Origin of the sequence: Saccharomonospora piscinae (assembly GCF_005862235.1) — a bacterium.
GTDB lineage: Bacteria > Actinomycetota > Actinomycetes > Mycobacteriales > Pseudonocardiaceae > Saccharomonospora > Saccharomonospora piscinae.
In genome coordinates, this window is the sequence record NZ_VCEK01000002.1 from 227,535 (window position 1) to 582,435 (window position 354,901).

Genomic DNA, 354,901 nt, shown 5'->3' on the forward strand with positions numbered 1-354,901 from the left:
TCGGCAGGCCGGTTCGCGGGTCGAGCGAGAGCCGGAAGGGGCTGCGGAACCCGCTCGCGAAGATCTTGCTGCGCACGGAGTCCGGAGCGGCGGAATCGTAGAACGGGTTGCCGGGCACGCCGCGCCCCTCGGCCGTGAGGTGCAGCACCTTGCCCTGGAGGGCGTGCGGCTTCTGGGCTCGCAACGCGAGCGGATCGACCTCGGTGTAGCTCGCGACGTCGCCGACCGACACCCAGAGCGTGCCGTCGTCGGCGGCGACGATGCCGGTGATGCCGTGGACGTTGGCGTCGCCGGGCAGCCGCAGCAGCTCCGTCTCGCCCGCGAGCCCCGTCGGTTCTGGCGAGCCGGTCACCTCCCAGCGCGCGAGTGTCAGGTCGTAGTCGCCACCGCCCGTAGGAACCGAGCGGGCGAGGTAGATGTGGCGCGAGGTCTCGAAGTCCGGCGCGACGGCGAGCCCCACGAGTCCCATGTCCTGCTGCGCCTCGACCGCCAGGCTGCGGAGGGTACGGCGCTCGCCCCCGGTGGACACCCAGGCCACCGTTCCCGCCTTGCCGGTGCTCAGCACACTGCCGTCGGGCAGGTAGGCGAAGTCGGTCAGCGTGCCCGGTGACTGGCCGCTCGGCAGCTCGCGCAGCGCGAAGCCCTTGGGCAGCGTTGGCGCGGGCGAGGCCGATGCGGCGCCGACACCGCCGCCGACCGGGCCCGCGACGGTGAGAAGGCCGGCCGCGAGCACCGTAGCGGTGACGGTGGCGATGCCGGCGGCCAGACGTGCGAACAGACGGTTCCCCTGGGACCACATACCGTCACTTTCGGCGTCGGCGGCGGCGACGTTTCAGGTGACACGCCGATCGTGTTACTTCCGGCCCTGTTCGAGTGAAGGCGGCCACTCGACCGAGTGGAAGTCCGTGACAGACCGACGCCGGAACGGCAAAACGCCGGGCGACCCTGTGGGCCACCCGGCGTTGCCGTTGCGGTAGCGGTGGGATTTGAACCCACGGACGGTTGCCCGTCACACGATTTCGAGTCGTGCTCCTTCGGCCGCTCGGACACGCTACCGACGGATACGATACTGCATTGGCGAACCGGCTCGACGGCGGGTCACCCTGTGGCACGGTCAACCGCGCTGACCGGCGAAGAAGTCGTCGAGCAGCGCCGCGCACTCGGCGGCGAGCACACCGCCGACGACCTCCGGCCGATGGTTCAACCTCCGGTCGCGCACGACGTCCCACAGCGAACCGACCGCACCGGTACGCGGCTCCCACGCACCGAACACCACCCGCGACACCCGCGCCAGCACGAGCGCACCCGCGCACATCGTGCAGGGCTCGACCGTCACCGCGAGGGTGCATCCCGCCAGCCGCCAGCCGTCGCCGTGGACCCGCGCGGCCTGCCGCAGCGCGAGAACCTCGGCGTGCGCGGTGGGGTCGCCCAGCGCCTCCCTGGCGTTGTGGGCCCCGGCCAGCCGCGTGCCGTCCGGAGCCAGCACCACTGCGCCAATGGGGACGTCGGCGGTGCCGATCGCCCGCCGCGCGTAGCCGAGGGCGGCGCGAACGGCACCCTCGTCACCGACCCTGGCCTTCACAACTCGTCGAGTACCGCCGCGTACTCGTCGGCGAAGCCGCACCGCTGGGCGATCATCTGCAACTGCTCGTCGGGGTAGAGCTCGATCTCGTTGACGATGACCTCCAGCTCGGGCTCCGGCATACCGACGTCGGCCAGGATCTCCAGGTCGCCGACCGGCCAGACGACGTCGTCGTCGTCATCCGGAGCCTCGGCCCTGAGCAGATCGAGCACGTCGGCGGCGATGTCGTAGTCCAGGGCCGCCGCCGCGTCGGAGAGGAACAGCGCCGCGCCGCCCGGCGACGGCCGGATGATGACGAAGAACTCGTCGTCCACCGCCAGCAGCCCGAAGACGGCCCCCGTGGAGCGCAGCTTGCGCAGCTCGGTGATGGCGGTGTCCAGTTCCGTCAACGTCGTGTCGTCGAGGCGCCCGCAACGCCACCGGCCGTCCTCACGCACGACGGCCACCGCGAACCCCGTGACCGTCTCCTGCACCGCCATGCGTCCACCGTATACCGAGCGGGCCCCCTGGACCGACCAAATGCGGTGCCCGCTCGTGCCACCATCGAGCCATGACCGGACCGACCGACCTGCCCTCCCTGCCCGACGCCCGGTTCGCCGGACTTCTCGACGAGGCGAAGGGGCTGCAACCGACCACCGTGGCACTGCGGCGCGCCCTCCACCGCCACCCCGAGGTGGGGCTCCAGCTTCCGGCCACCCAGCGGGCCGTGCTCGACGCCCTCGACGGCCTTCCCGTCGAGACCACACTCGGCACCGGCACCACCTCGGTGACGGCGGTGCTGCGGGGTGCGGAGCCCGGCCCCGCCGTCCTGCTGCGGGCCGACATGGACGCGCTGCCGATGCCCGAGGACTCCGGGCTGGAGTTCGCCTCCGAGACCGACGGCGTCATGCACGCCTGCGGCCACGACACCCACGTGGCGATGCTCGCGGGTGCGGCCCGCCTGCTGGCCCAGCACGCCGACGAACTCGCCGGGTCGGTCGTGCTGATGTTCCAGCCCGGCGAGGAGGGCTACCACGGCGCGCGCCACATGATCCACGAAGGCGTGCTGGACGCGGCGGGCACGCGGGTGCGCAACGCGTTCGCCCTTCACACGTTCGCCAACCTGCCCACCGGCACGATCGCGACGAAGCCCGGTCCGGTGCTCGCCTCGGCGGACAGCTTCACGGTGCGGGTGATCGGCAAGGGCGGGCACGGCTCCATGCCGCACACGGCGATCGACCCGATCCCGGCGGCGGCCGAGATGGTGACCGCGTTGCAGAGCAGGCTCACCCGCATTGTGGACGTGTTCGACCCCGCCGTCGTGACGGTGACCCGCATCGCGGGCGGAACCACCGACAACGTCATTCCGGAGTCCGCCGAGCTGGAGGGGACCATCCGGACGCTGTCGGAATCGACCCGTGCCCTGCTGCGCACGGAGGTGGCGGCCGTCTGCGAGAAGATCGGCGAGGCCCACGGCTGCCGGGTCGTGGCCGACGTGACTCCGGGCTTTCCCGTCACCGCCACCGACGAGACCGAGTCCATCCGGGTGCTCGACCTCGCCGCCGAGGTGCTGGGCGGGCAGTACGTGCAGCCGATGGCCCACCCGCTGATGGGTGCTGAGGACTTCTCGTACGTGCTGCAGCGGGTGCCGGGCGCGTTCGCGTTCCTCGGTGCCTGCCCGCCGGGTGAGGACCCCGCCGACGCGGCGCCCAACCACTCCAACCGGGTCCGCTACGACGAGGACGCGCTCGCGTACGGCGTGGCCCTGTACGCGGCCTACGCGCTCGACACGCTGCGTCAGCACTCCTGACACGGTGGTGGAGTACGGCAGGATGAACGCCGTGCGCGACGTGTGTGTGATCGGACTCGGGCTGATCGGCGGTTCGGTGTTGCGGGCCGCCGACGCGGCGGGCAGGACGGTGTGGGGCGCTACGAAGTCCACGTCGGACGCGGCGTCGGCGGTCGGCGACGGCTACGACGTGACGACGGATGTCGCCGCGGCCCTGCGCAGGGCCGCGGCCGCCGACGCGATGGTGGTGCTGGCCGTGCCGCTGCCCGCGGTGCGGACCGTGCTGCACGACGTTGCGGAGCACGCACCGCATTGCCTGCTCACCGACGTCACCAGTGTCAAGGTGCCCGTGCGGGACGCGGTGCGTGACGTGACGCCGGACGCCACCTACGTCGGGGGACACCCGATGGCGGGACGCAGTGTCTCCGGCTGGCCCGCCGCCGAGGCGGGCCTTTTCGAGGACGCGGCCTGGGTGGTGGCGGTCGAGCCCGGCACCGACCTCGGCGCCTGGCGGGAGGTCGCGATGCTGGCGCTCGACGTGGGCGCGCGGGTCGTCCCGCTCGGACCGGGGGAGCACGACGAGTCGGTGGCCCGGATCTCGCACCTTCCGCATCTGCTGGCGGCCGTGCTGGCGTCGGTGGGCGACACGGGCGGTCCCGTGGCCTCGGCATTGATGGCCGGATCGTTCGCCGACGGCACGCGGGTGGCGGGCTCGCCGCCCGGGCTGGTGCGCGCGATGACCGAGGGCAACCGGGCCGCGCTGCTGCCCGTGCTGGACGAGGCGCTGGGCGCGCTCGGGGCGGCCCGGGGCTCGCTCGCGTCGACCGGTGGGCTGGCGGCCACGATCGAGGCCGGCCACGACGCGACCCGGCGCATCGCGCGGCGGCGGGCCACGGAGGGAACGACCGTGTCCGTGACCCTGTCCGCCCCGCAGGCACGCGAGGCGCTACTCGGGGTGGGCGCGCGGGGTGGCCGGATCACGGCGTTCGACGGCGACGTCGCTGTCGCCGTCGTGCCCTGAGGCGGCGCGGTGTCAGGGGCCGGGCGGTGGCTGCGGGGGTCGCTGCCCCGGCTGGCCGCCCGAGTCGCCGCCTCCCGAGTTCTTGTGCAGGAACTTCCTGGCCTTCTCCGTCGCTGTGTCGATCTTGCCCGACTGCTTGCCGAACCGCGATTTGGCCATGCCGCTCGCCTTGTCGAGGCCCTGCTCGATCTTGCCGCTGTTCTTGCTCAGTGCGTCCTGCGCCTTGTGCCTGAGCTCGTTGAAGTTGATACCCATGTGTCCAATGCACCAGCATCGGCGCGATCCCGCAACGTGAACACCGCACCGGGCCCGCGGCGCTCTCACCGAACGTGCCGAAACGTCCGCAGATCGGGCCCGTCGACGGCCTCCAGTGCGCTCGCGAGCTGCGCGCGCACGCTCGACAGCAGCTCTTCGCCGGGCAGGTCGACGGTGTGCGGCTCGGACCCGGTCCGCACGCACAACGAGAACTCGGCCAGCCCCGCCCTGACGCGCCGGACCCCGGCGTCCTCGGGTGCCTCGGCCGCGTGCTGGTCGAGCGCGACGGCCACGGCCGTGATCGCGTCGGTCAGCTGTTCGAGCGCCACGATGGCGGGCCACCACGCCACGGCCTGCCGTCCCGCCGCCGACGGTTCGACCACCAGTTGCTGGAACGCCGTCCTGACGTCCGACAAGCCCCGGTAGGCCCTGCGCCGGGCCCGGGAACGCTCGGTGCGGGCCGCAGGGTCCTCGGCGGGACGCAGTGCGTACTCGGCGTAGCGGGAGATCGACTCGGCGACGTCGGCCAGCCTGCCGCCCAGCACCGGCGTGCGGCTGCCGGGCCACAGGAGGTAGCCGAAGACGAGCACCAGTGCGCAGCCGATCACGGTGTCCTCCAGCCGCACCAGCGCGACCTCGTCGTCACCGGCCGAGAGCACCATCTGCACGAGGATCAGCGGCGTGACGAACGCGCTCATTACCCCGAAGTGCCTGCCCTTGCCGTACGCGACTCCCGCCCCGAACACGGCCACGAGCAGGGCCAGCGGCAGGCCGTGGGGCACCACCGCCAGTGCGAGCACCCCGATACCGACGCCGGCCACCGTGCCGAGCCCGCGCAGGATCGCCCGGCCGAAGACCGATCCGAAGTCGGGTTTCAGCACGAGCCCGACCGTCAGCGTGATCCAGTACGAGCGGTCGGTGGGGATGAGCACGCGCGTCAGCTCGGCCAGCGCGACACACACCGTGAGGCGAGCGGCGGCCAGCCAGGTCAGCGGACCCGAGGCGAGCGTTCCGGCCCAGTCGCGCACGCGCCGCCGGACCGGGACGCGGTCGCGTGGCAACCGCTCGCGTTCGGGGCTGATGCCGCCCAGTGCGGTGACCAGCGCCGTGACGGCGGGCGAGGTCTCCACGCCGGCACGGCCGGGCTCGGGCAGTGCCGGCACCTCCGGCAGCGGCGTGTCCGACAGCACCGCCGCCGCGAGGTCGGTGAAGTACGCGATCACCGCGTCCGGTGGCCGCACCCCCTGGTCGACGGCAGCCACGCTGGCCTCAACGGCCGGAGTGCCCGCCGCGAGCAGGTTGAGCAGCCTGCGATAGGTGCTGTCGCGGCCCGAGAGCCACGAGCGCGCCACCAGCAGGCGGTCGTAGGCGACGTTCAGGGCACGGGTGAGCTGCTGCCGCGCGGCGAGCGTGGTCTCCTCGTCCCCCGCCGACACGGCCGACAACATCGCCGCCAGCTCCAGATACACCTGGGCGACGGCACGCCGCTCGGGAGTGGTCGGTCGCACGGGCCAGCCCACGAGCGCGACGAACCAGCCCCACACCGAACCGACGGCGAAGCAGGCGAGCCCAAGACCGATCGGGGTGCCCTCCGCCGCGAGGCCGGTGCCGAGGACCGTGAACACGAACAGCTGGAGCGCCGCGATCGAGGCGTTGCTGCCCGCGTCGCTGATCAACGCCGACGCCGCGGCCACGAGGATGACGAGCCCGACCGACAGCGGAGCCTGCCCTCCGGTGGCCAGCCCCAGCCCGAACCCGAGCACCGCCGCGCCCAGTGCTCCGGCCAGCCGCTGCGCCCGCGAACGGTAGGCGCCCACCACGTCGCCCGTGACCGACGGCAACGCACCCGTGGAGGCCAGCGCGCCCCACTCGATCTCGCCCAGCAGGGCTCCGACGGCCACGGGGATCGAGAGGGCGACGGCCGCGCGGGCGAGCTGTGACCAGCCGATCGGGGCGGGCGTGCTGCGCAACAGGCGCACCAGCCAGCGCGGAGCCGCGCCGCGCGCGCGTTGCGCGCCGCCGGGCCCTTCGCTGTCCACACCCACGTGGCCCATCCTGACGCACACATCGGGCCCGCGGCGTCGTCACGGGTCGCTCAGCCCGCCCCGAGGCAGAGGAACGGCCGGCGGAACGGGTCCACCGCCGTCGCCTCGGCCAGAGACACCGCGGGCGACATCCCGGCGGCGAGGCGCTTGTGCAGATCGGCCATGGCCTCCGCCGAGGCGTGATCGCCCACTCTGGCCACCGCACCCACGACCGTGTGGCAGCCGCTGGCCAGCAGCGCACCCGCGAAGCCGAGCGCCTCCTCGCCCGGCCGGATGTGGCTCAGTGCCAGCTCGCACGCGGCCAGAACCACCCGCTCGGGCGGGTTTGCCAGCCGGGCGGCCTCGTGCGCGAACAGGGGGCCGTCCACGAGTTCGAGCCGCGAGAACAGCGCGTTCGCGGGCTCGTGCGCCCCGTGTGCCACCAGGTGCGCGAGCCCGGAGCCGTCCAGGGCCGACAACACCGCGTCGCTGGTCGCCGTGTCGCCGTCCACGAGGGTCGCCGCCGGGTACACCGACGTCAGGCTGCGCACCTCGCCCACCGACCCCGGCACGCCGGGGCCGCCGACGAGCACCACCGGGTCCGGGCTGGCGGCGCTGGCGGCGCCGAGCCACGCCGTCGCCGACGGGGCCACCGACAGCGGCCTGCCCCGCAGGCTCGGCAGTGCGCCCCACGGCAGGGCGTGCAGCGACCCGGTCGGGATGATCACCAGCTCGCGGTCACCGAGGTGACGGCGCAACGGCCGCAGCAGCACCTCGTCGAGTCGCTCAGCGCGCCGCCACGCCGACGACAGCACGGCCGAGGCCAGCGGCGCCGGAAGGTGGTCGGGCGCGAGCGCGTCGAGATCCGCGCGCAGCTGGCGGGTGGTCTCCACCGTGTCGTCCAGCGGTCCCAGCCGCACGAGGTGGAACCGGCCGTCGCGCACCACCACCGCGGCGAGGGCGTCACCGTGGCCCACGAACGTCACCATCACGCGCTCGCCCAGCTCCGCCGCCACCTGGTCGGGAGTGGCCACGGGCCGGGGCCTGCCCCACTGGCTCGTGTACCAGCCCAACCGGCTCGCCTCCCGCTGCAGCCAGGCGTAGCGGTTCTCCAGCGCGCTGACCGGCTTGCCGGCCAGCCGGTTCTGCTGGACCGTGCGCTGGATGTGCCGCATCTCGGCCAGGTACTTGGCCAGCACCGGGTCGTCGATCGCGGGCAGTGGCTCGTACCGGTAGACCTGCGCGCGGGTGCGTTCCTGCCACGCGAACAGCCTGCGCGCACCGTCCTGGCCGCGCACGCCGCACAGCACCAGCCCCACGGCGAGCCTGCCGAGTTCCTGGCCGTGTACCGCCGTGCCGCACAGCAGATCGAGGCCGCCCATGCGATCCCGCGCCCAGCCGAGTTCCTCCAGTCCGGCACGGGCCTGCGCGAGCGCCGACCTCCGGTTCCCGGTCGCCACGGCCAGCTCGGCGCGGCACAGGCGCAGCAGCATCCGGTGGTCGACCGGGCTGGTCCGGCGCGGGGTGGGCACGGTGCCGAGCAGGTCCGCCGCCACCTGCCGCTCGCCACGCCGCAACCGCAACCGCACGGCGAGCAGGCGCGCGGCGGCGGTCTCGTCGCGCAGGCCGAGTTCGGCCAGCCGGTCCGAGACGGCACCGAGCGCCAGCGGGAGCCGTGCCGGCGGCCGGTTCCCGCGTTCCAGCACCTCCGTGGCGTCCGCCCGCAGCCGGGCCAGCGCGGCGACCTCCGCCCAGGGCAGGTTGCCTCGGCGCAGGAACCGCCGCCGGGCCGCCACCGCGAGGCGGCGGGCCGCCACGTACTCGCCGTCGAGCAGCGCCGCCGCCGCGCGCGCGACCTCGGCCTCGGCCAGGTCCTGGATCACGCGGTTGCGCCGCAGGTCGGGTAGCGCCTCGTCGAGATGGCGAGCGGCCTCCGTGGCCAGCCCCGCCACCAGCAGGGCTCGCGCCTGGTCGAGCCGGACCCTGGCGACCCACCCCGGCGCGGCGTCCTCCAGGATGCGCGCCGCCTCGTCGTAGTGCCGCAGGGCGCCCGGGATGTCGCCGGTGAGCTGCGCGAGGTCGCCGAGTCCGTGCCGGGCCTTGCCCTCGATACGGGTCAGCCGGTATTCGGACGCGAGGCGGATCGCCGAGTCGAAGTCGGCGGCGGCCGCGTCGAGCCGCCCCGTCTCGGCGTGGATCTGCGCCCGGTTGGTCAGGGTGCGCGCGAGCAACAACCCACCACCGGTGTTCAGCTCCGCCAGTTCCGGGATGATCGAGTCGAACAGGGCGACCGACTCCGACGCCCGACCGACCCGGAACAGCAGCAGAGCCCGCTGCCCGGTGATGACCGCGTTCAGCTCACGCCGCAGCACCCCGTCCGGCAGCTCGTCGAGCTCGGCCCCCGCGCGCTTGAGACCGCGGAAGCCGTCCGCCGTGGACCCGACCTCGGAGGTCGCGAGCGCGAGACTGATGCGGACCCGGATGCGGGCGGCCACCCAATCGGCGGTGTGGTCACCCGAGTTCTCGATCAGGCGCAGCGCGCGCCGCAACAACCTGATCGCCTCGACATTGTGTGCGCTCGCCGCCGCCTCGTTGGCTCTGCGATGCAGGGCCAGCACAGCGGGCAGGCGAGCGCTGCGCGACGCCGCCACCAGCCGTCAGAGGACGACCGCCGGGGTCACCACGGTTCGCCGCCCCGGCTCGCCACCGACGTAGACCACGATCTGCGTGGTGCCACTCGGCACGTCGTGCAGCACGAACCGGCCGCCGTCGTCAGCCACGGTGCAACACGTGTCGTGCCCTGCCACCCGCACCTCCACGGCGTGCTCGCCCTCGGGCACCAGCCAGCCGTCGATGCGGTGGCGCTGGCCCGTCTTCGTCAGGTTGATCATGACGGTGAGGTCGCTGACCGTGAAGGTGATCGTGCCCTGCGCCACGCTGCGCACCCCGGCCGTGGCGTCGGCGCGTTCCCACTGCGCCACCTCGACGTCGAGATCCTCCAGCGCCAGCGCGAACTGGACGCGCTCGACCAGGTCGGAGGGCGGCGGGTCGAACTCGTCGATCAGCCGGTCGAGATCCAGCAGCAGCGTGTCGTCGTCCGGATAAGCCCCGTCATTCATCCGCTGCCCCCTCCTGAGCATCCAACGTCTCCCGCAGGCGAGCGAGGCAACGTCCCCTCGTCGGCCCGATACTGCCGCGCGGAATGCGCAGGACATCGGCGACCAGACCGTACTCGGCCCTGCCGGCCAGCACCGTCAGCCGCAGTAGCTCCCGGCAGCGCTCCGGCAACCGGTTGAACGCCTCCCAGATGCGCCGGTCCCGATCGGCACGCAGCGCCACCGCGTCCGGCGGGGGTTGCGTGCTCGGCATCGTCTCGGCGAGTTCCTCGGTCAACGGCACGGGGCGGCGGGCCCGTTCGGCGACGTCGCGGGACTCCCGCCGCGTCGTGGTGATCAGCCACTTCGCCAGCGCCTTCGGGTCCTCGATGCGGTCGAGGTTGCGGAACAGGGCCAGCCAGACCGTCTGCACCACGTCCTCGGCCGTGTGCCGGTCGAGGCCGTTGCCGCGCGCGACCTGCCACACCAGCGGTGTCAGCTCCCGGACCAGCCGGTTCAGGGCACCGCGGTCGCCGAGCTTCGCGGCGTGCATGCAGGCCGCGTACAGCTCGTGACCGCGCAGACCGTCCCACGACGGATCGGCCTCGGCCGTTCTGGCGTCGGTCACCGCGTCCGCCTTCCCGAATCTCGAAGTTGATATTCGCGGAAGAAGTATCTCTAGCTCGTCGCTGTCACACAGCGTTCTGGTCGAAACCAATCCCATACTCACTCGGTCGGACTAGCGGACAGGACGAAACGAACCGAGCGGCGCGGCGTCGCCTCCCACGGCCGCGCCAGCTCGGTGTCGATGAGGTGCCGGCCGGTGCCGACGACGTCGAACACCAGCCTGCGCACCCACCTCCCCCCGGGACCCCGCCCCCAACGGGACCCGCTTCCGGTTGGCCGCCACCCCCACCGACGTACTCGTCGGCGACCAGCCGGACCCCCTCGGGGACATGCGGTGACCACCGGTAACCCGACGTCCGGCGTTCCCGGAGCCGGAGCTCCACGGAGTCGCCGACACGCAACCGCACCACGCGGCCCGCGTCGTCCTCCGTGAGGCCGACCGGTGTCACCACACCTCCCCTCGCTGTACCGCCGAACGCCCCCATCGCCCGGCGGCCACCCCCGCCCCTGCGGTTGAGCGGTGGCCGGCGGCCCCCTCGACTGCCGGCCACCTGCCTGCCACGCGGGTCACGCGATCAGACCAGCAGCTGATCGATGTGCCCACGTGCGTCCTCGTGATAGGCCACGGCAAGCCGGTAGTTCCGCGCCAGCACAGCCAGCAGAGTCAGCTGGCTCGACCCGGAGTCCGACGCCGCCAGCGGCTTCCAGCCGAGACCGGCCACCGCGACCCACACGCCGGGCGCGTCGGCCGCCGACCACAGGTGCGTGATCGCGGCCCCTCGCACCCAGCCCCCGGCCGGTGCGGCCTGGTCGCCTGCCGGGCCGGGCACCGGCGCTGGCGGTACCGGCATGCCCTGGGCGGTGGCCGTGTGCGGCGGCGCGGGCGGCGCGGAACGCACCGGCGGCGTGTACGGGTCCCAGCCCGCCGGTGCCACCGGGGCCGACCGCACCGGCGGCGCGTACGGATCCCACCCCGCGGGCGCGACCGGTGACGGCGGCGCTGTCGGCGCTGACGGTGTTGATGGTGTTGACGGAGCCGGCGGTGCGTACGGGTCCCACCCGGTCGGCGGCAGCGGCGGCTGCTTCTCCGTCTCGGGCGCCGCCGTGCGCTCGGCGGGCTCCTCACCGTTCTGGTGTTCGGTAACCGTGTCCTGTGACATGTGACTTCTCTTCTCTCTCACCCGGCAAGTTCGACAGCGCCGAGTTCGTCGCCCACGACGAACGGCGCGCACGCCAGCCCTCTCGCTCTGGCCGCCCCCAGTACGGCGAGCGAGACGGTGGCCAGGTTCCGCTCGCGCGTCACCCTGGTCCAGCCCAGTTGCTCCAGATAGGCCCAGGCGTTGCCCTCGTGGGTCGAGGTGAACAGCCCGAGCGCGCGCTGGGCGGGTAGCCACGCGCGCAACTCCACACCGGTGCAGCCGAAGGTGGTCGGCCGCGGGTCCGGATAGTCCTCGATGTAGGCCTCGCCGTACGCGATGCGCAGGTAGCCGTCCTCTCCCCAGTCCCGGCCCCAGGAGTTCTTCGCGATCCAGCAGCCCGCGTCGTCGTCCCACCCGACCAGCGCGACACAGTGACCGCCGCTGGTCTCCTCCGTGGTGTGCCGGTAGACACCCCCGGTGTAGTGGTACAGGTCGTCGTACACCACGAGGCACGCCGTGACGGGCCCGTGGGCGTAGAGGTGTCGCTTGATGGCGGCCGGGTCGCGGCTGAGGTCGACCACGTCGTGTGCCCTGGCGAGCCGGTCGCGCCAGCCGGGGTTGAGCGCACCCGTGCCGTCGTCGCGGTACGGGTAGTAGTCCTCGAACGTGACACCCAGGTCGCGGCAGTCGACGAGCAGCTCGTCCGGCCACGTCCCGTCGGGCAGGATGGCCTCTCTCGCGGCCGCGTGCCCGAAGAACAGGTGCGCCTCGGACAGATCGAGCGCCAGGCCGGGCGCGCTCCGCGAGTAGGCGGCGGTGGACTCCAGCGTCGCGAGCACCCCGAACGCGCTGCACGACCCGCAGTCGCCCTGGTCCTTCACCGGCGTGACGTAGGACCTTCCCCCGACGTCCCGCAGATCGAACGCGCGGGGCAGGTGAGGGGTCGGCGCGTGCGGCGCCGACACCGGCGCGCCATCGAGTTCGAGCGCCGAGGCCGCCATCCGGGCCGGAAGATCGGCCCTGCTCTCGACCTCCTCCGCCCGGGGAGCGGGAACGCCGAGGCGGCGGCGCCGACGTGGCCGGTCGAGAGCACTCACCCGCGTGCGGCCGCATCGCCACGGATCGCCCAGCGCGGCCAGGGAGTCGCGGAGTGCCGCGATCTCCGAGGCGCAGCCGTCGTCGGGGCTCATCCGTCCTCCAGCAGTGATCGGACCTTCTTTCACTCCACAGGAGGGCAGGGGCCGCGCTCAGATACATCGGAGGACGGGAATTTTTCGATCGTCACGTTTGCGCACGTCGGGCGCGTTGCTCGTGCCACCGATCGAAGAGGACGGGGATCTCCTCGGTGAGGAAGGCGAGGAAGTCGGCCATGTCGGCGAGGCGCCTGCCCGCCGGTGTGTCGGCCCCGACCGCGTCGATGCCGGCCACCGTCGTCTCGTGCCACATCCGGAGCAGGCGGTCGCGTTTGAGGAACGACGCGAACCAGAGGTCGTCGTAGAGGCGGTAGTGGTCGCGGCGCTCACCCGGCCTGCGTTCCTTGGCCACCATGCCGACCTGCTCCAGATACCGGACGGCCCCGGAGACGGCGGCGGGACTGATCGACAGCGTGTGAGCGAGCTCGGCCGCGGTCAGTGCGCCGCTGTCGGCCACCGTCAGCGCGGCGAAGACCCGCGCCGCCGTGCGCTGGAGCCCGATCTCGGTCAACGTCAGCGCGAGTTGCTCGACGAACGCTTTCCTGGGGTCGACCTCGGCGTCGCCGTTCGGGTCGCGCTGGGACTGCGGCCTGCGGGACATCGCTTCTCACCTTTCGCCCGGCGTGACGGTACCCACGCCCTACGTTCACCAGTTCATGAGTATTCACAACATTATGAAACAAGTGTACGTTGTGCTGCATGGGCAACTGCATCTCCGTCTCCGGGCTTCGCAAGACGTTCGGCCCCACCGTCGCCCTCGACGGCCTCGATCTCACCGTGGCCACCGGCGAGGTCCACGGTTTCCTCGGCCCGAACGGCTCGGGCAAGTCCACGACGATCCGGGTGCTGCTGGGCCTGCTGCGCGCCGACGGTGGCACCGCCTCGCTGCTCGGGGGACATCCCTGGCGCGACGCCACCCGGCTGCACCGCCGCCTCGCCTACGTGCCCGGCGACGTGAACCTGTGGCCCACGCTCAGCGGCGGTGAGGTGATCGACCTGCTCGGACGTCTCAGGGGCGGGCTCGAAGGGCGGCGCAGGGCCGAGCTGGTCGACCGGTTCGACCTCGACACCACCAAGAAGGGCCGCGCCTACTCGAAGGGCAACCGGCAGAAGGTCGCGCTCATCGCGGCGCTGGCCTCCGACGTGGAACTACTGATCCTCGACGAACCCACCTCGGGGCTCGACCCGCTCATGGAGGCCGAGTTCCGCGCCGTGATCAGGGAGGAACGGGAGCGGGGTCGCACGGTGCTGCTGTCGAGTCACATCCTCGCCGAGGTCGAGGACCTCTGCGACCGCGTCAGCATCATCAGGGCTGGCAGGACGGTGGAGTCGGGCACGCTGGCCCAGCTACGCCATCTGACCCGCACCACCATCTCGGCCGAGCTGGCAGGGCCGCCCGACGGTCTCACGCGCCTCGGCACCGTCCACGACCTGCGGGTCGAAGGCGACCGCGTGCGCTTCGCCGTGGAGGCCGAGGGGCTGGACCAGGCGTTGCGCACGCTGACCGGCATCGGGGTACGCAGCCTCACCAGCCAGCCTCCGACGCTGGAGGAACTGTTCCTGCGGCACTACACCGACGACACCGACGGCACCGACGGCACCGCTGAGGCGAGGTCGGCATGACCGCCGCCACCGCCACGCCGACGCGCACCGGGACGTCCGGCGTCCTGACGGGAACCGGGCACCTCGTGCGGCTCGGGGTGCGCCGCGACCGCCTGGCGCTGCCACTGTGGGGTCTCGTGCTGGCCGTACTTCCCGCCACCAGCGCGGGTGCCTACGAACAGCTCTACCCGTCGGCGGCACAGCGGGCCGCGCTCACCACGAGCATGGGCGACAACCCGTCCATCACGCTGCTCTACGGCCCCGCCTTCGACCTGTCCACGGCAGGCGGTTTCACGGCGTGGCGGTTCGGCACCCTGCTGTCGCTGCTGCTGGCGCTGGTGTGCGTGTTCACGATGACCCGGCACACCCGGCAGGAGGAGGACACCGGCCGCCAGGAGCTCCTGGCGGCCGCCGTGCTCGGCAGGCACGCCTCGCTGACGGCCTCACTGTTGGTGTGTACCGGGTTCTCGCTGGTCACCGGCGCCCTCTCGGCACTCGCGATGATCAGCACCGGGATGGCGGCCACGGGCGCGATCGCGTTCGGCCTGGGACTCGCGTCGGTGGCCTGGGTGTTCACCGGCGTCGCGGCCGTCACGGCGCAACTGGCCGAGTACGCCAGAACGGCCAACGGACTCGCGGGAGCGGTGCTGGGGACGGCGTTCGCCCTGCGGGCGGTGGGGGACTCGTCGTCGGAGCTGAGCTGGCTGTCGTGGACCTCGCCGATCGGCTGGGCCACCCGGGTGCGGCCCTTCGCGGGCGACCACCTCGAACTGCTGGCCCTGCCCCTGGTCGCCACCGCCGTGTTGATCGCTCTCGCCTACGGGCTCGAACGCCGCCGGGACGTGGGGCTGGGCCTGCTGCCGACCTCGCTCGGGCCCGCGGAGGCGAGCCCGCTGCTGCGCAGCCCGCTAGCACTCGCCGCACGCCTGCACCGGGGCTCGCTCACGGGCTGGCTCGTCGGTCTGGCGATGCTGAGTGTGTTGTTCGGAGCCCTGGCCTCGGACTTCGGCGACATCGTCGGTGACAACCAGCAGATGCGCGAGATCCTGGCGCGGATGGGCGGCAGCCAGGGCGTCATCGACGCCTACCTGGCGTCGGTCGCGAACATGCTCGGCATGGTGGTGGCCCTGTTCGCTGTTCAGGCGGCCCTGCGGATGCGCGCGGAGGAGATCGCGGTGCGAGCGGAGCCGCTGCTGACGGTCGGGGTGTCGCGGCTGCGCTGGCTGGCGGGGCATCTGGTGTTCGTGTTCGGCGGCGCCGCGGCGATGTCACTCGCCACCGGGCTCGGCATGGGACTGGCGCACGGCATCCGCTCGGGCGACGTGGCGGGCCAGACCGGTGAGGTGCTGCTGGCCTGCCTGGTGCAGCTTCCCGCCGTGTTCGTCGTGGCGGGTGTGGCGGTCGCCCTGGTCGGCTTCCTGCCTGCCCAGGCGACTTTCGCGTGGGCGGTGGCCGCCGCGTCTCTGTTGCTGAGCATGTTCGGTGCCGTGCTCGACCTGCCGCAGGCGGTGCTCGACGTGTCGCCGTTCCAGCACGTGCCCAAGCTGCCGAGCGTGGAGTTCACGGCCACGCCGATGCTGTGGCTGAGCCTGGTGGCGGCCGCGCTGACCACGGCGGGGATCGCCGGGTTCCGCCGCCGCGACATCGGGTGAGTGCGGGTGAGGGCGGTGGGACTCACCGGGGCACGGTCACGGACCCGTCGGCGGCGACGTGGAGCTTCAACTGCGGGCCCGCCGCGCCGCACTCGGGACCGTTGGGAAACACCGGGTGCGGCGTGGCCTCGACGGTGTCCTGCGCGAGCCGGGCACCGTCGGGGCCGGTGACGGTCAGCGTCGCGCTCAGGTTCCGCTCCGGCAGGTCGGCGACCTGCGCGAAGCCGTAGGCGCCTCCGGTGGGACGCACCTGCGCCGAGCACACCTGGTCGGGCGCACCGGTGGGGCACTCCTCCGGCACGGCCGTGGTGGCCGGGCGCAGCGTGACGTCGTGGGAGCGGCACGAACCGCCCCAGCACAGCTCCAGCTCCGCCGCGTCGGCGGCGAGCCCGGGCGCGACGTCCACGTTCACCCCCGCGGGGGCTCCGATGGCGGTGCACTGCACGCCCTCCCCGGCGGGGAGGGCACCACACCCCGCGACCAGCAACACGGCCAGAACCGGCACAAAACGCATACCGGTAGGACGGAGACGAGCCCGCCGTCGGTTGCGTCCCGTCCCGGGTTGGTGCCGCGAACCGCACCCGGGCTCAGCGGGACAGGCGGGACAGGTCGCGCTCCGCCTCGTCGAGGGCGGCTCTGGCGGCCTCGGTACGGCGCCGTGCCTCGGCCTCCTCGCGCTCGGCGCGGCGCACCGCGTCGCGGGCCTCGTCCCGCGCGGCACGAGCCCGGCGTTCGGCCTCCCTGCGCGCCGCCTGCCCGCTCTTGCGCCGGGCGGGCGCCGATCGCGAGGGCAGCCACGCGGCGTCGAACAGGTCCGGCGGTCGCAGGGCGGTGGTGAGATTGCCCTCGATCACCGCGCGGGCCGCTTCCTCGTCCCCGACGGCGGCCTCCAGTGTGGCCGCGATCTCCCTGCGCACCGGCTCACCCACGCGCCCGTCCGCGAGCCGCAGGGCGTGCTCGACCAGGGCGCCGACCCGCTCGTTGCGCTCGTGGGTCAGGTCCCGCAGCCGCCCGCCCGCGAGGTCACGGTGCGCCCCGCGCAACCGCTCACCCAGCTCGACCAGCGCGGCCACCTCGGCCTCCTGGTGGCGGGACAGCGCGTTCACCAGCGCCGCCGCCGTGGTCGGCTTGCGCAGGCGGTGGATCCGGTCGGCCAGCTCGGGCTCGCCCCGCCGTCTCGCCTCGCCGACGTGCCACTCCCGGAGGGCGACGAACTCGCCGGGGGCCGCACCGTAAAGTTCGCGGGACACGGCGTCGAACCGCGTGGTCGCACCCATGAGACCAGCGTCCCGCAGGGCGGGCGGCCAGGCCAGGCTTCGCCACGGTTACGGTGTCGGGGGAGGGAGGACACACAGTGGGTATTGACGAGATCGAGTTCTACTGGCGCCCGGGGTGCCCGTTCTGCGCGATCCTGCGGGGTCGGCTCCGCGAGAGCGGCCTGCCGGTGCGAGAGGTCAACATTTGGGAGGACTCCGACGCCGCCGCACGGGTGCGGGCGGCCACCGGTGGCGACGAGATCGTCCCGACCGTCTTCCTCGGCGAACGCGCGCTGGTGAACCCGAGCATGGCCGAGCTGACCGACGTGGTGCGGGAGGAGGCGCCCGGGTTGTTCGACCTGGCACAGCCCGCCACTCAGGGGCACGGTTCGCGGCACTGAGGCTGGTTCCGGGTCACTGCCCGGTCGCGGGCGCGATCCGGAACACCGGGTGTCGTGGCGCCGCCTCGCGGAGCGTGTCGTCGGGGGCGTCCGCCTTGACGCCCTCGAAGAACGCGCCGACCTCCCAGCCCCACCGCCGCAGGTAGGCCCTGAGCACGGGCAGCTTGGCGTCGCCGTGCAGTTCGACTGCCTCGAACCGTTCGACCCTGCCACCCACGGCGAGGGTGCCCTCACCGGCCGCGCGCAGGTTGCGGGCCCACTGGGTGTTCCCCCGTGCGGACACGAGGTAGCGCTCACCGTCGAGGGTCAGCACGTTCACCGGTGTCGAGCGCCATTCACCGGACGTGCGCCCGCGAACCGACAGCACTCGGCTGCCCCACACGCTCAGTCCCCGCCTGGTGAGTGCGCTGACGACGCGGTTGAGAACCTTCGTGGGTCTCCCTGGCTCGCGGTAGTGCGGTGCTGTGGGCATCGGGCCGTTCCCTTCGTTGGCGTCAGAGCGGTGCGCTCGTCGTAAACCAGTGAACTCTCTCCGGACTCACTTCGCAAGAGCACCGCTCTCTTTTCGAATCGCCGTTCTCGCGTGTGTCACACTGTGCGCATGTCCACAACACGTGCCCACCGCACCGCCAGGGAACGCGCCCGCGCCGAGATCACCTCGTCGATCACGGACGAGGCTCGCCGCCAGCTGGGAAAGGTGGGCCCGCAGGGGCTCTCACTGCGCGCCGTCGCCCGCGAGCTCGGCATGGTCTCCTCGGCGTTGTACCGCTACTTCCCGAGTCGCGACGACCTGCTCACAGCGCTGATCATCGACGCGTACGACGGTCTCGGCGAGGCCGCCGAAGCCGCGGACAGCACCGGGACGAGCCCCCGACGCCGCTGGATCGCGGTCTGCCACGCCGTACGCGACTGGGCACGGCGCAATCCGCACGAGTACACCCTCGTCTACGGCACGCCGGTCCCCGGTTACCACGCCCCCCGCGACACCGTCTCCCCCGCCGCGCGCGTGCCCCAGGTGCTCGTCACCGTGCTGGCCGACGCCGTGCGGCGGGGAACCGTCGTGCCCGCCGACGAACCGGAGCCGACAGGGACGTTACGGGCCCAGCTCGCCCTCGTGGCCGAGATTGTCGACGAGGAGGTACCCGCCCCCCTGCTGGCACGGGGTCTCGCCGCGTGGACCCAGCTGTTCGGCATGGTCGGGTTCGAACTGACCGGGCAGTTCGCGAACACACTCGAACCCGCCGACCCGTTCTTCGCCCACACGATCGAGCGGATGGCGGACTTCGTGGGCCTCCGGGCGGACGACACCGGTGGCGGCTGAGGTGGCACGGCGGGACGATCGCCTCGGACACAGCGAACACAGCCGGACACAGCGGTCGGAGGGAACGACATGGCCACACGCGAGGCGACCACGCACTGGACGGGCGGGCTCAACACCGGGACGGGCGCGCTGACGCTCGACACGTCGAACTCGGCGCGCTTCTCGGTGACCTTCCCGCGCCGCGTCGGTGAGCCGGAGGGCACCACGAGCCCGGAGGAGCTGATCGCGGCGGCCCAGGCGTCCTGCCTGGCGATGAACCTCGCGGGCACGCTGGAGAAGGCCGGGCTGACACCGGACACCATCGATGTGAGCGCCGCCGTCACGGTGAACCCGGGCGACGGGGGGCTCAGTATCGACACGGTGGCCGTCACACTGCGGGCGGAGGTGGGCGGCGTCGACGAGGACCGGTTCGCCGAGCTCGCCCAGCAGGCGAAGGACACGTGCCCCGTCAGCAGGGCACTGGCCGGGACCACGATCACCCTGGACGCGGCGCTCGCCTAGACCGAGGGTGTCACGCGGGCGGCGCGAGGACGACGGCCGAGTTGTGCCCGCCCATTCCGAGGGACGACTTGAGCGTCAGCCGGTCGCCGATGTCCACCACGCCGGTGCGCAGGCGGGGATGCGCCTGCGCCACCCTGGGCGGGGCCGGCACGAATCCTCGGTCGTAGCCCAGCGCCGCCACCGCGACCTCCACGGCCGCCGCGGCGGCCTGGCAGTGCCCCACCAGCGGCTTGACCGAGTAGAGGCCGGTGTCCTCGGTGAAGAACTCCTCGGTCAGCGCCGACTCGGTGGCATCGCACTGCCGCGTGCCCGGCCCGTGCGCGTTGACGTAGCCCACGGCGTCCGCCCCCGCGCCCGCGTCGTCGAGAGCCTCGGAGACACAGCGCCGTACCTGCGAGTACTCCGGGTCGATCGAGGTGGCGTGGTAGGCGTCGTGGCTCATCGCGCCCCCCAGCACCGTGGCGTAAGGGACGCGCGCCTTCCGTGAGAGCACGAACGACACCGCGGCCTCCCCCATCACGAACCCACGGCTGCCCTCCTGGAACGGCCGGCACGCGTCCAGCGGATCGGCGTCCACGACCGTCACCCCGAGGCGCACGAAGTGGCGCACGTTCTCGGGCGTGAGCGACAGGTCGGTTGCCACGAACACGACGTCGTCGACCAGCCCCGCGTCCAGCCACAGTTTCGCGGTGAGCAGCCCCGCGTTGCCGGATGCGCACATCGCCGAGACGTTCATGGCCGGGCCGTGGAAACCGTATTCCTGCATGAGCGTGGACATCGGGGTCGACGGCATCAGCGCCAGATAGTCCCTCGCCCGGATGTCGCCGCGCTCGACGAGGTAGAAGTCCTTCCACAGGTCGACCTCACCGAGCACGACAGCGTGCAGCAGGCCGACCCGGCGGCCACGCTGCCAGCCGCGGCGCAGCGCGTCGTCGACGGCTTCGCGGGCCGCGGCCCGCATGGCCCTGGAGAACCTGCCCCGGCCGTCCACCGGGTCACCCCCGTCGGGGACCCTGGCCACCCATCCGCAGTGTTCCGCCGCGTCGGCGGTGTCGCCGGAAGTGCTGCCGCCGTACCCTTGCGTCAGCGCCGCCGCGGGCTTCATGGACCGCAGGCCGTCCCACAGGGACGGCAGGCCCCAGCCGTAACCGGTGACGGCGCCGACCCCGCAGATATCGATTCCACCTCGCACACTCACGATGATCTCCTCACAGTTGTTCGCACTCCTGACAATGACTCCAGGGCACCGACCGGCACCGACCGAAATGACCGCCTAGTCTGGTGACGGCGGGTTGAAACACTCGCGTTGCGGACTGAAGCGGATGGGGGTTCATTTCCTCCTATTCGCCCAACGGTGATTTCATGCTGTAATCGACTCCGGCAAACGATCGGCGGATGGACGGAGCATGGAGGCTTCTACCCACGACGGGCTGTCCACCTGGTTCTCCCGGGACCACGAGGACGTCGTCGACCTCGCGCTCGCCGCGAGCGCCGCGGGTACCTTTTCGGTCGACCTTTCCGGTCACGACGTTACGTGGAGTCCCGAGCTGCCCGAGGTGCTCGGCGTCGAAGGTCACCACCCGGAGCTGGTCAGGACGCGCCTGCTCGAATTGATCGAGCCGCTGACCGTCGCGGCGCGGAATTGCCCGATATGGCACAATTTCGATCTTGAACAGTGTCATACGACGCCCGGCGGTGAAACCAGATGGACCCGATTTCTCGCCCGCACCCAGGGCAATGGCTCCGTTGGCTCCGTTGGCTCCGACCCGACCAACGGAGCCGCGAGCACCGTCGAGCGACTGGTGGGGATCGCGTCGGACGTGACTGAACGGCACGGCAACGCGCAGACACTCGCCGACCTCGCGGACCGCTACCGCCTGTTGGTCGAGTTCAGCCCGGACGGGATCTGCGTGCACCAGGACGGCAGGCTGGTGTACGTCAACCCGGCCGTGGCGCGTTTCGTGGCCGCCGAGGAGCCCGCCGAGCTGCTCGGCCGCCCGATCATCGACTTCGTGCGCCCCGCCGCCGTCCCGGAGATGCTGCGGCGCATCTCCGAGCTGGAAGCCCCGGGAGCGGCCACCGAGCCCACCGAGGTTCGTCTGCGCACACTCGACGGCAACTCGATGCTCATCGAGTCGGTGTCGGTGCGGACCACGTGGAAGGGCGAGCCCGCCTATCAGGTGATCATGCGCGACATCACCGCGCAGAAGGCCGCGGAGGCCGCGCTGCGTTACCAGGCCGCGCTGGTGGCCCACGTCAGCGACGCGATCATCGCCACCACCTCGGACGGCATGGTGAGCAGCTGGAACCCCGCCGCCGAGACCGTCTACGGCTACGGCGAGGACGCGGCACTGGGCAGGCCCGTGGGTGAGCTGGTCGGGGCCACGCTCGACCCGGCGGAGGTCCTCGCCCAAGGCGGCGTCGTCGAGGCCGAGCACCGCAAGGCCGACGGCACCCCGCTCACGGTCCGGGTCTCCGCGTCGCCCATGGACGGGGGTTTCGTGCTCGTCTGCGCGGACGAGACCGCCCGGCGGGCGGCGGAACGCCGTTATCGCACGGTCGTGGCCGCGCTGGACGAGGGTGTCGTGGTGATCGACGGTCACGGTCTCGTCGGATCGGCGAACCCGGCGGCGGGACGCATCCTGGGGCTGCCCGTCGACGCCATCATCGGGTGCGCGACGACGTTGTTCCCGCTGTACGACGAGTCGGGCGCGCGCATCCCGCCCAGCGAGTACCCCTCCGCGCTGACGCGCACCACCGGCCGCGCCACCAACGGTCGCGTGGTGCGGGTGCGGCGTCCCGACGGGCGCTGGGTGTGGCTGTCGATGAGCTGCAGGCCGCTCGACACCAACGCGACGCCGCCACACCAGGTGGTGACGTCGTTCACCGACATCACCGAACGTCGAGCCATCGGCGAGCAGCTCGAACACGACGCCACCCACGATCCGCTCACCAACCTCGCCAACCGCACACTCATCCTGCAACGACTGGAGGAGGCGCTGTGCAGGCCGCGCCGCAAGGGCACGGCCTGCGTGCTGTTCATCGACCTCGACAAGTTCAAGGTCATCAACGACTCGCTGGGCCACGGCATCGGCGACAAGGTGTTGCGCATCGCGGGCCAGCGGCTCAAGAACTGCGTGCGCCGCCACGACCTCGTGGGCAGGCTCGGCGGCGACGAGTTCGCGGTGGTCACCTTCGCGCTCGAACACGGCCAGCAGGTCAGGGCCCTCGTCGACCACATCAGGCAGTCGCTCACCGAACCGATCATCGTGGAGGGCCGCAGGCTCCGGGTCGACGCGAGCATCGGGGTCGTGACGGCCCACGAACACGACGAACGCTCGGCCGAGGACCTGCTGCGCGACGCCGACGTGGCGATGTACCAGGCGAAGACGCGAGGGCGCGGTAGGCACGAGCTGTTCGACGTCGAGCTGCGCGAACGGGTGCAGCGGCAGCTGCGACTGGAGCAGGACCTGCGCGACTCGGTGCGCGGGGGCCAGCTCTGGGTGGCCTACCAGCCGGTGGTGGACCTGCGCACCTACCAGCGGGTGGCGGTGGAGGCCCTGCTGCGCTGGCAGCACCCCGTCCACGGCAGCATCTCGCCCGGCGAGTTCATCCCGCTGGCCGAGGAGAGCGACCTCATCAACCTCATCGGCGGATACATGCTGCGCACCAGCACCCGCGAACTGTCGCTGCGACGGCTCCGCGGCGGTACCCGTACCCGGCTCACCGCCAACCTGTCGGCACGCCAACTGGACGACGAGTCACTCGTCGACGCCGTGGACGACGCGCTGCGCACCACCGGGCTACCCCCGAGCGAGTTGTGTCTGGAGATCACCGAGAGCGCGCTCATGCGCGAGCCGGAGAAGGCGGCCGAGATACTGACGGCGCTGCGCAACCTCGGTGTCCGGCTGGCGATCGACGACTTCGGTACCGGCTACTCGTCACTGGCGCAGCTGTGGAAGCTGCCGCTGGACACGCTGAAGATCGACCGCTCGTTCGTCGCGGGGCTCGACGGCCCCGGTAACCCCGACGCCGAGGCGATCATCAAGGGAATCGTCACGATGGCGCACTCCATGGGACTCACCGTCATCGCCGAGGGCACCGAGAACGAGCGCCAGGTGGCCATCCTGCGCGGGCTCGGTTGCGACCAGGCACAGGGCTTCCACTTCGGCAGGCCCGCCCCGGCCGAGCAGGTGTTCGGGGAGTAGCAGAAGATTTGCTCGCAGCGGATAATCCTGCGCAGGATGATCCTGCGCGAGCAAATCCGCTGCGTACTATTGACGCATGGTGTTCCTCAATCGGGTCGACGAGCTGGCCTACCTGCGCCGTCGGGTCGCGGGAGACTCCGCTGAGCTGCTGGTGGTCTACGGGCGCCGCAGGGTGGGCAAGACGGAGTTGCTCACGCACCTCGCGGCCGAGACCCGCTCACTCGTGTTCGAGGCCACCGAAACGGTCAACCACGAACAGCTACTGGACTTCACCACCGAGCTGGCCCGGGTATCCGACGACCCGCTCCTGGCGGCGCAACCACTCACCAGCTGGGACGCCGCGCTCGCCGCGGTGGCCCGTTTCGTCGGTGACCAGCGCACCGTCGTGGTGCTCGACGAGTTCCAGCTGCTCGCGCAGCAGGCACCCGAACTGGAGAGCGTGCTCAGCCGCTGGTGGCGAACGACGGGGCGCACGTTGCCACTGGTCCTCGTGCTGGCGGGCAGCGAGGTGTCCTTCTTCGAGGACGACGTACTGGCCGGACGTCTCTACGGCCGCAGGACCGGCCAGCTCCGCGTCGAACCGTTTCTCGCGAGGGACACCGGCCTTTTCCATCCCGGCTACTCCGCCGAGGACGCGATCCGGACGTACTCGGTGTGCGGCGGCGTTCCGTACTATCTCGAACGGTTCACCGACGACCGCCCGCTGGCCGCACACCTGCTCGACGAGGTGTTCGACCGAGGAGGTCTGCTTCACGACGAGGCCGAGCTGCTGCTACGGCAGTCGATTCGCGATCCGGCTGGTCACGTGGCAGTGCTGCGAGCCATCGCGCACGGGCACAACCGCAACAGCACGATCGCCGCACGCACCGGACTGGAACCCGCACAGGTGACCAAGGTGCTCCGCGTGCTCGAACGCCTTGGCCTTGTCCAGCAGGAGCGGCCGGTGACCACCTCGCAGCGGGCCAAGAAGACGAGTTACCGCATCGCCGACCAGTTCCTCCGGTTCCACTACCGCTTCGTCGAGCCCGCGCGCTCACAGTTGCGCACCCGAGCGCTGGCGGAGGCGTATCTGGAGCAGACCGTGCTGCCGCGCTTCGACGAGCACACCTCCCTCGCCTGGGAGGACGTCTGCCGCGAGCATGTGCTGCTGTCGTTCCCGGACGTCGCGCGGATCGGCCGCTGGTGGGGCCCCGTCCCCACCGGCCAGGACAGGCGGACCGAGGAACGGGAACTCGACATCGTCGGGCTCGATCCCCAGCACCAGGTCTCCGTCGTCGGAATGTGCAAGTGGACGCGGTCGGCCGTCGACTTCGACGAGCTGAACCTGCTCGACCGCCTGACCCCGTACGCCGCGAAGACAGCGCGACCCCACCGCGTGCTGTGCTCGCGTTCCGGGTTCACCGAGCGGCTTCGGTCCGTTGCGGCGGCCGACGACACGCTGACCCTGCTCACCCCTGAGGACGTGCTGAGCAGTCCGGCGGCCTAGAACGTCACAGCAGCCCCTGCCGCACGGCCCACACCACGGCCTCGATGCGCGTGGACACGCCGATGCGGTCACAGGCACCGCGAACGCGCCTGCGCACGGTGCGCTCGGACAGGCCGACGCGCCGCGCCACCGCGTCGAGCGGCAGGCCCGTCGCGAGCAACCGCAACAGCTCGACGTCGCGTTCGGCCAGCCGGTCCCCTTCTCGTAGCGTCATGGCTCCACCAGCAGCACTTCGAGTGTGCGCGGGCCGTGTACGCCCTCCACGCGGTCGAGTTCGATGTCGCTGGTGGCCGACGGGCCACTCACGAAGGTCAGCGGCCGGACGGGATCGAGCCGCCGGAGCGCCTGTGGCACGCTCACCTCGATCTGGTCGGCGCGCACGACACACAGGTGGTAGTCCGGAACCAGCGTGAGCAGACGCCTGCCCTGCGCCGCGCCGGCGTCGAGCACGATCGTGCCGGTCTCGGCGATCGCGACGGCGCATCCGGTGAGCACGCCGTCCACGGAGTCCACCTCGGACAGCGGCAGCGGCGGATCGTCCCGCAGCCACCGCACTCCGGGCACCCGCAGGCGTTCCGGCAGGTCGGCCGGTACCACCATCGTCGTCGCGTCCCGCGCGTTGAGACACGCTGTGATCGCACCCGGGAGGTCGTCGTCGGCGACCCGATGCACGACGGCCCGGTAGTCCTCGACACGCTCCCTCAGCAACCCCACCGGGTCGGCGGCCGTGCGGTCGGTGTCGTAGTCGCGGGGCACCGGCACGGACCGCCGCCGCACCGCGCGCCCGATGCGGGCCAGGATCTCGTCTCGCGCGTCAGCCACGACGGCGCCTCCACCACGTCCGGAAGGACTCCTTCGGCAAGGCCGGAAAGTCGCGTGTGGCCGTCCACTTCGAACCCGGCCACGGCAGGCGCCGGATCGTCCCGTCGTCTCCGGCGAGAAACCGGGACAGCGACCCGGCCCGCTGCGCGGCCTCGTAGCGCCGGGGATCGCGGAACACCCACGCGGCGCCGGACATGGCCAGCGCCTCCGGATTCCGCTTCGGTTTCGCCGCCACGGCCTCGGCTCGCAGGTGGGTCAGCACCTCGGGAATGTTGATCCGCACGGGGCACACCTCGTAACACGCGCCGCACAGGGACGACGCGAACGGCAGCGACGCGGCCTGCTTGTCGCTCATGTCCCCCGCGAGCTGCGGCGCGAGGATCGCCCCGATCGGCCCCGGATACACCGACCCGTACGCCTGCCCCCCGGTACGCTCGTAGACGGGGCACACGTTCAGGCACGCCGAGCAGCGGATGCACCGCAAAGCCTGGCTGCCCACCTCGTCGGCCAGCGTGGCGGTGCGGCCGTTGTCCAGCAGCACGAGATGGAACTCGCTCGGCCCGTCGCCCGGTGTCACGCCGGACCAGACCGACGTGTACGGATTCATGCGCTCCGCCGTGGACGACCGTGGCAGCAGCTGGAGAAAAACCTCCAGGTCCCGCCAGGTCGGCACGAGCTTCTCGATGCCCATCACCGTGATCAGGGTCTCGGGCAGCGTCAGGCACATGCGCCCGTTGCCCTCCGACTCCACGACGGCGATCGAACCGGTGTCGGCCACGGCGAAGTTCGCGCCCGACACCGCGACCTTGGCCGAGAGGAACTTGCGGCGCAGGTGCCTCCGGGCCGCCTCGGCCAGCTCCCCCGGATCGTCGGAGTCCGGCGCCTCCGGCATCCGGCGCGCGAAGATTTCTTTGATCTCGGCGCGGTTGCGATGGATGGCCGGAACCAGGATGTGCGAGGGCAGGTCGTCGCCGAGCTGCACGATCAGTTCAGCGAGGTCGGTCTCGACCGCGCGTACCCCACCGGCCTCCAGCGCGGAGTTCAACCCGATCTCGGCGGTGGCCATCGACTTGACCTTCACGACCTCCTCGGCGCCCTTGGCACGCGCGAGGTCGAGCACGATGCGGTTGGCCTCGTCGGCGTCGCGGGCCCAGTGCACGACGCCGCCCCGGGCCGTCACAGCCTCCTCCAGACGCAACAGGTAGGTGTCGAGGCGGGCGAGCACGTCGTCCTTGACGGCCTCGCCCGCCCTGCGCAGCTCCTCCCAGTCGGGGAGCTCGGCGACGGCCTGCTCACGCTTGCCCCGGATCGTGGTCGTCGCCTTGCGCAGGTTCGTCCGGAGCTGCGTGTTCCCGAGCGCCTCGCGCGCGGCGCGGGGAAACGTCGGGCTACCGAGCCACGTCACGGGGTTGCGACCCACGGCTGCTCCTCCGTACTCGCGAGAATCTCCGCCAGGTGTACCGCCCGCACCCCGGTACGCAGCCGGGACAGGCCGCCGCCGAGATGCATGAGGCACGAGTTGTCGCCCGCCGTGACCACCTGCGCGCCGGTGTCCTGCACGCAGCGCATCTTGTCGGCGAGCATGGCCGTGGACGTCTCGGCGTTCTTCAACGCGAACGTGCCGCCGAAACCGCAACACTGCTCCGCCTGCGGCAGCTCGACCAGCGTCAGTCCCCGCACCGCGCGCAGCAGGCGCAGCGGTTTCTCACCGACGCCCAGCATCCGCAGCGAGTGGCAGGTGGGGTGGTAGGTCACCCGGTGCGGGAAGTACGCCCCGACGTCGGTGACGCCGAGGACGTCCACCAGGAACTCGCTGAGTTCGTAGGTCCGTTCCACGGCGGGGCTGGTGCCGCACACGCCAGGGTGGATCTCGCGCACCATCCCCGCGCACGACCCCGAGGGCGCGACCACGTGGTCGTAGCCGTCGAACACTTCGGCGTAGCGCTGGGCCAGCGGCGCGGTCTCGGCCTGGTAGCCGGTGTTGTAGTGCATCTGCCCGCAGCAGGTCTGGTCGAGCGGGAAGTCGACCTCGCAGCCGAGCCGTTCGAGCAGTCCCACGACGGCCTTCGCGGTGTCGGGGTACAGCGTGTCGGTGAGGCAGGTGGCGAACAGCGCCACCCGGGGCGCGCTCATACCGGCAGCCCCTCCACAGCGCCAAAGATCGGATCACTGAGCGCGAGGATTGACATGGAAGGTGTCCCGGTCCACTCGTGATACAGCACGCGGCCTAGGTTAGTTGTCCGACTCCGGACGCGCCAGACTCAATCTGAACCCCGCCCCGCCGAAGAGTCATCCGACCAATCAAGTCTCCGCCGTGTCCGCAGCCTGTGTAGCCGTGTCCGCAGGTTGTGTAGCCGTGTCCGCAGGTTGTGTAGCCGTGTCCGCACTTCTCGCACGAGCCCCGACGAGGCGCAACCACGCGGTCAGGTCGGCGACCGCCGTGCCCCGGAAACCCACGTGGCCGTCCGGCCGGACGGCCACCATCCGCCGTCCCGGTCGGCTCGTGAGCCGGTGGACCGACACGGGACAGTCCTCGACCACGGAAGCGCCGACCTCCTCGGCGTCGCGGGCGAGCAGCACGTGAACCCCCGGCCGTGCGGTCAGCCGGTGCAGCCGGGTTCGCATCCCGTCGCAGGTCACGGTCTCGTCGGGCAAACGATCACCCGCCCGTGGTCCCGGCCCGCCGGCCCACCGTTCACTCGACAACGCACTGCCGCGATAGCGCACCCACCCCTGCGACAGCAGCCGGACCACGGGAGCCAGCAGCGTCGGGCGAGTGAGCGACGGAACGACCGGCGCGAGCAACGGCGCCACGGTGCCGCGCAGGAACGCCGGCGCCGGGTGCCCCGCGGCCTCGGCGAAGAACACCAGGTGGGTCAGCGCCAGCACCTGCCGGGCGACCGGGCGCCGCTCCCGCTCGTAGGAGTCGAGCATCGTGTCAGGCTCGTCGGCGTGTGCGGCGAACGGCAGTTTCCAGCCGAGGTTCACCGCGTCGAGAATGCCGGTGTTCATGCCCTGGGCGGCGGCCGGCGAGTGCGTGTGCGCCGCGTCGCCCACGAGGAACACGCGACCGTGCCGGAACGCCGCAGCCAGGCGGTGTTGCAGCCGGACCCGTGCCGACCACGCCACCCGGCCGACGGCGACATCGAATCCGGCGACGTCGAGGAGCTCACGCAACTCCGGCCGCGGCACCGGCTGCCCCGGCTGTCCGAACGGCGCGTCGCCGCCCCGGCTCGGGCGCGTGGCGAGCAGCCGCCAAGGCGCGCCTTCCCCCAGGGCGAACAGGAACACCAACCCGTCCCGGCCCGCCGCGACATGCAGGACGCCGGCATCGAGATCGCTGTCCAGATCGAGGTCCGCGAGCACCACTTCCTCGCGGTAGGCACGACCGCGCCAGTCGATGCCCGTGGCCCGGCGCACGGTGCTGTCCTGACCGTCGCAACCGGCGACGGCACCACACGAGACCGGCTCGGCACCGCCGTCGTCCCGGCGCAGGGTGACGGTGGCCTCGGCGCGGTCCTGCGCGAGTCCGACGGCCGCCACGCCGCGCTCCACCGGCACGCCGCGTTCCTCCAATGCCTCGGCGAGCACCTGTTCGACATCGGCCTGCCGCAGGAGGGTCAGGTGGGGAAACGCGGTGTCGCGCAGGGCCACGTCGGCCAGCGTGGTCGACACGACGCGGCGGCCGAGATGCAGTCGCGCCGATGGGGAGGGATCGCCCCGCCGGAGCAGCCGCTCCACCACGCCGAGCGGGCGCAGGCTCTCCAGCGTGCGCGGATGCACGATCATCGCGCGCGACGGGCGGAACGGTTCGCGCCGACGCTCCACGATCCGGACGCTGGCGCCGTGCGCGCACGCCTGCAACGCAGTGGTCAACCCAGCCGGCCCGGCGCCGACCACGAGCACGTCCGGACGGTCGGTCATGGCGCTTCGACCACCCGCCACCAGGGATGTGTTCCTGCCGCAGTGTCGCGGTCCGGGTCGGCGAGCAGCGTGTCCCGCCGCACGTCGGGCACCACGTGGTAGTCGATCGACCCAGGCTCGCTCACCAGTTCCAGGACCCGCCACAGCGACCGCGCGTAGTACTCCGCCTGCTCCGCGCCGTCCCACTCGTACAGGCCCCGGTAGCGGCCCCGGTCGTCGTGGGCTAGCCACAGTTTGGACACGAACCCGTCGTAGCCGACGAACAGGGGCGTGTTGAGCACGCTCTCCCGTTCGAACACGGCATGTCCCCGCCCCCGGACCCAGCGCAGCCGGAACGTCACCACAAGCACGCAGGGTTCCTTCGGTTCCAACGCCACGGCCGTCTCGCGGTACACGCGCCCGACGGTGCCGTCGGCGAACGTCAGGTACCACCCGACAGTTCCGCGCGGCCACACCACTTGGCGGCGGGCGAGCAACACCAGGCTGCGTGCCATGCATCGTGCGGTGGCCCGCCAAGCGACACTCCTCGGCAGTGGCCCGCTCATGACCACCACGGTCCCCGGCCGAGCCTCGCCGCCGCCAGTGGCGAACGTCCCGCCCCGACCCGCCGTGTCCGCAGCCTGCGTAACCGCTAGATCGGCTCCCCATCGAACACCGTCGCCCACCAGTGCGACTGGAGTTCACCCAGGGTGACCATCCGCCACAACGCCGGGTCGTTCGCCTCGGGAACGGCGACCTCCACGCCGGGACCGTAGAAGCGAAGGCGTTCCTGACACACTCCACACGGGCTCAGCACCCAGAAACCGCGCCCCTGGTCAGCGCGCACCACGCACACCGAAGCCACGACCGGCCTGCCGATCCGATATGCCTCGCACAGCGCACCGACCTCGTGGCAGAGCTCGACCGCCGGATTGACGACCTCCGGGGCGGTGCTCGTGAGGAGAGTGCCATCGTCGAGCGCCATGGCCGCGGCGCCGGCCCAGTCTCGTCCGGGGAAACGGGAGTCGACGAGGTCCGCGGCCGCGGCAACGAGTCTCGTGCCCAGATCCATGACGTGAACCTACGCGAGCGCGTTGAGCGCCACGTCCGTTTTCCGCCGGAAGCCGCGCAGCGCTTCGTGTTCCGATCGCACCCGCCCGAGTGCGCGCACTGCCACGGTCTCCGAGGAGCCTCCCCCATGTCCGAAACAGCCGGTTCCCGACTGTTGCCGCTCCAGTTCGCCGCGCTGTCACTGGCGTGGGGATCGAGTTTCCTGTTCATGAAGGTCGGCCTCGACGGCCTCTCCCCACTTCAGATCGTGACGGCGCGGATGGTTCTGGGCGCGTTCACGCTGGTCACGATTACCGCCGTGCTGCGGGTGTCGTTGCCCCGATCGGCACGCGCGTGGGGGCACATCGGCGTTGTCTCGCTGCTGCTGTGTGTGCTGCCGTTCTCGCTTTTCGCCTGGGCGGGGCAGCACATCAGCTCCGGGCTGTCGAGCATCTACAACGCGACCACGCCGTTGATGACGCTGCTCGTCACGGCCGCGGCGCTGCGCACGGAGCGCCCGCATCGGGGCCAGCTCGCGGGGCTGGCACTCGGCCTGCTCGGGGTGCTGATCGTGCTCGCCCCGTGGCAGCTCACGGAGAAGCCGACAGTGGGCAGTGTCGCGGGCCAGCTCGCGTGCCTGGCCGCCACCGCGAGTTACGGGGCCGCGTTCGTCTACCTCCGCCGCCACGTGTCGCCACTCGGCCTCCCCGCTGCGGCGGTCGCCACGGTTCAGGTCGGTCTCGGCGCGGCGGCACTGCTGGTGACGGTGCCGTTCCTCGACGCTCAACCGGTGTCCCTGACCCCGACGGTCATCGCGAGCATGGTCGGGCTCGGCGCCTTCGGAACGGGGGCCGCCTACATCTGGAACACCAATCTCGTCGCGGGCTGGGGCGCCACGGCGGCATCGGGCGTCACCTACCTGACCCCGGTGGTCGGAGTCGCCCTCGGCGCCGTGGTGCTGGGCGAGATCGTGACCTGGAACCAGCCGGTCGGCGCCGCGCTCGTGATCGCGGGAATCGTGCTCAGTCGTCGGTAGCCCGGCACGCGGTCGAGCCGCCTCAGGCGTGCTGCGCGAGCTGGATCAGGTTGCCGCAGGTGTCGTCGAGCACCGCGGTGACGACGGGGCCCATCTCCAGCGGCTCCTGGGTGAAGGTCACGCCGAGGTCGCGCAGCCTGCGGTACTCGGCGTGCAGGTCGTCCACGGCGAACGACGTGGCCGGGATGCCGTCGGCGACCAGCGCCTCCTTGTACGGCCGCACGGCGGGGTGGCCGTCGGGCTCCAACAGCAGTTCGGTGCCGTCCGGGTCGTCGGGCGAGACCACGGTGAGCCAGCGGTCCGTGCCCATCGGGATGTCGTTCTTCGTCACGAAGCCGAGTACCTCGGTGTAGAAGCGCTGGGCCTTGTCCTGGTCGTCGACGAAGACACTGGACAGATGGATTCTCATGGCGATTCCTCGGGGTGGTCCGGCCTGAGCCAGCGTGTGAGGGCGCGCTCAAGCGGTTCGGTGTTCAGGTCGTGGAACTTGTAGCGGCCCTGCCGCCTTGGCCGGACGAGATCCGCCGCCTCCAACACGGCGAGGTGCTGGCTGATCGCCTGCCGGGTCAGGTTCAGTTCGTGCTTGGTGACCAGCCGGGTGCAGAGCTCGAACAGGGACTGGCCGTCGCGGTCCACCAGTTCGTCGAGGATGCGACGACGGGTGGAGTCGGCCAGGGCTTTGAAGACGTCGTCCGCCACGTTCCCAGCATAGGCAAGCAGGCACTTGCCCATCAACCGAGACCCGAACTGGACGCCCACACACAGCAAAACAGCCCGCCTCGCGAACGAGACGGGCTGTTTGTGCAGCTCACGAGCGTGGCCAGGGCCGGGATCGAACCGGCGACCTTCCGCTTTTCAGGCGGACGCTCGTACCAACTGAGCTACCTGGCCAGAACGCCGGTGTAGCACCGGAACGCCGTGGCGACCCTGACGGGACTCGAACCCGCGACCTTCGCCGTGACAGGGCGACGCGCTAACCAACTGCGCCACAGGGCCTTGATTTCTTCAGTTGTAGTACTCCCAACGGGATTCGAACCCGCGTTGCCGCCTTGAAAGGGCGGAGTCCTAGGCCGCTGGACGATGGGAGCCCAGTCGGTTTCGGAGTAGTCCGATCGACCGTGCTCTCAGGTCCCCCTGGGAGCGAGACCTAGTCTACGACACCCCGGAACCCCCCTTCCACGGGGGGTCACTTAGCCCCGCGGACCGTCACCGACCAGGCACGATCTCACCGGGCCCCACGAAACCGGCGGGGTGGGCACAGCGGCACCGTTCGCACACCCGCGGCGGACCGCGACCACAACCGCGACGGCGTTATGAAAGTCCTCCTGCGTTGTTCACGAAAGCGAAAGACCTTCCGGTGATGCGGTGCCGTAGACGGCAATCGATTGCTCGACACCCGGAGCGAGCAGTATTTTGACGGCGGGTTGCCCAGGTGCACGACCAGGGGGTGTGCATCTGGGCACCTCGTCTCTCGGATCACTGCTGCACCGGGCTGTGCCCACTGTCGTCGGGCGTCAACCCGAGCATGTCCAGCAGTTGAGCGCAGTCCTCCGCCCCGGTCGCGCCGTGGGCGACGGCGAGGCGCGCCCGGCGCACCTGGTCGTCGGACACGCGCGGAGCGTCATGACCGGCTCGCTGCGCGGGCACACCCGCGTACCCGGCTCCGTGGCCCTCTCCCTCGTAACGAAGGAGAAACTGCCGCACCTCGACCGATCCGCTCATGACTCCTCCAAGGGCTCGACTTGTGTGGCCGCGAGGCTAGCGACCACGCCGAAACACCCGCAGCCCCCCGGAGAGTGAACTCGACATCACGGAGCGTGCGCGCTCCACCCGGCCGAGCGGCTGCGACGATGAACGTTGCACGACAACCGGGTAACGACACGGGGGGCCTTTTTCGTTCCAGCACTCGCGATCGTGCTGCCTGTCGTGTAAGAATCGACGTGCTGACACACCCCCGGTCAGCGCCTGTGGAGATCCCCTCCGGCCCCCGCGTTCCTCCCCCTGGCGCGGGGGCCTCTCCATGTCCGCACTCCGCCACGGGCTATGGCGCGGAGCACAGGTGACTGACCGCCGAGACAGAACCGTTATCGTGTGGGCGTGCCTCTTCCCTCATTCGGACGCAGCCGAAACACCGGCGGAAAGACCGAGAGCCCGCCACGCCGTGGTGGGCGCTCCGCTCCGCCCTCCGCCGAGACGGGCGGCGACGATCCGGAGCTGTCCAGCTACCTCGCGGCACTCGCTCCCGAGCGCGACGTCGAGAGCACCGGCTCGGGGCGGCGGTTCGGCGAGGCGCAGGTCTACCAGTTGCGGCTGAGCCTCGCGGCCGGGCAGCAGCTCAAGGAGCTGGCTTCCGAACTCGGGACGTCGCCGCAGGCGCTCGCGCAGGAGTGGATTCTCGACCGGCTCGCGGGCGAGTACGGCACCCCAATGGGCGCGCGTGCCCCCTCCGGCGACCGGAGCGCCGACGAGCCCGCCACCGACGAGCTGTATCTCGACCAGCACCAGTGGCCGGGGGAGCCCGAACCCGGCCGCTACCGCTGACGACCCAGACCCCAGACACAACGAGCCCCGGTGCGGATCGACCGCACCGGGGCTCGTTCGTGTCAGAGAGGCGTTGTCAGAGAGCGCGCACCCTCTGTGCCTGAGGACCCTTCTGGCCCTGTCCGACCTCGAACTCCACCCGCTGGTTCTCCTCCAGCGTGCGGAAACCGCGGCCTTCGATCTCCGAGTAGTGGACGAACACGTCGCCCTCGCCACCGTCCTGGGCGATGAACCCGAAGCCCTTCTCGGCGTTGAACCACTTCACAGTGCCTTGCGCCACCGTTGTACTCCTCGTTGCTGTTCCGCATGGACGCCGCCGGAGCGACGCCCCGGCCGTCCCGGGCGGTTCCAACACAACGAGCACGTCAGCACGTGGCCCACGGGCTCGCGTCAGAAGTTCCGCGAGTGTGAAGCCACGAACACGCAAAACGACGGCCACCCCGAAGCCTACCGGCATTCGGCGGTTTGCGAACCCCCTGAGCGCCGGTTTGGCCCATCCGGGCGGATCATGCTCGAAAGGGTTGCGCACGGCGCGGTCATCACGATCACACCCTCGGTGACTCCTGGACTGTCAGCTCACATCCGTCTCCAGGAGGGAACACGGAGCGGATTCACCAACGTCACTACAACGGGTGAACTGACTCGAAGGTGTGAGTGTGATCACCTTTTATGGGGGGCAACGAACACTCATCCCACGACGTCAGTCAGATACGCGGGGAGAAGGGGCATGATCTTGAGGGTTTCGACACCGGCCGCCGGCAGAAGACCGGCCGTCCTTGTGGCCGCCGTCCTGGCGGCTCTGCTGGGCCTGACCGCCTGTACCGGCTCGGGAGGCGGCGGGCAGACCGCCCAGGGCGAGACAGCCCCGCCCGGACAGTCCGCGAAGGTCGCCCTCGAACCGGCCGAGGGTGCCGGAGACATCGCTCCACGCGACCCGGTGTCGGTGACGGTCTCGGACGGCACCATCGCCGAGATCGCACTGACCAACCCGGAAGGTGAGCAGGTCGAGGGCGAACTGTCCGAGGACCGTAGCTCGTGGACGATCGGCGAACCGCTGGGATACGGCAAGACCTACACGTGGTCCGGCAGCGCCGAAGGCACGGACGGCACGACGGTGCCCATCGAGGGCACGTTCACCACGGTGACGCCCTCGGCCACCAGCGGGGTGAAGTCGAACGTCGGTGACGACAACACCTACGGCGTCGCGATGCCCATCGCGCTGACCTTCGACGCGCCCGTGGAGGACCGGGCCGCCGTCGAGAAGGCGCTGCACGTCGAGACCGACCCGGAGATCGAGGGCTCGTGGGCCTGGCTGGACCAGGGCCGGGCCGTGCATTGGCGGCCCAAGGAGTACTGGCGGCCCCACACCGAGGTCAGCGTGCGGGCCGAGCTCTACGGCGTTCACCTCGGCGGCGGCGTCTACGGCGACAACGACCTCACTGTGGCCTTCTCCATCGGCCGGGAGCAGATCGTGCGGGCCGACACGCAGGAGCACCGGATGGCGGTGTACCGCGACGGCGAGCAGGTCGGCGACTACCCCGCCAGCTTCGGGCTGGAGTCCGACCCGGGCCGCGTCACCCGCAGCGGCATTCACGTGGTGATGAGCAAGCACCCGACCTACTTCATGAACAATCCCGGCTACGGCTACGAGGACTTCGAGGTGCAGTGGGCGGTCCGCATCTCGAACAACGGCGAGTTCACGCACTCCGCGCCGTGGTCGGTGGCCGATCAGGGCAACCGCAACGTCTCGCACGGGTGCATCAACCTAGCCCCCGCGGATGCCAAGGCGTACTTCGACAGCGCGTTGCAGGGCGATCCCGTGGAGATCACCGGCAGCTCCGAGCCGTTGCAGCCCCGGGACGGCCTCTACCACGACTGGATCTACTCCTGGGAGGAGTGGCGGTCCATGTCGGCACTCGACGGCTGAACAGCTCACGCGACGGTGTGGCGGGCACCGCTTTCGCCGCCGCCACACCGTCGTGGCACCGAAGCGGCGGCTAGCGTGGCCCTCGTGAGCGACACCGCACAGAACTGGCCTCCGGTCGAGGTGCAGGACCCGAAACCGCATCCCGACGCCCCGGCCAAGGGAACCACGCTGGGCGTGCACTACAGCCACTGTTTCGGCTGCGGTGACGAGGTGGACGCCGGCCTGCGCATCCGGTCGACGGTCGACGACGACACGGTCGTGGTCTCGACGTTCACCGTGTCCCCGGAACACCAGGGTGCCCCCGGGCTCGCGCACGGCGGACTGCTGTCGGCCGCGTTCGACGAGGCACTGGGCTCGACCGTGGGCAACCTGCTCCGGGTCCCGGCGGTGACGGGCAGACTCGAGACCGACTTCCGCAGCCCGGTGCCGGTGGGCTCCACCCTCTACATCGTCGCGAAGCTCGACGGCGTCGCGGGGCGCAAGATCTACGTCAGCGCCGACGGCAGGCTCGACGCCGAGGACGGGCCGGTCGCCGTGCAGGCCCGCGCGCTGTTCGTCACCGTCGGGGTCGAACACTTCCTGGAGCACGGAGACGCCCAGCAGCTGCGTGAGCTCGGTGAGCGCCACGCGGACTGGGACATCAATCCCTGATGTTCTTCACCGTCCTCAGCGTCCTCATCGCGATCGTTCACCTCTACCTCTGGAAGCGGCTGATCGCGGACACGACGCGACCGGGGACCACCGCCCGCAGGCTGGGCACCGTCGCGCTCGTGCTGTGCGTGGCGCTGATGATGGCGGCGCTGTCGTTGGGCACCAGCGTGCATCCCGACCTCGCGCGCTGGTTCGCGTGGCCCGGATACGTGTGGCTGGCCGTCTTCTTCTACCTGCTGCTGATCCTGCTGGTGCTGGAGCTGCCCCGACTGGCGCTGCGGCGCTGGGTGCGGGGTGGCCCCGCCAACGCCAACGGCGAGGACGCCCAGCGTTCACCCACCGAGGTGTCCCGCCGGTTCGCGCTGGCGCGCGGTTCGGCACTGTTCGCCGGGGTCGTCTCGGCGGGGCTGGTGGGGTACGGGGTCAGCGTGGCGCTGGGCCCGCCCACGGTGACGCGGGTGCCGCTGGCGCTGCGTCGCCTGGACCCGCGCGTCGAGGGCTGCCGGATCGCCCTGCTGAGCGACCTCCACCTCGGCCCGATCGTCGGCCGGTCGTTCACCCAGCGCATCGTCGATCTCGTCAACGCGGAGGACGTCGACGTCGTCGCCATCGCGGGTGACCTCGTGGACGGTGACGTGGCCGACCTCGCCGACGCGGCGGCGCCGCTCGCACAGCTGCGCAGCACGCACGGCACCTTCTTCGTGACGGGGAACCACGAGTACTACGTGGGCTACGAGCAGTGGATCGAGTACGTGCCGACGCTGGGGATCCGGCCGCTGCGCAACGAGCGCGTGGAGATCACCCACAACGGTGGTGTGTTCGACCTCGCCGGCATCAACGACGCCACGGGTTACCAGTGGCAGGACCCTGGCGACGTCGGCAGGGCGCTCGCGGGCCGCGACCCCGCGCGGGCCGTGGTCCTGCTCGCCCACCAGCCCGTGGACTTCGACGACGCGGTGGACCACGACGTCGACCTGCTGCTGGCCGGGCACACGCACGGTGGGCAACTCTCGCCGTTCGAGCTGGCTGTCACGCTCCAGCAGGGTGCGGTGGCGGGACGGTACGAGCGCGGCGACACCACGATGTACGTGACGCGCGGTGCCGGGTTCTGGGGCCCGCCCGTTCGGGTGGGCGCGCCCCCGGACATCACGATCGTCGAGCTGCGCCGTGGTTGAGGGCGCCGGTCACGTCAGGGTGCGGGGCCGGACCGCGTTGGCCCGGTCCACCAGCGCGATCCGGGCCGTCGCGTCGCCGGCCAACCGCGCGAGGGTGCGGTAGCAGCGTTCCAGCCCGAAGCGCAGGTCCCGTTCGGTGAGCGCACAGCCGAGGATCGTCGCGCCGGGGCCTGCCTGCCCGCCCTCGCGAATCCAGTCGAAGCCCGCTTCGAGCACCTCCGCCGTCAGGCGCGTCCTGCGCTCGACGTCGAGTGACAGGCGGTCGAGCTGCTGCGCCGCCCGCACGAGATCCGCCTCGCTGAGCTGCCCCTCGACGAACCTCGTCTTGATCTTGATGGCGGCGACCTGCGCGGCGACATGGTGGGTGGACGCCTGCGGCACCGACTCCAGCACCTCGATCGCGCTCTGCCTGCCACCCTGAGCGAGATAGACGCGGGCGAGTCCGAACGCGGCACTGACGTACGAGCGATCGGTACGCCACACCAGCTCGTACAGGCGAGCGGCCTTGAAGTAGTCGCCGACCGCCTCCGCGCTCACCGCGAGCGCGAGCTTGGGAGCGATCTCCCCCGGCAGCTCGTCGTACACGGCGTCGAACGCCACGTGCGCGACCCTGGCGCGCCCACCCGCGAGCTCGATGAGCCCCTTGTACCAGTCCACTCGCCAGTCGTGCGGGAAACCCGACTTGATGGCCAGGTACTGCGCGGCCTGGAGCTGCCGGTGGGCCTCGGCCAGCTCGCCCAGCTCGATTCTGGCCCTGACGATGCGCAGGCGGACCTCGATCGACTCGCGCGGCGCGTTGACCAGCGCGGTGATCGCGGTCTGCGGTCCCGCCGACAGCAACGTGGCGAGCACGCCCGCACCGGGGTCGTCGGTGTCGACCTGCGGGATCGGCAACCCGGCCACGACGTCGTGGGGCTCGGGCAGCGGCACCCGCCCACCGCGTTCGGGCACCACGAGGTCGACGCCGAACGTGTTGGTCTCCGGCCCGAACACCGTGGACGCGCCCGGCCTCGCCTTGCCCGTACCGAGCGCCATGATCTCGCGCAGTACCCCGGTGAGCTGGTCGGCCATGTCCTCGGCGGACACGAACCTGCGGTCGGGGTCGGCGTGGGTGGAGCGGCGCAGGAACCGGTAGTAGCTGTCGAACAGCTGGAACAGCGGAACCTCGTCCCTGCCGGGCAGGGTCGTCTTGTACTTGCTGGTGTAACCGCTGAACTCGAAGCTCAGCACCGCAAGGGTGCGTCCGACGGTGAACAGGTCCGACGCCACCGAGGCACCCTGGGTGGGCAGTTCGGGGGCGCTGTACCCGCTGGTGAAGAACAGCGGGCTCTCGTAGTCGTCGAGCCGCCGCACCGCGCCGAGGTCGATGAGCTTGAGCTGCTCGTGCGTCTGGATGACGTTGTCGGGCTTGAGATCGCAGTACAGCAGGTTCTGGTTGTGCAGGTAACCCAGCGCGGGCAGGATTTCGAGGCCGTAGGCGATGACCTGCCCGATCGGCAGTGGTTCGGCCCGCCCGCTGGCCCGGTGGTGTTCCAGCGCGAGCTGGCGCAGCGACTGCCCGCCCACGTACTCCATGACGATGTAGCCGACGGCGTTGCCGGTGTCGGGGTCGGGGTGCTGCACGAAGTTGTAGATCTTGACGATGTTCGGGTGCTCGACCTCGGCGAGGAACTTCGTCTCGTTCACCGCCGCCGCGACGGCGGTGGCGTCACCGGTGTTGATCAGTCCCTTGAGGACGACCCAGCGTCCGCTGACGTTGTGGTCCTTGGCGAGGTAGATCCAGCCGAGCCCGCCGTAGGCCAGCGCGCCCAGGACCTCGTACTGCCCGCCAACAACCTCGTGTGCCCGCAGCTTCGGCACGAACGAGTAGGGCGTTCCGCACTCGCCGCACCGGCCCTCCGGCGTGCCCGGCGTGCCGTCGCGACCCCGTCCGACCTTCGCCTTGCAGTTCGAGCAGTACCGCTTGTCCTCGGAGACGACGGGATCGGTGAGCACGGCCTCGGCCGGATCGCGGTAGGGCACCTGCGGCACGTCGACCAGACCCGCGCCGAGCCGTCCCCGCCGGGAGCGGCGCGAGGACGTGCGCCGGGGCCTGCCGGGATAGCTGCCGGTGCCGGTGCCGGTGCCCGTGCCCGTGCCACTGCCGGTTCCCGTCCCGGTCCCGCTTCCCCTGCCGGTGCCGGAGATGGGGCCGCTGGTGCTCTGTGGCAGCACGCTCTCGGTGCCCGGGTCCGGCAGCGTTCCGGGCGCGCTCGACTCGGGCGGTGGAGCGGGTGGGGCGATGAACGTCGTGGCCGGGGCCTTGCCTGCCAGCACGCTGGTGGGCTGTGGTTCCGCCGGCCCCGGCGGCCCGGCCGCTCCCGCCTGCCATGCCGGGCGCACCACCTGGGTACTGGGAGCCACCGGGTGCTGTGAGTGCTGTGGCTGCTGCGCGGGTGGCTGCTGCGGCGGCGCGGGAGCACCCTCGTCGGGACGGCGAGGCTCATCCGACACTGCTACCTCCGAAGGGTCTCACCGGTACTCGGGCTCGGGTGGGGAGGCGGGACCGAGGTCCTCGCGCAACCAGCGGTCGTAACTGTCCTGCCACGCCCCGCCCCGGACGTCGGCGAGCACGGAGTTCACGAACCGCACCATGTCCTCGTTGTCCTTCGGGATACCGATCCCGTAGTACTCGTCGGTGAACCGGTCACCGACGATCTTCGTTCCGGTGCGGTCCTGCGCCCGCAGCCCCGCCAGGATCGTGTCGTCGGTGGACACCGCGGCGACCTGGCCCTGCTGGAGCAGGACGAGGCAGTCCGACCAGTCGTTCACGGCCACCGGCACGGGCCGGGGCTCGGCGGCGGCGATGTTGCGAAGCGAGGTCGAGTCCTTCGCGGCGCACACGCGCTTGCCGCCGAGGTCGGACAGTTCGCGGACCGTGGAGTCGGCTCCCACCAGGACGCGCTGCCCCGCCACGTAGTAGACCGACGAGAAGTTGATGTCCCCCAGCCGCTCACAGGTGACCGAGAACGTCCGCGCGACCACGTCGACCTCGCCGTTGCGCAGCGCCTCGATCCGTTGCGCCGAGGAGATGGCCCGGAACCGGACGGCCTCCGGATCACCGAACAACGCCCTGGCGATCTCCCGGACCATGTCGATGTCGAAGCCGTTCAGCCTGCCGGTCTCCGGGTCGGAGAATCCGAACAGGAACGTGTTCTGGTCGACCCCGGCCACGAGGTGACCGCGCTCCTGGATCTCGGCCATCGTCGAGCCCGACGGGATCGAGGAGTCCGGCGCGAGGCTGGCGGTGGGATCACAGCTGTCGTCCGTGCTGCCACCGGCGTCCAGCCGAGGGTCGATCTCGGTTCCCGCGGGCAGCGGCCGCTGGGCCGAGTCCACGGGCGCCGGGTCGACGGGACGTGTCCCCGCCGCACACCCCGCGACGCTCAGTGTCAGCACGCAGACCAGTGCCAGCCCGCGCGTTCCGGTCCTCGTTCGGGTCTTCATCAGCGATACTCCCGCAGACGCTCGCGAATACCCAGTGTGGCGCCGAGTGCGGCGATCACCGACAGCAGCGCGAAACCGGGCGCCAGCAGGGTCAGCGCGCCGGACGCGGCGGTGGTGTCGTCCACGAAGTGCTGCCGCGACGCGCCGATCACCGCGGCCAGCTCGCCGTCGAGCCGCGCGAACGCGGTGGCCGGGCTCTGCTCGTCCTTGTCGTCGATCGCGAGCAACACGGCCTGCCGGTGGTTGCCCCCGGTGTCCAGTTGCCTGACCCGGTCGTGGGCCTGCCCCCAGGCCACGGCGTGCTCGGTGGCGGACCGCAGCGCGGAAGCCGTGGTCCCTTCCGCCGAAGCCACCGCATCGCCGAGGAGCCCGCCTCGACCGTCCTGGCCGGCGAAGCGGCTGTGCTGCTCGGTGAAGCCCTGGTCGTAGTCCCGGCCGCCGCCTCCCCTCGCCACGAGGGTGAGTGTCTCGTCGGCCCTGGCCTGCAACGCGGCGATGCGGGCCTCGACCAGCCGGTCCGCCTGCTCCGTCCCGTGCTCACGACCGCTGCCGACGAGCACGCCCTGAACGACGAGCGCGACCGCGGTCCACAGCACGAGCAAGCCCACCGCCGCCGACGACACCAGCAGGCCGACGTTGAAGACGCGGTTCGTCATGCGTCGCAGGTGGAGCTGGGTCCAGACCAGGGCGGCGATGAGCCCGGCCAACAGGATCGCGACGAACCACGGGAAGCCGGTGACGTCGTCCTGGTCGTCGGCCAGTGCGCCCGCGTTGACCTCGTAGAGCTGTTCGGCAGCGGGAAGGATGCTGCTGCGCAGCAGCTCCGACGCCTCCCGCAGGTAGGCCGCTCCCACGGGGAAACCCTGCCGGTCGTTGGCCTGTGCCGTGGCGATCAGCCCGGTGTAGACGGGCAACTGGCGGCTGATGACGTCGATCTGCTCGGCTGCCTCCGGGCTGCCCGACGAGTCCGAGGCCGCCTTCCCCAGCGCCGCACCCGCCTTGGCGATGTCGCTCGCGTAGCGGTCGCGCAACGCGGCGGGCTCGGTACCCGGGATGAGAAACACCGTGGCGGCCGTCGCGTCGGCGTCCGACAGCGAACGGTAGACCTCCTGCGCGGCGGCGGCGAGCGGTTCGCGATGCTCGACGAGCGTGTCGGTGCCGTCGCCGCGGTCCTGCGTCGACAACGTTCCCACGAGGCCCGTGAGCAGGGACAGCACCACCAGGCCCGCGCCGATGAACGACAGGCGGCCCGGGGTGGTGGCCGCCGAGCGCGCCAGGCTGCGCACCAGCTCGGTCGGCAGGTCGAGCAACCCGGCCAGGCCCGACCGCGACCCCTTGGGCTGCTCTGGCGGTTCCGAGCCGGCGGGCGCCGCGGGCGCCGGGGGCCCGGGGCGCGGCACAGTGCTCGTCATCGCGATCCTCCACCCAGTCTCGGCACGCGCATGACCGTATCCGAGACGACCGGGCCACGAGTGCGGAGTCCGCGAAGAGCACGCGGATCGTGCCGGGGCTGTGATTTGACGATTTGACGATTCGACGATTCGGCGCGGCACGGCGGCGAAGGAGTCCGCGCGGTCTCGCCCGGACATGGCCAATCATGAGAGTGTTCGGCGGTGAGCTACGCGCATTGGGAGATCGTGCCGACCCGGTGGAAGGACAACGACGTCTACGGACACGTCAACAACGTCGTCCACTACGCGTTCATGGACACGGTGATCAACAACTGGTTGATCACCAAGGGCGGCCTGGACATCGCCGACGGCCAGGTCATCGGCCTGTGTGTCGAGTCGCACTGCAACTACCACGCGGCGGTCTCGTATCCGGAAGCACTGGCGGTGGGGCTGCGGGTCGGCCACCTGGGCCGCACCAGCGTCCGCTACGAACTCGGCCTGCACCGGCAGGACCGCTCGGAGCTCGTGGCGCAGGGACACTTCGTTCACGTGTTCGTCGACCGTGCCACCCGCAGGCCCGTGGAGATCACCGGGCAGTTGCGGGAGGCCCTGACGGCGTTGCTGGTCAGCTGAGGCGCCGTCGAGCCCGCCCGATATCCTACGACTGGTCGTAGAGATAGGGAGGGCCAGTGATCAGTGGGTTCGCCGTCGTGGTCGTGGGCTGCGCGCTCGCGGTCGCTGTGTGGAGCTTCGTGCAGGTGGCGCTCAACCGGCCGCCCGCGCGGCCGCTGCTGCTCGGACTGGCCGGAGTCGAGGCGCTCCTGCTCGTCCAACTCGTGATCGCCGTCGTGCTGCTGCTCTCGGGCGAGCGCCCCGGCAACCTGCTGACCTTCCTGCTCTATCTGGTGGGCACGCTGCTCGTCCTGCCGATCGGGACGGTGTGGGCCCTGGCCGAGCGGACCCGGTCGAGCACGGCCGTGCTGGGCGTGGCCTGCGTGACCGTGCCCGTACTGATGCTGCGGATGTACCAGGTGTGGGAGGGCGCGAGTGCGTGACCGCGACGCGAGCCCGGAGGGGTCGGCGACCGAGCCACCCGCCACGGCCAGCGGGCCGGGACGGGTGCTGGTCGCCGTCTACGCGATCTTCGCGGTCGGTGCCACCTCCCGGGCGGCGGCACAGATCGCGACGCGGTTCGGCGAGGCACCCGTGCCCTACGCGCTGTCGGCGCTGGCCGCCCTCGTGTACGTCCTGGCCACACTGGCGCTGGCCCGGCGGGGGGTGCGCTGGTGGCGGGTGGCCGTACTGGCATGCGCCTTCGAGATGACCGGCGTGCTCGTCGTGGGAACGGTCAGCGTGGTGCTGCCCGGGGCGTTCCCCGACGCGACGGTCTGGTCGAACTACGGGATGGGCTACCTGTTCATCCCGCTCGTGCTGCCGGTGTTCGGGCTGTGGTGGCTGCGCCGGACGGCGCCGCGCCGGTAGCTCACCAGAAGACCGCGATGCCGACGTTGACCAGTGTCAGCGCGGCGATCGTGTAGAGCAGACCCTTCCCGGCCTGAGGCTTGCGCCAGAGGATGTGCGCGAGCACCAGCACCGCCACGGCGACGACGAGTTTCACGGCGATCTTGGTGTTGTCGACGTCGGTGTCGACAAGTCCCGCCGAGGCGATGCCGGTCAGTGCCACGCCGGTGATCACCTGGGTTCCGGCGCCGGTCATCAGCACCATCGCGCTGGGGGAGTTCGGAGCGGTCAGCCGCAGCACGACGCCGCTGACGAGCAAGGCCATACCGAGCAGGTGGAGAACGACAAGGAGGTCGTAGACGATGTCCATCGCGGCAAGATACTACAAGTCGTAGTAATCAGTGCAGTGGTACGGCGAAAATGCTCGCCGAGGTCGCCAGCGCAGTCAGCAACAGCCCGCACGCCAGCGGCCACACCAGGGGAAACGCCAGCCGCTCCGGGTGCCGCAGCCGCCGGATCCGCGCCTGCACCGGCGTGTCGGCCGCCGCCACGGCCAGCGCACCGGCAGGCGCCCCCGCCGGCCCGCTCGCGTGGAAGCGCTCCAGCGCACGCGCCAGCGGTTCCCTGCCGTGCTGGCGCGCGGCCCGGTCGTCGGCACACATCTCCACCAGCAGCTCGATGGTCGAGCTCACCCGCGTCAGCACCTGACTGCGCGGCAGCAACCGCCGCAACGCCTGGAACGGCGCGATCACCAGATCGTGCCGCTCGCGCGCGTGAGCCCGCTCGTGTGCCAGCACGGCGGCCAGCTCCACCTCGCTGAGCAGGCGGCGCGCCCCGGCGCTCACCACGATGTGCGGATGACGGCCCGGCACGCAGTACGCCACCGCCATCGGATGATCCACCACGAAGGCGTCCGAGTTCGGCTGCGCCACGAGCTGCAACAACAGCCGGTGCCGGGCCCGCGCCCGCGCCGTGCTCCGAAACGACAGGAACTGGTTCACCACCAGCCACCCCGCCAGCAGCAGCCCCGCCGCCACCGCGGCGAGGTGCCACACGTCGAGCTCCGACCAGCGGCTCGGCAGGTCCAGCAACGCGGGCAGGAATCCCCGGTGAAACGGCGCGAGGCCGAAGCCGAGCAGAACCCCGACCGCGGCCACCACGAACGTCAGTCCACTGATCTGCCACAGCACCAGCGCGGGCCGGGGATGCGCGTACGTCCACCGGCTCCGCAGCAGCCACACCATGACCACCACGGCGACGACCGCCGCCACCACCTGGTGCCCGAGCAGGATCACGTCTGCTCGCCCTGCTCATCGTGTCGCAGCGCCTGCCGCAACGCGTCGGCCTCGTCGCTCGTCACCGACTGCGCGAAGTGCACCAGCGCCGACCCGCGGTCGCCACTCAGCTCCAGCGCCTCCAGCATCAGCTCCGCGACGTACGCCTCGCGGCCCGCCTCGGGCTCGTACAGCCAGGCGCGGCCGTCCCGCCTGCGGCGGACGACCCCCTTGGCGGCCAACCGGGTGAGCACCGTCATCACGGTGGTGTAGGCGAGCCCGCGATCCCCCAGAGCGGCATGCACGGCGCGCACACTGACGGGTTCGTCGCGTGCCCAGAGCACCTCCATCACCGCGCGCTCCAGTTCTCCGAGCCTAGCCACAGCCACCCCTTCACTTCCCGGTTCGCCAGTGATTGAACCACGAACCGGTGTACGGCGGTCGCGACCAGCGCCGCGAAGGCGAGCCATCGACGCACCCGTTCGAGGGAACGTGGGCCAAGAGCGAACGGCGTCGGCAGCGTCCTGCGACGATCACCGTGCGTGTCGAATCCTGGGGGACGGATGTCGGTCGAACGCCTGGCCGTTGCGGTCGATCGGGTGCTGGCATTACGGCCACTGCCCGCGCTGCGTGAAGCGGACGGCTACCTTGCCGAGGCCACGGAGATGCTCGGCGCCATCGCCGCAGGCAGCGCGGCTCGCGAACTCGCGGAGGCGGTGGCCGGGCTGCTGGCCGCCCGCGAGGCGGTGGCCGAGATCCACCTGCTGTGTGACGCGACCGATGAGGCACTCGGCCGGTATCTGGCCGCGCTCGGAGCGGCGTCGCCGGGCCCGCCCACGGCAGCGGGGCCACAACCGTCGCCGTCACCGACCCCGCAGCCGACGGCTTCGCCTGATGCCACCCTGGTCGCCGAGGTCCGGCGGCGGGGCCACAAGATCACCCCGGAGCGGATCGTGCGGATCGCCCGACTTCCCGACGACCGGATCGTGTGGCTGGAGGAGGGCAACGAAGGCAGTGGACTGGCGCACATCGAATCCGAACACTCGCTCCACTTCGAACGTCACGGCGTGGCGAAACACGACATCGTCGACCTTGTGTTCGCTGCGCTGCTTCGGGGGCGTTACTGCGGCTTGAGCGGCACCGACCGACCTGTTTACGAGGTCTCATACAGAGGTCGAACCACGCGGATCGCCGTGACTGTAGGCCGCAACGGTTACATTGTGGGCGCGAACCCGGTCAAACTGAACCGGAAGCTGAAGGGATGACCAGTGGACGAACCTGAAGGGGCGACCGAAATATCGGTCATGTTCGACTGGGGCACCGGCCCGTTCTGGATTTCAACGCAAGATGACCCACTGCCCGATGCCTACGGGGTCGACGAACTGAGCGACCTGTTCCCGGTCAGCGAGGAACTGGTCACACATTTCTTGCGATGGAATGAGAAAATGCAGGGCACGTACAACGACGACGATCCGGCTTCATCGGGGTTAACCGACCCACGCGAAAGACAAGACTGGATCGACGAAGGCATCGAGTTGACCCGTCGGCTCAAGACAGAAGTCGGCTCGACCGTTCGCGTCGAGTACCGCCCGTTCGGAAAGCCAGTGAACTTCGACGCGCCGCCGTGAGGCTCTCAACCTGCGGACACGGCTACACAGGCTGCGGACACGGCGTCAGCTCGACGCCGTCACCGCGTCCCTCGCCTTCGCGCCCTGTTCGCTCATCTGGCGGGCGCAGTGGGCGCAGCAGAAGAAGCGGCCCTCCACCTCGATGCCGTGGCCGACGACTCGGCATCCGCAGTGCTCGCAGATGGGCGCGAGCCGGTGGATGGCGCACTCGAACGAGTCGAACGTGTGTACCCCGCCACCCACCGTGCGGATCTCGAACGTCATCGCGTAGTCGTTGCCGCACACCTCACACTGGGCCATCGCTTCCCACCTCCGTCGTCTGGGTCATGCGGAGATAGGCATTCCCGAATGTGGGGGCCGAAAACGTCACCTCCCCAGTCGGGAGGGCCACCAGCTTCGCTTGCCGATGTCGATGGTCAGCGCCGGCACGAGCAGCGAGCGCACCACCAGGGTGTCGAGCAGCACGCCGAAGGCCACGATGAACGCGAGCTGCGCGAGGAACAGGATCGGCAGCACCGCGAGCGCGGAGAACGTCGCCGCGAGCACCACACCTGCCGAGGTGATCACACCGCCGGTCACGGTCAGCCCGCGCAGGGTGCCCTGGCGGGTGCCGTGGGTCAGCGCCTCCTCCCTGACCCGGGTCATGAGGAAGATGTTGTAGTCGATGCCCAGCGCCACCAGGAACACGAACGCGAACAGCGGCACGGCGGGGTCGGCGCCCGGGAAGCCGAAGACGTGGTTGAACACCAGCGCTGCGACACCCATCGTGGCGGCGAAGGACAGCACCACGGTGCCGATCAGGACCAGTGGCGCCACGATCGCCCGTAGCAGCAGCGCCAGCACCAGGAACACCACCACCAGCACGATCGGGATGATCACCGCGCGGTCGCGCTGCGAGGTCGTGCGGGTGTCGAGTTGCTCGGCGGTCGCGCCGCCGACCCTGGCGTCCGCGCCCGGCACGTCGTGGACGGCGCCACGCAGACGTTCCACGGTCGCGATCGCCGCGTCCGAATCGGGCGGGTCGGTCAGCACCGCCTCGACGCGCGCCAGCCCGTCGGCCCGGCCGGTGATCTCCGCACCGGACACGCCGTCCACCTCGCTCGCGGCACGAACGGCGTCGGCCCGGCCCGCGTCGGCGATCACCACGGCTGGCGAGCCCGCACCGCCGGGGAAGTGGCGCGACAGCACCTCCTGCCCTGCGACGGACTCCACGGGGTTGAGGAAGACGTCGGACTCCGATGTTCCGCTGGCCTTGAGCTGCGGCACGAAGGCCACCCCGGCCAGCAGCACCAGCGAGGTCACCACCCAGACGGCGCGCGGTGCGCGGTCCACCCGCGTCGCGACCCGGCCCCAGATGCCGCCCGACTCCGGTGGGGTCGAACCCTCACGCGGCCGGAACGGCCAGTACGCGGTCCTGCCGAAGACGGCGAGCACGGCGGGCAGGAAGGTCACGGACGCCAGCAGTGAGGCCGCGATCCCGATGGCGGCGACCGGGCCGAGCCCCTTGTTCGATTCGAGATCGCTGAACAGCAGGCACAGCACACCGAGGATCACCGTGCCCGCCGACGCGGCGATCGGTTCGATGGTGGCGCGCCAGGCGGCACGCACGGCGGTGACCCGGTCGGGCGTCGTCCGCAGTTCCTCGCGATAGCGCGACACCAGCAGCAGCGCGTAGTCGGTGGCGGCTCCGAAGACCAGGATGAACAGGATGCCCTGGCTCTGCCCGTTGAGGCTGATGGCACCGGCGTCGGCGAGGAAGTAGACGAGCAGGCTCGCCAGCGACAGCGCGAACACCGACGACAGCAGCACGAGCAGCGGCAGCAGCGGGCTGCGGTAGACGACCACGAGGATGAGGGCCACCACGGCGCCCGCCACGAGCAGCAGGAGGCCGTCGATCCCGCTGAACGCCTCCGAGAGGTCCGAGATCTGCCCCGCGGGCCCGGTGACGTAGACGTCGAGGCCGTCAGGGCGGTCCTGCGCCAGTGCCGCACGCATCCGTTCGACGACGTCGCCCGGGTCACCGGCGACCGGCACGATCAGCCGCAGCGCGCGGCCGTCCTCGGAGGGCAACGGCGGCGATCCCTGGCTCGTCGCCTCCCATTCCGCGATCTGGTCGCCCTTTCCGGCCAGGTAGGCGGAGTCGGCCTCGGTCACGCCTCCCGCCCGCTCGGCGACGACGATCGCGGGGACCTCGTCCGAGGTGGCGAAGCGGCGTTCGAGTTCGGCCACCTCGGTGGACTCGGCCGACGCGGGCAGGAAGGAGGAGTTGTCGTTCTCGGCGACGCTGCTCAGCTGGCCCGCGTACGGTCCACCGAGGGAACCGACGGCGAGCCAGGCGACGATGAGCAGGGCGGGGACCAGCCAGCGAACCGTGCGCAACGGTGTCCAATCGTTCGACTATCGAAGTATTTCTCCCGATACTAGGGTCGGGGTGACACGGCAGCAATTCGGCGCGGAAGGAGCCGCCGGTGGACGACCGGGAGCTGATCCGGCAGGTGCGCAGGCTCACCGTGGAGGCGGACCGGTTCACCCACCTCTTCGGCGATCTGCACGACCTGCACCGCACCGACCTCACCGCACTCGTGGTGATCATGGACGCGGCGGTGCGGGGCCACCCGGTGAGCCAGGGCGAACTCGCCGAGTCGCTCAACCTCAGCCCGTCGGCCACGACGTCCGTGCTCGACCGGCTGCAGCACGCGGGCCACCTCGAACGGCGCAGGGACACCGGTGACCGCAGGCGGGTGGTCCTGCACGTGCGGGACTCGGCGCTGGAACTCGGCCGCGACCTGTTCACCCCGCTCGGCGAGGCCTACGCCGCCGCGTGGCGGGAGTTCGACAGCGCCCAGCGCGACACGATCCTGCGCTTCCTCTCGGCCACCATCGAGGCCACCGTGCGCACACGCACCGAGCTGCTCGAACGGGACGGCTCGTAGAGTCGGTGGGGTGACACCGTTCGACGCGAGCACTCCGTTGGTGTGCGACGGCGGCCTCGCCACCGAACTCGAGGCGCGCGGGCACGACCTCACCGACGCGCTGTGGTCGGCGCGGCTGCTGTTGGACGCGCCCGGCGAGATCGTGGCGGCGCACCGCGCGTTCTTCGAGGCGGGCGCGGCCGTCGCGACGACGGCGAGCTACCAGGCCTCGCTCGACGGCTTCGCCCGGCGCGGGCTCGGCCGAGCCCAGTTCGCCGCCCTGCTGCACCGGAGTGTCACTCTCGCACGCCAGGCCGCGGCCGAGGCGCCCGGCGAAGGACGGCACCGGTTCGTGGCCGCCTCGGTCGGGCCGTACGGCGCCGCGCTGGCCGACGGCGCGGAGTACCGGGGACGGTACGGCCTGACCACGCGGCAACTGCGGGACTGGCACCGGCCACGCCTCGACATCCTCGCCGAGGCCGCGCCGGACGTGCTCGCGCTGGAGACGGTGCCCGACGTCGACGAGGCCGAGGCGCTGGTCGAAGCGGTGGCCGGGCTCGGGGTTCCGGCGTGGCTGACCTACTCGATCGCGGGCGAGCACACGCGCGCGGGGCAGCCACTGACCGAGGCGTTCGCCGTGGCGGCCGACTCACCCGACGTGGTGGCGATCGGGGTCAACTGCTGCGCACCCGACGACGTGAGCGGCGCACTGGCACACGCGGGGGCCGTGACGGACAAGCCGCTGATCGTCTACCCGAACAGCGGCGAGAACTGGGACGCCGCCCGGCGCCGGTGGTGGGGCCCGTCCCTGTTCACCCCGGAACGCGCGCGGCGCTGGTTCGCCGAGGGTGCCACCGTGGTGGGCGGCTGCTGCCGGGTGAGCCCGGCCGACATCGCCGGCACAGCCGACATATCCGACGTCAACGACCCAGCCGATATCGCCCCGGGGGCGGGGTAGGCCGGGTGTCACCGCACGGGCACGACGGCGGCGTACTGCGGCACCAACTCCGCTCCGAGCGAGGTCTTGAGCTTGGCCATCTTCTTGCCCAGCACCACGCCCCGGCGCCCGCGCTCGATCGACCACCGCACCAGCTCGCCGTACATGTGGAAGTAGGCGTCGGCCCGTCCGCCGTCCTCCACCGGCAGCGACGACCACGCGCGCGCGAGCGGCCACTGTGGATGGTCGTAGACGGTGGCGGCGGCCACCAGCCGCCGCGAGTTCCCGTCCCGGTAGCACAGCACGAACACGTCGGGCTGGAGCAGCAGCCGTCGCAGGTATCCGACGAACTGCGGCAGCGGCACGATCGGCACATCGCGATGCTTGACCTCGTTGAGGCGCAACAACTCCGCAAGCTCGACGGCGTCCACCGCCGAGCCCGGGAGCACCTCCACGGTGAGGTCCACATCGGCCTCGATCGCGTCGAACACCTTGCGAAGCTGGGCTTTTCGTCGCCGGGGCAGCGACGCGAGCCAGTCGTCCCCGCTGGTGAAGCCAGCGGTGGGGACCCGCGCGATCGGCTCCGTCTCGCGGACAAGGTGAAACCGCCCGGCCAGCGTGGCGACCCCCTCGCCGGGCACCTGCCGGATCAGCGTGGCCTTCATACCGGCTCCGAGCAGCCGCCGCATCGAGGGCAGGTACTCCGTCAGCAACCGGCCGCACCCGCCGTCGCCGTCGGTGTCGGCGAACCACCAGGCGGGAAACGCACCGCTGCCGGGCGCGCGGACGTCGAGGCCGCCGAGCAGCCCACCGCGGCGGGAAGTGGCGAACCGGTGGCGCCTGCTGCGGGTGCCGATCCACGCGGCGGCGACGAACCACCGTGGCCGGGAGCCCTCCAGCGTCACCGCCACGGACCACGGCGTTCGCGCGCACCACGCCTGCTGCCGCAGCACGTCCCACGCCCAGTCGCCGCGCAGCCCGGCCAGCGCGCGCAGCTCACGCCAGTACGGCGGTTCGGGGTCCACGCGCGGATCCAGTACCTCGCTCGTCATCGCGCCACCGGCCTCGGCACCGCCGCCGCCCACAACGGCCGGGTCTCCAGCCCGAGCGAGCGCTTGAGGTCCAGGCGGCCCCGGCCTGCCGAGAGGCCCTTGCGCTGGGCGGCGACGACGTGCTCCATGAGCCGGGCGTAGGAGTCGAAGTAGAGGTGCTGCCTGCCTCCCTCCTGTCTGCTCCGCGCGGCCCAGTGCTGGTAGAGCGGCAGCTCGGCGTGGTCGAGCAGGTCGGCGAAGGCCAGCAGCCTGCCCTGGTCGTCGTGGTAGGTCAGCGTGTACACGTCGTCGCGCCGCACGAGCTCGTGCAGGTACCGCGCCGACACCGGCCCCCTGCTGTCGAACTTCGGCCTGCCCAGCCGCGCCCGATGCCGGTTGACCAGCTCGGCCAGCACCACGCCGTCGAGGTCGTCGCGGGCCGCCGCCAGCCGGACGACCACACCGGGGTCGCGGTCGATCTTGCGAACCTGCCCCCGCACGCTGTGCCTTCGACTTCGGGCCAGCGAGGTGATCCAGTCGTCCACGCTCGCGAACCGGTTCTCCAGCACTGACGTGCCGGTGGCCTCCCGCACCACGCGCCCGAGGCCCGACACCAGCGTCACGGCGTCGGCGGGCAGGTAGCGGTAGAGCAGGCCCGCACAGCGCGGCCCGGCGAAGCGGCACAGTCGCCGTTCCAGCCGCCGCACCAGTCGCGCCCGCGTCTGGTGCTCGACGTGGTCGAGGAATGCCCAACCGGGGAAGCCGGACAGCCACGGATTGTGGATCTCCAGCAGCCGCACTCCGAGCGGCCCCCGTACCACGGTGGCGAGCATCGCGCCCACGATCCGGCCGTCCACCCGCGCCACGGCGAGCGCGGCGGAGTGCTGCGCGTGCCGCGACTCCACGCCGAGCAGGGCGTACTCCCACGGCGCGTGCAGCCGGGCCGCCCGCCGGAACTCCGCCCAGCCCGCGGGCTCGGCGTCGTGCCGGGGGTCGTGGACCGAGACGGCCGTGCTCACCGCGCTCACCGGCCCAGCACCGGCCTCGGCACCGCGACCGACACCAGCGTTCGCGTGTCGAACCCGAGTGCGGCCTTGAGGTCCAGCAGGGTGCGACCGGCCGTCAGTTCCGGGCGGCCCCGCTCGACGAGATTCCCCACGCACCGGGCGTACGCGTCCACGGACAGGCGCGCGACACCGCCGCGCCCCGCCGGCAGGGCGGCCCAGTGGGGCATCGCCATGCCGCCCTCGCCGTCGATCAGCGTGTGGAAGCCGAGCAGTGTCCCGGTGCCGTTCCGGTACGTCCGGGTGGTCACCTCCGGCCGGCGCACGAGGGCGTCCAGGTAGGCGGTGGGCACGGGGCTTCGGGTGTCGAGGTGCAGGCCCGCGACCCTCGCCCGCTGACCCGAGCGCCAGGCACGCGCGTCCTGGCGTGCCCTGTGCTCGTTGAGCAACGCGGCGAGCTCCGCCGCGTCGAGGTCGGTGCGGCCTGCCCCCGCCGTAACGTCGAGCTCCGCGGCGACGGCCCGGCTCTCGCGCACCGCCTGCCGCACCGGAGGCCGCAGTGCCGCGATCCAGTCCTCGACCGAGTCGAACCGGTTGGCCAGCACGGTGGTCGGGTCGATCTCGCGGCGCGGCCGTCGCGGGCCCGACGCGGCTCCGGCGAGCCCGGTCGGCAGGGCGCGGTACACGACTCCCAGCAGGCCCACCCCGACGTGCTCGGCGAGCCGCCGTTCGAACAGCCGCAACAGCGCGCGCTGCTGCGCCTCGGGCACGTGGCCGCGGAACACCACGGCCGGATGGCCGGAGAACCACGGCAGGTACACCTCGGCCCAGCACGGAGCGGGCGGTCGCCACCGCCGTGGCGGGCGTGGCGCGAACGCCTGACCGCGCGCGGGCCCGCACAGCATCGCCAGGCACGCGCCGAGCACCCGGCCGCCCTCCCGCACGACGGCCAGCACCGGTGGGTTGCGCGACAGCCACGCCTCCACCCGCAGCAGGGAGTAGTCCCACATCGGGGCCGTGGCCGCACGCTTGCGGAACTTCGCCCAGCCGGACGGTTCGGGATCGACACGGGGATCGACGATCTCCACCGCCACGTCCTGTTCCGCCGGACCGGACCGCCGCGGCCCGACCGGCGTCGGCACCCGCGTCATCGGCCCATCACCGGCCTCGGCACGGCGACGCCGTAGACGGGCCTCGGCGCGAACCCGAGCGAACGCTTGACGTCGTGGGGACGGCGGCCCGCCGACAGCTCGGCCACGCCGGCGGAGACCATGTGGCGCACGGCCCGCGCGTAGCTGTCGAACAGCAGGTGCCGCACTCCGCCGTCGGCGGGCGGCAGCGCCGCCCAGTGCTGTTTCACCAGACATCGGGAGTTCTCGAGCATGGTGTTGAGCGCCAGCAGTCTGCCCTCGTCGTCGTGGTAGGTCAGCGTATGCACATCGGGCCTTTTCACGAAGCGGTGGAAGTACGAGCCCAGCAGCGGGCTCCGGGTCTCCAGTCTCGGCACGCCGCGCTCGGCCCGGTGCCGGTTCACGAGTGCGGCGATCTCACGACCGTGCAGGTCGTCCCGCGCGGGCCCGCCCCGGATGACGAGCCGCGCGCTCGCCACCCGCCGCTCGACCTCCCGCAGCGACCGCCGGACACTGCTACGCCGCGACTTCGACAGCGAGCCCAGCCAGTCGTCCTCGCCGCCGAAGGTGTTGGCCAGCACCGACACGGTGTCGACCTGCCGCACCAGCCTGCCGCGCCCGGCGAGCGCCGCCGCGAGGGTGGTGTCGACCGCCCGGTAGAGCACCCCGAGCAACCGGGGTCCCAGCCGCGCCGCCAGCGCGCGCTCCACGCGGCGGAGCAGCTCCGCGGTACCCGGCTCGTCGACGTCCTCGGCGAAGGCCACGCCCGCGAACCCGGACAGCCACGGCTGGTACACCTCGGCCCACAGCGGCACCGGCGCCCCGCGACGCCGTGGCGGGGCGGCGTACGCCGGGCGCAGCCGGGGACGGCACACGAGCACCGTCGCTCCGGCCACGATCCGCGCGCCCTCGCGCACCACCAGCAACAGGGGCGGATTGCGCGCCGCCCACGACTCCAGCGCGAGCAGGTCGTAGTCCCACACCGCGGGCAGGCCACCCGCCGCCCGGAACCCGCTCCACCCGTGGGGCTCCGGTTCGGTGCGCGGATCGGCGATCTCGACCGACACCGTCACAGCGACACGACCGGGGTGCCGTGCCGGGGGCAGGATTCGACCGCTCCGCGCACCCCGCCCTCCACGAGCACGTCGACGAGCATGGGCGAGCGCTGGGTGAGCAGTGTCAGCGCCAGACCGCGCCGGGTGCGCCGGGCGTAGACACGCCGCCAGTCCAGATGCCAGCGCCCGCACTCGCGGAACGCGCCGACGTAGCCCAGCAGCGGATCGTGCAGAACCCCGTACGGGCCGGCGTCCACTTCGGACAAGGCACGGCGGGGTAGTCGGGCGATCCCGTGGACCGGCGAACCGGGCAACGCGGCGCAGAGCCGCGCGAGGTCCTTGTCACCGCCCACGGCCAGCACGGGACGGCCGCCGTGCAGCGCGGCCGCCAGCTCGGCACCCACACCCGTGTCGGGATCGGCCCCGAGCCGCTCGGGGTCCACCGTGCATCCCCGCAGGCCCCGTGGCAGGTCGGAGGGCGGCGGGGACGGCGGGGACACCGCCGCGTCCACCACGACCACCAGGGTGCCCGGCAGCGGGCGCCTGGCCGAGCCCAGCACGTGTCCCAGCCCGCGCGCCGCGTCGACGCGGGTGTCACCGCCCGCCAGCGGAACCAGGTCGACCACCGCGCGCCGCAGGTCGCGCGGTTCGGTGGCACCGTCGTCGGAGCCGGTCCGGCCCGGCACCACGGTGGGGTCCGTGCGCCCGTCGAGGGCCCATCGTTCGCGGTAGAAGGGCACGGTGTCGAACGCCGTACGCACCACCCTGCGGTACGCGCGACGCCACAGCGCGGCCACACTGCCAGCCAACATGGCGACGGAGTCTGCCATCCGAGGACGCCGGAATCGTGCTTACCGACCGGAATCGTCCGAACAGTCCACGCCCGACGAAACGGTGTCTCGGCCGAACGGCGCAACTTCACCGGGAACCTCTAGTCACCGTGCGGGGGGTGGGGCTTATAAACAGCCAACCTCGTTGGCCAGGGGCCGCGTGATCCGCGGTTGTCGAACAAGAACAGGGGAAAATCGATGCGCGCCACGGCAGCACGAGCGCACCCGTCACCCGTCCCCGACGGCACGCGCTCTCGTTCATGAGCGCGGCAGCCGTCCCGTATCCCGACCAGACCGGACTGACCGTCGTCATTCCCTGCTACAACGAGGTCGACAACCTCGCGCACTCCTACGCGGAGATCGTGGCCGAACTCGGCGAGTTCGACCTTGAACTGATCTACGTGGACGACGGCAGCACCGACGGCAGTCTCGACGTCATCCGCGAGCTGGCCACCTCCGATCACCGGGTGCGGTATCTCTCCTTCACCCGCAATTTCGGGTTCGAGGCCGCCTTCTCGGCCGGGTACCGCTACGCGAGCAAGGCGTGGGTGCTGCACATCGACGCCGACCAGCAGTTTCCCGCCGCCGAGGCCCACAAGTTGATCGCCGCCGCGAAGGCGGGCTACGACGCCGTGTTCGGTGTTCGCACCAACCGCCAGGACCCGATGCTGCGGCGCTGGGGCACGGCGGCGTTCCACTTCCTCGGCCGCCGGGTGCTGCGCATCGAGATCCCGCGCGGTGCGACCGCGTTCCGGCTGGTGCGCAGCGAACTCGCGCGCCGCATCGTGGACCTTCGGCTCGGCACGCCGTACTTCCTCGCGACGGTGCCCCGGTTGACCAACCGGTACACCACCGTGCCCGTGGCGCATCGTGCACGCGAGCGTGGTGAGTCCAAAGTGGGCATGAGTTTCCTCTCGTCGCACGCGATCGAGTTGTTCGTGGGATTCAGCCGCCGCCTGTCGACGGCCGCGTCGGTGGCGTGCCTGCTGGCGAGCGGCATCGCCGTGCTGCTCGGGGTGGCGGGTGCCACCGGGCTGCTCGGCGGCACCGCGTTGACCGCCACGCTGCTCGTCCTGCTGGCGGTGGCCCTCACGGCGCTCTCGCTCACGGTGCGCTCGCTGGTCGTCGTGGGCGCGGGGCAGCCCCGCCCCCGGCAGTACTACGTCCGCGAAGCCAGCGTGGCCGTCGACGAGGCCGACCTTCTGCTGTGCACGTCACCGAACCGGGAAGCCGTATGAGACGACGAACACTGGTCGTGCTCGGCGGCGCCGACGGCTCCGTCGGCGTCTACCGCCGTGCCCGCGAACTGGGGTACCGCACCCTCTGCGTCGACGTCAGAGCCAACGCGCCCGGAGTGGCCATGGCCGACGAGTACCTCCAGCTCAGCGTCCGCGCCCCCGAGCGCATCGATGCGGCGTTGCGGTCCCGCACCGACATCGCCGGGGTGATCTGCCCGGCCAGCGACGTGGGCCTGCCCACGCAGGCGTGGCTGGCTCAGGCGTGGAAGCTGCCGTCGCCGCTGCCCACCGCTGCCGTGGAGGCGTCGGTGGACAAACCGGTCTTCCGGGCAGTGTGCGAGCGCGTTGGCGTTCCCACCTACCGCAGCGTCGCGGGTGTGTCCGGCGCCGAACTGGTGAAGGCCGCACGGCACATGCGCTTTCCCACCCTGGTCAAGCCCGTCGACTCGTCCGGAAGCCGGGGTGTCGTGTCGTGCGCCGATCCCGGCAAGCTGCGCACCGCGGTCGCGGAGTCGCTGACGTTCTCGCAGCGCGGCAGGGTCGTCGTCGAGGAGCACCTCGACGGCAGGCACCTGACGATCGAGGCGCTCATCGTGGACGGCGAGATCGCCTTCCACGCCGTCACCGAACGCACCATCACCCCGCCGCCGCTGTTCGTGACCACGGCCCACGTCACGCCCGCCGAGTTGCCGGAGCACACCGCCGAGGCGCTGCCCGGCATGCTCACGGCCGTCTGCGCGGAGCTGGGCTACCGCACCGGGCCGCTGACGTTCGACGCGGTACTCGGGCGGGACGGCGAGCTGTACCTCATCGAGATGGGCGCCCGCATGGGCGGCAACGGCATCGCGGAGGTGGTGGAGCACTGCTACGGCATCGACCTCATGGCCGCGACGATGTCGCTGGCCGTCGGTGACCGGCCCGCGCTGGCGGCCAAACCGCCCATGCCGACGCTGGTCCACATCCTCGCCTCCGACCGGACGGGCGTGCTCGCGGGCATCGACGGTATCGACGAGGTGCGCGCGATGCCCGAGGTGGCCGAGCTGCACCTGTTCGTCGAGGAGGGATCGCCGGTGCGCCCGTACGAGCAGGCTGGCTACAAACTCGGCTACGTCGTCCTCACGGCCGAGTCGGCCGGTCGACTGTGGACCGTGGAGAACGCGGTGCGGACCACGTTGAGGTTCCGGCTCGAACCCCAGGGAACCGGCGAACGGGACCTGGCGGTACCCCTGCCTTGAGTACCTCGATGGGGGTGCCGCTGCGCCCGGTGATGCTCGTGCGGCTGCTTGCGGGCCGAGGGGCCTTCCGGATCACCGTGCAGCTCATGGCCGTGGCGCTGCTCGCGGCGTGGGGCACCGCGACCTACGGCGACTTCGCCAACGCCTGGGGCGCCTGCACGTGGCTCGTGTTCGTGCCCACCGCCGCCGAGAAGGCGGCGCTGAAGATCCTGCCCCGCACCCGGCTCACCACGGCGGAACTGGCGGCACTCGCGTTGCGGATCGCTGCCGCGCCGGTCGTGGTCCTCGCCGCCCTGCTGGTGGTCACCGTCCTGCTCGCTCCCGCGTCCACGGCGGCGCTGTACCTGGCCTCGGCGACCTGGGCGGGGTGTACGGGGCTGCTGATGACCGTCTCGGGCCTGCACCGGCTCCGTGGCAGGCCCGCCCTCGACGCGACGGCGTTCCTCGTCGCCGCCACCGTCGTCGCCGTGGTGACCGCCACGACGTGGCTCGCGGACTGGTCCCCGCACACCCACCTGCTCGTGCTCGTCGCCGCCGTCACCGTGGTGCTGATCAGCACGCTGGTCGCCCTGCCGGGCCGCTGGGTGCGGTCCCGGCCGTCCCGGCGGCGGCTGCGGCACGCCTTCGTGCGCAGCACGGTGCTGCTGGGCCTCACGGAACTGCTCGACGCCGTCACGATGTCGGCGATCTTCCTGGTGCTGGCGCTCACGGGCCGGATGGTGGACAGCGGCCCGTTCCACCTCGCGCTGCTCGCGTCGAGTCTGCTGTGCTCCTTCGCGCTCTACCACCTCAAACTCACGCAACCGGCCACCTCGCTGAGCCTGCGCGGCACCGGGGGCGCGGCCGGACGCGCCAGGGCGGCGCGGCTGCTGCGCGGCGCCGAACGCGCCGGAATCGCGTTCGGCCTCGCGCTGGCGCTCGCCCTGCTCGTTCCCGCGACCCGCGCCGCACTGGCGAGCGGCGGCGACGTGCCGCCAGAGCTGTCGGGTTACGTGGTGCTGACCGTGCTGGTCGTGGTGGAGATCGCGATGGCGATCGCGCTCATCTACGCGGGCTACCTGGTGGAGAACACCGACAGCCGGGTGCTGTCGCTCACCGCAGGCGCGGCGGCGGTGCGGCTGGCCGCCACGGTGGTCTGCGCGTTCGCCCTGACCCCCTCCCTCGGTGCGGCGGGCGGCTTCTGCGCGATCGTGCTCGGCCTCGGCGCGGAGGCCGCCGTCCTGCGCCGCCTCCTGCGCCGTGCCCACCCCGGCGACCGGCCACACCGCAACGTCCCGTCCCCAGTCCAGGCCCCGAAGGACCCCACCACCGGTAAGTAGCGAGACAAGTTGGAGCAGCCCATGTACGTCCTCGGCATCAGCAGAGTGCACGACTCGGCGGCGGCCCTCGTTCGGGACGGCGAGATCATCGCCTTCGCCGAGGAGGAACGCTTCACCCGCGTCAAGCACGACGGCCGCCTGCCCGCCAAGGCCATCGAGTTCTGCCTGCGGCAGGGCGGCATCACGCTCGGCGACGTCGACCACGTCGCCTACTACTGGACCCGGTGGTCGGAACCACTGCACGCCGCCAAGGTGTTCGCCCGCTACTTCCCGTCCACGCTGGAGGTCTTCCGCAACGAGAACGGCGACGACGGCGGCAGGGCGGCCGGGCTGCTCAACACCGCCCGCACCGGCGGCGGCAAGGGCGTGGACGACTACCACGTCGGCGGCGCGCTGCTGGCCCACGTGCGGCGCTCGTTCACGCTGGAACGCGACATCAAGGAGGCGCTCGGCCACACCGGACCGACGAAGTTCCGGGTTCACCTCATCGACCACCACCGTGCCCACGCGGGCAGCGCCTACTACATCTGCCCCTGGGACGAGGCCGCCGTGCTCACCCTGGACGGCATCGGCAGCGACGGCACCAGCACCCTGCTCGCCCACGGCAGGGGCAACCGCATCCACGACCTGCGCCGGATCAAGTTCCCGCACTCGCTCGGCGCGATGTACGCGGCGGTCACCGGCTACCTCGGCTTCTACCCGACGCGCGACGAAGGCAAGGTCATGGGGCTCGCGCCGTTCGGCAACGACACCTATGTGGAGGCGTTCCGCGACCTCGTCCACCTCGACCCGGACGGCGGGTTCGAACTGAACCTCAGCTGGTTCCGCCACCACACCACCGGCAAGCACCAGCTCTCGAAGAAGTTCCTCGACACCTTCGGCCCCGCGCGGCCCCGCACCCGCGTCACCGCGGAGAACCCGGTGCCGCAGCACTACCAGGACATCGCCTACGCGCTGCAGGTCACGCTGGAGGAGGCGGGTCTGCACCTCGCGCGCTGGTTGCAGCGCCGCACCGGTTCCACGCGGCTGGCCGTCGCGGGCGGCGTGGCGCTCAACAGCGTGATGAACGGCCGAATCCTGCTGGAAACGCCGTTCGAGGAGTTCTTCGCCCAGCCCGCCGCCGCCGACGACGGTTGCGCGCTCGGCTCGGCGTTGGAAGTCACGGTCGGCAAGCACAACCTGCCCCGCCCGCGCACCGGCTTCACCTACACCGGTCCCGAGTTCACCGAAGCCGAGTTGGAACAGGCGTTGCGGGACGCGGGGGTGGCCTACGAGCGGGTCGACGACATCGCCGCGCACACGGCGGCCAAACTCGCCGACGGTCTCATCGTCGGCTGGGTGCAGGGCAAGATGGAATGCGGTCCCCGCGCGCTGGGAAACCGTTCGCTGCTGGCCGACCCGCGCGATCCCCAGTCGAAGACCCGCATGAACGAGAAGGTGAAGCACCGCGAGGCGTTCCGGCCCTTCGCGCCGTCGTGCCTGGCCGAGCGGGCGGGCGAGTTCTTCGCGAGCGGCTACCCGTCCCCGGTGATGCTGCTGGTCTTCGACGTCCTCGAACACCAGCGTGGCGTCGTCCCCGCCATCACGCACGTGGACGGAACGGCGCGCGTGCAGACCGTCAGCGAGGACGACAACGCGCTGTACCACCGGCTGATCACCCACTTCGACCGGCTCACCGGCGTGCCGATGGTGGTGAACACGTCGTTCAACGACAACGACGAACCCATCGTGGCCACCCCCGAGGACGCCGTCCGGTGTTACCTCAAGACCGATGTCGACGCGCTGGCCCTCGGCCCGTTCTGGACCGAGAAGCCGCGCATGGAGGACGAGCAGGCATGACCGCCACGGCACCCCCCGCGCGGCGGACCAGCGCGCGGGACAACTGGATTCGCACGCTGTACGCGCACCGGCGCTGGCTCTGGCTGGTGTTCGCCGTGCCCGCTGCCGTACTGGCGCTGCTCATCATGGTGGTGCTTCCGCCGGAGCAGACGCTGCGGAACGTGGGCGACTGGGTGTTCAAGCTGAGCCCGTTCCTGCTGGCCGTGCCCGCGGTCGCGTTGTTCCCGCGTATCCGCATGGCGCCCGCGGTACTGGCGCTGGCGGTGATCGCCTACATGAGCTGGATCGACACCGAGATGGTATTGCGCATCCAGGAGTACGGCAGGACCGTCGAAACCGATCCCGGCGCGTTCGAGCCGGTGTACCAGTTCGAGTTGTTCATCGTGACGTTCATCGTGCTGTTCGCGCTGCTGGCCTACCGGCTCGGCGGGGCACGCACGACGTCGGTGCTCAAGACAGGCGTGGCGAGTGTCCTGCTGGTGATCGCCGGGCTGAACGATCTCACGTTCTGGGCGCTGAACGAGGTGTGGTCGGCCGGGAGCAGGCCCGACGAACTGGCGTGGGCCTCGCACATCGTGGTGTTCGTGGGAGGCCCGCCGAGCGTGGCCACCGCGGTCGTCTTCCTGCTGGTACACCTCGCACTCGCGGCGACGGTACTCGCCCTGCCGCTGGGCCGGTGGGTCGATCGCGCGCTCGATGCGCCACGCTGACCTTGCGGCGTTCCGGTTGGTGGCATAGTGGTGCCACCAACCGAAACATCACCGGAGGCATACTTCCGGTACTCGCAGGGAACACGCGAATGGCCGAATCCCGGTTGCTTGCTCCGGCATCACCGAGCATGATCAACTCGTGACCGGCCGTACCCACGGCCGGAGCAAGCGATCGTCCCGTGACGACGATGAAGGGTGGGAGGACCGCGATGACCTCAACGCTCGACCCCGACGTGGAGTACGTCGTGCTGTGCGGAGAGCGCCACGAGCGCGTCGGTTACGTACCGAAGGCCGAGGTCCACCACAGCCGCACCCCGCTGCACCTCGCCTTCTCCTGCTACCTCTTCGACGAGCGGGGACACCTGCTGATCACGTGGCGGGCGCGGAGCAAACGCACCTGGCCCGGCGTGCGTACCAACTCCTGCTGCGGCCATCCCGGCCCCGGCGAACGGCTTCCCGACGCGATCGCCCGGCGGCTGACCGACGAACTGGGCGTGACCGCCGAGCGCGTCGATCTGGTACTGCCCGAATTCTCCTATGAGGCCACGATGTCCGACGGTGTCCGGGAGAACGAGGTCTGCCCGGTCTACCGCGCCACCGTGACGAGCAGACCCCAGGCCAACCCGAATCCCGACGAGGTCGACGACACGGCCTGGGTCGACTGGGCTTCGTTCGTGGCCGAAGTGGACGCCGACCGCACCAGCGTGTCGCCGTGGTGCGCCCTCCAGGTGGACCAATTGCGCACGCTCGGGCCCGATCCGCTCGCGTGGCCGGTCGCCGACGACACCCGGCTGCCCTCCGCCGCACGGGAGCCGCTGGAGGACCCACGCTGAACAGCGCTATCTCCGCGAAGCGGGGGGCAGAGTAGCGGCGACGGACCGGATGCGCCAAGATCACCCCTCGACAAGACACTAACGGGTGACTGGTGACTGAGGCTCAAGTGTGGCACTGTGCCCGGTCTCGGTGAATTTCCGCCTGCGCGGGTGTCCAGCAGCGGTTCGACAAGTCGTCGTGGAGCGTCGTGAACAACGAAGACAAGCCAGCACTAGACAAGTCAGGCCAAGGACAGCACAAGTCGATCCGGCAACGGCTGACCGGCACGGTCCTGATCCCCAGTATCGCTTTGCTGGTGTTGTGGGTCGCGATGTCGGCCTACTTCGTTATCGACGCGTTCTACGTCCGTGCCGTGGCGTCGAGTGTGCAGCAGGTGTCGATTCCCGCCGTCACGTCACTGACCTCGCTGCAACAGGAACGGCAGCTCTCGCTCGTCTACCTCGACCGGCCCGCGGCCGGGCTGGCCGACCTCCAGTCCCAGCAGCAGCGGATCGACACCTCGCTCGGCAGCCTCCGCACCGCGATCGACGACATCCGCGCCGACGTCCCCGAGGAGATCGGGGGCCGCATGAGCGACCTGGAGTCCCGGCTCGACGAGCTGCCCGAGATGCGGACGCAGATCAACCTGCGGGACGTCTCCGCCGACGAGGTCAACGAGTACTACAACGCGCTGATCGATTCCGCGACCGGCCTGTTCGACGCGCAGGCGCGCCTGGTGCCGGACGTCGAGGCCACCCAGAACGGCATCGTCGCCACCGACCTGTTCCGCGCGGCCGACGAGATGTCGCGGGCCGCCTCGCTCGCGTCGAGCGCGTTCGCGAACAGCAGCTTCTCCCCCGAGGACCACCGCGTGTTCTCCGAGCTCGTCGGTTCCTACCGCTCCTCGCTCGACGACGCCTCACCGAACCTGCTGGCCGACGTGCGCTCCGACTACGACGGGCTGGTGTCGGGCGAGAACTGGCAACGGCTGAGGGCGATCGAGAACGAGCTGATCAGCCAGGGACCCGGACCGCTCGACCCGAACAGCTTCTCCATGACCGGCAGCGAGCTGCGCAACCTCTCCGGTGAGGTCTCGGCGTCGCTGTCCGGGCTCACCACCAAGCAGGCGGACCAGACCTCGACGAAGGCCCTGGACGACAGCGGGCAGAACCTCACCAACGTGCTGCTCGGCAGCGCCGCCACCCTCATCGCCGCCGTCGCATCGATCATCGTCGCGGTGCGAGTGTCGCGGACGCTGGTCGACCGCACCCTGATGACCCGCCTCGAACGACTGCGCAACGACTCCCTCGAGATGGCCAGCACCCGGCTGCCCAGCATGGTGCAGCGACTCAAGGAGGGCGAGTCGGTCGACGTGACCGCCGAGATGCCCAAGCTCGACCACGGCCGCGACGAACTCGGGCAGGTGGCGGAGGCGTTCAACCTCGCCCAGCTCACCGCCGTCAACGCCGCGGCCAGCGAGGCCAAGGCCCGCAGTGGTGTGAACAACGTGTTCCTCGGCATCGCCCACCGCAACCAGGGCCTGGTGCACCGCCAGCTCCAGATTCTCGACCGCATGGAGAGCCGGGAGGAGAACCCGTCCCAGCTCAAGAGCCTGTTCCAGCTCGACAACCTCGCCACCCGCGCCCGGCGCACCACCGAAAACCTGATCATTCTCGGCGGCAAGCAGCCCGGCCGCCGCTGGCGCAAGCCCGTCATGCTGATGGACGTGCTGCGGGCCGCGATCTCGGAGACCGAGCACTTCTCGCGGGTCGAGGTCGAGCCCATCCCGACGCTGGCGCTGTCCGGCTCCGCCGTCGCGGACACCATTCACCTCGTCGCCGAGCTGGTCGACAACGCCACGTCGTTCTCGCCCCCCGGCTCGCCGGTGTACATGACCGGCACCAAGGTCGCGCGCGGAGTCGTGGTCGACATCGCCGACCAGGGGCTCGGCATGAAGGACGACGTCCGCGAGTGGGCCAACACCATGATGGCCAACCCGCCCGAGTTCGACGCCATGGCGATGAAGGCCGACGCCAGTCTCGGCCTCTTCGTGGTCGCCCGGCTGGCCCACCGCCTCGGCGCGCAGGTCACGTTCGACGCCTCCCGCTACGGCGGCACGCGCGCCACGGTGCTGCTGCCCACGGCGGTGCTGGCCACCGACGAGCAGGCCGCCGACGTGGACTCCGGGTTCCACGCGAGCCTGGCGGAGGAGCCGGAGATCGAGGCCCACAGCCCGGGCGGCGTGAAGCAGCAGGCCGCTGCCACGACACCCTCGATGCCCGTGGTCCCCGCGCCCTCGAAGCCGACCACGGAACGCACCACCGGCACACTGACCCCGGGGCCCTCGGAGCACCAGCTCCGTGACGAGAAGAAGTCCCACGACTCCAACGGATACGCCCCGGCCCGGCGACCGAACGCGGAGCCGAACGGCTCGGACACGGTGATGACGCGCGACACGGACACCACGGCAACCCCGGCGACCGGCGGCGCCATCCATCCCGCCCCGACTGATACGCCGGAGCACACCGGCGAAGGGCAGGCGGACCCAGCAGGGGGACTGCCCCAGCGCAAGCGGCGCCGCGCGCCGCTGCCACAGCGGCGACCACAGGAGAACCTGGTCGACCAACTCCGGGACGACCCGGATTCGGAGCAGCGCGACATCGAACGGTTCGAAGGCAGGACGCGTAGCACCCTGTCGGCGTTCCACAAGGGCACGCGCAGGGGACGCAACGCCGACGGTCCCGACACACCGACAGAAGCCAACTGATAGGGGAAGCGGATCTCATCGATGAACGACAACGGCTCATCCACGTTGGATCTGAACTGGCTGCTGGACGACATGGTGGACCGCGTGGTCGGGGCCCAGCACGCGGTCGTGCTGTCGGCTGACGGCCTGCTGATGGGGAAGTCCGAATCGCTGGCCAAGGACGACTCCGACCAGCTCGCCGCCATGAGCTCCAGCCTCCAGAGCCTCGCGAAGGGCGTCAGCAGGCACTTCAGCCGAGGCCCCGTACTCCAGACACTCATCGAGATGACGGAGGGTTACCTGTTCGTCTCCGCCGCGGGAACCGGCGCCTGCCTCGCCGTGCTCGCCGAGGAGGCCGTGGACGTCGAAATGATCGCCTACGAGATGAACCGCCTGGTCAAGCGCGTCGGCGACTACATGACGGCCGCGCCGCGAAACCCGGCAGCATCGGGGATGTGACATGAACGACCAGTGGTACGACGAGGCGGCCGGCCCTCTGGTCCGCCCCTACGCCATCACGCGGGGACGAATACCGGCCTCGGACGTGACCCTCGACGTCGCCACGCAGGTGATGGCGCTGTCCGGGACGAAGCGGGACGCCGTCGGGCTGACTCCGGAGCACGTCGCCATTCTCGATCTGTGCGAGCGGCCTCTCTCCGTCGCCGAGATCGCGGCCCACGTGAAGGTGCCGATCGCGGTGGTGAAGGTGTTGTGCAGCGACCTCATCGAACGGGGCGAGGTCATTGTCCGGTCCCCCTCACAGTCGCTGAAAGCCCCGGATCGTCAACTACTTCAGGCGGTGCTCGATGGTCTCTCCAAGCTCTGACGACAAGACGGCGGCAGCCGTGGTGCCCACGCCGGTCAAGATCATCGTGGCCGGCGGCTTCGGCGCGGGCAAGACGACGATGGTGGCGTCGGTCAGCGAGATCCCCCCGCTGTCCACCGAGGAGCTGATGACGGCCGCGAGTGACGGTATCGACGACATCACCGGTGTGGAACAGAAGAAGACGACCACGGTCGCACTCGACTTCGGGCGGATCACCATCTCGCCCCACACGGTGCTGTACCTGTTCGGGACCCCCGGGCAGGAGCGCTTCTGGTACATGTGGGACGAGCTGGCGCGCGGTGCCATCGGCACGGTGGTCATCGTGGACACGCGCAGGCTCGACAGCAGCTTCTCGGCGATTGACTTCTTCGAACGCCGCAACATCCCGTTCATCGTGGCGGTGAACTGTTTCTCGGGCTCCGACGACTACACCGAGGAGGAGATCCGCGGCGCGCTGGCGATCCCGCAGGGCGTGCCGATGGTGTTCGCCGACGCCCGGCAGAAGGAGTCGAGCAAGCTGGCGCTCATCCGGCTGGTGCGCTACGCCCTCAGCAGGCTGCCCGAACCGGAGATGGCGTCCTCGAACGCCTGAGCCCTGTGTGTCGGGTGCCGCGAGAACGGCACCCGACACACAGCTCACGGACGGGGCGGGATGCGCTCCAGGGTCAGGTTGAAGTGCCGCAGCACCGGTGGGGCGTCGACGACGCGGTACGACGCCACCCGAGTGGGATTCTTCGCGACGTCGGCGAGCACGTCGGCCACGTACTCCAGGTGCGCCTGCGTGTAGGTGCGGCGCGGGATCGCGACCCGGACCAGCTCGAAGGGCGCCGGTGTCACCAGGTTGTGGTCCTCGTCGAAGGTCCCCAGATACAGCGAACCCAGCTCCACACAGCGCACACCACCCGCGAGGTACAGCTCGCTGGCCAGGGCGTGCCCGGGGAACCCGTGCGGTGGGATGTGCTGCAGCAGCCTGCCCGCGTTGAGGTACAGCGCGTGCATGCCCGCGGGCCGCACGATGTCCACACCGGCGCGGTTGACCAGCTCGGCGAAATACGCGGCGTCGGCCTCCCTGGATCGCAGGTAGTTCGGGTCCAGGACCTCCTCGACGCCGCGAGCCACGCGCTCGAGGTCGTGGGCCGCCAGCCCGCCGTAGGTGCGGAAACCCTCGGTGGCGATGAGATTGACCTCGCAGCGCTTGGCCACCTCCGGGTCGCGCAGGCCGATGACGGCGCCCATCGGGGCGATCCCGTCCTTCTTCAGGCTCGCCACACACCCGTCGGCGAGCGCGAACGCCTGGCGCGCGACCTCCCTCGGCGTGAGGTGCCCGTAGCCGGCCTCGCGCTGCACCACCATCCACGCGTTCTCGGCGAACCGTGCCGCGTCGAGGAAGAACGGCACGCCGTAGCGGTCGCAGAGCGCGCGGACGGCCCGCAGGTTCGCCATCGACACCGGCTGCCCGCCACCGCCGTTGTTGGTGATGGTGATCAGCACCTGGCCGACCCGCTCACCCTCCGAACGCAGCGTGTCCTCCAGCGCCGCGAGGTCGACGTTGCCCTTGAACGGCTCGGTGCTGTCCAGGTTCCAGAACTCCGCGCACGGCAGGTCCCTGGCCTCGGCGCCGAGCAGTTCGACGTTCGCCCTCGTGGTGTCGAAGTGCGTGTTCGACAGCGAAAGCTGGCCCGCCTTGAGCACCGACGAGAACAACACCCGCTCGGCCGCCCTGCCCTGGTGTACGGGGAACACGTGCGGGTACGACGTCACCTCGTCCAGCACGGCCCGGAACCGGTAGTAGGAGTCCGAACCCGCGTACGAGCGGTCGGCCTGCGCCGCCGCCGCCTCCTGCGCGGCCGAGACCGCACCGGTGCCCGAGTCGGTCAGCAGGTCGATCGTGACCATGTTGGACGGCAGGTCGAACATGTTGTACGACGCCCTGGCGAGAGCGTCCTCACGCTGCTGCCGGGTCGTGATCGGGATTTCCTTCACGACCTGGATCCGGTACGGGGGGAACGATTTCAACGGTTCCTTCTTTCACACCTGTCGGTTGCTCCGTCGGATGATCAGCTTCCCACGGAGGCGCAGCCCGCGACGGCATCGACGCGCGGCGGGAGCACGTCGTAGCCCTCGGACGACAGGTAGATCGTCGTTCCGGTACCGAACTGTCCGAGCCGCAGCGACACGTGCGCCAGCAGGCCACGGCCCGCGTCGAGCGGCCGATCGCTGATCGCGCGAATCGCGCGGTCGAGTCCCGAGGCGTCGATCCCCCGCCGGTGCAGGAACTCGGCGACCCGCGCCCGTGCCCGCGCGTCGTCCGAGACGTAGTCCCGGATGGGCAGGTAGATGCTGTAGTTGCCGGGCCGCTTCGGGTCACCCTCGACGAACGAGTAGCTGGAGACCAGCGGACGCCCGGCGAAGACCGTGGTGTCGCCGCCCAGCAGGCCGCAGAACTCGCGGATGCCGTCGCGGTCGAGCCCGTCGACCGCCTCCGACGCCCGGACCACCGTGTCGGCCGTGGCGTCGTGATGCGAGATGTAGAGCTTGACGCGAGACAACGGACTGTCGTCGAGGTCCACCGCGAAGAAGGTGAAGCGGTCGGCGTCGCCACGCAGCACCGAGTGCTCGGTGGCCGCGGCGTAGGCGTCCTCCATACCGAGCCTGCGGAACCCTTCCGCGACGAGTTCGGCGGCACGACCCTCGCCCCGCACGGCGGGATTGAAGTAAATCTTGAGCTTCGGTGTCGCGCCGGGCCGGAAGATCATCGAATACCAGAAGGCGAAGTGCCCGCGCGGCTGCTCGGGCAGGAACAGATCACTCACGGCGTCGAACCGGTCCGTGGGAATCCCGAACCGTTCGGACATCCTGCGGAGGAAACGTTGGGCCTGCTCCACATTGGAGCTGAGTCCGGGCCGTTCGGCCAGCGTCTCACCCAGTACACGCACGGCGCGATCACCGGTGTCGTCGAGCGCCACCGAGAACTCGACCGGGGTGGCGTCGTCCGCGACGTCGGACGGCCATGCGGGGCCGTCGCCGAGACGCCGGTGCCCGGCAGCGTCCAGCAACTCCGAAAGCATGTCGACCGGGGTGTCGTCGTTCGGCGGGAAGCCCGCCTCGGCGCACAGTGCGCGGAGTTGCCTGCTGGTGTGATCGAACAGCGTCGTGGTCTCGTTCTTCACGCTCGCTCCGAGAGGGCTCGCGGACAACAGCTTCACTCCCACTGGCTTCTGAGGCCAAAACACGATCAACCTACGGACGTTCCAGACGGCGAGATACCCCTTTCTGAGTGATTTTCCGCACTCGACCAGTCACCCTCCGAAGTGCTGACTTGACATGAATCACACAGTGGACCCGACATGGGTCCGCGGGGCTCGCCGCTGCGTCGAAGTGGACACCCCGAGCCATTTCGAGCAGGAAGTGAACAACCATGCAGACGCGACGTATCGCACTGGCGGCCTCGATCGCCGCCCTCGGCTTCGGACTGACGGCCTGTGGCGGCGACGACGGCTCCCAGGCGTCCACCACCGAGTCCTCCGGCGCCGCCGCGCCGAGCGACAGCGCGCCCCCGCCCTCCTCCGAGGACTCCGCCGGAGACGCCGCCGACGGTGGATCGTCCGATGAGGTCACGGCGCCCGGCACCGAACTGCAGGTCGGCGACACGGCCACTGTGCCGTACACCTACGGCACCGACCAGGAAGGCACGGTCGCGATCACCGTCACCGCCATCGAGCAGGGCGAATCCGCCGATCTCGCCGAGTTCGGCGACCGCGCCAACGGACTCGTGCCTTACTTCGTGAAGTTCACGGTCGAGAACGTCGAGGGCACCGACCTCTCGTACAGCTCGGTGAGCCTGGGCGCCGTCACCGCCGACGGCCGCGGCACCGGTGTCGTCATCTCCGGCGACGTCGAGGGCAAGTGCGAGAGCGAGAGCGCGGACGGCGACTTCACCAGCGCGGGCGCGACCTACGAGTCCTGCACGCTGCAGGCCGCGCAGGAGGGCGTCGAGATCGCGGGCGCCGAGTTCGACGAGGGCGACGACTACATGGACGAGCCAGTCGTCTGGACCAACTGAGGTCCGGCACGGGCCCGTCAGTCTCCAGGGCCCGTGCCGTCCACGGTGGACTGCCGATAACGGCGGCGCGCGGAGCTGACCGCGCCGTGGTGCTCCACCGCCCAGTCCGCCAGCGCCGAGAGCGGGTCGAGCAGTCCTCGCCCCAGGGGAGTCAGCCCGTACTCCACCCCGGGCGGCACCGTGGGAAACACCTCCCGAACAACCAAGCCGTCCTCCTCCAGCACACGCAGTGTCCTGGTGAGCATCCGCTGGCTGATGCCGTCGATCGAGCGATGCAGGTCGTTGAACCGGTACCGGCGGCGTCCCAGCAGCACAAGCACGAGCACCGACCACTTGTCACCGATGCGCCGCAGCGTGTCCGTCACGGGGCACGTCTCGTGCTCGTCCGCCACCACCGGTGTCGGCAAGTCGGCCGCGAGCACCGAAGGCACATTCGTGTGCGCACCTGACATGAAAGTGCCTTCTTCCGCGCCGTTCGAGGGTCACCGAGGATGAGTTCGTGGGCACGAGCATAGCGAAGCAGTCCCGGCAACAGCAGGCCCGAACCGTGGTGGTCAGTGGAGCCACCGACGGCATGGGAAAGGCAATCACCCTGGAGCGGCTGGCGGCAGGCGACCGGGTCATCGCACTCGGCAGCAGTGCGGACAAGGCGGCGCGACTGCGTGCCGAGGCCGACGCGGCGGGATCGGAGCCACGACTGCGAATCATCGAGGCGGACCTCAGCTCCCTCGCGGAGAACGCACGGGTGATCGCGGAGATCAGGCGCACCAATACGGCGGTCGACGCCCTTTTGCTCTTCGCGAACCGGCAGAGCCCCGGCCGACGGGAGACCGTCGACGGACTGGAGTACACGTTCGCGCTCTACTATCTGAGTCGGTACCTGCTGTGCCGGGGGCTGAGCACACCACTCGCGGCAAGTCCCGACCCGGTCGTCGTGAGTGTCGCCGGGGTCGGCAAGACCGCGGGCGAGATCCACTGGGACGATCTTCAACTCACCCGCCGCTACAGCATGGTGCGTGCGCAACTCCAGGCCGGGCGAGCCAACGACCTACTCGGCGTGGCCTTCGCCGAGCAGGCCCGCGCACCGTTCGTGCTCTACCACCCGGGTTTCACCCGCAGTGGCGACCTCTCACCGCTCAACCCGCTGGCGAGGGTACTGATCAGGGCGCTCGGCCGGATCGCGGCACAACCCGTGACGACCGCCGTCCGCCCGATCCACGACTTCGTCGACTCCCCACCGCGACAGCCGCTGACCGCCCTCGACCGCGCCACACCGGTCGATCTCGCGCTGCCGACACTCGACACCGCGAAGGCGCGGCGCCTGACCACAACTACAGAGGAACTCCTGGGTGCAGCCGACTACGCCAAGATGGAACACGAGGCGGAGGCGGACTGAGCCCTGGTCCACACGCCGTGTCCGCAGCCTGCGTAGCCGTGTCCGCAGCCCGCGTAGGCGTGTCCGCAGCCCGCGTAGCCGTGTCCGCAGCGTACGATGCTGGCTACGTGCCCAGACCTTCTCGCACCTCCAGCAGGAGCTAGTGGCGATCTATGCCAGTAGGTGACTGCGAGCGAGCGTTTGTGGCTGCTGCTGCGGCCGACGGAATCGAGTTGACTCGCGCCCGCGAACCCTGGTTGAACCAGCGAGGCCACCTTGGCTTGCCGCCGGAAGCCGACGCTGCGAGACCTGCCCTCAGGACGATTTTCGAGGCACTCGACGGGCGGCTGGGCGAGCAAGAAGCCAAACGGCTCACGCCGCTCCCCGGCGACTTCGTGCACCCAGCGAGCGGCACGTTCATCGAAATCGACGAGTCTCAGCACTTCACCAGTTTCCGCCTCCTCACGCTCGACCACTATCCCGGAGCCGTTCCACTCGGGTTCTATATCGACCACTATCGCGATCTGTGCCGCAGGTGGGCGCCCATCTCGGACAAGTACCGCGCGTCCAAGCCGGCCGTCGGGTTCGGCGACGGTGGACGACAACGGCAACGCGCCTATCACGACGCACTGCGCGATATCGCCACACCAACCATGGGCAAACCCCCGGTGATTCGCGTCGACGCGCCCGATCGCAACGGCGAAGCCGCATACGAACGCAATCGGGACCGCATACTGCGAGCGCTGTTCACGGTGTGAACGTCGTGTCTCCGCCCGGTGTCAAGCAGCTCAGCGAACCATCGAGCGGCGTTCGAGGCCGTGACGTTCCGCTCTGGGTGTCGTGGCCGGAGATCCCACGAGGAACGTAACACCCAAGACGGTCGCGGACACGAGCGGCGTAGAGGTCGTAGCGCGTGGCCATCCGGGCCGTGGGCAGCCGCCGTGGCGTCTCCGTCGACGGGTGTCCCAGTTTCTCGCCGTCGCGAAACTGGTCACGGGTGATGTCGATTTCGAGGCCGTTGTCGAGGCGGTTCCAGTAGTGCATCCCGTTGGGCGTCCCATCTCGCAAGGTGACACCAGCACACAGGAGAACGCCGCCCAGGAGCTCCGTTAGCGCCATGGAGGTGACTCCGCAGTGGCCGGCAGCGGGATTGTCCGGGTTCCAGGTGACGGCGGGGTCGCAGGTCTGCTCGTCCCAACAATCGCGCAGCGCCGTCTCCAGGGCAACCAACGACCAGACCATAGCGATGCCGTCTTTCCCCATGCACTCGCGGGCGTGTTCTTCGCACAACCTAGCTCATGAACAGCCACCCGCGTGCCACCTCGGGCGATCACTCTCGTGGTCGCGATCAGCTGCTCGGCCGTGCGGTGGCAGCGGCGCGTGAGGGCGTCGGTAATGAATCCGGCTGGGGTTCTGGTCACCTTCGGTGGGCCGCCTGGGACTCGAACCCAGAACCTATGGATTAGGTGTCCGGGTTGATCGCCATCTGTCGGCAGCTTCCGGCACCCCACGCCACCTCGTCGAACAGGCCCCCGACTCCTCGTCGTCGGCGGGTCATTGCCACCGTCTGCCGTCGTTAGGTGGGGCAAGAGCGGGGAGATGATCTTGGTCGTCAAGATCGCCGCTGAATGATCTCTGCTTCGTTGATCTGATACAGCGGAATCAATCCGTGGTCGGATGATCGAACGAACGCCCGCGCAGGGGCACCAGGCAACAGGTCGAAGTCATCACGATGCTGCCGCGACGTGCGCATGTACCTCGGCGCCGCACCGGATTGGTACACCGGAAGTCCTTCATGGGTCGGCCGCAGCGGGCTGCTGGTATCAGTCACGACGCTCACCGTAAGTCGACGCACCGACAAGCCGACCACTCTGTCTCCGTCCCGTTCGCCCGTGCCGCTCCTTCGCGCCGTGCTGTCCGGGTCAAGGGTGAGCGCAGCTCATCGCGTGAGCGACGCCGCAGGCGCCTTGATGCGGTCGGCACGGTGTAAGACGATCTAACAGGCTCGAACGGGAGGGTATGCCGTCAGTGGCGGTGCGCCCGGTGACCCCTTGCCCAAGCCGCGCCACGCGGCCCGCCGGGCGTGAGCGGAGCGGCAGACCAAGAGGCCAACAGCGCGCCGCCACTGGCGGCGCCCTTGATCCCATAGAGGGAATTTCGGCAAACAATGCCGGAGATCGACATGTCAGGAGGACAAATCTGCCAGAATCTCCTTCAGGTCCTTTTCAAGCCCCTTTAGTAGGTTGACTTGCACCAGGGGAAGCGCGCCAGGGGCAATCGCATCAAAACTAGGAACACCAGCATACTTAATTAAGCTACCCGCTAGCTTCTTTCGCCTAGAGCTTGCACTCTTTCCATGATCGAGATCGTGATGCAACAACGTCCTTAGATTGTTAACGTCACTGAACGAGCTTGGAATCTCCCCATCTAGCCTTTGCCCCACACTCTCTCGGAATATGAAGTAGAGGTCGTCAATCCACGATTGATAACTTTCGGGCGAATTCAAGATTTTTCCTATCGACCCCAATGCGGACACCGTCTTGTTGGTAGGCTTAAACAAGTCTCCACCGCTAGACGCTGCATGTAGTTCATTGATGGCCGTAATCAACTTTCGAACACTAAAAGCTGTAGATTCTACCGCGCGATGAATCGAGTTTCCGATTTCTTTGGTAACAAGATCGTTGGAGTAAAACTCGGGATAGTCAATGAATAGTTTTTTCAATAGGATTTCATGTCGCCGTGAAGCTCCACTTTTGACATTTGCGTTAACTGTTTTCTGGAAAGCGATGTAGTCCGGGTCGTCTGCAGAGTTCCCCAACTCAACTTGCCTGAGACGCTCCGAAGAGAATCTTTCAATGAATGGGCCTAACTTTTTCAACTCTGCATCACTGAATCCTGCCCGCTTCAAATGGCAGGCCAACGTCATCACCGATTGCACCATCGAGCGCTGACGGAGCGCTTTAGACTCAGCCGGAAAAGACTCCCGAAGCAAATTCAGGACGGATCTCACGCGGCGCGCTACGCCCGAAGACGATGAAAAGGACGCATTGTCGTTGAACATCTTAGCGATGTCATCGAAGCGGGTTCCTGAATCGATCCCTTCTATCTCTAGGGTTAGCACTTTCGCGCAGATATCAAAGTGCTCGAAACGCCGATTGGCAACCGTCGTACACTCTGTAAAGAATGGATGCTTGGACTGGCGCGAACAAAAGTCACGCAGCTTACTATGGATTGAGTTCAGCTTCTCACTCGTCGTCAGCGGCAAGCCTGCCTGTAACCGCTGGAAGAATTCTTTGACTTCGTCATCTGACGCCGTGATGATTACATCGTATTCGATCTCGTAGTCGTCGAACGCGTCCGACTGTGCATCGGATAGATCTTTGTAAGTCCTTGCGCCAAACTCCGCCGCCGCTTCACTCGAAAGTTCGATCTCATTCGACATGAAGCCCCATATGGCGTTCAGGCGTTGCTGCCCATCCACCACATCAAACGTATCAGGATTCGTACTCGTTCGCTGAAAATAGAACTTCGGAAGTTTCCATCCGCGGAGAATTGAGTCGATCAGCCTTCTCTGCTGATCTTTATTCCATACCTTTTCTCGTTGCCAATCCGGAATATCATATCGATCTCGCCTCTTATAGACTTTGTTGAGATCGATGCGATCTGATCGCATTTCCATTTAATCCCCCTGTCTAGTTACACCGGGAAGCGGCAATGAACCAAGATGCTTGGCAACTGCGATTGTTTCCACTGAACGAAGGTCATAATGGGAACCGTTAAGATCAACCAGGAGTGCCCCAGCTTCGAGCGCGGTCACTACTCCCGCTGCCATATCCCACGGCTTGTTACTGAGAATCACGCACGCATCCGTGCGGCCTTCCGCTACCCACGCAAGGTCAAGGGAGGCTGCGCCGAACATACGGACTCGTTCGACGTTCTCGGCAAGGGCACGGGTGACGGCGAATCGGCGTTCGTTCTTCTCTGCTGCGCCTTCGCCGGTGGCGTAGTCGCCGATGGACACGATCGCGCGCCGCAGGTCGGTAGTGCTGCTGCATTGGATCGGCTTGTCGTTGCAGTAGGCGCCGCCGCCGTGGACGACGTGGTAGCGCAGGTCGAGGAACGGTGCGGTGATGACGCCGATGAGGGGTTGCCCGCGGTGGACCAGGGCGAGTGAGGTGGCGCAGAGGGGGATGCCGTGGGCGAAATTCGAGGTGCCGTCGATGGGGTCGAGCACCCACACGTAGTCGGTGGTGTCGTCAAGTGTTCCGCCGCCGTCTTCTTCGCCGAGAAAGTCGATGCCTGGCGCGGCATGGTGCAGGTAGTCCTGGATGGCGCGTTGAATACGGACGTCGAGTTCGGTGACGTAGTCGCGGTCTCCTTTGGCGCTGACCGTGCCGGGCGCTTCGCTGGTCATCATTCGCGCGCCGATCTCGGCTGCGTCTCGGGCGATACTCAGCAGCTCGTCAAGGCTGGTCATGCGGTGATCTCCTCGCCGCGCGCCCATTGGGCCTCGAACACCTGCGTGAATGTCTCGAACAGGCCCGGAGTGCCCGTCTGCTTCTCGGCCACGATCGTCGGCGACTCCACCCCGCGTGCATCGGGCAAGTATGGCTGGACGACGCAAGTGGCGTCGTCGATCACGGTGATGTTGAACCGTACGACCTCGTCGTAGGTGCGGATGCGCAGGTTGAGCTGCGCATCCGGCGAGAGCTTGCCGTGGAGACGGTGCAAGGTCTGGATGTTTAGCGCGGTCAACGTGGACAAGACACCTTCCGGATGGCCCTCTTCGCGTTCGCGCTCCCTGATGTGGTGGCCGTTGGGGTCGAGGAACAGGCACTCGACGACGGTGCCGGTTTCGAGCAGGTTGAGTAGCGACTTGTCCGGGTAGCTCTGGCACAGCAGGTTGAGTGACAGCCCGACCATGCTGATCCGCTCGGCGTTGTCGAACAGCTTGTGCGGGGGCAACTCGTGGGTGAAGGCGGGTCGGCTGGGGAACACGGCCGTCACATCGGCTATGCCGCGCTCGATCGTAGCCGAGGAGTTCGGCGCTCGTGCGGCGGTGGCCGTGGGTGGCTCGGGAACGAACTCGATGCCGCCCGTGTGTTCCTGGAACAACTGCTCGGCGGTCCAGCCGGGGAACATCGCTTCGAGCACGCGGCAGTGGTCGGCGTAGGGCAAGCCACGCAGATCGCGCGACAACCACCGGTAGAACTGCGCCTTGCTGGGCCAGCTCCCGACCAGCTCGGCGTCCAACTGCTTGGCGAGCTTGTCGTACTCCTTGCAGAACGCGCGGTGCCCTTGCAGGTGTCGCTGCCGCAGCAGCACCTTGAGCACGATCGGCCGGTCAGCCATGCCGTCTCTTCCCGCCCGTCGTCGGTCGCGAAACGACGCTACCACCGAGACGAGACACAGACGAGACTCAATGAGTACAGAAAGTTCTGGATGCGACACGCACGGTGTCGCGACGTGACCCTCACTTGACCGACAGTGCTGGAGCAAAGCCGCGAAGGCGGCCCATAGCGAGTGAAGCACGGAAAGGGTCACGAACACAGATGGCGGTTGTGCAGCCGGTTCTGTGCGGCCTCCCGATCGTGTGTCGGGGCGTCGGTGGCGCGGTCCTGACTAACGGGAGAGGAGTGAACGTGTCGTTCGATGTGACGCTGTATCCGAGTTCGGCGCCGGGGCACCGGACGTTCTGCTTCGTGGACGAGGAGGCCACGTTGGTCGTGTATTCGGGCCCGGATTGCCTGTCGATCGTGGCGCCCTCGGACCCAGCGGAATGGCCGGGGTTCGGGCGCTTCCTGGGAGACCTCGGTAGAGCCGCTGCGGAGCTGGCCGAATGGTTCGGTCGCCCGAATTCATCGCAGGGCGCTGCATCGAGGGTGACAGTGGCGGACAGGGAGGTCTGATGACGGCCGAAGCGGTAGAGGAAGTGCGGACGCTGTACCAGGCGCACCTTGCACTGGGAGCGATCCGCCCGGCCTCGGAGGCTTCAGCAACGGAGTGGCGGCGGTACTACCTACGGAGCACGCGCGTGTACGCCGAGGTCGCGGAGATCGATCGTGGACACCACCACGAGGCCATGTACTGGGCCGACCGGGAACGCCGCATGGCCGAGTTGATCGAGCGCACGGGTGTCCATGACGGCCCGGGACGGACGGTCAAGATCAAGTAGGCCGAAAATCGAGAAGAACTCACGAACGTGCGGGCGGGGCGCGTGCGGCGATGCCGCGCGTCCTCGTTCGCCTGTCCTTACCAAGGCGCAGAAGCGGATTTCCTGGATATCAAACTGTTTACGATCATGCGCTGTCCATACCAGACGGAGTAGACAGGTTCAGGGTAGACGCCCCCGACAGCGGTGGTTGTCAATCGAAGGTTCGGCGCCTTCACACGACTTGGTCGTTGCTGGGGTGTGGGAACCCGGCCACCGCTGGTGCCCTGGAAGGGCTGTTCGCTGACCCGTCCACCGGCAACGGTGGGGATGAAGTGAGGACTTGACCTTGGGGGGGGGCGACACAGAACGAATTCACCTGCCACTTCGGTGGGCCGCCTGGGACTCGAACCCAGAACCTATGGATTAAAAGTCCACAGCTCTGCCAATTGAGCTAACGGCCCTCGCCCGACAGTCTAGCGGGAGGCCGCCTCGCTCTCGCGCGGCTGGGTCGCGGCAGCGCCTCGTCGCACGTCGCTGTGCCTCGCCTCACAGTCCTGGCCGAAACCGGCCCCCACCCCCGCGCATCCAAGCGGACGACCATCGACAGCAGTGGTCATCGCTCCCCACGAGGGAAGGGTCGTGACATGGCAGGCTTCGGCGCGGATCTGGACAGACTTCGCAGCGCCGCGGGATACGTGGCGGACGCGGCGGAACTCGCGGGCTCGGCGGGCACGGGGGTGAGCGACAACCAGGTCGACGCCCCACGGCCCTTGCCGATCCCGGAATTTCCGTTCGGCTTCGGCGGCGGCGGTGGCAGCGCCGCGCACGTGTTCGGTGACTCGCTCGGGTTCGACGCTATCGCGTTCGCGTACTCGCGCCACGTCGATGCGGTGCGCGGGCACCTGTCCGAGTTACGGGAGAGCGCCGAGGCCGGCAGCAAGGCGCTGGATGCGGTGGCGGGGCTCTACGAGCGCGCCGACGAGTCCGGGAAGCTGTGAGGGGGCGGCGGTGAGCGACGAGATCGACCGCGCCACGCTGCTCGACGGCGTCGACGACGAGCTGCGCGACGCGGCGAACAAGGCCCTCGACGCGGTGGACCTGTTGAAGATGTGCGGTTTTCCCGCCGAATGGGTCACGCGGCCACTGGAGGAGTCCAAGCCCCGCGTGGTCCGGCCGTTCCGCGTCATGTCGGGCCACGACATCGACGGCATGACCGACCTCATCGAGGGCTACGAGTCGACCCTGCGGCAGTTCACGCCCAACATGCGGGCCGACGATCCGGAGGAACTGCCGGAGCTGCGCCGGGCCTACGACCTGCTGAGCGAGAACTGGTACGGCGACGGCGCCGAGGCCGCCACGCTGTACGTCGCGAATCTGTCCCAGGCCTACCAGGGCAGCGCTCTGCTGATCAGCGAGGTGGCCGGTGGCGCGATCGCCGCGCGCGAGATCATCGCCACCGCGCGGGAGGATCTGACGGAGCTCGCCGACACCTTCTACGCGGCGGCCGAGCAGTACGCCGAGAGCAAGAAGAGCAACAGCCCCGCATGGGGGCGCATGGCCGCGTGGGCGACGGTCGGCGTCGCCGTGGGTCTGCTCACCGGTGGTGTGGCGGGCGTGGTGGGGGCCGTCGGCGGTATCGCGGGTTCACTGATCGCGGGCGAGGTCGCGAAGGCCGACGCCGGTTCGGTCGCCGGTGACAGTGCGGACGAGGTGGTCACGTCGTACCTCGAACAGGCCGACGCACTGCTGGACAAGACGACGGAGACCGCCGAGGAGCTCGCACGGAAAATCGACGACCGCATCGGCAAGATCTCGGAGCACCCGATTCCGCCACCACCGGACGTGAGCCCCGGGCCCGCCTTCGATCCCGACGACTTCCGCACCGACACCCTGCCGGGCGACATCGAACGGAACGTCCGGGACGCCAACGTGGACATCGCCGCGGGCGGCGGCCAGGCGGGCAGCGCCGGTGGCGGCCGGATCAGCAACCGGCTCGCGGGCGGCGACGACAGCGAGGACAGCGGCGCACCGGAGCAGACCGCGTCAACGTGACGACGCGTGCCCCGGCCGCACCTCGTCGTGCGGTGCGGGGCACGCGGCGAACATCGGAGAATTCAGCACTTGCTGCAGCAGCCGCAACTCGGCCCGCTGCAAGCACCACAACAGCTACACCCACTCATGGCCATCACCACCCTCTTCGGGACGTGTTCCTGCCACTGGACCACGCTATGGACCGCGCCCCGCTCGCGACACCACTGCCAGGGTGAACCCGCCGGTGCCCCTGCGTAACCCGGCCCCCGCGGCGAGGCAGCCCCCTCAGCACGGCCAGTCGGTTGACAGATGCCCACCCCCGGTCGCGGCCCATAGCGTCGCTGCCATGACAACGACAACCAGCACGACAGCCAGCACGCAGCAGACCACCGCTTCCACCACGCGGCTGCGGCTCGCCGTCATCATCGGCAGTGTCCGCACCGATCGGTTCGGCACCGTGCCGGCCGGATGGTTCGCCGGGCGGGCCTCCGCCCACGGCGACTACGACGTCGACGTCATCGATCTCGCCGACTACGACCTGCCGGTGTCCATGGACGAGAACGACGACGTCGCCGCGCTCGGCGCACGACTGGCGGAGGCCGACGCGTTCGTGGTCGCCACACCGGAGTACAACCACAGCTTCCCGGCGGGATTGAAGAACGCCATCGACCACTTCCACGCGGAGTGGCAGGCCAAGCCCGTCGCGCTGCTGTCCTACGGCGGCACGTCGGGTGGGCTGCGCGCCGTGGAACACCTCCGCCTGGTCTTCGCCGAGCTGCACGCCGTGACGATGCGCAACTCGCTCAGCTTCCACAACGTCTGGGGCCTGTTCGACGACACCGGTGCGCCGAAGGACGAGTCGACCGCGACGGCCGCGAAGCAGCTGCTCGACCAGCTGCGCTGGTGGGCTGTGGCACTGCGCGACGCTCGACACGCTCATCCGTACGGGGCATGAGCTGCGGCGACGCCGAGTTGACCTCGACCATACTCGAGGTTGCAGGCTGTGGCACATGCAGTCGGAACAACTGTGGGGACGGGCCGGAGACCTGGCGACCGTGGCGGAGCTGCTGGCCTCGGCTCGGCGGGGCGAGGGCGGAGCTCTCGTCCTGCGCGGCGAGGCCGGGATCGGCAAGACCGCGCTCTTGCGTCACGTCACAGCGTGGGAGAGCGACCTGACGGTCCTGTCGGGCACCGGAGTCGAGCCGGAGTCGGCGCTGCCGTTCTCCGGTCTGCACCTGCTGTTGCGGCGGGTGGAGCACCGGCTCGACGAGCTGGCGGGCGAGCACGCCGCCACGCTGCGGCAGGCACTCGGGCTGGGGCGGCCGGACGATCCGCCGGCCGACCGCCACCGGGTCACCCTGGCGACGCTCGCGCTGGTCACCGCGCTCGCCGCCGAGCGGCCCCTGCTCGTGGCCGTGGACGACGCGCACTGGCTGGACCGCGCGTCGCTGGACGTGCTCGGGTTCGTCGCACGTCGCCTCGGCACCGTGCGAGCGGCGTTGCTGCTGACGGCCCGCGACGGCCACGCGCCCGCCCTGTCCCTGCCGGGTGTCGCCGACCACCGCCTGCCCACGCTGGGTGACGACGACGCCCACGCCGTGCTGGCCGCGCATGCCGGTGATCTCCCGGGGCACGTGCGGCGCCAGGTCGTCGCGGAGGCACAGGGCAATCCGCTGGCGCTGCACGAGCTGCCGGCGGCGCGCAGGCAGGGTCACCCGGCCGCCACCGGACCGGTGCAGAGCACGTTGCGGCTCTCGTTCGCGGATCGCGTCGCAGCGCTCCCCCACGCCACGCGCCTGCTCGTGACCGTCGCCGCGGCCGACGGCACCGGCGATGCCGCGACCGTGCTCGCGGCCGCCACCACCCTGGGTGCGGGACCCGCCGACCTGACCGCGGCCGAGCGGGCCGAGCTGCTGGAGTTCCGGGAGACCCGCCTCGAGTTCCGCCATCCCCTCGTGCGCGCCGCCGCGTGCGGGGCGGCGTCGGTGACCGAACGGCTCACCGTGCACCGGGCGCTGGCCGCCGCACTCACGGCACCGGAGGACGCCGACCGCAGGGCGTGGCACCTCGCGTCCGCCACCACAGGGCGGGACGCCGACGTCGCCGCCGCGCTGGAAAGCACCGCCGAACACGCACGGGCCAGGGGCGGCTCCGTCGCGGTCGCCTCCGCCTACGAGCGGGCCGCCGCGCTGAGCACCACCGCGTGCGAGAGGACGCGCAGACTGGTGGCGGCAGCCCGGGCGGCGGCGGACGCGGGCCAGCCCGACCGCGCGCTCGATCTCGTGCGGCAGGCCGAGCGGTACTGTCCCACCCCGGCCGCGGGAGCGTGGACCGCGATGATCCACGCCGTGATCGCCGACGACCAGGACCGATCCGGCGAGTCCTACCGGGTGTTGACGGACGCAGCCCATGCCGTCGCGGCCGACGATCCCGAACTGGCCGGCGGCCTGGTGTTCTGGGCCGCGCACTCGGCGTGGACGGCGAACGAGCCGGCGTTGATGGAGCAGGCCGCGCAGCTCGCGCGACGGTGGGAGCTGCCCACGGCCTCGTCGGCGTGGCGCCTGGTGCGGGCGGGCAGGGGCACGGCGACGGCGCGCAGGTCCGCGTTACGGGAGCTACTCACCGACGCCGGCACGCTGTTCGGCGGGTGCTGCGACCGGCCGCTGGCCCTGCGGGGCCGGACGACGGTCGCCGAGTGGCACCTCCTCGCAGGCGACCACCTTCAGGCTCGAACGGTCGCCGACGACGTCGTGCGTGCCGCCAGGGCCGAGTGCGCGGCGGGCGTGCTCGCCCCGGCACTGGCGGTGCTCGCGGACGCGGAACTGAGGCTGGGCCTGCACGCGCAGGCCCGCGCCACGGCCACCGAGGGGCTGCGCCTCGCCGAGGAGAGCAGCCAGGCCCGCGCGGTGTCGGCGTTGTCGGGAGTGCTGGCGCGCCTGGCGGCGCTGGCCGGAGACACCGAGGCGCTCTCGGCGCACGCGCCGCGCGCCGACGTCGGCGACGCCACCCACGCACTCGCCTCACTCGATCTGGGCCACGGCAGGCACGACGCCGCGGTGCAGCGACTGGTCACCGTGTCCGCCGACACGCCACGCGACGCGGCGGATCTGGCCGAAGCGGTGGCGCGCGCACACCACACCGGGGCCGACGCGAGCTGGTGGCACGACGTCCGCGAGCGGGCGGAGCGCGCGGTCGCCGGACTCGACCCGGCCGGGGCCGTGGCGCTGCGCGGCCTGGCCCTGCTGGCCGAAGCGCGCTCGGCGGAGGAAGCCGACGCCCTGTTCACCCGCGCTCTCGACGCCCATGACGCCGAGCCACGGCAGGTCTTCGAGCGCGCCCGCACCGACCTGGCGTACGGCGAGTGGTTGCGGCGCAGGCGGAGGGCGACGGAGGCACGGACTCACCTGCGCGCCGCCGTAACGGGGTTCGAGAGCCTGGGCGCGCGGCCGTGGTCCGCACGAGCGCGCACGGAACTGCGCGCGAGTGGGGAGAGCCTCGTCAGCGCTCCCACACGCGCTGCCGACGTCGAGGCCCGGCTCACCCCGCAGGAGCGGCGCATCGTCGGCCTCGCGGCCACCGGCCTGAGCAACCGGGACATCGGCACCCGGCTGTTCCTCAGTCCGCGCACCGTCGGTTACCACCTGTACAAGGCGTATCCGAAGCTGGGGGTGTCGTCGCGGGGAGAGCTGGCCGGGCTCGGCCTGGCGGGCTGAGCAGCGGCGGGTCGTGTCACACTGCGCACCGTGGAGTACCAACTCACCGCCGAACTCGCGTCCCCGCTCGCGACACCGGACCTCGACCCGCTCCAGCGGGTCGGCGTCGTCGCGCTGCTGGACGAGCGGTTGAGCGCGCTGGCGGGAATCGAGGGGCCGGACGGCGTCGAGATCGTCCCGGTGGAGCACTCCGTCGAGGCACACGCCGGTGGCGCGGTGGTGAGCTGGCTGCTCGACGCGCCCGCGCTGGTGTTCGCCGAGGACGCCACGCGCGCCGTGCTGGAGCAGCTCGTCGAGGAGATCGACCTCCTGCACGGCTGGGAGGTCAAGCACTGCGCCGTGACGGCGACCGACGACCAGTTGGAGACGGCGCTGGCCGCCTCGGCCGCCCCGGACGGTGCCCACGCGACCGCCGGTGACGGCACCGGGTGGGCCGCCGATGTCAACATCGCCGTGTCGGAGGCCGAGCTGGCCGAGCGCAGGCAGCGGTTGCTGCGGTCGGGGCCCCACCTGCGAGCCTTTGACCCGGACGTGTTCGGCGAGCTCGACGACGAGCAGGCCCGGTACGCGGCGGGAGCGCTGCTGCACGGCGTCGAGTTGCTCGTCGACGAGGTGTTCGGCGATGTCCAGCTGCTGGATGACGAGGACGCCACCGTCGACGAGGTCGACGCGCTGTGGGCGCTGGACGAACTGCCGCCGGAGTACGCCGACCGCTACACCGCCCTGTTCGCCAAGCAGTTCCTGGTCACGACGACGATTCTCGGGCACCGGCTGACGCGGGACGGCTGGGACGGTCCGCTGTGCGTGGCTGAGGCACTGGCGTTGCGCATTGCGGCGGCGCGCGCGGAAGTGGAACTCGACCTCGCCGACGTACTCGATCCCGACGACGTCGAGGTGGTCTTCGCCCGGTTCGCCGAGGTCGCGCTGGCCGGGCTCGACGACGAGCCGCTGTTCGACGTCGCCGAGGCGGATCTGCCCGATGACCTGGCGTTCGACCGCTGGTTCCAGCCCAGGGCACGGCCCGACGGCACCCCGCCGCCCCATCCGTACCTCGCCGACCAGGACTGAGTCGCACCGCTATGACGTGAATTGTCCTTTTCACTTCGGACAATTCACCTTCTTTCGGCTTGGGCTCCCCGGGTGAATGACTCCGGTGATCGACGCCCGCAATAACCGAAACAGCTTTCGATTACAAGACTGCACAGCATGATCTCTCCCCTTTAGCGTTCGGCGCTATCACCGTCAACCCTGCTCGGTGATATTCACACCATCGGGAGAGATCAGCTATGAAACGACCTCTCATTCGATCCCTCGTCGCCGGGATCGCCCTCGCGGGCGGCTCGGCGGCGCTCGCCGCACCCGCGGGAGCGGCCACCGACCCGGTCGCGTCGGCACTCGACGACGTCACCGGGCAGGCGGCGGCCGTCGTGGCAGGCGAGCAGGACAGGATCGAACAGTACTGGAGCGCGGAACGCATGGAGGCGGCGAAGCCCGCCGAAGAGCGATTCCTCGGCTCCGGCAAGGCCGGTGCGGTGACCGCGCGGGCCGAGGCGGCGGCGGCGGGCGGCGTGAGGGCGGCGGCCGAGCCGGAGACCCCGCAGCCTCGGCTCGGCAAGGTGTTCTTCACCCTGGGCGGCACCGATTACGTGTGCTCCGGCACGGCCACGGAGAGCGGAAACGGCGACGTCGTCACCACCGCGGGCCACTGCCTCAACGAGGGCCCGGGTGACTTCGCGACCAACTTCGCGTTCGTGCCGGCCTACGACAACGGCGACACTCCCTACGGGACGTGGACGGCCGAGCACCTCTACGCGCCGACCCAGTGGGCCCAGTCCGGTGACTTCAACTACGACGTGGGCTTCGCCGTGATGAACGAGAACGGTTCGGGCGACAGCCTCACGGACGTCGTCGGGTCGTATCCCATCGCGTTCGACCTGCCGCGCGGACTGTCCTACACCGCCTACGGCTACCCCGCGGCGTCCCCGTTCGACGGCGAGGAACTGTACTCCTGCACCGGAACCGCGCGGGACGACTGGCTCGGTTCCAACGACCAGGGCCTGACCTGCGACATGACGGGCGGCTCCTCGGGCGGCGGCTGGATCACCGACGGTCAGCTCAACTCGGTGAACAGCTTCAAGTACACCTTCGACCCGAACACCATGTACGGGCCGTACTTCGGTTCGGTGGCCCAGTCGGCCTACACCACGGCCGCCTCGGCCTGACCGGCACGACTCCGGGAGGGGCGCGGTGACATCCCGCGCCCCTCCCGGTCATTGCCAATCCTCGCGGTCCTCGCGGTCCTCACGGTCGTCGCGCAGCCACCTCGGCACCACGAACCACAGGACGGTGAACAGGCCACCGAGCACGGCCGCCAGTGCCACCATGGCGGCGATCCCGAAGACGACCTTGCCGATCAGCGCCACGGTCAGCGTGATCGCCACCGCCAGGCAGGCGAGACCAGCCACCACCAGCCGGTTGCCGACCCGCAGGATCGCCGTGCGGCGACCCTCGCGAAACAGCACCCGATGCCACGCCGCCGGCGCCGTGAGCAGTGCGGTCGCCGCCGCCGTGAACAACACGGTCACCAGGTACAGCGACTTCTCGAACCCACTCGCCTCGCGGAACGGCGACGTGAACGCCACGGCGAGCAGGAACCCGAAGAGGATCTGCCTTCGGCCTGGGCGACCCGCAGCTCACCGAGCAGCTCGTTGACGTTGCGCGTGAGCTGCTGGTGCCGGGCTTCGCCCTCGTCGGTCACCGGCCCGCACCCACCGGTTCGGGATCCAGCACCACCTTCGTGGGGCGGGAGCGCTCGTGCCAGCCCAGCGCCGTGATCGAGCAGACCACCACGACCAGCCCCAGCCACTGCGTCACCGTGAGATCGGCGTCGAGCACCGTGACACTGATGATCGCCGCCGTGACGGGGAACGCGAGCTCGGCCAGCGTGGCCCGTGCGGCGGGCGTGGCCTGCATCCCCACGTAGTACAGGCTCAGGGCCAATAGTCCGGGAACCAGCGCCAGGAGCACCAGGCCCGTGGCGTTGTCCCAGCCCACGGCGAACGGGCTGCCCTGCGCGGCCACGATCACCGCCGCCACCGGAAGCCCGATCGTGAACCGCAACGCGGTGACGTCCCGGGGCCGCAGCGACGCCGACACGAACCGGCCGAGCACGGTGCCACCTGCCCACAGCGCCGCCGCGCCCAGCGCGAGCAGTGCGGTGCGCAGCGCCGACACCTCGACGTCGAGCGGGTCCGAGAACGAAAGCAGCCAGGCGCCCACCAGCGCGGGCATGGCGAACACCAGGTATCCCGCACGGAGTCGTTCGCCGAGGAGCGCGAACGCGGCGACCATCGCGAACAACGGCTGGAACTTCTGCAGCACCAGCGGCGTCACCGGATCGCCCGTCTGGAAGGCGGCGGTGAACAGGGCGGTCGCCAGCGCGGAGGCGCCGCCACCGATCAGCAGCACGGCGCCCCACTCCCTCGGCCCGCAGCGAGCCAGCGCTCGTAGCGCCGAGGGCAGGAACGGCAGGAGGACCACCGCGACGATCAGGTGCTCCCAGAACACCACCGTCGCCGCGGGCAGTTCCTCGGCCAGCGGCAGGCGGAGCAACCCGTCGGTGCCCCACAACCCCGCCGCGATCGCCACGAGCCACGTCCGGTCGGTACCCGTGGTCCGACCCATTCCCGCCGTCGTCATCACGCTCCCAGGCTACGAGCCATCGCCCGGTTGACCACGGAGTGGACGCCACGGACGGGCGACACCGCGTTGCGGCCCGGTGTGGCGTCTGGTTAGCACGACATATGCGCACCCGAATCAGCACCGTTCTCACGACACTCGCGACGGCAGCCACGATCACGGCCGTGACGGCCCCTGGCGCCGCCGCCGCACCCGAACCCGTGACGTTCACGGCCGTCCTCGGAACGTTCGAGTCCGACCTCCAGGGCGGCACGGCCGTCACCTACGACACCGCGCTCGTCCCGCGCGGCGGCGTCGCGGGTGTCTCGTCGCTGACCTCTCCGGCACGAGGCACCGTCACCGAGTTGACGGTGCGCGGGCTGCTGCCCGACCGGCAGTACGGCGCCCACGTACACGTCAACCCGTGCGGTGCCACCGGCGAGGCGGCGGGACCGCACTACCAGCACGTGCCCGACCCGGAGCAGCCCTCCACCGACCCGGCCTACGCCAACCCGGAGAACGAGATCTGGCTCGACCTCACCACCGACTCGGAGGGCGCGGGCAAGTCCCGGTCCGAGGTCGCCTGGACCTTCGGTGAGCGCAAGCCCGCGTCCGTGGTGATCCACGAACGTCACACCGCCACGGGCGAGGGCGAGGCAGGAGCCGCGGGCGCCAGGCTGGCGTGCGTCGACGTCGACTTCTGACCACGATCGACCCGCGGTGCCAGGGAACTCCAGCACCGCGGGCTCGATACTCGGGTGAGTTAACTGAGCAGTCAGTTAATTGATAGGCTGGGCCGGTGCCCCGCCCTCCTGATCCCGCCAGGGCCGCAGCACGCAGGGAAGCCGTCACCGCGGCAGCGGCACGGCTGTTCGCCGAGCGCGGCTACGAGAACACCTCGGTGACCGACCTCGCCCGCGCGGCGGGACTGTCCTCGGGCAGCGTCTTCTACCACTTCCCGGACAAACGCGCGGTCTTCCGTTCGCTGTTCGAGCGCGACCTTCCCCAGTGCCGGGAACTCGTCGAGCGGAGCCTGGACACCGACGACCCGCTGGAATCGATCCTGGGCATGGTCGACGCGCTGGGAGCCGAAGCACTCGACCCCACGGCGCCGGGCATCATGGTGGAGCTGCTGCGCCAGGTGGACAGGGACCCCGAACTGGCGCGCATCGTGAGCGAGAACGCCTCCGTGCTCCACCACGGTTTCGCCACGCTGCTCCGGCGCGCCATCGAGTCCGGGACCGTCGATGGCGGGCTCGACCCCGACGAAGCCGCGGCCTGGATCCAGGCCGTGATCGACGCCGCGTTCCTCAACGCGGAGAACGATACCGACCCGCGCCCCATGCTGCGCCTGATCGTCGGCCGGTTCCTCGCCGCGCCGACCACCGGAAAGGCCACTTGATGACCGACACTCCGGCCGCCGTGACCGTGCGCCAGCACACGGCGGTCTCGTTCCTGCTCGTGCTCGTCCCGCTCGTGCTGGGCGCCGCGCTCGGTCTCGTGGTAGACCCCCTCGTCAACTGGTTGATCGACAGGGTGGACAGCGCACCGGCACCGCTACGACTGGCCGCCGAGCTGCCGCCTGCCTGGGCTGCGGCGGCCCTCGCGGCGGTCGGCACCGGCGCGGGCGTGTGGCTCGCGCACCGCGCCCGGGCGGAGGCGCTGACCCTGACCGTCGGACCCGACGAGGTGCGGCTCACCCAGAACGGCGCGCAGCGGTGCGTGTCCAGGGCCGCCGTAGCCGAGGTGTTCCTCGACCGGCGCGACCTCGTCCTGCTCGACGCGCGCGCCCGGCAACTCGCCCGCCACGACGCGAGGGAACTGAACCCCGAGGCCGTGGGCGCCGCGTTCGCGCGCTTCGCCTACCCGTGGTGCGGGACCGAGGACCCGCACGAGAGCGAGTTCCGGCGCTGGGCCGACGGTGACCCGGCACTGACGGACGAGCTCCACGGCCTGCTGCGGTCGCGGGCGGACGCGGTGCTGAGCAAGGACACCACGCGCGCCACCGAACTGGCCGACAGTGCCCGCGAGCGGGGCATCGTCGTCCGGGATCGGGACGGTGCCCAGCAGTACCGTTGGCTGGTCGCTGCACGACTCCAGGGACGGGGTGGTGGAAAAGATGAGGACTTACCACGCGGAAGTCAGCCGTGACGGTAGGTTCTGGCTCATCACGGTTCGCGAGATCGAACGATCGACCCAGGCTCTCCGCTACAAGGATGTACGGGCGATGGCGAGCGAACTCAACGAGATCATGGAAGATCTCGGCAGTGACGAGTACGAGCTTGAGATCGACGTGCAACTGCCGAGATCCGTGAAAGATCACCAGGATCGCGCCGACGTTCTGCGCCGGGCCGCTCAGCGCAAGCAGGCGGAAGCGGCCGCCGAAAGTCGTGCGGCCGTGCAGGAATTGCTGTCCATGGGGTTGTCGCAGCGCCAAGCGGGGGACGTGCTCGGCGTGTCGTTCCAGCGCGTGAGCCAGTTGGCGAAATCGAGCTAGCTGCCGGTTGCGGTAACCGCATCCGGCGGTGGTGGCGCCACCCGTCGTTACCTTAGGCTCGGGGCTCGGTCACGAGTATGGGGGATTCGATGAGCCAGGCCGAGGACGCACCGCAGAAGACCGGCTGGGGCGAACTGGGACACAAGTGGATCACCGCGATCGCCGGGCTGATCACCGCGCTCGCGGGAGCAGGATTCTTCCTCGGCCGCTCCACCGCACCGGAGACACCCTCGTCGCCCGACGCGAACGCGGCCGCGCCGGTCACGGTGACCGTCACGGTGCCGGCGGGAAACGACCCCGGCACCGAGGCTTCCACCGCTCCGGTGGACACCGACTCCGACCTCCGCTGGGAGGGAAAGCTCAACTGGAACGGCTACGGGACCGGCTACAACCTCGACCTGGTTCCCCCGACGTACACCGACGGCCGGTACCTCAGCGGGACGCTGACCGGGCTGGAGTCCTACGGTGACGCGGCGCAGATCGCGGTGTGGAAGTCCGGCTCGTTTCCCGGCAGGGCGGACTGTGCCGAGGCCGTCGACACGGAAGGCACCGACCACATCTCGACACTGGAGGAGGGCAACCAAGTCTGCGGCCGGACCTACGAGGGCCGCGTCTTCCGGCTCGAAGTCATCGCCGCCGGCAGTGACTTCAAGGCGGAGGGCGTCGTGTGGGAGAAGTGACCTACAAACCGGCGATACAGCACCGTGGGCTGACGGGTCATGCCCACCGACCCGCACGTCGCGCGCCCACGCCTGCGGTGACAATGGAGGGCGTGACCGCGACCCTGACCACGCCCGCGCTGCGGATCGGCCCCTACGCCGTCGACCCGCCCGTTGTGCTCGCCCCGATGGCGGGCATCACCAACGTCGCGTTCCGGCAGCTCTGCCAGGAGTACGGCGCCGGGCTCTACGTCTGCGAGATGATCACAGCGCGTGCCGTGGTGGAGCGCCACCCGGGCACGATGCACATGATGACCTTCGCCGAGGGTGAGCGTCCGCGATCCATGCAGCTCTACGGCGTCGACCCGAAGACGATGCGCGAGGCAGTAAAGATCGTCGTCGGCGAGGGGCTGGCGGATCACGTCGACGCGAACTTCGGCTGCCCCGTGGCGAAGGTGACCCGCAAGGGCGGCGGGGCCGCTCTGCCGTTCAAGCGCAGGCTGTTCGCCGACATCGTCCGTGCCTCGGTGGAGGCCGCTGAGCCCGCAGGGGTGCCGTTCACGGTCAAGTTCCGCGTGGGCATCGACGACGAGCACCACACGTACCTCGACGCGGGCCGGATCGCCGAGGCGGAGGGGGCCTCGGCCGTGGCCCTGCACGCCCGCACGGCGGCGCAGCGCTACTCGGGCCAGGCGGACTGGTCGCGGATCGCGCGATTGAAGGAGGCGGTCACCGGCATTCCGGTGCTCGGCAACGGCGACATCTTCACCGCGTCGGACGCGCTGCGCATGATGGCGCAGACGGGCTGCGACGGCGTCGTGGTGGGGCGCGGCTGCCTGGGCAGGCCGTGGCTGTTCGGGGAGCTGGAGGCGGCCTTCGCGGGCAGGCCGGTGCCCGAGGGGCCGAACCTGGGCGAGGTGGCACGGGTGCTGCGCCGCCACGCCGACCTGCTGGTGCGGCACGACGGTGTGGACAAGGCGATGCGCGACCTCCGCAAGCACATGGCCTGGTACTTCATGGGCTTTCCCGTGGGCTCCTCGCTGCGCCGCCGGTTCGCGATGGTGTCGGCACCGGACGAACTGGACGAGTTGATCGGGCAGCTCGACCACGACGCCCCGTTCCCCGCCGACGCGCTGGGACCGAGGGGCCGGCAGGGTTCCCCCGGGAAGGTCACCCTGCCGCACGGCTGGCTGGACGACCCCGACGACCCGTGCGTTCCCGAGGGCGCCGACCTCATGCACTCCGGCGGCTGACCGGCTCGACCCGAGCGGTGACGGCGGCCACTGCGACTCACTGACAACGAGCGTTGTCAGTCGGCACCAAAAGTGAACCCCCGGTGGGCCGATCACGTGACGGGGGCCACGAACCAGCACCCTCCGTCGATAGTGACCGCCCAGTACAGCAACGCTGCGTAAAAAGTTCACACCGTGGTGTCGTCACGAACGGCGGATATCCGTACGATAACGAAAACCGTCCTCGCGGCGATCAACAAGCAGACAGAGCCCGGTAAGGGAACCTGAGCGAAGGGAGCGTGCGTGTCCGACGACCGCGGCACTCCCGGACTTACCTCGCAGGCGGAGGAATGGCGAGCGCAGGCCCGGCGCAACCGTGAGGAAGCCGAGCGCAAGCGCCGCCGCGCGCTCGACACGCAGGGCGGGATCAGCGTCGCCGAGATGCTCGCCCGCCACGCCGCCGAGCAGCAGCCGTCCGGCACCAACGGTCATGCCGGTTCCGCCCGGCAGCAGCGGCGTGCCACACAGCAGGTCGAGTCCGCCGTCCCCGGCAGTTCGAGCGCCGCGAGTGCCGCCGCGCCGCCGTCCCGCCGATCGCGGCGCGCCGCCGACGAGCACGTCGGCACCCCCGCCCCGCCGGAGAAGAACGGCCGCCGTAACGGCGGTCCGGGTCCTGCCGGGCTCCCGCAACGCACCGCACCGGAGCCACCGCAGTCCCTCGCGCGGCCGCACGGCACCCCGAGCGCCCCGCACGCGGGCCGACCCGTTGCGCCGCCTCCCGCACCGGCGCCCCCGGCAACGACCCCGCCCCCGGCGACCACCCCGCCGACCCCGCCGAACCCACCGGCTCAGCCGCCGCCCCCGCTCGCGCGCCGGGAGGTTCCGAGACCCGAGCCGAGCCGGCCCGAACCGCCTTCGCGACGTCGCCAGGGGCCGCCGGAACCTCCGCGCCCCGACAACGGGCACCCGCGTCCGAACGGATCGCCGCCGCGCGGCTTCGAGCCCGGGCGCTCCGGTCACTTCGCCCTGCCCGATCCCCCCTCCGAGGAACCGCCCCGGCATGTGCCCGCCAGGGGGCGCGGCGCCGTGGCCGAGCCACCACCACCCGGTCGCCCCCCGAGCCGGGGCCCACAGCCGCCGCCGCGCAACCCACGCCCCGCCCGCGGCGCGCCGCCGCCACTACCGCCGCCGCCACCGCCGCTGGGTGGCCCCGATGTCGCCGCGCTCGACGCGCCGGAACGGCCTGGCGCTACCCCGCCCCCGCCCTCGCGCACACCCGCGCCACCCCGCGAGCCCCGGCCGCAGGGTGACAACCGCACCCGGCGGCGTCCTCCGATAGCGCCACCAGCGCCACCCGCGCCACCCTCGGTGTCCGCCCCGCCGACGCCTCAGGCGCCCGCCGCGCAGCCCGCGCCGGAGGACTCCGAGGTCGCGCCGGAACAACCGCCGACGCAGCAGGCACCCGTACCGCCCCGCCCGCGCCGCCGTCCCGGCCAGGAGCGTGCCGAGCGCTCGCTCGAGGACCGGCTCACCATGACCGACCAGCTGGAGCCGGTCGACGACGCCACGCGGGGCCGCCGCAAGATCGACGAGTCGCTGGCCCGGTTCTCCGCCGCGCACGACGAGCTCGAGGCACAGGAACGCAAGAAGCGGCAGAAGCGCCAGAAGCTGTTCGACCAGACCATGACCGCGTTGCAGCGGGTGGTTCCGGCCAAGTCCCACAAGCGCAACACCTCCCGGCGCAACCACACCGACCCCGACGACGATGGGGAACCCGCACCGGCCGCTTCCCCACCCGAGAACGACGACACCCCGGACACGGCGAACACAGCGAACACAGCGGACACCGCGAACAACTCGAACACGGCACGGCGGAGCGAACGCAAGGTACTCGCGTCCCGTGCGGGCGCGGTGGTGATCGCCGCGTTGGTACTGCTCACCAGCGGGGTCGGCTGGGGCGCGAAGACCTGGTTCGAGGGCCAGTTCAACGAGATCGTCGCGCTCGACGAGAACTCCGACGACATTCGCAAGGCCACCGCACAGCTCGGCGACGAGAACTTCCTGATCGTCGGGTCGGACACCCGGGCCGGTGCCCGGCCACAGGACAACGTGGGGACCACCGAGAACGTCAAGGGAGCGCGGTCCGACACCCTGATGCTGGCGCACATCCCGGAGGACCGCACCAGGGCCGTCGTCGTCTCCTTCCCCCGTGACCTGGAGATCACGCGGCCGGAGTGCCAGCGGTGGGACTCCACCACGGGTTCGTACGGCGAGCCGCTGCCCCCCGAGGAGGCCGTGAAGCTCAACTCCGCGTTCAACGCGGGTGGTCCCCGGTGCGTGACCAAGGTGATCCAGCAACTGTCCGGCATGAAGATCAACCACTTCGTGGGCATCGACTTCCAGGGATTCAAGGGCATGGTCGACGCCGTCGGCGGCGTCACCGTGCATCTCGACGAGCCCATGGAGGACGCCGAGCTGGGCCTCATCGTGGCCGAGACGGGCGATGTGCTGCTCAAGGGCGACCAGGCGCTGAACTTCGTGCGCGCCCGCAAGGTCTACAGCGACCCGACGTTCTCCGACTACGGGCGCATGCAACGGCAGCAGCAGTTCCTCTCCGCCCTGCTCGGCAAGGTGCTGTCCGGCGACGTGCTGCTCGACATGGGCAGGCTGACCGGCTTCGTGCGGGCGTTCGCGAACTCGACGTTCGGCCAGAACATCGGCGTCGACCAGATGCTGACGCTCGCGCAGTCGATGCGCGGGATGGACGCGGGCAAGGTCACCTTCCTCACCGTCCCGACGGTGGGGGAGCCGAACGAACGCGGTAACGAGGTACTGCTGGAGGCCGACACCGACCAGCTGTTCGAGACCCTCATCGAGAACACCCCGCTGCCGGGCGAGGAGCCGGAACCGGGGCAGGGGACGGGTGCGGGCGTCGGGACGTCGCAGCAGGCCGCCGCCCCGGCGTAGCGAAAAGGCCAGGTCCGGTTCACCCCGGGTTCATCTCGCGGTGCGGCGCGGGCGTCAACCCCGGACGTAGAGTGAGCCCCATGCGCGAGGCTTACCACGTCGAACTCGAGAACCTGGCCACGAAGCTGGCCGACATGTCCGTCCAGGTGGCGGACGCCATGGAGCGGGCCACGACGGCCATGCTCGACTCCGACCTGGAGCTGGCGGAACAGGTCATCAGCGACGACACCCTGGTCGACGACGCGCGCGCCGACTGCGAGGAGCAGGCGTACGCGCTGCTCGCGCTGCAGGCGCCGGTCGCGACAGACCTGCGGGTCGTGCTCGCCGCCATCCACGCCGCCGAGAGCCTGGAACGGATGGGCGATCTCGCCCTGCACGTCGCCAAGGCGGCACGTCGCAGGCACCCCGACCCCGTTCTGCCGCAGGACGTGCGGAAGTACTTCTCCGACATGGGCGCCATCGCGGTGCGCCTGGCGCGCAGGACCGAGCAGGTGATCCGGACCCGCGACGTCGAGGCGGCCCGCAGCATGGAGGAAGACGACGACCAGGTCGACGACATCCACCGCCACCTGTTCAGCGTGATCATGGCGAAGGACTGGGAGCACGGGGTGCCCACCGCGGTGGACATCACGCTGCTCGGCAGGTTCTACGAGCGCTACGCCGATCACGCCGTGTCGGTGGCTCGCCGGATGGTGTTCGTGGTCACGGGCCGTATGCCGGGCTACTCCAGCGCCGAGTCCGACGCTGTCTGAGTTGGCCCGAAAGGATGCTTGCCGCACACCGGACGTCCATGTTGTGTCCCGCTTCCGGCCGAATGGGCGCTAACGGAGCGTCACGTCCGTGTGATGTCGCCGTGATGTTCGCCGGATGTCCGGTGTCGTTCAGCTTCCGTTCACCAACACTGTTCTGCGGTGTCACGTCCCGCCCATAGCGTCCAGCATCGTGAGCATTCCCCGTGGTCGGCCGCAGCCGACCGCCCCCTTTCGGAAGAGGTCAACTGTGAAGCGTTACCCCCTGGGCCGTGTGATCGCTCTCCCGGCGGCCGCCGCGCTCACCTTCGGCATCGCGGCCTGCGGGTCGGCCAACGAGGAGAGCAGCGGGCAAGGCGGCGACGGTTCGGGCCTGTCGGGCACCATCTCCGGCGCAGGCGCCAGCTCGCAGGAAGCCGCGCAGAAGGCGTGGCAGGCCAGCTTCCTCGACGCCAACCCCGACGTCACGGTGAACTATGACCCGATCGGCTCCGGCGGTGGCCGGGAGCAGTTCGTCAGCGGTGGCTCCGACTTCGGTGGCACCGACGCGTTCCTCGACGACGAGGAGCTGGCCGGTGCCCAGGAGCGGTGCGGCGAGGTCGTGGAGATCCCCACCTACGTCTCGCCCGTCGCGGTGGTCTTCAACCTGGAGGGTGTCGAGGAGCTGAACCTCAAGCCCGCCACGATCGCCAAGATCTTCAACCAGGAGATCACCAACTGGAACGACCCGGAGATCGCCGCCGACAACCCGGACGCCGACCTGCCGGACCAGGCGATCACGCCGGTCAACCGCTCCGACGAGTCCGGCACCACCGAGAACTTCGTCGAGTACCTGACGGCCGCGGCGCCGGAGGACTGGCCGCACGAGGTCAGCGGTGACTGGCCGGTGCAGGGCGGCGAGGCCGCACAGGGCACCTCGGGTGTCGTGCAGGCCGTCGCCAACGGCAACGGCGCGATCGGCTACGCCGACGCCAGCATGGCCGGCGACCTCGGCACCGTGAAGGTGGGCGTCGGCGAGGAGTTCGTCTCGTACTCGCCCGAGGCCGCCGCGAAGGTGCTGGAGGTGTCCGAGCGCATCGAGGGTCGCGGCGACTACAGCTTCGCCTACGAGCTGGCTCGGGACACCACCGAGGAGGGCACCTACCCCATCGTGCTCGTCTCGTATGCTCTGGCCTGCGCGAACTACGATGACGCCGACACGGCCGAGGTCGTGAAGGCGTACTTCGACTACATGATCAGCTCCGAGGGCCAGCAGGCGTCGGCGGAGAACGCCGGCTCCGCGCCGATCTCCGACGCCCTGCGTCAGGAGCTCCAGCCCGCGGTCGACGCGATCGGCTCCGGCAGCTGACGCTGACAACCGCAGCCTGTCCGGGTGGTCACCCAGTGAGGTGACCACCCGGACGCCGTGTTCAGGCCAGCACCAGAAGGGATGGCAATTGCCCACCACAGCGGATAGGTCGCGCGCGCGGAGGGTGCCGCAGCGGCCAGGGGACCGCCTCTTCGCTGGCGCCTCCACCGGCGCGGGCGTACTGATCCTCGTCGTCCTCGCGGGAGTCGCGGCGTTCCTCGTGGTGGAGGCGTGGCCCGCACTCGTCGCCCCCGCCGAGGACATCCCGGACGGCGAGGGACTGGCCCTCTACATCTGGCCACTGCTGTTCGGCACCGTGCTGTCGGCGGTGTTCGCACTGCTCATCGCCGCCCCGCTCGCGGTGGCGATCGCGCTGTTCGTCACCTACTACGCGCCGCGCCGCATCGCTCAGATCCTCGGCTACGTCATCGACCTCCTCGCGGCCGTGCCGAGCATCGTGTACGGCCTGTGGGGGTTCAACCAGCTCGCACCTCTCACCGTGGAGCCGACGGGCTGGCTGGCCGACAACCTCGGCTTCCTGCCGTTCTTCGAGGGCCCGCCCTCGGCGACGGGCCGCACGATGCTGGTCGCGATCATGGTGCTGGCCGTCATGATCCTGCCGATCATCACGGCGGTCGTGCGGGAGGCGTTCCGCCAGACGCCGAGGCTGCACGAGGAGGCGTCGCTCGCGCTCGGCGCCACCCGCTGGGAAATGATCAGAATGGCGGTGCTGCCGTTCGGCCGGTCGAGCATCATCGGCGCCTCCATGCTCGGCCTGGGTCGCGCGCTCGGCGAGACCATGGCGGTGGCGATCGTGCTCTCGGTCTCCGGCGGCGTCACCTTCAACCTCATCGGCACCGGTAACCCGGGCACCATCGCGGCCAACATCGCGTTGCAGTTCCCCGAGTCCACCGGTATCGCCGTCAACACGCTCATCGCGTCCGGCCTGGTGCTCTTCGCTCTGACGCTGGTCGTGAACATGATCGCCCGTGCGGTCATCGAGCGGCGCAAGGAATTCTCGGGGGCCAACTGATGTCGACACCGACAAGCTCTCCCGACATGGACAACACCGACCTCCACACGCCGCTCTCGGGCGTGCCACTCACGCACGGGCAGCTACCGAAGTACACGCCGTGGCTTGTGCTCGCCGCGGCGGTGCTCGCCGGACTCGGACTCTGGCTCGCGGGCTGGAACGTCGTGGCCGCCGCGCTCGCGGCCGCCGTCGCCTACACCGTCGTCGTGTACGGGTGGTCGCGCGCGGTCGAGGGCGCGCGCAAGGCCAAGGACCGGCTCGTCACCGCCGTCGTCACCGGCTCGTTCCTCCTCGCGCTGCTGCCGCTGATCTCCGTGGTCGTGACGGTCCTGTCGAAGGGCCTGGCCCGCTTCGACGCGGAGTTCTTCACGTTCTCGATGCGCGGCATCCTCGGCGAGGGCGGCGGCGTCTACCACGCCATCATGGGCACGCTGATCATCACCGGGCTCGCGGCACTGATCTCGGTGCCCGTCGGCATGCTGACAGCGATCTACCTGGTGGAGTACGGGCGCGGCAGGCTCGCCAAGGCGATCACCTTCTTCGTCGACGTCATGACCGGCATCCCGTCGATCGTGGCCGGTTTGTTCGCCTACGCACTGTTCGCGCTGATCTTCGGACCGGGCGTGCGCATGGGCATCATGGGAGCCATCGCGCTGAGCGTGTTGATGATCCCCGTGGTGGTGCGGTCGACGGAGGAGATGCTCAAGCTCGTCCCCAACGAACTGCGCGAGGCCTCGTACGCGCTGGGCGTGCCGAAGTGGCGCACTATCCTCAAGGTCGTGCTGCCCACGGCCCTGGCCGGGATCGCCACCGGTGTCACACTCGCCATCGCGAGGGTGATCGGTGAGACGGCACCGCTGCTGGTCACGGTGGGCATCACGACGAGCGACAACTTCGACCCCTTCGACGGGCGGATGGCCACGCTCCCGGTCTTCGCGTACTACCAGTACGTCGCGCCGGGAACCCCGCCCGAACCCGCGCTCGAACGGGCCTGGGCAGCCGCGCTGCTGCTCATCATCATCGTGATGGCGCTCAACCTCGTGGCCCGGCTCATCTCCCGGCTGTTCGCACCGAAGACCCGCGGCTGACGCGGCAAGGATTGGAAGCACAGTGGCAAAGCGCATCGAGGTCAAGGACCTCGACATCTACTACGACAAGTTCCTCGCCGTGCAGGGCGTGTCGATGACGATCCAGCCACGGTCGGTCACCGCGCTGATCGGGCCCTCCGGCTGCGGCAAGTCGACGTTCCTGCGCACGCTGAACCGCATGCACGAGCTGGTACCCAACGCGCGGGTCGAGGGTCAGATCGTCATGGACGACCAGGACCTCTACGCGCCGAACGTCGACCCCGTGCGGGTCCGCACGCAGATCGGCATGGTCTTCCAGCGGCCCAACCCGTTCCCCACGATGTCGATCTACGACAACGTGGCGGCCGGGCTCAAGCTCAACAGTGCCAAGATGAAGCGCTCGGAGATGGACGACCTCGTCGAGCACTCGCTGCGGTCGGCGAACCTCTGGAACGAGGTCAAGGACCGGCTGAACAAGCCGGGGTCCGGCCTCTCCGGCGGGCAGCAGCAGCGCCTCTGCATCGCGCGGGCGATCGCGGTGCAGCCCGACGTGTTGCTGATGGACGAGCCGTGCTCGGCGCTCGACCCGATCTCCACGCAGGCCATCGAGGACCTGATGCTGGACCTCAAGGCCAACTACACGATCGTGATCGTCACGCACAACATGCAGCAGGCCGCCCGGGTGAGCGACGAGACCGGGTTCTTCAACCTCAAGGGCGTGGGCGAGCCCGGCGAGCTGGTGGAGATCGACGAGACCACGAAGATCTTCTCGACGCCGCAGAACAAGGCCACCGAAGACTACATCTCGGGCCGCTTCGGCTGAGCGCGCGGCGTAGGTGCCGTGAAGGCCACCTTCACTGCGTCTCGTGCAGCGAGGGTGGCCTTCGCGGCACCCCACCTACGCCGCGTACTGCACGTCGGTCTCGACGACCTCGAAGCCCAGCTTGCGGTAGACGGCGACGGCGGGGGCGTTGTCGCCCTCGACGTAGAGCACGACCTGGCGAAGGCCCCGGTCGCGGAGGTAGCGCAGGCCGGCGAGGGTCAGCGCCCTGCCGAGCCCTCCACCCTGCGCGTCGGGGTCCACGCCGACGACGTAGACCTCACCCACCGGCAGCCCGTCGAACCGGTGCGGGTTCGGTGGATGCACCTTGGTCCAGTGAAAGCCGATCACCGTGCCGTCGGCGTTCTCGGCGAGGAAGAACCCCTCGGGGTCGAACCAGCGCTCGCGCTCGGCGGCCTCCAGGGCGCCCACGTCGAACGCACCCTGCTCGGGGTGCCAGTCGAAGGCCCGCGCATTGACGTCGATCATCGCCTGCTCGTCGGCTCCCGGCACGAAGGTGCGCAGCCGGACCCCCTCGGGCAGGCGCGACTCCCCCCAGTCCCGCCCTGCCGTGGACACTCCCATGACCAGCAGTTCCCGCGCCCGCGTGAGGCCGAACCGCTCGGCCAGGCGAGCCGCGCCGGGGTGGTCGCCGTGGGCCCAGACGCGGACGTCCGGTCGCGCCTGCCGCAGCACCTCCCCGAGCACCGCCGCCCCGTGGCCCTGGCGCCGATTCGCCGGATGCACCACCAGCTCCGCGACCTGACGCCCGAAGGCGTCGCCGTGGATGTCGAGATGCGCGTACGCGACGAGCGCGCCCGTCGGACCGTCGGAGCAGAGCAGGTGACGCGGGCCGGAGAACTCGCCCGGCAACGCGGATTCCGCCGAGCCCGCCGTGTCCCCCGCGTCTTCGGCCACCTCGGGACGGCCGTCCGTGTCGCGGGCCGCGAGCAACAGGTTCCTCACCTCGTCGGCGCGGCCACCGTCCAGTTCATCGACCCACACGAAGTCACGCATGAGCCAACCCTAGCCGGGATGGGGGGCCCGGCCGGACCGATCAGCGGCGTGAGATCGCCGCGGACTCGCTGGCCGGTACCCCCGGTGTGACGGCCTTCGCCTTCCCGGGACGCTCGAACTTGTAGCCCACGTTGCGCACGGTGCCGATCATCTGCTCGTGCTCGGGCCCCAGCTTCGCCCGCAGGCGCCGCACGTGGACGTCCACGGTGCGCGTACCGCCGAAGAAGTCGTAACCCCACACCTCCTGGAGCAGCTGCGCCCGGGTGAAGACCCGCCCCGCGTGCTGAGCGAGGTACTTGAGCAGCTCGAACTCCTTGTAGGTCAACTCCAGCGTGCGCTTGCGCAGCCGGGCTGTGTAAGTGGCCTCGTCGATCACCAGGTCGCCGACGCGCAGCTCCGCGTCCGCGGCCGCCGAGGCACCCTCCCGGGTGGTGGCCAGCCTCAATCGGGCGTCAACCTCCGCCGGACCCGCCGAGGGGAGCACAATGTCGTCGGTGCGCCATTCGGAACTGAGCGCCACCAGCCCGCCCTCGCCGACCACCGCGATCACCGGGACGGACGCCTCGGCCTCGCCGGCGCCCTTGAGCAGGCGGCACAGGCTCTTGGCCGACGCCAGGTCGCTGCGCGCGTCGAGGACGATGACGTCCCGATGTCCGGCGTCGAGGAGGGCGGTGACCTCCGGCGCGCGCACCCGTACCGTATGCGGGAGCAGGTCGAGCGCGGGCAGGACGGAGGTGGCGTGCGGTTCCGTTGTCAGTACCAACAACTCCAGGCTCATCGCCACCACCTCGTCCGAGACGTGTCTCTTCGACCACCGAAACGGCGTTCCGGTTCAATCGAGAATAGCCCCGGCTCCCGCTGCCGCAGCAGTTCTGGAACCGGCGTCACACCATTTCGGGCTCGGCGCAACATGGCTTTAACAGAACGGATGTGATTGTGAACACCGCGGTAACCGGAACGGCGCAGGCGGGCGGGACGAAGAGCCGGCGCCGCGGCAAGCGCATCGTGATCGTGCTGGTCGTGCTCGTCGGACTGCTGGTGGGCGCCGACTTCGCGGCGGCGACCTACGCCGAACACACGGTGTCACAGAAGGCGCGGGAGCAACTCGGCCTCAGCCAGGATCCGGCCGTCACCATTCACGGGTTCCCGTTCACCACCCAGGCCCTCGCGGGCGAGTACGGCCATATCGCGCTGTCCGCCGACGGCGTCGCTGTGCAGCAGCTCCGCGACCTCTCCGTACGGGCGGACCTGCACGACGTCGACGCCCCGCTGTCGGATCTGACCTCGGGCAACGTCTCCGACATCGCCATCGGCAGACTCACCGGCGAGATCACACTGAAGGCCAGCGACATCGCCGGGGTCGCACCGCTGACGAACATCGACGACCTCAGCATCGAACCGTCGTCCAAGGCGTACGTGCTGCACGGCGAGGGCGTCGACGACGAGCGGGCCGCCCAGATCGACGACGACGGCGACGACTCCAGCGAGGGCGTGCGCCTGTCGGGCAAGGTCGACGTCGCCGGGGAGCGCATCGAGATCTTCGCTTTCGCCATGATCGAACTCGAGGGCACGACGATCCGCATCACGCCGCACCGCCTGCAGTTCGGCAACGACCAGGAGACGACCGTGGTGCCCGACGAGGTCCAGCAGGCTCTGCTGCCCAACTTCGAGGCCGACATCAACGCGGGCGAGATGCCGTTCACCGTCACCCCCACCGCGATCCGCGTCGAGTCGGGTTCGCTCACGTTGCACGGCGAGGCCCGTGACGTGACCTTCGCCGGTGTCGCGGGTGCCTTCGGCGGCTGAGGCGCGGCGATGGCCGGAGTCTGGGTGCTGGGGGGCACGCTCGTGCTGGGCGTGCTCGCTGGAATCGTGCTCACCACTCGGGACGGGAGGATTCGCCGCGGTATGAACCAGCCCCAGGGCACCGCTCCACCGGAGTCCGTGGCGGACGCGCTGGTGCCCGGAACGGTCACGCTCGTGCAGCTGTCCACCACGTTCTGCGCGCCCTGCCGGCAGGCCAGGGCCGTGCTCGCGAGGGTCGCCGAGACCACCGACGGTCTCGCGCACGTCGAGATCGACGTCGCCGAGCGGCCCGAGGTCGCGGAGGCACTGCGCGTGCTGCGTACCCCCACCACGATCGTGTACGACGCCGGCGGTGCCGAGTTGCTGCGCATCGGCGGTGTGCCGAAGACCGCCGCCCTCCGGGACGCGCTGGCCCCCCACGCCCGTCCCACAGAATGAACTTCGTTCCCGCTGGGAGATCGACTGAGTACGCTGGGCGTGTGGACCGGCTACCGACTCACCTGCTGACACGGCGTCGCGCGATCGACCTGTGCCGGGTGCGGAGCAGCCTGTGTCCGTCGAGCGTCCCGAGGTGATTCCGGAGTTCGACCACTCGGAGGTGACATGCCCGCAGGAGCACCGGTGGACCCCCGTGGCCCGCGGTTCGCGGCCGTGATCACCACCGTCGTCCTCGCGGTCGTGCTGCTCACCGGCTGGTGGCCGCTGCTCGCCGCACAGACCGCCGTGTTCGCGCTCGGAGCCTTCGCGGGCCTGCGGGTGGCGCCCTACGCCGTGCTCTACCGGGTGCTGCTCGCCCCGAGGCTGCCGGCGACGACCGAGCGGGAGGACGCCGCGCCGCTGCGCTTCGCCCAGGCCGTCGGGTTCGCGTTCGGTCTGGTCGGCACCGTGGGCTATGCCCTCGGTGTTCCCGTGCTCGGCCTCGCCGCGACGGCGTTCGCCCTGTTCGCCGCGTTCCTCAACGCGGCGTTCGACTTCTGTCTGGGTTGCGAGGTGTATCCGCTGCTCCGGCGGGTCACACCACGAACCGGACGCGCGTGACGCGCGGCCGGCAACCCGGGCCGTCCCAGTTTCCGACACGAAGAAAGTGAGTGCCGCCATGAGCCGTGACGACGTGCTGGTCACCACCGACTGGGCCGAGGAGAACCTCGACACCCAGGGTGTGGTTTTCGCCGAGGTCGACGAGGACACCACCGCCTACGACGGCGGCCACATCCCCGGCGCCGTCAAGATCGACTGGAAGAACGAGCTGCAGGACCCGGTCCGCCGCGACTTCGTCGACAGGGCGGGGTTCGAGAAACTGATGTCCGAGAAGGGCATCGGCAACGACGACCTGGTGGTCCTCTACGGCGGAAACAACAACTGGTTCGCGGCCTACGCGTACTGGTACTTCAAGCTGTACGGCCACGACAAGGTGAAGCTGCTCGACGGCGGGCGCAAGAAGTGGGAGCTCGACGGCCGCGCCCTTTCCACCGACCAGGTGACGCGGGAGCGCACGGACTACTCGGCGCGCGAGCAGGACCACTCCCTGCGCGCGTTCCGCGACGAGGTCGTCGACGCGATCAACACGAAGAACCTGGTGGACGTGCGCTCGCCCGACGAGTTCTCCGGCAAGCTGCTGGCCCCGGCGCACCTGCCCCAGGAGACGGCCCAGCGCGGCGGTCACATCCCCAGCGCGATCAACGTGCCGTGGTCGAAGGCGGCCAACGAGGACGGCACGTTCAAGTCGGCCGAGGAGCTGGAGCGGCTGTACCAGGAGGCGGGGCTCGACACCTCCAAGTCGACCATCGCCTACTGCCGGATCGGCGAGCGCTCCAGCCACACCTGGTTCGCGCTGCACGAACTGATCGGGCTGTCGGACGTGAAGAACTACGACGGATCGTGGACGGAGTACGGCTCGCTGGTGGGCGTGCCGGTCGAGACGGGAGCGCAGTGATGACGGACGGATGTGGCGCACCGGCGCAGACGGCGACGGCCGCCGACGAGGACACCGGCGGCCAGGTCGTGGTGGCGGGCACGGTCACCGGCGCGGACGGCCCGCTCGGCGGCGCGTTCGTGCGGCTGCTCGACGAGTCGGGCGAGTTCACCGGCGAGGTGCAGGCGTCGCCGCAGGGCGACTTCCGCTTCTACGCGGCACCCGGCGCATGGACGGTGCGGGCGCTGCACCGGTCGGGCAACGGTGAGGCCGGAGTGCGGGCTCAGGGCCCCGGAGTCCACCGGGTCGAGGTCGCGGTCGGCTGACGGCGTTGCCGCGAAGGCCACCCTCGCTGCGTCTGATGCAGTGAAGGTGGCCTTCGCGGCACACCTGTGTGGGCCGGCTCTCACGCACCGGGGGCGGTCGGCGTGGCGGCCGAGCGTTATCCTTCGGCCGTGGAGTTTTTCTTTACAGCGTTGATGATCTTGGTCGTGGTCGCGTCCCTGTGGTTCGGCGTCTACGTCCTCTACCGCCTGTACACCGACAACTAGAGCGGCGAGTCACGACACGAGATGACCAGCGGCGACGACGCGATCCGGGCTGCCGCCGAGCGGGCCGAGAACACAGCGCACCGAAACCTTCCGCAGTTCGACGATCTGCCGATTCCCAGCGACACGGCCAATCTGCGCGAGGGCCCGAGCCTCGACGACGCCTGCCTCGCGCTGCTGCCGCTCGTGGGCGTCTGGCGCGGTGAGGGCGAGGTCAGCTACCCCACGCTCGATCGCACCTACCGGTTCGCGCAGCAACTCACGATCTCCCACGACGGCAGGCCGTTCCTCCACCACGAGGCGCGGGCGTGGCTGCTCGACGACGACGGCGAGGTGTTGCGCCCCGCCGCGCGGGAGACGGGCTGGTGGCGTCCCCGGCCGGACGACACCATCGAACTCCTGCTCACCCACCACACGGGCGTGCTGGAGCTCTACTACGGCAGCCCACGCGGCCAGACCGCCTGGGAGCTGGCCACCGACGCCGTGGTGCGGTCGGTCAGCGCCAAGGAGGTCACCGCGGCCAAGCGCCTCTACGGCCTCGTCAACGGCGATCTCGGCTACGTCGAGGAGCGGGCCATGATGGGGCAGCCGATGACGCCGCACTGCTCGGCGATGCTGCGGCGCGTGGTCGGCTGACGGTCGGGCTTACCCGCCCCGCCCGCGCCCCCTCAGGCGTACTGCGCCTCGTAGGCCTCACACAGTTCGGTGTGGATCGCCGTGGAGTCCGCCAGCGCCACGCCGTCGAGGGTGTGGACGCGCGTGACCTTCCGCACGGACGAGGCCAGGAACACGCCGTCGGCCGTCGCGAGTTCGTCGCCGGGGACGGGCTCCATCTTCACGGTCCAGCCCGCGGCCTCGGCGGCCCGGAAGACGCTGCGCTGGGTGGTGCCCGGCAGGATGCCGACCGTGGGCGGCGGCGTGTAGAGCGTGCGCCCCTTCGCGACGAGCACCGTGGAGGTCGGCCCCTCCAGCACGGACCCGTCGGTGGCCGTGAAGATCACGTCGTCGGCGCCGCGACGGTCCGCCTCGCGCAGCGCGGCCAGGTTCACCGCGTACGACAGGGTCTTGGCGCCTAGCAGCAACCACGGCGCGCGCTCGGCGACGTCGGGCCCGAACCCGCGGTCGAGCGTGACCACGCCGATGCCTTCGGTCCGGGCTCGCTTGACCTTCTCGTCGATCTCCATGCCCAGCGCGTAGCCGAACGGCCCGGCGTCGGGGTCGCCCTCCGAGCCCCGCGTGGCGACGAGTTTCACCGCGATCTCCGACGAACCCTCCCAGTTGTCGATCACCTGCTGGGCCGCCTGCTCCCACAGCTCCAGATCGGGTTCGGGCAGGTCCAGCATCGCGGCGGACTTCGCGAGCCGGTCGAGGTGCGGGCCCAGCTCCCTCGGCTTGCCGTCCACGACGAGGATCGTCTCGAAGATCCCGTCGCCCCGGAGCACACCGGTGTTGTCCACCCGGACGTAGGGCTGGCTGGGGTCACCGAGAGTGCCGTCGAGGAAGGCCAGTACGCGCATGGCTACACCGTACTCACCCGTCCTCGGCGGGTTCAGCCTACGATCGGGTCATGGCGTATGAGTCTCCACTGCTGAGGCGTCCCGGCGCCGTCGCACCCCCCGAGGACCACCCCGAGGCCGGCGTGCCGTGGCACTGGGGCGACCCCTTCGCCGAACAGCGCACGGCCAGCCGTGGCGCCGCGGTCGTCGACCGGTCGCACCGGGAGATCATCACGGTGGCGGGCGAGGAGCGGTTGTCCTGGCTGCACCTGGTCATCTCCCAGCACGTCACGGGCCTGCCGGAGGGCGAGGGCACCGAGGCGCTGGTACTGGACAGCCACGGCCGCATCGACGCACACCTGGTGCTGGCGCACGTCGGCGACACCGTGTACTGCGACACCGACCGCGGAGCCACCGCCACCAGTGCCCTGCCCCGTGGCGCCGACAAGCAGTCGCTGCTCGAGTACTTCGAGGCGATGAAGTTCTGGTCGAAGGTGGACATTCGCGAGGCGACGGACGACTGGGCCCTGTTGAGCCTGCTCGGCCCCGAGGTGCCCGCGTTGCTGACCCGGCTCGGCATCGAACTGGGCCAGGGACCGTACGCGGCGGGGCACTTCTCGGGGGTGATCGCCCGGCGAATGCCGTGGCCCGGCCCTGCCAGCGTGGACCTGCTGGTGCCGAGAACCGAGCTCGGCGAGTGGTGGACCCGGATCACCGACGCGGGCGCGCGACCCGCTGGAAGCTGGACCTACGACGCCCTGCGCGTGGAATCCCTGCGGCCGAGGCTCGGCGTGGACACCGACGAGCGCGCCATCCCGCACGAGGTGAACTGGATCGGCTCGGCCGCGCACGTGGCGAAGGGCTGCTACCGGGGGCAGGAGACCGTCGCGAAGGTACACAACGTGGGCAAGCCACCTCGCTCGATGGTGTTACTGCACCTGGACGGCTCCCAGGAGATCTACCCGGAGACCGGCGATCCCGTGCTGCTGGGCGAGCGCACCGTGGGCCGGGTGGGCAGCGTGGCGCAGCACCACGAACTGGGTCCCATCGCGCTGGCACTCGTCAAGCGGTCCACCGCGCCGGACGCCGACCTCGTCGCGGGTACCGACGACGGGGCCGTCCAGGCCGCCATCGACCCGGACTCGCTGCCGAGGGAACACATCGCGCTCGGCAGGGAGGCGGCCCAGCGTCTTCGAGGCTGAACCACACCCGCCCCACTGGTGGATTCCGTCGTCGTAGAGCAGGATGACCCCGTGATCGAAGTCCGGCCCGGCGGCCGCCGCCGGATCGACCGAGTGCTGGCGCCCGGCTACGTGCGCCACCTCGACCAGTTGCCCATGTCGACGCTGCGCGAACGGCGTAACGAGGCGGCGCAGGAGGAGACGGACCTGTCGTATCTGCGGCGGCTGCTCCACGCCCGGATCGACATCGTGCGGGCCGAACAGCAGCGCCGCTCCTCCGGCAACCACACGAGCGTGGTGGACCAGCTCACGGCGATCCTCGCGGACAACGCCCTGGGCCCGGCCACCGGCTCGGGCCGTTACCAGGGCATGGAGCCGTCCCGGGCCGGCGAGTACCGCCGCAGCGCCGAGGCACTCGTCGGCAACGCCGACCTGTCCGACGTGACGTCGCTGTCCGAGGCCACACTGGCCGAGACGCTGGACAGCTACCGCGAGCAGGAGAGTTCCGTCTCGAAACGGCGACGCGAGGTGCAGGCCGTCGTAGATTCGTTCAACGGGGAGATCGCACGCCGCTACGCGCAGGGCGCGGCGTCGGTCGACGAGTTGTTGAACAGCGAACGCGGCCAGGCCGAGCCCGGCGCGGGACAGGACTGAGACGAAGAGCTGATGAGTGACGCGACGAGCAATCCCGTGCTGGTCGAGGTGGTCCGTTCGGGTTTCGTGGAGAGCGTGCACCGGGGCTCGATCGTGGTGACGGCGCCCGACGGGACCGTGCGCACCGCGATCGGGGACGTCGACACCCCGGTGTTTCCCCGGTCGGCGAACAAGCCGTTCCAGGCCCTCGGCATGCTGAACGCGGGGCTGGAGCTCGGCGATGCCGATCTCGCGCTGGCCGCCGCGTCGCACACCGGTGAGCGGGGTCACGTCGAGCGCACGCGGGCGATGCTCGCGGCGGCCGGGCTCGACGAGGGCCACCTGCACTGCCCGCCCGACCCGACGCGCGCCGCCATGAACTGCTCGGGCAAGCACGCCGGGATGCTGACGACGTGCGTGCAGCGGGGCTGGCCCACCGGGACCTACACCGATCCCGATCACCCGTTGCAGCGCACCATCGCCGACACCGTCGTGGAGCTGACCGGCGAGAAGATCGCCGCGGTCGGTGTGGACGGCTGTGGCGCTCCGCTGTTCACGTTCTCGCTGACGGGCCTGGCCAGGGCGTTCTCGGCGGCGGCTCGCACCAGGGTCGGCACGGTGATGCGCGAACACCCGTGGCTCGTCGCCGGAACGGGCCGCGAGGACACGCTGCTGATGCTGGCGGTGCCGGGCCTGCTCGTGAAGGCGGGCGCGGAGGGGGTCCACGCGATGACGCTGGCCGACGGCACGACGGTGGCCCTCAAGGTCGACGACGGCGCCTCCCGCGCGCGGGGCCCGCTGCTCGCGGCCGCACTGCACGCGGGAGGCGCGGTGCCCGCCAACCCCGCCGCGCGGTCGGTGATCGACGGTCTCGGCAGGGGTGTGGGGCTGGTGCGAGGCGGCGGCCGTGAGGTCGGCGAGCTGCGCGTCAGCGCGGCGGCCGGGCGGGCACTCGCTAGTTGAACCGCTCCCGGGAAGCGAGATCGCCCCAGTAGTCGCGCAGGTTCTCGAACGCCTCCGCAACGTCCTCCACCGCATCGCGACGCAGCCCGTCCAGGATCGCGTGGACCTCGTCGGCGGTGGTGTCGGTGGCGAGCACGGGGTCCTCGATGAGCTGCACGAGCCCTCCGTAGTCCAGTTCCACCGCCGAGTCCGGGTGGAAGCTGTTCAGCCAGCGGTTCGTCTCGGCGAGAACGCGCGTCGGGCCCGCGTCGCCCAGCGCGTCACGCACCAGCTCCTCGGCCTCCGCGATCCGGGGGCGCGCCTCCGCCATCGCGGCCCGCCACGAGACCTCGCGGATCGGGTCGGACGGTCCCGTGCCCAGGACGATGCGCCGTTCGTCGGGCTCGACGATCGTGAACCACGGCAGCGGCACCATCCAGTTGGTGGACAGGACGTGCATGGTGGACCCGTACAGGTCCCGCAGCGCCACGTTGGCGCGAGACTTCACGGCCTCCGGGGTGAACCCGCCCGCGTCGAGGACGGCGGCACGCAGCGCGGGATGAGCGTCGTCGAGGAAGCTGGACAGCGCGGCGGCCGAGCGCACCCGGATTTCCAGCGGGCACACGAGCGGTTCGCTGCCGAGGTCGATCGACTCGTCACTCAACGGCACCTCGCCGGGATCGAGCACGAGCACGTCCGTGCGCAGGCTCGGCCCCGCCCTGCCGTCGGGCATCTCCGCGGGCAGTGAGTGGGCGGCCGACACCTGTGATTTCAGCCATAGCCACTGCTCGCGTTCGATGGCCTCGTTCGGCGTCATCTCCGACCGCTCGACGGCCGCGACCAGCGCGTCGTCGGGCGGATCGCCGAAGGACGACAGCGGTTCGTACACCCTGAGATAGGCCGCGAACGGACGAAGCACCCGAGAATCGTGACACGCCCCGCGCGCCCGCCCGGCACCGGCTGTCCGTCGCGGGCCCTCGCGGGATACTGTCAGCGTTCGCACACCGTGCCACGTCGCATCCGCACCCTTCGGCACGGTACGGTGTGTCTAGGAAAAGTAGTCGAGACGACGCGGGGCCGCCGATTTCCCCCGGCCGCCCCGCCCCTGTGCAAGGGGGTCGAGCCATGGGGCGCGGCCGAGCTAAGGCCAAGCAGACAAAAGTGGCCCGGGAGCTCAAGTACAGCGTTCCCACCACGGACTTCGATGCACTGCAGCGCGAGCTGTCGGGCACGTCGTCCGACAGCCACGAGGACGAGGACCGGTACGAGAACGACCCGTACGACGACGGGTACGACGACTACCGCCGTTGAGCCGACGCGGACGCGAGGGGGAACCCGGGGCCGACTCGAGTTCCCCCTCGCGTTCGCGTGTCCGGCCTGACCGGCTCCCGGAGCGCGCCGTCACGGCACCACCTAAGCTGCCCGCGTGGACGAGCAACTGAGGGTCGGGCTCGTGGGCGCGGGTTCCTGGGCTCGCCGGGTCCACGCACCCGGCATCGCCGATCATCCCGCCACCGTGCTCAGTGCCGTGTGGACGCGCAGACCCGAGGCCGCGCTCGCGCTGGCGGACGAACACGGCGCCACGGCCTGCGACTCGTTCGACGCCCTGCTCGACACCGTGGACGCGGTGGCCTTCGCCGTGCCGCCGTCGGTGCAGGGCGAGCTGGCCGTGCGCGCAGCGCAGGCGGGTAGGCACCTGATCCTGGAGAAGCCGCTCGCGACCGACGTCGAGCAGGCGGAACGGCTCGCGCACGCGGTGTCCGAGGCGGACGTCGTGGCGCTGCTCATGCTGACCCTGCGCTACGCCGTGCGAACCCGCGACTGGCTGGCCGGGCTCGCCGCGGCGGGCGGCTGGACCGGCGGGACCGCACGGTGGCTGTCGGGGGCCTTGCTGGGGGAGAAGTACGGCAACGCCGCGTGGCGACACGAGCTTGGCGCGCTCGGCGACATCGGGCCGCACGTGTTCGACCTGCTCGACGCCGCACTCGGAGAGATCGACTCGGTGGTCGCGGCGCGCCGGGACGCGGCGGGTACCTGGCAGGTGCTGGTGGAGCACGCGGGCGGTGCCACCAGTGCGGTGACCCTGGCGTCCCGGCTGCCGATCCGGCCGACGGCCATCGAGTTCGCCGTGTACGGCGAGTCCGGGTTGCGCACCCTCGGCCGCGAACCCGACGGCGAGTCGGCGTCGTTCACCGCGCTGCTCGACGACTTCGCCGCGATGATCGACAGTGGCGTGCGCGAGCACCCCTGCGACGTACGCCGGGGAGTCCACCTGCAACGGGTGCTGGCCGCCTGCGAGACCGCCGCGGGGGTGCGGTGAAGGCCACCTTCACCGCACTCAGTCGTCGCGCGAACGGCGGTGGCGCTTCACCTGTGCCCGGTGCTTCTTGCTCGCGAGGCGGCGTTCCTGCGAACCCCGGGTGGGGCGGGTCGGCCTGCGCTTCTTCGGCGGCGGCGCGGCGGCCTGCCTGAGCTGGGCGGCCAGCCGTTCCCGGGCGGCGCGCCGGTTGGCCCGCTGCTCGCGGTGCTCACCGGCCACCACGGTGAGCACGCCACCGGTGAGCCGGCCCGCGAGCCGGGCCAGCAGCCGCGCGCGCAGATCCTCGGGCACCGAGGGCGAGCGCCGCACGTCGAAGGAGAGCTCCACCCGCGAGGACGTGGTGTTGACGCCCTGCCCACCGGGGCCGGAGGCCCGCGAGAACCGCTCCGACAACTCCGCCTCGGCGATCACCAGGCGGGACGTCACACGCAGCGGCTCGGACACGGGACTAGAAGCGCGGGTGGTCGCCGGTCAGGGTGACGCGCGGGCCCTCGGGGTCCTCCGACGGCCGGACCTCGCCGAGTACCCACGCGGGCACGTGCCGCGCCGTGAGCACCGCGAGCGCGCGGTCCACGTCCTCGGGCGACACGACGACCACCATGCCGACACCCATGTTGAAGGTGCGCTCCATCTCGGCGCGCTCGACGCGACCGCGCTGGGCGATCATCGCGAACAGCGGATCGGGGGTCCACGTGTGGCGTTCGAGCTGGGCCACCAGCCCGTGCGGCATCACCCGCTCCAGGTTGGCGCGCAGCCCGCCCCCGGTGACGTGCGCGAAGGTGCGCACGTTGGCCTCCGCCACGAGGGCGAGGCAGTCCTTCGCGTAGATGCGGGTCGGTTCGAGCAGTTGCTCACCGAGGGTCCGGCCGAACTCCTCGACATGGCCCTCCAGCGGCATCCGCGCGATGTCCAGCAGCACGTGCCGCGCGAGCGAGTAGCCGTTGGAGTGCAGGCCCGTGGCTGAAAGCCCGATCACCACGTCGCCGGGGCGCACCAGCTCCGGGCCGAGCACCGCCGACGCCTCGACGACACCGACCCCGGTGGCGGAGAGGTCGTAGTCGTGCTCGCCCATCATGCCCGGATGCTCGGCGGTCTCACCGCCGAGCAGGGCGCAGCCCGCCTGCACACAGCCTTCGGCGATACCGGCGACGATCGCCTCGATCCGCTCCGGCACCACCCTGCCCACCACGATGTAGTCCTGGAGGAACAGCGGCTCGGCCCCGGTCACCACCAGGTCGTCCACCACCATCGCGACCAGGTCGATACCCACGGTGTCGTGCTTGTCCATCGCCTGCGCGACCGCGATCTTGGTGCCGACGCCGTCGGTGGAGGACGCGAGCAGTGGCTCGGTCCACCGGCCCGCCTTCAACGCGAACAGCCCGGCGAACCCGCCGACACCGCCCACCACCTCGGGCCGGGCCGCCCTGGCTGCGTGCGGCTTGAGCAGTTCGACCGCTCGGTCGCCTGCGTCGATGTCGACACCGGCTGCGGCGTACGTGGCGCGCGCGGACTCGCTCACGAAAGAGGCTCCATCCTCAAGAACGTTCTCGGCTAGGGACGCCGGACGGCATCCTCGGCACCGTACCCCGGTGACGCGCCGGACAAGCGGGACGGCTCGTGCCGCGACTCGGTCGCGTCACCCGCGCCGAGATTCTCCAGCACGTGCTTGCCGATGAGTTCCTCGTCGGGCAGCGGGATGGGGTAGCTGCCGTCGAAGCACGCCGCGCACAGCCGGGAGGCCGGCTGCTCCGAGGCGGCGACGAGGCCGTCCAGCGACACGTAACCCAGCGAGTCCGCGCCGATGGAACGGCGGATGCCGTCCAGGTCGGCGCCGTTCGCGACCAGTTCCGCGCGGGACGCGAAGTCGATGCCGTAGAAGCAGGGCCAGCGCACGGGCGGCGACGCGATCCTGACGTGGACCTCCAGCGCGCCGGACTCGCGCAGCATCCGCACGAGCGCGCGCTGCGTGTTGCCGCGCACGATGGAGTCGTCGACCACCACCAGCCGCTTGCCGCGGATGACCTCGCGCAGCGGGTTCAGCTTGAGACGGATGCCCAGCTGCCGGATGGTCTGTGACGGCTGGATGAACGTGCGTCCCACGTAGTTGTTCTTCACGAGCCCGGAGCCGTACGCGATACCGGAGCCCTGTGCGTAGCCGATGGCGGCGGGGGTTCCCGACTCGGGCACCGGGATCACCAGGTCCGCGTCGGCCGGGTGCTCCTCCGCGAGCCTGCGGCCGATGTCGACGCGGGTGGCATGCACGCTGCGACCCGCGATGGTGGTGTCGGGGCGCGCGAGATAGACGTACTCGAACACACAGCCCTTGGGCTCGGGGTTCCCGAACCGGGTCGACCGCAGCCCGTCCGAGTCGATGGCGATCAACTCACCCGGCTCGACCTCGCGTACGAAGGACGCCCCGACGATGTCGAGCCCCGCGGTCTCACTCGACACGACCCAGCCGCGCTCCAACCTGCCGAGCACGAGCGGGCGGACCCCGTGCGGATCGCGAGCCGCGTACAGCGTGTCCTCGTCGGCGAAGACCAGGCAGAACGCGCCGCGCACGCTCGGCAGCAGTTCCGCCGCCGCGGCCTCGATGCCCCGATCGGTGGCGGCGTGGGCGAGCAGCCCGCACAGCAGGTCCGAATCGGTGGTGGCACCGCCACCCGCGACGGCACCCACCTCGCGCGCGCGCTCGTGCAGCTCGTGCGTGTTGACGAGGTTGCCGTTGTGCCCCAGTGCCAGCCCGGTGTCGGCCCTGGTGCTGCGGAACACGGGCTGGGCGTTCTCCCAGGAGCCGCCCCCGGTGGTGGAGTAACGGCAGTGGCCGACGGCCACATGCCCCTGCAACGACGACAGCACCTGCTCGTCGAAGACCTGGCTGACCAGACCGAGATCCTTGAACACGACGATCTGCCTGCCGTCGGACACCGAGATGCCCGCGGCCTCCTGTCCCCTGTGTTGCAGGGCGTACAGGCCGTAGTACGTCAGCTTGGCGACGTCCTCACCCGGCGCCCACACGCCGAAGACACCGCATTCCTCCCGAGGCTCCGGCTCGACCTGCTCCGCCTCGACCTGATCCACCGAACGGCTCCCTACATCCGAGAACGGGCCGCCCACAGTCTAGGCCCGTCGGCCCAGGGGCGACCCGTTCCGGTGATGTGATGTTCAGGCCGGCGCGCGCAACCAGCGCGCCTGTCCTCGGTTGCCGCTCACCCAGCAGCCCTTCCCCGACGAGCGGGACGCGGGCCGGTGCGCGCTGTCCGGCAGGTCGAGCAGTGCGTCGACCACCTCGCGCATGGCACCGTCGCGGCGCCACAGCACCGTGCCGGGGGAGAGCACGTCGGCCTCGCCCTCGGGCAGGCGCATGGCGGTAACCTCGTCCTCGGCGTCGAGCCGGACGACGTCGATCACGGTTCCGTGAACCCTGATGCCGACGATCGTGATGATCTCACCCTGCGGGTCGCGGGGGTGGATGAACTTGTAGCCACCGGCGATGAGCCTGCCGAGCACCTCGTCGACCGCCGCCGCGTCCGCGACGGCGGTGTCCGGTTCGCCGCGGTCGCCCCAGTCGTCACAGTCTTCGGTTCGCCGGGCCTCCGCGATGTCCGAGCCGTCAGCCCGCGACGTCATCGAACTCACCGGCCTTCGCTCCAGCCAGGAACGCGGCGATCTCGGCCTTCGTGTAGACCAGCGCGGGTCCGTGCGGATCACGGGAGTTGCGGAAGGCGATCTCGCCCGAGGTCAGCCGTGCGACCTCGACGCAGTTGCCCATCGCGCCACTGTAGGAACTCCTGCGCCAGGTCACGTCCGCCAGCGTGTCGGCGGAAACCCCGTTGCGCATCGTGTTCTCCATGATCCTCACCTTCCCGACTTCCCTGTTGGAGGATGCATCTGCACGTGCATTCAATTGTGCACGGACTGTATCACCGCCTTCTGCAGATGTGGATGCACGTGCATCCACACGCGCAAGCAAGATTAATCACAGAGTGATCCAGGGCACTATGCGCAACCCGAGCCGGGTCCCGTGGTGACGCTCAGCTCTCCGCGAGCAACTTCGCGATCATCTGACGGGACCGCTCCGGCGTCTCAGCGTCCACCGCGAGCCGGTCGAGCGCCCGCCCGACCAACTCGATCTCCTCCGGCTTCTCCAGGGAGAATCCACCGGCGATGTGGTCGACATAGCCGATGCTCGGCAGTTCCGCCTCGACGAACCGCAGCAGTGTGAAGGCACCCTCGGCCGCGTACCCGCTGCGGTCGTACGGCACCACCTGCACCGTCACGTGGGGCATCGCCGTGTGGTCGAGCAGGCTCGCCAACTGAGCCCGGTAGACCGCGCGACCCCCCGATGGGGCGGTGGATCACGGACTCGTCGAGCACCGCCCAGAGCCTCGGTGGCTGTGGCCGGTGCAGCATCCGCTGCCGCCGCATGCGCAGCGCGACCCTGCCCTCGGCATCCGAACTGGCCGCGTCGGGCAACCCGTGCGTGATCACCGCGCGGGCGTAGTCCTCCGTCTGCAGCAGCCCGGGCACGAACTGGAGTTCGTACGTCTGGATCCGGGAGGCCGCTTCCTCCAGCCCCAGGAACGGTTCGAACCACCGGGGCATGAAGTCGTTGTACTTCTGCCACCAGCCGGGCTGGTTGGCCTCCTTGACCATGTGCAGCAGCACCGCGCGCCGCTCGTCGGTCTCGCTGAGGCCGTACATCGTGAGGAGGTCCGCGACGTCGCGCTCCTTGAAGCCGACGCGCCCCAGCTCCAGCCTGCTGATCTTCGAATCCGACGCGCGGATCTGGTATCCGGCGTCGCTACGGCTGATGCCGGCGTCCTCGCGAAGGCGCCGGAGCTGGCCACCGACGATCATTCGACGAGCGGTGGGGGTGCTGTGGTCGGCGGAGCCGCCCCCGGAACCGTCTCGCGCAGCCATGTGAGCCTGTCCGTTCCTTCCTCGTCGTCCGTCGAACGCCGGTCGCGGCTGGTGCATGGTACCCGAGGAAAACACCTGATCATCGAAACTACTCCGTGAGTCCCCCGCGTCAAGAAGAGGGTTCTCTATTGTTCGTGGTTATGGGTAAATACGTGTTAACGTGTGCTAAACTGTACGCATGAAGCTGAAGGAGTGGGCGCGTGAGCAGGGTGTCTCGTATCGAACCGCGCTGAACTGGTTTCACGCGGACACGCTGCCCGTACCCGCTCGTCAGCTTCCGACCGGCACAATCCTGGTCGAACAACCGAAGGAATCGACCGGCCGCACCGTCGCGTACTGCCGCGTGTCCAGCGCCGACCAGAAAGACGACCTGCACCGGCAGGCCGGTCGTGTCGCCGAAGAGTGCAGCAAGCGCGGCATCACCCTGAACGCGACCATCACCGAAGTCGGGTCCGGGATGAACGGAAATCGCGCCAAGCTCGCGAAACTCCTCGCCGACCCCGAGGTCTCCTGCATCGTGGTTGAGCACCGCGACCGGCTGGCCCGATTCGGCGTCGAGCACCTGGAAGCCGCACTGTCCGCGACCGGGCGCACCATCATCGTGCTCAACAACGATGAGGTTGCTGACGACTTGGTTCGCGACATCACGGAGGTGCTGACCAGCATGTGCGCACGCCTCTACGGGCGCCGGTCGGCGAAGAAACGCGCCCAGAACGGCGTTGCCGCGTGCGCTGCGGAGCCGTGATCGTGACCGAGGTGATCCAGGCGTACCGGTTTGCGCTCGAGCCGGATTCGCAGCAGGAAGACCAACTGCGGTCGCACTGCGGCGCCCAGCGATTCGCCTACAACTGGGGACTCGCACGTGTGAAGGCGGTCATGGACCAGCGTAAGGCCGAAGCGTCCTACGACATCCCGGCCGAGGAGCTAACACCGTCGATCTCGTGGTCGGCGTACTCGCTGCGCAAAGACTGGAACGAAGCCAAGGGTCGCGTCGCGCCGTGGTGGGGCGATAACTCCAAGGAGGCGTATGCCTCTGGCCTGGCGAACCTCGCGACCGCGCTGAAGAACTGGAGCGGCTCGACCAAGGGCAAACGCAAGGGACCGAAGGTCGAGTTTCCCCGGTTCAAGGGCAAGCGTCACACCTGGTCGTGCCGGTTCACCACCGGCTCGTTCGGCCTCGCCGAGACGGACCGTCGTCATGTGAAACTGCCGCGCATCGGCACGGTGCGCACCCACGAGTCCACCCGCACACTCGCCCGGCACGTGGAGCGCGGGACCGCGACGATCCGGTCCGCAACGGTGAGTTTCCGTTCCGGCCGGTGGTTCGTGTCGTTCTCGGTGAAGATTCAGCGCAACGACCCGCCACCCGCCGACCCGGACAGCGCCGTGGGTGTTGACCTGGGTATCAAGTCTCTCGCCGTGCTCTCCACGGGCGAGGTTGTGCCGAACCCGCGCCACCTCGAAGTCGCGCAACACGAGCTCCGCCGGTTGCAGCGCCAAGCGTCCCGTCGGGTCGGACCGGACAAGCGAACGAAGCAGAAGCCGTCGAACCGGTGGCGCAAGACTCAAGCCCGAATCAACCGGCTGCACGCGTTCATCGCGAACGCCCGCCGAGACGGTCTGCACAAGCTCTCCAGCCGACTCGTGCGCGAACACGGTTCGATCGTGCTGGAAGACCTCAACGTCGAGGGCATGATGTCCAACCGGCGCTTGGCACGGCACGTTGCCGGGGTCGGCATGGGCGAGTTCCGACGTCAGATCGAGTACAAGGCAGCCTGGTCCGGCGTACACACCCACGTCGCGTCCAGGTGGTACCCCAGCTCGAAAACATGCTCCGACTGCGGCGCGGTGAAAGCCAAACTGCGCCTGTCCGAGCGTGTCTACCAGTGCGAACACTGCGGCACGGTTCTCGATCGAGACCTCAACGCCGCACGTAACCTCGCTGCTCTTGTTGAGCGCGACACCTCTTCGGCGAGTTGCGTCGTGAGGCTAAACGAGCCCGCTGGAAACCCGCGTAAGCCCACCCGTGGTGGCAATGGGTATCGCCACGGGAAGGCCCACGCGGGTCAACGCCAGCGCGGCAACGCGCTGGTTCGGTGAACGTTCTTACACGTCTTCCGAACGGTTTCGCACAGGATGCGACTACTACAACAACCGCACGATCGGCAGTAACGGCCCGAGGTCGGCCCGGGTGCCGGAGGCGCTGACTCTGCCCGACGTGACCGCGTCCGTCCATTCGCGATACCCGAGGGCGAGTGCCAGCCAGGTGGCCGGATCGGTCTCCACGACGTTGGGCGGCGTGCCCCGCGTGTGCCGGGGCCCTGCCACACACTGCACCGCGGCGTGCGGGGGCACCCGCACCTCGACGCTGCGCCCCGGCGCGACCGTCGCGAGCGTGCGCAGGCTCAGCCGCACCGCGCGGGCCAGGTCGGCGCGCGCGGGCTCCGGCGCCTCACCCGCGAGCCAGGGCCGCACCGCCTCGCAGGCGGCACGCAACTCGCCGGGATCCACCGCGCGTGAAGAGGGCATGTTCCCACAGTAGGCTGCACGTCAGCAGGCGCCAGCAGGCACGGGACGCGACGTGGGGGCAGCACATGGCCGAGCGCGACGACTCACACCGCCTCGTGCCGGAACAGCCGGCCGCGGTCCGCAAACCCGAGATCACGCCGGAGATGCGGGCCAACGCCCGCGCCAATCCGAACAGCTGGCTGTACGTCATCGACGAGGCGTTCGATCCACACGGCAACGTGCCGTCGTGGGCGGTCATCGGCGCCTACCCGGTCAACGCCGGGGGCGAGATCATCGACGACTTCCACTTCAACGACCGGTACCTGCCGTCGCCGCAGGCGCTCGGCTTTCCCGCGCCGAGCACTGATCTGGAGTACCTGCTGCAACTCGTCCACGCCCGGCACCGGCCGGAGGAGGACCTCGCGCGGGCGGTGCTCGACGCGGAGCTGTTCGTCTTCGCCTACACGCCGTCGCAGCGCACCCTGGTCGGGACGTTCGACCTCGACGGCGACGTGGTGGTGCCCGCCTACACCGCGCGCTCGCTCGCGCCGCGCGACTGGCCCTGCGCTCGCGCGGTGCGAGGCAGGGACGTCGTGGACCTACTCGGAGGCAGTTCTCTCGCGTTGAACGCCCAGGAGGTCATCTCCGCCGTGGTGACCGCCGAGGAACTCGAGCGCGCGCTCCGCACGTCTCGATAGCCGAACCGCACCCTCCGTTCGTCGGAAAATTGGCTTGAAAATTACCCACTCGGACTAAAAGTTTCACGCCAACTAGTGACAACCTCGGCGTGCTGTGCCCACAATCAACGCCCGAACCGCCACTTTGGGTGAACGGTTCGTAGCGAGGGCACAGCGGATGAAAGGACGACTCCCGATGGGTATCGGACGGAGAAGGTGGCGGGCAGCAGCCGCTGCCGCCGTCGCCGGGTCCCTCAGCGCGCTCCTGCTCGGCGCGCTGGCTCCCGCGGCGGCCGAGGTGGCTCCCGACACGGAGCGCCCGGGGCACGGCACGCACAACCACGCACTGGGTTCACAGATCAGGAAGGTCGAGGGCGACGGTTCGACCGCGCGGACCAAGCAACGGGCACTGCAACCGCAGGGCCTCAACTCGGACGGCGCCGACGCCTACGCGACCGTTCCGGGCATCGACGTCAGCAGCTGGCAAGGGAATGTCGACTGGAATTACTGGTGGGGACAGGGCAAACGGTTCGCGTACGTCAAGGCGACCGAGGGAACGACCTACGAGAATCCCTACTTCGCGCAGCAGTACAACGGTTCCTACAACGTGGGGATGATCCGCGGCGCGTACCATTTCGCGCTGCCAAACAACTCCTCCGGCGCTGCCCAGGCCAACTTCTTCGTCGACAACGGCGGCGGGTGGTCGGCTGACGGCAAGACGCTGCCCGGCGTCATCGACATGGAGTACAACCCGTACGGCTCCACCTGCTACGGCAAGTCGCAGTCCCAGATGGCCGCCTGGGTCCGCGACTTCCACGACACCTACTACTCCCGCACGGGGCGCCACCCCGTGATCTACACGTCGACGAGCTGGTGGAACCAGTGCGTCGGCACCGCGGGTGACTTCTCCAGCACCTCGCCGCTGTGGGTGGCCCGCTACGCCTCGTCCGTCGGTGAACTGCCCTACAACTGGGGCTACCACACCTTCTGGCAGTACACGTCCACTCCGATCGACCAGAACACCTTCAACGGCTCCTACAGCCGCCTGCAGGTGCTCGCCACCGGCTGACTTCCGGTTTCCCTGCCGACGGAGGGCACTCATCCCGCGTGGATGGGTGCCCTCCGTCGTCGTGCGCCGCCGAGCAGGCAGAATGCGCCGGACATCCACCCTTGTGGGGGAACCGCGGCCCCCCGAAGTGACGTCTGAGCACAGACAGGCGCACCACTGGGGCGCGACGCTACGGAAGGCAGCAGTTCTATGACGTACCCACAGCAACCCGGACAGCCTCCGTACGGGCAGCAGCCGGGTGGACCGTACGGCGCCCCACCGTCGGGTGGCTTCCCTCAGCAGGGCGGGCAGTATCCCCAGAGCGGACAGTATGCGCAGTATCCCCAGGGTGGGCCGTACGCGGGCGCACCCGGTTACCCGCAGCAGTACCCGTACAACGCGCAGCAGGGTGGCTACGGGCAACCGCCGCAACCGCCGAAGAAGAACCGGACCGGCCTCTGGATCGGGCTCGGCGCCGGTGCCGTGGCCGTCGTGGCGTTTCTCGTGACCGGCCTGCTCGCACCGGGATTCCTGCTCGGTGACGACGAGGACTCCGACGGCTCCGCCTCGGGTGGCGACGACACGACCGGGCAGCAGACGGGAGGCCAGGGCAACGACCCGAGCGCGCTGGCCCAGCAGATCAGCGCCGCGTTGACCTCCGGCGACACGGCGACATTGCAGGGGCTGACCTGCGCGGGCGCCACCGAGATGGTGGCGGGCGCCGTCCAGCAGGCCGGCACGTTGGGCCAGGTGGCGATGACGGGCCAGCCGCAGGTGTCGGGCCAGCAGGCCACCACCGAGGGCACCGCCACCGTCGACGGCTCGGAGTACGCGGTCACCGCCACGTTCGCGCAGGAGAACGGCAACTGGTGCTGGCAGGACGTCCAGCTCGGAGCCCAGACCCCCGGCGCGGGCGGCACGAGTGACCTGCCGGGTGTCCCGAACGAGTCCGGAGCGCCGACGGGCACCGGAGACGAGGGCACCACCGGCGACGGCGGCGGAGACGCCCAGACGTTCCTCGACGAGTTCGGCGCCGCCCTGGAGGCCGGTGACGAAGGGGCGCTCACCGGAATGCTGTGCGAGGGCGCCAGCGAGGACGCGAAAGAGTCTGTGGAGCAGGCGTTGGCCGCGGACGACTCCTACACCGCCGAGGACGTCACCGCCTCCGACAGCCTCGCCGAAGCCACGTTCGTCGGGTCAAAGGGAGAGCTGATCGTCCTCGCCGACAACTTCGACGGGCACTTCTGCGCATACGGCGCGATCTACTACTGAGCCACCACCGAAACGGGGTGGCGGCGGGTGTCGTTCCTCCCGCGCACCGGCCGCGCGAGAGGAACGACACCCGGCTCAGGCGAACAGTGCGGGCAGCGTGCTCTCCCAGGCCGCCCGCAGCTCCGCCAGCGGGAAGTCGGCGACGTCCTGGATCTGCACGGTGTCCGACTCGGGATCGACGATCCCGGTCCTGCGCCACGGCAGGCCGCGCGCGGAGCACATCTCCGTGAACCGCAGTTCCTCGGTGCGGGGCACGGCGACGAGCACCCGGCCCGCCGACTCGGAGAACAGCTGCACGAACGGGTCGGCGTCGGGGTCGAGGACGATCCGCGCCCCGCTCTGGCCGATCAGAGCCATTTCGACCACGGTCTGGGCCAGCCCGCCGTCGGACAGGTCGTGGGCCGCGGAGATCATGCCGTCGCGGGAGCCCGCCACGAGGATCTCGGCCAGCAACCGCTCGCGTTCCAGGTCCACCTCAGGCGGCAGCCCACCGAGGTGGCCGTGCAGCACGTGCGCCCAGGCCGACCCGCCGAACTCGTCGCGCGTCTCGCCGAGCAGCAGCAGGCTCTCGCCCGCCTCGGCACCGATCCCGGTGGGGATGCGGCGGCGGACGTCGTCGATGACCCCGAGCACGCCCACCACCGGAGTGGGCAGGATGGCCTGCTGTCCGGTCTGGTTGTAGAAACTCACGTTGCCACCGGTGACGGGCACCCCGAGCTGGGCGCACCCGTCGGCGAGACCGTGAACGGCGCGCTCGAACTGCCACATCACACCGGGATCGCGCGGGGAGCCGAAGTTGAGGCAGTTGGTCACGGCCATCGGCATCGCGCCGCCGGTGGCCACGTTGCGGTACGCCTCGGCGAGCGCGAGCTGCGTACCGCGATACGGGTCGAGATGGACGTAGCGGCTGTTGCAGTCGGTGGACACCGCCACCCCGCGGCCGGTGGACTCGTCGACACGCACCATGCCGGAGTCAGAGGGCTGCGACAGCACGGTGTTGCCCCGCACGTAGCGGTCGTACTGCTGCGTGACCCACTCCCGCGAGGCCAGCTCGGGCGAGGAGATCATGCGCAGCAGCGTGTCGCGCAGCTTGTCCGGTGTGGACGGCCGGGGCAGCGAGCCGGGCGTCGCGGCCTGGACGTCGTCCTGCTCCTTCGGCCTCGCGTACGGCCGGTCGTAGACCGGTCCCTGATGGGCCACGGTGCGCGGCGGCACGTCCACCACCGTCCTGCCGTGCCAGTCGATGACCAGCCGCTCGCCGTCGGTGACCTCACCGATCTCGGTGGCGGTGACGTCCCACTTGCGGCACACCTCCATGAAGGCGTCCACATCGGAGGGACGGACCACGGCACACATCCGCTCCTGCGACTCACTCGACAGGATCTCGGCCGGTGTCATGCCCTCGGCCCGCAACGGAACCCGGTCGAGGTCGACGTGCATCCCGCCGTCGCCCGCGGCGGCCAGCTCGGAGGTCGCGCACGCCAGCCCCGCACCGCCGAGGTCCTGGATGCCGACCACGAGCCTGCCCGCGAACAGTTCGAGGCAGCACTCGATGAGCACCTTCTCGGTGAACGGGTCACCGACCTGCACGCTGGGCAGCTTCTTGCGACCTCCGGAGTTCTCGTCGCCCGAGAACTCCTCGCTCGCGAGGACCGAGACGCCGCCGATGCCGTCGAGTCCGGTGCGGGCACCGAACAGAATGATCTTGTTGCCCGCGCCGGAGGCATGGGCGAGATGCAGGTCGTCGACCCGCATCGCGCCGACGCACAGCGCGTTGACCAGCGGGTTGCCCGCGTAGCTCGCGTCGAAGACCACCTCGCCGCCGATGTTCGGCAGCCCGAGGCAGTTGCCGTAGCCGGCGATGCCCGCCACGACCCCGGGCAGCACCCGGCGCGTGTCGGCGGCGTCGGCGGGCCCGAAGCGCAGCGGGTCGGCCACCGCCAGCGGCCGGGCCCCCATCGCCAGGATGTCGCGCACGATGCCGCCGACACCCGTGGCCGCGCCCTGATACGGCTCTACATAGGACGGGTGATTGTGGCTTTCGACCTTGAACGTGACGGCCCAGCCGTCGCCGATGTCCACCACGCCCGCGTTCTCGCCGATCCCGGCGAGCATCTTCTGCCGCATCTGGTCGGTGGTGGTCTCACCGAAGTAACCCAGGTGCTTCTTGGACGACTTGTACGAACAGTGCTCGCTCCACATCACCGAGTACATGGCGAGTTCCGCGTCCGTGGGCCTGCGGCCCAGGATCTCGCGGATGCGCGCGTACTCGTCGTCGGCCAGCCCCAGCTCGGCGTACGGCTGGGCGAGGTCCGGGTTCTGCGCGGCGTCGGCGGTCGTATCGACGGCGGGGGTGTCCACGTGAGGTGCTGCCACGGCACCAGACTAACCGCCGCCTCTCGTCAGGCCGACGTGACCAGCGTCTTCACCGCGTCCAGTGCGGAGAAGAACACACCGAGCCCGTCGTCGGACGGCCCCGTGAGGGCGTCGATCGCGTGCTCCGGATGCGGCATCAGGCCGACGACCCTGCCGTTCTCGCTGCACACGCCCGCGATGTCCCGGCGGGAGCCGTTGGGGTTGCCGTCGACGTAGCGGAACACGACGCGCCCTTCGCCCTCCAGCCGGTCGAGCGTCGGGTCGTCGGCGACGTAACCCCCCTCGCCCGACTTGAGCGGGATCAGCACGTCCGCGCCCTCGTCGTAGCGGGTGGTCCAGCTCGTGGTGTTGTTCTCGACCCGCAGCCACTGGTCGCGGCAGACGAAGTGGAGCCGGTCGTTGCGCACGAGCGCTCCCGGCAGCAACCCGGCCTCGCAGAGGATCTGGAAGCCGTTGCAGATTCCGAGCACCGGCATGCCGCGCCGCGCCGCCGCGACGACCGAGGTCATGACGGGCGCGAACCGCGCGATGGCACCGCAGCGCAGGTAGTCGCCGTACGAGAATCCGCCGGGGACGACGACCGCGTCGACTCCCTTGAGGTCCTGGTCCCCGTGCCACAGCGGCACGGCGTCGGCCTCCGAGCGCGTCACCGCCCTGGCCGCGTCGACGTCGTCGAGCGTGCCGGGGAACGTGATGACTCCGACCCGGGCGCTCACGAGTCGAGCCTCCGGACCGTCCACTGCTCGATCACGGGATTCGCGAGGAAGCCCTCGGCGATCTCGGCGAGGACCTCGTCGTCGACGTCGTCGTCGACCTCCAGCTCGAAGTGCTTGCCCTGCCGCACGGCGGCGACACCGGAGAAGCCGAGCCGACCGAGCGCGCCGGCCACAGCCTGGCCTTGGGGGTCGAGGATCTCGGGCTTGGGCATGACGTCGACGACTACTCGGGCCACGACAGGGTGCTCCTAGACTCTGCGCAGGTCAGTGCGCGTAGAGCGTAACTCAGGGGCCGAGAAGCCCCCGACACCCCTCGGCCCCTGAGTCGTGTCCATCACCCGACCGACAACAGTGAGACGTATGGGTCCCGGACCCCGTTGCCCCCGCGGCGGCAATCACCAGCGATTCGCCGGATCGGCGCAACGACGGACACCTCTGGGCACCCTGCGTAATCACCGGGCCGCGCAGTGCCGCCCCACGCTGCCGCCCCAAGCTCGGCCGACCCTTGCCGCCGCAGCGCACCTCGCTCTACTCTCGTTCGGGACCACGGACCTGATCCGGTATTTCGGACACATTGGGGTGGCGCGGTGGAACGGTCACGTACTTTCCTGCACTCACTGGGGCTGCCGTCCCGGGACCCCGGCGAGCTGCCGAGCAGCACGAAACGGTTCCCGGACGGCGCCCAGTACCGCATCGAGATCCCCAGCGTCGAGGGCGTCGAGGCCACGGAGGCCGTCCTCGACGAGGCCAACGCACGCGGTGTCGTCGTCCACCGGCTCTCCCAGGGCAGTGGCGGCATGCTGCTCACCCGCACGGAACTGACCGCGATGGCCGCGCTGGCCGAAGCTCGCGGCGTGGAGCTGAGCCTGTTCGCGCGCCCGCTCGCGGCGTGGGACATCGGCGCGGCGTCGCGCTCGCCCGGTGGCGGCCCGGTCGCCGCGCAGGCGCGCGGCACCGACCAGCTCGTGTACGTGCTGGAGGACATCCGCCGCACCGCCGAGTCCGGAATCCGCAGCGTGCTCGTGACCGACCTCGGCGTGTTGTCCGTCGCCTCGGCCATGCGTGCGGCGGGTGAGCTGCCCGCCGACCTCCAATTCAAGATCAGCGTGCAGATGGGGCTCGCCAACCCGGCGTCGATCCGCATCGCGCAGCACTACGGCGCCGACACCTACAACGTGCCCACCGACCTCACCCTGGCCCAGCTCGCGGCGATCCGCGCGGCGGTGGACATCCCGCTCGACCTCTACGTGGAGGCGCCCGACGAACTCGGCGGCTTCGTCCGGCACTTCGAAATCGCCGAGATCGTGCGCGTCGCCGCGCCGGTCCATCTCAAGTTCGGGCTGTGCAACGCACCGAACATCTACCCGAGCGGCAGCCACCTCACGAGCACCGCCGTCCGTCTCGGCCGCGAGCGGGTCCGGCGTGCGGAGCTCGGTGCGGAGATCCTCGCGCGCTACGCGCCGGACGCCGTGACGTCCCCGCTCGCCGCGGCGGGCCTGGCCGTGCCCACCGTCCCGACCACCGTGCCCGACGAGCCGAGGAGCGCCACGTGAAGATCACCGGGATCGAGACCGCCGTCATGGGAACGCCCTGGCGCGACCTCACCTTCGTGCGGGTCACCACCGACGACGGGCTCAGCGGCGTCGGCGAGACGAGGATGCTCGGCCACACCGAGGCACTGCGCGGGTATCTCGCGGAAGCCGTTCCCCGGCACGTCGTCGGCGCCGACCCCTTCGACATCGAGTCGCTCGTGCAGCGCATGAAACGCGGCGACTACGGCAGGCCCGGCGAGATCGTGATGTCCGGCATCGCCTGCGTCGAGATGGCCTGCTGGGACATCGTCGGCAAGGCGCTGGGCCAGCCGGTGTGGCGGCTACTCGGCGGGAAAGTGCGGGATCGGGTCAAGGCGTACGCCAACGGCTGGTACACCGTCGAGCGGACCCCGGAGGAGTTCCACGCCGCCGCCCGCCGGGTCGTCGAGCGCGGCTACCGCGCCCTCAAGTTCGACCCGTTCGGGCCGGGGATGTGGGAGCTGGAGCCTGCCGAGCGCACCCGGTCGATCGCGCTGGTGGAGGCCGTGCGCGACGCCGTGGGCCCCGACGTGGAGATCCTGGTGGAAATGCACGGCCGGTTCGCCCCCGGCGAGGCCGTGCGGATCGCCCGCGGACTCGCCGAGTTCGATCCCGGCTGGCTGGAGGAACCGGTGCCGCCGGAGAACCTCAAGGCGCTGGCCAAGGTCGCCGGGCAGGTGAGCGCCCCCGTCGCGACCGGGGAACGTGTCCACGAGCGCGCCGAGTTCCGCGAACTGTTCGAACTCCAGGCGGCCGACGTCGTCCAGCCGGACATCGGCCACCTCGGCGGCATCCTGGAAACCCGCAAGCTGGCCGCCACGGCCGAGACCCACTTCGTGCTGGTCGCGCCGCACAACGTGGGTGGTCCGGTGCTGACGGCGGCGAACCTGCACCTGGCGGCCTGCACCCCGAACTTCACGATCCAGGAGCACTTCAACGACTTCGCCGACGAGCACGTCAAACAGGCCGCACCCGGCCTGCCGCCCGTGGAGGACGGCTACTTCACGCTGCCCACGGCTCCCGGGCTCGGCGTGGAGCTGGACACCGACTTCGTGGCCGAGCATCCGTTCCAGGCCGCGCGGTTCGACCTGTTCGCCGAGAACTGGCAGTTCCGGGGCGCCAGGGCGGGCACCGGTCTCTGAGCGTGGCGCGGGCCCCGGCGGCTCACGCGAGCGGGCTGCCGCCGAGTCGCCGCGTGAGTTCGGCGGCGCCCCGGCGCACCAACTCCTCCCAGACCCGCCACGCGGCGTCGGTGTGGCGCGAGGTGGGAATCGAGATGCTCATGCCTGCGACCCACGCACCGTCCGCGGCCACGACCGGCGCCGCCACACACCCGGCGTCGGGATTGGACTCGCTGCGTTCGTGGGCCACACCGGTGCGGCGGATCGCCGCGAGCTGCTCGCGCAGCACGGCACGCGAGGTGATGCTGTGCTGCGTGAGCGCGACCAGGCGCCTGCCCCCCAGCCGAGCCGACAGCTCGTCGTCGGTCAGTCCCGCGAGCAGGACCTTGCCCACCGCCGTGCAGTGCGCGGGCAGGCGCCTGCCGACCTCCGAGATCAGGCGCACCGAGTGAGTAGAGTCCACTTTGGATACGTAAACGACGTCGAGTCCGTCGAGGACCGCGACGTGGACCGTCTCCCGGCACTCCGCGGCGACCTGCCTGGCGACGGCGTCGGCCTCGGCCGCGAACTCAAGGCGCTGCTGATAGCGAGACCCCAGCTCCAGCAGCTTGGGCCCGAGCGCGTACGTGGTCTCCTCCCCGGTGTGGCGAACCAGGTAGTGGCGCTGCACCAGTGTGGTGAGCAGTTCGTGCGCGGTGGAGCGCGGCATCCCGGCCCGGCGCCCGATCTCGCTCGCCGACAGCGTCACGTCCTCACCGAGGAAGAGTTCGAGCACGTCGGCGGCCCGCGACACAGCGGGCACCAGTCGGACCATCCGTCCACGGTAGCCGACCCCACCGGGCGCCAGGACCGACGGCGGTGCCGGTGGGGTGCCGCTAAGGCCACCCTCGCTGCACCACAGGCAGTGAGGGTGGCCCTCACTACGTCTCACGCAGTCAGGGTGGCCTTCGCGGCATCCCCTCGCCGGGGTCAGGCGGCTCGCCGCAGCGCCCGGCCGACACCGGGCAGAGACACGACCACGCTCGGCAGCAGCCACAGCAGCAGCGCCACCACCGGCAGCACCACGTAGATCATCCCCTGCTCGGCAACGCCCTCGGACAGCAGGACAGCCACCGCGTAGCCCTGGTAGGCCACCACCAGCCACGACAACGCCGTCAACGCCGGGCGCACCAGCGCGATCCGCAGCGGCAGCAGCACCGCCAGAGTCGCCACGACGAGGGCGACCACGATCGTCACCACAGCGCAGACTCCCGCCGCCGCGTTCGGGTCCTCGGGGAAGACCAGCCCGAGCAGCGACAGCACCAGAGCGATCCCGAGTTCGTCACCGGTGGTCCAGCCGGTCCAGACGACGGCGCTGCCGAGACACGAGTAGATGACCGCGGGCACGAACAGCACCGCCGCCAGCGACACCAGGCGGCTGCCCCGCTCGGGAGCGACCACCGCGGTCTCCTCCGCCGGAGCCGGACCGCTGTCCTCCGGCGCGGAGTGCTGCTCCTGAGGCTGGAACCAGTTGGCCACCGACGACTCCCTGCCGGACGAGATCCCTGTGCACCCGAGGCGACACACTACCTCGCGGTAGGTCCGGCCGGCCCCCGGAGTCAGCGGCCGGGTCGCGTCCGCCCGCGCATGGCCCTGCCGACCGGAGGCAGCAGCACCACCACGGTCGGTACCGTCCACAGCAGGAAGGTCACGAGCGGGATCAGCGTCAGCGAACCCGCGTCCTCGGTCAGCAGGTAGACCAGCGCGTACACGTAGTACGCCACCACGACGCAGCCGAGTCCGCCGAGCGCCCGGCGCACCGCGTTGAGCCGCGCGAACAGCGCGAGCACCAGCACGCCTGCGAGGCAGGCGACCGTCGTCGTCGTGGCGACGGCGAAGGAGATGTCGCCGGTGACCCGGTGGGTCACGGCGGCTCCGACCAGGGAGAGCAACAGGCCGTACTCGCCCTCGCTGTCGGCGGTGCCGCCGCCGATCCACCCCACCGCGGCGCCGGCGAAGGCCATCAGCACCGCGGGCACGAACAACGCGGCCGCGACGTACGCCGTCGCCGGGCTCGCGACGCCCTGGCGTGGATGTCCCGGGAAACCGGGATAGGCCGGGTGGCCGGTGGGCGCGACGCCCGGCGACAGGCCCGGCGGGTAGGGCGGCTGCGCACCGTACGGGTATCCCGGCGCGGGATTCGGGGGACCGTGGTGTCCGTGCGGATACCGCGGATACCACTGCTGCGGCTGCCCCATCTCGTCCCCTGCCTGCCGACACGTGCCGTGTGCCGTGGCGTTTCTAGCACGCGGCCCCGGCCGGGGAGGGCACCTCAGCGGGAATGTCGCCCATGCAGTGTCGCGATCAGCCTGCTCACGATCCGGTCGGTCTTCTCCGAGCGCGCGAAGGTGGTCAGCGCCAGCGGCATCGCGAACCGCTGCCGCGCGATCGCCTTCGACCGGGCGAACTCCCGCAGCCCCTCCGGGCCGTGGATGCGTCCGAATCCCGAGTCACCGACACCGCCGAACGGCAGCGTGGCGATGCCCGCGAACGACAGCGGCGCGTTCACGGCCGTCATGCCGGTGCGCAGCCGCCGGGCCAGCTCCATTCCCCTGCGGCGGGAGAACACCGTCGAGCCGAGGCCGTAGGCGGAGTCGTTGGCCTTCGCCACGGCCTCGTCCATGTCGGCCACCCGGGTGATCGTGACCGTGGGGCCGAAGGTCTCCTCGCGCACCGCGGCCGAGTCCTCGGGCACGTCGACCAGGACGGTCGGGCCGGCATACCGGTCACCGACGGAGTCCGCCCCGCCGACCAGTGCCCTGCCGCCCCTGGCGAGGGCGTCGGTGAGGTGCCGTCGCACGACGTCGAGCTGCGAACGCATGGTCATGGGACCGTAGTGCTCGCCGGCTCTGACGCCCCGCGCTCGCTCGGTGACCTTGGCGACGAAGTCGTCGTACACGGCCGCGTGCGCGTAGACCCGCTCCACCCCCACACAGGTCTGGCCCGCGTTCGAGAAGGCGCCCCACACGGCGGCGTCGGCGGCGGCGTCGAGGTCGGCGTCCGCGTCCACGAGCAGCGGGTCCTTGCCCCCGGCCTCGATGACCACCGGGGTGAGCCGCTCGGCGGCGGCAGCCATGATTTTCTTTCCGGTGGCGGCCGAGCCGGTGAAAGCGATCTTGTCGACGTCCGCGCGCGTGAGCGCGGCCCCCGTGTCGCCGAATCCCGTGACCACCTGGAGAACCGGGTGCTCCGGGACCGCCTCGGCGAAGGTGCCTGCCAGCCAGGCGCCCACGCCGGGGGTGTACTCGCTGGGTTTGAAGACCACCGCGTTTCCGGCGGCCAGCGCGTAGCCGATCGAGCCGAGCGGGGTGAACACCGGGTAGTTCCACGGCCCGATGACGCCGACGACGCCGAGCGGCTGGTACTCCACCGTGGCCGCCTGGTTGGCCAGGAGGAGACCGGGAGAGCGGCGGGCGGAGCCGAGCACCTTGCGTGCGTTGCGTGCGGCCCACTCGATGTGCTCGATCGCCAGCACGATCTCCAGCTGCGCGTCACCGGTCGGCTTGCCGGTCTCGGCCTTGACCAGGTCGCACAGTTCGGGCATGCGCCGCGCGAGGATGCCCTTCCACCGGCGCAGGCGCTCGGCGCGCCCGGCAAAGCCCAGGCCACCCCACCACGCGGCGGCCCGCCTCGCGCGCCCGACGGCGGCGGCGACGTCCTCGGCGGAATGGACGGGGTGGGTTCCCACGACCTCGTCGGTGGCCGGATCGAGCGAGGGGAAGGTCTCGACGGCCTGCGCGGTGCTCGTCATGCTGGAAGCGTAGAGACGGGACAGTGGAGCTGACAATTCGCCAACAGTGGGAGCTGACGTGAAGCTCGTTCATTTCGGCCACTCCTGCGTGCTCCTGGAAACGGCGCACGCCCGGCTGCTGTTCGATCCGGGTGCGTTCTCCAGCGGCTTCGACGCCGCGCGCGACCTCGACGCCGTGCTGATCACCCACCAGCACTACGACCACATCGACACCGAGAAACTGCCCGCACTCCTGGCCGCCAACCCGCAGGCCCGGCTCATCGTGGACCCCGGCACCGCCGAGACGGTCGAGAAGCTGGACCTCGACGCCACCACGGCGAGGCCCGGCGACACGCTCGACATCCACGGCACCAGGATCTCCGTCGTCGGCGGGCAACACGCCACGATCCACGCCGACATCCCCGTCATCCCGAACGTGGGCTACGTCGTCGACGACGGCGCCTTCTACCACCCCGGCGACGCGCTGTTCGTTCCCCAGCAGCGCATCGACGTTCTCGCCCTGCCGACGGCAGGACCCTGGCTCAAAGCGGCGGAGGCCGTGGACTACCTGCGCGCCGTCGCACCGCGGCTGGCGATTCCCGTCCACGAGGCGGCGCTGTCCCGCCCCGCCATGCACATCGGGCTCTACACCAATCTGGCCCCCGACGGCACGGAGGTCCGCACCGCACCTCGCGGCGAGCCGATCACCCTCTGATCGGTACCTCAACCACGGGCACGTTCCTCCGTCGCCACGGAATCATCGTCGTCCTCACCAACCAGCGCGTTGATGCGCCGCTCCTCGCGCATCGACCGCACCGCGGCCAGCAGCGCCGCCACGATCAGCGCACTCAGCCCGGCGTAGGCCACGACCACCACGGCGACGGGCGCGCCGAGCGCACTCAGCAGCAGCCAGCCGTTGGTGAGCACGATCAGCCCGCCCGCGGCGGCACCCAGCAGGCGCGGTGGCACCCGGCGTACGAGCACGGCACCGATCGGCGCGGCCAGGACACCCCCGATCAGCAGCCCGGCCACCACGGCGAAGTTCATGCCGTGCAACGACAGCGCGGCCAGAAACGCCAGGCTCGCGGCCAGGGTGACCACGAACTCCGCCGCCTGCACCGAGCCCACGACCTTGCGCGGTTCGAGCCGCCCGCTCGACAGCAGCGTCGTGGTGGCGACCGGGCCCCACCCGCCGCCACCCGCCGCGTCGACGAACCCCGCCACGAACCCCAGCGGCGCGAGGAACCGCGCGCCAGGCCGCTTGTCCGTGATCAGCTTGCCCAGCCGCAGGAACGCGAAGCGCACCAGCACGTACAGCCCCAGCGCGAAGAGGATCACGCTCATCCAGGCGATGGCGAAGTCGCCGGAGAACGACACGAGCAGCAGCGCGCCCAGCACCGCGCCCACCACACCGGGACCGGCGAGGATTCCCACGGTCCGCCAGTCGACGTTGCGGAACTTCCAGTGCGACACCCCCGAGGCCAGCGAGGTCCCGACCTGGGCGAAGTGTGCCGAGGCCGAGGCGATCGCCGGCGCCGTGCCGAACGCGACCAGCGCCGTCGTGGACGTCATGCCGTAGCCCATGCCGAGTGTCCCCGCGACGAACTGCGCGAGGAACCCGGCCAGCCCGACCAGCAGTAGCGTCATCATGACGCGGGCTCCCTAGAGAATCGGGCCGGGCTCGTACGACGCCGCCTCGGGGAAGCGCCGCACGACGTCCTTGACCCTGGCGACCACGTCCGCAACCTGCGCGCCCGCCATCCCGGTGAAGGCCAGCCGGTCGGCGAGCAGCGCCGTCAGCCGATCCGCGTCCAGCGGCAGGCGTTCGTCGGCGGCGAGCCGCTCGACCAGGTCGTTGTCCTGCTGCGCCTGCTCGCGCATGGCGAGCGCCACCGCGACGGCGTGCTCCTTGATGGCCTCGTGTGCGGTCTCCCGCCCCACTCCCTCGCGCACCGCGGCCATGAGCACCTTGGTGGTGGCGAGAAACGGCAGGTAGCGCGCCAGCTCCCGGTCGACCACGGCGGGGAACGCGCCGAACTCGGCGAGCACCGTCGCGAAGGTCTCCAGTAGGCCGTCCAGCGCGAAGAAGGCGTCCGGCAGCGCGACCCGGCGCACCACCGAGTCGGAGACGTCGCCCTCGTTCCACTGGTCGCCGGCCAGCTCTCCGATCATGGCGAGATGGCCGCGCAGCACCACGGCGAGCCCGGTGACGCGCTCACACGAACGGGTGTTCATCTTGTGCGGCATCGCCGAGGAACCGACCTGCCCCGGCTGGAACCCCTCGGTCACGAGTTCGTGGCCCGCCATCAGCCGGATCGTGGTGGCCAGGTTCGCGGGCGCGGCGGCGACCTGCACCAGCGTCGACACGACGTCGAAGTCCAGCGACCTCGGGTACACCTGCCCGACGCTCGTCAGCACGCGCTCGAAGCCGAGGTGACCCGCGACCCGCCGTTCCAGCTCCGACAGCCGCGCCGCGTCGCCGAGCAGGTCGAGCATGTCCTGCGCCGTGCCCACCGGGCCCTTGATCCCGCGTAGCGGGTAGCGCGCGATCAGCTCGTCGAGCCGGTCGAAGGCGACCAGCAACTCGTCGGCCGCCGTCGCGAACCGCTTGCCGAGCGTCGTGGCCTGCGCGGCGACATTGTGGGAACGACCCGCCATGACGACCTCGCCGTGCTGGGTGGCCAGCTCGGCGAGGCGGGCCAGCACGGCGGCCACCCGCACCCTGAGGTGTTCCAGCGACCGGCGCACCTGCAACTGCTCGACGTTCTCGGTCAGATCACGCGAGGTCATGCCCTTGTGTACGTGCTCGTGGCCCGCGAGTGCGTTGAACTCCTCGATCCGAGCCTTGACGTCGTGGCGGGTGACCCGCTCCCGCCGCGCGATCGAGTCGAGGTCCACCGTGTCGAGCACGCGCTCGTAGTCGGAGAGCACGCCGTCGGGCACGTCGACTCCGAGTTCGCGCTGGGCCCGGAGGACCGACAGCCACAGGTCTCGTTCGAGTCTCACCTTGTGCTCCGGTGACCACAACCTCACCAGTTCGGGTGAGGCATAGCGGCCGGCGAGCACGTTCGGGATGCGGGGCTTGTCGGTCACACGGTCAGGCTAGCCACGAGTAGCCGCCTGGACCCAGCTCAGGGTGAGTCCTTGCGGCATTCGTCCCACTCCGTGCGACAGCGGTTAACTTAGCGCATCGCGGAGCATACGCGCAGCGACGGACCGGGGATCCGGCTCGACCGCGACGAGCGCGTTCACCACCGCCCCGTCCACCAGCGCGATGAGCCGTTCGAGCCGCGCCGCGTCCACGTCGAAACCCGACCGCACGAAGATCTCGCTCAGCAGCTCCCGCAGCTCGGCCGACAGCACCCGCATGAGCGGGCGCAGGTGCGGGCGCCGCCCCGTACCCACGAGCCGCTCGTACCGCAGGATCACGGCCTCCTCGTGCGGATCGGGGCCGAGCAGCAGATCGAGCACCAGCTCCACGACGGCGTCCACGCCGCGGTTCTCCGTGGCCAGCTCCGCGAGCCGCTCACGTCCGGCGGCCAGCTCCGCCCGCCCGTAGCGCTCCACCGCCGCACAGACCAGGTCGTCGAGCGAGTCGAAGTAGTAGGTCGTCGACGCCAGCGGCAGCCCGGCGCGTTCGGCGACCGCGCGGTGCCGTACCGCGCCGAACCCGCCCTCCACCAGCAACTCGGCCGCGGCCGCGGCAAGTGCGGAACGGCGGCGCTCGCCCTTCGGCGTACTTGCTGTATTCGCGGCACTGGCGGCACTGCCTCCGGACGTCATACCGGACAAGTCTGCCAGCTACCGGGCGACCGTCTCGGCCACGGACCTGGCGAGCCCGTCCACCGCACCGGCCAGGGACGCCGTCCCGCCCGTCTCGCCCGGTGTGGTGATCACCGTGACCGTCCTGCCGTCGGGCAGTGTCCCCGCATCGGGGGCGCTCACCGCGCTACCGGTCGGCAGGTCGGGACGCGCCACCTGGTCTCGCGGCACCAACAGCACCGACACGGCACCCTCGGACAGCGGAAACGCCGCGGCGGAGCCGCCAGCCACGCAGTAGGGGCTCGGCACGGCCTCGCCGGCCGGGTCGATCGGGAGCTCGCCAGCGAGGGCGGTGGCGAGCCCCCGATCAACCGTCTCGCACCCGGAGGTGCTTCCGGCCCGAGGGCCGTCCTCCCCCGTCGGCTCGCCGCCCTGCTTCGTCGAGCCGTCGGGGAAGTTCTGGGCGCCGGGTCGCCCCGGCGTACTGTGCTCACGCTCGTCCCCGCCGCCGGGTTGCCCCGACTCAGGAGTTTTTCCCAGCACCTGTCCCGAGTCCGTCGTTTCCCCAGGCCCGAGCGCCGTCGTGGGTTCGGAGGGACCGGGACCGCCCACGGCGACCCCCACGAGCGCTCCCGCCAGCACCACGACGGCCGCCACCCCTGCCCCGAGCGAGCGGCGCCGCGCGGTGGCACGGCGCGACGCCGCGGTGACGTCCTCGACGTCGAAGGACGCCTCGGGCGGTTCGCCCACCGCGTCGTGCATCAGCTGTTCGAACCGGCGCTCATCCACGTGTGTCCACCTCCTCGCCCAACACCGCCCGCAGCTTCGCCAGGCCTCGCGAGGTCTGGCTCTTGACGTTGCCTTCGCTGCACCCGAGCGTGCGCGCCACACCGCTCACGTCGAGTCCCTCGAAGTACCGCAGCACCAGGACCGCACGCTGTTTCGACGGCACGTGCGCCAGCGCGGCACGCAGGTCGGCCCGTGTGCTCACGGTCTCGGCCAGCGCGTCGCGACGGCCCGCCTGTGCCGCCACCGGTTCCGGCACCTCGTCCGTGTGCCGCTCCCGGCGCCACGGACGACGCGACTCGTCGATGGCCGCACGCACCAGCGTCTTGCGCACGTACGCGTCCACCGCTCTCCGGTCGCGGATCTTGCGCCACCGGCGGTGCAGCGACACGAACGCCGTCTGCGCGAGGTCGTCGGCGCGGTGCCAGTCCCCGCACAGCAAGTACGCCGTCCGGCGCACGGAGTCCCGCTTCGCGGCGAAGTACTCCGCGAACTCCTGGTCGTCATGGTGAGCCACGCGGATGTCTCCGGTCGGTCGTGTTGTCGACGGTGGAGACGGAACACCCCCGCTCCACGGTTGCACGTGGAAGCAGTCTCACCCATTCGAGGGGTCACGGCGAGTCCGCACCGGAATGTGGTGTCATCGATGCCGTGACCGACTCGACCGACACCCCGCCCCTGGACTTCCGCTCGGACACCGTGACGCGGCCGGACCAGCACATGCGCACGGTGATGGCGGACGCCGAGGTCGGCGACAACGTCATCGACACCGATCCCACGATCCGCGCGCTGGAGGAACGGGCGGCGCAGACGCTGGGGATGCCGTCCGCGCTCTGGACGCCGAGCGGCACGATGGCCAACCTGGTGGCACTGTCCACGCACCTGCGGCGTGGTGACCGGTTCCTCGCACCACGCGGGGCGCACGTGCTGGTGAACGAACTCGGCTCCGCGGCGTGGCTGGCCGGGGGCATGCCGGACCCCCTCGACCACGACGCGGGCCCCGGCCGCCCCAGCCCGGAGGCGGTCCGCGCCGCCGCGGGGGGCACCGGCCCGTACTACACGCTGCGCACGACGTTGTTGTCGCTGGAGAACACCCACAACGCGGCCGGTGGCGCGGTGACCCCTCCCGACGAGCACGCCCGGCTCGTGGCCGCCGCGCGGGAGGCGGGCCTGCGGGTTCACCTCGACGGCGCCCGGCTCTGGCACGCCGCCACGGCACTCGCGGTCCCGCCTGCGGCGCTCACGGTCGGCGTCGACAGCGTGGCGGCGTGCTTCAGCAAGGGACTCGGGGCACCCGTCGGCTCGGTCGTGGCGGGCAGCGAGGAGTTCGTCGAGCAGGCCCGCCGGATGCGGCAGATGCTCGGGGGCGGCGTGCGGCAGGGCGGTGTGCTGGCGGCGGCCTGCCTGCTCGCGCTCGACCGCGTCGACGACCTCGCCGCCGACCACGCCAGGGCCACGGCGCTGGCGGAGGGCCTCGCCGACCGCGGCTGGGACGTCGTGCCACCACAGACCAACATCGTGCTCGCCGGTGTCCCCGACGTGAACGCCGCGCTCGACACGCTGCGCGCGCTGGGCATCCTCGTCCTGCCCATGGCCGGCAAGGTCCGGTTCGTGCTCCACCGCGACCTCACCGACGACGACGTGACCGAGGCCCTGCGGCGCATCGACGCGGGCACCGGCGACGGAACGCCGAGCCCGGCATGACCTGGATCGTCTTCGACTACGGCGAGGTGCTCTGCGCTCGCACCGAGGCGTTGCCGCGGCTCGCGACCCGGCTCGGCGTCCCACTCGCGGACTTCGAACCCGCCTACTGGGGCAACCGCGACATCTACGACCGGGGAGCGGCCGACGAGACGTACTGGAAGGCGGTGGCGGCCGGGGCGGGCGCCGACCTCGACACCGTGGACCTCGGCGCGGTCGAGGACCTGACCCGGCTCGACATCGAGGGCTGGTCACGCCTGGACCCCGCGTCGACCGCGCTGCTCGACGACCTCGCCAGGGACGGGGCGTCGCTCGCGCTGCTGTCGAACGCACCCGCGTCCTTCGCGCGGTTCGCCGAGCGGCAGCCGTGGGCGCGGCACTTCCACACCCGGGTGTTCTCCGCCGACGTCGGGTGCGCCAAGCCCGACCCGGATATCTTCGCGCTGCTCACCGACAGGCTGGGCGCCGCGCCCTCCGACTGTGTCTTCTTCGACGACCGCCGGTCGAACGTGGCGGGCGCGCGAGCGGCCGGGCTCCGCGCCCACCTGTGGCAGGGGGCGCAGGCCGCCCGGCAGCGACTGGCGGGCGGCTGAGCGGCCAGAACCGGTGAGGACCGGTCAGGAGCGCAGCTGCTTCTTGCCCTTGTCGCTCTTCATCGCACCGTAGGCAGCGGCACCGAGGAAGACGCCGCCGCCGATCACCGCGATCCAGAACACGGCTTCCACGAGGAAGCCGACCACGGCTCCGATGACGACGAACGCCAGCCACGCGAGAAGCAGGCCGCCGACGATCTTCCAGAACATGATCCCTCCGCTTTCGTAGGTCTCATCCCAGCGTGTCACGAAACCACGCCCCACCGCCGCAGGCGGAGCGGACAATCAGGGACATCTCCGGGTCGCCCGGATGCCGGGGTGGGTGCAGCGAAGGTGGCCTTCACGGCACCTCACAGCCAGGCACCGATCCGGCGCACCGCCTCGGCCAGATCCGACTCGGCGCCCGCGAACGACAGGCGCACGAAGCTCCCGCCGTGGACCGGGTCGAAATCCACGCCCGGCGTGATGGCCACGCCCGTGTCGTCCAGCAGCCCGCGGCACCACGCGAGGCTGTCGGTCGTGTGGGCGGACACGTCGGCGTAGGCGTAGAAGGCACCGTCCACCGGCGCCACCCTGCCGAAGCCGATGTCCGCCAGCGCGGGAAGCAGCAGGTCCCGGTTGCCCCGGTAACGCCGCACGTGCGCGTCCAGTTCGGCGTAGGACTCCTCGGTGAAGGCCGCGACCGCCGCGCGTTGCGCCAGCGCGGGCGGACAGATCGTGAAGTTGCCCGTCAGCACGTCCACGGCGCGACGCAGCCGCCGCGGCGCGAGCAACCACCCGAGCCGCCAGCCCGTCATCGCGAAGTACTTCGAGAACGAGCCGAGCACCACGGCCTCGTCCGAGGTCTGCCACGCACAGCCGACCTCGGCACCGTAGGAGACACCGTGGTAGATCTCGTCGCTGACGAGCTGCACCCCGCGTTCGGCACACCAGCGCGCGATCGCCGCCAGCTCGGAGGCGGGCAACACCGTGCCGGTGGGGTTGCTGGGACTCGCGACGATCACGCCGTCGAGCGGGCCCAGCCCGTCGAGCAGCTCGGTCGTCGGCTGGAACCGCGTGCGCTCGTCGGTGTCGAACTCCACGACCTCGCAGCCGAGCGAAGCCAGCAGGTTGCGGTACGCGGGGTAGCCGGGCCGCGCCATCGCCACCCGCGCGCCCGCGTCGAACGCGGCCAGGAAGGACAGCAGGAACCCGCCCGAGGAGCCCGTGGTGACGACGACGTCGTCCGGCGAGACCGAAAGCCCGTACTGCCGCGCGTAGTGCCCGGCGATCGCCTCCCGCAACTCGGGGATTCCCAGCTGAACCGTGTACCCGAGGTCGGCGCCGTGCAGTGCCCGCTCGGCAGCGGCCAGTACCGGGCGCGGGGCGGGGGCCGTCGGCTGGCCCGCGCACAACGCGATCACGTCCCCGTGCGTACGACTGCGGTCCTGCGCCGCCGACAGCACCTCCATGACGTGGAACGGCGCCACGGCACTGCGCCGGGACGGGCCAGGGAACACTGCGGGATCGAGCATGCCGCCACTCTAGGCACGCGGGTGCCCACCTCAGTAGCCCTGGTAGCCACCGCCCTGCGCCATCGACTTGAGGCCGGGATGTCCCTCGAACCCGCCGTAGCGGTCGAACGTGTACCGGACCCCGGCGATGATGTTGTCAACCGGGTCCCAGATGTCTCCGTGGCCGGGCAGCTTGTGCGCGTCGAACGTCGGGTCGATGCACTGCATCAACCCCTTCGACGGCGTGCCCTTCGCCGCGTTCGAGTCCCAGTCGTTGAGCGCGTGCGGGTTGCCGCCCGACTCCTTCTCGATGATCGTCCAGATCTCGTCGATGTTGTCCTCGGTGACCGGGATTCCGTTGGCCCGCAGAATCTCGATGGCCTCGCGGATCCACTGCTCGACGTTGCCCGGCGGGGGACCGCTGCTGGGTGGCGGCCCGCTGGCGCCGTATCCGGCCAGACCGCCCCCGGACCCACCACCGCCTCCGGCGTCGCCCCCTCCGGCACCGGCACCGCCACCTGCTCCACCGCCGGTGATGCCTCCGGTCGCGGTCTGCTGCGACTGTGCCGAGGACGGTTCCGGCACACCGGCGAATCCGTCACCGATCTCTGTTTTCATGAGCTCCTGCGCCCGTCTGATCGCGTCGTGGGACTGACGCAGCAGATCGTCGATCCGCTGTGCGGCGTCCGTGGCGGTGCGGCTGTTCTCCCGGCCCGCCGCCGTGATGAGCGCCTCGGCCGTCGGTGACGGCGGTGAGGGCCGGTCGCCGTTCTCGTACTCCCGCATCGCCGCGGCCGCCGCGTCCGCCTGCCGCTGCGCCTCGCTGTTGCGGTCGTCGATCGTCCGCCTCGCTTCCTGCCTGACGTCCTCGATCTCCCGCTTGACCGTGGCGAGTGTGTCCTGCAACGCCGTCAGTTCGACCGCGACCTCGTCGAGCTTGTCGCGGACCCTGGCCCCCGCCTCGGCGATCTTGCTGACGTAGTCGAAGAACGCGTCCGCCGCGGGACCGGACCACACCCCGCCGTCCCGTAGCGGAGCCGCCGCGTTCGACAGCTCGCTCGTCTGGTCGCTCGCGTCGCGTGACGCGGCGTCGAACTGGCGCGCGACCTCCTGGATCTCCGAGGGACGCACCTTCTCGACCCTGGCGGCCTTCCGCTCGAGTTCCGCCCACTCCGCCGGGATACCGGCCCCGGTCATCAGAGGTCCCTCGCCGTCAGGTTGTCCGCCGCCACCGCGTCGGCTTCCGACGTGGCCGCCACGGCGTTGCGCAGCGCCGCACTCGCCGCGCCGACCCGGCGCGCGGCCGTGTCGAACTCGGCACGCATGCCCTCGGTGAACGCCTCCACGGTGCCTGCCATCCGATCGGGCTCGTCGGGGTCCTCGACGTCGCCGAACGGACTCTCCCCCGAAACGCCGTTCAGCCGTTGCCTGGCGGCACGGAAGTCCTCGGCGACACGATCCACGCGCTGCGCCGTGATCGTCATGGACTCGGCGTCGTACACCGGCACGGTTCTCAGTCCTCCCCTGAGCACAACCCCAGCACAACAACCCGCCCTCGGCCGGGCACGCGTTCCTGGGACGCCGGGCCGCGCTGCCCGGTTCCCTCACACCTCGTCGAGCAGTTCCCACACTCGTTGCGCCAGCAGTGCGTTGTCGGCCGGTGTCACCGTCGCCCAGTCGCGACCGTCGCCACCGGGCACGACCTGCACCAGGTAGCGGCCCGCGTCCGTGTCGTGAAACGCCACGACACGACCCGCTCTGCGTGCCCTTCCGTCCCGGTCGAGCCGCTGTGCGCCGAACTGCCCGCGCGCGGTCATGCCGAACAGCATCCCGGCGAGTTCCTGCGCCTGCCACAAGTCGACACCGCGATCCTCCAGCGCCGTCACCAGCGCCTTGGCATCCCCGCGCGCGTCGGCGTCGGCGTCGGTGAGCACGTCGTGCGGCACGCTCACGGAGCAGCCGACCCCCGGCGCCAGCTCCCCGGCCACCGACACGGCCGACTCCACCAGCGCGGAGTCGCGCGCGGGGAGGAGCCACAGCTCGTCGCCGTCGACCACGCCGAGCACCGCCTCCCGCCCCGAACTCGCGGCGAGCCCGGAGATCCGCCGGTCCGTCCACGCCCACACGTCCACGCTCACGCGCGGTCGAACGAGCAGATGCAACAGATCGGCCAGTTCAGGGGGGACGTCTCGACCCCGGACGAGGCCCCTTCCGGACAGCGACTCCCACGCCTGCTCCGCGAATCCCGCGCGCTCCCGGTGGGTGCGTCCCGGGCTGGGGACGTCCAGTGCGACGTGACGCCGGGGCAGTCCGAGGTGCTCCCAGAGCACGTCGAACTCCAGAGTGGACAGCACCACCCCGCCGCCCGCCAGCGTGCTCACAGCCTGCCGTCCGCCCCGTCGTCCCCGATCACGTCGGGAGCCACCATGCGCTGATCGGTGAACAGGTCACTGTCGTCGACACCGAAGCGGCGCACGTGCTCGCCGTCGTCCTCCTCACCGGGGGCTGCCCGCTCCAGGTACGCGTCCCGGCGCGAGGAGCCGGACTGGCCCAGCCGTTCGGAGCTGCGCTGCACGCGCGCCTCCTCCTCCGGGAGGTCGCCGACCGCCAGCGGGTGCGGTGACCGCGCTGCCTGCGGCGCGCTACGCCCGACACCGCGCCCCCCGCGTTCTCCGCCGCTCAGCGCACCCGCGACCCCGCCGGCCCCCAGCGCCGCGATGCCGCCACCGAGGTCGTTGGCCGACAGCCCGCCTCGCACGCCCGGAGTACCCGAGCCGCTGCTCGCACCCGGCGCTGCCGGACCCGGCGTGACCGCGCCCGTGGTCGTGCCCCGGCCCAGTGGCGCGGCATCAGGAGTGTCCGGCGTGCGGGCGCCACCTCCGCCGGGAGGCACAGGTACCACCGGGGACGGGGAACCGCCGACCGCGCCCACCCCCGGCCGGACCGACCGGTTCGCGGGATCCGAGGCGGCATCCGCACCACCCGGCCCCGCCGATGTTCCCGGAGCACCGGGGGAGCCCGGAACACCGGCACCGGTCGCCGGGGGCGGGACCGGAGCGGAGGTGCCCTGCTTCACCGGGCCGCCTCGCTGGGCGCGTTCCGATGCGGCCGCACCGGCGGCGGCTCCCACAGCCCCGGCCGAGGCACCGGCGGCAGCTCCCGACGGGCCCGCCGAGGAACCCGCCGCCGACGGTGCGGTGGCGCTCGGTGCGGGTGCGGGTTGCGGCACGCCGATGGTGCCGCGGCCCGAGCCGGTCGCGGGACCAGCCGGACCGGGAGTGGGCGCGCCCGCGACCGGCGGCACGACCGAGGACGGCACGACACCGCTGCCCGAGGGCGTGTGCTGTGGCACCGGGGTCGCGGACGGCCCGGACACCGGTGGCGCGCTCGCACCCGGCGCACTCGCACCCGGCGCACTCGCGGCCGTGGTGACGTCACCGGGTCCGCCACCCGCGTTGATCGACTCCGGCACCGGCTCGGCCAGCTCGGCCACGAGCCGCGCCGGAGCTCCCAGTTCCGGCGCGGCGGCCAGATTCGCCCCGCTGTCGTGCGCGTAGGCGTTCAGTGCCTGAATCGCCTGCTCACGCGCTTCCATCGCGCGCTCCAACGTCCTGACCTGATCGACCTCGAACCCCAGCAGGCTGGCGGCGAAGTCGAGGATTCCGGGCTCGCCGGTACGCGCCCGCAGCGCCCCGGGATCGGGCAGTGAGTGCAACGCCCGGTTGAACGCCTCTCCCTGCGCGAAGACGCGCTCGGCGGAGTCGGCGACCTTCTCACCCGCGTCCTCCGAGAAGTCCGCCTCGCGACGCACGGCCGAGGACGCCCGCTCGCCCGCGGCGCCGCCCCACTCCACACCCAGCTCCGTGAGTTTCCGGCGCAACGTCGCGTCGGTTTCCGCGAGCGCCCGGGACACGGTCTGCAACGCGGCCACCGCCTCCGAGATCCCCGCGATGCCCCGCCCCGCGCGGAACAGTTCGATCTCGTCGGCGAGCATGCCGTTGGTGTAGCCGGTGAACCGGTGCTCCCGAATCCTCTCGGCGTGGGCCGAGATGTCGACGTCGTTCATCTCGTGTCCTTCTCTGGGCGAACGGCGGTCCTGCTGGGTCGTGCTGCTAGCGGGTGTCAGCCTCCGGCGGCGTCGCCGAGGGCGGCGGCGTTGCCGTCGTCCTCGGAGAGGTAGCGGCGACCCGCGGCGCGCAGCTGGTCGGCCAACCCCTGCAGTCCGTGGACATAGGCCATGACCCGGCTGGCGTAGGAGTTCTCACCGTGGCTGACGACGGCGTTCCACGCCTCGGCGGCCTCCTGGGAGACGATGTCGTCGGCGGGGGCCTTGATGTTCAGCGCTCCCACCTGCTCGGTCACCTTGCGTTCGAGTGCCTTGGCCTGTTCCTCGATAACGTCGGCCACGGCGACGATCCGGTCGGGGGACACGGCGATGTCGCGCACGACCGGCACACCCGGAACGTCCGGAACTGCGGAATCACCGATGTCACCAAGGCTGTCAACGCTGTCACTGCCCTGTTCCGGAAACGCCGCCCACGGCGACGCGGCTTCTCCTGACACTGCACACCCCCTGCTACCGACAGTAGCCAGTCGACTTCTCTGCGCAGGCTATCAAGCCCCACGTGACCGTGGCCTGAAATTCTCGCAGCGAAAGGCGGCATTCGGTGCACATTCCCAGGTCAATTCGCGAAGGAAAACCGCGCGCCCGAACCGAACGGTTCCGTCAGTGCGCCGGAACGGACAGTTCTCCCCGCGCCGCCCTGACCGCGATGTCGGAACGGTGGTGCGCGCCGGGCAGATGCACCTTCGCGACACGCGCGTACGCCTGGTCCCTGGCCTCGGCGAGGTCGGAGCCGACCCCCACCACCGAGAGCACCCGACCGCCGCTGGACACGATCGCACCGTCGTCCCTCCGGCGCGTGCCCGCGTGCAGCACACCCTCGGCCTCACTGCCCGTGATGACGTCTCCGGTGCGGGGGCGGCCCGGGTAGCCGTCCGCCGCGACGACCACCGTCACCGCGGCACCGTCGTCCCATTCCAGCGGCGGCTGCTCGGCCAGCGTCCCCGTGGCGGTCGCGTGCAGCAGCCGCACCACCGGGGTGTGCAGCAGAGCCAGCACGGCCTGGGTCTCCGGGTCGCCGAACCGGCAGTTGAACTCGATCACCTGCGGACCGGACGAGGTCAACGCCAGCCCCGCGTACAGCAGTCCCGAGAACGGCGTGCCCCGGTCGGCCAGCTCGGCCACGACGGGCGCCACGATCGACGACACGACGCTGTCCACCAGCCCGTCGGGAGCCCACGGCAGCGGCGCGTACGCGCCCATTCCCCCCGTGTTCGGTCCCGCGTCGTCGTCGCCGACCCGCTTGAAGTCCTGCGCCGGAAGCAGGGGCACCACGGTGCGCCCGTCGACGAGGCAGAACAGCGAGGCCTCGGGGCCGTCGAGGAACGACTCCAGTACCACGGGATGGCCGCCGTCCAGCAGCATCAGCGCGTGTTTCCGGGCACGCGCGGGGTCCTCGGTCACGACCACACCCTTGCCCGCGGCGAGCCCGTCGTCCTTGACCACCCACGTCGGTCCGAACCGCGCGAGTGCGGCGTCGAGGTGAGCGGGGTTGTCCACCACCTCGCTGCGGGCCGTCGGCACCCCGGCCGCGACCATGATCTCCTTGGCGAACGACTTCGAGCCCTCGATCCGGGCCGCGTCGGCGCCGGGACCGAAACACGCCACCCCCGCGGCCCGCACCGCGTCGGCCGCACCCGCGACCAGCGGCACCTCGGGCCCGATCACCACGAGGTCGGCCTTCCACGACACCGCCAGTTCCGCGATGGCGGCGGGCTCGGTGAGGTCCACTCCGAGTGTCTCCGACACGGCGGCCGTCCCGGCGTTGCCGGGCGCGCAGGCGAGTGCCGTCACCGCCGGATCGTGGGACGCGGCGAGGAGAAGGGCGTGCTCACGGGCTCCGGAGCCGATAACCAGGACGCGCACGTGCCACAGCGTAAGCTCCGCCGGTCGGTCGGCGTTCACCGGCATGTCTCCTCCCGGCCCCCGCCGGGTCGCCGGGGCGTCGCGACGACCGACGAAGGTCGGACGGCACCGGACAACACGAGAAAGGGCGCACCATGCGAAACAGACTGGCACTGCTGGCCCTCTGTGGTCTGGCGGTGCTCGGCGTCACCGCGGCCACCGCGCACGCCGAGCCCGGCGAGAACCCCCGGACGGGTGACACCCGGCACGGGCCGAGCGAGGCGCGGGACGACTTCGTGGTCATCGGCCACCGGGGCGCCTCGGGATACCGGCCCGAACACACCCTCGCCTCCTACGAACTCGCCGCGAGGATGGGCGCCGACTACATCGAGCCCGATCTCGTGACCACGAAGGACGGGGTGCTGGTCGCCCGGCACGAACCCGAGATCGGCGGGACCACCGACGTGGCGCGCCGCCCCGAGTTCGCCGACCGCGAAACCACCAAGATCGTCGACGGTCAGCCGGTGACCGGCTGGTTCGCCGAGGACTTCACACTCGCCGAGCTGAAGACCCTGCGTGCCGTCGAGCGCATTCCCGGCCTCCGCCCGAACAACACGATCTACAACGGCCGGTTCGAGGTTCCCACGCTGCAGGAGGTCGTCGACCTCTCGCGGCGGCTGTCCCGCGAGCTGGGCCGCTCGATCGGCCTCTACATCGAGACCAAGCACCCCACCTACTTCGCCGAGCAGGACCTGGCCCTGGAACCCGCGCTGGTGCAGACCCTGCGGCGCAACGGCCTCAACCGGCCGAACGCCGACGTCTACGTCCAGTCGTTCGAGGTGGGCAACCTCCGGCAGCTCGACCGGTGGCTGCGGGTGCCGCTCGTGCAGCTCATCGGTGGCTCCGGCGCGCCGTACGACTTCGTCCACTCCGGCGACCCGCGCACCTACGACGACCTGCTGACCCGCGAGGGGCTGGCCGAGGTGGCGACCTACGCCGACGGACTCGGCCCTGCCAAGGATCGCGTCATCCCCCGCGAGGCCGACGGCACTCTCGGCGAGCCGAGCTCGCTCGTCACCGACGCGCACCGGGCCGGGCTCGTCGTGCATCCGTGGACGTTCCGTGCGGAGAACGAGTTCCTGCCCACCGACCTGCGCTCGTCCGGCGATCCCGCCGCGTGGGGCGACATCTTCGCGGAGTACGAGGCGTTCCTGGCGACCGGCATCGACGGCGTGTTCGCCGATCATCCCGACATCGCGGTGGAGGCCACGCGCGCCCTGCGCGACTGACCGCGACTGACCGCGACTGACCGCGACTGACCGCAACTGACCGCAACTGACGCCGCCCGCGACGCGGCGGATTCCGTCCCCGGCACTCCCCGGGGACGGAATCCGGCTCACGCGAACCGGTGACGCACGATCGTCTCCTCGCGGCCGGGGCCGACGCCGATCGCGGAGATCCGGGCGCCCATCAGCTCCTCAAGCCGCTCGACGTAGGCCCTGGCGTTGGCCGGGAGTTCCTCGAACGAGCGGCACCCGCTGATGTCCTCGTGCCAGCCGGGCAGCTCCTCGTAGATCGGCACGGCGTGGTGGACGTCGGTCTGGGTCATGGGCATGTCGTCGGTCCGGCGGCCGTCCACCTCGTAGGCGACGCACACCGGCACCGTCTCCAGGCCCGACAGCACGTCGAGCTTGGTGAGGAAGTAGTCCGTGATGCCGTTGACGCGCACCGCGTAACGGCCGATCACCGCGTCGAACCAGCCCGTGCGCCGCGACCGGCCGGTGGTGACACCGAACTCGCCACCCGACTTGCGCAGGGCCTCACCCGCCTCGTCGTGCAGTTCGGTCGGGAACGGCCCCGACCCCACCCTGGTCGTGTACGCCTTGAGGATGCCGAGCACCGTGGTGATGCGGCCCGGCCCGATGCCGGAACCGGCCGTCGCGCCGCCGGACGTCGGGTTCGACGAGGTGACGAACGGGTAGGTGCCGTGATCGACGTCCAGCAGGGTGCCCTGCGAGCCCTCCAGCAGCACCGTCTCGTCGCGCTCCAGCGCCCGGTTCAGCTCAAGCCGCGTGTCGGCGATGCGGTGGGCGAACCGCTCGCCCTGGGCCAGCACGGTGTCGGCGACCTCGTCGGCGTCGAGCGCCTTGCGGTTGTAGACCTTGACCAGCACCTGGTTCTTGAACTCCAGCGCCGCCTCGACCTTCTGCCGCAGGATCTTCTCGTCGAGCAGGTCCTGCACGCGCACGCCCACCCTGGCGATCTTGTCCTGATAGCAGGGCCCGATGCCGCGCCCGGTGGTGCCGATCTTCTTCGCGCCGAGGTAGCGCTCGGTCACCTTGTCGATGGCCACGTGGTACGGCATGATCAGGTGCGCGTCGGCGGAGAGCAGCAGCCTGCCGGTGTCGACGCCACGTTCCTCGAGGCCCGCCAGCTCGTCCAGCAAGACTCCCGGGTCCACCACCACCCCGTTGCCGATCACGTTGGTGACGCCGGGCGTGAGGATGCCGGACGGGATGAGGTGCAGCGCGAAGTCCTGGCCGTCGGGCAGCACGACCGTGTGACCCGCGTTGTTGCCGCCCTGGTAGCGGACGACCCACTGGACTCGGTCGCCGAGCAGGTCGGTGGCCTTGCCCTTGCCTTCGTCGCCCCACTGGGCCCCGACGAGCACGATGGCCGGCATGTAACACTCCTGGTAATCGAAGTTCGCACCGTCGGACAGGACGGTCGACGCGCATCAAGATGCCGGTGCATGAGCCTAACCGAGGAGCGGGCGTGAGTGGACTGGTGCTGGCTTGCGGAGACGCGGCCGAGTTGGTAGCGAGCACGGATTCCCGGGCGCTGGACGGCGTGCCGGTGGAGCCCGTGCCCGCCCGGCCGGGCAGGCGGGAGGTCGACCCGCTGCTCGGGCCGTCGGTCGTGGTGGCAGGCACCGACGCCGACCTCGCCGCCGTACTGCTCCGGCTGCTGCGCAAGGACCGGCTGGCCACCACGACGGTGGGCTACGTGCCCTCGGACCGGGACTCGGCCGTCGCTCGCCTGTGGGCGCTGCCGACCGACCCGGCCGAGGCCCTCGACCTGGCGCTGACGGGCGAGGCGCGGCCCGTCGCGCTGGTGCGCGACGACGCGGGCGGAGTGCTCGCGGGCAGCGGCCTGCTCGCCCCGGTACGGGGCATCGGCTACTGCGACGACACCGTCGCGCTGCGCGGTGACGCCAGTTCGATCGAGGTTCACGCGGGCGTGGCCGGACTCGTCGTCACGGTCACCCGTGGCCGGTGGCGGCGCCGCCGCACCATTCACGAGGGACGCGCCTTCCAGCTCGGGTGCGAGCCGACCACACCGGTGCTGGACGGCGTGGCGTACCCGCGGTCGATGCAGCGCTGGACGTGGTACCGGCACACCGAGGATCTGCGGCTGATCCGCCCCGTCTGAGCGCGGTGGTTTTCTGTCACGGCGGGAGCAAAAACGACCACGCCGTTCGTGACCTGCGCAGGAATACCTCGCCAGCGCATTGACAATGACCGTTGTCGCAACAGAATCCGGCCAGGACAGCGCTGTCACTCATTCACAAGGAGCGCCCATGCCTCCCCCTGGCCGGACTCGCCGTTGCCTCGCCCTACTCGCCGCCGCCACCACCGGACTCGCCGTGCTGACCGCGGGCGCCACCGCGCACGCCGACACCGAGCCCGCCGACACCGCCGCGACCGGCACCGCCGACTTCTACACCCCGCCGTCGCCGTTGCCCGAGGGCAGGCCGGGCGATGTGATCCGGTCGGAACCGAGCGAGTTCTTCCTCGATCCGGTGAAGCTCATCAGGCCGGCCGCCGACGTGTACCGCGTGATGTATCGCAGCACCGACACCCACGGTGAGCCGATGGCCGTGACGGGCACGGTGCTGGTGCCCCACGCCGAGTGGCGCGGCGACGGCGACCGGCCGCTCGTCAGCTACGCGCCGGGCACCCAGGGCGTCGGCGACCACTGCGCCCCGTCGAAGCTGCTGCGCCTCGGCCTGGAGTACGAGGGACCGTTCCTCTCCGGGCTGCTGGCCCTCGGCTACGCGGTGGTGATCACCGACTATGAGGGCCTCGGCACCCCGGGGATGCACACCTACGTGAACCGTGCCTCCGAGGGCCACGCCGTCCTCGACGCGGCCCGCGCCGCGCTGCGCCTGCCCGAGGCCGGGCTGTCACCGGAGACGCCCGTCGGGCTCGCGGGATACTCCCAGGGCGGCGGAGCGTCCGCGGCGGCGGCCGAGCTGCGCGGCGAGTACGCCCCCGAACTCGACGTCAAGGGCGCCTACGCCGGTGCGCCGCCCGCCGACCTCGCCGAGGTGGCGCCGGCCCTCGACGGGCACTACGCGGCGGGCTTTCTCGCCTTCTCCCTGCTGAGCATCGAGGCCGCCTACCCGCAGGTCGACCTCGACGATGTGCTGAACGACGAGGGCCGTCAGGTTCTCGACGAGGCGTCCGACGACTGCACGGCCGACGCGATCCTGCACCACGCCTTCCAGCGCACCGACGAGCTCACCCTGGACGGCAGGCCGCTCGCGGAGTACCTGAACGAGGAGCCCTACGCCTCCGTGGTCGCCGAGCAGCTCATCGGCGAGCGCACCCCCGACGTGCCGGTGTTCATCCTGCACAGCAGGCTCGACGACATCGTGCCCTACGCCCAGGGCAGGCAGCTTGCGGTGGACTGGTGCGAACAGGGCGCCACGCTGACGTTCCGGACCTCGTACGTGCCCTCCCACATCGGCGGCATGCTGCGCGCCTACCCCGAGGCGGTGGCGTGGCTGGCCGCGCGCTTCGACGGCGACCCCGCGGCGAGCAACTGCGGCCGCGTGCTGGGCGCCTGACATCGACACCGTGCGGGGCCGGGTCCGCGTGGGGACGGCCCCGCACGGTGGCGAGCGACCCGAAAGTATTGATCTGTTCACCCGATTCGGACACAGTCGAGGCGTGACACTTTCGCGTACGCTTCGTATCGTCTCCGCTACGGCGGGTGCCGCCCTGCTGGCGGCGTGTTCGCTTCAGATCGACGCGGGCGCCGACGCCGACTCGGATCGGTCGACGACGTCGGCCTCGTCCGCGAGTACTACTTCCTCCTCCACGGACGGCTCCGCGGGCACCGGCGACGAGGGCACCGCCCGCGCGCAACTGGCCGAGCTCACCGTGGCCGACGACGGCAGCATCGACGGCTACGACCGCGACCACTTCCCGCACTGGAGCTCGCAGGGCGAGGGCTGCGACACCCGCGAGGTCGTGCTCCGGCGCGACGGGGAGGACGTCGAGGTCGACTCGGACTGCTACCCCACCTCCGGTACCTGGACCAGCCCGTACGACGGGGAAACGTGGACCGACCCCTCGGACGTCGACATCGACCACATGGTGCCGCTGGCCGAAGCGTGGCGCTCCGGGGCGGACGAGTGGACCGACGAGCGCCGCGAGGAGTTCGCCAACGACCTCGACGGCGTCAACCTGCTCGCGGTCACCGACAACGTCAACCAGTCCAAGAGCGACCAGGCGCCCGAGGACTGGAAGCCGCCGTCGGAGGACTACTGGTGCACGTACGCGATCCAGTGGATCGACGTGAAGCACACCTGGGAACTGACCGTGGAGCGGGACGAGCGCACCGAGCTGGAGAGCATGCTTCAGCGCTGCTGAGGCGTCGCGCCTACCCGGCGAGCCCCGTGGCCTTCGCGGCCTCGGGATCGGAGTCGGCGAGCAACGTGGTGCAGCGCTCGTACTCGTCGACCTCGCCGACTCGCTGCGCCGCGCGGGCCAGCGCGGCCACCGAGCGCAGGAATCCCTGGTTCGGCCGGTGGGACCACGGCACCGGGCCGAACCCCTTCCAGCCCGACCGGCGCAGCTGGTCCAGACCACGGTGATAGCCCGTGCGCGCGTAGGCGTAGGCGGCGACGGCCTCACCGGCGTCGAGCGCGCGCTCGGCCAGCGCGGCCCACGCCTCGCTGAAGTCGGGGTGTTCGGCCGCGACCTCGGCCGGATCGGTGTCCGCGTCGAGGGCCGCCTGCGGCCCGGGACGGTCCGGGAGTCGGGTGGGCTCGGGCTCGAGAAGGTTGCCGTGCGTCATGCCGTCATTGTGCGCCATGCCCGGGTCGCCGGTCGGCGGGTGCAGCGAAGGCCACCCTCACTGCATCCTGTGCCGCGAAGGCCACCCTCACTGCGTCCTGTGCAGCGAGGGTGGCCTTCGCGGCATCACCTCACCCGGCACTCAGAGCTTGCGGCCCGCGGACTTGAGGTTCTCGGCGGCCTCGGCCACCCGGGTCGCCATCGACTCCTCGGCCTTCTTCAGGTAGCTGCGCGGGTCGTAGACCTTCTTGTTGCCGACCTCGCCGTCCACCTTCAGCACGCCGTCGTAGTTCGAGAACATGTGCGCGGCGATGGGGCGGGTGAACGCGTACTGCGTGTCGGTGTCGACGTTCATCTTCACCACGCCGTAGGACAGCGCCTCGTGGATCTCCTCCAGCAGTGATCCCGACCCGCCGTGGAACACGAGCTCGAACGGCTTCGAGCCCTCGGCGAGGCCGAGCTTCTCGGCGGCGACCTGCTGGCCGCGCTTGAGCACGTCCGGACGCAGCTTCACCGCACCCGGCTTGTACGCGCCGTGGACGTTGCCGAACGTCGCGGCGAGCAGGTAGCGACCCTTCTCCCCAGAGCCCAGCGCGTCGACGGTCTTCAGGAAGTCGCCCTCGGCGGTGTAGAGCTTCTCGTTGATCTCGTTGGAGACGCCGTCCTCCTCGCCGCCGACGACACCGATCTCGACCTCCAGGATGATCTTCGCCTCGGCGGCGCGCTCCAGCAGCTCGGAGGCGATCTTCAGGTTCTCGTCGAGGTCGATCGCCGAGCCGTCCCACATGTGGGACTGGAACAGCGGGTTCTCGCCGCGCGCCACGCGCTCCCGCGACACCTCGACGAGCGGGTTGACGAACCCGTCGAGCTTGTCCTTGGGGCAGTGGTCGGTGTGCAGCGCGACGTTCACCGGGTACCTGTCGGCGACCACGTGGGCGAACTCGGCGAGGGCCCGCGCGCCGGTCACCATGTCCTTCACCTTCTGGCCCGAGGCGAACTCGGCGCCGCCGGTGGAGAACTGGATGATCCCGTCGCTCTCCGCCTCGGCGAACCCGCGCAGCGCGGCGTTGAGGGTCTCGGACGAGGTCACGTTGATGGCCGGGTACGCGAACTCGTTCGCCTTGGCCCGGTCCAGCATCTCGGCGTAGACCTCGGGTGTGGCGATGGGCATCGTTGTCCTCCTCGAAACGGGCGCGTGGCGGACGGGCCCCGGTTCCGGCGCGGCCTGCCGAAGCCGGGACACCTCCCTTCAACCGCATCCTACGAGCAGCGGTCCCCGCGCGCGGATGACGAGCACGACCCCTTTCCCTAGACCTCCATTGCCTCGGCGATCGCCTGGTAGGCGGGGCGCGGATCCAGGTCGGAGGGCAGGACCTGCGCACACACGTGGTCGGCGCCCGCGTCGAGGTGAGCTCGCAGGCCCCGTGCCACGGTGGCGGCGTCGCCGTGGATCGCCAACGCGTCGACGAGCGCGTCGCTGCCGCCCTCGGCCATGTCCTCGTCCGTCCAGCCGAGCCTGCGCAGGTTCGCCGCGTAGTTCGTCAGCCCCAGGTAGAGGGAGATCACGGGCCTCGCGGTGCGCCGGGCGGACTCCGGCACCGGGTCCAGGACGACCTTCTGCTCGGGCGCGAGCAGTACGCCGTCGCCCACGGTCTCGCGCGCGAAGCGGGTGTGTTCCGGTGTGGTGAGGTACGGGTGCGCCCCAGCCGTGCGCTCGGCCGACAGCCGGAGCGCCTTCGGCCCGAGCGCGGCGAGCGCGGTGGCGGACCGGGGAACGCCCTCGGCGTCGAGCACATCGAGGTAGGACACCATCGTGTCGAAGGGCTTGGCGTACTCGCGGGTGGCCTCGCGGTGCCCGATGCCGACGCCGAGCAGGAGCCTGCCCGGGTGTTTGGCGTCAATGCGGTGGAACGAGCGGGCCAGCGCCACGGGATCGGCCTGCCACATGTTGACGATGCCGGTGGCCACGGTGATGCGCTCCGTGGCGTCGAGCAGGGTCTCGACGATCCGCAGGTCCTCGGGCGGCGAGCCACCCACCCAGATGGTGCCGTAGCCGAGCCGTTCCACGTCGGCGGCGAGTGCGGCGTCGAGGTCGCCCGCGGCGCGCCAGAGGCCGAGGGTGCCCAGGTTCACTGTCATGTGGGGTGACAACGCGAGCACGGTGGGCTCGCATTCCCCCACCAACCCTACCGAGAAGTAGCCTACTTCGAGTAAGTTGCGGTAGCGTCCCGACACCCCGCCACCGAGGAGGCACTCCGATGTCGCTGCTGCCCGCGTTGCCGACCGGCCGGACCGTGCGCGGCAAGGTCGTGCTCATCACCGGAGCCGCCCGCGGCATCGGCGCCGGTCTCGCCGAGCGTCTCGCCGCCGACGGCGCGAAGGTCGCCCTCGTGGGCCTCGAACGCGACGAGCAACAGCGCGTCGCCGACCGCATCGGCACCGCGGCGCGGGCATGGGAGGCCGACGTCACCGACTGGGCCGCACTGGAACGCGCGGTGGACGGCGTGGTGGACCACTTCGGCGGCATCGACATCGTGATCGCCAACGCGGGCATCGCCACCACCGGCTTCGTACGGTCGGTGGACCCGGAGGCGTTCGAACGCGTCCTCGAGGTCGACCTGCTCGGCGTGTGGCGCACGTTCCGCGTCACGCTCCCGCACGTCGTCGCCCGCAAGGGGTACCTGCTGGCGATCTCGTCGCTGGCCGCGATCACCCACGCGCCCGGCATGGCGAACTACGCCGCGGCGAAGGCCGGGGTCGAGGCGTTCTGCAACAGCCTGCGCGCCGAGGTCGCCCACCTCGGCGTCCGGGTCGGCGTCGCACACCCGACCTGGATCAGAACCGACCTGGTGGAGAGCGCGGACGCGCACCCCGTGTTCGGCAGGCTGCGCGGCTCCATGCCCGGCCCGCTCGGCCGCACCTATCCGCTCGGTGTCGCGCTCGACTGCCTCCAGGCCGGTGTCCGGCGCCGGGCGAGGACCATTCACGTGCCGCGCTGGGTGGGGGCGCTCAAGCTCGTGCGCGCGTTCCTGCCCCCGATCGTGGAACTCGGTTCGCGGTCCCGCGTTCCCGCCGCGGACCGGGCCGCACTGGCCGACATCGAGCGGCGCGGTGCGCGGGAGGCGGCCGTCACCGGGCACGGCGGCCGGGCCGCGACGGGAGGGCGATGAGCGTGGCCCGCCGCGCCGCGATCCGCATGACCGCAGACGAACTCGTGCGCTACGTCGCCGACCGCACGGTGGTCACCGTCGCCACGATGGGCCCGCACGGCAGGCCGCACCTCTCCGCGCTGTGGTACGTGCCGCAGGACACCGACCCAGCCGCCACGCCACCAGTACCACCACTGCGGCTGGCGAGCTGGACCTACGCGCGGTCGCAGAAGGCCGTCAACCTGGGGCGTGACCCGCGCGCGACGCTGCTGATCGAGTCGGGCGACTCGTACGACCAGCTCAGGGGAGTCTCGCTGGAATGCGACATCGAACTGGTCACCGACACCGAGGCCGTCGCTGACATCGGGCTCGCGCTCGCCCACCGCTACACGCCGGGGGCCGAGGTCGAGCTGCTGCGCTCCGTCGTCGCCGAACAGGCACCCAAGCGCGTGGGGCTGATCTGCACTCCCACGAGGATCGCGAGCTGGGACCACACGAAACTCGGCGGTACGTACTAGGGCCACGTACTAGACACAGGCCCACTCGGACCTACTGCGGCCCGGTGCCCAGCCACGCTCCCAGTACGGGCGTGAACTCCTGGACGGTGCGCTCGGCGATGACGCCCTCCACCGAGTAGGGGTCGGCGTCGAGCAACCGCTGCAGGTGCTCACGGTCCTGCGCCCGGTAGACCACCATGCCGCCGGTGTCGCCGTCCACGGGACCGGCCACGGCGACCGTGCCGTCCTCCACCAGCGACGACAGGTACTCCCGGTGCCTCGGCCGCACGGCGGCGAACCCCTCCGGCACATACCGTTGCTGCACCACGAACCACGCCATGCCGACAACGCTACCCCGGCGAACCCCGCGCGGGTGGCCCCCCGCCGGAGGTGGTGGTGCCCATCCGTTGGGTGCGGACCTTCGCAGCGGATACGCTCTTGCTGGAGGATCGGATCAGCAGTCGTCGAGGATGGGCAGGTTTCGGATGCACGGCAGCGCAGAGCCGCTGCGCCACCGCAACGCCGCGCGAGGAGTGGAGCGCGACGTCGAACAGACGCTGACCCACCTCCGCACGCTGGACGCCCCGGTGCAGCGCGTACAGCAGCCCGGGCCGCTGACCCTGGAAGACCTCTACCGGCAGCATCGGATGCGGCTGGTGCGCCTGGCGATCCTGCTGGTGGACGAACCGGCCACGGCCGAGGACGTGGTGCAGGAGGCGTTCACCGGACTGCACCGCAACTGGGGCAGGCTGCGTGACGCCACCGCCGCCGTGGCGTACCTGCGCACGGCGGTGGTCAACGGGTCACGCAGCGTGCTGCGCCGCCGCAAGACGGCTCGCGACTACGTGCCGCCGCACGCCGTCAACGCGCGGTCGGCCGAGAGCCTGGCCATGTTGTCCACCGAGCATCAGGCCGTAGTCAACGCGCTGTCGAAGCTGCCGCCGAGGCAGCGCGAGGTACTGGTGCTGCGCTACTACGGAGGAATGTCCGAGGCGGAGATCTCGGAGGCCGCCGGCATCTCGCGGGGCACGGTGAAGTCGACGGCGAGTCGCGCGCTGGAGGCGCTGCAACGGGCCATGCACGACGGGCACTCGGCGCGGGGCTAGGCGGGACGCAAGCAGCGTCACTGGCGAAGACGTCACAGACGTTACCCACTTCTTGGTCTGGACCAATAAGATGTGATCGTGAACGGCACCGACGAACTCGTCCTCACCGGCGCCCGCGTCCACGGTCCCGAGGGAACCCTCGACAACGGCTGGCTCGCCGTCTCGGGTGAGCGGATCAGCGGCACGGGCAACGGAACACCGCCCCCGGGCAGGCACGTCGACCTGCACGGCGCCCACGTCGTGCCCGGTTTCGTCGACACGCACTGCCACGGCGGTGGTGGCGGCTCCTTCACCAGCGCGAAGGCCGCCGAGGCCTACACCGCCATCGCGACCCACCGCGCCCACGGCACCACCACCCTGGTGGCGAGCCTCGTGTCCGCACCGCCCGGCGAACTGGTGTCCCAGCTGGCCGCGCTTTCCGAGCTGGTCACCGACGGTGACCTCGCTGGTGTCCACCTGGAGGGCCCGTTCCTGTCCCACGCGCGGTGCGGCGCGCACGATCCCGGTGCGCTGCGTGATCCGGACCCGGAGACGATCGACACCCTGCTGGAGGCGGGCGGCGGGCACCTGCGCATGGTGACGCTCGCGCCCGAGCTCCCCGGCGGGATCAAGGCGGTGCGCCAGCTCGCCGACGCCGGAGTGATCGTCGCCGTCGGGCACACCGACGCGATCGCCACACAGGTCACGGCCGCGATCGACGCGGGAGCCACGGTGGCCACACACCTGTTCAACGGCATGCGGCCGCTGCACCACCGCGAACCCGGCCCGGTGGGAGCGCTGCTCGACGACGACCGGGTCACCATCGAGCTGATCTGCGATCTCGTCCACGTACACCCGGACGTGGTGCGGCTCGCCGCCCGGCACGCGGGCCGCGAGCGCACCGTGCTCGTCACCGACGCCATGTCGGCCACCGGCGCCGCCGACGGCTCGTACCGGCTGGGCAGGCTCGACGTCGAGGTCACCGACGGCGTCGCGACGCTGCCGGGCAGTGGTTCGCTCGCCGGGAGCACGCTGACCATGGACAACGCGTTCCGCAATTTGGTCCACGGCGCGGGACTCGACATCGCCGACGCCGTCGCCGCGACCGCCACCACGCCCGCTCGGCTGCTGGGTCTCGGCGGCGAGACGGGCGCGCTGCGAACCGGCCTGCTGGCCGACGCCGTGGTGCTGGATGACGACCTGCGCCCGGTCGGCGTGCTCCGGCGGGGCACGTGGGTCGGCGGCCACGCACCGCCGGCCGATGGGTCCAGGCGCGCCTGACGACACGGCCGCGCGGTCGCGCGATCCGGACGCTGTGGGCGGGCGCCCGGTCGGCTCGGCGCAACCGGGCTACGCTGGGCGTCGATGAGCGACGACCCGGAGCGCCTGCTGTCCGAGGCGTTGCGTGCGCAGGCGCGGTACGCACCCCCGGCGCATCCTCCACATACACCGCATCCCACACCGCCCACACAGGCCGCGCACCCGGCGCCACCGGCCCAGCCGGCGCCGCAGGTACCACCCGCGGCACGCCCGGCGCCGATGGTGGATCTCTCCGGCGGCTACGGCCTGCTGTCCGGTGCGGGGGACGAGGCGGCGAACCTCCGGCGGGCGGCTCTGGAAACCGATCCCCGCCCTCCGGCGCGGGGGCACCATCGCCGGAGGTCCGAGCCGCTGCCGACCCGCTGGGCGCTGATCCTCGCCGCCTCACTGGGTATGGCGGCCGGGTCCGTACTCGGCTTCCTCACCCTGCTGTGACGCGGCCTTCGGCGCGAACATCGAACCGGGATTGAACAGGTCGGCCGGGTCGAGCGCCCGCCTGATCCGCCGGTGGACGTCGAGCCCCACGGGGCCGAGTTCGGCATGCAGCCACTCCTGCTTGAATTTGCCGATGCCGTGCTCGCCGGTCACGGTCCCGCCCAGGGCCAGTCCCAGTTCGAGGACGGCGTCGAAGGCACGTCGGGCCCGGTCGAACTCGCCGTCGTCGGCGGCGTCGAAGATGACGGTGGGATGCATGTTGCCGTCGCCGGCGTGCCCGACGACGGCCACCGTGAGACCGACCTCGGCGGCGATCCGTTCGCACCCGGTGATCAGCTCCGCGATCCGGGTCCTCGGCACGCAGACGTCGTCGGTCAGGCAGGTGCCGAGTTCCTCGAGTGCCCCGTGGACGACGCGGCGGGCCCGCATCAGCAGCTCGCCCTCGGCCGGGTCGTCGGTGTGGTGTACCAGCGTCGCGCCCGCGGCCGCGCAGTGGCGTTCGATCCCCGCCAGCTCCGCGTTCGCCGCCGTGCCCGCGTCGGACCGGCACAGCAGCAGCGTGCCGTCGTCCGACCCGGTACCCAGGTCGGTGCGCAGGTGCCGCTGCACGGCGCCGACAGTCGTGGCGTCCATGATCTCCATGAGGGACGGGACGAGACCGGCCCGCACGATCCGGCTCACGGCGTCGCCCGCGCCGACCGCCGAGGGGAAGGCCGCCACCAGCGTGGCGGGGGCGTGCGGCAGCGGTCGCAGCGCCAGCGTGGCCTCGGTGATGACACCCAGCGTGCCCTCGCTGCCCACGAACAGCCGCGTCAGGTCGTAGCCCGCCACGCCCTTCACCGTGCGGCGGCCCGTGCGCAGCACCGAGCCGTCGGCGAGCACGACCTCCAGCCCCAGCACGAAGTCGGCGGTGACGCCGTACTTCACACAGCAGAGGCCGCCCGCGTTGGTGGCGAGGTTGCCGCCGACGGTGCACCACTCGTAGCTGGACGGATCGGGCGGGTAGAACAGTCCGTGTTCGGCGACCGCGTCCCGCAGGCGCCGGGTGACGACCCCGGGCTGGACGACCGCGAGCCGGTTGGCCGGATCGACGTCGACGATCCGGTCGAGTTTCGTGGTCACCAGCACGACGCAGCCGTCGACGGCGTTGGCTGCCCCAGTGAGCCCGCTGCCCGCTCCACGCGGAACCACGGGGACGCCCGCCGCCGCGCACGCGCGCACCACGGCGCGGACCCCGTCGGTGTCGGAGGGCAGGACCACGGCCAGCGGTGTGCCCGCCGGCGCCAGCGGCATCCGGTCCCGCGCATAGCCCGCCGTCACATCGGTGTCCGTGAGCACGGCCTCCGGGCCGAGCGCGTCGCGGAGCCGGTCCACCAGTCTCGCGTCACCCATCCGGTCACGCTAACCGGGGACGGCCACGGCGTGATCCGCCGAAATGGTGTCGGCCGTCACAACCGAACGAGTTGCCGGATGAAACCTGATCGGAGCAACGTTGACTTCTCCGAGACTGCTTGTACCGCTCAACCATCTGGCGACGACGTGACCACTTCCGATCCGCGACGCGGAGTTCCCGACGGCAGCCCCGACCAGCTCGCCGCCCAGCTCATCAGGCTGGTGCGGCTGGCCCACCGCGCCAAGGCCAAGATCACCAAGGCCGGTCCCGAGGGGCTGGAGAGCGCTGCCTACGCCATCCTGTTCCACCTCGTCGAGGGCGGACCCCAGCGCGCCAGCAGGCTCGCCGAGACGCTGCACGCCGACATCTCCACGATCAGCAGGCAGAGCAGCGCGCTCGTGGACCACGGTCTCGTCGAGCGGCAGGCGGACCCCGAGGACCGCCGCGCGTCACTGCTCGCCGCCACCGCGGAGGGACTGCGGGTCTTCGAGGAGAACCGGCGCCACCGCAACCGCTGGATCGCGGGCGTCCTGGCCGACTGGCCCGAGGAAGACCGCCGCACGCTGAACGTCCTGCTCGCACGGCTGGGCGACGACATCGAGACGCGCGGACCGCTGGGTGAGGACCCGCCGCACCGCGCCGACAGGGGGGAAAGTTCGTGACCACTCCGTCATCCGACACAGCCGACACCGCCGACACCACCGACACCACCGACGCCGCTCCGGCGCTGAGCCACCGGCAGATCGTCGTCATCCTCGTCGGACTGATGACCGGCATGTTCCTGGCCGCGCTGGACCAGACCATCGTCGGCACGGCGATCCGCACGATCGCCGACGACCTGCACGGCCTGAGCATGCAGGCGTGGATCACCACCGCCTACCTGATCACCGCGACGATCGCCACGCCCATCTACGGCAAGCTTTCGGACATCTACGGGCGCAAACCCTTTTACCTCGCCGCCATCACCATCTTCGTGGCGGGCTCCCTCGCGTCGGCGTTCGCGCAGAGCATGTACCAGCTCGCCGCGTTCCGGGCCGTGCAGGGCATCGGGGCCGGCGGACTGATGTCGCTGGCGCTGACGATCCTCGGTGATCTCGTGCCACCGCGGGAGCGGGCGCGCTACCAGGGGTTCTTCCTCGCCGTGTTCGGCACCTCCACCGTGCTCGGACCGGTGCTGGGTGGCTTCTTCGCCGGGCTCGACCCGGTCCTCGGGTTCGAGGGCTGGCGCTGGGTGTTCCTCGTCAACGTCCCGCTGGGCGCGGTGGCGCTGTTCGTCGTGGCCAAGGTGCTCAACGTGCCGCACAACCGGCACGACCACCGCATCGACTGGTGGGGTGGGCTCGCGCTGGTGGTCTGCCTCGTCCCGCTGCTGCTGGTGGCCGAGCAGGGGCGCGAATGGGGCTGGAGTTCCGGCGCCGCGCTGACCTGTTACGCCATCGGTGGCGCGGGGCTCGTGGCCTTCCTGCTGATCGAGCGGCACATGCGCGACGCGGCACTGATCCCGCTGCGGCTGTTCCGCAACTCGACGTTCAGCGTCGCCATCGCCGGGGGTGTGATCGTGGGTGTCGCGATGTTCGGCTCGATCACCCTGATCCCGCAGTACCTGCAGATCGTTCAGGGCTACTCCCCGACAGCGGCGGGAATGCTGATGCTGCCGCTGATGGCGGGCACCATGTCGGGCTCCGTGCTGTCGGGCCAGCTGACCTCCCGGACCGGCCGCTACAAGATCTTCCCGGTGTTCGGGACCGCGCTGATGACCGTGGGCATGCTGCTGTTCGCCCAGGTCGAGTGGGACACGCCGGTGTGGCAGGTGATGGTGGTGATGGCCGTCATCGGGTTCGGACTCGGCAACTGCATGCAAACCCTCATCATCGCCGTGCAGAACGCCGGGCCGCGCCGGGACATGGGCGTGTCCACCGCCTCGGCGACGTTCTTCCGGCAGATCGGCGGCACGCTCGGCGTCGCGGTGTTCCTCTCCATCGTCTTCAGCACGCTGACCGGCAACATCTCGCGGGCCTTCGCCGAGTCCGGACTGCCCTCGGAGGCCATGAACGCGGGCGGCGACATCATGGCCGACTCCTCGTTCCTCCAGCAGCTCCCCGTCGAGCAGGCCCGGCCGTTCCTCGTCGGGTTCACCGAGTCGATCAGCTCGGTGTTCTACCTCGGTGCCGGGGTCGCCGCGCTGGCGTTCGTGGTGCTGCTGTTCATGCGGGAGATCCCCCTGGAGGGCGGCTCCGGCGCGGAACGCGACAAGCCGGGAGAGCCGGGTTCGGACCCCGACAGCGCCGCCGCCGCGCTCGGGTGACACGGCGGCTCGTGTGCCGCGTCACGGCCGCGACCCGCCCGGTCCCCGTACCCTTCCGGACGTGTACGCGGTGAACGCCGAGGCGGCGACGGTCGGCCTCGACCGGCTGGCGACGGCGGGCCCGCTGCTGGTGTGGGTCATCGTCCTCGGCTTCGTCTTCGTCGAGTGCGCGTTGATCATCGGGCTGTTCCTGCCGGGGGACTCGCTGCTGTTCGCGGCGGGCGTGGTGCTGGCCCAGCATGGCGCCGAGGCACAGGCGTGGGCGTTGTCGCTGGTGGCCCTGCTCACCGCCGTCGCGGGCAACCAGGTCGGCTACGCGGTGGGCAGCCGGACCGGGACCCGGTTCCTCGCCCGCAGGGGCGGCCGGGTGCTGAACCGGCAGAATCTCGACCGGGCGCGCGCGTTCCTCGACCGCCGAGGCTTCCTGGCGATCGTGGCGGCGCGCTGGCTCCCGTGGGTGCGCACGCTGGCTCCGCTCGTGGCGGGGGCTGCCGGGATGAACGCGCGCCGGTTCCTGCTGGCCACCACCGCGGGTGCGCTGCTGTGGGTGCCCTCGCTGGTGCTCGTCGGCTTCTACGCCGCGGAACAGCTCGCGACGATCCCGTGGCTCAACCACGCGCTCGTGTGGGGCGGCGTCGCACTGTTCGTCGCCGGGACCGCCTACGGCGTGTGGCGCTACCGGCAGGAGATGGGCAGGCCGGTGGACGACGACGACCCCACCGAGCCGACCCGCGCCTGACGCCGTCCGGTCACACCGCGAAGCGCGGCAGCTCCATGTCGTTGATCACCACGTCGGCGCGGCGGGCCGTGTGCGCGATCAGATCGGCGTTGCGCTGGTCGGAACCCCGCGCCCGCTGCTGCGCCTCCACCAGCGACCGCCCGAACTTGCGGTGCCGGGTGACCAGCCGTTCCAGCCGCTCGTCCTCGTCCGGCTGCAGGAACCACACCTCGTCGAGCAGGGAACGCAGTTCGTTCCACGGCTCGGTGTCGAGCAGCAGGTAGTTGCCCTCGGTGATGACCAGGCGGACACCGGGCGGCACGGGAACGGCTCCGGCGATGGGCTCCTCGATCTCCCGGCGGAACTCGGGCGCGTAGACCAGCTCGTCACCCTCGGCGAGCCGCCGGACCAGGTGGACGTAGCCGTGCGCGTCGAAGGTGTCGGGCGCGCCCTTGCGGTCCGTCCTGCCGAGCCGGTGCAGCTCCACCTGGGCGAGATGGAACCCGTCCATGCCGATCACCGTGGCCTGCGCGCCGAGCGCGTCGGCCAGCCGCCACGCCAAGGAGGTCTTGCCCGCGGCGGGGGCCCCCGCGATGCCGAGCACGGTGCGGCCGTCCCGGTCCGCGAGCCCGTGCGCGCGGTCGAGCAGTTCGTCGAACGACGTCATCTCACTCCCATCATCGCCCCGCCAGCGCACCGACGGGGCCGAGCCAGCTTCGGGGACCCACGTGCCGCACCCGCTCGGCGGCCACGGCGTTGGCGAACTCGATCACCGCTGCGGTGTCGGGTTCGCCCGCACGGGACACGAGTGCCCCGTGCCAGACGTCACCCGCCCCCAGCGTGTCGCGTGCGGCCACGGTCGGCACGGCGACCTCGCCCGCGCCGCCGGGACCGTGCCACCGCACGGGGTCCGGCCCCGCCGTGGTGATCACCGTGGGGACCGCGTCGAGCGCACCGGCCGGAGCCGTGAACTGCGCCGAGCACGCCACGACGTCGGCCAGCGGGAAGAGGTCGGCGAACACCGGTCGCCAGCTGCCGGCATCCACGACCACCGGCCGGTCGTGCGCCCGCGCCCATTCGGCGGCGGCCAGGGCGAGGGCCGGGTGGTGTCCGTCCACGAGCACGGCGTCCGGGGCCGGTTCCGGCAGCCACGCGGCCAGCGTCGCGGCGTCGAAGTCCGGTGCAACCTGTGCGGCGGGCCGTGCCGCCGCGTTGGGGGAGACGACGGTCCGCTCCCCGTCGCCGTCACGGACGGTGACCGCACTGAGCGCCGGTGGATCGTCGGACTCCGGCAGGCAGTCGAGCACGGTGACCCCGCACCCGGCCAGGTCGGTCCTGGCGAGTTCGGCGAGCGGATGGCGGCCGAGCGCGGTCAGCAGGAGAGCCTGCCCGCCGAGCGCGGCGACCGTGACGGCGGCGTTCGTGGCGGGCCCGCCCGCGGCGAGCGCCATCCCCTCCGACTGCACCTTCTGCCCGGGTCGCGGCAGGTGCTCGACCCGCTGCACGAGGTCGACGGTGCACAGGCCAGCGAGCAGCACCCTCACCGTCGTCGCCCTCCCGTCTCGAATCCTGCCTGGCACGGTAGGCAACGGCTATCCTCTGCGGCAAGCGTTTGCGCAAACGCTTGGCCACCCGCCGACGTGAGTAGCGCGAAAGGACAGGGCATGCCGCCGTCCCGAGCGAGAAGGCCGACGCAACGCGACATCGCCGAGCTCGCCGGAGTGTCCATCACCACGGTCTCGCACGTGGTCAACGGAACCCGGCCCGTGGCACCGGACACCCGCGCGGCCGTCCTCGGCGCCGTCGAGCGCACCGGCTACACCGGGGACGTGATCGCGCGCTCGCTCGTGACCGGCGGAACCCGCTCGATCGGCGTCGCGATCTCGCTGCTGGCGAACCCGTACTTCGCCACCCTCATCCAGGCCATCGAACGCGAAGCAGCCGCCGCGGGCTACAGCGTGCTGCTGTCCGACACCCACGACACGGTCGCCACCGAACAGGACATCGTCAGGGCGCTACGGGCCCGGCGGGTGGAGGGGCTGCTGCTCACGCCGGTGCCGGGAGACGGGACCGTGGTGGGCGAACTCCGCTCCGTCGGCGTACCCACGGTGCTCGTCGACCGCCTCAGCCCGAAGGGCGAACTCGACCAGGTGGGCGCGGAGAACATCCAGGCGACCTCGGCGCTCACCGAGCACCTCGCCGCGCACGGCCACCGCAGGATCGGCCTCGTCAGCGGCGCCGAGGGCCTCGCGACCAGCGACGAACGCACCCTCGGTTACCGGCTCGGGCTCGGCCGTGCCGGGCTGCCGTGGGACCCGGCGCTGGTGGCCTGCGGGTACTCCGACCGCGACCGCGCCGCCGAGGCGCTTTCTCGCCTGCTCGACCGGCCCGAACCCGCGACGGCCGTGGTCGTGGCCAACGACGCCATGCTGGTCGGCGTGCTCCACGAGGCACGACGACGCGGGCGGCGCGTCGGCGACGACCTCGCGCTGGCCGGGTACGACGATCCCGAGTGGGCCGACCTCGTCGACCCACCCATCACGGCGATGGCGCAACCGGTGGCCGAGATCGGCCGCCGGGCCGTCCGGCTGTTGCTGGCCCGCCTGCACGACCCCGACCGCGCCCCGGAGACCGTGCGCCTGCGCCCGGCCTTCCGACACCGGCGCTCGTGCGGCTGCCGATAGCGGCGGGCCGTCCCGGGCATACGTGCCGCCATCCGGCCGCGCGGTAGGGGCTCAGGGTTTGCGGGCCACCACGCAGCCGAAGAAGTGTTCCGTCGTGGTCAGGGGCCGCAGCAGCGGACCGTCGGGCCACCACTGCGCGCACAGGGACAGTCCCGGCTCGCGGTCCGGCCCCGGTGGCACGATCTCCCAGCCTTCGACGATCCGCTCGATCTCCACACGGGTACGGAAGGTGCCCGAGCCCATCGCGCTACCCAGCGCGACTCGCTCCAGTTTGCGGGCCGTCGGCGTGAGCTCCGGGTCCTCCGGGTCGAGCAGGTGCGAGAGCACCACGTACGACCCCGACGGCAGCGCGTCAAAGTAGCCGCGCATCATCGCCGCCACATCCGCCGTGTAGTGGTGCAGGGTGCTGACCTGCAACAGCGCGAGCGGGCGGGTGAGGTCGAGGCGTTCGGTCACGGTGCTGTGCCCCAGCACGCCACCGGGGCCGAAGATGTCGGCCTCGACCATCCGCGTAGACCACCGTGCACGCGCGGTGGTAGCGCTGCACGATCTGGTGCGTGTTCTCCGCAGTGGCCAGGCAACCCGCAGTCGAGGAACTGCGTGAGACCAGCGTTGACGGCGAGGAACCGCACCGCACGCACCAGGAAGTGCCGGTTCGCCCACGCGAGTTCCTCGAAGCTACTCGGTGGATTCGCCGAGTGGTCTCACCACGCCATCGAGAGGTCGGCATGCGCGCGTATCCAGCCGTGCATCACGATGCCGGCCGCGACTCCGGCGTTCAGCGAGCGCGTGGTGCCGAACTGCGCGATCGACACGCGCAGTGCCGCCGCCCGCTGCGCGTCCTCCGAGAGGCCCGGCCCCTCCTGCCCGAACAGCAGCACACAGTCCCTGGGCAGTTCCGCCGTCTCGATCGGCAGAGCCCCGGGTGTGTTGTCCACGGCGACGATCGTCAGCCGGTGCGTGGCCGCGTACTCGGCAAGGCCCGCGACCTCGGCGTGGTGGTACAGGTGCTGGTAGCGATCGGTCACCATCGCGCCACGGCGGTTCCATCGCCGCCTGCCCACGATGTGCACGGCGGCCGCCGCGAACGCGTTCGCCGTGCGCACCACGGTGCCGATGTTGTGGTCGTGCTGGAAGTTCTCGATGGCGACGTGGAACGGATGCCTGCGCGTGTCGACGTCCGCCACGATCGCCTCCCGGCGCCAGTAGCGGTAGGCGTCGACGACGTTGCGCCGGTCGCCGTGCTCCAGCAGGTCCGGGTCGTAGTGCTCGCCGGTCGGCCACGGTCCCCGCCACGGACCGACGCCCACCTCGTCGCGGTGCGTCCATTCACTCGGCCCCACCGGTTCCGCCTGCTGGTTCACTCCGCCATTGTGCTCGGCCGGGACACGGCCGTGTCCCGCCGGGCGCGGGCACGGGCGTGACAGCCCGCGTAGGACGTGGCGACGAGCACCAGCGCGGCAACGCCCACCGCGGGCAGCAGCTCACGCGGGACCACGGTGTCGTAGAGGTAGTGCTCGTTGAACCCGCCCGGCAACGGACCCAGTCCGCGCAACTCGCGCAGGAAGTCCTCCACGGCGGTCAGCGGACACGTCAGGGGCAACAGCGTGACCGCGACGCCCCACGCCGCGAACCCGACATGCACGACGATCGAGCGGGGCACCCACCAGGCCAGAAACCCGCCGAGGCCGATGTAGAGCAGAGCCAGGACGTGCAGTCCCGTCGTCAGCGCCGTCAGCCGTTCCAGCGTCTCCGGCCACCCCAGCATCGCCCCACCTGCCCGTGTCGGCTCCCCGGGCTCACGGTACTCGGGCCGAGTCGATCGAGTTCCGGTTTTTCAGGTGAGCCCGAGGTCGTCGAGATCGAGCAGGGAGCGGTAGGGCAGCCCCCTGGCCTCGATGGCCTCGGCGGCACCGGTACCCCGGTCGACAACCGTGGCCACGCCCACCACGGTCGCCCCGGCCTCGTGTAGCGCGTCGACGGCCGTGAGCACGCTGCCTCCGGTGGTCGAGGTGTCCTCCACGGCGAGCACGCGCTGACCCGCCACCGCCATGCCCTCGATACGGCGCTGCATACCGTGCTCCTTGAGCGACTTGCGCACCACGAAGGCATCGAGCACCACGTCGTCGGCCGCCGCGGAGTGCAGCATGGCCGTCGCCACCGGATCGGCTCCGAGGGTGAGGCCGCCGACCGCCACGAAGTCCCAGTCGGCGGTGAGCTGGCGCAGCAGCGTGCCGATCAGCGGGGCTGCCGCGTGGTGCAGGGTCGCCCTGCGCAGGTCCACGTAGTAGTCGGCTTCCACCCCGGACGCCAGGGTGACCTTGCCGTGGACCACGCAGAGTTCGGTGACCAGCCGAGCCAGTTCGATCTTCGCTGCGGGGTCGAGGGAGGGAGAACGTTTCGCCACGGACACCTAGTCTGGCACGACGCGGCCCGCCCCCACGGACAGGCTCAGGTTCGGTCGCGACCCGCGAACCGGCCGCCGAGCCTGCGCACGAGTTCCCTCGGCAGCAGCCGCCCCACCGCGACGACGACCTTGTACCGCTTGCTGGGCACGGACACGACCTTGCCCCGCCGCAGATCGGCCAGCGCCTCGTCCACGACCCTCCGCGGCGACAGCCAGAACATCGACGGACCGGACTTCTCCAGGCCGGCCCTGTCGTGGAACTCGGTGCGTGTGAAACCGGGGCACAGGGCGAGCACGCGCACGCCGGAGCCGTGCAACGCCGAGGCGAGCCCGTCGGAGAACGAGGTGACCCACGCCTTGCTGGCCGTGTACGTGGAGCCGCGTCCGGAGACGAACCCGGCCACGCTGGAGACGTTGATGATCGCTCCCGCACCGCGGGCCCGCATGGCGGGCAGTGCCGCCCTCGTCAGCCGCAGCACGGCCGTCACGTTGACGTCGAGCTGGTGCTGCACCTCGTCCATCGAGGCGGTCCAGAACTCGCCCGCGAGCCCGAGGCCGGCGTTGTTCACCAGCAGGGACACGTCCGGCTCCGCCAGCCGCCGCTCCACGACGGCCATCCCGTCCCGGGACGACAGGTCGGCTGGCAGCGTGTCCACCCGCACCCCGTGGGTCTCGCCGAGGCGGCGGGCCTGCTCGGCCAGCCGGGCCTCGTCCCGCGCGACCAGCACGAGGTCGTAGCGCTGGGCGGCGAGCCGGTCGGCGAACGCGGCGCCGATACCGGCGGTCGCTCCTGTGATCAATGCGACTGGCATGATCCCAAAGTACCGCCCTCGCGATCAGCTCACCCGCAGCAGGCAGTATGTTTCGACCGCGGCCCGCATCGACCGAGGAATGAAGCCACATGCCAACCGGTGCCACCGACTACCTGTCGTTCGTGCGCGGCTTCACGGCAGCCCTGACCGGCGCGGCGGGCCCGCCCGCGAACACCGGCGGTCTCGACGCCGATTCCTACGCCGAGGGTTTCGCGGCGGGCTCGGAACCCGTGGAGCACACGCTGACCTACCGCGAGCTGTCCATCCAGGACAGCGGCCGGTTCACCGGTGCGCTGGATCTGGAGGACGACCCGCCCGCCGACCCGGGGCCGTGGCACGAACCCCTCGGCCAGTCCCGCACCGAGCCACCTCCGCTGGAGCCGCCGGACGAGCCCGCGTACCTGTCGGGCACGCTCGAACTCAACTGAAACGTCCGGTTCAGCTCTCGGCGCCGCTGTCCGCGGCACGATCGCCACCGGTCTCGACACTGGACAGGCTGACCACGGTCCCGCCGGCCTCGGGCTCCTCGTCGAACGGATCGACGATGTCGGCGATCTCGCCGAGGTCGCGCAGCAGGCGCTCCAGCCGCGACGGACCCACGTTGGGCGCCACGCTGGCGAGCACCCACTCGCCCTCCAGCCACGCGACACCCACGTCGCCGCCCAGCGCGTCGGCCGAGTCCACGAGGTCCTGGCTCACCATCGCGCGGGCCTTCGTGACGTCGTCGGCGAAGGCGTAACGCTGCCCGACCGGCCCCAGCAGCTCCGGCATCTCGGCTCGCTGGAACGGCACGCTCGCCAGCCACAGCTCCAGCAGCACCGGGTGCTTGCGGTTGCACCGCACGGCCACGATGACCGCCGGGATGACGTTGTCCGCCTCGATGTCGAACACGAACACCGGCCGTCGCCCGTCGGAGGTGAAGGTCGAACCCGCGACGACGTTGACGGCACCCTGCGCGCCGAAGTAGCCGATCGCGCCCCCCGTCCACTGCCGGGGCAGCCGTTCGTCCTCCTCGACGTACTGCCAGCCGCGAAGCTCGGCCCAGCGTGCGCGCTCACGATGGCGCGAACTCTCCCTGGCCCGGTCCGCGGTGAGCAGGGCGAGCCCCGCGACCGCGGCGACGGCGGCGATGACGAACCAGATCCACGCTGGAATACCCACGGCGATACAGGGTAGCCGCCACGGCCCGCCGACCAAGATCAGCGGGCCGTGTCGGGCCTACTCGTTCGGAGCATTCTCCGCGCGGTCCCCGCGACCGACCCGGAGCACGTCCGCTCCCGTGTCGAACTCGGGCGTGTCGACCCGCACGGTGTCGCCGTCCTTGATCTCACCGGACAGCAGCTCGCGTGCCAGCTCGTCGCCGATCGCGGACTGCACCAGCCGCCGCAGGGGCCGCGCACCGTAGATCGGGTCGTAGCCGGTGAGCGCCAGCCACTCGCGGGCCGCCGGGGTGACGTCCAGGCTGAGCCGCCGCTGCGCGAGTCGCGCTCCCAGCCGGTCGATCTGAATGTCCACGATCTCGCCGAGCTGCTCGGTGCCGAGCGCGTGGAAGACCACGACGTCGTCGAGCCGGTTGAGGAACTCCGGCTTGAAGTGCTGCCGCACCACGCTCAGCACGGCGTCCGTGCGCTGGTCCTCCGACAGCGTCGGGTCCGCGATGGCCTGCGAACCCAGGTTCGACGTCAGCACCAGGATGGTGTTGCGGAAGTCGACGGTGCGGCCCTGGCCGTCGGTGAGCCTGCCGTCGTCGAGCACCTGCAACAGCACGTCGAACACGTCGGGGTGCGCCTTCTCCACCTCGTCGAGCAGGACGACCGAGTACGGCCGCCTGCGCACCGACTCGGTGAGCTGCCCGCCCTGGTCGTAGCCGACGTAGCCGGGAGGCGCCCCGACCAGCCGCGCGACGGAGTGCTTCTCGCTGTACTCGCTCATGTCGATGCGCAGGATGGCCCGCTCGTCGTCGAACAGGAACTCGGCCAGCGCCTTCGCCAGCTCCGTCTTGCCCACACCGGTCGGGCCGAGGAACAGGAACGAGCCGGTCGGGCGGTCGGGGTCGGCCACCCCGGCGCGGGCCCGCCGCACCGCGTCCGACACCACCCGCACGGCGTCGGACTGGCCGACGACCCTGCGGCCGAGTTCGTCCTCCATGCGCAGCAGCTTGCCGGTCTCGCCCTCCAGCAGCCGTCCGGCCGGGATTCCGGTCCACGCGCTCACGACGTCGGCCACGTCGTCGGCGCCGACCTCCTCCTTCAACATCACGTCGGCCGTGTTCTCACTGGCGCGGGTCGCCTCGGCCAGGTCCTTCTCCAGCGCGGGAATGCGGCCGTAGCGCAGCTCCGCCGCTCGCCCCAGGTCGGTGTCACGCTCGGCCCGGTCCGCCTCGCCACGCAACTGCTCGAGCTGTTCCTTCAGCTCACGGACCCGCTCGATCGAGCCCTTCTCGTTCTGCCACCGCGCCGTGAGCGCGTTCAGTTCCTCCCGCTGGGAGGCCAGCTCGGCGCGCAGCGACACCAGCCGGTCACGGGACGCCGGGTCGTCCTCCTTGGACAGCGCCATCTCCTCGATCTCCCTGCGGCGCACGGCGCGTTCCACCTCGTCGATCTCGACGGGGCGGGAGTCGATCTCCATGCGCAGCCGGGACGCGGCCTCGTCCACGAGGTCGATGGCCTTGTCGGGGAGGAACCGGGCCGTGATGTAGCGGTCGGACAGCGTGGCCGCGGCCACCAGCGCGGCATCGGTGATGCGCACCCCGTGGTGTACCTCGTAGCGCTCCTTGAGCCCGCGCAGGATGCCGACGGCGTCCTCCACCGACGGCTCACCGACGAGGACCTGCTGGAACCGCCGTTCCAGCGCGGCGTCCTTCTCGATGTGCTGCCGGTACTCGTCCAGCGTGGTCGCACCGACCATGCGCAGCTCGCCACGGGCCAGCATCGGCTTGATCATGTTGCCTGCGTCGAGCGACGAGTCCCCGCCGCCCGCCGCGCCCGCGCCCGCGCCCACGAGCGTGTGCAGCTCGTCGATGAAGGTCACGACCTGGCCCTCGGAGTCCTTGATCTCCTTGAGTACGGCCTTGAGCCGCTCCTCGAACTCCCCCCGGTACTTCGCGCCGGCGACCATCGAGCCGAGGTCCAGCGCGACCACCCGCTTGCCGCGCAACGACTCCGGCACGTCACCAGCCACGATCCGCTGCGCGAGGCCCTCGACGATGGCGGTCTTGCCGACCCCGGGCTCACCGATCAGCACCGGGTTGTTCTTGGTGCGTCGCGACAGCACCTGGACCACCCGCCGGATCTCGGCGTCCCGGCCGATGACCGGGTCCAGCTCACCCGACCTCGCACGCTCGGTGAGATCGACGCCGTACTTCTCCAGCGCCTGGTACGTGCCCTCCGGGTCCGGCGTGGTGACCCGCGCCGAGCCGCGCACCTTGGTGAAGGCGTCCCGCAGCGCGTCGGGGGTCGCGCCGTGCCGCGTCAGCAGTGCCGCGACCGGACCGCCCTCGGCGGCGAGGCCGACGAGCAGGTGCTCGGTGGACACGTACTCGTCACCCAGTTCGGTCGCGAGCTTCTGGGCGTGGGTCAGCGACTTCACCGCGTGGGTGTCGAACTGCGGCGACGACACCGTGGCGCCGGTGGCGGACGGGAGCCCCGCGACGACGGGCTCCAGTTCGGTGCGGACGACGGCGGCGTCCGCACCGACGGCGGCGAGCAGGGGCGCTGCCAGGCCGTCGCCCTGGGACAGCAGCGCGCCCAGCAGGTGAGCCGCCGAGATCTCCGGGTTGCCCGCCATCGTGGCCGCCTGGGCGGCCGAGGAGATCGCCTGCTGGGTCTTCGTGGTCGGGTTGAAAGCGTCCATCCCTCACCTCTGATGTCCGTGCCGTGCCGACGTCGCTGAGATACGTCTCGACAGACATAACGACAGAAAAGTTGAGCGTGTTCCGCTCAACTAGGCTCAATCGTGCAGTTTCGAAGTAACAACGGGTAACAGATAGCCGCTGCCTCTTGTCATCTCCCACCCTTTGGGGTCAACTACCGGACCATGTCTGTCATCACCAGCGCGGCTGCCTCGTCGGGCCCACCGGCCGACGCAACCGGCGCAGCCTCTCAAGTCCTCGCGGCCGAGGGGGGGACCCTCGGCTCGATCGAGGAAGCGATCAACGACGTTTTCGATCCGTTGACCGAAGGGCTCTCGGCGTTCGTCTTCGCCGAGATCTCGCTGGGTTCCATCAGTTTCCCCTGGATCGTCGGCTGGCTCATCCTCGCGGCGACGATCTTCACGATCTACTTCGGCTTCATCCAGTTCCGAAAGTTCAAGCTCGCGGTGAACATCGTCCGCGGCAAGTACACCGACAAGACTGAGCCTGGCGAGATCAGCCACTTCCAGGCACTCGCCTCCGCGGTCTCCGGCACGGTCGGCCTCGGCAACATCGCCGGTGTCGGTGTGGCGGTCACGATCGGTGGCGCGGGAGCCACCTTCTGGATGGTCGTGGCCGGTCTGCTCGGCATGTGCACCAAGTTCGTCGAATGCACGCTGGGCGTGAAGTACCGCGAGATCCACGAGGACGGCACGGTCTCCGGCGGCCCGATGCACTACCTGCGCAAGGGCCTCGCCGAGCGGTTCCCCAACGCGTTCGGCGTCGGACTCGGCAAGGTGCTGGCCGTGCTGACCGCGATCGCGCTGCTGTTCTTCGCCCTGTCGGGCGGCAACATGTTCCAGGCCAACCAGACCTTCTCGCAGCTGCGCAACGTCACCGGTGGTGAGGACGGGTTCCTCGGCGGCCCCGGTGCGGCACTGATCTTCGGGATCATCCTCGCGATCGTCGTCGGCATCGTGATCATCGGCGGAATCAAGTCGGTGGGTGCCGTGACCGGCAGGCTCGTCCCCACGATGGCGGTCATCTACATCGCCGCCTGCCTCATCGTCATCCTGGTCAACCTCGACCAGGTTCCGGGCGCCGTCGGTGAGATCGTCGGTGGGGCGTTCGCTCCCGAGGGCGTGGTCGGTGGCGCGATCGGCGCCCTGATCGTCGGCTTCCAGCGCTCCGCGTTCTCCAACGAGGCCGGTCTGGGTTCCGCCCCGATCGCGCACTCGGCGGTGAAGACCAAGAACCCGGCCACCGAAGGCTACGTCGCGCTGCTGGAGCCGTTCATCGACACCGTCGTGGTCTGCACGATGACGGCGCTGACCATCGTCATCGCCTCGCCCCAGATGTGGCTCGACACCCAGGCCACCGTCTTCGCGGGCGGTGAGGCCCCGAGCAACGAGCAGGGCGTCACGATCACCTCCGAGGCGTTCGGCACGGTGCTGCCGTGGTTCCCCTACGTGCTGACGGTCGCGGTGGCGCTGTTCGCGCTGTCCACGCTCATCACCTGGGGCTACTACGGACAGAAGGCGTGGCTGTTCCTGTTCGGCAAGTCCCGGATCAGTGAGCGTTCCTACCAGGTGATCTTCTGCCTGTTCGTGATCGCGGGCTCGGTGCTGTCGCTCGGCAGCGTGCTGGCGTTCGCGGACGCGGTGCTGTTCCTGCTGGCGCTGTTCAACATCATCGGCCTCTACCTCCTCGTGCCGGTGGTGAAGCGGGAGGTGAACAGCTTCCGCGACAAGCTGCGCTCCGGCGAGGTGAAACGCAACGACGACAAGGTGCGGAGCTGACCTACCGCACAGGCATCGCGGCCCCCGGTCACCGCCTCGGCGGTCCGGGGGCCGTGCCACACCCGGGCGCTACCGGCGCCCCGGCGGGGGACCTACTGTTGTCGCACGACCCAATCGCGACGAGGGAGCCAGGGTGTGGCGCGGCGGTGAGGCTCTTTGATGACAGACGACCGGATCAGTCCCGTCCCCCGGCTCGCCCCGCCCCGCGACGCGCCCCAGGCCGTCACCGCGATGCTGGAGCACATCGAGACCAGCTGGCAGCTCGCCCGGCCCTACGCTGACGACCTCGCGCAGCACTTCTACCGGCTGCTGTTCACACTGGCGCCCTCGGCGCGCGAGCTGTTCCCGGTGAGCATGCAGGCCGACAACGGCCGCGTGGTCCGCGCGCTGCTGCGCGCACTGCGCCTGGTACACCGGCCCGACGACCTGGTGCCGCTGTTGAAGCAACTGGGCCGGGACCACCGCAAGTTCGGGCTGCGGCCCGCCCACTACGAGGCGGCGGGCACCGCACTGCTGGGCTCGCTCAAGCACTGCCTCGGCCCCGCCTGGACCCCCGAGGTCGAACGGGCGTGGGCCGAGGCGTACACGCTGGTGGCCCGGGTGATGCAGGACGCGACCGCCCAGGCCGAGGCCGAGGGCACCACCCCGGCGTACTGGACGGGCACGGTGGCCGAGCACCACCGTCTCAGCTGGGACCTCGCGCTGGTGCGGGTCGAGCCGGACGAGTGGGCCGTCCCGTACCGGGCGGGCCAGTACCTCAGCGTCGAGGTGCCGCAGCGCCCGCGGCTGTGGCGCTACCTCTCTCCCGCCAACGCTCCCCGGCCCGACGGCTCGCTGGAGTTCCACGTGCGGGCGGTGGAGGGCGGCTGGGTGTCGCCGGCCGTGGTCGGCCACACCCGGCCCGGAGACGTCTGGACGTTCGGCGCGCCGCTGGGCACGCTCGGTGCCGACCGGGAGTCCGGCCGCCCGGTACTGATGGTCGGGGGCGGCACCGGGGTGGCCCCGTTGCAGGCCGTGGTCGACGACCTGGGGCGGTGGGTCGACAACCCCGAGGTCACCTTCTGCTACGGCGGCAGGCACTGGGACGATCTCTACGCGCTCGACCAGCTCAGCGGGCTCGCGGCCGTGAACCCCTGGCTGACCGTGTGGCCGGTGGTCGAGCGGTTCGACGAGACCGGCCCGATTCCCGGGGTCGAGCAGGGCACGCCTGCCGAGGCTCTCGCCCGCTGGGGGCCGTGGCACGACCACGACGTGTTGGTGTCCGGACCGCCCGAAATGATCGAGGAGACGGTGGCGGCGCTGCTGGGCACCGGCGTCCACCCGAGCCGCATCAACTACGATCCGTTCCTCTCGGCCTGAGCTTCAGCGGCGGCCGGGCCGCCAGACGACGAGCGCGTTCTGCCGCCGGGCGGGTACCAGGTCCTTGCGGTACGAGGCGTGTACGGCGGCGGCGGCCTGCTCCGCCGCCGCATATGCCGCGGCGAGTTCCTCGCTCAGCTCCACGACTCGTTGCCGCAGGGCCCCGACGTCGTTCTCCAGCTCGATGATCCGCTTGATGCCCGCGAGGTTGACGCCTTCCTCCTGCGAGAGCCGCTGCACCTCGCGGAGCTGGGCGATGTCACGCATCGAGTAGCGGCGCCCTCCGCCGGAGGTCCGGCCCGGACTCACCAGCCCCAGCCGGTCGTACGACCGCAGGGTCTGGGCGTGCAGCCCCGACAGCTGTGCCGCCACCGAGATGACGAAGACGGGGGTGTCCTCGTCAGCTCCGTGGGGCAGCGCACCGGGTGGTCCGGAACCGAACATCCCGCCTCACTCCCTGTCTCGCAACAGTGCGGTGATCTCCGGTCGCGGATCGTGCGTCGCGACCGCGTCGGCGTAGCTCCGCAGTGCCTCACCGGCCTGCTCGTCCAGTGTAGGAGGCACCACAACCCGGAGCGTGACCAGCAAATCGCCCTGCGTGCCGTCGCGCTTGCCGATGCCCTTGCCCCGCACCCGCAGCACCCGGCCACTGGAGGTACCGGGCGGAATCCGCACCGACACCCGGTCGTCCAGGGTCGGCACCACGACCGTCGTCCCCAGCGCCAGCTCGGAGAAGTCCACCGGCAGCGTCACCGTGATGTCGTCGCCGGATCGTCCGAACACCGGGTGCGGGTTGACGTGGACGCGCACGTACAGATCGCCCGCCGTCGCGCCGCCCCGGCCGGGCTCACCCTGCCCGGCCAGCCGGATGCGCTGGTTGTCGTTCACCCCGGGCGGGATGCGCACGGTCAGCGTCCGGGTACGGGTGCTCACACCCTCGCCGGCGCACTCCGGGCACGGGTCGTCGATCACGGTGCCGCGACCGCGGCAGTCGCGGCACGGCTCCGAGAACGCGAAGGCACCCTGACTGCGGTTGACCAGTCCCGCGCCCTGGCAGGTGGGACACGTACGCGGGCTGGTGCCCGGCCGGGCCCCGTTACCGGCGCACGTCCCGCACGTGGCTGGACTCGACAGCCGCAACGGCAGGGTCGCGCCCCGCACCGCCTCGGCGAAGTCGATCCGGACGTCGGTCTCCACATCGGACCCGCGTTGGCCACGCGTCGCCGAGGTGGTGGCCCCGCCCCGGCGGCCGAACAGGTTGCCCAGCATGTCGCCGAGCCCGCCGAAGCCGCCGCCTGCACCGCCCGCAGGCTGCTGGCCGAAGATGTCGCCAAGGTCGAAGCCGCCGGGGCCACCGGAACCGCCGGGCCCGCCGGTTCCGCCGCCGCCCGGGAAGTGGAACCCACCCGGCCCGCCGGAGCCGAACAGCCTGCGCGCCTCGTCGTACTCGCGGCGCTTGTCCGGGTCCGACAGCACCCCGTACGCCTCGGAGACCGCCTTGAACGTGCGTTCGGCCTCCTCGTTGCCGGGATTCGCGTCCGGATGGTTCTCCCTGGCGAGCTTGCGGTACGCCTTTTTGATCTCGTCGGTCGAGGCGTCGGAGGAGACGCCCAACTCACGGTAGAAGTCCTTACCGAGCCACTCCCTCGCGCTCATCGGGCGTCCCCTCCTCTCCTCGTCTCGTCAGCGAGCGTTCTCATCGGCGTCGATCGGCAGTTCCCCGTTGACGGGCGGGTCGACCGGCTGCCGCTGCCCTTCGGCCGGAGCCTCGGCCGAAGGTTCGTGGTCGGTGACGGCCACCAGAGCCGCCCGCAGCACACGGTCACCGAAGCGGTAGCCCCGGCGCAGCACCGTGGTCACGGTGGGACCGTCCACCTCCGGCGAGGTGTCGTGCTGCACGGCCTCGTGAACGCTCGGGTCGAAGGGCTCGCCCGTGTCCCCGAAGGACTCCAGCCCCGCCTTCTCCAGCACGCCGGTCAGCTTGTCGGCCACGGCCTTGAACGCGCCGGTGAGGTCACCGTGTGCCTGGGCACGTTCGAGGTCGTCGAGCAGGGGAAGCAGATCGGTCACGACCGACGCCTTGCCTCCCGAGGCCATCGCCTCCCGCTCGCGATCCACCCGCCTGCGGTAGTTCGCGTACTCGGCCTGCACGCGCTGCAGGTCGGCGGTGCGCTCCTCCAACTGCTTCTCGACCTCGGCCACCGAGGACGGCGGGATCACCGCCTCGTCGACGATGCCCTCACCGGCCGACGGGCCGGGGGTGTCCGCGAGCGGAGTCTCCGGGACGTCCGGAAACTCCACCGCGGGCAGCTCGGAGGATTCGGCGGACTCCGCGGGCTCGGCGGCCTCACCCTCGGCGACGTCCTCGGACTGCCGCAGCTCGCCGGTCAGCGGATCGATCTTGCGCCGGTCTCGCACGACCACTGGCTCCTGTCGCTGCTCGTCGTCTTGCTCGGGCTGGCGCTCCGTCACTTCTTGTCCTTGTCGTCCTCGTCCACGATCTCGGCGTCGACGACGTCCTCAGCCTTGCCCGAACCGCCGCCGTCCGACGCGGCTCCGGCCGCGCCCGCGGCACCCGTGGCGCCCTCGGCACCGTCGGCCGGGCCGCCGCCCTGGGCGCCGGTGTTGGCGTAGAGCGCGGTGGCCAGCTCCTGCGACGCCGAGTTGAGCTTCTCGACGGCCTCGCGGATCTTGGCGGTGTCGGTGCCCTTCAGGGCCTCGTTCGCCTCGTCGATCGCGGACTTGACCTTGCCCTTCAGCTCGTCGGGCAGCTTCTCGTCGTTGTCCTTGACGAACTTCTCGGTCTGGTAGACGAGCGTCTCGGCCTGGTTGCGGGTCTCGGCCTCCTCGCGGCGGTGCCGGTCCTCGTCGGCGTGCGCCTCGGCGTCCTTGACCATGCGGTCGATGTCCTCCTGCGGCAGCGCCGAGCCGCCGGTGATGGTCATCGACTGTTCCTTGTTGGTGCCGAGGTCCTTCGCGGTGACGTGGACGATGCCGTTGGCGTCGATGTCGAAGGCGACCTCGATCTGCGGCACACCGCGCGGTGCCGGCGGGATACCGGTCAGCTCGAACATGCCGAGCTTCTTGTTGTGGGCCGCGATCTCACGCTCGCCCTGGAACACCTGGATCTGCACCGACGGCTGGTTGTCGTCCGCCGTGGAGAAGATCTCCGACCGCTTGGTGGGGATCGTGGTGTTGCGCTCGATGAGCTTGGTGAACACCCCGCCCTTGGTCTCGATGCCCAGCGACAGCGGCGTGACGTCGAGCAGCAGGACGTCCTTCACCTCGCCCTTGAGCACGCCGGCCTGCAACGCGGCGCCGACAGCGACGACCTCGTCGGGGTTGACGCCCTTGTTGGGCTCCTTGCCACCCGTCAGCTCCTTCACCAGTTCGGTGACGGCGGGCATGCGGGTGGAGCCGCCGACGAGCACCACGTGGTCGATCTCGGAGACGGAGATGCTCGCGTCCCGCACCACGTTGTTGAACGGCGCCTTCGTGCGCTCCAGCAGGTCGGAGGTGATGCGCTGGAACTCGGCACGCGACAGCGTCTCGTCGAGGAACAGCGGGTTCTTGTCCGCGTCGACCGTGATGTACGGGAGGTTGATGTTGGCCGTGCTGGAGCTGGAGAGCTCGATCTTGGCCTTCTCGGCGGCCTCCTTGATGCGCTGCAACGCCATCCGGTCCTTGGTCAGGTCGATGCCGTTGGACGCCTTGAACTTCTCGACCAGCCAGTCGACGATGCGCTGGTCCCAGTCGTCGCCACCGAGGTGGTTGTCACCGCTCGTGGCCCGCACCTCGACGACGCCCTCGCCGATCTCCAGCAGCGAGACGTCGAAGGTGCCGCCACCGAGGTCGAAGACCAGGATGGTCTGTTCCTTCTCGCCCTTGTCGAGCCCGTAGGCCAGCGCGGCGGCCGTGGGCTCGTTGACGATGCGCAGCACGTTGAGTCCCGCGATCTGGCCCGCTTCCTTCGTGGCCTGCCGCTGGGCGTCCTCGAAGTAGGCCGGGACGGTGATCACCGCGTCGGTGACGTCGTCGCCGAGGTAGGACTCGGCGTCGCGCTTGAGCTTCATCAGCACGCGCGCGCTGATCTCCTGCGCCGTGTACTGCTTGTCGTCGATCTCGGTCTTCCAGTCGGTGCCCATGTGCCGCTTCACCGACCGGATCGTCCGGTCCACGTTGGTGACGGCCTGGTTCTTCGCCGGCTGGCCCGTGAGAACCTCGCCGTTCTTGGCGAAGGCGACCACCGACGGGGTGGTCCGTGCGCCCTCCGAGTTGGCGATGACCGTCGGCTCGCCTCCCTCGAGAACCGCGACGACCGAGTTGGTCGTACCAAGGTCGATGCCGACCGTACGCGCCATGGTGCTTGTCCCTCCTGTGCTTCGCCTGTGCCTGTGACTGCGTGGGAACGCTTCCCACCAGCGATGCGGCTGTCGTGGTTGCCGCGCCGAGCGCGACAGTTGAGTGTGTCCCACTCAAGTTTTAGCGGGCCGGGTCACCGGCCGTCAATCCGGACTTGAGCGAACTGCACTCAAGGTTCCTGCCTGGGTCAACGAGCGAGGGGCCGCCGGTGTTCCCGGGCCGGCGAAATAGCTGGTCAACCGCGCTGCACCAGGACGTCACCGCTCGACGTCGTGAGGTCGAGCACCCGGTCCGCGCCCCGCGCCTGCTCGTGAATCTCCCGATCGCCGCTCGACGTGGTTCCGCCGACGCGGTAGGTGCCGGGCGGCACCGCGGCCTCGATGTCCCCGCTGCTCGTCTGCGCGTGAACACTGCCCACCCTGCCGAGGTCGAGCCCGATGTCGCCCGACTTCACGCTGGCGTTCACCGTCTCGACCCCGTCCACGTCGAGCGAGAGATCGCCGGAACTGGCCTCCGCCGACACCACACTGGCGCCGTCCTCCGCCGTGGTGAGCACGCGCACGTCCCCCGACGACGCGCGCACCGACACGTCCCCCGCGTTCTCGACCACCACGTCACCCGAGGACACCTCGCCCTCGACCCGGGTGCCGAGCGGCACCGTGACCTGGTACTCCACCGCGCAGTCGGCTCCGCAACCGTGCAGCTCCAGCGTCGTCCCGGACAGTGTGTAGGCGGCGCCGGGCTCGTCACCGTGGTAGTTCAGCCGCTGCTCGACCACGACACCCTCGGTTCCGGCCACCGCGCGCACCACCACGTCGCCGGACCCGTTGTCGAGGTCGACTCGCTCGACCGCACGCTCCACCGTGTTCGTGCGCTCCACGGTCGTCCCGGCCCAGGGCAGTTCCCAGTCGAAGGCCACCCACAGCCCGACCACGACGAGCGCGGCACCTGTCACCCCCAGCCCCACACGGCTCATGCTGGTTCAGTCCCCTCCGCTCACGACGCCTGCGCCGACAAGGCTATGGGCACGAGGCCGGGCCGCGAATCAGGACAACCCCCGGATTCGACCCTGAGGCGAGCCCTACCGAGGATCACTAGCCTGGTGGGACCAGTGACCCCGGAACCCGACTGGAGGACCCATGACCCGCGCGGGCCAGGCACCCAACCCGTACGACTCGCTCCCGCCCGTCCCGGCGTTCGCGCTGCGCAGCGACGACGTGGCGGACGGCGCGACGCTGCCCCGGCCGCACCGCAGCGGCCTCATGGGCGCGGGCGGCGAGGATCGATCCCCGCACCTGGCGTGGGAGGGCTTTCCGGCTGAGACGAAGAGCTTCGCCGTGACGTGCTTCGACCCGGACGCCCCCACCGGCAGTGGATTCTGGCACTGGGCGGTGTTCAACATCCCGGCTTCGGTCACGGAGCTGCCCTCCGGCGCGGGCGACGCCGAGGGCTCCGGGCTTCCCGAAGGGGCGCGCACGCTCACGACCGACGGCGGCGTGCGGCAGTACCTCGGCGCCGCGCCGCCCCCGGCACACGGCCCCCACCGCTACCTCTTCGCGGTCCACGCACTCGACCTGGAGTCGCTCGACGTGGGCAAGGACGCCTCGCCCGCGTTGCTCGGCTTCTCCATGTTCGGCCACACCCTCGCCCGCGCCACCCTCACCGCGGTGTACGAGAACGAAGGCTGAACGGCCGACCGGCGGTCGGAGCCGGCGATCGGCGTAACACCCCCGGCTCCGTCCGCGAAGTCCGTATGCTGGACCGCCCAGGCGAGCGGCCTCGGCAGCGGGAGGTTAGGTCGGTGAGCAGCACGCAGCCCCGAGGGCTGATCGGCTCGGTGCGACGCGCCCTGCGGGTGCTGGAGATCGTCGCCCAGGAAGGCGACGGGGTCAGCGCCAAGGCGGTGGCGCGCCGGGCCGCGCTGACGCTGTCGACCACGTATCACCTGCTGAACACGCTGGTCCACGAGGGCTACCTCGTGCGGCTCGGCCACGGCCGGGGTTTCGGACTCGGCTACAAGATCGGCACACTGCACCGGGCGCTGAGCGACGAACTCGACGTCGACGAGCGGGTGCGGCAGGAGCTGGGGTCGCTGCACCGCCGGGCCAGGGCCGCCGCCTACTACACGGTGCTGCGCGACACCGACGTGGTCGTGGCCGCGATCGCCGACTCGGACCGCTACCCACGCGCCCGGCCGCTGGAGTTCGGCTTCCACGAGGCCGCGCACGCCACCGCGTACGGCAAGGTGCTGCTGTCGGCGCTGAGCGCGAAACAGCGCAGGGACTACCTGTCCGGCGCGGGCATGCCGAAGCTGACCGAGCACACGCGGGTGCGCCTGACCGACCTGAGCCGCGAGCTGGAGCAGGTCCGGCGGGTGGGCCTCGCCAGGGACGTCGAGGAGTTCCAGCCCGAGCTGGCGTGCGTGTCGGCCCCCGTGCGTGACTCCGACGACCGCGTCACCGGCGCGGTGGCGTTCTCGGTGCCCGCGGCCGAGTTCGCCGCACGGAGGACGGAGCTGGAGCGCCACATCTGCGAGGGCGCGGCGCGGCTGGGGCGGGTTCTTACCGGTGGCACCGCGGCGGGGCCGTCCCGGATCAGCGCGGTTTGAGCAGGTAGTCGACCACCGGACGCAGTTCCTCCGCCGTGGGCGGCTCGTCGTCGATCAGGCCCTGGACGAGCAGGCCGTCGATCCCCGCGAGGAACACCCGGAACGCCACCTCGTCGTCGTGCCGCACCATCGACGTGAGCACGTCGAGCCAGCGCCGCGCGGCAGGCCGCAGCTCGGGCCGTCGCGCGGCCAGCAGGTACAGCTCGTACTCGGCCATCGTGCGCCCGCGCCGGGGACCGAGCGCCTCGGCGAGCAGTCCGGCGACCTCCTCGGCGCCCCCGCTGCCGCGCGAGCGCGCCCGGTCGATCATCCAGTACACCTCGGTGGCCATGTCGCGCGCGCAACTGATGAGCGTGGCGATGAGCAGGTCGTCGAGCGAGGCGAAGTGGTAGGTGGTCGACGTCGTCGGGATTCCGGCCTCCCTGGCCACGGTCCGGTGCGTGACCCCGGCGACGCCGTCGCGCTCGATGACGCGCAGCGTGGCCTCGACGATCTCCGCGCGGCGCTTGTCCCCTCGGGCCTTGCGCCCGTCCACGCGTTGTCTCACCGGTCACCGCCCAGTTCGAGCAGCAGCACCCCGCCGATGACCAGCGCCAGTCCGGCCACCATCGTCAGGTTCATCCGCTCGCCGAGGAACAGGGCCCCGATGACGGCCACCAGCGCGACGCCGGCCGCCGACCAGATGGCGTAGACCACGCCGACCGGCATGCCCAGCGTGAGCACGCGGGCGAGCAGGTAGAACGCCGCCCCGTAGGCCACGGCGACGACGGCGGTGGGAAGGGGTTTGGTGAAGCCCTCGGTGTACTTCAACGACACCGTGCCCGTCACCTCGGCGGCGATGGCCGCTGCCAACAGGACATACACGTTCATGACTGTTAAAATACCTGAACGATTGTCCCAATACCCAGCGAGTCGTGTGCCACATCAGCGGGACGAGCGGGAGGGCAGTAGGTTACTCATCAGTATTGAGCTAGAGCCTTTCCCGACCCCACCGCGAAGTTCCCGAACCGAAAGGCCCCGAACATGGGTGCACTGCAGATCACGATGGGTGTGATCGGCGTCGCCGTCAGCGTCGTCGCCTGGTACGTGTTCGCCGCCGGAGTGGCCCGCCAGGTCCGCATCATCCGGCTCGGCCAGCCCGACGCCACCCGCAACGGCCCGGTCGGCCCCCGCCTGCGCACCCTGGTCAAGGAGTTCGCGGCCCACACCCGGATGAACAAGTTCCGCTCCGTGGGCCCCTGGCACTGGCTGGTGATGTGGGGCTTCCTGCTCGGCTCGCTGTCCGTGTTCGAGGCCTACGGTGAGGTCTTCGTCCCGCACTTCACCTGGCCGATCATCGGCCACTGGAGCCTGTGGCAGCTCCTGCTCGAACTCCTCGGCCTCGGCACCGTCATCGGCGGCGTCGCGCTGGCGGTCATCCGTCAGCTCAACCACCCGCGCCGCGCCGACCGGCAGTCCCGCTTCGCCGGGTCGAACTTCGGGCAGGCGTACTTCGTCGAAGCCGTGGTGGTCATCGAGGGCCTCGGCATCCTCGGCGTCAAGGCGTTCAAGATCTCCAGCGGCATCGAGGACCCGCCCCTGTGGTCCAGCTTCGTGACCCAGCCGCTCGCCGCGCTGCTGCCCACCAGCACCGCCGCCGTCTCGGTCATGGCGCTGATCAAGCTCCTGTCGGCGATGATCTGGCTGCTGGTCGTCGGCCGCACGCTGACGATGGGCGTGGCCTGGCACCGGTTCAGCGCGTTCTTCAACATCTACTTCAAGCGCGAGGACGACGGCGACGTCGCGCTGGGCAAGCTCAAGCCCATGATGAGCGGCGGCAAGCCGCTCGACTTCGAGGAGGCCGACCCCGAAAAGGACGTGTTCGGCGCGGGCCAGGTCGAGGACTTCTCGTGGAAGGGCTGGCTCGACTTCTCCACCTGCACCGAGTGCGGTCGCTGCCAGTCGCAGTGCCCGGCGTGGAACACGGGCAAGCCGCTCTCGCCGAAGCTCCTCATCACCCAGCTGCGCGACCACGCCTACGCCAAGGCGCCGTACCTGCTCGCGGGCGGAAAGAAGGACGTCACCGGCGAGGAGGTCGGGCTCACCGAGGGCGACAACCCGTACGCCGGGATCGACGTGCTCGCGCTGGCCGAGGCCGAGCGCCCCCTCGTCGGCACGGGCGACGACGGCGCCGCCGCGGGCGTGATCGACCCCGAGGTGCTGTGGTCCTGCACCTCCTGCGGTGCCTGCGTCGAGCAGTGCCCGGTGGACATCGAGCACGTCGACCACATCGTCGACATGCGCCGCTACCAGGTCATGATCGAGTCGAACTTCCCGAGCGAGCTGAACGGGATGTTCAAGAACCTGGAGAACAAGGGCAATCCGTGGGGCCAGAACGCGCGGGACCGCCTCGCCTGGGCCGACGACCTCGACTTCGAGGTGCCCGTCTTCGACGGCGAGCTCGGCGACGCCGAGTACCTGTTCTGGGTGGGCTGCGCCGGAGCGTTCGAGGACCGCGCCAAGAAGACCACGCGCGCGGTGGCCGAGCTGCTGCACCTCGCGGACGTCAAGTACACGGTGCTCGGCCCCGAGGAGACCTGCACCGGCGACCCGGCACGGCGCGCGGGCAACGAGTTCGTCTTCCAGATGCTCGCCCAGCAGAACGTCGAGGTGCTGAACTCGGTGTTCGAGGGCGTCGAGACCGGCAAGCGCAAGATCGTGGTCACGTGCGCGCACTGCTTCAACACGCTGGCGAACGAGTACCCCGACCTGGGCGGCACCTACGAGGTGGTACACCACACCCAGCTGCTCAACCGGCTCGTCCGCGAGAAGCGGCTCACCCCGATGGCGCCGATCGCCGAGGACGTCACGTACCACGACCCGTGCTACCTGGGCAGGCACAACAAGGTGTACGAGCCGCCGCGTGAGCTGGTGGGTGCCTCCGGTGGATCGCTGCGCGAGATGCCGAGGCACGCCGAGCGGTCGATGTGCTGCGGCGCCGGTGGCGCCCGCATGTGGATGGAGGAGCGCATCGGCAAGCGGATCAACGTCGAGCGGGTGGACGAGGCGCTCGGCACCGCGCCCTCGAAGATCGCCACCGGATGCCCGTTCTGCCGCGTGATGCTCACCGACGGGGTCACCGCCCGCCAGAACGACGGTCAGGCGAGCGAGGACGTCGAGGTCGTCGACGTCGCCCAGCTGTTGCTCTCCGCGGTCAAGCGGGGACAGCCCGTGGCAGCCGGCGCCGCCTCCGGTGGCGAGGCCGAGGCGGACGGCCGCGCCGACGTTCCCACCGACGAGGTCGGAACTGGCACTGTGCAATCGGACGAGGACAAGCGGTGACGACCAGGCGGGATCGCGGGAAAAAAGGGCCCGATTCGGGGTTTTTTCGCCCTCGCGATCTCGCCTGAGACCCACCCTTCCGCGCTAGCATGACAACCTCGCGGACGACGGACAGGGCGAGGTCAAGGCGCAACATGCAGGGCGGAGATCGCGGTGGTACCCCGGACGACGGCGACGGCGACCAGGTACGCGACGAGGCCGACGGCTTCCCGTTCGCACGGTCGTCGCGGCGGCCCCGGCCCGAGCGGGTCGTGATGTCACCGCGTGACGCGTTCGCGGAAGGCGACGCGGACGGTCCCGCCGTCGACCGCCTCCGGGCGCGCCCGTACGTGCTGACCAAGGGCCGTACCCGTGCCCGCTCCGATCTGGCCGTCGAGACGCTCGTCTCCGCGGACCCGCAGGCCCAGTGGCAGCTGCACAAGTCCGGTTCGGAGTACCGCAAGCTGGGCACGCTGTGTTCCCATCCGGTCTCGGTGGCCGAGATCGCCGCCAACCTGGCGGTCCCGCTGGGTGTCGCCCGCGTGCTGATCAGCGACCTGGCCGACACCGGTTTCGTCCACGTCCACTCGGCGCCCGTCACCGTGGGCGGACGGCCGGACGAGGGGCTGATGCACCGCGTCCTCGAGGGCCTGCGCAGGCTCTGAGGAGCCCGTTCCCGCACGTGAGGAGCTTCGATGCCCCCGACCCACGAAGTCACCAACCAGGTCCCGCCGCTCGTCGGTCACGATGTCGCCGACGACCCCGCCCTGCTCGAAGGGCTGCGCCGGGAGGGTGCCGACTGGGCCGAGACCGAGCTGCGCGAACTCGGCGTCCTCGCCGGAGGTGAGCGGGCCCAGGAGTGGGGCAGGCTCGCCAACGAACACCCGCCCGTGTTGCGAACGCACGACCGCGTGGGACAGCGGATCGACGAGGTGGAGTTCCACCCGCACTGGCACGACCTCATGGCCGTGGCCGTCTCGCACGGCCTGCACGCGGCGCCGTGGCGGCAGGACCGGCCCGGCGCGCACGTGGCCCGTGCCGCCAAGTTCTACGTCTGGAGCCAGGTCGAGGCGGGCCACACCTGTCCGATCTCGATGACCTACTCGGCCGTTCCCGCCCTGCGCCACAGCCCCGGCCTTGCCGCGGAGTACGAGCCCCTGCTCGCCGCGCGGGACTACGACTTCGGTCTGCGGGTGCCCACGGCCAAGCGCGGCCTGATCGCGGGCATGTCGATGACCGAGAAGCAGGGCGGCTCCGACGTCCGCGCCAACACCACGCGCGCGGTCCCCGGCGGCGCTAACGGCACCGACGGCACCTACGTCCTCACCGGGCACAAGTGGTTCACCTCCGCTCCCATGTCCGACGTGTTCCTCACGCTCGCGCAGGCACCCGGCGGGCTGTCGTGTTTCCTGCTGCCGCGCGTGCTGCCCGACGGCACCCGCAACGCGCTGCACCTCCAGCGGTTGAAGGACAAGCTCGGCAACCGCTCCAACGCCTCGGCCGAGATCGAGTACGACGGTGCGATCGGCTGGCTCGTCGGCGAGGAGGGCCGGGGCGTGCGCACCATCATCGAGATGGTCAACAACACGCGGCTGGACTGCGTCATCGGTGGCGCGGCCGGGATGCGCCACGGCGCCGTGCGCGCCACGCACCACGCCACACACCGCCTCGCTTTCGGCGCCCCGCTGGTGCGCCAGCCGCTCATGACCAACGTGCTCGCCGACCTGACGGTGGAGGCCGAGGCCGCCACCACCGTCGCCCTGCGCCTCGCCGCCGCGGGCGACCGCGCCGAGCGGGGCGACGAGCAGGAGGCGGCGTTTCGCAGGCTGGCGCTCGCGGTGTCGAAGTACTGGGTGTGCAAGCGCGCTCCCGCCCACGCCGCCGAAGCCCTCGAATGCCTCGGCGGCAACGGCTACGTCGAGGAGTCGGGGATGCCCCGCCTGTTCCGCGAGTCCCCGCTGTCGTCCATCTGGGAGGGCTCGGGCAACGTGGCCGCCCTCGACACGCTGCGGGCGATGGCCAAATCGCCGGAATCGGTCGAGGCGTTCGCGGCTGAACTGCGCCTCGCCTCCGGAGCGGACCGGCGGCTCGACGACGCCGTGGCCGACGTGCTCCGCGACCTGGCCGACCCCGCCGACGCGGAGTTCCGAGCCCGCAGGCTCGTGGAGCGGCTGGCGCTGGTGTTGCAGGGCTCGCTGCTGGTGCGCCACGGCGACAAGGACGTGGCGGACGCCTTCTGCGCGTCACGGCTCGGCGGCGACTGGGGCGTCGCGTTCGGCACGCTGCCGCCCTCGGTGGCGGCCGAGGCCGTGGTGGACCGCGCCCGGCCTGCTCAGTAACCGAAGTTCTGTGTCCAGTACCAGCCGTCGGAGTTGACCCCGACCCCGATGGTCGAGATGTCGCAGTTGAGGATGTTGCGGCGGTGGCCGTCGGAGTTCATCCACGCCTCCATCACGGCGTCGGCACTGGCCATGCCCATCGCGATGTTCTCGGCGGCCGGGCTCGGGTACCCGGCGTCGGAGATCCGTTCGTCGAACGTCGTGCCGTCCTGCGAGGTGTGCGAGAGGTAACCGTGTTCGGCCATGTCGTCGCTGTGGGCCTGGGCCGAATCGCGCAGCCGGTGATCCGCGCGCACCGGGCCGCAACCAGCGTCGGCGCGCTCGGCGTTGACCAGCTCCACCACCGCGGCACCGGGTTCGGCGCCCACGGGCCCGGCTGGTTCCTCCGGCTCGGGTTCGGCGGGCTCGACGTGCTCGGCGGGCTCGGACTCGCCCGGCGTGGTGTCGTCGGGCTCGGAGGGCGGGGAGGTCGAGGAGTCCGTCGGCGGCTCCGGCGAGGAGGCCGTGTCGGGGGTGGCGCTCGTCGTGGTGCTCGGAGTGGCCGGTGGCGTTTCCTCGCTGCTGCCGGGGGTGGTCGAGGTGGTGTGCTCCGCACCCGCCACGCCCTCACTACCCAGCGGAGGGCGTACGTCGAGGTCGGACGAGTGTGCCAGCGTCGTGTCGTCCCGTGACGAATCGAGCCACAGCAGGTGACCTCCGGCAGCCGCGACCACACCGACGAGCAGACTGACCATCACCAGCAGTGATCGGACTCGCGAAGTCGGGGTGGACACAAGCCGGGAAGTTACCACCAAAGCGTGAGTTATTGAACCGTGACTTTTCTGTCAGTGCTTGCGAGGCTCGCGAGTGAGTGGTGGCGCTCGTCAGCGACGGGTGTCGACGCGGTCGAAGTTCTGGTAGGCGCGGCTCGGCGTCGGCCCGCGTTGTCCCTGGTACCGCGATCCGGCCTCCGGCGACCCGTACGGGAACTCGGCCGCGCTGGTGAGCTGGAACAGGCACAGCTGGCCGATCTTCATCCCGGGCCACAGGGTGATCGGCAGGTTCGCGACGTTCGACAGCTCCAGCGTGATGTGTCCCGAGAAGCCCGGGTCGATGAACCCCGCCGTCGAGTGCGTCAGCAACCCGAGCCGCCCCAGCGACGACTTGCCCTCCAGCCGCCCCGCGAGGTCGTCGGGCAACGTGAACACCTCGAACGTCGCGGCGAGCACGAACTCCCCCGGATGCAGCACGAACGGGTCGCCGTCGCCCTCCTTCTCCACGAGCGACGTCAGCTCGTCCTGGCGGAGCTGCGGGTCGATGTGCGTGTACTTGCTGTTGTCGAACACGCGGAAGAAGCGGTCGAGCCGCACGTCGATACTCGACGGCTGCACCATCGCAGGGTCGAACGGGTCCACCCCGAGCTGGCCCGATTCGAGCGCTTTGCGAAGGTCACGGTCACTCAACAGCACCGCTTCACCCTAACCGGCCAGCACCCGCCTCCTGACGCGGCGGGCTCGGCGCCGCCCGGTGGCGGGCGTAGGTCGGGTCGGGCGGCACGAGCCTGCCCAACTGCTCGGCGTAGCGCCTGCGCGCCACGGCACCGAGCCGCTCCTGCGCCCAGGTGGCCCCCGGCAACCTCCTGCGCACGGTCTCGGCGGCGAAGTTGCCCGCCGCGGCCGTGAGCACGGCAGCCTGCGCCACCGGGTCGTTCGGGATGCCGAGGAAGTCGGAGTTCGTCCGGCCGAGCACCAGCCTGCTGATGGAGCCGTGGACCCGCGCCGAGAGTTCGCCGAGCAGGCCACCCAGCGGGCCGTCGCCGCCGACCTCGGCGTGGGAGCGCAGCAGTGCCGCCGCGAGTCGTTGCGAGTCGGCGTCCGGCACGAACTCGGTGACGGCCAGCAACCACAGCAGCCGCCACGCATCGTCCTCGGTGGCGGGCAGCAGCTCGTCGTCCACGCCGACCAGCCAGCCCACATAACGCCACAGGTGCATGATGTCGGCGCGCTCGGTCTCCGAGTAGCGCACGCCGAGCACCCGCATGCCCATGACGTAGACCAGCGAGAACAACAGCAGCGTGCCCGCCGTCTGCACCTGGTTGATCGGGCGGTCCCACGACTCGTAATCCCAGTCGTCGCGGCTGTTCATCGCGGCCCGGACGTGCGCGTGAACGAGCCGCACCCGCAGCGCTGAGGCGTACCCGGTGGCGCCGACCCGCAGCGACCCGGGCGTGGTGACGTCGAGCCACCACTGCGTCGTCTCCACCAGCCTGCGCGCCGCCGCGTGCTCGATCGCCCCGGTTCCGACCAGCGGTTTCGTGGCACGCGACGCCAGGTAGCCGCCCATCAGGGCCATGTCGCCGAGCGGGAACAGGCTGAGCACGCCCGTCCGCACGATGGCGCGCGCACCGCGGTCGAGCCGCTGCGGATCGACCCAGTACGGCGTCGCCTCGACAGAGCGGAAGAAGTCGACCAGCTCGACGGGCGGATCGTCGAGGCTGTCGATGCCGTGCTCGGTGGCGCGGTCGAACAACGCGCGCCCCTCGCCGCGCGGCAACCGGCGCTCCATCGCGACCACCGCGTCGGCGAGCGGGTCCTCCGCCTGCGCGAACTCGCGCAGGCGTCGCCGCTGCCGCTCGGTACCCCGGATGTCGCCGGGTGCGAAAAGGCGCGTGGCGACCCGGAATCCGCCCTCCCGCAGCAGCTCGGGATCCGGCAACCGCTCGTCGGCCGTCATGACAATGAGTGTTGTCACTTTGCGGTGCGACCGTCAAGGGGCGCGCGGCGCGGGCGAGGAGTCGGGCACCCGCTTGCGGAGGCGAGATCGCCCCGGTGTAGGCTGTGTGCCGCTGCGGATGTAGTTCAATGGTAGAACATCAGCTTCCCAAGCTGAGAACGCGGGTTCGATTCCCGTCATCCGCTCCAAGAAGAAACCCCCAGGTCAGACGGCTCGATCTCGTCGAACTGGGGGTTTCGCTGTAGCAAGGGCCGCACTGACGACTCGCGCCCGTAAGCCATTTCGCGGCGCTGCTACGGTCGGCTCATGGCTCCGATGCTGTTCGCCGGAATCGCCGTCCGTGACCACGCTGCTGCGGTGCCCTGGTACGAGAAGTTCTTCGGCCGTCCGGCGTCGTTCGAGGCCACCGAAACAGAATCGGTATGGGGCCTCGCGGAGCACGGCTGGGTGTACGTCGTCGAACGCCCGGCGGACGCGGGACACGCTCTGCTCACGATCATGGTCGACGACCTCGACGCCACGGTGGCGGATGTCGGTGACCGTGGCATCAAGCCGGAACGCCGCGAAAGCTACGACAACGGTGCTCGCAAGGTGCTTTACCAGGACCCGGACGGTAACGAGATCTCGTACGCCTGGGCCCCGAGGGACTGATCCCGGAAACCGCCGTGTCCGCATTTCCCGTAGCCGTGTCCGCAGGTTGAGTAGTCGTGTCCGCAGCCCACGTAGTCGTGTTTGCAGTTCTCGTAGGCAGCTTGTGTACGACGTGCCGGACGGTACGGTGCTAGATCGGGTCGAGCTGCACGACTCCCCGCTGAGTGAGGGCGTGTCCGTCACGCTTCGTTGACGCTCCACGTCGTGTCCGCAGTTCCCGTAGCCGTGTTTGCCTCGCACGGTGCGGACACGGGGGTTCACTGGATAATCGGCAGCGTGTCCGACGTCCGGTTGGCTGGAGCGACGCGGCTTCCCGACGGTGTGTGGGTGCGGGGGCGCGGCCTACGCCACCCGCTGGCTGACGGCGCCGCCCCCGACTACGGCCTGTACCTCGGAGGACACGGACTGCGGGCCCGGCACGAGTCGTCGCTGACCTGGCCACACGACTGGGTGTTCTGGCGCGACGGGCTACTGCCGGCGGACTGGCCGGCGACGGCGGACCGGCTGCTGGAGGCACACGCCCGCGCTCGCGCGGGCCAGGCCGTGGAGTTCGCCTGCCACGGCGGGCTCGGCCGCACCGGCACGGCCATCGCGTGCCTGGCCACGCTGAGCGGTCTGTCCCCGCGCGCGGCGGTGCGGTGGACCCGCGAGAACTACCACCGCAGCGCGGTGGAGGTTCCGTGGCAACGTCGTTACGTCTCGTGGTTCGCCCGCCATACCGCGAGCACCTGAGGCGACGGCCGTCACTCGCCCGTCTCACGCAGGAACGACGATGCTCGCAAGGTGATCTACAAGAACCGGACGGTAACGAGATCTCCTACACCTGGGCCCCGAGGGACTGATCACCGAAGCTCGCCCTCCAGCAGGCTCATGAGAATCATGTCGTGCCAGCGACCCTGACCTCGGAACGCGTCGCGATGCCTGCCGTCGTGACGGAACCCCACCTTCTCGTACACGCGCACCGCCGCGTCGTTGTCCGCCACCACCCACAAGGCGATGGAGTGCAGGCGCATGGCGTCGAAGCCGTAACGACACAAGGTGCGCATTGCATCAGTGCCATAGCCGCGGCCCCACTGGTCCTTTTCCCCGAGATAGAAATCGACCTCCGCTCGCGCGGTTTCCGGCGTCGCATCTCGTAGGGTCGCGGCACCGATAAGCTGCCGCGTTACGCGCGTCTCCACCCCGAGGACGACCTTCGAGTACGTGTTCACCTGACGCTCGGCGAATCGCGCACGAATCTGTGCTAATGATTCGTCATAGTCGAAAGCCAGCCAACGCACCACGTCACGGTCGTTGTGCCACCGATGAAATGTATCAGCGTCTCCCGGCTCCAGCGGACGCAACACCACGTGTTCCCCAGTGAGCATCCCCCCATCCTGCTCGGCCGAGCGACACGGGTCGAGCCGGAAGGGCATTTTCCGAAGCATCGTGTCCTCAGTTCCCGTAGTCGTGTCTGCCTCGCACGGTGCGAACACGGCTACGCAGGCTGCGGACACGGCTGGACGCGACGGCCGTCACTCGCCTGCCTCGCGCAGGACCCGCGCGGGCGCCCTGCGCCGCCACGCCGCGTCGACGAGTTCGGCCAACTCGTCCGGCTCGACCACGTCGAGATCGACGAGGATCGCGCCGTACCCGTCGTAGTGGGGCGTGGTGTGAAAGGCGGGACCGCCTGAGGCGAGTAGCGCCTCCTTCTCGTCCAGCCCACACATCAGCACCAACCAGCCCTCGGCCTCGGTGCGCAACCGGGCGAACGTCTTGTCCGCGACTTTCAGCGCGGGGGTCCGGTAGGAGGTCGACACGCGGACGCCGGGGCGTCGTGTCGCGAGCCGCACCACGTCATCCCAACTCGGCATGCTCCGATCGTCGCAAGCTCGCGCCGGTGGTGCGCGCCGGCCATCGGCCGGACGGCCGACTCGGCCTCCACACGGTGTCCGCTCGACCGAGGTGGCGAAACCCCGCCGGGTTCTAGCGTCAGGATCATGACGACGGCCCAGGTAACTGCCTTGACGTCCGGGATGCTCGTGTTCGCCGTGGTGTGGGCGGTGGTGCTGGTCCCGCAGGTGCTCGACCACCTCGCCCGCTTCGGCCGGGTGGAGGCCCGGCGGGTGGCGACGACCGCCGCTGTCACGCTGTACGCCTGCCTCGCGGTGGCGGTGGTGTTGCTGCCGCTGCCCACGCCGGGCGAGGCCCGGCTGACACAGCTCGTGCAGCCGGTGCCGTTCCAGTGGGTCGCCGACGTGGGCACGGAACTGGACCGGTACGCCTCACCGACACTGTTCGCGCCGTTGACGCAGACGTTCCAGCAGTTCTCGATGAACGTGCTGCTGTTCGTGCCGCTCGGCGTGATCGTGCTGGCGCTGTGGCGGCGGGGCGCTCGGTTCGCGACGCTGTCCGGCCTGGGCCTGTCGCTGCTGGTGGAGATCACGCAGCTCACCGCCAACTTCGGCACCGCGCCCTACGCCTACCGCATCTTCGACGTCGACGACCTCATGGCCAACACAGCCGGGGCCGCGTTGGGCTGGCTGGCCGCCCGCCTGTTCGTCGTTCTGCGGCGGCTCAGGGCGACGAACGCCGCAGCACCGGAGCGGCGGACACGGCCTCTGCCTCACCCAACCGCACCAGGCGTTCCCGGCGCTGCCGTTCCCGCCTGCGCCCGGCACGCTGGTCCTCGTACACCACCGTCGCCGCCGCGGCGATGAGCAGGATCACCACTCCGCCGAAGACCAGAGCCAGTTGCACGCCATCCCCCTTGATGCCGTTGTGTGTGGCCCGTCACAGCCTAGGGGTTCGTGGCGTGGAACACGAGTCCGCCACGGGTCTCACGGCGCGGGAAGCACGCAGAACTCGTTGCCCTCTGGGTCGGCCAAGACGACCCAGGGATGACGCTCGTCGTTCGCAAGTATCCGTGCGCCCAGGCCGACGAGCCGCTCGACCTCGACATCCCGGCCACCCTCGGCGGGGGCGATGTCCAGGTGCAGCCGGTTCTTACCCGACTTGGGTTCGGGCACGGGCTGGAACACCAGCGTCGGATCGCCGGGCAGCTCGACGTAGGTGAGATCGTCGGCCTCCGGCCACCGCCGGGGCGGCGCCGTGCCCAGCACGCGCCGCCAGAAGTCGGCGAGCGACTCGGCGTCGGCGCAATCGACAGTGACGGCGAGAACACGGGCAGGCATACCCGCGAAAATACCCGGAGGAGACCGCGCCCACTCCTGAGCACCACTTAGCTCTACTCGGTGTAACTCGTGTGGTTCGGTGTAACCAGTTCAGCTCAGCGGGAATACCCCGTCCAGGGGAGTGACGGGCTGGCATCAGCCGGGCCGCGCGGAGGGAGGACGGGATGGCACAGAGCACACCAGGCATCGACAGGTCGACCCACACGGTGACCGTGGCCGCGCTGGACTCGGTGCCGGTCTTCCGCGAGGGGCTCAGCATGGTGGTCAACCGCACTCCGGGGCTGCGCTGGGGCGGACACGCCTCCAGCCACCACGCCGGCATTCAGATGTGCGAGCAGCTGCGGCCCGATGTCGTGATCCTCGATTCGGCACTCGATCCGCACGGCCACCTGACCCGCGTGCTCGCGGAGAACCACCCGATGCTGGTGATCGTGGTGCTGGTCGGCGAGGGGCAGCGCACCCCGAACTACCTGGCCACGGTGCTGGCGGCGGGGGCGCACGGCGCGCTTCCCCGCTCGGCGGAGGCTCGCCAGCTCACCGACGGTCTGCGTCGCGCGTTCGTGGAACGCCGCTTCACCGATCCCGCACTCGCCGCACTGGTGCCCGCGCCGCGAGCCGGTGACGCGGCGGCGGGCGAGTACCGGCCGCAGATGCCGTTGTCCCGGCGCGAGTACCAGGTGTTGCAGCTGATCGCCGAGGGCCTGGAGAACTCCGCGGTGGCCGACACCCTGTTCCTGTCGGTGGAGACGGTGCGCACGCACGTCAAGAGCATCCTGCGCAAGCTCTCCGCCCGGGACCGCACCCACGCGGTGACGAAGGCCTTCCGCTCGGGACTGCTCGTCGTCACGCCGGTGAACCACGCCCAGGCCACGCCGAGTCCCACGCCGCGCCCCACGCCGCGGCCCTGACTGGGCCGGCCCAGCGAATCTCGCGTCACAGTCCCGCCACGACACTCGCCTGCGGTTACCCATTGGTAGTATCCTGATGTTACCGGTCAGTAGGGCAGGGTGTGGCGATGCCGACCGCGCGTCCTGTCGGCGACAGGAGTGCCCAGCCGGAGTGCCGAACAACGCGTGTACGGAGTGACGACATGGGCCACTACAAGAGCAACGTCCGAGACCTGGAGTTCAACCTCTTCGAGGTACTCGGCGTGCAGGAACGCCTCGGCAGCGGGGTGCTCGCGGAATCCGACGAGCAGACCGCGCGGGGAGTGCTGACCGAGCTGAACAACCTCGCCGTCGGCCCGCTCGCCGAGTCGTTCGTCGACGCCGACCGCAACCCGCCCGTCTACGACCCGAAGACGTTCTCCGCGACCCTGCCGGAGTCGTTCAAGAAGAGCTACCAGGCGCTGTGGGACGGCGAGTGGTGGAGGGTCGGCCTCACCAACAACCTCGGCGGCTTCGGCCTGCCCCCCACGGTGCAGTGGGCGGCCGCCGAGCTGATGCTCGGCGCCAACCCCGCGCTGTACATGTACCTGGCGGGACCGAGCTTCGCCATGATCCTCGACCGCAACGGCACCGAGGAGCAGCAGCGCTGGGCTCAGCTCATGATCGACCGCGCGTGGGGCGCCACCATGGTCCTCACCGAGCCCGACGCGGGCTCCGACGTCGGCGCGGGCCGCGCCAAGGCCGTTCAGCAGGACGACGGCTCGTGGCACATCGAGGGCGTCAAGCGGTTCATCACCTCGGGTGACCAGGACATGACCGAGAACATCATGCACCTGGTGCTCGCCCGTCCCGAGGGAGCCGGCATCGAGGCCAAGCCCGGCACCAAGGGCCTGTCCCTGTTCCTGGTGCCGAAGTTCCACTTCGACACCAACACCGGTGAGCCGGGCGAGCGCAACGGCGCCTTCGTGACGAACGTCGAGCACAAGATGGGCCTGAAGGCGTCCACCACCTGCGAGCTCACGTTCGGCCAGCACGGCACCCCGGCCAAGGGCTGGCTGCTCGGCGAGGTGCACGACGGCATCGCGCAGATGTTCCAGGTCATCGAGTACGCCCGCATGATGGTGGGCACGAAGGCCATCGCGACGCTGTCCACCGGCTACCTCAACGCGCTGGAGTACGCCAAGGAGCGCGTGCAGGGCCCGGACCTCACCAAGCAGACCGACAAGACCGCGCCGCGCGTGACCATCACCCACCACCCGGACGTGCGCCGGTCGCTGATGCTCCAGAAGGCGTACGCCGAGGGCCTGCGCGCCGTCTACCTCTACACGGCGTCGTTCCAGGACCAGGTGTGGACGCAGGAGGGCGACGCCGAGTCGATCAAACTTGCCGAGCGCGTCAACGACCTGCTCCTGCCGATCGTCAAGGGTGTCGGGTCCGAGCGGGCCACCGAGCAGCTCGTGCAGTCGTTGCAGACGCTCGGCGGGTCCGGGTTCCTCCAGGACTACCCGATCGAGCAGTACATCCGTGACGCGAAGATCGACTCGCTGTACGAGGGCACCACCGCCATCCAGTCGATGGACTTCTTCTTCCGCAAGATCGTCCGCGACAAGGGCACGGCGCTGGCGCACGTGGCAGGCGAGATCGTGTCCTTCATCGAGTCCGAGGCGGGCAACGGCAGGCTCAAGAACGAGCGTGCGCTGCTCAAGCAGGCGCTCGACGACGTGCAGGGCATGGTCGGCGCACTCATCGGCCAGCTCACCTCGGCGCAGGAGGACGTCACCAACGTCTACAAGGTCGGCCAGCACACGGTGCGGCTGCTCATGTCGACCGGCGACCTCCTCGTCGGCTGGCAGCTGCTCAAGCAGGCCGAGATCGCGCTGGCCAAGCTCGACGGCGGCGCCTCCGCCAAGGACGTGCCGTTCTACCAGGGCAAACTCGCTGTCGCGTCCTTCTTCGCCAAGACCGTGCTGCCGGAGCTCTCCGCGCGGCGCGCCATCGTCGAGGCGGCCGACAACGACCTGATGGAGGTCGACGAGGCGGCGTTCTGATCGCGTCGCCACTCATCGGGGGCCACCGTCCGCGCGCGTCGCGCGGGAGGTGGCCCCCGGTGTTCATACGGTTGACGATCGGCGAACTGGGTACCCCGATCGGGTCAACGACCCCGGCGCTGAAGGAGCGCACAGCATGGCGATTTCGGGCATTATCTCCGCGATCCTCGTGGGCTTGGTACTCGGCGCGCTGGCACGGCTGGTCTTGCCGGGCAAGCAGGGAATCCCGATCTGGCTCACCATCCTCGTCGGCATCGCGGCAGCGTTCGTCGGCACGGCGATCGCCAGGGGGCTCGGCTACGCCGACACCGACGGCTGGGACTGGCTGGAGTTCATCACCCAGCTCGTCGTGGCCGCGATCGGGGTCTCGCTCGCCGCGGGGATCTACCCGCGCAAGCGCCTCAAGGCGTAGCGAGTTCGCGGCAGACTCGCCCACGGTGCCGTCGTGACGGTGGTGCCGTGGGCGATGTCGTGCGTGGGCCTACGTGAGGTGCGGACACAGCTACGTGGGCTGCGGACACGACTACGCAGCCTGCGGACACGGCTACGTGGGCTGCGGACACGGCGTCAGCACGGGGTGGCTTCGGCCAGGGCGTAGGTCGTCGTGGTGGTGTCCGTGCGCGGGGCACCGCCACCGTGCCGGGGGTGCCGCACCCGCGTGGTGGTGACGGCGGCGGAATCGCCGTCCCGTTCACAACGGGTGTCGATGTCCACGTCGTAGGAGCGGGTGCCCCACAGCGTGACGGTCACCTCCGAGGCCGTCACCGCCGCCCGCACGGCCAGCGCCGTCGCGGTGTCGTTGGTGAACGCGAACTCGGCGGGTGAGCCGTTGACGCCCGCCGAGACCGCGTCGAGTCCCGGCGGGTAACGCCCGAGGTAGCGCTGATGCGGGGTGCGTTCCACGACAGGCAGACCGGCGCTGTACACCGCGGCGTACAGCGTTGAGGTGAGCTGAGAGACCCCACCGCCGAGCACGCGGGGACCCGTCCCGTCCTCGTACAGCGGGGCGCGGCCGTAGCCGCGTGAGGCGGTGCGGGGGCCGGTGTGCCGGTCCAGCCGGAACGTCTCGCCCGGACGCACCACGGTGCCGTGTACCGCGGCGGCCATGCCACGCAGGTTCGACAGGACGTCCGGCGAGTGCCCGAGGGTGGTGGCGGTCGCGACCACCTCGCGGACACCCAGCGCCCGCACCTCGTCGGTGGTCACGGACGGCTCCACGGGGTCGTAGCGCACCGGCACCTCTCGCCTGCCCTCCGGGGCGGTGACCACGGCCTCGGTGAACCCGGCGAACGTGCGCTCCCACGCGATGGTCGTACCGCGCACCGAGGGCACGACCACCGGGACACCGCCCCGGAACACCAGGTCGGCGTCCCGGGCGGGACGTCTCGTGCGCAGCAGTTCGGTGCTCGCCGCCGTGCGCAGCACCGCGTGGTTCAGAGTCACGTCGAGCCGGGCGCCCTCGGGCCGCTCGGCGTCCCCGACGATGTGGAACTCCATGGCCCTGCCGAGGTCGTCCGGCAGCAGCACGGCGTCCCGGCCGTCACCGCGCAGCAGCACCGGGCCCGCGAGCAGGGGCCGGACGGTGGAGTCCAGCGTCGAATGCACGGCTTGCGCCGTCAGCCGAGGCCGCAGCACCTCGACCGGAATCTCGACCCGCCCCGGCTGCGGCCAGCGCGCCACGATCGCCGACACGGCGGCCTCCACGTCACTCACCCGCGCGCCCGCCCTCGGCTCGATCAGGTGTGCTTCCACCGCCCCCGCGTCACCGCTTTCCCCGGACTCCACGGGGCGCAGCCCGATACCGCCCTCGACAGCGGGCCGGTTCACGTGCCGCTGGGCCACCTCCCGCACCGCCGTGCGCAGGGCATATCCGTCGATGACCGGCACCGGTTCGACCTCGCGCCGACCGAACAGCGCGCCGAGGCGGGCCCACGGCTTCCAGGGCTGGCCCCCGGCATGTTCGACGGTGGCCGCCCAGTCGATGTGCAGCCCCGCGGTCGTGGGATCGAGCGGTGTCACCACCTCGCCCGCCCGCAGCTCCAGTGGCCGGGACACGCGCGGCCCCAGCTCCCGCCGCAACACCCGCTCGGCCTCGGCCGCGTCGAGGCCGCCGATGTCGACCCCGGACACCGTGACGCCACGCGGGACGTCACCGATGCTGGTGAACAGATCCACCACATATGCCACCGTCAGCAGCGCGGTCAGCGCTCCGAGCACGAGCAGCAGGTTGCCCACCCGCCGTTTCGTGCGCTGGGTGCGCCGGTCCTGGGGGACTGCGGGCAGAGTGTCCTGTGTGCTCCGCGGCGCCCCCGGCCGGAGGAGTTCCTCGGCGAAGCGGCGCTCGGCGGTGTCGTCCACGTTGTCGGAACCACCCACCGGCGCCCTCCCGCGTGCCTACAGGTACAGGCCCGTGCCGTGCTCCGTCCGCTCGCTGGCCACCGCGTGCACGTCGCGTTCCCGCATCACGAGGTACGCATCGCCCTGGATCTCGACCTCGAGTGGTTCCTCCGCGTTGAACAACACGCGGTCGCCGACCTTGACGTTGCGCACGTTGTTGCCCACTCCGAGCACGTTGCCCCAGGACAGGCGCCGGGCGACCTGGGCGGTCGCCGGGATCACGATGCCCCCGGTGCTACGCCGCTCGCCGTCGGACGACGGCATGCGCACGAGCACCCGATCGTGCAGCATCTGGATCTCGAGCTTCGCGTCCGACGTGAGTGGACTGTTGGGTTCTGACACGGGATTCATGCTACGTCGCGGGAACGGACCGGATCTCGGCCGCGTGCCTACTCGGCCGGAGTTCCCGCCATGACGAGCGGCAATCCTCGGTCACCCTCGGATTCGAGCGATACGGGCACACCCCAGTCCTGGCGGGTGACGCGGCAGACCGGGTGCTCGGCGTCGGAGGCACAGCTCGCGGCCTGCGCGACGACCTGCACCACGCCACCCTCGACACCCTCGGCGAGGGTCAGGGTGCGCTCCAGGTCGGTGCCCACCCCGCCGCCGTCCACCAGCAGTTCGGGCGGCGAGGCACTGACCTCGAGCCGCGTGGAGGGGCCGTACCGGTCGTCGAGCTTCTCGCCCGGCGGCGGCACGAACGTCACCGTCAGCCGCACCTGCCCCGGCGCGAGCACGGTGGCGGGCCTGCTGACCGCGAGCTCGTCGCCGTCGACGACGGCACCGACGTCACCACCGGCCGCCTCCGCGCGGTCGGCTTCGGCCACGCCGCCGTCGTGCAGCGCACGCAACCGGTGGGCCGCCGACTCCACGACCAGCACTCCACCGTCGGTCACGACGAGACCGGTGGGCTCGGCCAGTCCCTGCCGCAGCGTCGTCACCGTGCCCTCGGCCGGGTCGAAGCGGCGGACGGCGCCGTTGTAGGTGTCGGCCACGGCCACGGCACCGTCCGGCAGGACCGTGACGTCCACCGGATGCTGGAACAGCGCCCGGTCGGCTGGCCCGTCGCGGTGGCCGAAGGTGAACAGGTCGTGGCCCACCGCCGTGCGGACCTGGAACCCGCCCGAATCGCCGTCGGGTTCGAGGTAACGCAGGGCCGAGGTCTCCGCGTCGACGAGCCACAACCGCTCGCCCGCCACGGCGAGGCCGGAGGTCTGGGCGAAGAACGCCTCACCGGCCTGCCCGTCGCGCAGTCCCTCCACGGTGGTGCCCGCGAACCGCGAGATCGTGCCGGCCACGGGGTCGAACACGCTCAACGTGTGGTTGCCCGCCATCGCGACGATCACGCCACCCGCCGCATCCCACCACCGCGCGTCCCACGGACTGGTGAGGTCCACGTCCAGCGCGGGGCCCGAATGCTCGCCGTCCCGCCACTGCCGCCCGGTCCCGGCCACGGTGCGCACGGCGCCGGTGCGGAGGTCGATGCCCCTGAGCAGGTGGTTGGCGGTGTCGGCGACGAGCAGGTGGTAACCCACCCGCTCGGCGACGTGGGTGGGCAGCAGCGTCAGCCCGGAAGGCTCGGCGAAGCTCGCCACGTCGAAGGCACCGTCGGCGGCGCCGCGCGTGCCGTCGCCGAAGCGGCGCAGCAGCGTCTCGGCGTCGGAGGCGAACTCCGCGACGGAGTGCCGGGCGGTGTCGGCCACCAGCACCCGCCCCTCGGCCGTGACCACGGCCTTGGAGGGAAAGTGCAACGGCGCGTCCTCGGCGGTCTCGGCGGTCTCGGCGGTCTCGGCGGTCTCGGCGGTCTTGTCGCCGTCGGCGGGGTCCGCCGCGGTGCGGTCCAGCGCACCCCGCCGCAGCGTTCCCGCGCTCTCGTGCGTCGCCACCAGCTCCGCGATGACCCGGCGCAGAGCCTCGCCGTGGCCCTCACCGGCGGCGACGTGGACGACGTAGCCCTCGGGGTCCACGAGCACCAGCGTCGGCCACGCCTTCACGGCGTACTGCTGCCACAGGGCCATCTCCGGGTCACTCACCACGGGATGCCGTACGTCGTAGCGGGCCACGGCGGCGGTCACCGAGTCGCGGCCGCCCTCGTGGGCGAACTTCGGCGAATGCACCCCCACGGTCACGAGCACGTCGTGGAACTCGTCCTCCAGCGGACGCAGCTCGTCGAGGACGTGCAGGCAGTTGACGCAGCCGGACGTCCAGAAGTCCAGCAGCACGATCTTGCCGCGCAGACCGGCCAGCGTCAGCGGCGCGCCCCCGGTGTTCCACCAGGCGTCGCCGGTCAGCTCGGGTGCGCGCACGCGGGCGCGGGGTTTCGACTGCTCAACACTCACGATCGAAGTGAACAACACGGGGTGGCCGGGTCTTCCGCGGGGTGGCCCGCCGGAGTCGATCGTCACGATGACGTCGCAGGGGTTTGGATTGTCGCCGACGCTCTCGCCGCTGATCGGGGCGGGGAACGCTGGTAGCAGGCCGTCCCACCTCAGCGGGCTCGCGTCGGGCCTCCCGCGGGTTCGGTGAGGGTCACCGTCGGACTCGTCGACGGTGACTGGGGTGAGCTGGACGGCACCGCCTGCCGCCCGGAGCATCCGGACAGGGTGACGGCGAGCAGGACCGCGGCGGCGCTGAGGGCCGCGGGAGTGGCGAGACGCATGGGGACAGGCACTTCCCTCGGCAGGGTGGCGGACACCCGGGGTCATCGCGGCCACGGCCCGCGACGTTACGAGCCGTTGTTCCGGCGCAGGGTCCGCGTGACACCGGCCGCGACCGTGGTCGCCAGAATCCAGCCCATCGCGGTGAACCCGGTCGAGACCCACTTGTCCGCACCGGACATGTGCCAGCGGTTCTTGTTGCCGAAGTCGGCGATGGGCACCAGCAGATCCACCGTGTACAGCACGGGGTTCCATTCCAGCCCGGTGTCGTCCATGTTCACCGCACAGCGTTCGCCGATGACGACGAAGCGCCCCGCGTCGGCGACGCAGTCGTCGCTGCCCAGGCCGAACCAGAGGCTGCCGAGGACGAGCATCCCCAGCAGCCACGCCAGCGCGCGCACCGGGCGGTAGCCGTAGCCCATCATCCAGCGCTGCAACCAGCTCCACACGCGCACACCCACGCCGAACACCCAGCGATAACCGCTGGCCAGCGCCTCGTAGCGGTACTGCTGCTTGCGCATGAGCACCGAGTCGGCGTGTTCCTCGTTCCCGGAGGCTCGCAGCATGGTGGCGAGCTGATCGTAGGGCCCCGGCCGGTAGCCGCGGGCCGCGTGCCGTAACCAGGTCAGCCGCTGCTCGACCGCCACGTCGTTCTTCAGGGCGATGGGCGTGTCCAGCGCGCCATAGCGGAAGTCCTCCAGCTCGACACCCTCGCTGGCGTACCACAGCTGCTCGTTGTCGTGGAGCGTCCCGCACTGGGCGCCGCGGAGCGAGATCCGGCCCTGGGGCGCCGAGAACGGAGTGAACTCGAACTCTTCGGCCACGCAGTCTCCGGCGTCGAGCGCGAAGTGTCCCCCCGGTGCGGTGAGCACCGCACCGTCGAGGGCGATCCGGCGCTTGACCACGGCGCCGTCGAGGGTCACGCCGCCGTCGGCGCGGAACCCCCCGCCGTCGCCCCTGCTGTGCATGAGTACGTCCCGCGCCGCCTGGACCGAGCGCAGGTCCACCGCCCAGTCGCCCGCGTCCTCGTCCCGCTCCGGCTCGGACACATCAAGGTTGGAAAGGTTGATACTGCCGCCGACGGTCACACCCTGGAGACGCACGGTTCCCTTGGAGACGCACCCGGCCAGCATCAGACTGCCCGACACGCGGGTGCGCCGGGCCGAGAAGGCGTCGCTGCCCGCGTGGGTGAGTGTGCCGCCATGGAAGCGCACGCTGCCGCGAACGATGACATCGGCCAACCGGAACTGGCCCTCGGTGCGCAACCTGCCGCCTTCGAGGTCGCCGTGGATCTGGCTGCCGTCCAGGTGGATCGCCCTGTCTCGGTACGGCGGCTCCGAGTTGCCCACCGTGACGGTGGCACCCGCGAGCCGCAGCGATCCCCCGATGTAGGTGTTCACCATGCGCAACGTCCCCGTGGCGGTCAGCCCGTCGCTCAGTTCGACGTTGCCGTCCACGTGCATGCGATCGGCGATGAACGCGGGGTGCGGGTCGACGTACCAGTCGCCGGTCTTCCAGGCGTCCACCACGATCTCGCCTGCCGGGTCGACCCGCAGGCGCGCCGACCGGAACACCAGATCGCCCGCCACCCGCATGCTGGGCATGAACACCAGGCCGTCGGCCGTGAACGGCCGCTGCGAGCCCGAGTGCCCGAAGTTGTCCACCTCGCACAGCAGGCTGCCCGACACGGAAACGCCGTTGCCGTTGAGCGCGAAACCTCTGGGGTTGCGAAGCGACGCGCCCGAGAAGTTCACGTTGCCGCCCGCCCGCAGCCCCGGGATGCGAACCTCGCCCTCGGTCACCAGCCGGTACGCGAGAAACGCCCCGGTGACGACGAGCCGGTCCGCCTGCAGCGCCTTGCCCGTGGAGTGCCGGATGGTGGTCCCGGTGAGGATCATCGACCCCTCGATCACGGCGTCGGTGAAGTTCACCGCCGCGTCCGGAACCCCGCGCTCGGCGCCCAGGTCGGACCCCGGCGCGATACCGTTCACCTCCACCTCGCAGCGGATGAGCCGGACGTCGTTGCGGCTGCGCACGTTCCTGGCCTTGAGCCCCGGCAACCGACAGCGCCGAAACGCCAGCCCGAGTAGATTCGCCTCCCGCACGTCGGGCGGGTATTGGAACCGGCAGTTATCGAACCGGAACAGCACCCGCAGATCCGCGGCACGCAGGTCGAGCCTGCCGGTGATGTAGCGGTTCTCGATCTGCAGGATCGGCGCGTTGCTGGCCTGTCGCCGCCACCGCAGCAGCCCGCCCCCGTCCGGTTCGAACAGCGGCCGCAGCAGCTCCTCGGCGTCGATCACGGCCTCGGGCGGCGGCGGGGCGGCGGCGAACGGGTCGAAGGTCTCCGGGCCCGGGATTTCCCCGTCCGGCCCGTCGTCCGGGCTCCCCGCGGACGGTCGCCAGCGGATCGTCGGCACCGTGCCCCCTCGCTCGCCCCAGCCGACGGCGGCGGTCACCGCCGTCAGTACTGGGACGGTCGCCGTGCGCGATCAGTTCCCGCGCGAGGGCGCGACGCTACTCGTTGACGTGGACGGGGTTGAGCACCCGGGCGAGGAACGTCTGCGTCCGCTCCTCCCGGGGATCGCCGATCACCTGGTTCGGCGGGCCCTGCTCGACCACCACACCGCCGTCCATGAAGAGCACCGTGTCGGCGACCTCCCTGGCGAACTGCATCTCGTGGGTGACGACCAGCATCGTCATGCCCTCGTCGGCAAGGGTGCGCATCACCGCGAGCACGTCCCCGACCAGTTCCGGGTCGAGCGCCGAGGTCGGCTCGTCGAACAACATCACGGCGGGGTCCATCGACAGTGCCCGCGCGATGGCGACGCGCTGCTGCTGCCCGCCGGAGAGCTGGGCCGGCATCGACCCGGCCTTCTCGGCCAGCCCGACCCTGGTGAGGTTGTCGAGCGCGATCCGCTCGGCCTCGGCCTTGTCCCGCTTGAGCACCTTGCGCTGCGCCACGGTGAGGTTGTCCAGCACGGACAGGTGCCCGAACAGGTTGAACCCCTGGAACACCATGCCGATCGCGCGCCGCGCCTTGTCGATGTCGACGTCGGGGTCAGTCAGCTCGAAGCCGTTGACGACCACGGTGCCCGAGTTCGGCGCCTCCAGGACGTTGACGCACCGCAGCAGCGTCGACTTGCCCGAGCCGGACGGCCCGATGACGCACACCACCTCGCCGCGCCGGACCTCCATGTCGATGCCCTTGAGCACCTCGAGGTGGCCGAAGGACTTGTGCAGGTCCGAGACCTGGACGATCACGTCACTCATCAGGCCGTCACCTTCAACCCTTGCTCCTCCTTGCGGCCACTGCGGCGCTCCAGGTACCGCGAGAGATAGCCCAGCGGCACGGTGATGATGAGGTAGCACAGCCCGGCCAGCAGGATCGGTGTCAGCGAGCCGGTCGCGTTCAACCCCTCCCTGCCGAACTTGGCGAGTTCGTACTCGTCCCGGGCCAGCCCCAGCAGGTAGATCAACGACGAGTCCTTGGTGAGCAGGATCAGCTCGTTGGTCAACGGCGGCAGGATGATCCGGAACGCCTGCGGGATCACCACCGTCACCGTGGTCCTCGCCTGCGACATCCCCAGCGACCGGGCCGCCTCGATCTGCCCGTGCGGCACCGCCTGGATGCCCGCGCGCAGGGTCTCGGCGATGTAGGCCGAGCCCACGAGACCGAGCGCGATCGCCGCGGTGGAGTAGATGTCGAACCGGATGTCGAACGCCAGCGGCACGCCGTAGCCGAGTGCGATGAACACGAGCAGCGCGGGGATACCGCGGAAGAACTCGATGTAGAGCGTCGCCAGCCACCGGTAGGGGCCGACCGACGACAGCTTCATCAACGCCAGGACCATGCCGATGCCCAGTCCCAGCGCGAAGCCGAGGCCGGTGTAGATGACCGTGTTGACCAGCGCGGTGGACAGGATCGCGGGGAACTGGGTCGCCGCCGCGTCGACGTTGAAGAACGCGTCCTTGATCGTCCCCCAGTCGGCGAACACGCCGAGCAGGACGAAGAACAACACCAGCACGGCGTACTGCACGCCGCGGATCAGCTGCGCGCGCTTACGTCGCGACATCGCCATGACGAGAACTCCTCAGGACCGGCCGGTGGCGGCCCCGGCGCGTGCGCGCCGCCCGTGGGCCGCCACCGGCTCCACCGACTCTCGCGAGTGGTGTCGACGTGGTCGGGTGACTACTTGCTCTCCGGCTTCTGCCCGAACCACTTCTCGTAGATCTCGTCGTAGCGGCCGTCCTCCTTGGCTGCGGCCAGGACCTCGTTCACCTTCGACAGCAGCGCGCCGTTGCCCTTGCGGACCGCGATGCCGTACTCCTCGCCGGTCTCGAACTCCGTGGTGACCTCGACGTCGTCGTTGCTCTTGGCGAAGTCGTAGAGCACGGAGTTGTCGTTGATGCCCGCGGCGACCTGGTCCGTCTTCACCGCCGTCTGCAGCAGCGCGAGGTCCTCGAACTGGCGCATCTCGTAGCCGAACTCCTCCTGGTTCTGTTCGGCGTACTCCTCACCGGTGGTGCCGAGCTGCACGCCGAGCACCTTGCCCTCGAGGTCACCCAGCTCGGCGATGTCCGAGTTCTGCTTCACGAGCAGGGCCTGGTTCGCGTCGTAGTAGCCGTCGGAGAAGTCCATCACCTTCGAGCGCACGTCGGTGATGGTCATCGCGGCGGCCGCGACGTCGCACTGCCCGGTGTCCAGTGCGGCACCGGACTCGATGCTCTCGAACGAGGTGTCGAAGATTTCCTGCTCGACCTCCAGCTCCTCGGCCACGAGATCCACGAGCTCGACGTCGAAGCCCACCGTCTCGCCACCCTCGGTGAACTGGAAGGGCTTGTAGGGCAGGTGGGTGCAGGTGGTCAACGAGCCGTCGTTGACCAACGAGACCTCGTCACCGGCCTCGCTCTCGCCACCGGTGTTCACTTCCTCCGCGCAGCTTGCCGCGGTGACGGCGAGGGCGAAGGCGGGCAGCAGGGTAAGCGCCCTGGTGAGACGACGCGCCACGGTGTCACTCCTAGTAATCCATACCGGCCAGTTAATGCATCCTGCCACCTGGATGCGCTAATGCGCAGCATCGGCTCCGTTACAGCAACGTTGCGTTGCCCGTTACTCAACTCCGGGAGTGAGCGTCGAGCACGGTGGCGACCGCCTCCGTCACCCGCTGGGCCTGGTCGAGGTGCAGCCACTCGTCGGGCACGTGCGCGTTCGAGTCCGGGCCGAGCGCGCCCGTGACGAGGAACTGGGCCTCGGGGTACTTCTCGCCGAGCAGGCCCATGAAGGGGATCGACCCACCGAGGCCGACGCTGCGCCACGGCGCGCCGAACACGTCGTCGCTGACCCGTTCCAGCGCCGTCGCCAACCACGGCGACAGCGCGGGGGCGTTCCAGCCGTCGGCGGCCTCCAGCCCCGACAGCTCCACGGTCGCGCCGTACGGCACGTCCGTGGTCAGGGCCCGCGAGATCGCGGCGAGCGCGGCCTCCGAGTCGGCGGTGGGCGGCAGCCGGAAGCTCAGAGCCAGCGTGGTGCCCGCGCGCAGCACGTTGCCCGCGTCAGCGGGTTCGGGCAGCCCCGACGCGCCGATCACGGACAACGTCGGCCGCCAGCTGTTGTTCAGCAGCAGCTCCACCTCGTCGGCCACGACGGGGCCGGTGGTGCCGTGCCACGGCCATGCGCCGACGACCGAACCCGGCGCGGACTCGGCCGTGGCCCTGGTCTCGGCGATCCGGTTCGCCGGGATCTCCACATGGCACGCGCCGAGCTTGAGCTGGCCGGTGGCGGAGTCCTCCACCCGGTCGAGCAGGGCCCGCAGCACCCGGAACGAGCTGGGCACCACGCCGCTGGCCAGGCCGGAGTGCTGCGCCGTCTCCAGCACCCGCACGGTGACGTCGACCTGGGCCATCCCGCGCAGGCTGGTCGTGAGCCACAGCCGCTCGTAGTCGTTGCCGCCGGAGTCGAGGCACACGACCAGCGACACCCGGCCCAGACGGTCGGTCAGGTGGTCGAGGTAGGCGGGCAGGTCGGGGCTGCCGGACTCCTCGCCGGTCTCCAGCAGCACGACGGTGCGCGCGTGCGAACCGCCCGCCTCCCGCACCGCCGCCAGCGCGACGGTGGCGGCGTAGCCCGCGTAACCGTCGTCGGCGGAGCCGCGCCCGTACAGCCTGCCGTCGCGGATCACCGGCGTCCACGGGCCGAGTCCGTCGGCCCAGCCGCCGACGGGCGGCTGCTTGTCCAGGTGGCCGTACATGAGGACCGTGCCCCGGTCCTCGGCGCCCTGGGATTCCTCCGTGGCCGGCACGTCCAGCAGCAACACGGGGCTGCGGCCGGGCAGTCGCACCACGTCGGTCGTCGCCCCGGGCAGGTCGGCGGCGTCGAGCCAGGACCGCACGTGCCGCACGGCCTCGTCGAGGTGGCCGTGTTCCGCCCACTCCGGGTCGAAGACGGGCGACAGCGCCGGGATCGCGACGAGGTCCGACAGGCTCGGCAGCACGTCATCGGCCCACCGCCGCCGGACTGAGTTCTTCACACTCTCCAGTTCCACGGACACCATCGTGCCACCCGCACACCACTGTGTCGGTCGTCACACCACGTGGAAGGGGGCCACCCGCGGCCCGGCCACGGCGCGTCGAAGGGGGGCCCGCGCGAGCCGTGACAACACAGGTCCGGCCGTTGCTCGCCGTTGCGACCATCGGCGGTGACACGGTTGGTAGTCCAAGCGTTTACGCAGCTCATCGACAGTGTGGCCGCAACGAATCGGGATCGGGGCCTCTCCACAGGGCGGGTTTCCATGCCAGGATGAGCGCGTGAACCGTCACCGCCGACGGGCATCAGCGCTGTGGACCCCAACCGCGCACACGGTGACCGGCGGCGCGCCGCACCGGTCGCCACAAGCGGCCGTGCGGCACGACACCAAGGAGATGCGATGTCGTCCCCCGAACAGTGGACGCGCCCGCAATCTGGCGCCGGCTCGGCCGCGACAGCGGCGCAACCGTCCCCAGAGCAGGTGATTGCGGGCTTGCGAGCAACAACCGAAGGCGGAGCCGAGCTGACCCAGCTCCTCACCCCCGAGGGTGAGCGGCTGCCCTCACCCCAGTTCGACCCCTACCTCACCGACGTCGACGCCGAGACACTGCGCGGGCTGTACCGCGACATGGTCCTGGTCCGGCGGGCCGACCGCGAGTGCAACGCCATGCAGCGGCAGGGCCAGCTCGGCATCTGGGTACCGCTGCTCGGCCAGGAGGCCGCGCAGGTCGGCTCGGGCCGCGCACTGCAACCGCAGGACATGGCGTTTCCCAGCTACCGCGAGCACGGCGTCGCCTACACGCGCGGTGTCGACTTCACCGAGCTGCTCGGCATCTTCCGGTGTACCGACCACAGCCAGTGGGACTTCGCGGGCCACCGCTTCCACCCGTACACCATCGTGATCGGCAACCAGGTGCTCAACGCCGCCGGTTACGCGATGGGCCAGAAGTTCGAGGGCAAGGTCGGCGAGGAACCCGACGCCGAGGCCACCATCTGCTACTTCGGTGACGGCGCCACCAGCCAGGGCGACGTCCACGAGGGCTTCGTCTGGGCCGCAGTCTACGACGCGCCGCTGGTGTTCTTCTGCCAGAACAACCAGTGGGCCATCTCCGAGCCCACCGAGCGCCAGTCCCGGCTTCCGCTGTACCAGCGCGCCCGCGGCTACGGATTCCCCGGGATCCGTGTCGACGGCAACGACGTGCTGGCCTGCCTCGCGGTCACGCGCTGGGCGCTCGAGGAGTGCCGCCGGGGCAACGGCCCGGTGCTCATCGAGGCGTACACGTACCGCATGGACGCGCACACCACCACCGACGACCCCACCCGCTACCGCCTCTCGGACGAGCTGGAGGCGTGGAAGCTCAAGGACCCGATCGAGCGCGTGCGCGTCCACCTGTCCCGCTCCGGTGGCGCCGACCAGGACTACTTCGACGAGGTGCAGGCCGAGGCCGACCGGTTCGCGGCGGAACTGCGCGACTTCTGCTTCGCCATGCCCGACCCGCCGCCCGAGCGCCTCTTCTCCTCCGTCTACTCGGAGCCCTCGCCGCAGCTCGACGCTCAGCGCGAGGAGTACCTGGCCTACCACGCCGGGTTCGCGGACGGGGGGCACCGGTGATGGCGGCCCCCGTGACCTCAGCGAAGCCCGTGACCGAGACCCACACCGAGACGCAGGCGACCGTGCAGAAGCTCACCATCGGCAAGGCGCTCAACGCGGGCCTGCGGGCCGCGATGGAGGCCGACGACAAGGTCATCATGATGGGGGAGGACGTCGGCAAGCTCGGCGGCGTCTTCCGGATCACCGACGGACTGCAGAAGGACTTCGGCGAGCACCGGGTGCTCGACACCCCGCTGGCCGAGTCCGGCATCATCGGCACCGCCGTCGGCCTGGCCGTGCGGGGCTTCCGGCCCGTGTGCGAGATCCAGTTCGAGGGGTTCATCTTCCCCGGCTTCGACCAGATCTCCAGCCAGCTCGCCAAACTGCACTACCGCACGCAGGGCGAGGTGAAGGTGCCCGTGGTGATCCGCGTGCCGTTCGGCGGCGGCATCGGCGCGGTCGAGCACCACTCCGAGTCGCCCGAGTCGCTGTTCTCGCACATCGCGGGCCTGCGGGTCGTGTCGTGCTCGAACCCGGTCGACGCCTACTGGATGATTCAGCAGGCCATCCGGTGCGACGACCCCGTGCTGTTCTTCGAACCCAAGCGGCTCTACCACTCCGGTGCGCTCAAGGCTCCGGTGGACACCACGGCCACACCCGACCCGCTGTTCGCCTCCCGCACCGTGCGGCAGGGCACGGCGGCGACGGTCGTGGCCTACGGCCCCTCGGTACCGGTGTGCCTCGACGCGGCCAGTGCCGCGGCGGAGGAGGGCCGGTCGCTGGAGGTCATCGACCTGCGGACACTGTCGCCCCTCGACCTGGAGCCCGTGTTCGAGTCGGTGCGCCGCACCGGCAGGCTCATCGCGGTGAGCGAGGCGCAGTCGGAGTCGTCGATCACCTCCGAGATCGCCGCGCGCGTGCAGCAGGAGTGCTTCTACTCGCTGGAGGCTCCGGTGTTGCGCGTGACGGGGTTCGACACGCCCTACCCGCCGGCCAAGCTGGAGGAGCACTACCTGCCGGATCTGGACCGGGTGCTGCACGCCGTCGACCGCGCGCTGGAATGGTGAGGGGAAGCGATGCCTGACTACAAGCACTTTCCCCTCGCCGACACCGCCGAGGGGCTCACCGAGGCCGAGATCATCGACTGGAAGGTCAAGCCCGGCGACGAGGTGACGGTCAACCAGATCGTCGTGGAGGTCGAGACCGCCAAGGCCGCCGTCGAGTTGCCCATCCCCTGGGCAGGCGTGGTGACCGAACTGCTGGTGGAGCCGGGGCAGACGGTGGAGGTGGGGACGCCGATCCTCACCGTGGACGTCGATCCGCAGGGCGCGGCGGCCGTGAACGGCTCCGGCTCCGCTGCTTCCGCTGTTTCGGCCGAGACCACCGAGACCACCGAGACCACCGAGACCACCGAGGCCGCCGAGGCCGATGCCGACGAGATGAAGCCGCTGGTGGGCTACGGGTCCAAGACCACGGTGGCCAAGCGCAGGGCGCGGAAGTCGCAGGCCACGCCAGCGGCACCCGCCCCGGAGCCGGTGCAAGCGGTGACGGTCGTGGCACCCCGCCCGGCATCCGAGCAGGCCGCCCCGGCGGGATACGTGCCGCTGGCCAAGCCGCCCGTGCGCAAGCTGGCGAAGGAGCTGGGCATCGACCTGCGCACGGTGGCGGGATCGGCCGAGGGCGGAGTGATCACCCGGGAAGACGTGCGGCGGGCGGCGGACGGCACCGCCGAGACCGCCTCAGCCGCACCGCAGCCGGTCACGGCCGAGTACGACCCCGCGACGCGGGAGCGCCGCGTGCCCATCCGAGGTGTCCGCAAGGCCACCGCCAACGCGATGGTGGGCAGCGCCTTCACGGCTCCGCACGTCACGGAGTTCCTGACGATCGACGTGACGCCCATGATGGAACTTCGGCAGAAGTTGAAGGGCGCCCCGCAGTTCTCCGGAGTCAAGCTGACCCCGCTGGTCATCGCGGCGAAGGCGGTGTGCCTGGCGGCGCGCCGCACTCCCGACGTGAACGCGGTGTGGGACGAGAGTTCCGGCGAGATCGTCTACAAGGACTACGTACACCTCGGTATCGCGGCGGCCACCCCGCGCGGTCTCGTGGTGCCCAAGGTCCGCGACGCCGACCGCAAGTCGCTGGCCGAACTGGCGGGCGACATCGGGGAACTCACCGCCGTCGCCCGCGACGGCAAGACACCACCTGAGGCGATGCTGAACGGCACGTTCACCATCACCAACGTCGGCGTGTTCGGTGTCGACACCGGGACGCCGATCATCAACCCCGGTGAGTCGGCGATCCTCGCGCTCGGCGCGATCCGCGACATGCCGTGGGTCGTGGACGGCGAACTCGCCGTGCGCAAGGTGATGCAGCTGTCGCTGAGCTTCGACCACCGGGTGATCGACGGACAGCAGGGCTCGCAGTTCCTCGCCGACGTGGGCGCGCTGCTGGCCGATCCGGCTGTGGCGATCACCTACTGACGGCACGCTCGCGGCCCGCCGAGAGATCGGACTCGGCGGGCCGCGAGAGCCGTCCCCTCAGCGAAGCAGTCCGCGTTCCCGCAGCTCGTCCAGGACCAGCCCGCCCGCCGTCGAAACCAGGTGGCGATCGGCGTGGGTGAGCCAGCGCAGCTCAGCCACCTCACTGCTGGCGGTGAGTTCGCCCTCGTAGTCGGCGGTGTAGCAGCTCATGCGCACCACGCCGTCGGCGCGGCCGTGCGCGGGAGCCTCGACGGTTCCGCTGTGCCGCGCGGTGCCGGTCACGATGTCGACGGCCAGTTCCTCGGCGACCTCCCGCACGAGCGTGTCGAGATCGGACTCGCCGGGTTCCCGCTTTCCGCCGGGCAGAAAGTAGACGTCCTCCCCGCGCGAGCGGGCACCCAGGACGCACCCGTCCCGCAGCAGCAACCAGGCCACCTTGTCGATGAACACCACGCGGGCAGGCTACGCATCCGCACCGGGCAGCGGGAGCAAATCGCCGGGCCCGCGCGTTGAACATCATATGGCCGCCATCTTCCTGCTCTGGGTGATCGCCGAGATCGCCGCGATCTGGGCCGTCGCGTCGCTCGTCGGCTTCCTCGCCACGCTCGGCCTGCTGCTCGCCGGTGCCCTGGTCGGCTCGTGGCTGGCCCGGCGCGAGGGCGGCAAGGCCGCACGCGCGGTGATGGACACGGCGCGCGCGGGACGCTCACCTCACAACGAGGTCACCGACGGCATGCTCATCGGGCTCGGCGGAGTACTGATCTTCGTGCCCGGATTCGTCAGCGACGTCGCGGGCCTGCTGCTGCTCCTGCCGCCCACCCGGGCCCTGGTGCGGCGTTCGTGGCTGCGGCGGCTGGAACGGCGTGGGCCCGCGCAGGCGCGGGGATTCGCGAGCCGCAACCGCGTCATCGTGGTGGACAGCGAGGTCGTGTCCGATCAGGGTCGGGAGACTCGCGGTGACGACCGGCGCGGACCACCAGACCCACCCCAGCGCCCGATCATCGAGTCCGAGTGACCGGTCGGCCACCCCGCGTCGGCATCAGGAACCTCCAGGTCAGGTAGCGTTTGGCCGGACAACAGGAGGTACTGGTGGCGCAGGACGTACAGCGCTCCCCCGAACGGGCGAAGCGACTGCCCCGAGCGGTCCGCGAGAAGCAGATCCTCGACGCGGCCGTGGCGGTGTTCTCCCAGCACGGCTACCACCTCGCGGCGATGGACGAGATCTCCGACGTCGCGGGTGTGTCGAAGCCGATGATCTACAGCTACCTCGGCGCGAAGGAACAACTCTTCGCTCACTGCGTACGCCGCGAGTCCACCCGGCTGCTCACCGCCGTGCGCGACGGCATCCGGCTCGACGTGCCGCCGGACATGCAGCTGTGGCACGGCCTGCGCTCGTTCTACGGTTTCGTCGCCGGATACCGCGAGTCCTGGATCGTGCTGCACCGGCACGCGCTGACCGCGGGTTCTCCCTTCTCGGACGAGGTCACCGCGCTGCGCGGACGTGCGATCGAGCTGGTGAAGGGCCTGGTCGTCTCGGCGGGCACCGAGCGCGGGCTCGCGCCGCAGGCGGAGTTCTCCGGCGAAGGCATGGCCGCCGCGCTGGTGGGCGCCGCCGAGTCGCTCGCGGACTGGTGGCTCGACCATCCCGACGTCTCCGACGGCGTGCTCGCGTCGTGGCTGATGAACCTGACGTGGCTGGGCTTCAACGACCTCGTGGAGGGCGACGTCTGGCGGCCCACGGAGTGACGCTCACTCCGGGGTGATCGTGCCCGTGAGGTGCGGCGTCGGCTTGCGGGCGTGCCACAGCTCGAAGGCCCAGCCCGCCGCGCCGGAGTGCCAGGACGTGAACCCGACCGTGGCGGGCAGCAGCACCGGCCGCTTGAAACCGACGTCGAGGGTGTAGGCGCCGGGCAGCCTGCCCTCGAACGCGGCGAGGCAGCGTGCCTTCGTCCACATGCCGTGCGCGATGGCGGAGCGGAACCCGAACAGCCGAGCGGTCAGCCGGTGCAGGTGGATGGGGTTGCGGTCGCCGGAGACCTCCGCATAGCGGCGGCCGATGTCCGCCGGGACCCGCCACCGCGCGGTCGGCGCGGGCGGTGCCAGCTCGGTCGGCCGCGCGCGCGGCGCGCCCGCGCTCCCGGAAGTCCCGCCGCGGTGCAGGTAGGTGCTCACATCGGTCCACACCGGCTCGTCCTCGTCGCCGGGCAGCACCTCGCTGATCACGTCGAACTGGGTCCCCTTGTCGTGGGGCCGCGCCTCGTCCGTGCGCACGCGCAGCGTCATCGGCTCGCCGAGCCGCAGCGGGCGGCGCTGGGTGATGCGGTTGGCGACGTGAACCATGCCGAGCAGCGGGAACGGAAAGTCCGGCTCGGTCATGAGCGCGATCTGCATGCCGAACGCCAGCACGTGCGGGTAGGTGGCCGGCAGTTCGTCGGAGAGCCGGAACCCGCAGACCCTGCCGTAGTCGGCGAGGTGCCGTGGGTCGACGGTGACGCCCCTGCGGACGTACTCGGTGTCCGGGAGTGAGTCGCCGCCGCTCCGGCGCAGGCCACCCGCCACGGCCTTCGGGTACAGCGTCGTGAGGTTCGGCGCTGCGGACAGTTCCTTGACGGTCATCTCACGCTCCCAGAAAGCCCTGGCCGCACACGCGCACCACGTTGCCGTTGACGGCGGAGGACGCGGGGTTGGCGTACCAGGCGATGGTCTCGGCGACGTCGACGGGCAGCCCGCCCTGCGAGAGGCTGGACAGGCGGCGGCCGAACTCGCGGATGAACAGCGGCACCGCGGCCGTCATCTGCGTCTCGATGAACCCCGGTGCCACGGCGTTGACGGTGCCGCCGCGCTCGGCCAGCCGGGGCGCGGCCTCGTTCACCATCCCGATGACGCCGGCCTTGCTGGTGGCGTAGTTGGACTGTCCCACGTTGCCCGCGATGCCCGCGATGGAGGACACGCCGATGATCCGGCCGTTGTCGCGCAGCACGTCCTCGGCCAGCAGGGTGTCGTTCACGGCCAGCTGGGCGGCGAGGTTGACGGAGAGCACGGAGTCCCAGGCCGCCTCGGACAGCTTCGCCAGCGTGCGGTCGCGGGTGATGCCCGCGTTGTGGACGACGACGTCGACACCGCCGTGGCGCTGGGTGAGATGCTCGGCGAGCGCGCGCGGGGCGTCGGAGCCGGTGATGTCGAGCTGGAGCGCCGAGCCGCCGACGCGGTTGGCCACCGCCGACAGCTCGCCCCCCTGGGCGGGGATGTCGAGCGCGACGACGTGCGCGCCGTCGCGGGCCAGCACCTCCGCGATGGCGGCCCCTATGCCCCGGGAGGCGCCGGTGACCAGCGCGACCTTGCCGTCGAGCGGCTTGTCCCAGCTGCTCGGTGGCTGCGCGGTGGTGGTGCCGGCCGCACCGACGCGGATCACCTGTCCGTCGACGAACGCGGACTTCGCCGACAGCAGGAACCGCAGCGTGGACTCCGCGGCCTCCTCGGCGCCGTCGGCGACGTACACGAGCTGGGCCGTGGCGCCACGCTTGAGTTCCTTGCCGACCGTGCGGGTGAAACCCTCGAGTGCCCGCTGCGCGACGCGCTCGCGGCCCTGGCGGGACTCGGGTGGCGACCCGAGCACCACCACCCGCCCGGAGGGCGCGATGTCACGGACGACAGGGTGGAAGAAGGCGTGCAACTCGCGCAGCTGCGCGGGCTCGGTGATGCCGGTGGCGTCGAACACCAGCGCGCCGTGGCGGGTTCCCTCGGCGGGGGTGCGGACGACGTCGAGACCCGCCGAAGCGAGCTGGCTGGTCAGCGTCTTGTCCAGCCTGCCGCCGGGCGCGCCGCCCAGGAGTGCGGGACCATCGAGCGGAGGCTGGCCCGGTCGGTAGCGCCGCAGCACGGGCGGCTTGGGCAGACCGAGCTTCGACGTCACGAACGCGCCGACGGACGTGGTGGTGAACTGCTGGTACTTGTCAGCCATCGGTTGCCTCCCGTGCCCTGTGTGCAACGCCAGCCTAACCTACCCGCGAGTAGGTTATCCGGCTACACTGCGGGCGGGTCGGAGAACGCTGATCGGAGGGTCCCATGAGCCAAGCACAGAAGTCCGGTGGCGGCAGGGCTCGGTCGAGCCGCACCAAGACGGCGGGAGTGCGCAGGGTCGCCGTCGTCGGCGCCAACCGCATCCCGTTCGCGCGTTCCAACGGGCCCTACGCCGACGCGGCCAACCAGGACATGCTCACCGCAGCGGTCGACGGCCTGGTCAGCCGCTTCGCTTTGCAGGGGGAGCGGATCGGCGAACTCGCGGCGGGAGCGGTGCTCAAACACTCCCGCGACTTCAACCTGGCCCGCGAGGTGGTGCTGGGCAGCGCGCTCGCCCCCACCACACCGGCCTCCGACGTGCAGATGGCGTGCGGCACCGGCCTCCAGGCGATCGTCAACGTCGCCAACAAGATCGCGCTCGGCCAGGTCGAGTCCGCCATCGCGGGCGGCGTGGACACCACCAGTGACGCGCCGCTGGCCGTCGACGACCGGCTGCGAAAGCTGCTCGTGCGCCTCAACGCGGCGAAGTCGGTGGGCGAGCGGCTGAAACTGCTCGCCAAGATCCGTCCCGGCCACCTCCTGCCCGAGATCCCGCGCAACGCGGAACCGAGGACGGGACTGTCGATGGGCGAGCACGCCGCACTGACGGCGAAGGCGTGGGACATCGGTCGCCCCGAGCAGGACGCGCTGACCACCGCGAGCCACCACCGGCTCGCGGCGGCCTACGAGCGAGGCTTCTTCGACGACCTGCTGACGCCCTACCTCGGACTGACCCGCGACCAGAACCTCCGCCCCGACTCCAGCACGGAGAAGCTCGCCAAGCTCAAGCCGGTGTTCGGCGGTACCGAGGGCACCATGACGGCGGGCAACTCGACGCCGCTGTCCGACGGCGCGTCCGTCGTGCTGCTGGCGACCGAGGAATGGGCGCGCGAACGCAACCTGCCGGTGCTGGCCTACCTCACGTTCTCGCAGACGGCCGCCGTCGACTACGTACACGGCGACGAGGGCCTGCTCATGGCACCCGCCTACGCGGTGCCGCGCCTGCTCGACCGCGCCGGCCTCGGGCTGGGCGACTTCGACTACTACGAGATCCACGAGGCGTTCGCCTCGCAGGTGCTCGCCACCCTCAAGGCATGGCAGGACCCGGCGTTCGCCAAGGAACGGCTCGGGCGCGACGAGCCGGTGGGCACCATCGACCGCGACCGGCTCAACGTCAACGGCTCGTCGCTGGCGGCGGGCCACCCGTTCGCCGCGACCGGCGGGCGGATCGTGGGCACGCTGGCGAAGCTGCTGGCGGAGAAGGGCTCCGGCCGCGGCCTCATCTCGATCTGCGCGGCGGGCGGCCAGGGCATCACGGCGATCCTGGAGCGGTAACCGCGCAGCCGCACACCCCACCCCCGTGCCTCGGTTGACCCAGCGACTGTCGGGGGGCGCTCCTACATTGGGTTTATGCCCCTCACCGAGGACAGGGTCGCGGTGCGTGCTCGCGGCCTCGTCAAGACCTACGGTTCCACGCGCGCGCTTGCCGGGGTCGATCTCGACATCCCCACCGGCCAGGTGCTCGGCCTGCTCGGGCCCAACGGCGCGGGCAAGACCACCGTGGTGCGCATCCTGACGACGCTGCTGAAGCCGGACGCCGGTCAGGCGATGGTCGCGGGCCACGACGTGGTCGCCGAGCCGGACGCGGTCCGGCAGTCCATCGGGCTGTCCGGCCAGTACGCCGCCGTCGACGAGAACCTGACGGGGTTCGAGAACCTCTACATGATCGGCAGGCTGTACGGCATCGGGAAGCGCCAGGCCCGGCTGCGCGCGCGAGAACTGCTCGACCGGTTCCAGCTCTCCGACGCCGCCGACCGGCCGGCCAAGGGCTACTCGGGTGGGATGCGCAGGCGGCTCGACCTCGCTGGTGCGCTGGTGGCCGAGCCGAAGGTCGTGGTCCTCGACGAGCCCACCACCGGCCTCGATCCGCGGGGCAGGCTCGGCATGTGGGAGGTCATCGAGCACCTCGTCGCCACCGGTGCCACCGTGCTGCTCACGACCCAGTATCTGGAGGAGGCCGATCGGCTCGCGGACTCCATCGTGGTCATCGACAAGGGCGTGGTCATCGCTCGCGGCACCGCCGACGAACTGAAGGACCACATCGGCGGCGAGCGGCTCGAACTGGTCGTCGGCGAGGAGGTCGAGGTCACGCCTGCGGTGCGGGTGCTGAAGGAGGTCGGCGTCAGCGAACCCGTCGTCGACGAGAGCACGCGCAGCGTGTCGGTCTACGTCGAAACCGGGGCGGCGGCGCTGGTGGACGCGCTGCGGCGGCTCGACACCCAGGACGTCACCATTCAGGACGTCGCTCTGCACCGGCCCACGCTCGACGACGTGTTCCTCTCCATGACCGGCCACTCCGCCGAGACCACCGAGGAGGACGGGGCCAGATGAACGCCACCAAGGTGGTCTCCGACAGCGCCACCATCACCTGGCGCAACGTGATGAACGTGCGGCGCAATCCCGACTGGTTACTCGGCGCCACCGCGTTTCCCATCATGTTCGTGCTGCTGTTCGCCTACGTCTTCGGCGACGCCATCGGCGGGCCCGGCGGTGGCGGCGCGGAGTACCGCGAGTTCCTCATCGCGGGCATCTTCGCGCAGACGGTGGCGTTCAACTCGTCCTACACGGTGATCGGGTTCGCCAACGACCTGCAGAAGGGCATCATCGACCGGTTCCGCTCCCTGCCGATGTCCCGGCTGGCCGTGCTGGTGGGGCGCACGACGGCCGACCAGGTGCTCAGCATCGTGGTGCTGGTCGTGATGACGGTGTGCGGACTGCTCATCGGGTGGCGCATCCGGGGCAGCGTGCTCGACGCCGTGCTCGGCTACCTGATGATCCTGCTGTTCGCCTTCGCGATGTCGTGGATCGGCGCCTACATCGGGCTCGTGGCCCGCAGCGTCGAGGTCGCCAACAGCGCGGGACTGATCTGGATGTTCCCGCTGACATTCATCTCGTCGGCGTTCGTGCCGCAGGAGAGCCTGCCGGGCGTGCTCGGCTCGATCGCCGACTGGAACCCGTTCACTGCGGCCGTGAACGCCACCCGCGACCTGTTCGGCAACAGCAGTCCGGCGGGCTGGCCGGAACCGTCCGGCTGGCCCGCCGAGAACGCGGCGCTCTACGCGATCCTCAGCTGCATCGCCATCGTCGCGATCTTCGCGCCGCTCGCCACCGCCCGGTACCGCCGGGTGGCCACCTGAGCGCACCGCCCGGCCGGTACTCAGTGGTGCTGTGCCATCGCCCGGTGGTGGTGGCGGTGCTTGTGGGCATGCTTGTGGGCATGCTTGTGGCCGTGCTTGTGGGCGTGCTTGCGGCCACCGCCCTTCACCGCCTTGGCGGCGCCACCCATCGTCGACGTGACCGCCTTGGCGGCCTTGCGCTTGCCCTTCGCCGTGCCCAGCGTCATGCCGGTCGACTTGCCCGCCTTGGCGCCGGCCTTGGCTGCCTTGAGCGCGGCCCGATCGGCGGCGACGCCCGTCTTGGCCGCGGCCACGCCGGCCCTGCGCTGCACCGTGCCCGCCGCGCCCTGCACGTGGTGACCGGCCTCCTCGGCGGCATGCCGCGCGCGCCAGCCCAGTGACGGCTTGCCGCCGGTGTCGGCCACCGCCAGCAGCAGACCACCCGCGAGGCCCGCGTTCTTCAGGAACTCGATGAGCTGTTGCTGGCGCTGTTCCGGGTCCTTCTCCTCCCAGAAGGCGTGTGCCGCGAGCGTGGTGGGCACGAGACTGCTCAGCAGCGCCGCCGACGCGACCCGGGGCAGCACCCCCAGCGACAGCATGGTGCCCGCCGCGATCTTCACCGCCGCGTCCACCTGGACGAAGGTCACCGGGTCGCCGGGTAGCGTCTCCGGCGACTCGCCGGTCTTGCGGGCCACGGTCTTGTCGGCGGCCTTGTGGAGGAACGGCTTGGCGACCTCGGCGTGGCCCTCCTTCTGCCGTAGCGCGTTGACACCGCCCATGATGAAGATCGAGGCGAGAAGCGGGCGTGCCACCCGACGGAGAATCATGCGACCTCCCTAGTCGATGGACTCGTGCGAGCACGAGCAACGTTCACCGCCAGGGAGCTACCCACTCCGCGCCGTCTTCACCCGTCGCGCCCCCGGAGCGGGGACGGCTTCGGCGGCCGGAACCCACGCTCGGCGGCGACCTCCCGCAAGCGGTCGGGATAGTCGGTGATCAGGCCGTCCACCCCGTCGTCGATGAGCTTGTGCATCGTGGCCCTGTCGTTGACCGTCCACGGCACGACCCGCAGCCCGGCCGCGTGCGCGTCGTCGACGAGTTCCCGGGTGGTGAAGGGCACGTAGTCGTCGTCGCCCACAGTGCCGCCCTGCGGGTTGCCGTGGACCGGGGACAGCGCCGACGCCCCGAACGACGACACCGCCGCCACCGGATCGCCACCGAAGTCGTCGATGTCGAGCCCGCCCAGCCAGGGCGAACGGCCCGGCGCGCCGACCTGGAGGAACTCGGGCTGGGTCAGCGCCACCACCGGAAGCCACGGCGCCTTGCGGCGCACCTGCATCAGGGCACCCCAGTCGAAGCTCTGGACGGTGACGTTGCGCGCGAACCCGGACCGGCTCACCTCGCGGATCACCCGGTCGACGAACTGTTCGCGGGGCGCGGTCTCCTCGGGCGCCGCCGCCTCCACCTTGGTCTCGATGTTGAACCGGACGCGGTGGGCCCGGTGCTCCCGCACGAGGTCGAACAGCTCGGCCAGCGTCGGCATCGTGGCACCCGGCGCGAGTTCCTGGTCCGGATGGCCGGGTTGGCGCAGCGATCCGCAGTCAAGAGTGCGCACCTGGGCGAACGTCAGATCCTTGACGTAGGAGCCGACGTAGGGAAACTGCGGGTCACCGGGCGAGGCCGGTTTCGTGTCCCGGCACTTCGCCGCGCTGATCTGCCGGTCGTGGGTGATGACGTCGCGTCCGTCGCGGGTGATCTGGATGTCGAGTTCCAGTGTGGTGACTCCGAGTTCCAGCGCGCGGGAGAACGCGGCGAGCGTGCCCTCCACGGTGAGCCCGAGCCCCCCGCGATGTGCCTGGATGTCGAAGTGCTTCGGCCCCCGAGGGGGCCCGGCCGCGGCGGGGGCCGCGAGCCCGGCCGTCAGCAGCGCCACCAGCGTGGTGACCAGCGCGAGCCTGCCGTGTCTGCGTGTCATGGCATCAACCTCCCGGCGCACCATGACAGGTCACGGTGTCGGGAAAGCGACATCCACGCGAACGTGCGGCTCCGCCTCAGGTTCTGCCGTTGGCGGCGAGCACGGCGGCGTTGCGCAGGGCCAGCACGCCCCGCCACTCCAGCTCGGCGGCGGGACCCGGCGGCTCCCAGGTCAGCGGCCACCCGCCGTCGGGCTGCTGGGCGGCCACCAGCGCATCGAGGTGCGCTTCGACGGCCGCCGCGGGAAACAGCGCCCGGGCCGGGTCGTCGGGGCGCGGCGCGATCTCCAACGGCGTGACGCCGTACTCCCGGGACGGGTACAGCGCGAAGTACGGCATGCGCTCCCACTGCCGCGCCACCGCCTCGGTGTGCCGCCGCGCCCAGGCGCGGTCCGGCGCACCGGCGAGGTAGGTGAGGACGTTGAGTGCCGAATGACCGTCGAGCGCGGGCAGCGATTCGATCCGGTCGCGGCAGAACGCGTCCGCGGCGGTCAGCCATCCGGCCGACACCCCCGCACGGCGCAGGCGGGTGACGAGGTTGGCCGTGGGGTTGAGCCCCGGCGCGAAGCGACCGTCACCCCAGTGCGCCGCACGCGGGTGTTCGGCCACCGAGGGCAGCACGATGGGCACGCCGCCCTCCTCACCGGTGACGCTCGTCAGGTAGTGGACGAGGCTGTCCGCGAACGACCGGCAGGCCGCGCGTACCTCGTCGAGGCGCCCGGTGGGCGAGTCCAGCACCTGAACCACCACGTCGAGGGCGAAGTCGACGGCCAGCGGCTGACTCGTGGGGGTACGGGCGTCGGGTTCGAGTGCGTGACCGAGCCCGCCGTCGGCGTTGCGGTGTCCGCGCAGGATGTCCAGCACCGCGAGGGCCGCGTCGGCACGGGCTTCGTCGGTGAGCACGACCTCGGCGAGCCGCCGCTCCAGCGGGCGCGCGTGGGTCAGCAGAAACGTCTGGGCGCGGGCGACCGGGGAGTCCGGCGATTCGGAGACCATGCGGCCACTGTGCCAGCGGCGCCTCACACCGGCCGCAGGGAGAGCTGGTCCGAACCGGCCCAGAGGTGTGATCCACGCTACATACACGTTTAGGTGTAACGCGAACGGCGTGGCACCCGATAAGCCGAATGACCCCGTGATGCTGGCGGACCCCCGACCTGGCAGCATCACGGGGTTTCCACTTTCTCCGCCGCCACCGGCGAGGTGTCCTGCCTCGCTCGATAAGGTCTGCACCGATGTCGAGACACGGGTTAGCGCTCACCGGGGCCGTACTGCTGGCCGCAGTCTCCGTGACGTCCTGCGTCACCCAGGTCGACGGGACGGCAGCGCCACCGGCGACGACACAGCCCGCCGCGGAGCCGGGCGGTTCGGACGAGCGTCAGCCATCGCGGCCGGACTCGTCCGACGACGCCGAGCACAACGAGGACAGCGAGGGCAGCGGCTCGATCGCCGATCCGGGCGAGTGCGTCCGCGGCGGCGATCCCGAACCGGTGGACTGCGAGCAGCCGCACACGGTCGAGGTCACGGCGGCGGGCACCTTCGGTGGTGCCATGGCCGACGAGCCGCTCGACCGGGACGAGGTCTTCGAGGCGGTGTTCCCGTCCTGTCGCGACGAGGCCGCCGACTACCTCGGCAGCGACCAGTTCGATCTCACCACGCTCTCCGCCTGGCTGTTGTGGGCGGGAGAGGACGCCTGGGAACGCGGGGAGCGCTGGTACCGCTGCGGCGTCGCCGAACTCGACGACGAGAACCAGGCCACGGAGCGCAGCGGCTCGATCCGCAACACCCTGCGCGGCGACGGGGTCCACACCTATCGGCTCTGCTCGCTGACGCGCCCGTCGCAGGAACCTCCCGCTCCCACGCCCTGCGACCGGCCGCACCGCGGCGAGGCGGTGTCGCTCGTGCCGATGGGCGAGCACTCCGACCCGCTGCCCACCGAGGACGAGTTCGCCGCCGCGGCCCGCGAGACCTGCGACAAAGCCGTGATCGAGTACCTGGGAGCGCAGCGCGACGACGTGTCCGTGGCGTGGCGGTGGCCCGACGAGGTCGCGTGGCAACGCGGCTTCAACAACTTCACCTGCTACCTGGAGACCGAGTCACCGGTCAGCGATTCGCTGCGCGGGGTCCGGACCAGCCCCCTGCCCAACTGAGCCAACGCGAGATCATCTCCACCCCCTTTTCACCGGGCCACGCCCGGTCTAGCGTGCTCGCATGCCGAAGGACACGCGCCACGAGGACGTGGCCGAGAACGTTCCCTCCGACTGGCGGGCACGGCTGCGCCAGATCGGCCCCGGCATCATGGCCGCGGCGACCGGAGTCGGGGCGGGCGACCTTGTCGCCACGATGGTGGCGGGCTCCCGTTACGGCTACGCGCTGCTGTGGGCGGTGCTGCTCGGTACCGTCTTCAAGCTCGCGCTCGGCGAGGCCGTCGGCCGCTGGCACCTGACGTCGGGGCAGACGCTGCTGTCCGGCTGGCGAACCCTCGGGCGATGGGTGCTGGTGTACTTCGGCGCGTATGCCCTCATCTGGGGTTTCGTCTACGGCGCCACGGCGATGTCGGCGTCGGGGTTACCGCTGAACGCGCTGATGCCCTGGCTTTCCGTGCGGTACTGGGCCATCCTGTGCGGCCTGCTCGGATTCGCGCTGGTGTGGTTCGGACGCTACGCCGTCATCGAGAAGATCATGACGGTGCTCGTGGGCGTCATGTTCGTCACCGTGGTGGGCACGGCGGTGCTGGTCGCGCCGAACCTGCTGGACGCGGGCAGCGGCCTTGTCCCGAGCCTGCCCGACGGCTCACTGGTCTACGCCCTCGGCCTCATCGGCGGCGTCGGCGGCACGATCACCATGGCCGCCTACGGCTACTGGACCCTCGCCAAGGGCTGGAACTCGCCACGGTGGTTGCCGATGATGCGGCTCGACAACGCCGTCGGCTACGTTACGACCGGCATCTTCGTGATCGCCATGCTGGTCGTCGGGTCGGAGCTGCTGCTGCACCAGGAGATCGTGTCGGGCGACGAGGGTCTGCTGCTGCTCGGCGACCGCCTCGCGCAGGACTACGGCCACTGGGCGCGCATTCCGTTCCTGGTCGGGTTCTTCGCCGTCTCGTTCACCTCGCTGATCGGCGTGTGGAACGGCGTGAGCCTGCTGTTCGCCGACTGGTGGCGCACGTGGCGGCTGCCCGCGTACCGCGCGAGCGGTGTGGGCGCCCACGGCGCGGACGTCGCCGAGCCGACGCTGGACCGGGCCGACTACGAACGCAACGCGGGTGTGGGTAGCCCCGTCTTCCGTGGCTACCTGGTGTGGCTGACGTTCCCGCCGATGGCGCTGCTCTTCTTGGACCGGCCCTTCCAGCTCACCGTGACCTACGGCGTGCTGGGCGCGTTGTTCATGCCGTTCCTCGCGGGCACGTTGCTGGTGTTGCTCAACTCCCGCCGGGTGTCGGCTCAGGGCCGCTCCCGTTGGGTGTCGAACACCCTGCTGACGGTGTGCCTCGCGCTGTTCGCCTACCTGGCTGTGGACCAGATCGTGGGCCTGTTCACCTGAGGATGAACAGACCCACGACCGGCTCAGGCCAGGTTGCGCTTGAGGGTCGCCAGTTCGTCGAGCAGGGCGGGGGGCACCGCGTCCCGGCCGATCTTGTCGAACCACTCCTCGATGAGCGGGATCTCCTGCCGCCACTCGTCGCGGTCGACGCGCAGTGCGGCCTGGATGTCGGACAGCGGCTCCGACAACCCGTCGAGGTCGAGGTCGTCGGCGTCGGGCACGAAACCGACGGGCGTCTCGGTGGCCGTCGCGTTGCCCTCGATCCGCTCGATGATCCACTTCAGCACCCGCGAGTTCTCGCTGAAGCCGGGCCACAGGAACCGCTTGTCGTCACCGCGCCGGAACCAGTTCACGTAGAAGATCCGGGGAAGCTTCGAGTCGTCGGCCTGTGTGCCGACGTCCAGCCAGTGCTGGAAGTAGTCGCCCGCGTGATAGCCGAGGAACGGCAGCATCGCCATCGGGTCGCGGCGCACCTCACCGACCTTGCCCGCGGCGGCGGCCGTCTTCTCCGACGACATCGTCGCGCCCATGAACACGCCGTGCTGCCAGTCGCGCGCCTCGTTCACCAGCGGCACCGTGGTGGCACGGCGACCACCGAACAGGATCGCCGAGATCGGCACGCCCCGCGGGTCGTCCCACTCCGGCGCGAGGATGGGGCACTGCGACATCGGCGTGCAGTACCGCGAGTTGGGGTGCGCCGCGGGCTCGCCGGCCGCACCGTCCGCGGGCGTCCAGTCCTGCCGCTTCCACGACGTCAGGTGGGCGGGCTTGTCCGCCATGCCCTCCCACCACACGTCACCGTCGTCGGTCAGCGCGGTGTTGGTGAACACCGTGTTCCCCTGATCGATGGTGCGCATCGCGTTCGGGTTGGTGTGGTTGTCGGTGCCCGGCGCCACGCCGAAGAACCCGAACTCGGGATTGGTGGCGTAGAGCCTGCCGTCCTCGCCGAAGCGCATCCACGCGATGTCGTCGCCGAGCGTCTCGGCACGCCAGCCCGGGATGGTGGGTTGCAGCATCGCCAGGTTGGTCTTGCCGCAGGCGCTGGGGAACGCCGCCGCGACGTAGTACGCCTTGTTCTCCGGGGAGATCAGCTTGAGGATCAGCATGTGCTCGGCCAGCCAGCCCTCGTCGCGGGCCATCACCGAGGCGATGCGCAGGGAGTAGCACTTCTTGCCGAGCAGCGAGTTGCCGCCGTATCCGGAGCCGTAGCTCCAGATCGTGCGGCTCTCGGGGAAGTGGCTGATGTACTTGGTGTCGTTGCACGGCCAGGCGACGTCGCGCTCACCCGGTTCGAGCGGCCTGCCGACCGAGTGCAGGGCGGGCACGAACTCGCGCTCGGCGCCGTCCTCGGTCACGAACCGGTCCAGTGCCGCCTGTCCCATGCGCGTCATCACCCGCATCGAGGCGACGACGTAGGCGAAGTCGGTGATCTCGATGCCCAGCTTCGGCTCGTCGGCGCCGAGCGGCCCCATGCAGAACGGGATCACGTACATGGTGCGGCCCCGCATGCAACCGCGGTACAGCTCGGTCATCGTGGCCCGCATGCTGTCCGGGTCCATCCAGTTGTTGGTGGGGCCCGCGTCGCGCTCGCGCTCCGAGCAGATGAACGTCCGCTCCTCGACCCGGGCGACATCGCTCGGGTCGGAGGCCGCCCAGTACGAATTGGGCCTCGCCCGCAGCGGCACGAACGTGCCCGCCTCGACCAGTTCGGCGTTGATGCGCTCGGCCTCTTCGTCGGAGCCGTCCACCCACACGACCCGCTCGGGCGTGGTCAGCTCGGCGACTTCCCGCACCCAGGAGAGCACGCCGCTGTGCGTCGTTGGTGCCTTCTCAAGACCGGGGATGGCTACTGCAGTCATCTCTTACTCCTGTCTTCGACGACAGAAGCCCACATCGGACGCGAGTCCTGATGCGGGCTCCGTTGCCGGCGACCGAATGGCTCAAAGCGCACCGTCGAAGCGGTGTGCTGGCGTTTGGGATTCCCCGAGAGTAACGGCCTGACACAGCAGCGCAGGGATTTCGCGGAGTCGGCTCTCTCACAAGAACGATAAGGGAATCGATTCAGAACTCGCTGAATCGGACAAGTGTGAAAGAACTTTCAGCACAGACGACAATGGCCCGGCGCTTCCCCCGCCGGGCCATTTCCGATGTGCGTCGTGCTCGCCTCGCGTCAGTTCTGACTGATCCACTGGCCGGTGGCCGAGTCGATCCGCGCGACACCCTCCAGTGGCGCCGGGGCGCCCCATGCGCTGTCCTCGCCCGAGGCACCGTCCGCGCCCGAGGGCGTGACGCTGTCCACCTCGGTCCACTCACCGTCCCCGGTGTGCTCGTAGGTCGTGGCGGCTCCGGTTTCGTCGATCTCGACAGCCACGTCGGCCTCGCCGTCGCCGTCGGCGTCGGTGAAGGCGAGCGTGGTGCCGTCGTCCGTGGTGACCACGGCCGTGTCGTTGACCCCGTCGTGGTCGGTGTCCACGGTGGCGGGCCCCACCTCGGTCTCCCCGCCCGGCAGGTCCGCCGTGATCGTGCCCGCGCTGGTCTGCGTCTCGGTGTCGTCGGGGCCGGTGCCGCCGGACTCCTCACCGACCCAGTCGCCGCTCGCGTCGTCGTACTCGGCGTAGGCCACGGTCTCGCCCTGCGCGTTCATCGCGAGATAGCCGTCGGCGTCCCCGTCACCGTCCGTGTCGACGAACGCCTGAACGCTGCCGTCCTCGCGCTCGATCAACGCGGTGTCGGCGACGCCGTCCTCGTCCATGTCGAAGTTGATCTCAGCCGAGTAGTCCTCACCCTCGACGGTGATCAGCAGATCCTCCGACGTCCCCTCGGGACCGGTGGCCTCGGTCCCGCCACTCTCCTCGACCCACACTGGCGAATCCCCCTCCGGTCAGGGCATGGCTGTTCCGGTGTTAGGACTCACCGTAGGCATATTCGGTTCCCGAACCAAGGCGCCCATGCCGACGACCTTCGACTCAGCCCTGCCGGGGGCGGTCCCGCAGCGCTCTGATGCGGTCGAGGAAGCGCTCGGCCTGGCCCTGGCCCTCCTCCACCTCCTTCACCCGCCGCGACACCTGGGCGAGCTTGGTGGTGCGCTCCTTCTCACCCATCCTGATCGTGGTGTCGAGTTCCTTGAGCTCCGCCTCGATCGCCTCGATCCGCCTGCTGAGCGCGTCGTCGAGCGCCAGTGACAACTGCTGCTCCGCCTCGATCAGCTGCTCGGCGACCAACTGGTCGAGTGTCGACCGCGCGTCGGCGATCGACTCGATGAGCCACTGTTTCGCGTGTTGCTTGTCGGCGGCGTGGCGGCGGGTCCGTGCCATCCACCACCCCGCGCCGAGGCCGATCACGATGGTGGCCGGAAGCACCACCGGAGTGAACAGCGCCGCGCTCACGAAGGGCGCGGCCACCAGCTTCGCGGCCCCGGCGCCGCCGGAGACACCCATGAACACGAGCAGCTTGTCCTCGGCGGTGGGCGGCCTCCGGTCCGGCGGGCGCAGCACCACGGGCGGTCCGCCCGCCCTCGCGAACTGCGAGCGGATCACCGCGAGTTCCTCGTCGGAGAACAGGTCGGCGAGTACCGAGTCCGTCACCTGGTTGACCCGCTGCGCGAGCAGGCCCGACACCCGCTGCGAGACGGCCTGCAACGCGGCGTCGACCTGGCCCGGAAGGCCCGCCAGCTCGTCCTTGGCCGCCGCGTCGATGCGCTGCCGGAAGTGGGCCTGCCCCTCCCGCATCTGCCTGCTGACCTCGTGCCCGAGTTCGACCCGCGCACGCTGCACCTCACCACGCAGGCGCAGCTGCCAGCCCTTCGTGGACGAGCGCCGATCGGTGACCAGCTGGTCCCGCCGTTCCCTGAGCCGTTGCGCCTCCGACTCACCCGAGCTCAGCGCGCGCTCCCGCGCCGCCAGCGCGGCCCGCTGCTCGCCCAGCGCGCTCGACAACGCGCGGAGCGTGTTGGCCTCGCCCAGCATCGCCGAGCGCCCCACCAGCAACTCCTGCAGCGCGGCCTGCAACTCGGCCACCCCGGACTTCTCCCGCAGCATCGCGGCGGCCTGCTCGTTCGGCGCCGTGGCAGCCAGCTCGAACATGCGCGCCGAGACCGGGTGGATGGGGGAGTCCGCGAACCGCGGAGCGTGCTCGGCGAGCAGCGCCCGGTTCGCGTCGAGGATCTGCCGCCAGCCCCGGTACTGGTCGGTCTTGGACAGCGCGAACACCACCGTCTCGACCCGGTCGGCCATGGTCGTCAGAAACCGCAGTTCGGGCGCGGTGAACGGGGCCGAGGCGTCGACCACGAAGAGCAACGCGGTGGCCGTCGCGGCGGCCTCCATCGCCAGCTCACCGTGCGCCGAGTCGAGCCCGCCCACACCGGGCGTGTCCACGACGCTCAGCCGCTCCAGCAGCGGCACCGGGCCGGCGACCTGCACGTAACGCGGGGGCAGCTGTCCCTCGGGCAGGTCGTGGCGGGCGCTGGCCCAGCGCTCCAGCTCGGCAGGCTCGAACCCCACCGGAGCGAGCTGCCCCGGATAGCACGCCTGGGCCTGCCACTCTTCCGCGTGCTCGAACACGACGTAGGTCGAGGTCGCGACCTCGGCCTCGACCGGGGACAGGCCCGGCGTCGCCAGCAGCGCGTTCACCAGCGAGCTCTTACCCCGGTTCGTCTCGCCCACCACGACGACGGAGGGGGTGCCCGTCGTCGCCCCACGTTGCCGCTCGACCCAGGCCGCCGCCGAGGAGTCCAGATCGCGCAGCAGGGCGGACAGCGACTCGCGTGCCTTGCGCACCTGCGCGGGCAGGCCGGGTTTGCCGATCGAGGGTGCCGTGCTCACGGGGCGGAACCCTATCGTGGCGCCGTCCCGCCCCGGGGGCTCGCGGTGTGCGCGGTCAGCGCCGGGTGTAGACGGTGACGATCGGCGCGCGCAGCAACCGCTCGTGATCGACGAAACCGACCACCTCGGTCTCGGCCACCGTGCCCTCCAGCGTCCCGTCCTCGGTCGGCACGGCACCGCCCGCCTCGTGCAGCGAGGGGTCGAACCGCTGACCGTCCGGCCGCAGGGCGTGCACGCCGATCCCGGCGAGGCCCTGCTCGATCCGCTCGGCGACGCCTCCGCTGCGGGCGCGGTCCATCGCGTAGAGGCACAGCTGGACGAGCGTGTGTCGGTCTGCGAGCGCCCGCTCGTGGTCGATCGGCGCTGCGGCTACTCCCACGGGTTCCACGCCGGACTTCGACGCAGCCGCGGGCACGCCGGTTCCCGGTGTCACCGCCTCGTCGCCGCCGCCGCGAGAGGGCAGGATGCGGCCCGTCGGGGTGTCCTCGTCGAGCACGCTCACCGGCTGCCTCCCTGTGCCTTCAACTGCTGCCAGATCAGGAAATACGCCCGGTGTACCACGTGGGCGACCCGGCTCTGTGCGGGAGTGGCACCGAACGACGCGAACGAGCGCCACCAGCCTGCCCGCTCCAGTGCGTAGGTCGCCAGCTCCGGCGGTGACCCACCCGGCCTGCCCAGTTGGGTCCCGATGTCGGCGTTGCTGCCCACCCGCAGCACCTCCTCGGTGAGGTCGTCGGGCATCTCCACCGCGCCGGAGGCCACCAGCGTCAGCGCCTCGAGCACGCGGAGCTGGTGCGCCTCGGGCTTGGCGAGCAGCACCTCGATGGCGTCGTGGACGCGCTGCCGTTCCGCCGCGTTGCCCGAGGCCTGCGCGAGGGCGGTCACCGAGGCGAGCGCGGCCGCCGCCTTGATCCCGTCCGCCCGCGCCGCGAACACGGTGTTCAGCCTCGCGCGCACGGCCGCGAGGCCCGAGGCGTCGAGCAACAACCGCCGCAGCGCACCCGCGGTGAGGTCCGGGTCGGCCCGCACCGCGTCGACGGCCTGCCGGATGCCGTAGAGATCCAGCTTCTCCAGCAACCGCACCCGAACCCCGGCGGGCACGTCGCACTCCCAGCTCGTGAACATGTCGGCGGACAGCAGCATCACGTCGAGCACGTCGTCGCCCAGGCCGGCCACCTGCCGCAGGGCCTCCGCGTCGCCCGACGTGAACTGTCCCGACTCCGCGGACTCCGCGATCAGGCCGATGACCGGCAGTACGTCGGCCACTCTCGGCTTCAGCACCTCGGCCTGCTTGCGCGCCAGCAGGGTCGCGGCCGTCCACAGATCACCCTCGGCGCCCTCCACGGACTCCGGCACGATCGTGTCGGCCTTGTTCAGGACCGCGATCGCGTTGACCGGCCCCGCCTCCCGGCTCGCGGTGGCCGCGGTGAACGCCGCGAGAGCTTGCTCGTCGTCCGCGCGCAGCCCCTGGGTGACGACGTAGAGCACGGCCTCGGCCCCGGCCACCGCGTTGCGCGACGTCTCGTCGAGCTCGTCGGCCCGCGCCTCGGCGTCCCCGCGCTCGTCTCCGGTCTCGTCGGTCCCGTCACCGCTCTCGCCGCTGTCCCAGGGCTCCGGCTCGGCATGGCCCGCCGCCGCGCTGAGCAGGTGTTCCGTCCTGGCCACCGACGCGGCGTCGAGCGATCCCAGCCCCGGTGTGTCGATCACGGTCATGTGCTGGAGCGCCGCGTGGGTCAGGTAGGCCTCGATGTGCGAGACGGTGTCGATGTCCACCCCGAGCTCGGCGGGAATCACGCCGTCGGCCGCGAACGGCAGCACCTGCTTGCGGCCGTCGTGGAACACGACCTCGATGCGGTCCACCGTGCCGTACTGGAAGCGGGTGACCAGCCGGGTGCATTCGCCGATGTCGGTCGGCGCCACCCGCCTGCCGATCAGCGCGTTGACCAGCGTCGACTTGCCCGACTTGATCCGCCCGGCCACGGCCACCTGCAACGGAGCGCCGAGGCGGCGCAGCACCTGCGCGAACCCGGCCGCCGTGCGTGGCGACACCTGCGGCTGCAATCGGCGGCACAGGTTGGCCACCGACGCCGACAGCGGCCCGGCCAGCCTGCCGGCGTGCTCCGTCGTCATGCCCACTGCCCCCTGCGTCACGGGGGCATACTGCCACGCGGCCCGCGTCCTCAACGGTAGGGCGCGGCGTCCAGCGTGCGGGGATCGCGCCCGGCCAGGAACACCTCGGTGAAGTAGCGGCCCCAGTCCGGCCTGCTGCCGTCCACGTCGGTGACTCCGTAGGTGTGCATGAGCGTCCACGACGCCAGCGTCCGCCCCGCGAACCGGCCGACCTCCGGATCCGCCGCCAGCGCGGCCACACCGCGGCCCAGGTAGGTCGGCGTCTCGGACACCGCGAACTCGGGTCGCTCGTCGGTGACGGCCTCGCTCCAGGTGGCCTCGGTGACGCCGAAGCTCGCCAGCATCGCCTCCGAGCGCAGGAACCCCGGCGTCACGGCCAGCGCCGTACCACCGTGCGGCGCCAGTGCGTCGGCCATCGACCGGGCGATGGCGCGCACACCGCACTTGACGAGGTAGTACGGCAGGGCGGCGCCCACGTTGGTGTCGTCGTCGTTGTCGGTCACCTCGACCAGCAGCCCGCCGGGGCGGCGCAGCAGCAGCGGCAGCAGGCGGTGCAGCGCGATCAGGTGGGTGTCGAGGCCGTTGCGGACCAGCGTCAGCGCGTCGTCGAGGTCGGCTTCCCAGAACGGTGAGCTGTGGTCGGCGTAGCGGTCGCCGCCCCACACGTCGTCGACCAGGATGTCGATCCCGCCCTCGCTCGCCACCCGCTCCGCGAGCGCGTCGACGTCGGCCACGGACGTGAAGTCGCAGCGCACGGGTACGCCCCGCCCACCGGCCTGCGACACCAGCTCGGCCGTGCCCTCGATCGTCTCCGGCCGGTCCAGCTCCGAGCGCCTGCCCCGGGTACTGCGACCGGTCGCGAAGACCGTCGCGCCCGCCCTGCCGAGCTCGACCGCGATCGCCCTGCCGCATCCGCGCGTCGCACCCGTCACCACCGCGATCCTGCCGCGCAGGTAGCGCGGCTGGGGCTCCGTCACGTCCACCAGCTCCTCGTCGTCGTCTCGATGTCCTCGGCCAGCCGCCGCGCGAGCGGCCCGCGCGGCCGGATCGACCAGTCGAGCGCCGCGCCGTTCGCGACCGCGAGCAGCACCCGTGCCGCTCGCCGTGGTTCCGGGCCCGCGTCACTCTCACCGGCCGCCGCGCGCACCAGATCGCCTAGCTCGCGTTCCACGACGGCGTAGTGCTGCCCGAGCAACTCGCGCAGCGCCGGGTCCGCGAGGTCGACGCCGAGCTGGGCCAGGTGGTGGGCCGCCGAGTCGGCGTCACCCAACGCCGCGAACAACGCCACCACCGCGTCCCGGACCGCGTCGCGGGGATTCCCGGCCCGCGCGGCGGCCTCGCGCACGACGGTGACGGCGCGGTCGCTGCCGTGCCGCGACAGCGCCACCAGCAGGCCGTGCTTGGACCCGAAGGCACCGGCCACGCTGCCCACGGACACCCCAGCGGCCTCGGCCACCTGCGCCAGCGTGAACCGCGGCCCCACTCGCGCGATCACCTCGGCGGTCGCCTCGATCAGCTGTCGCCGATCCACTGTGCGAGGTCGCGCCATGCCGTTAGTGAACCGCCATTCAGAAACTGTGTCAAGCGGTCGCGGCCAGGGTTCGGAAACCACAGTTCAGGGTCGTTCTCAGGGGCATCACGGACGGCAACGGGCGCGGGATGCGGCATGCTGCTGGGGAGACGGGCGCGACCAGGGAGGACTGATGATCGAGGCAGCGAGCCTCACGAAACGCTACGGGAAGACCCTCGCGGTCGAGGATCTCTCGTTCAGCGTCACACCGGGCACGGTGACGGGCTTCCTCGGACCCAACGGCGCCGGGAAGTCCACGACGATGCGCATGATCCTGGGGCTCGACAACCCCACCTCGGGCGACGTGCGGATCGGAGGCAAACGCTACGGGGAGTTACGCCATCCACTGCGGACGGTGGGAGCGCTGCTCGACGCCAAGTGGGTCCATCCCAACCGCTCGGCCCGCGCTCACCTGACCTGGATGGCGCGGTCGAACCAGATCCCGGCACGCAGGGTGGACGAGGTACTGGAGGCGGTGGGGCTCTCCGGCGTGGCCAACCGGCGCGCGGGTGGCTTCTCGCTGGGCATGTCCCAGCGGCTCGGGCTCGCCGCGGCACTGCTCGGCGATCCGGAGGTGCTGCTGTTCGACGAACCGGTCAACGGGCTCGACCCGGAAGGCATCCTCTGGATCCGCCGCTTCATGCACCGGCTGGCCGACGAGGGCCGCACGGTGTTCGTGTCGAGCCACCTGCTCTCCGAGATGGCGCTGACCGCCACGGAGCTGGTGGTCATCGGCAGGGGCAAGCTCATCGCGCAGAGCAGCACCGACGAGTTCGTCGCCCGCGCCTCCGGCGAGACGGTCCGGGTGCGCAGCGCGGCGCCCGACGTGCTCGCCAAGGCGCTGCGCGCCGAGGGCGCCGAGCTGACTGAGAGCGAGGACGCCCTGCTGGTGTCCGGTATGGACAGCGCCAGGATCGGCGAGGTCGCGCTCGCGAACAGCGTGGCGCTGTCCGAGCTCAGCCCGGAGCGCGGGTCGCTGGAACAGGCGTTCATGCACATCACCGGCGATTCCGTGGAGTACCACGCCGGCTCGGGCCCGGTGATGGCCGAGTCCGCATCCGACATTCCCGACCCGCTCACCACAGCGGCCAAGTGACGAGGCAAGAAAGATGACTCTGCTCGCGGTCGAACGCATCAAGCTGCTCTCCACCCGGTCGCCGTGGTGGTGCGCCGTGGCCAGCATCCTGCTGGCGGGCGGGTTCACGGCGCTGGTGGTCGGCAACGCCACCGACCAGTTCCCCGCCACCGTCGCGACCACGCAGTACGGCTACAACTTCGGCCTCGCCGTCATCATGGTGCTCGGCGCGCTGGCGGTGACGACCGAATACCGCTTCGGCACAATCCGGACCACCTTCCAGGCCGTGCCCAACCGCACGGCGGCGCTCGTGGCCAAGGCGACGGTCGTGGCGCTGCTCGCACTGGTCATCGGGGAGCTGACGGCCTTCGGGTCCTGGGGCCTGTCGCTGGTGCTGGCACCCGACTACGACCTGGCCCTGAACAGCACGGCCGACATCGTCAACGTCGCCGGGGTGGGGGTCGTGTACGCGCTGGCCGCCGTGATGGCGGTCGCGGTGGGCCTGCTGGTCCGCCACAGCGCGGGTGCGGTCTCGCTGCTGTTGATCTACTCGCTGGCGGTGGAGAGCCTGGTGCAGCTCATCCCGCAGTTCGGCGCCGACATCTACGAGTGGATGCCGTTCAACGTGGCCTACAAGTTCCTCACCGGTGACGGCGCCTCCAGCGGGGACCGGGCCGAGTTCGCGGGCCCGCCGCTGTCCACGTCGCCGCTGAGCCCGGGTTGGGCGCTGGCCTACTTCGCCGGGATCGCGGTCGTGCTGCTGGTGGTGGCGATCACCACGACGAACAAGCGCGACGCCTGAAACCACAATGTCACACCGGGGGCTTTCCCGATCGATTCGGAAAGCCCCCGGCGTATTTTGTGCGCCCAACCGGGTTAACTGCTGGTAAATTGGTTGTGAGCGCGCCCACTCGATGCGGTTTCAACCGGTGGAGATACGCGATAGTGGGTACCTCGGCGTCAGGACAAGCCCGGAGGTGCCCCTTGACGGCGACCCGATTCCCGCAACTCGAACCGATGGCCCAGCTGGACTGGGCCGAGGCGGTCGAACAGGGCCTGCACCTGGCGACCGCGGCGTCCCCAGCGGATGCCCGTCATGCCTGGATACACCGTGCGCCGGAGCACGAGGTACTCGCCCGCTACCGCGCCACGTGTGCCTGTTCCGGGTTCGTCCCGTCGCCGTGGTGGTTGCGGGCCGTGGCCACGGGACGGCTGCGCTGCCGCGATGACGGTTTCCGTGTCGAGGACCGTATTCACGCGCTGTTGTCGAAACGGCCGGGTTGGGAATACGTTCCGTGGGCGGTCGACGGCGAATCCGGCTTCTGGGAATTCCTGCCGTCCGAACGCGGCGAGACCGGCCACCGCATTCCCACGAGCATCCTGCTCACCGACCGCCACACCGGGTGGATCGACGTGCTGGCCGCGCACAGCGCGGCACCACCGGAACCCGTGGCGGTCGCCGGGCTCGCGGGCCTGCGTGCGAGGGCAGGGCAGTTCGAGGCGCTGCGCTGACGCCGGCCGCGCCCGGTTATCGTGCGGCTCGTGGGTAGCGAGCAGCAGCCGAGGCTGCGCAGCGTCGTCAGTTACGTCAAGCGCGGCGGGCGGATGACGCCGGGACAGCAACGGGCGTGGGAACGCCGGTGGCCGTCGTGGGGTCGCGCGGTGGGCGAACTGCCGGAGGGCCCGATCGACTTCGCCGCGTGGTTCGGCAGGACGGCACCCGTGGTGCTGGAGATCGGCTCCGGCATGGGGGAGGCCACCTCCCAGCTGGCCGCCGCCGCGCCCGAGGTGAACTACGTCGCCGTCGAGGTCTACGAGGCGGGCCTCGGCCAGCTCATGCTGCGGGCCGAACAGCTGGGAGCGCAGAACCTCCGGCTGTTGCACGGCGACGCCGTGGTGTTGCTGACCCAGCACATCGCACCCGAGTCGTTGTCGGCGGTGCGGGTGTTCTTCCCCGACCCGTGGCCGAAGAAGCGCCACCACAAGCGGAGGCTGATCCAGCCCGAGTTCGTGTCCCTGCTGGCCTCGCGCCTGGCGCCCGGCGCGACGCTGCACCTGGCGACCGACTGGGAGGACTACGCCGAGCAGATGCTGGACGTGTGCTCGGCGGAGCCCTCCCTGCGCAACCGGTTCGACGGCTGGGCGCCGCGCCCGGACTTCCGCCCGGTGACGAAGTTCGAGCAGCGGGCCCGCACGGAGGGCCGCCGCAGCCGCGACCTGATCTTCGAGAAGCGCGGGTGAGGTGCCGCGAAGGCCACCTTCACCGCGTCTGACGCGGCGAGGGTGGCCTTCGCGGCGCCCTACTCGTCCGAAAGCGGCTCCGCAGCGACTCGGCGTAGGGCGGGGGTGCACACCGACGCGGCGATGACGGCCGTGCCGATGCCCAGCACCACCGGGGCCAGCGCCCACGGCGAGATGATGATCGTTTCCGCACCGGTGACCGCCTGGAACAGCGCGGTCCCGATGAACACGCCCACCGCTCCGGCGCCCACGGTCGCCACCAGTGCGGGCATGGCCGCTTCGGTCCGCAATGCCCGGCCCAGCACCCGGACGGGGGTGCCCGCCGCCATGAGCGAACCGAACGTGCGGCGCCGGTCCATCACCGAGCCCGCGGCCGTGATGGCCGCACTGCACCCGCTGAGCAGGGTTGCGACGACCAGCCCGATCACCGTCACGCGCCGGAGGTCGTCCAACTGGCTCTGCTGGTCGGCGAGCCGGGTGGCGACGCTCTCGATCGACAGTCCGTTGGCGCTGGCGGCCAGCGCCGTGCGCACCTGCTCGGCGTTCTGCGGCGTCGTCGGCACCGCCACGGTCCCGTACTCGGGCACCACCGCCTCGGGCAGCACGTCGGGATGCAGGACCGTGGGCACCCGCAGGCCGGAGTCCTCGGTCGTGAGCTGGTGGACCGGCAGGTCCGAGGGCAGTGGCTCCTTGGGTCCACCGTCCTCGCCCGACATCGGCGCCACGGTGGCACCATCGAGGTCGACCCTGTCCTCGCTGGACAGCCCCGGCGCATCGGCGCAGGAACCGGCCATCGTGACCGACAGCAGGCGACCCGCCGTCTCGCAGTCCGCGACGAGCGCGGACCCCTGCCAGCCCGACGTCTCGATGCTGACCTCGGGCAGCACTTCCGCCTCCACGTCGAGCCCGTAGCGTTCCAGTGCCGCGTTGGTGCGCTCGGCCACCTCGGGCGCGTCCTGCCCCGCCTGTACGTACAGCACCGGATCCCGGAACGGCGACGCCGATCCCGCGGTGGAGGCCAGCGACGGCAGCAGCGTCAGCGCCATCGAGCCGGTGAACACGGCCAGCACCACACCCGCCGACGACCGGTACGCCCCCTTCGGGTCGTGCCGCAGCCTGCGGCCGGCGAGCAGCACGGCCGGGCCGCGCCAGATCCGGGAGAACAGCGAGCCGACGGCGGCGGTGACCCACGGTCCGAGCAGGACCGACGAGCCGATGACCAGTGCCAGCGCGAGCACCAGGCCCAGCCCGCCCAGCAGACCCGGCTCCTCCAGTGCGACGACGAACAGCCCGAGCGCCGCGGGCAGCGACAGCAGGCGCGCCCAGTGCGGTCGCCGGGGGCGGTGCGCGTTCGCCGCTCCGAGCGGCGTCCGCACCACGCGCCAGACCCCGAACACGGCGGCCAGCAGCACGAGCAGCGGAATCGCGACCACCACCGTCAGCGCGAGCGGCAGCGGGGTCGCGAAGTCACCGACGTGCCAGGTTCCGCCCTGCCACGACACGGTCGACGCGGCCAGGTGCAGCGCCGGGCTGGCGGCCCAGCCGAGCAACGCACCGGCCACGGCGGCGACGGTGTTCTCCCCGGCGACCATCGCGACCACCTGGCCGGGGGTCGCCCCCGCGAGCCGGAGCGCGGCGAGCCGCCGCTCGCGACGCGCGGCGGTGAGCCGGGCCGCCGACGAGACCAGCACCAGGCTCGGCACCAGCAGCACCACCACACCGACCCCGGCGAGCAGGTCCAGCATCGGGTCCTCGACCGAGCCGGGGGGAGCGAACCCGGCCACAGGCGAGGCACCTGGTAACTCCTCGGCCGGGTGGCCGACGAGCGCCACGAGCTGGCCGGGATGCGTCAGCGCGTCCTCGCCCAGCGTTCCGACGACGGTGCCCGGGTACCGCTCTCCGAGTGACGAGCCGGGCCGTTCGGCCACGAGGTCCCGCAGCGCGGGCGAGAGCAACACCTCACCGGGCGCCGGGAACCGCTCCACACCGGGCGGCAGCGCGATCGCGGACCCGTCACCGAGTGCGGCGACGTCCACCCGGTTGACCAGCTCGCCGTCCACGAAGCCCTCGCTGGCGGCGATCAGCATCGACTGGTCGTCGGGGTTATCGGGAATCTCGAACGCCACCTGCCAGCCGCCACGGTCCATTCGTGACTGTGCGGCACCGGGTAACGACACGAGCAGCAACATCAGCCCCGTCGCGACGGCGACCCCCACCCCCATGAGGATCGCCGACGTGCGGGTCCGCCGGTCGGTGCGCAGCACGCGCCACGCGAGGCGAAGCGCGATCACCGCTGCACCTTCCCGTCGCGCATCACCACGGTCCTGGGCAGCGAGTCGGCGAGTTCGCGGTCGTGGGTGACCACGACGACGGCGGCACCCGACTCACGAGCCGCGTCGAGCAGGGCGGCCATGGTCTCCCGGCCGGTACGGGTGTCGAGTGCCCCGGTGGGTTCGTCGGCGAAGATCACGCTGGGCCGGTGGCCGAGCGCCCTGGCGATGGCCACGCGCTGTGCCTCACCGCCGGACAGCTCGCCCGGCAGCCGCTTCTCCTTGCCCGACAAGCCGAGCCTGCCCAGCCACTCCAGCGCGGTCGCCATCGCCGACGGCCGCGACACCCCACTCAGCAGCATGGGCAGCGCCGCGTTCTCCTGGGCCGTCAGCTCAGCGACCAGCATGCCGGACTGGAAGACGAACCCGAACTCGTCGCGCCGCAGCTCGCTGCGACCCGCCTCGCCGAGCTGATCGATGCGCCTGCCGGCGAGCGACACCTCGCCCGCGTCGGCGGGCAGGATTCCGGCGAGGACGTGCAGCAGCGTGCTCTTGCCGGACCCCGAGGGCCCCACGATCGCGACGGCCTCGCCCTGTCCGATCTCGATGGTGACGCCGTCGAGCGCACGCTGGGTGTCGTAGGTCTTGCTCAGGTCCCGCCCCGCGAGTACCGGCGGAGCGAGTCCCCCGGCCGGGACGCCGGGGGCGGGAAATTCTGTCTGCGCCATGCACCACAGCGTCCCGGTCGCCGCCCCTGCTCCACCTCGGACGGACGGCTGCGAACCGCCGCCGCGCCTCGGCCGATCGACCGAGGCGGCACCGGCCGGACGGCCGCCCCCGGGCCGCCTGCCACTGCTCTACCGTCGAAGCGTGCCCCGCCTGCCTGTTCGTGATGTTCCCGCTGCCGTCCTGCGACGATTCGGCCTGCCCGGCGTCGTGCTGTTCGCGGCGGTGCTGTGCGATGTGGCCATCATCGCGCCCGCCGCCCTCGACGACACCGGTCCGATCCTGCAGGAGCTGTGGTTGCTGCCGGGCATCGCGGCGCTCACCGCGTGCGCGCTGTGGGCCGCCACGCGGCCCGCCGCCGCGGCGTTGACCGGGGCCGCGGTGCTGCTGCTGAGCAGTCTGGGGTACTGGTACGGCGGGATCGTGTCGTACACGGCACTACTGGACGAGATCACCTTCGCCGAAACGGTCGCCGGGTTGCTGCTGGTCTACCACGTCGTGCTGGCGTTGCCGCCACTGCTGGCGGCATGCGTGACCAGCGTGCTGGTCGTTTCCACCGTCATCGCCGTGGTGGTACGGACCGATCTCTTCCGCTACCCCCAGCTCATGGGCGCGACGCTGTTCGCGGGCACGGTGCTGTTACTGCTCGCCGTGCTCGTCGCCGTGCTCCATCGCCAGCCACGACAGCGCGGCGCCGAGCGCAGCGCGACGGCCACCCTGCTGCGCAAGCAGTGGCCGCTGGTGGTCGTGCTCGCGGCGTTGCTGTTCCTCGAACTGTTCTACGCCGGCTCCTCGGGGATCTTCAGTCTCGTCGTTCTGCTGTGCTCGTTCGGGGCGGCGGGCACGGCGTTGCTCGCGCCGCACTCGCCGTTGTGGTCGAGCGGCTTCTACAGCGCGCTCGTCGTGACCTCGGGCGGCATCCTGCGGGTCACCGACGCGGGCTCGCGCTACGCCGAGTTCGAGGGACTGCCGATCAGCCAGATCGTGAGCGGCATGGCCGTGGTGGTGTTCGTGGTCCGCTACGGGCCACCCCGCCGCACACCGTGGCTGATCGCTCTCCAGTCGGCCGCCGTCGCCGTGGTCGTGGTGGCCCATCTGGGCCCCTACGGCAGGGCCGAGTCGTTCCGGATCCTGTTCGTGGCCGCAGCACTGGTGCTGGGCATCTGCGTCGCCCTCGGCATGTTCCTGAGGGCGAGGGACTCCGAACGCGCGCGCGCCGTGGCGACCGCGGTCGGGGATGCCCAGACCGCCGAGCGGATGGCGCTGGCCAGGGAACTGCACGATGTCGTGGCGCACCACGTCACGGGCATCGTGGTGCAGGCACAGGCGGCACGGATGCTCGCCGCCCAGAATCCCGCCGTGGTCGTCGACGCACTCGGGCAGATCGAGCAGGCCGGTACCGACGCGATGACCGCCATGCGCAGGCTCGTCCGGAGCATGCGCGGCGAGGCACCCGCCGGTGCCAGCGAGTTCAGCGAGCAGGCCACCACCGATCTCGCCGCCGATCTACGCAGGCTGGTGACGAACGGGAACCACGGCGTGCCCACCGAACTGGAGCTGGACCTCGACGGGGTCGGTGCCCTGCCGCCCGAGGTGGCGCGTTCGGCGCTGCGGCTGGTGCAGGAGTCGCTGACCAACGTGGGCAAGCACGCCGAAGGCGTCACCGGCGCTGCCGTCGCTCTGCGCAGCACCGGCGAGTGGCTGCACCTGCGGGTGAGCGACGACGGACGGAACTCCGGCGCCGCACCGCGCGGCGACGGCGACGACACGTCCGGATACGGTCTGGTCGGCATGCGCGAACGGGTCGACCTCCTGCGGGGCCGGTTGGTCGCGGGGCCCCTGGACAAAGGTGGCTGGCAGGTGGAGGCGTGGCTCCCGCTGGCGGGGGACACGGGCAGGAGGGACAGCGAGTGATCCGGGTGTTGATCGCCGACGACCAGAGCATGGTGCGGGCGGGGTTTCGCATGATCCTCGGCGCGCAGGAGGACATGGAGGTCGTGGCCGACGTTCCCGACGGCATCGAGGCCGTGCGCCGGGCCCGGGAGCTGCGGCCGGACGTGTGCCTGCTCGACATCCGCATGCCGGGCCTCGACGGGCTGGAGGTGACGCGGCAGCTCGCGGGAAGTGACGTGGCCGACCCGTTGAAGGTCGTGGTCGTCACCACGTTCGACCTCGACGAGTACGTTCACGCGGCCCTGCAGGGGGGAGCGTCGGGATTCCTGCTCAAGGACGCGGGCCCCGCGCTGCTGATCGAGGCGGTGCGCGCGGCGGCCCGGGGTGACGCGCTGGTGTCCCCGCAGGTCACCGTGCGGCTGCTCCAGCACTTCGGCGGCCGGCGCCCCGCGACGCGCAGCGCGCCGGACACCGGTCTGACGGAGCGCGAACTCGACGTCGTGCGCGCCGCCGCGGACGGGCTGACCAACAGCGAGATCGGCGCCGAGCTGTTCCTCTCGCTGTCCACCGTGAAGACCCACCTGGCCTCGGTGCAGGCCAAGCTGGGCGTGCGCAACCGCGTGGGCATCGCGGCCTGGGCCTGGCGCAACGGGATCATGGACCCCGAGTCGTCGGCCTAGGATGGGACTATGACGCTGCGCCTGCGCTCCGCCGTGGTCCTGCCCGCCGACATCGCCTGCTCGGTGGTGCGTGACGGGGTCGTCGACATCGACGCGCACGGCCGGATCGCCTACTGCGGCCCCGCCGAGGGCGCGCCCACCGGAGCCGACGCGCCGGCCGAGACCCGCACGCTGGGCGGCATCCTGCTGCCGGGTCTGATCAACGCCCACGCACACAGCCCGATGGTGCTGCTGCGGGGCCTGGGCGGTGATCTGCCCCTGCTGCGGTGGCTGCGCGAGGTGGTGTGGCCCGCGGAGGCCAAGCTGCGCGGCGACGACGTCGGCGCCGGGATGACGCTCGGCTCGGTGGAGATGCTGCGCCGGGGTGTCACCACCAGCGCCGAGATGTACTTCCACGCCGATCGCATCGCCGAGAGCGTGCTCGCCACCGGTGCCCGGACGGTGCTCGGCAGCCCGATCATCGACCTCCCGGGACACGACTGGCGGGCGATGCTCACCGAGACCGACCGCTGGATCGACGCCGACGGGCTGCGCTTCGGCGCGGGCGACCGGATCGAGGTGTCCTACGCCCCGCACTCGGCCTACATGCTGCCCGCCGAGGCACTGTCGGCCATCGCCGAGTCCGCCGCCGCGCGGGACGCGCTGGTGCAGATCCACGTCGCCGAGGCCGCCGACGAGGACGCCGCCCAGCGCGCCGAGCACGGGTCGGTTCCCGCGCTGCTGCGCAAGTCCGGGCTGCTCGACGGCAGGCTGCTGGCCGCCCACGCGGTCCACCTGTCCGACGAGGACATCGCCGTACTGGCGGCAGGCGGTGCGGCCGTGGCGCACTGCCCCGGCTCCAACGCCAAGCTCGCCTCCGGGATCGCCCGGCTGGTCGACCTGCGCGCCGCCTCCGTCGCCGTGGGCCTCGGCACCGACGGGCCCGCCAGCAACGACGACCTCGATCTCTGGGAAGAGGTGCAGCTCTCGGCGATGCTCGCGCGGCTCGCCACCGGCGACGCGACCGCGATGACGGCCGCCGACGCCCTGCTGCTGGCCACCAGGGGCGGGGCCGACGCGCTGGGCAGAAGCGACATCGGCGCGCTCGAACCCGGCCGCTGGGCCGACCTCGTCCACGTCGACGTCGACGATCCCGCGTTCGCCACCGGGCTCGACGTGCCCGACGGGCAACTGCTCGCGAACCTCGTCTGGGCCGCGGGCTCCCGCAGGGTCACCGACGTGTGGGTGGCGGGCCAGACCGTGGTCGCCGACGGCGAACCGACCCGCGTGGACCGGGGCAAGGCGCAGGCGGACGTGGCCGAGGCCGCCGCCCGCCTGCGCTGATCCCACCCCCGGGTCAGGGCACCGCGCGTCGCGTCGTGAGGTACCCGGCGCCCGCGAACAGCAACGCGAGCAGTGCCGGGTAGCCCGCCAGCAGCGCGAGCGCGGAGTGTTCGGTGAAGAACCGGCCGACCGCGCCCCACCAGTTCTGCGAATGGATGAGGAAGAGCAGCCCCACCAGGATCGCGCTGAGTCCGATGCCCAACGCCCAGACGCCGTACTGGCCCCAGCGCTTGAACACGATGCCGAGCCACACGCCGAAGAACGACAGCAGCATCAGCGGCGCCGCGTAGACGAGCGTCTGGAGCACCGCGTTGTCCTGCGACAGGAACGGCAACGCGAAGAACGTGAGATCGAAGCCCCAGCCGTTCGTGGCCGACTCGACGTACTTCAACAGCGTGAGCAGGATGCCGTAGGCCAGCGCCTGACCCACGACCACGAGCGCGGTCGCCCCGAAGAACGCCCGGCGGGTCACGGAGAGCCCGACCGCGAACGGGAACATCTGCGTCATCGTCTGGATGTGGGAGATGAGCATCGTGATGTACAGCGCGGCCAGTGCGCCGGTGGACATTTGGTCGTCGCCGCCGAGGTCGGTGACCAGGTAGGCGATGCCGATGTTGAACAGCAGCACCATGAGCAGAATCAGCACCGGCAGGGCCAGCACCGCGAACGCGTTGACGAGCTGGATCCTGGCGACGCGCACGAGTTGTCCCATCAGCGGGCCTCCTGACCGTTGCGAGCACCGGCGAGCGCGGGCTCACCCTGGGCGGACTGGGTTGCACGGATGACGAGCTGCTGCAGCGAGACCGGCTCGACACGCAGGTCGGGGCGCTCCTCGCCGTCGGGGAACCGGCCCCGCAGCGTCAGGCGTAGCACGCCTCCCAGCTGCTCCCGGTGCAGCTCAACGTGTCCCTCGGCGAACCGCTCGACGGCGCGCGCGGGGCCGGTGACGGTGACGGCCTGCGAGCGCAGCGACTCGGAGCTGTCGTCCATGAGGATGCGTCCCGAGTCGATCACGACGACGTGTTCGATCATGTCGGCCACCTCGTCGATGAGGTGGGTCGACAACACGATCGTGCGCGGGTGCTCCGCGTAGTCGGCCAGCAGGCGGTCGTAGAACATCTGGCGGGCCACCGCGTCCAGGCCGAGGTAGGGCTCGTCGAACAGCGTCAGCGGCGCGCGCGCAGCCAGGCCGATGATGACACCGACGGCCGAGAGCTGACCCCGGGACAGCTTCTTGATCTGCTGGCCGGTGCGCAGGCGGAACTCGTCGGCGAGCTCGGCGGCGAAGTCGGTGTCCCAGTTCGGGAAGATCAGGCTCGCCGCGTCGAAGGCGTGGCGCACCCGGAACATGTCCGGGTACTTCTGCGACTCCTTGATGAAGCAGACCTGCCGCAGCACCCCGGCGTTCTCGTAGGGTGACTCACCGAAGACCTCGATCGTGCCGTCGGTCTGGAAGTCCTGTCCCGTGAGCATGCGCATCACGGTGCTCTTGCCGGCGCCGTTGCGGCCCAGCAGGCCGTGAATGCGGCCCTCGTGCAGGTCGAAGGACACGTCCTTCACCGCCTCGGTGGAGCCGTAGCGCTTCGTCACCCCTCGCAGGCGTGCCACGGTCATGCGTCGTCCCTCCAGGTGTCGATCATCTTTTTGAGGTCCTCGGCGTCCATCCCGAGCCTGCGGGCCTCCACCAGCAACGGCGCGATGTAGGCCTCGGCGAACGTGGTACGCCGCCGTTCGAGCAGCGCGTCGCGCGCTCCGGCCGCCACGAACATGCCAACCCCCCTCTTCTTGTAGAGCAGCCCGTCCGCCACGAGCTTGTTGATGCCGTTCGCCGCGGTGGCCGGGTTGATCCGGTGAAACGCGGCCAGCTCGTTGGTCGACGGCGCCCTGGTCTCCTCGCCCAGCGAGCCGTCGATGATCGAGTCCTCGATCAGCTCCGCGATCTGCTGGAACAGCGGGCGGCCGTCGTCCATCAGGGCCTCCGCCGGGCGAACCAGTGCGTTGGTTCATTAGTCATGTGGGTAACCATGACACCAGAGCACTGAGCGTGTCAAGCGCGCACGAGAAAGGCACCGCCCCACGGGACGGTGCCTTGTCTGCCTTTTCTGCCTGGTCGAGCCGGTGGACCTACCGCACCGGCCGGGGGCGGATCGTCAGTTCGGTCAGGTGCGCGTCCGGGCCCGCGTTGACGGCGGTGGCCACGGCCGCGGCCACCGACTCGGGACGCAGGTACTTCTCGGGCGCGTACTCCCCGCCCTCGTGGCTCACCACGGCCTGCTGCATCTCCGTGTCGGTACGGCCCGGGTACACGCTGGTGACGCGAAGTCCGCCGCTTTCCTCCTCGGCCCGCAGCGCGTCGGCGTAGGCGCGGACCGCGAACTTGCTCGCCGCGTACGGGCCCCACCCCGCACGGGCGGCCAGTCCCTGACCGGAGTTGAGAAACACCACGTGCCCCCGCGCGGCCCGCAACAGCGGCAGTGTCAACCGCGTCAGCTCCGCCACGGCCACGAGGTTGACCTCCAGATTCGCGCGCCACACCGCCGCCTGCGACTCGGCGACCGAGCCGAGCCGGGCAAGGCCCGCCGAGTGGACGAGCACATCGAGGGAGCCGAGCGCGGAACACGCCTCCCGCAGCGCGTCCGGGTCGGTGAGGTCCACCGCCCACGGCCGCGCGTGCGGCAGGGCCCGCGCCCGCTCGTGCAGCGCGTCGACGTCCCGGCCGCCGAGCAGCAGCCGATGGGTGGGGGCGAGCGCCTCGGCCACGGCCGCGCCGATGCCGCGCGTGGCCCCGGTGACGAGAGCGAGGGGTCGGTCAGCCATAAGTCCACGGTAGACGCGGGACCGGCCGACCCCTCGCGCGGTCGGGACCGTCAGCGCCCGATGTGGCCCGGACGTCCGAAGCGGCCCCGCTTCCAGACGGCCACGATCGACGGCCGCGCCGGCGAGTTGCCGCCGTCCGGCCAGTGCGACTGCGGGTTCTCGGGCGTCCCGCCCTCACCCGGGTGCTGCACGGCGACGAGCACGACGTCGTCGGTGACGACCGGACCGCACGTCTCAGCCCCGATCGGCACGGTCAGGAACTGCTTCACGTGGCCGCGCTCGCGTCCCTGGACCGGCACCGCGAACAGCCCGTCGTTCGAGCCCAGCGCGTTGCCGTCCGTGGACACCCAGAGGTTGCCGTGGCTGTCGAATGCCAGGTTGTCGGGACACGAGATGGGACTGACCTGGCTCTTGTCGAACCCGCCGAAGTACGTGTCGGCGGCGGCGGGATCGCCGCACACCAGCAGCAGCCGCCACGCGAAGGTGGTCGACACGGCGTCGCCCCGGTCCTCCTCCCACTCCAGGACGTGCCCGTTGCGATTGCCGTCGCGCGGGTTGATCTCGTCGGCGGCGGCCTTGCCCGCGGCGCCGCGATCGGTGTTGTTGGTCAGCGCGGCGTACACCCTGCCGGTGACCGGGTTGGGCTCGACGTCCTCGGGACGGTCCATCTTGGTGGCGCCCACCCGGTCGGCGGCCAGCCGGGTGAAGACGTAGACCTCCTCGGCCGTCATCCCCGGCACGTGCGAGGTCGTGCCGCTGGCCAGCGGGATCCACTCGCCCCGGCCGTCGAACTCGCCGTCCGAGGGCAGCCTGCCACTGCCGTCGATCTCACTGGCGGGACTGTCGCCGGTGAACTTCGCGACGTACAGGGTGCCGTCGTCGAGCAGCCGCGAGTTGTGCCTGCGCGCGTGCGCGCTGCGACCGGGCTTGTAGCGACCGTTCGACACGAACTTGTAGAGGTAGTCGAACCGCTCGTCGTCACCGGAGTAGGCGACGACCCTGCGGTCCTTGGAGATCGTGACGGCGGCGCCCTCGTGCTTGAACCGTCCCAGCGCGGTGTGCTTGATCGGCTTCGCGTGCGGGTCGTGCGGATCGATCTCGACGACCCAGCCGAACCGGTGCGGCTCGTGCGGCTCCTGGGCGATGTCCCACCGCGGGTCGAAGCGCTCCCACTTGCGCGAGGTCTCACCGCCGGTGAGGCCGTAGCGCCGCAGCCGCTCCGCCTCTTCGGGGTCGGTGACCGACTCGGCGTTCGCGAAGTACTGGTTGAAGTTCTCCTCACCCGACAGCACCGTGCCCCAGGGCGTCACGCTGCCCGCGCAGTTGTTCAGCGTCCCCAGCACGCTGCGCCCCGACGGATCGGCCGAGGTCTTCAGCAGGTCCGAGCCCGCGACCGGGCCCCGCACCTCGAACTCCGTGTCGGCGGTGATGCGGCGGTTGTAGCGGCTCGGCAGCACGCGCAGCCCGCCACGGGGATCGCGCAGTGTCTGGACCACCGACAGCCCGTGCGCCGCCCACGCGATGCGCACCTGCTCCTCGGTCGGGTTGTCGGCGTCGTAGCTGCCCGCGGGGAACATGTGCGGCTCGGTGGTGTACTCGTGGTTGACCACCATGAGATGCCGCCATCCCGAACCGTCCTGCGGGATCAGGCCGACGAAGTCGTTGTTGTAGCCGAACTGCCGGGACTGCGCCTGCGCGGTCTGGTTGTGGAAGTCGAAGTCCGGGGCGCCCGGCAGGACGGCGTCACCCCAGCGGATGACGATTTCCTGGTCGTAGCCGTCCGGGATGTGCACCGCGTCGGCCGTGTTCGGCTCCACCGGCTCGAAGTCGGTGCCCTCGGCCGGGCGCGACGGCTTGCCGTTCCCGCGCCGACCGGCGAGTGCCGCCGGCACGGCGCCCTCGGCGGCGGCGGTGCCGGACAGCGCGGCGAACCCGGCGGCGGTCGCGGACATCACCGCCGTCGCCTTGAGCGCGCCCCGGCGCGAGAGCACGTTCTTCGCGATGTCACCGAAGTAACTGTTGTCCGATGTGTTCGGCGCGGGGTGTGCGCACGCGTTGCCGCAGCGGTACTCACACGTGGTGGCCGAACGGCCAGTGCGGTGGGAAGTCAGCAGGGGCAGCAGACGTCTCGGCTCAGTGGACACACGGCCTCCATCACTCGATCAGGGCAAGCTCCGGGGACGTTAGGTGCGCAAAGCAAGCCACGGTATGCCTGACAGTGAACTTCAGACGAACGGCGTAAACCGCGGGTCGCACGATCGTGGCCCCCATGCCGGGTCGCGTAGTGTTGGCCCATGGCCTCGGTACCGACGGTGACGGCGGTGGTGTTCGACCTCGACGGCGTTCTCGTCGACTCCGAACGGCTGTGGGACGAGGTGCGGCGCTCCGTCGTCGCCGAGCACGGCGGACGGTGGCGGGAGGAAGCCACCCGGGCACTCCAGGGGATGAGCACACCGGAGTGGGCCCGCTACCTCGTCGAGGAACTCGGCACCCGGCTCACCGCCGCCGAGGCCGCCGACGTCGTGGTCGGCGAGATGGCCCGCCGCTACGAGGCCGGGCCGCCCATCCTGCCCGGCGCCCGCGAGACCGCCCGCGCCGTCGCCACGGCCTACCCCACGGCGATCGCCAGCTCGTCGCCGCCCGCGCTCATCGACGCCTTCCTGACCGCGGCCGACCTCCACGATCTCGTCCGGACCGCCGTGTCGAGCGAGCAGGTGGGCGCGGGCAAACCCGCCCCCGACGTCTACCTGGAGGCGGCCACCCTGCTCGGCGTGGCGCCGCAGACCTGCGTGGCCGTCGAGGACTCCACCAACGGACTCGCCTCCGCCCTGGCCGCGGGCATGACCGTGGTCGCGACGCCGAATCCCCACTACCCGCCCGACGACCGGGTCCTCGCCCGCGCCCACGCCGTCGTCACCGACATCACCAGGCTGCCGGAGACGCTGCGGCGCATGCAGTGAAGGCCACCCTCGCTGCGTCTCGTGCAGTGAAGGTGGCCTTCGCGACGGGTGGGCGGGTGGGTACGGGCCGGGTCAGCGCTCCACTTCGCCGTCGATGAACTTGCCCACCGCGTCGCGGGCGGTGGAGTCGTCGTACTGTTCCGGCGGCGACTTCATGAAGTACGAGGACGCCGACAGCAGCGGGCCACCGACGCCACGGTCCTTGGCGATCTTGGCGGCGCGCACCGCGTCGATGATGATGCCCGCCGAGTTCGGGGAGTCCCAGACCTCCAGCTTGTACTCCATGTTCAGCGGCACGTCACCGAACGCGCGCCCCTCCAGCCGCACGTAGGCCCACTTGCGGTCGTCGAGCCACTGCACGTAGTCGGACGGGCCGACATGCACGTTGGCCTTGCCCATGTCCCGCTCGATCTGCGACGTGACGGCCTGCGTCTTGGAGATCTTCTTCGACTCCAGGCGCTCCAGCTCCTTCATGTTCTTGAAGTCCATGTTGCCGCCCACGTTGAGCTGCATGGTGCGGTCGAGCTGCACGCCACGGTCCTCGAACAGCTTCGCCATCACCCGGTGGGTGATCGTGGCGCCGACCTGCGACTTGATGTCGTCGCCGACGATCGGCACACCGGCCCGCTCGAACTTCGCGGCCCACTCCGGGTCGGAGGCGATGAACACCGGGATCGCGTTGACGAAGGCCACACCGGCGTCGATCGCGGCCTGCGCGTAGAACTTCGACGCCTCCGTGGACCCGACGGGCAGGTAGGACACGAGCACGTCCACCTCGGCCGCGCGCAGTGCCTCGACGACGTCCACCGGCTGCTCGTCCGACTCGTGGATCGTCTCCTGGTAGAACCGACCCAGCCCGTCGAGCGTGTGCCCACGCTGCACGGCGACGCCGAGCGGCGGGACGTCGCAGATCTTGATGGTGTTGTTCTCGCTGGCGAGGATTGCCTCGGACAGGTCCTGCCCGACCTTCTTCGCGTCCACGTCGAAGGCCGCGACAAAATCCACGTCCCGCACGTGGTAGCCGCCGAACTGCACGTGCATCAGCCCGGGCACGCGCGAGGCCGGATCGGTGTCGCGGTAGTAGTGGACCCCCTGAACAAGCGACGCCGCGCAGTTGCCGACGCCCACGATGGCCACCCTCACGCGGCGGTTCTCGCCCATGCCGGTTTCTCCTTACTCGTGTGTGCTGCTGGTAGGTGATGTCAAGCGGCGGTGTGGCTCAGCTCTGCTGGTGCCCCCGCTGCTCGGCCTGTTCGTGCGCGATCAGCTCGTTGAGCCAGCGCACTTCCCGCTCGCTCGCCTCCAGCCCCAGCTGGTGCAGCTCACGGGTGTAGCGGTCGATCTTTTCCTCGGCTCTGGCCAGCGCCGCCCGCAGACCTTCGCGACGTTCCTCGACCCGGCGGCGCCGACCCTCCAGGATTCGCATCCGCACGTCGGCCGGAGTCCGGGAGAAGAAGGTCAGGTGCACCCCGAACCCCTCGTCGTCCCAGGTCTGCGGACCGGCGTCCGCCAGCAGTTCGGAGAAGCGCTCCTTGCCGTCGGCCGTCAGCTTGTAGACCCGCTTGGCGCGGCGGTTCCAGCCGCCGGCCACCTCGGCCGGCTCCTCGACGATCAATCCCGCCCTCAGCAGCCTCCGCAGCGTCGGGTAGAGCGAACCGTACGAGAAGGTGCGCACCATGCCGAGCGTTTCGTGCAAACGCTTGCGCAGGACGTAACCGTGCATGGGCGCCTCGTGCAGCAGCCCGAGTACCGCGAGCTCCAACACAGCGCACCTCCTCACGGGAACGTTCTCCACACCATCCGGCGTTGGTCCTCTCGGACCACCGGTGGAACGACGCTGTTCGACTACCCAACCTACAGCTCGATTATATCGACTCGATACATCGAAGTGGCGGAGCTAACCTCGCGCCCACCTGCACACCGGGCCTTGTTCATCAAATCGTTACCCGCCGATCCGGCGTGTCTGAGCGATCACGGAGCGTCCCGGCCGGGGCACAACGGTGGCTCCGAGTCCTCGAACGGCCGAAAACCCGTACCCTGTGAGCGTGCGAAACCAGCGGCAGGTCGTCGACTACGCGCTTCAGCGGCGTGCGGTGCTGGCCGAGTTCTACTCAGGCCGCGTCAGCACGCTCGACGTCTGCGATGCCACGCCCTACCTGCTCAAGGCCGCGCAGTTCCACGGAACACCCAGTCCGGCCGCGTGCCCCGTCTGCCGCAAGGACGTACTCACGGACGTCTGCTGGGTGTACGGGGACGAACTCAAACACGCCGCGGGCTCGGCGAGGGCGCCGGAGGAACTGGATCGCATGGCGAACCTCTTCCGTGAGTTCACCGTCTACGTGGTGGAAGTGTGCCGCCAATGCGGATGGAACCACCTCGTCCGCTCGTACGTCCTGGGTACCGGAGCCCCGCACCCGCCGTCCCGGAGGACCGCCGGGCAGTGACACACGACACCGGCTGCACACTTGTTGCCACACTCGTCGCCGTATCGCACGTAGGTTCGGTTCGCAGAACGGCGTGCCAGCGAGCGCCGATCTGGGAGGGTCTTGAGTGAACGACCAGGGAAGCCACCAGTGGCCCGAAGAGGAGCCAGGCGACCGGCGCTGGCCCGAGCAGGGTCAGGGCGGCCAGTCCGCCAATCCCCCGTGGCCTTCGGGTGACGACCGGCCGCGCCCGCCGCGCTCTCAGGAACGCCGCCCGCCGCGCCCGCCCCAGCAGGGCCAGCCGGGCCAGCCACCCCGGCCGGGTCCGCCTCCGGCGCAGCCGCCCGGTGGGCGCGCGCCCGAGCGTGGCAGGCCGCTCCCACCTCCGCCCGCATCCCGTGGCGGCCAGCGACCTCCACAGCACCCACAACCCCCGCAGCCCCCACAGCCCCCACCGGGCCGGGGTCAGCAACCCGGCCAGCCCGGCCAGCCACAGCCACAGCGCCCCGGCGGCGGACACGGCACTCCGGGCGGCGATCGGCCCGCGCGGCAGCGGCCCGCCGGAGCGCCAGGTGAGCGACCGCTGCCACCCGGTGCCCGCCGGAGCCAGCAGCCTCCCGGCACTCCCCAGGGCCCGGCGCGCTCGGCGAGCGGCGCACCACCCCAGGGCGGGCGCAGGCCCGGTGGCTCTCCCGACGGAGCGCGCCCGTCCGGGCCTCCCCGCAGGCCGGGGGAGCGGCCAGGAGGCGCCGCGGCGGCTGGTGCGGCAGCGGGTGGTGCCGCGGCAGCGGGCCGCCCCGGCGACCCGGGGGACGGCGCCGACCGCGAACCGGAACTGATCACCCATCGTGCCTACAACGGCACGGCCGACGGCCGTGACCAGGACGGCTACGACGACTACGACGACGGCGAGAACCGGCACCATGAGCCCGGCCTCGACAACGGCCACGGCGGCGACGGCGGTGACGGCTTCGACGACGGCGAACCCCGGCCCAAGAAGGGCAAGGCCGCACTCACCCCGGCACAGCGCAAGAAGCGGCGCTGGAAGATCGTCCGGCGCAGCGCCTACGCCATCGTCGGGCTCTTCTTCGTCCTCCCGGCCATCGCCTTCGCCATCACCTACTTCCTCGTGGACGTGCCCGACCCCGAGGACGTGGCCCAGGACCAGGCCAAGGTCGTGACCTACCTCTACGCCGACGGCGAGACGGAGATGGGCCGTGACATCCCGCCCGACGGCGGGAACCGGATTCTGCTCAAGCCCCACGAGATACCCGACGACGTCAAGCACGCCGTGTACGCGGCCGAGGACGCCACCTTCGAGACCAACCCCGGCTTCGACGTCACCGGCATCCTGCGCGCGGTGTACAACCAGGCCACCGGCGGGGTCGGCGGTGGTTCCACCATCACCCAGCAGTACGTGAAGGTCGCCACCGAGAACGACGAGTACTCGATCACGCGGAAGTGGACCGAGATCGTCAAGGCCTTCAAGATGAGCAACGAGCAGTCCAAGGACGAGATCATCACCGCCTACCTGAACACGATCTACTTCGGTCGTGGGGCGTACGGCATCCAGACCGCCGCGCAGGCCTACTACGGCAAGGACGCCACGGATCTCACCGCGTCCGAGTCGGCGCTGATCGCCGGGATGATCCAGCAGCCGAGCCGGGTCAACAAACCCGAGGTGCGCGAGGAACGCTGGAACTACGTGATGGACCAGATGGTGGCCAACAACTGGCTGCCCAAGGCCGAACGCGACCAGGCGACGGTGCCGGAGCTGATTCCCGACGATGAGGCCACACCCGACACCATCACCGGGACCGAGCGGTTCATCCAGGCGAAGGTCAACGCGGAACTGGCCGAGAAGGGCTATCCCGAGGAGAAGCTGCGTGCCGGCGGCTACCGGGTGTACCTCACGATCGATCAGGAAGCGCAGTCGGCCGCCGAGCAGGCGGTCAACAACGTGATGGAGGGCGAGCCGGAGCTGCTGAAGGAGGCGCTCACGGCGGTCGATCCCGAAACGGGAGGCGTGCTCGCCTACTACGGCGGGCCCTACGAGGCCGACGGCAACCAGTACGACTGGGCGTCGGCGCAGCGCAACCCCGGATCGTCGTACAAACCGTTCGACCTCGTGGCCCTGCTGGAGCAGGGCAAGGGACTCGGCGAGATCTACGACGGCAGCTCCCCCCGGACGTTCGGCGACCGCGAGGTGCGCAACTCCGAGGACACGCAGTGTCCGCAGTGCACGGTCGCGGAGGCCATGAAGCTGTCGATCAACACCGTGTTCTTCGACATCGTGGTGAACGAGGTGGGCCCGCAGGCGGTGGCCGAGGCCGCACGCGCCGCCGGAATCCCGGAGAAGGGCAGCGGTGTCGACGCCAAGGAGACGATGCCGACCATGGACGGCAACATCTCCATCGGCGGTGGGCACACGATGGTGTCCACACTGCACATGGCCAACGCCTACGCCACCTTCGCCTCCGGCGGTATCCGGCACGACGTGCACTTCGTCGCCAAGCTCACGACCTCGGACGGCGAGGTCGTCTTCGACGAGACCTCCGAGGTCGCCACCGAGGGCGAGCCCGCGTTCGCCGAGGACCCGGAGCGCAACAAGCAGATCGCGGGCAACGTCACGGAGTCGCTGGAACCCGTGCTGGAGCAGTCGCAACTGCTGTGCGCGGGGGGACGCGAGTGCGCGGGCAAGACCGGCACCCACCAGTTCGACGACGGTAGCGGCATGCGGGTCAACGAGAACTCCGAGGCCTGGATGGTGGGGTACACACCGCAGGTCTCGGCCGCGGTGTGGGTGGGCAGTGGTGAGAACCGGCCCATCAACAACGCGGCAGGCGGAGCGATCTACGGCAGCGGCCTGCCCGGCGAGATCTGGAAGCTCTTCATGGACACCTACCTGGAGGGCAAGCCGATGCTGGAGTTCGACGAGGTCGAGCTGATCGGCAAGCCGCCCGCGCCCCCGCCCACGGTGCCGCAGGACGACGCGTCCAGTTCCGAAAGCTCGGAGTCCACGACGACGACACCGGAGACCACCACCCCAGAGACCAGCACACCGGAGCTGCCCACGGAGCCGTCCTTCCCGCCGGGCGAGTCGGACGACCCGGGCAACCCGGGCGGGCCGCCGGATCCGTCGGACGGTGAGGACGAGGACGACGACGGCTGGCCGCCGTGGAACAGCGGGCGGGGCGACGGCGACACCGAAAGTACCGAGGAGTTCTGACCGCAGGCTCAGACGGCGCGCGCTGACCGGCGACCCGTAACATTCGCGAGGTGTCCAGCGATAGTCCTTCCTCGCGGCCGGAACCGACGCCCGACACGGCGTCGCTGGACGCGTCGCAGCGGGTGATCCCGAGCTGGTCCGAGCCACTGGCCGAGGCGGCCTCCCGCCCCGTCGGAGGACCGCTCGGCCGGCACGCGGCCGTGGGCAGGCACTGGTTCTGGACTCCGTTGCGCGTGTGCCTGCTGCTGGCTGTGCTGGCTCTCACCGCGGGCTGGTTCGGCAAGGCCGCCTGCATCCAGCAGTACGTCACCGACCAGGGCGACGCGGAACTGGACTGGCGTTCGGGCAGGCAGTACGTCGCGATGTGCTATTCGGACATCGTGCCGCTGTACGGGGCCGAGCGCCTCGACGAGGACGACACCTTCCCCTACGCCACGAGCTGGGTGGAGAACGAGGGCACCGAACACGAGCAGGTCCGCTACATGGAATACCCCGTGCTGAGCGGGCTGTTCCAGTGGGTCAACGCGGAACTCACCCACGGCTGGATCGCCGGGGCCGAGGCGGGGTGGCTGCCCACGGCGTTGCCCGTGGCGGTGTACTTCAACATCACGGCGTTCTTCCTCGCGGCGGCCTGGTTGGTCACGGTGTGGGCGGTGGCGAGAACCGCGCGACGCCGCGTGTGGGACGCGGCGATAGTGGCCGTGTCACCGCTGGTGGTGGTCCACGCCTTCACCAACTTCGACACGCTGGCCACGGCTGCCGCCGCCGTGGGTCTGCTCGCGTGGGCACGCCGGAGACCCGTGCTCGCCGGGGTGCTGCTCGGTGTGGGGGCGGCGGCGAAGCTGTACCCGCTTTTCTTCCTCGGCCCGCTGCTGGTGCTGTGCCTGCGCGCGGGCAAGGTCGGCGCGTGGGTGCGAGCGGCGGGCGCCGCCGCGCTCACCTGGGGTGTCGTGAACCTGCCCTTCATGGTCTTCCTGCGCGACGGCTGGTCGGAGTTCTTCCGGCTCAACACCGAGCGGGACATGGATCCCGACTCGCTCTACAACGTCGTCTCCTACTTCACCGGGTGGGAGGGCTTCGACGGCCCGCTCGCCCCCGGCGAGGCCCCAGAACTGCTCAACACGATCAGCGGCGCCGCGTTCCTCGCGCTGTGCGCGGGCGTGGCGTGGGTGGCGTTGTCGGCACCCCGGCGACCGCGCGTGGCCCAGCTGTGTTTCCTGGTGGTCGCGGCGTTCCTGCTCACCAACAAGGTGTGGAGCCCGCAGTACTCGCTGTGGCTGGTCCCCCTGGCCGTGCTGGCGCTGCCACGGTGGCGGCTGCTGCTCGGCTGGATGATCGTGGACGCGCTCGTGTGGGCACCGCGGATGTTCTACTACCTTGGCGTCGACGACAAGGGACTGCCCGAGGGCTGGTTCCTCGGCACGGTCGTGGTGCGCGACCTCGTGGTCGTCCTGCTCTGCGTGCTGATCCTGCGGGAGATCTACCGCCCGTCACGTGACGCGGTGCGCGCGGGCGGAGTGGACGACCCGGCAGGCGGCGTGCTCGACGGCGCCGACGACCGCGTCGTGCTCCGCCTGCCACGCCGAGGGGCACGCGGTGGCAGGCGCGACTCTCAGCGGGACTCTCACAGCCGTTCCCGCAGGAAGGCGATGTCGGCGGCCTGACCCTCCCGCGGGGTCTCGACGATCACCGGGGCACCGGCCTCCCGTGCCACCGACACGAGCAACTCGGGATCGATCGTGCCGTCGCCGCCGGTCACGTTGGCGTGCCGATCGCGCTGGGAACCGCGCTCGTCGCGCGAGTTGTTGAGGTGCACCAGATCGATGCGGCCGGTGACGGCCCTGACCTTCTCGACCGCGTCCGCCAGATCCCACCCCGCTGCGTGCGCGTGGCACGTGTCGAGACAGAACCCGGCGCCGAAGTCCGCGACCCGGTCCCACAACCGCGCCAGCATGTCGATCTCGCGCGCCATCGCCCCCTCGCCGCCCGCCGTGTTCTCGATCAGCAACGGCACGCCGAACCCGCCCTGCTCGGCCTGCCGCTCGAAGAGCTTGCGCCAGTTCGACAGACCCTCGTCGACATCCTCGCCCTGACGGACGTGCCCACCGTGCACGATGAGCCCTCGCGCGCCCGTCTCCGCCGCCGCCGTGGCGTGCAGCGCCACGGTCTTGCGGGACGGGATGCGGATGCGGTTGTTCAACGACGCCACATTGAGCACATAGGGCGCGTGGATGTAGACCCCGATGCCCGCGTCGGCCAGTTCGGCCGCCTGCGGGTGCGGTTGGGGCTTCTTCCAGCCCTGGGGGTCGGCGAGGAAGAACTGGACGATGTCCGCCGCGCGCTCGCGGGCGGCCGAGGCGGGGTCGTCGTCACGAACGTGCGCACCGATCAGCATGGGACGAGGGTAGCGATTCCGGGACGGCCAAATCGAGTACCGTGGGCCGGTCCCACACGGTTGAGAACGATCACATGACAACGGGAGAAAGCGGGACGGGGACCGCACCGGAGAGCGAGGGCACACGGCTCATGGAAACCGGGTATCGGCACAACGGGAGATTCCGTTCGACACCTCCGGCGGCAGGCGCGTCGGCGGTGGCTGCGACGACGTCGGTGGCGCTGCTCGCGCTGCTGGCCCTGCCCGGCAGCGCGGCCGCGCAGGAAACCGACCCTGTCATCTCGGGCGACTGCCCTGGTCACAGCACGCAGGGCGAGCCGCTGGCCCTGGACTCGTCGGCGCTGGGGCTGCGGGTCGAACTGGGGGAGAGCGACACGGGACTGCTCCGGGAGAACGGCCCCGTGACCGGGCTGGTGGGCGATGTCTGCGAGGTCGGCAAGGGCACCGTGAATGGCCTGGCGGAACCGGTGCAGAAGGTGCTGCCCGGAAAAGAACCCGCAACACCCGAATCGAGTGACACACCAGAGAGTGAAATCGACGACGATTCCGCGGGCGGCGATTCCGCTCCGATTCCGGCGCCGCCCCCCGCACCGGACACCGGCGAGCACGACAGCCCCACCACACCGACAGCACCGCCGACTCCCACGGCTCACGATTCGGCGGCCACACCCGGCCCCGCGTCGGCCGGTGACGGCGGCGGGCCCGGCAGGGTGAGCCTCGACGGTGCCGCCCTCCGGCGCACGAGCACGCCCTCGGCGCCCCCCGCCGCAGACGACGACCGGCGCGGCAGCGCGTTCACCGCCGAGCGCCACGACGCCGGCCCGGCACACGACCGCGAGGCACTCGAACGCCTTCCCCTGCTGCTGGCCGTCATCGCACTGGTACTCGTGGCGGCGGCGCTGGCCCACACGTGGGCCCGGCGCACCCTGCTGCGTTGACGAACCGCGCCCCGCGAAACGGATCGACGGCGACCGTCACCCACGACGGTCGCCGTCGTTATGCCTGTCGACACGTCGCCGACGAGGGAGGCAACCCCGTGCGCATCAGCACCGCCGCACTCAACCGGGTGGTTCGCCGGGCGTTGGGCACAACGGTGGCGACGGCGGTGATCGGCGGCACGGCCGTGCTGACGGCGGGCGCGGCAGGCGCCGCCGCCGTCGTGACGGCGGACACCTGTGCGGGCGTCGTGGCGGGCAGGACCGCCGACACCGTGTCGATCGACGGCGAGGCGCTGGCGGGTCTGGTCAAGCAGGGCGCGAAGGAAGCCCAGACCATCGTCGTCATCCACCACCTCACCATCTGGCCGAACCACCTCGCGCGAAAGATCTCCGACGAGCCGGTCGAGATCGGCACCGTGCCCGAGAAACGCACCAGCACCATCGACGGTGACACGATCGCCACCGCCGTCACCGACGCGCTCGACGGCTCGGCCGGGCTGGGTGCGCTGCCCTCCACCCAGCGCACCACCCTCGACCAGATCGCCGCGACCGTGTCGGCCGCGTGCGAGATCACGGTCGAGAACGCGCGATCCACCGAGCCCGGCACGAACTCGCCCGCCCCCGGCTCGGCCGAGGGCACCGGAACGAGCGAGGACCGAGACGGCCGGGGTGATCGGGACTCCAACTCCGCGGACTCCGGCTCCGACTCCGACTCGGACTCCGGCGCGGCCGGGGACGGCGGGGACGGCGAGGTCGCCGCGGGCGGGCTCCAGGGCAGCGGCGACGCCAGGGTGGCGCGGGACGACTACAGCGGCATCCCCGCGGCCGACGCTCCCGGAGCGGGCATCGCCGTGCCGGAGGACCTGCGTTACGCACCGGCCAACGGCGTTCCGGGCGACATCCTCACCCCGCGTTACGGAACCCTCGACGGGGAGACCGGGGAGACCGGGGAGCACGGCAACAGCACGGGCTCCGGCGACGTGCGCGACGCGGGCGACGCCGAGACCCTCGCGGCGCACGAGCAGAGCCAGACCGTGCGGCTGCCCATGCTGCTGGCCGTGGTGGCACTGGCCGCCGTGACGGCGGGCCTGGTGCGAACGTGGGCCCTGCGCCGCGCGTCCTGACCAGGTCAGACCCGCGAGCGGCCGAAGTAGCCTCCCTGGTTACACTGACTGACTGACAACCCTCCTGTCACGGAACGTCCGTGACCGCACGAGCCCACAGGAGGTGAGTGGTTGTGTCACGCCATTACGAGGTAATGGTGATCCTCGACCCGTCGCTCGACGAGCGCACCGTGGCCCCGACCCTGGAGAACTACCTCCAGGTCATCCGGAATTCCGGGGGCAACGTGGAGAAGGTCGACGTGTGGGGCCGCCGCAGGCTGTCCTACGAGATCGCCAAGCACGCCGAAGGCATCTACGCCGTGCTGGACCTCTTCTCCGACTCCGACGCCGTGAAGGAACTCGACCGGCAGCTCTCGCTCCAGGAGACGATCCTGCGCACCAAGGTCGTGCGCAAGCGACCGCCGCGTGGCGCGAAGAAGGCCGCGAAGTCCGGCGCGAAGGCCTGAGGCTGATAACCGATGGCCGGAGACACCATCATCACCGTGGTCGGCAACCTGACGGCCGACCCCGAACTGCGATTCACGCCGTCCGGTGCGGCGGTCGCGAACTTCACGGTCGCGTCCACGCCCCGCATGTTCGACCGCCAGACCGGCGAGTGGAAGGACGGCGAGGCGCTGTTCCTGCGCTGCAACATCTGGCGGCAGGCGGCCGAGAACGTCGCCGAGACCCTCACCAGGGGTGCCAGGGTCATCGTGCAGGGCAGGCTCAAGCAGCGGTCTTTCGAGACCAAGGAAGGCGAGAAGCGCACGGTCGTCGAACTCGAGGTCGATGAGATCGGCCCGTCCCTGCGCTACGCCACGGCGAAGGTCAACAAGGTCAGTCGAGGCAGCGGCGGCGGCAGCGGGGGTGGATTCGGCGGCGGCGGCGGTGCGCCTGCCGACGACCCGTGGGGTTCGGCGCCTCCCGCGGGCGGCGGGGGCGGCGGATTCTCCGACGAGCCGCCGTTCTAGTCGCCTCGCCTTCGTAGCAACCACACCGACGTTCCCCAGGAGTACATCGTGGCGAAGCCACCCATTCGCAAGCCGAAGAAGAAGGTCTGCGTGTTCTGCAAGGCCGAGAAGCAGGGACACCCCGAGCTGATCGACTACAAGGACACCACCATGCTGCGGAAGTACATCTCCGACCGCGGCAAGATCCGTGCCCGCCGGGTCACCGGCAACTGCAGCCAGCACCAGCGTGACATCGCCATCGCGGTCAAGAACTCGCGTGAGATGGCGCTGCTGCCCTACACGTCGACGGCGCGCTGAGGGGGAGATCGGACATGGCGAAGATCATCCTCACCACCGACGTGGCGCACCTCGGCGGCCCCGGCGACGTCGTCGAGGTCAAGGACGGCTACGCCCGCAACTACCTGCTGCCGCGGGGGTTCGCGATGGCGGCCACGAAGGGCGCGGAGAAGAACATCCGCACCATCCGGCGTGCCCAGGAGTCGCGGCGCATCCGTGACCTCGACCACGCCAAGGAGATCCGCTCGACGCTGGAGGGCCTCGGCGCCATCCAGGTCAAGGGCAAGGCGGCCGAGGGCTCGAAGAAGCTGTTCGGTTCCATCACGGCCACCGACATCGTGGCGGCGATCAAGGCCGCGGGCGGTCCGCAGCTCGACAAGCGGGTGCTCGACACCGGCCAGCACATCAAGACGCTGGGCAAGCACCAGGTCCGTGCCCGCCTGCACCCTGACGTGACGGCGGACGTGCGGCTGGAGGTCGTGCCCCAGTAAGGCACACCGGCACCACCGCGAAACGGCAACGGCGGGATCCCTTCTCGGGGGTTCCGCCGTTGCCGTTTCGATATGCACGAAGGGAACCCCGCGCACCCCTGTGACGTCGGACGTATCGGGCTCATCCGGCGCTTGACGCGCTTCAACGGCCCTGAGCACACTGCTTCTCACCACGAGGCGTTGAAGGGGACAGGGGATGGCGAACGTGGCAGTGGACGACGGTGGATTCATCGGCAAGGCCATGGGGGGCATGGTGTCGCTGGCGGCGCCCGCGGTGGCGGGGGCGCCGCGACCCAGCGGCGGGGGATACACGTTCTCCCGGGAGGAGATCGACCAGGTCATCGCGGAGTGGGAGGACCTGCGGCAGTCCCTCACCGACGACTACGGCCGGGCCCAGGTGATGGCCCACGTGCAGGCACCGGGAGCCGAGTTCGCGAGCGACGACTTCGCCCGGTACGCCAACCCCTCGGGCAAGGCGTTCATGCAGGCGACCGCCAAGATGCTCGACTATGTCGAGCAGTACATCGAGGCGCTGCGGAACGCCCGCGACGGCATCTCGACCCGCGAGGAACAGTCCCAGGAGGACGTCAGCAAGCTGGGCTCGGGAGTGATCGACGTATGACGCGGCGCACCGGCACCGCCCGCACCGGGGTGGCACTGACGGCCGCTGTCGTGGCGGCGCTGCTCACGGCGTGCGACGACGGGGGCCGCACGTCGCCACCGTTGCCGCCGCCTTCGCCGTCCCCGTCGTCCGGCTCGCCCGACGCCGGTGGCGAGGCGCCGTCGGTGCCGAACCCGCTGGACTCCGCGTCGCTGACCGGCGATCCCTGCGCGGCACTCACGGAGGAGCAGCGGAGCGAACTCGGACTGGCGGCCGGAAGCGTCAGGGAGAGCGCCGAGACGGCGGGCGACGCCTGCCGCTGGGAACGCACCGAGGACAGCCTGGATCTGGCGGACCTCGCGCTCGTGACGGAGAACGCCAACGGGTTGAGCGACATTTACGGGTTCGAGGACCGAAACGACTACTTCGAACCGACCGAGGTCGCCGGTTACCCGGCCGTCTACACCGGACTGATCGACAACAGGGACTCCGGCATGTGCGACCTGTGGGTCGGCGTGAACGACAGCGAGGTCCTGTACATCCTGACCAACCTCGCCTCGGCGGACACTGCCGAGGCGTCGTGCGGCCTGGCCGCGGACGTGGCCGACGCCGCCATCAGCACCCTGGGGGGTTGAGCGACATGCCGTTGTTCCTCGTTCCGATCATCGCGGGCGGCGCGGCCGTCGCCGGTGGCGCCGCCGCGTACGGCGCGGCGACGCAGGAGGAGTCCGGCGACTACGCGGCCGGTTCCGGTGGGCGCGAACTCGACGCGCACCAGATCTACGAGCGACTCCACGCCGGGCCAGGGACTGGCTCGCTGGTCGAGGGGCAGAGCTCGGCGAACACGCTGAAGGACCACTTCGGCGAGCGCGTCGCGCAGATGGACTCGCTGGCCCAGCGGATGGACGCCGCCTGGCAGGGGGACGCCTCGCAGGCCGCCAAGGCGGGAGCCAATCCGCTCAAGCAGTGGTTGCAGGACTCGGAGGGCAAGCTCCACGAGAGCAGTCACAGCATGGGCTCCCAGCTGGACGCGTTCAACACGACCATCAACCGCGTGCAGCCGGTGCCGGCCAAGCCGCCGGAGAGCGACTTCCTCAACGACATCACGCCGTGGCAGACCGACACCGACCGGGAGATCAGCGAGTACAACGCCAAGGCGCAGGCCAACGTCGAGGCGTACAACGCCTACTACCAGCTCAGCAGCGCCAACGGGCAGTCCATGCCCAAGTACACCACCGTCGACGGCGAGTTCGGTGACGTCGAGATGGACGGCAGCGGCGGAGTCGACACCGACAACATCGTCGGCGGGCCGTATCCCGGTTCCTTCCCCGGCGGTGGCGGGTCCGGCGGTGGTGCGGGTGGCGGCGCCGGTGGAGGCGGCGCCTACGACTCCGGCGGCATCGGCGGCGGCCCCTACCCGGGTGGCGGTGTCCCCGGCGGTGGGGGATCCGGCGGCGGTGCGGGTGGCGGAGCCGGTGGAGCGGGCGGAGGGTCCTACGACCCGGGCGGCATCGGCGGCGGTCCCTACCCCGGCGGCGGCTACCCGGGCGGGAGCGGCTCCGGCGGTGGGATCGGCGGTTCCTACCCGGGTGGTCCCGGTTACGAGTACGACCCGGCCGAGTGGGATGACAGCACGAGCGCGTCGAGGTTCACCCCGCCGACGTCCGTGGGCTCCGACTTCGGCACAGGCGGCGGCAACACGCCGGTCGGTACCGCACCCGGCCTGGGCAGTGGCGGTGGTCCCGGTGGTGGTCCCGGTGGTGGCAGCGTCGGCACGGGAGGCAGCGGCGGTGCCGTGGGCGGGTTCGGCCCCGGCGCGCCGGGCGGAGCAGGCTCGGCGGGTGCCGCCACGGGAGCGGCGGCGCCCGGCTCGGCCTCCGGCGCAGGCGCGGGCCGCGCGATGGGCGGTCCGGCCGCCGCGGGCATGGGAGCCCGGGGCACCGGCGGGATGCCGATGGGGGCCATGGGCGGCGGCGGAGGCCGGGGCCAGGGCGCCGAGGACGAGGAGCACCAGACCAAGTTCCTCGTCGATGAGGACGGCGACTCGCTGTTCGGCAGCGACGAGTTGACCACGCCTCCGGTCATCGGCGAGTGAGCACCGTGAGCCACGACAGAAGGAACTGAGACCGTGCTGGAACAGCAGGTGAGCGTATCGACGGCCACGCTGCTCACCCTCATCCGACGCCACGGCGCCGAACCCCACACCGTGCTGTCGAGCACGGCGGTGTGGGAGGACGAGCGTGCGAGGAGGGCGGCCGAGGAGCGGGCCGACGGTGAGCTGGCCCGGCTCGGGCTGTACGGCCACGGCGCCGTGCATCCGGGCCTGCTCGCCACAGTGGCCGTCATCGCCCGTCCCGCCGTGGAGTACTACGCGTGGATCAACGGGGGTATCGAGAACCAGCCCGTGAACTACACGGTGCTGGCCGGTGCGGGGGCCGGGGAGGCGTTCGTACTCGTGCGCAACTCCGACTCGCAAGTGGTCGCGCTCGGTTCGGTACACCCGGCCGAGCTGCTGGACAACTTCGTGGCTCAGCTGCCCCGGCTCGGCCCCGGCCGAGGGCGTGCCCTGCGCGTGCCGAAGAGCGCGCTCGCGGGCGGCGCGAAACGGCGCGAGTTCGACGGGGAGAACTTCGCGGTGATGAGCAACGGCCGCCGTGACCCGGCGGGCACCGAGGTCGCGGAGATGCGCCGCATTCTCGGCCTTCCCCGGCTCGGCGGCGGCAGTCTCTACGTGGCGTCCCGAGGTCGGGGTGGCAGGCGGGAGCGCGCCGAGCACCCGGTGAACTACATCGACACCGCGGAGGGCCGCTGGCTCACCGAGGAGGTGCCGGGCAGCGGCGAACCGGTCATCGCGTTCCACCCCGCGTCCCCGAACCTGCTCGTGGATCGGCTACGGACCGCACAGGGCAGGCTGCCGGTCACCTGACCTGTCACCACCCGTTCAGCCCATCGCGTCGTTACGGAACGCTGAGTCACGTTGTCCACAGGCGCGGTGCGGGGCGAGCTCCCGCCCGGCACCGCGACACGCCGACGAACGTGTTTTCCACGACACGCCGACAACGCGCCCACAAAGTTTTCCACAGGTTATCCACAGGGTTTGACCTGGCTTTTTCCTGAAACGGACACAAGTTCTCCCCAGTTTGTCCACAGGTTCGAGCGCACCTGTGGGCAGTTGGGGCCAGTCATCAACAAGTTATCCACAGCGGCATCCACAGGCTGGATTGCGGTGGTCCTTCCGAGCGATCTAGCGTGCGCGGACGGACGTGTGACACGCGGGCGCGCCGACCGAGGCGTCCGGCCCGCACCCGCGTAGACTGTCGAACAGGTGTTCGACTTCCGTCGATCCTGGAGGAGGTGCCTGCACCGGTGGCGATCACCGACGACCGCAGCCCCGCGTACACCGGCGAGCACGGCGGGTTCGAGCGACAGCCGCCCCAGGACACGACGGCGGAACAGTCCGTGCTCGGCGGCATGTTGCTGTCCAAGGACGCGATCGCCGACGTGGTCGAGGTGCTGCGGCCCGGTGACTTCTACCGGCCGGCGCACCAGGCCGTCTACGACTGCATTCTCGATCTGTACGGACGCGGCGAACCCGCCGACCCGATCACGGTCTCGGCCGAGCTCGAACGCCGGGGCGAACTCGCCAGGGTCGGTGGCGCGCCCTATCTGCACACACTCATCGCCACGGTGCCCACCGCGGCCAACGCGGGCTACTACGCCAGGATCGTGGCCGAGAAGGCGATCCTGCGCAGGCTCGTCGAGGCCGGCACCCGCATCGTGCAGTACGGCTACGGCGCCGACAACAGCGACAGTGGCGACGTCAACGAGGTCGTCGACCGGGCACAGGCCGCCATCTACGAGGTCACCGAGCGGCGCACCAGTGAGGACTACGTCGCGCTGGAGGAACTGCTCCAGCCGACGATGGACGAGATCGACGCCATCGCCTCGCGCGGCGGCACGGCGCAGGGAGTCCCGTCGGGATTCTCCGACCTGGACGAGGTCACCAACGGCCTCCACCCCGGACAGATGATCATCGTGGCGGCGCGTCCCGGGGTGGGGAAGTCCACGCTGGGTTTGGATTTTTCCCGGTCCTGCTCCATTCGCCACGGGATGAGCAGCGTGATCTTCTCCCTGGAGATGAGCCGCACCGAGATCGTGATGCGCATGCTCTCGGCCGAGGCGAAGATCCGCCTCGCGGACATGCGCGGCGGGCGGATGTCCGACGACGACTGGACGCGGCTGGCCCGGCGGATGAGCGAGATCAGCGAGGCGCCGCTGTTCATCGACGACTCCCCGAACCTCACGATGATGGAGATCCGCGCGAAGGCAAGGCGGCTCAAGCAGCGCAACGATCTGCAGCTGGTCGTGGTCGACTACATGCAGCTGATGACCTCGGGCAAGCGGGTCGAGTCGCGGCAGCAGGAGGTCTCGGAGTTCTCCCGGCAGTTGAAGCTGCTGGCCAAGGAGATCGAGGTTCCGGTGGTGGCGATCAGCCAGCTGAACCGTGGTCCCGAGCAGCGCACCGACAAGCGCCCGATGCTTTCGGACCTGCGGGAGTCGGGGTCGCTGGAGCAGGACGCCGACATGGTGCTGCTGATCCACCGCCCCGACGCGTGGGAGCGCGACGACCCGCGCGCGGGCGAGGCCGACCTGATCCTGGCCAAGCACCGCGCGGGGCCGACGAGCACGATCACGCTCGCGCACCAGTTGCACTACAGCCGCTTCAGCGACCTGGCCCACGAGTAGCGGTACCGCGGGACTCGACGGACGAGAACTCGTCGAGGCCGGTCAGCTCAGCGGACAGTTCCCAGAGCCGGGCGGCCGACACCACGTCCCTCGCCCACGGTTTCACTCCGCCGACCAGCATGTCGTCGGTGGTCGCCCACTCGGCCACGTCGCAGTCCTGGCAGTAGGCACCGCCGCGATCGGCGAGCAGGGGTGAGGTGGCCGCCCAGACGGCTGTGGCCGCACCCTGCGCGGGCGACTTGAACCCCTCGGAGGGGCTGCCGTCCGGTCGCACCCATCCCAGGTCGGCCCACTCCTCGCGCGGGACGTGGCGCTGGAGCGGGGTGAGGATGCTTCCCGGATGCACTGCGTAGGCCCGTGGCCCCGTCTCTGCTCCCAGCGCGTCGAGGTGCAGGGCGAACAGGGCGTTGGCGGTCTTGGACTGTGCGTACGCGAGCCAGCCGTCGTAGTCACCGCGGAAGTGCGGGTCGTCCCAGCGCAGGTCGGAGAGGAAGTGCCCCGACGAGGACACCGACACGACCCGGCTGCGGCTGGTCAGCCCCGACGCGAGGTGGTTGACCAGCGCGAAGTGGCCGAGGTGATTGATCGCGAAGTGGGCTTCCCACCCGGGGCCCACCCTGGTCTCGGGGCAGGCCATGACGCCTGCTCCCGCGATCACGATGTCGAGTACGGGCACCGAACGCAGAACCTCGTCGGCGAACGTGGGCACGGTACCGAGGTCGGCGAGGTCGAGCGGAAGCACCCGTGCCGCCGGGACGTCGCGCAACGCGCGCGCGGCGACGGCGGGTCGGCGCGCGGGCACGAACACCCGCGCGCCCGCCCGGACGAGAGCGAGGGTGGTTTCCAGCCCCAGTCCCGAGTAGCCGCCGGTGACGAGGGCGTTGGCTCCGGTGAGGTCCACGTCCCGCAGAACGTCGTCGGCGGTGTTGCTCGCGGTGAAGCCGCTGCCGAGGGGCCGGGGCGTCGGATCGTGTCGTGTCATGCCGGCGACGCTACGAACTAGAGTGCGCTCTAGCTCAAGTCAGCTCACGTCTTCGTGGGGGTGTGGTGTGGCGGACCTGTCCATCGGTGAGGTGGCGGCCGAGACCGGGCTGAGCGTGCATGCGTTGCGGTTCTTCGAACGGGAGGGGCTGCTCCTGCGTGGCATCCGGCGCTCGGCGGGCGGGCGGCGTCGCTACGAGCGGGAAGACGTGGAGTGGCTGTTGCTGTGCAACCGGCTGCGGGAGTCGGGCATGGCGCTGGCGACCGTCCGGAGGTTCGCCGAGCTGGTGCGGGCCGGCGAGGGCAACGAGCGGGAGCGGTTGGAACTGCTGCGCGAGCATGAGGTGGCCGTGCGCTCGCGCATCGCCGAGCTGGCCGGGTGTCTCGACATCATCCACGGGAAGGTTCTCGCCTACGAGCGCCACGTGCGCGACGGGACAGCGGCCGGCGTCTGGTCGCCATTGACGCCGGATTGAGGGTTTTCGCGCACGAACGGGCATTGTCGAGGTGAAGTCTCACCGGGTTGTTCAATGACAGCGTTGAGGTAGCTGATCGCAACTGAGAGGACCTCCATGAACCTCAACACCGTCGTGCGCCACCTCGTCGACACGTTCGACGCGACGACGACCGTCGAGCACGAGGGCGACACGTTCTTCTATTACGCACCGGACGGGCGGCCGGACATCGCGCGCACGATGCCGTTCGCCACGATCATCACCGGCGACGACACCGACACGGTGTCCCGGCTGGACTCGCCGGGCGCGTTCCGGCTCAACATCGGCCTGACCAAGGCCACGTACGTCTCGCTGCTCGGACCCGCCCCCACCCGTCGCGACGACCGGGGCGTGCTCGACACGGGCGTCGACTACGCGGCACGGGACGTGCTGCTGCCGCACCCGTTCTACGCCTCGCAGTACTGGGTGTGCGTGGTGGAGCCGAGCGAGGCGACGCTGCGACGGGTCCACGACCTGCTGGTGGAGGCACACGGGTTCGCCGTGCGCAGGCACGAGAACCGGGCCGCGAGGGCGTCCGGGTAGCGGCCGCTCAGAGCAGCAGCCCCTCGTCGCGCAGGGCCTGCTCGGCACGCAGCCGCTCGACGTCGCGTTCGAAGCCCTCGCCGTACTCGTCGAGGTGCTGCACCACGCCAACGGAGTCACAGGTCTGCACGAGCAGGGCGTCGTAGGCGGCGGTGGCGGCCCTGCGCCGGACCACGGGTGTGCCCTCCCCGAAGCCGGTGAGCGCCTTGCGGACCCGGCGTAGGTCCGCCACCAGCCGTTCGACCGGGGGATGCGAGGGCGTGGGTGCGGGCGCGCGCAGCCGCCGCAGCGACGCGGTCCAGCGCGGCAGGGCGAGCAGGGCGGCGAACACCAGCGTGGGGGCCGCCACGACGCCGAGATAGATCAGGACGTTCCCGACCATGCCTCATCGTAGGCGCGAGCGGGTGGGTGACGTCCAGGCCGGTCGGCGGTATCTTCGTTGTTGAACATTCAACATTAGGGAGCGACGATGGCCGCCGACCGGATGCCGGTTCTCTATCTCAGCCACGGGGCGCCGCCCCTGGCGGACGACGCGACCTGGACCCGGCAACTCGCCGACTGGGCAACGGACCTACCACGCCCCAGGGCGATCCTCGTCGTGTCCGCGCACTGGGAGGAGGCACCCGTCACGCTCGGCGCGACCACGACCGTGCCACTGGTGTACGACTTCTGGGGCTTTCCCGAGCGCTACTACCGCGTCACCTATCCGGCCCCCGGGGCGCCCGATCTGGCGGACCGGGTCTCGGCACTGCTGCGCTCCGGCACGACCCCGGTTCGCCGCGATCCGGCCCGGGGGCTTGACCACGGCGCCTACGTGCCGCTGGTGGAGCTGTTCCCCGCCGCCGACATCCCGGTGCTCCAGGTGTCGATGCCGTCACTCGACCCCACCGTCCTGTTCGAACTCGGTCGCGTGCTCGCCCCCCTTCGCGACGAGGGCGTCCTGATCATCGGAAGTGGCTTTTTCACCCACAACCTGAGCGCGATGCGCACCGGGGTCGACGGCCCGCCGCCGTCGTGGTCGGCGGAGTTCGACCGCTGGGGCGCGGAGACTCTCGCCGCGGGGGAGTTCGACGCCGTCCTGGACTTCCAGCGCAAGGCACCGGCCGCCGCACTGGCGCACCCGCGCACCGAGCACTTCGCGCCGCTGTTCGTGGCGCTCGGTGCCCACGACACCTCGGCGGCACCGCGCACGGTGATCGACGGCTACTGGTTCGGCCTCGCCAAACGATCGCTGCAACTCGACTGAGGTCAACGCCCCGAACCCGATACTGTGGCGCCGTGAGCGAGTCGGGTAACGGTTCTGGGGGCCACGAAGGCCGGAGCCGGCGCAGGGTGGGGTTACTGTCCGAGGAACCGGACGTCATCGGCTGGGTACCGAAGGGGCTGCGCGTCACCGCCGCGCTCTCGTGGCGGTTTCTGGTCGTGGTGGCCGCGGTGTACGTCGTGGCCTGGTGTGTCGGGTACCTGTCGTTCGTCGTGGTGCCGGTGGCGATCGCGTTGCTGCTCGCCGCGTTGCTGGCTCCGGCGGTGCGGCGGCTCGTGGCCTGGCGTGTTCCACGCTCGCTGGCGGCCGCGGTGGTGATGATCGCGGGACTCGGCGCGCTCGGCGGCCTGCTCACTTTCGTGATCACCGAGTTCACGACCGGTCTTCCCGAGCTCCAGGACAAGCTCAACAGCAGTCTCGACCAGGTCGAGGACTGGCTCATCAACGGGCCGCTCCACCTGCGCGAGACGCAGATCGTGGACTTCGTCAACAACTCCATCGAGTTCCTGCAGGAGAACCAGGCGTCGATCACGGCGGGTGCCATTACCACGGCGGGCGCGGTGGGCGAGGTGCTCACCGGCTTCCTGCTGATGCTGTTCGTCCTGATCTTCTTCCTGATCAACGGCGACGAGATCTGGCGCTTCACGACTCGCGCCGTTCCCGGCCCGGTGCGCGACCGCGTCGACACGGCGGGGCGCCGGGGGTTCGCGTCGCTGGTCAGTTACGTGCGTGCCACGGCGGCGGTCGCGGTGGTGGACGGTCTGGGCATCGGGATCGGCCTGTGGATCGTCGGCGTGCCACTGGTCATTCCGCTGGCCACGCTGGTGTTCCTCGGCGCGTTCGTGCCCATCGTGGGCGCGGTGGTCACCGGCGCGGTCGCCGTCCTCGTGGCGCTGGTGACCAACGGGTTCATCACGGCGCTCGTCGTCCTCGCCATCGTGGTCGGCGTGATGCAGCTCGAAAGTCACGTGCTGCAGCCGTTGCTGCTCGGCCGCGCCGTGCGGTTGCATCCGCTGGCCGTCATCCTCGCCATCACGGCGGGACTCACGATCGCGGGCATCCCGGGTGCGTTGCTGTCGGTGCCGCTGCTGGCCGTGCTGAACGCCGGTATCAAGTCGCTGCTGCACGAACCCGACCCCGACCCGGACGCGGTGGACGTGCTGGACAAGGCGGCACCCGACACGCCGGAGCCGGACCGCGACGGCCGGAGCGACGACGACGAGCGGCCAAGGAACGGGCCGGAGCCGCGCAAGGAACCCGACCCGGCATGACCGCCGCAATCGCGGCACCGTCGCTGCGTGATCCCGCGACACCGCTGTGGTGGGGAACGATCGTGTTGCGGTGGGTCACGCTCGCCTTCGCCCTCACGGCCGTGGTTGTGCATCACGGCGAGTACGTGCGCCCGTGGCTGGCGTGGTCCGCGTTCGGCGCGATGGCGGTCTGGACCTGTGCGACCACCGTCGCCTACCTGAGGCCCCTCGGCCGAACGACGTGGTTCGTGGTGCTGGACGTGGCCCTCACCTGCGCGATCATGCTGACCTCGCCCGCGACGCTGTCGCAGGCCCAGTACGACCAGATCGCACCCCTGGTGACGACGGTGTGGGCGGCGGTGCCACCGCTGGTCGCCGGGGTGCGGTGCGGTGCGGTGGGCGGGGTGAGCGCCGGACTCGTCATGGCGTTGTGTACGGGCATCGCCCGCCTGGACGTGAACCTCGACGTGGCACGCGACGGCGTGCTGCTGACCGCCAGCGGCCTGCTGCTGGGCATCACCGCCACCACCGCCCGCCGGTCGCAGGCCGCGCTGGCCAGGGCGATGCGCACGGAAGCCGCGACCGCCGAGCGCGAACGGCTCGCGCGGTCCATTCACGACAGCGTGCTCCAGGTACTGGCCCGAGTGCGCAGGCGCGGTTCGGACCTGGGTGGCGAGGCCGCCGAGCTGGCGCGGCTCGCGGGGGAGCAGGAGATCGCCCTGCGCGCGCTCGTCAGCACGGAACCGAGCTGCCACGCCGACGACACCGCCGACCTGCGTTCGGCGCTGCGGCTGCTCGCCACCTCGCGCGTGCAGGTCGCCGCGCCCGCGAGCGAGGTGCCGATGCCTGCGCACGCGGTCTCCGAACTGGTGGCGGTGGTGAAGGAGACGCTGTCCAACGTCGACAAGCACGCGGGCCCCTCGGCGAGGGCGTGGGTGCTGTTGGAGGATCTCGGGGAGGAGGTCGTGCTGACCGTGCGCGACGACGGGCCGGGTATCCCGGCGGGAAGGCTCGACCAGGCTGCGGCCGAAGGCCACCTCGGGGTGGCCACGTCCATCCGGGGCAGGGTCGCCGAGCTGGGGGGAACGTCCCTGCTCGACACCACCCCCGGAGAGGGCACCGAGTGGGAGTTCCGCGTGTCCAGACCGAAGGCGGGAAGGAAGGCGCGTTGATGCTGTCGGTGATGATCGTCGACGACCATCCGATCTGGCGTGACGGGGTGGCCCGTGATCTGGCCGAGCACGGGTTCGACGTGCGGGCGACCGCGTCCGACGGCGACTCGGCGGCGCGCATCGCGCGGGCGGTCCGTCCCGACGTCGTGTTGATGGACCTCAACCTGGGCAGCACCTCCGGCGTCGACGCCACCCGGGTCATCACCGGGGATCTGCCGGACACGCGGGTGCTGGTGCTCTCGGCCAGCGGGGAGCACGACGACGTCCTGCAGGCGGTCAAGGCCGGGGCCTCCGGGTATCTCGTGAAGTCGGCGTCGGTGGCCGAGCTGGTCGACGCGGTGCGCCGCACCGCCGAGGGCGAGGTCGTGTTCACGGCCGGGCTCGCCGGCATGGTGCTCGGCGAGTACCGCCGCATGGCCGACGCACCCTCGGCCGGCCATGTCCCGCCCCGGCTGACCGAACGGGAGACCGACGTGCTGCGCCTGGTGGCCAAGGGACTCACGGCGAAACAGATCGCCGACCGGCTCGTCATCTCCCACCGCACCGTCGAGAACCACGTGCAGTCGACACTGCGCAAACTCCAGCTCCACAACCGGGTCGAGCTGGCCCGCTACGCGATCGAACACGGCCTCGACCAGGACGGGTGAGACGGTTCGGGGACGGTCTCAGGGATGTCCCGGATCACGGGACGCACCTCCGATCCCTAGCATGGTCGAGGTGAACGAGAGGGTGGCACCGATGGGCGACGACGGCGACGACGAACAGCTCACCGCCGAGCAGCGCAGGTTGCGCGACCTGCGGGTCTCGGACGCGGAGCGCGAACACGTGGTGGAGTTGCTGAAGAACGCCACGGGGAAGGGACTGCTCGATCTCAACGAGTTCACCGAGCGCGCCGACATCGCCTACGCGTCGCGGACCCGGGGCGAGTTGAACCGGGTCCTGGTCGATCTTCCCGGCCTGTCCCACCCGACGGCCGCCCCCACAGCAGGGGCCACCGACTCGGCGGTGACCGAAGCCGCTGCGCCCCACGATCCCGACGACCACCTGGCCCTGCGCGCGCAGGGCTCGAACCTGGTGCGCAAGGGCCAGTGGGTGGTACCCGGCTCGCTGTCGGTGCGTAACCGCTACGCGGAGACCCGGCTCGAATTCAACGAAGCCGAATTCCGCAGTCCGGTCGTGAACGTCAGACTCGACGTGAAGTGGGGCGCTGTCACCATCATCGTGCCCGAGGACGCCTCCGTCGATCTCAACGGCCTGGACGACATCAAGTGGACGAAGGTGGAGGACCGGACTCATGGTGGCGCCGGCCGTCCGCGCTTCGTGCTCACCGGCAAGCTGGTCGGCAGCACGCTGACGCTGCGCCACCCGCGCAAGAGCTGGTTCTCGTTCTGATCCGCGCCGGGTCAGGGCGACTGTGCTGACGACCGATCCGTCACGTCGTGGCGGGGGGCTTCTCCCAGTGTCGTCTCGTAGTGGTGCAGCAGCGTACGCAGCAGCCGGTTGAGGTCGTCCGTGCGTGCTGGGGAGAGCACCGCGAAGAGTTCCCGCTCGGCCCGCGTCCGCGCGGCGGTCGCGGCCTGCCAGCGGCGGTGTCCCTCCTCGGTGACCGTCACCGGCCTGGACCGTCCGTCGGCATCCTCGACGACTTCGACGAGTCCCGCGGCGACCAGCCGGTTGAGCCGCGTGCTGACGGTGCCCGAAGTGAGCTGTAGCGCGCTGGCCAGCTCGGTCGGCGTGCAGCGACCGCGGGCCCGGACCACCACCGACAACGCCTCCCAGTCCGAAACGCTCAGCCGCTCGGCCGCCGCCACTTGTTCGAGTGTCCGGTGGAAAAGCCGGGCCAACCTGCCGATGCGCTGACGTGCCGCTTCCACCTCGGGGTGGACGTCGGCCATCTGCTCCAGCCAAGTCGAAAGATCGCGGTCCACGGAGTCAGCGGTCCTCGGATGGTCCACAACCCATCTCCCTTGACGCTCAAGATATATTGCCATTTACCTTGACCAACAAGATAACCACAGGGGGTGACGGACTGTGCCGAAGGTATGGCTGGTGACCGGAGCAGGGTCGGGGCTGGGCCGCGCGGTGGCCGAAGCAGCGCGGGCGCAGGGCGACCGGGTGGTGGCCACCGCGCGCGACACCAGCGTGCTGGCCGACTTCGACGACGCGCTGACGCTCGATGTCCACAACCCGAGATCGGTGGACGCCGCCGTGGCCGAGACGATTCACCGACACGAACGGATCGACGTACTCGTGAACAACGCCGGACACGGACTCGTCGGCGCGGTCGAAGAGCTCAGCGACGATGATCTCCGTACCGTGCTCGAGACCAACGTGTTCGGAGTTCTGCGCACAACGCGAGCGGTCCTGCCGCACCTCCGTGCGGCTCGGTCGGGTCACATCGTGCAGATGTCGTCGGTCGGCGGGGTGGTGGCCAACCCCGGACACGCCGCCTATGCCACCTCGAAGTTCGCGCTGGAGGGGATGTCGGAAGCCCTGGCGGCAGAGGTCGCACCCTGGGGTATCCGCGTGACGCTGGTCGAGCCCGGCCCGTTCCGGACCCAGTTCGCGGGAAGGTCGATGCGCTACTCCACGCCGCTCGACGTGTACGCCGACACACCCGCCGGTCAGCTCCGGCAGCGCTTCGCCGAGCAGGACGGTCGTCAACCGAACGACCCGGCACAAGCGGCCCGGCACATTCTCTCCGCCGTTGACGACCCGGCACCACCACTGCGCCTACCTCTCGGTCCCGAGGCAGCGGACCGCATCCGTGAGAAACTGCTGGCACAGACGGCGGAGCTGGACGCCCTGAACACCCGATCCCCGAGCATCCGCGACACCCGGTTCTCGTTCTGATCCGGGGATTCGGGCTCAGGCGAGTTCGGCCGCGGCCCTGGCCGCCGCGCGCGCGTCGGCCGGGCTCGCCGCGGCCAGCGCCGCACTCGCGGCGCGCTCGCAGTCGGCCACCGTCGCCGAGGCGAGCCCGGCTCCCACGGCGCGCACCGATCCCGCGTTCATCGACAGGCTCGTGATTCCCAGGCCGACCAGCACCCTGGCCAGCAACGGGTCGGCGGCGGCCTCGCCGCACACCCCGGCGGGCTTGCCCTTCTCGCGCGCGGCCTCCCCGACGAGCGCGATCAGCCGCAGCAGCGCGGGCTGCCACGGGTCGTTCAGCGCCGCGACGGCCCCGAGCTGGCGGTCGGCCGCGAACGTGTACTGCGCGAGATCGTTGGTGCCGAGCGAGACGAAGTCGACCGCGTCGAACACCTCCCGCGCGGTCAGCGCCGCCGACGGAACCTCGATCATCACGCCCGCGCGGGAGAGTCCGGCGGCCCGGACCCGGTCGGTGAACCAGGCCGCCTCCTCCGCCGTGGCGACCATCGGGGCCATCACCGACACGTCGGCGCCGGTCTGCTCCGTGGCCCCCGCGATGGCGTCGAGCTGGCGGTCCAGCACTCCCGTGCGATCGAACGCCACCCGCACGCCGCGCACTCCCAGCGCCGGGTTCGGCTCCGGCTCCTGCGCGAGAAATTCCAGCGGCTTGTCCGCTCCCGCGTCGAGGGTGCGCACGATGACCGGTTTTCCCGCGAACGGTCCGAGCACGGCCGCATAGGCGGCACGCTGGTCGGCCACCGCAGGCTCGGTGTCGACGTCGAGGTAACAGAACTCGGTGCGGAACAGTCCCACGCCCTCGGCGCCGGCCTCCGCGGCGGCCTGCGCGTCGGCGGGGGCACCGACGTTGGCCAGCACCCCGACGCGACGCCCGTCCTCGGTGGCGCCCGTGCCGTCCCACTCGGCTCCCGTGGCCTCCGAGGCGGTCACCACCGGAGCGTCGGGATCGGCGCCGACGACCACACCGGTGTCACCGTCCACGGCCACGGCTTCGGCCTCGAACGTCAGCGCGCCCTTGACGGCGACCACGGCCGGGATACGCAGCGACCGCGCGAGAATCGCGGTGTGGCTGGTCGGGCCGCCCTCCTCGGTCACGAGGGCGAGCACCGTGGCCGGATCGAGTGCCGCGGTGTCGGCGGGCGCGAGGTCACGGGCGACGAGCACGCTCGGGCGCGTCAGGCTCGGCACACCGGGGGGCTCGACGCCGAGCAGCTCGGCGATGATGCGGTCGCGCACGTCCTGGACGTCCCTGACCCGCTCGGCCATGTATCCGCCTGCCGACGACAGCGCGTGCGCGAAGTTGTTCGCCGCCTCGTAGACCGCCCGCGCGGCCGGAATGCGCTGGGCGGTGACCAGCTGCTCGGCCTGGCTCACCAGCGCGGGGTCGGCGGCCATCGCGGCCGTGGTCGTCAGGATCGTCGCGGCGTCCCCGCCGGCCGAGGCGGCCGTCGCTTCCAACCGCGCGGCCACCGTCTGTGCGGCGGGCGCGACGAGCGCCGCCTCCGCGTGGGGATCATCCGGAGCGGGGGTGCTCGCGGGCTCCTCGATCGACTCGGTGACCTTGACGACGGGACCGCTCGCGCGGCCGGGGCTCACTCCGACCCCGGAGAGCTGCGGTGGGCGCATGCTGGCTCACTCTAGTTCGACGGCGGTGGGATAGGACGGCTGGGCACCCCGGCGAGTGACCGAGAGTGCCGCGACGCGGACGGCCGACGCGGCGGCGTCGGCGAGCCCGGCATCGCGGGTGAGCGCGGTCGCGAGCGCGCCCGCGAAGGCGTCGCCCGCTCCGGTGGTGTCGACCACCTCGACGGCCGGGGTCGGCACCTCGGTGAGGCCCTCCTGCTCGACGACGACCGCCCCGCGCGCGCCGGACGTGACGACGGCGGCGCGCGGTCCCAGATCCAGCAGTCCGGCGAGCTCGCGTGTCCCCACCATGCCGTCGGCCGCGCCCGAGCCCAGCAGCCAGGCCGCCTCGTGCTCGTTGACGAGCAGGACGTCCACCCCGGCGAGGGTCGGTGCGGGCACGGCGGCCACGGGGGAGAGGTTGAGGACCGTGCGGGTTCCCGAGGCGGCCGCGGCGTTGATGGCGCGCTCCACCGTGTCGAGGGGAATCTCCATCGACACGACGGCGACCTTCGCTTCGGACACGACGGAAGCGACGTCGTCGGGGCGCAGGGCGTGGTTCGCCCCCGGCGAGACGAGAATCGAGTTCTCGCCGTCCGGGGTCACGGTGATGAAGGCGAGGCCGGTGGGTCGCGGCACCACCCGGACCAGGCCGGTGTGGACACCGGAGCCGTGCAGGGAGTCGAGCAGCAACCTGCCGTGGGCATCGTCGCCGACCGCGCCCAGCAGCGCGACGTCGGCGCCCAGCCTTGCTGCGGCGACCGCCGTGTTGGCGCCCTTGCCACCGGGCCAGGTCTCCGTGTCCCCGCCGAGCACGGTCTCGCCCCCCGAGGGACGGCGTTCGGCGGGGACGACGAGATCCGCGTTGGCCGAACCGACGACGAGCAGCTGCGCAGTCACATCAGCCAGGGTGCCACGAACCCGATCGGCCGGCGGGGAGGCGACTCGGGTTGTGACGACATGAACTGCTTTGTAACTTTCACACCCGCCCGAACGACAGGGTGACGAGAGCTCTCGAAGCTAACCCGATAGGGTGAAGTTCGTGCCGGTGCGTCACACAGCCGCCACGGGGAGTTCTTCACTGGCACCACCGCCACTGTGCGGGGTGTGCCCGCCGTCCCACCCGGGACGGTCGGGCATCGGGTCGCCGGCATCGGTCACGTAGCCCCCCGAGTGATCGGTGCCGGCGGCGCCCGGACCTCCTAACGCACCACGTTCACCAGGCGCGACGGCACGACGATGACCTTGCGCGGCTCCGCGCCGTCCAGCAGCGCGGCGATCTTCTCGTCCGCCAGCGCCGCCTTCCGCACCGCCTCCTGGTCGGCGTCCGCCGCCACCGTGATCCGCGAGCGCACCTTGCCGTTGACCTGGATCGGGTACTCGACCGTCTCGTCCACCAGGTAGCGCTCGTCGGCGGTGGGGAACGGCCCGTGGACCAGCGACTCCTCGTGCCCCAGCCGCCGCCACAGCTCCTCCGCGAGGTGGGGGCACATCGGCGCCAGCATCAGCACCAGCGGCTCGGCGAGCCCCCTCGGCGTCGCCGCGGCCGATCCATAGGTCTTGGTGACGTAGTTGTTCAGCTCGATCAGCTTCGCGCCAGCCGTGTTGAACCGCAGTCCCGCGTAGTCCTCGCGCACCCCGGCGATGGCGCGGTGCAGCTGCCGCAGGTCCGCGTCGGACAGCTCGGCGTCGTCGACCCTCGGCGCCCCGGTGGCCTCGTCCACCACCAGTCGCCACAGCCGCTGCAGGAACCGCTGGGCACCCACGACGTCCTTCGTCGCCCACGGGCGCGACACGTCCAGCGGGCCCATCGCCATCTCGTAGAACCGGAAGGTGTCCGCGCCGTAGTTGTCGGCGATCTCGTCGGGAGTGACGACGTTGCGCAGGCTCTTGCCCATCTTGCCGTACTCCTGCGTGACCTCCTCCCCGTTGTGGAAGAAGCGGCCGTCGGACTCGGTCACCTCGTCGGCCGGCACGTACACGCCTCGCGAGTCCGTGTAGGCGTACGCCTGGATGTAGCCCTGGTTGTAGAGCCTGCGGTACGGCTCCTCCGACGACACGTGGCCCAGGTCGTACAGCACCTTGTGCCAGAACCGCGCGTACAGCAGGTGCAGCACGGCGTGCTCGACCCCGCCCACGTACAGGTCGAGACCACCCGGGTCGGTGGGGCCGTGCTCCTCGGGGCGGGGGCCCAGCCAGTAACGCTCGTTCTCCGGATCCACGAACCGCTGGTCGTTGTCCGGGTCGATGTAGCGCAGCTGGTACCAGCACGACCCCGCCCACTGGGGCATCACGTTGGTGTCCCTGCGGTAGGTCTTCGGGCCGTCGCCCAGGTCGAGCGTCACCTCGACCCAGTCGGTAGCCCTGGCCAGCGGCGGCTCCGGTTCGGCTTCGGCGTCCTCGGGGTCGAACGTGCGCGGCGAGTAGTCCTCGACCTCGGGCAGCACGACGGGCAGCTGGTCGTCCGGCAGCGGAATCGGGTGACCGTCCTCGTCGTACACGATCGGGAAGGGCTCGCCCCAGTAACGCTGGCGCGCGAACAGCCAGTCGCGCAGCTTGTACTGCACGGTGCCCTCGCCATGGCCGTGTTCCTCCAGCCACGCGGTGATCGTCTTCTTGGCGTCGGCCACGCCCATGCCGTTGAGGCTGACGTCGTCGTTGGCCGAGTTGATCGCCGGGCCGTCGCCGGTGAACGCCTCGCCGTCGAATCCGTCGTCCGGCCGCACCGTCCGCACGATGTCGAGGCCGAACGCGGTGGCGAAGTCCCAGTCCCGCTGGTCCTGCGCGGGGACGGCCATGATCGCGCCGGTGCCGTAGCCCATCAGCACGTAGTCGGCCACGAACACCGGGATCTGCCTGCCGTTGACGGGGTTGGTCGCATACGCACCGGTGAAGACCCCGGTCTTGTCGCGGCTCTCCTGCCGGTCCAGCTCGGACTTGCGCGACGCCTGCGCCCGGTAGGCGGCCACGGCCGAGCGCGGGTCATCCGCGCCGCCGGTCCACCGCGCGTCCACGTCCTCGGGCCATGCACCGGGCACCAGCGCGTCCACCAGCGGGTGTTCCGGCGCCAGCACCATGTACGTCGCGCCGAACAGCGTGTCCGGCCGCGTGGTGAACACCTCGATGGTGTGCTCGCCCGAACGGAACCGGACGTTCGCCCCGCGCGAGCGGCCGATCCAGTTGCGCTGCATCGACTTGATCTTTTCCGGCCAGTCCAGCCGGTCCAGGTCGTCGACGAGGCGGTCGGCGTAGGCGGTGATGCGCATCATCCACTGGCTCAGATCGCGGCGGAACACGGGGAAGTTGCCGCGCTCGGTGCGCCCGTCGGCGGTGACCTCCTCGTTCGCCACCACCGTGCCCAGGCCGGGCGCCCAGTTGACCGGCGCCTCGGACAGGTAGACCAGCCGGTGCGAGTCGATGATCCGCCGCCGCTCGGTTTCGCTCAGCTCGCTCCACGGCCGCCCGTCCGGGGTCTCACGACGGCCCGTCGCGAACGCGTCCTCCAGCTCGGAGATCGGCCGCGCCCGGTCCTGCTCGGTGTCGTAGTACGAGTTGAAGATCTGCAGGAAGATCCACTGCGTCCACCGGTAGTACTCCACGTCGGTGGTCGCGATGCGGCGCCGCTCGTCGTGGCCGAGGCCGAGCCTGCGGATCTGGCCCAGGTAGCGCTCGATGTTCGCCTCGGTGGTGGTGCGCGGGTGCGTGCCGGTCTGGACCGCGTACTGCTCGGCGGGCAGCCCGAACGCGTCGAAGCCCATCGTGTGCAGCACGTTGTGACCCACCATGCGGTGGTAGCGCGCGAAGACGTCGGTGCCGATGAACCCGAGCGGGTGGCCGACGTGCAGCCCCGAGCCCGACGGGTACGGGAACATGTCCTGCACGAACAGCTTGTCGGACGGCACGGTCGTCTGGTCGAGCGAGCCGACCGGGTTGGGCGCGTGGTACGTGCCGTGCTCGGCCCAGTACTGCTGCCAGCGCTGCTCGATCTGCCCCGCCACCTCCGCCGTATAGCGGTGCGCGGGTGCCGCCTCGGTACCGTCCGTCATCGCCGATCCTCCCGTGAACCTGCTCCAGAGACAACGCAACCCCCCAGCCAGAGGCATGAGGGGTTCGCCGCGCCGACCGGAGATCTCGGTCAGCGCGGCTCGCTAAGCAGCAGGCGCGCCGTCGTCATCGCCCTCATCGTAACCGCCGGACACAACGCCGTTCGCCACGGCCCGTCCGGAGAACCCCAGCACACGGCCATGAGCGGCACGCCACAGCGCGGGGGCGCGCCCCGTTGTCGGGAGCCGAGGGGCAGTATCCTCGGGTCCGTGATCGTGCTCGCGCTGCTTCCCGCGCTCGTCGGCGTCCTGGTCGCCTGGGGCGGCTTCCTCGGCTGGCGGGAGAAACTCCCCCGGTCCCGGGGCGCGGGGGTCCGCACCCCGGCGACGTTGCGCAGCGACGAGGCGTTCCGGGTGGCGAACCGCGTGGCCGGACTTCCCACCATGGTCGCGGGCGGGGTCGGCGTGCTCGCCGCGGCGGCGGCGCTGGCCATGCCCGGCACCCTCGCCACGGTGACGACCGTGCTGTTCGGCGTGCTCGCCGTGCTGGCCCTCGTGGCCGGTGGTGGCGTACTCGGCCACCGCGCGGCCTCCGCCGTACCACCACCCCCGGAGCCCGCGGGCTGCGGCGGCTGCGCCTGCGCCGGTGGCGGCGGTTGCGGCGTGCTCGGGGCGCGAAGCTAGACCTGTCCGGCCGGGACCCGCGTGGGTTCGGGTTCGGGTGTCCGGTAGCGGCGAAGCGACCGGTTGCCGATCGCGAGTCCGGCCACGCCCACGACGCACAGCAACCCGCCCGAGACGGCCGCGACAGCGGGTGACGTGAGCCCGGCGACCGCGCCCGCGCGGGCGTTGCCGAGGTCGGGTCCCGCCGCGCCCACCACGAACTCCAGGCCACTGACCCTGCCCCGGTGCGAGTCCGGTGTCGCGAGCTGCACCAGCGCGCTGCGCGTCACCGCGCCGACCGTGTCGGCGGCACCGGCCACCGCCAGCAGGGCGAACGCCAGCCACAGCGGTTGCGCCAGGCCGAAGCCCGCCAGGGCCAGTCCCCACACCGCCGCGGCCACGAGCTGCACGACGCCGAGCCTGCGCCTGCGCGTGAACAGGCCCGACAGGCTGCCCATCACGACACCGCCGACGGCGATCGCCGACAGGAACAGGCCCAGCACGCGGGGATCGTCGCCGAAGCGTTGCGCGTTCAGCGCGGGAAACAGTGCGATCGGCATGGCGAGCAGGGTGGCGAACACATCGGTGAGCAGGGTTCCCGCCACCACGGGCTTCCGGCCGACGAAAGCCAGCCCCTCGGCCAGCGCTCTCGGCCCCGGCCGCTCACCGGTGCCCTTCGGCCGCAGCGACGGCAGCCGGGAGACGCCGTAGGCCGCCACGAGCAGGCTCACCGCGTCGATCGCGTAGCAGGCGCCCGGCCCCCACGCGGCGGTCACGATTCCGCCGACGGCGGGTCCGGCGAGCATGGCCGCCTGGAAGCTGAGCCCCGACAGCGCCAGGCCCGCGCTCACCTGCTCGGTGGGCAGCAGGCCGACCACGAAGGTCTTGCGCGCGGCGGCGCCCAGCCCCGCGAAGGCGAACTGCACCGCCACGAGCCCGAACACGAGCGCCACCGAGCCCGCGCCCAGCAGCGCCTGCGCCGCCAGGCCGGCCGCGGCCACCAGCTGTCCCGCCGTGGTCACGAGGACCAGCCTGCGGCGGTCGACGGCGTCGGCGAGTGTCCCACCGACCAGGCCGAACAGCACCAACGGGAGCGCCTGTGCCAGGCCGAGCGCGCCCGCGGCCACCGGGCTCTCCGTCAGGTCCCACACCTGCGCAAGTACGGCCACCAGGGCGAACTGCTGGCCCAGCGTGGAGCACGACGTGGCAAGCCACAGCCTGCGGAACGCGGGGCTGGTGCGCAGCGGCCGGACGTCGAGCACGCTCATCGTTCGCGCTCGGCGATGTGGTCGGCGATGCGGTCACGGAAGGATCGTGCGCGCAGTGCCCGCTCCATGTCCCGTACGACGTCGTGCAGCGAGTAGGGGAGTTCGGCGTCGAGCTCCGCGATCGCCTCCTCGGTGGCGCGCCACTCGGCTTCCAGGAACGGCAACAGTTCGCGGGCGGCGTCGGTGAGTTCCACCAGCCGGGTGCGGGCGTCGGCGCCCTGCCGGGTCGTGACCAGGCCGTCGCGTTTCAGCGCACTCACGGTCTGGCTCATGGCCGAGTGGGTGACCTCCACCGAGCGGGCGAGGTCGCGGATCGTCATCGGGCCCCGCCGCCCGAGCCGGATCAGCGGCATCGTGTGGCGGGGGCGTACGGAGATCCCGCGTTCGGCGTAGAGCCGCGCGATCTCGGCGTCCATCGCTTCCTGCAGCCGCCGGAGCGGGCGCCAGTACCCCACGTCGGTGGGGTCGGGCCCGGGGGGAGTGTCCCAATTCATGACAGCACTGTAACAGCGCTTGTGTTTCTGCGCGCACCTGTGCGGTGAAGGCACGCCCCGCACCGGCGGCGGGGCAGCTCAGTTGCGCTGGAGGTCGCCCGGATGCGTGGCCAGAAGCGCCGTGGGCAGCCCCTGCCTGCGCAGCACGTGACCCCACAGGTCGCGGGCGGGCGCAGCGAGGACGTCGCCCGGCAGCGCGGGCACGATCAACCAGTCACCGCGCTCGATCTCGCCCGCGAGCTGGCCCTCGTCCCAGCCCGCGTACCCGGCGAAGACCCGCAGGCCGCGCACCTTCGCCCCGAGATCGTCCGGATCGGAGTCCAGGTCCACCAGTGCCACCGGCCCCCGCACCGCGATCACACCGGGGACCGTCGCGGCCGACTCCCCGGCACGGAGGGCCGCCAGGCACAGTGCCGTCTTCTTCTCCACCGGCCCACCCACGAACACCGACCGCGGCTCGGCCACGTGGTCGCCCCAGTGCGGCAGCACCTCGTCCACCGCCACCTCACTCGGCCGGTTCAGGACGACACCGAGCGTGCCCTCCGCCCGGTGGTCGATGACGAACACGACCGTGCGCCGGAAGTTGGGGTCGAACATCGTGGGGGCAGCGACCAGCAGCGTTCCCGGTTCCACCTCGGCGTCCGCGCTCACGCACACCATGATCCCACCTCCGCCCGGCAGGCCGGGCGGGCCCGATAGTTTGGAACGGGGGTTGCTCACATCCGAGGCACCCTGCTGCAGCACAACCCCCAGGCACGGTAAAACACGGGTGAAGTCACGGGGGACACACTGACCGAGGGGGAAGCCGTGCGCTACAGAGTCGAGGTGGCCGACCGGCCCGACGCGCTGTACGCCCTGTGGGACGGCCGGATCTTCCGGGCGCGACGTTCGACCACCGACTCCACGGTGCAGCTCGTGGTGCTCGAGGGCGACGAGGCACCCGAGGGGTTCGACGGCACCGCCGAGGGCAGGCCCGCGAAGGTGGTGGCCGCCAGGGACGCCTCCGACACGTTCGCGGTCCACACCTACTGCCTGTACGACGACGAGCCCTACCGCGTCGAACCCCGCTCGATCGACGGCGAGCTGACACTGCGCTGGTCGGGCACCGACGAGCGGCTCGCGAGGGAACTCGGGCTCACCGACCTCAGCACCACCACCGACGACGCCGACTCGCTCACCGCGCTCTGGCAGGAACGGCACGACTTCGCCGACGAGGGCGCCTCCCGCAGCGAACCCGGTACGGGCGACGCGGGCCTGCTGCTGCGGGCCGTCGGCCGCACGCTGCGCGGGTTCCTCCCGCCGGGGTGGCAGCGCGTCGCCGCCCAGTTCCGCCAGGTCGGTGACTACTCCGAGCTGGAGGTGCGGGCCGTCGCCGACGACGTCATCGTGGCGCTGTCGGCGCCACCGCAGCTGGGCCAGTTGTTCGCCCAGCTGCGCAGCGCCATGTACGTCCGAGGGGAGGGCACCTGGTTCCAGGGCACCTACACCCTCGACGCGGACGCCGAGTACGACTTCGACTACGACGCCGAGAGCGAGCCCGCGTGGCGGTTGGGGCCCGACGGCCGCAGGACCGCGGCGAGCTACGAGGTCGAGCTGACGTACTTCCCCCGGGAGCGGGTGCCGCGTTGGCTCGCGGCGAAGGCGGGCCTGCCGCTGGACGTGCGCTTCCGCCACGCGCAGGTGGTCGACGGCCACGTACCGGGCGAGAAACCCGTGGTCAACCGCCAGCCCGTGCCGCAGGAACAGGTTCGTGACCTGCTCCACTACCTCTACCGGGCACCGGTGGTCCACACCAAGCCGGGCGCGCTGCCCGACCTGTTCGTTCCCGGCCCGCCCACCGTGCCCGACGCCTTCCACACCGACGGCACCTGGATCTGGCCCGCGGCCGTACCGCACTACCTGCGCAAATACGGGGTTCCCCCGGAGCGCGACCTGCTCGACCACGTCCAGGCACAGGAGTTCCGCCTGCCGTACGTCGAGCCCGGTGTGCGCGCGACGGCGGAGGCGGAGATCCTCGGCGCGCCACGACCGCCGCAGCACCCGGAGGACCTCGGCGCGCCCGACCCGGTGACGCGAGTGGAGCGGGGGCAGGTTCCGGACCGCCCGCTGCGTGCGTCGGAAGTGCTGCGCACGCTGCGCACCCGGCTGGCCGAGCTGGGAGTGCCCGACGCCGCGTACCGAATCGGGGAGGCCACCGACGGCGTGTGGTGCCTGCGCCGCACGTCCCACGGCTGGGAGGTCGCCGAACACGCCGGCGGCACGCCGGTCGAACCGCGCTACTTCCGCCGGGTCCACGCGGCGGCCGAGGCGCTGCTCGGGGCGCTGCTCCTCGTTCCCGGCCGCGCGCTACCCGCCACGGCCGACAGCGTCGAGCACGAGCCCGCCGACCACGCGAGCGACTGGCCGGTGTTGCCGCTGCGCGGCGAGCCACCCCTGTCGTTCTACCGGCACAAGCGGCTGCTCACCCTGGCGGAGGGCACCGTCGTCGAACGCTACGGCGGCGAGGGCGGCAACCTCGTGCATCCCGAGGGCACCCCGTTCCCCGAGACGTCCCTGACATTCGAACGCGAGTTCGATCGGCACGGCTACCGGGTGCAGCGCGCGCTGCACGTCCTCGGCGGCGTCACGCGCCCCTGGGGTTCGCTGCCGGGCGGCGGGGTGGCCTATCTCCTGCCGCGCTCACTCGCCCACCACGTCGAGACGGGCGCGCTGGAGCGGCTGTCCTGAGGTTCGCCCACGCTCACGACCGGTCGATCGGCCGCAGGACGCTGTCGACGGCGAGGTACAGCGTGTCGGTCTCGTGCCGCAGGATCGCGTCGTCGGCGGGCAGCGCCCGCTCCAGACCGAGCCCGTCGACGACGGTCATCAGGAACCGTGCCCGTCGGGCGTTGTCGCCCTCGTGCAGCGCGCCCTCCTTCGCGAGGGTCGTCAGCCAGTATTCGATCCGGCGCAGCACCTCATGCTCCATGCTCAGGTACGCGGCGCGGAGGTCCTCGGTCGGCTCGGGAAGGATGAACCGCTCGTAGGCCGTGCGCATGCTCTGCCGGGCCTGCTCGCCCACGCCGGCCATGGAGAGCACCTGCCGTAGGCAGTCGACGAGCCGGTCCCGGGCAGGCACCGAGGTGTCGTGGATTCGGTCGGTCGGGATCACGCGGTCGTAGATCAGGCCGAGCACCGCGTCCAGCAGTGCGCGCTGGGTGGGGAAGTGGTGGCGCAGCGAGCCCGTGCTCACCCCGGCCCGAGCCGCGACCGCCCGCACGCTCAGCCTGCGGCCGGGGTTCTCGGCGAACATCGTGGTGGCGGCCACGAGCACCTTGTCCCGGCTGCCGAGCTCGCCGCTCTCGTCCCGCGCTGTCGCCATGCTCCGCCTCCTCTCACAGCAGACTAGTACACCGTGCTAGCGTCGCGACAGAGCGACCAGCACAGTGTGTTGGTCGAGCCGTCGAAGTCGGGGGAGACACCATGTTGAACGACTGGAAGCGACATCGGGCCGCCCGCCGGGTGAAGCCCGGTGACGGGCGCCCGCTCAAGCGTTACCGCTGGTGGCAGATGCTCCTCGGGCGGTCCCTGCTGCACCTGCGGCTGACCGGCGCCGACGCACGTCCGGTGGACTACGCCGTGGACGTGCGGACCATGGGGGACAAGCAGGACGGGGAGGTACGCGCCCGGCTGTACCGCGACGGCGCCCTGCACGCGCAGGCGAAGGTCCCCGCCGCCTTCTCGGTCGAGGGCGGCACCATCGAGGTCGCGACGAGCAGTTTCGGCGTCAAGCGCTGCCACTACGTCGACCACGACGGCACGGAGCGCCTGCTGACCCCCGACCCCGCCTCGGGCGAGGGACGGCGCGCCAGGTTCGCGGCCGAGCACCCGTCTCAGAGCCGGGTCGTCGGCATCGTCGCGGTCGTACTGCTGGTTGTGGGCCTGGGACTGAACCTCGTGCAACTCCTGGAGCCGCTCTCGCGGATCCCGCCGGTGGCGGAACACATCGGCGTCTTCGAGTCGCCGATCCACCTGCCGCTCTGGCTCAACATCACACTCGGAGCCGGGGCCGCACTGGCCAGCACCGAACGCGCCCTGCGGCTGCGCTACCACTGGCTGCTCGACGGGGGCGCGAGCTGAGGCGCCCCTACTCGGCCGGTCCGATCCCCTGCTCGGCCGCCCAGCGGCGCAGCTCGGCGACCGCCTCGTCGTGGTCGAGCGGGCCCCGGTCCAGGCGGATCTCCTTCAGGTGCTTCCACGCCCGCCCGACGATCGGACCCGGTTCGACGCCGAGCAGCCGCATGATCTCGTTGCCGTCGAGGTCGGGCCGGACCTTGGCCAGATCCTCCTCCTCGGCGATGCGGGCGATCCGCGCTTCGAGGTCGTCGTAGGAGCGTTGCAGGGCCGCCGCCTTGCGCCGGTTGCGCGTGGTGCAGTCGGCACGGACGAGCTTGTGGAGCCTCGGCAGCAGCGGGCCGGCGTCGGTGACATAGCGCCGCACCGCCGAGTCGGTCCACTCACCCTTGCCGTAGCCGTGGAAGCGCAGGTGGAGGAACACGAGCTGGGACACGTCGTTGACGACGTCCTTGGAGTAGCGCAGAGCGCGCAAACGTTTGCGCACCAACTTGGCCCCCACGACCTCGTGGTGGTGGAAGCTGACCCCGCCACCCGGCTCGAACCGCCGGGTAGCCGGTTTGCCGATGTCGTGCAGCAGCGCGGCCAGGCGCAGCACCAGGTCGGGCTCCAGCGTGGGGTCGTGCCGCGTCTCCAGCTCGACCGCCTGGTCGAGCACGGTCAGGGAATGCTGGTAGACGTCCTTGTGCTGGTGATGCTCGTCGATCGCCAGCCGCATTCCCGGCACTTCGGGGACCACGTGCTCGGCGAGGCCCGTGTCCACCATCAGTTCCACGCCCCGGCGTGGCTGCGCGCCGACGACGAGTTTGGACAGCTCGGCCTGCACGCGCTCGGCCGTGATCCGGGTGATCTCGCCTGCCATGTCGGTCATGGCCCGCACCACCCTCGGCGCGGGGTCGAACCCGAGCTGGGCCGAGAAGCGCGCGGCCCGCAGCATCCGCAACGGATCGTCGGCGAAGGACTCCTCCGGCGTCGCGGGTGTGTCGAGCGAGCGCCGGGCCAGCGCGTCGAGTCCGCCGTGCGGATCGACGAACGTCTTGGTCACCACGTCGACGGCCATGGCGTTCACCGTGAAGTCGCGGCGCACGAGATCGCCGTCGATCGAGTCACCGAACGCGACGTCCGGATGACGCCCCACCCGGTCGTAGCTGTCGGCCCGGAACGTGGTGATCTCCAGCGTCGTCCCGCCCTTCGCGGCCCCAACGGTGCCGAACTCGATCCCCGTCTCCCACACGGCCTCGGCCCAGCCCGAGACCAGGCGCAGGATCTGCTCTGGACGTGCGTCGGTGGTGAAGTCGAGATCCTGCGACAACCTGCCGAGCAGCGCGTCCCGCACGCTGCCGCCCACGAGGTAGAGCCGGTGGCCCGCAGCGGAGAACCGCCGCGCGAGTTCGTCCGCGAGCGGCGACACACGCAGCAGTTCGGCGACGGCGTTGCGCTTCGCCTCCGTCGCCCTGCGCTCGGCGGATGCCTCGCTGCCTCGCTCGTTCACCGGGGTCTGACTGCCCAAGGGTTCCCCTTACTACACGGCCGGATCGGCTCGGACACGACAAGCCAGGGTAGGCGACGCGCCGTTTGCTCTAGCATCGCAGCATGCCTGGATCGGCCGGTCGCTCCGGCGGCCCGAAACCGGGGCGCCGGTCCCGGCGTCGTCGCCGCACGCGGCTGACCACGGTGAACGAGACGTCCGCCGGTGGCCTGGTCGTGGACCCGCAGCGCCGCCACGCGGTGCTGATCGGCAGGCTCGACCGGCACGGCAGACTGTTGTGGTCCCTGCCGAAGGGACACATCGAGGACGGCGAGACCACGGAGCAGACCGCGGTGCGTGAGGTGAAGGAGGAGACCGGCATTTCCGCGCACGTGCTGCGAGAGCTCGGCACGATCGACTACTGGTTCGTGGCCGAACGACGTCGCGTCCACAAGACGGTCCACCATTTCCTCCTCGAGGCCGACGGCGGCGAGCTGTCGGACGAGGACGTCGAGGTGACCGAGGTGGCCTGGGTCCCGCTGCGCGAACTCGACGGCAGACTCGCCTACGCGGACGAGCGCAAGCTGGTGCGCAAGGCGAGGGAGATGTTCGGGAAGAACCTCACGGGCGACGGGGAGAGCACGCCGTGACGAAGCGAAGCGCGTTCGTGCTGGCGCTGCTGTTCCTCGCCGTGCAGTCGTTGTTCGCCGCGCCCGGTGCGCCCCGGGCGCAGGCCCAGACCGCGGGGACGGACCCCGTGCTCCGCGTGCGGGTCGAGAGCATGTCGCCGCGCCTGGCCGGTCCCGACGACACCGAGCTGACCGTCGACGCGGTGGTGACCAATGTCGGCGACCGACCGGTGTCCGACATCGTGGCGCGGGCGCAGGTGGGACAGCCGCAGAGCACGCCGGCCCAGCTGGCGCAGACGCTGGCCGAACCACCACCGTCGGAATCGGGTGCCTCGCCCTGGGTGGGCGTGCCGGAACGACTCGGCCAGGGCGAATCGGCCCGCCTCACGATCACGGCACCGCTGGCGCAACTGGGGCTCACCGAGCCAGGCGTCTATCCGCTACTGATCAATGTCAACGGCACCCCCGCCAGCGGCAGCGCCGCGCGGCTCGGTGCCGTGAACCTCCTGCTGCCCGTGCTCGGCGACGCGCAGGGCCAGAGCAACGGCGGCCCCGCCGGGGTGTCGGTGCTCTGGCCGATCGCCCCTCGCGAACCCAAGGTGGTCGGCACACCGCACGGCGGCAGGACCGTGCTCTCCGACGACGCACTCGCGACGTCGCTGGCACCCGGCGGTCGGCTGCACGCACTGGTGGCCGCGGCCGAGAGCAGGCGCGGCGACACGGAGTTGTTCGGTTCGCTGTGCTTCGCGGTGGACCCGGACCTGCTCGACACCGTGGACGCGATGAGCAGGGGATACGCCGTTCGCACCGACTCCGGCACGGTCACGGGGCGCGGGACGGAGAGCGCGCGGCGCTGGCTCGACGACCTGCGTGCGCTGGTGGCGAACCACTGCGTCGTGGCGCTGCCGTACGCCGACGCCGACCTCGGGGCCCTCGCTGAGGTCGACTCGGACATCGATCTGGTGCGGGAGGCGGTGGCGAGCAGCGCCACCATCCTCAACGTGCTGAACCTCGAACCGCGGCGCGGCACGCTGTGGGCGCGGGGGGAGCTGAGCGACGCGGCGCTGGAGGCCGCGGCCGGGGCAGGCGCCACCACCGTGATCACCAGCCCGGACAACGCGGGTACCGGCGACCAGTCCGACACCCCGGCGCAGGACCAGCGACTGGTGCCGTACGACCCCCTCGTGGCCGACGGGTTCGCCCTCGCCTCGGCCCGGTACCCGGGTGGCGGGTCCGCACAGCCCGCCGTGGGGGCACAGAACGCCGTGGGCGCCGTGGCGTTGCGGGGCGGGCTCGGCGCCGGGGCCGCGGCGGAGCCGGGGCAGAGCGTCCTGCTGGCCCCTCCGCACGACTGGACCCTCACGCAGGACGAGCTGAGCGCCATGCTCGACTCGCTGGGCCGGCTGCACGGTGCGGGCCTCACCCGGCCCGTGACGCTGGAGGACGCACTGAACACCGGGGCGGGGGCCCAGGGAGGCGCCGAGGCGCCCGCTCCCGGCGGGAACCGGGCGACGAGTGCGCTGCCAGACGACGTGATCGACACGCTGTCGGAGGTCGAGTCCACCGCGGCCGACCTGCGCAACGCGATGTCGGTCGACCCCACCCGCCAGGTGGAGCCCGTCAGCCTCATCCAGCCGTTGCACAACGCCGTGATCCGCGCCACCTCGACCGCGTGGCGCGGCGCGGGTGACTACCGCGACGCCGCCGCCGCGGCGGCCGGGCAGGTCCGCCAGCTCAGCGGCAAGGTCTCCGTCAGCACCCCGTCCCAGCCCGTGTCGCTGGCGTCGGAGTCCAGCCCACTTCCCGTGACGCTCAGCAACGACCTTCCGGTCTCGGTGACCGTACGGATCACGCTCGACAACAGTCCCGGCCTGCGCCCCGCCCAGATCGACGACACCCCGCTCGCCGCCCACAGCCGGGTCAGCAGGCTGCTGCCTGCCGAGACCCTGCGGTCCGGACGCTTCATGGTGAACGTGTCGCTGGCCACTCCGGGTGGAACCACGCTCGGTCACACCTCGCGCATGGAACTCACGTCCAGCGAGTTCGGCGAGGTCATGGTGGTGTTGACCGCCACGGCCGGTGTCGCCCTGGTGCTCCTCGCGGGACGGCGGATATACCGTCGCGTGAGGACCCGGGGGGAGGAACGCGGCTGAGCCTGTGCCGCGATTCCGATTACCCTGAATCGACCAAGCGCAGCTTCGACGGATAGGGCACGTGGTGGACGAGCAGGCGGGCAACCCGCCCGAACGCGGGGGCGGTCCCGGGCGTTCGGAGCGGGTACCTCCCCGACGACCCGGGCCCGGACCCCCGCCACCGCCGTACCAGGGACCTCCCGACCAGGCGCCCCGGCAGCAGCCACCGCAAGGGCAGCGCCCCGCGCCTCCACCGCAGGCACCACCACCCCAGCCGGCACCTCCGAGACAGGACGGTCAGCCCGGCAGGCCGCAGGGTCCACCGCCGGGACCGCCACCGGGGCCGCGGCCCCGGCCGCCGCAGTCCGGTCCGGGCGGCCCGGCCCCCGCGCCGCCGGGGCCGCCACCCGCATCCCCACCCCAGGGCGTTCCGGCGGGCCGCCCCCCTCACGGTGCCCCGCCGAAGCGACCTCCGGCACCACCGCCGGGGCCGGGCCACGCCGGACACGGCCCGCAGGGCCCCGCACCGGCCCCACCGGGACATCCGGGCCCGCCGCCCGGTGGCCCCGGGCCGAACACGCCACGCAGGGGACGTCCCCCGCAGCCCCGCCGCCAGCCGGTGAGGCCGTGGCGGCAGGAGGCCCAACGGCGCGGCGGGCCACCGCCGACGGAAAGCGAACGCACCGTCTTCATCCAGAGGGAGCACAGGAGCCCTCCGGGCGTGCGCTGGCCCGCGGCCGACCCCGACGTGCTGCGGCCGTACGACGAGCTGGCCACCCGGATGATGCCGCGCATCACCTCGGAGCCGATCGGCGAGCGGCTGCCGGAGGTCCAGCTCGACTCGCCCCAGGAGGAGCAGAAGGCTCCCTCGGTGGCCCGGGCCAGTGGCCGCATGGCGATCGCCACGCTGACCAGCCGCATCACCGGCTTCGCGTGGAAGGTCATGCTGGCGTGGGTCGCGACCCTCGGGGTGCTCTATGACTCCTTCACCGTCGCGAACACCCTGCCGCTGATCATCAACGAACTGTTGCTGGGCGGTGTGCTCACCAGTGTGGTCGTGCCACTGCTCGTGCGGTCGCAGGACGACGAAGACGGGGGCGAGTCGTACACGCAACGGTTGCTGACGCTCGCGATCACGGTCCTCGGTGTGGGCACCGTGGTCTCCACCGCGTGCGCTCCGTGGCTGACCGGCCTGCTGATGGACGACAGCGGCGAGGCGAACCCGCAGCTCGCAACCTGGTTCGCCTACCTGCTGCTACCCGGCCTGCTGTTCTACGGGTTGTTCGCGGTGCTGTCGGCCGTGCTCAACGCCAAGCAGATCTTCGGACCAGCCCAGTGGGCGCCCGTGATCAACAACCTGGTCATCTTCGCCACGATCGGCACCTTCGCCCTCGTCCCGGGCGACCCGACCATCGTGCCGACCCAGATGAGCGACCCGCAGGTGCTCGTGCTGGGTATCGGCGTGCTGACCGCGATGGTGGCGCAGGCCCTGTTCCTGGTCCCCGCGCTGCGCCGCTCCGGCTTCCGGTTCCGCTGGCGGTTCGGTCTGGACGACCGGCTCAAGGAGTTCGGCGGGCTGGCCGCGTGGATTCTCGGTTACGTCGCCGTCAGCCAGATCGGGATGATCGTGAACACCCGGGTGCTGACCAGCGGCGCGGCGGGCGGCCCCTCGATCTACTCGAACGCGTGGTTGTTGTTCCAGCTGCCCTACGGCGTGATCGGCGTCTCGCTGCTCACGGCACTGATGCCGAAGATGAGCCGGGCCGCCGCCGACAACGACCACCGCAAGCTCGTCGGCGACCTGTCGTATGGCTCCCGCGTCACCACGCTCATGCTGCTGCCCGTCTCCGCCGTCATGGCTGTCGCGGGTCCGGCGATCGGGGTCGCGCTGTTCGCGCTGGGCAAGGGCTCGGTGGAGGACGCGCAACGGCTGGGCCAGGCACTCGCGGTGTCGGCGTTCGGCCTGGTGCCGTACGCGCTGGTGATGCTCCAGATGCGCGTGTTCTACGCCATGAAGGACTCCCGCACCCCCACGCTCATCATGTGCGTGATGACGGCGGTGAAGATCCCGCTGCTGTACCTCGCGTCCGCCCAGCTCAGCCCCGAGAACGTGGTGCTCGGCGTGATGATGGTGAACTCGCTGGTGTTCGTCGTCGGGGCCGTCATGGGCCAGGTGTGGCTGTGGGTGAAGCTCGGCAACCTGCGCAGCAGGCGGGTGCTCGGCGTGATCCTGTTCACGGTGGTGGCGAGCGGCCTCGGCGCGCTGGCAGCCACGCTCGTGGCGATGCTCGTCCCCGACGCGCTCGGCCCGATCGGCAAGGCGTGGGTGTCCCTGTTCTGCCAGGGCATCGTCGGCATCGGTGTGTCGTTCGGCGTGCTGATCGCACTGAAGGTGGACGAACTCGCGCCCGTCACGCGCCGGATATCCGGTTTGCTCCGTCGCGGGTAACCCGGTCGACGCGGATGCCACACGGCGAACCACGCCGTTCACGTACCCTCGTCTCCAGCACACTGGTGAGGGCCGATCGGCAGGGGAGGGCGACCGAGTGGGCATCCGTACACACGGTGGATCGCTGGCACCCGGCGGGGTCGTCGGCGACGGCCGTTACCGGCTGCTCGCGCAGTTCGGCATCGACGAACGCGGCGGCGCGCACCTGTGGCGGGCCCGGGACGGCCAGCTCCGCCGCGACGTCGCCCTGACCATACTGGTCGGCGACCCGGCCGACGTGGATGCCGCGCGGCAGGGCAGACGCACACTCGAACGGGCGGCACACGCGGCCAAGTTCACCCACACGAGCGTCGCTCGCGTCCTGGACGTCCTCACTCTCGGCAACGGCATCAGCTCCAGCGAGGGCCTGCTCGGCATCGTGGTGTCGGAGTGGACCAAGGGCACCGACCTGATCGACCTGGTCAACGAGAAGCGGATCGCACCCAGCACCGCCGCACGGATGGTGCAGGCGCTGGCCGAGCCCGTCGAGCGGGCACACCAGTCCGGCCTCGTACTCGGCATCGACCATCCCCAACGGCTTCGCGTGACACCCGACGGTCACCTGCGCCTCGCGTTCCCCGGCCCGCTGCCGGACACCACGCTGCGGGACGACGTGAAGGCACTGGGTGCGGTGCTCTACCTGCTGCTCACCGGCCGCTGGGCCCTGCCGGGCGGCCCACCGGCGATCCCGGCGGCGCCCCGGAACCAGACCGGGCAGCTCGTTCCGCCGCACGTGATCGAACCCCGCGTCCCGCAGGAGATGTCGGCGCTCGCCGTGCGCACCGTCTCCGACGGCGGGCAGGGCGGCATCCGCACCAGCGCCGCCATCCTGCGCGTGCTCGACCGAGTGGCCGCCGAGGAGGAGCGGACCCGCAAGCAGCCCGAGGAGGTCGACCCCGACGGCACGGTGTGGACCACGAAGAAGCCGGTCAAGGACGCGGAACGACGGCGCAAGCTCGCGCTCGGGGTGAGCGCGCTGGTGATCGCGGCCGTCGCGGCGCTGGCGTGGGCCGGCATGATGGCCATCAGCTTCTTCCAGGACGACGCGCCCTCCGGTCCCCCCGTGAACCTCGCCGACGAGACCAGCGAGCAGCAGCCCCAGGACAACGGCGAAGGTGGTGGCGACGGGGACGGGGACGGGTCCGGCGACGGGGGCCGCACCACGCCGGGTGAGGCGATCACCCCGGCGGACGTCACCGTCTACAACCCGGAGGGCGAGGGCGACAGCGTCTCGGAGGCGCCGCTGGCCGTCGACGGTGACGAGTCGACCTCCTGGGCGACCGACCAGTACCAGCAGCAGTTCCCCGCGTTCAAGTCCGGGGTCGGTCTGATCGCCGCGTTCGACGACCCGATCGACCTGGCGCGTGTGCGCATCCTCGCCGACAGTCCCGGCACGGAGGTCGAGGTGCGCGTCGCCGACTCCGCCGATCCCGCGCTCTCAGAGACCCGCACGGTGGCGGCGGGAGCCCTGGACGGGCCCCGCACCGAACTGACGCTCGACGAGCCCGCGTCCGCCGAGTACGTCATCGTGTGGCTCACCAGCCTTTCGGGTGAGGAAGGCGAGTTCCAGTCCGAGCTGACCGACGTGATGTTCCTACCCTCGGCATGAGCGCGGGCGCGGCCAACAGCCCGTCATCGACTTAGTACCCTCTGCCGGGTGACCGCAGCAGCGCCCACGGACGCCGATCTCATAGCCGCGCACGCGGCGGGGGACCCACACGCCTTCAACGAACTCGTACGGCGGCATCGGGACCGGATGTGGGCCGTGGCCCTGCGCACGGTCCGCGACCCCGAGGAAGCGGCCGACGCGCTGCAGGACGCGTTCATCTCCGCCTTTCGTGCCGCCGCCAACTTCCGCGCCGAATCGCAGGTGACCACGTGGTTGCACCGGATCGTGGTCAACGCCTGCCTCGATCGGGTGCGCCGCAAGCAGGCCCGGCCGACCGTTCCGCTGCCGGAGACACCGCACCAGGAACCGGCGGTACCCCGCGACTCGATGTCCGAGCGGGAGACCCGCCTGGTCATCAAAGAGGCTCTCGACCAGTTGCCGGAGGAGCAGCGGGTGCCGATCGTATTGGTGGATGTGGAGGGGTACTCCGTCGCCGAGACGGCACGACTGCTGGACATCGCGGAGGGAACGGTGAAGAGCCGGTGCGCCCGAGGGCGGGGCAAACTCGCCAAACTTCTCGGTCATCTGCGGAACCCGGGCAACGAGGGTGACGTCCCAACTCACGAAAGCAAATACGGGGAGGGACGATGACGGACGAGAGCAGGGGGCACGGCGGGGTCCTCGGCCCCCCGTGGTCTGTCGACGTGCTCGCCGACCTGCACGCGGGCGTACTGGGCGAGCAGGAGTCCGCCGAGCTGTGGCCCCGGGTGAACGCCGACCCGGAGGCCCGCGCCATCCTCGACGCGTTGGAGTCGACGACCACCGACCTCTCCGGATACTCCGACCTCGACCTCGGGCCCATGCCCGCCGACGTGGCAGCCCGCATCGACGCGGCGCTGGAGCTCCAGCGGCAGGGCGCACGTGCCGCCGACTCCACCGTCGTGAGCTTGGACACGGCGCGCAGGAAGCGCGCCAAGCGACTCGGCTGGGGCGCGGGGCTGCTGACGGCGGCGGCCGCTGCCGTGGCGGCCGTGGTCGTGCTCCCCACCCTGGGCGACGGCGGTGGGTCGGGTTCCGATCTCGCGGACGAGCCGGGCACCACGCCCCCGTCGGCGGGAGCACCCCCACTCGCTCTGAGCAGTAGCGATCCCGCCGCCGCGGTCGGCGACATCAGCACGGTCCGCGACTTCGGTCCGCTCGGCGGCGAGCAGCGACTCGACGCCTGCCTGGCCGCCAACGGGGTCGATCCGGCCGTGCGACCGGTGGGCTTCCGGCCGGTCACGGTCGACGGCCGCGAAGCGCTGGTGGTGCTGCTCACCACGGGCGAGCTGGGGCAGCTGCGGATGCTGGCGCTCGCGCCGGACTGCGGCCCGGACAACCCCGGTGTGCTGCTCGACGAGACCGTGGGCCGCCAGGGCTGAAAGTCACCTTTCCGCTCGCCGGGAACAGTCCCGCCTACGATGCTGTTGACCTGGGTGAGCAGCGTTGTCGAAGCGGAGGGTGCAGGTGAGCGAAGACATCCGGAACCTCATCATCGTGGGCTCGGGGCCCGCGGGATACACGGCGGCGGTGTACGCCGCGCGGGCGCAGCTCGAACCACTGGTGTTCGAGGGCACCCAGTTCGGCGGCGCGCTGATGACCACGACCGAGGTCGAGAACTACCCCGGCTTCCGGAGCGGCATCCAGGGGCCGGACCTCATGGAGGAGATGCGGGAGCAGGCCAAGACCTTCGGCGCCGACCTGCGGCAGGAGGACGTCGAGGAACTGGACCTCACCGGTCCGGTCAAGTACGTCACCGCCCACGGCACGCGCTACGCGGCCCGCGCGGTCGTGCTCGCGATGGGCGCCGCCGCGCGGTACCTGCACGTGCCCGGTGAGCAGGAACTCCTCGGGCGGGGAGTGTCCTCGTGCGCGACCTGCGACGGGTTCTTCTTCCGCGACCAGGACATCGCGGTGGTCGGCGGGGGCGACTCGGCGATGGAGGAGGCGACCTTCCTGACGAAGTTCGCCCGCAGCGTGACCATCATCCACCGCAGGGAGGAGTTCCGCGCCTCCAGGATCATGCTCGAACGCGCTCGCGCGAACGAGAAGATCCGGTGGCAGCTCAACAGCGAGGTCACGGAGGTGCAGGGCAGCGACGGCAAGGTCAGCGGAGTCCGCCTCCGCGACACCGTGACGGGCGAGGAGTCCACACTCGACGTCAGCGGCTTCTTCCTCGCCATCGGGCACGACCCCCGCAGCGAACTCGTGCGCGGCCAGGTGGACCTGGACGACGAGGGTTACGTCCTGGCCGAGGGCCGCGGCTCGTACACCGGCGTCGACGGCGTGTTCGCCGCCGGTGACCTGGTGGACCGCACCTACCGGCAGGCCATCACGGCGGCGGGCTCGGGTTGCTCGGCCGCCATCGACGCGGAACGCTGGCTCGCCGAGCACGACGTGGCCGAGGCACACGAGAGCCCTGAACTCGTGGGCGGCGGATACGCCGCCGCTCGCGGCAACTGACCCACCGGTCGAACACGACAGGAGCAAAGATGACGAACACCGTGAAGGTGACCGACTCCACGTTCACCGACGAGGTGCTCACGCACGACAAGCCCGTGCTGGTGGACTTCTGGGCCACCTGGTGCGGCCCGTGCAAGATGGTCGCGCCCGTGCTGGAGGAGATCGCCGCCGAGCACGGCGACAAGCTGCGGATCGCCAAGCTCGACACCGACGCCAACCCCAACACGGCCAGGGACTACCAGGTCATGTCCATCCCGACCCTCATCCTGTTCCAGGGCGGCAAGCCCGTGAAGCAGATCGTGGGTGCCAAGCCGAAGGCGGCACTGCTGTCCGACCTCTCGGACGTGCTGCAGTAACGAGTTCGGTGGTCCGAGCCTCGCGAAGGAACCCGGAAAGCGCCTGTTTGGGTGCGCTTCCGGGTTTCTTCGCGTTGGGCCATCCGTGTGGGTGACAGCGGGGCAGAGCCCTCCGTCCTCACGCTCCGTCGGCACGGCACAATGGAGGCCGCAACAGGCCCCCGGCCCACCAAGAGTTCTGCACACCACGAGCGCACCCAGTGCCCAAGGAATAGCGAGGAGTGCATGCGGGTACTCCGCCGCGGCGACACCGGACCGGAAGTCGCCGAGATCAGGTCCATGCTCTCGGCTCTGGACCTCCTCCCAGCCGAGGCCAACGGACACGGATCGTTCTTCGACCTGGCGGTCGAGCACGCCGTCCGCGCCTTCCAACAACAACGCGGGCTGATCACCGACGGTGTGGTCGGCCCTGCCACCTATCGGGCACTGCGCGGTTCGACCTACCACCTCGGCAGCAGGCCGCTGGGGTACTCGGTGTCGACACCCGTGCACGGTGACGACGTCTTCGCGCTGCAGGAGCGACTCACCGAGCTCGGTTACGACGCGGGCAGACCGGACGGCGGGTTCGGCCCGCAGACCGAACGCGCGCTGAAGAACTTCCAGCGCGACTACGGGCTGGTCGTCGACGGCATCTGCGGGCCGGGGACCGTGCGGGCGTTGCGGCAGCTGTCGCCGCGCGCGCGTGGTGGCCGGCCGGTGTTCCTTCGGGAGCAGGAGCATCTGCGCAGGGCCGGCCCCAGGCTGCGAGGCAAGCGCATCGTGATCGACCCCGGCCACGGTGGTCCCGACCTCGGGGTGTCCGTGAACGGCGTCAACGAGTCCGACATCGCGTGGGACCTCGCACGCAGGCTGGAAGGCCGGATGAAGGCCACCGGCATGGAGGCGCTGGTCTCGCGCGGACCGGACCACAGCCCGTCGGAGTTGCAGCGGGCGCAGTTCGCCAACGACGCGGGTGCGGACCTGTTCCTCTCCCTGCATTCGGACGGCAACCGCTCACCGCAGGCGCAGGGCGTGGCGAGCTTCCACTTCGGCACCGGCAACGGCACCACCTCCACGGTGGGGGAGCTGCTGGCCGGCTACATCCAGCGGGAACTCGCCGCGAGGACCAGCCTGCTGGACTGCCGCACCCATCCGAAGACCTGGGACATCTTCACGCGTACGCGGTGCCCCGCTGTGCGGGTGGAGATCGGTTACCTCACCAACGGTCAGGACCGCGCCCGGCTGTCCGACCCCGCGTTCCGCGACGTGGTGGCCGAGGGTGTACTCATCGCCGTCAAGCGGCTGTACCTGCTCGGGGAGAACGACCAGCCGACGGGCACCTTCACCTTCGCCGACGTGCTGGCCCACGAACTGCTGCGAGCCGAGTAACTCCACAGTTGTCCACCCCCACCGGGGGACAACTGTGGATGGTTCGACTACTTGTCCACAGCCCTGTGGATAACTTCACTACTTATCCACAGGGCTGTGGGTCATCAGGCCCGCACCACGGTAGGTTCGGCCGTACTCACGCTCACCTGCCCGAGCAGCTTCTCCAGCGCCGCCTCGACATCGGCCTTCCACGACAGCCCGGAGCGCAACTCCAGGCGCAACCGCGGCCAGCGGGGATGCGGTCGCACCGTCTTGAACCCCACGCTGCGCAGGAAGGCGGCGGGCACCACGCAGACGTGCTCCTCATCCCCGGACTCGGGAGCCGCGTCACCGAACGCCTCCACCGCGCGGACCCCGCGCCGGGTGAGGTCGGCGACGACGGCCTGAATCAGCGCCCGCCCCATCCCGCCGCCACGGAACTCCGGGAGCACGTGAAACGCCGTCAGCAGCACCGCGTCGGCACTCGGCGGTGACGTGGGGAAGGCCCCCGACCTCGGCACCGCGTTCGGCGGCGCGTACAGCACGAAACCCACCGGAAGCTCGTCGCTATACACGACCCGCCCGCACGAGCCCCACTCCAGCAGCACGGACGACACCCAGGCTTCCTTCTCCACCTCGGTCTCGCCGTACTCCTCGGCCTGCTCCTTCAGGTGCGGAGCGACCTCCCAGAACACGCAGCGACGACAGCTCAACGGGAGCTGTTCGAGGTTGTCCAGCGTGACGCCGACGACCCGTCGCGACACCGAACCTCCCAAGTCGTTCCACACGTGGTCGCCGGCTCGCCCCGCAAGCATCGACCGCCGAAATCCCGCCCGAGCATATGGGTCTGTGAGAAGCCCCGCCAAGCCCGAGGCACGCCCCGGGATCGAAGTTACACTCGAGTCACGCCCGACCAGCAGGGGACAGCCCGCGACGACCAGACAAGCTTCCTTCGTGAAGCGGAAGCGAAGTGTGCGATGACTTCCTCCCAGCCGCCTCACCTGCCGCAGCACCGGCAGGGCTCCGAGCCGGGTCGACAGAACCTCGACCCCCATCTCGACCGTTACGCCGCGCGTACCGCGGGCATGACGGCGTCGGAGATCCGAGCGCTGTTCGCGGTCGCGAGCCGCCCCGAGGTCGTCTCCCTGGCGGGAGGCATGCCGAACCTGACCGCCCTTCCGCTCGACTCGCTGTCGACACAGATGGCCGAGGTCGTGGCCGACGAGGGACTGGTGGCGCTGCAGTACGGCTCGGCGCAGGGCGTGCCCACGCTGCGGGAGCAGATCTGCGACGTGATGGCGATGGAGGGAATCACCGCCCATCCCGACGACGTGGTGGTGACGGTCGGCTCGCAGATGGGTCTGGACATGGTGACCAGGCTGTTCTGCGATCCCGGCGACGTCATCATCGCGGAGGGCCCGTCGTACGTGGGCGCGCTCGGTTCCTTCGCCGCCTACCAGGCGAACGTCGTCCACGTCACGATGGACGACGACGGGTTGGTGCCCGACGCGCTGCGCGCAGCGCTCGCCCAGGCGAAGAACGCGGGTCAGCGGGTCAAGTGCCTGTACACGATCCCGAACTTCCACAACCCCGCCGGTGTGACGCTGTCCGGCCCGCGAAGAGCCGAGATCGTGGCGATCTGCGCCGAGCACGACGTGCTGGTGATCGAGGACAACCCGTACGGGCTTCTCGGCTTCGACGGGCAGACCTACCCGTCACTGCGCTCGCTCGACCCCGAGAACGTCGTCTATCTCGGTTCGTTCTCCAAGACGTTCGCGTCCGGACTGCGGGTGGGCTGGGTCCTGGCGCCGCACGCGGTGCGCGAGAAGCTCGTGCTGGCCGCCGAGTCCGCCACCCTGTGCCCGCCGACGCTGAACCAGCTCGTGGTGTCCAAGTACCTGAGCACCCACGACTGGAAGGGCCAGATCAAGACGTTCCGCGAGAACTACCGCGAGCGACGTGACGCCATGCTGTCGGCGCTGGAACAGCATCTGCCCTCGGGCTGCACCTGGACACGCCCCGACGGCGGTTTCTACGTGTGGGTGACGGTCCCCGAGGGCATCGACACCAAGGCCATGCTGCCGAGGGCCGTCACGGCACGGGTGGCGTACGCTTCCGGCACCGGCTTCTACGCCGACGGCTTCGGCAGCAGGCAGATGCGCCTGTCGTTCTGCTATCCCACTCCGGAACGCATCCGGGAGGGCGTGCGGCGGCTCGCGGGGGTGCTGGAGTCCGAGCAGGAACTCGTGCGCACCTTCGGTCACGTCAGCACCCGCTCGGTGTCGGGACCGCAGTTCCCCGGACCCGACACGGCCTAGCCGAGCCCGCGTTCCCGTCCCGATCCGCACCAGCCAAGGAGCACCCGAGTTGGCCGAACCTACTGTCGCCGTTCTCGCAGGCGGTCTGTCGCACGAGCGGGAGGTCTCGCTGCGATCCGGGCGCAGGCTGTCCGTGGCGCTGCGCGAGGAGGGCCTCACGGTACGCGAGTGGGACACCGACTCCGGCCTGCTCGACCGGTTGAAGGCGGAGAAGCCGGACGCCGCGGTCGTGGCGCTGCACGGGGGTGAGGGCGAGAACGGCTCGGTGCAGACAGTGCTGGAGATGCTGGGCGTACCGTTCGTCGGCACCAGCTCGGACGGCTGCCGCCGGGCTTGGGACAAACCGATCGCCAAGGCGCTCGCCGCCGAGGCCGGATTCACCACCCCCGAGTGGGTGTCGCTGCCGCACAGCACGTTCCGCGAGCTGGGCGCGAGGCAGGTACTCGACGCGATGGTCGAGCGGCTGGGGCTGCCGCTCATCCTCAAGCCCGACCAGGGTGGATCGGCGCTCGGCGCCCAGGTGGTGCGGGACGCGGCCGATCTTCCGGCCGCGATGGTCGGGTGCTTCGCCTACGGCGACACGGTGCTCGCCGAGCGACTCGTCGACGGCGTCGAGGTGTCCGTCACCGTCGTCGAACGCGACGGGGGACCGGAGGCACTGCCCGCCGTGGAGATCGTGCCCGAGGGCGGTGTGTACGACTACACCGCGCGCTACACCGCCGGGCTGACCGACTTCTTCGCTCCCGCGCGACTGACCGAGGACACGGCCGCGGCGGTGGGGGAGTTGGCCGTCGGCGCGCACACCCTGCTGGGGCTGCGCGACATCTCCCGCACCGACGCGATGATCACCGCCGACGGGACCGTCCACTTCCTCGAGGTGAACTCGTCACCCGGACTCACCGAGACATCGACGGTGCCGATGGCACTGGAAGCGGCGGGAACCTCGCTCGGTGGGGTCTTCGCCGATCTCGTACAGCGCGCGGTCGCCCGAGCGAGTTGATCGGCCGGGTGGGAAGCCCACCACGGCCGATCAGTAAAACCTCACCGTGACGAAACGACCTGGTGTCATAGGTCGTCTATTTGCGATGCCCGATTTGCCCGGTTTGGCGCCATCAGGCCGATGATGCGCTCCAGGTCGTCCGCCGAGCCGAACTCGACGACGATCCGGCCCTTGCGACGGCCGACATCCACCTTCACCCGCGTGTCGAAGGCATCCGACAGCCGCTCGGCCAGTCCGTCCACGCCGGGCATCTCCGTCGGCGTGCGAGCCTGCTTCTTCGGCTTCGACTTCGACTCGCTGCGGGAGAGCGTCACGGCCTCCTCGGTCGCCCGCACCGATAGCCCCTCGGCCACGATGCGCGCCGCCAGCTCCTCCTGCCGATCCGCGTCGTCGAGCGACAGCAGTGCGCGTGCGTGCCCGGCCGACAGCACTCCCGCCGCGACGCGGCGCTGCACGGGCAGCGGGAGCCGCAGCAGCCGGATCGTATTGGTGATCACCGGGCGGCTGCGTCCGATCCGGGACGCGAGGTCCTCGTGGGTCACACCGAACTCGTCCAGCAACTGCTGGTACGCGGCGGCCTCCTCCAGCGGGTTGAGCTGCACCCGGTGGATGTTCTCCAGCAGTGCGTCCCGCAGCATCGCCTCGTCGGCGGTACTGCGGACGATGGCGGGGATGACCTCCAGATCGGCCTGCTGCGCCGCGCGCAACCGGCGCTCACCCATGACGAGTTCGTACTCGTCACCCGGAAGCCGACGCACCACGATGGGTTGCATGAGGCCGAACTCGCGGATGGAGTGCTCCAGCTCCGCCAGCGCCTCCTGGTCGAAGACCTGCCGCGGCTGCTTCGGGTTCGGCTTGACCGACCCGACCGGGACCTCGCGATAGACGGCGCCCGCCACCTCGCCACCGCTCTCACGGATGGCCCCGTTCGCCGCGAACCAACCCGTGTCGTCCTTGGTCCCCACGGTCCCGGCCGGGTTGGGCACGCTGGGGGTCTCGGGGATCTCGGATTCGACCGGTCCCGTCGGAATCAACGCCGCGAGCCCGCGGCCGAGCCCCCCTCTGCGCTCGTTCATGGTCGTAGCTCCCTGTTCGTCCCACGCTCGGCGACCTCACGGGCCGCGTCCACATAACTCATCGCTCCACGGGAACCCGGGTCGTAGCCCAGCACGGTCTGCCCGTATCCGGGTGCCTCCGACACCTTCACGCTCCTCGGGATAATCGTCTTGAGTACGACGTCGCCGAAGTGCCGCCGCACTTCCTGCGTCACCTGGTCCGCCAGCTTGGTGCGTCCGTCGTACATGGTGAGCAGGATGGTCGAGACGGTGAGCGTCTGATTCAGATGACGCTGCACCAGCTCGATGTTGTTCAGCAACTGACCGAGCCCCTCCAGGGCGTAGTACTCGCACTGGATGGGGATCAGCACCTCGTCCGCGGCCACGAGCGCGTTCACCGTGAGCAGTCCGAGTGAGGGTGGGCAGTCGATGAAGACGTAGTCGACGTCGATCGCTTCGAGCGCCTCCCGGGTGAGCCCCTCTTTCAGGCGCGCCTCCCGCTGCGCCATCGACACCAGCTCGATTTCGGCGCCGGCCAGATCGATGGTCGCGGGAATGCAGAGCAGGTTCTCCGACTGCGTACTCGCCTGCGCGGCGTCCGCCAGGGTCGTCTCCCCGAGCAGCAGCTCGTAGACCGACGGGGTGCCGGACCGGTGGTCCACGTCCAGAGCGGTGCTGGCGTTGCCCTGCGGGTCGAGGTCGATGACGAGCGTGCGGACACCGTGCAGGGCCAGCCCGGCGGCGAGGTTGACCGTGCTCGTCGTCTTGCCGACGCCGCCCTTCTGGTTCGCCACCGTGATGACGCGCCTGCGCGCAGGACGTGGCATGGAGTTCGCGTCGGGGTGGAGGACGCGGGCGGCACGCAGTGCCTCCTCGGCGATGGGAGTGCCACCGATTCCGGTTCCCGGGGCGTGGCTCATCGAGCACCACCCCGAACCGTCGCGCTGCGCTGTTTCACGTGGAACATCCGCCGCTCCGTACTGGTCGTCATTCGCTGAGCCAATCCTCTCAGTGCTTCTTCCGTGCGCGTCGCCGCGCAACTCCGGGCGCCCCCGACTCCACCCGTTCGATGGCCACCACGGTGGTCGGCGTCGCGAGAACCCCCACGCCGCACCGTTCGATCTTCGGCTCGCCGCCCCCCAGCCTCCGCACGGCCGCCCGGTCCCGTTCGATCTCGTCCGCCGCCGTCTGTCCCTTCAACGCGAGTAGCGTCCCTGAGGGACGCACCAGCGGCAGGCACCACTCGGCCAGCCGTGCCAGGGGAGCGACCGCCCGGGCGGTCACGACGTCGGCGGCCTCGATCCGGCGTCGCACCCCCTTTTCCTCGGCGCGGCCTCGCTCCACCGTCACGGAGACATCGAGCAGGTCCGCCACTTCCGCCAGCCAGTCGACCCGGCGGGCCATGGGTTCGAGAAGAACAATATCGAGATCCGGGCGCGCGATGGCGAGAGGTAATCCCGGGAACCCCGCACCGGAGCCTACATCGATCACGCGCGCACCGGTGGGCACACGTTCCTGGAGCACGGCCGAGTTGAGCACGTGCCGATCCCAGAGTCGGTCGACCTCGCGAGGGCCGATGAGTCCGCGCTCCACGCCGTGCGAAGCCAGCGTCGCGACGAACGTCGCCGCCACCTCCGCGCGGTCTCCGAACACGAGGTGAGCTTCCGCGGGCACCACAGACGCCTCGCCGTTCGCCTCCAATGACACTCCTCCCGGACGACTGTTCCACGTGAAACAGACTGCGGTCGATTGTCCCCGATCACCGCCGAACGCCCGTGCCCGACTGCGCGTGTTTCACGTGGAACACGACAACGGCCCGCCGGGACGCATCCCGGCGGGCCGTTGTGTGCTGACGGATCGTACGGCTACTCCGGTCGCACGACCACCCGGCGCTTGGGCTCCTCGCCTTCGCTCTCGCTCGTCACGCCGTCCACCGTCGCGACCGCGTCGTGAACGATCTTGCGCTCGAACGGGCTCATCGGCTGCAAGCGGGCCTTGTCTCCGGAGTCCCGCACCGACTCGGCCGTCGTGCGACCCAGCTCCCGCAGTTCCTCGCGGCGGGCGGCCCGCCAGCCCGCCACGTCGAGCATCAGCCTGCTGCGCGCACCCGTGTCCTGCTGCACGGCGAGCCGCGTCAGCTCCTGCAGCGCCTCCAGCACCGTTCCCCGAGGCCCGACCAACTTGTCGAGATCCTCACCGCCGTCGATGCTCACGATCGCGCGGTCGGCCTCGACGTCGAGATCGATGTCGCCGTCGTAGTCGAGGATGTCCAGCAACCGCTCCAGGTAGTCACCCGCGACGTCGCCCTCGCGGACCAACAGGTCGTCGCCGTCCTCCGCCTCGTCGGTCACCGCGGGCGCGGTGTCGTCCCGTTCCGCACCGATCACCTCGGCCGTATCGGACATGTCGTCTCTCCTTCCAGCCCCGCGTCAGCGCCGCTTGCGTCCCTGTGTCTTCTTGCCCTGGTTCGCGGGCCGCTGTTTCGCGCCGCCGTTCTTCGCCCAGGCGCCACCCCGGACGCCGTCGCCGCTGCCCTTCGGGGACTTGCCGTTCTGGTTGTCGCTCCGGTCCTGCTTCGGTTGGGTCGGCTTCGCGGCCGGCTTCTGCGTGGGCTTCTGGCCAACCTGCGGCTTCTGGCCGGGCTTCGGCTTCTGGCCCGGCTTGGGCGCCAGGGTGTCGCGCTTCTCCTTCGCGGCGGCCTTCTTGGCTTCCTCTTCCTTGTCGATACGCCCGTACACGAACCGCTGCTGACCGAGGGTCCACATATTGTTGGCCAGCCAGTAGATCAGCAGGCCGATGGGGAAGAAGGCACCGAACACCAGCACACCCACCGGGAAGATCCACAGCGTCAGCTTGTTCATCACCGCGGTCTGCTGCGTCGCCGACGCGGGGTTCTGGCGTGCCACCGAGTGGCGGGCCGTGAAGTGGGTGGCGACGCTCGCGACGATCATCAGCGGCACGGCGACCGGGGCGACGTCCCAGTGCCACCCTGCCGCCCCACTGCCGCCAGCCAGGCCGAGGTGGTTGATCGCGTCACCGAGGTTGACGCCGAAGATCTGCGCGTCGACGTAGGACGCCACGTCGTTCGCGTCGAAGAAGTAGTTCGACTCGGCGCCGGGTTGGAAGTTCCGAAGCACCCAGTTCAGACCGATGAAGACCGGGATCTGCAGCAGCATCGGGAGGCAGCTGCCCAGGGGGTTGACGCCGTGCTCCTTCTGGAGCTTCTGCATCTCCGCGGCCTGGCGCTGGCGGTCGTTCGCGTACTTCTTCTGGACCTTCTTGATCTCAGGCGCGAAGTCCTGCATCTTCTTCATCGACCGCGTCTGGTTCACGAACGGCTTGAACAGCAGCCCGCGCACCGTGAAGGTGAGGAAGACGATCCCCAGAATCCAGGCGATGGCGTTGTCGTCCCCGAAGACGAAACCGAACACCTTGTGCCACACCCAGAGGATGAATGACACAGGGTAGTAGATGAAGTCGAGCACTAGAGCTACTCCTCGGTAGACATACCAGGGCCTTGGTACCGGAAGCTGAACTTCTCGGGTACCGGGTCTCGTCCCGGTGGGGTCCACGGTCCACAGCGCAGCAGCCTGCGGGCGGCGAGATACGTGCCGCGGGCGGCGCCGAAGCGGGTCAGTGCCTCGGCGGCATAGGCGCTACAGCTCGGATAGAACCGGCACATCGGGGGGAGGTACGGGGAGATCGCCTTGCGATAGAAGCGGATCGGCAGCAGGAGGACCCACGCCACCGGCGTCGGCCTGGTGCGCGCGGCGTCGTGTGCCTGCTCGGCCGCCTGTGTGGAGGCCGCGTGGTCTTCGTTCACGCCGTTGATCCAGTGTTGTCGCGACCCCGCGGCGACAGTCCCAGCCGTCGCAGCGCCGCGTCGAGGTCCGCGCCGAGTTCCGCGCTCGTCGCGGTGGCAGCCGCGGGTAGTGCCCGAACGACCAACGCACTGCCCTCGGGAAAGGTTCCTAGTCTGTCCGCGACGAGATGTCGCAGCCGTCGCGTGACCCGGTGCCGGACGACGGAGTTGCCCACGGCCTTGCTCACGACGAACCCCGCCGTGGTCGCCTCGCCGTGGTCGGTGAGGACGTGCAGCACCAAGCGGCGGCGCCCGGCACGGACGCCGCCTCGCATGACGGCACGGAACTCCTCGCCACGCCGGAGGCGAGCGTCACCCGGAAGCACGCCGCGCCCCGTCGTCGCAGGCCGCGACGTGTCAGGCGGAGAGCCGGGCGCGGCCCTTGCGACGCCGGCCCGCCAGGATGGCGCGGCCCGCACGCGTCCGCATCCGCAGCCGGAACCCATGGGTCCGCGCGCGTCGACGGTTGTTCGGCTGGAAAGTGCGCTTGCCCTTGCTCACGGCAGTCGTTCTCCTGGTCTTGCGGCGGTCGGTCGTCGGTGTCACCGCCACGGGGCGGCCGGGGGCTCACACCCGGCTCGGAGGCGGGCAGGCCGAACGGCGCCGCTGTCAGCGGTAGACCTTACGAGGGTACGCATCGGCATGCTGGCCTGCGACACCGCCCCCTGCGTACACCGCGGGCGCGCGCGCTGTCGCGCGCCGTCACCCGATCGCTGAACACGGCTGGCGACACGCCGGGGGCCGTGAAATCCTTGCCGCCGCGTACGGCTTGTGGCAACACGCGCCGCTTGTTAGCGTGCCCCTTCTCGGACCACCCACGGGGCACGGGGGGACTGCTCAAGAAGGTGGGAGACTCGACCCGGGCGTCACCATGATCCCGACAGACGGAGGGCCGTCGGCTCGGGCGTACATTGGTGCACAGTTGTGGATAACTTGTGGATACCTGCTGCGCGGGTGGCCACGCCGACCTGCCATGACGCTCCGCCGAGCCGTCGAGGAGGGAAAGGTCGAGGGGAGGGGAGCGGAGCCGCGTGTCTGAGCACCAGCTGAACCTGGCTGTGGTGTGGGAGCAGGTCGTCGCCGAACTCTCCGACGGAACACTGTCTCCCCAGCAACGTGCGTGGATGCGGGTCACCCGCCCGATCGGTCTGCTCGACGGTACCGCGCTGCTGGCGGCCCCGAGCGACTTCGCCAAGGAGGCCATCGAACGCGCGCTGCGCGGGCCCATCACCTCGGCGCTGTCGCGGCACATCGGCCGGGACGTCTCCCTCGCGGTCAAGGTCGACTCCGCGGAGAGCGCGCCACCCCTCGGGCCGCAGGGAAACGGTGCCGGCCCCGGTTCCGAGGCGCCCCCGTCGACCTCGCCGGTACCCCCGGGCCGATACGGCAGCACCGGGCCGGCCACGCCACCGGAGCGCCACCCGAGGTCGTCGGGCGAGGACACCATCATCATCCCCGCGATCCGGCCGCCGCTGCAGGAACACGTCGAGCCACGACGCGGGGCGACGCCGAGGCCGCACCCACCCGCGATGCCCTCCCGCCCCGGCCAGTCGACGGCCCCGCCGTCAGGACACCCGCAGCACCCACAACACCCGAGCCATCCAGGGCACCCCGGGCACCCAGCGCGTCCCGGAGCGTCGGCGGGTTCCTCCTCGTCGACCTCCTCCCACGCCACCGACGGGGACGACGCCGACGAGGAGGTCGACGAGGAGGGCGAGGCCCTGGCCGCCGTCCACGAGATCTGGCCGACCTTCTCCGGCCAGCCGATCGCGGGCCAGCCCTACACGGCGCCGGCGCAGCCCCAGACGTCGAAGACCCGGCTGAACGAGAAGTACACGTTCGACACGTTCGTCATCGGGGCCTCCAACCGGTTCGCCCACGCCGCGGCCGTCGCGGTCGCCGAGGCGCCGTCGCGCGCCTACAACCCGCTGTTCGTGTGGGGGGAGTCCGGGCTCGGCAAGACCCACCTGCTGCACGCGGTCGGTCACTACGCGCAGCGGCTGTTCCCTGGCATGCGGGTGCGCTACGTGTCGACCGAGGAGTTCACCAACGACTTCATCAACTCCCTGCGCGACGACCGCAAGGTCGCGTTCCAGCGGCGCTACCGCGACATCGACATCCTCCTCGTCGACGACATCCAGTTCCTCGAAGGTAAGGAAGGCACCCAGGAGGAGTTCTTCCACACCTTCAACACGCTGCACAACGCGAACAAGCAGATCGTGGTGTCGTCGGACCGTCCGCCGAAGCGGCTGGAGACGCTGGAGGAACGGCTCCGCACGCGGTTCGAGTGGGGACTGATCACCGACATCCAGCCGCCCGAGCTGGAGACCCGCATCGCGATTCTGCGGAAGAAGGCGGCGCAGGACCGCCTGGCCGTGCCCGGCGAGGTGCTGGAGTTCATCGCCGCCCGCATCGAGGCGAACATCCGCGAGCTAGAGGGCGCGCTGATCCGCGTCACCGCGTTCGCCTCTCTCAACCAGCAGCCGGTGGACGTCGGGCTTGCCGAGATCGTGCTCCGCGACCTCATCCCGGACTCCCAGGCCCCCGAGATCAGCGCGCCCACCATCATGGGTGTGACGGCCGAGTTCTTCGACGTCACGATGGACGACCTGTGCGGGCCGGGAAAGACCAAGGCGCTCGCGACGGCCCGGCAGATCGCGATGTATCTCTGCCGCGAGCTGACCGACATGTCGCTGCCCAGAATCGGGCAGACGTTCGGCGGCCGGGACCACACCACGGTCATGCACGCGGACAAGAAGATCCGCAAGGAGATGGCGGAGCGCCGCCGCATCTACGACCAGGTGCAGGAACTCACCTCGCGGATCAAGCAGCGCGCTCGCCAGTGAACCGGCGTTCGTCGCCCTGACCGTGCCCGGCCGGGCACGGTTTTTTTGTCTCCACTCCCGCCGACGCCGGACCGCCGTGCCGACCGGCGAAAAAAGTCACCCCTGCTGGTTTCGGCCTCTATCCACAAGGGACCCGAATACTCCATACACAGACGAGTGAATGCCTTGACGTGGACAAAGAGCGAGTTGTCCACAGTAGTCCACAACCCATCCACAGGTCTTCCACAGGTTGCCCACAGTTGTGTCCACAACTAGCCCCCGACCGGCGCCCGGCGCCTCGACCCTGTGGGAAGGCCGTGGACAACCTGGGTACAACTCGCCCCAAATCTGTGGATGCCGCTGTGGACAACTTGGCCTGAATGTGGACAGGTTGTTGTTGGCGCTCATCCATTCACAGGCCAGCCAAGTTGTCCACGTGTTGTCACCAGGTGTGTCCACAGCCCGCCACGCTGAGTGACCTGCGGCGATCCGGGTTATCCACACAATCCACAGCCCCTACTACTACGGCTGAACTAAGTTCTCTTCAGAGAAGAAAAGAAGAAAAACAGCTCGGCGCGAAGTTGGGGACAAGTCCGCTCGACGACCCCTCGCGCAACCCGTGGCCCGACATGACGGCGGTGGACGGCACGCTCTACCGTGGAAGTCCACAGGCCGGTCAGCTCGGTGGCCGGTGAGCGGTTGCCCACCCCGGCAACGCGCCGCCGCCCTGCGAACCCCACACACTTCGCCGGGAGTTCTCCCACCGGCGGTGTGTCGATCTCTCGAGCACCAACCGGCTCGGCTGTCGAAAGGATGGGCGCATGAAGATCCGCGTCGAACGCGACGGGCTTGCCGACGCCGTCGCCTGGGTGGCCAGGAGCCTCCCGTCGAGGCCGCCCGTTCCCGTGCTGGGTGGAGTGCTGCTCGACGCGGGCGGTGAGGGTGGCTCCACGGCCGGGGACGCACTGACCGTGTCCGGGTTCGACTACGAGGTCTCCGCCACCGTCGGGGTGCCGGCCACGATCGCGGACGGCGGGCGCACGCTCGTCTCGGGACGGCTTCTCGCCGACATCACGAAGGCGCTGCCCGCCCAGCCGGTCGACATCGCGGTCGACGGCGCTCGGGTGTCCATCACCTGCGGAAACGCTCGGTTCAGCCTGCCCACCATGCCGGTCGAGGACTACCCACAGCTCCCGGCCCAGCCCGACCTCGCTGGCGAGGTCTCCGGCGACGCGTTCGCGCAGGCCGTCGCCCAGGTCGCGGTGGCCGCGGGCAAGGACGACACGCTGCCCATGCTCACGGGCATGCGAGTGGAGATCACCGGCGACACGTTGACGCTCGTCGCGACCGACCGCTTCCGTCTCGCGATGCGCGAGTTCACCTGGCAGCCCGCCGACGGCATGGCCGACTCGGCGGTGCTCGTGCCCGCCCGCACCCTCGCCGACGCGGCCAAGGCACTCGGTTCCGCGGGCGCCACGGTGCAGATCGGGCTCGCGGGTGGCGACGGCCTCCTCGGCCTGGCCGGGTCCGGCAAGTACACGACCACCCGGCTGCTCGACGCCGAGTTCCCGCCGTACCGCCAGTTGCTGCCGTCGGACCACTCCTCGCGTGCCGTGCTGCACGTGCCCGCGCTCACCGAGGCGATCAAGCGTGTGTCGCTCGTCGCCGAGCGGGGCACCCAGGTCAGGCTGGAGTTCGGGGACGGCACACTCCGGTTGTCGGCAGGCGGCGACGACGAGGGAAGCGCGGAGGAGGAGCTTCCCGTCGACTACGAGGGGGAACCGGTGACCATCGCGTTCAACCCGAGTTACTTCGTCGACGGGCTCGCCGCTCTGCACGCCGAACGGGCCGAGTTGACGTTCACCACGCCCAACCGGCCCGCGTTGATCAAGCCTGCCGACGACAACGGCGACGTCGTGCCCGGCTATCTCTACTTGTTGATGCCGGTTCGGCTTCCGGGCTGAGCAGCGGCGCACCGCGAGAAGGGGAACATGCGAATGGCACAGCTGGGACTCGTCGGCCTGGGCAAGATGGGCTTCAACATGCGCGAGCGGCTGCGCGCGTCGGGGCACGACGTGGTCGGCTACGACCGCAACCCCGACGTCAGTGACACCGCGTCGTTGCCGGAGCTGGTCGGCGCGCTGACGGCGCCGCGCGTGGTGTGGGTGATGGTCCCGGCCGGCGCTCCGACGCGGAACACCGTCGCCGAACTCGCCGAGCTGCTGACCGAGGGCGATATCGTGATCGACGGGGGCAACTCGCGCTACACCGACGACACGGCCAACGCCGAACTGCTCGGTACGCACGGCGTCGGGTATCTCGACGTCGGCGTCTCCGGCGGTGTCTGGGGCAAGGAGAACGGCTACGGTCTGATGGTCGGCGGTGCCGAGGCCGACGTCGAGCGGGCCATGCCGTTCTTCGATGCCCTCCGTCCCGAGGGCCCGCGCGAGGAGGCGTTCGCCCACGCGGGCGGTGTCGGCGCCGGCCACTACGCGAAGATGGTGCACAACGGCATCGAGTACGGCCTGATGCAGGCCTACGCCGAGGGGTTCGAACTGCTCGACGCCTCGGACGTGGTCAGCAACGTGCCCGAGGTCATCAAGGCGTGGCAGCGGGGCACGGTCGTGCGGTCGTGGCTGCTGGAGCTGCTGGTCCGCGCCCTCGATGAGGATCCGGAACTCGAGGAGCTGGAGGGCTACGTCGAGGACTCCGGCGAGGGTCGCTGGACGCTGGAGGAAGCCATCAACAACGCCGTGCCCGCTCCCGTGATCTCCGCGGCGCTGTTCGCGCGGTTCGCCTCGCGGCAGCGGGATTCGGCGTCGATGCGTGCTGTGGCGGCGCTGCGTGAGCAGTTCGGCGGGCATGCCGTGAAGACGAAGAAGGTCACCGGCTAGGTGTTTCTGCGCCACCTCCAGGTCACCGACTTCCGGTCCTGGGAGCACGTCGATCTACCGCTGGGCCAGGGGCCCACCGTGCTGGTGGGCCCCAACGGCCGCGGTAAGACGAACCTCCTGGAAGCGATCGGTTACGTGTCCACGCTCGGTTCCCACCGCGTGGCCACCGACGCACCGCTGGTGCGGCACGGTTGTGAGCGTGCTCTGGTGCGGGTCGCCGTAGTCAACGAGGGGCGCGAGCTGACGGTCGAGCTGGAGATCGCGCCGGGCCGGGCCAACCGGGCGCGGGTCAACCGCGGGGCCGTGGCCAAACCGCGGGACGTCCTCGGCATCCTGCGCACGGTGCTCTTCTCGCCCGAGGATCTGGCCCTGGTGCGGGGCGACCCGTCCGAGCGGCGGCGGTTCCTCGACGAGCTGCTGGTGCAGCGCGCCCCCCGCTACGCCGGGGTGCGGTCGGAGTACGACCGCGTGCTGCGGCAGCGCAACGCGCTGCTCAAGAGCCTGCGCAGGCCGGCAGGCCGCCGGGGCCGCGCGGCGGACGAGGACCCCTACGCGCTGTCGACGTTGCAGGTGTGGGACAACCACCTGGCCTCGGCCGGGAGCGAACTGCTGGCCGCGCGGCTCAACCTGGTGGCCGACCTAGCGCCGTTCGTGGCGTCGGCGTACGGCGAGGTGGCCCCCGATTCGCGCGCCGCGTTGATCGGCTACCGGTCGAGCCTGGGGGAGGCGTTGCCAGAGGGGTTCGGCACCGCCGACGGGGCGAGGGCGACACCGGAGGAGGTGGCGCGGGTGCTGCTCCACGTGCTGGAGGCGTCACGGGACGCGGAGCTGGAGCGAGGGGTGAGTCTCGTGGGGCCGCACCGCGACGACCTCGACCTCACGCTGGGCCCGGCGCCGGCCAAGGGCTACGCGAGCCACGGCGAGTCGTGGTCGTTCGCGCTCGCGCTACGGCTCGCGTCCTACCACCTGCTCAGCGGCGAGTCGGGTGGTGAGCCGGTCCTGCTGCTCGACGACGTGTTCGCCGAACTCGACAGCAGGCGTCGCGCACGCCTCGCCGACGTGGCGGCGAAGGCGGAACAGGTGCTGGTGACGGCCGCGGTCGACGACGACGTACCGGCCGAACTCGCGGGCGTGCGGTATGCGGTCTCCGACGGCGAGGTGACGCGTGTCTGAAACAGAACACACAGCGCGGTTCACGCAACGAAACGTAACCGCTGACGGGCGAGTTGTGCACCGATCTGGGGATAAGTCTGTGGATAGTGTGGATAACTCAGCTAGCGCGTTACAACCCGGGGTGATCGGCGCCCCGAAAGAGGGCAAGAATCATCCACAGGCAGGCGATTTTGGCGGGGGAACCCCCAGGCGTGGAACGGAGCGTAACAGCGGAACTGCGCCGAACGAGACGGGGGGTCACCCGTCGCAGAGTGCGCTGAGTGCCCCTGGGGACAACCATCCACAGGGTCGTGACCTCGCCAAGGCCGCGCTCCAGGCCGCGAAGGACCGGGCCGCGGCCCGGGGGACCGAACCGGGTGTGCGCAGGCCCGGCGTGCCGAGGAGCACGGCGGCGCGGGGCACGGCCCAGCACCCCCGGCGGCGTCGCTGGTCGGGGCCCGGCTTCGACGAGCGTGATCCGCAACCGTTCTCCCGTCTGATGTCGAGCATGGCCACTCAGCTCGGCTGGAGTGCGCGGCTGGCGAACGGCCGGGTGTTCGGCCAGTGGACCCGCCTGGTCGGCTCCGAGGTCGCCGAGCACGCGCAACCGGTGGCGCTGAACGACGGCGAGCTGACCGTTCGCGCCAGTTCCACCGCATGGGCCACCCAGTTGCGCTTGCTGCAACGGCAGCTACTGGCAAGAATCGCAGCGGGGGTCGGCCACGGTGTGGTCACGAGAATGCGAATCCAGGGACCGACGGCTCCGAGCTGGCGCAAGGGGCCGCGGCACGTGCCAGGGAGGGGTCCACGCGACACCTACGGTTGAGCGCGGTGGGCGCACAGCCTGAAACCGCGTGACGCGGGTGGAGGCGGGTAGTGCGCGAGCCCCGACCCGTCCGTGTCCGAATTCGTGGCTCTGTGACGCTGCTGGGCATGTCCTTGATGCCTGTGAGCGCGACTGGCCAAGTAAACTTGTCGAGGCAAGCCGGATCGGTGCCGGAACCAGTATCAGCTTCGGGCCCGACGCGAGGACCGAAACGTCACGAGTGTCCGTTGGGCGAGACGAGGAGAAGTCAGGCCGGTGGCAACTAACAGCGAATACAGTGCGTCCTCCATCACAGTGCTCGAGGGCTTGGAGGCGGTCCGCAAGCGCCCCGGTATGTACATCGGCTCTACCGGTGAGCGTGGCCTGCACCACCTGATCCAGGAGGTTGTGGACAACTCGGTCGACGAGGCGATGGCCGGGTACGCCACGCGCGTCGAGGTCACGCTGCTGGCCGACGGCGGGGTCAGGGTCGTCGACGACGGCCGCGGCATCCCGGTCGGCATGCACCCCGTCCACGGCAAGCCGACCGTGGAGATCGTGCTGACCCAGCTGCACGCGGGCGGCAAGTTCGACAGCGAGTCCTACGCCGTGTCGGGCGGTCTGCACGGTGTCGGTGTCTCCGTGGTGAACGCGCTGTCCACCGCACTCGACGTCGAGATCCACGTCGACGGCAAGGTGTGGGTGCAGCACTACGACCGCTCGGTGCCCGGCGACCTGCTGGACAAGGGCCCCACCGACCGCACGGGAACCAGCGTCACGTTCTGGGCCGATCCGGAGATCTTCGAGACCACGACCTACAGCGCCGAGACGGTGGCACGGCGGCTGCAGGAGATGGCGTTCCTCAACAAGGGGCTCACCATCGTCCTGCGCGACGAGCGAGTGCCCGAGGACGAGACCGAGGACGCCACCGGTGCGCGCGCCGCGATCAAGGAGCGCACCTACTACTACCCCGGCGGGCTCCAGGACTTCGTCACGCACATCAACGCCTCCAAGGAGGCCATCCACCCGACCGTCGTCTCGTTCGAGCAGCAGGGTGAGGGCCTCGAGGTCGAGGTGGCGATGCAGTGGAACACCGGCTTCACGCCCTCGGTCTACACCTTCGCCAACACGATCAACACGCACGAGGGCGGTACCCACGAGGAGGGCTTCCGCGCCGCGCTGACCCGCGTCGTCAACGCCTACGCGCGCGACAAGAAGCTGCTCAAGGAGAAGGACGCCAACCTCACCGGGGACGACGTCCGTGAGGGGCTCGCCGCGATCGTCTCGATCAAGCTGGCGGAGCCGCAGTTCGAGGGGCAGACGAAGACCAAGCTCGGCAACAGCGAGGCGCGGTCGTTCGTACAGACCACGTGCAACGAGTGGCTGGCGGACTGGTTCGAGCGCAACCCGGCCGAGGCGAAGATCATCATCAACAAGGCCGTGTCGAGCTCGCAGGCCCGGCTCGCCGCGCGCAAGGCCAGGGACCTGGTGCGGCGCAAGGGCGCGATGGACATCGGCGGCCTGCCGGGCAAGCTCAAGGACTGCCGCTCACGGAACCCGGAGGAGTGCGAGCTCTACATCGTGGAGGGCGACTCGGCCGGTGGCTCAGCCAAGGAGGGGCGCGACTCGCACTTCCAGGCGATCCTGCCGATTCGCGGGAAGATCATCAACGTCGAGAAGGCGCGCATCGACAAGGTCCTCAAGAACAACGAGGTCCAGTCCCTGATCACCGCGCTGGGCACGGGCATTCACGACGACTTCGACATCTCCAAGCTCCGGTACCACAAGATCGTGCTGATGGCCGACGCCGACGTCGACGGCCAGCACATCCGGACCCTGCTGCTGACGCTGCTGTTCCGGTTCATGCGTCCGCTGGTCGAGCAGGGTTTCGTCTACCTCGCCCAGCCGCCGCTCTACAAGATCAAGTGGCCGAGGGCGGAGGCGCAGTTCGCCTACAGCGACCGCGAGCGCGACGGCCTGCTCCAGGCGGGTGCCGAGGCGGGCAAGAAGCTGCCCAAGGAGGACGGCATCCAGCGGTACAAGGGCCTCGGCGAGATGAACGCCGAGGAGCTGTGGGAGACCACCATGGACCCGGAGCACCGCGTCCTGTTGCAGGTCAGTCTCGACGACGCCGCGACCGCCGACGAGCTGTTCTCCGTGTTGATGGGCGAGGACGTCGAGGCGCGCCGCTCGTTCATCACCCGCAACGCCAAGGGCGTGCGCTTCCTGGACGTCTGAGGCGGGGTCTCGCGCCCACTCCGCGTCAGCCGTCCGACCAGGTGAAAGGAAACATCCAGCCGTGACCGAAACCCTCCCGCCGAGCAACCAGGGTCGCGTCGAACCTGTTGACATCCAGCAGGAGATGCAGAACTCCTACATCAACTACGCGATGAGCGTCATCGTGTCCCGGGCGCTGCCGGATGTGCGCGACGGGCTCAAGCCGGTGCATCGCCGCGTGCTGTACTCGATGTACGACTCCAACTTCCGGCCCGATCGCGGGTACAACAAGTGCTCCCGCGTGGTCGGCGACGTGATGGGCAACTATCACCCACACGGTGACTCGGCGATCTACGACGCGCTCGTGCGGCTGGCGCAGCGCTGGTCGATGCGGTATCCGCTCATCGACGGGCAGGGCAACTTCGGTTCGCCGGGCAACGACCCGGCCGCGGCGATGCGGTACACCGAGTCGCGCCTCGCCCCGCTGGCGATGGAGATGCTGCGGGACATCGAGGAAGACACCGTCGACTTCTCCGACAACTACGACGGGCGGACCCAGGAACCGGACGTCCTCCCCAGCCGGATCCCGAACCTGCTGGTCAACGGCGGCTCGGGCATCGCGGTCGGCATGGCGACGAACATCCCGCCGCACAACCTGCGCGAGGTCGCCGACGGCGTGGTGTGGGCGCTCGACAACTTCGAGGCGACCGACGAGGAGCTGCTGGCGGCCCTGCTGCAACGGATCAAGGGCCCCGACTTCCCGACCAGTGGGCTCGTGCTCGGCACGCAGGGCATCGCCGACGCCTACCGCACCGGGCGCGGGTCGATCCGCATGCGCGCCGTGGTGGAGGTCGAGGAGGACACCAAGGGCCGCACCACGCTGGTCGTCACCGAGCTGCCGTACCAGGTGAACCCGGACAACCTCGTCGAGAACATCGCGACGCTGGCGCGGGACGGCAAGCTCACCGGCATCGCCGACATCGCCGACGAGAGCAACAGCCGCAGCGGGATGCGCATCGTGGTCACGCTGAAGCGGGACGCGGTGGCGAAGGTGGTGCTGAACAACCTCTACAAGCACACCCAGCTGCAGTACAACTTCGGCGTCAACATGCTGGCGCTGGTGGACGGCGTGCCGCGCACGTTGCGGCTCGACCAGATGGTGCGGCACTACGTCAATCACCAGATCGAGGTCATCGTCCGCAGGACGCGCTTCCGGCTACGCAAGGCCGAGGAACGCGCCCACATCCTGCGGGGTCTGGTCAGGGCGCTCGACCAGCTCGACGCGGTGATCGCCCTCATCCGGCGGTCGCCGAGCGTCGACGAGGCCCGCACGGGCCTGATGGAGCTGCTCGGGGTCGACGAGATCCAGGCGACCGCGATCCTGGACATGCAGCTGCGCAGGCTCGCCGCGCTGGAACGGCAGAAGATCATCGACGAACTCGCCGACATCGAGGCGAAGATCGCCGACCTGCAGGACATCCTGGCGCGGCCGGAGCGGCAGCGGGCGATCGTTCGCTCCGAGCTGCTGGAGATCGTCGAGAAGTACGGCGACGACCGGCGCACCCGGATCGTGCCCTACGACGGCGAGGTGTCCGTGGAGGACCTCATCGCCGTCGAGGACGTCGTCGTCACGATCACGCGAACCGGCTACGCCAAGCGCACGAAGACCGACCTCTACCGCTCGCAGAAGCGCGGTGGGAAGGGCGTGCAGGGCGCCACCCTGAAGCAGGACGACATCGTGCAGCACTTCTTCGTGTGCTCCACGCACGACTGGATGCTGTTCTTCACGAACAAGGGCCGCGTGTACCGCGCCAAGGCGTACGAGCTGCCCGAGGCCAACCGCAACGCGCGTGGCCAGCACGTGGCGAACCTGCTGGCGTTCCAGCCGGAGGAACAGATCGCCGGCGTCATCCAGATCCCGGACTACGAGGTCGCGCCGTACCTCGTACTGGCCACCAAGGGCGGGCTGGTGAAGAAGTCGCGGCTCGCCGACTTCGACTCGCCCCGCTCCGGTGGACTCATCGGCATCAACCTCCGGGACGGGGACGAGGTGGTCGGTGCGGTCCTCGCGTCTCCGGAGGACGACCTGCTGCTCGTGTCGTCGGACGGCCAGTCCATCCGCTTCCACGCCACCGACGAGGCGCTGCGCCCCATGGGCAGGGCGACCTCCGGCGTTCTGGGCATGCGGTTCAACGACGGGGGAGAGCTGCTCAGCATCAACGTGGTCAAACCAGACACGTTCCTGCTGGTGGCCACCGACGGCGGCTACGCGAAGCGCACGGCCATCGAGGACTACCCGCGGCAGGGCAGGGGTGGCAAGGGTGTGCTCACCATCCAGCACGACCGGAAACGTGGCACGCTGGTGAGCGCGCTCATCGTCGACGCCGACGACGAGTTGTACGCCATCACCGCCAGCGGTGGGGTGATCAGGACGCCTGCGGACGACGTACGCAGGGCGAGCAGGCAGACCAAGGGCGTCCGGTTGATCAACCTGGGTGAGGGGAACACTCTGCTGGCCGTGGCGCGCAACGCGGACCGGCCGTCGGACGTCCCGGAAGGGGACGCCGAGGAGGAGGAGACCGAAGCGGTCGACTCCGGAAACGAGGCCGGGGAAGCCGACGCCGGGGGCGAGGCGGAACAACAGTAGTGGTTCGCGACGAACAAGGGACTGACCGCTTGTGACACCACCTGACAACACCGAACACCACGGTTCCGGGGGGACGGACACCACCACCGGCGAGGTACCGCCGTGGCAGCGGGTGGCAAAGGAAGACTCGGCGGATTCCCCGGACGGGGACGGCAGCGCGACGCAGTGGCTGACCGGACCACCGGCTGGCGGTGACCAGAACGCGGCCGGGTCTGTCCCGCCGGAGCAGGGCGGCGCCGCGAACCGGTTGTTCGGCGGGCAGGGGGAGCAGGACACCACCCGGCCCGTCCAGCAGCCGCGCGGGACTGCCGCGCAGGGTGCGGGCTCGGCGCAGTCGGTGAGTGCCTTCCGCAGGCCCGGGCGCGGGCCTCGGCGGGCGAACCTCCAGGTGAAGCGGGTCGACCCGTGGTCGGTGCTGAAGCTCTCGCTGGTGCTCGGTGTGGCGTTGTTCTTCATCTGGCTCGTCGCCGTCGGGGTGCTCTACACGGTGCTCGACGGCATGGGCGTCTGGGACAACATCAACGGCACGTACAACTCGCTGGTGGCCGACGACGGCGCGGGCGGCGAAGTGCTGATCACGGCGGGCACGGTGTTCGGCGCCGCGGCCATCGTCGGTGCGGTGAACATCGTGCTGATCTCGGCGCTGACCACGGTGGGGGCGTTCGTCTACAACGTCTGTGCCGGGCTCGCGGGCGGCCTGGAACTCACCCTGTCGGAACGCGAGTGACCCCACTGCGCCAACGCTGATCGGCTTGCGTTAGGCTTGTCAGCGTTACGGGCCCATAGCTCAGGCGGTTAGAGCGCTTCGCTGATAACGAAGAGGTCGGAGGTTCAAGTCCTCCTGGGCCCACAGCAGAATGACCCGCTTCCCTGAAGGGGAGGCGGGTCATTTTTTTTGTGGGTGATGTGCTGGTCATGGCTGAAGGTGCCTACGGCACCCACCGCACGGCCAGCACGCCGGTGAAGGCGAGCACCGCGGCGGCAGTGAGGGTCGCCGGGTAACCCGCGGAGTCGGCGAGTGCGAGAGCGACGGCACCGGCGCCGAACGCGACGACCGAACCTACGGTGGCCATGGCGCTGTAGTCCGTGCCCGCGAGTGCGGGGCGGGACAGTCGCATCGACACCGTGCCGATCACCGTGGCCGACGCGGCGTAGGCGAGCTTGAACAGCAGGATCGCCGCGCCGGTGGGCACGGTGGGAGCGGTGCCGAACGCCAGCGGTAGCAGCGCGAGCACGGCCGCCACCTGACACAGCCCGAACACGACGAGGCAGGTCCTGGTGCCGTGGCGGGCGACGAGAGCGCCGGCGACCACCGCTCCGGCGACGGCCACTCCGTCACCCGCGATGCTCGTCACCCAGCCGACGCTCGACAGCGACCATCCCGCGTCGACCAGCATCGGCCCGACCAGGGCGTAGGCGGCGAAGATCCCGGCCCAGCAACAGGGCTGGACGACGAGCAGCCACGGCAGCAGTCTCCGCTGCCGGAACAGTCCGAGCAGCGCGCCGTATCGTGTCGCGAGTGTCGAGTCGGCGCGTTGCCCGGCCGGCTCGGTGAAGCGCAGCGTCTGCCACCACGGCACCGCGGTCAGCGCGGCGAGCACCAGGATCGTGGGTGCCCAGCCGACGCTGTCGTACAGCAGCAGCGACACGCCACCTCCGGCGATGCTGCCGACGTAGCCGCCCGCGACCTGGATTCCGTTGGCCACGCCCTGTTGGTGGGGGCGCAGCAGGCGAACGGCGATGGCGTCGACGGCGACGTCCTGGCTCGCGGACAGTGCCGCGGTGACCAGTCCCGCGACCAGCAGCAGGTCGAGGTCGGCGACCGGGTCGAGCACGGTCAGGCACAGCAGCGCCACGACCATCGCGGGCTGGAGCACCAGCAGCCACGACCGGTAGCGACCGCGCCGCCGTGAGCCGAACCGGTCTATCACCGGCGCCCACAGCACACGCAGCGCCGACACCATGAGCGCCACCTGGAGCAGTCCCAGCTCCGCCAGCGGTACGCCCCGCTCGCGCAGGATCGATGTGAGCGCGGTGGCGAAGAACGCCGTGCCGAGGAACTGGGCGGTGTACAGCGAGGCGAGCAGGCCGTATCGAGCCGGTGGTGAGGCCACAGTGTCGCGGACGGACATGCGGCTAGACTCCCGGCGCCACCCGGTGTCGACGCCGGGAATGTCCGCGATCCTGGGTGGCGTGTCCCCCGGGGAGGGCATCGAGCGATGACGGTGGACGGACCCGGGCCTTCTCGTGCCCGGCGGGTCGTGGTGGTGGCGTACCCGGATGTCGAACTGCTCGACGTGGCGTGCCCGGGTGACGCGTTCGCCTCCGCGACGCGCTGCGGCGCACTTCCGGGCTACCGGGTGGAGCTCGTGACGGCAGGCGGGCGGGCGGTGCGGAGCTCCTGCGGGATCACGCTGACCCCGGAGCGAGCGCTGGAGCGGGTGCCGCCGGGAGTGGACACGCTGGTCGTCGCGGGTGGGCACGGCCATGTCGCGGCGAGCGGTGACCCGACGACGGTCAAGCAGGTGCGCCGGATCGCCAGGGACAGCAGGCGGGTCGTGTCGATCTGCACCGGAGTGTCGCTGCTCGCGGCGGCGGGCCTGCTCGACGGCAGGCGGGTCGCGACCCACTGGCGGCACGCCGCGCAGGTCGCGGCCGCGTATCCGGCGGTGACGGTGGATCCCACGCCGCTGTATCTGCGGGACGGACGCCTCTACACCTCCGCGGGCGTCACCAGCGGTCTCGACCTCAGTCTCAGCCTGATCAGCGACGACCACGGCCCCGCGCTCGCACGGGAGGTGGCGCGCACGCTGGTGACCTACCTGCACCGGCCCGGTGACCAGGCGCAGATCAGCATGTTCCTCGCCTCGGGGCTCCCGGACGACGCGGTGGTCCGGGACCTCGCGAACCACATCAGCAGCCACCTGGCCGACGACCTGTCCACGGAACGGCTGGCCGCCAGGGCGGGAGTGAGCGTGCGCCACCTGCGCAGGCTGTTCGCGCGCCATCTGGACACCGCGCCCAGCGCGTTCGTCAGGTCGGCGCGGACCGAGGCGGTGGCGTACCTGCTGAGCACCACGGCGCTGCCGCTCGACGCGATCGCCCGGCGTTGCGGTTTCCGCTCGACCGAGACCCTGCGGCAGGCCTTCCGGGATCGCTACGAGGTCACTCCGTCTCGGTATCGCGAGCAGGAGTTTCGCTGTCAGTCACAGGCGTGATGCTGCGGTGTCCCCAGTTCAGTTGGCTGTGCCGCGGGTAGGCACCTAATCACGACACTCCGTGACCGAGGAGGTGGAGTGATGGGTGCAGCGCGGGCCGACTTCCTCCTGCAGGCGTTCGTGGACGCCGCGAACCAGATGGAGGACTTCGCGATGGGCGTCACGCTGAGCGTGTCGGGCGGGATCATCTCCGGCGACCTGGTGACCGCGACCCGGTGGATGGACGAGGTGGCCACGCTGGTCGAAATGGAGGGCTCGGAGGCGGCGTACCACGTCGGGAACGTGTATCGGGAGCAGGCCGGGCTGTACAAGAAAAGAGCCTCGCAGAATCGTGGTGAAGTCCACGGCGAGGTCACCTACATACATCTGCGGAATTCGCAGTGGCTGATGCGGGAAGGTCATCTTGGCCCGGAACCGGGCGTGCACTGGCGGGGCCTGCTGACGGAGGTGTCCGGGTGGGCGCTCGGGCGGCTCCCGATACCCGTGTTGCGCTACTGACGGCCCGCCACGACGTGTTCCACGTGGAACGACCGAGACGACCAACCCGCTGACCTGAGGTTACTGCTGGGAACGCTCGCGGGCCTCGGCCTCGGAGGCGTCCTGCTGTGCCTGTTTGGCCTGCTCCTGCTTCTCGGCGGCCTCCTGCTGGGCGCGTGCCTTGTCCTGCTGCGCGCTGCCCTCGCGTTCCATCTCGTCGTTGCCGAGGAAAGTCCCCGCGGCCTCCTTGACGCGACCTTTCATGTCCTCGACCGCGCCCTTGATGCCTTCTTGCCGCTCGTCGCCACCGGTCATCGCATTTCCTCCCTTTTCGTACATCGTCCGTCGCCAGCTACCCGAGGGGTGGACCGCGTAAACGCCGCCCCGGCGGCGTGCAGTAACATCGCTGGTGCACGGTCAGCAGGTTGTCGAGGAGGGCTTCACCGTGAAGAAGCTGTTGGCACTCGCGGTTGTCGCGGGCGGCGTGTTCTTCGTGATCAAGCGCAACAAGGACGCGAAGGCCGAGGCGGACCTGTGGCGCGAAGCCACTGCCCCGACCGAGCGACCCACGAACGGTGTGTCCCCGAACGGCAGCGCCCCGGCCAAGGCCGGTTCGGACGCCGCCAAGAACTGACGCACACCGCGGGTCCCATGGCTCGCGGTCCGGGGCTGTAGCTCAATTGGTAGAGCGCCGCTTTTGCAAGGCGGAGGTCAGGGGTTCGATTCCCCTCAGCTCCACAGTTTGACCTGGGAAGATGCGCCTAGTCCGCCTTTCCGCCAGGTCTGCGCCGGTGGCGACCACATGCAGGTCGCGCGACACTGCTGCTATTACATCCCCCACGCCTCCCCGTGATGCGTACTTGGGGGATTTTCTCTGTCCACGGCCAGTGACGCCGAATGCCACACATCGCGTGAGGCGAGGGTCTCACCGGGGAAATCCCTCCCGCGCTGTCCATCCCGGCATCTCCCGTTCGTGGTTGTCTTGTGCGGCGACGCTGCCGTGCTGGGACAACGCACATCGAGGGAGTCGGACCATGAAGTACATGCTGCTGATCAACGCCGGTGCGGTTGGCGCCAACGGCAAGGCGCCGGGATGTGAGGTCGAGGACTGGCTGGCCTACCACAAGGAGGTCCAGGAGGCCGGGGTTCTGGTCTCCAGCGAATCGCTGGCCGACCTGGTCACCGCCACCGCTGTGCGGGTCGACGAGGACGGCAGGCGGACCGTGACCGACGGGCCGTTCGCCGAGAGCCGTGAGGTCCTCGGTGGTTTCTACGTCATCGACGTGCCGAACCTCGACGCCGCGCTGGACTGGGCCGCGCGTTGCCCGGGTGCGCGGGGTGACGGGGCGGTCGTGGTGCGGCCGGTCGCCGACGTCGGTGTCTGACATGCGGGACGAACGGGCCGCGGGGGGCGTGGGGCCGGTGGTGGAGGCGGTGTTCCGTGAGGAACGCGGTCGGCTGCTGGCGGCCCTCGTCCGTCGCTTCGGCGATCTCGACCTGGCCGAGGAGGTCACGTCGGAGGCCATCGAGACGGCGCTGGCGAACTGGTCGGTGTACGGCGTTCCACCCAAGCCTGGCGCGTGGTTGATGACGACCGCGCGGCGCAGAGCGGTGGATCGGCTGCGGCGGGATCAGGCGTTCGCCGCGCGGCTCGCCATCCTGCAGGTGGACGCGGACCGGGCGGAACCCGTCGCCGCGCCGGACCTGGCCGGTGAGCTGCCCGACGAGCGGTTGCAGTTGTTCTTCACCTGCGCCCATCCGGCGCTGGCCGCCGAGGACCGGTCGGCGCTGACACTGCGGTGCCTCGCGGGGCTGACGACAGCGGAGGTCGCGCGGGCTTTCCTCGTTCCCGAGGCGACGATGGCCAAGCGGATCGTGCGCGCGAAGAAGAAGATCCGCGAGGCCCGGATACCGTTTCGGGTGCCCGCTGCCGATGAGCTGCCGGAGCGGCTGCCGGGCGTGCTCCAGGTGGTGTACTCGCTGTTCACCGAGGGCTACGCCGCCAGCGCGGGCCCGCGGTTGCAGCGCCTCGATCTCGCCGAGGAGGCGGTCCGGCTGGCCCGGATCCTGCGCCGGTTGCTGCCCGCCGAGCGGGAGGTCGCCGGCCTGCTCGCGTTGCTGCTGCTGATCCACGCCCGGCGGGACGCCCGGACCGGACCGGACGGCGAGCTGGTGTTGCTCGACGAGCAGGACCGGGGCCGCTGGGATCGCGTGATGATCGAGGAGGGCCGCAGTCTGGTGCCCGTGGCGTTGACCGGTGGCGCGCCCGGTCGGTACGCGGTGCAGGCCGCGATCGCCGCCCTGCACGTCGAGGCCGCGAACGTCGCCACGACCGACTGGCCGCAGATCGTCGCGCTCTACGACGTGCTTCTCGCGCTCGTGCCCTCGCCGATCGTCGCGTTGAACCGGGCGGCGGCCGTGGCACTGCGGGACGGCCCGGAAGCCGGTCTGGTCCTGCTCGACGAGTTGGCCGACGAGCCGCGGCTACGCGGCTACCACCCTTACCCGCTGGCACGGGCGGACCTGCTGCGGCGGCTCGGCCGAGGCAGCGAGGCCGCGGCGGCCTACCGGGAGGCGCTGGAACTGGCCGGTACCGAACCCGAACGCGCCCACGTTCGGCGTCGGCTGCGGGAACTGGTCAAGGACGACGACGCGCGACCGAGGTAGAGGTCGGCGCGGCGGAGAAGCTGACCTGCCTGGTGCCGTTCAAGTCGGCTTCGACCATGTCGCCGGCGGCAGGTTGAGCGGCAGGGTGGCTGAACACCACCGGGGAGACCGGTTCGGTGCCGCTGCGGGGGTGTGTCTGATGAGGGAACAGGGGAAACTCCTGAGTACACGGCCAGCGGAAGATCATGGCTGGCCTGAGAAAGTGGGTGGCTTGCCTCTGTCGCGACGGCGTGTGGCTCATCGCTGGGGCGTCAGCCTCGATGGCAGGTCGAACGGCGTCAAGGCTCCTCGTAACCGTGGTGGAAGCGCGGCGCGAACCTGCTCTTCCGCACGCTACGCCCACCGGCAAGCGATGGCCAGCCTGGGGCCGGGCGCGCACCCCGCTGCTTGACGGCTACCTGGGGCTGTGTTCCACTGACTGTGGTTGAAGATTTTTGTGTTCGCTGGTTTTCAGACGCTCGCAGGAGTTTTTAGCGAGCGTCATCTCGGTGCCTTTTCGGTTCCTTGGTTTCACGCTCGCAGCCCGGCCGCCTCGTGTGAGGTCGTGCCGCACGTTCGACGCGACAGGGAGATCGATATGTCTCAGGGCACTGTGAAGTGGTTCAACTCGGAGAAGGGCTTCGGCTTCATCGCCCCCGACGAGGGTGGCGCTGACGTGTTCGTCCACTACTCCGAGATCACCGGCAGCGGTTTCCGCAGCCTGGAGGACAACGCCCGGGTCCAGTTCGACATCGGGCAGAGCAACCGCGGCCCGCAGGCCACGGCGGTGTCGGCGCTCTGACGCCATCGCGTCGGCCGGGCGGCCGCGCCGCAGTGGACGTCCGGCCCACGCGCACCGCCACCCACGTTCCGGCGAGGAGCCACCGATGACGTCAACACCTTCGGCACCAACCGAGGGGCCGGTGGCTCATCTCGCCGACTCCCGTGCCCGCCACCAGCGCCAGGCGCAGGAACACCGCGCCCTGGCCGCTCGTGCCGTTGCCCGGATGGCCCAGGACCCCCAGGACGAGGCCCGGCTGCTGTCGATCCTCGACTTGAGTTCCGCGGTGGAGGCGCAACCGTGTGGCCTGGAGTCCGCGCTCGCGGCCTACATCGAGCTGGTCGCCGAGCAGGTGGATGTGCCCGCGGTGTCCGTGACCCACGAGGTGACCGACACGGCGACGGCCTATCTCGGGCTCGCCGTCCGCGCCGCCGACCTTCCGCAGCGTGACCTGATGCTCATCTGGGACGAGCGGCTCGGCTGGTCGATCGCGATCGAGCCTCGTGGCAACGACCGTCCTCCGGTGATCTGCCACCTCGGCGGTCACGTCGCACCGTCGCCCGCCGCCGTCGCGCAGTTCGTCTCCGATGTCGTTCACAAGCAGTGCCGGGGACAACTCAGCCCCGTTCCCCGCAGCCTCGATCGGGAGATGCTGACCGCGCACCTGGCCGCGGTCCCGGCCTGAGCGGCTCCCTATTCGCCGTCGTAGCGGCGGCGCACCGCCGGTAGTGCCGCACGCCAGATGACGCGCCACAGTGGACCGGGCAGATACCGGCTGCGTTCCTCGTGCCGGACCCGTCCGCGCGGGTGCGTGGCCCACCGCGCCGATCCCGGGTCGTAGTCCCGGCGATAGTCGAGGGCGCACACGTGCTTGACACTCTTGTAGCCGTACTGGGCGGGCGCGACCAGGCGCAACGGTGCTCCGTGATCGAGGGGCAGCGCCGCGCCGTCCAGCCGATCGGCGAGAAGCACGTCCTCGGCGAGCGCGTCGTCCAGCCGCAGGCAGGCGCGGTACCCGTCCAGACCGGTGACGCTCACCCAGCGCGCCCTTGTGGAGATTCCCACGTGCTCGCTCAGGGCGTTGTGGACGGCGTGGAACGGCACGCCCTCCCAGCGCAGGCCCAGTGCGCTCCAGGTGGTCACGCAGTGCAGGTCGCTTCGCTGACTCCGCCGCAGCTCGTCGGTGAGCAGTTCGTCGAGTGCGAGTTGCGTGGGTCGTCGCACGGCTCCGCTCACGGTGACCACCGGCCGGGCCGGTGGCGCGGGCCGCGAGCGCGCGAACTGCGGCAGCCCGAAGCGGCGCGGGGTGGTGGCGACCTGTCCCGGCGGCAGTTCCATCGTGGCTCCGATCGAGCGTGTATCCGGTTTCGATCTTCCCACGGGATGGGTACCCGGTCACCTGATCGAGTAGTGAGGAGGCGAACATCGTGCCGAAGCCGGAGAAGCTGAAGAAGTGGCGTTCGCAGGCACGGCGGCACGCCGAGCAGGCCGAGTCCGCCGCCGAGCGGGCGGAGGCGGCGTTGCGGCGCATCGAGGAACTCACCGGCACGCGAGCCGACAGCGACAGCGACGGCGCGGCCGACACGCGCTCGCCGGTCTACACCTCGTCGCGGGGCCGCGACGACACACCGCCCGCCGCCGAGGTGCCGTAGGCGCGGGTCACAGTTCCCGGCGCAGTCGCACGAGAAGCTGCTCGCGCACGCGCTGGTGCAGTGCGCGGGAGCGCCACCGGCCGGGCCGGATCTCGCGCGACACCGCCAGATCCCGTTCGAACTGGGCGGTGAGGTCCTCGGCGAACGCCGTCGACTGCACGCACAGGTTCGCCTCGTCGTTGAGCTGGAACGACCGGTTGTCGAAGTTCGCCGAGCCGACCGTGGACCACGCGCCGTCGATGGTCATGGTCTTGGCGTGCAGCATCGTGGGCGCGTACTCCCAGATCCGCACGCCTGCGGCGAGCAGCCGGTCGTAGACGGCACGGCCGGCCTGCCGGACCAGGTCCTTGTCGATGTGCGGGCCCGGCACGAGGACGCGGATGCGGACACCCCGTTCGGCGGCCTGCGTCAGCGCCTCGACGAACGCGGGCCGGGGCGCGAAGTACGCGGCGGTGAGGTCGATGCTCTCGCGGGCGGAGGCGATGGCGAGAAAGTAGAGCGCCTCCATGTTGGTGTCGCCGACCCCGGCCGAGGAGCGCACCACCTGCATCGGCCCCGCGCCGTCGGCGGCGGGGAGATCCGGGAGGTAGTCCGGGCCCACGAGTACGTCACCGGTGGCTTCGAGCCAGTTGTCCGCGAAGGCACCCTGGATGCCGCGCACGATCGGGCCGCGGACGCGGACGTGGGTGTCGCGCCAGTGGTCCGGGTCCTGGGCGTTGCCGGTCCATTCCTTGGCGATGCCGACCCCGCCGATCAGGCCGACGCTGCCGTCGACCACGAGAACCTTGCGGTGGGTGCGGTTGTTGAGACCACCGATCGGAATGCGTTTGAGGGGGCGGAACCGGGCGACGGTCACGCCTGCGGCTCGCATGTCGTCGATGAGCCGCGAGTCCATTTTGGCGGTGCCGAAAGCGTCGAGCAGTACGTTCACGGCGACACCGGCCCTGGCACGTTCCACGAGGGCCGCGGCGACCTCCTCGGCGATGTCGCCCCGCCAGTAGACGAAGGTCAGCAGGTTCACCGAGCGCTGGGCGTTCGCGATGGACTCCAGGAAGGCTGGAAAGATCTCGTCGCCGTTGACCAGGAGTTCCAGCTCGTTGCCCCGAGATATCGGCGCGCTGGTGAGCGATTCGGACGCGTGGAGAAATCCGGGTGAGCGCACGTCGAGTTCCTCGCCGCGCAGGCTGTAACCGTGGCCCTGTTCGCGGCGGTGCCGCAGGGAGTCGCCCGCGTAGCGCGCGGCGAGAACACCGAGCACGGCGAGTGTCGGCCAGTGCCGGGACAGCGTGGGGAATCGGGAGGCCGCCTTCCTCATGGCACGACCACCTCCACCCCGCCCGTGAGCAGGCCGAACCGTGTCGTGCCCCGGGTCGATCGCAGCTCGCCGTCGACGTTGAAGTTCGTGCCTTCGGGCGTGTCGATCTCGATCGTCCGGCCCCGGTCGTGCGCGACGTCCGCCTGTTCGGTGAGACGGCCACGGCGCATGCCCCACGCGCGGCGAGCGAGCGAAAGGCGGGAGCCCGACGGCACCACCGCGATGTCGAGGTTCCCGTCGCCCGCGCGGGTGCCGCCGAGTTGCGAGCCGCCGCCGAACGCGCCGGTGGAGGCCACCGCGACCTGCCATACGGCACCGCTGTAGTACTCCGTGCCGTCACGGCGGACCGAACACCGCAATGGCCGCGCGCTCAGCGCGGCACGCACCGCGCCCACCTGGTAGGCGAGGGCGCCGAGGCGCGGCTTCAACGGGTTCGCCTCGCGGCTGGCGTGCACGGTGAGACCGGCGGCGGCGGTGTTCAGGTACGGGTGGCCGTTGATGGTGGCGATGTCGATCCGGCGCGTCCCGGCGTCCGGATTCACGGCCAGCGCGCAGGCTTCGTCAAGGTCGAGCGGGAGCCGCATCGCGCGGGCGAAGTCGTTGGCGGTGCCGGTGGGCACCACGGCCAGCGGGATCCCGGCAGCGCGCGCGGTCGCCGCCGCGACGCCGAGGGAGCCGTCCCCACCGGCCACGACGAGCCGCCGGCAGCCCTCCAATCGCCGCTCGCCGAGGCGGTCCAGCGGGATTTCGTCGACGAGGGCACCGGAGCGTCGCAGGACGTCCGCCACACCGTCGCCGTCGCCGGAGCCCGATCGAGGGTTCGCGGCGAGCGCAATTTTCATGGCAAGCAGCCTGACATGCCCGGCGCTTCACTCCAAAGGAGGACACGAGGGGAGTTCGTCACGTCCGCCGTACGCCGGTGAGCGCGAAGCCCACGGCCACGACCGCGACCGCGGTGCCCGCGAGTGCCAGAACCAGGCTGACCGACACCGACAGCAGCGCAGCCCCGGTGCCGGCGCCCACGAGCATGACCGCGATGGAGCCCAGCCTGCGGTGCGGCTGCGCGCCGCGCGCCAGCTGGCTGTCCGTGACGACCCCGGCGAGCGCGAGCGTGAGCACGGTGGTCGTCAGGTCGTGGACGGCGAGGTGGTGCACGGTTCCGTTCTGCACCCCCAGAGCCGTCGCGAGGACGACGACGGTGGCAAGCGTGTCGTCGCCGCTGACCGGGAGTATTCCGCCCGCCGTCAACCAGGCCACCAGCGCGAGGACTCCCGCCTCGACACCGAACGCCGTGCTCAGCCACCGGCGCGGCCGGTGCGCGGCCAGCGACGCCGCCCGGCCCGCCACGAACGCGCCCGCGCCGAACCCGCACAACGCGGCGAGCGGGCTTGCCGGTGACACCTCGGCGTCGGGATGGACGCTGAGCCCCAGGAAGGTGATGTTGCCGGTCATGTTGGCGACGAAGACCTGCCCCAGTTTGAGAAAGCTCACGGCGTCCACCAGTCCGGTCACGAACGTGAGCAGCAACAGCAGACCCACCGTCCAGCGGCGGCTCACGGGGCTGACCGGCGGCGCGGCGGACATGCGGAGCAGCATGCCCCGGGCACTCCCGCTTCGCCGGGTGGATCACCGCGTGGGCGACGGCCTCGTGGTCCGGACCGAGCGGCACGGGTGAACGGGGTCACAAGACCGTGATCAGCACCGTCAGCACCAGCGAGAGCGCCACGGACAGCAGCACCAGGGACAGGCAGCCGGACCGTCCGCCGAGGACGGTGAGCTCCGTGTCGCCGACCCGCATGGCTCGCGACTACCCGGGGGCCACGGCGGAAAACCCCACCGTCCGGCGCCGTCGCGCCTCGCGGTTCTGGTTCACTGTCCGAGCTATGCGCACAAGCCAAGTCGTGATCAGTTTCGCGGTCGCCGCGTTCGTGGCGGGATGCTCGGGCGGCCAGGCGGACGACGCCGCGGCCGGCGAGTCGGCTCCGTCCTCACCGTCCTCACCGTCCCCGGCGCTGCCTCCGGAACCCCGGCCCGAGAACGAGGCCCCGTGCCCCTACCTGGACTCCGAACGGGTGGCGCAGGTCAACGGGCAGCGCGTCGGGAGTGTCAGCACCTCGTCGGACGACCCTCCGGCCTGCTTCTTCCTGCGACCCGACGGGGAGACCCAGCTGACGGTGCGCGTCTACACGGGGGAGCCCGACGTGGCCAGGGGACTGGTGGACGCGGCGGCGCCGGTGGCGACGTCGAATCCCACGTCACAGCCCACCGGCTGGGAGGGCGGCTACGAGTCGGACGACGACGGAGCGGTGTACGCGGTGGCACAGGACGGCGACGCCGTCGTCATCACCACGAATCAACCCCAGAGTGTGAAGGCGCGCACGGTGGCGACGGAGGTCATCAGCGCGCTCGGGTTCTGAGAGTGACCGCAAAACACCGCTGCGTGCAGCCCAATTTGATCTTGTATTAGGGTTACGCCCACACGCAGGCACACCGCGCCAGGCATGCCCCTGCCGGGTGACCGGCGAGAACCGGGGCTGCGCCGACGGTGTGAGGCGGCCCTGCGGGATGAATCGTGGAATAAGACTGTGAAGGATGGGAAGTCATGGCTGACACCCTCAAGGAAATCCTGCTCGACTCCAGCCGTCGCCCCGCTGTGGTGACCGACCTCCAGACGCTGATCGACGAGGAGGTCGCGGACAAGAGCGGTGTGTCGGGCACGGTCATCAAGACCGGCTACGCCGCCGTCAAGAAGATCAAGCCGGGCATCATCGGCTCGGCCGTCGACAGCCTGCTCGACGAGTTCGTCGCCGCGCTGGAGCCGATCTTCGCCGACTTCAAGGCCAGCGGCGCGAGCGACTTCGGCTCCTACCTGCCCACCCGGCCGGACGCCGCCGACGCGCTGCTGTCGGTGACCGATGCCCGCGCGGAGAAGAGCGACCGCGACAGCATCAAGAAGGTCTACACCAAGCTGCGCCCGAAGGGTAAGGAGAACGTCGAGGAGGCTCTGCCCCGCCTCGGCAAGCTGATCGACAAGCACTCCGCCTGAGGGTGAGAGCGACGGAAAGGCCCCGGGAGCCCTTCGGTTCCCGGGGCCTTTCCGCGTCGAGGCGGCACGGGCGCGTGCCGCCTCAGCTCCTGCGCGACTCGCCGGTCGGCGCGGTGGTGTCGCTTTGCGACGACGCGCTCCCGCCGTTGCGGGCCGTGGCGGGTGTCTCGGCCGAGGGGCCGGACGGCGTGTCGGTGCTGCGGGGCGGAACCGGCGCGATCTGCGGCTCCTCCCTGCGCGACGACATCGCGTAGCCCGCAGCGGCGGCCAGCGCGGCGAAGCCCACCAACCACGGCCACTTGCGCCTGCGCTTGGTTTCCTGCCGCGAGACGGCCTTCGCCTCGGCCAGCGCGGCCTTGAAGTCCTTCTTCGCGTGCCGGAACTCGCGCTTGGCCTTGCGCCGGGACTGGCCGGTCGCCTTGGCCGCCTTGAGCGCCGCCTTCTTGGCCTTGCGGCCGGGTGCCCGCAGCTCATCCGCGCGCTTCTCGGCCATGACGCGCGCCTCCTTGGCGCTGCGCAGTGCCTCCTTGCGGGTGCGGGCAGCCCTGCGGCTCAGTTCCTTGCGCGCGACCTCCGTACCTTCGGTCAGCCGGTGCTCGGCCACCTGAGCGGCCTGCGCGGCCACGTCGGCGCTCATCCTGCCCGCATCAAGGGCGCGGTCCCGCAGCGTGCGGGAGCCGTTCTTGGCGGCATCACCTACAGTCTGCGTGGTTCGGGCCATCGAACCCATCGCTTGGTCACCTCGTCATTCCTTGGTCGACATGCCTCGTCCGCCTGCTGCCCATCCTGCCCCTTTCCTGCCGATCTCGCCGTGGATGGCACGATGAATCGTGTGACTGACAGCAATGCGACCCCCGGTGGCGGGAAGACGACAGCCACCCTGCACACCAACCGAGGCGACATCAACGTCGTGCTCTTCCCGGACCACGCGCCGAAGACGGTCGCGAACTTCACCGGTCTGGCGGAAGGCACGAAGGAGTACACGCAGCCGAACGCCCGCGGCGAGAAGTCCGGCCCGTTCTTCGACGGATCGATCTTCCACCGGGTCATCGACGGCTTCATGGTCCAGGGCGGTGACCCGACCGGTACCGGCCGTGGTGGCCCCGGATACAAGTTCGGTGACGAGTTCCACCCTGAGCTCCAGTTCGGCAAGCCCTACCTGCTGGCCATGGCCAACGCGGGGCCGGGGACCAACGGCTCGCAGTTCTTCATCACCGTCGCGCCGACGCCGCACCTGAACTTCAAGCACACGATCTTCGGTGAGGTCGCCGACCAGGAGTCGCGCGACGTCGTCGACGCGATCGCGCGCACGGCCACCGGCCCCGCCGACAAGCCGCTCGAGGACGTCGTCATCGAGCGCGTCACCGTCGCGCAGGGCTGAGTCCCCTTCGGCACCAGGTAGGTTGGAGTCGGGCCACACGCGCAACTCGGCCGTGGGCGTGTGGCGAGCGTCGTGACGGACATCGGCCGTGAGCGCAGGAGTGTCGGCAGCACTGTGACCCAGCCACCCACGCCCCCGCCGTACGGGCAGCCGCCGCAACAGGAGGCACTGCCGGGATGCTGGTGGCACCCCGGCAGGCAGACCGGGTTGCGCTGCGTGCGCTGCGAGCGGCCCGCCTGCCCCGACTGCCTGCGCGAGGCGTCGGTCGGGTACCAGTGCATCGACTGCGTGAGCACGGCGCGGCAGCAGCAGCGTTCCCAGGCGGCCGGATACCGGAAGGCGGGCTACGGCGCCCGTACGGTGGCGGGGGCACGGGTTCCGCAGCGGATCGTCGTGGTGCCGCTGCTGATCGCGGTCAACGTCCTCGTCTACGCGCTCACGGCCTTCCAGTCGGGCGATCCGATGGCCAACCACATCGGCTCGTCCGCCTTCGAGGACGGCGTGCTGTGGCCCGCCGGCATCGTCGCCTTCGACGAGTGGTGGCGGCTGTTCACGTCGGGGTTCCTGCACTACGGCCTGCTCCACCTCGGCATGAACATGCTGGCGCTGTTCGTGCTGGGCCGTGACCTGGAGCTGTTGCTGGGCCGGGTCCGGTTCCTGGCCGTGTACTTCCTGTCGATGTTCGCGGGCGCGGTGGCCGTGTTCGCGTTCGGGGCGGTGGACACGGGCACGGCGGGTGCCTCCGGCGCCATCTACGGCCTCATGGGCGCGATCCTGGTCGCGGTGCTGAAACTGCGGCTGAACGCCACGACGGCGATCGGGATCATCGTGCTCAACGTGGTCCTCAGCGTCTCGCTGCCCAATATCTCGTTGCTCGGCCACCTGGGCGGGCTGGTGGCGGGAGCCGTGGCGATGGTCGCGATGGTGTACGCGCCGGAGCGTCACCGCGGCGCCTACCAGGCCGGGGCCATCGCGATCGTCGCGCTCGCCCTGATCGGTCTGGTGTTCTACCGCGATGCCGAGCTGACCAGCGCGATCTTCGCCGGTCAGCTCGCGGGCGGGCGTTGACGCAGCCGCAGCAGGGCCTCGTGGACCTCGTGCGGGTCGGTGCCCAGCTCCGTCCAGCCGAGGACGTGCAGCCGGTCGTCGTCGGCGTCGAGTTCCAGCGCTTCGACGTCGCGGCCGTAGCGGCGGGTGCGACCCAGGCGCACGTCGAGCTGCGACCAGGTGTAGGAGCGGGTGCCGCCGAGCCCCCGCAGCCGGACCCCGCCCGCGTCGGCGCGAAGGCGCGGGCGCAGCGCGGTCCCGTGCAGGGACGCGGCCAGCAACGCCACGGTCGTCACGGCGAGCAGGACGGTGCCCGGCCGGTCACCGGAGCTCACGAACCAGATCAGCGACCCGCCCGCAGCCGCCGTGAGCGCCCAGCCCACGGCGACGAGCCCGGGTTTCGGAGCCCAGGTCATGCCGGAGTTGTCCACAGGGTTATCCACAGTGGGGATGAGTGACAACGCTGTAATTCAGCGTAGTCGTCGCTGGTACCGGATTCGTCAACGCCAGCGCATGGTCATGAGCAGCCCGGTGATCATCAGGGCGAAGCCGATCGCGAAGTTCCACGCGCCGAGTTCGGTCATGAAGCTGATCTTGTCGCCGGCCAGGTAGTTGACGACCAGCCAGGCGAGGCCGAGCAACATCAACCCGAACATGACGCCCTTGTAGAGCGGATGCGACGGACCCGCCGCGCGGACCTTGACCGGCGTGCGGCTGTTCGTGGGCGGGGTGTACGCCGTCTTCTTGCGGACCTTGGACTTGGGCATCGGAGTCCTCGCGTGCGTCGGGCAGAATGACCGGGCAGTGCGCGACTGCCACTTTCTTCACACGTTAACGTAATCGGGCAGGCGCCAGAACCGGGGAGCGAGCGCCGGTCAGCAGATCGTGATCACGCGCGGCCACCGCTCATGCGAGAGGAGCTCGCTTGTCGAGGTACGAGGACCCCGAGACCCGCGAGTTCACCGCACCCTCCCGGGGACGGCTACCCGGGGCGCCCGAGGGGCCGCCACCCGAGGGCTCGCGCCGTGGGCAGCTCTATCCCCCCTCGCCGCCGGGCCCGGCGCCGGGGCGGCCACCACGCCGCCCGCCGCCTCCCGGACACGCGCCGGCGGGCAGGCCACCCAGACCGAGGCAGGCGCGGCGCCCACCCGAGCCCTGGGCGGACGCGCCGACACGGCCCGTGCTGCCGCCCGCGCGGACCTCGGGGCCGCTTGCGGACGACTACGACGACGAACCGACGGTGTACACCGGCGCCGTGCGAGCGCCCGAGGCGCCGGAGGAACCGTCCGAGTCACCAGCCGGGCCGCCCGAAGACCCACCGAGCGACCCGCCGGAGGACCCCCCACAGGACACCGCGCCGCCGCCGTCCGGTGGTGGCGGCGGCAAGGCGCGCGTCGCCGTGCGGACGTTCGGCGAGATACTCATTACGCTCGGTGTCGTCATGCTGCTGTTCGTGGTGTACGAGCTCTACGTCACCAACCTCATGTCACAGCAGAAGCAGCGTGAGGCGAGTGCCAGCCTGGACGAGCGGTGGTCGCAGGAGCGCGAAGTCCACGCCGAGCCGTTGAGCGGTGAGGCGTTCGCCCGGCTGTACATCCCGTCCTTCGGAGTCGACTGGAACTTCACGATCCAGCAGGGTGTGGACGCCGACACGCTGGAGGTCGGCCCCGGCCACTACACGACGTCCGCCATGCCCGGCGAGGCGGGAAACTTCGCCGTCGCCGGGCACCGGGTGGGCAAGGGCGCGCCGTTCAACGACCTCGACCTGCTCGCCTCGTGTGATGCCGTGGTGGTGGAGACGGTGGAGAGCTTCTTCGTGTACCGCGTCGTCCCGATGGCCGACGAGGTGAACGGCTGGGCCGACGGTAAGGGCGCCGACCCGCGCTGTGCCGGGGTGGCGCCGCTGTCCGAGCGCGACCCCGTCTACGGCGAGACCGTCGGGCGGCGCATCGTCACGCCCGACCGGGGCGACGCCGTGGCACCCGTGCCGTACGAGCCGGGCGCGACGGTGGCCGGGCAGCGGGAGGCCGAACTGCTGACGCTGACCACCTGCCATCCCCGGTTCTCCGACCGCGAGCGCATGATCATCCACGGCGTGCTCACCGACGTGTACGACAAGGAGCGGGGCGCGGGCTACGAGGAACTGCTGCGCGAGATCGGGGAGGCGTGATGTACGGCTGGATCTGGCGGCATCTTCCTGGGCCGCTCCCGGTGCGGATCGGGCTGGCCACGGGTCTGGTGCTGGGCGCGGTCGCGCTGCTGATGTTCGTCGTGTTCCCGTGGGCGGAGCCGATGCTGCCGTTCAACGACGTCGCGGTGGAGGACGGCTGACGCACCCGGCGCGCGAGCGGCGTGCGTGTCCCGGTCTGTTCGACGCGGCGACCGCGACGAGCACCGCGAGGGCACCGAGCAATTGCGACCCGGTGGGATGCTCGGCGAGGATCGTCGCGGCCAGTGCGAGGGCGAGGACGGGCTGGATCAGCAGGAGTGCCCCGGTCGTGGCCGGTTCGAGGCGGACGCTGCCGTGGTGGATCAGCAGCCATGCCGCCACCTGGCCGAGCAGGGCCAGTGCGACGAGGAACCCCCAGGAACGCGGTGTGATGCCGGAGAGGTGGATGCCGCCGGAGTAGCCGGCGATGGCGGCGGCCGTGCCGGCGGCTGAGGCGGTTGCCCAGGCCAGCGGCTGGGTCATCCGGGCCGGTTCGCGGCTGGTCGCTCTGCGGGTGAGGAACAGATAGGCGCCGTAGCCGATCCCGGCGACCAGGCCGAGCAGGGTTCCGGTCGCGGCCTGCTCTCCGAGCTCGGCAGAGTCCCAGAGACCGCCGACGAGGCTGATCCCGAGCAGCATCACCGGCAGTGTCACCACGAAACGCCGGTCGATGCGCTCGCGGTCGACGACGAACGCGAGGAGCGGAAGCACGATGACCTGCACGTTGATGAGCACGGTGCTGATCCCCGCGCCGACGTGGTAGATCGAGGCCGTCCACGCCGCGTAGTCGATCCCCAGGGCGACCCCGGCGACGATCGCCCACCCTGCGCCCCGGCCCGAGAGCGGGCCGTGGCGTGCCCGCTCGTGCATCGCCAGCGGGATCAACGCGGCTACGGCGATCACGCAGCGCAGTACCGCCGTCGTCGCCGCGTCCACGTCCGCGAGTGCGACCAGGATCGCCGAGGCCGACAGGCAGAGCGCCCCGGCGAGAACCGCGAGGGCCGGTCCCGTTTCGCTCACGGAGCGTCCGAGGCAGTCACGGCTCGACGCTAACGCCAGACACTGATTAGCACTACTTCACATTTCTACCCAATAATGCTAAGCACGGCGTATGAGTGTCGAGTGGGGACGATTGCGGGTGCTGGATGCCGTGGCGCGTTCGGGGTCCGTGACGCGGGCGGCGGCGATGCTGCGGATGACGGGCCCTGCGGTGTCGCAGCAGTTGCGCCGGATCGCGGCCGAGGCCGGTGCCGAGATCGTCACCGCCGAGGGGCGCGGAGTGCGGCTGACCGACCAGGGCCGCCTGCTCGCCGACTACGCTCGCCGCGTCTCGGAGCTCATGCGCCAGGCCGACAACGACCTGCACCGTGCCGACGGACCGGCGGGTAGTGTCCGAGTCGGCGCGCTCGCGTCGCTCATCCGCGGTCGGTTGGCGCGTAGGCTGCCGACGTTTTGGTGCAGCCACCCTCGTGTGAAGGTGGGCATCGAGGACGGGGAGACCGTCGACCACCTTGATCGCTTGACCGTCGGCCGCTTGGACCTGGTGCTCGCCGAGTCGTGGAGTACCGCCCCGCTGCGCCTGCCCGCAGGCGTGCGCGCGCAGCGCCTGGTCCGCGAAAGGGTCCGCGTGGCGTTACCCGGGGACCACCCGCTGCGGCACAGGAACACCCTCGACTTCGCTGACCTCGCCGCGGAACCGTGGGCGACGTGTGGCCGTGACTCGCACGGACACGTGGCCCTCGTTCAGGCCGCACGGGAGCGCGGGGTCGAACTCGACATACGTCACTTCGTCGCGGACCATGCCACCCAGCTCGCTCTCGTCGCGGGCGGCCTCGCCCTCGCCTGCGTTCCCGCCGCCGACGACAGCGCAGACACCGGAGACACCGGAGACAACGGAGCCGTCTACCGCCTCCTGACGCCGGAGATGCATCGCGACATCCTGCTCCTCACCGGCGACCGAACCCCTTCACCCGCCCTTTCCGCTCTCACCGAGCATCTCGGCCAACCGGGATGATCACGTGCCGGTAGGGCTGACTCACCCGGCGCGTGAGCGGCGTGCGATCAGCGCGTCGATGCCGTCGAGCAGCAGGTCGAGGCCGAAGCGGAAGTCCGAGTCCTCGTACCACGCCTGGTCGTCGCTGTCGAAGGCTCCTGCCCGGACGGCCGCGCTCAGTTCCGGGTAGGTCTCGTCGTCGACGAGCAGGCCGAGTATCTCGCCGTACTGGTGAGAGCTTTCCGGAAGCGCGCCGTGCGGTGCCTGCGGCGCCAGCGACAGCATCAGTGAGGCCTGGTTGAGTGCATAACCGCTGAGCGTCGTGGCGATGCCGATCTTCTCACCGTGGTCGAGCGGAGTGTCCGCCAGCGCGCGCAGCAGCCGGTCGAGCCAGCGCAGGCCCCGGGGTCCCATCGGAGGCCCGGACGGGGCGATCTGCAGCAGCCACGGGCGCGCCAGCATCACCTCCGCGTTGGCTCTGGTCCAGCGGTGGAGGTAGTCGCGGTACGGGCCGCCGGGGTCGGGCGGTTCGCCGGTTGCGGCGTCCAGCATGGCGAGCAGCAGGTCGTCCTTGCTGCCGACGTAGCGGTACAGCGACATGGGCGCCACGCCGAGGCGGGTGGCGACGTTGTTCATGGACACCGCGCCGAGGCCCTCCGCGTCGGCGATCTCCGTGGCCGCGGCGGTGATGCGGGCGAGGTCCAGGCTCGGTTTGGGGCCGCGCCGGGAGGTCGGTTCGCGGCCCCACATGCGGCCGACGACCACGGGCAACTCGGGCCGTCGCGCCGGTTCGTCCGCCATGTGCCTCCTTCGCCCACGCACCGGAGTTCACCTTAAGTCCCCGGCGCCGGATGACGTGTTGACCCTTCGTCCCTAATCTGCGTATGGTCTATATAGTGTATGCAATACACCGTAAACCATACTCAGTTTTTCCGGGGGTTCCCATGTCTCCACCCGCCATCGAGGCGCGCGGGCTGCGCAAGCACTTCGGCGACGGCGCCGTGCTCGACGGGCTCGACCTCACGGTCCCGGCCGGATCGCTGCTGGCCCTGCTCGGCGCGAACGGGTCGGGCAAGACGACGACCGTGCGCATCCTCACCACGTTGCTGGCCGCCGACAGCGGCGTGGCGCGCGTCGCCGGGCACGACATCACGACCGGCGCCGCGGCCGTACGCCGCGCCATCGGCCTCACCGCGCAGCAGGCGAGCGTGGACGAGCTGCTGACCGGGCGCGAGAACCTCGAACTGTTCGCGGGACTGAACCACCTGGGCCGCAGGGCGGCACGCCAGCGGGCGGACGAACTGCTGGAACGGTTCGACCTCACCGACGCGGCCGGTCGCCGCGCGGGTGCCTATTCGGGTGGCATGCGGCGCAGGCTCGACCTCGCGGTCAGTATGGTGGCGCGTCCCCGGATCCTCTTCCTCGACGAACCGACGACGGGCCTCGACCCGCGCAGCCGGTCCGGACTGTGGGAGGTCGTGCGCGACCTGGTCAGCGCGGGCACCACCATCCTGTTGACGACGCAGTACCTCGACGAGGCCGACCAGCTCGCGGACCGGGTGGCCATCCTCGGTGGCGGGCGCATCGTGGAGGAGGACACGCCGGCCGGCCTCAAGCGCCGCATCGGCACCGAGCGTCTGCGCCTGACCCCGGCCCGGCCCGAGTTCACCGCCCCGGCGCTGGCGCTGCTGCCCGGTGCCTACCCCGAACCGGACACCGGCGAGGTCGTGGTCGGGCTGCACGACCCGGACCACCTGCGGCGAATCCTCGACGACCTGCACCGAGCCGGGATCGACATCGCCTCGGTGGCGCTGTCGGCGCCCACGCTCGACGACGTGTTCTTCCAACTGACCGCGAAGGAGCCGGTGGCATGACCGAGCACGCAGTGGTGGGCCACCCCGGCCCCGTGACCGGCCCGCGCCGCCTGAACGAGGTGGTGCTGCTCACCCAGCGCGCGCTGCGCCGCGAGTTCCGGCAGGTGGACGGCCTCATCGTGGGAGTTGCGCTGCCCGTCGTCCTCATGTGCGCGATGGTCGGGGTGTTCGGCCGGGCCATCGACACCGGCACCGGGCTGGCCTACGTCGACTTCGTGACCCCCGCCGTCATGCTGCTGTGCGCGGGGTACGGCGCCGCCACGACCGGCGTCGGCGTGGCGGAGGACCGCAAGCTGGGGCTCACCCAGCGGTTCCGGACGCTGCCCATCGCGGGGTGGGGACTGCCCGCGGGGCAGGTGGTGGCCTCCGTCCTGCGCAACGTCCTGTCCACCGCCGTCGCCACGGCCGCCGCGCTGTTGCTGGGCTTCCGGCCCGACGCCGGTGTGCTGGACTGGCTGCTGGTGCTCGCCGTCGTCGCGGGCTACGTGCTCACCGTGGCCTGGTGGTCGATCGTGTGGGGCCTGCTGGTGAACAGCGTGCAGGCGGCGGGCGCGTTCTCCTTCGTGGTGCTGTTCGTGCCGTACGTGTCGGACTCCTTCGTGCCCGTCGAGGCCCTGCCCGGGGTGTTGCGGACGGTGGCCGAGTACCAGCCGATGACACCGCTGGTCGAGACCCTGCGCGGGCTGCTGCTCGGCCAGCCGGTCGGTGACGCCGCCTGGCTCGCGGCGGCCTGGCTGGCGGGCGGGTGCGCCATCGCCGTCCCGCTGACCGCCGTGCTGTTCCGGCGTCGGGGACAGGCGTGAGGCGCGCCGCGTAGGCTTGGCGCATGCGCGTACTGGTCGTCGACAACTACGACAGCTTCGTCTACAACCTGGTGCAGTACCTGGCCCAGCTCGGGGCCGACTGCACCGTGTGGCGCAACGACGTGGTGGATGTCGACGCGGTGCCCGGCTTCGACGGCGTGCTGGTGTCGCCGGGGCCGGGTACTCCCGAGCGGGCAGGCCGGAGTATCGAGGTGGTGCGGCGGTGCGCCGCGGAGTCCGTCCCGATGCTCGGGGTGTGCCTCGGTCACCAGGCGATCGGCGTGGCGTGGGGCGCGACCGTGGACCGCGCTCCCGAACTGTTGCACGGCAAGACCAGCGAGGTCGAGCACAGCGGCGGTGGGGTGCTGGCGGGGCTGCCGAACCCGTTCACCGCGACGCGGTACCACTCGCTGACCGTGCTGCCCGAGACCGTCCCGGCCGAGTTCGAGGTCACCGGCCGCACCGCCTCCGGCGTCGTCATGGGAATGCGGCACCGGACGCTGCCGGTCGAGGGCGTGCAGTTCCACCCCGAGTCCGTTCTGACCCAGGGCGGCCACCGCATGCTGGCCAACTGGATGTCCTCGGCGGGCCACCCGGTGCGCGACGTCCTGGTGCGGGACCTGGAGCGGGCCACGCTGGCGTTGCAGCGCCCCGCCGTGCCCGTGAACTCGTAGGTCGAGTCCACCGGCACGGCGGGGCGGCGGGGCTCAGCCCCCGATGGGCCAGCCCGGGCCGTCCTCGTCGTCCGACGGTTCCGTGGACCCGTCGTCGTCGGCTCCGATGTAGAGCACGATCTGCTGGTCCTTCGCCATCGACGCGCCCGCCGCCGGATTGCTGTTGGTCACCCTGCCGACGTCCTCGGAGTCGGAGACCTCCTCCGTCTGCGTGGTGTGCGACCCCTCCCAGCCCGCGTTCCGCAACGCGGCGAGTGCCTCGTCCTCGGTCATCCCGGTGAGGTCGGGGACCTCGATCTGCTGCTGGGAGCCGTTCGACACGTCGAGCTGCACCTGCGAGCCCTTGGGCACGCTGCCGCCGTTGGGGGTCTGGTTCACCACGGTGCCCGGGTCCGCCTCGCCGTCGACGTCGTTGCGCACCACGGTGAGCCCGGCGTCCTCCAGGGTCGCCTTGGCCTCCTCGAACGACTTGCTGGTCATGTTGGGCACCTCGACCAGATCGGGCTCCGTGCCGATCTCGATGCTCACCGCGTGCCCCTGCTCGACCTCGGTGCCCTCCGCCGGGTCCTGGCCGATGACCTTGCCGTAGAGGTTCTCGTCGTCGACCTCGACCTCCGTGACATTCGGGTCGAGCGTCAGGTTGGCCTCCTCCAGCGCGGCCTCGGCCGCCTCGCGGCTCATGTCGGCGAGCGGGGGAACCTCGACCTTCTCCGGCGCCGTACCCACCGACAGCACGATCTCGGTGTCGAGCGCGACCTCGCGGCCCGGGTCGGGATTGGTTCCGATGACGTTGCCGATCTGGTCGGACGTGCACTGCGGCTCGCCCGACGGCGGGTTGTCGAGGCAGATGACGGGTTCCTGGCGGTACTCCTCGAAACCCGCGTTCCTGAGCTGCTGCTGGGCCTGCTCCACCTTGACCCCGGTGACGTCGGGAATGGCCTTGGTCTCGCCTTCCGAGTTGGAGCCGGCACTCTGGATCCACGTGATGAACGCCACGGCGCCGAGTACCAACAGCGTGAGTGCCACCCCGGCGATCCAGCGGTTGCGCCGTCGCTTGCGAGCGTCCTCGATGTCGTCGTAGTCGGTGTCGTCGTAGGGAACAGGGTCCGGCTCGCGAGGCGACCCCATCACCTGGGTGCGCTCGTCCTCCACGGGGACCGCCGCGCCGCCGAGCGGGGCGGAGGGGCGCTGGCCCGACAGCGTCCGCACCAGGTCCGACCGCATCTCGGCCGCCGACTGGTACCGCTCGCTCGTACTCTTGGCCAACGCCTTCAACACGACCGCGTCCAGCTCCGGGGTCACCGACGGGTTCGACTCCGACGGCGGCTGCGGTGCCTCCCTGACGTGCTGGTACGCCACCGCCACGGGCGAGTCACCCGTGAACGGCGGGTCGCCCGTGACCAGCTCGTAGAGCACGCACCCGGCGGAGTAGACGTCCGACCGCGCGTCCACCGTCTCGCCCCGCGCCTGTTCGGGCGAGAGGTACTGCGCGGTGCCGATCACGGCGGCCGTCTGCGTCATGGCGGCCTGGCCGTCGTGCAGGGCCCTGGCGATGCCGAAGTCCATCACCTTCACCGCGCCGCTGCGGGTGATCATGATGTTGGCCGGCTTGACGTCGCGGTGCACGATGCCGTGCCGGTGCGAGAAGTCGAGCGCCGCGCTGACGTCGGCCATGACCTCCATCGCCCGCTTCTGCGGCATCGGACCCTCGGTCTTGACGATGTCGCGCAGCGTCCGTCCCTCGACGAACTCCATCACGATGTAGGGCAGCGGGCCGTAGTCCGTGTCGGCCTCGCCGGTGTCGTAGACGGCGACGATGGCCGGGTGGTTCAGAGCGGCGGCGTTCTGCGCCTCGCGCCGGAAGCGTTCCTGGAACATGGGATCGCGGGCGAGGTCGGCGCGCAGGATCTTCACGGCCACCTCGCGGCCGAGCCGGATGTCGTGACCGTGGTGGACCTCGGACATGCCGCCGTAGCCGAGTGTGTCACCCAGTTCGTAGCGGTTTGAGAGCAGTCGGGGTGCGCTCATTGCTCGGTGCCGTCCCATTCACTCGGTCTTCTTCTCACGTCCGGTCCTGGACCGGGCCGTGTCGCCAGCGCCCTGTCGCGATCGTCGGGGCTCACTGGGGGTTCTCCATCGGCAGTGTGCTCATCATGCCTTGCCCGCCGCCTCCGCCGGAGGTATGCATCCCGGTGTTGGGCCAGCTGCCCCCGGCGGGGCCTCGATCGGCCGGGCCGCCCGCCCCGCCGTCGTCGCCCCACAGCGTGAGCACCAGCACGATGGCGGCGACCGTCAGCAGGAGCACGAGCGCCACCGCCAACAGCGTCCACGCCGGGGTGCGGCGCCGGGAGGGCCGCACCCCGCCTGGTGGTGCGACCGGCGACAACGACGGCTGGGAGCCCGGGCCGACGGGGCCGCCGGGAACCGGATGCGGCGACATCGCCATCGATGCCGCCTGGGGTGGGTGCGCGTTCGGGTGGACCGGATGTGTCAGGTATCCGGCGGCGGCCAGACCCGACGGTGGGGGAAGGGGGTGGCCCGCCCGGACGGCGGCGACAGCACCGGCGAACTCGCCTCCGTTGGCGTAACGCTGTCGCGGATCCTTGACGAGAGTAGCTTCGATGACCGCCCGCGCGCCCGGGGGCACGTCCGGCGGCAGCGGCGGCGCGAAGTCCCGGATGTGCATCATCGCCACGCTCACCGCGTGCTCCGAGAGGAACGGCCGGTGCCCCGCGAGGCACTCGTAGCCGCACACCGCGAGCGAGTACACGTCGCTGGCCGGTTCCGCGTCGTGGCCGAGCGCCTGTTCCGGAGCGATGTAGTGGGCCGTGCCCATCACCATTCCGGAGCGGGTGACCGGCGCGGCGTCGGCGGCCTTGGCGATGCCGAAGTCGGTGAGCTTCACCACGCCTTCCGGCGAGACCAGGATGTTGCCCGGCTTCACGTCGCGGTGAACCAGCCCGCGCCCGTGCGCGGCCTGGAGAGCACGACCGGCCTGTTCGAGGATGTCGAGGGTGCGTTCGGGGGAGAGGCGACGCTGCCTGGCGAGGATCGCCGCCAGCGGCTCGCCCTCGACGAGCTCCATGACCAGGTAGGCGATCGACTCGCCGGACCCCTCGGTCGCCTCGGTCTCGCCGTAGTCGTGGACGGCCGCGATGCCGTGGTGGTTCAGCGACGCCGTGGTCCGTGCCTCGGTGCGGAACCGGTGCAGGAACTCGGCGTCCCCCGACAGCTCGGCCTTGAGGATCTTCACGGCCACGGTGCGGTCGAGCCGGGTGTCGCTGGCCTCCCACACCTCGCCCATCCCGCCGACCGCGATGCGGCCCGCGAGACGGTAGCGCTGTGCGAGCAGTTGCCCGGACGACAGCATCGGTCAGCCACCTCCGAGGGCGGCGGCCACGGTGGCACGTCCGATCTCGGCGGCGACGCTGCCACCGGTCGCCGCGAGGCCGCGGTTACCGCCGGACTCCACGATGACGGCCACGGCGACCTGCGGGTCGTCGTGCGGCGCGAACGCCGCGTACCAGGCGTGGGGCGGGGTGGCCTTCGGGTCGGCGCCGTGTTCGGCGGTGCCCGTCTTGGACGCGATCCGCAGCCCCGGGTCCTTGCCTCCGCCGCCGGTGTTCTCCTCCGAGGCGATCATCATGTCGGTGAGCACCTCGGCGTTGGACGCGGAGAGCGCAGCGTCGCCCGTCAGCTCCTCCGGCGTGAACTCCTCGATCTCCGAGAGGTCGGGCGCGAGCAGTTGGTTCACCAGCCGCGGCTTCATCGCCACGCCGTCGTTGGCCACCGTGGAGGCCAGCAGCGCGTCCTGCAACGGGGTCAGCCGGACGTCGCGCTGCCCGATCCCGCTCTGGTAGAGGGCCGCGTCGCTCTCCAGCTCCCCGAGGTCGGAGGGCACGACGCTCATCGGGACCTCGAGGTCGGTCATCCCGATGCCGAAGTTGGCCGCCGTCTCGCGCAGCGTTTCGCCCCCGAGATCGGCGGCGATCTTGGAGAAGGCGGTGTTGCACGAGTGCGCCAGCGCGTCCTTGAGCGTGTTGCCGGGGCAGGTGGCGCCGTTGAAGTTCTCCAGCGTCGTCGAGGTGCCCGGCAGCTCGACCTGCGAGTCGGTGATGACCTCGGTGTCGGCCGAGGCGCCGTTCTCCAGCGCCGCCGCCGTCGTCACGATCTTGAACGTGGAGCCGGGTGGGTAGGTCTCCCGGACAGCCCGGTTGAGCATCGGGTTGTCCTCGTCCTCGGTGTAGGTCTTCCACGCCTCCTGCTGCTCGTCCGGATCGTGGGAGGCGAGGTCACCCGGGTCGTACGAGGGCGTGGACACCATGCTCAGGATGTCGCCGGTCTTCGGGTCGAGCGCCACGACGGCGCCCTTGTACCCGTTGTCGACCATCATGTCGTAGGCGGTCTTCTGCACGGCGGGCTTGACGGTGAGTCGCACGTTGCCACCGCGGGCGTCGCGACCCGTGATCATGTCGGAGAGCCTGCGCACCAGCAACCGGGAGTCCGAGCCGTTGAGGAACTCGTCGTAGGCGCGTTCGAGACCGCCCGCGCCGTAGTTCACCGAGTAGTAGCCGGTGACCGGCGCGTAGAGGGGGCCGTTGCGGTAGGTACGGCGGTACTTCAGCGTGTTGTCCGTCGGCTCGACACCCGCGAGGACCTGGCCCGCGTCCTCGGAGGTGATCTTGCCGCGCTCGCGGGAGTACTCGTCGTACAGCACGCGGGTGTTGCGGCCGTCGGTGCGGTAGTCGTCGGCCTTCACGACCTGGACGTAGGTGGCGTTGGCCAGCAGCATCGTCACCATCACGAGCATGGCGACGCCGACCTTGCGCAGCGGTGTGTTCACGGTGGGTTCCCCCCTTCGGGCTGGTGCGCCGCCAGCCCCGCCTCGGCCTGGGAACGCTGCACCATCACCGTGTGGGCCTCGGCGAGCGGAGCCTTCGGCCCCGGCTTCGGCTTCGCGGGCTGCTGGGGTCGCCGAGCGGCGTCGGAGATGCGCAGCAGCAACGCGACGAGGATGTAGTTGGCCAGCAGCGATGATCCCCCCGCCGAGAGGAAGGGCGTGGTCACCCCCGTCATCGGGATCAGCTTCGTCACACCACCGACGATGACGAAGACCTGCATGATGATCGCGAACGACAGGCCGCCACCGAGCAGCTTGCCGAACGTGTCGCGCACCGCGAGCGCGCTGCGCATGCCGCGCAGGGCCAGCAGCATGTACAGGAGCAGGATCGCGGCCAGCCCGGCGAACCCGAGCTCTTCGCCGAGCGCGGCGCTGATGAAGTCGGTGTGGGCCTCGGGGACGGTGTCCGGTCTGCCGAGTCCGAGTCCGGTGCCGAGGAAGCCGCCGGTCCCGAGCCCGAACAGGCCCTGCGCGATCTGGTAGCCGCCGCCCGCGTCGTCGTAGGTCGCCAGCGGGTCGATCCAGTTCGCGACCCGCTGCTGGACGTGGGTGAACAGCGTGTAGGCGATGATGCCGCCCACCGAGAACATGCTCAGCCCGAGCACGACCCAGATGATGCGTTCGGTGGCGACGTACAGCATCACCAGCACGATGCCGAAGAACAGCAGCGCGGTGCCCAGATCCTTCTCGAAGACCAGGATGCCGAGGCAGGCGAGCGCCGCGATGATGATCGGGCCGAGGTCGCGTGCCCTGGGCAGCTCGACACCGAGCACGCGCTTGCCCGCGCTCATGAACAGGTCGCGCTTGGCCACCAGGAACGACGCGAAGAAGATCATCAGCGCGATCTTGGCGAACTCGCCGGGCTGGATGGAGAAGCCCGGCAGCTTCAGCCACACCTTCGCGCCGTTGACCTCGGAGATCGAGCTCGGCAGGACCGCGGGCAGGGCCAGCGCCACGATGCCGACCAGGCCGAGGATGTAGGCGTACCGCGTCAGGGTGCGGTGATCCGAGATGACGATCAGCACGCCGAGGAAGAACGCCAGCGCGACGACCGTGAACAGCACCTGCCGGGGCGCGCTGGCCGTGACGTCCTCCCCGCCCGCGGCCTCGGCCAGGTCGATCCGGTGGATCATCACAAGGCCCAGCCCGTTGAGCAGGGCCACACACGGCAGGATCAGCGGGTCGGCGTACGGCGCCCACCGCCGCACCGCGAGGTGCGCCACCCCGAAGATCGAAAGGTACGCCAGCCCGTACCACACCACGGACCAGGACAGCTCCTGCTCCTGGTTGGCCTGCACGAGCACGAACGCCGAGGTCACGATCAGCGCGGAGAGCGCGAGCATGACCAGCTCGGTGCCGCGTCGTTTCGGCAGCTCACGAGGTGGGTTCGTCGTGTACTGAGCTGCCGCACCAGGTGTCGCTGGGGGCTGGGACATCAATTACCGCCCGAGTCGGGCGCCGGGCGGCAGTCCACCCCCGGTCGCTGTCCACCCTCGTTTCGGCCCGCGTTCGTGTCGGTCGGTTCCGCTGCGCGCTCCGACGACTCCGGCGTGGTGTCGTCGGGATCGCCGCCCTGCTCGACGCCGCCGAGTCCGCCGCCCTGGGCCTGGTCCGACTCGTCGTCGCAGAGTTCGAGCATATTGTTGCGCCGCAGCGTGTTGATGTACTCGCGCGACTCGGTGAGACCTTCGCGCTTGACGCCGTTGTTCAACGCCGCCCGCGCGTCCTGCTGCAGATCCTGGAGTCGCAGCGGCTCGCACAGCGACGCCTCGGGAGGGCAGGAACCCTCGGCCTGCTCCTGGAGGTCGAAGCCCAGGATGCTGCCGGGGACTCCCTGGAAGATCACGACCTCGTCGTCGGCCGCCACGCCGACGTAGTACTGCCGCAGCACGAAGTACCGGGTGGCGAAGGCCGCCGCGGCCAGCAGGACGAGCGCGAGCCCGAACGCCAGCAGCAGCCGCACGCGCTTACGGCGTTTGGCTTTTGGGTTCGGCGTGGTCTCCAGCTGCTCGGTCCGCTGGGGTTGCTGTGGTGGTGGAGGCGCGGTGAGCGCCCTCGCCCGCGCGGCGGGCGAGTCGCCCTGCGGGGCCTCGTCCGTGCCGTCACCGGCAGCGCCGCCCACGATGGGCGCGTCCTCGCCGAACTCCACGTCCACGACGTCGGCCACGATCACCGTGACGTTGTCGGTGCCGCCGCCCTTGAGTGCCAGCTCGATCATGCGATCGGCGCACTCCTGCGGATCGGGGATGCGCAGCGCCTCGGCCAGTGTCTCGTTGCTCACCATGCCCGAGAGCCCGTCGGAGCAGAGCAGGTAGCGGTCGCCGGACCTGGCCTCCCGCACCGTGACACTGGGCTCGACCTCGTGACCGGTGAGCGCCTTCAACAACAGAGACCGCTGCGGGTGCGTCGCGGCCTCCTCCTCGGTGATCCGTCCCTGTTCCAGCAGTTCGTTGACGAAGCTGTCGTCCCGCGTGATCTGGGAGAACTGTCCGTTTCGGAGCAGGTAGGCACGCGAGTCACCCACGTGTACGAGTCCGAGCCGGGAACCCGAGAACAGCACGGCGGTGAGCGTCGTGCCCATCCCGTCGAGGTCGGGGTCGTTGGCGACGAGCTCGGAGATGGCCTGGTTTCCCTGGCTGACGGCGTCGCGCAGCTGGGTCACCAGGTCGTCGCCCGGTTCGTCGTCGTCGAGGTGTGCGAGCGAGGCGATGACGACCTTGCTGGCGACCTCGCCGGCGGCGTGGCCACCCATGCCGTCGGCGAGTGCGAGTAGTCGTGGGCCGGCGTAGACGGAGTCCTGGTTGTTCGACCGAACCAGGCCCCGGTCACTGCGGGCCGCGTAGCGTAGGACGAGAGTCATGGGCGAAGCTCGATCACCGTCTTGCCAATCCGGATGGGACTTCCGAGCGGGACTCGGAGGGGTGCAGTGACCTTAGCCCGCTCCAGGTAGGTGCCGTTGGTCGAGCCCAGGTCTTCCACGTACCACTCGTCACCTCGCAGCGACAGGCGAGCGTGTCGCGTGGAGGCGTAGTCGTCGTCCAGCACCAGAGTCGAGTCGTCGGCCCGCCCCAGCAGGATGGGCCTGCCGTCCAGAGCGATCCGCGTTCCGGCGAGCGCCCCGTGGGTCACCACGAGTTGCCGGGGCAGCTTGTTCCTGTTTCGGAGCGGCGTCGACTTCTTCTGCTTACTGCCGCCGCGGCGGAGGCTGGGCAGGTTGACCCTCAGCCCCGACGCCGCGTAGAGGTCCGAGCGCACCACGCGGAGCGCGGCGAACACGAACAGCCAGAGCAGGACGAGGAATCCCACTCTGGTGAGTTGTACGACCAGCTCTGGCACCGGTTGTGTCAGCTCCCGCCTTCTCGCGCCCGACCTGCGGCGCCCACCGTCGTTCGACCGTCATCGGCCCCGCTGGGTCCCCGCATCGCCGCCATTATGCGGGACACGTGTGTGATCACCGTGCGGGACGCCGCAGTCGCGTGTTCAGCCCTGCGTGCGGAACACCAGCGAGGAGTGGCCGACCCTGATCACGTCGCCGTCGGCCAGCTGCCAGGTCTGCACCGGGGTGCCGTTGACCGTGGTGCCGTTGGTCGACCCGATGTCGGCCAGCGTGGCGCTCTGCCCGTCCCAGGTCACCTCGAGGTGCCGGCGCGAGACGCCCGTGTCGGGCAGGCGGAAGTCGGCGTCCTGACCACGCCCTATGACGTTCCCGCCCTGCTTGAGCGAATAGGTCCGGTTGGACCCGTCGTCGAGCTGGAGGATCGCGGAGAGCTGCCGGTTACCGCCCGGAGGCATACCGCCCGGGTAGCCCTGCTGCGCGTAGGGGTCACCGCCGGGCGGGGGCGGCGGAGGCGGCGGTGCCTGCGCGGGGTAGCCGCCGGGAGGGCTCGGCGGAGCCGCGTAGCCCTGGTCGTAGCCGGGAGGAGGGGGCGGCGGCTGGCCCTGGCCGTAGCCCTGGTCGTATCCGCCGGGCTGGCCGTAACCCTGGTCGTAACCCGGCTGGCCGTAGCCCTGGTCGTATCCACCGGGCTGGCCGTAACCCTGGTCGTAACCCGGCTGGCCGTAGCCCTGGTCGTATCCACCGGGCTGGCCGTAACCCTGGG

General features: G+C 70.7%; 359 protein-coding genes, 8 tRNA genes and 4 pseudogenes (1 of these 371 running past the window's edge). 185 read left to right on the top strand and 186 right to left on the bottom strand.

The window, feature by feature from the left end:
• From FFT09_RS06570 to FFT09_RS06585, 4 genes are all read right to left on the bottom strand, one after another.
• Positions 1–799, bottom strand: partial view of a PQQ-dependent sugar dehydrogenase gene (locus FFT09_RS06570; protein WP_138382148.1) — the 5' portion only. It extends 1,934 nt beyond the left edge of the window; 799 of the gene's 2,733 nt are visible here — the first part of the coding sequence; it begins with the start codon at positions 797–799; its stop codon lies beyond the left edge, outside the window.
• A gap of 172 nt (positions 800–971) precedes the next feature.
• Positions 972–1,056: transfer RNA gene (locus FFT09_RS06575), tRNA-Ser, on the bottom strand.
• 58 nt (positions 1,057–1,114) lie between these two features.
• Positions 1,115–1,582, bottom strand: coding sequence for a nucleoside deaminase (locus tag FFT09_RS06580; protein WP_138382149.1), 468 nt, complete (start codon positions 1,580–1,582; stop codon positions 1,115–1,117).
• The gene (locus tag FFT09_RS06585; protein ID WP_024875526.1) at positions 1,579–2,061 is read right to left on the bottom strand and encodes a tRNA adenosine deaminase-associated protein; all 483 of its coding nucleotides are present in this window, start codon (positions 2,059–2,061) and stop codon (positions 1,579–1,581) included. The genes FFT09_RS06580 and FFT09_RS06585 overlap by 4 nt, the downstream gene beginning before the upstream one ends.
• Before the next feature lie 71 nt (positions 2,062–2,132).
• Here FFT09_RS06585 and FFT09_RS06590 point away from each other — a divergent pair, with 71 nt between their 5' ends.
• Positions 2,133–3,371 carry a M20 metallopeptidase family protein gene (locus tag FFT09_RS06590; RefSeq protein WP_138382150.1) on the top strand — a complete coding sequence of 413 codons (1,239 nt, stop codon included), beginning with the start codon at positions 2,133–2,135 and terminating at the stop codon, positions 3,369–3,371.
• 22 nt (positions 3,372–3,393) lie between these two features.
• Entirely contained in the window at positions 3,394–4,371 is a 978-nt protein-coding gene (locus FFT09_RS06595; RefSeq protein ID WP_138382151.1) for a prephenate dehydrogenase, read from the top strand.
• 12 nt (positions 4,372–4,383) lie between these two features.
• Here the strand turns inward: FFT09_RS06595 and FFT09_RS06600 are convergent, their stop codons facing one another.
• The 10 genes and pseudogenes from FFT09_RS06600 to FFT09_RS06640 form a co-directional block, all read right to left on the bottom strand.
• Positions 4,384–4,626, bottom strand: a complete 243-nt coding sequence (locus FFT09_RS06600; protein ID WP_081191982.1) for an antitoxin — start codon at positions 4,624–4,626, stop codon at positions 4,384–4,386.
• Between the two features lie 65 nt (positions 4,627–4,691).
• Positions 4,692–6,680, bottom strand: a complete 1,989-nt coding sequence (locus tag FFT09_RS06605) for an FUSC family protein (protein WP_138382152.1) — start codon at positions 6,678–6,680, stop codon at positions 4,692–4,694.
• A gap of 41 nt (positions 6,681–6,721) precedes the next feature.
• A complete protein-coding gene (locus tag FFT09_RS06610; protein WP_081191986.1) occupies positions 6,722–9,301 on the bottom strand; it encodes a CHAT domain-containing protein in 2,580 nt (859 codons plus the stop codon).
• Between the two features lie 6 nt (positions 9,302–9,307).
• Entirely contained in the window at positions 9,308–9,769 is a 462-nt protein-coding gene (locus tag FFT09_RS06615) for a hypothetical protein (protein ID WP_024875532.1), read from the bottom strand.
• Complete coding sequence (locus FFT09_RS06620; protein WP_024875533.1) at positions 9,762–10,373, bottom strand: RNA polymerase sigma factor; 612 nt, start codon at positions 10,371–10,373, stop codon at positions 9,762–9,764. Before FFT09_RS06620 ends, FFT09_RS06615 begins: the two co-directional genes overlap by 8 nt.
• A 98-nt stretch (positions 10,374–10,471) precedes the next feature.
• The gene (locus FFT09_RS23410; RefSeq protein WP_279631019.1) at positions 10,472–10,600 is read right to left on the bottom strand and encodes a hypothetical protein; all 129 of its coding nucleotides are present in this window, start codon (positions 10,598–10,600) and stop codon (positions 10,472–10,474) included.
• Between the two features lie 74 nt (positions 10,601–10,674).
• Positions 10,675–10,857 (bottom strand): annotated as a pseudogene (locus FFT09_RS23220) (hypothetical protein); the annotation flags it as partial.
• Positions 10,858–10,947: 90 nt separating this feature from the next.
• Positions 10,948–11,532: a hypothetical protein gene (locus tag FFT09_RS06630; protein ID WP_081191990.1), complete on the bottom strand. Its 585-nt coding sequence runs from the start codon at positions 11,530–11,532 to the stop codon at positions 10,948–10,950.
• Between the two features lie 17 nt (positions 11,533–11,549).
• On the bottom strand, positions 11,550–12,701 hold the full coding sequence (locus FFT09_RS06635; protein ID WP_138382153.1) for a C1 family peptidase: 1,152 nt from the start codon (positions 12,699–12,701) through the stop codon (positions 11,550–11,552).
• A 91-nt stretch (positions 12,702–12,792) separates the two neighbouring features.
• Positions 12,793–13,305 (bottom strand): GbsR/MarR family transcriptional regulator, encoded by a 513-nt coding sequence (locus FFT09_RS06640; RefSeq protein ID WP_024875537.1) that lies wholly within the window; start codon positions 13,303–13,305, stop codon positions 12,793–12,795.
• A 98-nt stretch (positions 13,306–13,403) separates the two neighbouring features.
• Here FFT09_RS06640 and FFT09_RS06645 point away from each other — a divergent pair, with 98 nt between their 5' ends.
• On the top strand, positions 13,404–14,327 hold the full coding sequence (locus FFT09_RS06645) for an ABC transporter ATP-binding protein (protein WP_138382154.1): 924 nt from the start codon (positions 13,404–13,406) through the stop codon (positions 14,325–14,327).
• The gene (locus tag FFT09_RS06650; protein ID WP_138382155.1) at positions 14,324–15,958 is read left to right on the top strand and encodes an ABC transporter permease; all 1,635 of its coding nucleotides are present in this window, start codon (positions 14,324–14,326) and stop codon (positions 15,956–15,958) included. Before FFT09_RS06645 ends, FFT09_RS06650 begins: the two co-directional genes overlap by 4 nt.
• A 22-nt stretch (positions 15,959–15,980) precedes the next feature.
• Here FFT09_RS06650 and FFT09_RS06655 read toward each other — a convergent pair whose 3' ends face one another.
• Together FFT09_RS06655 and FFT09_RS06660 are read right to left on the bottom strand one after the other, a co-directional pair.
• Positions 15,981–16,472, bottom strand: coding sequence for a hypothetical protein (locus FFT09_RS06655; RefSeq protein WP_138382156.1), 492 nt, complete (start codon positions 16,470–16,472; stop codon positions 15,981–15,983).
• Positions 16,473–16,545: 73 nt separating this feature from the next.
• On the bottom strand, positions 16,546–17,235 hold the full coding sequence (locus FFT09_RS06660; RefSeq protein ID WP_138382157.1) for a hypothetical protein: 690 nt from the start codon (positions 17,233–17,235) through the stop codon (positions 16,546–16,548).
• A 77-nt stretch (positions 17,236–17,312) separates the two neighbouring features.
• On the opposite strand from FFT09_RS06660, the gene FFT09_RS06665 reads away from it, so the two are divergent.
• Entirely contained in the window at positions 17,313–17,615 is a 303-nt protein-coding gene (locus FFT09_RS06665; protein WP_024875542.1) for a glutaredoxin domain-containing protein, read from the top strand.
• A 13-nt stretch (positions 17,616–17,628) separates the two neighbouring features.
• Here the strand turns inward: FFT09_RS06665 and FFT09_RS06670 are convergent, their stop codons facing one another.
• Positions 17,629–18,087: a nitroreductase/quinone reductase family protein gene (locus tag FFT09_RS06670; protein WP_024875543.1), complete on the bottom strand. Its 459-nt coding sequence runs from the start codon at positions 18,085–18,087 to the stop codon at positions 17,629–17,631.
• Between the two features lie 129 nt (positions 18,088–18,216).
• Between FFT09_RS06670 and FFT09_RS06675 the strand changes: the two genes are divergently transcribed.
• On the top strand, positions 18,217–18,936 hold the full coding sequence (locus FFT09_RS06675; protein WP_081192002.1) for a TetR/AcrR family transcriptional regulator: 720 nt from the start codon (positions 18,217–18,219) through the stop codon (positions 18,934–18,936).
• Positions 18,937–19,005: 69 nt separating this feature from the next.
• Complete coding sequence (locus FFT09_RS06680; protein WP_024875545.1) at positions 19,006–19,437, top strand: OsmC family peroxiredoxin; 432 nt, start codon at positions 19,006–19,008, stop codon at positions 19,435–19,437.
• 10 nt (positions 19,438–19,447) lie between these two features.
• Here the strand turns inward: FFT09_RS06680 and FFT09_RS06685 are convergent, their stop codons facing one another.
• Positions 19,448–20,635, bottom strand: coding sequence for a beta-ketoacyl synthase N-terminal-like domain-containing protein (locus tag FFT09_RS06685; protein WP_081192004.1), 1,188 nt, complete (start codon positions 20,633–20,635; stop codon positions 19,448–19,450).
• 208 nt (positions 20,636–20,843) lie between these two features.
• Between FFT09_RS06685 and FFT09_RS06690 the strand changes: the two genes are divergently transcribed.
• Entirely contained in the window at positions 20,844–23,645 is a 2,802-nt protein-coding gene (locus FFT09_RS06690; protein ID WP_138382158.1) for a sensor domain-containing protein, read from the top strand.
• 76 nt (positions 23,646–23,721) lie between these two features.
• Positions 23,722–25,131 (top strand): ATP-binding protein, encoded by a 1,410-nt coding sequence (locus tag FFT09_RS06695; protein WP_138382159.1) that lies wholly within the window; start codon positions 23,722–23,724, stop codon positions 25,129–25,131.
• Between the two features lie 4 nt (positions 25,132–25,135).
• Here FFT09_RS06695 and FFT09_RS06700 read toward each other — a convergent pair whose 3' ends face one another.
• The 7 genes from FFT09_RS06700 to FFT09_RS06730 form a co-directional block, all read right to left on the bottom strand.
• Complete coding sequence (locus FFT09_RS06700; protein ID WP_024875549.1) at positions 25,136–25,345, bottom strand: LuxR C-terminal-related transcriptional regulator; 210 nt, start codon at positions 25,343–25,345, stop codon at positions 25,136–25,138.
• Positions 25,342–25,953: a LutC/YkgG family protein gene (locus tag FFT09_RS06705; RefSeq protein ID WP_138382160.1), complete on the bottom strand. Its 612-nt coding sequence runs from the start codon at positions 25,951–25,953 to the stop codon at positions 25,342–25,344. Before FFT09_RS06705 ends, FFT09_RS06700 begins: the two co-directional genes overlap by 4 nt.
• A complete protein-coding gene (locus FFT09_RS06710) occupies positions 25,946–27,373 on the bottom strand; it encodes a LutB/LldF family L-lactate oxidation iron-sulfur protein (RefSeq protein ID WP_138382161.1) in 1,428 nt (475 codons plus the stop codon). Before FFT09_RS06710 ends, FFT09_RS06705 begins: the two co-directional genes overlap by 8 nt.
• Positions 27,355–28,086 (bottom strand): (Fe-S)-binding protein, encoded by a 732-nt coding sequence (locus tag FFT09_RS06715; RefSeq protein ID WP_138382162.1) that lies wholly within the window; start codon positions 28,084–28,086, stop codon positions 27,355–27,357. The genes FFT09_RS06710 and FFT09_RS06715 overlap by 19 nt, the downstream gene beginning before the upstream one ends.
• 168 nt (positions 28,087–28,254) lie before the next feature.
• On the bottom strand, positions 28,255–29,877 hold the full coding sequence (locus FFT09_RS06720; protein WP_138382163.1) for an FAD-dependent monooxygenase: 1,623 nt from the start codon (positions 29,875–29,877) through the stop codon (positions 28,255–28,257).
• Positions 29,874–30,371 (bottom strand): hypothetical protein, encoded by a 498-nt coding sequence (locus FFT09_RS06725; protein ID WP_244231262.1) that lies wholly within the window; start codon positions 30,369–30,371, stop codon positions 29,874–29,876. The genes FFT09_RS06720 and FFT09_RS06725 overlap by 4 nt, the downstream gene beginning before the upstream one ends.
• 137 nt (positions 30,372–30,508) lie before the next feature.
• Positions 30,509–30,928, bottom strand: a complete 420-nt coding sequence (locus FFT09_RS06730; RefSeq protein ID WP_138382165.1) for a cytidine deaminase — start codon at positions 30,926–30,928, stop codon at positions 30,509–30,511.
• 126 nt (positions 30,929–31,054) lie between these two features.
• Between FFT09_RS06730 and FFT09_RS06735 the strand changes: the two genes are divergently transcribed.
• Positions 31,055–31,942 (top strand): DMT family transporter, encoded by an 888-nt coding sequence (locus tag FFT09_RS06735; protein WP_138382166.1) that lies wholly within the window; start codon positions 31,055–31,057, stop codon positions 31,940–31,942.
• 22 nt (positions 31,943–31,964) lie between these two features.
• Here the strand turns inward: FFT09_RS06735 and FFT09_RS06740 are convergent, their stop codons facing one another.
• The 6 genes from FFT09_RS06740 to FFT09_RS06765 form a co-directional block, all read right to left on the bottom strand.
• Positions 31,965–32,351, bottom strand: a complete 387-nt coding sequence (locus FFT09_RS06740; protein ID WP_138382167.1) for a VOC family protein — start codon at positions 32,349–32,351, stop codon at positions 31,965–31,967.
• Entirely contained in the window at positions 32,348–32,641 is a 294-nt protein-coding gene (locus FFT09_RS06745; protein WP_081192024.1) for an ArsR/SmtB family transcription factor, read from the bottom strand. The genes FFT09_RS06740 and FFT09_RS06745 overlap by 4 nt, the downstream gene beginning before the upstream one ends.
• Before the next feature lie 118 nt (positions 32,642–32,759).
• A tRNA-Phe gene (locus FFT09_RS06750) sits at positions 32,760–32,833 on the bottom strand.
• 28 nt (positions 32,834–32,861) lie between these two features.
• Positions 32,862–32,938 (bottom strand) — tRNA-Asp (locus tag FFT09_RS06755).
• Between the two features lie 19 nt (positions 32,939–32,957).
• Positions 32,958–33,030: transfer RNA gene (locus FFT09_RS06760), tRNA-Glu, on the bottom strand.
• Between the two features lie 388 nt (positions 33,031–33,418).
• Positions 33,419–33,664, bottom strand: coding sequence for a hypothetical protein (locus tag FFT09_RS06765; protein ID WP_024875558.1), 246 nt, complete (start codon positions 33,662–33,664; stop codon positions 33,419–33,421).
• Positions 33,665–34,033: 369 nt separating this feature from the next.
• On the opposite strand from FFT09_RS06765, the gene FFT09_RS06770 reads away from it, so the two are divergent.
• The gene (locus FFT09_RS06770; RefSeq protein WP_024875559.1) at positions 34,034–34,483 is read left to right on the top strand and encodes a hypothetical protein; all 450 of its coding nucleotides are present in this window, start codon (positions 34,034–34,036) and stop codon (positions 34,481–34,483) included.
• A 76-nt stretch (positions 34,484–34,559) separates the two neighbouring features.
• Here the strand turns inward: FFT09_RS06770 and FFT09_RS06775 are convergent, their stop codons facing one another.
• On the bottom strand, positions 34,560–34,763 hold the full coding sequence (locus tag FFT09_RS06775) for a cold-shock protein (protein WP_005441988.1): 204 nt from the start codon (positions 34,761–34,763) through the stop codon (positions 34,560–34,562).
• A 447-nt stretch (positions 34,764–35,210) separates the two neighbouring features.
• On the opposite strand from FFT09_RS06775, the gene FFT09_RS06780 reads away from it, so the two are divergent.
• The 3 genes from FFT09_RS06780 to FFT09_RS06790 all read left to right on the top strand — a co-directional run bounded on the left by FFT09_RS06780 (position 35,211) and on the right by FFT09_RS06790 (position 38,236).
• On the top strand, positions 35,211–36,410 hold the full coding sequence (locus FFT09_RS06780; protein WP_138382168.1) for a L,D-transpeptidase: 1,200 nt from the start codon (positions 35,211–35,213) through the stop codon (positions 36,408–36,410).
• Between the two features lie 84 nt (positions 36,411–36,494).
• Complete coding sequence (locus tag FFT09_RS06785) at positions 36,495–37,061, top strand: PaaI family thioesterase (RefSeq protein WP_081192028.1); 567 nt, start codon at positions 36,495–36,497, stop codon at positions 37,059–37,061.
• Positions 37,061–38,236, top strand: coding sequence for a metallophosphoesterase (locus FFT09_RS06790; protein WP_138382169.1), 1,176 nt, complete (start codon positions 37,061–37,063; stop codon positions 38,234–38,236). Before FFT09_RS06785 ends, FFT09_RS06790 begins: the two co-directional genes overlap by 1 nt.
• A 9-nt stretch (positions 38,237–38,245) precedes the next feature.
• On the opposite strand, the gene FFT09_RS06795 is transcribed toward FFT09_RS06790, so the two are convergent.
• The 3 genes from FFT09_RS06795 to FFT09_RS06805 are packed head-to-tail and all read right to left on the bottom strand — an operon-like array spanning position 38,246 to position 43,134.
• Positions 38,246–40,729 (bottom strand): serine/threonine-protein kinase, encoded by a 2,484-nt coding sequence (locus tag FFT09_RS06795; RefSeq protein ID WP_138382170.1) that lies wholly within the window; start codon positions 40,727–40,729, stop codon positions 38,246–38,248.
• Between the two features lie 18 nt (positions 40,730–40,747).
• Positions 40,748–41,722, bottom strand: a complete 975-nt coding sequence (locus FFT09_RS06800; protein WP_081192031.1) for a glutamate ABC transporter substrate-binding protein — start codon at positions 41,720–41,722, stop codon at positions 40,748–40,750.
• Positions 41,722–43,134 (bottom strand): hypothetical protein, encoded by a 1,413-nt coding sequence (locus tag FFT09_RS06805; protein ID WP_138382171.1) that lies wholly within the window; start codon positions 43,132–43,134, stop codon positions 41,722–41,724. The genes FFT09_RS06800 and FFT09_RS06805 overlap by 1 nt, the downstream gene beginning before the upstream one ends.
• A 201-nt stretch (positions 43,135–43,335) precedes the next feature.
• Here FFT09_RS06805 and FFT09_RS06810 point away from each other — a divergent pair, with 201 nt between their 5' ends.
• Genes FFT09_RS06810 through FFT09_RS06820 form a run of 3 tightly spaced genes read left to right on the top strand, consistent with a single transcriptional unit; the run spans position 43,336 to position 44,595 of the window.
• Positions 43,336–43,746, top strand: coding sequence for an acyl-CoA thioesterase (locus FFT09_RS06810; protein WP_024875566.1), 411 nt, complete (start codon positions 43,336–43,338; stop codon positions 43,744–43,746).
• 56 nt (positions 43,747–43,802) lie between these two features.
• Positions 43,803–44,168 (top strand): hypothetical protein, encoded by a 366-nt coding sequence (locus tag FFT09_RS06815; protein ID WP_081192035.1) that lies wholly within the window; start codon positions 43,803–43,805, stop codon positions 44,166–44,168.
• Positions 44,161–44,595: a hypothetical protein gene (locus FFT09_RS06820; RefSeq protein WP_024875568.1), complete on the top strand. Its 435-nt coding sequence runs from the start codon at positions 44,161–44,163 to the stop codon at positions 44,593–44,595. The genes FFT09_RS06815 and FFT09_RS06820 overlap by 8 nt, the downstream gene beginning before the upstream one ends.
• 1 nt (position 44,596) lies before the next feature.
• Here the strand turns inward: FFT09_RS06820 and FFT09_RS06825 are convergent, their stop codons facing one another.
• Genes FFT09_RS06825 through FFT09_RS06835 form a run of 3 tightly spaced genes read right to left on the bottom strand, consistent with a single transcriptional unit; the run spans position 44,597 to position 46,237 of the window.
• Positions 44,597–44,944 (bottom strand): hypothetical protein, encoded by a 348-nt coding sequence (locus FFT09_RS06825; protein ID WP_138382172.1) that lies wholly within the window; start codon positions 44,942–44,944, stop codon positions 44,597–44,599.
• A 28-nt stretch (positions 44,945–44,972) separates the two neighbouring features.
• Entirely contained in the window at positions 44,973–45,869 is an 897-nt protein-coding gene (locus FFT09_RS06830; RefSeq protein WP_138382173.1) for a M56 family metallopeptidase, read from the bottom strand.
• Positions 45,866–46,237, bottom strand: a complete 372-nt coding sequence (locus tag FFT09_RS06835) for a BlaI/MecI/CopY family transcriptional regulator (protein ID WP_024875571.1) — start codon at positions 46,235–46,237, stop codon at positions 45,866–45,868. The genes FFT09_RS06830 and FFT09_RS06835 overlap by 4 nt, the downstream gene beginning before the upstream one ends.
• 174 nt (positions 46,238–46,411) lie before the next feature.
• On the opposite strand from FFT09_RS06835, the gene FFT09_RS23045 reads away from it, so the two are divergent.
• Complete coding sequence (locus FFT09_RS23045) at positions 46,412–47,113, top strand: hypothetical protein (protein ID WP_208544376.1); 702 nt, start codon at positions 46,412–46,414, stop codon at positions 47,111–47,113.
• Between the two features lie 3 nt (positions 47,114–47,116).
• The gene (locus tag FFT09_RS06845) at positions 47,117–47,476 is read left to right on the top strand and encodes a hypothetical protein (RefSeq protein WP_244231263.1); all 360 of its coding nucleotides are present in this window, start codon (positions 47,117–47,119) and stop codon (positions 47,474–47,476) included.
• A 45-nt stretch (positions 47,477–47,521) separates the two neighbouring features.
• On the opposite strand, the gene FFT09_RS06850 is transcribed toward FFT09_RS06845, so the two are convergent.
• Positions 47,522–47,776, bottom strand: a complete 255-nt coding sequence (locus tag FFT09_RS06850) for a hypothetical protein (RefSeq protein ID WP_024875574.1) — start codon at positions 47,774–47,776, stop codon at positions 47,522–47,524.
• Between the two features lie 66 nt (positions 47,777–47,842).
• Positions 47,843–49,855, bottom strand: a complete 2,013-nt coding sequence (locus FFT09_RS06855) for an MMPL family transporter (protein WP_138382174.1) — start codon at positions 49,853–49,855, stop codon at positions 47,843–47,845.
• Positions 49,856–49,944: 89 nt separating this feature from the next.
• On the opposite strand from FFT09_RS06855, the gene FFT09_RS06860 reads away from it, so the two are divergent.
• Positions 49,945–50,409: a MarR family winged helix-turn-helix transcriptional regulator gene (locus FFT09_RS06860; RefSeq protein WP_024875576.1), complete on the top strand. Its 465-nt coding sequence runs from the start codon at positions 49,945–49,947 to the stop codon at positions 50,407–50,409.
• Between the two features lie 10 nt (positions 50,410–50,419).
• Positions 50,420–51,346 carry a homocysteine S-methyltransferase gene (gene mmuM, locus FFT09_RS06865; RefSeq protein ID WP_138382175.1) on the top strand — a complete coding sequence of 309 codons (927 nt, stop codon included), beginning with the start codon at positions 50,420–50,422 and terminating at the stop codon, positions 51,344–51,346.
• Positions 51,347–51,354: 8 nt separating this feature from the next.
• On the opposite strand, the gene FFT09_RS06870 is transcribed toward mmuM, so the two are convergent.
• The 5 genes from FFT09_RS06870 to FFT09_RS06890 are packed head-to-tail and all read right to left on the bottom strand — an operon-like array spanning position 51,355 to position 56,357.
• Positions 51,355–52,377, bottom strand: a complete 1,023-nt coding sequence (locus FFT09_RS06870) for a GNAT family N-acetyltransferase (RefSeq protein WP_138382176.1) — start codon at positions 52,375–52,377, stop codon at positions 51,355–51,357.
• Positions 52,374–53,375, bottom strand: a complete 1,002-nt coding sequence (locus tag FFT09_RS06875; protein WP_081192451.1) for a GNAT family N-acetyltransferase — start codon at positions 53,373–53,375, stop codon at positions 52,374–52,376. The genes FFT09_RS06870 and FFT09_RS06875 overlap by 4 nt, the downstream gene beginning before the upstream one ends.
• Positions 53,376–53,380: 5 nt before the next feature.
• Positions 53,381–54,511: a hypothetical protein gene (locus FFT09_RS06880; protein ID WP_138382177.1), complete on the bottom strand. Its 1,131-nt coding sequence runs from the start codon at positions 54,509–54,511 to the stop codon at positions 53,381–53,383.
• On the bottom strand, positions 54,508–55,563 hold the full coding sequence (locus FFT09_RS06885) for a hypothetical protein (protein WP_138382178.1): 1,056 nt from the start codon (positions 55,561–55,563) through the stop codon (positions 54,508–54,510). Before FFT09_RS06885 ends, FFT09_RS06880 begins: the two co-directional genes overlap by 4 nt.
• Positions 55,560–56,357 (bottom strand): hypothetical protein, encoded by a 798-nt coding sequence (locus FFT09_RS06890; protein WP_138382179.1) that lies wholly within the window; start codon positions 56,355–56,357, stop codon positions 55,560–55,562. Before FFT09_RS06890 ends, FFT09_RS06885 begins: the two co-directional genes overlap by 4 nt.
• A 278-nt stretch (positions 56,358–56,635) precedes the next feature.
• Here FFT09_RS06890 and FFT09_RS06895 point away from each other — a divergent pair, with 278 nt between their 5' ends.
• From FFT09_RS06895 to FFT09_RS06940, 10 genes are all read left to right on the top strand, one after another.
• Positions 56,636–57,613, top strand: coding sequence for a glycosyltransferase family 2 protein (locus FFT09_RS06895; protein ID WP_138382180.1), 978 nt, complete (start codon positions 56,636–56,638; stop codon positions 57,611–57,613).
• Positions 57,610–58,848: an ATP-grasp domain-containing protein gene (locus FFT09_RS06900; protein WP_138382181.1), complete on the top strand. Its 1,239-nt coding sequence runs from the start codon at positions 57,610–57,612 to the stop codon at positions 58,846–58,848. The genes FFT09_RS06895 and FFT09_RS06900 overlap by 4 nt, the downstream gene beginning before the upstream one ends.
• Before the next feature lie 8 nt (positions 58,849–58,856).
• Complete coding sequence (locus tag FFT09_RS06905) at positions 58,857–60,167, top strand: hypothetical protein (RefSeq protein WP_138382592.1); 1,311 nt, start codon at positions 58,857–58,859, stop codon at positions 60,165–60,167.
• Between the two features lie 21 nt (positions 60,168–60,188).
• The gene (locus tag FFT09_RS06910; protein WP_138382593.1) at positions 60,189–62,006 is read left to right on the top strand and encodes a carbamoyltransferase family protein; all 1,818 of its coding nucleotides are present in this window, start codon (positions 60,189–60,191) and stop codon (positions 62,004–62,006) included.
• Complete coding sequence (locus tag FFT09_RS06915) at positions 62,003–62,716, top strand: hypothetical protein (RefSeq protein ID WP_138382182.1); 714 nt, start codon at positions 62,003–62,005, stop codon at positions 62,714–62,716. Before FFT09_RS06910 ends, FFT09_RS06915 begins: the two co-directional genes overlap by 4 nt.
• A 209-nt stretch (positions 62,717–62,925) precedes the next feature.
• Positions 62,926–63,549, top strand: a complete 624-nt coding sequence (gene idi, locus FFT09_RS06920; protein ID WP_024875588.1) for an isopentenyl-diphosphate Delta-isomerase — start codon at positions 62,926–62,928, stop codon at positions 63,547–63,549.
• A gap of 188 nt (positions 63,550–63,737) precedes the next feature.
• Entirely contained in the window at positions 63,738–66,296 is a 2,559-nt protein-coding gene (locus tag FFT09_RS06925) for a sensor histidine kinase (protein ID WP_138382183.1), read from the top strand.
• 21 nt (positions 66,297–66,317) lie between these two features.
• Positions 66,318–66,734 carry a roadblock/LC7 domain-containing protein gene (locus tag FFT09_RS06930; protein WP_024875590.1) on the top strand — a complete coding sequence of 139 codons (417 nt, stop codon included), beginning with the start codon at positions 66,318–66,320 and terminating at the stop codon, positions 66,732–66,734.
• A 1-nt stretch (position 66,735) separates the two neighbouring features.
• A complete protein-coding gene (locus tag FFT09_RS06935) occupies positions 66,736–67,101 on the top strand; it encodes a DUF742 domain-containing protein (RefSeq protein WP_024875591.1) in 366 nt (121 codons plus the stop codon).
• Positions 67,082–67,693, top strand: coding sequence for a GTP-binding protein (locus tag FFT09_RS06940; protein ID WP_024875592.1), 612 nt, complete (start codon positions 67,082–67,084; stop codon positions 67,691–67,693). Before FFT09_RS06935 ends, FFT09_RS06940 begins: the two co-directional genes overlap by 20 nt.
• A gap of 44 nt (positions 67,694–67,737) precedes the next feature.
• Here FFT09_RS06940 and FFT09_RS06945 read toward each other — a convergent pair whose 3' ends face one another.
• Together FFT09_RS06945 and FFT09_RS06950 are read right to left on the bottom strand one after the other, a co-directional pair.
• Entirely contained in the window at positions 67,738–69,117 is a 1,380-nt protein-coding gene (locus FFT09_RS06945; protein ID WP_138382184.1) for a tryptophanase, read from the bottom strand.
• Positions 69,118–69,158: 41 nt separating this feature from the next.
• On the bottom strand, positions 69,159–70,271 hold the full coding sequence (locus FFT09_RS06950; protein ID WP_244231264.1) for a tryptophan dimethylallyltransferase family protein: 1,113 nt from the start codon (positions 70,269–70,271) through the stop codon (positions 69,159–69,161).
• A gap of 248 nt (positions 70,272–70,519) precedes the next feature.
• Between FFT09_RS06950 and FFT09_RS06955 the strand changes: the two genes are divergently transcribed.
• Positions 70,520–71,164 (top strand): hypothetical protein, encoded by a 645-nt coding sequence (locus FFT09_RS06955; RefSeq protein WP_138382185.1) that lies wholly within the window; start codon positions 70,520–70,522, stop codon positions 71,162–71,164.
• A 17-nt stretch (positions 71,165–71,181) separates the two neighbouring features.
• Here the strand turns inward: FFT09_RS06955 and FFT09_RS06960 are convergent, their stop codons facing one another.
• Entirely contained in the window at positions 71,182–71,586 is a 405-nt protein-coding gene (locus FFT09_RS06960) for a winged helix-turn-helix transcriptional regulator (RefSeq protein WP_244231265.1), read from the bottom strand.
• 77 nt (positions 71,587–71,663) lie between these two features.
• Between FFT09_RS06960 and FFT09_RS06965 the strand changes: the two genes are divergently transcribed.
• Positions 71,664–72,560, top strand: coding sequence for an SDR family NAD(P)-dependent oxidoreductase (locus FFT09_RS06965; RefSeq protein ID WP_208544377.1), 897 nt, complete (start codon positions 71,664–71,666; stop codon positions 72,558–72,560).
• A 182-nt stretch (positions 72,561–72,742) separates the two neighbouring features.
• Positions 72,743–73,297, top strand: a complete 555-nt coding sequence (locus FFT09_RS06970) for a DUF7255 family protein (RefSeq protein WP_208544378.1) — start codon at positions 72,743–72,745, stop codon at positions 73,295–73,297.
• Here the strand turns inward: FFT09_RS06970 and FFT09_RS06975 are convergent.
• The 5 genes from FFT09_RS06975 to FFT09_RS06995 form a co-directional block, all read right to left on the bottom strand.
• The gene (locus FFT09_RS06975) at positions 73,287–73,769 is read right to left on the bottom strand and encodes a YunG family protein (protein WP_138382188.1); all 483 of its coding nucleotides are present in this window, start codon (positions 73,767–73,769) and stop codon (positions 73,287–73,289) included. The two genes, FFT09_RS06970 and FFT09_RS06975, sit on opposite strands and share 11 nt — an antisense overlap.
• Positions 73,770–74,151: 382 nt before the next feature.
• Positions 74,152–74,370, bottom strand: coding sequence for a hypothetical protein (locus FFT09_RS06980; protein WP_138382189.1), 219 nt, complete (start codon positions 74,368–74,370; stop codon positions 74,152–74,154).
• A 354-nt stretch (positions 74,371–74,724) separates the two neighbouring features.
• On the bottom strand, positions 74,725–76,218 hold the full coding sequence (locus FFT09_RS06985) for a GmrSD restriction endonuclease domain-containing protein (RefSeq protein ID WP_138382190.1): 1,494 nt from the start codon (positions 76,216–76,218) through the stop codon (positions 74,725–74,727).
• A complete protein-coding gene (locus FFT09_RS06990) occupies positions 76,219–77,016 on the bottom strand; it encodes an inositol monophosphatase family protein (RefSeq protein ID WP_138382191.1) in 798 nt (265 codons plus the stop codon).
• Positions 77,013–77,891, bottom strand: a complete 879-nt coding sequence (locus FFT09_RS06995) for a DUF5919 domain-containing protein (RefSeq protein ID WP_138382192.1) — start codon at positions 77,889–77,891, stop codon at positions 77,013–77,015. The genes FFT09_RS06990 and FFT09_RS06995 overlap by 4 nt, the downstream gene beginning before the upstream one ends.
• Before the next feature lie 290 nt (positions 77,892–78,181).
• On the opposite strand from FFT09_RS06995, the gene FFT09_RS07000 reads away from it, so the two are divergent.
• Positions 78,182–78,448 carry a hypothetical protein gene (locus FFT09_RS07000; RefSeq protein ID WP_024875601.1) on the top strand — a complete coding sequence of 89 codons (267 nt, stop codon included), beginning with the start codon at positions 78,182–78,184 and terminating at the stop codon, positions 78,446–78,448.
• Entirely contained in the window at positions 78,448–78,714 is a 267-nt protein-coding gene (locus tag FFT09_RS07005; protein WP_138382194.1) for an AMED_5909 family protein, read from the top strand. Before FFT09_RS07000 ends, FFT09_RS07005 begins: the two co-directional genes overlap by 1 nt.
• 367 nt (positions 78,715–79,081) lie before the next feature.
• Here the strand turns inward: FFT09_RS07005 and FFT09_RS07010 are convergent.
• Positions 79,082–79,154 (bottom strand) — tRNA-Lys (locus tag FFT09_RS07010).
• A 183-nt stretch (positions 79,155–79,337) separates the two neighbouring features.
• Here FFT09_RS07010 and FFT09_RS07015 point away from each other — a divergent pair.
• The 6 genes from FFT09_RS07015 to FFT09_RS07040 all read left to right on the top strand — a co-directional run bounded on the left by FFT09_RS07015 (position 79,338) and on the right by FFT09_RS07040 (position 86,659).
• Positions 79,338–79,691, top strand: coding sequence for a hypothetical protein (locus tag FFT09_RS07015; RefSeq protein WP_138382195.1), 354 nt, complete (start codon positions 79,338–79,340; stop codon positions 79,689–79,691).
• A 10-nt stretch (positions 79,692–79,701) separates the two neighbouring features.
• Positions 79,702–80,745, top strand: a complete 1,044-nt coding sequence (locus tag FFT09_RS07020) for a hypothetical protein (RefSeq protein WP_138382196.1) — start codon at positions 79,702–79,704, stop codon at positions 80,743–80,745.
• A 325-nt stretch (positions 80,746–81,070) separates the two neighbouring features.
• Positions 81,071–81,679 carry an NADPH-dependent FMN reductase gene (locus tag FFT09_RS07025; protein WP_138382197.1) on the top strand — a complete coding sequence of 203 codons (609 nt, stop codon included), beginning with the start codon at positions 81,071–81,073 and terminating at the stop codon, positions 81,677–81,679.
• 55 nt (positions 81,680–81,734) lie between these two features.
• A complete protein-coding gene (locus FFT09_RS07030; RefSeq protein ID WP_138382198.1) occupies positions 81,735–84,437 on the top strand; it encodes a helix-turn-helix transcriptional regulator in 2,703 nt (900 codons plus the stop codon).
• A 30-nt stretch (positions 84,438–84,467) separates the two neighbouring features.
• Positions 84,468–85,505 (top strand): hypothetical protein, encoded by a 1,038-nt coding sequence (locus FFT09_RS07035; RefSeq protein WP_138382199.1) that lies wholly within the window; start codon positions 84,468–84,470, stop codon positions 85,503–85,505.
• 218 nt (positions 85,506–85,723) lie between these two features.
• Positions 85,724–86,659, top strand: coding sequence for a trypsin-like serine peptidase (locus FFT09_RS07040; RefSeq protein WP_167305343.1), 936 nt, complete (start codon positions 85,724–85,726; stop codon positions 86,657–86,659).
• Between the two features lie 48 nt (positions 86,660–86,707).
• On the opposite strand, the pseudogene FFT09_RS07045 reads toward FFT09_RS07040, so the two are convergent.
• Together FFT09_RS07045 and FFT09_RS07050 are read right to left on the bottom strand one after the other, a co-directional pair.
• A pseudogene (locus FFT09_RS07045) lies at positions 86,708–87,195 on the bottom strand (DUF6328 family protein).
• On the bottom strand, positions 87,192–88,136 hold the full coding sequence (locus FFT09_RS07050) for a DMT family transporter (RefSeq protein ID WP_244231311.1): 945 nt from the start codon (positions 88,134–88,136) through the stop codon (positions 87,192–87,194). The pseudogene FFT09_RS07045 and the gene FFT09_RS07050 overlap by 4 nt, the downstream one beginning before the upstream one ends.
• A 104-nt stretch (positions 88,137–88,240) precedes the next feature.
• On the opposite strand from FFT09_RS07050, the gene FFT09_RS07055 reads away from it, so the two are divergent.
• The 6 genes from FFT09_RS07055 to dusB all read left to right on the top strand — a co-directional run bounded on the left by FFT09_RS07055 (position 88,241) and on the right by dusB (position 92,524).
• Positions 88,241–88,819 carry a superoxide dismutase family protein gene (locus FFT09_RS07055; protein ID WP_138382200.1) on the top strand — a complete coding sequence of 193 codons (579 nt, stop codon included), beginning with the start codon at positions 88,241–88,243 and terminating at the stop codon, positions 88,817–88,819.
• Positions 88,820–88,914: 95 nt separating this feature from the next.
• Positions 88,915–89,517, top strand: coding sequence for a TetR/AcrR family transcriptional regulator (locus FFT09_RS07060; protein ID WP_138382201.1), 603 nt, complete (start codon positions 88,915–88,917; stop codon positions 89,515–89,517).
• A complete protein-coding gene (locus FFT09_RS07065; RefSeq protein ID WP_138382202.1) occupies positions 89,517–90,266 on the top strand; it encodes a YqeB family protein in 750 nt (249 codons plus the stop codon). Before FFT09_RS07060 ends, FFT09_RS07065 begins: the two co-directional genes overlap by 1 nt.
• Positions 90,267–90,342: 76 nt before the next feature.
• Positions 90,343–90,612: a hypothetical protein gene (locus FFT09_RS07070; protein WP_138382203.1), complete on the top strand. Its 270-nt coding sequence runs from the start codon at positions 90,343–90,345 to the stop codon at positions 90,610–90,612.
• An 89-nt stretch (positions 90,613–90,701) separates the two neighbouring features.
• A complete protein-coding gene (locus FFT09_RS07075) occupies positions 90,702–91,292 on the top strand; it encodes a flagellar basal body-associated FliL family protein (protein ID WP_138382204.1) in 591 nt (196 codons plus the stop codon).
• A gap of 83 nt (positions 91,293–91,375) precedes the next feature.
• On the top strand, positions 91,376–92,524 hold the full coding sequence (gene dusB, locus FFT09_RS07080) for a tRNA dihydrouridine synthase DusB (RefSeq protein ID WP_208544379.1): 1,149 nt from the start codon (positions 91,376–91,378) through the stop codon (positions 92,522–92,524).
• 183 nt (positions 92,525–92,707) lie between these two features.
• On the opposite strand, the gene FFT09_RS22865 is transcribed toward dusB, so the two are convergent.
• Positions 92,708–93,121 (bottom strand): hypothetical protein, encoded by a 414-nt coding sequence (locus FFT09_RS22865; protein WP_167305344.1) that lies wholly within the window; start codon positions 93,119–93,121, stop codon positions 92,708–92,710.
• Between the two features lie 750 nt (positions 93,122–93,871).
• Between FFT09_RS22865 and FFT09_RS07085 the strand changes: the two genes are divergently transcribed.
• The 6 genes from FFT09_RS07085 to pstB all read left to right on the top strand — a co-directional run bounded on the left by FFT09_RS07085 (position 93,872) and on the right by pstB (position 100,490).
• A complete protein-coding gene (locus tag FFT09_RS07085) occupies positions 93,872–95,470 on the top strand; it encodes an LCP family protein (RefSeq protein ID WP_279631013.1) in 1,599 nt (532 codons plus the stop codon).
• 80 nt (positions 95,471–95,550) lie between these two features.
• Positions 95,551–96,222, top strand: coding sequence for a phosphate signaling complex protein PhoU (phoU, locus tag FFT09_RS07090; RefSeq protein WP_081192104.1), 672 nt, complete (start codon positions 95,551–95,553; stop codon positions 96,220–96,222).
• Between the two features lie 247 nt (positions 96,223–96,469).
• The gene (gene pstS / locus FFT09_RS07095) at positions 96,470–97,567 is read left to right on the top strand and encodes a phosphate ABC transporter substrate-binding protein PstS (protein ID WP_081192106.1); all 1,098 of its coding nucleotides are present in this window, start codon (positions 96,470–96,472) and stop codon (positions 97,565–97,567) included.
• Positions 97,568–97,655: 88 nt separating this feature from the next.
• Positions 97,656–98,600 (top strand): phosphate ABC transporter permease subunit PstC, encoded by a 945-nt coding sequence (gene pstC, locus FFT09_RS07100; protein ID WP_024875619.1) that lies wholly within the window; start codon positions 97,656–97,658, stop codon positions 98,598–98,600.
• Positions 98,600–99,688, top strand: a complete 1,089-nt coding sequence (gene pstA, locus FFT09_RS07105; RefSeq protein WP_138382206.1) for a phosphate ABC transporter permease PstA — start codon at positions 98,600–98,602, stop codon at positions 99,686–99,688. Before pstC ends, pstA begins: the two co-directional genes overlap by 1 nt.
• A 22-nt stretch (positions 99,689–99,710) precedes the next feature.
• Positions 99,711–100,490, top strand: coding sequence for a phosphate ABC transporter ATP-binding protein PstB (pstB, locus tag FFT09_RS07110; protein ID WP_024875621.1), 780 nt, complete (start codon positions 99,711–99,713; stop codon positions 100,488–100,490).
• A gap of 75 nt (positions 100,491–100,565) precedes the next feature.
• Here the strand turns inward: pstB and mshD are convergent, their stop codons facing one another.
• A complete protein-coding gene (gene mshD / locus FFT09_RS07115) occupies positions 100,566–101,504 on the bottom strand; it encodes a mycothiol synthase (protein WP_138382207.1) in 939 nt (312 codons plus the stop codon).
• Positions 101,505–101,544: 40 nt separating this feature from the next.
• Positions 101,545–102,282 carry a response regulator transcription factor gene (locus FFT09_RS07120; protein ID WP_081192114.1) on the bottom strand — a complete coding sequence of 246 codons (738 nt, stop codon included), beginning with the start codon at positions 102,280–102,282 and terminating at the stop codon, positions 101,545–101,547.
• A 158-nt stretch (positions 102,283–102,440) separates the two neighbouring features.
• Here FFT09_RS07120 and FFT09_RS07125 point away from each other — a divergent pair, with 158 nt between their 5' ends.
• The 6 genes from FFT09_RS07125 to FFT09_RS07150 all read left to right on the top strand — a co-directional run bounded on the left by FFT09_RS07125 (position 102,441) and on the right by FFT09_RS07150 (position 106,406).
• Positions 102,441–103,310 (top strand): LmeA family phospholipid-binding protein, encoded by an 870-nt coding sequence (locus FFT09_RS07125; protein WP_167305345.1) that lies wholly within the window; start codon positions 102,441–102,443, stop codon positions 103,308–103,310.
• A gap of 9 nt (positions 103,311–103,319) precedes the next feature.
• Complete coding sequence (locus FFT09_RS07130) at positions 103,320–103,748, top strand: TlpA family protein disulfide reductase (RefSeq protein ID WP_138382209.1); 429 nt, start codon at positions 103,320–103,322, stop codon at positions 103,746–103,748.
• Between the two features lie 165 nt (positions 103,749–103,913).
• Positions 103,914–104,348, top strand: coding sequence for a DUF4395 domain-containing protein (locus FFT09_RS07135; protein WP_138382210.1), 435 nt, complete (start codon positions 103,914–103,916; stop codon positions 104,346–104,348).
• Positions 104,349–104,406: 58 nt separating this feature from the next.
• The gene (locus tag FFT09_RS07140; RefSeq protein ID WP_081192120.1) at positions 104,407–105,243 is read left to right on the top strand and encodes a sulfurtransferase; all 837 of its coding nucleotides are present in this window, start codon (positions 104,407–104,409) and stop codon (positions 105,241–105,243) included.
• Positions 105,243–105,548: a DUF1416 domain-containing protein gene (locus FFT09_RS07145; protein WP_024875628.1), complete on the top strand. Its 306-nt coding sequence runs from the start codon at positions 105,243–105,245 to the stop codon at positions 105,546–105,548. The genes FFT09_RS07140 and FFT09_RS07145 overlap by 1 nt, the downstream gene beginning before the upstream one ends.
• Before the next feature lie 246 nt (positions 105,549–105,794).
• Positions 105,795–106,406, top strand: coding sequence for a heme-binding beta-barrel domain-containing protein (locus tag FFT09_RS07150; protein ID WP_081192122.1), 612 nt, complete (start codon positions 105,795–105,797; stop codon positions 106,404–106,406).
• Positions 106,407–106,438: 32 nt separating this feature from the next.
• Here FFT09_RS07150 and FFT09_RS07155 read toward each other — a convergent pair whose 3' ends face one another.
• The gene (locus tag FFT09_RS07155) at positions 106,439–107,287 is read right to left on the bottom strand and encodes an aminodeoxychorismate lyase (protein ID WP_138382211.1); all 849 of its coding nucleotides are present in this window, start codon (positions 107,285–107,287) and stop codon (positions 106,439–106,441) included.
• A gap of 50 nt (positions 107,288–107,337) precedes the next feature.
• Between FFT09_RS07155 and ygfZ the strand changes: the two genes are divergently transcribed.
• Genes ygfZ through FFT09_RS07170 form a run of 3 tightly spaced genes read left to right on the top strand, consistent with a single transcriptional unit; the run spans position 107,338 to position 110,043 of the window.
• Complete coding sequence (gene ygfZ / locus FFT09_RS07160; RefSeq protein WP_138382212.1) at positions 107,338–108,468, top strand: CAF17-like 4Fe-4S cluster assembly/insertion protein YgfZ; 1,131 nt, start codon at positions 107,338–107,340, stop codon at positions 108,466–108,468.
• Between the two features lie 51 nt (positions 108,469–108,519).
• Positions 108,520–109,101, top strand: a complete 582-nt coding sequence (locus FFT09_RS07165) for an RsiG family protein (protein WP_081192128.1) — start codon at positions 108,520–108,522, stop codon at positions 109,099–109,101.
• Between the two features lie 12 nt (positions 109,102–109,113).
• Positions 109,114–110,043, top strand: a complete 930-nt coding sequence (locus FFT09_RS07170; protein ID WP_138382213.1) for an asparaginase — start codon at positions 109,114–109,116, stop codon at positions 110,041–110,043.
• Here FFT09_RS07170 and FFT09_RS07175 read toward each other — a convergent pair.
• Complete coding sequence (locus FFT09_RS07175) at positions 110,036–110,941, bottom strand: DUF8083 family protein (protein ID WP_081192132.1); 906 nt, start codon at positions 110,939–110,941, stop codon at positions 110,036–110,038. The two genes, FFT09_RS07170 and FFT09_RS07175, sit on opposite strands and share 8 nt — an antisense overlap.
• A gap of 206 nt (positions 110,942–111,147) precedes the next feature.
• On the opposite strand from FFT09_RS07175, the gene FFT09_RS07180 reads away from it, so the two are divergent.
• Together FFT09_RS07180 and FFT09_RS07185 are read left to right on the top strand one after the other, a co-directional pair.
• Entirely contained in the window at positions 111,148–111,333 is a 186-nt protein-coding gene (locus FFT09_RS07180) for a DUF3073 domain-containing protein (protein ID WP_024875635.1), read from the top strand.
• A gap of 115 nt (positions 111,334–111,448) precedes the next feature.
• On the top strand, positions 111,449–112,342 hold the full coding sequence (locus FFT09_RS07185) for a Gfo/Idh/MocA family protein (RefSeq protein ID WP_138382214.1): 894 nt from the start codon (positions 111,449–111,451) through the stop codon (positions 112,340–112,342).
• A gap of 18 nt (positions 112,343–112,360) precedes the next feature.
• Here the strand turns inward: FFT09_RS07185 and arfB are convergent, their stop codons facing one another.
• The 6 genes and pseudogenes from arfB to FFT09_RS07215 form a co-directional block, all read right to left on the bottom strand.
• A complete protein-coding gene (gene arfB, locus FFT09_RS07190) occupies positions 112,361–112,786 on the bottom strand; it encodes an alternative ribosome rescue aminoacyl-tRNA hydrolase ArfB (protein ID WP_081192138.1) in 426 nt (141 codons plus the stop codon).
• A gap of 4 nt (positions 112,787–112,790) precedes the next feature.
• Complete coding sequence (gene purM, locus FFT09_RS07195; RefSeq protein WP_024875638.1) at positions 112,791–113,861, bottom strand: phosphoribosylformylglycinamidine cyclo-ligase; 1,071 nt, start codon at positions 113,859–113,861, stop codon at positions 112,791–112,793.
• Between the two features lie 32 nt (positions 113,862–113,893).
• Entirely contained in the window at positions 113,894–115,423 is a 1,530-nt protein-coding gene (purF, locus tag FFT09_RS07200; protein ID WP_138382215.1) for an amidophosphoribosyltransferase, read from the bottom strand.
• Positions 115,424–115,507: 84 nt separating this feature from the next.
• Positions 115,508–115,972 (bottom strand): cupin domain-containing protein, encoded by a 465-nt coding sequence (locus FFT09_RS07205; RefSeq protein ID WP_138382216.1) that lies wholly within the window; start codon positions 115,970–115,972, stop codon positions 115,508–115,510.
• Complete coding sequence (locus tag FFT09_RS07210; protein WP_081192146.1) at positions 115,956–116,195, bottom strand: DUF397 domain-containing protein; 240 nt, start codon at positions 116,193–116,195, stop codon at positions 115,956–115,958. Before FFT09_RS07210 ends, FFT09_RS07205 begins: the two co-directional genes overlap by 17 nt.
• 181 nt (positions 116,196–116,376) lie before the next feature.
• Positions 116,377–117,265, bottom strand: a pseudogene (locus FFT09_RS07215) (helix-turn-helix domain-containing protein).
• Between the two features lie 178 nt (positions 117,266–117,443).
• On the opposite strand from FFT09_RS07215, the gene FFT09_RS07220 reads away from it, so the two are divergent.
• Both FFT09_RS07220 and tnpB read left to right on the top strand, forming a co-directional pair.
• Positions 117,444–118,010 carry an IS607 family transposase gene (locus tag FFT09_RS07220; protein ID WP_138382217.1) on the top strand — a complete coding sequence of 189 codons (567 nt, stop codon included), beginning with the start codon at positions 117,444–117,446 and terminating at the stop codon, positions 118,008–118,010.
• A 2-nt stretch (positions 118,011–118,012) separates the two neighbouring features.
• Entirely contained in the window at positions 118,013–119,365 is a 1,353-nt protein-coding gene (gene tnpB / locus FFT09_RS07225) for an IS607 family element RNA-guided endonuclease TnpB (protein ID WP_208544380.1), read from the top strand.
• A 45-nt stretch (positions 119,366–119,410) separates the two neighbouring features.
• Here the strand turns inward: tnpB and FFT09_RS07230 are convergent, their stop codons facing one another.
• Positions 119,411–119,794, bottom strand: coding sequence for a sterol carrier family protein (locus FFT09_RS07230; RefSeq protein WP_138382218.1), 384 nt, complete (start codon positions 119,792–119,794; stop codon positions 119,411–119,413).
• Between the two features lie 65 nt (positions 119,795–119,859).
• On the opposite strand from FFT09_RS07230, the gene FFT09_RS07235 reads away from it, so the two are divergent.
• The 3 genes from FFT09_RS07235 to FFT09_RS07245 all read left to right on the top strand — a co-directional run bounded on the left by FFT09_RS07235 (position 119,860) and on the right by FFT09_RS07245 (position 122,770).
• Positions 119,860–120,471 (top strand): type VII secretion system-associated protein, encoded by a 612-nt coding sequence (locus tag FFT09_RS07235; RefSeq protein WP_138382219.1) that lies wholly within the window; start codon positions 119,860–119,862, stop codon positions 120,469–120,471.
• Between the two features lie 175 nt (positions 120,472–120,646).
• The gene (locus FFT09_RS07240) at positions 120,647–121,519 is read left to right on the top strand and encodes a lysozyme (RefSeq protein WP_138382220.1); all 873 of its coding nucleotides are present in this window, start codon (positions 120,647–120,649) and stop codon (positions 121,517–121,519) included.
• 189 nt (positions 121,520–121,708) lie between these two features.
• On the top strand, positions 121,709–122,770 hold the full coding sequence (locus FFT09_RS07245) for a DUF3824 domain-containing protein (protein ID WP_138382221.1): 1,062 nt from the start codon (positions 121,709–121,711) through the stop codon (positions 122,768–122,770).
• 75 nt (positions 122,771–122,845) lie between these two features.
• Here FFT09_RS07245 and purL read toward each other — a convergent pair whose 3' ends face one another.
• From purL to purS, 3 genes are read right to left on the bottom strand one after another with little or no spacing between them, the layout of a single operon-like run.
• Positions 122,846–125,131 (bottom strand): phosphoribosylformylglycinamidine synthase subunit PurL, encoded by a 2,286-nt coding sequence (purL, locus tag FFT09_RS07250; RefSeq protein ID WP_138382598.1) that lies wholly within the window; start codon positions 125,129–125,131, stop codon positions 122,846–122,848.
• Between the two features lie 41 nt (positions 125,132–125,172).
• Positions 125,173–125,862, bottom strand: coding sequence for a phosphoribosylformylglycinamidine synthase subunit PurQ (purQ, locus tag FFT09_RS07255; RefSeq protein WP_024875648.1), 690 nt, complete (start codon positions 125,860–125,862; stop codon positions 125,173–125,175).
• A complete protein-coding gene (purS, locus tag FFT09_RS07260) occupies positions 125,859–126,098 on the bottom strand; it encodes a phosphoribosylformylglycinamidine synthase subunit PurS (protein WP_024875649.1) in 240 nt (79 codons plus the stop codon). Before purS ends, purQ begins: the two co-directional genes overlap by 4 nt.
• 351 nt (positions 126,099–126,449) lie before the next feature.
• On the opposite strand from purS, the gene FFT09_RS07265 reads away from it, so the two are divergent.
• Positions 126,450–127,415, top strand: a complete 966-nt coding sequence (locus FFT09_RS07265) for a U32 family peptidase (RefSeq protein ID WP_138382222.1) — start codon at positions 126,450–126,452, stop codon at positions 127,413–127,415.
• The gene (locus FFT09_RS07270; protein ID WP_024875651.1) at positions 127,412–128,575 is read left to right on the top strand and encodes a mandelate racemase/muconate lactonizing enzyme family protein; all 1,164 of its coding nucleotides are present in this window, start codon (positions 127,412–127,414) and stop codon (positions 128,573–128,575) included. The genes FFT09_RS07265 and FFT09_RS07270 overlap by 4 nt, the downstream gene beginning before the upstream one ends.
• 22 nt (positions 128,576–128,597) lie before the next feature.
• Here FFT09_RS07270 and FFT09_RS07275 read toward each other — a convergent pair whose 3' ends face one another.
• The 4 genes from FFT09_RS07275 to FFT09_RS07290 form a co-directional block, all read right to left on the bottom strand.
• Positions 128,598–129,368, bottom strand: a complete 771-nt coding sequence (locus FFT09_RS07275; protein ID WP_138382223.1) for an IclR family transcriptional regulator — start codon at positions 129,366–129,368, stop codon at positions 128,598–128,600.
• A 155-nt stretch (positions 129,369–129,523) separates the two neighbouring features.
• Positions 129,524–130,072 carry a hypothetical protein gene (locus tag FFT09_RS07280; protein WP_081192492.1) on the bottom strand — a complete coding sequence of 183 codons (549 nt, stop codon included), beginning with the start codon at positions 130,070–130,072 and terminating at the stop codon, positions 129,524–129,526.
• 80 nt (positions 130,073–130,152) lie between these two features.
• Complete coding sequence (locus tag FFT09_RS22870; protein ID WP_167305346.1) at positions 130,153–130,791, bottom strand: hypothetical protein; 639 nt, start codon at positions 130,789–130,791, stop codon at positions 130,153–130,155.
• Positions 130,792–130,865: 74 nt separating this feature from the next.
• A complete protein-coding gene (locus FFT09_RS07290) occupies positions 130,866–132,344 on the bottom strand; it encodes an aldehyde dehydrogenase family protein (RefSeq protein ID WP_081192496.1) in 1,479 nt (492 codons plus the stop codon).
• Positions 132,345–132,402: 58 nt separating this feature from the next.
• On the opposite strand from FFT09_RS07290, the gene FFT09_RS07295 reads away from it, so the two are divergent.
• Positions 132,403–133,038, top strand: a complete 636-nt coding sequence (locus tag FFT09_RS07295) for an MBL fold metallo-hydrolase (protein WP_081192498.1) — start codon at positions 132,403–132,405, stop codon at positions 133,036–133,038.
• An 8-nt stretch (positions 133,039–133,046) separates the two neighbouring features.
• On the opposite strand, the gene FFT09_RS07300 is transcribed toward FFT09_RS07295, so the two are convergent.
• The 5 genes from FFT09_RS07300 to FFT09_RS07320 form a co-directional block, all read right to left on the bottom strand.
• Positions 133,047–133,973 (bottom strand): sulfite exporter TauE/SafE family protein, encoded by a 927-nt coding sequence (locus tag FFT09_RS07300; protein WP_081192500.1) that lies wholly within the window; start codon positions 133,971–133,973, stop codon positions 133,047–133,049.
• A 12-nt stretch (positions 133,974–133,985) separates the two neighbouring features.
• Entirely contained in the window at positions 133,986–135,416 is a 1,431-nt protein-coding gene (gene purB, locus FFT09_RS07305; RefSeq protein WP_138382224.1) for an adenylosuccinate lyase, read from the bottom strand.
• 84 nt (positions 135,417–135,500) lie between these two features.
• Entirely contained in the window at positions 135,501–136,106 is a 606-nt protein-coding gene (locus tag FFT09_RS07310) for a TetR/AcrR family transcriptional regulator (protein ID WP_138382225.1), read from the bottom strand.
• A gap of 18 nt (positions 136,107–136,124) precedes the next feature.
• Complete coding sequence (locus tag FFT09_RS07315; RefSeq protein ID WP_081192504.1) at positions 136,125–136,874, bottom strand: hypothetical protein; 750 nt, start codon at positions 136,872–136,874, stop codon at positions 136,125–136,127.
• A complete protein-coding gene (locus FFT09_RS07320; protein ID WP_024875661.1) occupies positions 136,867–137,388 on the bottom strand; it encodes a SigE family RNA polymerase sigma factor in 522 nt (173 codons plus the stop codon). Before FFT09_RS07320 ends, FFT09_RS07315 begins: the two co-directional genes overlap by 8 nt.
• Positions 137,389–137,591: 203 nt before the next feature.
• On the opposite strand from FFT09_RS07320, the gene FFT09_RS07325 reads away from it, so the two are divergent.
• Both FFT09_RS07325 and FFT09_RS07330 read left to right on the top strand, forming a co-directional pair.
• A complete protein-coding gene (locus FFT09_RS07325; RefSeq protein WP_244231312.1) occupies positions 137,592–138,575 on the top strand; it encodes a threonine aldolase family protein in 984 nt (327 codons plus the stop codon).
• Positions 138,572–139,165 carry an HAD-IA family hydrolase gene (locus FFT09_RS07330; protein WP_138382227.1) on the top strand — a complete coding sequence of 198 codons (594 nt, stop codon included), beginning with the start codon at positions 138,572–138,574 and terminating at the stop codon, positions 139,163–139,165. Before FFT09_RS07325 ends, FFT09_RS07330 begins: the two co-directional genes overlap by 4 nt.
• Before the next feature lie 24 nt (positions 139,166–139,189).
• Here FFT09_RS07330 and FFT09_RS07335 read toward each other — a convergent pair whose 3' ends face one another.
• From FFT09_RS07335 to purD, 8 genes are all read right to left on the bottom strand, one after another.
• Positions 139,190–139,375: a hypothetical protein gene (locus tag FFT09_RS07335; protein ID WP_024875664.1), complete on the bottom strand. Its 186-nt coding sequence runs from the start codon at positions 139,373–139,375 to the stop codon at positions 139,190–139,192.
• Positions 139,376–139,515: 140 nt separating this feature from the next.
• Positions 139,516–140,679 (bottom strand): pyridoxal phosphate-dependent aminotransferase, encoded by a 1,164-nt coding sequence (locus FFT09_RS07340; RefSeq protein WP_138382228.1) that lies wholly within the window; start codon positions 140,677–140,679, stop codon positions 139,516–139,518.
• Between the two features lie 30 nt (positions 140,680–140,709).
• Positions 140,710–141,855: a transglycosylase SLT domain-containing protein gene (locus FFT09_RS07345; RefSeq protein WP_138382229.1), complete on the bottom strand. Its 1,146-nt coding sequence runs from the start codon at positions 141,853–141,855 to the stop codon at positions 140,710–140,712.
• Positions 141,855–142,166: a hypothetical protein gene (locus FFT09_RS07350; RefSeq protein WP_138382230.1), complete on the bottom strand. Its 312-nt coding sequence runs from the start codon at positions 142,164–142,166 to the stop codon at positions 141,855–141,857. The genes FFT09_RS07345 and FFT09_RS07350 overlap by 1 nt, the downstream gene beginning before the upstream one ends.
• A 96-nt stretch (positions 142,167–142,262) precedes the next feature.
• Entirely contained in the window at positions 142,263–143,039 is a 777-nt protein-coding gene (locus tag FFT09_RS07355; protein WP_138382231.1) for an ESX secretion-associated protein EspG, read from the bottom strand.
• A complete protein-coding gene (locus FFT09_RS07360) occupies positions 143,036–144,724 on the bottom strand; it encodes a PPE domain-containing protein (RefSeq protein ID WP_138382232.1) in 1,689 nt (562 codons plus the stop codon). Before FFT09_RS07360 ends, FFT09_RS07355 begins: the two co-directional genes overlap by 4 nt.
• 56 nt (positions 144,725–144,780) lie before the next feature.
• Complete coding sequence (locus FFT09_RS07365; protein ID WP_024875670.1) at positions 144,781–145,113, bottom strand: PE domain-containing protein; 333 nt, start codon at positions 145,111–145,113, stop codon at positions 144,781–144,783.
• A gap of 271 nt (positions 145,114–145,384) precedes the next feature.
• Positions 145,385–146,647, bottom strand: a complete 1,263-nt coding sequence (purD, locus tag FFT09_RS07370) for a phosphoribosylamine--glycine ligase (RefSeq protein WP_024875671.1) — start codon at positions 146,645–146,647, stop codon at positions 145,385–145,387.
• A gap of 134 nt (positions 146,648–146,781) precedes the next feature.
• Here purD and FFT09_RS07375 point away from each other — a divergent pair, with 134 nt between their 5' ends.
• Positions 146,782–147,915, top strand: a complete 1,134-nt coding sequence (locus FFT09_RS07375) for a glycerophosphodiester phosphodiesterase (protein WP_138382233.1) — start codon at positions 146,782–146,784, stop codon at positions 147,913–147,915.
• Positions 147,916–148,022: 107 nt separating this feature from the next.
• Here the strand turns inward: FFT09_RS07375 and FFT09_RS07380 are convergent, their stop codons facing one another.
• On the bottom strand, positions 148,023–149,309 hold the full coding sequence (locus tag FFT09_RS07380) for an adenylosuccinate synthase (RefSeq protein ID WP_024875673.1): 1,287 nt from the start codon (positions 149,307–149,309) through the stop codon (positions 148,023–148,025).
• Between the two features lie 92 nt (positions 149,310–149,401).
• Here FFT09_RS07380 and FFT09_RS07385 point away from each other — a divergent pair, with 92 nt between their 5' ends.
• From FFT09_RS07385 to FFT09_RS07395, 3 genes are all read left to right on the top strand, one after another.
• Complete coding sequence (locus tag FFT09_RS07385) at positions 149,402–150,058, top strand: hypothetical protein (protein ID WP_081192520.1); 657 nt, start codon at positions 149,402–149,404, stop codon at positions 150,056–150,058.
• A 148-nt stretch (positions 150,059–150,206) separates the two neighbouring features.
• The gene (locus tag FFT09_RS07390) at positions 150,207–151,478 is read left to right on the top strand and encodes a lipase family protein (protein ID WP_138382234.1); all 1,272 of its coding nucleotides are present in this window, start codon (positions 150,207–150,209) and stop codon (positions 151,476–151,478) included.
• A 103-nt stretch (positions 151,479–151,581) separates the two neighbouring features.
• Positions 151,582–152,286, top strand: coding sequence for an HNH endonuclease family protein (locus tag FFT09_RS07395; protein ID WP_138382235.1), 705 nt, complete (start codon positions 151,582–151,584; stop codon positions 152,284–152,286).
• Between the two features lie 10 nt (positions 152,287–152,296).
• Here the strand turns inward: FFT09_RS07395 and FFT09_RS07400 are convergent, their stop codons facing one another.
• The 3 genes from FFT09_RS07400 to FFT09_RS07410 all read right to left on the bottom strand — a co-directional run bounded on the left by FFT09_RS07400 (position 152,297) and on the right by FFT09_RS07410 (position 154,851).
• Entirely contained in the window at positions 152,297–152,713 is a 417-nt protein-coding gene (locus FFT09_RS07400; protein ID WP_024875677.1) for a DUF3151 domain-containing protein, read from the bottom strand.
• Positions 152,714–152,854: 141 nt separating this feature from the next.
• A complete protein-coding gene (gene fbaA, locus FFT09_RS07405; RefSeq protein WP_024875678.1) occupies positions 152,855–153,883 on the bottom strand; it encodes a class II fructose-bisphosphate aldolase in 1,029 nt (342 codons plus the stop codon).
• Positions 153,884–154,020: 137 nt separating this feature from the next.
• Positions 154,021–154,851, bottom strand: coding sequence for an LLM class F420-dependent oxidoreductase (locus FFT09_RS07410; RefSeq protein ID WP_138382236.1), 831 nt, complete (start codon positions 154,849–154,851; stop codon positions 154,021–154,023).
• A gap of 119 nt (positions 154,852–154,970) precedes the next feature.
• Between FFT09_RS07410 and FFT09_RS07415 the strand changes: the two genes are divergently transcribed.
• Both FFT09_RS07415 and FFT09_RS07420 read left to right on the top strand, forming a co-directional pair.
• Positions 154,971–155,882 (top strand): SDR family oxidoreductase, encoded by a 912-nt coding sequence (locus tag FFT09_RS07415; RefSeq protein WP_081192530.1) that lies wholly within the window; start codon positions 154,971–154,973, stop codon positions 155,880–155,882.
• A 2-nt stretch (positions 155,883–155,884) separates the two neighbouring features.
• Positions 155,885–156,379, top strand: a complete 495-nt coding sequence (locus FFT09_RS07420) for a pyridoxamine 5'-phosphate oxidase family protein (protein ID WP_138382600.1) — start codon at positions 155,885–155,887, stop codon at positions 156,377–156,379.
• 31 nt (positions 156,380–156,410) lie between these two features.
• On the opposite strand, the gene FFT09_RS07425 is transcribed toward FFT09_RS07420, so the two are convergent.
• Positions 156,411–156,698, bottom strand: coding sequence for a YciI family protein (locus tag FFT09_RS07425; RefSeq protein WP_024877974.1), 288 nt, complete (start codon positions 156,696–156,698; stop codon positions 156,411–156,413).
• 145 nt (positions 156,699–156,843) lie between these two features.
• On the opposite strand from FFT09_RS07425, the gene FFT09_RS07430 reads away from it, so the two are divergent.
• The 3 genes from FFT09_RS07430 to FFT09_RS07440 all read left to right on the top strand — a co-directional run bounded on the left by FFT09_RS07430 (position 156,844) and on the right by FFT09_RS07440 (position 159,198).
• Positions 156,844–157,464 (top strand): RNA polymerase sigma factor, encoded by a 621-nt coding sequence (locus FFT09_RS07430; RefSeq protein WP_024877973.1) that lies wholly within the window; start codon positions 156,844–156,846, stop codon positions 157,462–157,464.
• A gap of 72 nt (positions 157,465–157,536) precedes the next feature.
• Positions 157,537–158,724, top strand: coding sequence for an N-acetylglucosamine-6-phosphate deacetylase (nagA, locus tag FFT09_RS07435; protein WP_176218298.1), 1,188 nt, complete (start codon positions 157,537–157,539; stop codon positions 158,722–158,724).
• Positions 158,725–158,808: 84 nt separating this feature from the next.
• Entirely contained in the window at positions 158,809–159,198 is a 390-nt protein-coding gene (locus FFT09_RS07440) for a hypothetical protein (protein ID WP_138382237.1), read from the top strand.
• On the opposite strand, the gene FFT09_RS07445 is transcribed toward FFT09_RS07440, so the two are convergent.
• The gene (locus FFT09_RS07445) at positions 159,148–160,590 is read right to left on the bottom strand and encodes an FAD-binding oxidoreductase (RefSeq protein ID WP_138382238.1); all 1,443 of its coding nucleotides are present in this window, start codon (positions 160,588–160,590) and stop codon (positions 159,148–159,150) included. The genes FFT09_RS07440 and FFT09_RS07445 overlap by 51 nt on opposite strands.
• 147 nt (positions 160,591–160,737) lie before the next feature.
• Here FFT09_RS07445 and FFT09_RS07450 point away from each other — a divergent pair, with 147 nt between their 5' ends.
• The 3 genes and pseudogenes from FFT09_RS07450 to FFT09_RS07460 all read left to right on the top strand — a co-directional run bounded on the left by FFT09_RS07450 (position 160,738) and on the right by FFT09_RS07460 (position 163,635).
• Entirely contained in the window at positions 160,738–161,253 is a 516-nt protein-coding gene (locus FFT09_RS07450; RefSeq protein WP_244231267.1) for a MarR family winged helix-turn-helix transcriptional regulator, read from the top strand.
• A gap of 65 nt (positions 161,254–161,318) precedes the next feature.
• Positions 161,319–162,881 (top strand): annotated as a pseudogene (locus FFT09_RS07455) (MDR family MFS transporter); the annotation flags it as partial.
• A gap of 76 nt (positions 162,882–162,957) precedes the next feature.
• A complete protein-coding gene (locus FFT09_RS07460; RefSeq protein WP_208544381.1) occupies positions 162,958–163,635 on the top strand; it encodes a DedA family protein in 678 nt (225 codons plus the stop codon).
• Positions 163,636–163,645: 10 nt separating this feature from the next.
• Here FFT09_RS07460 and FFT09_RS07465 read toward each other — a convergent pair whose 3' ends face one another.
• Entirely contained in the window at positions 163,646–164,281 is a 636-nt protein-coding gene (locus FFT09_RS07465; RefSeq protein WP_081192540.1) for a nucleoside/nucleotide kinase family protein, read from the bottom strand.
• Positions 164,282–164,291: 10 nt separating this feature from the next.
• Positions 164,292–165,158: a PfkB family carbohydrate kinase gene (locus FFT09_RS07470; RefSeq protein WP_138382240.1), complete on the bottom strand. Its 867-nt coding sequence runs from the start codon at positions 165,156–165,158 to the stop codon at positions 164,292–164,294.
• A 120-nt stretch (positions 165,159–165,278) separates the two neighbouring features.
• Between FFT09_RS07470 and FFT09_RS07475 the strand changes: the two genes are divergently transcribed.
• The gene (locus FFT09_RS07475; protein WP_024877964.1) at positions 165,279–166,298 is read left to right on the top strand and encodes a LacI family DNA-binding transcriptional regulator; all 1,020 of its coding nucleotides are present in this window, start codon (positions 165,279–165,281) and stop codon (positions 166,296–166,298) included.
• A 51-nt stretch (positions 166,299–166,349) separates the two neighbouring features.
• Here FFT09_RS07475 and FFT09_RS07480 read toward each other — a convergent pair whose 3' ends face one another.
• The 6 genes from FFT09_RS07480 to FFT09_RS07500 all read right to left on the bottom strand — a co-directional run bounded on the left by FFT09_RS07480 (position 166,350) and on the right by FFT09_RS07500 (position 169,517).
• Positions 166,350–166,805 (bottom strand): SAM-dependent methyltransferase, encoded by a 456-nt coding sequence (locus FFT09_RS07480; protein ID WP_279631014.1) that lies wholly within the window; start codon positions 166,803–166,805, stop codon positions 166,350–166,352.
• Positions 166,751–166,939, bottom strand: coding sequence for a hypothetical protein (locus FFT09_RS23515; protein ID WP_425273046.1), 189 nt, complete (start codon positions 166,937–166,939; stop codon positions 166,751–166,753). The genes FFT09_RS07480 and FFT09_RS23515 overlap by 55 nt, the downstream gene beginning before the upstream one ends.
• Positions 166,940–167,002: 63 nt before the next feature.
• Positions 167,003–167,662 (bottom strand): RNA methyltransferase, encoded by a 660-nt coding sequence (locus tag FFT09_RS07485; protein ID WP_138382241.1) that lies wholly within the window; start codon positions 167,660–167,662, stop codon positions 167,003–167,005.
• Entirely contained in the window at positions 167,659–168,066 is a 408-nt protein-coding gene (locus FFT09_RS07490; RefSeq protein ID WP_024877959.1) for a DUF2784 domain-containing protein, read from the bottom strand. The genes FFT09_RS07485 and FFT09_RS07490 overlap by 4 nt, the downstream gene beginning before the upstream one ends.
• A 69-nt stretch (positions 168,067–168,135) precedes the next feature.
• The gene (gene pyrE, locus FFT09_RS07495) at positions 168,136–168,705 is read right to left on the bottom strand and encodes an orotate phosphoribosyltransferase (RefSeq protein WP_208544382.1); all 570 of its coding nucleotides are present in this window, start codon (positions 168,703–168,705) and stop codon (positions 168,136–168,138) included.
• 44 nt (positions 168,706–168,749) lie between these two features.
• The gene (locus FFT09_RS07500) at positions 168,750–169,517 is read right to left on the bottom strand and encodes an SDR family NAD(P)-dependent oxidoreductase (protein ID WP_138382243.1); all 768 of its coding nucleotides are present in this window, start codon (positions 169,515–169,517) and stop codon (positions 168,750–168,752) included.
• 89 nt (positions 169,518–169,606) lie between these two features.
• Here FFT09_RS07500 and FFT09_RS07505 point away from each other — a divergent pair, with 89 nt between their 5' ends.
• Positions 169,607–169,945 (top strand): hypothetical protein, encoded by a 339-nt coding sequence (locus FFT09_RS07505; RefSeq protein ID WP_138382244.1) that lies wholly within the window; start codon positions 169,607–169,609, stop codon positions 169,943–169,945.
• Positions 169,946–169,955: 10 nt separating this feature from the next.
• Here FFT09_RS07505 and FFT09_RS07510 read toward each other — a convergent pair whose 3' ends face one another.
• Together FFT09_RS07510 and clpB are read right to left on the bottom strand one after the other, a co-directional pair.
• Entirely contained in the window at positions 169,956–170,678 is a 723-nt protein-coding gene (locus tag FFT09_RS07510) for a type III secretion system chaperone family protein (RefSeq protein ID WP_024877955.1), read from the bottom strand.
• 57 nt (positions 170,679–170,735) lie between these two features.
• Positions 170,736–173,369 (bottom strand): ATP-dependent chaperone ClpB, encoded by a 2,634-nt coding sequence (gene clpB / locus FFT09_RS07515; protein WP_138382245.1) that lies wholly within the window; start codon positions 173,367–173,369, stop codon positions 170,736–170,738.
• Positions 173,370–173,552: 183 nt separating this feature from the next.
• Here clpB and FFT09_RS07520 point away from each other — a divergent pair, with 183 nt between their 5' ends.
• Both FFT09_RS07520 and FFT09_RS07525 read left to right on the top strand, forming a co-directional pair.
• Positions 173,553–175,166 (top strand): alanine/glycine:cation symporter family protein, encoded by a 1,614-nt coding sequence (locus FFT09_RS07520; protein ID WP_138382246.1) that lies wholly within the window; start codon positions 173,553–173,555, stop codon positions 175,164–175,166.
• A 159-nt stretch (positions 175,167–175,325) separates the two neighbouring features.
• Positions 175,326–176,525, top strand: coding sequence for a globin domain-containing protein (locus FFT09_RS07525; protein WP_138382247.1), 1,200 nt, complete (start codon positions 175,326–175,328; stop codon positions 176,523–176,525).
• Between the two features lie 3 nt (positions 176,526–176,528).
• Here the strand turns inward: FFT09_RS07525 and FFT09_RS07530 are convergent, their stop codons facing one another.
• From FFT09_RS07530 to FFT09_RS07550, 5 genes are all read right to left on the bottom strand, one after another.
• Positions 176,529–176,969 (bottom strand): heat shock protein transcriptional repressor HspR, encoded by a 441-nt coding sequence (locus FFT09_RS07530; protein ID WP_024877124.1) that lies wholly within the window; start codon positions 176,967–176,969, stop codon positions 176,529–176,531.
• 6 nt (positions 176,970–176,975) lie between these two features.
• Entirely contained in the window at positions 176,976–178,181 is a 1,206-nt protein-coding gene (gene dnaJ / locus FFT09_RS07535; protein WP_138382248.1) for a molecular chaperone DnaJ, read from the bottom strand.
• A 27-nt stretch (positions 178,182–178,208) separates the two neighbouring features.
• Complete coding sequence (gene grpE / locus FFT09_RS07540) at positions 178,209–178,997, bottom strand: nucleotide exchange factor GrpE (RefSeq protein WP_138382249.1); 789 nt, start codon at positions 178,995–178,997, stop codon at positions 178,209–178,211.
• Complete coding sequence (dnaK, locus tag FFT09_RS07545) at positions 178,994–180,886, bottom strand: molecular chaperone DnaK (protein WP_024877121.1); 1,893 nt, start codon at positions 180,884–180,886, stop codon at positions 178,994–178,996. The genes grpE (FFT09_RS07540) and dnaK overlap by 4 nt, the downstream gene beginning before the upstream one ends.
• A 236-nt stretch (positions 180,887–181,122) precedes the next feature.
• Positions 181,123–181,863 carry a DUF4097 family beta strand repeat-containing protein gene (locus tag FFT09_RS07550; RefSeq protein WP_138382250.1) on the bottom strand — a complete coding sequence of 247 codons (741 nt, stop codon included), beginning with the start codon at positions 181,861–181,863 and terminating at the stop codon, positions 181,123–181,125.
• A gap of 163 nt (positions 181,864–182,026) precedes the next feature.
• Here FFT09_RS07550 and FFT09_RS07555 point away from each other — a divergent pair, with 163 nt between their 5' ends.
• A complete protein-coding gene (locus FFT09_RS07555) occupies positions 182,027–182,575 on the top strand; it encodes a YbhB/YbcL family Raf kinase inhibitor-like protein (RefSeq protein WP_081192565.1) in 549 nt (182 codons plus the stop codon).
• 113 nt (positions 182,576–182,688) lie between these two features.
• A complete protein-coding gene (locus FFT09_RS07560; RefSeq protein ID WP_024877118.1) occupies positions 182,689–183,495 on the top strand; it encodes an IclR family transcriptional regulator in 807 nt (268 codons plus the stop codon).
• On the opposite strand, the gene FFT09_RS07565 is transcribed toward FFT09_RS07560, so the two are convergent.
• Complete coding sequence (locus tag FFT09_RS07565) at positions 183,482–184,042, bottom strand: TetR/AcrR family transcriptional regulator (RefSeq protein ID WP_024877117.1); 561 nt, start codon at positions 184,040–184,042, stop codon at positions 183,482–183,484. The two genes, FFT09_RS07560 and FFT09_RS07565, sit on opposite strands and share 14 nt — an antisense overlap.
• Positions 184,039–184,365 carry a DMT family transporter gene (locus FFT09_RS07570; protein WP_081192567.1) on the bottom strand — a complete coding sequence of 109 codons (327 nt, stop codon included), beginning with the start codon at positions 184,363–184,365 and terminating at the stop codon, positions 184,039–184,041. The genes FFT09_RS07565 and FFT09_RS07570 overlap by 4 nt, the downstream gene beginning before the upstream one ends.
• 153 nt (positions 184,366–184,518) lie before the next feature.
• Here FFT09_RS07570 and FFT09_RS07575 point away from each other — a divergent pair, with 153 nt between their 5' ends.
• The 3 genes from FFT09_RS07575 (at position 184,519) to FFT09_RS07585 (ending at position 189,134) form a co-directional block, all read left to right on the top strand.
• Positions 184,519–186,816 carry a (Fe-S)-binding protein gene (locus FFT09_RS07575; RefSeq protein ID WP_024877115.1) on the top strand — a complete coding sequence of 766 codons (2,298 nt, stop codon included), beginning with the start codon at positions 184,519–184,521 and terminating at the stop codon, positions 186,814–186,816.
• 134 nt (positions 186,817–186,950) lie between these two features.
• Positions 186,951–187,460, top strand: coding sequence for a DUF742 domain-containing protein (locus FFT09_RS07580; RefSeq protein ID WP_024877114.1), 510 nt, complete (start codon positions 186,951–186,953; stop codon positions 187,458–187,460).
• Positions 187,461–187,490: 30 nt separating this feature from the next.
• Positions 187,491–189,134, top strand: a complete 1,644-nt coding sequence (locus FFT09_RS07585) for an acyl-CoA dehydrogenase family protein (protein ID WP_138382251.1) — start codon at positions 187,491–187,493, stop codon at positions 189,132–189,134.
• Here FFT09_RS07585 and FFT09_RS07590 read toward each other — a convergent pair.
• From FFT09_RS07590 to FFT09_RS07600, 3 genes are all read right to left on the bottom strand, one after another.
• Positions 189,128–189,907 carry a CAP domain-containing protein gene (locus FFT09_RS07590; RefSeq protein ID WP_244231268.1) on the bottom strand — a complete coding sequence of 260 codons (780 nt, stop codon included), beginning with the start codon at positions 189,905–189,907 and terminating at the stop codon, positions 189,128–189,130. The two genes, FFT09_RS07585 and FFT09_RS07590, sit on opposite strands and share 7 nt — an antisense overlap.
• Positions 189,908–189,997: 90 nt before the next feature.
• Positions 189,998–190,582: a dCTP deaminase gene (gene dcd / locus FFT09_RS07595; RefSeq protein WP_024877111.1), complete on the bottom strand. Its 585-nt coding sequence runs from the start codon at positions 190,580–190,582 to the stop codon at positions 189,998–190,000.
• 4 nt (positions 190,583–190,586) lie between these two features.
• Positions 190,587–191,846, bottom strand: coding sequence for an oxygenase MpaB family protein (locus tag FFT09_RS07600; protein ID WP_081192575.1), 1,260 nt, complete (start codon positions 191,844–191,846; stop codon positions 190,587–190,589).
• A gap of 114 nt (positions 191,847–191,960) precedes the next feature.
• Between FFT09_RS07600 and FFT09_RS07605 the strand changes: the two genes are divergently transcribed.
• From FFT09_RS07605 to FFT09_RS07620, 3 genes are all read left to right on the top strand, one after another.
• Positions 191,961–192,034, top strand: a tRNA-Gly gene (locus FFT09_RS07605).
• Positions 192,035–192,152: 118 nt separating this feature from the next.
• Positions 192,153–192,497, top strand: a complete 345-nt coding sequence (locus FFT09_RS07610; RefSeq protein ID WP_024877108.1) for a VOC family protein — start codon at positions 192,153–192,155, stop codon at positions 192,495–192,497.
• A gap of 276 nt (positions 192,498–192,773) precedes the next feature.
• Positions 192,774–193,229 carry a protein-tyrosine phosphatase family protein gene (locus FFT09_RS07620; RefSeq protein ID WP_138382252.1) on the top strand — a complete coding sequence of 152 codons (456 nt, stop codon included), beginning with the start codon at positions 192,774–192,776 and terminating at the stop codon, positions 193,227–193,229.
• A 110-nt stretch (positions 193,230–193,339) separates the two neighbouring features.
• Here FFT09_RS07620 and FFT09_RS07625 read toward each other — a convergent pair whose 3' ends face one another.
• Positions 193,340–193,864, bottom strand: coding sequence for a GNAT family N-acetyltransferase (locus tag FFT09_RS07625; protein ID WP_138382253.1), 525 nt, complete (start codon positions 193,862–193,864; stop codon positions 193,340–193,342).
• Positions 193,865–194,011: 147 nt separating this feature from the next.
• Positions 194,012–194,350 carry an MmcQ/YjbR family DNA-binding protein gene (locus FFT09_RS07630; RefSeq protein ID WP_208544383.1) on the bottom strand — a complete coding sequence of 113 codons (339 nt, stop codon included), beginning with the start codon at positions 194,348–194,350 and terminating at the stop codon, positions 194,012–194,014.
• Positions 194,351–194,476: 126 nt separating this feature from the next.
• On the opposite strand from FFT09_RS07630, the gene FFT09_RS07635 reads away from it, so the two are divergent.
• Positions 194,477–195,196: a VanZ family protein gene (locus FFT09_RS07635; protein ID WP_138382254.1), complete on the top strand. Its 720-nt coding sequence runs from the start codon at positions 194,477–194,479 to the stop codon at positions 195,194–195,196.
• 120 nt (positions 195,197–195,316) lie between these two features.
• Here the strand turns inward: FFT09_RS07635 and FFT09_RS07640 are convergent, their stop codons facing one another.
• A complete protein-coding gene (locus FFT09_RS07640) occupies positions 195,317–195,670 on the bottom strand; it encodes a VOC family protein (protein WP_138382255.1) in 354 nt (117 codons plus the stop codon).
• 164 nt (positions 195,671–195,834) lie between these two features.
• On the opposite strand from FFT09_RS07640, the gene FFT09_RS07645 reads away from it, so the two are divergent.
• The 3 genes from FFT09_RS07645 (at position 195,835) to FFT09_RS07655 (ending at position 199,017) form a co-directional block, all read left to right on the top strand.
• A complete protein-coding gene (locus FFT09_RS07645) occupies positions 195,835–196,578 on the top strand; it encodes a response regulator transcription factor (RefSeq protein ID WP_138382256.1) in 744 nt (247 codons plus the stop codon).
• 182 nt (positions 196,579–196,760) lie between these two features.
• Positions 196,761–198,605 carry an acyl-CoA dehydrogenase gene (locus FFT09_RS07650; protein WP_024877102.1) on the top strand — a complete coding sequence of 615 codons (1,845 nt, stop codon included), beginning with the start codon at positions 196,761–196,763 and terminating at the stop codon, positions 198,603–198,605.
• Between the two features lie 136 nt (positions 198,606–198,741).
• Positions 198,742–199,017, top strand: a complete 276-nt coding sequence (locus FFT09_RS07655; RefSeq protein ID WP_081192593.1) for a GlsB/YeaQ/YmgE family stress response membrane protein — start codon at positions 198,742–198,744, stop codon at positions 199,015–199,017.
• A 155-nt stretch (positions 199,018–199,172) separates the two neighbouring features.
• On the opposite strand, the gene FFT09_RS07660 is transcribed toward FFT09_RS07655, so the two are convergent.
• From FFT09_RS07660 to FFT09_RS07695, 8 genes are all read right to left on the bottom strand, one after another.
• Positions 199,173–200,981: a VanW family protein gene (locus FFT09_RS07660; RefSeq protein WP_138382257.1), complete on the bottom strand. Its 1,809-nt coding sequence runs from the start codon at positions 200,979–200,981 to the stop codon at positions 199,173–199,175.
• Between the two features lie 18 nt (positions 200,982–200,999).
• Complete coding sequence (locus FFT09_RS07665) at positions 201,000–201,353, bottom strand: GroES family chaperonin (RefSeq protein WP_024877099.1); 354 nt, start codon at positions 201,351–201,353, stop codon at positions 201,000–201,002.
• 38 nt (positions 201,354–201,391) lie between these two features.
• The gene (locus FFT09_RS07670; protein WP_208544398.1) at positions 201,392–203,308 is read right to left on the bottom strand and encodes an NHL domain-containing thioredoxin family protein; all 1,917 of its coding nucleotides are present in this window, start codon (positions 203,306–203,308) and stop codon (positions 201,392–201,394) included.
• Between the two features lie 419 nt (positions 203,309–203,727).
• The gene (locus FFT09_RS07675) at positions 203,728–206,079 is read right to left on the bottom strand and encodes an oxidoreductase (RefSeq protein WP_138382605.1); all 2,352 of its coding nucleotides are present in this window, start codon (positions 206,077–206,079) and stop codon (positions 203,728–203,730) included.
• 97 nt (positions 206,080–206,176) lie between these two features.
• Positions 206,177–206,932, bottom strand: coding sequence for an amino acid ABC transporter ATP-binding protein (locus FFT09_RS07680; RefSeq protein WP_081192597.1), 756 nt, complete (start codon positions 206,930–206,932; stop codon positions 206,177–206,179).
• The gene (locus FFT09_RS07685; protein WP_024877095.1) at positions 206,932–207,741 is read right to left on the bottom strand and encodes an amino acid ABC transporter permease; all 810 of its coding nucleotides are present in this window, start codon (positions 207,739–207,741) and stop codon (positions 206,932–206,934) included. The genes FFT09_RS07680 and FFT09_RS07685 overlap by 1 nt, the downstream gene beginning before the upstream one ends.
• A 110-nt stretch (positions 207,742–207,851) precedes the next feature.
• Positions 207,852–208,670, bottom strand: coding sequence for a transporter substrate-binding domain-containing protein (locus FFT09_RS07690; RefSeq protein ID WP_138382259.1), 819 nt, complete (start codon positions 208,668–208,670; stop codon positions 207,852–207,854).
• A gap of 106 nt (positions 208,671–208,776) precedes the next feature.
• Positions 208,777–210,213, bottom strand: a complete 1,437-nt coding sequence (locus FFT09_RS07695; protein ID WP_138382260.1) for a M20/M25/M40 family metallo-hydrolase — start codon at positions 210,211–210,213, stop codon at positions 208,777–208,779.
• Between the two features lie 372 nt (positions 210,214–210,585).
• Here FFT09_RS07695 and pdhA point away from each other — a divergent pair, with 372 nt between their 5' ends.
• Genes pdhA through FFT09_RS07710 form a run of 3 tightly spaced genes read left to right on the top strand, consistent with a single transcriptional unit; the run spans position 210,586 to position 214,256 of the window.
• On the top strand, positions 210,586–211,797 hold the full coding sequence (gene pdhA / locus FFT09_RS07700; RefSeq protein ID WP_138382261.1) for a pyruvate dehydrogenase (acetyl-transferring) E1 component subunit alpha: 1,212 nt from the start codon (positions 210,586–210,588) through the stop codon (positions 211,795–211,797).
• Positions 211,797–212,843, top strand: a complete 1,047-nt coding sequence (locus FFT09_RS07705) for an alpha-ketoacid dehydrogenase subunit beta (RefSeq protein WP_138382262.1) — start codon at positions 211,797–211,799, stop codon at positions 212,841–212,843. Before pdhA ends, FFT09_RS07705 begins: the two co-directional genes overlap by 1 nt.
• Before the next feature lie 9 nt (positions 212,844–212,852).
• Positions 212,853–214,256 carry a dihydrolipoamide acetyltransferase family protein gene (locus tag FFT09_RS07710; protein ID WP_138382263.1) on the top strand — a complete coding sequence of 468 codons (1,404 nt, stop codon included), beginning with the start codon at positions 212,853–212,855 and terminating at the stop codon, positions 214,254–214,256.
• A 57-nt stretch (positions 214,257–214,313) separates the two neighbouring features.
• Here the strand turns inward: FFT09_RS07710 and FFT09_RS07715 are convergent, their stop codons facing one another.
• Entirely contained in the window at positions 214,314–214,709 is a 396-nt protein-coding gene (locus tag FFT09_RS07715; protein ID WP_138382264.1) for an NUDIX hydrolase, read from the bottom strand.
• Between the two features lie 67 nt (positions 214,710–214,776).
• Between FFT09_RS07715 and FFT09_RS07720 the strand changes: the two genes are divergently transcribed.
• Together FFT09_RS07720 and FFT09_RS07725 are read left to right on the top strand one after the other, a co-directional pair.
• Positions 214,777–215,271, top strand: coding sequence for an FxsA family protein (locus tag FFT09_RS07720; RefSeq protein WP_138382265.1), 495 nt, complete (start codon positions 214,777–214,779; stop codon positions 215,269–215,271).
• A 74-nt stretch (positions 215,272–215,345) separates the two neighbouring features.
• On the top strand, positions 215,346–216,002 hold the full coding sequence (locus FFT09_RS07725; RefSeq protein WP_081192613.1) for a TetR/AcrR family transcriptional regulator: 657 nt from the start codon (positions 215,346–215,348) through the stop codon (positions 216,000–216,002).
• A gap of 3 nt (positions 216,003–216,005) precedes the next feature.
• Here FFT09_RS07725 and FFT09_RS07730 read toward each other — a convergent pair whose 3' ends face one another.
• Both FFT09_RS07730 and FFT09_RS07735 read right to left on the bottom strand, forming a co-directional pair.
• Positions 216,006–216,872, bottom strand: coding sequence for a MaoC/PaaZ C-terminal domain-containing protein (locus FFT09_RS07730; RefSeq protein ID WP_138382266.1), 867 nt, complete (start codon positions 216,870–216,872; stop codon positions 216,006–216,008).
• A 1-nt stretch (position 216,873) separates the two neighbouring features.
• Positions 216,874–218,217, bottom strand: coding sequence for a 3-oxoacyl-ACP reductase (locus FFT09_RS07735; protein ID WP_138382267.1), 1,344 nt, complete (start codon positions 218,215–218,217; stop codon positions 216,874–216,876).
• A 104-nt stretch (positions 218,218–218,321) separates the two neighbouring features.
• Between FFT09_RS07735 and FFT09_RS07740 the strand changes: the two genes are divergently transcribed.
• From FFT09_RS07740 to FFT09_RS07750, 3 genes are all read left to right on the top strand, one after another.
• Complete coding sequence (locus tag FFT09_RS07740; protein ID WP_081192619.1) at positions 218,322–219,650, top strand: acetyl-CoA C-acetyltransferase; 1,329 nt, start codon at positions 218,322–218,324, stop codon at positions 219,648–219,650.
• Positions 219,651–219,725: 75 nt separating this feature from the next.
• Entirely contained in the window at positions 219,726–220,706 is a 981-nt protein-coding gene (locus FFT09_RS07745; RefSeq protein ID WP_081192621.1) for an ATP-binding cassette domain-containing protein, read from the top strand.
• Positions 220,703–221,512: an ABC transporter permease gene (locus FFT09_RS07750; protein WP_081192623.1), complete on the top strand. Its 810-nt coding sequence runs from the start codon at positions 220,703–220,705 to the stop codon at positions 221,510–221,512. The genes FFT09_RS07745 and FFT09_RS07750 overlap by 4 nt, the downstream gene beginning before the upstream one ends.
• Positions 221,513–221,532: 20 nt before the next feature.
• Here the strand turns inward: FFT09_RS07750 and FFT09_RS07755 are convergent, their stop codons facing one another.
• From FFT09_RS07755 to FFT09_RS07765, 3 genes are all read right to left on the bottom strand, one after another.
• Positions 221,533–222,318 (bottom strand): DoxX family protein, encoded by a 786-nt coding sequence (locus tag FFT09_RS07755; protein ID WP_138382268.1) that lies wholly within the window; start codon positions 222,316–222,318, stop codon positions 221,533–221,535.
• Between the two features lie 77 nt (positions 222,319–222,395).
• Entirely contained in the window at positions 222,396–223,466 is a 1,071-nt protein-coding gene (locus FFT09_RS07760) for a glycerophosphodiester phosphodiesterase family protein (protein ID WP_081192627.1), read from the bottom strand.
• 76 nt (positions 223,467–223,542) lie between these two features.
• On the bottom strand, positions 223,543–224,460 hold the full coding sequence (locus FFT09_RS07765) for a hypothetical protein (protein ID WP_138382269.1): 918 nt from the start codon (positions 224,458–224,460) through the stop codon (positions 223,543–223,545).
• A 236-nt stretch (positions 224,461–224,696) separates the two neighbouring features.
• On the opposite strand from FFT09_RS07765, the gene FFT09_RS07770 reads away from it, so the two are divergent.
• Positions 224,697–225,611 (top strand): septum formation family protein, encoded by a 915-nt coding sequence (locus FFT09_RS07770; protein WP_138382270.1) that lies wholly within the window; start codon positions 224,697–224,699, stop codon positions 225,609–225,611.
• 61 nt (positions 225,612–225,672) lie between these two features.
• A complete protein-coding gene (locus FFT09_RS07775; protein WP_138382271.1) occupies positions 225,673–227,004 on the top strand; it encodes an Nramp family divalent metal transporter in 1,332 nt (443 codons plus the stop codon).
• Between the two features lie 23 nt (positions 227,005–227,027).
• Here the strand turns inward: FFT09_RS07775 and FFT09_RS07780 are convergent, their stop codons facing one another.
• The 7 genes from FFT09_RS07780 to FFT09_RS07810 all read right to left on the bottom strand — a co-directional run bounded on the left by FFT09_RS07780 (position 227,028) and on the right by FFT09_RS07810 (position 235,503).
• Positions 227,028–228,863: a phosphoenolpyruvate carboxykinase (GTP) gene (locus tag FFT09_RS07780; protein ID WP_138382272.1), complete on the bottom strand. Its 1,836-nt coding sequence runs from the start codon at positions 228,861–228,863 to the stop codon at positions 227,028–227,030.
• 311 nt (positions 228,864–229,174) lie between these two features.
• Complete coding sequence (locus tag FFT09_RS07785; protein WP_081192637.1) at positions 229,175–229,867, bottom strand: hypothetical protein; 693 nt, start codon at positions 229,865–229,867, stop codon at positions 229,175–229,177.
• 103 nt (positions 229,868–229,970) lie between these two features.
• Positions 229,971–231,824, bottom strand: coding sequence for a dynamin family protein (locus FFT09_RS07790; RefSeq protein ID WP_138382273.1), 1,854 nt, complete (start codon positions 231,822–231,824; stop codon positions 229,971–229,973).
• A gap of 55 nt (positions 231,825–231,879) precedes the next feature.
• Positions 231,880–232,326 (bottom strand): nucleotide exchange factor GrpE, encoded by a 447-nt coding sequence (gene grpE, locus FFT09_RS07795; protein ID WP_244231269.1) that lies wholly within the window; start codon positions 232,324–232,326, stop codon positions 231,880–231,882.
• Positions 232,323–233,954, bottom strand: coding sequence for a dynamin family protein (locus FFT09_RS07800; protein WP_138382274.1), 1,632 nt, complete (start codon positions 233,952–233,954; stop codon positions 232,323–232,325). The genes grpE (FFT09_RS07795) and FFT09_RS07800 overlap by 4 nt, the downstream gene beginning before the upstream one ends.
• A gap of 50 nt (positions 233,955–234,004) precedes the next feature.
• Positions 234,005–234,907 (bottom strand): SDR family oxidoreductase, encoded by a 903-nt coding sequence (locus FFT09_RS07805; protein WP_208544399.1) that lies wholly within the window; start codon positions 234,905–234,907, stop codon positions 234,005–234,007.
• A gap of 20 nt (positions 234,908–234,927) precedes the next feature.
• Complete coding sequence (locus FFT09_RS07810) at positions 234,928–235,503, bottom strand: TetR/AcrR family transcriptional regulator (RefSeq protein ID WP_138382276.1); 576 nt, start codon at positions 235,501–235,503, stop codon at positions 234,928–234,930.
• 154 nt (positions 235,504–235,657) lie between these two features.
• Between FFT09_RS07810 and FFT09_RS07815 the strand changes: the two genes are divergently transcribed.
• The 4 genes from FFT09_RS07815 (at position 235,658) to trmB (ending at position 238,840) form a co-directional block, all read left to right on the top strand.
• Positions 235,658–236,620: an ABC transporter ATP-binding protein gene (locus tag FFT09_RS07815; protein WP_138382277.1), complete on the top strand. Its 963-nt coding sequence runs from the start codon at positions 235,658–235,660 to the stop codon at positions 236,618–236,620.
• A gap of 13 nt (positions 236,621–236,633) precedes the next feature.
• Entirely contained in the window at positions 236,634–237,401 is a 768-nt protein-coding gene (locus tag FFT09_RS07820) for a hypothetical protein (RefSeq protein ID WP_138382278.1), read from the top strand.
• Positions 237,402–237,583: 182 nt separating this feature from the next.
• The gene (locus FFT09_RS07825) at positions 237,584–238,111 is read left to right on the top strand and encodes a hypothetical protein (RefSeq protein ID WP_024877070.1); all 528 of its coding nucleotides are present in this window, start codon (positions 237,584–237,586) and stop codon (positions 238,109–238,111) included.
• Between the two features lie 30 nt (positions 238,112–238,141).
• The gene (trmB, locus tag FFT09_RS07830; protein WP_024877069.1) at positions 238,142–238,840 is read left to right on the top strand and encodes a tRNA (guanosine(46)-N7)-methyltransferase TrmB; all 699 of its coding nucleotides are present in this window, start codon (positions 238,142–238,144) and stop codon (positions 238,838–238,840) included.
• 59 nt (positions 238,841–238,899) lie between these two features.
• On the opposite strand, the gene FFT09_RS07835 is transcribed toward trmB, so the two are convergent.
• Positions 238,900–241,131, bottom strand: a complete 2,232-nt coding sequence (locus FFT09_RS07835) for an ABC transporter permease (protein ID WP_138382279.1) — start codon at positions 241,129–241,131, stop codon at positions 238,900–238,902.
• Complete coding sequence (locus FFT09_RS07840) at positions 241,128–241,838, bottom strand: ABC transporter ATP-binding protein (RefSeq protein ID WP_037335519.1); 711 nt, start codon at positions 241,836–241,838, stop codon at positions 241,128–241,130. The genes FFT09_RS07835 and FFT09_RS07840 overlap by 4 nt, the downstream gene beginning before the upstream one ends.
• A 142-nt stretch (positions 241,839–241,980) precedes the next feature.
• Here FFT09_RS07840 and FFT09_RS07845 point away from each other — a divergent pair, with 142 nt between their 5' ends.
• From FFT09_RS07845 to FFT09_RS07855, 3 genes are read left to right on the top strand one after another with little or no spacing between them, the layout of a single operon-like run.
• A complete protein-coding gene (locus FFT09_RS07845) occupies positions 241,981–243,750 on the top strand; it encodes a sensor histidine kinase (protein ID WP_244231270.1) in 1,770 nt (589 codons plus the stop codon).
• Positions 243,747–244,409 (top strand): response regulator, encoded by a 663-nt coding sequence (locus tag FFT09_RS07850; protein ID WP_138382281.1) that lies wholly within the window; start codon positions 243,747–243,749, stop codon positions 244,407–244,409. The genes FFT09_RS07845 and FFT09_RS07850 overlap by 4 nt, the downstream gene beginning before the upstream one ends.
• Before the next feature lie 9 nt (positions 244,410–244,418).
• Positions 244,419–245,732, top strand: a complete 1,314-nt coding sequence (locus FFT09_RS07855; protein WP_138382282.1) for an amidohydrolase family protein — start codon at positions 244,419–244,421, stop codon at positions 245,730–245,732.
• 13 nt (positions 245,733–245,745) lie between these two features.
• Here FFT09_RS07855 and FFT09_RS07860 read toward each other — a convergent pair whose 3' ends face one another.
• The 5 genes from FFT09_RS07860 to FFT09_RS07880 form a co-directional block, all read right to left on the bottom strand.
• Positions 245,746–246,444 carry a hypothetical protein gene (locus FFT09_RS07860; RefSeq protein WP_138382283.1) on the bottom strand — a complete coding sequence of 233 codons (699 nt, stop codon included), beginning with the start codon at positions 246,442–246,444 and terminating at the stop codon, positions 245,746–245,748.
• Entirely contained in the window at positions 246,444–247,346 is a 903-nt protein-coding gene (locus FFT09_RS07865) for an ABC transporter ATP-binding protein (protein ID WP_138382284.1), read from the bottom strand. Before FFT09_RS07865 ends, FFT09_RS07860 begins: the two co-directional genes overlap by 1 nt.
• Positions 247,343–247,702 carry a GntR family transcriptional regulator gene (locus tag FFT09_RS07870; RefSeq protein ID WP_024877061.1) on the bottom strand — a complete coding sequence of 120 codons (360 nt, stop codon included), beginning with the start codon at positions 247,700–247,702 and terminating at the stop codon, positions 247,343–247,345. The genes FFT09_RS07865 and FFT09_RS07870 overlap by 4 nt, the downstream gene beginning before the upstream one ends.
• Positions 247,703–247,856: 154 nt before the next feature.
• Positions 247,857–248,549 (bottom strand): SDR family oxidoreductase, encoded by a 693-nt coding sequence (locus FFT09_RS07875; protein ID WP_138382285.1) that lies wholly within the window; start codon positions 248,547–248,549, stop codon positions 247,857–247,859.
• Between the two features lie 50 nt (positions 248,550–248,599).
• On the bottom strand, positions 248,600–250,693 hold the full coding sequence (locus FFT09_RS07880; RefSeq protein WP_138382286.1) for a PhoX family protein: 2,094 nt from the start codon (positions 250,691–250,693) through the stop codon (positions 248,600–248,602).
• A 168-nt stretch (positions 250,694–250,861) separates the two neighbouring features.
• On the opposite strand from FFT09_RS07880, the gene FFT09_RS07885 reads away from it, so the two are divergent.
• Positions 250,862–251,509 carry an HAD family hydrolase gene (locus tag FFT09_RS07885; protein WP_138382606.1) on the top strand — a complete coding sequence of 216 codons (648 nt, stop codon included), beginning with the start codon at positions 250,862–250,864 and terminating at the stop codon, positions 251,507–251,509.
• A 72-nt stretch (positions 251,510–251,581) separates the two neighbouring features.
• On the opposite strand, the gene FFT09_RS07890 is transcribed toward FFT09_RS07885, so the two are convergent.
• Positions 251,582–252,670, bottom strand: a complete 1,089-nt coding sequence (locus FFT09_RS07890; RefSeq protein WP_138382287.1) for an inositol-3-phosphate synthase — start codon at positions 252,668–252,670, stop codon at positions 251,582–251,584.
• Between the two features lie 58 nt (positions 252,671–252,728).
• A complete protein-coding gene (locus FFT09_RS07895; protein WP_024877056.1) occupies positions 252,729–253,274 on the bottom strand; it encodes a PadR family transcriptional regulator in 546 nt (181 codons plus the stop codon).
• Positions 253,275–253,554: 280 nt separating this feature from the next.
• On the opposite strand from FFT09_RS07895, the gene FFT09_RS07900 reads away from it, so the two are divergent.
• The 3 genes from FFT09_RS07900 (at position 253,555) to FFT09_RS07910 (ending at position 258,825) form a co-directional block, all read left to right on the top strand.
• Positions 253,555–253,953: a DUF5318 domain-containing protein gene (locus tag FFT09_RS07900; protein ID WP_024877055.1), complete on the top strand. Its 399-nt coding sequence runs from the start codon at positions 253,555–253,557 to the stop codon at positions 253,951–253,953.
• Between the two features lie 562 nt (positions 253,954–254,515).
• The gene (locus tag FFT09_RS07905) at positions 254,516–257,161 is read left to right on the top strand and encodes a transglycosylase domain-containing protein (protein WP_482822430.1); all 2,646 of its coding nucleotides are present in this window, start codon (positions 254,516–254,518) and stop codon (positions 257,159–257,161) included.
• A 50-nt stretch (positions 257,162–257,211) separates the two neighbouring features.
• Positions 257,212–258,825, top strand: coding sequence for a glycosyltransferase family 87 protein (locus tag FFT09_RS07910; RefSeq protein WP_081192669.1), 1,614 nt, complete (start codon positions 257,212–257,214; stop codon positions 258,823–258,825).
• Here the strand turns inward: FFT09_RS07910 and FFT09_RS07915 are convergent.
• Positions 258,786–259,556 carry a deoxyribonuclease IV gene (locus FFT09_RS07915; protein WP_024877052.1) on the bottom strand — a complete coding sequence of 257 codons (771 nt, stop codon included), beginning with the start codon at positions 259,554–259,556 and terminating at the stop codon, positions 258,786–258,788. The two genes, FFT09_RS07910 and FFT09_RS07915, sit on opposite strands and share 40 nt — an antisense overlap.
• Before the next feature lie 197 nt (positions 259,557–259,753).
• Between FFT09_RS07915 and FFT09_RS07920 the strand changes: the two genes are divergently transcribed.
• The 11 genes from FFT09_RS07920 to dnaB all read left to right on the top strand — a co-directional run bounded on the left by FFT09_RS07920 (position 259,754) and on the right by dnaB (position 268,682).
• Positions 259,754–260,494 (top strand): hypothetical protein, encoded by a 741-nt coding sequence (locus tag FFT09_RS07920; protein WP_138382289.1) that lies wholly within the window; start codon positions 259,754–259,756, stop codon positions 260,492–260,494.
• Between the two features lie 98 nt (positions 260,495–260,592).
• The gene (locus tag FFT09_RS07925; RefSeq protein WP_138382290.1) at positions 260,593–261,618 is read left to right on the top strand and encodes a hypothetical protein; all 1,026 of its coding nucleotides are present in this window, start codon (positions 260,593–260,595) and stop codon (positions 261,616–261,618) included.
• A gap of 113 nt (positions 261,619–261,731) precedes the next feature.
• Positions 261,732–262,064, top strand: coding sequence for a 30S ribosomal protein S6 (rpsF, locus tag FFT09_RS07930; RefSeq protein WP_024877049.1), 333 nt, complete (start codon positions 261,732–261,734; stop codon positions 262,062–262,064).
• A 12-nt stretch (positions 262,065–262,076) separates the two neighbouring features.
• Positions 262,077–262,568, top strand: a complete 492-nt coding sequence (locus FFT09_RS07935) for a single-stranded DNA-binding protein (RefSeq protein WP_024877048.1) — start codon at positions 262,077–262,079, stop codon at positions 262,566–262,568.
• A 48-nt stretch (positions 262,569–262,616) separates the two neighbouring features.
• Complete coding sequence (gene rpsR, locus FFT09_RS07940) at positions 262,617–262,865, top strand: 30S ribosomal protein S18 (RefSeq protein WP_024877047.1); 249 nt, start codon at positions 262,617–262,619, stop codon at positions 262,863–262,865.
• A gap of 14 nt (positions 262,866–262,879) precedes the next feature.
• Positions 262,880–263,335: a 50S ribosomal protein L9 gene (gene rplI, locus FFT09_RS07945; RefSeq protein ID WP_024877046.1), complete on the top strand. Its 456-nt coding sequence runs from the start codon at positions 262,880–262,882 to the stop codon at positions 263,333–263,335.
• Positions 263,336–263,531: 196 nt separating this feature from the next.
• Complete coding sequence (locus FFT09_RS07950; protein WP_081192675.1) at positions 263,532–263,957, top strand: hypothetical protein; 426 nt, start codon at positions 263,532–263,534, stop codon at positions 263,955–263,957.
• Positions 263,954–264,571 (top strand): DUF3558 domain-containing protein, encoded by a 618-nt coding sequence (locus FFT09_RS07955; RefSeq protein WP_138382291.1) that lies wholly within the window; start codon positions 263,954–263,956, stop codon positions 264,569–264,571. Before FFT09_RS07950 ends, FFT09_RS07955 begins: the two co-directional genes overlap by 4 nt.
• Before the next feature lie 5 nt (positions 264,572–264,576).
• The gene (locus FFT09_RS23415) at positions 264,577–266,031 is read left to right on the top strand and encodes a PPE domain-containing protein (RefSeq protein ID WP_138382607.1); all 1,455 of its coding nucleotides are present in this window, start codon (positions 264,577–264,579) and stop codon (positions 266,029–266,031) included.
• A gap of 33 nt (positions 266,032–266,064) precedes the next feature.
• Positions 266,065–266,862, top strand: coding sequence for an ESX secretion-associated protein EspG (locus FFT09_RS07965; protein WP_024877042.1), 798 nt, complete (start codon positions 266,065–266,067; stop codon positions 266,860–266,862).
• Between the two features lie 440 nt (positions 266,863–267,302).
• Positions 267,303–268,682 (top strand): replicative DNA helicase, encoded by a 1,380-nt coding sequence (gene dnaB / locus FFT09_RS07970; protein WP_024877041.1) that lies wholly within the window; start codon positions 267,303–267,305, stop codon positions 268,680–268,682.
• Here dnaB and FFT09_RS07975 read toward each other — a convergent pair.
• Complete coding sequence (locus FFT09_RS07975) at positions 268,660–269,664, bottom strand: oxidoreductase (RefSeq protein WP_081192679.1); 1,005 nt, start codon at positions 269,662–269,664, stop codon at positions 268,660–268,662. The two genes, dnaB and FFT09_RS07975, sit on opposite strands and share 23 nt — an antisense overlap.
• A gap of 67 nt (positions 269,665–269,731) precedes the next feature.
• On the opposite strand from FFT09_RS07975, the gene FFT09_RS07980 reads away from it, so the two are divergent.
• Together FFT09_RS07980 and FFT09_RS07985 are read left to right on the top strand one after the other, a co-directional pair.
• A complete protein-coding gene (locus FFT09_RS07980; protein WP_024877039.1) occupies positions 269,732–270,139 on the top strand; it encodes a MerR family transcriptional regulator in 408 nt (135 codons plus the stop codon).
• 96 nt (positions 270,140–270,235) lie between these two features.
• Positions 270,236–270,700 (top strand): DUF6194 family protein, encoded by a 465-nt coding sequence (locus tag FFT09_RS07985; RefSeq protein ID WP_081192683.1) that lies wholly within the window; start codon positions 270,236–270,238, stop codon positions 270,698–270,700.
• A 7-nt stretch (positions 270,701–270,707) separates the two neighbouring features.
• Here FFT09_RS07985 and FFT09_RS07990 read toward each other — a convergent pair whose 3' ends face one another.
• Positions 270,708–271,082, bottom strand: coding sequence for a hypothetical protein (locus FFT09_RS07990; protein ID WP_081192685.1), 375 nt, complete (start codon positions 271,080–271,082; stop codon positions 270,708–270,710).
• A gap of 87 nt (positions 271,083–271,169) precedes the next feature.
• On the opposite strand from FFT09_RS07990, the gene FFT09_RS07995 reads away from it, so the two are divergent.
• The 5 genes from FFT09_RS07995 to FFT09_RS08015 all read left to right on the top strand — a co-directional run bounded on the left by FFT09_RS07995 (position 271,170) and on the right by FFT09_RS08015 (position 275,778).
• Entirely contained in the window at positions 271,170–271,946 is a 777-nt protein-coding gene (locus FFT09_RS07995; RefSeq protein WP_138382292.1) for a dioxygenase family protein, read from the top strand.
• A 32-nt stretch (positions 271,947–271,978) separates the two neighbouring features.
• Positions 271,979–273,235 (top strand): AI-2E family transporter, encoded by a 1,257-nt coding sequence (locus FFT09_RS08000; protein WP_425273047.1) that lies wholly within the window; start codon positions 271,979–271,981, stop codon positions 273,233–273,235.
• Positions 273,232–274,386: a MacS family sensor histidine kinase gene (gene macS / locus FFT09_RS08005; protein WP_138382293.1), complete on the top strand. Its 1,155-nt coding sequence runs from the start codon at positions 273,232–273,234 to the stop codon at positions 274,384–274,386. The genes FFT09_RS08000 and macS overlap by 4 nt, the downstream gene beginning before the upstream one ends.
• On the top strand, positions 274,383–275,033 hold the full coding sequence (locus FFT09_RS08010; RefSeq protein WP_138382294.1) for a response regulator: 651 nt from the start codon (positions 274,383–274,385) through the stop codon (positions 275,031–275,033). The genes macS and FFT09_RS08010 overlap by 4 nt, the downstream gene beginning before the upstream one ends.
• Before the next feature lie 61 nt (positions 275,034–275,094).
• The gene (locus tag FFT09_RS08015) at positions 275,095–275,778 is read left to right on the top strand and encodes a DUF1707 SHOCT-like domain-containing protein (RefSeq protein ID WP_425273048.1); all 684 of its coding nucleotides are present in this window, start codon (positions 275,095–275,097) and stop codon (positions 275,776–275,778) included.
• A gap of 11 nt (positions 275,779–275,789) precedes the next feature.
• Here the strand turns inward: FFT09_RS08015 and FFT09_RS08020 are convergent, their stop codons facing one another.
• Complete coding sequence (locus tag FFT09_RS08020) at positions 275,790–276,341, bottom strand: MarR family winged helix-turn-helix transcriptional regulator (protein WP_244231271.1); 552 nt, start codon at positions 276,339–276,341, stop codon at positions 275,790–275,792.
• Between the two features lie 94 nt (positions 276,342–276,435).
• Between FFT09_RS08020 and FFT09_RS08025 the strand changes: the two genes are divergently transcribed.
• Positions 276,436–277,239, top strand: a complete 804-nt coding sequence (locus FFT09_RS08025) for an SDR family NAD(P)-dependent oxidoreductase (RefSeq protein ID WP_244231272.1) — start codon at positions 276,436–276,438, stop codon at positions 277,237–277,239.
• Between the two features lie 15 nt (positions 277,240–277,254).
• Here the strand turns inward: FFT09_RS08025 and ptsP are convergent, their stop codons facing one another.
• From ptsP to leuS, 3 genes are all read right to left on the bottom strand, one after another.
• The gene (ptsP, locus tag FFT09_RS08030) at positions 277,255–278,901 is read right to left on the bottom strand and encodes a phosphoenolpyruvate--protein phosphotransferase (RefSeq protein ID WP_138382296.1); all 1,647 of its coding nucleotides are present in this window, start codon (positions 278,899–278,901) and stop codon (positions 277,255–277,257) included.
• Between the two features lie 6 nt (positions 278,902–278,907).
• Positions 278,908–279,798 carry a ribokinase gene (locus tag FFT09_RS08035; RefSeq protein ID WP_081192693.1) on the bottom strand — a complete coding sequence of 297 codons (891 nt, stop codon included), beginning with the start codon at positions 279,796–279,798 and terminating at the stop codon, positions 278,908–278,910.
• A gap of 302 nt (positions 279,799–280,100) precedes the next feature.
• A complete protein-coding gene (leuS, locus tag FFT09_RS08040) occupies positions 280,101–282,944 on the bottom strand; it encodes a leucine--tRNA ligase (protein ID WP_081192695.1) in 2,844 nt (947 codons plus the stop codon).
• Positions 282,945–283,211: 267 nt separating this feature from the next.
• On the opposite strand from leuS, the gene FFT09_RS08045 reads away from it, so the two are divergent.
• On the top strand, positions 283,212–283,625 hold the full coding sequence (locus tag FFT09_RS08045; protein ID WP_024877028.1) for an SdpI family protein: 414 nt from the start codon (positions 283,212–283,214) through the stop codon (positions 283,623–283,625).
• Here the strand turns inward: FFT09_RS08045 and FFT09_RS08050 are convergent.
• The 3 genes from FFT09_RS08050 to FFT09_RS08060 form a co-directional block, all read right to left on the bottom strand.
• Positions 283,622–284,872, bottom strand: coding sequence for an MFS transporter (locus tag FFT09_RS08050; protein ID WP_138382297.1), 1,251 nt, complete (start codon positions 284,870–284,872; stop codon positions 283,622–283,624). The two genes, FFT09_RS08045 and FFT09_RS08050, sit on opposite strands and share 4 nt — an antisense overlap.
• The gene (locus tag FFT09_RS08055) at positions 284,869–285,366 is read right to left on the bottom strand and encodes a MarR family winged helix-turn-helix transcriptional regulator (RefSeq protein WP_081192704.1); all 498 of its coding nucleotides are present in this window, start codon (positions 285,364–285,366) and stop codon (positions 284,869–284,871) included. Before FFT09_RS08055 ends, FFT09_RS08050 begins: the two co-directional genes overlap by 4 nt.
• 78 nt (positions 285,367–285,444) lie before the next feature.
• Positions 285,445–286,026: a YqgE/AlgH family protein gene (locus FFT09_RS08060; RefSeq protein WP_081192706.1), complete on the bottom strand. Its 582-nt coding sequence runs from the start codon at positions 286,024–286,026 to the stop codon at positions 285,445–285,447.
• Positions 286,027–286,173: 147 nt separating this feature from the next.
• Here FFT09_RS08060 and FFT09_RS08065 point away from each other — a divergent pair, with 147 nt between their 5' ends.
• Positions 286,174–288,093: a TNT domain-containing protein gene (locus FFT09_RS08065; protein ID WP_138382298.1), complete on the top strand. Its 1,920-nt coding sequence runs from the start codon at positions 286,174–286,176 to the stop codon at positions 288,091–288,093.
• A 13-nt stretch (positions 288,094–288,106) separates the two neighbouring features.
• Here the strand turns inward: FFT09_RS08065 and FFT09_RS08070 are convergent, their stop codons facing one another.
• Positions 288,107–288,727, bottom strand: a complete 621-nt coding sequence (locus tag FFT09_RS08070) for a TetR/AcrR family transcriptional regulator (protein WP_138382299.1) — start codon at positions 288,725–288,727, stop codon at positions 288,107–288,109.
• Positions 288,728–288,828: 101 nt separating this feature from the next.
• On the opposite strand from FFT09_RS08070, the gene FFT09_RS08075 reads away from it, so the two are divergent.
• Entirely contained in the window at positions 288,829–289,485 is a 657-nt protein-coding gene (locus tag FFT09_RS08075) for a hypothetical protein (protein WP_138382300.1), read from the top strand.
• A 7-nt stretch (positions 289,486–289,492) separates the two neighbouring features.
• Here FFT09_RS08075 and FFT09_RS08080 read toward each other — a convergent pair whose 3' ends face one another.
• Entirely contained in the window at positions 289,493–290,989 is a 1,497-nt protein-coding gene (locus tag FFT09_RS08080; protein WP_138382301.1) for a CCA tRNA nucleotidyltransferase, read from the bottom strand.
• Positions 290,990–291,072: 83 nt separating this feature from the next.
• On the opposite strand from FFT09_RS08080, the gene FFT09_RS08085 reads away from it, so the two are divergent.
• From FFT09_RS08085 to FFT09_RS08125, 9 genes are all read left to right on the top strand, one after another.
• Positions 291,073–291,597, top strand: a complete 525-nt coding sequence (locus FFT09_RS08085; RefSeq protein ID WP_024877020.1) for an NUDIX hydrolase — start codon at positions 291,073–291,075, stop codon at positions 291,595–291,597.
• The gene (locus FFT09_RS08090; protein ID WP_138382302.1) at positions 291,594–293,729 is read left to right on the top strand and encodes a DUF6049 family protein; all 2,136 of its coding nucleotides are present in this window, start codon (positions 291,594–291,596) and stop codon (positions 293,727–293,729) included. The genes FFT09_RS08085 and FFT09_RS08090 overlap by 4 nt, the downstream gene beginning before the upstream one ends.
• Positions 293,730–294,327: 598 nt before the next feature.
• Positions 294,328–296,157, top strand: coding sequence for a murein biosynthesis integral membrane protein MurJ (gene murJ, locus FFT09_RS08095; protein WP_138382303.1), 1,830 nt, complete (start codon positions 294,328–294,330; stop codon positions 296,155–296,157).
• 97 nt (positions 296,158–296,254) lie between these two features.
• Positions 296,255–297,805 carry a protein kinase family protein gene (locus FFT09_RS08100; RefSeq protein ID WP_138382304.1) on the top strand — a complete coding sequence of 517 codons (1,551 nt, stop codon included), beginning with the start codon at positions 296,255–296,257 and terminating at the stop codon, positions 297,803–297,805.
• Positions 297,806–297,853: 48 nt separating this feature from the next.
• Positions 297,854–298,456, top strand: coding sequence for an RNA polymerase sigma factor SigM (gene sigM, locus FFT09_RS08105; RefSeq protein WP_024877016.1), 603 nt, complete (start codon positions 297,854–297,856; stop codon positions 298,454–298,456).
• Positions 298,453–299,226 (top strand): hypothetical protein, encoded by a 774-nt coding sequence (locus FFT09_RS08110; protein ID WP_138382305.1) that lies wholly within the window; start codon positions 298,453–298,455, stop codon positions 299,224–299,226. The genes sigM and FFT09_RS08110 overlap by 4 nt, the downstream gene beginning before the upstream one ends.
• Before the next feature lie 85 nt (positions 299,227–299,311).
• Positions 299,312–300,307 (top strand): thioredoxin-disulfide reductase, encoded by a 996-nt coding sequence (trxB, locus tag FFT09_RS08115; protein ID WP_081192729.1) that lies wholly within the window; start codon positions 299,312–299,314, stop codon positions 300,305–300,307.
• A gap of 29 nt (positions 300,308–300,336) precedes the next feature.
• Positions 300,337–300,663, top strand: a complete 327-nt coding sequence (gene trxA, locus FFT09_RS08120; protein ID WP_024877013.1) for a thioredoxin — start codon at positions 300,337–300,339, stop codon at positions 300,661–300,663.
• 225 nt (positions 300,664–300,888) lie between these two features.
• Positions 300,889–302,031, top strand: a complete 1,143-nt coding sequence (locus FFT09_RS08125) for an N-acetylmuramoyl-L-alanine amidase (protein WP_081192731.1) — start codon at positions 300,889–300,891, stop codon at positions 302,029–302,031.
• A 104-nt stretch (positions 302,032–302,135) separates the two neighbouring features.
• Here the strand turns inward: FFT09_RS08125 and FFT09_RS08130 are convergent, their stop codons facing one another.
• On the bottom strand, positions 302,136–302,774 hold the full coding sequence (locus FFT09_RS08130; protein WP_024877011.1) for a GNAT family N-acetyltransferase: 639 nt from the start codon (positions 302,772–302,774) through the stop codon (positions 302,136–302,138).
• 213 nt (positions 302,775–302,987) lie between these two features.
• On the opposite strand from FFT09_RS08130, the gene FFT09_RS08135 reads away from it, so the two are divergent.
• Entirely contained in the window at positions 302,988–304,328 is a 1,341-nt protein-coding gene (locus FFT09_RS08135) for an aminotransferase-like domain-containing protein (RefSeq protein ID WP_138382306.1), read from the top strand.
• 49 nt (positions 304,329–304,377) lie between these two features.
• Positions 304,378–305,328, top strand: coding sequence for a D-alanine--D-alanine ligase family protein (locus FFT09_RS08140; protein ID WP_024877009.1), 951 nt, complete (start codon positions 304,378–304,380; stop codon positions 305,326–305,328).
• Between the two features lie 65 nt (positions 305,329–305,393).
• Here the strand turns inward: FFT09_RS08140 and FFT09_RS08145 are convergent, their stop codons facing one another.
• The 8 genes from FFT09_RS08145 to rpmH all read right to left on the bottom strand — a co-directional run bounded on the left by FFT09_RS08145 (position 305,394) and on the right by rpmH (position 310,746).
• On the bottom strand, positions 305,394–306,404 hold the full coding sequence (locus FFT09_RS08145) for a ParB/RepB/Spo0J family partition protein (protein ID WP_024877008.1): 1,011 nt from the start codon (positions 306,402–306,404) through the stop codon (positions 305,394–305,396).
• Positions 306,401–307,303 (bottom strand): ParA family protein, encoded by a 903-nt coding sequence (locus tag FFT09_RS08150; RefSeq protein ID WP_024877007.1) that lies wholly within the window; start codon positions 307,301–307,303, stop codon positions 306,401–306,403. The genes FFT09_RS08145 and FFT09_RS08150 overlap by 4 nt, the downstream gene beginning before the upstream one ends.
• Before the next feature lie 88 nt (positions 307,304–307,391).
• The gene (rsmG, locus tag FFT09_RS08155; protein ID WP_081192737.1) at positions 307,392–308,084 is read right to left on the bottom strand and encodes a 16S rRNA (guanine(527)-N(7))-methyltransferase RsmG; all 693 of its coding nucleotides are present in this window, start codon (positions 308,082–308,084) and stop codon (positions 307,392–307,394) included.
• A 164-nt stretch (positions 308,085–308,248) separates the two neighbouring features.
• A complete protein-coding gene (locus FFT09_RS08160; RefSeq protein ID WP_081192739.1) occupies positions 308,249–308,788 on the bottom strand; it encodes a Jag family protein in 540 nt (179 codons plus the stop codon).
• 24 nt (positions 308,789–308,812) lie between these two features.
• Positions 308,813–309,868, bottom strand: a complete 1,056-nt coding sequence (yidC, locus tag FFT09_RS08165) for a membrane protein insertase YidC (protein ID WP_081192741.1) — start codon at positions 309,866–309,868, stop codon at positions 308,813–308,815.
• Between the two features lie 5 nt (positions 309,869–309,873).
• A complete protein-coding gene (gene yidD / locus FFT09_RS08170) occupies positions 309,874–310,206 on the bottom strand; it encodes a membrane protein insertion efficiency factor YidD (protein ID WP_138382307.1) in 333 nt (110 codons plus the stop codon).
• Positions 310,203–310,571, bottom strand: coding sequence for a ribonuclease P protein component (rnpA, locus tag FFT09_RS08175; protein ID WP_024877002.1), 369 nt, complete (start codon positions 310,569–310,571; stop codon positions 310,203–310,205). Before rnpA ends, yidD begins: the two co-directional genes overlap by 4 nt.
• 31 nt (positions 310,572–310,602) lie before the next feature.
• Positions 310,603–310,746, bottom strand: coding sequence for a 50S ribosomal protein L34 (rpmH, locus tag FFT09_RS08180; RefSeq protein WP_081192743.1), 144 nt, complete (start codon positions 310,744–310,746; stop codon positions 310,603–310,605).
• Positions 310,747–311,276: 530 nt separating this feature from the next.
• On the opposite strand from rpmH, the gene dnaA reads away from it, so the two are divergent.
• The 9 genes from dnaA (at position 311,277) to FFT09_RS08225 (ending at position 323,635) form a co-directional block, all read left to right on the top strand.
• A complete protein-coding gene (gene dnaA / locus FFT09_RS08185) occupies positions 311,277–313,091 on the top strand; it encodes a chromosomal replication initiator protein DnaA (RefSeq protein WP_081192745.1) in 1,815 nt (604 codons plus the stop codon).
• Positions 313,092–313,891: 800 nt separating this feature from the next.
• Positions 313,892–315,034, top strand: a complete 1,143-nt coding sequence (dnaN, locus tag FFT09_RS08190; RefSeq protein WP_081192747.1) for a DNA polymerase III subunit beta — start codon at positions 313,892–313,894, stop codon at positions 315,032–315,034.
• A gap of 33 nt (positions 315,035–315,067) precedes the next feature.
• Positions 315,068–315,964: a phosphogluconate dehydrogenase (NAD(+)-dependent, decarboxylating) gene (gene gnd, locus FFT09_RS08195; RefSeq protein WP_081192749.1), complete on the top strand. Its 897-nt coding sequence runs from the start codon at positions 315,068–315,070 to the stop codon at positions 315,962–315,964.
• Entirely contained in the window at positions 315,965–317,137 is a 1,173-nt protein-coding gene (gene recF / locus FFT09_RS08200; protein ID WP_081192751.1) for a DNA replication/repair protein RecF, read from the top strand.
• 256 nt (positions 317,138–317,393) lie between these two features.
• Complete coding sequence (locus FFT09_RS08205) at positions 317,394–317,942, top strand: DciA family protein (RefSeq protein WP_081193487.1); 549 nt, start codon at positions 317,394–317,396, stop codon at positions 317,940–317,942.
• A gap of 255 nt (positions 317,943–318,197) precedes the next feature.
• A complete protein-coding gene (gyrB, locus tag FFT09_RS08210; protein ID WP_081192752.1) occupies positions 318,198–320,159 on the top strand; it encodes a DNA topoisomerase (ATP-hydrolyzing) subunit B in 1,962 nt (653 codons plus the stop codon).
• A 61-nt stretch (positions 320,160–320,220) separates the two neighbouring features.
• Complete coding sequence (gene gyrA / locus FFT09_RS08215) at positions 320,221–322,785, top strand: DNA gyrase subunit A (RefSeq protein WP_081192754.1); 2,565 nt, start codon at positions 320,221–320,223, stop codon at positions 322,783–322,785.
• A gap of 31 nt (positions 322,786–322,816) precedes the next feature.
• On the top strand, positions 322,817–323,512 hold the full coding sequence (locus FFT09_RS08220; RefSeq protein WP_138382308.1) for a DUF3566 domain-containing protein: 696 nt from the start codon (positions 322,817–322,819) through the stop codon (positions 323,510–323,512).
• Between the two features lie 49 nt (positions 323,513–323,561).
• Positions 323,562–323,635, top strand: a tRNA-Ile gene (locus FFT09_RS08225).
• A 79-nt stretch (positions 323,636–323,714) separates the two neighbouring features.
• On the opposite strand, the gene FFT09_RS08230 is transcribed toward FFT09_RS08225, so the two are convergent.
• A complete protein-coding gene (locus tag FFT09_RS08230) occupies positions 323,715–324,917 on the bottom strand; it encodes an MFS transporter (RefSeq protein ID WP_167305347.1) in 1,203 nt (400 codons plus the stop codon).
• An 87-nt stretch (positions 324,918–325,004) separates the two neighbouring features.
• Between FFT09_RS08230 and FFT09_RS08235 the strand changes: the two genes are divergently transcribed.
• Both FFT09_RS08235 and gvpU read left to right on the top strand, forming a co-directional pair.
• A complete protein-coding gene (locus tag FFT09_RS08235) occupies positions 325,005–326,003 on the top strand; it encodes a GlxA family transcriptional regulator (RefSeq protein ID WP_138382310.1) in 999 nt (332 codons plus the stop codon).
• An 81-nt stretch (positions 326,004–326,084) separates the two neighbouring features.
• On the top strand, positions 326,085–326,501 hold the full coding sequence (gvpU, locus tag FFT09_RS08240; protein WP_024876991.1) for a gas vesicle accessory protein GvpU: 417 nt from the start codon (positions 326,085–326,087) through the stop codon (positions 326,499–326,501).
• A gap of 60 nt (positions 326,502–326,561) precedes the next feature.
• Here gvpU and FFT09_RS08245 read toward each other — a convergent pair whose 3' ends face one another.
• Positions 326,562–326,795: a CsbD family protein gene (locus FFT09_RS08245; RefSeq protein ID WP_024876990.1), complete on the bottom strand. Its 234-nt coding sequence runs from the start codon at positions 326,793–326,795 to the stop codon at positions 326,562–326,564.
• A 130-nt stretch (positions 326,796–326,925) separates the two neighbouring features.
• On the opposite strand from FFT09_RS08245, the gene FFT09_RS08250 reads away from it, so the two are divergent.
• The 6 genes from FFT09_RS08250 to FFT09_RS08275 all read left to right on the top strand — a co-directional run bounded on the left by FFT09_RS08250 (position 326,926) and on the right by FFT09_RS08275 (position 330,592).
• Positions 326,926–327,114, top strand: a complete 189-nt coding sequence (locus FFT09_RS08250) for a DLW-39 family protein (protein ID WP_024876989.1) — start codon at positions 326,926–326,928, stop codon at positions 327,112–327,114.
• A gap of 31 nt (positions 327,115–327,145) precedes the next feature.
• Positions 327,146–327,218, top strand: a tRNA-Ala gene (locus FFT09_RS08255).
• Between the two features lie 296 nt (positions 327,219–327,514).
• Positions 327,515–327,865: a YciI family protein gene (locus tag FFT09_RS08260; protein ID WP_138382311.1), complete on the top strand. Its 351-nt coding sequence runs from the start codon at positions 327,515–327,517 to the stop codon at positions 327,863–327,865.
• Between the two features lies 1 nt (position 327,866).
• Positions 327,867–329,147 (top strand): RNA polymerase sigma factor, encoded by a 1,281-nt coding sequence (locus tag FFT09_RS08265; protein ID WP_138382312.1) that lies wholly within the window; start codon positions 327,867–327,869, stop codon positions 329,145–329,147.
• A gap of 577 nt (positions 329,148–329,724) precedes the next feature.
• A complete protein-coding gene (locus FFT09_RS08270; RefSeq protein ID WP_024876985.1) occupies positions 329,725–329,928 on the top strand; it encodes a cold-shock protein in 204 nt (67 codons plus the stop codon).
• An 85-nt stretch (positions 329,929–330,013) separates the two neighbouring features.
• Positions 330,014–330,592, top strand: a complete 579-nt coding sequence (locus FFT09_RS08275) for a DUF6292 family protein (protein WP_244231273.1) — start codon at positions 330,014–330,016, stop codon at positions 330,590–330,592.
• Between the two features lie 8 nt (positions 330,593–330,600).
• Here FFT09_RS08275 and FFT09_RS08280 read toward each other — a convergent pair whose 3' ends face one another.
• Positions 330,601–331,245 carry a molybdopterin-dependent oxidoreductase gene (locus FFT09_RS08280; protein WP_138382313.1) on the bottom strand — a complete coding sequence of 215 codons (645 nt, stop codon included), beginning with the start codon at positions 331,243–331,245 and terminating at the stop codon, positions 330,601–330,603.
• Between the two features lie 89 nt (positions 331,246–331,334).
• On the opposite strand from FFT09_RS08280, the gene FFT09_RS08285 reads away from it, so the two are divergent.
• The gene (locus FFT09_RS08285) at positions 331,335–331,559 is read left to right on the top strand and encodes a hypothetical protein (RefSeq protein ID WP_024876982.1); all 225 of its coding nucleotides are present in this window, start codon (positions 331,335–331,337) and stop codon (positions 331,557–331,559) included.
• Between the two features lie 7 nt (positions 331,560–331,566).
• On the opposite strand, the gene FFT09_RS08290 is transcribed toward FFT09_RS08285, so the two are convergent.
• Genes FFT09_RS08290 through FFT09_RS08300 form a run of 3 tightly spaced genes read right to left on the bottom strand, consistent with a single transcriptional unit; the run spans position 331,567 to position 334,458 of the window.
• A complete protein-coding gene (locus tag FFT09_RS08290; protein WP_167305348.1) occupies positions 331,567–332,874 on the bottom strand; it encodes a phospholipase D-like domain-containing protein in 1,308 nt (435 codons plus the stop codon).
• Positions 332,871–333,716: a diacylglycerol/lipid kinase family protein gene (locus FFT09_RS08295; protein ID WP_138382315.1), complete on the bottom strand. Its 846-nt coding sequence runs from the start codon at positions 333,714–333,716 to the stop codon at positions 332,871–332,873. Before FFT09_RS08295 ends, FFT09_RS08290 begins: the two co-directional genes overlap by 4 nt.
• A 58-nt stretch (positions 333,717–333,774) precedes the next feature.
• Positions 333,775–334,458 carry a YoaK family protein gene (locus tag FFT09_RS08300; protein WP_138382316.1) on the bottom strand — a complete coding sequence of 228 codons (684 nt, stop codon included), beginning with the start codon at positions 334,456–334,458 and terminating at the stop codon, positions 333,775–333,777.
• A 299-nt stretch (positions 334,459–334,757) separates the two neighbouring features.
• Between FFT09_RS08300 and FFT09_RS08305 the strand changes: the two genes are divergently transcribed.
• Together FFT09_RS08305 and FFT09_RS08310 are read left to right on the top strand one after the other, a co-directional pair.
• A complete protein-coding gene (locus FFT09_RS08305) occupies positions 334,758–335,291 on the top strand; it encodes a DUF2020 domain-containing protein (protein ID WP_138382317.1) in 534 nt (177 codons plus the stop codon).
• Between the two features lie 185 nt (positions 335,292–335,476).
• Positions 335,477–335,920, top strand: coding sequence for a DUF6918 family protein (locus FFT09_RS08310; RefSeq protein WP_024876977.1), 444 nt, complete (start codon positions 335,477–335,479; stop codon positions 335,918–335,920).
• An 82-nt stretch (positions 335,921–336,002) separates the two neighbouring features.
• On the opposite strand, the gene FFT09_RS08315 is transcribed toward FFT09_RS08310, so the two are convergent.
• Complete coding sequence (locus tag FFT09_RS08315) at positions 336,003–336,650, bottom strand: hypothetical protein (protein WP_024876976.1); 648 nt, start codon at positions 336,648–336,650, stop codon at positions 336,003–336,005.
• 93 nt (positions 336,651–336,743) lie between these two features.
• On the opposite strand from FFT09_RS08315, the gene FFT09_RS08320 reads away from it, so the two are divergent.
• Entirely contained in the window at positions 336,744–337,301 is a 558-nt protein-coding gene (locus FFT09_RS08320; protein WP_024876975.1) for a peptidylprolyl isomerase, read from the top strand.
• Positions 337,302–337,415: 114 nt separating this feature from the next.
• The gene (locus tag FFT09_RS08325; RefSeq protein ID WP_081193491.1) at positions 337,416–338,369 is read left to right on the top strand and encodes a rhomboid family intramembrane serine protease; all 954 of its coding nucleotides are present in this window, start codon (positions 337,416–337,418) and stop codon (positions 338,367–338,369) included.
• Here the strand turns inward: FFT09_RS08325 and FFT09_RS08330 are convergent.
• Positions 338,348–338,764, bottom strand: coding sequence for a PH domain-containing protein (locus FFT09_RS08330; protein ID WP_425273049.1), 417 nt, complete (start codon positions 338,762–338,764; stop codon positions 338,348–338,350). The genes FFT09_RS08325 and FFT09_RS08330 overlap by 22 nt on opposite strands.
• An 84-nt stretch (positions 338,765–338,848) precedes the next feature.
• Positions 338,849–339,115, bottom strand: coding sequence for a cell division protein CrgA (gene crgA / locus FFT09_RS08335; protein ID WP_024876972.1), 267 nt, complete (start codon positions 339,113–339,115; stop codon positions 338,849–338,851).
• A 413-nt stretch (positions 339,116–339,528) separates the two neighbouring features.
• Between crgA and FFT09_RS08340 the strand changes: the two genes are divergently transcribed.
• Entirely contained in the window at positions 339,529–340,518 is a 990-nt protein-coding gene (locus tag FFT09_RS08340) for a class E sortase (RefSeq protein WP_425273054.1), read from the top strand.
• Positions 340,518–340,679: a hypothetical protein gene (locus FFT09_RS22875; RefSeq protein WP_167305349.1), complete on the top strand. Its 162-nt coding sequence runs from the start codon at positions 340,518–340,520 to the stop codon at positions 340,677–340,679. The genes FFT09_RS08340 and FFT09_RS22875 overlap by 1 nt, the downstream gene beginning before the upstream one ends.
• On the opposite strand, the gene FFT09_RS08345 is transcribed toward FFT09_RS22875, so the two are convergent.
• Entirely contained in the window at positions 340,651–341,577 is a 927-nt protein-coding gene (locus tag FFT09_RS08345) for a DMT family transporter (RefSeq protein ID WP_138382319.1), read from the bottom strand. The genes FFT09_RS22875 and FFT09_RS08345 overlap by 29 nt on opposite strands.
• Positions 341,578–341,668: 91 nt before the next feature.
• On the opposite strand from FFT09_RS08345, the gene FFT09_RS08350 reads away from it, so the two are divergent.
• Positions 341,669–342,571, top strand: a complete 903-nt coding sequence (locus tag FFT09_RS08350) for a LysR family transcriptional regulator (protein WP_138382320.1) — start codon at positions 341,669–341,671, stop codon at positions 342,569–342,571.
• A 21-nt stretch (positions 342,572–342,592) separates the two neighbouring features.
• Here FFT09_RS08350 and FFT09_RS08355 read toward each other — a convergent pair whose 3' ends face one another.
• Positions 342,593–343,351: a TetR/AcrR family transcriptional regulator gene (locus FFT09_RS08355; RefSeq protein ID WP_081192784.1), complete on the bottom strand. Its 759-nt coding sequence runs from the start codon at positions 343,349–343,351 to the stop codon at positions 342,593–342,595.
• A 143-nt stretch (positions 343,352–343,494) separates the two neighbouring features.
• On the opposite strand from FFT09_RS08355, the gene FFT09_RS08360 reads away from it, so the two are divergent.
• Genes FFT09_RS08360 through FFT09_RS08370 form a run of 3 tightly spaced genes read left to right on the top strand, consistent with a single transcriptional unit; the run spans position 343,495 to position 345,901 of the window.
• Positions 343,495–344,424: an ATP-binding cassette domain-containing protein gene (locus FFT09_RS08360; RefSeq protein ID WP_081192786.1), complete on the top strand. Its 930-nt coding sequence runs from the start codon at positions 343,495–343,497 to the stop codon at positions 344,422–344,424.
• The gene (locus FFT09_RS08365) at positions 344,421–345,227 is read left to right on the top strand and encodes an ABC transporter permease (protein ID WP_138382321.1); all 807 of its coding nucleotides are present in this window, start codon (positions 344,421–344,423) and stop codon (positions 345,225–345,227) included. The genes FFT09_RS08360 and FFT09_RS08365 overlap by 4 nt, the downstream gene beginning before the upstream one ends.
• A 23-nt stretch (positions 345,228–345,250) precedes the next feature.
• On the top strand, positions 345,251–345,901 hold the full coding sequence (locus FFT09_RS08370; RefSeq protein WP_081192790.1) for an aminodeoxychorismate/anthranilate synthase component II: 651 nt from the start codon (positions 345,251–345,253) through the stop codon (positions 345,899–345,901).
• 33 nt (positions 345,902–345,934) lie between these two features.
• On the opposite strand, the gene pknB is transcribed toward FFT09_RS08370, so the two are convergent.
• The 7 genes from pknB to FFT09_RS23235 form a co-directional block, all read right to left on the bottom strand.
• A complete protein-coding gene (gene pknB, locus FFT09_RS08375; RefSeq protein WP_081192792.1) occupies positions 345,935–347,929 on the bottom strand; it encodes a Stk1 family PASTA domain-containing Ser/Thr kinase in 1,995 nt (664 codons plus the stop codon).
• 91 nt (positions 347,930–348,020) lie between these two features.
• A complete protein-coding gene (locus FFT09_RS08380; RefSeq protein WP_024876963.1) occupies positions 348,021–349,271 on the bottom strand; it encodes a serine/threonine-protein kinase in 1,251 nt (416 codons plus the stop codon).
• Positions 349,272–349,274: 3 nt separating this feature from the next.
• Positions 349,275–350,744 carry a peptidoglycan D,D-transpeptidase FtsI family protein gene (locus FFT09_RS08385; RefSeq protein ID WP_081192794.1) on the bottom strand — a complete coding sequence of 490 codons (1,470 nt, stop codon included), beginning with the start codon at positions 350,742–350,744 and terminating at the stop codon, positions 349,275–349,277.
• On the bottom strand, positions 350,741–352,237 hold the full coding sequence (locus FFT09_RS08390) for an FtsW/RodA/SpoVE family cell cycle protein (RefSeq protein WP_081192796.1): 1,497 nt from the start codon (positions 352,235–352,237) through the stop codon (positions 350,741–350,743). Before FFT09_RS08390 ends, FFT09_RS08385 begins: the two co-directional genes overlap by 4 nt.
• Positions 352,237–353,661 (bottom strand): PP2C family protein-serine/threonine phosphatase, encoded by a 1,425-nt coding sequence (locus FFT09_RS08395; RefSeq protein WP_081192798.1) that lies wholly within the window; start codon positions 353,659–353,661, stop codon positions 352,237–352,239. Before FFT09_RS08395 ends, FFT09_RS08390 begins: the two co-directional genes overlap by 1 nt.
• On the bottom strand, positions 353,658–354,137 hold the full coding sequence (locus FFT09_RS08400; protein WP_081192800.1) for an FHA domain-containing protein FhaB/FipA: 480 nt from the start codon (positions 354,135–354,137) through the stop codon (positions 353,658–353,660). The genes FFT09_RS08395 and FFT09_RS08400 overlap by 4 nt, the downstream gene beginning before the upstream one ends.
• A 144-nt stretch (positions 354,138–354,281) precedes the next feature.
• A partial coding sequence (locus FFT09_RS23235; RefSeq protein ID WP_244231274.1) for an FHA domain-containing protein occupies positions 354,282–354,901 on the bottom strand: 620 nt, incomplete at its 5' end.

Excerpts from the sequence above, each read along its gene's own strand:
- FFT09_RS06585 (WP_024875526.1), bottom strand. The coding sequence starts at position 2,061 with ATGGCGGTGCAGGAGACGGTCACGGGGTTCGCGGTGGCCGTCGTGCGT.
- FFT09_RS06590 (WP_138382150.1), top strand. The coding sequence starts at position 2,133 with ATGACCGGACCGACCGACCTGCCCTCCCTGCCCGACGCCCGGTTCGCC.
- FFT09_RS06595 (WP_138382151.1), top strand. The coding sequence starts at position 3,394 with ATGAACGCCGTGCGCGACGTGTGTGTGATCGGACTCGGGCTGATCGGC.
- FFT09_RS06600 (WP_081191982.1), bottom strand. The coding sequence starts at position 4,626 with ATGGGTATCAACTTCAACGAGCTCAGGCACAAGGCGCAGGACGCACTG.
- FFT09_RS06605 (WP_138382152.1), bottom strand. The coding sequence starts at position 6,680 with ATGGGCCACGTGGGTGTGGACAGCGAAGGGCCCGGCGGCGCGCAACGC.
- FFT09_RS06615 (WP_024875532.1), bottom strand. The coding sequence starts at position 9,769 with ATGAATGACGGGGCTTATCCGGACGACGACACGCTGCTGCTGGATCTC.
- FFT09_RS06630 (WP_081191990.1), bottom strand. The coding sequence starts at position 11,532 with ATGTCACAGGACACGGTTACCGAACACCAGAACGGTGAGGAGCCCGCC.
- FFT09_RS06635 (WP_138382153.1), bottom strand. The coding sequence starts at position 12,701 with ATGAGCCCCGACGACGGCTGCGCCTCGGAGATCGCGGCACTCCGCGAC.
- FFT09_RS06640 (WP_024875537.1), bottom strand. The coding sequence starts at position 13,305 with ATGTCCCGCAGGCCGCAGTCCCAGCGCGACCCGAACGGCGACGCCGAG.
- FFT09_RS06645 (WP_138382154.1), top strand. The coding sequence starts at position 13,404 with ATGGGCAACTGCATCTCCGTCTCCGGGCTTCGCAAGACGTTCGGCCCC.
- FFT09_RS06650 (WP_138382155.1), top strand. The coding sequence starts at position 14,324 with ATGACCGCCGCCACCGCCACGCCGACGCGCACCGGGACGTCCGGCGTC.
- FFT09_RS06655 (WP_138382156.1), bottom strand. The coding sequence starts at position 16,472 with ATGCGTTTTGTGCCGGTTCTGGCCGTGTTGCTGGTCGCGGGGTGTGGT.
- FFT09_RS06660 (WP_138382157.1), bottom strand. The coding sequence starts at position 17,235 with ATGGGTGCGACCACGCGGTTCGACGCCGTGTCCCGCGAACTTTACGGT.
- FFT09_RS06670 (WP_024875543.1), bottom strand. The coding sequence starts at position 18,087 with ATGCCCACAGCACCGCACTACCGCGAGCCAGGGAGACCCACGAAGGTT.
- FFT09_RS06675 (WP_081192002.1), top strand. The coding sequence starts at position 18,217 with ATGTCCACAACACGTGCCCACCGCACCGCCAGGGAACGCGCCCGCGCC.
- FFT09_RS06680 (WP_024875545.1), top strand. The coding sequence starts at position 19,006 with ATGGCCACACGCGAGGCGACCACGCACTGGACGGGCGGGCTCAACACC.
- FFT09_RS06690 (WP_138382158.1), top strand. The coding sequence starts at position 20,844 with ATGGAGGCTTCTACCCACGACGGGCTGTCCACCTGGTTCTCCCGGGAC.
- FFT09_RS06695 (WP_138382159.1), top strand. The coding sequence starts at position 23,722 with ATGGTGTTCCTCAATCGGGTCGACGAGCTGGCCTACCTGCGCCGTCGG.
- FFT09_RS06700 (WP_024875549.1), bottom strand. The coding sequence starts at position 25,345 with ATGACGCTACGAGAAGGGGACCGGCTGGCCGAACGCGACGTCGAGCTG.
- FFT09_RS06715 (WP_138382162.1), bottom strand. The coding sequence starts at position 28,086 with ATGAGCGCGCCCCGGGTGGCGCTGTTCGCCACCTGCCTCACCGACACG.
- FFT09_RS06720 (WP_138382163.1), bottom strand. The coding sequence starts at position 29,877 with ATGACCGACCGTCCGGACGTGCTCGTGGTCGGCGCCGGGCCGGCTGGG.
- FFT09_RS06725 (WP_244231262.1), bottom strand. The coding sequence starts at position 30,371 with ATGGCACGCAGCCTGGTGTTGCTCGCCCGCCGCCAAGTGGTGTGGCCG.
- FFT09_RS06730 (WP_138382165.1), bottom strand. The coding sequence starts at position 30,928 with ATGGATCTGGGCACGAGACTCGTTGCCGCGGCCGCGGACCTCGTCGAC.
- FFT09_RS06735 (WP_138382166.1), top strand. The coding sequence starts at position 31,055 with ATGTCCGAAACAGCCGGTTCCCGACTGTTGCCGCTCCAGTTCGCCGCG.
- FFT09_RS06740 (WP_138382167.1), bottom strand. The coding sequence starts at position 32,351 with ATGAGAATCCATCTGTCCAGTGTCTTCGTCGACGACCAGGACAAGGCC.
- FFT09_RS06765 (WP_024875558.1), bottom strand. The coding sequence starts at position 33,664 with ATGAGCGGATCGGTCGAGGTGCGGCAGTTTCTCCTTCGTTACGAGGGA.
- FFT09_RS06780 (WP_138382168.1), top strand. The coding sequence starts at position 35,211 with ATGATCTTGAGGGTTTCGACACCGGCCGCCGGCAGAAGACCGGCCGTC.
- FFT09_RS06790 (WP_138382169.1), top strand. The coding sequence starts at position 37,061 with ATGTTCTTCACCGTCCTCAGCGTCCTCATCGCGATCGTTCACCTCTAC.
- FFT09_RS06800 (WP_081192031.1), bottom strand. The coding sequence starts at position 41,722 with ATGAAGACCCGAACGAGGACCGGAACGCGCGGGCTGGCACTGGTCTGC.
- FFT09_RS06805 (WP_138382171.1), bottom strand. The coding sequence starts at position 43,134 with ATGACGAGCACTGTGCCGCGCCCCGGGCCCCCGGCGCCCGCGGCGCCC.
- FFT09_RS06825 (WP_138382172.1), bottom strand. The coding sequence starts at position 44,944 with ATGGACATCGTCTACGACCTCCTTGTCGTTCTCCACCTGCTCGGTATG.
- FFT09_RS23045 (WP_208544376.1), top strand. The coding sequence starts at position 46,412 with ATGTCGGTCGAACGCCTGGCCGTTGCGGTCGATCGGGTGCTGGCATTA.
- FFT09_RS06850 (WP_024875574.1), bottom strand. The coding sequence starts at position 47,776 with ATGGCCCAGTGTGAGGTGTGCGGCAACGACTACGCGATGACGTTCGAG.
- FFT09_RS06870 (WP_138382176.1), bottom strand. The coding sequence starts at position 52,377 with ATGACGAGCGAGGTACTGGATCCGCGCGTGGACCCCGAACCGCCGTAC.
- FFT09_RS06880 (WP_138382177.1), bottom strand. The coding sequence starts at position 54,511 with ATGACGCGGGTGCCGACGCCGGTCGGGCCGCGGCGGTCCGGTCCGGCG.
- FFT09_RS06890 (WP_138382179.1), bottom strand. The coding sequence starts at position 56,357 with ATGTTGGCTGGCAGTGTGGCCGCGCTGTGGCGTCGCGCGTACCGCAGG.
- FFT09_RS06895 (WP_138382180.1), top strand. The coding sequence starts at position 56,636 with ATGAGCGCGGCAGCCGTCCCGTATCCCGACCAGACCGGACTGACCGTC.
- FFT09_RS06900 (WP_138382181.1), top strand. The coding sequence starts at position 57,610 with ATGAGACGACGAACACTGGTCGTGCTCGGCGGCGCCGACGGCTCCGTC.
- FFT09_RS06905 (WP_138382592.1), top strand. The coding sequence starts at position 58,857 with ATGGGGGTGCCGCTGCGCCCGGTGATGCTCGTGCGGCTGCTTGCGGGC.
- FFT09_RS06910 (WP_138382593.1), top strand. The coding sequence starts at position 60,189 with ATGTACGTCCTCGGCATCAGCAGAGTGCACGACTCGGCGGCGGCCCTC.
- FFT09_RS06915 (WP_138382182.1), top strand. The coding sequence starts at position 62,003 with ATGACCGCCACGGCACCCCCCGCGCGGCGGACCAGCGCGCGGGACAAC.
- idi (WP_024875588.1), top strand. The coding sequence starts at position 62,926 with ATGACCTCAACGCTCGACCCCGACGTGGAGTACGTCGTGCTGTGCGGA.
- FFT09_RS06930 (WP_024875590.1), top strand. The coding sequence starts at position 66,318 with ATGAACGACAACGGCTCATCCACGTTGGATCTGAACTGGCTGCTGGAC.
- FFT09_RS06935 (WP_024875591.1), top strand. The coding sequence starts at position 66,736 with ATGAACGACCAGTGGTACGACGAGGCGGCCGGCCCTCTGGTCCGCCCC.
- FFT09_RS06940 (WP_024875592.1), top strand. The coding sequence starts at position 67,082 with ATGGTCTCTCCAAGCTCTGACGACAAGACGGCGGCAGCCGTGGTGCCC.
- FFT09_RS06955 (WP_138382185.1), top strand. The coding sequence starts at position 70,520 with ATGCAGACGCGACGTATCGCACTGGCGGCCTCGATCGCCGCCCTCGGC.
- FFT09_RS06985 (WP_138382190.1), bottom strand. The coding sequence starts at position 76,218 with ATGGAAATGCGATCAGATCGCATCGATCTCAACAAAGTCTATAAGAGG.
- FFT09_RS06990 (WP_138382191.1), bottom strand. The coding sequence starts at position 77,016 with ATGACCAGCCTTGACGAGCTGCTGAGTATCGCCCGAGACGCAGCCGAG.
- FFT09_RS06995 (WP_138382192.1), bottom strand. The coding sequence starts at position 77,891 with ATGGCTGACCGGCCGATCGTGCTCAAGGTGCTGCTGCGGCAGCGACAC.
- FFT09_RS07005 (WP_138382194.1), top strand. The coding sequence starts at position 78,448 with ATGACGGCCGAAGCGGTAGAGGAAGTGCGGACGCTGTACCAGGCGCAC.
- FFT09_RS07015 (WP_138382195.1), top strand. The coding sequence starts at position 79,338 with ATGGCAGGCTTCGGCGCGGATCTGGACAGACTTCGCAGCGCCGCGGGA.
- FFT09_RS07025 (WP_138382197.1), top strand. The coding sequence starts at position 81,071 with ATGACAACGACAACCAGCACGACAGCCAGCACGCAGCAGACCACCGCT.
- FFT09_RS07030 (WP_138382198.1), top strand. The coding sequence starts at position 81,735 with ATGCAGTCGGAACAACTGTGGGGACGGGCCGGAGACCTGGCGACCGTG.
- FFT09_RS07040 (WP_167305343.1), top strand. The coding sequence starts at position 85,724 with ATGAAACGACCTCTCATTCGATCCCTCGTCGCCGGGATCGCCCTCGCG.
- FFT09_RS07050 (WP_244231311.1), bottom strand. The coding sequence starts at position 88,136 with ATGACGACGGCGGGAATGGGTCGGACCACGGGTACCGACCGGACGTGG.
- FFT09_RS07055 (WP_138382200.1), top strand. The coding sequence starts at position 88,241 with ATGCGCACCCGAATCAGCACCGTTCTCACGACACTCGCGACGGCAGCC.
- FFT09_RS07065 (WP_138382202.1), top strand. The coding sequence starts at position 89,517 with ATGACCGACACTCCGGCCGCCGTGACCGTGCGCCAGCACACGGCGGTC.
- FFT09_RS07070 (WP_138382203.1), top strand. The coding sequence starts at position 90,343 with ATGGCGAGCGAACTCAACGAGATCATGGAAGATCTCGGCAGTGACGAG.
- FFT09_RS07075 (WP_138382204.1), top strand. The coding sequence starts at position 90,702 with ATGAGCCAGGCCGAGGACGCACCGCAGAAGACCGGCTGGGGCGAACTG.
- dusB (WP_208544379.1), top strand. The coding sequence starts at position 91,376 with ATGGAGGGCGTGACCGCGACCCTGACCACGCCCGCGCTGCGGATCGGC.
- phoU (WP_081192104.1), top strand. The coding sequence starts at position 95,551 with ATGCGCGAGGCTTACCACGTCGAACTCGAGAACCTGGCCACGAAGCTG.
- pstA (WP_138382206.1), top strand. The coding sequence starts at position 98,600 with ATGTCGACACCGACAAGCTCTCCCGACATGGACAACACCGACCTCCAC.
- mshD (WP_138382207.1), bottom strand. The coding sequence starts at position 101,504 with ATGCGTGACTTCGTGTGGGTCGATGAACTGGACGGTGGCCGCGCCGAC.
- FFT09_RS07120 (WP_081192114.1), bottom strand. The coding sequence starts at position 102,282 with ATGAGCCTGGAGTTGTTGGTACTGACAACGGAACCGCACGCCACCTCC.
- FFT09_RS07130 (WP_138382209.1), top strand. The coding sequence starts at position 103,320 with ATGGCCGGAGTCTGGGTGCTGGGGGGCACGCTCGTGCTGGGCGTGCTC.
- FFT09_RS07135 (WP_138382210.1), top strand. The coding sequence starts at position 103,914 with ATGCCCGCAGGAGCACCGGTGGACCCCCGTGGCCCGCGGTTCGCGGCC.
- FFT09_RS07140 (WP_081192120.1), top strand. The coding sequence starts at position 104,407 with ATGAGCCGTGACGACGTGCTGGTCACCACCGACTGGGCCGAGGAGAAC.
- FFT09_RS07145 (WP_024875628.1), top strand. The coding sequence starts at position 105,243 with ATGACGGACGGATGTGGCGCACCGGCGCAGACGGCGACGGCCGCCGAC.
- FFT09_RS07150 (WP_081192122.1), top strand. The coding sequence starts at position 105,795 with ATGACCAGCGGCGACGACGCGATCCGGGCTGCCGCCGAGCGGGCCGAG.
- FFT09_RS07155 (WP_138382211.1), bottom strand. The coding sequence starts at position 107,287 with ATGCGCGTACTGGCCTTCCTCGACGGCACTCTCGGTGACCCCAGCCAG.
- ygfZ (WP_138382212.1), top strand. The coding sequence starts at position 107,338 with ATGGCGTATGAGTCTCCACTGCTGAGGCGTCCCGGCGCCGTCGCACCC.
- FFT09_RS07170 (WP_138382213.1), top strand. The coding sequence starts at position 109,114 with ATGAGTGACGCGACGAGCAATCCCGTGCTGGTCGAGGTGGTCCGTTCG.
- FFT09_RS07180 (WP_024875635.1), top strand. The coding sequence starts at position 111,148 with ATGGGGCGCGGCCGAGCTAAGGCCAAGCAGACAAAAGTGGCCCGGGAG.
- FFT09_RS07205 (WP_138382216.1), bottom strand. The coding sequence starts at position 115,972 with ATGACGTCGCGGGCTGACGGCTCGGACATCGCGGAGGCCCGGCGAACC.
- FFT09_RS07210 (WP_081192146.1), bottom strand. The coding sequence starts at position 116,195 with ATGGAGAACACGATGCGCAACGGGGTTTCCGCCGACACGCTGGCGGAC.
- FFT09_RS07220 (WP_138382217.1), top strand. The coding sequence starts at position 117,444 with ATGAAGCTGAAGGAGTGGGCGCGTGAGCAGGGTGTCTCGTATCGAACC.
- FFT09_RS07230 (WP_138382218.1), bottom strand. The coding sequence starts at position 119,794 with ATGCCCTCTTCACGCGCGGTGGATCCCGGCGAGTTGCGTGCCGCCTGC.
- FFT09_RS07235 (WP_138382219.1), top strand. The coding sequence starts at position 119,860 with ATGGCCGAGCGCGACGACTCACACCGCCTCGTGCCGGAACAGCCGGCC.
- FFT09_RS07240 (WP_138382220.1), top strand. The coding sequence starts at position 120,647 with ATGGGTATCGGACGGAGAAGGTGGCGGGCAGCAGCCGCTGCCGCCGTC.
- FFT09_RS07245 (WP_138382221.1), top strand. The coding sequence starts at position 121,709 with ATGACGTACCCACAGCAACCCGGACAGCCTCCGTACGGGCAGCAGCCG.
- FFT09_RS07275 (WP_138382223.1), bottom strand. The coding sequence starts at position 129,368 with ATGGTCCGACTGGTGCCCGCTGTGTCGCGGGCCGCCGACGTGCTCGAA.
- FFT09_RS22870 (WP_167305346.1), bottom strand. The coding sequence starts at position 130,791 with ATGGGGCAGCCGCAGCAGTGGTATCCGCGGTATCCGCACGGACACCAC.
- FFT09_RS07290 (WP_081192496.1), bottom strand. The coding sequence starts at position 132,344 with ATGACGAGCACCGCGCAGGCCGTCGAGACCTTCCCCTCGCTCGATCCG.
- FFT09_RS07300 (WP_081192500.1), bottom strand. The coding sequence starts at position 133,973 with ATGATGACGCTACTGCTGGTCGGGCTGGCCGGGTTCCTCGCGCAGTTC.
- FFT09_RS07310 (WP_138382225.1), bottom strand. The coding sequence starts at position 136,106 with ATGACGTCCGGAGGCAGTGCCGCCAGTGCCGCGAATACAGCAAGTACG.
- FFT09_RS07325 (WP_244231312.1), top strand. The coding sequence starts at position 137,592 with ATGCGCACGGTGATGGCGGACGCCGAGGTCGGCGACAACGTCATCGAC.
- FFT09_RS07330 (WP_138382227.1), top strand. The coding sequence starts at position 138,572 with ATGACCTGGATCGTCTTCGACTACGGCGAGGTGCTCTGCGCTCGCACC.
- FFT09_RS07335 (WP_024875664.1), bottom strand. The coding sequence starts at position 139,375 with ATGTTCTGGAAGATCGTCGGCGGCCTGCTTCTCGCGTGGCTGGCGTTC.
- FFT09_RS07340 (WP_138382228.1), bottom strand. The coding sequence starts at position 140,679 with ATGCTCGATCCCGCAGTGTTCCCTGGCCCGTCCCGGCGCAGTGCCGTG.
- FFT09_RS07345 (WP_138382229.1), bottom strand. The coding sequence starts at position 141,855 with ATGACCGGGGCCGGTATCCCGGCGGAGTGGGCGGAACTCGAGCGGAAG.
- FFT09_RS07360 (WP_138382232.1), bottom strand. The coding sequence starts at position 144,724 with ATGAACGACGTCGACATCTCGGCCCACGCCGAGAGGATTCGGGAGCAC.
- FFT09_RS07375 (WP_138382233.1), top strand. The coding sequence starts at position 146,782 with ATGCGAAACAGACTGGCACTGCTGGCCCTCTGTGGTCTGGCGGTGCTC.
- FFT09_RS07380 (WP_024875673.1), bottom strand. The coding sequence starts at position 149,309 with ATGCCGGCCATCGTGCTCGTCGGGGCCCAGTGGGGCGACGAAGGCAAG.
- FFT09_RS07390 (WP_138382234.1), top strand. The coding sequence starts at position 150,207 with ATGCCTCCCCCTGGCCGGACTCGCCGTTGCCTCGCCCTACTCGCCGCC.
- FFT09_RS07400 (WP_024875677.1), bottom strand. The coding sequence starts at position 152,713 with ATGACGCACGGCAACCTTCTCGAGCCCGAGCCCACCCGACTCCCGGAC.
- fbaA (WP_024875678.1), bottom strand. The coding sequence starts at position 153,883 with ATGCCCATCGCCACACCCGAGGTCTACGCCGAGATGCTGGACCGGGCC.
- FFT09_RS07410 (WP_138382236.1), bottom strand. The coding sequence starts at position 154,851 with ATGACAGTGAACCTGGGCACCCTCGGCCTCTGGCGCGCCGCGGGCGAC.
- FFT09_RS07415 (WP_081192530.1), top strand. The coding sequence starts at position 154,971 with ATGTCGCTGCTGCCCGCGTTGCCGACCGGCCGGACCGTGCGCGGCAAG.
- FFT09_RS07425 (WP_024877974.1), bottom strand. The coding sequence starts at position 156,698 with ATGGCGTGGTTCGTGGTGCAGCAACGGTATGTGCCGGAGGGGTTCGCC.
- FFT09_RS07430 (WP_024877973.1), top strand. The coding sequence starts at position 156,844 with ATGCACGGCAGCGCAGAGCCGCTGCGCCACCGCAACGCCGCGCGAGGA.
- FFT09_RS07440 (WP_138382237.1), top strand. The coding sequence starts at position 158,809 with ATGAGCGACGACCCGGAGCGCCTGCTGTCCGAGGCGTTGCGTGCGCAG.
- FFT09_RS07445 (WP_138382238.1), bottom strand. The coding sequence starts at position 160,590 with ATGGGTGACGCGAGACTGGTGGACCGGCTCCGCGACGCGCTCGGCCCG.
- FFT09_RS07465 (WP_081192540.1), bottom strand. The coding sequence starts at position 164,281 with ATGACGTCGTTCGACGAACTGCTCGACCGCGCGCACGGGCTCGCGGAC.
- FFT09_RS07475 (WP_024877964.1), top strand. The coding sequence starts at position 165,279 with ATGCCGCCGTCCCGAGCGAGAAGGCCGACGCAACGCGACATCGCCGAG.
- FFT09_RS07480 (WP_279631014.1), bottom strand. The coding sequence starts at position 166,805 with ATGGTCGAGGCCGACATCTTCGGCCCCGGTGGCGTGCTGGGGCACAGC.
- FFT09_RS07490 (WP_024877959.1), bottom strand. The coding sequence starts at position 168,066 with ATGCTGGGGTGGCCGGAGACGCTGGAACGGCTGACGGCGCTGACGACG.
- FFT09_RS07500 (WP_138382243.1), bottom strand. The coding sequence starts at position 169,517 with ATGCCAGTCGCATTGATCACAGGAGCGACCGCCGGTATCGGCGCCGCG.
- FFT09_RS07505 (WP_138382244.1), top strand. The coding sequence starts at position 169,607 with ATGCCAACCGGTGCCACCGACTACCTGTCGTTCGTGCGCGGCTTCACG.
- clpB (WP_138382245.1), bottom strand. The coding sequence starts at position 173,369 with ATGGACGCTTTCAACCCGACCACGAAGACCCAGCAGGCGATCTCCTCG.
- FFT09_RS07520 (WP_138382246.1), top strand. The coding sequence starts at position 173,553 with ATGTCTGTCATCACCAGCGCGGCTGCCTCGTCGGGCCCACCGGCCGAC.
- FFT09_RS07525 (WP_138382247.1), top strand. The coding sequence starts at position 175,326 with ATGACAGACGACCGGATCAGTCCCGTCCCCCGGCTCGCCCCGCCCCGC.
- FFT09_RS07530 (WP_024877124.1), bottom strand. The coding sequence starts at position 176,969 with ATGTTCGGTTCCGGACCACCCGGTGCGCTGCCCCACGGAGCTGACGAG.
- dnaJ (WP_138382248.1), bottom strand. The coding sequence starts at position 178,181 with ATGAGCGCGAGGGAGTGGCTCGGTAAGGACTTCTACCGTGAGTTGGGC.
- dnaK (WP_024877121.1), bottom strand. The coding sequence starts at position 180,886 with ATGGCGCGTACGGTCGGCATCGACCTTGGTACGACCAACTCGGTCGTC.
- FFT09_RS07550 (WP_138382250.1), bottom strand. The coding sequence starts at position 181,863 with ATGAGCCGTGTGGGGCTGGGGGTGACAGGTGCCGCGCTCGTCGTGGTC.
- FFT09_RS07555 (WP_081192565.1), top strand. The coding sequence starts at position 182,027 with ATGACCCGCGCGGGCCAGGCACCCAACCCGTACGACTCGCTCCCGCCC.
- FFT09_RS07570 (WP_081192567.1), bottom strand. The coding sequence starts at position 184,365 with ATGAACGTGTATGTCCTGTTGGCAGCGGCCATCGCCGCCGAGGTGACG.
- FFT09_RS07575 (WP_024877115.1), top strand. The coding sequence starts at position 184,519 with ATGGGTGCACTGCAGATCACGATGGGTGTGATCGGCGTCGCCGTCAGC.
- FFT09_RS07580 (WP_024877114.1), top strand. The coding sequence starts at position 186,951 with ATGCAGGGCGGAGATCGCGGTGGTACCCCGGACGACGGCGACGGCGAC.
- FFT09_RS07585 (WP_138382251.1), top strand. The coding sequence starts at position 187,491 with ATGCCCCCGACCCACGAAGTCACCAACCAGGTCCCGCCGCTCGTCGGT.
- FFT09_RS07600 (WP_081192575.1), bottom strand. The coding sequence starts at position 191,846 with ATGACGGCCGACGAGCGGTTGCCGGATCCCGAGCTGCTGCGGGAGGGC.
- FFT09_RS07610 (WP_024877108.1), top strand. The coding sequence starts at position 192,153 with ATGGCTCCGATGCTGTTCGCCGGAATCGCCGTCCGTGACCACGCTGCT.
- FFT09_RS07625 (WP_138382253.1), bottom strand. The coding sequence starts at position 193,864 with ATGCTCACTGGGGAACACGTGGTGTTGCGTCCGCTGGAGCCGGGAGAC.
- FFT09_RS07630 (WP_208544383.1), bottom strand. The coding sequence starts at position 194,350 with ATGCCGAGTTGGGATGACGTGGTGCGGCTCGCGACACGACGCCCCGGC.
- FFT09_RS07635 (WP_138382254.1), top strand. The coding sequence starts at position 194,477 with ATGACGACGGCCCAGGTAACTGCCTTGACGTCCGGGATGCTCGTGTTC.
- FFT09_RS07640 (WP_138382255.1), bottom strand. The coding sequence starts at position 195,670 with ATGCCTGCCCGTGTTCTCGCCGTCACTGTCGATTGCGCCGACGCCGAG.
- FFT09_RS07645 (WP_138382256.1), top strand. The coding sequence starts at position 195,835 with ATGGCACAGAGCACACCAGGCATCGACAGGTCGACCCACACGGTGACC.
- FFT09_RS07650 (WP_024877102.1), top strand. The coding sequence starts at position 196,761 with ATGGGCCACTACAAGAGCAACGTCCGAGACCTGGAGTTCAACCTCTTC.
- FFT09_RS07655 (WP_081192593.1), top strand. The coding sequence starts at position 198,742 with ATGGCGATTTCGGGCATTATCTCCGCGATCCTCGTGGGCTTGGTACTC.
- FFT09_RS07665 (WP_024877099.1), bottom strand. The coding sequence starts at position 201,353 with ATGAATCCCGTGTCAGAACCCAACAGTCCACTCACGTCGGACGCGAAG.
- FFT09_RS07680 (WP_081192597.1), bottom strand. The coding sequence starts at position 206,932 with ATGAGTGACGTGATCGTCCAGGTCTCGGACCTGCACAAGTCCTTCGGC.
- FFT09_RS07685 (WP_024877095.1), bottom strand. The coding sequence starts at position 207,741 with ATGGCGATGTCGCGACGTAAGCGCGCGCAGCTGATCCGCGGCGTGCAG.
- FFT09_RS07695 (WP_138382260.1), bottom strand. The coding sequence starts at position 210,213 with ATGGTGTCCGTGGAACTGGAGAGTGTGAAGAACTCAGTCCGGCGGCGG.
- pdhA (WP_138382261.1), top strand. The coding sequence starts at position 210,586 with ATGTCGTCCCCCGAACAGTGGACGCGCCCGCAATCTGGCGCCGGCTCG.
- FFT09_RS07705 (WP_138382262.1), top strand. The coding sequence starts at position 211,797 with ATGGCGGCCCCCGTGACCTCAGCGAAGCCCGTGACCGAGACCCACACC.
- FFT09_RS07710 (WP_138382263.1), top strand. The coding sequence starts at position 212,853 with ATGCCTGACTACAAGCACTTTCCCCTCGCCGACACCGCCGAGGGGCTC.
- FFT09_RS07720 (WP_138382265.1), top strand. The coding sequence starts at position 214,777 with ATGGCCGCCATCTTCCTGCTCTGGGTGATCGCCGAGATCGCCGCGATC.
- FFT09_RS07730 (WP_138382266.1), bottom strand. The coding sequence starts at position 216,872 with ATGACCGTCAAGGAACTGTCCGCAGCGCCGAACCTCACGACGCTGTAC.
- FFT09_RS07735 (WP_138382267.1), bottom strand. The coding sequence starts at position 218,217 with ATGGCTGACAAGTACCAGCAGTTCACCACCACGTCCGTCGGCGCGTTC.
- FFT09_RS07740 (WP_081192619.1), top strand. The coding sequence starts at position 218,322 with ATGAGCCAAGCACAGAAGTCCGGTGGCGGCAGGGCTCGGTCGAGCCGC.
- FFT09_RS07745 (WP_081192621.1), top strand. The coding sequence starts at position 219,726 with ATGCCCCTCACCGAGGACAGGGTCGCGGTGCGTGCTCGCGGCCTCGTC.
- FFT09_RS07750 (WP_081192623.1), top strand. The coding sequence starts at position 220,703 with ATGAACGCCACCAAGGTGGTCTCCGACAGCGCCACCATCACCTGGCGC.
- FFT09_RS07755 (WP_138382268.1), bottom strand. The coding sequence starts at position 222,318 with ATGATTCTCCGTCGGGTGGCACGCCCGCTTCTCGCCTCGATCTTCATC.
- FFT09_RS07760 (WP_081192627.1), bottom strand. The coding sequence starts at position 223,466 with ATGACACGCAGACACGGCAGGCTCGCGCTGGTCACCACGCTGGTGGCG.
- FFT09_RS07765 (WP_138382269.1), bottom strand. The coding sequence starts at position 224,460 with ATGGTCTCCGAATCGCCGGACTCCCCGGTCGCCCGCGCCCAGACGTTT.
- FFT09_RS07770 (WP_138382270.1), top strand. The coding sequence starts at position 224,697 with ATGTCGAGACACGGGTTAGCGCTCACCGGGGCCGTACTGCTGGCCGCA.
- FFT09_RS07775 (WP_138382271.1), top strand. The coding sequence starts at position 225,673 with ATGCCGAAGGACACGCGCCACGAGGACGTGGCCGAGAACGTTCCCTCC.
- FFT09_RS07780 (WP_138382272.1), bottom strand. The coding sequence starts at position 228,863 with ATGACTGCAGTAGCCATCCCCGGTCTTGAGAAGGCACCAACGACGCAC.
- FFT09_RS07800 (WP_138382274.1), bottom strand. The coding sequence starts at position 233,954 with ATGACGACGGAGCACGCCGGCAGGCTGGCCGGGCCGCTGTCGGCGTCG.
- FFT09_RS07810 (WP_138382276.1), bottom strand. The coding sequence starts at position 235,503 with ATGGCGCGACCTCGCACAGTGGATCGGCGACAGCTGATCGAGGCGACC.
- FFT09_RS07815 (WP_138382277.1), top strand. The coding sequence starts at position 235,658 with ATGATCGAGGCAGCGAGCCTCACGAAACGCTACGGGAAGACCCTCGCG.
- FFT09_RS07820 (WP_138382278.1), top strand. The coding sequence starts at position 236,634 with ATGACTCTGCTCGCGGTCGAACGCATCAAGCTGCTCTCCACCCGGTCG.
- FFT09_RS07840 (WP_037335519.1), bottom strand. The coding sequence starts at position 241,838 with ATGGCGCAGACAGAATTTCCCGCCCCCGGCGTCCCGGCCGGGGGACTC.
- FFT09_RS07855 (WP_138382282.1), top strand. The coding sequence starts at position 244,419 with ATGACGCTGCGCCTGCGCTCCGCCGTGGTCCTGCCCGCCGACATCGCC.
- FFT09_RS07860 (WP_138382283.1), bottom strand. The coding sequence starts at position 246,444 with ATGGGACAACTCGTGCGCGTCGCCAGGATCCAGCTCGTCAACGCGTTC.
- FFT09_RS07865 (WP_138382284.1), bottom strand. The coding sequence starts at position 247,346 with ATGACCGTGGCACGCCTGCGAGGGGTGACGAAGCGCTACGGCTCCACC.
- FFT09_RS07870 (WP_024877061.1), bottom strand. The coding sequence starts at position 247,702 with ATGGACGACGGCCGCCCGCTGTTCCAGCAGATCGCGGAGCTGATCGAG.
- FFT09_RS07875 (WP_138382285.1), bottom strand. The coding sequence starts at position 248,549 with ATGGCTGACCGACCCCTCGCTCTCGTCACCGGGGCCACGCGCGGCATC.
- FFT09_RS07890 (WP_138382287.1), bottom strand. The coding sequence starts at position 252,670 with ATGGGCGAGAACCGCCGCGTGAGGGTGGCCATCGTGGGCGTCGGCAAC.
- FFT09_RS07915 (WP_024877052.1), bottom strand. The coding sequence starts at position 259,556 with ATGCTGATCGGTGCGCACGTTCGTGACGACGACCCCGCCTCGGCCGCC.
- FFT09_RS07935 (WP_024877048.1), top strand. The coding sequence starts at position 262,077 with ATGGCCGGAGACACCATCATCACCGTGGTCGGCAACCTGACGGCCGAC.
- rplI (WP_024877046.1), top strand. The coding sequence starts at position 262,880 with ATGGCGAAGATCATCCTCACCACCGACGTGGCGCACCTCGGCGGCCCC.
- FFT09_RS07950 (WP_081192675.1), top strand. The coding sequence starts at position 263,532 with ATGGCGAACGTGGCAGTGGACGACGGTGGATTCATCGGCAAGGCCATG.
- FFT09_RS07955 (WP_138382291.1), top strand. The coding sequence starts at position 263,954 with ATGACGCGGCGCACCGGCACCGCCCGCACCGGGGTGGCACTGACGGCC.
- FFT09_RS23415 (WP_138382607.1), top strand. The coding sequence starts at position 264,577 with ATGCCGTTGTTCCTCGTTCCGATCATCGCGGGCGGCGCGGCCGTCGCC.
- FFT09_RS07975 (WP_081192679.1), bottom strand. The coding sequence starts at position 269,664 with ATGACACGACACGATCCGACGCCCCGGCCCCTCGGCAGCGGCTTCACC.
- FFT09_RS07985 (WP_081192683.1), top strand. The coding sequence starts at position 270,236 with ATGAACCTCAACACCGTCGTGCGCCACCTCGTCGACACGTTCGACGCG.
- FFT09_RS07990 (WP_081192685.1), bottom strand. The coding sequence starts at position 271,082 with ATGGTCGGGAACGTCCTGATCTATCTCGGCGTCGTGGCGGCCCCCACG.
- FFT09_RS07995 (WP_138382292.1), top strand. The coding sequence starts at position 271,170 with ATGGCCGCCGACCGGATGCCGGTTCTCTATCTCAGCCACGGGGCGCCG.
- macS (WP_138382293.1), top strand. The coding sequence starts at position 273,232 with ATGACCGCCGCAATCGCGGCACCGTCGCTGCGTGATCCCGCGACACCG.
- FFT09_RS08015 (WP_425273048.1), top strand. The coding sequence starts at position 275,095 with ATGGTCGAGGTGAACGAGAGGGTGGCACCGATGGGCGACGACGGCGAC.
- ptsP (WP_138382296.1), bottom strand. The coding sequence starts at position 278,901 with ATGCGCCCACCGCAGCTCTCCGGGGTCGGAGTGAGCCCCGGCCGCGCG.
- leuS (WP_081192695.1), bottom strand. The coding sequence starts at position 282,944 with ATGACGGACGGTACCGAGGCGGCACCCGCGCACCGCTATACGGCGGAG.
- FFT09_RS08050 (WP_138382297.1), bottom strand. The coding sequence starts at position 284,872 with ATGAGCGTGCTCGACGTCCGGCCGCTGCGCACCAGCCCCGCGTTCCGC.
- FFT09_RS08055 (WP_081192704.1), bottom strand. The coding sequence starts at position 285,366 with ATGAATTGGGACACTCCCCCCGGGCCCGACCCCACCGACGTGGGGTAC.
- FFT09_RS08060 (WP_081192706.1), bottom strand. The coding sequence starts at position 286,026 with ATGGTGTGCGTGAGCGCGGACGCCGAGGTGGAACCGGGAACGCTGCTG.
- FFT09_RS08070 (WP_138382299.1), bottom strand. The coding sequence starts at position 288,727 with ATGGCGACAGCGCGGGACGAGAGCGGCGAGCTCGGCAGCCGGGACAAG.
- FFT09_RS08075 (WP_138382300.1), top strand. The coding sequence starts at position 288,829 with ATGTTGAACGACTGGAAGCGACATCGGGCCGCCCGCCGGGTGAAGCCC.
- FFT09_RS08085 (WP_024877020.1), top strand. The coding sequence starts at position 291,073 with ATGCCTGGATCGGCCGGTCGCTCCGGCGGCCCGAAACCGGGGCGCCGG.
- FFT09_RS08110 (WP_138382305.1), top strand. The coding sequence starts at position 298,453 with ATGACGGACGAGAGCAGGGGGCACGGCGGGGTCCTCGGCCCCCCGTGG.
- trxA (WP_024877013.1), top strand. The coding sequence starts at position 300,337 with ATGACGAACACCGTGAAGGTGACCGACTCCACGTTCACCGACGAGGTG.
- FFT09_RS08125 (WP_081192731.1), top strand. The coding sequence starts at position 300,889 with ATGCGGGTACTCCGCCGCGGCGACACCGGACCGGAAGTCGCCGAGATC.
- FFT09_RS08135 (WP_138382306.1), top strand. The coding sequence starts at position 302,988 with ATGACTTCCTCCCAGCCGCCTCACCTGCCGCAGCACCGGCAGGGCTCC.
- FFT09_RS08145 (WP_024877008.1), bottom strand. The coding sequence starts at position 306,404 with ATGAACGAGCGCAGAGGGGGGCTCGGCCGCGGGCTCGCGGCGTTGATT.
- FFT09_RS08150 (WP_024877007.1), bottom strand. The coding sequence starts at position 307,303 with ATGAGCCACGCCCCGGGAACCGGAATCGGTGGCACTCCCATCGCCGAG.
- FFT09_RS08160 (WP_081192739.1), bottom strand. The coding sequence starts at position 308,788 with ATGTCCGATACGGCCGAGGTGATCGGTGCGGAACGGGACGACACCGCG.
- dnaN (WP_081192747.1), top strand. The coding sequence starts at position 313,892 with ATGAAGATCCGCGTCGAACGCGACGGGCTTGCCGACGCCGTCGCCTGG.
- gnd (WP_081192749.1), top strand. The coding sequence starts at position 315,068 with ATGGCACAGCTGGGACTCGTCGGCCTGGGCAAGATGGGCTTCAACATG.
- FFT09_RS08230 (WP_167305347.1), bottom strand. The coding sequence starts at position 324,917 with ATGTCCGTCCGCGACACTGTGGCCTCACCACCGGCTCGATACGGCCTG.
- FFT09_RS08235 (WP_138382310.1), top strand. The coding sequence starts at position 325,005 with ATGACGGTGGACGGACCCGGGCCTTCTCGTGCCCGGCGGGTCGTGGTG.
- gvpU (WP_024876991.1), top strand. The coding sequence starts at position 326,085 with ATGGGTGCAGCGCGGGCCGACTTCCTCCTGCAGGCGTTCGTGGACGCC.
- FFT09_RS08245 (WP_024876990.1), bottom strand. The coding sequence starts at position 326,795 with ATGACCGGTGGCGACGAGCGGCAAGAAGGCATCAAGGGCGCGGTCGAG.
- FFT09_RS08260 (WP_138382311.1), top strand. The coding sequence starts at position 327,515 with ATGAAGTACATGCTGCTGATCAACGCCGGTGCGGTTGGCGCCAACGGC.
- FFT09_RS08265 (WP_138382312.1), top strand. The coding sequence starts at position 327,867 with ATGCGGGACGAACGGGCCGCGGGGGGCGTGGGGCCGGTGGTGGAGGCG.
- FFT09_RS08270 (WP_024876985.1), top strand. The coding sequence starts at position 329,725 with ATGTCTCAGGGCACTGTGAAGTGGTTCAACTCGGAGAAGGGCTTCGGC.
- FFT09_RS08275 (WP_244231273.1), top strand. The coding sequence starts at position 330,014 with ATGACGTCAACACCTTCGGCACCAACCGAGGGGCCGGTGGCTCATCTC.
- FFT09_RS08280 (WP_138382313.1), bottom strand. The coding sequence starts at position 331,245 with ATGGAACTGCCGCCGGGACAGGTCGCCACCACCCCGCGCCGCTTCGGG.
- FFT09_RS08290 (WP_167305348.1), bottom strand. The coding sequence starts at position 332,874 with ATGAGGAAGGCGGCCTCCCGATTCCCCACGCTGTCCCGGCACTGGCCG.
- FFT09_RS08295 (WP_138382315.1), bottom strand. The coding sequence starts at position 333,716 with ATGAAAATTGCGCTCGCCGCGAACCCTCGATCGGGCTCCGGCGACGGC.
- FFT09_RS08300 (WP_138382316.1), bottom strand. The coding sequence starts at position 334,458 with ATGTCCGCCGCGCCGCCGGTCAGCCCCGTGAGCCGCCGCTGGACGGTG.
- FFT09_RS08305 (WP_138382317.1), top strand. The coding sequence starts at position 334,758 with ATGCGCACAAGCCAAGTCGTGATCAGTTTCGCGGTCGCCGCGTTCGTG.
- FFT09_RS08310 (WP_024876977.1), top strand. The coding sequence starts at position 335,477 with ATGGCTGACACCCTCAAGGAAATCCTGCTCGACTCCAGCCGTCGCCCC.
- FFT09_RS08315 (WP_024876976.1), bottom strand. The coding sequence starts at position 336,650 with ATGGGTTCGATGGCCCGAACCACGCAGACTGTAGGTGATGCCGCCAAG.
- FFT09_RS08320 (WP_024876975.1), top strand. The coding sequence starts at position 336,744 with ATGAATCGTGTGACTGACAGCAATGCGACCCCCGGTGGCGGGAAGACG.
- FFT09_RS08330 (WP_425273049.1), bottom strand. The coding sequence starts at position 338,764 with ATGACCTGGGCTCCGAAACCCGGGCTCGTCGCCGTGGGCTGGGCGCTC.
- crgA (WP_024876972.1), bottom strand. The coding sequence starts at position 339,115 with ATGCCCAAGTCCAAGGTCCGCAAGAAGACGGCGTACACCCCGCCCACG.
- FFT09_RS22875 (WP_167305349.1), top strand. The coding sequence starts at position 340,518 with ATGTACGGCTGGATCTGGCGGCATCTTCCTGGGCCGCTCCCGGTGCGG.
- FFT09_RS08350 (WP_138382320.1), top strand. The coding sequence starts at position 341,669 with ATGAGTGTCGAGTGGGGACGATTGCGGGTGCTGGATGCCGTGGCGCGT.
- FFT09_RS08355 (WP_081192784.1), bottom strand. The coding sequence starts at position 343,351 with ATGGCGGACGAACCGGCGCGACGGCCCGAGTTGCCCGTGGTCGTCGGC.
- FFT09_RS08360 (WP_081192786.1), top strand. The coding sequence starts at position 343,495 with ATGTCTCCACCCGCCATCGAGGCGCGCGGGCTGCGCAAGCACTTCGGC.
- FFT09_RS08365 (WP_138382321.1), top strand. The coding sequence starts at position 344,421 with ATGACCGAGCACGCAGTGGTGGGCCACCCCGGCCCCGTGACCGGCCCG.
- FFT09_RS08370 (WP_081192790.1), top strand. The coding sequence starts at position 345,251 with ATGCGCGTACTGGTCGTCGACAACTACGACAGCTTCGTCTACAACCTG.
- pknB (WP_081192792.1), bottom strand. The coding sequence starts at position 347,929 with ATGAGCGCACCCCGACTGCTCTCAAACCGCTACGAACTGGGTGACACA.
- FFT09_RS08380 (WP_024876963.1), bottom strand. The coding sequence starts at position 349,271 with ATGCTGTCGTCCGGGCAACTGCTCGCACAGCGCTACCGTCTCGCGGGC.
- FFT09_RS08390 (WP_081192796.1), bottom strand. The coding sequence starts at position 352,237 with ATGTCCCAGCCCCCAGCGACACCTGGTGCGGCAGCTCAGTACACGACG.
- FFT09_RS08395 (WP_081192798.1), bottom strand. The coding sequence starts at position 353,661 with ATGACTCTCGTCCTACGCTACGCGGCCCGCAGTGACCGGGGCCTGGTT.